The sequence below is a fragment of the Glutamicibacter protophormiae genome (assembly GCF_016894325.1).
Classification (GTDB): Bacteria; Actinomycetota; Actinomycetes; order Actinomycetales; family Micrococcaceae; genus Glutamicibacter; species Glutamicibacter protophormiae.
Window position 1 is genome coordinate 1539109 of record NZ_CP069806.1, and the last position, 461373, is coordinate 2000481.

The 461373-nt window shown below is 63.2% G+C and carries 403 protein-coding genes, 8 tRNA genes, 1 other RNA gene and 13 pseudogenes (2 of these 425 cut by a window edge); 225 read left to right on the forward strand and 200 right to left on the reverse strand.

From position 1 onward, the window contains the following. The 5 genes in view from JQN66_RS07210 to JQN66_RS07230 are tightly spaced (at most 35 nt apart) and all read left to right on the forward strand, a layout consistent with a single transcriptional unit that may run on beyond the window. A protein-coding gene (locus tag JQN66_RS07210) for a LamG domain-containing protein (protein WP_204677203.1) crosses the window boundary here: on the forward strand, window positions 1-708 show its final stretch. The gene continues 4737 nt to the left of window position 1, outside the view; only the last 708 of its 5445 coding nucleotides appear in the window; its start codon lies beyond the left edge, outside the window; the stop codon is at window positions 706-708. A 3-nt stretch (window positions 709-711) separates the two neighbouring features. Further along, window positions 712-1827 (forward strand): glycosyltransferase family 4 protein, encoded by a 1116-nt coding sequence (locus tag JQN66_RS07215; RefSeq protein ID WP_204677204.1) that lies wholly within the window; start codon window positions 712-714, stop codon window positions 1825-1827. A 35-nt stretch (window positions 1828-1862) separates the two neighbouring features. Continuing rightward, window positions 1863-2597, forward strand: a complete 735-nt coding sequence (locus JQN66_RS07220) for a CDP-alcohol phosphatidyltransferase family protein (RefSeq protein ID WP_204677205.1) — start codon at window positions 1863-1865, stop codon at window positions 2595-2597. Then, on the forward strand, window positions 2590-3981 hold the full coding sequence (locus JQN66_RS07225; protein ID WP_204677206.1) for a Wzz/FepE/Etk N-terminal domain-containing protein: 1392 nt from the start codon (window positions 2590-2592) through the stop codon (window positions 3979-3981). The genes JQN66_RS07220 and JQN66_RS07225 overlap by 8 nt, the downstream gene beginning before the upstream one ends. Before the next feature lie 2 nt (window positions 3982-3983). Then, window positions 3984-5246, forward strand: coding sequence for an O-antigen ligase family protein (locus JQN66_RS07230; protein ID WP_204677207.1), 1263 nt, complete (start codon window positions 3984-3986; stop codon window positions 5244-5246). An 80-nt stretch (window positions 5247-5326) separates the two neighbouring features. Here the strand turns inward: JQN66_RS07230 and JQN66_RS07235 are convergent, their stop codons facing one another. After that, a complete protein-coding gene (locus JQN66_RS07235; protein ID WP_204677208.1) occupies window positions 5327-7852 on the reverse strand; it encodes a right-handed parallel beta-helix repeat-containing protein in 2526 nt (841 codons plus the stop codon). Window positions 7853-8281: 429 nt separating this feature from the next. Here JQN66_RS07235 and JQN66_RS07240 point away from each other — a divergent pair, with 429 nt between their 5' ends. From JQN66_RS07240 to JQN66_RS07260, 5 genes are all read left to right on the forward strand, one after another. Then, the gene (locus tag JQN66_RS07240) at window positions 8282-9463 is read left to right on the forward strand and encodes a DUF1972 domain-containing protein (protein ID WP_204677209.1); all 1182 of its coding nucleotides are present in this window, start codon (window positions 8282-8284) and stop codon (window positions 9461-9463) included. 106 nt (window positions 9464-9569) lie between these two features. Further along, window positions 9570-10007: an FAD synthase family protein gene (locus JQN66_RS07245; RefSeq protein ID WP_204677505.1), complete on the forward strand. Its 438-nt coding sequence runs from the start codon at window positions 9570-9572 to the stop codon at window positions 10005-10007. Between the two features lie 162 nt (window positions 10008-10169). Further along, a complete protein-coding gene (locus JQN66_RS07250) occupies window positions 10170-10814 on the forward strand; it encodes a hypothetical protein (RefSeq protein ID WP_204677210.1) in 645 nt (214 codons plus the stop codon). Continuing rightward, complete coding sequence (locus tag JQN66_RS07255; protein WP_204677211.1) at window positions 10811-14332, forward strand: PKD domain-containing protein; 3522 nt, start codon at window positions 10811-10813, stop codon at window positions 14330-14332. The genes JQN66_RS07250 and JQN66_RS07255 overlap by 4 nt, the downstream gene beginning before the upstream one ends. A gap of 40 nt (window positions 14333-14372) precedes the next feature. Further along, window positions 14373-15806 (forward strand): glycerophosphodiester phosphodiesterase, encoded by a 1434-nt coding sequence (locus tag JQN66_RS07260; protein WP_204677212.1) that lies wholly within the window; start codon window positions 14373-14375, stop codon window positions 15804-15806. 113 nt (window positions 15807-15919) lie between these two features. Here the strand turns inward: JQN66_RS07260 and JQN66_RS07265 are convergent, their stop codons facing one another. Then, window positions 15920-16819, reverse strand: coding sequence for an integrase catalytic domain-containing protein (locus JQN66_RS07265; RefSeq protein WP_239464199.1), 900 nt, complete (start codon window positions 16817-16819; stop codon window positions 15920-15922). A gap of 485 nt (window positions 16820-17304) precedes the next feature. On the opposite strand from JQN66_RS07265, the gene JQN66_RS07270 reads away from it, so the two are divergent. The 9 genes and pseudogenes from JQN66_RS07270 to JQN66_RS07310 form a co-directional block, all read left to right on the forward strand. After that, window positions 17305-19842 (forward strand): response regulator transcription factor, encoded by a 2538-nt coding sequence (locus JQN66_RS07270; protein ID WP_239464166.1) that lies wholly within the window; start codon window positions 17305-17307, stop codon window positions 19840-19842. Window positions 19843-19853: 11 nt separating this feature from the next. Beyond that, window positions 19854-22454, forward strand: a complete 2601-nt coding sequence (locus JQN66_RS07275) for a helix-turn-helix transcriptional regulator (RefSeq protein WP_204677214.1) — start codon at window positions 19854-19856, stop codon at window positions 22452-22454. Window positions 22455-22688: 234 nt separating this feature from the next. Then, entirely contained in the window at window positions 22689-24173 is a 1485-nt protein-coding gene (locus JQN66_RS07280) for a sugar transferase (RefSeq protein ID WP_204677215.1), read from the forward strand. A 346-nt stretch (window positions 24174-24519) separates the two neighbouring features. Then, window positions 24520-26115 carry a phosphoglycerate dehydrogenase gene (serA, locus tag JQN66_RS07285; RefSeq protein WP_204677216.1) on the forward strand — a complete coding sequence of 532 codons (1596 nt, stop codon included), beginning with the start codon at window positions 24520-24522 and terminating at the stop codon, window positions 26113-26115. A 1078-nt stretch (window positions 26116-27193) separates the two neighbouring features. Next, window positions 27194-27946 (forward strand): annotated as a pseudogene (locus JQN66_RS07290) (IS256 family transposase); the annotation flags it as partial. 170 nt (window positions 27947-28116) lie between these two features. Beyond that, window positions 28117-28290 carry a hypothetical protein gene (locus tag JQN66_RS07295; protein WP_204677217.1) on the forward strand — a complete coding sequence of 58 codons (174 nt, stop codon included), beginning with the start codon at window positions 28117-28119 and terminating at the stop codon, window positions 28288-28290. 71 nt (window positions 28291-28361) lie between these two features. Next, a complete protein-coding gene (gene istA, locus JQN66_RS07300) occupies window positions 28362-29603 on the forward strand; it encodes an IS21 family transposase (protein ID WP_204676105.1) in 1242 nt (413 codons plus the stop codon). Then, on the forward strand, window positions 29600-30364 hold the full coding sequence (istB, locus tag JQN66_RS07305; RefSeq protein ID WP_204676104.1) for an IS21-like element helper ATPase IstB: 765 nt from the start codon (window positions 29600-29602) through the stop codon (window positions 30362-30364). The genes istA and istB overlap by 4 nt, the downstream gene beginning before the upstream one ends. Before the next feature lie 354 nt (window positions 30365-30718). Further along, a pseudogene (locus tag JQN66_RS07310) lies at window positions 30719-31282 on the forward strand (transposase); the annotation flags it as partial. A 621-nt stretch (window positions 31283-31903) separates the two neighbouring features. On the opposite strand, the gene JQN66_RS07315 reads toward JQN66_RS07310, so the two are convergent. Beyond that, on the reverse strand, window positions 31904-34114 hold the full coding sequence (locus JQN66_RS07315) for a GT-D fold domain-containing glycosyltransferase (RefSeq protein WP_204677218.1): 2211 nt from the start codon (window positions 34112-34114) through the stop codon (window positions 31904-31906). A gap of 510 nt (window positions 34115-34624) precedes the next feature. On the opposite strand from JQN66_RS07315, the pseudogene JQN66_RS07320 reads away from it, so the two are divergent. Then, window positions 34625-35622, forward strand: a pseudogene (locus JQN66_RS07320) (IS481 family transposase). Here JQN66_RS07320 and JQN66_RS07325 read toward each other — a convergent pair. Beyond that, a pseudogene (locus tag JQN66_RS07325) lies at window positions 35617-36528 on the reverse strand (IS110 family transposase); the annotation flags it as partial. The pseudogenes JQN66_RS07320 and JQN66_RS07325 sit on opposite strands and share 6 nt — an antisense overlap. Before the next feature lie 508 nt (window positions 36529-37036). Here JQN66_RS07325 and JQN66_RS07330 point away from each other — a divergent pair. Next, window positions 37037-38740, forward strand: a complete 1704-nt coding sequence (locus JQN66_RS07330; protein WP_204677219.1) for a Stealth CR1 domain-containing protein — start codon at window positions 37037-37039, stop codon at window positions 38738-38740. Between the two features lie 444 nt (window positions 38741-39184). Here the strand turns inward: JQN66_RS07330 and JQN66_RS07335 are convergent. Continuing rightward, window positions 39185-40135, reverse strand: a pseudogene (locus JQN66_RS07335) (transposase); the annotation flags it as partial. A 78-nt stretch (window positions 40136-40213) separates the two neighbouring features. Here JQN66_RS07335 and JQN66_RS07340 point away from each other — a divergent pair. The 3 genes from JQN66_RS07340 to metG all read left to right on the forward strand — a co-directional run bounded on the left by JQN66_RS07340 (window position 40214) and on the right by metG (window position 44318). Beyond that, a protein-coding gene (locus JQN66_RS07340) for an IS3 family transposase (protein WP_204677220.1) occupies window positions 40214-41448 on the forward strand; the annotation gives its coding sequence in 2 pieces (ribosomal slippage) (window positions 40214-40493 and window positions 40493-41448; 1236 coding nt in all). Window positions 41449-41699: 251 nt separating this feature from the next. After that, window positions 41700-42710 (forward strand): NYN domain-containing protein, encoded by a 1011-nt coding sequence (locus JQN66_RS07345; protein WP_204677221.1) that lies wholly within the window; start codon window positions 41700-41702, stop codon window positions 42708-42710. A 57-nt stretch (window positions 42711-42767) separates the two neighbouring features. Further along, window positions 42768-44318: a methionine--tRNA ligase gene (metG, locus tag JQN66_RS07350; RefSeq protein WP_204677222.1), complete on the forward strand. Its 1551-nt coding sequence runs from the start codon at window positions 42768-42770 to the stop codon at window positions 44316-44318. Window positions 44319-44406: 88 nt separating this feature from the next. On the opposite strand, the gene JQN66_RS07355 is transcribed toward metG, so the two are convergent. After that, window positions 44407-45099, reverse strand: coding sequence for a response regulator (locus JQN66_RS07355; protein WP_188947870.1), 693 nt, complete (start codon window positions 45097-45099; stop codon window positions 44407-44409). Window positions 45100-45105: 6 nt separating this feature from the next. After that, entirely contained in the window at window positions 45106-46266 is a 1161-nt protein-coding gene (locus JQN66_RS07360) for a sensor histidine kinase (protein WP_239464167.1), read from the reverse strand. A gap of 262 nt (window positions 46267-46528) precedes the next feature. Between JQN66_RS07360 and JQN66_RS07365 the strand changes: the two genes are divergently transcribed. From JQN66_RS07365 to thiL, 12 genes are all read left to right on the forward strand, one after another. Next, on the forward strand, window positions 46529-47587 hold the full coding sequence (locus JQN66_RS07365; RefSeq protein WP_204677224.1) for a 3-isopropylmalate dehydrogenase: 1059 nt from the start codon (window positions 46529-46531) through the stop codon (window positions 47585-47587). 114 nt (window positions 47588-47701) lie between these two features. After that, entirely contained in the window at window positions 47702-48796 is a 1095-nt protein-coding gene (locus tag JQN66_RS07370; RefSeq protein ID WP_204677225.1) for a branched-chain amino acid aminotransferase, read from the forward strand. A gap of 76 nt (window positions 48797-48872) precedes the next feature. Next, on the forward strand, window positions 48873-49940 hold the full coding sequence (gene galE / locus JQN66_RS07375; protein WP_204677226.1) for a UDP-glucose 4-epimerase GalE: 1068 nt from the start codon (window positions 48873-48875) through the stop codon (window positions 49938-49940). Between the two features lie 48 nt (window positions 49941-49988). Next, entirely contained in the window at window positions 49989-50753 is a 765-nt protein-coding gene (locus tag JQN66_RS07380; RefSeq protein WP_204677227.1) for a fumarylacetoacetate hydrolase family protein, read from the forward strand. Between the two features lie 160 nt (window positions 50754-50913). Continuing rightward, a complete protein-coding gene (gene gltX, locus JQN66_RS07385) occupies window positions 50914-52419 on the forward strand; it encodes a glutamate--tRNA ligase (protein WP_204677228.1) in 1506 nt (501 codons plus the stop codon). A gap of 17 nt (window positions 52420-52436) precedes the next feature. After that, the gene (locus JQN66_RS07390; RefSeq protein ID WP_204677229.1) at window positions 52437-53201 is read left to right on the forward strand and encodes an HAD family hydrolase; all 765 of its coding nucleotides are present in this window, start codon (window positions 52437-52439) and stop codon (window positions 53199-53201) included. 109 nt (window positions 53202-53310) lie between these two features. Beyond that, window positions 53311-53382, forward strand: a tRNA-Gln gene (locus tag JQN66_RS07395). 48 nt (window positions 53383-53430) lie between these two features. Further along, window positions 53431-53506: transfer RNA gene (locus JQN66_RS07400), tRNA-Glu, on the forward strand. Window positions 53507-53542: 36 nt separating this feature from the next. Further along, window positions 53543-53615, forward strand: a tRNA-Glu gene (locus JQN66_RS07405). A gap of 98 nt (window positions 53616-53713) precedes the next feature. Continuing rightward, window positions 53714-55483, forward strand: a complete 1770-nt coding sequence (locus tag JQN66_RS07410; RefSeq protein ID WP_204677230.1) for a dynamin family protein — start codon at window positions 53714-53716, stop codon at window positions 55481-55483. After that, window positions 55480-57123: a GTPase gene (locus tag JQN66_RS07415; protein ID WP_204677231.1), complete on the forward strand. Its 1644-nt coding sequence runs from the start codon at window positions 55480-55482 to the stop codon at window positions 57121-57123. The genes JQN66_RS07410 and JQN66_RS07415 overlap by 4 nt, the downstream gene beginning before the upstream one ends. Window positions 57124-57198: 75 nt before the next feature. After that, window positions 57199-58161, forward strand: a complete 963-nt coding sequence (gene thiL, locus JQN66_RS07420; protein WP_204677232.1) for a thiamine-phosphate kinase — start codon at window positions 57199-57201, stop codon at window positions 58159-58161. A 20-nt stretch (window positions 58162-58181) separates the two neighbouring features. Here the strand turns inward: thiL and JQN66_RS07425 are convergent, their stop codons facing one another. After that, the gene (locus JQN66_RS07425) at window positions 58182-58907 is read right to left on the reverse strand and encodes an IclR family transcriptional regulator (RefSeq protein ID WP_204677233.1); all 726 of its coding nucleotides are present in this window, start codon (window positions 58905-58907) and stop codon (window positions 58182-58184) included. 113 nt (window positions 58908-59020) lie between these two features. Between JQN66_RS07425 and leuC the strand changes: the two genes are divergently transcribed. The 6 genes from leuC to JQN66_RS07455 all read left to right on the forward strand — a co-directional run bounded on the left by leuC (window position 59021) and on the right by JQN66_RS07455 (window position 65665). Continuing rightward, window positions 59021-60469 (forward strand): 3-isopropylmalate dehydratase large subunit, encoded by a 1449-nt coding sequence (leuC, locus tag JQN66_RS07430; RefSeq protein WP_204677234.1) that lies wholly within the window; start codon window positions 59021-59023, stop codon window positions 60467-60469. A gap of 14 nt (window positions 60470-60483) precedes the next feature. Then, window positions 60484-61089, forward strand: coding sequence for a 3-isopropylmalate dehydratase small subunit (gene leuD / locus JQN66_RS07435; protein WP_047118920.1), 606 nt, complete (start codon window positions 60484-60486; stop codon window positions 61087-61089). A 301-nt stretch (window positions 61090-61390) separates the two neighbouring features. Continuing rightward, a complete protein-coding gene (gene murA / locus JQN66_RS07440; RefSeq protein ID WP_188947856.1) occupies window positions 61391-62710 on the forward strand; it encodes a UDP-N-acetylglucosamine 1-carboxyvinyltransferase in 1320 nt (439 codons plus the stop codon). A 106-nt stretch (window positions 62711-62816) separates the two neighbouring features. Then, window positions 62817-63488 (forward strand): lysophospholipid acyltransferase family protein, encoded by a 672-nt coding sequence (locus tag JQN66_RS07445; protein ID WP_239464168.1) that lies wholly within the window; start codon window positions 62817-62819, stop codon window positions 63486-63488. A gap of 63 nt (window positions 63489-63551) precedes the next feature. Then, window positions 63552-64553, forward strand: coding sequence for an NAD(P)H-dependent glycerol-3-phosphate dehydrogenase (locus tag JQN66_RS07450; protein WP_188947953.1), 1002 nt, complete (start codon window positions 63552-63554; stop codon window positions 64551-64553). After that, window positions 64553-65665 carry a D-alanine--D-alanine ligase family protein gene (locus JQN66_RS07455; RefSeq protein WP_204677235.1) on the forward strand — a complete coding sequence of 371 codons (1113 nt, stop codon included), beginning with the start codon at window positions 64553-64555 and terminating at the stop codon, window positions 65663-65665. Before JQN66_RS07450 ends, JQN66_RS07455 begins: the two co-directional genes overlap by 1 nt. 109 nt (window positions 65666-65774) lie before the next feature. Here JQN66_RS07455 and JQN66_RS07460 read toward each other — a convergent pair whose 3' ends face one another. Continuing rightward, window positions 65775-66194 (reverse strand): DUF3515 domain-containing protein, encoded by a 420-nt coding sequence (locus tag JQN66_RS07460; protein WP_239464200.1) that lies wholly within the window; start codon window positions 66192-66194, stop codon window positions 65775-65777. 168 nt (window positions 66195-66362) lie between these two features. Between JQN66_RS07460 and JQN66_RS07465 the strand changes: the two genes are divergently transcribed. Genes JQN66_RS07465 through rsmD form a run of 4 tightly spaced genes read left to right on the forward strand, consistent with a single transcriptional unit; the run spans window position 66363 to window position 71203 of the window. Then, window positions 66363-67421 carry an LCP family protein gene (locus JQN66_RS07465; RefSeq protein ID WP_188947853.1) on the forward strand — a complete coding sequence of 353 codons (1059 nt, stop codon included), beginning with the start codon at window positions 66363-66365 and terminating at the stop codon, window positions 67419-67421. Between the two features lie 21 nt (window positions 67422-67442). Then, window positions 67443-68411, forward strand: a complete 969-nt coding sequence (locus tag JQN66_RS07470; RefSeq protein ID WP_204677236.1) for a DAK2 domain-containing protein — start codon at window positions 67443-67445, stop codon at window positions 68409-68411. Continuing rightward, complete coding sequence (locus JQN66_RS07475; protein ID WP_204677237.1) at window positions 68401-70590, forward strand: ATP-dependent DNA helicase RecG; 2190 nt, start codon at window positions 68401-68403, stop codon at window positions 70588-70590. Before JQN66_RS07470 ends, JQN66_RS07475 begins: the two co-directional genes overlap by 11 nt. 19 nt (window positions 70591-70609) lie before the next feature. Continuing rightward, window positions 70610-71203, forward strand: a complete 594-nt coding sequence (rsmD, locus tag JQN66_RS07480; protein WP_204677238.1) for a 16S rRNA (guanine(966)-N(2))-methyltransferase RsmD — start codon at window positions 70610-70612, stop codon at window positions 71201-71203. Here the strand turns inward: rsmD and JQN66_RS07485 are convergent. Both JQN66_RS07485 and JQN66_RS07490 read right to left on the reverse strand, forming a co-directional pair. Next, window positions 71171-71953, reverse strand: coding sequence for a spermidine synthase (locus tag JQN66_RS07485; protein ID WP_204677239.1), 783 nt, complete (start codon window positions 71951-71953; stop codon window positions 71171-71173). The genes rsmD and JQN66_RS07485 overlap by 33 nt on opposite strands. After that, entirely contained in the window at window positions 71950-73158 is a 1209-nt protein-coding gene (locus tag JQN66_RS07490; RefSeq protein WP_204677240.1) for an aminotransferase class I/II-fold pyridoxal phosphate-dependent enzyme, read from the reverse strand. The genes JQN66_RS07485 and JQN66_RS07490 overlap by 4 nt, the downstream gene beginning before the upstream one ends. Before the next feature lie 112 nt (window positions 73159-73270). On the opposite strand from JQN66_RS07490, the gene coaD reads away from it, so the two are divergent. The 12 genes from coaD to JQN66_RS07550 all read left to right on the forward strand — a co-directional run bounded on the left by coaD (window position 73271) and on the right by JQN66_RS07550 (window position 86763). Further along, window positions 73271-73741, forward strand: coding sequence for a pantetheine-phosphate adenylyltransferase (gene coaD / locus JQN66_RS07495; protein ID WP_204677241.1), 471 nt, complete (start codon window positions 73271-73273; stop codon window positions 73739-73741). An 83-nt stretch (window positions 73742-73824) separates the two neighbouring features. Beyond that, the gene (galU, locus tag JQN66_RS07500) at window positions 73825-74724 is read left to right on the forward strand and encodes a UTP--glucose-1-phosphate uridylyltransferase GalU (protein WP_204677242.1); all 900 of its coding nucleotides are present in this window, start codon (window positions 73825-73827) and stop codon (window positions 74722-74724) included. A gap of 195 nt (window positions 74725-74919) precedes the next feature. Then, the gene (locus tag JQN66_RS07505) at window positions 74920-75906 is read left to right on the forward strand and encodes an LCP family protein (RefSeq protein WP_239464169.1); all 987 of its coding nucleotides are present in this window, start codon (window positions 74920-74922) and stop codon (window positions 75904-75906) included. Between the two features lie 140 nt (window positions 75907-76046). Further along, entirely contained in the window at window positions 76047-76895 is an 849-nt protein-coding gene (locus tag JQN66_RS07510) for an ABC transporter permease (RefSeq protein ID WP_204677244.1), read from the forward strand. A 148-nt stretch (window positions 76896-77043) separates the two neighbouring features. Next, window positions 77044-77763, forward strand: a complete 720-nt coding sequence (locus JQN66_RS07515) for an ABC transporter ATP-binding protein (RefSeq protein WP_204677509.1) — start codon at window positions 77044-77046, stop codon at window positions 77761-77763. A gap of 7 nt (window positions 77764-77770) precedes the next feature. After that, window positions 77771-78808 carry a glycosyltransferase gene (locus tag JQN66_RS07520; RefSeq protein ID WP_204677245.1) on the forward strand — a complete coding sequence of 346 codons (1038 nt, stop codon included), beginning with the start codon at window positions 77771-77773 and terminating at the stop codon, window positions 78806-78808. Window positions 78809-79011: 203 nt separating this feature from the next. Continuing rightward, window positions 79012-79626 (forward strand): CDP-alcohol phosphatidyltransferase family protein, encoded by a 615-nt coding sequence (locus tag JQN66_RS07525; protein WP_338029219.1) that lies wholly within the window; start codon window positions 79012-79014, stop codon window positions 79624-79626. Window positions 79627-79709: 83 nt separating this feature from the next. Further along, window positions 79710-80555, forward strand: coding sequence for a glycosyltransferase family 2 protein (locus JQN66_RS07530; RefSeq protein WP_338029222.1), 846 nt, complete (start codon window positions 79710-79712; stop codon window positions 80553-80555). Between the two features lie 253 nt (window positions 80556-80808). Continuing rightward, window positions 80809-82143 carry a stealth conserved region 3 domain-containing protein gene (locus JQN66_RS07535; protein WP_204677248.1) on the forward strand — a complete coding sequence of 445 codons (1335 nt, stop codon included), beginning with the start codon at window positions 80809-80811 and terminating at the stop codon, window positions 82141-82143. Between the two features lie 159 nt (window positions 82144-82302). After that, the gene (locus JQN66_RS07540) at window positions 82303-82764 is read left to right on the forward strand and encodes an FAD synthase family protein (protein ID WP_047118933.1); all 462 of its coding nucleotides are present in this window, start codon (window positions 82303-82305) and stop codon (window positions 82762-82764) included. A gap of 31 nt (window positions 82765-82795) precedes the next feature. Then, complete coding sequence (locus JQN66_RS07545; RefSeq protein ID WP_204677249.1) at window positions 82796-85594, forward strand: bifunctional glycosyltransferase/CDP-glycerol:glycerophosphate glycerophosphotransferase; 2799 nt, start codon at window positions 82796-82798, stop codon at window positions 85592-85594. A 32-nt stretch (window positions 85595-85626) separates the two neighbouring features. Beyond that, the gene (locus JQN66_RS07550; RefSeq protein WP_204677250.1) at window positions 85627-86763 is read left to right on the forward strand and encodes a glycosyltransferase; all 1137 of its coding nucleotides are present in this window, start codon (window positions 85627-85629) and stop codon (window positions 86761-86763) included. Between the two features lie 480 nt (window positions 86764-87243). Here JQN66_RS07550 and JQN66_RS07555 read toward each other — a convergent pair. The 3 pseudogenes from JQN66_RS07555 to JQN66_RS07565 all read right to left on the reverse strand — a co-directional run. Beyond that, a pseudogene (locus tag JQN66_RS07555) lies at window positions 87244-87816 on the reverse strand (IS481-like element ISAar27 family transposase); the annotation flags it as partial. A 576-nt stretch (window positions 87817-88392) separates the two neighbouring features. Further along, window positions 88393-88673, reverse strand: a pseudogene (locus tag JQN66_RS07560) (integrase core domain-containing protein); the annotation flags it as partial. Window positions 88674-89209: 536 nt separating this feature from the next. Beyond that, a pseudogene (locus JQN66_RS07565) lies at window positions 89210-89605 on the reverse strand (IS481-like element ISAar27 family transposase); the annotation flags it as partial. A gap of 195 nt (window positions 89606-89800) precedes the next feature. Here JQN66_RS07565 and JQN66_RS07570 point away from each other — a divergent pair. Further along, window positions 89801-90987 (forward strand): annotated as a pseudogene (locus JQN66_RS07570) (ISL3 family transposase); the annotation flags it as partial. Between the two features lie 180 nt (window positions 90988-91167). Here JQN66_RS07570 and JQN66_RS07575 read toward each other — a convergent pair. Continuing rightward, on the reverse strand, window positions 91168-92400 hold the full coding sequence (locus JQN66_RS07575; protein WP_204677251.1) for a CDP-glycerol glycerophosphotransferase family protein: 1233 nt from the start codon (window positions 92398-92400) through the stop codon (window positions 91168-91170). 294 nt (window positions 92401-92694) lie between these two features. Between JQN66_RS07575 and JQN66_RS07580 the strand changes: the two genes are divergently transcribed. Genes JQN66_RS07580 through mutM form a run of 4 tightly spaced genes read left to right on the forward strand, consistent with a single transcriptional unit; the run spans window position 92695 to window position 95066 of the window. Continuing rightward, window positions 92695-93216, forward strand: coding sequence for a YceD family protein (locus JQN66_RS07580; RefSeq protein ID WP_188947834.1), 522 nt, complete (start codon window positions 92695-92697; stop codon window positions 93214-93216). Window positions 93217-93218: 2 nt separating this feature from the next. Then, window positions 93219-93422, forward strand: coding sequence for a 50S ribosomal protein L32 (rpmF, locus tag JQN66_RS07585; protein WP_013348816.1), 204 nt, complete (start codon window positions 93219-93221; stop codon window positions 93420-93422). 3 nt (window positions 93423-93425) lie between these two features. Continuing rightward, entirely contained in the window at window positions 93426-94124 is a 699-nt protein-coding gene (gene rnc, locus JQN66_RS07590) for a ribonuclease III (protein ID WP_188947833.1), read from the forward strand. Between the two features lie 12 nt (window positions 94125-94136). Continuing rightward, complete coding sequence (gene mutM / locus JQN66_RS07595) at window positions 94137-95066, forward strand: bifunctional DNA-formamidopyrimidine glycosylase/DNA-(apurinic or apyrimidinic site) lyase (protein ID WP_204677252.1); 930 nt, start codon at window positions 94137-94139, stop codon at window positions 95064-95066. A gap of 3 nt (window positions 95067-95069) precedes the next feature. Here mutM and JQN66_RS07600 read toward each other — a convergent pair whose 3' ends face one another. After that, window positions 95070-95885 (reverse strand): serine hydrolase domain-containing protein, encoded by an 816-nt coding sequence (locus tag JQN66_RS07600; RefSeq protein ID WP_204677253.1) that lies wholly within the window; start codon window positions 95883-95885, stop codon window positions 95070-95072. A gap of 150 nt (window positions 95886-96035) precedes the next feature. Here JQN66_RS07600 and smc point away from each other — a divergent pair, with 150 nt between their 5' ends. After that, window positions 96036-99605, forward strand: coding sequence for a chromosome segregation protein SMC (smc, locus tag JQN66_RS07605; protein ID WP_204677254.1), 3570 nt, complete (start codon window positions 96036-96038; stop codon window positions 99603-99605). A 57-nt stretch (window positions 99606-99662) separates the two neighbouring features. Beyond that, window positions 99663-101117 (forward strand): glycosyltransferase family 2 protein, encoded by a 1455-nt coding sequence (locus JQN66_RS07610; protein ID WP_204677255.1) that lies wholly within the window; start codon window positions 99663-99665, stop codon window positions 101115-101117. A gap of 69 nt (window positions 101118-101186) precedes the next feature. Here JQN66_RS07610 and JQN66_RS07615 read toward each other — a convergent pair whose 3' ends face one another. Then, on the reverse strand, window positions 101187-102419 hold the full coding sequence (locus JQN66_RS07615; protein WP_204677256.1) for an MFS transporter: 1233 nt from the start codon (window positions 102417-102419) through the stop codon (window positions 101187-101189). A gap of 167 nt (window positions 102420-102586) precedes the next feature. Between JQN66_RS07615 and ftsY the strand changes: the two genes are divergently transcribed. Next, on the forward strand, window positions 102587-103777 hold the full coding sequence (gene ftsY, locus JQN66_RS07620) for a signal recognition particle-docking protein FtsY (protein WP_204677257.1): 1191 nt from the start codon (window positions 102587-102589) through the stop codon (window positions 103775-103777). Between the two features lie 87 nt (window positions 103778-103864). Here ftsY and JQN66_RS07625 read toward each other — a convergent pair whose 3' ends face one another. Continuing rightward, window positions 103865-104515, reverse strand: a complete 651-nt coding sequence (locus JQN66_RS07625) for a DNA-3-methyladenine glycosylase (RefSeq protein WP_204677258.1) — start codon at window positions 104513-104515, stop codon at window positions 103865-103867. A gap of 154 nt (window positions 104516-104669) precedes the next feature. Between JQN66_RS07625 and JQN66_RS07630 the strand changes: the two genes are divergently transcribed. From JQN66_RS07630 to JQN66_RS07655, 6 genes are all read left to right on the forward strand, one after another. Then, a complete protein-coding gene (locus tag JQN66_RS07630; protein WP_204677259.1) occupies window positions 104670-106220 on the forward strand; it encodes a hypothetical protein in 1551 nt (516 codons plus the stop codon). A gap of 440 nt (window positions 106221-106660) precedes the next feature. Beyond that, complete coding sequence (locus tag JQN66_RS07635) at window positions 106661-107881, forward strand: ammonium transporter (RefSeq protein ID WP_204677260.1); 1221 nt, start codon at window positions 106661-106663, stop codon at window positions 107879-107881. 243 nt (window positions 107882-108124) lie between these two features. Further along, entirely contained in the window at window positions 108125-109630 is a 1506-nt protein-coding gene (locus JQN66_RS07640) for a M23 family metallopeptidase (RefSeq protein WP_204677261.1), read from the forward strand. A gap of 166 nt (window positions 109631-109796) precedes the next feature. After that, window positions 109797-111359, forward strand: coding sequence for a signal recognition particle protein (ffh, locus tag JQN66_RS07645; protein WP_204677262.1), 1563 nt, complete (start codon window positions 109797-109799; stop codon window positions 111357-111359). Continuing rightward, window positions 111346-112572 (forward strand): hypothetical protein, encoded by a 1227-nt coding sequence (locus tag JQN66_RS07650; protein ID WP_204677263.1) that lies wholly within the window; start codon window positions 111346-111348, stop codon window positions 112570-112572. Before ffh ends, JQN66_RS07650 begins: the two co-directional genes overlap by 14 nt. A 97-nt stretch (window positions 112573-112669) precedes the next feature. After that, window positions 112670-113860 (forward strand): hypothetical protein, encoded by a 1191-nt coding sequence (locus tag JQN66_RS07655; RefSeq protein ID WP_204677264.1) that lies wholly within the window; start codon window positions 112670-112672, stop codon window positions 113858-113860. 87 nt (window positions 113861-113947) lie between these two features. Here JQN66_RS07655 and JQN66_RS07660 read toward each other — a convergent pair whose 3' ends face one another. Both JQN66_RS07660 and JQN66_RS07665 read right to left on the reverse strand, forming a co-directional pair. After that, a complete protein-coding gene (locus JQN66_RS07660) occupies window positions 113948-115660 on the reverse strand; it encodes an AMP-binding protein (protein WP_204677265.1) in 1713 nt (570 codons plus the stop codon). 180 nt (window positions 115661-115840) lie between these two features. Then, complete coding sequence (locus tag JQN66_RS07665; RefSeq protein WP_204677266.1) at window positions 115841-117550, reverse strand: AMP-binding protein; 1710 nt, start codon at window positions 117548-117550, stop codon at window positions 115841-115843. A gap of 229 nt (window positions 117551-117779) precedes the next feature. On the opposite strand from JQN66_RS07665, the gene JQN66_RS07670 reads away from it, so the two are divergent. Next, window positions 117780-118649, forward strand: coding sequence for a VOC family protein (locus JQN66_RS07670; RefSeq protein ID WP_204677267.1), 870 nt, complete (start codon window positions 117780-117782; stop codon window positions 118647-118649). 104 nt (window positions 118650-118753) lie between these two features. Here the strand turns inward: JQN66_RS07670 and JQN66_RS07675 are convergent, their stop codons facing one another. The 3 genes from JQN66_RS07675 to JQN66_RS07685 all read right to left on the reverse strand — a co-directional run bounded on the left by JQN66_RS07675 (window position 118754) and on the right by JQN66_RS07685 (window position 121494). Next, complete coding sequence (locus JQN66_RS07675; protein WP_204677268.1) at window positions 118754-119080, reverse strand: hypothetical protein; 327 nt, start codon at window positions 119078-119080, stop codon at window positions 118754-118756. Further along, a complete protein-coding gene (locus JQN66_RS07680) occupies window positions 119067-120551 on the reverse strand; it encodes a glycosyltransferase (RefSeq protein ID WP_204677269.1) in 1485 nt (494 codons plus the stop codon). The genes JQN66_RS07675 and JQN66_RS07680 overlap by 14 nt, the downstream gene beginning before the upstream one ends. 169 nt (window positions 120552-120720) lie before the next feature. Next, window positions 120721-121494 carry a hypothetical protein gene (locus JQN66_RS07685; protein WP_204677270.1) on the reverse strand — a complete coding sequence of 258 codons (774 nt, stop codon included), beginning with the start codon at window positions 121492-121494 and terminating at the stop codon, window positions 120721-120723. Here JQN66_RS07685 and JQN66_RS07690 point away from each other — a divergent pair. After that, complete coding sequence (locus JQN66_RS07690; RefSeq protein ID WP_204677271.1) at window positions 121487-121732, forward strand: hypothetical protein; 246 nt, start codon at window positions 121487-121489, stop codon at window positions 121730-121732. The two genes, JQN66_RS07685 and JQN66_RS07690, sit on opposite strands and share 8 nt — an antisense overlap. A gap of 227 nt (window positions 121733-121959) precedes the next feature. Here the strand turns inward: JQN66_RS07690 and JQN66_RS07695 are convergent, their stop codons facing one another. Continuing rightward, window positions 121960-123030, reverse strand: coding sequence for a thermonuclease family protein (locus JQN66_RS07695; protein ID WP_204677272.1), 1071 nt, complete (start codon window positions 123028-123030; stop codon window positions 121960-121962). Between the two features lie 278 nt (window positions 123031-123308). Between JQN66_RS07695 and cls the strand changes: the two genes are divergently transcribed. Then, on the forward strand, window positions 123309-124772 hold the full coding sequence (gene cls / locus JQN66_RS07700; protein ID WP_204677511.1) for a cardiolipin synthase: 1464 nt from the start codon (window positions 123309-123311) through the stop codon (window positions 124770-124772). Window positions 124773-124775: 3 nt separating this feature from the next. Here the strand turns inward: cls and JQN66_RS07705 are convergent, their stop codons facing one another. The 4 genes from JQN66_RS07705 to efeU form a co-directional block, all read right to left on the reverse strand. Next, window positions 124776-125960 (reverse strand): thiolase family protein, encoded by a 1185-nt coding sequence (locus JQN66_RS07705; RefSeq protein WP_204677273.1) that lies wholly within the window; start codon window positions 125958-125960, stop codon window positions 124776-124778. 83 nt (window positions 125961-126043) lie between these two features. After that, complete coding sequence (gene efeB / locus JQN66_RS07710; protein WP_204677274.1) at window positions 126044-127300, reverse strand: iron uptake transporter deferrochelatase/peroxidase subunit; 1257 nt, start codon at window positions 127298-127300, stop codon at window positions 126044-126046. A gap of 10 nt (window positions 127301-127310) precedes the next feature. Then, window positions 127311-128462, reverse strand: coding sequence for an iron uptake system protein EfeO (gene efeO / locus JQN66_RS07715; protein WP_204677275.1), 1152 nt, complete (start codon window positions 128460-128462; stop codon window positions 127311-127313). A 46-nt stretch (window positions 128463-128508) separates the two neighbouring features. Beyond that, the gene (gene efeU / locus JQN66_RS07720; RefSeq protein ID WP_204677276.1) at window positions 128509-129375 is read right to left on the reverse strand and encodes an iron uptake transporter permease EfeU; all 867 of its coding nucleotides are present in this window, start codon (window positions 129373-129375) and stop codon (window positions 128509-128511) included. A gap of 550 nt (window positions 129376-129925) precedes the next feature. Between efeU and JQN66_RS07725 the strand changes: the two genes are divergently transcribed. The 3 genes from JQN66_RS07725 (at window position 129926) to JQN66_RS07735 (ending at window position 133794) form a co-directional block, all read left to right on the forward strand. Next, window positions 129926-130594 carry a hypothetical protein gene (locus JQN66_RS07725; RefSeq protein WP_204677277.1) on the forward strand — a complete coding sequence of 223 codons (669 nt, stop codon included), beginning with the start codon at window positions 129926-129928 and terminating at the stop codon, window positions 130592-130594. A gap of 516 nt (window positions 130595-131110) precedes the next feature. Continuing rightward, window positions 131111-131884: a hypothetical protein gene (locus JQN66_RS07730; RefSeq protein WP_204677278.1), complete on the forward strand. Its 774-nt coding sequence runs from the start codon at window positions 131111-131113 to the stop codon at window positions 131882-131884. Between the two features lie 92 nt (window positions 131885-131976). Then, entirely contained in the window at window positions 131977-133794 is a 1818-nt protein-coding gene (locus JQN66_RS07735) for an HNH endonuclease signature motif containing protein (protein ID WP_204677279.1), read from the forward strand. Window positions 133795-133901: 107 nt separating this feature from the next. Here JQN66_RS07735 and JQN66_RS07740 read toward each other — a convergent pair whose 3' ends face one another. Continuing rightward, on the reverse strand, window positions 133902-134531 hold the full coding sequence (locus JQN66_RS07740; protein ID WP_204677280.1) for a LysE family translocator: 630 nt from the start codon (window positions 134529-134531) through the stop codon (window positions 133902-133904). A gap of 260 nt (window positions 134532-134791) precedes the next feature. On the opposite strand from JQN66_RS07740, the gene rpsP reads away from it, so the two are divergent. The 17 genes from rpsP (at window position 134792) to JQN66_RS07825 (ending at window position 149138) form a co-directional block, all read left to right on the forward strand. Then, the gene (gene rpsP, locus JQN66_RS07745) at window positions 134792-135202 is read left to right on the forward strand and encodes a 30S ribosomal protein S16 (protein ID WP_188947808.1); all 411 of its coding nucleotides are present in this window, start codon (window positions 134792-134794) and stop codon (window positions 135200-135202) included. 2 nt (window positions 135203-135204) lie between these two features. After that, window positions 135205-135447 carry an RNA-binding protein gene (locus JQN66_RS07750; protein WP_188947807.1) on the forward strand — a complete coding sequence of 81 codons (243 nt, stop codon included), beginning with the start codon at window positions 135205-135207 and terminating at the stop codon, window positions 135445-135447. Between the two features lie 143 nt (window positions 135448-135590). After that, entirely contained in the window at window positions 135591-136133 is a 543-nt protein-coding gene (gene rimM, locus JQN66_RS07755; RefSeq protein WP_188947806.1) for a ribosome maturation factor RimM, read from the forward strand. After that, complete coding sequence (trmD, locus tag JQN66_RS07760; RefSeq protein WP_204677281.1) at window positions 136133-136957, forward strand: tRNA (guanosine(37)-N1)-methyltransferase TrmD; 825 nt, start codon at window positions 136133-136135, stop codon at window positions 136955-136957. The genes rimM and trmD overlap by 1 nt, the downstream gene beginning before the upstream one ends. A 259-nt stretch (window positions 136958-137216) precedes the next feature. Further along, window positions 137217-137576 carry a 50S ribosomal protein L19 gene (gene rplS, locus JQN66_RS07765; RefSeq protein WP_188947804.1) on the forward strand — a complete coding sequence of 120 codons (360 nt, stop codon included), beginning with the start codon at window positions 137217-137219 and terminating at the stop codon, window positions 137574-137576. Window positions 137577-137589: 13 nt separating this feature from the next. Next, entirely contained in the window at window positions 137590-138237 is a 648-nt protein-coding gene (lepB, locus tag JQN66_RS07770) for a signal peptidase I (RefSeq protein ID WP_204677282.1), read from the forward strand. A 627-nt stretch (window positions 138238-138864) separates the two neighbouring features. Further along, the gene (locus tag JQN66_RS07775; protein WP_204677283.1) at window positions 138865-140889 is read left to right on the forward strand and encodes a S1 family peptidase; all 2025 of its coding nucleotides are present in this window, start codon (window positions 138865-138867) and stop codon (window positions 140887-140889) included. Window positions 140890-141072: 183 nt separating this feature from the next. Beyond that, window positions 141073-141654: a hypothetical protein gene (locus tag JQN66_RS07780; RefSeq protein WP_204677284.1), complete on the forward strand. Its 582-nt coding sequence runs from the start codon at window positions 141073-141075 to the stop codon at window positions 141652-141654. 141 nt (window positions 141655-141795) lie between these two features. Continuing rightward, window positions 141796-142497 carry a signal peptidase I gene (lepB, locus tag JQN66_RS07785; RefSeq protein WP_204677285.1) on the forward strand — a complete coding sequence of 234 codons (702 nt, stop codon included), beginning with the start codon at window positions 141796-141798 and terminating at the stop codon, window positions 142495-142497. Window position 142498: 1 nt separating this feature from the next. Beyond that, complete coding sequence (locus tag JQN66_RS07790; RefSeq protein ID WP_204677286.1) at window positions 142499-143218, forward strand: ribonuclease HII; 720 nt, start codon at window positions 142499-142501, stop codon at window positions 143216-143218. Further along, window positions 143218-143538, forward strand: a complete 321-nt coding sequence (locus tag JQN66_RS07795; protein WP_188947798.1) for a DUF2469 domain-containing protein — start codon at window positions 143218-143220, stop codon at window positions 143536-143538. Before JQN66_RS07790 ends, JQN66_RS07795 begins: the two co-directional genes overlap by 1 nt. A 95-nt stretch (window positions 143539-143633) precedes the next feature. Beyond that, on the forward strand, window positions 143634-143999 hold the full coding sequence (locus JQN66_RS07800) for a YraN family protein (RefSeq protein ID WP_188947797.1): 366 nt from the start codon (window positions 143634-143636) through the stop codon (window positions 143997-143999). Then, on the forward strand, window positions 143996-145549 hold the full coding sequence (locus JQN66_RS07805) for a YifB family Mg chelatase-like AAA ATPase (RefSeq protein ID WP_477190228.1): 1554 nt from the start codon (window positions 143996-143998) through the stop codon (window positions 145547-145549). The genes JQN66_RS07800 and JQN66_RS07805 overlap by 4 nt, the downstream gene beginning before the upstream one ends. A gap of 9 nt (window positions 145550-145558) precedes the next feature. After that, window positions 145559-146815 carry a DNA-processing protein DprA gene (gene dprA, locus JQN66_RS07810; RefSeq protein ID WP_204677287.1) on the forward strand — a complete coding sequence of 419 codons (1257 nt, stop codon included), beginning with the start codon at window positions 145559-145561 and terminating at the stop codon, window positions 146813-146815. A 31-nt stretch (window positions 146816-146846) separates the two neighbouring features. Continuing rightward, window positions 146847-147839, forward strand: coding sequence for a tyrosine recombinase XerC (locus tag JQN66_RS07815; RefSeq protein ID WP_204677288.1), 993 nt, complete (start codon window positions 146847-146849; stop codon window positions 147837-147839). A 141-nt stretch (window positions 147840-147980) separates the two neighbouring features. Next, window positions 147981-148484, forward strand: coding sequence for a DUF3145 domain-containing protein (locus JQN66_RS07820; RefSeq protein ID WP_204677289.1), 504 nt, complete (start codon window positions 147981-147983; stop codon window positions 148482-148484). A 279-nt stretch (window positions 148485-148763) separates the two neighbouring features. Further along, the gene (locus JQN66_RS07825) at window positions 148764-149138 is read left to right on the forward strand and encodes a VOC family protein (protein WP_204677290.1); all 375 of its coding nucleotides are present in this window, start codon (window positions 148764-148766) and stop codon (window positions 149136-149138) included. A gap of 17 nt (window positions 149139-149155) precedes the next feature. Here JQN66_RS07825 and JQN66_RS07830 read toward each other — a convergent pair whose 3' ends face one another. From JQN66_RS07830 to aceE, 6 genes are all read right to left on the reverse strand, one after another. Continuing rightward, on the reverse strand, window positions 149156-149731 hold the full coding sequence (locus JQN66_RS07830; RefSeq protein ID WP_204677291.1) for a dihydrofolate reductase family protein: 576 nt from the start codon (window positions 149729-149731) through the stop codon (window positions 149156-149158). A 150-nt stretch (window positions 149732-149881) separates the two neighbouring features. Next, window positions 149882-151129 carry a beta-ketoacyl-ACP synthase II gene (gene fabF / locus JQN66_RS07835; protein WP_188947791.1) on the reverse strand — a complete coding sequence of 416 codons (1248 nt, stop codon included), beginning with the start codon at window positions 151127-151129 and terminating at the stop codon, window positions 149882-149884. Window positions 151130-151256: 127 nt separating this feature from the next. Next, window positions 151257-151502: an acyl carrier protein gene (locus JQN66_RS07840; RefSeq protein ID WP_188947790.1), complete on the reverse strand. Its 246-nt coding sequence runs from the start codon at window positions 151500-151502 to the stop codon at window positions 151257-151259. A 218-nt stretch (window positions 151503-151720) separates the two neighbouring features. After that, window positions 151721-152644 carry an ACP S-malonyltransferase gene (locus JQN66_RS07845; protein WP_204677292.1) on the reverse strand — a complete coding sequence of 308 codons (924 nt, stop codon included), beginning with the start codon at window positions 152642-152644 and terminating at the stop codon, window positions 151721-151723. Window positions 152645-152809: 165 nt separating this feature from the next. Further along, the gene (locus tag JQN66_RS07850) at window positions 152810-154018 is read right to left on the reverse strand and encodes a PucR family transcriptional regulator (protein WP_204677293.1); all 1209 of its coding nucleotides are present in this window, start codon (window positions 154016-154018) and stop codon (window positions 152810-152812) included. Window positions 154019-154157: 139 nt separating this feature from the next. Next, window positions 154158-156947: a pyruvate dehydrogenase (acetyl-transferring), homodimeric type gene (aceE, locus tag JQN66_RS07855; protein WP_407717461.1), complete on the reverse strand. Its 2790-nt coding sequence runs from the start codon at window positions 156945-156947 to the stop codon at window positions 154158-154160. Window positions 156948-157266: 319 nt separating this feature from the next. Between aceE and JQN66_RS07860 the strand changes: the two genes are divergently transcribed. The 3 genes from JQN66_RS07860 to JQN66_RS07870 all read left to right on the forward strand — a co-directional run bounded on the left by JQN66_RS07860 (window position 157267) and on the right by JQN66_RS07870 (window position 158305). Continuing rightward, window positions 157267-157683, forward strand: a complete 417-nt coding sequence (locus JQN66_RS07860) for a DUF3052 domain-containing protein (protein ID WP_239464170.1) — start codon at window positions 157267-157269, stop codon at window positions 157681-157683. Then, entirely contained in the window at window positions 157684-158133 is a 450-nt protein-coding gene (locus JQN66_RS07865) for a redoxin domain-containing protein (RefSeq protein ID WP_204677296.1), read from the forward strand. Between the two features lie 96 nt (window positions 158134-158229). Next, window positions 158230-158305 (forward strand) — tRNA-Val (locus tag JQN66_RS07870). Between the two features lie 75 nt (window positions 158306-158380). Here the strand turns inward: JQN66_RS07870 and JQN66_RS07875 are convergent. Next, window positions 158381-158647 carry a hypothetical protein gene (locus JQN66_RS07875; RefSeq protein ID WP_188947784.1) on the reverse strand — a complete coding sequence of 89 codons (267 nt, stop codon included), beginning with the start codon at window positions 158645-158647 and terminating at the stop codon, window positions 158381-158383. Window positions 158648-159053: 406 nt separating this feature from the next. Between JQN66_RS07875 and JQN66_RS07880 the strand changes: the two genes are divergently transcribed. From JQN66_RS07880 to argE, 4 genes are all read left to right on the forward strand, one after another. Beyond that, entirely contained in the window at window positions 159054-160187 is a 1134-nt protein-coding gene (locus JQN66_RS07880; RefSeq protein WP_204677297.1) for an AI-2E family transporter, read from the forward strand. Window positions 160188-160285: 98 nt separating this feature from the next. Further along, window positions 160286-160361 (forward strand) — tRNA-Val (locus tag JQN66_RS07885). An 854-nt stretch (window positions 160362-161215) separates the two neighbouring features. Next, window positions 161216-161410: a CsbD family protein gene (locus JQN66_RS07890; protein ID WP_188947782.1), complete on the forward strand. Its 195-nt coding sequence runs from the start codon at window positions 161216-161218 to the stop codon at window positions 161408-161410. Between the two features lie 168 nt (window positions 161411-161578). Further along, window positions 161579-162751 (forward strand): acetylornithine deacetylase, encoded by a 1173-nt coding sequence (gene argE / locus JQN66_RS07895; protein ID WP_204677298.1) that lies wholly within the window; start codon window positions 161579-161581, stop codon window positions 162749-162751. A 94-nt stretch (window positions 162752-162845) separates the two neighbouring features. On the opposite strand, the gene trhA is transcribed toward argE, so the two are convergent. Further along, window positions 162846-163538: a PAQR family membrane homeostasis protein TrhA gene (gene trhA, locus JQN66_RS07900; RefSeq protein ID WP_204677299.1), complete on the reverse strand. Its 693-nt coding sequence runs from the start codon at window positions 163536-163538 to the stop codon at window positions 162846-162848. 399 nt (window positions 163539-163937) lie between these two features. On the opposite strand from trhA, the gene JQN66_RS07905 reads away from it, so the two are divergent. Further along, window positions 163938-164771, forward strand: coding sequence for an HNH endonuclease family protein (locus JQN66_RS07905; RefSeq protein ID WP_239464171.1), 834 nt, complete (start codon window positions 163938-163940; stop codon window positions 164769-164771). Window positions 164772-164856: 85 nt separating this feature from the next. On the opposite strand, the gene JQN66_RS07910 is transcribed toward JQN66_RS07905, so the two are convergent. Beyond that, window positions 164857-165120 (reverse strand): GlsB/YeaQ/YmgE family stress response membrane protein, encoded by a 264-nt coding sequence (locus JQN66_RS07910; RefSeq protein ID WP_204677301.1) that lies wholly within the window; start codon window positions 165118-165120, stop codon window positions 164857-164859. Between the two features lie 318 nt (window positions 165121-165438). Between JQN66_RS07910 and JQN66_RS07915 the strand changes: the two genes are divergently transcribed. Both JQN66_RS07915 and JQN66_RS07920 read left to right on the forward strand, forming a co-directional pair. Further along, complete coding sequence (locus JQN66_RS07915) at window positions 165439-165957, forward strand: gluconokinase (protein WP_204677302.1); 519 nt, start codon at window positions 165439-165441, stop codon at window positions 165955-165957. 51 nt (window positions 165958-166008) lie between these two features. Further along, entirely contained in the window at window positions 166009-167430 is a 1422-nt protein-coding gene (locus JQN66_RS07920; RefSeq protein ID WP_204677303.1) for a GntP family permease, read from the forward strand. Window positions 167431-167518: 88 nt separating this feature from the next. Here JQN66_RS07920 and JQN66_RS07925 read toward each other — a convergent pair whose 3' ends face one another. Further along, window positions 167519-168250 (reverse strand): FadR/GntR family transcriptional regulator, encoded by a 732-nt coding sequence (locus JQN66_RS07925; protein ID WP_204677304.1) that lies wholly within the window; start codon window positions 168248-168250, stop codon window positions 167519-167521. Between the two features lie 208 nt (window positions 168251-168458). Between JQN66_RS07925 and gndA the strand changes: the two genes are divergently transcribed. Together gndA and JQN66_RS07935 are read left to right on the forward strand one after the other, a co-directional pair. Beyond that, the gene (gene gndA, locus JQN66_RS07930) at window positions 168459-169898 is read left to right on the forward strand and encodes an NADP-dependent phosphogluconate dehydrogenase (RefSeq protein ID WP_204677305.1); all 1440 of its coding nucleotides are present in this window, start codon (window positions 168459-168461) and stop codon (window positions 169896-169898) included. 211 nt (window positions 169899-170109) lie between these two features. Next, on the forward strand, window positions 170110-171681 hold the full coding sequence (locus tag JQN66_RS07935) for a carbohydrate-binding domain-containing protein (RefSeq protein ID WP_204677306.1): 1572 nt from the start codon (window positions 170110-170112) through the stop codon (window positions 171679-171681). Window positions 171682-171683: 2 nt separating this feature from the next. On the opposite strand, the gene JQN66_RS07940 is transcribed toward JQN66_RS07935, so the two are convergent. Continuing rightward, window positions 171684-172268 (reverse strand): TetR/AcrR family transcriptional regulator, encoded by a 585-nt coding sequence (locus JQN66_RS07940; RefSeq protein ID WP_204677307.1) that lies wholly within the window; start codon window positions 172266-172268, stop codon window positions 171684-171686. A 101-nt stretch (window positions 172269-172369) separates the two neighbouring features. Between JQN66_RS07940 and JQN66_RS07945 the strand changes: the two genes are divergently transcribed. The 4 genes from JQN66_RS07945 to JQN66_RS07960 all read left to right on the forward strand — a co-directional run bounded on the left by JQN66_RS07945 (window position 172370) and on the right by JQN66_RS07960 (window position 175277). Continuing rightward, window positions 172370-172756 carry a DUF1304 domain-containing protein gene (locus tag JQN66_RS07945; protein WP_204677308.1) on the forward strand — a complete coding sequence of 129 codons (387 nt, stop codon included), beginning with the start codon at window positions 172370-172372 and terminating at the stop codon, window positions 172754-172756. A 68-nt stretch (window positions 172757-172824) separates the two neighbouring features. Then, a complete protein-coding gene (locus JQN66_RS07950) occupies window positions 172825-173835 on the forward strand; it encodes an NADP-dependent oxidoreductase (protein WP_204677309.1) in 1011 nt (336 codons plus the stop codon). 42 nt (window positions 173836-173877) lie between these two features. Further along, window positions 173878-174486 (forward strand): class I SAM-dependent methyltransferase, encoded by a 609-nt coding sequence (locus JQN66_RS07955; protein ID WP_204677310.1) that lies wholly within the window; start codon window positions 173878-173880, stop codon window positions 174484-174486. Window positions 174487-174914: 428 nt separating this feature from the next. Further along, entirely contained in the window at window positions 174915-175277 is a 363-nt protein-coding gene (locus tag JQN66_RS07960; RefSeq protein WP_204677311.1) for a hypothetical protein, read from the forward strand. A 251-nt stretch (window positions 175278-175528) separates the two neighbouring features. Here JQN66_RS07960 and JQN66_RS07965 read toward each other — a convergent pair whose 3' ends face one another. Together JQN66_RS07965 and JQN66_RS07970 are read right to left on the reverse strand one after the other, a co-directional pair. After that, a complete protein-coding gene (locus JQN66_RS07965) occupies window positions 175529-175828 on the reverse strand; it encodes a hypothetical protein (RefSeq protein WP_188947768.1) in 300 nt (99 codons plus the stop codon). 130 nt (window positions 175829-175958) lie between these two features. After that, entirely contained in the window at window positions 175959-178220 is a 2262-nt protein-coding gene (locus JQN66_RS07970; RefSeq protein WP_204677312.1) for an ATP-binding cassette domain-containing protein, read from the reverse strand. A 140-nt stretch (window positions 178221-178360) separates the two neighbouring features. Between JQN66_RS07970 and JQN66_RS07975 the strand changes: the two genes are divergently transcribed. Then, complete coding sequence (locus tag JQN66_RS07975) at window positions 178361-179641, forward strand: dicarboxylate/amino acid:cation symporter (RefSeq protein ID WP_204677313.1); 1281 nt, start codon at window positions 178361-178363, stop codon at window positions 179639-179641. A gap of 78 nt (window positions 179642-179719) precedes the next feature. Here JQN66_RS07975 and epsC read toward each other — a convergent pair whose 3' ends face one another. The 3 genes from epsC to msrA form a co-directional block, all read right to left on the reverse strand. Further along, window positions 179720-180304, reverse strand: coding sequence for a serine O-acetyltransferase EpsC (epsC, locus tag JQN66_RS07980; RefSeq protein ID WP_053797996.1), 585 nt, complete (start codon window positions 180302-180304; stop codon window positions 179720-179722). A 165-nt stretch (window positions 180305-180469) separates the two neighbouring features. Next, window positions 180470-181405, reverse strand: a complete 936-nt coding sequence (cysK, locus tag JQN66_RS07985; protein ID WP_204677314.1) for a cysteine synthase A — start codon at window positions 181403-181405, stop codon at window positions 180470-180472. A gap of 97 nt (window positions 181406-181502) precedes the next feature. After that, window positions 181503-182030, reverse strand: coding sequence for a peptide-methionine (S)-S-oxide reductase MsrA (gene msrA / locus JQN66_RS07990; protein ID WP_204677513.1), 528 nt, complete (start codon window positions 182028-182030; stop codon window positions 181503-181505). Between the two features lie 131 nt (window positions 182031-182161). On the opposite strand from msrA, the gene JQN66_RS07995 reads away from it, so the two are divergent. Both JQN66_RS07995 and JQN66_RS08000 read left to right on the forward strand, forming a co-directional pair. After that, window positions 182162-183112 (forward strand): Nif3-like dinuclear metal center hexameric protein, encoded by a 951-nt coding sequence (locus JQN66_RS07995; RefSeq protein WP_204677315.1) that lies wholly within the window; start codon window positions 182162-182164, stop codon window positions 183110-183112. A gap of 11 nt (window positions 183113-183123) precedes the next feature. Continuing rightward, on the forward strand, window positions 183124-183516 hold the full coding sequence (locus JQN66_RS08000; RefSeq protein WP_204677316.1) for a VOC family protein: 393 nt from the start codon (window positions 183124-183126) through the stop codon (window positions 183514-183516). A 7-nt stretch (window positions 183517-183523) separates the two neighbouring features. Here the strand turns inward: JQN66_RS08000 and JQN66_RS08005 are convergent, their stop codons facing one another. After that, window positions 183524-184429: a YaaA family protein gene (locus tag JQN66_RS08005; RefSeq protein WP_420870949.1), complete on the reverse strand. Its 906-nt coding sequence runs from the start codon at window positions 184427-184429 to the stop codon at window positions 183524-183526. Between the two features lie 29 nt (window positions 184430-184458). Here JQN66_RS08005 and JQN66_RS08010 point away from each other — a divergent pair, with 29 nt between their 5' ends. From JQN66_RS08010 to JQN66_RS08040, 7 genes are all read left to right on the forward strand, one after another. Further along, window positions 184459-185886, forward strand: coding sequence for a dihydrolipoyl dehydrogenase family protein (locus JQN66_RS08010; RefSeq protein WP_204677317.1), 1428 nt, complete (start codon window positions 184459-184461; stop codon window positions 185884-185886). A 60-nt stretch (window positions 185887-185946) separates the two neighbouring features. Continuing rightward, window positions 185947-186303: RNase P RNA component class A (gene rnpB / locus JQN66_RS08015), an RNA gene on the forward strand. Window positions 186304-186487: 184 nt separating this feature from the next. Beyond that, window positions 186488-187945, forward strand: a complete 1458-nt coding sequence (locus JQN66_RS08020) for a glyceraldehyde-3-phosphate dehydrogenase (protein WP_188947760.1) — start codon at window positions 186488-186490, stop codon at window positions 187943-187945. A 235-nt stretch (window positions 187946-188180) separates the two neighbouring features. Then, complete coding sequence (locus tag JQN66_RS08025) at window positions 188181-188825, forward strand: TMEM175 family protein (protein WP_204677318.1); 645 nt, start codon at window positions 188181-188183, stop codon at window positions 188823-188825. Window positions 188826-188953: 128 nt separating this feature from the next. Then, entirely contained in the window at window positions 188954-189367 is a 414-nt protein-coding gene (locus tag JQN66_RS08030; RefSeq protein ID WP_204677319.1) for a hypothetical protein, read from the forward strand. Between the two features lie 64 nt (window positions 189368-189431). Further along, on the forward strand, window positions 189432-190052 hold the full coding sequence (locus JQN66_RS08035; protein WP_204677320.1) for a hypothetical protein: 621 nt from the start codon (window positions 189432-189434) through the stop codon (window positions 190050-190052). A 90-nt stretch (window positions 190053-190142) separates the two neighbouring features. Then, window positions 190143-191270, forward strand: a complete 1128-nt coding sequence (locus JQN66_RS08040) for a winged helix DNA-binding domain-containing protein (protein WP_204677321.1) — start codon at window positions 190143-190145, stop codon at window positions 191268-191270. On the opposite strand, the gene def is transcribed toward JQN66_RS08040, so the two are convergent. The 3 genes from def to JQN66_RS08055 form a co-directional block, all read right to left on the reverse strand. After that, window positions 191267-191839: a peptide deformylase gene (gene def, locus JQN66_RS08045; protein WP_188947949.1), complete on the reverse strand. Its 573-nt coding sequence runs from the start codon at window positions 191837-191839 to the stop codon at window positions 191267-191269. The genes JQN66_RS08040 and def overlap by 4 nt on opposite strands. Before the next feature lie 26 nt (window positions 191840-191865). Beyond that, window positions 191866-193014: an acyl-CoA dehydrogenase family protein gene (locus JQN66_RS08050; RefSeq protein ID WP_188947756.1), complete on the reverse strand. Its 1149-nt coding sequence runs from the start codon at window positions 193012-193014 to the stop codon at window positions 191866-191868. Between the two features lie 448 nt (window positions 193015-193462). Beyond that, a complete protein-coding gene (locus JQN66_RS08055) occupies window positions 193463-196126 on the reverse strand; it encodes a LuxR family transcriptional regulator (protein ID WP_204677322.1) in 2664 nt (887 codons plus the stop codon). 794 nt (window positions 196127-196920) lie between these two features. Between JQN66_RS08055 and JQN66_RS08060 the strand changes: the two genes are divergently transcribed. After that, on the forward strand, window positions 196921-197223 hold the full coding sequence (locus JQN66_RS08060; protein WP_204677323.1) for a hypothetical protein: 303 nt from the start codon (window positions 196921-196923) through the stop codon (window positions 197221-197223). A 68-nt stretch (window positions 197224-197291) separates the two neighbouring features. On the opposite strand, the gene JQN66_RS08065 is transcribed toward JQN66_RS08060, so the two are convergent. After that, a tRNA-His gene (locus JQN66_RS08065) sits at window positions 197292-197367 on the reverse strand. Between the two features lie 151 nt (window positions 197368-197518). Here JQN66_RS08065 and orn point away from each other — a divergent pair. From orn to JQN66_RS08090, 5 genes are all read left to right on the forward strand, one after another. Further along, window positions 197519-198130 (forward strand): oligoribonuclease, encoded by a 612-nt coding sequence (gene orn / locus JQN66_RS08070; RefSeq protein ID WP_204677324.1) that lies wholly within the window; start codon window positions 197519-197521, stop codon window positions 198128-198130. A gap of 160 nt (window positions 198131-198290) precedes the next feature. Then, window positions 198291-198366, forward strand: a tRNA-His gene (locus tag JQN66_RS08075). A 215-nt stretch (window positions 198367-198581) separates the two neighbouring features. Next, window positions 198582-200219: a polyprenol phosphomannose-dependent alpha 1,6 mannosyltransferase MptB gene (gene mptB / locus JQN66_RS08080; RefSeq protein WP_239464172.1), complete on the forward strand. Its 1638-nt coding sequence runs from the start codon at window positions 198582-198584 to the stop codon at window positions 200217-200219. Then, window positions 200165-201802: a polyprenol phosphomannose-dependent alpha 1,6 mannosyltransferase MptB gene (gene mptB / locus JQN66_RS08085; RefSeq protein WP_204677325.1), complete on the forward strand. Its 1638-nt coding sequence runs from the start codon at window positions 200165-200167 to the stop codon at window positions 201800-201802. The genes mptB (JQN66_RS08080) and mptB (JQN66_RS08085) overlap by 55 nt, the downstream gene beginning before the upstream one ends. Further along, window positions 201789-203108: a glycosyltransferase family 87 protein gene (locus tag JQN66_RS08090; protein WP_204677326.1), complete on the forward strand. Its 1320-nt coding sequence runs from the start codon at window positions 201789-201791 to the stop codon at window positions 203106-203108. The genes mptB (JQN66_RS08085) and JQN66_RS08090 overlap by 14 nt, the downstream gene beginning before the upstream one ends. A gap of 98 nt (window positions 203109-203206) precedes the next feature. Here JQN66_RS08090 and JQN66_RS18480 read toward each other — a convergent pair whose 3' ends face one another. Beyond that, the gene (locus tag JQN66_RS18480; protein ID WP_239464173.1) at window positions 203207-203686 is read right to left on the reverse strand and encodes an HNH endonuclease; all 480 of its coding nucleotides are present in this window, start codon (window positions 203684-203686) and stop codon (window positions 203207-203209) included. Between JQN66_RS18480 and JQN66_RS18600 the strand changes: the two genes are divergently transcribed. Beyond that, the gene (locus tag JQN66_RS18600) at window positions 203673-203798 is read left to right on the forward strand and encodes a hypothetical protein (protein WP_275439081.1); all 126 of its coding nucleotides are present in this window, start codon (window positions 203673-203675) and stop codon (window positions 203796-203798) included. The two genes, JQN66_RS18480 and JQN66_RS18600, sit on opposite strands and share 14 nt — an antisense overlap. Here the strand turns inward: JQN66_RS18600 and JQN66_RS18725 are convergent. After that, a pseudogene (locus JQN66_RS18725) lies at window positions 203790-204662 on the reverse strand (HNH endonuclease); the annotation flags it as partial. The gene JQN66_RS18600 and the pseudogene JQN66_RS18725 overlap by 9 nt on opposite strands. Window positions 204663-204808: 146 nt before the next feature. Beyond that, the gene (locus tag JQN66_RS08100) at window positions 204809-206275 is read right to left on the reverse strand and encodes a DUF2079 domain-containing protein (RefSeq protein WP_204677328.1); all 1467 of its coding nucleotides are present in this window, start codon (window positions 206273-206275) and stop codon (window positions 204809-204811) included. Between the two features lie 180 nt (window positions 206276-206455). Here JQN66_RS08100 and JQN66_RS08105 point away from each other — a divergent pair, with 180 nt between their 5' ends. The 3 genes from JQN66_RS08105 (at window position 206456) to JQN66_RS08115 (ending at window position 209705) form a co-directional block, all read left to right on the forward strand. Next, window positions 206456-207559 carry a VanZ family protein gene (locus JQN66_RS08105; RefSeq protein WP_204677329.1) on the forward strand — a complete coding sequence of 368 codons (1104 nt, stop codon included), beginning with the start codon at window positions 206456-206458 and terminating at the stop codon, window positions 207557-207559. A 150-nt stretch (window positions 207560-207709) separates the two neighbouring features. Continuing rightward, window positions 207710-208480: a DUF2637 domain-containing protein gene (locus JQN66_RS08110; RefSeq protein WP_204677330.1), complete on the forward strand. Its 771-nt coding sequence runs from the start codon at window positions 207710-207712 to the stop codon at window positions 208478-208480. 130 nt (window positions 208481-208610) lie between these two features. Beyond that, window positions 208611-209705: a GTP pyrophosphokinase gene (locus JQN66_RS08115; protein ID WP_188950311.1), complete on the forward strand. Its 1095-nt coding sequence runs from the start codon at window positions 208611-208613 to the stop codon at window positions 209703-209705. Here JQN66_RS08115 and JQN66_RS08120 read toward each other — a convergent pair. Then, entirely contained in the window at window positions 209681-209848 is a 168-nt protein-coding gene (locus JQN66_RS08120) for a hypothetical protein (protein WP_188950309.1), read from the reverse strand. The genes JQN66_RS08115 and JQN66_RS08120 overlap by 25 nt on opposite strands. A gap of 166 nt (window positions 209849-210014) precedes the next feature. Here JQN66_RS08120 and JQN66_RS08125 point away from each other — a divergent pair, with 166 nt between their 5' ends. Both JQN66_RS08125 and JQN66_RS08130 read left to right on the forward strand, forming a co-directional pair. Beyond that, window positions 210015-211616, forward strand: coding sequence for an ABC-F family ATP-binding cassette domain-containing protein (locus tag JQN66_RS08125; RefSeq protein WP_204677331.1), 1602 nt, complete (start codon window positions 210015-210017; stop codon window positions 211614-211616). A 12-nt stretch (window positions 211617-211628) separates the two neighbouring features. Next, on the forward strand, window positions 211629-212066 hold the full coding sequence (locus JQN66_RS08130) for a hypothetical protein (protein ID WP_204677332.1): 438 nt from the start codon (window positions 211629-211631) through the stop codon (window positions 212064-212066). Window positions 212067-212121: 55 nt separating this feature from the next. Here JQN66_RS08130 and JQN66_RS08135 read toward each other — a convergent pair whose 3' ends face one another. Genes JQN66_RS08135 through JQN66_RS08145 form a run of 3 tightly spaced genes read right to left on the reverse strand, consistent with a single transcriptional unit; the run spans window position 212122 to window position 213695 of the window. Then, on the reverse strand, window positions 212122-213024 hold the full coding sequence (locus JQN66_RS08135; protein ID WP_204677333.1) for an SURF1 family cytochrome oxidase biogenesis protein: 903 nt from the start codon (window positions 213022-213024) through the stop codon (window positions 212122-212124). Next, window positions 213025-213270, reverse strand: coding sequence for an acetone carboxylase (locus JQN66_RS08140; RefSeq protein WP_188950300.1), 246 nt, complete (start codon window positions 213268-213270; stop codon window positions 213025-213027). After that, window positions 213270-213695, reverse strand: coding sequence for a DUF3099 domain-containing protein (locus JQN66_RS08145; protein WP_204677334.1), 426 nt, complete (start codon window positions 213693-213695; stop codon window positions 213270-213272). The genes JQN66_RS08140 and JQN66_RS08145 overlap by 1 nt, the downstream gene beginning before the upstream one ends. A 216-nt stretch (window positions 213696-213911) precedes the next feature. Here JQN66_RS08145 and fabG point away from each other — a divergent pair, with 216 nt between their 5' ends. Both fabG and JQN66_RS08155 read left to right on the forward strand, forming a co-directional pair. Then, window positions 213912-214634, forward strand: coding sequence for a beta-ketoacyl-ACP reductase (gene fabG / locus JQN66_RS08150; RefSeq protein WP_188950296.1), 723 nt, complete (start codon window positions 213912-213914; stop codon window positions 214632-214634). A 44-nt stretch (window positions 214635-214678) separates the two neighbouring features. Next, the gene (locus JQN66_RS08155; protein WP_245353565.1) at window positions 214679-215428 is read left to right on the forward strand and encodes an SDR family oxidoreductase; all 750 of its coding nucleotides are present in this window, start codon (window positions 214679-214681) and stop codon (window positions 215426-215428) included. A gap of 71 nt (window positions 215429-215499) precedes the next feature. Here the strand turns inward: JQN66_RS08155 and JQN66_RS08160 are convergent, their stop codons facing one another. Then, the gene (locus JQN66_RS08160; protein ID WP_204677335.1) at window positions 215500-215937 is read right to left on the reverse strand and encodes a MarR family winged helix-turn-helix transcriptional regulator; all 438 of its coding nucleotides are present in this window, start codon (window positions 215935-215937) and stop codon (window positions 215500-215502) included. A gap of 86 nt (window positions 215938-216023) precedes the next feature. Here JQN66_RS08160 and JQN66_RS08165 point away from each other — a divergent pair, with 86 nt between their 5' ends. Both JQN66_RS08165 and JQN66_RS08170 read left to right on the forward strand, forming a co-directional pair. Further along, a complete protein-coding gene (locus JQN66_RS08165; RefSeq protein ID WP_204677336.1) occupies window positions 216024-216656 on the forward strand; it encodes a maleylpyruvate isomerase family mycothiol-dependent enzyme in 633 nt (210 codons plus the stop codon). A 16-nt stretch (window positions 216657-216672) separates the two neighbouring features. After that, entirely contained in the window at window positions 216673-217083 is a 411-nt protein-coding gene (locus tag JQN66_RS08170) for a DUF1304 family protein (RefSeq protein WP_204677337.1), read from the forward strand. Window positions 217084-217157: 74 nt separating this feature from the next. Here the strand turns inward: JQN66_RS08170 and JQN66_RS08175 are convergent, their stop codons facing one another. Together JQN66_RS08175 and serB are read right to left on the reverse strand one after the other, a co-directional pair. Next, entirely contained in the window at window positions 217158-218903 is a 1746-nt protein-coding gene (locus tag JQN66_RS08175) for a VanW family protein (RefSeq protein ID WP_204677338.1), read from the reverse strand. Between the two features lie 162 nt (window positions 218904-219065). Next, a complete protein-coding gene (gene serB / locus JQN66_RS08180) occupies window positions 219066-219986 on the reverse strand; it encodes a phosphoserine phosphatase SerB (RefSeq protein ID WP_204677339.1) in 921 nt (306 codons plus the stop codon). 176 nt (window positions 219987-220162) lie between these two features. Here serB and JQN66_RS08185 point away from each other — a divergent pair, with 176 nt between their 5' ends. The 7 genes from JQN66_RS08185 (at window position 220163) to JQN66_RS08215 (ending at window position 226775) form a co-directional block, all read left to right on the forward strand. After that, a complete protein-coding gene (locus JQN66_RS08185) occupies window positions 220163-220948 on the forward strand; it encodes an ABC transporter ATP-binding protein (RefSeq protein WP_188950284.1) in 786 nt (261 codons plus the stop codon). Window positions 220949-220981: 33 nt separating this feature from the next. After that, window positions 220982-221788 carry a sulfite exporter TauE/SafE family protein gene (locus JQN66_RS08190; RefSeq protein ID WP_204677340.1) on the forward strand — a complete coding sequence of 269 codons (807 nt, stop codon included), beginning with the start codon at window positions 220982-220984 and terminating at the stop codon, window positions 221786-221788. Then, complete coding sequence (locus JQN66_RS08195) at window positions 221781-222626, forward strand: TrmH family RNA methyltransferase (protein ID WP_420870950.1); 846 nt, start codon at window positions 221781-221783, stop codon at window positions 222624-222626. The genes JQN66_RS08190 and JQN66_RS08195 overlap by 8 nt, the downstream gene beginning before the upstream one ends. Before the next feature lie 144 nt (window positions 222627-222770). After that, window positions 222771-223028: a type B 50S ribosomal protein L31 gene (locus JQN66_RS08200; protein WP_047119068.1), complete on the forward strand. Its 258-nt coding sequence runs from the start codon at window positions 222771-222773 to the stop codon at window positions 223026-223028. Window positions 223029-223347: 319 nt separating this feature from the next. Further along, entirely contained in the window at window positions 223348-224322 is a 975-nt protein-coding gene (locus JQN66_RS08205) for an MDR family oxidoreductase (protein ID WP_204677341.1), read from the forward strand. Window positions 224323-224370: 48 nt separating this feature from the next. After that, entirely contained in the window at window positions 224371-225426 is a 1056-nt protein-coding gene (locus JQN66_RS08210; RefSeq protein ID WP_204677342.1) for a lipoate-protein ligase LplAB, read from the forward strand. 212 nt (window positions 225427-225638) lie between these two features. Then, window positions 225639-226775 carry a Fic family protein gene (locus tag JQN66_RS08215; RefSeq protein WP_239464175.1) on the forward strand — a complete coding sequence of 379 codons (1137 nt, stop codon included), beginning with the start codon at window positions 225639-225641 and terminating at the stop codon, window positions 226773-226775. Between the two features lie 67 nt (window positions 226776-226842). On the opposite strand, the gene pepN is transcribed toward JQN66_RS08215, so the two are convergent. Continuing rightward, window positions 226843-229488, reverse strand: coding sequence for an aminopeptidase N (pepN, locus tag JQN66_RS08220; protein WP_204677344.1), 2646 nt, complete (start codon window positions 229486-229488; stop codon window positions 226843-226845). Window positions 229489-229661: 173 nt separating this feature from the next. On the opposite strand from pepN, the gene JQN66_RS08225 reads away from it, so the two are divergent. Next, on the forward strand, window positions 229662-230228 hold the full coding sequence (locus JQN66_RS08225; protein ID WP_204677345.1) for a hypothetical protein: 567 nt from the start codon (window positions 229662-229664) through the stop codon (window positions 230226-230228). 100 nt (window positions 230229-230328) lie between these two features. Continuing rightward, window positions 230329-230802: a hypothetical protein gene (locus JQN66_RS08230; protein ID WP_204677346.1), complete on the forward strand. Its 474-nt coding sequence runs from the start codon at window positions 230329-230331 to the stop codon at window positions 230800-230802. Window positions 230803-230814: 12 nt separating this feature from the next. Here JQN66_RS08230 and JQN66_RS08235 read toward each other — a convergent pair whose 3' ends face one another. Together JQN66_RS08235 and JQN66_RS08240 are read right to left on the reverse strand one after the other, a co-directional pair. Beyond that, complete coding sequence (locus tag JQN66_RS08235; protein ID WP_204677347.1) at window positions 230815-231285, reverse strand: hypothetical protein; 471 nt, start codon at window positions 231283-231285, stop codon at window positions 230815-230817. 19 nt (window positions 231286-231304) lie between these two features. Further along, window positions 231305-231862 carry a GNAT family N-acetyltransferase gene (locus tag JQN66_RS08240; protein WP_204677348.1) on the reverse strand — a complete coding sequence of 186 codons (558 nt, stop codon included), beginning with the start codon at window positions 231860-231862 and terminating at the stop codon, window positions 231305-231307. Between the two features lie 124 nt (window positions 231863-231986). On the opposite strand from JQN66_RS08240, the gene JQN66_RS08245 reads away from it, so the two are divergent. The 3 genes from JQN66_RS08245 to JQN66_RS08255 all read left to right on the forward strand — a co-directional run bounded on the left by JQN66_RS08245 (window position 231987) and on the right by JQN66_RS08255 (window position 233666). Next, window positions 231987-232451, forward strand: coding sequence for a VOC family protein (locus JQN66_RS08245; RefSeq protein WP_204677349.1), 465 nt, complete (start codon window positions 231987-231989; stop codon window positions 232449-232451). 183 nt (window positions 232452-232634) lie between these two features. Further along, window positions 232635-233111, forward strand: a complete 477-nt coding sequence (locus tag JQN66_RS08250) for a helix-turn-helix domain-containing protein (protein WP_204677350.1) — start codon at window positions 232635-232637, stop codon at window positions 233109-233111. A gap of 288 nt (window positions 233112-233399) precedes the next feature. Further along, window positions 233400-233666: a hypothetical protein gene (locus JQN66_RS08255; protein ID WP_204677351.1), complete on the forward strand. Its 267-nt coding sequence runs from the start codon at window positions 233400-233402 to the stop codon at window positions 233664-233666. 98 nt (window positions 233667-233764) lie between these two features. On the opposite strand, the gene JQN66_RS08260 is transcribed toward JQN66_RS08255, so the two are convergent. Continuing rightward, the gene (locus JQN66_RS08260) at window positions 233765-235786 is read right to left on the reverse strand and encodes an acyl-CoA dehydrogenase family protein (protein WP_204677352.1); all 2022 of its coding nucleotides are present in this window, start codon (window positions 235784-235786) and stop codon (window positions 233765-233767) included. Between the two features lie 43 nt (window positions 235787-235829). Next, a complete protein-coding gene (locus tag JQN66_RS08265) occupies window positions 235830-236504 on the reverse strand; it encodes a TetR/AcrR family transcriptional regulator (RefSeq protein ID WP_239464176.1) in 675 nt (224 codons plus the stop codon). Between the two features lie 66 nt (window positions 236505-236570). Between JQN66_RS08265 and JQN66_RS08270 the strand changes: the two genes are divergently transcribed. The 3 genes from JQN66_RS08270 to JQN66_RS08280 are packed head-to-tail and all read left to right on the forward strand — an operon-like array spanning window position 236571 to window position 240061. After that, complete coding sequence (locus JQN66_RS08270; protein WP_188948181.1) at window positions 236571-237866, forward strand: acetyl-CoA C-acetyltransferase; 1296 nt, start codon at window positions 236571-236573, stop codon at window positions 237864-237866. Next, window positions 237866-239203 carry a 3-oxoacyl-ACP reductase gene (locus JQN66_RS08275; RefSeq protein ID WP_204677353.1) on the forward strand — a complete coding sequence of 446 codons (1338 nt, stop codon included), beginning with the start codon at window positions 237866-237868 and terminating at the stop codon, window positions 239201-239203. The genes JQN66_RS08270 and JQN66_RS08275 overlap by 1 nt, the downstream gene beginning before the upstream one ends. Further along, complete coding sequence (locus tag JQN66_RS08280; RefSeq protein WP_204677354.1) at window positions 239204-240061, forward strand: MaoC/PaaZ C-terminal domain-containing protein; 858 nt, start codon at window positions 239204-239206, stop codon at window positions 240059-240061. It abuts the gene before it with no gap. Between the two features lie 59 nt (window positions 240062-240120). On the opposite strand, the gene JQN66_RS08285 is transcribed toward JQN66_RS08280, so the two are convergent. Together JQN66_RS08285 and pip are read right to left on the reverse strand one after the other, a co-directional pair. Next, window positions 240121-241311, reverse strand: a complete 1191-nt coding sequence (locus JQN66_RS08285; protein ID WP_204677355.1) for a glycosyltransferase — start codon at window positions 241309-241311, stop codon at window positions 240121-240123. A 62-nt stretch (window positions 241312-241373) separates the two neighbouring features. Further along, complete coding sequence (pip, locus tag JQN66_RS08290; protein ID WP_239464177.1) at window positions 241374-242354, reverse strand: prolyl aminopeptidase; 981 nt, start codon at window positions 242352-242354, stop codon at window positions 241374-241376. Between the two features lie 279 nt (window positions 242355-242633). Between pip and JQN66_RS08295 the strand changes: the two genes are divergently transcribed. Continuing rightward, a tRNA-Leu gene (locus JQN66_RS08295) sits at window positions 242634-242718 on the forward strand. Between the two features lie 150 nt (window positions 242719-242868). Here the strand turns inward: JQN66_RS08295 and JQN66_RS08300 are convergent. The 3 genes from JQN66_RS08300 to JQN66_RS08310 form a co-directional block, all read right to left on the reverse strand. After that, window positions 242869-244380 (reverse strand): FAD-dependent oxidoreductase, encoded by a 1512-nt coding sequence (locus JQN66_RS08300; protein WP_204677356.1) that lies wholly within the window; start codon window positions 244378-244380, stop codon window positions 242869-242871. A 113-nt stretch (window positions 244381-244493) separates the two neighbouring features. Continuing rightward, window positions 244494-245135 carry an NADPH-dependent F420 reductase gene (locus tag JQN66_RS08305; protein WP_204677357.1) on the reverse strand — a complete coding sequence of 214 codons (642 nt, stop codon included), beginning with the start codon at window positions 245133-245135 and terminating at the stop codon, window positions 244494-244496. Between the two features lie 120 nt (window positions 245136-245255). Further along, window positions 245256-246539, reverse strand: coding sequence for an Nramp family divalent metal transporter (locus JQN66_RS08310; protein ID WP_204677358.1), 1284 nt, complete (start codon window positions 246537-246539; stop codon window positions 245256-245258). Window positions 246540-246792: 253 nt separating this feature from the next. Here JQN66_RS08310 and JQN66_RS08315 point away from each other — a divergent pair, with 253 nt between their 5' ends. The 5 genes from JQN66_RS08315 (at window position 246793) to JQN66_RS08335 (ending at window position 252427) form a co-directional block, all read left to right on the forward strand. Further along, window positions 246793-247458 carry a response regulator transcription factor gene (locus JQN66_RS08315; RefSeq protein ID WP_188948188.1) on the forward strand — a complete coding sequence of 222 codons (666 nt, stop codon included), beginning with the start codon at window positions 246793-246795 and terminating at the stop codon, window positions 247456-247458. After that, entirely contained in the window at window positions 247455-248885 is a 1431-nt protein-coding gene (locus JQN66_RS08320) for a HAMP domain-containing sensor histidine kinase (RefSeq protein WP_204677359.1), read from the forward strand. The genes JQN66_RS08315 and JQN66_RS08320 overlap by 4 nt, the downstream gene beginning before the upstream one ends. A gap of 1 nt (window position 248886) precedes the next feature. Further along, a complete protein-coding gene (locus JQN66_RS08325) occupies window positions 248887-249843 on the forward strand; it encodes a TAXI family TRAP transporter solute-binding subunit (RefSeq protein WP_204677360.1) in 957 nt (318 codons plus the stop codon). 86 nt (window positions 249844-249929) lie between these two features. Beyond that, window positions 249930-251246, forward strand: coding sequence for a M20/M25/M40 family metallo-hydrolase (locus JQN66_RS08330; protein WP_204677361.1), 1317 nt, complete (start codon window positions 249930-249932; stop codon window positions 251244-251246). Between the two features lie 41 nt (window positions 251247-251287). After that, window positions 251288-252427, forward strand: a complete 1140-nt coding sequence (locus JQN66_RS08335) for an acyl-CoA dehydrogenase family protein (RefSeq protein WP_204677362.1) — start codon at window positions 251288-251290, stop codon at window positions 252425-252427. A 66-nt stretch (window positions 252428-252493) separates the two neighbouring features. Here the strand turns inward: JQN66_RS08335 and JQN66_RS08340 are convergent, their stop codons facing one another. Both JQN66_RS08340 and JQN66_RS08345 read right to left on the reverse strand, forming a co-directional pair. After that, window positions 252494-253921 (reverse strand): HNH endonuclease, encoded by a 1428-nt coding sequence (locus tag JQN66_RS08340; protein ID WP_204677363.1) that lies wholly within the window; start codon window positions 253919-253921, stop codon window positions 252494-252496. A gap of 81 nt (window positions 253922-254002) precedes the next feature. Continuing rightward, window positions 254003-254242 (reverse strand): DUF5703 family protein, encoded by a 240-nt coding sequence (locus JQN66_RS08345; RefSeq protein WP_188948194.1) that lies wholly within the window; start codon window positions 254240-254242, stop codon window positions 254003-254005. 44 nt (window positions 254243-254286) lie between these two features. Between JQN66_RS08345 and JQN66_RS08350 the strand changes: the two genes are divergently transcribed. The 3 genes from JQN66_RS08350 (at window position 254287) to mshC (ending at window position 256792) form a co-directional block, all read left to right on the forward strand. Further along, a complete protein-coding gene (locus tag JQN66_RS08350) occupies window positions 254287-254496 on the forward strand; it encodes a hypothetical protein (protein WP_047119094.1) in 210 nt (69 codons plus the stop codon). 79 nt (window positions 254497-254575) lie between these two features. Further along, window positions 254576-255400 carry an undecaprenyl-diphosphate phosphatase gene (locus tag JQN66_RS08355; RefSeq protein ID WP_188948195.1) on the forward strand — a complete coding sequence of 275 codons (825 nt, stop codon included), beginning with the start codon at window positions 254576-254578 and terminating at the stop codon, window positions 255398-255400. Window positions 255401-255526: 126 nt separating this feature from the next. Beyond that, window positions 255527-256792 carry a cysteine--1-D-myo-inosityl 2-amino-2-deoxy-alpha-D-glucopyranoside ligase gene (gene mshC, locus JQN66_RS08360; protein ID WP_188948196.1) on the forward strand — a complete coding sequence of 422 codons (1266 nt, stop codon included), beginning with the start codon at window positions 255527-255529 and terminating at the stop codon, window positions 256790-256792. 36 nt (window positions 256793-256828) lie between these two features. Here mshC and JQN66_RS08365 read toward each other — a convergent pair whose 3' ends face one another. Continuing rightward, window positions 256829-257737, reverse strand: coding sequence for a proteasome assembly chaperone family protein (locus JQN66_RS08365; RefSeq protein WP_204677364.1), 909 nt, complete (start codon window positions 257735-257737; stop codon window positions 256829-256831). A gap of 95 nt (window positions 257738-257832) precedes the next feature. On the opposite strand from JQN66_RS08365, the gene JQN66_RS08370 reads away from it, so the two are divergent. The 16 genes and pseudogenes from JQN66_RS08370 (at window position 257833) to JQN66_RS08445 (ending at window position 276658) form a co-directional block, all read left to right on the forward strand. Beyond that, window positions 257833-258546 (forward strand): HAD family hydrolase, encoded by a 714-nt coding sequence (locus JQN66_RS08370; RefSeq protein WP_204677365.1) that lies wholly within the window; start codon window positions 257833-257835, stop codon window positions 258544-258546. After that, on the forward strand, window positions 258543-259670 hold the full coding sequence (locus JQN66_RS08375) for a site-2 protease family protein (protein ID WP_188948199.1): 1128 nt from the start codon (window positions 258543-258545) through the stop codon (window positions 259668-259670). Before JQN66_RS08370 ends, JQN66_RS08375 begins: the two co-directional genes overlap by 4 nt. A gap of 26 nt (window positions 259671-259696) precedes the next feature. After that, window positions 259697-260779, forward strand: a complete 1083-nt coding sequence (locus JQN66_RS08380) for a tRNA (adenine-N1)-methyltransferase (protein ID WP_188948200.1) — start codon at window positions 259697-259699, stop codon at window positions 260777-260779. A 199-nt stretch (window positions 260780-260978) separates the two neighbouring features. Continuing rightward, window positions 260979-262613: a proteasome ATPase gene (arc, locus tag JQN66_RS08385; protein WP_204677524.1), complete on the forward strand. Its 1635-nt coding sequence runs from the start codon at window positions 260979-260981 to the stop codon at window positions 262611-262613. Then, window positions 262610-264223, forward strand: coding sequence for a depupylase/deamidase Dop (gene dop / locus JQN66_RS08390; RefSeq protein ID WP_204677366.1), 1614 nt, complete (start codon window positions 262610-262612; stop codon window positions 264221-264223). Before arc ends, dop begins: the two co-directional genes overlap by 4 nt. A gap of 148 nt (window positions 264224-264371) precedes the next feature. After that, window positions 264372-264476, forward strand: a pseudogene (locus JQN66_RS18665) (ubiquitin-like protein Pup); the annotation flags it as partial. A 67-nt stretch (window positions 264477-264543) separates the two neighbouring features. After that, window positions 264544-265917 (forward strand): Pup--protein ligase, encoded by a 1374-nt coding sequence (gene pafA / locus JQN66_RS08400; protein WP_204677368.1) that lies wholly within the window; start codon window positions 264544-264546, stop codon window positions 265915-265917. A gap of 120 nt (window positions 265918-266037) precedes the next feature. Beyond that, window positions 266038-266970, forward strand: a complete 933-nt coding sequence (locus JQN66_RS08405) for an FKBP-type peptidyl-prolyl cis-trans isomerase (RefSeq protein ID WP_204677369.1) — start codon at window positions 266038-266040, stop codon at window positions 266968-266970. Window positions 266971-267008: 38 nt separating this feature from the next. Then, window positions 267009-267404, forward strand: a complete 396-nt coding sequence (locus tag JQN66_RS08410; RefSeq protein ID WP_188948205.1) for an FKBP-type peptidyl-prolyl cis-trans isomerase — start codon at window positions 267009-267011, stop codon at window positions 267402-267404. 99 nt (window positions 267405-267503) lie between these two features. Then, window positions 267504-269507, forward strand: a complete 2004-nt coding sequence (locus JQN66_RS08415; RefSeq protein WP_204677370.1) for a helix-turn-helix transcriptional regulator — start codon at window positions 267504-267506, stop codon at window positions 269505-269507. Continuing rightward, entirely contained in the window at window positions 269508-269867 is a 360-nt protein-coding gene (locus JQN66_RS08420) for a hypothetical protein (protein ID WP_204677371.1), read from the forward strand. Between the two features lie 32 nt (window positions 269868-269899). Then, window positions 269900-270115 carry a Sec-independent protein translocase subunit TatA gene (gene tatA / locus JQN66_RS08425; RefSeq protein ID WP_047119106.1) on the forward strand — a complete coding sequence of 72 codons (216 nt, stop codon included), beginning with the start codon at window positions 269900-269902 and terminating at the stop codon, window positions 270113-270115. Window positions 270116-270190: 75 nt separating this feature from the next. Beyond that, complete coding sequence (gene tatC, locus JQN66_RS08430) at window positions 270191-270991, forward strand: twin-arginine translocase subunit TatC (protein WP_204677372.1); 801 nt, start codon at window positions 270191-270193, stop codon at window positions 270989-270991. Window positions 270992-271069: 78 nt separating this feature from the next. Next, the gene (locus JQN66_RS08435) at window positions 271070-273856 is read left to right on the forward strand and encodes a DEAD/DEAH box helicase (protein ID WP_204677373.1); all 2787 of its coding nucleotides are present in this window, start codon (window positions 271070-271072) and stop codon (window positions 273854-273856) included. A 69-nt stretch (window positions 273857-273925) separates the two neighbouring features. After that, window positions 273926-275533 carry an amidohydrolase gene (locus tag JQN66_RS08440; RefSeq protein ID WP_204677374.1) on the forward strand — a complete coding sequence of 536 codons (1608 nt, stop codon included), beginning with the start codon at window positions 273926-273928 and terminating at the stop codon, window positions 275531-275533. Window positions 275534-275929: 396 nt separating this feature from the next. Continuing rightward, window positions 275930-276658 carry a polyprenol monophosphomannose synthase gene (locus JQN66_RS08445; protein WP_204677375.1) on the forward strand — a complete coding sequence of 243 codons (729 nt, stop codon included), beginning with the start codon at window positions 275930-275932 and terminating at the stop codon, window positions 276656-276658. Between the two features lie 150 nt (window positions 276659-276808). Here the strand turns inward: JQN66_RS08445 and JQN66_RS08450 are convergent, their stop codons facing one another. From JQN66_RS08450 to zapE, 6 genes are all read right to left on the reverse strand, one after another. Beyond that, complete coding sequence (locus JQN66_RS08450) at window positions 276809-277156, reverse strand: RNA polymerase-binding protein RbpA (RefSeq protein ID WP_188948211.1); 348 nt, start codon at window positions 277154-277156, stop codon at window positions 276809-276811. Window positions 277157-277343: 187 nt separating this feature from the next. Next, window positions 277344-278261 carry an SPFH domain-containing protein gene (locus JQN66_RS08455; protein WP_188948212.1) on the reverse strand — a complete coding sequence of 306 codons (918 nt, stop codon included), beginning with the start codon at window positions 278259-278261 and terminating at the stop codon, window positions 277344-277346. Between the two features lie 65 nt (window positions 278262-278326). Next, window positions 278327-278800 carry an NfeD family protein gene (locus tag JQN66_RS08460; RefSeq protein WP_188948213.1) on the reverse strand — a complete coding sequence of 158 codons (474 nt, stop codon included), beginning with the start codon at window positions 278798-278800 and terminating at the stop codon, window positions 278327-278329. 104 nt (window positions 278801-278904) lie between these two features. Then, window positions 278905-279753: a putative RNA methyltransferase gene (locus JQN66_RS08465; RefSeq protein WP_204677376.1), complete on the reverse strand. Its 849-nt coding sequence runs from the start codon at window positions 279751-279753 to the stop codon at window positions 278905-278907. After that, a complete protein-coding gene (locus JQN66_RS08470) occupies window positions 279753-280391 on the reverse strand; it encodes a peptide deformylase (RefSeq protein ID WP_204677377.1) in 639 nt (212 codons plus the stop codon). Before JQN66_RS08470 ends, JQN66_RS08465 begins: the two co-directional genes overlap by 1 nt. A 2-nt stretch (window positions 280392-280393) precedes the next feature. Further along, the gene (zapE, locus tag JQN66_RS08475; RefSeq protein ID WP_204677378.1) at window positions 280394-281440 is read right to left on the reverse strand and encodes an AFG1/ZapE family ATPase; all 1047 of its coding nucleotides are present in this window, start codon (window positions 281438-281440) and stop codon (window positions 280394-280396) included. Between the two features lie 318 nt (window positions 281441-281758). On the opposite strand from zapE, the gene JQN66_RS08480 reads away from it, so the two are divergent. Then, window positions 281759-282115: an ArsR/SmtB family transcription factor gene (locus JQN66_RS08480; RefSeq protein WP_188948217.1), complete on the forward strand. Its 357-nt coding sequence runs from the start codon at window positions 281759-281761 to the stop codon at window positions 282113-282115. A gap of 305 nt (window positions 282116-282420) precedes the next feature. Here JQN66_RS08480 and JQN66_RS08485 read toward each other — a convergent pair whose 3' ends face one another. The 4 genes from JQN66_RS08485 to JQN66_RS08500 form a co-directional block, all read right to left on the reverse strand. Next, on the reverse strand, window positions 282421-282675 hold the full coding sequence (locus JQN66_RS08485; protein ID WP_239464178.1) for a dihydrofolate reductase family protein: 255 nt from the start codon (window positions 282673-282675) through the stop codon (window positions 282421-282423). 66 nt (window positions 282676-282741) lie between these two features. Then, the gene (locus tag JQN66_RS08490; protein ID WP_204677379.1) at window positions 282742-283011 is read right to left on the reverse strand and encodes a dihydrofolate reductase family protein; all 270 of its coding nucleotides are present in this window, start codon (window positions 283009-283011) and stop codon (window positions 282742-282744) included. Between the two features lie 177 nt (window positions 283012-283188). Next, window positions 283189-283752: a dihydrofolate reductase family protein gene (locus JQN66_RS08495; protein WP_204677380.1), complete on the reverse strand. Its 564-nt coding sequence runs from the start codon at window positions 283750-283752 to the stop codon at window positions 283189-283191. Window positions 283753-283838: 86 nt separating this feature from the next. Continuing rightward, window positions 283839-284831, reverse strand: a complete 993-nt coding sequence (locus tag JQN66_RS08500; protein ID WP_239464179.1) for an arsenic resistance protein — start codon at window positions 284829-284831, stop codon at window positions 283839-283841. 118 nt (window positions 284832-284949) lie between these two features. On the opposite strand from JQN66_RS08500, the gene JQN66_RS08505 reads away from it, so the two are divergent. After that, entirely contained in the window at window positions 284950-285333 is a 384-nt protein-coding gene (locus JQN66_RS08505) for a DUF3054 domain-containing protein (protein ID WP_204677382.1), read from the forward strand. On the opposite strand, the gene JQN66_RS08510 is transcribed toward JQN66_RS08505, so the two are convergent. Next, a complete protein-coding gene (locus JQN66_RS08510; protein WP_204677383.1) occupies window positions 285313-285855 on the reverse strand; it encodes a hypothetical protein in 543 nt (180 codons plus the stop codon). The genes JQN66_RS08505 and JQN66_RS08510 overlap by 21 nt on opposite strands. A 5-nt stretch (window positions 285856-285860) precedes the next feature. Continuing rightward, entirely contained in the window at window positions 285861-286454 is a 594-nt protein-coding gene (locus JQN66_RS08515) for a sigma factor-like helix-turn-helix DNA-binding protein (RefSeq protein WP_188948224.1), read from the reverse strand. Between the two features lie 162 nt (window positions 286455-286616). On the opposite strand from JQN66_RS08515, the gene JQN66_RS08520 reads away from it, so the two are divergent. Beyond that, on the forward strand, window positions 286617-286898 hold the full coding sequence (locus JQN66_RS08520; protein ID WP_188948225.1) for an Lrp/AsnC family transcriptional regulator: 282 nt from the start codon (window positions 286617-286619) through the stop codon (window positions 286896-286898). 83 nt (window positions 286899-286981) lie between these two features. On the opposite strand, the gene trpD is transcribed toward JQN66_RS08520, so the two are convergent. Then, window positions 286982-287947: an anthranilate phosphoribosyltransferase gene (gene trpD, locus JQN66_RS08525; protein WP_229777342.1), complete on the reverse strand. Its 966-nt coding sequence runs from the start codon at window positions 287945-287947 to the stop codon at window positions 286982-286984. Window positions 287948-288336: 389 nt separating this feature from the next. On the opposite strand from trpD, the gene ctaE reads away from it, so the two are divergent. The 4 genes from ctaE to qcrB all read left to right on the forward strand — a co-directional run bounded on the left by ctaE (window position 288337) and on the right by qcrB (window position 292642). Then, window positions 288337-288975, forward strand: coding sequence for an aa3-type cytochrome oxidase subunit III (ctaE, locus tag JQN66_RS08530; RefSeq protein ID WP_204677384.1), 639 nt, complete (start codon window positions 288337-288339; stop codon window positions 288973-288975). A 76-nt stretch (window positions 288976-289051) separates the two neighbouring features. Continuing rightward, window positions 289052-289846: a cytochrome bc1 complex diheme cytochrome c subunit gene (gene qcrC, locus JQN66_RS08535; protein ID WP_188948228.1), complete on the forward strand. Its 795-nt coding sequence runs from the start codon at window positions 289052-289054 to the stop codon at window positions 289844-289846. A gap of 70 nt (window positions 289847-289916) precedes the next feature. Then, window positions 289917-290969: a cytochrome bc1 complex Rieske iron-sulfur subunit gene (qcrA, locus tag JQN66_RS08540; RefSeq protein WP_188948229.1), complete on the forward strand. Its 1053-nt coding sequence runs from the start codon at window positions 289917-289919 to the stop codon at window positions 290967-290969. Window positions 290970-290971: 2 nt separating this feature from the next. After that, window positions 290972-292642 (forward strand): cytochrome bc1 complex cytochrome b subunit, encoded by a 1671-nt coding sequence (qcrB, locus tag JQN66_RS08545; protein ID WP_204677385.1) that lies wholly within the window; start codon window positions 290972-290974, stop codon window positions 292640-292642. A gap of 473 nt (window positions 292643-293115) precedes the next feature. On the opposite strand, the gene JQN66_RS08550 is transcribed toward qcrB, so the two are convergent. The 6 genes from JQN66_RS08550 to JQN66_RS08575 form a co-directional block, all read right to left on the reverse strand. After that, complete coding sequence (locus JQN66_RS08550) at window positions 293116-293898, reverse strand: GntR family transcriptional regulator (RefSeq protein WP_204677386.1); 783 nt, start codon at window positions 293896-293898, stop codon at window positions 293116-293118. A 112-nt stretch (window positions 293899-294010) separates the two neighbouring features. Continuing rightward, window positions 294011-294412, reverse strand: coding sequence for a cytochrome c oxidase subunit 4 (locus tag JQN66_RS08555; RefSeq protein WP_188948232.1), 402 nt, complete (start codon window positions 294410-294412; stop codon window positions 294011-294013). 2 nt (window positions 294413-294414) lie between these two features. Next, a complete protein-coding gene (ctaD, locus tag JQN66_RS08560; RefSeq protein WP_204677387.1) occupies window positions 294415-296133 on the reverse strand; it encodes an aa3-type cytochrome oxidase subunit I in 1719 nt (572 codons plus the stop codon). Window positions 296134-296138: 5 nt separating this feature from the next. After that, window positions 296139-297026: an aa3-type cytochrome oxidase subunit II gene (gene ctaC / locus JQN66_RS08565; RefSeq protein ID WP_434089221.1), complete on the reverse strand. Its 888-nt coding sequence runs from the start codon at window positions 297024-297026 to the stop codon at window positions 296139-296141. A gap of 212 nt (window positions 297027-297238) precedes the next feature. Further along, window positions 297239-297613, reverse strand: a complete 375-nt coding sequence (locus tag JQN66_RS08570) for a HesB/IscA family protein (RefSeq protein WP_047119131.1) — start codon at window positions 297611-297613, stop codon at window positions 297239-297241. Window positions 297614-297747: 134 nt separating this feature from the next. After that, window positions 297748-299157, reverse strand: coding sequence for a dipeptidase (locus JQN66_RS08575; protein ID WP_204677388.1), 1410 nt, complete (start codon window positions 299155-299157; stop codon window positions 297748-297750). 111 nt (window positions 299158-299268) lie between these two features. On the opposite strand from JQN66_RS08575, the gene JQN66_RS08580 reads away from it, so the two are divergent. Further along, window positions 299269-299820 carry a DUF3043 domain-containing protein gene (locus tag JQN66_RS08580; RefSeq protein ID WP_229777337.1) on the forward strand — a complete coding sequence of 184 codons (552 nt, stop codon included), beginning with the start codon at window positions 299269-299271 and terminating at the stop codon, window positions 299818-299820. A 549-nt stretch (window positions 299821-300369) separates the two neighbouring features. Here the strand turns inward: JQN66_RS08580 and JQN66_RS08585 are convergent. Further along, window positions 300370-301434 (reverse strand): quinone-dependent dihydroorotate dehydrogenase, encoded by a 1065-nt coding sequence (locus JQN66_RS08585; protein WP_204677389.1) that lies wholly within the window; start codon window positions 301432-301434, stop codon window positions 300370-300372. 105 nt (window positions 301435-301539) lie between these two features. On the opposite strand from JQN66_RS08585, the gene JQN66_RS08590 reads away from it, so the two are divergent. Continuing rightward, complete coding sequence (locus tag JQN66_RS08590) at window positions 301540-302526, forward strand: alpha/beta hydrolase (protein ID WP_204677390.1); 987 nt, start codon at window positions 301540-301542, stop codon at window positions 302524-302526. Here JQN66_RS08590 and JQN66_RS08595 read toward each other — a convergent pair. The 3 genes from JQN66_RS08595 to leuA form a co-directional block, all read right to left on the reverse strand. Then, complete coding sequence (locus tag JQN66_RS08595; RefSeq protein WP_188948239.1) at window positions 302523-303329, reverse strand: isoprenyl transferase; 807 nt, start codon at window positions 303327-303329, stop codon at window positions 302523-302525. The genes JQN66_RS08590 and JQN66_RS08595 overlap by 4 nt on opposite strands. Beyond that, window positions 303326-304075, reverse strand: a complete 750-nt coding sequence (gene recO / locus JQN66_RS08600) for a DNA repair protein RecO (RefSeq protein WP_204677391.1) — start codon at window positions 304073-304075, stop codon at window positions 303326-303328. The genes JQN66_RS08595 and recO overlap by 4 nt, the downstream gene beginning before the upstream one ends. 103 nt (window positions 304076-304178) lie before the next feature. Next, complete coding sequence (gene leuA / locus JQN66_RS08605; RefSeq protein ID WP_188948241.1) at window positions 304179-305921, reverse strand: 2-isopropylmalate synthase; 1743 nt, start codon at window positions 305919-305921, stop codon at window positions 304179-304181. A 291-nt stretch (window positions 305922-306212) separates the two neighbouring features. Between leuA and JQN66_RS08610 the strand changes: the two genes are divergently transcribed. Beyond that, entirely contained in the window at window positions 306213-307391 is a 1179-nt protein-coding gene (locus JQN66_RS08610) for an FAD-dependent monooxygenase (RefSeq protein ID WP_204677392.1), read from the forward strand. A 23-nt stretch (window positions 307392-307414) separates the two neighbouring features. On the opposite strand, the gene era is transcribed toward JQN66_RS08610, so the two are convergent. Genes era through JQN66_RS08630 form a run of 4 tightly spaced genes read right to left on the reverse strand, consistent with a single transcriptional unit; the run spans window position 307415 to window position 311175 of the window. Next, complete coding sequence (gene era, locus JQN66_RS08615) at window positions 307415-308377, reverse strand: GTPase Era (RefSeq protein WP_188948243.1); 963 nt, start codon at window positions 308375-308377, stop codon at window positions 307415-307417. Next, a complete protein-coding gene (locus JQN66_RS08620; RefSeq protein WP_188948244.1) occupies window positions 308370-309656 on the reverse strand; it encodes a hemolysin family protein in 1287 nt (428 codons plus the stop codon). Before JQN66_RS08620 ends, era begins: the two co-directional genes overlap by 8 nt. Before the next feature lie 5 nt (window positions 309657-309661). Then, a complete protein-coding gene (ybeY, locus tag JQN66_RS08625) occupies window positions 309662-310135 on the reverse strand; it encodes an rRNA maturation RNase YbeY (protein ID WP_188948245.1) in 474 nt (157 codons plus the stop codon). Between the two features lie 11 nt (window positions 310136-310146). Then, the gene (locus JQN66_RS08630) at window positions 310147-311175 is read right to left on the reverse strand and encodes a PhoH family protein (protein WP_204677393.1); all 1029 of its coding nucleotides are present in this window, start codon (window positions 311173-311175) and stop codon (window positions 310147-310149) included. A 303-nt stretch (window positions 311176-311478) separates the two neighbouring features. On the opposite strand from JQN66_RS08630, the gene JQN66_RS08635 reads away from it, so the two are divergent. After that, window positions 311479-312405, forward strand: coding sequence for a GerMN domain-containing protein (locus JQN66_RS08635; RefSeq protein ID WP_204677394.1), 927 nt, complete (start codon window positions 311479-311481; stop codon window positions 312403-312405). A 484-nt stretch (window positions 312406-312889) separates the two neighbouring features. On the opposite strand, the gene JQN66_RS18605 is transcribed toward JQN66_RS08635, so the two are convergent. Then, window positions 312890-313018: a hypothetical protein gene (locus JQN66_RS18605; RefSeq protein WP_275439083.1), complete on the reverse strand. Its 129-nt coding sequence runs from the start codon at window positions 313016-313018 to the stop codon at window positions 312890-312892. Between JQN66_RS18605 and JQN66_RS08640 the strand changes: the two genes are divergently transcribed. Further along, window positions 313017-313235 (forward strand): hypothetical protein, encoded by a 219-nt coding sequence (locus tag JQN66_RS08640; protein WP_188948248.1) that lies wholly within the window; start codon window positions 313017-313019, stop codon window positions 313233-313235. The two genes, JQN66_RS18605 and JQN66_RS08640, sit on opposite strands and share 2 nt — an antisense overlap. 395 nt (window positions 313236-313630) lie before the next feature. Here JQN66_RS08640 and JQN66_RS08645 read toward each other — a convergent pair whose 3' ends face one another. The 3 genes from JQN66_RS08645 to hrcA all read right to left on the reverse strand — a co-directional run bounded on the left by JQN66_RS08645 (window position 313631) and on the right by hrcA (window position 316609). Next, complete coding sequence (locus JQN66_RS08645) at window positions 313631-314404, reverse strand: 16S rRNA (uracil(1498)-N(3))-methyltransferase (protein WP_204677395.1); 774 nt, start codon at window positions 314402-314404, stop codon at window positions 313631-313633. A gap of 3 nt (window positions 314405-314407) precedes the next feature. Continuing rightward, complete coding sequence (dnaJ, locus tag JQN66_RS08650) at window positions 314408-315529, reverse strand: molecular chaperone DnaJ (RefSeq protein WP_204677396.1); 1122 nt, start codon at window positions 315527-315529, stop codon at window positions 314408-314410. A 66-nt stretch (window positions 315530-315595) separates the two neighbouring features. Next, window positions 315596-316609, reverse strand: a complete 1014-nt coding sequence (gene hrcA / locus JQN66_RS08655; protein ID WP_204677397.1) for a heat-inducible transcriptional repressor HrcA — start codon at window positions 316607-316609, stop codon at window positions 315596-315598. A 127-nt stretch (window positions 316610-316736) separates the two neighbouring features. On the opposite strand from hrcA, the gene JQN66_RS08660 reads away from it, so the two are divergent. Together JQN66_RS08660 and JQN66_RS08665 are read left to right on the forward strand one after the other, a co-directional pair. After that, the gene (locus JQN66_RS08660; protein ID WP_204677398.1) at window positions 316737-317606 is read left to right on the forward strand and encodes a DUF3097 domain-containing protein; all 870 of its coding nucleotides are present in this window, start codon (window positions 316737-316739) and stop codon (window positions 317604-317606) included. Between the two features lie 145 nt (window positions 317607-317751). Then, entirely contained in the window at window positions 317752-318099 is a 348-nt protein-coding gene (locus JQN66_RS08665; RefSeq protein WP_308425051.1) for a DUF4870 domain-containing protein, read from the forward strand. Window positions 318100-318128: 29 nt separating this feature from the next. On the opposite strand, the gene hemW is transcribed toward JQN66_RS08665, so the two are convergent. Both hemW and lepA read right to left on the reverse strand, forming a co-directional pair. After that, window positions 318129-319358: a radical SAM family heme chaperone HemW gene (gene hemW, locus JQN66_RS08670; RefSeq protein ID WP_204677399.1), complete on the reverse strand. Its 1230-nt coding sequence runs from the start codon at window positions 319356-319358 to the stop codon at window positions 318129-318131. Between the two features lie 4 nt (window positions 319359-319362). Beyond that, window positions 319363-321207, reverse strand: coding sequence for a translation elongation factor 4 (gene lepA, locus JQN66_RS08675; RefSeq protein ID WP_204677400.1), 1845 nt, complete (start codon window positions 321205-321207; stop codon window positions 319363-319365). Window positions 321208-321317: 110 nt separating this feature from the next. On the opposite strand from lepA, the gene JQN66_RS08680 reads away from it, so the two are divergent. Together JQN66_RS08680 and rpsT are read left to right on the forward strand one after the other, a co-directional pair. Then, window positions 321318-321908, forward strand: coding sequence for a type II toxin-antitoxin system PemK/MazF family toxin (locus JQN66_RS08680; protein ID WP_204677401.1), 591 nt, complete (start codon window positions 321318-321320; stop codon window positions 321906-321908). Window positions 321909-322077: 169 nt separating this feature from the next. Beyond that, a complete protein-coding gene (rpsT, locus tag JQN66_RS08685) occupies window positions 322078-322338 on the forward strand; it encodes a 30S ribosomal protein S20 (RefSeq protein ID WP_188948257.1) in 261 nt (86 codons plus the stop codon). Window positions 322339-322484: 146 nt separating this feature from the next. On the opposite strand, the gene holA is transcribed toward rpsT, so the two are convergent. The 5 genes from holA to leuS form a co-directional block, all read right to left on the reverse strand. After that, window positions 322485-323477 carry a DNA polymerase III subunit delta gene (holA, locus tag JQN66_RS08690; RefSeq protein WP_204677402.1) on the reverse strand — a complete coding sequence of 331 codons (993 nt, stop codon included), beginning with the start codon at window positions 323475-323477 and terminating at the stop codon, window positions 322485-322487. A gap of 33 nt (window positions 323478-323510) precedes the next feature. Further along, window positions 323511-325781: a ComEC/Rec2 family competence protein gene (locus tag JQN66_RS08695; protein ID WP_204677403.1), complete on the reverse strand. Its 2271-nt coding sequence runs from the start codon at window positions 325779-325781 to the stop codon at window positions 323511-323513. Between the two features lie 10 nt (window positions 325782-325791). Further along, complete coding sequence (locus tag JQN66_RS08700; RefSeq protein WP_204677404.1) at window positions 325792-326442, reverse strand: ComEA family DNA-binding protein; 651 nt, start codon at window positions 326440-326442, stop codon at window positions 325792-325794. Between the two features lie 75 nt (window positions 326443-326517). Beyond that, window positions 326518-327456 (reverse strand): DegV family protein, encoded by a 939-nt coding sequence (locus JQN66_RS08705; RefSeq protein WP_188948261.1) that lies wholly within the window; start codon window positions 327454-327456, stop codon window positions 326518-326520. A 31-nt stretch (window positions 327457-327487) separates the two neighbouring features. Then, on the reverse strand, window positions 327488-329977 hold the full coding sequence (gene leuS / locus JQN66_RS08710) for a leucine--tRNA ligase (protein ID WP_204677405.1): 2490 nt from the start codon (window positions 329975-329977) through the stop codon (window positions 327488-327490). Window positions 329978-330251: 274 nt separating this feature from the next. Between leuS and JQN66_RS08715 the strand changes: the two genes are divergently transcribed. Together JQN66_RS08715 and JQN66_RS08720 are read left to right on the forward strand one after the other, a co-directional pair. Continuing rightward, window positions 330252-330752 carry a hypothetical protein gene (locus JQN66_RS08715; protein WP_204677406.1) on the forward strand — a complete coding sequence of 167 codons (501 nt, stop codon included), beginning with the start codon at window positions 330252-330254 and terminating at the stop codon, window positions 330750-330752. An 89-nt stretch (window positions 330753-330841) separates the two neighbouring features. Next, entirely contained in the window at window positions 330842-332677 is a 1836-nt protein-coding gene (locus JQN66_RS08720; protein ID WP_204677407.1) for a hypothetical protein, read from the forward strand. 84 nt (window positions 332678-332761) lie between these two features. On the opposite strand, the gene glpK is transcribed toward JQN66_RS08720, so the two are convergent. The 3 genes from glpK to JQN66_RS08735 form a co-directional block, all read right to left on the reverse strand. After that, window positions 332762-334282, reverse strand: a complete 1521-nt coding sequence (gene glpK, locus JQN66_RS08725; RefSeq protein ID WP_188948265.1) for a glycerol kinase GlpK — start codon at window positions 334280-334282, stop codon at window positions 332762-332764. Window positions 334283-334314: 32 nt separating this feature from the next. Further along, a complete protein-coding gene (locus JQN66_RS08730) occupies window positions 334315-335037 on the reverse strand; it encodes an MIP/aquaporin family protein (protein WP_204677408.1) in 723 nt (240 codons plus the stop codon). Between the two features lie 71 nt (window positions 335038-335108). Further along, window positions 335109-336785, reverse strand: coding sequence for a glycerol-3-phosphate dehydrogenase/oxidase (locus tag JQN66_RS08735; protein WP_204677409.1), 1677 nt, complete (start codon window positions 336783-336785; stop codon window positions 335109-335111). Between the two features lie 107 nt (window positions 336786-336892). Between JQN66_RS08735 and JQN66_RS08740 the strand changes: the two genes are divergently transcribed. The 3 genes from JQN66_RS08740 to JQN66_RS08750 all read left to right on the forward strand — a co-directional run bounded on the left by JQN66_RS08740 (window position 336893) and on the right by JQN66_RS08750 (window position 339457). Continuing rightward, complete coding sequence (locus tag JQN66_RS08740) at window positions 336893-337900, forward strand: sugar-binding transcriptional regulator (protein WP_308425052.1); 1008 nt, start codon at window positions 336893-336895, stop codon at window positions 337898-337900. Window positions 337901-337909: 9 nt separating this feature from the next. Beyond that, complete coding sequence (locus tag JQN66_RS08745) at window positions 337910-338779, forward strand: alpha/beta fold hydrolase (protein WP_204677410.1); 870 nt, start codon at window positions 337910-337912, stop codon at window positions 338777-338779. A 420-nt stretch (window positions 338780-339199) separates the two neighbouring features. Beyond that, a complete protein-coding gene (locus JQN66_RS08750) occupies window positions 339200-339457 on the forward strand; it encodes a hypothetical protein (RefSeq protein WP_204677411.1) in 258 nt (85 codons plus the stop codon). A gap of 22 nt (window positions 339458-339479) precedes the next feature. On the opposite strand, the gene JQN66_RS08755 is transcribed toward JQN66_RS08750, so the two are convergent. From JQN66_RS08755 to JQN66_RS08885, 27 genes are all read right to left on the reverse strand, one after another. Next, the gene (locus JQN66_RS08755) at window positions 339480-341444 is read right to left on the reverse strand and encodes a primosomal protein N' family DNA-binding protein (RefSeq protein ID WP_204677412.1); all 1965 of its coding nucleotides are present in this window, start codon (window positions 341442-341444) and stop codon (window positions 339480-339482) included. Window positions 341445-341449: 5 nt separating this feature from the next. Then, on the reverse strand, window positions 341450-342655 hold the full coding sequence (metK, locus tag JQN66_RS08760) for a methionine adenosyltransferase (RefSeq protein ID WP_188948272.1): 1206 nt from the start codon (window positions 342653-342655) through the stop codon (window positions 341450-341452). Between the two features lie 76 nt (window positions 342656-342731). Further along, on the reverse strand, window positions 342732-343958 hold the full coding sequence (coaBC, locus tag JQN66_RS08765; protein ID WP_204677413.1) for a bifunctional phosphopantothenoylcysteine decarboxylase/phosphopantothenate--cysteine ligase CoaBC: 1227 nt from the start codon (window positions 343956-343958) through the stop codon (window positions 342732-342734). A 132-nt stretch (window positions 343959-344090) separates the two neighbouring features. Next, window positions 344091-344351 carry a DNA-directed RNA polymerase subunit omega gene (rpoZ, locus tag JQN66_RS08770; protein ID WP_374189860.1) on the reverse strand — a complete coding sequence of 87 codons (261 nt, stop codon included), beginning with the start codon at window positions 344349-344351 and terminating at the stop codon, window positions 344091-344093. Window positions 344352-344361: 10 nt separating this feature from the next. After that, window positions 344362-344925, reverse strand: coding sequence for a guanylate kinase (gmk, locus tag JQN66_RS08775; protein WP_188948274.1), 564 nt, complete (start codon window positions 344923-344925; stop codon window positions 344362-344364). Window positions 344926-344928: 3 nt separating this feature from the next. Then, complete coding sequence (mihF, locus tag JQN66_RS08780; RefSeq protein WP_204677414.1) at window positions 344929-345264, reverse strand: integration host factor, actinobacterial type; 336 nt, start codon at window positions 345262-345264, stop codon at window positions 344929-344931. Between the two features lie 143 nt (window positions 345265-345407). Continuing rightward, window positions 345408-346250: an orotidine-5'-phosphate decarboxylase gene (gene pyrF, locus JQN66_RS08785; RefSeq protein ID WP_204677415.1), complete on the reverse strand. Its 843-nt coding sequence runs from the start codon at window positions 346248-346250 to the stop codon at window positions 345408-345410. Then, the gene (gene carB / locus JQN66_RS08790) at window positions 346243-349521 is read right to left on the reverse strand and encodes a carbamoyl-phosphate synthase large subunit (RefSeq protein WP_204677416.1); all 3279 of its coding nucleotides are present in this window, start codon (window positions 349519-349521) and stop codon (window positions 346243-346245) included. The genes pyrF and carB overlap by 8 nt, the downstream gene beginning before the upstream one ends. Next, on the reverse strand, window positions 349521-350690 hold the full coding sequence (carA, locus tag JQN66_RS08795; protein ID WP_204677417.1) for a glutamine-hydrolyzing carbamoyl-phosphate synthase small subunit: 1170 nt from the start codon (window positions 350688-350690) through the stop codon (window positions 349521-349523). The genes carB and carA overlap by 1 nt, the downstream gene beginning before the upstream one ends. Then, entirely contained in the window at window positions 350687-351199 is a 513-nt protein-coding gene (locus tag JQN66_RS08800; RefSeq protein ID WP_204677418.1) for a PH-like domain-containing protein, read from the reverse strand. The genes carA and JQN66_RS08800 overlap by 4 nt, the downstream gene beginning before the upstream one ends. Beyond that, window positions 351192-352496 carry a dihydroorotase gene (locus JQN66_RS08805; protein WP_204677419.1) on the reverse strand — a complete coding sequence of 435 codons (1305 nt, stop codon included), beginning with the start codon at window positions 352494-352496 and terminating at the stop codon, window positions 351192-351194. Before JQN66_RS08805 ends, JQN66_RS08800 begins: the two co-directional genes overlap by 8 nt. Before the next feature lie 10 nt (window positions 352497-352506). Next, window positions 352507-353469 (reverse strand): aspartate carbamoyltransferase catalytic subunit, encoded by a 963-nt coding sequence (locus tag JQN66_RS08810; protein ID WP_188948280.1) that lies wholly within the window; start codon window positions 353467-353469, stop codon window positions 352507-352509. Beyond that, the gene (gene pyrR / locus JQN66_RS08815; RefSeq protein ID WP_204677420.1) at window positions 353466-354035 is read right to left on the reverse strand and encodes a bifunctional pyr operon transcriptional regulator/uracil phosphoribosyltransferase PyrR; all 570 of its coding nucleotides are present in this window, start codon (window positions 354033-354035) and stop codon (window positions 353466-353468) included. Before pyrR ends, JQN66_RS08810 begins: the two co-directional genes overlap by 4 nt. 349 nt (window positions 354036-354384) lie before the next feature. Beyond that, window positions 354385-354795, reverse strand: coding sequence for a transcription antitermination factor NusB (gene nusB, locus JQN66_RS08820; protein WP_204677421.1), 411 nt, complete (start codon window positions 354793-354795; stop codon window positions 354385-354387). Further along, window positions 354795-355355 (reverse strand): elongation factor P, encoded by a 561-nt coding sequence (gene efp, locus JQN66_RS08825; RefSeq protein WP_188948283.1) that lies wholly within the window; start codon window positions 355353-355355, stop codon window positions 354795-354797. Before efp ends, nusB begins: the two co-directional genes overlap by 1 nt. Before the next feature lie 147 nt (window positions 355356-355502). Further along, complete coding sequence (locus JQN66_RS08830; RefSeq protein ID WP_204677422.1) at window positions 355503-356033, reverse strand: tetratricopeptide repeat protein; 531 nt, start codon at window positions 356031-356033, stop codon at window positions 355503-355505. 2 nt (window positions 356034-356035) lie between these two features. Beyond that, window positions 356036-357127 carry a 3-dehydroquinate synthase gene (gene aroB / locus JQN66_RS08835; RefSeq protein WP_204677423.1) on the reverse strand — a complete coding sequence of 364 codons (1092 nt, stop codon included), beginning with the start codon at window positions 357125-357127 and terminating at the stop codon, window positions 356036-356038. A 79-nt stretch (window positions 357128-357206) separates the two neighbouring features. Further along, window positions 357207-357695, reverse strand: a complete 489-nt coding sequence (locus tag JQN66_RS08840; protein WP_204677424.1) for a shikimate kinase — start codon at window positions 357693-357695, stop codon at window positions 357207-357209. Between the two features lie 23 nt (window positions 357696-357718). After that, window positions 357719-358918, reverse strand: a complete 1200-nt coding sequence (aroC, locus tag JQN66_RS08845; protein ID WP_204677425.1) for a chorismate synthase — start codon at window positions 358916-358918, stop codon at window positions 357719-357721. A 29-nt stretch (window positions 358919-358947) separates the two neighbouring features. Continuing rightward, window positions 358948-359796, reverse strand: a complete 849-nt coding sequence (locus JQN66_RS08850; protein WP_188948288.1) for a shikimate dehydrogenase family protein — start codon at window positions 359794-359796, stop codon at window positions 358948-358950. 75 nt (window positions 359797-359871) lie between these two features. Further along, window positions 359872-361266, reverse strand: a complete 1395-nt coding sequence (mltG, locus tag JQN66_RS08855; RefSeq protein WP_204677426.1) for an endolytic transglycosylase MltG — start codon at window positions 361264-361266, stop codon at window positions 359872-359874. A gap of 45 nt (window positions 361267-361311) precedes the next feature. Beyond that, window positions 361312-361785 (reverse strand): Holliday junction resolvase RuvX, encoded by a 474-nt coding sequence (ruvX, locus tag JQN66_RS08860; RefSeq protein ID WP_204677427.1) that lies wholly within the window; start codon window positions 361783-361785, stop codon window positions 361312-361314. Then, on the reverse strand, window positions 361778-364468 hold the full coding sequence (alaS, locus tag JQN66_RS08865) for an alanine--tRNA ligase (protein WP_204677428.1): 2691 nt from the start codon (window positions 364466-364468) through the stop codon (window positions 361778-361780). The genes ruvX and alaS overlap by 8 nt, the downstream gene beginning before the upstream one ends. Before the next feature lie 19 nt (window positions 364469-364487). Further along, the gene (locus tag JQN66_RS08870; protein ID WP_047119185.1) at window positions 364488-364697 is read right to left on the reverse strand and encodes a hypothetical protein; all 210 of its coding nucleotides are present in this window, start codon (window positions 364695-364697) and stop codon (window positions 364488-364490) included. Window positions 364698-364736: 39 nt separating this feature from the next. Further along, window positions 364737-365108 carry a DUF948 domain-containing protein gene (locus JQN66_RS08875; RefSeq protein ID WP_188948292.1) on the reverse strand — a complete coding sequence of 124 codons (372 nt, stop codon included), beginning with the start codon at window positions 365106-365108 and terminating at the stop codon, window positions 364737-364739. A gap of 122 nt (window positions 365109-365230) precedes the next feature. Continuing rightward, window positions 365231-365854: a 30S ribosomal protein S4 gene (rpsD, locus tag JQN66_RS08880; protein WP_188948293.1), complete on the reverse strand. Its 624-nt coding sequence runs from the start codon at window positions 365852-365854 to the stop codon at window positions 365231-365233. Between the two features lie 203 nt (window positions 365855-366057). Continuing rightward, window positions 366058-367446, reverse strand: coding sequence for a replication-associated recombination protein A (locus JQN66_RS08885; protein WP_239464180.1), 1389 nt, complete (start codon window positions 367444-367446; stop codon window positions 366058-366060). Between the two features lie 77 nt (window positions 367447-367523). Between JQN66_RS08885 and dtd the strand changes: the two genes are divergently transcribed. Further along, window positions 367524-367961 (forward strand): D-aminoacyl-tRNA deacylase, encoded by a 438-nt coding sequence (dtd, locus tag JQN66_RS08890; RefSeq protein WP_204677429.1) that lies wholly within the window; start codon window positions 367524-367526, stop codon window positions 367959-367961. Here the strand turns inward: dtd and JQN66_RS08895 are convergent. The 4 genes from JQN66_RS08895 to hisS form a co-directional block, all read right to left on the reverse strand. Further along, window positions 367958-368290 carry a PadR family transcriptional regulator gene (locus JQN66_RS08895; protein WP_204677430.1) on the reverse strand — a complete coding sequence of 111 codons (333 nt, stop codon included), beginning with the start codon at window positions 368288-368290 and terminating at the stop codon, window positions 367958-367960. The genes dtd and JQN66_RS08895 overlap by 4 nt on opposite strands. A gap of 32 nt (window positions 368291-368322) precedes the next feature. Beyond that, window positions 368323-369474 (reverse strand): hypothetical protein, encoded by a 1152-nt coding sequence (locus JQN66_RS08900; RefSeq protein ID WP_204677431.1) that lies wholly within the window; start codon window positions 369472-369474, stop codon window positions 368323-368325. 177 nt (window positions 369475-369651) lie between these two features. Next, on the reverse strand, window positions 369652-371460 hold the full coding sequence (gene aspS, locus JQN66_RS08905) for an aspartate--tRNA ligase (protein WP_204677432.1): 1809 nt from the start codon (window positions 371458-371460) through the stop codon (window positions 369652-369654). 87 nt (window positions 371461-371547) lie between these two features. Continuing rightward, entirely contained in the window at window positions 371548-372870 is a 1323-nt protein-coding gene (hisS, locus tag JQN66_RS08910; protein ID WP_204674383.1) for a histidine--tRNA ligase, read from the reverse strand. A gap of 181 nt (window positions 372871-373051) precedes the next feature. On the opposite strand from hisS, the gene JQN66_RS08915 reads away from it, so the two are divergent. Next, window positions 373052-374410, forward strand: a complete 1359-nt coding sequence (locus tag JQN66_RS08915) for a DUF349 domain-containing protein (RefSeq protein WP_204674385.1) — start codon at window positions 373052-373054, stop codon at window positions 374408-374410. A gap of 59 nt (window positions 374411-374469) precedes the next feature. Further along, window positions 374470-375114 (forward strand): hypothetical protein, encoded by a 645-nt coding sequence (locus JQN66_RS08920; protein WP_204674387.1) that lies wholly within the window; start codon window positions 374470-374472, stop codon window positions 375112-375114. Between the two features lie 7 nt (window positions 375115-375121). On the opposite strand, the gene JQN66_RS08925 is transcribed toward JQN66_RS08920, so the two are convergent. The 9 genes from JQN66_RS08925 to pdxT form a co-directional block, all read right to left on the reverse strand. Then, window positions 375122-377389: a RelA/SpoT family protein gene (locus JQN66_RS08925; RefSeq protein ID WP_204674389.1), complete on the reverse strand. Its 2268-nt coding sequence runs from the start codon at window positions 377387-377389 to the stop codon at window positions 375122-375124. 272 nt (window positions 377390-377661) lie between these two features. Continuing rightward, window positions 377662-378636 (reverse strand): protein translocase subunit SecF, encoded by a 975-nt coding sequence (gene secF / locus JQN66_RS08930; RefSeq protein ID WP_204674391.1) that lies wholly within the window; start codon window positions 378634-378636, stop codon window positions 377662-377664. After that, window positions 378629-380365 (reverse strand): protein translocase subunit SecD, encoded by a 1737-nt coding sequence (gene secD, locus JQN66_RS08935; protein WP_204674393.1) that lies wholly within the window; start codon window positions 380363-380365, stop codon window positions 378629-378631. The genes secF and secD overlap by 8 nt, the downstream gene beginning before the upstream one ends. Before the next feature lie 55 nt (window positions 380366-380420). Continuing rightward, the gene (gene yajC, locus JQN66_RS08940) at window positions 380421-380834 is read right to left on the reverse strand and encodes a preprotein translocase subunit YajC (protein ID WP_204674396.1); all 414 of its coding nucleotides are present in this window, start codon (window positions 380832-380834) and stop codon (window positions 380421-380423) included. A 185-nt stretch (window positions 380835-381019) separates the two neighbouring features. Continuing rightward, a complete protein-coding gene (gene ruvB / locus JQN66_RS08945; RefSeq protein WP_188948305.1) occupies window positions 381020-382069 on the reverse strand; it encodes a Holliday junction branch migration DNA helicase RuvB in 1050 nt (349 codons plus the stop codon). Between the two features lie 9 nt (window positions 382070-382078). After that, on the reverse strand, window positions 382079-382702 hold the full coding sequence (gene ruvA, locus JQN66_RS08950) for a Holliday junction branch migration protein RuvA (RefSeq protein WP_204674398.1): 624 nt from the start codon (window positions 382700-382702) through the stop codon (window positions 382079-382081). 85 nt (window positions 382703-382787) lie between these two features. Then, window positions 382788-383387: a crossover junction endodeoxyribonuclease RuvC gene (ruvC, locus tag JQN66_RS08955; protein WP_204674400.1), complete on the reverse strand. Its 600-nt coding sequence runs from the start codon at window positions 383385-383387 to the stop codon at window positions 382788-382790. A gap of 3 nt (window positions 383388-383390) precedes the next feature. Beyond that, on the reverse strand, window positions 383391-384149 hold the full coding sequence (locus JQN66_RS08960) for a YebC/PmpR family DNA-binding transcriptional regulator (RefSeq protein WP_204674402.1): 759 nt from the start codon (window positions 384147-384149) through the stop codon (window positions 383391-383393). 3 nt (window positions 384150-384152) lie between these two features. Beyond that, entirely contained in the window at window positions 384153-384764 is a 612-nt protein-coding gene (pdxT, locus tag JQN66_RS08965) for a pyridoxal 5'-phosphate synthase glutaminase subunit PdxT (RefSeq protein ID WP_188948309.1), read from the reverse strand. Window positions 384765-385168: 404 nt separating this feature from the next. Here pdxT and JQN66_RS08970 point away from each other — a divergent pair, with 404 nt between their 5' ends. Together JQN66_RS08970 and JQN66_RS08975 are read left to right on the forward strand one after the other, a co-directional pair. Then, on the forward strand, window positions 385169-385798 hold the full coding sequence (locus tag JQN66_RS08970) for a DUF6318 family protein (RefSeq protein WP_204674404.1): 630 nt from the start codon (window positions 385169-385171) through the stop codon (window positions 385796-385798). Beyond that, entirely contained in the window at window positions 385799-386698 is a 900-nt protein-coding gene (locus tag JQN66_RS08975) for a hypothetical protein (RefSeq protein WP_204674406.1), read from the forward strand. Window positions 386699-386713: 15 nt separating this feature from the next. On the opposite strand, the gene JQN66_RS08980 is transcribed toward JQN66_RS08975, so the two are convergent. Then, the gene (locus JQN66_RS08980) at window positions 386714-387922 is read right to left on the reverse strand and encodes a CapA family protein (RefSeq protein WP_204674408.1); all 1209 of its coding nucleotides are present in this window, start codon (window positions 387920-387922) and stop codon (window positions 386714-386716) included. A 93-nt stretch (window positions 387923-388015) separates the two neighbouring features. Here JQN66_RS08980 and JQN66_RS08985 point away from each other — a divergent pair, with 93 nt between their 5' ends. Then, the gene (locus tag JQN66_RS08985; RefSeq protein ID WP_204674410.1) at window positions 388016-390022 is read left to right on the forward strand and encodes a M3 family metallopeptidase; all 2007 of its coding nucleotides are present in this window, start codon (window positions 388016-388018) and stop codon (window positions 390020-390022) included. Then, entirely contained in the window at window positions 390022-390786 is a 765-nt protein-coding gene (locus JQN66_RS08990; protein WP_188948314.1) for a GNAT family N-acetyltransferase, read from the forward strand. Before JQN66_RS08985 ends, JQN66_RS08990 begins: the two co-directional genes overlap by 1 nt. An 84-nt stretch (window positions 390787-390870) precedes the next feature. On the opposite strand, the gene JQN66_RS08995 is transcribed toward JQN66_RS08990, so the two are convergent. Then, window positions 390871-391431: a dihydrofolate reductase family protein gene (locus tag JQN66_RS08995; protein ID WP_188948315.1), complete on the reverse strand. Its 561-nt coding sequence runs from the start codon at window positions 391429-391431 to the stop codon at window positions 390871-390873. Between the two features lie 185 nt (window positions 391432-391616). Here JQN66_RS08995 and JQN66_RS09000 point away from each other — a divergent pair, with 185 nt between their 5' ends. Continuing rightward, window positions 391617-392174, forward strand: a complete 558-nt coding sequence (locus JQN66_RS09000) for a hypothetical protein (protein ID WP_204674412.1) — start codon at window positions 391617-391619, stop codon at window positions 392172-392174. A 129-nt stretch (window positions 392175-392303) separates the two neighbouring features. On the opposite strand, the gene pdxS is transcribed toward JQN66_RS09000, so the two are convergent. From pdxS to JQN66_RS09025, 5 genes are all read right to left on the reverse strand, one after another. Then, complete coding sequence (gene pdxS, locus JQN66_RS09005) at window positions 392304-393206, reverse strand: pyridoxal 5'-phosphate synthase lyase subunit PdxS (RefSeq protein WP_188948317.1); 903 nt, start codon at window positions 393204-393206, stop codon at window positions 392304-392306. Between the two features lie 598 nt (window positions 393207-393804). Then, the gene (locus JQN66_RS09010) at window positions 393805-394554 is read right to left on the reverse strand and encodes a glycerophosphodiester phosphodiesterase (protein ID WP_204674414.1); all 750 of its coding nucleotides are present in this window, start codon (window positions 394552-394554) and stop codon (window positions 393805-393807) included. A 2-nt stretch (window positions 394555-394556) separates the two neighbouring features. Further along, complete coding sequence (locus JQN66_RS09015; RefSeq protein ID WP_204674416.1) at window positions 394557-395924, reverse strand: ABC transporter substrate-binding protein; 1368 nt, start codon at window positions 395922-395924, stop codon at window positions 394557-394559. 60 nt (window positions 395925-395984) lie between these two features. Next, window positions 395985-396878, reverse strand: coding sequence for a carbohydrate ABC transporter permease (locus JQN66_RS09020; protein WP_204674418.1), 894 nt, complete (start codon window positions 396876-396878; stop codon window positions 395985-395987). Beyond that, window positions 396875-397852, reverse strand: a complete 978-nt coding sequence (locus JQN66_RS09025; protein ID WP_204674420.1) for a carbohydrate ABC transporter permease — start codon at window positions 397850-397852, stop codon at window positions 396875-396877. The genes JQN66_RS09020 and JQN66_RS09025 overlap by 4 nt, the downstream gene beginning before the upstream one ends. A gap of 313 nt (window positions 397853-398165) precedes the next feature. Here JQN66_RS09025 and JQN66_RS09030 point away from each other — a divergent pair, with 313 nt between their 5' ends. Next, window positions 398166-398969, forward strand: coding sequence for a DeoR/GlpR family DNA-binding transcription regulator (locus tag JQN66_RS09030; protein WP_204674422.1), 804 nt, complete (start codon window positions 398166-398168; stop codon window positions 398967-398969). Beyond that, window positions 398966-399658: an HAD family hydrolase gene (locus JQN66_RS09035; RefSeq protein ID WP_204674424.1), complete on the forward strand. Its 693-nt coding sequence runs from the start codon at window positions 398966-398968 to the stop codon at window positions 399656-399658. The genes JQN66_RS09030 and JQN66_RS09035 overlap by 4 nt, the downstream gene beginning before the upstream one ends. Here the strand turns inward: JQN66_RS09035 and JQN66_RS09040 are convergent. From JQN66_RS09040 to JQN66_RS09050, 3 genes are read right to left on the reverse strand one after another with little or no spacing between them, the layout of a single operon-like run. Then, on the reverse strand, window positions 399655-401319 hold the full coding sequence (locus JQN66_RS09040) for an ABC transporter permease (RefSeq protein WP_204674426.1): 1665 nt from the start codon (window positions 401317-401319) through the stop codon (window positions 399655-399657). The genes JQN66_RS09035 and JQN66_RS09040 overlap by 4 nt on opposite strands. Beyond that, the gene (locus tag JQN66_RS09045; protein WP_204674428.1) at window positions 401319-402248 is read right to left on the reverse strand and encodes an ABC transporter ATP-binding protein; all 930 of its coding nucleotides are present in this window, start codon (window positions 402246-402248) and stop codon (window positions 401319-401321) included. The genes JQN66_RS09040 and JQN66_RS09045 overlap by 1 nt, the downstream gene beginning before the upstream one ends. Window positions 402249-402258: 10 nt before the next feature. Continuing rightward, window positions 402259-402930, reverse strand: a complete 672-nt coding sequence (locus JQN66_RS09050) for a TetR/AcrR family transcriptional regulator (protein ID WP_204674430.1) — start codon at window positions 402928-402930, stop codon at window positions 402259-402261. 97 nt (window positions 402931-403027) lie between these two features. Here JQN66_RS09050 and JQN66_RS09055 point away from each other — a divergent pair, with 97 nt between their 5' ends. Genes JQN66_RS09055 through JQN66_RS09065 form a run of 3 tightly spaced genes read left to right on the forward strand, consistent with a single transcriptional unit; the run spans window position 403028 to window position 406700 of the window. Further along, on the forward strand, window positions 403028-404092 hold the full coding sequence (locus JQN66_RS09055) for a hypothetical protein (protein WP_204674432.1): 1065 nt from the start codon (window positions 403028-403030) through the stop codon (window positions 404090-404092). After that, the gene (locus tag JQN66_RS09060; RefSeq protein WP_204674433.1) at window positions 404089-406302 is read left to right on the forward strand and encodes an RHS repeat-associated core domain-containing protein; all 2214 of its coding nucleotides are present in this window, start codon (window positions 404089-404091) and stop codon (window positions 406300-406302) included. Before JQN66_RS09055 ends, JQN66_RS09060 begins: the two co-directional genes overlap by 4 nt. Then, window positions 406299-406700 (forward strand): hypothetical protein, encoded by a 402-nt coding sequence (locus JQN66_RS09065; protein ID WP_204674435.1) that lies wholly within the window; start codon window positions 406299-406301, stop codon window positions 406698-406700. The genes JQN66_RS09060 and JQN66_RS09065 overlap by 4 nt, the downstream gene beginning before the upstream one ends. Window positions 406701-407227: 527 nt before the next feature. On the opposite strand, the pseudogene JQN66_RS09070 reads toward JQN66_RS09065, so the two are convergent. The 14 genes and pseudogenes from JQN66_RS09070 to JQN66_RS09135 form a co-directional block, all read right to left on the reverse strand. After that, window positions 407228-408621 (reverse strand): annotated as a pseudogene (locus tag JQN66_RS09070) (IS256 family transposase). Window positions 408622-408919: 298 nt separating this feature from the next. Beyond that, window positions 408920-409405: a hypothetical protein gene (locus JQN66_RS09075; protein ID WP_204674437.1), complete on the reverse strand. Its 486-nt coding sequence runs from the start codon at window positions 409403-409405 to the stop codon at window positions 408920-408922. A 12-nt stretch (window positions 409406-409417) separates the two neighbouring features. Further along, on the reverse strand, window positions 409418-410155 hold the full coding sequence (locus tag JQN66_RS09080) for a chymotrypsin family serine protease (RefSeq protein ID WP_204674439.1): 738 nt from the start codon (window positions 410153-410155) through the stop codon (window positions 409418-409420). A 108-nt stretch (window positions 410156-410263) separates the two neighbouring features. Continuing rightward, the gene (locus JQN66_RS09085; protein ID WP_204674441.1) at window positions 410264-411571 is read right to left on the reverse strand and encodes an ISL3 family transposase; all 1308 of its coding nucleotides are present in this window, start codon (window positions 411569-411571) and stop codon (window positions 410264-410266) included. Then, the gene (locus JQN66_RS09090) at window positions 411520-412032 is read right to left on the reverse strand and encodes a hypothetical protein (RefSeq protein ID WP_204674443.1); all 513 of its coding nucleotides are present in this window, start codon (window positions 412030-412032) and stop codon (window positions 411520-411522) included. The genes JQN66_RS09085 and JQN66_RS09090 overlap by 52 nt, the downstream gene beginning before the upstream one ends. 1272 nt (window positions 412033-413304) lie before the next feature. Next, on the reverse strand, window positions 413305-415071 hold the full coding sequence (locus JQN66_RS09095) for an IS1634 family transposase (RefSeq protein ID WP_204674445.1): 1767 nt from the start codon (window positions 415069-415071) through the stop codon (window positions 413305-413307). A 137-nt stretch (window positions 415072-415208) separates the two neighbouring features. Beyond that, entirely contained in the window at window positions 415209-415958 is a 750-nt protein-coding gene (bioD, locus tag JQN66_RS09100; RefSeq protein WP_204674447.1) for a dethiobiotin synthase, read from the reverse strand. Next, on the reverse strand, window positions 415955-417136 hold the full coding sequence (locus JQN66_RS09105; RefSeq protein WP_204674449.1) for a cytochrome P450: 1182 nt from the start codon (window positions 417134-417136) through the stop codon (window positions 415955-415957). The genes bioD and JQN66_RS09105 overlap by 4 nt, the downstream gene beginning before the upstream one ends. Continuing rightward, window positions 417133-418314, reverse strand: coding sequence for an aminotransferase class I/II-fold pyridoxal phosphate-dependent enzyme (locus tag JQN66_RS09110; protein ID WP_239463969.1), 1182 nt, complete (start codon window positions 418312-418314; stop codon window positions 417133-417135). The genes JQN66_RS09105 and JQN66_RS09110 overlap by 4 nt, the downstream gene beginning before the upstream one ends. A gap of 1 nt (window position 418315) precedes the next feature. Next, complete coding sequence (bioA, locus tag JQN66_RS09115) at window positions 418316-419677, reverse strand: adenosylmethionine--8-amino-7-oxononanoate transaminase (RefSeq protein WP_204674451.1); 1362 nt, start codon at window positions 419675-419677, stop codon at window positions 418316-418318. Further along, window positions 419674-420933, reverse strand: coding sequence for a biotin synthase BioB (bioB, locus tag JQN66_RS09120; RefSeq protein ID WP_204674453.1), 1260 nt, complete (start codon window positions 420931-420933; stop codon window positions 419674-419676). The genes bioA and bioB overlap by 4 nt, the downstream gene beginning before the upstream one ends. A gap of 500 nt (window positions 420934-421433) precedes the next feature. Further along, window positions 421434-421994 carry an HIT family protein gene (locus JQN66_RS09125; RefSeq protein WP_204674455.1) on the reverse strand — a complete coding sequence of 187 codons (561 nt, stop codon included), beginning with the start codon at window positions 421992-421994 and terminating at the stop codon, window positions 421434-421436. Window positions 421995-422022: 28 nt separating this feature from the next. Continuing rightward, a complete protein-coding gene (gene thrS, locus JQN66_RS09130; RefSeq protein WP_204674457.1) occupies window positions 422023-424038 on the reverse strand; it encodes a threonine--tRNA ligase in 2016 nt (671 codons plus the stop codon). Between the two features lie 108 nt (window positions 424039-424146). Then, window positions 424147-424794 (reverse strand): winged helix-turn-helix domain-containing protein, encoded by a 648-nt coding sequence (locus JQN66_RS09135; RefSeq protein ID WP_204674459.1) that lies wholly within the window; start codon window positions 424792-424794, stop codon window positions 424147-424149. Window positions 424795-424873: 79 nt separating this feature from the next. Here JQN66_RS09135 and JQN66_RS09140 point away from each other — a divergent pair, with 79 nt between their 5' ends. From JQN66_RS09140 to JQN66_RS09150, 3 genes are all read left to right on the forward strand, one after another. Next, window positions 424874-426454: an MFS transporter gene (locus tag JQN66_RS09140; RefSeq protein ID WP_204674461.1), complete on the forward strand. Its 1581-nt coding sequence runs from the start codon at window positions 424874-424876 to the stop codon at window positions 426452-426454. 164 nt (window positions 426455-426618) lie between these two features. After that, window positions 426619-427059: a VOC family protein gene (locus JQN66_RS09145; RefSeq protein ID WP_188948334.1), complete on the forward strand. Its 441-nt coding sequence runs from the start codon at window positions 426619-426621 to the stop codon at window positions 427057-427059. Between the two features lie 48 nt (window positions 427060-427107). Continuing rightward, window positions 427108-427791, forward strand: a complete 684-nt coding sequence (locus JQN66_RS09150) for an HAD family hydrolase (RefSeq protein ID WP_204674463.1) — start codon at window positions 427108-427110, stop codon at window positions 427789-427791. A gap of 30 nt (window positions 427792-427821) precedes the next feature. On the opposite strand, the gene JQN66_RS09155 is transcribed toward JQN66_RS09150, so the two are convergent. The 6 genes from JQN66_RS09155 to JQN66_RS09180 all read right to left on the reverse strand — a co-directional run bounded on the left by JQN66_RS09155 (window position 427822) and on the right by JQN66_RS09180 (window position 435887). Continuing rightward, window positions 427822-431280, reverse strand: coding sequence for a DNA polymerase III subunit alpha (locus tag JQN66_RS09155; RefSeq protein WP_204674465.1), 3459 nt, complete (start codon window positions 431278-431280; stop codon window positions 427822-427824). Between the two features lie 33 nt (window positions 431281-431313). After that, window positions 431314-431628, reverse strand: a complete 315-nt coding sequence (locus tag JQN66_RS09160) for a DUF6504 family protein (protein WP_204674467.1) — start codon at window positions 431626-431628, stop codon at window positions 431314-431316. Between the two features lie 217 nt (window positions 431629-431845). After that, a complete protein-coding gene (locus JQN66_RS09165; RefSeq protein WP_204674469.1) occupies window positions 431846-432349 on the reverse strand; it encodes a nuclear transport factor 2 family protein in 504 nt (167 codons plus the stop codon). A gap of 48 nt (window positions 432350-432397) precedes the next feature. Beyond that, window positions 432398-433258 (reverse strand): SDR family NAD(P)-dependent oxidoreductase, encoded by an 861-nt coding sequence (locus JQN66_RS09170; protein WP_204674471.1) that lies wholly within the window; start codon window positions 433256-433258, stop codon window positions 432398-432400. Between the two features lie 196 nt (window positions 433259-433454). After that, window positions 433455-434810, reverse strand: a complete 1356-nt coding sequence (locus JQN66_RS09175) for an MFS transporter (protein ID WP_204674473.1) — start codon at window positions 434808-434810, stop codon at window positions 433455-433457. A gap of 249 nt (window positions 434811-435059) precedes the next feature. Next, window positions 435060-435887 (reverse strand): aldo/keto reductase, encoded by an 828-nt coding sequence (locus JQN66_RS09180; RefSeq protein ID WP_204674475.1) that lies wholly within the window; start codon window positions 435885-435887, stop codon window positions 435060-435062. Window positions 435888-436140: 253 nt separating this feature from the next. Here JQN66_RS09180 and JQN66_RS09185 point away from each other — a divergent pair, with 253 nt between their 5' ends. The 3 genes from JQN66_RS09185 to JQN66_RS09195 all read left to right on the forward strand — a co-directional run bounded on the left by JQN66_RS09185 (window position 436141) and on the right by JQN66_RS09195 (window position 438481). Continuing rightward, window positions 436141-437226, forward strand: coding sequence for an S-(hydroxymethyl)mycothiol dehydrogenase (locus JQN66_RS09185; protein ID WP_188948344.1), 1086 nt, complete (start codon window positions 436141-436143; stop codon window positions 437224-437226). Then, complete coding sequence (locus JQN66_RS09190) at window positions 437226-437855, forward strand: MBL fold metallo-hydrolase (RefSeq protein WP_204674477.1); 630 nt, start codon at window positions 437226-437228, stop codon at window positions 437853-437855. The genes JQN66_RS09185 and JQN66_RS09190 overlap by 1 nt, the downstream gene beginning before the upstream one ends. An 89-nt stretch (window positions 437856-437944) precedes the next feature. Further along, window positions 437945-438481, forward strand: a complete 537-nt coding sequence (locus tag JQN66_RS09195; protein WP_204674479.1) for a hypothetical protein — start codon at window positions 437945-437947, stop codon at window positions 438479-438481. Here JQN66_RS09195 and JQN66_RS09200 read toward each other — a convergent pair. Further along, a complete protein-coding gene (locus JQN66_RS09200; RefSeq protein ID WP_204674481.1) occupies window positions 438478-439203 on the reverse strand; it encodes an SOS response-associated peptidase in 726 nt (241 codons plus the stop codon). The two genes, JQN66_RS09195 and JQN66_RS09200, sit on opposite strands and share 4 nt — an antisense overlap. A gap of 119 nt (window positions 439204-439322) precedes the next feature. Between JQN66_RS09200 and JQN66_RS09205 the strand changes: the two genes are divergently transcribed. Continuing rightward, window positions 439323-439601, forward strand: coding sequence for a mycoredoxin (locus tag JQN66_RS09205; protein WP_204674483.1), 279 nt, complete (start codon window positions 439323-439325; stop codon window positions 439599-439601). A gap of 54 nt (window positions 439602-439655) precedes the next feature. Here JQN66_RS09205 and JQN66_RS09210 read toward each other — a convergent pair whose 3' ends face one another. Further along, window positions 439656-440402, reverse strand: a complete 747-nt coding sequence (locus JQN66_RS09210) for a lipoate--protein ligase family protein (protein WP_204674485.1) — start codon at window positions 440400-440402, stop codon at window positions 439656-439658. A gap of 119 nt (window positions 440403-440521) precedes the next feature. Between JQN66_RS09210 and JQN66_RS09215 the strand changes: the two genes are divergently transcribed. Continuing rightward, window positions 440522-441130 (forward strand): uridine kinase family protein, encoded by a 609-nt coding sequence (locus JQN66_RS09215; protein WP_239463970.1) that lies wholly within the window; start codon window positions 440522-440524, stop codon window positions 441128-441130. Here JQN66_RS09215 and JQN66_RS09220 read toward each other — a convergent pair. Both JQN66_RS09220 and JQN66_RS09225 read right to left on the reverse strand, forming a co-directional pair. Further along, window positions 441127-441945, reverse strand: coding sequence for a thioesterase family protein (locus JQN66_RS09220; protein WP_204674487.1), 819 nt, complete (start codon window positions 441943-441945; stop codon window positions 441127-441129). The two genes, JQN66_RS09215 and JQN66_RS09220, sit on opposite strands and share 4 nt — an antisense overlap. Window positions 441946-442037: 92 nt before the next feature. Then, window positions 442038-442595, reverse strand: coding sequence for a helix-turn-helix domain-containing protein (locus tag JQN66_RS09225; RefSeq protein WP_338029201.1), 558 nt, complete (start codon window positions 442593-442595; stop codon window positions 442038-442040). A 90-nt stretch (window positions 442596-442685) separates the two neighbouring features. On the opposite strand from JQN66_RS09225, the gene JQN66_RS09230 reads away from it, so the two are divergent. After that, window positions 442686-443621 (forward strand): NAD(P)/FAD-dependent oxidoreductase, encoded by a 936-nt coding sequence (locus JQN66_RS09230; RefSeq protein ID WP_204674491.1) that lies wholly within the window; start codon window positions 442686-442688, stop codon window positions 443619-443621. A gap of 313 nt (window positions 443622-443934) precedes the next feature. Here the strand turns inward: JQN66_RS09230 and JQN66_RS09235 are convergent, their stop codons facing one another. Continuing rightward, entirely contained in the window at window positions 443935-444261 is a 327-nt protein-coding gene (locus JQN66_RS09235; protein ID WP_204674493.1) for a hypothetical protein, read from the reverse strand. A 751-nt stretch (window positions 444262-445012) separates the two neighbouring features. On the opposite strand from JQN66_RS09235, the gene JQN66_RS09240 reads away from it, so the two are divergent. Beyond that, the gene (locus JQN66_RS09240; RefSeq protein ID WP_013349123.1) at window positions 445013-445216 is read left to right on the forward strand and encodes a cold-shock protein; all 204 of its coding nucleotides are present in this window, start codon (window positions 445013-445015) and stop codon (window positions 445214-445216) included. A gap of 106 nt (window positions 445217-445322) precedes the next feature. Here JQN66_RS09240 and JQN66_RS09245 read toward each other — a convergent pair whose 3' ends face one another. The 10 genes from JQN66_RS09245 to JQN66_RS09290 form a co-directional block, all read right to left on the reverse strand. Next, window positions 445323-446516, reverse strand: coding sequence for an MFS transporter (locus JQN66_RS09245; protein WP_338029202.1), 1194 nt, complete (start codon window positions 446514-446516; stop codon window positions 445323-445325). A 150-nt stretch (window positions 446517-446666) separates the two neighbouring features. After that, the gene (locus JQN66_RS09250) at window positions 446667-447272 is read right to left on the reverse strand and encodes a TetR/AcrR family transcriptional regulator (RefSeq protein WP_204674495.1); all 606 of its coding nucleotides are present in this window, start codon (window positions 447270-447272) and stop codon (window positions 446667-446669) included. Continuing rightward, a complete protein-coding gene (locus JQN66_RS09255) occupies window positions 447265-449655 on the reverse strand; it encodes a PEP/pyruvate-binding domain-containing protein (RefSeq protein WP_204674497.1) in 2391 nt (796 codons plus the stop codon). The genes JQN66_RS09250 and JQN66_RS09255 overlap by 8 nt, the downstream gene beginning before the upstream one ends. A 190-nt stretch (window positions 449656-449845) precedes the next feature. Further along, window positions 449846-450820, reverse strand: a complete 975-nt coding sequence (gene nrdF, locus JQN66_RS09260; protein WP_204674499.1) for a class 1b ribonucleoside-diphosphate reductase subunit beta — start codon at window positions 450818-450820, stop codon at window positions 449846-449848. A gap of 247 nt (window positions 450821-451067) precedes the next feature. After that, the gene (nrdE, locus tag JQN66_RS09265; protein WP_204674501.1) at window positions 451068-453206 is read right to left on the reverse strand and encodes a class 1b ribonucleoside-diphosphate reductase subunit alpha; all 2139 of its coding nucleotides are present in this window, start codon (window positions 453204-453206) and stop codon (window positions 451068-451070) included. Beyond that, window positions 453203-453688 carry a class Ib ribonucleoside-diphosphate reductase assembly flavoprotein NrdI gene (gene nrdI / locus JQN66_RS09270; protein WP_188946941.1) on the reverse strand — a complete coding sequence of 162 codons (486 nt, stop codon included), beginning with the start codon at window positions 453686-453688 and terminating at the stop codon, window positions 453203-453205. Before nrdI ends, nrdE begins: the two co-directional genes overlap by 4 nt. A 59-nt stretch (window positions 453689-453747) precedes the next feature. Further along, window positions 453748-453978, reverse strand: coding sequence for a glutaredoxin-like protein NrdH (nrdH, locus tag JQN66_RS09275; protein WP_047119244.1), 231 nt, complete (start codon window positions 453976-453978; stop codon window positions 453748-453750). A gap of 528 nt (window positions 453979-454506) precedes the next feature. After that, a complete protein-coding gene (locus JQN66_RS09280) occupies window positions 454507-455247 on the reverse strand; it encodes a YggS family pyridoxal phosphate-dependent enzyme (RefSeq protein ID WP_204674503.1) in 741 nt (246 codons plus the stop codon). A gap of 85 nt (window positions 455248-455332) precedes the next feature. Continuing rightward, window positions 455333-457057 carry a ubiquinone-dependent pyruvate dehydrogenase gene (poxB, locus tag JQN66_RS09285; protein ID WP_204674505.1) on the reverse strand — a complete coding sequence of 575 codons (1725 nt, stop codon included), beginning with the start codon at window positions 457055-457057 and terminating at the stop codon, window positions 455333-455335. Window positions 457058-457177: 120 nt separating this feature from the next. After that, the gene (locus JQN66_RS09290) at window positions 457178-457939 is read right to left on the reverse strand and encodes a YggS family pyridoxal phosphate-dependent enzyme (RefSeq protein WP_204674507.1); all 762 of its coding nucleotides are present in this window, start codon (window positions 457937-457939) and stop codon (window positions 457178-457180) included. A gap of 100 nt (window positions 457940-458039) precedes the next feature. Between JQN66_RS09290 and JQN66_RS09295 the strand changes: the two genes are divergently transcribed. Next, window positions 458040-458423, forward strand: a complete 384-nt coding sequence (locus JQN66_RS09295; protein WP_239463971.1) for a cupin domain-containing protein — start codon at window positions 458040-458042, stop codon at window positions 458421-458423. On the opposite strand, the pseudogene JQN66_RS09300 reads toward JQN66_RS09295, so the two are convergent. After that, window positions 458420-459490 (reverse strand): annotated as a pseudogene (locus JQN66_RS09300) (PLP-dependent cysteine synthase family protein). The gene JQN66_RS09295 and the pseudogene JQN66_RS09300 sit on opposite strands and share 4 nt — an antisense overlap. 128 nt (window positions 459491-459618) lie before the next feature. On the opposite strand from JQN66_RS09300, the gene JQN66_RS09305 reads away from it, so the two are divergent. The 3 genes from JQN66_RS09305 to JQN66_RS09315 all read left to right on the forward strand — a co-directional run. Beyond that, window positions 459619-460419, forward strand: coding sequence for a hypothetical protein (locus JQN66_RS09305; RefSeq protein WP_204674509.1), 801 nt, complete (start codon window positions 459619-459621; stop codon window positions 460417-460419). Between the two features lie 136 nt (window positions 460420-460555). Beyond that, window positions 460556-460897 carry a hypothetical protein gene (locus JQN66_RS09310; RefSeq protein ID WP_188946935.1) on the forward strand — a complete coding sequence of 114 codons (342 nt, stop codon included), beginning with the start codon at window positions 460556-460558 and terminating at the stop codon, window positions 460895-460897. A gap of 224 nt (window positions 460898-461121) precedes the next feature. Continuing rightward, window positions 461122-461373 carry the beginning of a 3-hydroxyacyl-CoA dehydrogenase gene (locus JQN66_RS09315; RefSeq protein WP_188946934.1) on the forward strand. 600 nt of this gene lie beyond the right edge of the window, so the window shows 252 of its 852 coding nt (coding positions 1-252); it begins with the start codon at window positions 461122-461124; its stop codon lies beyond the right edge, outside the window.

A 461373-nucleotide genomic window follows, 5' to 3' on the forward strand; every position in this document is an offset into this window, starting at 1 on the left:
ACAGATGAAGACGGTGGCAGCGCACGGCTGACGCAAACAGTCACCGTCAGCGCGGCCCCGGTGGCCCAGATCATTGCCAGCGACCAGTTCGGCCGCAATTCCACCAACGCGTGGGGTGCCGCGGACACGGGTGGCACGTGGGCCTTGAACGGCTCGGCGAGTAATTTTTCCGTGGCCAACGGTGCAGGTTGGATCCGGATGTCCGGCTCCGGCTCTGGGCCTCGGTTGAGTCTGCCGGTTACTTATCGGGAAGCGGATCTGTCGATCAAGCTGATGCTTGACAAGGCAGCGACCGGTGGCGGCGTTTACCATTACGTCACCATCCGAGAAATCCCGAATGTCGGTAGCTACCGGCTGAAGGTTCGCACGCTGGCCAATGGATCGGTGGCAGGAACCTTCGAACGAATCGTCGGGGGCACCATCACCGCGCTGACACCGGAAACCACCATCGGGCAGGTCGCCGGCGGACCGGGAAATCCGGTGGTGCTGCGGCTGCAAGCCACCGGCACCAGCGCGACTCAACTCTCGGCCAAGGTCTACCAGAGCGGTGGAACTGAACCCGGCACTTGGCAACTGAGTGCAAGTGATGCAACGGCTTCGTTGCAGTCTGACGGGCGGCTCGGGTTGGGTGTCTATCTCTCGGGGTCGGCGACCAACGCACCGGTATTGGGCGGTTTTGATGAGTTGGTACTCAAGGAGGTTCAGTAGACGATGTCCACCGAGCGCAAGAAGCTATTGATCATTCATTCTTCGGATGAACTCTACGGCAGCGACCGCATCCTCCTTGAGGTAGTGGAGGCCTTGAAACAGGTGTGGGAACTGACGGTGTGGCTTCCGACTGATCACCAAGATGGTAAACAGCGGTTGTTCAAGGAGCTGGGACAACGCGGCATCGAGGTGTTCCACATTGACATGCCGATCTTGCGCCGTGCGCTGCTCACCCCGCGAGGGGCGAGCCGCTTCCTGAGGCTCGCCCCGGGGATGGTCCGGCGCCTGCGCCAGGCCACGCCCGATCGGGTGTATTTGATGACTGGCGCGTGCCTCCTCTTCGCACCGCTGGCCCGGCTGGCCGGAATCAGCCACGTAACCGTGCACCTGCAGGAGCCCTGGGGAGCCAAGGAACAGCTGGTCCTCAGGCAGCTTGCTAGGTGGACGGATCATCGAATCGCCATTTCCCAGACCGTCGCCAAGTCAACCGGTCTGGCGATGGACAGCATCAACGTTGTGCACAATGCGGTACCACGGATCGAGGCTGCTCGGTCCGCGGAACCGCCGTTCCAGGACACTGAGTTGCCCACCTACTTGGTGGCCAGCCGGTGGAACGGACACAAGGGTCATGGCACCCTATTGCGTGCGTGGGAACTGGCTGGGCATCCGGGCAAGTTGTTCATTCTGGGCTCGGCACCACTTAACTCCGACGCCGTGGATGTGCAAGAACTAGTTGAGAAATACATTTCTGTTCCGCGCAGTGTGGAAGTGGTCGGACAGGTCGAGGATCCAACCGCATGGTTCGACGCCGTCGATTGCATGATTCTGCCGACCGATACCGTTGAAGGATGCGGCCTAGTTGCCATAGAGGCTTTTCGCCACGGCAAACCTGCGCTAGTCTCAGACTCAGGGGGACCCGCTGAAGTTGTCGTTCATCGGGAGAATGGACTGATTTTCCCCCCGCAAGGAGTCGAAGAATTAGCACAAATGTTAATGAACACGACCAAAGATCAGCTGCGTGAGTGGGGAGCTCGCGCACGGATTGATTATGAAAGGAACTATACGCCGGAGCGATACCATGCATCGATTCGGGAAGAACTGGCCAACGCAGCGTCATAGCAGTTGGCTGATTGACGAGTCATCTGGGGGACTCAATGATGAAAAATACTGGGGGATACAGCTCGGCCGTAGCCGAGCTAAAGAATCGACAGAAAACGAACAAGGGCGCACCTGCCTACTCTCGTTTTATCAATAGACCGCTGGGTCGTCGGCTCGCAGCCGCGGCCTACGTTGTGGGTATGACACCCAACCAGGTCACTGCGGTCAGCGCCGTATGCACCTTTGCCGGAATAGCCCTGATGGCTCTGGCAGAGCCGGTCTGGTGGGTCTCCGTGCTGGTTGCACTCCTGTTGGTACTCGGCTATGCGCTGGACTCTGCCGACGGGCAGTTGGCCCGGATGCAGAATAGTGGATCACCGGCGGGTGAATGGCTGGACCACATTGTCGACGCGGTGAAGATCGCGGTCCTGCATTTGGCCGTTCTCATCGTGTGGTACCGCTTTTACGAAGTGGACGCGCGCTGGTACCTGGTGCCTTTGCTCTTCCAGGCTACCGCGTCCGTCACATTCTTTGCCATGATCCTGACCGATCAACTGCGCCGTCAGCGTCAGGGTGTGACCGGGCATTTCCTGAAAGGGCAGGGAACTTCTTCGACGCTGTATTCCTTGGCGGTTCTGCCCACGGATTATGGACTGTTGTGCATTGTGCTGGCCATGGTCTTCTGGCAGACCGGTTTCCTGATTTTGTACAGCCTGCTTTTGGTAGCCAACCTCGGCTTCCTGGTCCTAGCGCTGGGCAAGTGGTTCAGGGAGATGAACAGTCATGACTAGAAGCCTTGATTTCACCGAGCGCAATGTCTATCCGGGCCCGCAGGACCGAGAATTCTTAATGAATGCGCCCGCCAGCGGAGGATCCGGAGGTGCCCACGGTATGGATCTGAAAGACTACGTGGGGGTACTCAAGAATCGTTGGATATGGATTGTTATCGCCACGACTCTCGGGGTGGTGGCCAGCCTCGCCATCACCATGGCCATGACGCCGAAGTACACTGCGAAAGCTACCCTGTTTGTAACGGTTCAATCTTCGCAGGACACCGCCTACGCACGCAGCCAGTACGCAATGCAACGTGTCGGTTCTTATCCGCAACTGATCAGCGATCCAGCGATCCTTAATGGTGTCATTAAGGAGCTGGACCTGGACCTGAGTATGCAGGACTTGAAAGAATCGCTCACCGCGGCAAATCCGGTGGATACGGTGCTGATCAACGTGACCGGGTCGGCCAACACGGCCGAGCGTGCCGCAGACATTGCCAACGCCGCCGCGCCGTTGCTGGCCGAGCAAATCAGTGCGTTGGAGAACACCGATCCGGAAAAGCTGTTGGTCACCCCGGAACTTTCGGTTCCGGCCACTGAGCCCGTCAGTCCGGTCGCGCCGCGCAAGACGGTTAACCTGGCGCTCGGATTCATTGCTGGGCTCAGCCTCGGTATCGTTTTGGCCTTGATCATAGACAAACTGGATCCAAGGGTCATTCGAGCCAAGGATGCCGAACGCCGCACGAACCTTCCGGTGTTGGGTAAGGTCTTCACTGCGCGTGGCAAGTCGGGCAATGGGCGCAACCGCAATGACTATCGGCAGTTGGTCTCCAGCCTACTCATGGCCAATGACGCTCATCTGCCGCAACGGATCCTCATCCTCTCCGATCCGAAGGCACCAACCATTGATGCAATCGAGTTGGCTTCCACCTTGGCTGCCATTGGTAAGAAAGCCTTGGTGGTCCAGGGCGACACACGCATGCCACCGCTGGATACGGCAGAGTCAACATCTGTGGGACTGGGGCAGGTCTTCTTGCGTACGGTGACGTTACAACAAGCCGTGCAGAACAAGCCGGAGGTTCCCATGGGCTACCTCCCGGCCGGATCCGAAGAGGTGGAACTGCGTGGCTATGACGTCTTCCGGCAAATGGAGCCGATGATTGCGGACTTGGAATCGGGACATGACGTAGTCATTATGCTTACCACGATGCAGTCGACACCGGTCGATGGAGCGGCCGTGGCGATTCATTGCGATTGCGTCCTAGTGACCTGCCAGGAGAAGAAAACCACATTCGGGCACTTGAAGCGGGTAATCAACGACCTGTCCTCGGTTCGAGTCGGGGCCACGGGGCTCATTGTGCTTCGCAAGTCACGACGGTTCGCCCGCCCGCGTAAGGGCTAGCCGTGCGCGGCACTATTACCGCGCGCTGGAATGTTGTCACGGAACGTCCCGCGGCCAGACATGCACCCGGGCAACAGGCGCACAGCGGACATTTGTATGGGATCTGGATTCTGCTCGTCTCTTGTATCGTCGCCTGGCGCCAGGGCTCCTTTTACACCGGCGGCATGGACCCAGTGGTGCTGATCAAGGCAGCACTACAGGCTACAGCCCTTTTCTGGGCCGCGGCAGTTTGCCTGAACAGCCCCAAGCGTTACCCTCTGGGCATGCGCTCCTTGGGGTTCCTGATGCCGATCTTGGCCGTAAGCATGGTGGGCGCGCTGGCCAGCGGGAACCTATCTGCCTCGGCAATCATTGCCGTGCGTGTCTTGATGATGGCGTTGACGGTCATGTTCCTGATGCGAGCTTTCCCCGTGCAGAAGATGCTGCTCGCCATGTGCCTGGCATTGTCGCTCGTTGGCCTCCTCAGCGCCGGATCCGGGCTGGTACTCAGTGACGGCGGGAGGCTCTCTGGGGGGATTCCTCCGCTGAGCCCCAACGAAATCGCCCTGCTCGCAGGCCTGCCCGGCTTGTTCTTGTTGCATGAGGGACTGCGTGCCCGCATCCGTTGGTTCCACGGGATTGCTCTTGCAGTCCTGTGCGGGGTGCTCGTTCTCTCGGAATCACGCACGGCGCTGATTGGGGCTGCCTGTGCTGTAGGGCTACTGCTGATTTTTATGCGGCGTATCCCGATGTCAATCATCGTGACAGTCTTGTTGGTGCTTCCTGTGGTGTTCTACACCGTCTTCCTGACCCCGATGGTGCAAAACTTCATGAGTCGTGATGACAGTGCGTCGGTGCTGACCTTGAATTCTCGCACGATCAGTTGGTCAGTGGTCCTCAACCTTCCCTGGGACAGCTGGGAGCGGTGGTTTGGCGAAGGCCTGAGCATGAAGACGATTGCGGTGCAAGGACAGTATTGGGATGAACAGGTCTTCGACTCGTCGTGGATCTCGCTCCTGGCGCAGACCGGCGTCATAGGTACGGGCATTGCGATGCTGTGGGTGTTGGCCTGCGTGCTGTCTGCGGTAAGGAGCAGAAAAGTCAGATCGATCTATCTTGGCCTCTTGATGTTCGTGCTTATCCGTTCAATCATGGAAAACGGGCTGATCGATGCCGGGGTGATGTTCTTGGTGTTTTTCACTCTCTCGCTGAGTTTGGAGGCCCCGTCGCTGGGTTCCAGCCCAGACTGGAACACTACCTCGCCCCTGAAACCGCGTTCGCCGTAGCTGCGGTGCAGGGAGATTTGCAGGAAGCCCACCGTGGGAAACAAGCAAACTTGTTTCCCACGGTGGGCTTCGAACTGTTGCTAGCGCTTGAAGGCGCCGAGCTGTTTGGAGCTTGTATTCTTGCCGATCAGCGAAGCGATTGCCTCCGGCAACGCGGTCGCATTGCTGTTTTTAGCAGTCACTGTCGGCGCAACGTTATGGGCTGAATCGATGACTGCGGTACCCAGCAGTTCGGTGGAGGACGCATCTTGCGAGGTGGCCTTCTGGAATGCACTCAGCGTCGTGTAGACCGCGGGGTTCCCTGCCCCCTTGGACCAAACCACCGACCACTGCGGGCTGGAACCCGTGGCGCGGTTGTAGATATTCGAACCTAGGGAGATTTTCATGTCTTCGGCCGAGAACTGCTTGGAGTAGTCCTCCACGGCCACGATCGCGTTGCCGCCTCCGGTATTCGAGAATACGTTGTTCTTAACCGTGATGTTCTTGATGATCCACGGCATCGTGTTGTCGGGGAACGACTGGCGCGGGTCATGTCCCGCATCGCTCTTGTTCGCCCCGCGGCGTGCATCCTGTACGATGTTCAATACGCGGTTGGAGCCGCTGATGGTGTTGTTCCAGATCGCGACATCGTTGGTGTTATTCAGCTTGATGCCGTTTCCGCCATTGCCCACGATGCGGTTGTTGGCCACCGTCGATTTGGCGGAAATCTCCAAGGATAGGCCATGACCCGTGTTGTTCAGCATGTCGTTGTTCAGGATCTTGGAATCATAGACAGATTCATCGATCCACAAGCCAGGGCCCTTGTTGCTGGTGAACTGTGAGTCCTTCACGGCAACGCCACGACTCCGGGTGATCTTCAGACCACCGGAGACCGGTGAAGAATTGAAATTCTCGGTATTGTTTCCGTTTGAGGCCAAGTTCTGTACCTGCAGCCCGTCAGCATAGACGGCGTTCATTCCGAGCATTCCCGACCCGCTGATCTTCACATTGCTGATCGTGTTGTTGGTAGCACTGACGTTGATGCCGGTGGTTGCGGAGTCTTGAACGCTCAGGTTCTTGAGGGTGATTCCACTCTTCTCTGCGGTGATGGCACCCATATCCGGGACCGAAGGGGAGAATCGCTTGACGTTGATGCCATCCACCGTCGTCTTGGCTGCCCGGATCGACATGGCCTTGATCAAGGTGCTGGCCTCGACCTTCTTGCCATTGGGGTTCGTGCCGAGGTAGAGCTTGTTCGCTGACTTGTCGACGTAGAACGTCCCGGCCTTCAGCGCCGCCAGGTTCTGAACCTGGGTTTGTCGTTCGCCTGAGATCCACACCTGTTCAGGGTTGGCCGCCATGGGGTAGTTCGCGTTGACGAATCCCCAAGCTTCCTTGGTGCTGTCGGACGCTCCGCGGGTATAGGTCGGCGATGCGTCAAAATCAAGGTTCCAAGCGGTGACGTATCCGCCGGAGGACGCCGTGAATCCGGTCAGCGTTTCTGCCCCGTCCAGCCATACAGTTTCACCAGGATAGTTCCTCACTACGACACTCTTGCCGTCGGGGATCAACACGGACTCGTGATACGTTCCAGCCCGAACGACGATGGTCTGTCCACTGGAAGCCTTGGCAATTGCCTTGGAGATCGTTTTCAGGGGCGCGGAGGCCGATCCTCCAGCGGAATCTGAGCCCTGGGCCGAGACGTAGACTGCGTTGGAGGGTAACGTTACATTTTCGCTCTCAGGTTTTGGTGCGGATTCGGTTTCTGGCTCGGTCGGTGTGGGTGCTGGCACATCGGTTTCGTCTGGCTTCGGCGTCGTGGGCTTGGACGATTCGACCGGGGCCGGCTGCGGGGTTCCTATGCCGAGGACCGGAGAAGTGGCTGACTGCGCTTTCAGATTATCGAGATGGAAGCCGGAGTTGCGCGTTGCCGAAGAGGACAGATAGCCGCCTATGCGTAGATCTCCCTTGCCTGCGATGGCACTATTTGCGGTGTCGGTGTGCTCGATCTGCCACGCGGGAGCAGTGGATCCCTGATATGCGCGGGACTTCAAAGTCGGCTGAGCGGATCCGCTGACTTCGAAGTCGATATGAAAAGTCTGTCCCGCCCCAACGCCGGAGGCGACCTGTGCAGACTTGAGCACGTTTTTGGTGCCGTTGATCGTCTTGGAGATCTCAAGACGCAACACGCCCTTGGAATTCAGGCGCAGCGCACTTTCGTAGTGCCCTGCGGTGGTGTAGCGCAGGGCTACGCTCGCGTAAGCCGATCCGGCGGACGGCAGTGAGTCGAAAGAGAGATCGAAACCGGCTGCGACGTTTTGCTGATTAAGGTCTACCGTTGCTGTTGAGTTTTTCCCCGGCTGAAGAACCACGGCTCCGATGTTCTCAGAAACGGAGAAGCGACTTGCGGCATTGTGAGCGTATTTACTTCCCTGATCGGGAGTGCCCCAGCCCGAAGCCACGGTGCGATCCATGGAATCGGCGAAGTATTGAGTGGCGGCCGCTGCTTGCGGGGTAGTGACGGCAAGGGGCAACGCCTGGAGCCCTGCGGCCAGAACGCTGCCTGCCAGAATCGCGGAGAGGGCGGCTTTGACAGTCTTGCTCTTGAGCGTAGATTCTTGGCGCATGGGGAGTGCGTCGGCAGAGTGATTGTGGGGGTTCAAAAGTGATGTCCTCGCGTTGCGTTCTCGCGCTCCCCAGCAAAACGATACGCAGATTGGATGGTGTGCAATGTCAAGTGGATCCGTATTTATCCACGACACGAGTCTGGCACAGTCCTGATCGTTATGCAAATGTGATCTTAACAGCAAAATCGTTATTCAATTGAGATGATCTACCTAAGAGGGGTGGTCAGGCCGGGATGGCGGGTACTGAGTATAGGTAAAAAATCTTTCGACTGAGTATCCGATTACGCGTGTTTAGGTGCCAGCATGAGCCTAGAGTCACAACAATAGCTTGGACGTAAGCCGACACATGTTTACGCCGTGGGGGGCTCCATTACTTTGGGTCGGCAGGAACGTACTGGCAAGAATTTGTTGTTATTTTGGGGGAACAACATGCAACGTAGGGGACGTCAGAATGCCCGAAAAGCGATCCGCATCGCACTAATCGGTACTCGGGGAGTGCCGGCGAGATATGGCGGGTTCGAAACGGCAATCGAAGAGGTCGGCCAGCGGCTGGTTGCAGCTGGTCATGAGGTGATCGTGTACTGTCGGGGTGCCGAACCAGCAGAGCGCGCTGACCAGTACCTGGGAATGAAGCTGGTCCATCTTCCCGCGATGAGGAAGCGCAGTCTGGAGACGCTGAGCCACACCGCGCTGTCAGTGATCCATGCCATCTTCAATCGACCAGACGCCGCAATCGTTTTCAATGCAGCTAACGCTCCGCTCTTGCCGCTGCTGCGCCTTGCACGGATTCCAGTGGCCACGCACGTGGATGGGTTGGAATGGAAACGTGCGAAATGGGGTCCTGTCGGCCAGAAGTACTATCTGGTATGCGAGCGTTTGGCAGTGTGGTGGTCCAAGGAACTAATCTCGGATGCACGTGGTATTGCCGACTATTACACCGAAAAGTTCCGCAAGCCTTCACGCCTTATCACCTATGGTGCTCCCGTTCTCACTGCGGTGGGTTCCAGCCGTATCGCTGAACTCGGATTGGAGCCCGGACAGTACCACCTGGTAGTGGCCAGATTCGAGCCGGAGAACCATGTTGAAGTCATCGTGCGCGGTTACACGGCCTCAAAGGCTAAGCTTCCCCTCGTTGTTGTAGGTTCCGCTCCCTATGCCGAGAAATACACCCAGGATGTGCACGCGGCGGCCAACGAGGCGGTGAAGTTCTTGGGCGGTGTATGGGATCAGGAACAACTGGACGAACTCTATGCCAATGCACTGGTTTATTGGCATGGGCACTCGGTAGGGGGAACCAACCCATCCCTATTACGCGCTATCGGTGCGGGAACCGCTGTGAATGCCTTCGATGTGAATTTCAATCGAGAGGTACTTCAAGCAGCCGGGCAGTTCTTCGCCAATTCCAATGAAGCCGCCCAGCAGTTCGAACAGGTAGAACAAGATCTCGAAGGCACTAAGGCGCGCGCCGCGCATTCGGTGCTCCGAGCCCGGGATTACGACTGGGACGACGTAGCTGCCGCATATGAAAAGTTGTCACTCGACCTTGCGCGAGTTGTTCATCTAGATATCGGTGCACACTCGCCCGTTGAATCCAGAACACAGCCTGTCTAGGCCCTTCCGGCCTAGCGTTTCAAGCTCTACCACGCTCGTTCGATGGCCTTTGGGACGACCATCAGTTTTTCTGAACACTCGCTATTTTTGGGGACCGATCTAAGTGATTATTGGATATGCAGCTGGGGCATTCGACCTTTTCCATGTTGGGCACCTGAACATTCTTCGACAGGCCAAGGCCCGTTGCGACTATTTGGTAGCTGGCGTTGTCAGCGATGAGCTGGTTGAAGCTACGAAGGGCTACCGTCCGGTGATTCCGACAGCGGAACGGGCCGAGATAGTTTCGAACATCTCGTTCGTTGACCACGTATACATCGAATCCAAGCCGAATCGGCTGGACACCTGGCAGGACGTGCGCTTCGATGTCTTCTTCAAAGGGGACGATTGGAAGGGCACCTCCAAAGGATTGGACTTGGAGCAACGACTGGGAGCAGTCGGCGTTCGAGTCGAATACTTTCCCTACACCATGCACACTTCCAGCACGCACCTGCGCCGAGCGCTAGATGCACTGGTGGCCACCTCGGCCGCTCTTGGCCATGCGTAATCGGGAGCGAGCATGAAGTCGGACCATTGCGTCGCAACGCAGAGACCCCATGCCAGATTTGCCCCAGGAAAAATACTGGGAGCTTGTTCATTCCTTGTCTTAGGAGTGCTCTTGTCCGGTTGCACCACGGGGGAGCCGGACACCGGAAGCTCAGGCCTTTCCGTGGAACCAACGGCAGAGGCGCCTTCGGTAATACCGGAAGTTTCGGGCTCTGCTCGTGCCACTGAACCTGATGACGGCACTGCCAACGCGGAGCCCAAAAAGGACATAAAAGGCGACAACAAGCCGACGACGAATTCTTCTCCGGAAGCACAGGGAGTATCCGAGGATGCGAAATCCTCCTGGACCAAGGTTGAGAATGCTCTGGAGGTTGCCGAAGATGCGGATCAAGCACGCCAAGAACCGCCTAAGGCTAAAGCGGTTGGATTAGATGAGGTAGTTCCCGCCGGTGCCAAGGCCAGTATGCACTTGAAGAGTGTGGAGTTAACACAGGCTGAAGCCGACGGTATCGGCCAAATTGCAGGACCGGCACTGATGCTCGAAATTGGGATCGACAACGAGTCAAAGGACGAATTGGATCTGTCGCGAATGGAGATCACTGCCTACGTCGGCAAGGATCTCACTCCGACGAATCTCCTGACGGACTCACGCTCTGTTGCGCTTCCGGCTGCGGTGAAATCGGGGGAAACCGTCGAGGGCACCTATCTATTTTCCGTTCCCAACGACGAACCAGGAACCGTCACGATCCAGTTCAATTCGGGTAACGAAACGGAAGTTCAAATCCTCGTGGGAGAAGTAAAGTCATGAAAGACAAGCCGATGCGTCGACTCGCAAGATCTTGGATGGCCAATGCCAGCGCTGTAGCACTCGTATTGACGATGGTTTTAATCTCACCGGTTGCGGCACAAGCCGAATCACATCCGGACGATGCCGCAGAACCGGCCACGGTTACCGCCGATGCATTGCCAACCGTGCAAATTAATGGCGTAGTTTGGTCGCAAGCCGTCATCGGGAATACTGTTTTCGCCGGCGGTAGCTTCAGCAACGCGCGCCCTGCTGGCGCTGCGGCCGGAACACAGACCACCACTCGCAATAATCTCCTGGCCTACGACATCACTACCGGTGAACTTATTGAAGGTTTCGCACCCTCGTTCAATGGGCAAGTACTAACCGTTGCCGCTTCGCCGGACGGAAGCAGGCTCTACGTAGGCGGCGATTTCACCACAATGAACGGACAGAGCGCCTTGCGCCTTGTCGCCCTCGATCCGCAAACCGGACAGCGAATCAGTTCATTCGATCCGCAGCCTTCCAACACCGTCCACTCAGTGATCGCCACGGATTCAACGGTGTATTTCGGCGGATCTTTCTTCCGTGTAGGAGCCGCCTGGCGTGACCAAGTCGCGGCAGTTCGTGTGAGCGACGCGGCGTTGTTGACCTTCCGCCCGGTGGTGGCCGGAGGTAAGGTCACCTCGTTGGCTCTGTCTCCAGACGAGCAAAAGCTGGCCATTGGCGGCTATTTCAATTCGGTCAATGGCACTACTTCCGATGCGAGTGCACTGGCGGTGGTGCGTACAGACACCACCGAAAAACTGCCATATCCTGCCTCGGCCTACGTGCGGAACGGTGTGGGTGGTGACGGCTCGATTACTACATTGAGTAGCGACTCTACGAGCTTTTACGCCGGAGGATTTACCTTTGGGCGTACGGCGACTCTTGAGGGAATTGTTGCCATTAATTGGGATGACCTAGATACTAAATGGCTAGAAGACTGCCACGGCGATACCTATTCCGTGTTTGCCACCGACTCATTGGTCTACATGGCCGGGCATCCGCACTATTGTGGAAATATCGGCGGATTTCCGCAGGAGACTACCTGGGGTCACCAGCGTGCCATGGTCTTCGGCAAGGAAGCCACTGGAACCATTACCAGGGAGATCCACGGATACACGAACTTTGAAGGCCTGCCACATCCGGAACTGAAAAACTGGTTCCCTGCGTTGAGCGTTGGAACCTACACCGGCCAGAACCAAGGTCCGTGGAGTGTCGCCGGCAATGACGACTATGTTGTCTACGGTGGAGAGTTCTTGCGTGCCAATTACAAGGATCAACAAGGTTTGGTTCGTTTTGCCGTTAGCGACAAGGCTCCTAATCTGCGTGGTCCCGAGCCCCAGGGTGATGCCTTCGTTCCGACGCTCACCTCGTCCACAGCCGGTGAGGTGCGTGTCAGGTGGCAGGCTGCCTATGATCAAGACGATTCAAAATTGACCTACAAAGTCATTCGGGACGGCAATAACGCTAATCCTGTGGCAACTTTCGAGGAATCATCCAACTTCTGGACCCGCCCTGGAATGTCCTTTACCGACAAAGGGTTACAGCCCGGAAGCACCCATAGTTATCGCATTTTTGCAGCGGATCCCACCGGCCGTGAAGCCAGAAGCCAAACGGTGAGTATTACTGTTGCCGGTACCACCACGCCCCAAAGCGGATACTCACAGGTCGTCAATGCCGACGATCCGGAACATTATTGGTCGCTTGAGCCCACAACCGGATCCGGCGTTGCCGACCTGGCCGGTAATTCCGACTTCAGTTTGACCGGCAATGCGACCTTGGTCGCGGGGCCGACAATCAGCGGGGCCAACGGCACCGCAGTGCAGCTGGGCAGTGGAACAGCGAGCAATCCGGTGCGATCGGTGCGAACCAATGAATTCAGTAGCGAACTGTGGTTCAAAGCCAGCTCAACGCAGCGCGGCCGTTTGATCGGCTACGGCAACGCCATCACCGGCAACTCCACTGAACATGACCGGGTAACCTATATCAATAACAATGGACGGATCAGCTTCGGAGTCACCGAACGGGGTACCAAGCGAGTGATTAGCTCATCCAAGAGCTACACGGATAACAAATGGCATCAGGTAGTCTCGACGCTGGGGCCCGATGGTATGCGCCTTTACGTGGATGGCGAAGAGGTTGCCTCGCGTGCTTCGACCAAATCGGCCCTCGAATTGGACGGCTATTGGCGGCTAGGCTCCGACCGGATGTCCGGCTGGACCTCGGCTCCGTCCTCCGGATTCGCCGGATTAGTTGATGAAGTATCGCTTTACGGCGAGCAGCTGCCGGAATCAGTGATTGAGAACCACTATCGCGCCGGAACCGGAGCCACGGCCAATATTTCGCCGACTGCGGTGTTCACTACACAGGCCAGCGACCTGACCTTGACCGTGGATGCTGCTGCCTCAGAAGACCCAGACGGAAGCATTGTTTCATATGCCTGGGACTTCGGTGATGGGGGTACAAGCAGCTCAATCAGCGCTGAGCACAGCTATGATGTGGCAGGTGACTACACGGTCACGCTGACGGTCACTGACAATGCCGGAGCCAGCAAGACGGCAACGAAGCAGGTGACTGTGACGGACCCGCCAGTGCCCAACCGGGCGCCGGAGGCATCTTTCTTCGCGGAGATCAAAGACCTGTCGGTCACGCTGGATGCGACAGGAAGCACCGATCCTGACGATGATGAATTGAGCTACTCGTGGGACTTCGGCGACGGAACTATCAACGGCAGCGGATCATCGGTTGAGCATGACTATGCTGAAGCCGGAGATTACGAAGTGACGCTTACGGTGGAAGACCCGGATGGCGCCAGTGATTCCGTCTCCGACACGATCACCGTGAACGCGCCTGCCGGTCCTTTAGCCAAGGACGCATTCGAACGCAATGCAACCGGAGGTTGGGGCACGGCTGATATCGGTGGGCCATGGAGCCGCACAGGGGCTGCCTCTACCGCATTCGTCACAGGTGGAGAGGGAAAGATCCTGGCGGCCAACGCTGGATCGGGGCCCGCTGTGTACCTGCCCACTGTGAACTTATTGGATGCAGAGGCCTCGGTGAGTCTTTCTCTGGACAAGCAACCGACGGGTTCAGGAGTCTATGTCTGGTTGTCGCCGCGCTATCTCAGCAACGCCAACCAGTACGCGCTCAAGATACAGATGTCCAGTTCAGGAGGCGTGACGCTTTTCCTGTGCAGGTCAGTTGATGGCACCGAAAGTATTCTGACCTCGACTTCCATGTCTTCCTTGGGATATCAGGCAGGACAGAAGCTGAATCTCAAGGTTTCCGCGGTCGGTGCCAGCCCCACGACACTGAGTGCGAAGATCTGGAAAGACGGAGCCGCCGAGCCTTCGGCCTGGCAACTCTCTGTTCAGGACTCCACCGCGTCGCTGCAAAACGCCGCGGGACTGGGCCTTCGTATGTATTTGTCCGGAAGCACGACCAATGCGCCGATCGTCGGTTCCCTCGATGACCTACTGGTCGTGAGGCCTGAGTGAGATAAAACCGTTCACATCCGTTTCCAAGTCTGGGGTGGTCATGGAGAATCGGAAAGTAGAAGCGCTGAATTACACCAGAAGAGCCTTTCTGGGGCTTGTCGGGACGGTGGTGTTGGCCGGATGCAGTCCGGCCGCACCGCTGTTTCGCAATACGGACCAAGCAAAAACGGTTCAAGACTTTGTTAATGAGGAAAGCTTCGTCATCGCACATCGAGGGTCTGGAGACACTTGGACTGAGCACACGCTGGCCGCCTACCAGAATTCTGTTGAGGCCGGAGCGAGAGCTATCGAGATTTCCGTTCACCGTACGCTCGATGGGGTGTTTATCTGCCACCATGATGCGAACCTGCGGCGCATGACCGGTGTGGACAAGAATATCGCGGACCTGACTTATGCAGAGCTAGACATGATCCGCAACGACGCTCGGGAGTGGCTTGGACCACGTGCCGGTACCGAACCGATCCCTCGGCTTCAGGATGTGCTGGACCGGATTCCCCGTAATGTCTTCCTCTTCATCGAGGACAAGACGGGACAGAACACAAGTTCCCTTCTTGATCTCATGGACAGCGTCGAAGCGGCAACCTCGCGGATGGTGTGGAAACAGAACTGCACCGCTGAGGGATATGTGCTGGCCCATGAGCGGGGGTACTTAACCTGGGGGTATTTCGCACCGGAAGCCTTCGAGTTAATCCCCCAGCTTCAAGAACGATTTGATCTACTGGGAATCCACGATTCCGCCTCCGACGGGCAGCTTTCCTTGGTTGCGTCATTCGGCAAGCCAGTGATCTGCTGGGAAATCCATACCTTGTGGCAACGCGAACGCACGCTGAACGCTGGTATCGCGGGGCTGATGGCCTCCGGTTACCCCTACATCAGTCGCTCGTCGCGCGATGTCTCAATTAGTACGGATACCTTCCGCTCAGGGCTTCGCTCTCCAGGGGACCTGCCCGATGCGTTGACATGGACCGCGCAACCGGAGCTCCGCATGGCTGATGGAGCATTGTGTTTCTCCGGAATACGAAAGTCTAGCTATGTGCTTGGATCGCTCTCACCGCTTATTGAAGGGACCAAAGCGGTGCGTTTCCAGTTGCGGTGGCCAGAAGCCACGAATGAGAAGCGGATTGCTGGTTTCGCTTTCGGTCTGCTCGACGATCGGCCCTATCGCGCTTTCGAGGCGTCACAAAAGCAGGGCATTCATCTGCAGATTGAATCAACGGGTGATGTATCGCTGTGGAAGGCTTCCGATGAGGCTCCACTGAAGTTAAATTCAATTCACATCGGACAAATCGATGCGAGTGAATGGCTGCAGGTGGACCTGCAGATGTCTGGTGATTTCTTAGAGATCAGTTTTCCGAGTAAGGGGCGCAACATGAAGTTGACGGCGCCAGTATCCCTACATGGATTTATTTCACTTTTGGCTTTGATAAATGCCGGATTGCCGGTGGAATTTAAGAATGTTCAAATCGAATCTTGACTGAATAGCTTAAAGATCTCAGAATCATTAGAAAGGCTCAATGGCACAGTGCCTCATGTCAATATGCTAGCCAAATCTCTCTGCGTGCCTCATCCAAAACTGCACGCCAAAACTTAGGCGGCACCCGATGCCTGGGAACGGCTCTTCGCCGCCGCGCACCGGATCAGCTGCGCCTGCACCTCACCGATCCTGCGGGTCAGCGAGGCCAAATCCACCGTCTCATACAGCCGCCGTAGTGCGGCCCGTTCTGGCGGGAGCAGGATCCCGGTGTCCAGCACGCGTTGCGCCGGGGTGCGCGGCGCGTCATAGGTGCGCACGTACCGGCCCGACGTAGTCCGCCGGTACCCGACGGCTTTCTTCGTGGGCAGGAACAGGTTCTTGCGCAGGTTCACCGCCTCCCACAGCTCGTTGAGCAGTTCCAGCTCGGCGGTCGTGTCATACCGGTAGCGGAAGGCACTGCGCCGCACCACATCCGCATTCTTCTGCTCGGCCCACGGGTTATCGTTCGAATGATTGGGCCGGGACCTTGAACGTACCAGCCCGTGGTGCTGCGTCCACTGGTACAAACCCTCGTTGAGGAATTCGGAGCCGTTGTCCGAGTGAAGATGATCTATCGGGTAGGGAAACTGGTTGCTGATGTGGTCGAAGGCCTCAACGATCCATTTGGAGGCCTTGTTCTTGATAGTCCGGTTCACGGTCCATCCGGTGAATATGTCCGTGGCGGTGAGGGTGAAGGCATGTTCACCTTTGAGGGTGTGCCCGCAGTGGGCCACGGTATCCACGGCGATCAGCCCGGGCTGCTGGTCGAGTGCCGGAACCCTGGTCATCAACGGGATCAACTCGGTCAGCCGGGTGGTGCGGGACTTGGTGGAGGACTGACCCACCGGGTCCATGGCCGCCTTGGTGGGTTTGAGAATCCGGTCGATGGTCGCCGGGCTCATGGCCAGCAGCTGTTCGCGCACGTGAGGGGTGTATCGGCGGGCCTCGGGGCCGAAGCTGGCGAAGCGTTCCATGTTGTTCAAGGTCGGTTCCATGATCGGGGCCAGGTATTTACCGCAGGGCTGGCCTGCGGTGTTCCAGACGCGGATCAGAACCTTGAGGGTGTCATACCCGTATTTCGGCGGCCGACGCCTGCGCAGGCGGGCCGGTTCGGTCTTCTTCGGGGCCTTCAGTGCTGCGGATAGGCGGCGGCGGGCGTTGGCCCTGGACCAGCCGACCTCGGCGACCAGCCGGTCCAGGATGACACCTTTGTCCTTTTGGTGGCCTTGGCGTTGGCCCGAGCTTCCTTACGTGTGATCTCTTTTCGAGCGCTCATTGATAACCCGTATCCCATCGGTCTAGAACATCAGGAGTACTCGATCGGCGGTAGGGTTTGGCGTGCATTTTTTTAGCTGAGGCACGGATACCGTTTCGCGAGCACTTTTAATGAGTTTCGCCGAATGGTGGACTTTCAAGCGTGCTCGAACTAGGGTGAAAGGACTCACTGTGAGTAGGGATCTTGGGGAAGATCCTTCACAGCCGTGACGGCAGCAGTGCTGTTTGGGGGAATATCGTGTTAATCAGAAAGAATTTTGGGGAGCCTTCACGTACATACGACGCTCTGGGGAGTCTGTTGGAAGCGTCCGCTGAGGTCGGCGATGTGCGTGTTTATGATGATCGTTTGTGGAGAGAAATCGAGCGTGCAATAGCAACGCCGGCTCTCTTTGGCACGGTCGTGCAACGTGGAGACGAGTCCGACTATGGGGCGCACCTCAGCACTCTGTTGCATTCGCGCTATGGGGCATCAAAGGTCCTAGATATTTCGTGCAGCTCGTATTCGCGGGCAATAGACTACGGGGCGTTGCTATATCTGCTGCGAGGCCCCGAAATCGTTGACACTTCTTCTGACGTTGCTGTGTTTCTAGCCATCAAACGGAAGCTAGGCAAAATATGTCAGGAACCTCCCGTCATCGTGATTGACCACGCAGATTTCCTTGATGCTCGCAGCGCCCAGATGCTGGTGCAATTGGCTAGCGCTGGTTTGCTCAGGATGATTCTACTGGCTCGCCATCTAGAAGACCTGCCGCATCCTGTGTATGGCTTGTTACACAAACGACAGCTTAGCGTGATGAGCAATCTGATTCTTACTCGTTCGCAGTTCAATCAGTATTTGATTAAACGACTGGGCCATGAATTTGCCCCTTCAGTTGCTTCACACTATTGGACGGCTACCCGTGGCGAACTGAAGTGTCTGGAAACGCAGATTAAAGCCGACCTGCGTAGGGGGATGCTAGTCAAAGAAGGTCCGCTGTGGGAGCTTAGCGCTGACCAAAAACTCATTGAGTCTGAGAGAGACTCACTTGGTTCTGTAGGGGGGATGATTCGTATCTCTGAGAGTCGCGAGGCGAAAACGCAGTGGGCGGGACAAGAACAACCAACGGACCGCGCGAATCCTCGCAAGTCCATGCGGAGCCGTGGACGCCTCACCAGTACGGTGGCATTTGATTTGTCTGGGAGCGGCCAACACGAAGAGGAATCGAATGTTCAACACTTCCGGGTTCACGAAATGGCTTCTTTGGTGCCTAAGAAGCCCTTAGAAGCAGTTCAGCCGAGGCTTGACTCGTTGAAGTCCGTAGGAGGGTGCCCTCAATCCGCGCAAGGTCAAGCGGAGCTAAAAGCTCGAGAAGTCTGGGCAGCGCATGAAGCCGTAGGCGATCTTGACAGTGCATATCGATCCATCCGCGCACTGGAGGTGTCTCGTACCGGTACCTGCATCGGTAGTGGTTTGCACCTGCAAACGACAGTCTTGACTCGATACCTCGAAATTCGGCGGGGAGTGCCGTTAGACCGCGGAGGGCCATGGGTGCTTTCCCATCAAGAAGTCCTAGGACTTCTTGATGCCTCGTGGTCTGATGAATCCCTGCGATTGTTGGGCATGCTGTGCGTGGCTCACGCACTCTCTGAAACTGGACGGAATACGGAGGCTAAACGTCTGCTTTCGTGGAGCATAAACCAATTCGAAACTTTGAACCAGAACAAGTTCGATCTTCGGCACCGGTTGCTTGTGGCACCTATTACCTACGTTGCAATGGAGCTGGCCACGAGGTTGAAAGAGGATACCGTGGCCGTTTCCTTCAGCGGCCATGTGCGAAATCTCCCGCTCGTTGACGAAACTGCTGAACATTACGCGACGTATTTCACGCTGGTACATGCGCTAGGGTCAGGGCAGCAACACGACGATGACTACCTTCAATCGATGATTCGCGTCCTTCAGGACGGCCCAATGGCAAAGGGTGCTGGTCCGTTGATCAGATGTGCCGAAGCAACCATTGCACTGAGTCACGGGCAGCACTGGGCGGGCGCTGAACTCCAGCAGCTCACCCGACCGGCAATCGTCAACCACGCGACTTTGCAGGTAGCTCAGCTTTCATGTCGGTCATTGATGCGGTTTTCCGAAACCATGCCGCGTTGCCTCCCATTGCGGGAGCTCAGTTACAGTGCGCTAATACTTGGAGATCAGCTGACAGCAATCGACCTTTCGTTAGTCGCTACCGTCACAGGTGAAGAATTTTCTGCAGACATATTCGCTTCAATCGTTGGTGATGACTTTTCCGAAACGCGTGCAGCCTTGGCCTGTCTATCGCAGGCGATGAACTCAGCGGATACGGGCCAAGAAATGGCAGCACGGATCAATCTGGCCGAGCGGGGTTTCTACTTTCAACTCGAAACGTGGTCCAGCCGGCAGGTAGGGCTAGCCACGATCGACAAATCTAGGGTGCGCCGTGCACTCATGAAGCCAGCGGATTCACCTGAGGCTGCTCTCGCCCAAGGGTTGAGCGAGCCGAGCGTCGATCTTTTCGCCTGGGCAAGAACGCTGACCAAACGAGAAAGGACGATTGCCGCGTTGGCGGCGGCGGGACGCCGGAATCGAGAGATTGCAACGGAGTGCAGAATCTCAGTCCGTACGGTGGAAGGGCACGTCTATCAAATTCTGGCTAAGCTTGGCCTGTCCAGCCGCCGTGAACTCGCGACTTTCATAGACCCTTCGATGGGTTAAGGAGCGGCGAAGTGAATACACATTCGTCCAATGCCACGCGCGTACCCGAGGCTCAAACAGTGCTTGCCGAGCTCGAGGAACTGACCTTGCCAGTCATCGCGGTCCAAGGGTATTTGGGGTCTGGCGTAGCCCATCTCATGAGCGCGCTGGAGCAGCTATCCGCGGATCCTGAAAGTCGGCGTGCGACCATGCGCATTCGGGCAGGGAAGGAACACCAAAACATACCCTTTGGATCGTTGCTTTCCCTCCTTGACCGACAGTACGAGAGCGATGGATACATCGATGTCATTCGTTGTGTTGAACAAGCGTTTGAACAGAACAAACGGGGACCAAACCAGAGAACTCTTCTCATCGTTGACGATGCTCAGTACTTAGACCCCGAATCGGCCTATGTTCTATGCCAAATTGTTCAAGGGCATGGAACCGAGCTTGTCTTGGTCTTTTCGGAGAGAGTCGATAATCTAGCGAATTTAGAACCGCTTCAAGCTCTAGGAGCTCTCCCGGTATTGGAGCTACAAGTTCTACCGCTGTTACGTACCTCCCAACACCTTCAGGACGTTCTTGGCATGGAATTGACCAGAGGGAGCATTGAGGTCATCCACTCCGCGTCGGGTGGGATCCATGACCTGATTTCGCTTTGCATCGAGCGTCTGATTGCCAAGGAAGGATATACGAGTATTGCTGGGCTGGTGGCGGTTGATGCAGAGATTCTGGAAAATGATGAGTCGTTGCTTGAACAAGCTTGGTTGATGATTTCAGGGCTCAGCGTAAAAGATCGCGAACTTCTCATCGGTGCCGGACTCTCCGGCGGGATTCCCATCTTGCAATGCCAGCAGTTAGATGCGGAAGCCTTCAACTTTTTGTTGAACAGCGGTGTCATCGTGATTGACCCCTCGAGGACAGTTCGACTGGGTTCATCTATTCTCGTGAATTCGATCAGGATGTTTTGCCCGCAGAAGGAATCGCATCACGTGTATAACCGGTGGAATACACTATTGAACGAGCCCGACATATGGCAGGGTGCCTGGTGGCGTGCCAGTATCGCCGTTGCGATGGACGAAGCGGTACTGACAGCAGCAATTGAACAAGCAAATGACCGCTGCGATTACCTCCTCGCTCTAGAACTGGACCGTGAACACACCGGTCAGGATGCATCGATAGAGCGTGAACTTCAAGTTGTGAGGGCTGCTGCAGAATGCGGACGACATGTAGAAGTCTTGCATCTCTTAGAGAATACCGACGTGACTGGACTATGCCTCGGAGAACTCAATCAGATGAGCAGTATCTGGTTGACGGTGTTAACTCTCGCTGGTACAGGAACCAAGGACGTCGAACGAGCTATCGAATGCTGGGATGCCATGGTTAGTATTCTTGGTCCTGCGGATGGCGAGCAAATAGGCCAAAGGATCCGTGTGGCTGGGCTATTGAGCTCCAATGAAAACGATGCAATACGACGTGAAAACTTGCTGGGCTTCCTCGATGATCGGGTTGCAGACGACGTGCTTACTTGTGCAGTCATCGCCGGCTTAGAACAGTTACTGCTGCATTTCAGCGACGAGCCAGTTCAACGTGCGTTGACCAGAGCCGACAGCATCACATCTGGTGCGGTGAAAATGCGGTTGCTCGCAACGGTCACCGTTGCGAGCACACTTGAGCGAGACGCAGCATGGACCCCACAGACAGGGCGAATACTGGAGTATCGTGGCGTAGCTGCTGTTCGCACCATCTCTGCGCTCGAATCGATGTTCTTGGCAATGCGTGCAGATAATGAGAACAGAATCTCGGAGAGCTACATCCTCTTCAAACACGCGTCAATCGACTACTCAATTTCCGGAAACGTGCAATTGAGCAACTACTGTGCCACTCAGGCAATGCTACGGTCGCCGGCACTGGCGAGGGATTCTAGCTTCAAAATTCATCTTCGGAAGGTGGACGACATCCTTGGGTCGGAACCACCACTGTTCAGAAATCATTCACGGTTGCGCGCTTTGGTCGAACACCAGCAGAACCCTGCAGAACTGGCATCGGTGGTCCAACAAGTTTCCTATGAGTTGGAACCGGAGATTGCGCTTCAAGGACTGTGGCATATCTATAGAAACTTTTCGGTCGACGCGCGGAGGGCCGCCCATTCCGCTATAGGGTCTGTCGCTCACTTGGGGAAGCGGCTGACCTACGGGAGGCATCTGGGGAAAGCACTCATTCTCGATGCCGCGGTTAGCGGCAACGAACAGCAGCTTAAGGTCGTGGTATCAACTCAGAACAGTGACGTCCCGGCTGTTGAATCAACTGCGTGGGCCTGCGTACTACTCTCCGCCTCGGCCGGCGAACAGGAAAGGATCAGTGCCCGACGATATTTCTATGCACAGCATCCGGAGAATCGAAACGTGCCAATCGTCGTCGAAGCCCTAAATGCCAGGGGGCTTTCAGAACGTGAACTGGAAATTGCTCGACAAGTAGCTGCGGGAATGAGCAATCGGCAGATCTCGATCTCAATGAACTTGTCTACTCGAACTGTCGAGGGCCACGTCTATCGAACTTTCAGAAAGTTGGGCGTTGAGGAACGTAAGGAGCTCATGCAGCTGGTGAACTTGGGCCAAGAGCTGAACGAGTAGCCCATAGGTATTCATAGCGGTAAGGCAGGTAGCCTGCGGGCATTGCTTCCCGAGTAACCTAGACAAATTGCGTATGAACTACTCGTGAACCTAAGCCAACTGATTAATAACATGAAGTCGAGTTCGGGTTATTTTGGGGGTAACCGTTCAAGGAGCTATCCAACGCCATTGTTTCGTGCGCCCCCGTACCTGAGATGAACTTTTAGAAAGTCGATCCACAGGGGAGTGGAAAATATGGCTACTTGGGTTGGGGAACCTGAGATATCGCATACTACGACGGTAAAAATGCCGTGGCAGACGGTGCAGTCAGCAAGTAATCAGGCAAAGATTCCAAGTGCAAAGCTACGGCGGCGACGCTGGATAGCTTTCCTCGCCGGGACTGATTTTGTGCTGGCCACATGTTGGGTTCTTGCCGGACTACTCTCCGCCTCGGGCAGCCGAGCCATCGGGACAGAGGTTGTGGGCCTCGCTTTCATTTTGGTCTGGTTCTTAGCATTGAATTTCAAGGGAGCCCGAGAAAACCAAGTGCTTGGTGTGGGGTCGGAAGAATACAAGCGAGTGCTCGGTGCAGGAGTCCTAACTGCAGGTCTGGGGGCCATTGCAGTTGTTATGACCGACGGAATGATTCCGCGAGAGATAATCCTCGCCGGTGTTCTGCCCGGAACGCTGGCTATGCTGGTGGCCCGTTGGGTGCTACGGCGTATATTGCACGCCAGGGCAAGGGAGGGTTCTACTCTGTCTCGTGTCGTGGTCATCGGTGCGGCCCAGGACATAAAATACATAGACAACCAGATTCAGAAAAAAACTTCGTCCATGTATACCGTCGTGGCGGCCATCGAAGACACCGGCTCGGCACTAGCTTTGCGCGACGTACCAGTTAGCCATCAAGTGGAGGACTTGCAGGATCTCTTAGCCTTGCACGATGCTGATGCCGTCATGATCGCCGGGACACTGAACGCAGGCGGAGACTCGATCAAGCAGTTGAGCTGGGAACTTGAAAGCTCGGGAACAGAATTGATCCTCGCATCGAGCCTTACGAATGTTGCTGGGCCACGAATCAAAGTTCGCCCAGTTGAGGGTCTACCGCTGATGCATGTCGAACCACCCGCATTTACCGGCGCCAGAGTCTGGATCAAGCGGGCCTTGGATGTCATCCTTTCCGCCGCTGCTTTGATTCTTCTGTCCCCACTTTTCGGAGCACTCGCGTTAGCTGTACGTCTGGATTCACCAGGTCCGGTAATTTTTCGCCAAACACGTGTCGGTAAAGATGGCAAGGAATTTGTCATGTACAAATTCCGCACCATGGTTGTTGATGCCGAGCAACGGCTGACGGAATTGCAGGATGCTAACGAAGGAGCGGGGCCGCTCTTCAAACTGAAGACCGATCCCCGAGTCACAAAAATTGGTAGGGTGCTTCGCAAGATGTCCCTAGACGAATTGCCACAGATTTACAACGTTCTGCGTGGAGAGATGTCGTTGGTTGGCCCGCGCCCGCCATTACGAAGCGAAGTCGACGTTTACGAGCGGCATATTTATCGCAGGCTCTTGATCAAGCCAGGCCTCACCGGGCTCTGGCAGGTCAATGGTCGAAGTGACCTTAGCTGGGAAGACAGCGTTCGGCTTGACCTTTACTACGTGGAGAATTGGTCTGTCATTGGTGACCTGGTCATCATGTGGCACACCTTCAAAGCCATGATCCGTCCGCAAGGAGCGTACTGATTTCCTATCACTCAACAAATACTTTCCTGAGAGCTCTTGCTGGTTTCCCCCGGAGCAAGAGATGGTGGCTCCGCATTACCCAGAAATGCGGGGCCACCACTTCTTGGCGCATCGTGTAGCCGTGCAGAATTCTTCAAAGTCCAAAAATGACCATGCGTCAAGCGCGCCGGACTTTCAAGTCCCGCCACTAAGTGAAAATTTTCACAAAGTTCACGATTAGCTTCGTAACATGCGGGAATTCAAGGCAAAACGCCTCTTGCGACGGGTTAGTCTGATTAGCGGAGCTCTTTCAGGAAGTGCTCCATGCAAGCCACCAGCCCAATGAAATCGCAAAGGTGCCACACCCGTGTCTGACAACAAACCAATCGTACTTCTGGCCGAACAGCTCTCGCCTGCAACCGTCGCGGCGCTCGGTCCCGACTTTGAAATTCGTCAGACCGACGGAGCGGACCGCTCCCAGCTGCTCGAAGCCATCGCCGATGTCGATGCCATTCTCGTCCGCTCGGCTACCCAGGTTGATGCCGAAGCCATCGCGGCGGCAAAGAACCTGAAGGTCATTGCCCGTGCCGGAGTCGGATTGGACAACGTAGACATCAAGGCGGCTACCCAGGCCGGCGTCATGGTCGTGAACGCACCGACCTCGAACATCATCTCGGCCGCCGAACTCACTGTCGGTCACATCGTATCGCTGGCTCGCCGTATTCCGGCTGCAAATGCCTCGCTCAAGGGTGGAGCATGGAAGCGCAGCTCGTTCACCGGTGTGGAACTGTTCGAGAAGAAAGCCGGAATCATCGGCCTGGGCCGCATCGGCGCACTGGTTGCAGCCCGTCTGCAAGGCTTCGGGATGGACATCATTGCCTATGACCCGTATGTGACTCCGGCACGAGCCTCCCAGCTCGGAGTAACCTTGGTGACCCTTGACGAGCTTCTGGCGCAAGCGGACTTCATCACCATCCACATGCCGAAGACCCCAGAAACCTTGGGCATGCTCGGCAAGGATGCGTTCTCCAAGATGAAGAACACCGCCTACGTAGTCAACGTAGCCCGTGGTGGACTAGTTGACGAGGACGCGTTGTATGAAGCACTCAAGAACGAAGAGATTGCCGGTGCCGGTATTGACGTCTTCGTCAGCGAGCCAAGCACCGACCTGCCGTTCTTCGAATTCGACAACGTCACCGTCACCCCGCACCTGGGTGCATCTACCGACGAAGCCCAGGAAAAGGCCGGCGTATCGGTTGCGAAGTCTGTACGCCTGGCTCTGGCTGGTGAACTCGTGCCGGACGCTGTGAACGTCGCTGGCGGCGTGATCGACGAGAATGTCCGTCCGGGCATCCCGCTGATCGAGAAGCTTGGCCGCATCTTCAACGCACTGACCACCGGATCGTTGACCAGCATTGACGTGGTTGTCGCTGGTGAAATTGCCGAGTTGGATGTCAAGGCTCTGGAACTGTCCGCGCTCAAGGGCGTCTTCATGGATGTAGTTTCCGACCAGGTCTCCTACGTCAATGCCCCGGTACTGGCAGAGCAGCGCGGTGTGGCAACGCGTCTGATCAAGACCACTGATTCACCTGAATACCGAAACCAGCTGACCATCAAGGGCTCAAGCAATGAAGGTGCCCAGCTGGCGGTAGCGGGAACCTTGACTGGTCCGAAGCAGATTGAGAAGCTCGTTGGGATCAATGGGCACGAAATCGAAATTCCGATCTCCGATCACATGATTGTTGTCCGCTACTCTGACCGTCCTGGCATCGTCGGTGCCTTGGGCAACGTGTTGGGTGAGCAGGGTATCAACATCGCCGGTATGCAGGTGTCGCGAGATGAATCGCGCGCGGAGGCATTGGCCGTCATTAACATAGATTCCGCGTTGCCGCAAGGCGTGCTGGACATTGTGGGTGCGGCGATTGGGGCGAGCGTTGCTCGCGAGATCAACCTTGCGGATTAACATCTGAGTAAGCTGATAAATTAAGTAGAGAAGCCAGCTCCAATCTACAATCGTCGTAGTTTGGAGCTGGCTTTATAGTAATGGTTTTTGTCAATACTCTTTAACCAATGTGCAGGTGTATGCCACGATGAAAATATCGAGGTTATGACAGTAGCTGAAATCTTCAGCACAATAGTTTTCGAATGACGTCGAAACTGATAATGGGAATGATCCCCAGCTGCCATTCGGAGACCGAACCTATTCTGATTTGCTTCATGAGTATGTGTGATTTTCCCTTATTCTCCATTGCAGACCGCGTGGCAGTGAGTTTATATTCATTGGCTGCCAGCAGATTTTTCAGCCGGGTGATCTCTGTTTGCCTTTTGCTCAGCTTATCTTTCCTGGCTTCGGTGTTGGTGCTCGTGGGATTATTGTGGATCCTTGCGTTGCATAGTCAGAGCCCCTCCCCGATCTGAATGGAATCCAGTTCATGGGAGCGCAAGTAGCCGCAACGCACGACGACTTGAATGGCGTGTTCATAGCAGTCGCGGTAGTCGAGTTTCTGGGCTCGGTTGATGGTGCGTCGCAGAGGTCGGTAAGTCAGGGAAATGAGGAATCCTATGATATGGTTCTTGGCCACGGCGCTGGCGAATGGCTGTGCGGCGGCGAATCTCATGGTGGTGGTCAGCGCTGAGCTCGCCCTGTCCGTAACGGGTGATTTGAAAAGAAGTGGTGACCTCGCATAACTCTAAAGTGCATGGGGCTGGCCAATTCCATTTACAAATTGCCATCAAATATTTGTTAAGAAAAAACGGAAGCTGAATGGTCCGAACGCACAACGCCGGAGCTTGACGAGAATTTCTGTACCATCGGTATGAACGAGGGCTGCCCGCGTGTCATCTCGTATTCTTAGCCCGCGCTCAAAAGCGGAACATGTTCAAATAATTATCTGCAAAAATAGTTTGGGGATCAGTATTCACGGCTCGAAGTAGAGAGTGGAGCCTGTCAGGTTGATCGTGTAAGAGCCCTAGTCAATTGATAGAAAGAGACTAGGAAAAACGCCTCCGACATCGCCGAGAAGATCGCTGCCCTCGGATCCATGGACGCCGTCAAGGACTCCGGGGCCTTCGACGAGGTCATGGGCTTCATCGACCGCGGAGAAATCCAGCTCGACGGCAAAGACGGGTTTATCCAACAGATCATCCGTGCCGGCCTCGAACGCGGCCTGAAATCCGAGCTGAGCAGCCATCTGGGCTACGAGCAAGGCGAGGCCCACGGCCGGTTCCTGCCGAACTCCCGCAACGGTTCCTATCCGAAGACCGTGTCCACGGTGGCCGGGGATATTGACCTGCAGATCCCCAGGGACCGGGCCGGCACCTTCGCCCCGACGCTGGTGCCCAAGGGCTCGCGCCGCACCGGCGGCCTGGATGAAATGATCATCTCCCTCTACGCCGGCGGCATGACGGTGCGGGATATCGCCTACCACCTGGAAACCACCATCGGCACCCAGCTGTCCCACGACACGATCAGCAAGATCACCGACGAAGTGCTCGACGAGGTTGCCGCCTGGCAGGAACGCCCGTTGGAAGAGTTCTACCCGATCCTCTATCTGGATGCGCTGGTGGTCAAGGTCCGTGACGGGCACCAGGTGCGGAACAAGGCCGCGCATATGGCCATCGGCGTGACTGTGGAAGGCGTCAAGCATGTGCTGGGCCTGTGGGTCACGGAGAACGAGGGTGCGAAATTCTGGGCCCAGGTCTGCGCGCAGTTGGCTAACCGCGGAGTCAAGGATGTCCTGATTGCCTGCTGCGACGGGCTCACTGGCTTCCCGGAGGCAATCGAAGCGACGTGGGTGCCAAATAGGGCCTCTTGGTAGTGATGTTCCGGCGACTTGGTAGGTTGAATTCCGTGAATGCGGTAGCGCGATTCTGGTTGGTTGGTAGTGCCGGACGATCACTTCATAGTTGCTCAAACCCTGGCGGCGGGTTCGGAGCCACTACTCTATGAGAGGGAAAGCCCGGGATGAACCTGATTGACCCAGCTTTGCTGCAGGGTGAAGAACCTATTGTGCTTCATCTGCTCGACGATCTGGGCGAACTGCGGGTCCGCATGCTGCCCGGATACCGCTTTGTGCTGATCCGGGAACAGGTCTTCGGCGTCGGTGGCGCTGAGAGTGGCCAACCGTGTCAACGCTAACTGAATACTGACCCTTGAACGACTTTTGAAAATTGACCCCACCCGGTCCATTCAACAGTCATTCTGAGGGAGTGATCAATGTGGAACAGTGGGCAGAGATCCGTCGACTGCATCGAGCAGAAGGCGTGCCAATCAAAGAGATCTCGCGGCGCCTTGGCATCGCACGCAATACCGTACGCTCAGCCTTGGCAGCCACCGAGCCGCCGAAATACCAGCGGGCGGCGCGTGGTTCCATCGCCGATGATTTTGAACCGGAGATCCGCAAGCTGCTGCGCGAATACCCGCGCATGCCGGCAACCGTCATCGCCGAACGGATCGGATGGACGAATTCGATCTCCACCCTGAAGAACCGGGTCGCACTGATCCGACCGGAATACACCAGCGTGGACCCCGCGGACCGGTTGGTCCACGAACCAGGTCAGGCGGCGCAAATGGACCTTTGGTTCCCCGAGCCGCGTATTCCCGTCGGGTTCGGGCAGTCGATGATGCTGCCGGTGTTGGTGATGACGCTGTCCTATTCCAGGGTGCTCGACGCGCTGATGCTGCCCAGCCGGCAGGGCCCTGACCTGACTGCGGGAATGTGGAGCTTGATCAACAAGGCCGGCGCGGTTCCCAAAACACTGATCTGGGACCGTGAGTCAGCCATCGGCGGCAAGGGAAAAGTCACCGAAATCGCCGCGGCGTTTGCCGGGACGCTGGCGACCAGGATCCTCCTGGCCCCGCCGCGGGATCCTGAGTTCAAGGGGCAAACAGAACGCAACAACCAGTTCTTTGAAACCTCCTTCCTCCCGGGAAGGAAGTTCAACTCCCCGCAGGATTTCAACCAGCAGCTGTCCGGGTGGCTGCCGAAAGCCAATGCGCGCACGGTCCGCTCAATCCAGGGCCGCCCCCTGGACAGGCTCCCGACGGACCTGGCCGCGATGACGGCCCTGCCGCCGCTGCCTCCGGCCACCGGGTTTACCCATCGGGTGCGGCTGAGCAGGGACTACTACGTGAGGCTGGACCGCAATGACTACTCGGTGGACCCTTCGATGATTGGCCGGCTTGTTGATTTCACCCTCACCATGGATCGGGTCATCGGGGTCTGCGATCAGCAGGTGGTGGCTGATCATCCGCGGTGCTGGGCCAAGCACCAGGTCATTACCGACCCGGACCATGTGCAGGTCGCTGCAACGCTGCGTTCGGCGTTCAACAAGATCCGCCGTACTACCACCAGCCACGTGAACGAACCGGTGGTTGAGTCACGCGAACTATCCGACTACGACAAAATCTTCGGCCTGGACGGCCAGGACTTTCTAGGAGAGCCGCAATGAGTTCTTTGGAAGCAACGATTGAGCATTTGGCCAGGGCCATCAAGATGCCCACGATCCGCAGGACGTGGAAGCAGCTGGCCGATCAAGCGCGCGATGAGGGATGGTCTCATGAGGAGTATCTGGCCGCGGTGCTCCAGCGTCAGGTCGCGGATCGGGAGGCCAGCGGCACCGCGTTGCGGATTGCCGGGGCGCATTTTCCCTCGATGAAGACGGTGGAGGATTTCAACTGTGATTTCCAGCCCTCGCTACGTCGTGATGTGCTGGCGCATCTGGCCACGACCACGTTCGTCCCGAAGGCCGAGAACGTGATTCTGCTCGGGCCTCCCGGGGTGGGGAAAACCCATCTGGGCATCGCGCTGGGGGTCAAAGCCTGCCAGCAGGGGTACCCGACGCTTTTTGAGACAGCTGCGGGCTGGGTGCAACGGCTGGCCGCAGCGCATCAGGCAGGGAAATTGAACGATGAGCTGCGGCGCCTGAAGCGGTACAAGTTGCTGATCATCGACGAGGTGGGTTACCTGCCGTTTGATGCGGAGGCCGCGAATTTGCTGTTTCAGCTGATTGCTCATCGCTATGAGCAGGGGTCGGTGCTGGTGACCTCGAATATGCCTTTTGGCCGGTGGGGTGAGGTCTTTGGTGATGATGTTGTTGCCTCGGCGATGATTGATCGTTTGGTTCATCATGCGGAGGTGTTGTCGTTGTCTGGTGATTCGTACCGGGTGAAGAACCGTCGGGATCTGCTGAGCAACGCTGAGCAGGCATAGAAGAAATTGGGTGGGGAGGGGTCAATTTTCGATTGGCGGTAGGGGGTCAATTTTCAGCTAGCGTTGACAAACCGCTGCGGCACGATGCTGGCCGAAGCCGTGGTGTGCTTGGCTGAAGCGACGTCGCGATGCGAGCATCACACCGAAGCAGTGATCTCGCTCTAGGTTCTGCCCTTGGACAGCAAGGACATGATGGCCTGGTAATCCACCAAGATCGTTCTCCTCTGAACTGATCGTCGCACGGAATTGTGCAACGATCAGGTCAGCCCATCACGAAAGAGTCCCAGACACTACCGTGTATCCGGAACGGCACTACCAGGTCGTCGGAACGGCACTACCCACTGACGCTATTTAGCAACGTGGGCGAAAGCGACTGTGCAGACCTGTGTGGTGCACCTGATCCGGGCGGCGAACCGGTTCGTTTCCTATGGTGACCGCAAGGCGGTCAGCGCCCAGTTGAAGAGCATTTACACGGCCCCGAGCATCGAATCAGCCGCGAAGGCGTTGGATGATTTCGAGGCCAGTGCGCTGGGGGCGAAGTATCCGTCGGCGGTGGCCACGTGGCGCAACGCGTGGGAACGCTTCACCCCGTTCCTGGAGTTCGGCCCCGAGCTGCGCAAGGTCATTTACACGACGAATGCGATTGAGTCAATGAACTACCAGCTGCGCAAGGTCACCAAGTCCCGGGGGCACTTCCCGTCCGATGCGGCGGCGGTGAAGATGCTGTGGCTGGCGATCTGCACTATTGAGGACAAGCGGGCCAGGGAGCGGTTCAAGGATGCGCAGAAGAAGGGCCGCACCCCACGGGCCGGCGCCGGGTCGCATCTGGTGGAAGGGGCCGGGACGAATGGCTGGAAGCAGGCGTTGCAGCAGCTGGCCATGGCCTATCCGGAGCGCATCGAGCCGTATTTGAAGTGAGTGTTACGAAGCCCTGAATAACCGACGTGACTAGGGGCTTACACAAACACTCTGACAAGCTCGGGGCGAAACACCCCCGCCTACTTGATTACAAAGTCATGAGATCCACTGTCCACGAAGTGCTGAGTTTCAGTGTCCACGAAGTCACGAAATTTCACACCGACTGGCCGGACTCGTGGTACCGACTAAACGTATTTGGCAGAACATCACTACCAAAAACCCTATTTGGCTGTAAATGACTGCAACCGTCATGAAACACCCGGGTTAGCATCGGTATGCCCAAAATGTCAAAGGCCACCGAGACCCGGAAATTCCCGAGTCTCGGTAGTCTTTGAATTCATGATCAATGCGCCGGGCTAATCGGCGCCGTTTGGCACTGAGATCTCGCCGAAAGCCACGGACAGCTTGGGACGAGGTTTAAGATTCAGTCATAAACACCGAGAGAAACAGATACTTCTAATTTTGTCTGAATTCGCGAAATCCGAATTAGGCATTATGCAACTAATATTTTCAATTTTTTGCGCGAAAGGCAAACTAAGGTGGTATTGTTTAGCTGTTTATAAGCAGGAAGTATTAGAAGTATTTAATCTAACAAAAAATGAAACAAAAAAGTCATCTACGCTATTTCGACAAGGGTTTTGACTCGGGGCGTTTTGCATTATGAAAAACATTCAGATAGCTATCCGACAGATGGCCAATATCAAGTCCTCGAATACCGCGTTTAGCAAGTTCATATGCCAGAACCGTCCCAGCTGGACCAAGCGCGATTACGAAAATATCGACTTCCATCAATTCCGCATGAGCAACAATTCTCTCGATATCATGGAAAGCGTCCATGTCAACTGAATCAAGCCGACTTACCGACGAGACGTTGTCGAAAAGATCCGGGATGAGTTCAAATCTCGACGACTTCCCCGTTATGACGCAAATCGATTTGTTCTCCCAAACGCTGCGCCAAGCATCGACTGCCTCTGAGCCATACTTCTTAAAAACAAATGGTCGCGTGACATGGGCATTTCCCCATATTCGATCCTTAGGGACAAGATGTTTTACATCATTCCATATTTCGGCCCACAAAGATGACCAATTTGTATCTTGATATATTTGCGGAAAACCTATCAGAAGGTTTTCGTCCTTGGAGTTGACGACATTTATTAGCTGCTGACGCAATTCATCAGAGTTATTTTGGAATGAAATATCTTGGTCAGCATGACCCATTAGACGGAACTCGCCATCACCGAAGCGAGCAAATGACACATTATTCATTGCTAGAAAATTTATCGTCTCTATGGCAGACTTTTGCCGTCCTCCTAGAGTTTCTCTGATTTCTTGGTATAGATTAGATTGCACATGTTTTCTCACCGAATCGACAATAGATTTGGTAGACGAAACTTCATTTCGAAGTGTGCGTAGCTCTTTCCGAGCGATCTGATTCTCTTCACGCAGCTTTGCAACTTCTTTTGAAGTAATCCCGATTGAGGAGTTGATTGATCGTAAAATATTCAACGAATCTTTATGGAAATTATGGCTACTGAAAATTAGATTCTTCACTCGTTTTGAAAACTTTTGCATTTTGAGTAATTCGATAGACCATTTTTTCATATTTGATGACACATTTCCTATCTGTCCAAATATATCCGCAGTTTCAACATTGGGAACTAAATGATGTGGGAAAGATTTCTCTAGATTTTCCAAGTTGATGTTAAGCTTCGGCAATGACGCCTCTTTGCTTATATTTTTGATTTCCTGTAGATCGGTTGACGTTGATTCGTGTATTGATGGATTTCTTCCTGCTAGCGTGGAAAAGAAATCTTGAAACTTGAAATCATCGCCTTTAAGTGGTTTATCGGTAATTCGCAACCAAACCCACGGGATCTCGAAGGCTTGAGCCAGAATTATTCCATGTAGAGATGTCGATACTATACATTTGACTTGCGATATTTCCTGGGCTACTGATTCTAAATCTTTCGTGACGTCAATTGCGTGAATTGTAGAGTCTTTTTTAATTCTTAAGAATTCATGAGCGTAGTGTGGAACAAACCCTATTTTATCGTTGAGAGTCTTGTCTTCGACGGTTTGCAAATATTTTGGCACTAAAAGCGCCGGATCTCCAAATATTGACGGTGTTCTCCAGCCAAGTTTTTCTTCAATCTCTTTCGCGCTGACTTTCCCTCGGAGGGCGTGAATTTTAATTTCTCCGAATGACCTAAGCTTTCTGACCTGGCCTTCAGACAAGGGGGAGATGAGGCCGGATCCCCACACTTCCGTTTTTTCATTTTCTATTTGTGCAAAGACTGATCCGACAGACATAAGCGTTGGTACATTCATACTGCTGTTGCGCATGTTTACGACTGGTGAACCGCTAATTTTCGAAGCAATCCAAGGGCCAGCTTCGTCGCCAAAATTGGACATTTTATCCCACCAATACATCGGCAGCAGACCGTCAAGCGAGCCTTGAGGGGATGCTACTGAATAAGACTGTGACCTTTCGATTATGAAATTAATTCGTCGATTAATTTCTTCGGCTAGATTAGGCGTAACATTTCTTTCGCTCAATATAACATACGAGTTGGATGACGATCTTTTTATCCAGCTAACCGGAGCGGCGATATTTCGAAGATGTCTCGATGATTCGCGCTCTTTTGAACTCATCAATATTCGTATGTATTCTTCATCAATGAGAAATGTAAATCGAATCTTTACCTCATTTATTTTTAAGATAGCATCGCTCTTGCCTTCGGATAATACCTCAAATGAGTCGTTGCTACTTGAGATAATATTCTTAAGGATTTGATTTCGCAGAAGGTTTGAGTCTTGGAAATTATATTGCACCTGTCGTTCCGTTCCTTTATTGCGCTAGGTTGATAAATCTGTTTTGAGCACGCTTACACTTATGTGGTGTCACAGATCATGACGAAGTTTCATTTTCTCAACTGTACCTGCTGGTGAGCTCTGTCAAGAGTTTCATCATTAGTCTGAAGTCTTTTGTTTCCGAGATTCTTTGAGTTTCTGCGGTTTTTACCGCTTTATGGACTTCTATGGACTTCTCTCCAAATTCGGAGAGGCTCGAACAGATAAGGCAAAGTTTAGCGGAAAGGTGCGTTCATATCGAAGCTAACTCAGTGCTTCGCGCCGTTGGAAGTCCTGTGTGCACCACTGAGTGGCACACACCGGACCTGTGAAACGCAGAGCTGCTTATGACTATTAAAACAATCTAGTTGTACCGTCCAGGGATGTTGGTTGAATTCCTGCGACGACACGATCTGAATTGATGGGATGACGAAGGCCTCCTGAGGTGGAGTGGAGCTGTCTAAGAAACCGCTTCACACACAGGAGACCTTCATGTCCCACGCTAACGCAGCACTGACCCCCAAAGCACGTTTGCGACTAGCCCGGCTCATCGTCGAGGAAGGATGGAGCGTCGCCGCCGCAGCCAAGCTGTTCATGGTTTCCTGGCCCACCGCCAGACGGTGGGAACTGCGCTACCGCGAGCACGGCCCGACGGGAATGAACGACAACTCCAACCGGCCGCATACCAGCCCGAACCGCACCGCCACCTCGGTGGTGAAGAACATCGTGGCCCTGCGCTGGCGCAAGCGCCTGGGACCGGTGCTGATCGCCTATCGGCTGCAGCTGGCCGCTTCGACCGTGCACGCGGTCCTGGTGCGGTGCCGGATCAACCGGCTGCGCTATATCGACCGGGTCACCGGCGAGAGGATCCGCCGCTACGAACATCCCTATCCCGGGGCCATGATCGACGTGGATGTCACCAAATTCGGCAGCATCTCCGGCGGCGGCGGACACCGGTTCCTGGGACGGCAAGCCGGGGACGCAATTCGAGGCTCACCGCGAACCGCACCGGGAAGCGGACCTCCAGCGGACACCCGCGGCTGGGCACGGCGTTCGTGCATACCGTGATCGATGACTACTCGTGTATCGCCTATGCCGAGATCCACCAGGACGAAAAGGCGGTCACCGCCAACGGTGTGCTCCAGCGCGCGGTGCAATGGTTCGCAGCCCGGCAGATCACCATCGAGAACGTGCTCAGCGATAACGGCTCGGCCTACCGCTCCCATGCCTGGCGTGATGCCTGTCAACAGTTGGGTGTGGCGCCGAAGTGGATCCGGCCCTATCGGCCGCAGATCAATGGCAAGGTCGAGCGGTTCCATCGGACGCTGAATGATGGGTGGGCGTATGCCAGGTTCTATGACGGTGAATCCGCGCGCAGGGAAGCTCTGCCGGGGTGGATTAATGAGTGCAATCACCACTGGCCCCATACCGCGATGGGGAACATTCCACCCATCAGTCGCCTAACTAACCTGCCTGGACAGTACAGCTAGCGCTGGGGCGCCGACGAAGGTGTTGCCGGAGGTCTCGGCAATGAAGATCGCAGTGGTCCTGACCGCAACCCCGGGCATGCAAATCAGGACCAGGCAAAGAGGGTGGGCTTCCACCATGGCTTCAAGATGCGTGGCCACGTCGGCCTGCTGGGCATGCAGGGCGATTAGCTGCCGGGCCAGGTGGGGAATGACCAGCCCGGCGGCCGCGGTGCCAACCACGACCACTGTTTGCTCATCCACCGCGTCCAGGATGGCGCCGGCCCAGGCGGTGTGCCGGCGGGCACCGTGCTTCTCCAACTTCGCATCGATCCTGGCCTTACCGGCACGCCGCAACTGGGCAGGAGTGGGCCAGGCGGCGAGGACTTCGAGCACCGCATCATGCTCCAGCCACGGACCGACCGCCCGCTCCAGGCAGGGGTGGATTTGGGTGAAGAGCCCGCGGATCCGGTTGCTGGTCTGGGTGATCTGGCGGGAGAGATCCAGGTCGAAGCCGGTGAGCATGCCCAAGGCCGTTTCTTCCTCGTCCGAGACCTTTAGGCTGCGCAGGGTATGCGGCATGGTGCGGGCCGCGTCAGCGATGATGAACGAGTCCTTTTCGTCGGTTGTGGCCGTGCCCGGATACATGTCCGCGATGCGTCGCATGGTCAGCCCGGGCAGGTAGGCCACGGTGATGCCGAGGTGCTGGGCGACCGCGACGGCCAGTGCGCCGATGGTGGCTGGCTGGTCCACGACCGCCAGTACGGCGCCTTGGGCGCTGAGATCCTGGTAGACCTTGGTGAGTTTGGCTTCGTCGTTGGGCAGGGTTTTGTTCCAGATTTTGGTGCCGTCTGCGGTGAGGGCGCAGCCCCAGTGGTCGGTCTTTCCGACGTCGAGGCCGAGGAAGATCTGGATGTCGTCGGTTTTCATGACTGGTGCTCTTTTGAACTCGTTTTTTGTTCACGGTCGACCAACCGTCGGTAGCAAAGTCTTACATCCACGTGACGACAGGCATCCATTTTTTGGTGCCGCGCCCCTCATCAGCAATCACCCTGCTGCCTTCCCAGCATCAGTGGCCCCCGGATCATTGGATAAGCAGGGGCAAGACACCATGCCGAGGCTGGTCGGCCGACAGTCCCTACGATCCTCTGTTTAGGGACTGTCAACAACATAACGGGCTTCCTTGTGTCAGTTGATCCCCTTCATATGGGTACCGCGCACCGGTAACGAGCATGACCAGAACAGCGGCCCCGGCGTTAGAGTTGTCTCCGTCGGTAACTCGTACCTGCACCGGCACCCGATACACTCACTTGAGTTGAAATTTTCCAGAGGCTCCCTGTGCCAACAAGCGGATTTTCCACGAGATAGATGAACGGGATATCATTATCAACTGAGCCGTTCATTGGAAAGTGACAATTGTCGTTTCGGTAGTAAGTTGATGAAGCATCAAAGCAAGGGGACCAAGTTGAATAGGATTTTACGGGGAAGTAAGCGCGCCGGGGCCAAAGTAGGGCGACAAATACAAGCCCAAATCGATGAATTAGACCGAAAGCGCCGAAAGGCAAGCTCGATACGTAGAATTCGCGAAAATAATGTTCGCGCCGACCTTATGATGCTTCCAGCAAATGGTGAGCAAATACTTTTCAGGGTCGATAACAGGATTAATTTCAGTCAAGTTCGAACCAGTTCATTCAATTTAATTAAAGATATACTGAATTCGGGTAAATTCGAGTATTGGTCGTTCCCGGTTCCAAGTAACCAACCAAACATATTTCACATGGCTGCGGGCAATAAGTCTAATTTGATTGATTCATTAAAGGATGCTCCCGAGCTTAGCCATTGGTACTTTCAGTATATTCGCAACGATGGTAAGAGCGCAGGGCAGCCCAGACTTATCAGGGAATTAAAGATGCATTCAAAGTACTCTGCTTTCAGGATCTACGAACGTGTGACATACAGCCCAAAGTCTAATTTTCGGACCGGCGCTTCACAGGGGGTGCAGATCCACTTTTGGCAGAGTGACGAGGTGCTGTCCGAAACTGAAAATCCAGAGGGAGATCTCAACACTACTAATGTAATCATTGCCCCAGTCTGGAATGAGCACGCCACTGTCCTGCCCGATCCAGAACTTAGGAGAGAAGCGTTTGAGGCCGCACTTTTGAGGGCCGCGAAACCCTTGCTTTGGGAAGTCGATTTTCCAATCGACGCAGTTTACACTTGGGTGGATGGGGCTGACCCGGTCTGGCAAGCGCAAAAGGCTGCCGCTTTGAATGTATTGGATCAGGATCTGTATGTAAATGATGCTGTTTCGGATGCTAGATTTGCAGATCACGATGAGCTCAAGTACAGCTTACGCTCGCTAGAACAGTTCGCTCCTTGGATTCGCAAGATTTGGATTGTGACGGCGGGGCAGATTCCAGACTGGCTGGACACGGGTAACCCTAAGATAGAAATCGTGTCGCACTCAGAGATATGGCCCGACTCATCCGGGCTTCCGAATTTTAACTCCCATGCAATTGAGTCAAACCTTCACCGTATAGAGGGCCTGTCCGAACACTATTTATATTTTAATGATGATTTTTTCTTGACCCGTCCCCTCGACCCTTCTTCCTTCTTTTATGGTAATGGAGTTTCCAAAGTATTCTTCTCGAAGGCGATGGTGGATCAGGATGAAATTTCTGAGTTTGATAACGCTTCAACTATTGCAGCCAAAAATGCGAGAATCGCACTCGGTTCGAAGGGCTATAAGACCTTCTCAAGGAAATTTTTCCATACCCCTAGTGCATTAAATCGACACCTGATTGCAAAAGCGGAAGAAGAGTTTCCAGAAATATTTAGAAGGACTCGCGAAGCTCAATTCAGGGAGTCAACTGACGTAGCAATTTCGGGTTCTTTCTATTTTAACTATGCCATGGCTTGCGGTCTAGCTGTGCCGTCGCAAATTAAATATGACTATATTGATCCGGCCATCGAAGATGGCAGGTCGAGGATGGCTCGACTAAACGCAAAACGTGACAAGGACTGTATCGTCATCAACGACGGATCAACCAAAGAAACCGAGTCTAATCGTATCCGAACAGCTGCCTTTATTAGCAGCTCTCTTGCCAAACTTCTTCCCGCAAAGAGCAATTTCGAGCTTTAGTAGAGAACTGATTTAATATTCGGCCTCATAGCCAATATATTAGCCTTGAACCAACTCCTTTGATTTGAACTGGTTCCTCTATTTTTAGCGCGGCGACCCGAAAATATGTAAGGCTTTGGGTCTTGTGGTGGCTGATCTGGGATCAGCTGGCAGGGCAGATGCCAGGCTTTCCACCGATGAGGGCATGACTCAAAGTAAGACTGACCCGTTAGGTGTCGTTTGCGAGAAGTGTCTGTCTACGTTGTTGGGCGGCCGGCGCCTACCCGGCCCACCTCGGTAGCCTTATCAGAAGAATGTCTACCTGCCAGGGTGTGACCCATTACAGCGTTGCTCCGACGGCGACTTCTGTCTCGGACTGGTATCGGCCACACGGCAGAATATCCTATCCGTGAAAAGTGTCCTCTCTCAGGACATCTCTATTACGTGACCCTTCTATGGGTTCTGTCAACCCATTAGACGCTGTAACTGCCGGAAAATGTTTCTGATGATGTACCGTTTGAGGATCCGCTTGATCTCCCGATCACTCATGCCTTCCGCGGTGCGCTTCTCAACATACGCCTTCGTGTCCTTGTCAAAGTGCATCCGGGATTTAGCGATCACATCCACGGCTTGATTCAGCAACCGATCCCCGCGACGGTTCAAACGGTGACGTGTGGTGTTCCCCGAGGACGCTTGCAATGGGGCAACACCAGCCATATTAGCGAAGGCCGCCTCCGAATGGACCCGCCCAGGATGCGAGTAGGCTACGAGGATCCACGCCACGGTCACAGCACCGAACCCGAACTGCGACTGCAGGCTCGGCGCCATCTGCTCATCGAGCGCACTCATGGCCTGCTAGTTGGCCTTGAGTTGCTGGTCAGCCTCCACGATACTGGTAGCCAGCCGGATGGCCTCAACGCGGGCGTAGCGTTGCTCAACGGTGTCGCTGGGATGTTCCCGCCAGCTGCTGATCTGATGGACCTGCCGTTCACTCAGGGCCCTGCGTGCGTCAATTCCTAAGTCGAGTTTGCGGACCAGTGCGTTCAGGGCATTGCGGTTGGCGGTGCGTTGGGAGTCGATCCGCTGCCGGCTGGAGACCAGGATATTCAATGCTGAGCGGACTCCTTCGCCACGTGGCTGTAACAGGCGTTCCACGTCGGCGGAGAGGATCCCCATGGTTGCTGCAGTGGCGTCGATTTCATCGGTTTTCCCGACTCCGGCGCGTTCCTTTTTTCGTGGGGGTTTGACCTCGACGACCGTGATGCCGGCCTGGGTCAGGGCGTGGGTGATGGTCGCCCCGTAGGAGCGGGTGCCTTCCACGGCGGCGAGGATCTGCCTGTGGGTGTTGCGGCGGATCCAAGCGATGGCCCTGTTCATTCCCGGGGTGGTGACGGGGAAGGCTTGGCAGCTTTCTCTGGCTTGGGGGTAGCCTGAATTAGTGGACACCCGAATAAGCGGGATCAACCGATCCCAGTTTTTGAGAGGATGTCACTAATGAGCAACATGAAAAAGCAACGCAGGTCCTGCACCGAGGAGTACCGCAGGGAAGCCGCTGGCCTGGTCATCGATACCGGACGCAGCATCAGCGCGGTCGCCAAGGAGTTGAACCTCGGCGAGCAAACGCTGGGCACCTGGGTGAAGAAGGAACGCTCCCGCCGAGTCTTGGACGGTGAGCCGACCGGAGCGCTGGATGAGTCCGAACGCGAGGAACTCAAGCACTTGCGCAAGGAAGTCTTCGAACTGCGGGAGGACAACCGCTTCCTGGGAAAAGCAGCGTCCTTCTTCGCATCGAAGCAACATCGGTCGAACGGTTCGAACTGATGCACGCGTTGAAGGATGACTTCGCCCTGACACGGATGGCGGCTTTGCTTCAGGTTTCCAAATCCGGCTACTACGCCTGGCGGCACCGCCAAACCACGGGGCCGTCCCCGAGGGCTGCCGCGCAGCGGGAACGGGATCAGAAGGTCGCCAAGGTCTTCGAAGACTCGCACCAGACCTACGGTGCGCCACGGGTGGCAGCCCAGCTGGCCCGCGAGGGCAGTCCGGCCGATCAAAAGACGGTGGCCGCCTCAATGCTGCGCCAGGGCATTGAAGGGATCAGCCCCAGGAGGTTCACCCCGGTGACCACGATCCCAGGCGTTGACACCTACCATCTGCCGGATCGGGTGCACCGCCAGTGGGACCAAGGTGCTGTGGACAAAGTCTGGATCAGCGATATTACTTATCTGCGCACCAATGAGGGCTGGTTGTACTTGTGCGCGGTACGTGATGGGTACTCCCGCAGGGTGCTGGGCTGGGCGATGGACAGCGTGCACAACACCGATCTGGTGGAGCGGGTGCTGCGCATGGCCAAGCCCTTGCGAGGCCAGATTCCAGGTCAGGTGGTGTTCCACGCGGACCACGGCGCTCAATTCACCTCGGCTCAGCTGCATGAAGTGGCGGTTGAACTGGATCTGCTGCAGTCCGTTGGGCGTACCGGCGTGTGCTGGGACAACGCCATGCAGGAGTCATTCTGGTCAACGTTGAAGACCGAATTCTATGACCGGTACCGTTGGGCTACCCGGGCTGAAGCGAAGCAGAAAGCCGCCTGGTGGATAGAGGATTTCTACAACCGCCGCCGGCTGCATTCAAGCCTGGGCATGGTCCCTCCGGTGGAATTTGAACAACTGCTGCGCGGCCAGCAGGAGCTGGTTGAAGAGTGTGGAGCTGTGCTCGCGCTAGCTGCGTGAGGCAGGTCACGTGTCCACTAATTGCGGGGAGCCCCAATTACAGACGGTTCAGGTACCACCTGATTGCTAGGAGATACTATTCCTAGAGAAAATAACTTGAAAACCTCTTCGCTAAAGTGCCCCATGCAAAGACGGACAAGCAAATGATCTGGCAACCGTCTGAGAAGCGTAGTCGGTGTAGCCCGACTTACTTTTCGCATTCTCCAAAAGGAGCCCGAGTCTGTTGTGGGTATTTACAGTACGATCGAACTATGCCGAGCCAAACTGCAATTTTCATTGATGCTGGATTCTTATTATCTTTGGGTGGACATCGGGCCGCCGGGACAACCTTACGATCAGCGTTTACAACCCACTATGAATCTCTGGTACGGGGGATTGTCCAAACCGTCAAGAAGAATTCCGGGCTGAGTAACTTGCGGGTTTACTGGTATGACGCTTCTAAGGACGGATTATTTACGGAGCAACACAAGCGTATTGGGCTTATTGCAGGGGTCAAGGTTCGGTTAGGGCGTATTTCTTACAATGGTGAACAGAAGGGTGTTGACCTAAGGCTGGCTTTGGATCTGGTTGGTGTCGCAAGAACACATGCCGCTGCTGTGGCTTATCTGGTCTCGGGCGATGATGACTTGGCAGAGGCCGTTGAAGAGGCGCAAGACCTTGGCATGAAAGTTGTGCTTCTTGGTGTCGCGAAACCAGAAAGTAGATTGGGAGTAGCCTCAGTCGCCGAACATTTGGCGCTCACCGCCGATGCAATTGAGACGATCCCACACCAGCTTTTGGATTCTGCATTCACCCGAGTGATTGAGTGGGACCAGAACCATTCTGAAAAATCGGCGCGCATTGCCAAAGCTACGTCCGACTCGAATGAAGGCATTACTGCTGTCGGACTACCTGTGCCGACGCCAGCCGTGATGGCGCAAAAAGTTGCTCAGCTGAAATCAGTTGAACCGATGGCACACGTAGAAATTGTTTACTCCAGCGGCTCCGCTCGCCAAGGGTATCAGGGAATCGCGGCCTACGAACAAAAAGAGCTCGCAGCAGCAGAAGAAATCGGTGGCAAGGTTGCCGAATCATGGCTGGCACTCACCACCCAAGCAGAAGTACTTGAACTCCTTGCAGATAAGCCTCAGCTGCCTCTGGAAATTGATAGAACATTGCTGAAAGATTGTGCGCAAGTGCTAGGGGAGTGGAAGACCGACCAACAGAAGATTCGGCGGGCACTCCGTGGAGCATTCTGGGACTACCTTGATCGGCTGATGTGACATTCGCGGAGCTTTACGGAAACCACTTTCCCGGCGGGACTAAGGTAAATTTAGATCGTGACTTCTCAGCAGAAACCCTTTTACGCGACAACTGCAATCTCCTATCCGAACGGCACTCCCCATATTGGGCATGCCTATGAAGTAGTGGCAACCGACACGTTGGCACGCTTCAAGCGTTTGGATGGCTTCGACGTCTTTTTCATGACTGGTACCGATGAGCATGGCCAGAAGATGATGCAGACCGCGGAAAAGGAAGGGATCACCCCGGCTCAACTTGCTCAGCGAAATTCGGATGCCTTCCAGGCAATGAATGACGAGCTCGGAACGAGCTACGACCGTTTTATCCGTACCTCAGATGCAGATCATCACGCTGCTGCGCAGGAGCTATGGCGGCGTATGGAAGCCAATGGCGATATCTACCTGGATAAGTACGCAGGCTGGTACTCGGTGCGGGATGAAGCGTTCTACACCGAAGAGCAGACCGACGTGCGAGAAGACGGAATTCGATACGCCACGGAAACTGACACTGAGGTTACTTGGACAGAGGAGGAATCATATTTCTTCCGACTGTCCAAGTACCAGGACAAGCTCTTGGCTTACTACGAGGCGAATCCCGACTTCGGTGCGCCACGCTCCAGGTTCAATGAAGTTGTCCGTTTCGTTGAAGGCGGACTAACCGATCTTTCGATTTCACGCACGACATTCGACTGGGGAATACCGGTACCAGGCAACGAAAAGCACGTCATGTACGTGTGGGTCGACGCCCTGACGAACTACTTGACCGGCGTTGGATTCCCGGATGTTGAGTCGGCGTCCTTCCAGAAATACTGGCCAGCAGACGTCCATGTGATTGGCAAAGACATCTCGCGATTCCACGCGATCTACTGGCCGGCATTCCTGATGTCCGCGAATCTGCCGGTTCCCAAACGAGTCATGATTCACGGCTTCCTGCATAACAATGGTGTCAAGATGTCCAAGTCGTTGGGCAACACCGTTTCTCCTGACGATTTTGTCACCCGGTATGGCTTGGACCAGGTTCGGTACTTCTTCTTGCGTGAAGTACCTTTTGGCGCCGACGGAAACTACAACCACGAGACCATCGTGGCGCGTATCAATGGCGACCTGGCAAACAACTTCGGCAATCTTGCACAGCGTTCGCTGTCGATGGTAGCCAAGAACTGCGGGGGATTGGTGCCGACGCCCGGTGAATTGTTGGCAGCTGATACCGAAATTCTGGGAGCCGCCGCGAAGCTGTTGGAGATCAACCGGGATGCATACGACCGCCAAGAATTCAGCAGAGCTTTGGAAGCCGTGTGGCATGTTCTCGGAGATACCAATGCGTACTTCGCGGAGCACGAACCTTGGAAGCTGAAGAAGACGGATCCGGCTCGCATGGAGACCGTCCTCTACGTGACGATAGAGATTGTCCGCCAGGTCGCTATCCTGCTTCAGCCAGTGCTTCCCCAAGCCATGACCTCACTGCTCAACGTCCTTGCGGTGGGCGAAGGGTCGGCACGCAATTTCGAAAACTATGGAACAGCACTGGTTCCCGGAACCGAGCTTCCAGCGCCGGCCCCGGTGTTTCCTCGCTATGAGGAAGAAAAATAGTCTTCGCTCGTTGAGTTGAAACGGCCGTGGCGCTATTCCGATTGATAGATCGGAATAGCGCCACGGCCGATTTCCGCTTCGTGCCGATTTACGGGCTGACTACTCCGGTCTGATAAGCGATGACGACAGCTTGTACACGATCTCGTGCACCGAGTTTGGCCAGAATGTGGCCGACGTGAGTTTTGACTGTGGCTTCCGATAGGAAGAGACCTTCGGCGATTTCTGGATTGGACTGTCCTTCAGCGATGAGTCCGAAGACCTCACGTTCGCGTGGGGTCAGCGACTCCACCGCCGACATCAGCGAGTTGTCGGCCTGCGCTACGGACCTCTTCAGGATGGGGGCCATGTGATTCAGCAATCGCCGCGTCGTCGATGGCGCAATGACAGCATCTCCCCGGTTGACCGTGCGGACGGATTCAAGCAGCTCCTCCGGCGGTGCATCCTTGAGAAGAAAACCGCTGGCTCCTGCTTGGATGGCGCTCAGCGCGTACTCGTCCATGTCGAAAGTCGTCAGGACGATGACCTTGGGCCCATCCGCGGCTTTCTTGGCTGGGTCCAGCAGGCGCTCGGTGGTCTGTATCCCATCCATTTCCGGCATGCGCACGTCCATCAGGATGACATCTGCTTGCTGCAGTGAGGGTGTTGCCAGCGCTTCGCGTCCGTTGCCGGCTTCGGCGATGACTTCCATATCGGGCTGCGAATTAATCAACATTCGGAAACCGCTGCGAACCAGCAACTGGTCGTCAACAAGTGCGACCTTGATTATGTTGCCTGATGCCATTGGGTGTTAGTCCTCCGAGTAGGGAATGAATACGGAAACTGTGAATCCTCCACCTGTTCTCGGAGAGGCACTGCAGGTTCCATCGTATAGGGCGACACGTTCGCTCATGCCTTGCAACCCGTAGCCTTGCCCGTCGAAAGTCAGGGAACCAGCACCGCGACCATTGTCTTCAATGCGGATTTCCAACCCACGCGAGATCCAACTGAGCTGTACCGATGCAGTGGTGTTCGGACCTGCATGCTTGACTACGTTCGTCAGTGCCTCCTGGACGCTCCGGTAGGCGGTAAGTTCAGCGCCTGCTGGCAGTTCTTTTCGCGGCGATCCCTCAAAGTCGAAACGAACGTCCAGCCCGGCAGTTTCAGCGTTCTGGACAAGATCCGGTATGTTCGCCAAAGTGGGCAACGGACGGTTTGCGACTTCCTCGTCCTTGCGTAGGACGCCAAGTAATCTGCGCATTTCACGGAGGGACGCACGCCCAGTATCGGAGACAGTTTTCAGGGTGTCGATGGCAATTGACGGGTCATTCACCGCGGCGTAGCGGGCGCCATCAGCTTGTGTGATGATGACGGACAAGGAATGGGCTACGATGTCATGCATTTCACGTGCAATATGGTTTCGTTCATCGGCGGCAGCAAGATCGCGTTCGATGATGCGTTCATTCTCCAGGCGCGCGGCATGGTCCTGCAACGCTTTCATTGTCAGACGCCGGTTACGCGCAAGGTCGCCGAAGGTCCAGGAAACGGTAACGACCAGGGCCAGCCCGACGAATGACACCATCATGTCGAAGCTGAAGAAGGTGAAGAAGCCGTAGGACGAGTTGGCGCTGTTGAACATGCTGAATGTAGCCAACAAAGCTCCCAGCAACCCGAAACCCAAGGTGGTGAAGGACTGCCACCGTTTTCCATAGACTGCCATCGTATAGACCATGATTGGGACGGATAGCTGCGAGGGCAGGACAAGCCCTGCAAAGGCCAGCTGCAGCAGATGCCCTGACGTGACAATGAGTGTCGCGAGCCATGGCTTGGAACGGCGCATCATCAAGGGTGCGGTTTGCATCAAGGAAATGGCAACTAGCGAAAGGGTGGTCAATAGCGAACTGCTGAACCCGAGGGTTGCCGTCAAAAGCAGGCAAAAGAGCGTGTAGGTCAGGCCCGTTGCAAAATCCACTTTGCTCGAATTTTCGCGAATCCACCGATCAATTCGGCGATGCGGGTTTGAAAGGATCAACTACGCCTCTGGAAATAGGAATACGTGCTGTTGCACACGGTTGCCACGAATGCCCTGAACGGTGCATCGCATTCAAGTTTAGTTGCCCCCATGCTGAGAAACCTCATACCCGAGTCTGAAGTCGGAAGAGCGGAAAGCTAACATTTTTCACTATTTGAGACGGGCTCTCACATGTTGGACTTGATTCGATAGGCTTGGTGTTATGGGAAAAGTTTTTGAAATTGCAGTCATCCCTGGGGATGGCATTGGACCAGAAGTCGTCGCGGAAGCCGTCAAAGTCTTGAACTTTGTCACCAATGGTGGTGACAAGGAGATCAATCTGACCACCTACAAGTTGGGGGCCGAGCATTGGCTGGAAACCGGTGAAACTCTGCCAGAGGAGACCCTGGATAGTCTCAAGAAGCACGATGCCATCTTGTTCGGTGCGGTAGGTGCCGCGCCCGGCGACACTCGCATTCCTTCGGGGCTGATTGAGCGTGAATTGCTGCTGAAGCTTCGCTTTGCGCTGGATCACTACGTCAACCTGCGTCCCTCGAAGCTTTATCCGGGCATTGAAAGCCCGCTGGCCAATCCGGGCAATATCGATTTCATTGTTGTGCGCGAAGGCACCGAAGGCCCCTACGTGGGCAACGGCGGCTCCGTGCGTACGGGCACCCCGCACGAAATTGCCACCGAAGTGTCGGTGAATACCGCTTACGGCGTGGAACGCGTTGTTCGTGATGCCTTTGCGCGCGCTTCCCGGCGCGAGCGCAAGCACGTGACTCTGGTTCACAAGCACAACGTTTTGGTTCATGCTGGCCACTTGTGGCGTCGGACTGTTGAAGCGGTCGCAGCAGATTTCCCAGAGGTCACCCATGATTACCTCCACGTGGACGCTGCGACGATTTTCTTGACCACCGACCCCGCCCGGTTTGATGTCATCGTCACAGACAATCTTTTCGGTGACATCCTGACGGACCAGGCCGGCGCAATCACCGGCGGCATTGGCCTGTCGGCCAGCGGCAACATCAACATGTCGCGGACCTACCCGTCGATGTTCGAACCTGTACACGGCTCCGCGCCCGACATTGCCGGCCAGCAGAAGGCAGATCCGACCGCAGCGATCCTGTCCGTCGCGCTGATGCTTGATCATTTGGGACTCTCTGAAGAGTCCAAGGCTGTTGAACGGGCAGTCGAAAAAGAGATCACTTCACGTCAGGAATTGACCGATCACCGCACCACCAGCGAAATTGGCGATGCAATTGTAGCCCTGCTGGCATAAGCTAAAAGGGAAGTTTCCGGTTTTTGAGTAACCGGTAGCTAATCCACAAACGGGTGTTCCGCAACTTTGTGGGACACCCGTTGCTCGTACATGAATTAGGAAGTCCAAGGTTAGATGGAATTCACCGAAAATCTCTCAACGAACCGCAAGAGCGCCGCGGACCGCGCAAAAGTTCTTGCCGACCCGGGCTTCGGGGATTTCTTCACCGACCACACTGCAGTCATTGACTGGTCGGCCAGCGGTGAAGGCCACGGCGGTACCTGGCATGATGCGCGCATCGAACCATACGGCCCTATCGCACTGGATCCTGCTGCCTCTGTGCTCCACTACGGCCAGGAAATCTTTGAAGGCCTGAAGGCCTACCGTCATGAGGACGGCTCTGTCTGGACATTCCGTCCCCACGCGAACGCCGCCCGACTGAATAAATCGGCAGCACGCTTGGCTTTGCCCCAGCTCGACGAGGACGTATTCGTGGAGTCGCTGCGCAAGCTCGTTGCTTCCGATATCGACTGGGTGCCAACCGGTGATGGCGAGGCCCTCTACCTGCGTCCATTCATGATCGCCACCGAGGCGTTCCTGGGTGTTCGTGCAGCGCGCGAAGTTTCCTTCCGGGTCATCGCATCGCCGGCAGGCAACTACTTCGGTGGAGAACTTAAGCCGGTGGCTATTTGGGTGTCCCAGAATTATGCGCGTGCAGGCCGGGGCGGTACCGGTTCGGCCAAGTGCGGCGGAAACTATGCGGCATCGCTCGTTGCCCAGCTTGAAGCCGAGGACAACGGATGCAAGCAGGTGCTCTTCCTTGATCCATTCAACGACAATGCGGTTGAAGAACTTGGCGGCATGAACGTGTTCTTCGTTACCAAGGACAACAAGCTCGTGACTCCGGCACTGACCGGAACCATCCTCGAAGGCGTTACCCGCTCGTCCGTGATCCAGCTTGCCAAAGACCGGGGAATGGACGTCGAGGAACGTCGCATCACCCTCGATGAATGGCGTGAAGGCATTGCCAGTGGCGAGATCACCGAGGTCTTCGCCTGCGGAACCGCCGCCGTGATCACCCCGATTGGCGTTCTGAAGAACGGCACGGAGCTCATCGGCGAAGAGAACGCCAAGGCTGGCGAGGTCACGATGTCGATCCGTGAGGAACTGCTCGGAATCCAGCGCGGAACGGTCGAAGATCGCCACGGCTGGCTGGAGCGTTTGGCCTAACGCCTAGAAAAATTAGTAGAATTGCCTGTGCAATATTAATTGCACAGGCAATTCGTCTTGAGTGAGGATTTTTCGCATGCACGTTCTGGTTACCGGTGGAGCAGGGTACATTGGCTCGCACACCGTCCTTCTGCTGTTGCAAGAGGGACACAGGGTTTCCATTATCGACAACTTCAGCAATTCCTCGCCGGAGTCTATTCGCCGCGTTACGCAGCTAGCCGGACGGGCACCGGAGCTTCACCACGTCGACTTGCTCGATGCTGCGGCAATGAACTCGATCTTCGAGTCCCTGCGTCCGGATGCAGTGATCCATTTTGCCGGGTTGAAAGCCGTGGGGGAGTCCGTAGCCCAACCGTTGCGCTACTACCGCAACAACGTTACCGGCACGCTGAATCTTCTGGATGCGATGGAAGCAGTCGATTGCCGGACACTCGTTTTCAGTTCATCCGCGACTGTCTACGGCGAATCGACGGCCTTGCCGCTTTTGGAGTCAACGCCTCGCAGCGCCACCAATCCCTATGGACGCACGAAGCTGCATATCGAGGAAATGCTTGAAGAATTGGCGGCGTCAGACCCGCGCTGGTCCATCGCCAACTTGCGATATTTCAACCCAGTAGGAGCCCACGAATCCGGCGAGATCGGCGAGGATCCGCAAGGCATCCCGAATAACCTCATGCCGTTTGTGGCCCAGGTTGCCGTGGGAGTGCGGGAAAAGGTCAATGTTTTCGGCGGTGATTATCCGACGTCCGATGGAACCGGCGTTCGGGACTACATCCACGTTATGGATCTAGCGGCAGGACACCTGTCGGCCCTCGGGTACCTGCAGCAGTCAACTGGCGCCCACGTCTGGAATTTGGGCACCGGTGCCGGGTCCAGCGTGCTGGAGGTCATCGAAGCATTCGCCCGCATCTCGAAGCGCCCTGTGCCGTACGAGATTGTGGAACGGCGCGCCGGTGACGTTGCTGAGAACTATGCCGACCCGGAGAAAGCCCGCCTTGATCTTGGGTGGAAGGCCGAGCGCGGACTTGAGCAGATGGTGGGTGACATGTGGCGCTGGCAGAGCCAGAACCCGACAGGTTTCCCGGACCTTGAGCTCCATACGATGAGTGATGAAGAACTAAGCGAATTTATCTGCAACAAGTAAGCCGCCTGAGCGTGCCAGGCAGTGGCCAGAGCGAGATAGGGTTGAATTATGCGCATTGCACGATTTGTAGTTGACGGCGACCCGCTTTACGGAGTTGTCGATGGAGAAAACGTTCACGTCCTAGCGGGGGATCCGTTCTTCCAAGGCATCAAGACCACCGGTGCCGTTCACCCGCTTGACGACGTTCGTCTGGTAGCGCCGATTATTCCGCGTTCCAAGGTCGTCGGATTCGGCCGAACCTACAGTGAGCACGCCAAGGAGCTCGGCAACGAGGTCCCGCCGGAGCCGCTGATGTTCCTGAAACCGAATACCTCGGTGGTCGGTCACGGCGAACCAGTGACCCTCCCGGCGTTTTCGCAGGAGGTTTCCTTCGAAGGAGAGCTGGCCGTCGTCATTGGACGTATCTGCAAGGACGTGCCGGCAGAAAAGGCCGGCGATGTCATCTTCGGATACACGATTGCCAATGACCTCACTGCCAGGGACGCGCAGCGCACAGACCCGCAGTGGGCTCGTGCCAAGGGATTCGATGGTTCGTGCCCACTCGGACCATGGATCGAAACCGAACTGGAAGATCCTGATGACGTCGCGATCACTACGCGCCTGAATGGCGAGGTCCGCCAGGATGGTTCCACCAAGGACATGATCTGGCCGGTTTCCGAACTCGTGGCCCGGGCTTCCGAAGCCTTCACGCTGCTTCCCGGTGATGTCATCATGACCGGTACCCCTGCAGGCGTGGGTCTTGTCAACGCCGGCGACATCGTTGAGATTGAGCTTGAAGGCCTCGGCACTCTCCGCTCGGTGTTCCGCCGATAACGCGATTTGGACAAACGTGGTTTTTTCGTTGAAACTTGAAAAGCCACCATCTTGCCATCATCATTTTGGTGGTACCGCACTGGCCCCGGGTCTTCAAAGACCGGGGGCCTTAGTGCTTTGAATTCGGCAAGATGGAGCGAAGGCATAGAATGGAACCATCATGACTGATCTTTCCCTGATTCCACCCGTGACCGAAGACACTCCTGTTCGCGTCCGTTTCTGCCCATCGCCTACCGGCACTCCACACGTAGGCATGATTCGTACGGCCCTGTTCAACTGGGCCTATGCCCGCCATACCGGTGGCAAGATGATTTTCCGTATCGAGGATACCGACGCAAAGCGCGATTCCGAGGAAAGCTTCAACCAGGTTCTGGACGCACTGGACTGGCTGGGCATCGATTGGGATGAAGGCGTCAACGTGGGTGGCCCGCACGAGCCGTACCGCCAATCGCAGCGCGGCGACATTTACCAGGACGTCATTGCCAAGCTTCGCGAGGCGGGACACCTGTACGAGTCCTACTCGACGCCGGAGGAGGTCGAAGCGCGCCACAAGGCCGCCGGCCGCGACCCAAAGCTGGGCTACGACAACTTCGACCGTGAACTGACCGCGGAGCAGATTGCCGCTTTCAAGGCCGAAGGCCGCGAACCAGTGCTTCGTGTGCGCATGCCGGATGAGGACGTGACCTTCAACGACTTGGTCCGTGGTGAAATCACCTTCAAGCCGGGCAGCGTGCCGGACTACGTCGTAGTCCGCGCCAACGGCCAGCCGCTGTACACGTTGGTTAACCCGGTGGATGACGCGCTGATGGGAGTCACCCACGTGCTGCGCGGCGAGGACCTGCTGTCTTCCACGCCGCGACAGGTCGTCCTCTACGCACTGCTGCATGATGTAGGTGTTGCCAAGTACATGCCGCGGTTCGGGCACCTCCCATACGTGATGGGCCAAGGCAACAAGAAGCTCTCCAAGCGCGATCCCGAATCGAGCTTGTTCCTGCACCGCGAGAACGGCTTCATTCCCGAAGGCCTGCTGAACTACCTGGCGCTGCTCGGCTGGTCCCTGAGCGCGGATCAGGACATCTTCAGCAGCGAAGAACTGATCAAGGCTTTCGACGTGACCGACGTGCTGTCGAATCCGGCTCGATTTGACGTGAAGAAGGCTGAAGCCATTAACGGCACGCACGTTCGCATGCTGGAACCGACGGACTTCCGCAATCGTCTGGTTCCCTACCTCCAGGCCGCAGGCCTCGTCGATGAAGAACTCACTGACCGTGAAAACGAGATCCTCGACCAGGCCGCGCCCCTGGTCCAGGAGCGCATCACCCTGCTGGGCGAAGCTGCAGACATGCTCGAATTCCTCTTCAAGAATGATGACGAGATTGTTGTTGAAGACAAGGCGCTCAAGGGCATGCCAGCCAACTTGGGTGAAGTGGTGAATGCCTCGCTTGAGGCGTTGGAAGGCGTGCAGAACTGGAACGCGGAAGAGATCCAGAATGCCCTGCGGACCAAGCTGGTGGAAGAGATGGAATTGAAGCCGCGCCAGGCGTTCGGACCGGCACGCGTTGCCGTTTCCGGCAAGCGCGTCTCGCCGCCGTTGTTTGAATCCATGGAAATTCTCGGCCGGGATTCGAGCCTTAACCGTCTGCGCACCTTAGGCGCTTCACGGTAGCGGAAAACTCCTATTTCGTGAACGAAGTACGCAACGCCTTGGGTGGATCCGGCACAGGATCCATCCAAGGCGTACTTTTTGACATTGACGACACCCTGGTGGACCTTCGGGCAGCGGCAATCGCGGCATTCTTGGAGCTCACAACCGAAGAGCTTGGCCACGTGGACGAAGCGGGGGCAAATGCTGTTGCCGCCGCGTTTGCCGATGACAAAGCCGGAGCCTACGAACGCTACATGGCAGGCGAGCTGACTTTCCTGGAGCAACGTGAAATGCGCCTGCGGCATTCATTTGGACTCGTGAATGCGGAGCCGCCAGCGGGGGAGCAGTACCAATCGTGGGCTGCAATTTACGAGAAAACAGTGCGTAGCTATTGGCGTCCCTTTGACGACGTCACGCCGCACCTGGAACAGCTCAAAGCCATGGGAATTCCTTTCGGCGCAGTCAGCAACAACCTTGAATCCTACCAACGGGCAAAATTGGAAATTGCTGGGCTGCCCGGATTTGACGTTGTTGTCGGTTCCGATACAGCCGGCGCCCCGAAGCCTGCAGCCGCACCGTTTCTCGCGGGCTGCAAAGGACTCGGCAGCCGACCAGAACGGACGCTCTACGTGGGGGACAATCCTGTCAACGACTATGCAGGAGCCCGCAATGCAGGACTTCCCGCGATACTACTCGACCGCGGGTCTGTCTACCAGGATTTCTCGGGGTTTCGAATCCGCGACCTTTGGGTTTTGGCAGAGTTAATCGATGAAGGTTTCGACAGGATTCATGCTGATTCCTAGGACGGCCGTCGATTTGTGTTGATTCCAGAACGTCGGTATAGTTATATCTCGTGCTGAAGCGATCAGTGAGAATTGATTCATCAATTTACTCTGAAAGCCCAAGTCACAATGGGATATGGTGTAATTGGCAACACAACGGTTTCTGGTTCCGTCATTCTAGGTTCGAGTCCTGGTATCCCAGCGCTTCATCAAAGTAATTTGATGAGCTGAGAAGAAATTCTTGGCATACGGCCCCATCGTATAGCGGCCTAGTACTCCGCCCTCTCACGGCGGCAACACGGGTTCGAATCCCGTTGGGGTCACCAAGCATTCTTCGCAGGCCCTCCCGCAAGGGAATATACGGCCCCATCGTATAGCGGCCTAGTACTCCGCCCTCTCACGGCGGCAACACGGGTTCGAATCCCGTTGGGGTCACGAATCAAGCCACAGGTAAATCTGTGGCTTGTTGTATATCCAGCCAAATCTCCGCGATGTGTTTCAAATAACCTCCCCGCATAGGGCAAGATGGTCACATGGAGGCATATTCGGAATCCCGTTCTGCTGGCGGTGCAGCTACCCCAGAGAACTCAGGTGATGCACTCAAAACCATCAATCAGCTGACTGCCCTGAGCTCCGCACTAGACAGGCTCACTTTTCTGCTTGCCGCTTCCAATCCGATGCTTCCCAGCGAAGTACTCAGAGCCAAGACGATTCATCAGATCGCCGACTACATTGTTCCGCGGCTGGAAAATCTCCATGCGCCACTGCTCATCGTTGTCGGCGGCTCCACCGGTGCCGGGAAATCCACCCTGGTGAATTCACTGCTTGATGAGTCGGTGAGCGCATCCGGTGCGGTTCGGCCGACGACTCGCATGCCGGTCCTTGCCTACAATCCCTCCAATGCGTCGTGGTTTGAAGATCGACGAATCCTTCCCGCCTTGAAAAGGCAGACTCAGTCCGGGTATCAACAGCACGACGCCGAAACGAATTCCCAGTCAGTGCGGCTCGCTCCACACTCAAAAGTTCCCTCCGGGATAGCCCTCGTTGATGCGCCGGACATTGATTCCATTTCGGATGAAAACCGCGCGCTCGCGGCGCAGCTTTTGAACGCGGCGGACCTATGGATATTCGTCACGACCGCTAACCGCTACGCGGACGCGCTGCCATGGGATTTGCTCACGGAAGCCGGAGCGCGGAACATCACGGTCAGCATCGTGCTCAATCGTGTGCCAGCCGGCGCAGAAGTGGAAATCCTCCCTGATTTACAACGGCTGCTCGCAGAAAAGGGACTGGGATCTTCTGATATCCACGTGATTCATGAGATGGAGCTCGACCAACGCAAATTATTGCCGCGAGAGCTGACGCAACCAATTTCCAGCTGGCTTGGAGGCTTGGCCGAGGACGCCCAGGAACGGAAACGCATCGCGGTTCAGACTCTTGACGGTGCGCTTAAGCGGTCTGCTGCGGACGTGAGCGAACTCTACGCAGAGCTTGAAGACCAGGAAGCACAATTGCAGGAACTGATCATCGGTGTTGACCAGCGCTTCAACCAGGCACTGGACGTGGTGAAGTCTGCGCTGAAGGATGGCTCCTTGCTGCGCGGAGAAATCTTGGCCAGATGGCAGGATTTTGTCGGTGCAGGCGAACTGCTGCGTGGAATTGAAGGTAGCGTAGGCCGTATTCGCGACCGCATTGGTTCCTTCTTCTCCGGGCGACCACCGGCGAGCAACAAAGTTGAACAGGCGATTGAAACGGGCCTCCATGCGATATTCGTTGCAGAGATTACCGAAGCGGCAGCGAGCCTAGACCGGGTTTGGCGCACGACGCCCATGGGGCAGGAACTCAGTCGCGAACTGCCCACTCCGAGACTGCCCGGCGACCTGAGCGAGCTGGCAAGCCAGACCGTGCGCGAATGGCAAAAAGATATCCTCACAATGATCCGGGAAGAAGGCGCTGGAAAACGTAAGACCGCGCGGATGGCGGCTTTCGGCGTGAACGGTATCGCGGTGATTCTCATGGTTGTCGTTTTCGCCTCGACCGCGGGACTGACCGGACTGGAGCTCGGCATCGCCGGAGGATCTGCGGTCGTCGGTCAAAAACTGCTGGAAGCCATATTCGGTGAAGACGCCGTGCGGCGGATGGCGGCCAGAGCCAGCGTCATGCTCGAAGAGCGCGCACGCGAGCTGATCACCACGAACGCCGGGGTCTACCGCAACGTCATCACGACCCACCAGCAGCCCGAAGAACTAAAAGCCCTCGCAGAGTTTATTCGCGCCCAAGGCCAGAAAGGTCATCACGTATGAGCGAGCGCAAAGTACTCAGGGCGCAATCCAGCCTCATGAGCCAGATCGAGGCTATCTCCGAGGCGGTGCAGCTTGGCGAGCCTCACCTCGACCCGGAAACTGTGGACTTTGCGGCAACGGTGATCTCCCGCGCCCAAACCAGGCGCCAGCTGTCCGCTGACCACGTGGTCATCGGTCTCTTCGGAGCTACGGGTTCCGGGAAATCGAGCCTGTTTAATGAAATGGCCGGAGCGCAGCTGGCCCGGACCGGGGTCATTCGACCGACAACCACGAAAACCATCGCGGCGATTTGGAACCCTGATGGGTCAGGAGAATTGCTGGATTGGCTCGAAGTTGACGAGCGGCACGTGGTTGATTCAATGCTCGGAACCGGCAAAGCTTCGCGTGGCACTGGCACGAGCGGAGGGCTCATCCTGCTGGATCTTCCAGACATGGACTCAACCGCGCTCGGCCACCACGAAATTGTCGACAGGTTGTCCGGCCAGGTTGACGTGATGGTGTGGGTGCTGGATCCGCAGAAGTACGCAGATGCATCCATACACCGGGGATATCTTGATGGTTTGGCATCCTTGGAAGGCAACTTGCTGGTGGTGCTGAACCAGATTGACCTTGTTGCACCATCCGATCGAGCGGAGATCCAAAATTCTCTGACAGGGCTTCTTGCCCAAGACGGATTCAGGGGACTGGAGATCCTGCCGGTATCATCAAAGACCGGCGAAGGTATCGACGCCTTGCGGGCGCGAATCGCAAAGCTCGCGGAAAACAAGGCATTGTCGATTCGACGGCTGAAGGCCGACGTTGATCAAGTGGTTCATCGTCTCGTTGCCGAACTTGGCGTGGAACAGGTCAACGCTCCGGGGAAGCTTGATCAGGCAGAGCTGGAGCAAGGCATCGCCGCCGCCCACGGAGTGAACGTGATTGCAGACGCGGCGGCCAAATCCTACTTGCTCCGAGCCTCCTCCCACACTGGGTGGCCCTTGACCAGCTGGCTGGTCCGTTTCAAGAACGACCCGCTGAAGCGGATGAACCTGGGTCGAAACCACGAGCGTCCCGAGCTGGCCCTGACTTCCAAGCCGCCGCTCTCCGCGGCGCAATCAGCAGGCATTAGGCATTCGGTCAACACCTACCTCTCCAAGGCTTCGGGGGGATTGCCCCCGGGCTGGACAGATAATCTCAGGGCGAGTGCCGCTGACCGGCTGGGGACAATGGACCAGGAAATTGACCTGGCCATTGCGTCTACGGATCTCGCCGTGGAAAAGAAGTCGTGGTGGTGGCCCTTGACGAGGGTTCTTCAATGGGTGTCGATTATGGTGGCATTGGGTGGCGCCCTGTGGCTCGGTGCCCTTGCCGTAGCCGGCTACCTGCAATTCGCTGTTCCGGAGCCCCCGAAGGTGGAAGGTTTCCCAATCCCGACCCTGATGCTGTTGCTCGGGCTACTGCTCGGTATCGTCCTGGGGATCGCCGGTTCATTTGTCAATCGAATGGTCGCTAAGATGAAGAGAAAGCGTGTGCACCGGAATCTTGAACGCTCGGTCGCAGGCGTTGTCCGCCAGAACATCGTGGATCCTGTCGCTGCGCACCTGGACCAATTCAACAGCTACGCGGATCTCATTAACCAGGCCGCGAAGAAAGCCGATTAATACCCTGTGACGAATCACCAAGCTAGCAAGTTCCCGACTGTCGGCGACCTAGGGGAGCAGGGAATCCTTGACGCCATGCTGCCTCTTCTGGACTCCAAACAAGCACCCCTTGGCCCTGGAGACGACGCCGGAGCGTTGGCCGTTGCGGGCTCAGAGGTCGTGGTGTCCGTTGATACCCTCGTTGAGAATCAGGACTTTCGGCTGTTTTGGGGCAGCGGTTTCGAGCACAAGGCCTTTGACATCGGGTGGAAGTCAATCGCCCAGAATGTCTCGGACATCAATGCCATGGGTGGCGTTCCCACGGGCGCCGTCATCTCCCTGTCGCTGCCCGAACACACCAGCATTGAATGGGTCAAGGAATTCTCCAAGGGAATCTCCGCAGCGGTTGAAGGCCTGGGCGCAGGCCGGCTGGCAGTCATCGGCGGAGATTTGGGCAAAGCCACCGAAATCTCGGTGACCACTACCGTCATCGGAGAGTGCGAGCACGGCAAGGTGCTGCGTAGCGGTGCCAAAGCAGGGGACCGTGTTGCCATTGCAGGCCGAGTGGGTTCTGCCGGCGCCGGGCTCGCGGTACTCGACGGAAGTACGCAATGGCAGACTTGGAACCGCTCGGTCCGCAGGATCGTTGATTCCCAGTGCAAACCGACCCCGCCGTTGGAATCGGGTCCCCGTGCGGCCCACGCCGGGGCAAGCGCCATGATGGACATTTCCGATGGCCTGATCAAGGATGCTTCGCGTCTGGCCAAGGCCAGCGGCGTCAACCTGAACCTCAACGGAGACTCATTCAAGGACTTCGCCGCCCGTTTGGAGCCGGCGGCGGTGCTTCTCAACGCGGATCCGATGCAATGGGTTCTCGAAGGCGGAGAGGATTTCGGCCTGCTCGCCGTGTTCCCGAAGGGTGCCACAATCCCTGAAGAATTCACAGTTATCGGCGAGGCCAGCGCCCAGACTGGCCGCCGGGCCCTGGTGAAAATCGATGGGCAGATCGTCAATGGGTCGCGCGGATTCGACCATTTTTCCGCCGCACTGAACCGCTAGGACTAAATGCTGCCCCGGCCTCAGGGACGTTCGGCCTGGGCCCGGAGCAATTCCGACAGCTCATTCGCGGCGGCGACAACCGATTCGTGGAAGATCTTTCCCGGCTGGCGGGTCAGGCGCTCGATCGGGCCGGACATCGACAATGCGGCAATGACCCGGCCGGACTGGCCTCGGATCGGCGCCGATACCGAAGCAACCCCGGGCTCACGTTCGCCCAGCGACTGCGCCCAGCCGCGTCGGCGTACTCCGGCCAGAATCGTTGGCGTGAATCGGGCATGATGCAGGCCGTCGATCATCCGCTCGTTGTCTTCCCAAGCCAGAAGGACCTGTGCAGCGGAACCAGCTTTCATGGATAGCTGGGTGCCCACGGGGATGGTGTCGCGCAGTCCAACCGGGCGTTCTGCGCTGGCAATGCAGACGCGGAAGTCGCCCTGCTTGCGGAAGACCTGGGTGCTCTCGCCGGTTAGATCGCGGAGCTTGAGGAGGATCGGTCCCGCGGCACTGACCAGACGGTCTTCACCGGCGGCGCTGGCAAGTTCCACCAGGCGGCTGCCCAGCTCGAAACGGCCGTGCAGGTCCCTTCCTACAAGCCCGTGGTGGGCCAGGGACTGCGCGATTCGATGCACGGTTGGCCTGGAAATCTGTGTCAGTTCCACCAGCTGCGAGAGCGTGGTGGGCCCGTTCTCCAACGCATTGAGAATGGCGGCTGCCTTATCGAGCACGCCTACGCCGCTTCCTGTTGTCATATCTCAATTCTCTCGTCTCAGCATTTGAGATTCAAGTCCGCATACTGGAAATGTCCTTCTATGAAGTGTCACAGTTGAGATATCAAAAGTACGTAGCTTGAGGAGTGTGTCGCATGTCTGCCACGCAGTCGCCACAGACACTGGCCGAGAAGGTCTGGAATGCGCATGTTGTGCGCCGTGGAACCGGCGAAGGCGAAGCCCGCCAGCCGGATCTTATTTACATCGATCTGCACTTGCTGCACGAGGTGACCTCTCCGCAGGCATTCGAAGGACTGCGCCTGGCCGGGCGCCAACTGCGCCGGCCTGATCAGACCATCGCCACGGAAGATCACAACACACCGACGCTTGATATCGACAAGCCGATCGCGGACCTGACGAGCCGGACCCAGATCAACACCTTGCGGGAGAACTGCAAGGAGTTCGGTGTGCGCCTGCATTCACTGGGCGACAAGGAGCAGGGCATCGTCCACGTGGTCGGCCCGCAGCTTGGTCTGACCCAGCCGGGAATGACCGTGGTTTGCGGCGACTCCCATACCTCCACTCACGGTGCCTTCGGGGCCCTTGCCTTCGGCATCGGCACCTCCGAGGTCGAGCACGTGATGGCGACCCAGTCATTGAGCCTGAAGCCGTTCAAGACCATGGCAATCAACGTCGAGGGAACCTTGAAGCCGGGTGTGACCGCCAAGGACATCATCCTCGCCGTCATCGCCAAGATCGGCACCGGCGGAGGGCAGGGGTATGTCGTGGAATACCGCGGTTCCGCCATCCGGGCCCTGTCCATGGACGCCCGCATGACCATTTGCAACATGTCGATCGAAGCAGGCGCCCGTGCCGGCATGATCGCTCCTGACCAGACCACCTTCGACTATGTCAACGGACGTCCACACGCCCCGCAAGGCGAGGACTGGGACGCGGCCGTCGAGGAATGGAAGCAGCTGCATTCGGACGAGGGGGCCCAGTTCGATGCAGAGGTCTTCCTGGATGCTGATGAACTGGAACCATTCGTGACGTGGGGTACCAACCCGGGCCAGGGTGTGTCGCTCTCCGCCTCGGTGCCGACTCCTGAAGACTTCGAAGATGAAAACGACCGCAAGGCCTGCGAACGCGCACTGGAGTACATGGGCCTGACCGGTGGTACCCCTATGAAGGAAATCCGCGTTGATACCGTGTTCCTTGGTTCGTGCACCAACTCCCGCATGGAGGACCTGCGCGCAGCTGCCGCTGTGATCAAGGGCAAGGAAAAGGACCCGGATGTCCGCATGATCGTGGTTCCCGGCTCGGCGCGCGTCCGCTTGGAGGCCGAAGCCGAGGGCCTGGACCAGATCTTCAAGGACTTCGGCGCCGAATGGCGTTTCGCCGGCTGCTCCATGTGCCTTGGCATGAACCCGGACCAGCTCTCCGAAGGGGAGCGTTGCGCCTCGACCTCCAACCGAAACTTCGAAGGACGTCAGGGCAAGGGCGGACGCACCCACCTCGTTTCGCCGTTGGTGGCTGCAGCAACGGCAATCCGCGGCACGCTGTCTTCGCCCAGCGACCTCGTCAATACCTCGGTAGCGGTCTAGGAAGGATCACCGTCATGGAAAAGATTGTTAGCCACACCGGAATCGGTGTACCACTGCGTCAGAGCAATGTCGACACTGACCAGATCATCCCTGCCGTCTATCTCAAGCGCATCACCCGCACCGGGTTCGAGGATGCCTTGTTTGCCGGTTGGCGCCGCGATGAAAACTTCATCCTGAACCAGGAGCCTTTCAACGAAGGCTCGGTTCTCGTGGCCGGCCCCGACTTCGGCACCGGCTCGTCTCGCGAACACGCAGTCTGGGCGCTGAAGGACTACGGTTTCAAGGCAGTCATCTCGGCTCGTTTCGCGGATATCTTCCGCGGCAACTCCGGGAAGCAGGGGCTGGTCGCCGCTGAGGTAGCCCAGAGCGATATCGAATTGATCTGGAAAGAACTGGAGAACAACCCGGGCACCCAGGTCACGGTAGACCTGGAATCCCGCACGGTGCAGTGTGGATCCATTTCCGCGCCATTCCAGATTGACGACTACACGCGGTGGCGTTTGATGGAAGGCCTGGATGACATCGGCCTGACCCTTCAGCATGAAGAGGACATCACCGAATTCGAGGCTGCACGTCCTTCGCATAAGCCGAAGACGCTGCCAGCACGATTCGCCGACTAAGCGGCATCACCTTGGCTGAGGCATCAAGCTGATCTTGATGCTCTTCCATAGTTCCTCGGACGGCTCGTTCGTCATTCAGTTCAATGCATTGTGCTGAATGCGAACGGGCCGTTTCGCGTTTGGCTCGGCCGCCAGCGTATTCCCTGAATTCAAAGGCTGAAAGCATCCTCACAATCCCCACGCCACGCGACTATCGATCCCATTTCATGCTGGCTGAGGCGGTATGCTTACTTAGTCCTGCTAGTTCACGGCCCGCAGGCTGGAGCAGGTAATAACGACTACGCGATGAGGTATTTCATACATGGGTAAGATCCTGACGATCCATGGCGGTGTGCCACTTGAAGGCACCGTACGAGTCGGCGGAGCTAAGAACCTGGTTCCCAAAGCCATGGTGGCGGCGCTGCTCGGCGATACGCCCTCGGTGCTCCGCAATGTGCCAGAGATCAAGGATGTTACTGTCGTTCGCAGCCTGCTGGAGATCCACGGGGTCAAGGTCGAACAGGATCCTGAAACCGGCGACCTCACCATGGACCCGAGCCAGGCCAAATCGGCCTCCAACCAGGCGATCGATGCACACGCCGGCGATTCTCGCATCCCGATTCTTTTCTGCGGCCCCTTGATCCATTCGCTGGGAGAAGCGTTCATCCCGGACCTCGGCGGCTGCCGCATCGGCGACCGTCCCATTGATTTCCACCTCGAAGTCCTCCGCGAATTCGGCGCGGTCGTGGACAAGGCCACTGATGGGATCCGCATCTCCGCACCGCTGGGCCTCAAGGGTGCAAAACTCCACTTGAAGTACCCAAGCGTCGGCACCACCGAACAGGTATTGCTGTCTGCAGTTCGCGCCAAGGGCGTCACAGAAGTCAGCAACGCCGCCATCGAGCCGGAAATCTTGGACCTCATCTCGCTGTTGCAGAAGATGGGCGCCATCATTTCCGTGCACCGCGACCGCGTGATCCGCATCCAAGGTGTGGACAAGCTCAACGGCTACGAGCACACCGCGCTGCCGGACCGCAACGAGGCCGCCTCGTGGGCTTCCGCTGCACTGGTGACCAAGGGCGATATCTTCGTCCAGGATGCCCAGCAGCGCGACCTGACTGCATTCCTCCATGTCTACCGCCAGATTGGCGGCGAGTTCGAGGTCAAGGCCAACGGCATCCGCTTCTACCACCCGGGCGGCGACCTGAACCCGTTGATCCTTGAGACGGATGTCCACCCGGGCTTCATGACCGACTGGCAGCAGCCTCTGGTGGTCGCACTGACCCAGGCCAACGGCGTTTCGGTAATCCATGAGACCGTGTACGAAAATCGCTTCGGCTTCACCGACGCACTGGTTCGCATGGGTGCCACCGTCCAGGTCCACACCGATTGCCTCGGATCCACCCCGTGCCGCTTCGGCCACCGCAATTTCAAGCACTCCGCCGTGGTTGTCGGACCGGCCAAGCTGGTCGGCGCGGAAATCGACGTCCCGGACTTGCGCGGAGGCTTCTCCCACCTGATCGCGGCCTTGGCTGCCGAGGGAACCAGCAAGGTCACCGGCATTGAGCTGATCAACCGGGGATACGAGCACTTCATGGACAAGCTCACCGCGCTTGGCGCCAATGTTGAACTGAGCGAATAGAGGATACCGGTCCGTGGTTAAAATCCAGGCTCCCGGCGAAAGCCCGCGAACCAAGCGTATTTTCAATGTCCTGGGAAATATCGTTCGTCCCTTGATGAACTCCCTGATGGGGAAGACGTGGAAGGGCTTCGAGAATCTCCCGCAGGGTGGGTACATCCTCTGCCCGAATCATTTGACCGAAATCGATCCGCTGGTGGTCGGCCATGCTGTGTACAGCCACGGCCGCCTGCCGCGCTGGATGGCGAAGGAATCGCTGTTCAAGCCGCCGGTGCTCGGGTGGATCCTTCGCGAAACCGGACAGATCCCGGTGGCGCGCAGCGCCGCGGGCGCCGGCGATTCGCTGAAGGCTTCCAAAAAAGTCTTGGACGCCGGGGGAGTCGTAGTGATCTACCCCGAAGGCACCCTGACTCGCGACCCGAACTTGTGGCCAATGGTCGGCCGCACGGGTGCTGCCCGTCTGGCGCTGCAGACCGGTGCGCCGGTGATCCCCATGGCGCACTGGGGCGACCAGGAGCTGCTGCCTCGCTACTCCAAGAAGATGTACCTGTTTCCCCGCAAACATGTGACGGTATCGGTTGGCCAACCGGTAGACCTCGACGACTTGCGCAACGGGCCGCGTACCCGCAAGGTGCTGGAAGAAGCGACAGAACGCATCATGGCATCGATCACCGAACTCCAGGCAGAAATCCGCGGTGAAACACCGCCGAGCAAGCCATGGGATCCCAGCGAGCATGGCCAAGCCAGGACCGGCCGAAGCTTTGAGAACCCAGACAAGTAACTACACGTCAGCAACGTCGAAAGAAGAATCGTGACCAAGCCTTTACCACGCAAGATCGCCGTCATGGGTGCCGGAAGCTGGGGAACCACTTTCGCGAAGGTGATGGCGGATGCCGTGGCCGAGAACGGCATTGCGGTTCAAATCTGGGCTCGCCGGGACGATGCCGCGCGTGAGATTAATGAGCGCCATACCAATTCCAGGTACCTGCGCGATACGAAGCTTCCGCAGAACATCTCCGCTTCATCCGACCGCCAGGAAGTCCTCGCCGGGGCGGATCTGGTGGTGCTGGCGATCCCATCCCAGTCGTTGCGTGCAGAACTGGAGAGTTTCAAGAACCTCATCGAGCCGGAGGCAGTGGTTCTGTCCTTGATGAAGGGACTGGAACGCGGCACGGATTTGCGTATGAGCCAAGTGATCGCAGAAGTAGCGGAACTGCCCGCAGAACGTATTGCGGTGCTGTCCGGACCGAACTTGGCCATGGAAATTGCTCGCGAGCAACCGACGGCATCCGTTGTCGCCTGCTCGGATGAGGCGACCGCCAACTGGATCGCGCAGCTGTGCTCGGCTCCCTATTTCCGCCCGTACACCAACGATGACGTGCTGGGCGTGGAGCTCGGCGGCATCGTGAAGAACATCATCGCGTTGGCAGTTGGCATGTGCGACGGCATGGGCATGGGCGATAACACCAAGTCCACCGTCATCACGCGCGGCCTCGCAGAAACGACTCGCCTGGTCCTGGCATTGGGCGGCCGCCTGGATACGCTGGCCGGCCTCTCCGGCTTGGGCGACTTGGTGGCCACCTGCTCGTCCTCGCTCTCGCGGAACAACACCGCCGGACGCCTTCTGGGACAGGGGCTGTTCCTCGACGAGGTCAACGACCGGATGTCGCAAACAGCCGAGGGCATCAAGTCGGCACGAGCGGTATTCGACCTTTCCCGCACGCACGGTGTCGACATGCCCATTACCGAGGCCGTCGTGATGGTGCTCGAAGGCACGCTCAGCGTTGAGAACATGGCGCAGCGCCTGCTGGCTCGCGAATTGAAGTCTGAAGGAGAATTGCAGTAATGACTGAACGCAAACCTCGGGTCCTGCTCCTGTTCGGTGGACGGTCATCCGAGCACTCGGTGTCCTGCGTCACCGCCGCGGGCGTGATGCACGCGATCGACAGGGAACGTTTCGACGTCGTGCCCGTGGGCATTACGCGTCAGGGTGAATGGACGCTCTTGACCGAGGATCCCCAGGACTGGGCCCTCAATACTGGTTCCTTGCCGGAGATCTCCGATGTCGACAACCCGGTGCAGCTGTCGACGGATCCGAACAAAACCTCGTTGATGTCCCTGTCCCAGTCGGCCATTTCCGAGCTTGGCGAAATCGACGTGGTCTTCCCGCTGCTCCACGGGCCGTTCGGCGAGGACGGTTCGATCCAGGGCATGCTTGAAATGGCTGGTGTCTCCTACGTGGGTTCCGGTATTGCCGCGAGCGCCATGGGCATGGACAAGCACTTCATGAAGGTGGTCTTCGAAAGCGCCGGGTTCAAGGTTGGCCCCTACGAAGTCATTACCAACAAGCAGTGGCTGCGCGACAGCGAGTCGGCGCTCCAGCGTTGCGAAGGACTTGAATACCCGCTGTTCGTCAAGCCAGCCCGAGCTGGTTCGTCGGTTGGCATCACCAAGGTCGATGTTCCTTCGGAACTGAGGGACGCCATCGAGGTTGCACGACGTGAAGACCCCAAGGTCATCGTGGAGCAGGGAATCGTCGGTCGAGAGATCGAATGCGGTGTCCTTGAAGGCCGCGGCTCGACCCCGTCACGCGCGTCCCTGCCTGGAGAGATTTCTGTGGCCGACAATGGCCACACGTTCTATGACTTCGAGGCGAAGTACGTTGACGGCGCCGCAGCGAAATTGAGCTGCCCCGCCCAGCTCAGCGAGGAAGCGACCAAGCAGATCCGGGATCTTGCGGTCAAGGCCTTTGACGCCATTGACGCCGAGGGCCTGTCTCGGGTTGATTTTTTCTACACTCCCGAAGGCGAGTGGATTATCAACGAAATCAACACGATGCCAGGTTTCACGCCATCGAGCATGTACCCGCAAATGTGGGCTAAAACCGGCATCAACTATCGTGAACTGATCGACGAACTGATCGCGCTGGCCAGCGAACGCAAGGTCGGTTTGCGCTAGAGGGCAGTAGCTGAAATGCGTCTTGCTTCAACTCACCTACCGATGAATTGATGCAAGACGCATTTCCCTATGCACTTTGAGACCGCAGCTTGGGTGCCTCGACCGGCCGCTAGAGTTTCTCGTCCTTCTGGATGCTGACGCACTGTTTCTCTGCGGGAATCCGGGAGGCTGCATCAGACAGCGTGGCTAGAACCGTGCTTGAGGGGATGACCTGCGGATCCATGATGATTTCAGTTGCGGGAGTGCGACCATAGGTGGTCAGCGTCCAGATGCCGTCCGCACCTTCGTGGGCGATCCAGTCGACGTCATTGACTGATACACAGGGGTCGGTGGTCGGTCCCGGTACTTCGACACCGCAGCGCAAGACCACCTGGGACGGGTCTCCCCACGCTGAGGTGGCTTGAGACGAGGTGGGACGGCGCTCGGCGTCTCCAATGACTTTGGGCAGCACGACCATCATTTCAGCGCACAAGGGGTTGGCGGCGTCAGGAGCAGCATCAACGGATGCAACAGATTCGCAAGCGGCCAGACCGGGCCCGACAACAGCGAATAAGGCGATCAATACCGTGGTTCGACCAAATTTTCGATTAAGTTTTGGTGACGGTTCCGGGTTCAAACTGATTTTGGACACGTTGTAAGCGTACCGTGCGAATCTGAAAGATAAGATGTATTGAGTTGAATCTGTGAAAGGTAGCATATGTCATTCGAAGAACAGCCTACGCGTTCGCGCGCTAAGAAAAAGAAGCGCACCGGGCGAGTAGTCCTCCTGAGTATCCTGTCGTTGGTAGTGATCGCCGCGCTCGTCGCTGTCGGATACGCATGGAACCTCGGACGTACATTCGATGACAACAGCCAGAAGCTTGAGAATGCCTTCCCCGCCGAGGAAACTCGTCCAGAGGTAAAGAAGGAATCCGAGAATGCGCTGAACATCCTCCTTCTCGGCAGCGATACTCGTGCGCAACGCGAAAACGACGAGCAGAACGATGATTTCGCCACGCTTCCCAACGGTGGACGTTCGGACACCATGATGCTTGTGCACATCCCGTCAGATCGTTCCGGCGTCTATGTGACATCGATCATGCGCGACACCTGGTTGGATCTCCCAGGAATTGGCGAAGCCAAGATCAACCGCGCATTTGCCAACGGTGGAGTGGCCAAAGCCGTTGAGACCTTGGAAGGCCTGTTCGGCGTGCGCATCGACCACGTTGCATCCGTTGACTTCGAAGGATTCAAGGGATTGACCGATGCTGTGGGAGGCGTGACCATCAACAACCCCATTGCCTTCCGTCCAATTCACAATAAGAGCTTCTACTTCCCGGAAGGTGTGCAGAAGCTTGACGGCGAAGAAGCGCTGGCCTTCGTCCGAGAGCGCAAGGCATTTACCGGTCCCGGTGGCAGCGACTACCGTCGCGTCAAGAATCAGCAGCTGTTCGTCAAGGCGCTGCTGGGCCAAATCCTGTCGAAGGACACCCTGACGAACCCCGTCAAGATTCAGAATGTCGTGAGCGAATTCGCTCCGTTTGTGGCGGTTGACGATACTTTGGACGCAGGCAAGGTCGTTGGAATCGCTTCATCGATGATCAACGTCAGCACCAGCGACATGGAATTCTTCACCCTTCCAAACAACGGTCCGGGCCGTTCGGCCGACGGACAGTCGATTGTCATCCCGGATATGGATACGATTAACAAGTTTGGAGAAGCACTCCAAAACGATACGGTTGACGAATTTGTAGCTTCTACTGACCTGTCTCAGTAACCATTGAAGGAACCACTCTTTATGACCACCCAGAAACTCGATACTTCGGTTCGCGCTATCCGCCATTGGCTGGCGCGCAGTGTCAAGAGCCTGGGGAATCATTCGGATCGCCTCAACGCCATCAATGTCTTTCCGGTTGCCGACGGTGATACGGGAAGCAACCTCTACCTGACTGCACGTGCCGGTCATGATGCCGTCAGCAAGTTGGAAAGCGATGACATTGGTGGATTCCTAGAAATTGCCGCGCGAGCCGCCATGGAGTCTGCGCGCGGCAATTCGGGGACCTTACTGGCGGTTTTCCTGAGCGGCCTCAGCGAGCCATGGCAGGGACAGCCGCGATTGACGGCACCGTTGCTGGCTCTGGGGCTGGAACGGGCGAAGGTCCGTTCCTGGTCGGCGTTGAGCGAGCCTGTGGAAGGCACCATGCTTTCGGTGATCAATGCACTGGCCTTGGCGGCAGCGTCCACGCTGATGCACCTCAAGGTTGACAGGGATAGCCGCGCTGCGTTGGACACCTTGCTGACTCAGATGACGCAAGCCGCCAGATTAGCTGTCAAGGGCACCGAAAGCGAATTGCCAAGCCTTGTCAAAGCAGGCGTCGTGGACGCCGGGGCCGTCGGCATGCTGGTGATCATTGACGAGCTATGCGCCGCCATTCGCAACGAACATACTGATTTTGACGACTATGAAGGCTTCCACGGTTACAGCGTTCAAGATCCGCATGTCCATTTCGACTTCGAGGAAATCGACGGTGTGGAAGTCATGTGCACTGTGGCGTTGGACGCCTTGGGGGCTGCGACACTTCGCGGCCAGCTGGACGCGCTGGGAGACTCGGTGATCATGTCCCCGGTTAACCAGCTTGAGGAAGACACCTACCGGTGGCGAGTCCACGTGCATGTCCAAGATCCCGAGGCAGCGCTGGATCTCATTCGAAAACAGGGGAACCCGGTAAATATCAGCGTGACCGATCTTTGCATTCATGACGGCTGAAACGACGAGCCGGGATTTCGAAAGCTCGCCGCTTTCCGTGGTGCTCGGGGCCAAGAATGCAACCGCATTGGAAAAAGCCTTCGGCTACGGCACGGTGGGAGAGTTCCTTCGACATTTTCCTCGCCGCTACGTTGAAGTGGGGGAACTGACCCCCATCGCGGAGCTGCCCTTCGACGAACATGTAACGGTGGTGGCGCAAGTCGTCAACATCAGCCAGCGCCAGATGCACTCGCGCAAGGGATTCATCTTCGAGGTCACCGTCAGCGATGAACTAGGAGATGCCGGCCAGCAGCTGAAGATGACTTTCTTCAACGGATATCAAGCACGCTCGGATCTGCTCGTCGGAACGATTGCCATGTTCAGCGGCAAAGTCGGTTGGTACCAGGACCATCTGCAACTGAACCAGCCGGACTACGCCGTGCTCGACGAAGCCTCCCAAGCAGATCCACGCCCCATACCGATCTATCCAGCGTCGGCCAAGATGCCGAACAAGAAGATCCGCGACCTGATGGCTCATCTGCTGGAGCAGATGACGCAGGAGAATCTGCCGGAATTCCTCCCGCAGGAGCTATTGGACGCCCATCATTATCCGATCCGGCACCAGGCCTACGCCAACCGGCATGCCCCGCGCGAGTTGAAGCATGCATACGTTGCCCGCCAGCGCTTCGCCTTTGAAGAGGCATTTCTGCTCCAGCTTTCGCTTGCTGAACGAAACCGCCAAATCGGCACCCAGCACTCCGTCGCACGGCCGCGTCGTAGCGGCGGGCTTGCCGACAAGTTTGACGCCCAGCTGCCTTTCATTCTCACCGATGACCAGCAGCAGGTAGGGCGCGAGATCAGCCAGGATCTTGAGCTGGACCATCCGATGCACCGTTTGCTGCAGGGCGAAGTCGGCTCGGGCAAAACCGTTGTCGCGCTCCGGGCCATCCTCCAGGTGATCGATGCCGGTGGGCAGGCAGCGTTGCTGGCGCCCACCGAAGTCCTGGCAGCCCAGCACTATGCCTCCATAACCAAGATGCTGGGAGCACTGGCCGACCCCGGCCTGTTCAATGAAGGTGAAGGAACCGGTGTCGCACTGCTGACGGGCTCGGCGAAAACCGCCCAACGTCGCGAAGCGCTCCTGGGCATCGCCAGCGGCGAAACCGGCCTGATCGTCGGCACCCACGCGCTGCTGGGGGAGCAGGTAAGGTTTGCAGAACTCGGGCTGGTCGTCATCGACGAGCAGCACCGTTTCGGCGTTGAGCAGCGTGATGCTTTGCGGGCCAAGGCCAACGACTCGGTGCCCCACACGCTAGTTATGACTGCCACGCCGATTCCACGCACCGTTGCGATGACGGTCTTCGGCGATCTGGACACCTCGACAATCAAGCACCTTCCCGTCGGCAGGGCACCGATCTCGACCCACATCGTTCCGATGCAGCTTCCCGGCTACAGGAACCGCCTGTACACGCGTATCAGCGAAGAAGTGGCAAAAGGCCACCAAGTCTATGTTGTCTGCCCGCGCATCAGCGATTCAGCCGGTGAACAAGGCGTACTGCTGGCGACCTACGAGGACACTTCCGGACAGTCGATGAGCGTTGAGAAGATGCTGGAACTGCTCGGTGGATTGCCCGACTTCGAGTCGATCAGGGTGCAGGGACTGCATTCTCAGCTGGACTCCAACGACAAGCAGGGAATCATGGATGACTTCGCGGCGGGGGACATCGATGTACTGGTCTCCACGACGGTCATCGAGGTCGGTGTGGACGTCCACAACGCAACGTTGATGGTGATCATGGACGCTGAACGCTTCGGAATTTCCCAGCTGCATCAGCTGCGCGGACGTGTGGGTCGTGGCGGCCTTCCCGGCACGTGCCTGCTCTCAACATGGTTGGATGCAGATCATCCGTCGGTCAATCGCCTGCGCGTCATCGAATCAACCCTGGACGGTTTCGAACTGGCGGAGGCCGACCTGGCGGAGCGCAAGGAAGGAAATATCCTGGGCGTCCAGCAATCGGGAAGCCAATCGGCGCTTCGCGAGCTGAGCATCATCAAGGACCGGGCATTGATTGAAAAGGCACGGGATGATGTCAGGGCGCTTATGGCGATGCCGGCATGGCGGGAGAAGTACCCCGTACTGCTGGCGACCACCAAGAACTGGGTCGATGAATCCACCCGTGAATTCCTCAACAAGAACTAAGTGAAAGCGGCAAGAATCAATGAGCCGAATCATTGCCGGCGCGGCCGGCGGCAACCCGCTGAAGTCCGTTCCAGGCGACGCTACGCGACCAACCACGGACAGGGTCAAAGAGGCACTCTTCTCGCGGCTGGAGAGTTGGGATATTCTTCAGGGCCCTCGGGTGCTGGACCTTTTCGCCGGCTCCGGGGCTTTGGGCCTAGAAGCTGCAAGCAGGGGAGCGCGCCAAGTGACTCTCGTCGAAAAAGCTCCCAAGGCGGTTGCGGTGTGCCAGCAGAATGCCGCGATGATCAATAAAACCCTGAAGAGCGACATTGCTTCCGTCCAGCGCGGATCAGTCGACTCGATTCTTGACGGCTACTTTGACGAATCAACTCGGATGCCTCGCAGGACATTCGACGTGGTCTTTTTGGATCCTCCGTATCCATTGACCGAAGCGGAGCTCGAAACCACACTGCTGAAGGTTTCCCGCGTGCTTGCTGACGATGCGACAGTCATTGTAGAGCGATCCAGCCGGTCTCCGCGCCCCCTGTGGCCCATTAGCCTGCAGCCATTCGCCGACAAGAAATACGGCGAGACACACCTATGGTTTGCCGAACCTGTCCAGCCCGAGTGAGTGCTTGATTTCCGAGGGAAAAGGTCCCAAGGCTTGGCATTGGTTGATGCTTGAATCGTCCAAGCGGTGTTTGGCGGCAGTCAGGATCAAGTTGCCCGGGTATCGCCTGGTAAACATTTCAGGCGAGGAACTCAGCATGACAAAGTCGAAGTTTTGTCGGGCGGCCGCTACCTGCCGGTCCGTGAATGCCAGGGGCGGATCGTCGCCAATATTGACGAACAACAGCCCTTGGTCGTCAAGCGCCGTGTACAGCTCCGAATAGTACTCGGGTACCGTCAGATGCTCGGGTGCCTCGGGGCCGCTGAAAATATCGACAATGATGACATCGAATGTCCGCCCGTCCAGCTGGCTGTGCAGGACATCGCGGGCATCAGCGACGATGGTCTCGAGAGAGCAGTTTTTCGGCAGCGGGAGTTGCGTTATTACGAAATCAAGTAGTTCCCGCTCGATGTCGACTGCCACGTGTGTGCTCTTCGGAAAGACGACACTAGCCCAACGGACAAGGGTTAGCGCCCCCGCGCCCAGGTGAAGCATCCTCAGCGGTTCGCCGGGTTCTCGCAGTACCTTGAGATGGTTCGCAATCCTGGCGAGGTATTCATAGAAAACCTCCTCCGGATGGGTGAGGTTCACATGGGATTGTTCTGCGCCGCCGATAGCCAGGATCTTCGCTCCGGGTACAAGGTCATCGTCATAAATAGTTGCATGCGCTTGGACAAACCCAAGCCAGCGCTTCTGGCTTGAAGCGGTCATCGGGCCAGCTCCGGCAGTCGGCCCAGGCGTCGAGCCGCTTCCAAGATCACGTCTTCCTTCTTGCAGAATGCGAAGCGCAGCAGAGATGAATAAGCCTGCCTGTTTTCCGGATGCACAAAAACTGACATTGGTATTGCCGCTACTCCTAGCCGCTCGGGGAGCAGTCGAGCGAGCTCAGTCGCGTCTTGAAAACCTAGCTGGCTAACGTCGGCGACGAGAAAGTATGTTCCCCGGGGGCGGAAGACGGGGATGCCCGACTGTTCCAAGCTGTCGGCAAGAAGACCACAGGTGTGCCCGAGCGAGCCGGCAAACTGCGCGAAGAATTCGTCTGGGAGTTCCAGCGCTTGTGCCACGGCTGGTTGAAATGCCGGTCCTGACGAGTAGGTGAGAAACTGCTTGACCGTTCTGACGGCGGTGATCAGTTTTTCAGGGCCGGTCGCCCAGCCGACCTTCCATCCGGTAAACGAGAAGGACTTGCCCGCCGACGAGATGGTAATCGTCCGGTCGAATCCACGGGGCAGGGTGGCGACGGGAACATGGCTCACCCCGAATGTCAGGTGCTCGTAGACCTCATCGGAAAGAATAATGCAATCATGCTGGTGAGCCAGTGCAATGATCTCATTGAGCACATCTTCCCCAAATACGGATCCAGTCGGATTGTGCGGATTGTTGAGAATTATCATCCGGGTCTTGTCAGTGACCGTTGCGCGGAGCTTGGCCAGGTCTGGTTGGAAATCTGGTAGCTGCAACTGGACCACGTTGTGTTTTGCGTTCGCGAGCCCGATCATGGCCGCATACGAGTCGTAGTAAGGCTCGAATGTGACAACCTCGTCACCGGGCTGAACGAAAGCGAGGATTGCAGCGGCAATCGCCTCGGTGGCGCCGGTGGTGACGACTACCTGGGTTTCTGGGTCCAGTTCGAGGCCGTAGAACCGTTTTTGATGGGAGGCAATGGCGTGGCGAAGGGCTGGTATCCCTGAACCAGGTGCGTACTGATTTGCACCTTCAGCGATCGAATTTAGTGCGATTTGGCGAATTTCTTCGGGTCCTTCTGTATCAGGAAAACCCTGGCCCAGATTCAAGGCATTGTGCTTGTTGGCAAGACCCGTGATTTCTTCAAAGATCGTCACCCGTGGCGTGCCAGCCGGATCCAAGAGGTTCGCGCCGTGCGCTGTTCGTTGCCAAGGGGTGAAATCATTGCTCATGAACCCATTATGGACGGGGGACATGTGCGGTCGAGCATTCGAAACGTCACTTCGTTACTTGGGTTTATCTGCAATTCACGTTTTGGCCGGCACTTCTTGATACATTCAACATATGCGTAGAGCCGTTTGCCCAGGATCCTTTGACCCGATTCACAATGGTCATGTCGAAATTATTGCTCGAGCCGCCAGCCTGTTTGATGAAGTGATCGTCGCGGTATCGACGAACTATTCAAAAAACTACCGATTCAGCGAAGATGAGCGAGTCGCCATCGTGGAGGAGACGGTCGGCGGTCTCCGCGGTGTCTCGGCCCTTCCAATGGGTCAGGGCTTGTTGGCTGATTTCTGCAAGGAACAGGGTGCGGAAGCCATCGTCAAGGGCCTGCGAAGCACCGTCGACTACGCATACGAAATTCCGATGGCAACCATGAACCGCCACTTGACCGGTGTTGAAACTGTATTCCTCCAAGCCGATACGCGGTTCACCCATTTGTCGTCGTCGCTTCTGAAGGAAGTGCAGACTTTGGGCGGAGATGTCGCGGAATACTTCCCACGTGCTGTGATGAAACGGCTGATGCGGAAGTAGGGAAAAATATGTATTTCTACCCCGTAGATATATGCTTGTAGTTCTGTAATTTCACTCGTTTTCACTGATAGGTCGCTTAAACAATGACTCATCGTCCAATAACAAAGGCTGTCATTCCAGCCGCGGGCCTTGGAACTCGATTCCTTCCGGCAACCAAAGCGATGCCCAAGGAAATGTTGCCCGTTGTCGATAAGCCTGCAATCCAATATGTGGTGGCCGAAGCCGCAAAGGCGGGCTTCACTGACCTGCTCATGATCACCGGCCGCAACAAGCGCGCACTCGAGGATCACTTCGACCGTGTTCCTTCCCTTGAGTATTCCTTGGAAGCCAAGGGAGACAAGAAGAAGCTCGACGCTATCCACGAGGCTACCCATTTGGGTGACATCCACTACGTGCGCCAAGGGGACCCCAAGGGTCTTGGACACGCTGTCCTTTGCGCGAAGCAGCATGTAGGGAACGAGCCTTTCGCGGTTCTGCTTGGTGACGACCTCATCGACGAACGCGACGAGCTGCTTTCGGTTATGGCCAGCGTGCAGCAGAAGGTCGGCGGGTCCGTGATCGCCCTCATGGAAGTTGCTCCCGAACAGATCAGTGCATACGGCTGCGCTGATGTCTCGTCCGTCAGTGGCGAGGATTTCGTCAAGGTCAACGGCCTTGTTGAAAAACCGGCGGTTGAAGACGCTCCAAGCAATTTGGCCATTATCGGTCGCTATTTGCTGCACCCGAGGGTATTCGAAGTTCTTGAACATACTGCACCAGGCCGTGGCAACGAAATACAACTCACCGATGCACTTCAAGTCCTAGCCGGTGCCGAAGGCGAAGGCTCGGGTGTGCACGCAGTGGTATTCCGCGGTCGCCGTTATGACACCGGAGACAAGCTCAGCTATTTACAGGCGAACATCACCCTTGCGGTAGATCATGAAGATCTGGGTGAAGGACTGAAGAGTTGGCTCAAGGACTTCGTCGCCGAACTGGAAGACTAGCAGTTATCAAAGGCTACTCAGGATAATCACATTTATCTTGGGTAGTCTTTTTGATTGCACGAAGTCACTTGGAAGGTCCGTTGGCTTCGACGGAATTTTCTCGGTGGGGTAGAAATGAACTCAAACGATCCAAGTCAGAATGACTTAAGCTCTCGAAGTGTGCGTTTTGGTGCCGCACGGCGAAAAAAGAGGCGCGTGAGAGCAATTGTCCTTTCCGTGATTTCCGTGCTTTTGATTGCTGTGCTGGGTGCTGGATACTATCTCTTCAACTTGCAGCATGCTTTCAATTCCAAATCCAACACCGTTGCACTGAACTTCACCCAAGAGCAAGAGAACGCGCGCCCGGTTAAGGATCCCGACGATGGATCCATGAACATCATGCTGGTCGGAGTTGACCATGCAGACGACAACTCGGACCAATCGGCGGCCTTGGACGGGGCAGTCAGCCAGCGCAGTGATTCCATGATGCTCGTACATATTCCTGAGGACCGTTCACAGGTATACATCATGTCTACGGTCCGAGACATGTACGTAGAGATCCCTGGATATGGGAAGAACAAACTCAACGCAGCCGTATCTTTTGGCGGTATTCCCCTCTTGGTGCAGACGATGGAAGGACTTTTCGACACCAAAGTCGATCATGTTGCCATGATCGACTTTGATGGATTCAAGGAATTGTCTACCGCCCTCGGCGGCGTGACAGTTCAGAACGACATCCCTTTCACAGCCCACGACACGGACTACTTCTACCCCGAAGGCGAGATCACTCTGGAAGGCGACCGGGCCCTAAGATTTGTCCGCGAACGCAAGTCATTCAGCAACGGCGATTATCAGCGGGTCGCCAACCAGCGGAAGTTCATAGCAGCTGCTGCAAGCCAGATGTTATCGACCGACACGCTGACTAACCCGGTCAAGCTGTACGACATCGTCGATAAGGTGTCTCCCTATTTGACTTTCGACAGCGGCTTCGATGCCGCGACGCTAGTCGGCTTGGGCATGCAGCTCAAAAAGGTCGATACGAACAACTTGGCGATGTTCACGATGCCAACAGCTGGCAGTTCCACGAGTGCTGATGGCCAATCGATTGAACTCCCTAGCGGACAGGCAATCCTGCAAATTCGTGAAGCGCTGAAATCCGACACAATGGATGAATATCTCGAGGAAAATCCGCCCCAAGAATAGATTGAATGAGTGACAGACACTACAGTTGTGCACTCGGAGCAGGCGAAATCGTCGAAAACCAGAACCGATCTACTAGACTTTGAGCATCTGTGCTTATTAGGCACAAAAAGTTGGTCGAAGACAATGAGGACAATTCACACATGACAGTGGCAGAAGAAGCCGAGAAGTTTGGCTTGCACCGTGTGGGTGCCCGCCCAAGCTTGGCCAGCTATCTGAAACAGACTTGGGAGCGGCGTGAGTTCATCTACGAACTTGCCAAGGCACGTGTTCAGAAGCAGAATCAGCAGAACCGCTTGGGCATGATCTGGGTTGTTCTTAAACCGACGATGAACGCGATCATGTATGGCGTCATCTTCGGCGTTCTGCAGGGAGCCAGCCGGGGCCCTGACTTTCCGGTATTCGTTGTTATCGGCGTGTTCCTCTTCGAGTTCTTTACGAGCTCCATGAACGGTGGTGCGAAGTCGATCACCGGTAACCAAGCGCTCGTCCAATCGCTGTCCTTCCCCCGGCTGACTTTGCCGGTCGCTCAGGTCACTCAGAATCTCCTGACATTGATGCCTATGGTTGTGGTCATGTTCATCTATGCGATGATCCTTGGCACAACTCCAAAATGGTCTTGGCTTATGCTGGTTCCATTGCTCCTGATCTTCAGCGTTTTCAATATGGGAATTGCCCTGATCTGCGCTCGAATCACTGTGCACATTAGGGACTTCACCCAGATCCTGCCACTGGTTACCCGCATGCTGTTCTACACCTCGGGCGTTCTATTCAGCGTTGACCGAATCTTGAACCACTGGCCTTGGCTCGTTCAGATATTCGACTTTCATCCGCTGTACCAGACGCTGCAAATCGCCCGCGCAATGATCATGAACGATGCCACCTACGATCCTTTCGCATGGATTGTAGTTTCCGTCTGGGCGCTGCTGGCGTTGGGCTTCGGACTCATTTATTTCTGGAAGGCTGAGGAGCTCTACGGCCGTGCCAATTAGTTTTGACGATTTAATCAATCCCGGGCTCCACCCGGAATACGAACCCGCTCCGATATTCTCCGACGACACATCGTTCATCGATGTAGTCAAGCCCGAAGATATCAAGTCATCTACCCTCACCGTTGATGAAACTCGACAGCCTGTCGTCATGGTGGACAACCTCCATGTGAAGTACCAAGTATTTTCCAGTGGAAAGGCTGTTGGAACCGCCGGAGCACGGCGACTGCTGCAGCCAAAGATGCGCGGTGTTCGTACCGTCCACGCGCTCCAAGGTATTTCTTTCGTTGCGTACGAGAATGAGTCGATCGGCATCATCGGTTCCAACGGATCTGGTAAGTCGACCTTGTTGCGCGCCATCACGGGTCTCACACCACCTGCCTCCGGTGCAGTGTACGCACGATCCAGGCCAAGCCTGCTGGGTGTTGGTGCGGCACTGATTCCGGATCTTTCAGGCGACAAGAACATCACCCTTGGTGGTTTGGCCCTTGGCTACAACCGTCAAGAAGTTGAAACTATGCGTGAAGAGATTACGAAGTTCGCCGAGCTAGAAGAGTTCATCGATCTGCCTATGCGAACTTACTCGTCGGGAATGGCTGCCCGTTTGAAGTTCGCCATTGCTGCCTCCAAGCAGCATGACATTCTCATTGTCGATGAGGCATTAGCGGTCGGCGATGCCAAATTCCGCAAGCGCAGTGAAGCCAAGATTCGCGAGATCCGGGAAAACGCTGGAACGGTTTTCCTGGTATCGCACTCGATGAATTCCATCAAAGAAACTTGCAACCGATGCATCTGGATCGAGAAGGGCGTTCAGAAGATGGACGGCGACCCGGACACGGTTATCAAGGCGTATCAACAGCATAAGAAGTAAGTGACAGATGACTGACTTTCCTGGCGTTTCATACGTCATGCCGGTGCTGAACGAAGCCGATTATTTGCATGAGGCTGTTCAATCGATCCTCTCGCAGGAATACGAGGGCGACAAGCAACTAGTTCTTGCATTGGGCCCAAGCAGCGATAGCACCAACGCTGTTGCGAAACGACTGGCGTCTGAAGACTCCCGTATTATCCTCGTTGATAATCCGAAAGGCCGGACACCCAATGCGCTGAACCTCGCCATTGGCAAATCAACTCACCCCATCATTATGAGGGTCGATGCCCATAGCGAGCTTCCTCCTAAATACACGCGGCGAGGAGTTGAGACGCTGTTCCGCGTCGGCGCCCACGATGTCGGTGGACTCATGGACGCCAAGGGAAAAACGCCAGTGCAACGTGCGATCGCTGCCGCATATCATTCGAAATTCGGCTTCGGCGGGCCCGCATACCACTCGGGGGCACCCGAGGGCGAAGCCGAGTCGGCCTACCTTGGCATCTTCCGGCGAGAAGTTTTCGAAAAGGTTGGCCTCTACAACGAAGAAATGTGGAGAGCCCAGGACTGGGAACTGTGCATGAGGATCCGTCAAGCAGGATACAAAGTTTGGTTTGATCCGGAACTGAAAGTCGGCTACTACCCGCGTGATAATTTCAAGGCGCTGATTCGCCAGTCATACGCTTCGGGTACATGGCGTGGTGAAATCGCCCGTCGTTACCCCGAGGGTAAATCCCTGCGCCACGACTTGCCACCGCTATTGCTTCTTGGTGTAAGTGCAGGTCTCGCGGCGACGCTCGTTGCGCCTTTTGTCACAGCAAAACTCCCCAAGGTAGCCCGTGCCGGATTGAATCTACTCCAGGCCGCACCGCTGCTTTACGCTGGCGCCACGGTTGCCGCTGGCATCTCATCCAAGGCTGAAAACTTCGGCGAGAAGCTCCTTACATCAGTGGCATTCCAGAGCATCCATCTGCCGTGGGCTGCAGGATATGTGAAGGGCCGAGTCCTGGGCGCGGCCGGAACCCTGGATCGGGGTCGAGTCAAATGACCGTCGATCGTCCAAAGAATCCCACATTGGAACAGCTACGAGCAGTTTGCCAGCCCCCTGAAGTTCGCGCTCGAAAGAACGCGGAGCATTGGACTGCAGAACTGTACCTTCGGCACATATCGATCTACCTGACGGCGGTTCTGGTCCGAACACGGATTACCGCTAACGGTGTCACCGGGCTAATGATCCTTTCTGGATGGTGCATGTCGCTGGCATTGTTGATCCCAGGCATCTGGGGTCCGTTGCTGGCTGTCGTGTTCTCACAGGTGCAGCTGTACTTCGACTGCTCGGATGGTGAAGTCGCACGCTGGCGTGCTTCCCAATCACCGCGCGGGATCTTCATCGACATGGTTGGGCATCACACGACCGAAGCGCTGATTCCCATCGCTCTGGGCTACCGCGTGTTCAACGAGCTATTGGGCGATCCTGCAAGCGCAGACCAAGCCTGGCCAACCCTCTTCATGGCCGCGTGCCTCTCAGTTCTTTTGGTACTCAACCGTTCCCAGTCCTTGATGGTCCACGCAGCACGTGGGATGGCTGGTCTGGGCAAGCTGCCAGATACCGCCGCTGCTCGTGCAATCCCGACAACCACGCTGATCGGCCGGCTACGCTCCCTTGCCCGGTTCCTGCCGTTCCATAAGCTTTTGCACGCCGTTGAACTAAGCTTGATTATTCTCGTTTGCACTGTCATATCTGCTGCAATTGGTTCACCGAGCATAGCTGAAAAGTGGATGATCTGGATCTTGCTGCCGGCCTGCCTACTCGTGAATATCGGTCATTTCCTTTCCAACATGGTCTCGTCTAGGCTCAAAGCCTAATCAGTCCATTTTCAACATAGTTCGTTAAGCAGAGGAACATGTCACAACGGAATATACCAACCGTAGGTGTCGTAGTGCTCACGATGGGTAATCGACCGAAAGAGCTCCGACGCGCGCTAGAGTCCCTGCTTGCACAGACATCTGTTGAAATTGACGCGGTCGTCGTGGGAAACGGTTGGGATCCGAAAGACATCCCAGACCAGCTCGGAACGTTATTCCTTCCAGAGAATTTGGGAATTCCCGCGGGCCGTAACGCAGGCGTTTCAAAAGTGAGCGGTGAATACCTCTGTTTTCTTGATGATGATTCTTGGTTCCTTGACGATGATTTTTTGATTACAGCAGTCCGGCGATTCGAACGGTACCCGCAGATGGGGCTGTTGCAGCCTCGAATCACAGATCCGGACCATGAAGACCAGAACCCAAGGCGTTGGATCCCTCGCCTCAAGAAGCGGACCGCCGTTGAACCCAGCAAGGTTTTCCACGTTGGTGAAACATGTTTGGTTGCACCGCGGAAAATATTCGATCAGACCGGTGGCTGGGCTGGTGGTTTTTGGTATGCCCACGAAGGTATTGAGCTTGCCTGGCGAATCTGGGACACAGGCCGCTATGTCTGGTATGCAGGGGATATGCGAATCGGACATCCGGTTGTTGATCCGAGGCGGCACGATGAGTTCTACAGGTTGAACGCGAGAAATCGCGTGTGGTTGGCGAGAAGAAACCTACCGGCGCCTTTCCTATGGATCTATCCGACCGCTTGGATGCTACTTGAATGTCTAAGGCTCAGAAAAAGCCCAAGTGCTGTCCGGCAGTATGTCGATGGATGGCGTTCGGGATGGAAAGGGAGCCCTTGGTATAGGGAACCACGTGCGAAGCTGAAGTGGCGGACTCTGGTACGCATGACACTTGCGGGGCGCCCACCTGTGCTCTAGCCAGATTTAGGTGTTGGCGTTCATAGTTTCCCGATGGCTGCAACTGGAAAATCCGGCGGTGTCAGTGTGCCAAATTGGCAGAATAGCGGTATCTCCAAGCGAGCTTATCAGGCATTTTTATACAATAAGTGAACAGAATGTAAAATAGTCAAGTACAACGCACTTCTAGTGCGTACTTCTCGAGTGCCCAGTACGGGTGGATGGTGTGTATATTTTGGGAATTCGTGGATGGAAAGGACAGCTGGCTCGTACGATGCCTAGCTCCTTCTGGCAGCGGATCCTTGATTGGCGTACGAAAAAAACGACTTGCAGTTCTCTGAATATTCAGCAGATCCGTACTGAGAACACTGTTTCGACACGGCATCTTGCTGAATTCTTAGGCTTGGCCTATGCCGACGATGCCGTGCGTCAGGCGACTACGGTTGATGGTAGCTCTTGGGCAATTTTGTCGGAAGCATTCGAAAAATACGGATTTAGTCTCGTCAAAGTAAAGCATGACGCAGTGGGTTATGGAGCGATTGAGGCCTGGAGCGTTCTCGCCCCGAAGGAGTTTGGCGGCACACTGCGCGATGACCGACAGGCGGGGCTAGGCGCAATTTGGGTTGTTTATTCCGACGGCAAACCGCAGGTCCCAGATGTTCAAGATTTTACGGAACCCATCGATGTGGTCTACACATGGGTAGACGCTGCGGACGCCGACTGGCAAACCTCATACCGCCGATACAAGGAACTGATTCCCGCAAATGGGGCCCACGAGAGTAGCCGCGATCTTGCGAGATACACGTCCCGGGACGAGCTCAAGTACTCTCTTCGATCGCTAGAAATGAACCTGCCGTGGGTGCGGAACATCTTTCTGGTTACCGCCGGTCAAGTCCCAGAATGGCTGCACCAAGAAAATAGCAAGATCAAACTGGTCGATCATCGGGATATATTCGACAGCAGTGAAGACTGCTTGCCGACCTTTAACTCCCATGCAATCGAAACCCAGATCTCCAAGATCGACGGACTCTCCGAGCATTTCCTTTACGTAAACGACGATATTTTCTTCGGCCGTCCGTTGTCGCAAAATACCTTTTTCACTGCCAGCGGTGATGTGAAATACGCGCTGGCTAATAAACACTATTCAGAAGCATCGAATCCCCGCTTAGCAGTCAACCAAGCGGCTCAACGCAACGCAGATCTGATATTTGACAGGTATGGCCGCACGACTGCATTGAAGTTCCGACATGTCGCACATCCGCAACGTTTGCTGATCCATGAGAAGATCCGAGAGTACTTCCCGAGCGCGGTCAAAGCTACCGCTAGGCATAAGTTCCGCCACGTAGAAGACATCTCTGTTCCGTCATCCCTAGCGCACTATATCGCGGCCGCCGAGGGGCTCGGCGTACCCGCAGAAATAGACTATGCATATGTTGATCTCGGTGGTGACTATTTGGCATTGAACCTCTACCGGCTGTTGGTAGGTTCAGGCAAACAGATGTTTTGCCTGAACGAAGTAGCAACGGTTTCCGAAAAGGAATTACGGGGCAGGATGGCCAAACGCGTTCTCAATTCGTTATTCCCTTACAAGTCGTCATTCGAGAACTGACAGCCGATATGGACCGTTGAACTTGGCCATGCGTAATTGCGACTCGAATCCGTCACTTCGAAGGAGATCGCGGCGTGTGGCCGCCGGCACGAGAGTGTAACTTGTAAAATTGAGGCAGCCATCGATTGAAGATTGGGCTGTACTACGTAGGAGGACCTTATGCCGAAAACTGTATTGACCTATGGCACGTTCGACTTGTTCCACATCGGACACCTGAATATCCTCAAGCGTCTGAAGGAGAAGGGCGACCGCTTGATCGTCGGCGTTTCAACCGATGAATTCAACGCGATCAAGGGTAAAAAGCCTGTTGTGCCGTTCGAACAGCGTCGAGAGATCGTAGAATCCATCAAGTACGTTGATTTGGCCATCCCGGAAGAAAACTGGGAACAGAAGCGCCTGGATATCGCAAAGTACGACGTCAAGGTATTCGGCATCGGCGAAGACTGGAAGGGTAAGTTCGATGATCTGGGTGATGAAGTCGAAGTGGTCTACCTACCCCGAACTGCTGGAATTTCCACGACAGAAATGAAACGCGTGCTCAGTGAATTTGATGAACGGCACGTCGAGTCGCTGAAAAACACCTTGGATACCCTAAGCCAGATCGTGAAGGAACTGAGCTAAAGATTAGTATGAGAGAGATCCGGAAATAAGCATGTCTCATAGTCCTGACATTACAATTGTGCTCGCTCACTTCAATGACGGCGAGCATGTAATTGACGCTGTACGTTCAGTGTACGGTCAGACACACAAAAACATTGAGCTCCTTCTGGTCGACGATTGCTCTACAGATGGGAGCGCGGACACGGCTAGGGCAATCGTTGAGCAAGACCCCCGTGGCCGGTTCTTGTCCCTCGACGTCAATTCAGGCGGCGTGGGTGGCCCGAGAAGCAGGGGCCTTGAAGAAGCACGAGGAGATTACGTACTCTTCTTAGACAGCGACGACACTTTAGATCGTCATGCGTGCAAGAATTTACTTCACGAAGCTGAAACTAGCAACGCAGATATTGTGATGGCTCGTACCCGTCGATTCGAAATTGGAGCACAACGCTGGAAAGGATGGCACGATAAACTTTACGTTTCCCGTGAGCACTATGAGTCTATCGAAGAAAATCCTGACCTAAGCGTCGATACCATCGTAGTAGCAAAGCTTTATAAAGTAGAATTTCTTAGAAATAACTCTATTCAATTCCCTACTGATATTCACTATGAAGATCTAGTTTTTTCTGCCAATGCATTCATGAACGCTTCGGGAATTTCAGTAATTCCACAGTCAGCTTATGTTTGGAATATATATCCTAACGAGATTCGCAAATCTATAACGAATCAAAGAGACTCAATACAGAATCTGATTTACAGACTGGAAGCGCTAGCTCGCGTTGAAAAAATCGTTGACTTTTCGAAGAATCCCGGTTTATTTAATAGACTTCAATTGAAAATTCTTCGTCATGATGCTCGATTGTATTTGAACGATATCGTTTCGCACGACGATGCGCTGGCCATGGAGATTCTCAAAGTTCTAAAGCCTTTCCTTTTGAGGGTCAGCCCAGAGGCGTATGCTCAATTAGACGTCCCGGAGCGTTTTTTGTATGGCGCCGCTCTCATGCTTCGCCCGGATATAGTTCGCGATGCCTTCACTATGATTAATAAAAGGGCAACCTGGATCCCACCCCTCGAACTAGATGTTGAGGCATCAACATACCGTTGGCATTCTGAATCCATTCCTGGAACGCCCGACGAATCACTCTGTGGTGAGTTGCTGTCAGTAAATAAGAGCGATGTTGATAGCACTCCGTGGTTCCAAGTTGAGTGGCACCATGAAGTTCGTGATATTCAGGTGAGCAGCGGAAAATTAACCATCAAAGGCCGTACGTTTGATCCAGGATTAAAACTCTCGTCTTTGAATAACTTTGATTTATTCTTGAAAATATTTTCTCGCGGAAAAAATAGATTTTCTCAAATCATTAAATGCGAAAATGTAATTCATGAAAACCAATGGGTACTTTGGGAAGCATTAATTATCATTCCCACCGGGTGGCCAGCGGGTGATATCGCCAAGATTGGAATTCGTCCAAGAATATCCAATCAGTTAACATCCCGGGAAGGTCATCTGGTTTTCCCATCCTCAATAAAGATTTCCAAAAAAAGTCTATTTAATCAGGGATTATTAAATAGGATCGAATCGTATCGATACCGGGTTTATCGAACTGTTGATGGAACAATCGGATTGAGGCGATTGAAATCTGGGAAAAAGCGTATTCTGGTTCGACAGATTGTATCGCCAGTTTCCAAATTTAACGTAAAAAAAGACACTGTTTTTGATCGACCAGTTAAGACTAACTCCTTAAAATGGAAATTAATCTATACGTTCCTGAGGATGTTACCTCTTGAATCGGATTCAACTCTATTTGAATCTCATATGGGTACTTCGATGTCGGATAGTCCTGGGGTAATTTCTTCAACCCTTGCGACTCATTACCCGAACCAGAAGCAAATTTGGTCAATCGCTCAGGGTAAGAACATCGACGGTGATTTTAATTCAGTTACTCGTCATTCTGCGAAGTATTTATATGCCTTAGCTCGTTCTCGTTATTTAGTTGATAATCAATCTTTGCCTTCCTATTTTGTAAAAAGAAAGTCACAAAGATACCTTCAACTTTGGCACGGGATTCCGTTGAAACGTATGGGTTTGGACGAACCTGATTTTGCTGATGGGTCTATTGAAAAAAAGCGAGATCTCGTTAAGAAGGCGAGCTATTGGGACTATCTCACAATCCCCAATCCATACTTTGAAAGTACGTTCGTCCCTGCATTCGGCTACAAGAATGAAATGTTGAAGTATGGGTCACCCCGAAACGACATCCTTGCTAAATTGGATAACTCAATGTCCGATAACTTTCGTAACATGCTTGGGCTTCCACGCGATCGAAAGATAGTTCTTTATGCTCCAACTTTCAGAGCCAATAGTCGGAACTCTAAGCGTTCGATAAAGCTTGAGCTTGACCTCGAGCGCTGGATAGAAGAATTAGGCGATGATTGCATTCTGTTAATTAGGGCGCACTATCTGAATAAGGTTTCTATTCATCCCAAATTTTCAGGAAAGGTTGTCGATGTTTCTGGAATTGAAGACATTTCATCACTTTTTGCCGTGTCTGACGTACTTATCACCGATTACTCAAGTGTAATGTTTGATTACTGCACGTTGGATCGTCCAATTCTTATTTACGCCTACGACTACGAGAATTATGTTAATGACGAACGCGGAACTTATTTTTCACTAGAGGAGTTCTCTCCCGGTTTGGTTGTCAATGATCAATCGTCGCTACATGCGGCCGTTCTGGAAAGATTGACAGTTGATCTCGACAAGGTGGAACGACGTGAATTTTCGCAACGCTTCGCAGGGTTCGAAGACGGGCATTCTGCGGATCGCACGGTTGCCCGGGTATGGGGATAATAATGAATTTACCTTTTAAAAGAGTCGTCCTCATGTCTAATCAAGTTGATAGGCTTGGTGGTGTCTCACGATTCATCGAACGAATTTCATTTGAGTTTCTAAATCATGGTTTTTTGGTCGAGATCATTGGAGTTAATCCAACTCCAAAAGATGAGCTTGTTGAGGTTAATCGACCGACAGAAATATTGGTAGATTGTTTATGGGAAGAACATGCGCCAGAAAATTGGACACTGAATCGTCGCCGTGATCGCTTGAATCCTTTTAGGCGGCGCCGAAACGCTCGTCGTCTCGAACTTCGGGCTAATGGATGTCGAAAGCTTTCCGAAAAATTGGTTGAATGGGGTCCTGAAACGGTGATCCTGTGTACTCAAGTATTCGGTATGGAGCATCTGATTGAGGCCGGGTACGACCCGCTCGATCGCTCCCTCCCTCGGGTTGTCGGACAATATCATGGTTCCTACGAAATGTGCGTCCAAACTGGCGACTTACGTCGAGTACTAAGGAGCTACAGAGATGTTGATCGATTCGTCTGTTTGACTGCAGACGATGCAGCATTGTTCACGAGGGCAGGTTTGAATAATGTGTCTTGGCTTCCAAACCCGGTTGCTGACCCATCAACGGAGGTCCAGGATCGTGAAAACACATTCGTTACTCTAGGTCGCTATGACAAACAGAAATCATTGCACTACGTAATAAAAGCATGGGAATCTGTTTACACGAAGTTGCCCGATTGGAAAGTGGAGCTTTATGGAGAAGGGCCTCTTGGTGCTAACCTGCAGGAAATGATTGATGATCTTAAATTGCCACGTATTCGATTGATGGGCAAGACGGATACGGTTGGCGAAGTGCTGTCATCTTCGAAAATTCATCTGCTTACTTCTCAATATGAAGGTTTACCAATTGCAATTGTTGAGGCCTCACTTGCTGGTGTACCGACAATTTCTTTCGATTGTGCTCCCGGGATTCGTGATTTAATTATCGACTCCGAATCGGGGATTGTTGTCCGACAAAATGATGTATCCGAATTTGCTGCTTCAATGGAGATCCTGGCCTTGGAGCCAAGAACTCTAGCTCAATACTCGAATCGAGGTCGAATGCATGCCAAGCAATATCTACCGTCGGCTATATCGTCCAAGTGGATATCACTTTTTAGCGATTTGCAACGTTAGCTTTACTGAATGAGTGGCAAGATAGAGCAATTCTAGTAATCATGTACCAACAACCTTCTGCTGTGGTGTGCGGTTTTTAATCGCTTTTGAGTGTTGACGGTATCGGTACCGAGAGTGAATGCATCACGGCGACGTTGTGACGCTTTTGCGGAGGCACGTTTACACTTGGGACATTTTGCGATGGGTTGACTTGGTCGCCGGATCAGTTGGTTCGATGACCTGTTCACTGGTGCAGAATAGTGCTTGGAGGTACTCTTATTCTGGTGGTTTGGTATTGCCGATCCGATCCGAGGGAGTAACTTTTTAGCAGAGGTATTTGGAAGCACCTGTGTACCGAAGCGGTAGCAGTAGTGCGCGGATCCGATGTGAAATCTCGGGACTTCATGGACACTGAATCTCATGGCTTCGTGGACAACCGATCTCATGGCTTTGTACACAGCTGCCGGCGGTTCCCATTCGGGAGCCGCCGGCAACGGCTAACTACCGATAGTCGAATACCTCGGGCATGGCTTCTTCCCGGGCCTCGTACCGCGCTTGGTATTCAGTGGCCTTCCGGCTCCACTGCTTGGTCGGGTACGCCAAGTGAATTCCTCTGACCGAGTACGAGGACACAAACCGCTGATGCACACGCAATGCCACCATCGGCAACGCGAAGCTCAACACGACTTCCGCGGTATCAGGGTCCGACAAGATGAATTCATTATCGGTGATGGTCCTCAGGAACTGTCGGTCGGCATAGGTGTGCGGCAGCGAGATCTGCTTGCCCCGATAATACGCTTGGCAGTTGTCTTTATTGACCCGAACCAGTAACTGATGGTTTTCCCGGTTCATGCCGGGTTCGTGCTGTTCCGTGAGCTTCTTCAGGATGTCGCCGGTTTTCGAAACGACAAGGTCAGCGCGGTTCACGGCCGAGCTGCCCATGTGGCGTTTCATCAGGTATTCGGCAGCTTTGGCTTCCAGTACCACCATCGGTATCGGCTCGGTGGCCGGTGTGTGCTCCAGCAGCTCCCAAGCCTTCTGCGGGGTTGCCTGATTCAAGGACTGATGCGGGCGGCTGCCGAATAGGGGTTGAAGGTACTTATGTTCCGGCGAGATGGTACCGCTATTCCGCCTTCATGGAACTGCAAGAAAGCCACAGGCGCCCTGCACCTCCTGTGACAGTACGCGAGCATCGAATGCGGCCCGGGCTGTGGAACACCAGCCGGCTAACTGCTGCACTACACCAGACATGGAATGCCCATACGGCCTCGTTGGGTCCCCAGCGAACCCCATTCGCGTCGGTGACGACATCTCAGTCGTTTCGCCAAGGGAACCCAGCCGCAATAGTCGGAGGCCTCATGTTCCCGCGCCCTGTTGAGCAGTCCCGAAGCGTGTTCCCACGAGCTGCCGCAGCGAGGGACTGGGCCCAGTCCACGCGCCGCAGCAGGTTGATTGAATCTTCACGCCCGGCGACTTGGAAGAATGCTTGCTGAACAACCCGGAAAACTGCGTGAAGTTGTTGGCCTGGTCCGTGGTGGCGTTCATCGGACCGCTGGCAGTACCAGCAAGCCGTAATTGGAGTACCCGGTCGATGAACGGGGGCGGTACCCAGTAGCCGGAACAGCCGTACCAACTCGCCCTATTCGGCAGGCGGCGCTGGTTGTAATGCTCACGGTAACGGCGAAGCAGCCTCTGCACGTCCGCAAGATTTTTGGGGTTTGTTGGCTTGGAGGAACCGTTGAAGGGTCTGGTGCGAGCGTTCATTCTTGCCCTGAGTCAGTCGGCCTGCCCAGTAGTCCTGTGATTGGCATGCTTCCTTGGGAAGCTAGATAGGCCTCCACGATGCCGATAGTTCCACCGCGAAGCTGGTTGAACGCCTTGGAATTATCGCTGAGGACTTCCTAGGGCGGCCCGTATTCATTGATGGTCTGAGTGTTTAGCAGAGGTATTTGGAAGCACCTGGGCGCGTATCGGATAGCACTGATGTGAGGATCGGGTAGTGCTTCGTGAGCGCAATCTGGAGTTAGCCTAGAGGGCGAAAATCTCTCGTGACCTGCTGCTCGGTTGTTAGTGTTCATACTGTGCTCGTAGGCGCCCGCATTCGACCGCCTTTTCGTCGTGGGTTTTTGGATCCAGTTCGAGGACAGGAAAAATCCTTCCAAGGCGTGCAAATAGTTTCTAGTCAACCCTTCAAAGGCTCGGCTTGATAAGCAGTTGTCCGCATTCGATATTCCGCGTTGATCTACAGGCACTGGTGTTCTGGTTTCGACTAGAGATTGTTGCATGAGCAGCACTGATCAGCATTAACGATGACTGATTTTCAGATCCTCGTCCAGCATTTGGAGTCACCCGCAGACGTTTAATGGGTGCTATTCAATCCACGCACTATTGCTACCGCTTCGGTACGTAGGTGCTTCCAAATACGTCTGCTAAACACGAAGGGGACGTAGGAGGAATTAGGGCGCTAGCGCGGGCTGCGTTCAACATGACCGACACTGGACAGCAACCTGGCAATGGTCGCCACGGACGGGATCTGTCCGCCAAGAAAACCGTTCAGGATAGTCGCTTCGTAGTGGATGGTTTTCGGTCCGTAGTCCCAACCATCTTTCTTGAGTCCTTTACGGATCCTGACCAGTTCGTTGATCACTTCGAAACCGTAGCGTCTGGAAGGTTGCCTTGGGGCTCTGGAACACGGATAGAGTGCGCCGGCTGATTCTTGGGCGGCTCGTTCGCGGATGCGGTAGAAGATGCTTCGCGAGATCTTCTGGGTCTTGCAGAATTCGCTGTCCGTCAGGGCCTCGGGCTGTGTCGGATCGAAGCTGATGATCATCGCGCGCAGGCGTGGAGAAAGAGCGTTAGGCATGCAATTGAGCGTGCCAGAAAGTCCAGTTGAAAATGTCCACGATGTGATGAGATCGTGTGTCCACAAAGTGATAGGACAGGACACACAAAGCCATGAGATTCACTGTGCACGAAGTGATGAGTTTCAGTGTCCACGATGTTGCGAGATTACACACCCAGTAGCCGGAATGGGCGTACCAACTTGCCCTATTCGGCACCTGCCGGACGGCAGGTTCTCATCGAACCAGTCGCCACCGAAGCAGCCTGCCCCTCCTGTGGAGTGCTGACCACAAGGATCCACGCCAGGCCGGTGCACCGGGTCAAAGACGCGCTGGTCGGCGGCACCGACCTGCACCTCTGGGTGCGCAAGCGCCGCATGGCATGCCAGGAACCTGCCTGCGAACGCCGCTCGTTCGTGCAAACCACCGCACAGTTTCCCTTCCGGGCCAGGATCACCAGCAGGCTCTCCCAACAACTTTTGGACGCGATGAGCTGCGCGCCGTTTCCCGTGTCGCCGCAGTGCACGGGGTCTCATGGCCAACGGTCATGGCCCGGCTGAACGCTGTCGGGGAGCTGCTCGGGGACGTGGAACGGATGTTCGTCCGGCGCCTGTGCATCGACGAGCACAGGTTCCGCAAGGTCCGCTACGCCCGTGGCCGGAACGGGAAAGTCGTACGGATCGAGCCGTGGCCCATCGTTTTCACCGACCTGGATACCGGCAAGATCCTGGATATCGTCGATGGGCGCCGCGGTGCGACGGGGCGCAAATGGTTGAAGGCCCGGCCACGGTACTGGCGCCAGCGGGTGCAGGTCGTGGCGATCGACATGTCATCCGAATTCCGCAAGGCGGTGCGGGAAACCCTGCCCAAGGCGAAGATCAGCGTGGATCATTTCCATGTGATCCAGCGCGCGAATTTGATGATCACCCAGGTGCGCCGGCGCCGTTCCCACGAGGTGCACGAACGCCGAGGAAGAGCGGCGGATCCGGCGTACAAGTACCGGAAATTATTGACCTGTAATCTGGAGAACCTCTCGATCACGCAGGTTGAACGCCTGAAGCTGATCCTCGAATCAGACCCCGAGCTCGGAGTGATCTACGGGATCAAGGAGCACGTGCGGCAGCTGTTGGAATCCAGGGATATCCATGAGTTCCAGTTGAGGTGGGCGGTGCTGGAGAAATCGGTGAAGGCCACGAAAATGGTTGAGGCGAAGTCGCTGTTCCGCACGTTGACCGCGTGGCGCAGCGAGCTGCTGGTGTTCGTGCGCACGAGGCTGACGAACGCGCGGAGTGAGGCGGCGAATCTGACGGCGAAGAAGCTGAAACGGATCGGTCGGGGTTATCGGAATCATGGTCATTATCGGCTTCGGATACTCTTGTGTACGGCGGGGCTGCGGCCGTGCTGAACACTCTGCACCACGCTTAAGTTTTAAGAGCCAACTTAGCCATGTTGCAATGATTAACATACATCTGAGCTTATGTGACAGGTCTGCTCAGCACCGCGGTAACCACGCCGACGCTAGCCAGTCCGTGCCACTCCCGATAATTTAGTGTTTTGCACCATCGCTAGAACCATCTAGAGCGGGTCATGAAGCACACCCGGGCTTTACGTTAAGAGAACGAGACTCCTTGATGATCTCCACTGATGCATCAAGGAATCGATTCATGCTTGCATTCTTCGATGTGTCTCCGAAATAGTGCTCCACCAAGTCGGCATATGAATCGTCGGTCTGGGTCAGGCGCTCGCGAATCACCGTTGCTCCATCGGCTGCTCTATTTGAAGTCAATGAGGGGACCCGCATGAGCGCGGGAGAATCATCGACACTAGCTTCGGCACTCAAAGGTTTGGTGATCATCAATGGTTTTCCCGTAGCCAAGAAATCATAGGCAACCGCTGAAATATCGGTGATGCAGATATCAGACATCGCCCATTGCCAGCCCCACTGTGGTGACTCGTCGTAAAACAGGGTTCCCGCACTATCCGCATTGGCCTCGGTTAACCGGGCTTGGATCTTGTCCAGCGCTGCGCCATAACCCGAATCATTGATGCCGCTTCGCGGATGCGGGCGGAAGATGAGGTTGAAGCCGCCATCTTTTATTAGGCTTTCTATCAGCGCAACACCATGACTCTGCACACTTCCGTAGCGCATTGACGGACGGTCGCCTTCCCATGTGGGTGCGTAGAGCACTGTAGGAAGTTCAGGGTTAACCGAAATCGGCGCGGGATAGTCGACATCAATCTGCGGACGGCCTACCAAACGCGTTCGTTCTTCAACGTTATAACGAGTCAGATTCTTGGCGAGCCGTTCCTGAGCCGCCACGCCGGCAGAGAATACGTAGTCGTAAGCCTTCATCTGGTTTGACCACATATATGCCTTTTCGCTTTCACCGTGGCAGATGAAGATATGCGCCGGACTGTTGAAGCGCATCATTTGGAAATTGCGGATGTTCTGGTTGACATAGAAGACGGCATCGATCTGCTGGCTGGCTAGCAAGTTCTCGACATCACCAATAGTCTTGGCGTAGAAAACTGGCAAGGGGCTCTCTTTGCTCAGGGCAATGGCAGTCTTTGGGTTCCTGACGATGATAACCAGCGGCATCTTCTGCGATAGCTGACGTAGCGGTTCGTACCACTGTCGTGCCTGATAGGCATTGACCATTGCGTCTGCGAAATAGAGGGCTGCCCTGTATCGACGGTTGCCACTAGGCTGCGCAAGGTAGACCGATGGATTGGCATGTACTTCCGCATATGCACGACGGGTTTCGAGCTTTTTGGTCGCGAATCGAGCGAGCGTTTTCGTCGCGGAGACCAGATTCAATGAGGTACCTTCTGTCTGGGGAAACAAAGACTTAACTGATGTAAATTCTATGCGCTTCTGGTAGGAGAAAGCTGATAAACGCCTGATGAAACCCTAATGCGAACTAGAACACATTTGAATATCCGCCTCGATTTTGGGCAATGGGCACTCGGCACGTTATGATGAGATGTCGGACTATGTTCTATAGGAGTCATCATCAGCGATAAGCGTTCTGATCGATCGTCACATGGCGAAGTCGATCGCAACTCGCCATTGGTTGTATCAGCCAAGGAGCTTGGCCGTTCGCCAGGCTCGATGAAAACTCTTAGCGAGCAGGTTCCGGCACCCACAGATGTGGGAAATGCACTCATCGGCATTCGCGGAGGATCTGAGCTTGACTTAGATCTTCGCCTTGAAGCCGTACATGAGGGAATCCTGGTATCGGGTACCGCTACCGCACAAATTGCGGGGGAATGTGGACGTTGCCTGGAGCCCATCGAGTACGATTTCGAGGCTGACATTCAAGAGCTCTTCTACTATGAAGGCAGCGAAGAATTCGAAGCCGATGATGAAGTGGATCAGTACTGGGTCGTTGGTGATTTGATTGACATCGACCCGGTGGTGCGGAGCGCAATTGGAACCGCACTGCCATTCCAGCCGGTTTGCCGGGAGGATTGCTTGGGTCTCTGCAGCGAATGCGGAGTGAATCTCAATGATGAACCCGAGCACCATCATGAGGTACTGGACCCGCGTTGGGCAGCGCTTGCGCAGCTGTCCGACATTGCCGCAGATAACGCGGCACCCGATAATACGTCAGACAAGAGAGAAGAGAAGTAGTCGTGGCTGTTCCAAAGCGGAAGATGTCCCGTGCGAATACTCGTGCACGCCGTTCTCAGTGGAAGGCTACTGCGCCTAACCTGGTGAAGACCGTTGAAAACGGTCGCGTAACCTACAGCCTGCCTCACCAGGCAAAGGTTGTCACCGACTCGGCCGGTACCGAACTGTTCCTTGAGTACAAGGGTCGCAAGGTCGCAGACGTCTAAGACATGTCTTCAAAAGAAGAACTAATGAAGCGTCTCGGAATCGACATTGATTCCGAGACGTTTCGTCTTGCCCTGACTCATCGTTCGTATTCGTACGAAAACGGTGGAATACCAACCAATGAGCGCGTCGAATTCCTAGGCGACTCCATCCTTGGTTTTTCGGTCGCCGAGTACCTCTACCAGAAGTACCCGGATCTTCCCGAAGGCGACTTGGCCAAGCGCCGTGCAGCAATCGTCAGCACCCGTGCATTGGCTATCATCGCCCGAGACCTGGGAGTTGGTGAACACATCCTCCTGGGGCGCGGTGAAGCGCAATCCAACGGTGCCAATAAGGCTTCCATCCTTGCAGACACCATGGAAGCGTTGATCGGCGCCACGTACTTGGTTCAGGGAATGGATGCCGCCCGTGGACTAGTCCTGCGGTTCGTGACGCCCTTGCTGGAAGACATTCGCCTGCTTGGCGCTGCAACTGACTGGAAGACTGTCATCCAGGAAGAAGTTGCCGCAAAGAAGCTTGGCGACATGCATTATCAGGTGACCGGTTCCGGCCCTGACCATGCACGTACCTATGAAGCAACCCTTGTGATCTCGGACGAGTTCTACGGCAGCGGTCATGGCCCGTCCAAGAAGGAAGCGGAGCAGGAAGCTGCCCGTAACTCATGGCTCATGCTGCACCCAGGCGAACAAATTCCTCGGAGCTAGGGGCGGTTTTCATTGCCGGAATTACCTGAAGTTGAAGTAGTCCGCGTGGGGCTGGACAAGTGGGTCCGGGGCCGCCGAATTGAATCGGTGCAAGTCCTGGACCCGCGTTCGGTCCGCCGGCACGGAGACGGCCCGCTAGACTTCGAACAATCCCTGACAGGCTGCACGGTGAAATCCGTTGCCCGCCGCGGAAAATTCCTGTGGATGGAGCTCGCGGGCCTTCCCGTGCCTACTGCTTTGATCGCCCATCTCGGGATGAGCGGCCAACTTCTGGTTGAAGAACCTGCCGCTCCCGACGAAAAGCACCTCAAGGTACGGCTGACCCTCGGCGACATTCCCGGTGTTCCAGCCGAGTTGCGCTTCGTCGACCAGAGGATTTTCGGTGGCATGTTCCTGTCCCCGCTCGTGGCAACCTCCGATGGCGGCCCTGGCGGTGCGGGCAGCGGGAGCGAATTTATTCCACAGGCCGCCGCCCATATTGCGCGCGACGTGCTGGACCCGGCTCGAACCGCTGAGGATCTCTATGCGGCACTGCGCAAAAAGACGACTCAGCTCAAGCGAGCGATCCTTGACCAAGAAATTGTTTCAGGTGTTGGAAACATCTACGCCGACGAGGCGCTTTGGGCCGCCGGGCTATCTGGCCTGCGAAACACTGCCACCATCCGCCGCTTCGAGGTAGCGCTGCTGAATGAGGCGCTCATAGACGTAATGACTCGGGCGCTGGAAGCCGGAGGGACGAGCTTCGATTCGCTCTATGTTAACGTCAATGGCGCGAGCGGCTACTTCTCACGATCGCTGAACGCCTATGGGCGAGAAGGCGAGCAATGCCTGCGGTGCCTCGATCAAGGGCGCCAGTCCCTGATCCGCCGCGATCCATTCATGGGGCGTTCTTCCTATAGCTGCCCGGTATGCCAGCCTCGGCCGCGGCGGATCCCCAAGTAGGTTCTAGGCGGAGTAGGCCTTGAGCACGCGTTCGTTGTAGCCGGCCCAGGTTTCAGCCGCCCACGGTCCGAAATTGCGATCCGTGAGGGTCACGCAAGCCAGACGATCCACGGGATCCACCCACAGGAACGTCCCTGACTGGCCGAAATGCCCAAAGGTCTTGGCGGGGTGCGAAGCTCCGGTCCAGTGCGGATTCTTTGTCGAGCGAATTTCGAATCCCAGACCCCAGTCATTCGGGTTCTGTCGTCCGTATCCGGGCAGAATTCCAGCCAAGCCCTCGAAATGCACCCGGGTTGCGTCGACCATCGATTGCGGCGAAACAAGCGTCGGCGTGAGGAGTTCTGCTGCGAACTTTGCAAGATCCGCGGCGGTCGACCAACCATCTTTCGCACAGCTTCCAGCGATCTTGGTCGAGTTCATTCCGAGAGGCACGAAGACCGCTTCCTGCGCGTAGTCGGCACAGCTGATTTCCGTTTCCCGCTCCAGGTGTTCGGCCAATTTTTCGAATCCGCAATTGGAGTATCCGCGTTTGGCACCAACCTCGAAGCGGATGACTTCCGAATCGAAGTCGTACCCTGCGGTGTGAGCAAGTAGATGGTGAACCGTCGATCCTTCAGGCCCTGCGGGGTCCTCAAGACCGATGGCTCCTTCCTCCAGGGCAATCAGGAACGCATAGGTGCTGAGCAACTTGGTTACCGAAGCCAACGCATAGGGCCTGTCCGGGTCGCCGTGCTGACCTGCGATTGCTCCCTGCCCATCGACGACAACTGACACTGCGTTGTCGACCGGCCAGTCTTCGATCTCTGATAAGACGTCCACGAAATGATCTACCCCTCGTTTTTGATGTGCGCAAAGGCGAGCAGAAACCGGTTTTCGCCGAGTCGTTTCGATAGAATCATCTCGGAGAACATGGTCTGCGCGCCCATGCTAACACTATCGATACCGGGCCGAACTGAGGAATTTCACGCTGTGCATCTGAAGACTCTTACCGTTCGCGGATTCAAGTCTTTTGCTTCGGCGACCACTTTCGAGTTTGAACCGGGCGTCACGGCTGTTGTCGGGCCCAATGGTTCGGGCAAATCGAATGTTGTCGATGCCCTGTCCTGGGTCATGGGGGAGCAGGGTGCCAAAACGCTGCGCGGCGGAAAGATGGAAGATGTCATCTTCGCCGGAACTTCGGGGCGCCCTCCGCTGGGACGCGCGCACGTCTCACTGACCATCGACAATGCCGATGGCCAGCTGCCCATCGACTACGCGGAAGTCACGATCTCACGAACCCTTTTCCGGGCCGGTGGCTCCGAATATGCAATCAACGGAAATTCGTGCAGATTACTGGACATCCAAGAACTGCTGTCCGACTCGGGGCTTGGCCGTGAAATGCATGTCATCGTCGGACAAGGCCAGCTGGACAGAATTCTCCATGCCACCGCCGAAGACCGGCGCGGCTTCATCGAGGAAGCCGCAGGGGTTCTCAAACACCGCAGGCGCAAGGAAAAGACACTGCGCAAGCTGCAGGCAATGCAAGGCAATATGGACCGGCTGGAGGACCTGAACTCAGAAGTCCGCCGCCAACTGGCCCCCTTGGGCCGCCAGGCAAAGATTGCCCGCCGAGCGCAGACGGTGCAATTGGACGTACGTGATGCAAGGGCACGCCTGCTAGCCGATGATCTTGTGTCGCTGAACAACAAGCTGGCCCAGGACATCAACGACGAATCCAAGATCCAGGCGCAGCAACATGACGTCACCTCGCGGCTGGAACGCGTCCGCCGTCAGGTGGCAGAGCTTTCCGAACGTGCTGAGATTCTCACACCCAGGCTCGAAAAGATGCAAGGAACCTGGGTCGCGCTTACCACGCAAGCTGAGCGTTTTCGCTCGCTCACCGCGTTGGCACGTGAACGGGGGAAACTGCTCGAAAGTAATCAGACACATTTTGATTCCAGCCGTGATCCAGAACGTTTGGAAGCTCAAGCCGAGCGTCTGAACGAGGAACTCGAAGAACTCGTTGAAGCTGTCGAAGATCGCCACGAAATCCTCGCCGAAGCCCTCGAAGCCAAGGAACGCGCCGAAGAACAGTCGCGCGTAGAACAGCAGCGTATGGCTGCCATGCTGCGCGCAGCGGCGGATCGCCGCGAGGGGATGTCCCGCCTTGCGTCGCAGGTGGCGTCGGCACGCAGCCGCGTTGACGTGACACGCGCGGAAATTTCCCGTCTGCAAGACACCGTCCAATCATTCGATGCCGATCTTGCTGCTGATGCGCGCTCACATGAAACGGTGAACGTTGAACTGGAAGAACGGCTCCTTGGCGAGCGCCAGCTGAACGACGTCTTCGAAAATGCCGAAGCAGTCTTCACCCGCCTGTCAGAACAGCAGGGCCGGGATACCCAGCGAGAACGCGAATTGTCGGTCCGGATTTCCGGTCTTCGTGCGCGATGGGAGGCCTTGAAACTCAACGCGAAACCGGATGACCAATCCGCACATTTGCTCGAACGTTCGCCGGACGTCCTCGCCGGCCGGCTCGGAGAGCTGCTGGCGGTCAACGAGGGCTATGAACAAGCTGTAGCCGCCATCCTGCGCGACACGGCGGAGCACCTGGTGGCTGAAAGCGCAGCTGACGCAATTGCCTTGATCCGGCAAGTGTCGCAGGAAGAGTCCGCCAGTGCCTCCTTCGTCCATGCCGATGTCCCGAAGGTGTCCACCCCTGATCTTGGTGAGCTGGCCATTACGGCGCGGGACATCGTGAGTTCAACCGAGAAGTTCTCAAATCTCTTGGACAACATCTTTGCCGATCACTATGTTGTCCCCGATCTCGGATCCGTCGAGCAGATTCTCGCGGCGCATCCGGAAGCCAAGATCACCACGCTTGACGGCGTATCTTTTGCAGGGCTCCACAGCTCCATCGGCGACTCGGCTGGAGCATCGTTGATCGCCCAGCAGGCCTTGGTCGAGCAAACGTCAGCTGAGCTAACCCAAGCGCAGGAGGAGCACAAACAGCTGGAAGCCGAAGTGGCGCAGCGCGCTCCGGTGCTGTCCGACGCGCAGCAGGCAAGGGACGAAGCGTTGAGCCAGCTGGCTGAATCAGACGCTGCAATCGACGAGTTGTCCAATTACCTGGCCCGACTGGGGTACAAGATCCGTTCGGCGCAATCCGAGAAGGAGTCCTTGGAATCAAGGCTGGACACGGCCGTTGAAAAACTCGAAATCGAACAAGAATCCTACGAGGAAATCAGCGAGCGCATGGAGATGGCTTCGACGGATTCGGAGGACGAGCCTGTCGACGATGCCGCCCGCGCTGCCTTGGCGGATGCCGCGGCGGCCGCCAGGCAGCAGGAACTTGAAGCCAGGCTCGCGCTCAGGAGCAGCGAAGAGCGAGTTAACGCGTTGCGCTCCCGAGTCGACGGCTTGCGCCGCACTGCGGCTGCCGAGCGTACCCATCGGGAGGTGGCACTGCAGCGCGCCGCCGAACGTAAAGCCCAAGCAGCGAAGGCCCAGCGCGTGGAACGCGCGTCCGAACGAGTGCTTCGATTCATTGAGTTGTCGTTGACAATGGCCGGCCAGGAACGTGATGAACTCTCGGTCAAGAAATCTGAACTTGAAGAGCTATTGGGCAGCAACCGAACCGAGGCTGAACAGCTTTCCGCTGAACTCGGCCGACTGGCCGATGCCGTGCATCGCGACGAAATACTGCGCGCCGAGCTGCGCATCAAAATCGAGAACCTTGAAACGAAATCTCTTGAAGAGCTGGGGTATACACCGGATCACTTGATCGCGAATTTCGGCCCGGATCAACTGATCCCCGAAGCTGCCGACCCTGATGACAAGTGGGCCGAACTTCGTGTCAACGTTGACGAGGACGGCAATGCCGTGGGCACGAAACCTTTCGACCGCGTGGAACAGGAAAAACGCCTCAAGAAGGCCGAACGCGATCTTGCGGCGCTGGGCAAGGTCAACCCATTGGCTCTGGAAGAATTCGCGGCCCTTGAGGAGCGGCACAAATTCCTGGCCGGCCAGCTTGAGGACCTGAAGAAGTCGCGAGGGGACTTGCAACAGATCATCAAGGACGTGGATTCCCACGTGGAGCGTGTCTTCACCGAGGCCTACAACGACACCGCAGTGCAGTTCAAACGTATCTTCGACCGGTTATTCCCCGGGGGAGAAGGGCAGCTGGTCCTCACCGATCCGGAAAACATGCTCACTACCGGCATCGAGGTTGAGGCGCGCCCGGCCGGCAAGAAGATCAAGCGGCTGTCGTTGCTATCCGGCGGTGAACGATCACTAACCGCAGTGGCACTGCTGGTGGCCATCTTCAAGGCACGTCCTTCGCCTTTTTATGTCATGGACGAGGTGGAAGCCGCGCTCGATGACGTAAATCTGGGACGACTCATCACGATTTTCGAAGAGCTTCGGGAATCATCGCAGCTGATCGTGATCACCCACCAGAAGAAGACAATGGAAGTCGCGGATGCCTTGTACGGCGTGACCATGCGCGGAGACGGTGTCTCAACTGTGATTAGCCAAAAAATGGACCGCAGTGCGTCGTGACACAAATGCGAGTGCTAGTGGGCTAGAGTTTGCTGAGACTTTACATACTAGCGTGAGATGAGCTCTGACATGGTGTCTTCGGTTCCAGCCGAATCCGGTACTTCAACTAAGGGAGCCGTTGGGCCGGTTTTTACCAGCATTGTTGTTCCCGTCTATAACGCCATGCCGTATCTGACGGATCTCTTGGACTCCTTGGACGTGCAGACCTTGGACAAAGCGTTGTTTGAGGTTATCTTTGTGGACGACGGTTCCACCGACAGCGGCGGACAGGTGTTGGATGAATATGCCGCCAGCCGCGAACACGTGAGCGTCATCCATCAAGAAAATAGCGGTTGGGCTGGAAAACCTCGGAACGTGGGCATGGATAGAGCCACCGGTGAATACATTTTCTTCGTCGACTCCGATGACTGGTTAGGTGCCGAAGCTCTTTCACGAATGCGGGATTTCGCCATTGAATACGGTTCGGATGTCATAGCACCCCGTTTGGTCCCTGCCGGGGGACGGAAAGGCGGGGGAAGCACCTTCGCCCAGACGGTCATCGATGCACCGCTCGAACATATGCTCAAAACCCTGATGCCTCAGAAAATGATCCGAGCTGAGTTGCTGCGTACCAATAACATCCGGTTCCGCGAGGACAAGGTTCGCCTTGAAGACGGAATGGCCCTGGTTAAGGCGTACTGCGCGGCGCAACGCAACAGTGTGCTCGGTGATTACGACTACTACTACATCAGGGCCCGGTCAGATGGGGCCAACATCAGCATGGCTCCAATCGAGCCTGAAAGCTACACGGCGTCATTGGCCCATATCGCGACCACGTTGGTAGAGGACGTTCCAGATCCCGACTACGCCAAGGATCTTGTAGCATCGCTCTTTGCGCGAAAAGGGCTCAAAGTTTATCGCGGTCAGCGTTTTCTCAACTACCGCGAGGCAAAACGCAAGGGATGGATCCACGCGCACCGCGCCTTCCTCGCCGAGTTCCTGCCCGATGATTTGCATCGTTTCGAGGGTATTCGCCAGAAGAAGGTCGCCTGCATCATCAACGGGGATCATGATGAACTAATCCGTATCGCGCAGCAAGAAGTCAATGAAGAACAGGCTCCAATCCTGCGACTAGTGTCACCCGAGGACCGCAGCCTGAAATTCACCGTGGTGATCCCGGACTATGTTTCTGGGTCCAGCAGCCTCGTAGTAGAACAGCGAAAGAACAAGGCGCGCCAATACATTCCACTTCATTTCAGTCATAGTGAGGGAACTGCCGGACAATTGGCGACCGCCATCATTCCATTGGACGTTCCGCAAGGGCTACTCGATCTATCAGTAGGACTGCAAGATGGACGGCTCAGGCGCATCGAATTCCCTCTAGAATCGTCGGAAACTAGGCATTTGGGCGCCCGCGTTTATCGCACCGCGAATGGGTATGCCAGCGTCGACACGCGCCAGCTGCAAACCGGGATAGTGCAAGGAGTTATCTCTCGCGCCAGCAAGGTCTTCGGAAAGATTCTCAAACGGTAGCTTGCACGGCTCACGGTGCATATTTTCGACGGCTCGCTGAAACGCACCACCATACGTCATACGCGGTCTTTAGCTAGAAGGAATTGGTTTCGGCACTTTGGGAACCAGCAGCCAAGCAACAACGCCGACCAAGCCCACTACGGCCGAGACGCTGAATGCCAGCTGGTAGCTCCAGAAGTCCGCCATGGCACCGGCAATCAGCGGCCCAATGATGGAACCCAGATCCTGGCACATTTGGAACCCAGCCAGGGCCTTTCCGCCGTTGCGGCCCGAGCCGATGACATCTGCAACGGAAGCCTGCTGTGCTGGCCCCAAGGTTCCTGCGCCGAAGCCGGCGATCACCGAACAAATCACGAACCCGGCAAGCGACGTGAAGAAGCCCATCGCGCCGATGCTCACAATCAGTACGCTCATGCCAATCAGGACAGGGATTTTCCGCCCGATACGGTCGGTGAGCTTTCCGGAGAAAAGCAGCGCGCAACCGTTGCCCACAGCGAAGATGGCCAATGAAATTCCCGCGACGGACTGCCCCTGAGCTTGGCCGAAGACCGCAAGCGCGAACAACGGGATCATGCTGTTGCGCACTCCGAAAGCCAGCCACCCATAGCTGAACCCGGAAAACAGTGCTGCCCGGTAGGTGGGAGATCCCATGGCCTGGCGCATGGTGACAACTTCGATTGCAGTCGCCGCACTCGCCGGATTTTTGGCCCGTTCGTCAAGATCCCGCCGACGGCCCAACGCCATGTAAACCACCATCGCGGCAATTACCAAGGCGATACCGTAAATCACGAAAGGAAGGCGCATCCCCAGCGGGGCCAAGACAGTGCCCAAAACCGGACCGGCCACATTGCCTAGCAGGAACGATCCCGCATACAAGCCGGAAATTCTGCCTCGGGACTCTCCGGGAGACAACCTGGCAATCAGCGCCATTGCGGAAATGGTGAACATCGTGGAGCCGAATCCGCCCAATCCCCGGGCCAGCAGGAGCTGAGTGTAGTCCTGCACTGCTGCGCAGAGCAGTGTCGAGACTGCGACGAGCAGCACGCCGGTGACGTAGATTCGAGGCTCGCCCAGCTTGCCCACGAGCACGCCCGCCACCGGGGCGAAGATCAACCGGGTGAAGGCAAAGATGCTGACAATCACGGTCGCCGCGGCTGCACCTACATCGAAACTCACCGCATACTGGGGGAGAATCGGTGCGATCAAGCCGAAGCCCAGAGCAATGATGAACGCCGCAACCAGCAGCACCCGAATTTCGGCCGGAATTGGAGGGCGAGCAGGAGCCTTCTGGGTAAATGCCATAATCATCGCCGCGACGTCAGGACGCTGCCTGCGGCGGTCAGCCTTTCTGTCAAGAACTAGTGGTCTGAGGACCACATGCCATTCTATGTCTTTCCCAGCAAAGTTGCCGGTAGACGGTTTGATCACTGAAGCCGGGAAAACGCCGAAGATATGAGACGATTTAGAACGTGACCGATTCGCTATTACTTACCATCATCATTGTCGCGGTCGTTGTAGTGGTGGGCATTGTTGCCACCGCCTTCGTAGCCAAGGGCCGCAAGCCTAAGACTCCATACACAACAGAGCGTGACGCTGACGACGTTCCCAGCGCCACCGTTGCTGGAGGCGAAACTGACACCCTCGAAGGCTCAGCCGCCACCACGGATGCAACCGAAGCGCCTGTTTCAGTCGTTGAGCCCGAGACCCCAAGTGCTCCCGCACTGGATGTTCCTGAACCAGTCCAAGGGCGCCTAGCCCGACTGCGCGCACGCCTGACCAAGTCCAACAACATGTTCTCCAAGGGCCTGCTGGTTTTGCTCAGCCAGGACTCCATCGACGAGGACGTCTGGGACGAGATCGAGGAAACCCTGCTGCTCGCAGACCTCGGCACCGAGCCGACTCTGGAACTTGTCGACGCGCTGCGCGAACGGGTGAAGGTAGAAGGCAGCCGCGACCCGCAGCGGGTCAAGGCCATGCTCCGCGAAGAACTCCTCAAGTTGGTTGATCCAAGCCTCGACCGCTCCTACCTCCCCGAGCCGCATCCTGACCGTCCGAGCATCATCATGGTGGTTGGCGTCAACGGCGTCGGCAAGACCACGACCATCGGCAAGATGGCCCGCGTACTGGTCGCAGAGGACAAGGACGTGCTCCTTGGCGCAGCGGATACTTTCCGTGCCGCAGCTGCCGAGCAGCTTGCCACCTGGGGCGACCGAGTCGGCGTGCCGACGGTTCGGTCGGACATCGATGGAGCAGATCCTGCGTCTGTTGCGTTCGAAGCCGTGTCCGCTGGCATCGAGCAGGAAGTTGATATCGTCATGATCGATACCGCCGGTCGCCTGCAGAACAAGGTCGGACTGATGGACGAGCTTGGCAAGATCAAGCGTGTCGTTGAAAAGAAGGCAACGGTTGACGAAGTGCTGCTGGTGCTGGATGCAACCACCGGCCAAAACGGCCTCGCCCAGGCCAAGGTGTTCTCCGAGGTTGTCAACGTCTCCGGCATCGTGCTGACCAAGCTGGACGGCACCGCCAAGGGCGGCATCGTAGTCGCGATTCAGCGACAGCTCGGTGTACCGGTGAAGCTCGTCGGATTGGGTGAAGGCCCGGATGATCTGGCTCCGTTCGACCCCGAAGCGTTCGTCGACGCTCTGTTGGAAGGCTGAAAATTGCCTTACATCAGGAGACCTTCACACTTGCTTTCTGCGGAATGTGCTTAATCACTGCCCGTTTAGGCAAGAAAGTTCAGTAGTTCAAGCCCGTGGCGCATTGCGCCCGGGCTTGAATGCTGAAACAGACTTGTTTCCCGGAATCCAGAATCTCCATGGGAACTGTGGACCGCCGGCAATACCCGCGACGCCGACGCGGGGCCCGGAAGCAATGGCCGCAGGAACCCGAGTTCGCTCCTCCACGTTGAACGGCGCAGCGAGAAGATCCAAGCCGTCGTGCTGTGGGCGGTTGATGCCCAAGGCAGTGGCGAGATTTCCCGGGCCTCGCGCCAGGTCGCGGTCCAAGAGCGTGACCGGATCGGTTCCAGGTGGGCGTTTGCGCAGCCTGCGTTCCCTGGCGAGCTCCCGTCCGTCGATGATCTCCCCGGAGCGGATCAGTACACCGGAGGCGATGCCGGCGGGCGAACACACCAAATTCAGCGCGAAGTGCATTCCGTAACTGAAATAGACGTAGGCATGCCCCGGCCCCAGGAACATCGAGGCGTTGCGCTGCGTCTTCCGGTCCTTGGAATGGCTACCCGGGTCATAGCGTCCGCCGCTTCCCAATCCCATGTAGGCTTCGACTTCGGTGATGCGCAGGCGAACGGTGCCTTCAGGGCTGCTCAAACCGAGTACTGCTCCGAGGAGCCGCGGTGCGACCTCAAGCGCGTCCGCGGCAAAGAACTCACGATCCATGTCCCTAGTATGGGTAAAATTTTTCGTTGTTTGTCAAAGCGCTACTGTTGGTTCGCGCTCAGAAAGTGCCGAGAATTAGTCATAGGGGAGGCCGAACTGAGTATTGAAGGCGACTGGATTTCACGAATAATCTCGACCTACGTATGGTGACAAGGTGCAACGACGTTCTTATTTTTCACCGTTTTTATGGTTCAGCCTGCCGATTGGCGCGTTTTTTATAGTCGTTATTTTAGTGCTTCCTGCTTCGAACGATCTCTTCGTTCATGCGGCAACGCTGGCGCAACTTCGGGAAAATTTTTGGGCACCGAGTGATCCAATGGTGAATGAGCCGGGTCTTGGCAATCCTTATTTCTCTCCCTACATGGTTTTCTGGTCGGTTGTCGCAAAGCTTGCCGCCATCGATACGTTCAATGTTTTGAGGCTTGGTGCGATAGTCAACCTTGTACTTTTCATGTCGGGGTTCAACGCGTTCGTTAAAACAATGAGCACGAACCGATACGCTCCCGTCTTTGCTCTTTTATGTACCTTCTTCATTTGGGGAACTGGATTCTTCTATTGGAGCGGTTTCGTATCTTTCCCAAGCCTCATCTTGTCTATCGGATACCCTTCAACCTTTGCGGTTGGTGCTGGACTATGGGTTTGGGTGCTCTTGACAAAGATTATTGCTGTCGACCGGACTCGACTTGGGCTGGTGGTCTACACAGCTCTTGCGGCAATTCTGGGATCTGCAGTATTGCTGTCCCACCAATTCACAGCCCTTGGCGTTTGCATTTATGCGGGAATCTATATTGTTCGTAATGCTAAGAGCCTCGACCGCGGGTCACTCCTGAGCTTCGCAGCTATAGCTACGAGCGTGTGTGCTTTTGTGGCCGTTTGGCCGTGGTATGACCTCTTCGACGCAACGGGAGGAGTCGATGGCTTTAATGCCGTGCACAAACCGTTGTATGAGGACTTGGTCCGACGCTATTCGCTGCTGCTTCTCACCGTACCCGTTTTGATCTATCGGCTTCGCAAGGATTGGGGAGACCCACTTGTCTATACGATTGTCATTTGCTTGTCGGTATTCGTTTATGGCGGAGTTACCGAAAATTTCTATTTGGCGCGCATTTTTCCTCCTGTCGCGTTGCTTAGTCAGATTGCGCTGGGAATTGCGATCGCCACCTGGATCAGGGACCGAGGGTGCCGACTCAAGCGTTCCTTCGCGTTCCTAGGATGTACCGCAATCATCGGGGGAATCGTTTTCCAAAGCGGATTCATCAACGTTATTTCGCCAGGAAACTACCCGGTAGCCCTAGACGCGACGTTTGGATCCAGAATGCCAAAAGGTGACTATAAATGGATGACTGAGCATATAGGCTTTGGAGAGTCCATCATGACGCGCGATTGGGATGCCAGAGCCATGGCTCCAGGATATGGACGTTTCACCGTGATGGCTGCGTGGCCCGACCCATTTCTTGGTGACGAGGAGAAAATCCGACGGGAAGATACACGAGAGTTCTTCAAGAACAACACTGATCCTTCGCGCCGAGCGGAACTCATGGAAAAATACGGAGCCCAGTGGGTTGTGCTCCGTCAAGCAGACGTTCATCTTGTCGAATCCGATAAAGCTTTCCGTTGGGTCGCTGAGCGGCCGGACGGAGGAGCGCGGGAAGAAGATTTGGAACGGGGCCGTGCCCAGCTCTACGAATACGTCCCGCAAAAATAGTTCTCCAGTTTCTACCTGTTACTTGCATTGCAGCTTGAATAGTTCGCGTGCGGATCGCCGGCTAAGCCTTGCCAAATACGTGAATTTTGGTATCGAATCGGCGGCTAACAGCGCATCCGGTTGCAATGCACGGTGGTGGTACTTGGATTCTCTTTAGACTCTGGAACCGATCGGGTCCCGCTGCCACCTACTTGCCGCGGCAGCCGTTCATCGGCTGCCGCGGTTTTCGCATGGTGCGATTTTTGAAACGCATCGGTAACACGGCGGGAAACAGACCGTTACGCGCGGGCTCGCTTTGTCACGCATTCGAAACGAGCGGTGGAGGAAGGTGAAACATCGGTGGCCAAGAATTATGTATTGAGACGAACGCCGAGTAATCCGGTTAAGTCAACAGAAATTATTCACCGATACACCAAACACCGTGAGGGGATGTGGACTAGATGGAGCTGGATGTCGCCAGTCTTTGGATCTTGATCGCCGCAGCACTCGTTCTACTGATGACACCGGCGCTCGGGCTGTTCTATGGGGGAATGACCCGGGCCACCGGCGTGGTCAACATGATGCTCATGAGCTTCTCCGCGGCGGCCATCACCGCAATCGTCTGGGTGCTGTGGGGGTACTCGTTCTCCGCCGGCGAACCGGCCATCGCCGGAATCATCGGCAACCCGATCAGCGATTTCGCCCTGCACAACACCCCGGAGTCCGGATTGCTGGCGGCGGGCTTCGCCGGAACCTTCGCCATGATCTCCGTGGCCATCATCTCCGGAGCCATCGCGGACCGTTCTCGCTTCGCCCCGTGGCTGATGTTCGTTCCCCTGTGGGTCACCCTGGTGTACGCGCCGGTCGCCTTCTGGGTTTGGGGCGGCGGCATGCTCTCCGCCGACGGGTTCCTGGGCAAGATCTTCGGCGAAGCCATCGACTTCGCCGGCGGCGCGGTGGTCCACACCAACGCCGGTGTGGCGGCCCTGGTCCTGGCGCTCAAGCTCGGCCAGCGCCACAACTTCCACGACCGCCCGCAGCCGCACAACACTCCGCTGGTGATGCTCGGCGCAGGACTGCTCTGGTTCGGCTGGTTCGGATTTAACGCCGGTGCCGCCACCACCATTGAGCAGGCCGGACTCATCTGGGTCAACACCCTGGCCGCCCCGGGTGCCGCGGTGCTGGGCTGGATCATGGTGGAGAAGCTGCGCGGAGCCCGTCCGAGTTCGCTGGGCGTCGCTTCCGGCCTGGTCTCCGGCCTGGTGGCCATCACCCCGTCGTGCGCTGACATCGCCCCGTGGGCCGCGATGCTGCTGGGCGTGCTGGCCGGCGCCGGCTCGGCCTGGGCCGTGAACCTCAAGTGGAAGCTGGGCTACGACGATTCGCTCGACGTGGTCGGCGTGCACCTGGTCTCCGGCGTCATCGGCACCCTGTTCCTCGGATTCTTCGCCATGCCGACCGCAGAAAGCGCCGGTGGCCTGTTCTACGGCGGCGGATTCGCCCAGCTGGTCTCCCAGTTCATGGCACTGCTGGTGGTCATCGTGTTCTCCGCGGCCATGACCTGGGTCATCGCAACGGTGATCGAGAAGATCAGCCCGTGGCGAGTCCCGGCCGACATCGAAATCGCCGGCATCGACGCGGCGGAACACAACGAAAGCGGGTACCAGCTGATGACCAAGTAGCCGTTGCCCGCTGGAGAAAATCCAGCTGGACAACATAGGGGAAGGGTCCCGGGACACCGGGGCCCGGACAGAACCGCCGGTGGGCCAAGCAGCCACCGGCGGTTCTGTTTGCTGGGAAAACCTTGGGGTTCCGGCATCTGCCGCTGTACCGGGACAAACGCCGCCAGAAAACTCTGGCTATGTGGGCCCGGAGTCGATACGCTGGAGGCCACTTTGGATTTGCAGTTTGGGGACTGGCAAATTATGAAAAGGCGTCATCAGGTAAACCATGAACCGGCCGTTCCGGGGAGGCCGCGCGAAAACAAGCGCGCGCTGTACGGGGCGGCCAGCCTCGTGCTGGCACTGGGCATCTCCGGCACGCTGGCCACACCGCTCATGGCCGGCCCGGATCATTCACGGGCCGCGGGCATGGAAGCGTCTGCCGCGGCACTGATGGATTGGGAGATCACCAGCGACGCGGTCCATGTCGACCCGTACGCCCCGCTGGCGGTGTTCGGAGGTGCTGGACAGGTCCTGGACATCGACGGGCGTCCTTCCTTCATGATGAAAAACGCGCAGCGACCCGGCCCCGCCGCGCCGACTGAGCAGCTGGTCGGCGGCCCGCAGGCCCCCGGCGCGCAGATCCGCGCGGAAAACGCCTCCACCTTGCTGATCGGAGAGGTCGGGCAGATCGGCAGGCTCCCGGGCGGGCTGGAACTGTTGCCGCCGGTCAAGACCCGGCGGATCTCCAGCCCCTACGGGTGGCGCGCGAACCCGACCGGCCCGGGAAACCAGATCCACATCGGCCAGGACTATCCCATCGCCTGCGGGTCCCCGGTGTATGCCAGCGAGGACGGCATTGTCACGGTCTCGTCCTGGGCGGGGCACTCCGGCAAACGCATCACCATCGACCACGGCCACAACGTGCAAACCGGCTACAGCCACAATTCGGTGCTCATCGCCGCGGTGGGGCAGCGGGTCAAGCGCGGAGAGCTGATTGCCCGCTCCGGGACCACGGGCAACTCCACGGGCTGCCACGTGCACTTCGAGGTCATCATCAACGGCCGCTGGCACGATCCGCGCAACTACCTGCCGCTGAACCCCGGCCAGGCCCAGGCCATGGTCGACTCCCGCCGGCTGACGGTCAGCGCCAACAGCGCGCCGAAGGGCAGCAAGCCTTCGGCGCCAGCGAAGGAACAGAAGCCTTCCAAGGACACGCAGGACAACCCGGATGTCGTGGTGCCCGAGGACGACACCCCGATGGTTCCCAAGCCCAGCCCGGCACCGACCCACCAGCCTCCGTCCAAGGACAAGCCCAGCGCCACACCGAAGCCGAGCGCTACTGCCAAACCCAGCCCTACACCTACGCCGACCAAACCGGCCAAGCCCACCGCGACGGCGACAAAGGAACCTTCAGCCACGCCGACCCAGAGCGGCACCGCCACGCCGACTGCGCCCACGCCTCCGAGCAGCGTGAAGCCCGGCGCACCATCCGCGCAGAACGGCACCGCCACGCCGCCGAGCCAGCCGCAAGCGCCCGGCGCGCCGGGCACCCCGGTGAAGCCGAGCAAGGATACTGCGGCTCCGGACACGCCGGCGGCGACGCCTCCCGCCAAGGCGCCGGCCACGCAGAAGAGTCCGGCCGCGGATTCCCCGCCGGCCGCCGAGCCGAGCGAGACCGCACGCAGCGGCGCCGCGGCAACGGAGCCGGACGCCGTCCAGGAGCCGGAAACCGCCGCCCGCACCCCCGGCCGGGTGGACGGGGAATGACCCCTGGGGACGGGCGCCGCCGCCGCTACGCGCCGGAAAACGGATTTCACACGGTCTTGGGTGCGCCGACGGTTAGCCAAGTGTCGGATTGTTGATATTCTTGGTAGTCGAGTCCTGTGCGATTTAACTGCGCACCACAAGACCTATCGAAAGAAGTGCCCGGCACGTGTTTAATTCACTTTCCGATCGCCTGACAGCAACCTTCAAGAACCTGCGCGGCAAGGGCCGCCTGTCCGAGGCAGACATCGACGGTACCGTCCGCGAAATCCGTCGCGCCCTGCTGGACGCTGACGTTGCCGTCCCGGTGGTCCGCGCCTTCGTGGCCCAGGTGAAGGAACGCGCGCTCGGCATCGAGGTTTCCGAGTCGCTGAACCCGGGCCAGCAGGTCGTCAAGATCGTCAACGAGGAGCTCGTGGCCATCCTCGGCGGGGAGACCCGCCGGCTGAACCTGGCCAAGAACCCTCCCACGGTGATCATGCTCGCCGGCCTGCAGGGCGCCGGCAAGACCACCCTGGCCGGCAAGCTGGCCAAGCACCTGAAGGCCGAGGGCCACACCCCGATGCTGGTGGCCTGCGACCTGCAGCGCCCGAACGCCGTCAAGCAGCTGCAGATCAACGGCGAACGCGCCGGCGTGCCGGTCTACGCACCGCACCCGGGCGTCTCCTCCGAGTTCGACACCCCGACCGGCGATCCGGTCACCGTGGCCCGCGACGGCGTGGCCGAGGCCAAGGCCAAGCTGCACGACATCGTGATCGTGGATACCGCCGGCCGCCTGGGCGTGGACACCGAGATGATGGCCCAGGCCGCGAACATCCGCGCCGCCATCGCCCCGGATGAAGTGCTCTTCGTCATCGACGCCATGATCGGCCAGGACGCGGTCAACACCGCCCAGGCCTTCCACGAGGGCGTGGACTTCACCGGCGTGGTCCTCTCCAAGCTGGACGGCGACGCCCGCGGCGGCGCCGCCCTGTCGGTGGCCTCGGTGACCGGCAAGCCGGTCATGTTCGCCTCCACCGGCGAGAACCTGGACGACTTCGAGGTCTTCCACCCGGACCGCATGGCCAGCCGCATCCTGGACATGGGCGACGTGCTCACCCTGATCGAGCAGGCCGAGAAGAACTGGGACAAGGGCGAAGCCGAGCGGATGGCGAAGAAGTTCGCCGACCAGGAAGACTTCACCCTGGACGACTTCCTCGCCCAGATGGCCCAGATCAAGAAGATGGGCTCGATGAAGAAGCTGCTGGGCATGATGCCCGGCGCGCAGATCTCCCGCCAGCAGCTCGAGCAGTTCGACGAGCGCCAGATCGACCGCGTCGAGGCCATCGTGCGCTCGATGACCCCGCACGAGCGCGTGGCCCCGAAGATCATCAACGGCTCGCGCCGCGCCCGCATCGCCAAGGGTTCGGGTGTCGCCGTCTCCGAGGTCAACCAGATGCTCGAACGCTTCGCCGAAGCCCAGAAGATGATGAAGAAGATGGCCGCCGGCGGCGGCATCCCGGGCATGCCCGGCGCCGGCAAGGGCGCTGCCCGCAAGGCGAAGGCCAAGGGCAAGGGCAAGAAGCAGGTCAAGTACGGCAACCCGGCCAAGGCCGCGCAGGCCCAGCTGGAATCCTCGCAGAAGAAGGCCTCCGCGCCGTCCGGCGCCGCCTTCGGCCAGGGCGCCCAGGACTTCGACCCGTCGAGCCTGAACCTGCCGGCGGGCTTCGAGAAGTACCTTGGCAAGAAGTAGCCACGAGTCGCCACAGGGCGGCGGCCAGCCCGAAACGCTGGTCGCCGCCCTGACTCTTATCTTCGAAAACACCCCCGGCGCGCAGGCCGAAGCCGCGGTGCGCACGGTGCTGGCCGAGCGCGAGGTCCTGGCGCTGGTCTCCGAGCCGGCGCCGTGGAACGGGCTGGTGCTCATCGAGGTTGGCATCGCGGTCAACCTGGAGGGGCTGATCCTGCTGGCCGCCGCCGACGGGAGCACCCGGCTGGGGCAGCAGGTGGAGGACTTCGCGCTGGCGCTGAAGTTCGGCACCGGCGCCCTGTACGCGGACCAGGACGACGTCGAGGCCCAAAGCGGGGAACCGATCCAGGATGCCCGCCTCGAAGAGATGCCCGCAGGGCGCACGCTGCTGGCCGGGGCGCTGACCGAGCCGGACCTGCAGCTGCTGGCCGCCGCCTCCAAAACCGCGTGGCACCTGCTGCTTCCCGAGGATCCGCAGCGCACCGCCGTCGCGGTGCACGACGGCTTCCTGATCGGCGGCTACCTCGACGGCGACCAGTATCCTGCCATCATGATCAGCCGCACCGGCCCGCGCTACACCGCCAGCTTCTGGTTCCCGAAACAGAGCTCCAAGCTGGGCGGGGAACCTGCCTGGGTGCACATCTGGCCGGTAGCCGCCAGCCCTGCGGTGCAGCACCCGGCCGGCACCGACGCCAGGGAGCAGCTGCAGGTGCTTGAAACCCACTACTTGGCCCCCGACCCCGAGGAACTGGACGAGCTGAGCACCATGAAGGTCTCGGCGCAGGACATCGAGATCCTGAGACGCGTGCTCACCGGCACCGGCGGCCCGCAGGCCGCGCAGCAGGTGCTCGTGGCCTTCGGCCACGACCCCGAGTCCGCGCGGTACCTGCAGGAGGCCGGCGTGCCGGCCGGCTCGACGCCGATTGAACCGATGGGCCTGGGCAAGGCCATGGGCCGGGCCATGGCGATGGAAGCGCGCAAGAGCAGCGCCGCCCCGCGCTGGTTCAATGCGATGTCCTGGAAACCCGGCCTGCAGCTGGCCTGGGGCGTGATCGAGGCGCTGGTCTTCTCGCTGATGCTCGCCGGCACCGAATGGGACCGCCCCTGGGCTCCGGCCTGGCTGGTGGTCCTCATCCTGGCGGTCGGCTACGTGGACGCCGCCGGGAACCTGGTGTTCGGCGTGGTGCGCTGGATCCGGGGCCGGCGCCGGCGTTAGCCAAGGCAGTGCGCGGGTTAATCCGCGGCGGGCGCCCGCCGCGCGCCTATGATTAAAACAAGCACCCGTCCCACCCATCCCAAAGGGGTTTACCTTCGTGGATTCCAGCGAGTTCAGCTACCTCGACATCGAGTTCATTTTCCTGGGCGACAAGCCCGAGGCGGCCGAGGTGGTGCGCACCGCCCTGGCGGACCGGCGCCTGCTGGGCTTCGTCGGCGGCTCCGTGGAACGCGAGCACGCCACCGAGGTTGCGGCGCAGATCGCCACGGTCAGCCCCGCCCGCGACGCGGTGCTCTACCGCGTGGACGCCAGGGGCAAGCTGCGCGAAGGCTCCCGGGTCACCAAGCTGGTGCATGAGCTGAAGAACTCCACGCAAGCCGACTACGTGCTGCTGGACGGCGAGGAAATCGACGGCCCGACCCCGGATGAGGACGTGCTGGGCGATTACGGGTCCACCACCGAACTGGTGCACGGCCGCAGGCTCAAGGGCTCCGAGCTGGTGGCCGCCGCCGGGCTGGAGGAGAACGTGCTCACCCTGTGGAACCACGGCACCGGGCTGATGGCCATGTCCGCCGAACCGGTGTTCACCGCGACCATCGCGCGCTCCAACCGCCCCTTCCTCTCGCTGACCCGCCACGGCAACACGCTCAGCGCGCTGGTCACCGGCGTCGGCTCCCGGCGCAGCTACTTCCCGAAGTCGGTGCGCTACTTCGTGGACCTGGAACGCACCGTGATCATCGAGCCGGAGGCCGGCAGCCCGGCCGCGGACCGGCTGGCCGAGCTGGATGCCTCGCTGCTGGGCTGGGAGACGGAAGACGACCAAACCCTGGGTGAATTCATCAGCGACGAGTCAAAGCTCCAGGAGGCGCTCGCGCTGGTCAAGGCGCCGGGCAGCCTGAAGAACCTCAAGCGCTTCGTGGCCCTGCTGGGCTTCGATGTGCGCAGCGTGGACTACCTGACGGGCAAGCCGCTGCCGGAGAACATCCGCGTGGTCGCCACCGGCGGCCCGGTCAAGACCATCAAGGCCGCCCTGGCCGAGCACGAACGGGAAGCCAGCGGCCTGGCCAAGCTGCTCTACCGCGGCAGCTGGGGCCCGAAGGCGCTGATCACCTCCAGCCTGGCGGTGCTTGGCTCCGGGGCGCTGGCCCACCTGGCGCTGGCCAAGTGCCCCAAGCTGTCCTCGGTTCCCAAGCCGCTGCGCAACCTGCTGATGATCGCCTGGTACGCGGACGGGCTGTACTACTTGGGCAAGGGACTCCTGGGCGCCGTGAAGGCGCGCGGCAAGTAGCCGCACGCCGAATATCGAGCATTATTGCCCGAGGGGCCCGGACAGCGTGGCTGTCCGAGCCCCTCGGGTCTTTTCGCACCCCGGGGATCAGCCCAGGGACTTCAGCGACGGGAAATCGGTGTCCCGGTATTCCTTCGGCGGCACCTTGCCCTGGGCGTGCTGGTCGCTTTCGGCCAGGCGCAGCTCCACCCGGCGGATCTTGCCCGAGATGGTTTTGGGCAGCTCGGAGAATTCCAGCCGGCGGATGCGCTTGTACGGGGCCAGGTTCACACGGCAGTATCCCAGGATGCTTTCGGCGGTCTCGGCGGACGGCTCATGGCCGGGCGCCAGCACCACAAACACCTTCGGCACCGACAGCTTCATCGGATCCGGCGAGGGGACCACGGCGGCCTCGGCGACGGCCGGGTGCTCCAGCACCACCGATTCCAGCTCGAAGGGGCTGAGCTTGTAGTCGCTGGACTTGAACACGTCATCCGCGCGGCCCACATAGGTCAGCACCCCCTCGGCATCGCGTTCGGCGATGTCCCCGGTGTGGTAGACCCCGTTGCGGGTCGCGGTGTCGGTTTTCTTCTGGTCCTCGAAGTAGCCCTTCATCAGGCCCACCGGCCGCGGATCCAGCCGCAGGCAGATCTCTCCGACCTCCGCCAGCTGGCCGGTGGTCGGGTTGCGCAGCTCGATCTCGTAGCCGGGCATCGGGCGGCCCATGGCGCCCACCTTGACGGATTCTCCCGGGGGGTTGGCGATCTGCACGGTGGTTTCGGTCTGCCCGTAGCCGTCGCGGATCACCTGGCCCCAGGCGTTGCGCACCTGCTCGATGACCTCGCGGTTCAGCGGTTCGCCGGCGGAGACCAGCTTGCGCGGGGGAGTGCTCAGCACCGAGAGGTCGGCCTGGATCAGGTAGCGCCACACGGTGGGCGGGGCGCAGAAGCTGGTGACGTTCTCGACATCCATCTGGTGCATCAGCGCCTTGGGATCGAAGCGCTCGTAGTTGTAGACGAACACCGTCGCCTCGGCGATCCACGGGCCGAAGAAGTTGGACCACGCATGCTTGCCCCAGCCGGGGGAGGCGACGTTCAGGTGCACGTCGCCCGGTTCCAGCCCGATCCAGAACATGGTCGCCAGGTGCCCCACGGGGTAGGACACGTGGGTGTGCTGCACCAGCTTGGCCAGCGAGGTGGTGCCGGAAGTGAAGTAGAGCAGCAGGGTCTCATCCGCGCGCGTGGGCGTGTCCAGCGCGAACTGCGCTGGAGCCTGGTGCGAGTCATCGAAGTGCAGGGTGCCCGCGGCGGCCTCGCCGCGCACCTGGACGGTGGTGTAGTCCCCGGGCACCTGCTCAAGCTTGGGCAGCTGGTCGTAGCTGGTGACGATCCAATTGGCCTTGCCGCGTTCGATGCGGTCGGCCAGGTCTACGCTGGTCAGCTGCGTGGTGGAGGGGATGATCACGGCGCCCAGCTTCATGCCCGCGAGCATGATCTCCCACAGCGCCACCTCGTTGCCGAGCATCACGATCATGGTGTCCTGGCGCTTGAACCCGTTCTCCGAAAGCCAGCGCGCCACCTGGGTGGAGCGCCGAGAGAGTTCGGCCCAGCTGTAGCGGGCGCTGCTGCCGTCCGGCTCGGTGAGGATCAGCGCCGGGGTGTCGGCGCGGGCGGGATCCTTGGCTACCTCGTCGAACCAGTCGTAGGCGAAGTTGAAGTCGCTGAACTGCGGCCAGCTGAAGGCCTTGCGCGCACCGGCGTAGTCGTCGCGGTGGGCCAGGAGGAGGTCGCGCGCCGCACGGAACTTCTCGGTGTTACTCATGGGAGTCCTTTCCGCGGCAGGCAGACTGCACGGACAGCAGGGTGAACGTTTCTGTGCTCAATATACTCTGGTGCTCACTGTGGACGAATTGTTGCGTCAGGTTGTGCGGTCGACTTGCACAACACCGGCAATATTGATCAAAACACGGTTGCGGCGCGTGCGCCGCTCCGGCGCTGCGGGCTAGCTGGAGGACAATCCCGGGAAATCGGTGTCCCGGTATTCCCTGCCCGGGGCGTCCCCGGTGCGGTGGCGTTCCTCCTCGGCCCGGCGCAGCTCGACCCGGCGGATCTTGCCCGAGATGGTTTTGGGCAGCTCAGCGAATTCAAGGCGCCGGATCCGCTTGTAGGCGGCCAGGTGCTCGCGGCAGTAGGCCAGGATGCTCTCGGCCAGCTCGGCGCCTGCGGTGTAGCCGGCGGCCGGCACCACATAGGCCTTGGGTACGCTCAGCCTCAGGTCGTCCGGGGCGGGAACCACCGCCGCCTCGCCGACCCCCGGATGCTCGATGAGCACCGATTCGAGCTCGAAGGGGCTGAGCTTGTAGTCGCTGGACTTGAACACGTCATCGGCCCGCCCCACATAGGTGAGCACCCCGTGCTCGTCCCGTTCGGCGATGTCCCCGGTGTGGTAGACCCCGTCGCGGAAGGCCTGCGCGGTTTTCTCCGCGTCCTCGAAGTAGCCGTTCATCAGCCCCAGCGGCCGCGGATCGGTGACCAGGCAGATCTCCCCGGTGTCCGATTCCTGCCCGGTCAGCGGGTCGCGCAGCACCACCTGGTAGCCGGGCATCGGCCGTCCCATGGCGCCGATGACGATGCGCTCGCCGGGCGGGTTGGCGATCTGCACGGTGGTTTCGGTCTGCCCGAAACCGTCGCGGATCACCTGGCCCCAGGCGCGCTGCACCTGGTCGATGACCTCGGCGTTCAGCGGCTCCCCGGCCGAGACCAGCTTGGCCGGGGGAGTCTCCAGCTGGGTCAGGTCCGCCTGGATCAGCAGCCGCCACACGGTGGGCGGGGCGCAGAAGCTGGTGACCTTCTCGCGGGCCATCTGCTCCATCAGCGCGCCGGCGTCGAAGCGCTCGTAGTTATAGACGAAGACTGTCGCCTCCGCGATCCACGGGGTGAACAGGTTGGACCAGGCGTGTTTGGCCCAGCCGGGGGAGGCGACGTTCAGGTGCACGTCCCCGGGCTCCAGGCCGATCCAGAACATCGTGCTCAGGTGCCCCACCGGGTAGGAGACGTGGGTGTGCTCCACCAGCTTGGCCCGGGAGGTGGTGCCGGAGGTGAAGTAGCGCAGCAGCGGCTCCTCGGCGCGGGTCGGGGTGTCAAGGGCGAACTCCACCGGCGCGGTGAAGGAATCTGCGTAGGATAGCGATCCCGCGACTGGGGTCCCGCCGATCTGCACCAGCGTGAAGTCCCCGTCCAGCGAGGAGAACTTGGGGGTCTGGGCCTCGTTGGTGATGACCCAAGAGACGTGGCCGCGCTGGATGCGGTCGTCCAGGTCGGCCGGGGTCAGCTGGGTGGTGCAGGGGACCAGGATGGCGCCGAGCTTGATGCCGGCCAGCATGGTCTCCCACAGCTCCACCTGGTTGCCCAGCATCACCGCGATGGAATCCGAACGGCGCACCCCGGCATCGCTGAGCCAGCGGGCCAGCTGGGTGGAGCGCTGGGACAGCTCGCGCCAGGTGCGCCGGGTGGAGGAGCCGTCCATCTCGGTGATCACCAGCGCCGGGGCGTCCGCGCGCCGCGGGTCAGCGGCGACCTGGTCGAACCAGTCGAAGCCGAAGTTGAAGTGGGTGAAGCGCGGCCAGGAGAACTGCTCGCAGGCGAGCTGGTAGTCTTCGCGCCACGCGATCAGCTGATCCCGTACCGTGCGGAATTCCTCGGTCACGCTCATGTGTATCCTCCAGCTCGCAGATTCCCCGCCCCCTTGTGAGTGACGACGGTCACTGGCCAATATACTTTGACGTCCTACCAAAGGGGAAGAGCCTGCCGAGCTCGGAGTGTTGCGCCCGGGATGGAATTCAGGGACGTGGGCCACATTTGACGATAAAGCTTGAAGCTTCAACTAAAGAAGCGTACTCTGAAATCAAGGAAGATGACCCACCGCAGAAAGGACGCCGACCATGGCACCCCTGAAGGAAGACAAGCTCCCCGAGCAGCTGTCGATGAATGCCGTGCAGCTCAAGGTCGGCGACCTGGACACCATGAGCACCTACTACCAGCAGGCCCTGGGCCTGGAAGTGCTCAAGGAAAGCGCCGCCGGCACCAGCCTCGGACGCGGCGCCGAAACCCTGGTCGAGCTCACACCGGCCCCCGGTCTGCAGCTGCCGGCCCGCGGCGAAGCAGGCCTGTTCCACACCGCCCTGCTGTTCAAGACCCAGGCTGATTTGGCCGCCACCGTGCTGTCCGCCGCGCAGTACAACCAGAGCAGCTTCGTGGGCAGCTCGGACCACCTGGTCTCGGAAGCCTTCTACTTCACCGATCCGGAAGGCAACGGCATCGAGCTCTACTTCGACCGCCCGCGCGAGACCTGGACCTGGACCGGAGACCAGGTCTCCATGGACACCATCTACCTGGATCCGAACAACTTCCTGAACACCCACCTCACCGAGGAAGCGGTCACCGGGCAGAAGCAGGCCGGCGCCGATGTCGGCCACGTCCACCTGCAGGTCGGCGACGTCGCGACGGCCCACCAGTTCTACGTCCAGACCCTGGGCTTCGACCAGACCGCCGCCCTGGGCAACCAGGCGCTGTTCGTCTCCGCCGGCGGCTACCACCACCACATGGCCATGAACGTCTGGAATTCCCGCGGCGCAGGACCCCGCAAGGACACCCTGGGCCTGGGCGAGGTGCTGATCAACGTTCCGACCCAGGACGAGATCGGCAAGATCGCCGAACGCCTGGACTTCGCGGGTGTGCAGAACCATCACACCGGATCCGAGCTGCAGTTCAAGGATCCGTGGAACAACCAGCTGCGCGTCGCCGTGCGCTAGGCGCCAGCCCGACGCCCTCGAGCACGCACAACGAATGGGTAGCGATCCTTGCGGATCGCTACCCATTGGCGCGCCAAACTGCGGACGTCCGGAACTGGTCCGGATCAGACGCGTTTGATCGACAGGTTGTTGTAGGCCGTCAGGTACGGCACGAGCACCGGGTCCGCGAGCCGCAGCCGCTTCGTTTCCGAGCTTGAGCCGTTGCTGAACTTCACGCTCGCGTCGCCAATGGCATCCGCGACGCCGGGCTGGGCCAGGATCTCGGTGCTGACGGTGAACGCCGCGTTCTCCGCGGCCACCTCGCTGGCGGGGATGCTGGCGAGGACCTCCTTGGAATCGCGCCCGATGAGCACCAGCTCGAACTGGCCCGTCACCGGTGCCGGCACGCCGTGGGCGAAGCGGATCTTCACCGACCCGTCAAGGAATTCCATGCCCTGCAGATCCGCGGTGAATGCCGCGAGCTTCTCGGGGGAGCCGGACTTCTTGAGCCTGGCTGCCTCGTCCCTGGTTTTGATCCACAGGGCTACGATGTCCCGGCTGGCCCAGTCCTCGGCGAATTTCCTCGCGTTGGCCGACATGCGCGCCGCCAGCTCCTGGTCGCGGATCAACGCCTCGGCCTTGTCCGCCATCGCGGTGATGTCCCCGTGGGGGACCCAGGAACCCGTTGTGCCCGTCGGTGATGGAATCGGCCGGGCCGAAGTTGATGTCGTACGACACCGGCACGCAGCCCTGCTGCTGCGACTCGATCAGCACCAGCGCCTGCCCCTCGTTGGTCGAGGTCATCAGCTGGATGGCCGAGGCAGCGAAATGCCGCGGAACCTGGTCCGAATACCCGTGGAAGACGATGTTGTCCCGGATTTCCAGGTCGCTGGCCAGCTGCTCCAGCGCATTGAGCTGCGAGCCCTGGCCAACCACGTTCAGCGTGGCCTCCAGCCCGCGCTTCTTCAGCTCGGCAACCACCTTGATCGAGGCCGCCACGTTCTTGTTGACGGTCAGGGATCCTGCGGCAATCAGGTGGGCGGGGTTGCGCTGCGGCAACGGTGGCTGGATGGATCCCTGGCGTATCGGATTAGGCACGACAAAAGTGCGTTCCGCATCCCCGAAACGCGCCACGTAGGCGTTGCGCTGCGCCTCGGTCAGGAAAACGAAGCCGTCCCACTTCGCGCGGTGCTCGATCATCGGTGCATGCCCGTCGGCGAGCGCACCGGTCAGCAGGTTCTGCCCTGCCTTGACATGCGTGCTGTGGAAGGCGAACAGCTTGGGTACGTGGACCGTGTTCCAGGCGCTGAGGAACTTGGCGGAGAACTTGCTGTCGACGACCACCAGCGAATGTTCGTGGTCCACCAGCTCGGAGAGCCAGTACCGGTACAACGCGGCGGCGCTGGCGAACCGCGCGGTCACCGCGCCGGATTCGTTGACAACTTCCAGCAGGCGGCGTTCCGTGCCGCCGGAAGGGAACTTGGTATCGGTCAGGTATACCGTTCCGTTGCGGCGGAAGTAGGACTTGCGCTCGACCTCTTTCTCCGGGCCGGCGTAGCTTTGCTCGCTGAATGTGGCAGTGTCCGAGTCGAGGTAGGTGTTGCTGAACGCGGCCCTGAAGCCGGTATGCTCCGGAACGAATTTCGCCGCCGCCAGCTTGGCCTGCGGCTTCAGCGGATGCGCCGCCAGATGCTCGTAGAAGTTCACATGCCGGACCTTCTCCGAGAGCTTGCCGCGCTCGCGCAGGCTCTGGAGCACCACCTCGTATGCGGGGTCCGCGTTGAACGTCACCACGGACGCGTGCCCGTAGCGTTCGGCAAACGCCGCGGCGCGCTGGAGGCAGACGGTGGTCATGCCGCCGAATTCCAGCTCCACCTGCCAGGTGACCATGTAGGCGTCGAGGGGCTCCGTCTGAATGTCCACAGATGCAATCCTTACGATGATTCAAGGCGCCGGGCTTCTCACCCAGCGGGCCGCGTCAAGTTGTTGCCTACGCTACGTGAAACTCGCCATGGATTGGCGCAGGCACGACGCTGCGAGGCACCTGGTTGCTTCGTGTTTTCGTCGCGGTCCGGGAGCGGCGGCCCGAAGCTTATCGCACGCTGAAGTCGAAACGACCGCCGGTTGACTCGACAAGGCAGAAGCCCGGTGCATCTTCCCAGGCCAGCATGCAGGCGCCCACGCCGATGATCTCCACGCCCCCGGTGCTTGGGCGCTCCTGCAGCAGCCGCTGAAGGAAGGCCTTGGCTTCGTCGCAGCTGAGCTGGGAATTTCCCAGATCATAGGAGTACTTCGCACCGACGCAGGAGGCCGGCGCGGTGCTCGCTTCGCCCAGCGGCGGGGCGGTGAACTTCTTGATTTCCTTCATCGAGAGCATGACGGATTTCAGCTGCCGGTACTCCGGGGTTTTTGCATAGGCTTTGGCCCGGGCAATCCCCGTCAGGCTCGGATCCACTCCAGTGAGATGCTCGTCGTCCTCAATGACCCGGTAGAACGTCGCCGCGCTGGACTGCGTGGGGTTGAAGACCCAAGGCAAGGCATCAGCCTCGGCGAGCTGCTCCTTGCTGGCCATGCTCAGGCTGATGGACGTTCCGGTGCTGTCCTCGGACGTGGCGAAAACATAGGACTGGCCATTAATCGCTTTGTCGCTGAAGTCGACGATCTCGTTGTGCACCTGGGTCATGGGCGGCTCGCCATGCCAGTAGAATTCGATGCCGGTTCCCAGCACCGCCATTTGGGCGCCCTTGGCATTGCGGATGCTGTAGCTGGACTTGAGGTCCTCGTAGATCTGGCCCTCGGCATAGTCGCCGGTTTCCTTCAGGCTCCAGTCCGCCGGCAATTCAAGTTCGAAATGCCCCTTGCCCACCGTGCGCTTCACTGTCTCCGCGGCCTGCGCCGTGGCGCTCGCCGATGCTGAACTGGTTGGCGTGGATGTAGCAGCAGCCGTAGGCGAAGCAGTAGCCGTAGCCGTGCCCGAGGGTTCGGGCGAAGGCTGCGAGGGAGAAGCAGAGCACGAGCTGAGTGCAAGCGCAAGGACCGTGGCGGCCGAGGCTGCCGTGAACCGGCGGGTGATGGAAATGATGGTTTCTCCTCGGGGATGCTGAAGTCTGGATGCCAAGCCGGTCCACTGCGGCGCAGTGCTCCGACGATTCTGATCCTAGGGGTGCCCGGGGTTTTGTCTCTGGTCGGTGGATAAATATGACACCGGCGGGAGAGTAATTTGGATTGAAGATAAGCAATGCCCGGCACCCGGATCACGAGGATCCGGGCACCGGGCGTCAAACGGGACAATCAGCGGCAGGCAAGCCGCTGGTCTGCCGGCCGCCTGGTGTCAGCAGGGCTTCCAGGTCTTGCCGCCGGGTGCGTAGCACCGCGGGCCGGTGTAGTTCGAGTAGGAATTCGTCTTCGGCGCCGACTTCTTGGGCTGCGTCCGCGGCGTCGACTTCGGCGCGGAATAGCGCTTCTGCTGCGCCTTCTGCGCGGCCTTCGCCGCGGCCCGTTGCTCGGCGGCCCGCTGGGCGGCGGCTTCGGCCTTCTTCTCGGCCTCGGCCGCCTTCTTCGCCTTGGCTTCAGCTTCCTTCTTCTTGCGCTCCGCTTCCTTGCGCTGCTTTTCCTTCTCCACCAGGTCGGCGCGCTGTTCCTTGTGGACGGCCTCCAGCCGCCGGGTGTCATCGATCCGCGTGGAAAGGCGGGAAACGTCGCTGGCGTAGCGGCCGTTCAGCAGCGCGTAGGTCACCGGATGCGTGGCGGCCTTGGCCTTGCCCAGGGCGCTCTTCACCGCCAGGCCCACGCCCACGGCGGCCGCGGCCTCGCCCATGAGCGATTCCGCTTCCTCGATGCTGTCGGCCGGTAGTGCTGAAACCTCGGAGAGCGCGGTGCCGGCCTCGTCCAGCTGGGCCGGGATGGTGCAGTCGACGGCCGGGCTGAACAGTCCCTCACCGGCGTCGGCCGCCTGCTGCTCGGCGGCCAGCACCTCGTCGTAGAACTTCACGTTCGGCGCGTATTTCACGGCGACGCCCAGTCCTGCCGCGGCGATGGCGCTGTTGACGAACAGGTCGTCCTTGAAGACCCCGGCCAGGGTCCGCCCGTAGCGGTCCTCGCGTTCGACGTCGTATTCCAGGTCCACCTTCTCCCCGGGCTGCAGCAGCGAGCTCAGGTAGTCCGTGGCTTCCGGACCCATGCATTCGACGGCCTTGTCGGGATCCACGGTTTCGGGGGTGTCGATATTCAGCAGCCGTACACGCGTTTCTTCGCCGGCGATCTGAAGATCCACGGTGTCGCCGTCGACCACGCGGATGACCGTGCCGTGGGAATCCGAATTCGAGGTGGTGGCGTAGACGGCGCCGCCGGCGACCAGCGAGGCGACGACGCCCGCTGAAATCCATCCTGCTCTCTTGCTCATGATGCTTGTTGTCCTTGGGGTGCGGGTGATGAGGCGCGGCGAGGAACGCCGCGGCAAGTTACTTGCACCTTCAATATATCTATCGGCCGCCCAGGGGGTCCTTATAAGTCAGGGGACCGGCTGAGAGGTTGGACACCCTCCGGCAGCGCGTTAGCTGCGGAAAACCGCGCCCAGGAACATAGGATTTCCTACAGGGCCGCTTTCGGCCGCCGCAGCCCGCCCGGCTGCGCATCGTGGAACTGAGAGGCAGCGCTTTGACTACAGCTGACGTCGTTGGCATGGTTTTCCTGATCCTGCACCTGGCCATCGGCCTGACCGCCGCCATCGTCATCTCCTCGCGCCGCAAGCCGGCCACGGCCATCGCCTGGATCATGACGATCATCTTCATCCCGTATCTGGGCGCCATCGCCTTCTTCCTGATCGGCTTCGGCCGGCTGCCGCGCCACCGCAGGGAGAAGCAGCAGCAGGTCAACGAGCTGATGCACGCCGCCTCCGGGCTGAGCGGGCACCGGGCGCAGTTCGACTCCCCGGACTGGCTGGTGCCCACCGTGGCGATGAACGAGAAGCTCGGCGCGCTGGGCATGGTCTCGGGAACCTCCGCCACGCTGATCGGCGGCTACGCGCAGTCCATCGCCTCCATGGTCCGCGCCGTCGAGAAGGCGCGGTCCTTCGTCCACGTGGAGTTCTACATCCTGGTCAGCGACCAGGCCACCGGCGAGCTGGTCGCCGCCCTGGGCCGCGCCGCCGAGCGCGGGGTCGCGGTGCGCGTGCTCTTCGACCACGTCGCCACCCTGACCCTGCCGCGGCGCCAGGAAACCATGGACGAGCTGGACCGGCTGGGCATCGAATGGCACCACATGCTGCCGCTCAAGCCCCACAAGGGCCAATGGCAGCGCCCGGATCTGCGCAACCACCGCAAGCTGCTGATCGTTGACGGCGAGGTGGGATTCACCGGCTCGCAGAACCTGATCGACTCCAGCTACCTCAAGCCCAAGAACCTGCGCCGCGGCCTGCACTGGAAGGAGCTCATGGTGCGGCTGGAAGGCCCCATCGTCTCCGAGCTGGACGCGGTGTTCATCACCGACTGGTACAGCGAAACCGACGAGCTGCTCGAAGGGGAGAAGTACCGGGTGCGCGAGGCCAGCATCCACCACGAGACCCCCAGCACCCACCAGTCGCGCACCGTGCACGGGCTGGACGCCCAGGTGATCCCCAGCGGGCCGAGCTTCGAGAACGACAACAACCTCAAGCTCTTCGTCTCGCTGATCCACAACGCACGGCACCGGGTGAGCATCACCAGCCCCTACTTCGTCCCCGACGAGGCCACCTTGCAGGCCATCATCACCGCCGCCTCCCGCGGGCTTGACGTGGAGCTGTTCGTCTCCGAGGTCGCCGACCAGGCGATGGTCTACCACGCGCAGCGCTCCTACTACACCGACCTGCTGGCCGCCGGGGTGAAGATCTACCAGTACCCCTCGCCCACCGTGCTGCACTCCAAGCACTTCTCCATCGACGACCAGGTCGCGGTCATCGGCTCCAGCAACATGGACATGCGCTCCTTCAGCCTGAACATGGAGGTCTCGCTGCTAGTGCGCGGGGCGGAGTTCGTCGCCGAAATGCGCAAGGTCGAGGACGGCTACCGGGAGCTCAGCCTGCCCATCGACCTCCAGCGCTGGAAGCGCCGTCCATGGCGCGAGAAGATCCTGGACTCGCTGGCCCGGCTCACCTCCGCCCTGCAGTAGCCCTCAGACCCGCTTCAGCAGCGCCGCGATGCCCTGCCCGCCGCCGATGCACAGCGTCACCACCGCGTACTCCAGGTCCCGGCGCTGCAGGTCCAGCGCCGCGCGCAGCGTGAGGATCGCGCCGGTGGCTCCCACCGGGTGGCCCAGCGCGATGGCCCCGCCGTAGGGGTTGACCTTGTAGGGCTCCAGCTGCGCGTCGCGGATCACCGCCAGCGCCTGCGCGGCGAACGCCTCGTTCAGCTCGAACACGTCGATGTCCTTCGGACCCAGCTTGGTCTCGGCGAACAGCTTGCGCAGCGCGAAGGTCGGGGCGTAGCCCATGTAGGCAGGATCCATGGCGGTGACCACCACGTGCTCCACCGTGGCCAGCGCCGGCAGCCCGTGCGCCCGCACGTACTCGCCCTTGGCCAGCACCAGCGCCGCCGCCCCGTCGTTCACGCCCGAGGAGTTGCCCGCGGTGGCCGTGCCATCGGGGGAGAAGGCCGGCTTCAGCGCGGCCAGGGATTCCAGGCTCACCCCCTGCCGCGGGTGCTCGTCGCGATCCTGGCCCTCGCCGCCGGCCAGGGGCGCCTCGATGATCTCCTGCGCGAAGGCCTGGCGGGCGATCTGGCTGCCGGCCAGCTGCTGCGAGCGCAGCGCGAATTCGTCCTGCGCCGCCCGGCCCACGTCGTACTTCCTGGCCACCGCGTCCGCGGTGGTGCCCATGTGCCGGTTGCTGAACGGATCGGTGAGCATCGCCAGGGTGCCGTGGCGCAGCGTGCGCGGGGCCAGCGAGCGGGCCTGCCCGGCCGAGTAGTCCAGGTACGGCATGCCGGTCATGGACTCGTTGCCGCCGGCCACCGCCACCCGGGAAGCGCCCACCGCCAGCGACTGCGCGGCGCTGAACACCGCCTGCAGCCCGCTGCCGCACAAGCGGTTCACGTTGAACGCCGTGGTGCTGGCCGGCAGGCCGGCGCCCAGCGCCACCCGCCGGGCGTTGTAGAATTCCGCGCCGACCTGGCCGATGCAGCCCATCACGACCTCGTCCACCGCCTCGGGGTCCAGCCCGCTGCGGGCCAGCGCTCCGCCAACCGCGGCCGCGCCCAGCTGCGCTGCCTCCAGGTCCTTGTACATGCCGTTGAAGCGGCCCACCGCGGTGCGCGCCCCGGCCAGGATGGTGATCTTGTGCTGCTGCAATACCGTGCTCATGGGGTCCTCCGCCGCCGAACCGATGGTTGGCCCAGTCTAGGCGCGGCACCGCAAGATCCGCCATGGCAGGCGCTGGCAGGGACTCAGCCCTCGAAGAGCTGCTGGCCCAGGTACTGGCCCGGCTGGATGCCCGGCGGGATCGCGTAGAGCCCGGAGGAGGTGTGGCGCAGGTACTCGTTCATCGCGTCGTTCGCGCTCATCGCCTGCTGCAGCGGCACGAAGTGCGTGCGCGCATCGATGACGAACGCGATGAAGAACAGCCCCGCATCCAGCCGGCCCAGCCCGTCCGAGCCGTCGGTGTAGTTGAAGCCGCGGCGCAGCATCCGCGCCCCGCCGTGCGCGCTGGGGTGCAGCACCGCCACATGCGAATCCACCGGGACCAGCGGCCCGGCCGAACCTGCCATCGCGAAGTCCGGCTCGGAGAACTCCTCGCCGCCGGACAGCGGGGCGCCGGTGGACTTGATGCGGCCCACCACGTTCTCCTGCTCGCGCAGCGAGGAGCGGTCCCAGGTCTCGATCTGCATGCGGATGCGCCGGGCCACCAGGTAGGTGCCCCCTTCCATCCACGGCTGGTCGCTGCCGGCGCCCACCCAGACGTGCTCGGCGAGCGCGTCGGCGTCCTCGGCCAGGATGTTGGCGGTGCCGTCCTTGAAGCCGAACAGGTTGCGCGGGGTCTGCTGCGCGCTGGTGGTCTTGGCGGTGCGGCCGAAGCCGATCTGGCTGAAGCGCACCCGCACCGTGCCGAAGCCCAGGCGCGAGAGGTTGCGGATCGCGTGCACCGCCACCTGCGGGTCGTTGGCGCAGGCCTGCACCACGATGTCCCCGCCGCTGCGGGCTTCCTCCACCATGTCCCCGGAGAAGTGCGGCAGCTCGATCAGCGCCTCGGGCAGCTTTCCCTCCAGTCCGAAGCGCGGCTTGCCGTGCTCGTCGAGGAACAGCGAGCGGCCGAAGCCCACGGTCACCGTGAGGTGCGCCGGGCTCAGCCCCTCGGCCTCCCCGGTGTCTTCCGGCGGGGCGTCGTAGGAGCCGCCGCCGCCCACCGGGCGGCCGGCGGTCATCTGCTCGATCGCGGCGGTCCAGTCCCTGAGCAGCTCGATGAGCCGGCCGCGGTCCTTGGTGGTCACGTCGAAGCCGACGATGTGCATGCGGTCCTGGGCCTCGGTGGTGATGCCGGCCTGGTGCTCGCCGTAGAAGTCCACGGTGTCCGCGGCGGGCTTCTGGGGCAGCTGCCCGCCGAAGGCCGCGGCGGCCAGCGCGCCCACTGCAAGGCCCGCGCCGCCGGCTCCGGCCCCGGTGAGCAGCAGCCGCCGGGAGATGCCGGGGTTCTTCGTCTCGCTCATGCCGTGCCCCCTACTTGACCACCGCGGCGGTCAGGCGGGAGAGCGGCTCGGACAGGGCGTCGACCCCGGCGGCCAGCTCCTGCACCTGCGCGGTGGACAGCTGATCGTAGTACTTGAAGCCCTCGTCCACGCGGTAGGCGTCCAGCTGTTCCTGCAGCGTCGCGAAGTTCTGCGCCAATTCGGTATCCAGCGCGTCCTCGGTGCCCTTCAGCAGCGGGGCCAGGTCCTGGTAGGCGATCTTCGCGCCCTCCAGGTTGGCTTGGAAGTCCCACAGGTCGGTGTGCGAGAAGGCCTCCTCCTCGCCGGTGACCTTGCCGGTGGCGACCTCGTCCAGCAGCTCCTTGGCGCCGTTGGCCAGCTTGTCCGGGGTGAATTCCAGCGCCTGGGCGCGGGTGGCCAGCTCGGCGGTGTTCTCCACCATGCCGTCCGCGATCTGCTGGCGCTGCGCCTGCGTCATCTTGGTGTAGCCCTTCGGCGCCCACAGGTCCTTTTCCGCGCGGTGCCAGCCGGTGAACTCCTGGCCCTCTTCCAGGTCCGCCTCGCGGGCGTCGAGGATCGGGTCCAGGTCGCCGAAGGACTCGGCCACCGGCTCGATGCGCTCCCAGTGCATGCGCACCTGCGGGTAGAGTTCCTTCGCCGTGGCCCCCTCGCCGGCCGCGAAGGCCGCCGCGAAGTCCTCGGTGCCGGCCAGCAGCTGCTGCGACTGGTCTTTCACGTAGGCGGCGTACTGGTCCACGGCGGTCTTCTGCAGCGCGGCGCGGTCCGCGGAGACCTCCTGGCCGGCGGCCGCGGCGGTCACGGTGAAGGGCGAGCGGATGCCGTCGCCCACCATGCCCGGCTTGCAGGCGGCGAAGTAGCTGCCCTCGGGGGCCATGACCACCAGGTCGCGGCTCACGCCCGGGCCGATGTTCTCCACCTCGCCCACGATGCGCAGGCCGTCCTCGGCCAGCAGGTAGAACTCGTTGACCTTGGTGCCCTCGTTCTTCACGGTGAACTTCAGGGTGCCGCCGGCGGCGGTGGCGCTGGCCAGGGTGCAGGCGTCGTCGCTCGCGGTGACGGCGATCGATCCGTCCGCGCTGGCGGCGGCGTTGTTGTCGGTGCAGCCGGTCAGGGCCAGGGCGCCGAGCGCGAGCAGGGCGGCGGGTGCCAGGAACTTGGTCATGGGTGGTGGATCCTCGGTAGTGCGAATGGTTGGTGCGGGGCGGTGCTCAGGCATTGCCCGGCGCTTGCGTCCGGGGCTGCGCCGGCGTGGGCGCTGGTGCGGCGCCCTGCTTCCCGGTGCGCAGGGCGCGCAGGTAGAAGAACATCACCGGCACGATATAGGCGGCCCAGGCGGCCACCTGCAGCACGGTCATCGCGGGGGTGAAGTTGAAGATGCCCTGCAGCAAGGTGGCGGCCACGCCCGAGGGCGGCAGCTGCGCGCTGAGGTCGAAGGCCAGCGTGTTGATGCCCGGCAGCACACCCGCTTCCTGCAGGTCGTGCACGCCGTAGGCCAGCACGCCGGCGGCCACGATGACCAGCAGCACCCCGGTGTAGGCGAAGAACTTGGACAGCTGGATCTTCACGATGCCGCGGTGCAGCAGCACGCCGAGCAGGATGGCGGTGGCGATGCCCAGGCCCGCGCCGAGCAGCGGCTCCCAGGTGTCCTCGCTGGTGCGCGCGGCGGCCCAGATGAACAGCGCCGTCTCCAGGCCCTCGCGGCCCACCGACAGCGCCCCGACGACCACCAGCCCCCAGGCCGAGCCGTCGGCGGCCTTGTCCACCTGGTGCTGCAGGTCCTTGTTCAGCGTCTTGGAGGTCTTGGCCATCCAGAAGATCATCCAGGTCACCAGGCCGGCGGCCAGGATGGACAGCGTGCCGCCGATGATCTCCTGCGCCTGGAAGGTCAGCCCCTTCGGGCCGAAGGTCAGCAGCGCGCCGAAACCCAGCGAGACCGCGACCGCGACGCCCACGCCGGCGTAGATGCGCGGCAGCAGGTGCCTGCGGTTCGTTTTGGTCAGGTACGCGATCAGCAGGACGACGATCAGGACCGCTTCCAGTCCCTCGCGCAGTCCGATCAGGTAGTTTCCGATCATCTGGTGCTGCCTTCATAGTCGTAGCGCTCCCGCGAAGGGGTATTTGTCGATCGCGGGTGACCGCCGGTGCCCGCGAATGCGATGCGAGCCACAGGTCGATCAGTCTAAGGTTAGCCTAAACAACTTCCTGCGAAAAACGTTCAGACCAGATTCGCTTTCCCTGAAAAGCAGTCAAGCGCATTAGCCTCCCCGCATCGCTTAACCTCGCGTCATCCGCGCGTTTCGCGCACCATTTGGCATCCGCTGCCTGGGCAAGGCAAGTGGAAGGCGAGAACCCGTCGCAGATCCGCGCTTTCTTTCGCCTTTCTCCGGACGAAGTCAAAGCTTCTGCTGATTTTCCCTGCCATTCGCCTCATCTGGTCCCAGTCAGTGGCATTACGGGGAAGTTTCAGCGATTCTCGCCCGCATCCTCGGGGCTTTAGCCCCCGATCCGGCTTGCTGGCCTACTGCCCATGAACGCGGGCAACGTGGACGAGGAGCTGCGGCCAACGCAGACGCGCCGCGCAGCGCGCCACCGTGCCGTGGGGATGGCAGCTCAGCGAACCGCCGGATGGTCGATCGGCTATGCCGTCATGTACGGGGGGTGTGCTTCCTGGCTTCCTTCGGCTTCCAGCTGCGTGCCTCGCACTCGCGGTGGATCACCCATGCCCAAGGGATCGACGCTCTCCGGATCGAGGACTCCCGATTCGACTACTACTGGAGCACCGAACCAGCCATGCTGCCGTCAGATACCCACCGCCCCTTCGGGATCGGCATGCTGCTGCAGGCAGCAGGCCTCGTGTTCCTTGTGACTTGCCTGCAACAGATGAGCCGACGCGCGGCACGATGGGCCTACGGCGCCCAGTTGCTGCTCGGCCTCTTTGCCGTCGCCTGGTCCACCCTGCTTGGTGTGCGCGCCGTGCCAACCGGGATCACCGGTGAGCTCGACGCAGCGAGCCCCGCGGGGACCCTGGAAACGCTCCTGCTGATTCTTCCCAATCCTGCGCTCTTGCTGTTGGCTTTACCGGCCTGGCTCCGGCTGCCCGCGCTGGCGATCGCGTTGTGGTGCTTGGGGCCGACCACGCCTCTTGGCTGGCTGCCTACCGGTGCTCATGTCGCTCCGGCACTGAGCTTCAGCAAATTCGACGATGATCCCTCCGGTACGGAGACGATCCTTGCGGCAAGCGTCGCGCTCGCCGGGATCGCGGCACTTCGAGGCTTGAGCGAGGGCACAGGTTGACGCAACACAGACAACCGAGCCCGCCTTCCTTGCCGGTCTCGATCCAGGCTGCGCGGTAGAGGAATGCAACTTGTCGAACTGCTGCCGGGGTGTTCTTGCCCCATGCCTGGCTCCGGACGGAAGGGCTGCCCGGGCAGCGCGCTAACCAAGATCAAGTGAAGGGAAACAGTGGGTCGACCACAAGCGCGGGATCTGACTGGTTTCCCAGCATAGCGAACCTTTAATGGCAGGTGCCTGGACGTGGCTGGAATGCTGGTAATGAAGAGGCCGACGAGGTGCGAATCCCCGTCGCTCCGCTCCGGCCGACGCGATGTGAGTAAAACTCAGGTAACCCTTTCGCGCCGCGCCGATCCCGCATCTACTTCGGTTCGGTCGCGGTTGGTTCATATCATCTTCGACGATCCAGCATCCTGGCTGTCGATCAAAATCATTATCCGGTGCAACGCACCAAGGTCGCATCGAGGTTTCTGTCTGCATCCACTGTGCTCGACGTCCCCGTTTCGCTAGTCTCTGTCCATGAAAGCACTGGAATATCTGGCCGGTCCTGCCAGGATGAAGGCCCCGCACTGGACTTGCCTGCCGGCCGCATTATTCGCTGCAATGCTTTTCGTCGTCTCCGCAGGTTTCCAGCTGCGCGCAGCCAATTCCCGGTGGATCACCCATGCGGACGGCACGGGGTGGTCGCAGTACTCCATCGAAAGCCACGAATTCGACTACTACCTGGCTGAAGATCCCGTCGTACTGATCCCTGACACGAGCATTCCCTTCGGGATCGGCATGTTTTTCCAAGCCGCCGGCTTGTTCCTCACGCTGGTTGCGCTGCTGGCCCTGCGCCCGGGGAACCTCCGCCCGAGGCGCATGCTGCATACGCTGCTGGGGCTTTGCGCCGTTGCCAGTGCAGCACTCATTGGATACCAGTCGCTGCGCACCGGACTGGACGGCAAGCCCTTCGCGCCGCTGTCGCAAAGTGGAATCGCCGGGGTGGCGTATCTGCTGGGATTCGTAGCGCTGGCTGTGCTGGTGGTCTTGGCCTGGCGGCGAACTCCCGTTCTAGGTATCGCGCTTGCCTGCTCGCTGAGCACTACCATCGTCGGGTATATCTTCTGCAGCTTGTTCATCGCGCCAGTTTTCGCCGGCGACCAGTCCTTTGACACGACCCGTGGCACTGAAACCGTCATGGCAGCAGCTACTGCCGCTGCGGGACTGGCAATGCTCCTGGCCTTCGCCCTGTATGCGGGCAATGCGGTGCGCCGTGCGCGTCCAGCGGTGCAGGAGACCTCGGCGCCTTAAACTCCGCGGAGTGCAGGAAAACATTTATGGACTTGCCCACAGTTCGCAACTAAGTGCTGCCGCAGCCGAATACTGCGGGCCAGGCTGGTCTCATGAATATTCACCAGCTAGCCGCGGCACTTCAGGTGCTGCGCGAAGTCATCACCGGGAGCATCCCGCGCGGCGCGGCCGCCGCGCTGCTCGACGTCATGGCCTCCTGCTGCGCGCTGCTGGTGAAGCTCTCCGAAGCCCTGCGCGGGATCGAGGACCCGCGGGTCGCCGCCGCCCACGCCCAACTGGTCGAAAAGCTGTTCCACTACACCCAGCGCGAGCAGCTGCGCAGCCAAATCCACCTCGAATCCACCGGGGCCCACCTGCTGGATGACGACGAACTGGCCGCCCTGCGCCGCGCCCAGGATCAGAACGCCTACGGGCGGTTGCACCTCGGCGCCGCACCGCGCCTGCATTCCGGCCGCGCGCACTACGGCACTACCGCCGACTTCGCCGCCGCATGGCTCGGCCTGAACTACTATGGCGCCGCCGCCCGGCTGAACGATGCGCACCTGCTCATCGCCCGCCGTGCCATGGACGGCGGCACGCTTGCCCCGCGCTTGGCCCGGCTTGCCCAAATGTACGAGAACCCGGGAACGGTGGACCCTCGCCGGGTCGCCCAGGCCGCCCGGGCGCTGGACAAGTTCGAACCGGCCGACACCTGCTTCGAAGGCACCCCGCTGCCGCCCACCGTCCGGCACGCCGACGGCGCCCTCATGGAAGACCATGTGGCCGCCGCCCTCATCGAGCCGAATCGCACCACCAGCGAGAAGCAGGTATCCACCTTGCTTTCCGACTACCGGCGTGAGCATGGCAAGAACCACGCCCCGGACACCGGCATCTTCTTCCGCGGCACCCGCGCCGGGGTGGACTGTTACGACCTGCGCGCCGCGGGGGAGCAGGCCGAGCAGCTTCGCTCCATGATGGGGCAAGCGGACAACCCGCGCACCCAAGCCGGCAAGGCCGCCCGGAGTGCCGGGCGCGCCGGCACGCAGAAAGCCGAACGCGGCACCGCGGACGTCGAGGCGGCGGAACACGAGGAGATCCAGACCGACCCGCTGTTCAGCTCCGACGAACCGGCACCGGACTGGTCCGGGATCAATTCCGGCGCCGATGACGCCACCGCTGGCGAGGGCAGTGAGAACATCGTCGACCTCGATGGGTGGCAGGCCAAGGACGAAGGATCGCAGGAAACGTTGTTCGACTCGGCTGAACAAGATTTCGAGTTTGTGGACTCTGAGCACGACGAGGACGCCGGACAGTCTCGAACCACATTCAGCGACCAGGATCCCGATCTGGGCGGCGACGCCGACGTCCCGCCCGCCCAGCGCCGGCTGAACGCATTTCTCGCGGCCTTGGGAGCCGGCACCCCGGGGCAAGGCGCCAAAACCATCGCGCCCCGGATCGGAATCCACATCCAGTTGAAGGCCCTTGACGATTTGCGGCGCCCCGACCGGCTCACCTCGACCACGGACCACGGGGTAAAGCTCGACGCGGCCGAAACCGGCAGGCTCATGTGCGAGGGCGCAATCTACCGCGTGATCTTCGGGCCCGACGGGCAACCGCTGGACGTCGGGCGGACCCAGAGATTCTTCACCGAAGCCATCAAACGGGCCGCGCTGGCCCGGGATCGTGGGTGCATTGTGCCCGGCTGCACCGCGCCGCCTGAAATGCTCGAATGCCACCACGACGACTGGTGGGAACATGGCGGGAAAACCAGTTGCCGCAACGCCTCGTGCCTGTGCCGGCGGCACCATTTGGCGATCCACGCCGGTTTGCTGACGCTCGTGAAAATCGGGGGACTGGCCTACATTTTGTTCCCCAAGCACGTGGATCCCTTGCAGATACCCCAACGCAACCGGCTCTACACCGCTGCCTAAAACCCGCATGCTTGACATGGACCCGGAGAATTCACTGGGCCCGGCATGCCTTTTCCGGATCCTCGACAGGAAACCAGAACGGTGAGTTGATCCCTGCGGCGCTGAGCCTAAGGCTTGGAGAGCGCCACCCTAAGGCCGAATCCCACCAGTACCGTTCCGGCGATCCGGTCCATCCACGTCACTGCCTTCGGCGTGCTCAGCCATTGTCCGGCCAGCGAGGCTCCCAGAATGAGTACGCCGGCCCATGCCAGGGTCATTGCCACATGCACCGCAGACAACGCGATGCCCATGAGAAGCGCATTGGCATCGGCCGGGGTGAACTGGGGGATCACCGCGATGTAGAAGACGCCGATCTTCGGATTCAACAGATTAGTCACCATGCCCGTCGCGTACGCTTTCCAATTGCTGCTGGCCACGGAAACATTCGTCGGCTCCAGTTCCCGGCGCCGCAAGGAACGGTAGATCATCTGGCCGCCCAGGAATATCAGGTAGGCCGCTCCGGCATAGGTCAGTATTTGGTAGGCGAGCTGGGAAGCGGCCAGAACCGCGGACGCTCCAGCGGCTGCGATGATGCCCCATATGAAGACGCCGGAGCAGATTCCGAGGGCCGCCACCAGTGCGTCCAATCGGCTGCGCGTCACCGCCGAGCGCAGGATCAGCGCCGTATCGACCCCTGGAACCAGGGTCATCAGCGCGGCGACCACGGCGAAGGAAAACAAAGCAGAGGTGACGGTCATAGAATTAATCGTAGTTCCCTCCCGGGAGGCCACTCCGGTTCCAACTCGGGCGTGACCAAGCTCATCTGATGATCGGGCACGCGGAGGGTGGGAGGAATTGGTTTGGGTCCGGAGTCTCTGGCATAATTGCAGGGTACTCGATTTGTTATGGACCCTCTCTCCGTTTCGAATCCTGTCCTTTTAGAGCCGGGTTAGTAAGGCCTGCCCCACAGGTGCACAACGCTTGGCTCGACCATGTTGAGAAACAGGAGACCACTAAAGTGGCCGTAAAGATTCGTCTGAAGCGCTTCGGTAAGATGCGCGCACCTTTCTACCGCGTTGTCGTCATGGACTCGCGCTCCAAGCGCGATGGCCGTGCCATCGAGGAGATCGGTAAGTACCACCCGACCGAGAACCCTTCGATCATCGAGATTGATTCGGACCGTGCACAGTACTGGCTGTCCGTTGGCGCTCAGCCAACCGAGCAGGTACACGCACTGCTGAAGGTCACCGGTGACTGGCAGAAGTTCAAGGGCATCGATGGCCAGGAAGGCACCTACAAGGTTGCCGAGCCTAAGCCAGCATTCGTTGCTCCTGAAAAGGGCTCGGTTATCCTCAAGGAAGCCATCACCAAGAAGGCTGAAAAGCCAGCTGCCGAAGAGGCAGAGGCTGAAGCTACCGAGGCTGAGTAATCATGCTCGTTGACGCGCTAGACCACCTGGTACGCGGGGTCGTCGAGGAACCGGAGGATGTTCAGGTTGCCCTGAAGTCCACCCGCCGCGGCGACTTGCTCGAAGTACGTGTGAACCCTGATGATCTCGGTCGTGTGATCGGTCGCCAGGGTCGCACCGCACGGGCACTGCGCACCGTGATGGCAGCGTTGGCCAAGGAATCGATCCGTGTTGATGTCATCGACACTGATCGACGCCGAGGCTGAACAACTTAGAAGCCCGGCCCCGGCCGTGTTTCACCACTAAAGGAGTTTCCGCTCTACAACGCGGGAACTCCTTTAGTGTTTCACCCCAAAAATTTATTCCTTCACCATCTGAAGCCACCCACCGAAGAAAAGGTTCAGCGAACATGCGATTGCAGGTAGCCCGCATCGGCAAGCCCCACGGCATCCGTGGCGAAGTCACGGCCCAGGTCCTCACCGACGCGCCCGAAGAGCGCTTCGTCGCCGGTGAAGTCCTGCATGTCACCGGTGGTCCGGTTGATTCGCTGATCATCAAGAGCGCGCGCTGGAACAAGACGATCCTGTTGTTGACCTTCCAGGAGATCTCGGACCGCAATACCGCCGAAACGCTGCGCGGCGCCCGTCTGGAGATCGAGGTCGGCGAAGAACCGGAAGACGACTCCGACGAGTGGTACGAGCATGAGCTGCAGGACCTCAAGGTCATGCACCATGGCGTCGAGGTCGGCGTGGTCACCGCGCTGCGTACCAACCCGGCCCAGGATCTGCTGGTCTTCGAAAACGCCGAGGGCGAGGAAATCTACCTGCCGTTCGTGGACGAGTTCGTCCCGGAGATCGACACCGAGGCAGGCACGCTGACCATCACCCCGCCGCCGGGCTTGCTGGAGCTGAACTCCGAGGACTCCGAGCAGCCCGAAGGGGAGTCCAAGTAATGCGCCTGGACGTCATCTCGATTTTCCCCGAATACCTGAACCCGCTGCAGCTCTCGCTCATCGGCCGGGCAGCGGAAGACGGCATCCTGGACCTGAACGTCACCAACCTGCGCGACTTCGCCACCGACAAGCACCGCAAGGTGGACGACACCCCGTACGGCGGCGGCGCCGGCATGGTCATGATGCCCGAGCCGTGGGGCCAGGCGCTGGACGCCGTACGTGCCCAGGCCCCGGCCGAGAAGAAGCCGGTGCTGATCGTGCCCTCGCCGGCAGGGACGGTCTTCAACCAGAAGATGGCCTACGACCTGGCCGAAGAAGACCACCTGGTTTTCGCCTGCGGCCGTTATGAGGGCATCGACGAGCGCGTCATCGAGTACGCGCACGAAAACTTCACCGTCATCCCGGTGTCGATCGGCGACTATGTCCTGAATGGGGGAGAAGTCGCAGTCATGGTGATGGTCGAGGCCATCGCACGGCTGATCCCCGGCGTGATCGGCAATCCGGAGTCCCTCGTTGAGGAGTCCCATTCCGACGTGCTGCTGGAGTACCCCGTCTACACCAAGCCGGCCTCCTGGCGCGGCCGTGAGGTGCCCGAGGTGCTTCTTGGCGGCAACCACCACCGCGTGGCACGCCACCGCCGCGACGAACAGATCAAACGCACCGCAGCCCGCCGCCCGGATCTGATTCCCCAGCTCGATGTCGAAAGCCTGAATCGTCGCGACCGAGACGCCCTGTGGCATAACGGGTTCGCCGTCGTGGAAGGCGAAATCCTGCCCAAGTCCCAGCTTGACTGGGCCACCGGCGCGGGGACCGAATCCGAGTAGGCGGTTTACGAGGTCGACATCACGGCGGGTTCCGCCGCCGAGGTGTTCACCTGGAGGCCATTTATATGGCAAAATTGTTTCTTGGTGTGTTTTGTCCGACTCCTGCCGCAGGGGGATCCCGGACTTCAAGAACCGCCGCATCGGTTGCTAAAGCCAGCCGGTGGTAAACGTTCCGGGGAGTTCGACGCCGATTCAGGCGCTCGAAGAGCCCCGCTACGAGGATTCGGTGACCTGCGGCATTGATCCTAGGAGATGCACAATGCATATTCTTGACTCTTTGGATGCAGCTAGCCTGCGTTCCGACGTTCCTGCTTTCGGTCCTGGCGACACCCTCAAGGTGCACGTCAACATCATCGAAGGCAAGAACTCCCGTGTTCAGGTCTTCCAGGGCTACGTACTGGGCCGTCAGGGCCGCGGCGTAGGCGAGACCTTCACCGTTCGCAAGGTTTCCTTCGGCACCGGCATCGAGCGTACCTTCCCGCTTCACTCCCCAATCATCGACAAGATTGAGGTTGTGTCCAAGGGTGACGTACGTCGTGCCAAGCTGTACTACATGCGCGATCGTCACGGCAAGGCTGCTCGCATCCGCGAGAAGCGCGACTTCGGCGGCAAGAAGTAATCTGCGTTCTTCCATGAACCAGATTGCTCGCCCTGAAGCGGCAATCACGAAGCGCCGGGCCTTTTACTGGGTCTGGCGCTTCGCTGTTCTCGCCGTCATTTGCGCATTGGTCGCCGTGATTATCATCCGCGCATTTTTCGTCGACGTATTCAGCATCCGCTCTGATTCGATGCAGTCCACGCTGAATCCCGGCCAAGCCATCTCCGTGGACCGCCGCGCCTACGACGACGCCGAGCCCCAGCGTGGGGACGTCATCGTATTCGACGGCCGCGGTTCCTTCCTGCCGTATGCCCGTTCCTCCGTGGTCGACGACGTCATGGGCGCCTTCAAACTTTCCGGCAACTCGCATTCCTACGTCAAGCGCGTTATCGGGGTCGGCGGGGATACGGTTGAATGCTGCTCCGCCGACGGCCGCATCACGGTTAATGGCGACCCCATCGACGAGCCCTACCTCTTCGAGGGCGATGTGCCCAGCGAGATGAAGTTCTCCGTTCAAGTTCCTGCCGGTCGGATCTGGGTCATGGGGGACCACCGATCAGTGTCGCAGGATTCCCGGTCATTGCTTGGCGCCAGCGGCGGTGGCATGATCAGCCTGGATCGCGTTACCGGGCGAGCAACCAATATCGTTTGGCCGATGGATCAGCGCGTGGATATCCGCTGATCCGGCATCCGCGTGGGCATGCAGTGTTCGCCAGATGAAACCCGTGCCTGATTGTTCGCTGCGCGGGTTTTCGCATTGGTACTTCCATGCGAAAAGTGACAAGAATTCTTGCCACCCTCAGAAGCAGATTGAGGAGGAACGCAGGCCCGATGCGCGGCTGTGTATGGACTCCAAGTGGCGCATGCCTTGCGTGAGACAAAGTACCCTGTCTGTTAGGTTGAAAGACACTTTGACATGGGAAAAGTAAGATTACTTAAGTCTTCAAAATCAACTAAATGTCGCTCGATCCCCCTTAGCTCAGACGCTGGAATATAGCTTGACTAGTAATGTTGCGACATTAGTTTTATATTTTTGTTTGATCTGTCGCTTGAAACGCCTGTTTGAATCCAGATAAGGTTTCGTTTTGGTAAAGAATTTGATTCTTTACATGCGCGCAGCGCCTGAGGCGCGCAAAAACTCGCATCTGATCTTCTGGGAGCAGGAACCATGCCAAAACCGCATAGTAGAACTGGGCAGCGAAGCTTCGCCGCTGCAGCAGCCACCGCTTTGGTTGTAGGTGGAAGCCTCCTGCCTGCCAGTGCGGCGCAGGATACACCCGAGGCTTTGCCTGAGAAATCCAGCGTTGCTGTGACCGCTACCCCTGCTACTTCCGCCCCCGGATTCGCCCTGGCAACCCCGACCAGTATGCCGGCCGAAGGCTTGGACGACGCGGAGGGTTTACGAGAAGCGGTGGAACGGGACCTGGGCAAGACCCTCGATGAGTTCAACGACGAGTCCAGAGCTGCAGAAGAAGCCGTCCAGATCCGTGAAAAGCTCACTTCCGAAGGCATTAACGCCTCGGCCAGTGTCAAAGACGGCAAGGCTGAGATTATGGTGTCCGAGGGAGACTGGGAAGAAGCTAGGGATGCCGTCGAGGCTACCTCGACGCAGTCAGCGTCGGTCACGACAAAACTCGGGGTGATCAATGACGTGCATGACGTCTACGAGGAAGTCCTGGACACCGTCAAAACCTCCGAAATCTCGAGGCTTACCGCCATCATGAATACCGCGGACGGCCTGCAGATCTTCGCTACCGACCCGGTCGCCGCAAAACGCGGGAGCAGCCAGGTCAAGGAGGGGAAATCAGTAGAGCCGGCCCTGAGCTTGGAAGAGTTCGCCGAAATCGCACCCGGCGTCGAGCTGGTGGAGGGAGCTGGTCCGGTGCGGGGCTCAGCCGGCGAAGATCTGCTTGGCGGCATGGCCTACTCGATCGTTGACTTCACGTCGCAGGTGCCGGAGTTAAAGATCTGCTCGACCGGTTTCAACCTCTGGTCGCCGACAGGCCAAGACGCCGTTCTCACCGCAGGCCACTGCTCCATGGACGGCCGGGGCACGATCTTGGGCATCGTCGAGCAATCCTCGCCGAACGAAATGGGCCCCGCGGGTGCGCCTCTTGGCACCTTCGGATTCAGCCAGTTCGGCGGTGCGGGCAACTCCGGGATTCCCCAGTCGGTGCTGGACGGTCTGGGAGATGAGGAAGCGGAGCACCTTCGGGATACTACTGTGCCGGGTACGGACATCGCCGTCATCGACGGCATCAACCCGGCGCTGACGCTTCCCACCGCCGTGACGAACTGGCCGGAAGCAGGCCCGCGCTCCGGATCGGTCAACGTGACCGGCGTGTCCCCGGGCATGCTCGGGGCCCCCGCCTGCGCCGCCGGCCGCACCACGGGCTGGAGCTGTTCGACCATCATCGGAGAAGGCGTATTCTTCGTGAGTGGCTACAACAATGACCAACGTCCGGTCTGGGGTTACGCCACAGGCAACCCCGGCCTGAGCGTCGTGAACGAGGGCGACTCCGGCGGGCCGATGCTCGTTGGCTCACACGCCGTGGGAATCACCTCGGCCTACAGCGTAGGTGTGAACAGCTCGTCTGAAACGGACGATATGGCGTTCTACACCTCGCTATCCGACGTGCAGTCCAATGGCTACATCAAGGGCTACCAGGTGAAGTTCTTCGTGAACGCACCGAAGGTGACCTCGGCGTCCAACGGGGTCGAGGTCAAGCCGGGCGCGAAGCTCAGCGGCGAAGTGACCGACGCTTCCAGCGGCACCAAGGTCAACGTGATCGTCGACGGCAACGTTGTCGATACCGTGACCGTGGATTCTTTGGGCAACTTCAGCTTCACCGCGCCGCAAACTGAAGGCGCTTTCAACTTCATCCTTGAGGCAGTCAATGGGCTGAACAAGTCCGAGCAGGCCAACGGAAACGTTGTTGTGGTGGCTCCGAAGCCGACCCCAACTCCGACCGAGCCTACGACTCCGACCGAGCCTACGACTCCGACTGAGCCGACCCAGCCGACTGATTCGACGGATGTGCCTTCGGAATCGGCGAATCCGACTCAGCCGACCGATTCGACCGACGAGCCGTCCGAATCGGCATCGCCATCGTCCTCAGCCGAGCCAACTGCCTCGGCCAGCGACGAGCCAAGCAAGTCCACCGAGGCCAAGGACCCGAAGAAGGACGAGCCGAAGCAGGATGCGCCGAAGAAGGAAGAGCCACTGGCTGAGACCGGTGCGGGCAGCGTTCCGCTGATCGCCGCCGGCGGCGCCCTGGCACTGATCGGCGCGGCAGTACTGTTGCTCCGCCGCAGCGCCCGACGCCACGGCTAAGGGACCACGCTCCCCGGTGACCGCCTCGCGGACACCATGGCAATGCCCCGCTGCCGCTGAAGGCAGCGGGGCATTGCCATGCGGCACACATGTGCCTACGAGTTGGCTTTGCGGGACGGCCGGTAGCCTCGGGTGCAAGACCCGCGGCACGCCGACGGTTCCGCCGGAAGACGAGGATTGAACATGAGAAGCACACATACGGCACGGCGGCTGCCGGTGGGGCTGGCCGCCTCGGCCGCCGTCGTCGCACTGGCGCTGACCGGCTGCGGCCAGCAGCAGGCGGCCCCGCAGGCCCCGCCCACCGCCACCCAGACCTCGACGAGCGGAGCCGACATGGACGTCAGCGCGCTGCTGCAGACCAACGAGCAGCTGGCGGCCCAGCTAGGCGACGAATACGTCCAGGGCTGGATCGAGGATCGCAAGCTGCACGTCGCCGCGACCAGCGACGGCGCGGTGAAGGCCATCGAGCAGGCCGGCGCGGTCGGGCATCTGGTGGACTTCAGCAACGCCCAGCTGCGCGAGGGCATCTCGCAGATCATGGCGTGGCAGGCGCAGCAGGAGCCGCGGCTGCGCTCGGCGATCCACGCGTACACGCTGAACCCGCGCACCGGCGGACTCACCCTGGCCGTGGACGCCTCCCAGCGCCAGGCCGTGCAGGACGCGCTGGCCAAGGACCAGCCGGCCGGCGGGATCCCGCTGGACTTCACCGACAGCAGCGGCCCGGCCTCACCGGCCCCGGCCACCGTCGGCACCCCGTCCGGCTAGCCGCGACCGCCCGAAATCGCCGGCGCCGTACCGGCAATAAACTGGGCATTTCGTGCGTGCAGCGTGCCACGGAGCTCCGCCGCGCGGCTGCGTACGTAAGATGGAGGGTATTGACCACCAGCGAAAGGGACCCACCCAGCCGTGAGCGCCGAATCAGCCGAAAGTCCGCAGCAAGGCGGACCGCTCTACAAACTCTGGCGCTTCATCCGCGAGATCGTGATCATCGTGGCGATCGCGCTGGTGCTGTCCTTCGTGATCAAGACCTTCTTTTTCCGCGCCTACTACATTCCCTCTGGTTCCATGGAGAACACCTTGCAGATCAACGACCGGATCTTCGCGAACCTCATGGTTCCGGGCCCGTTCGAACTGGAGCGCGGGGACGTGGTGGTCTTCCGCGACGACCTGGACTGGCTGCCGCCGCTGGAATCCCAGCCCGCCGCGGTGGAATCGGCGCTGTCCTTCGTCGGCATCCTGCCCGCGGCCGGCGAGCAGTACCTGGTCAAGCGCATCATCGGCACCGCGGGGGACACCGTGGAGTGCTGCACCGTCGACGGCAAGCTGAGCATCAACGGCACGCCCATCGACGAACCCTACATCTACCCCGGCAATGCCCCGAGCGACATGGCCTTCACGGTCACCGTTCCGGAGGGCAAGCTCTGGGTCATGGGCGACCACCGCGCCGAAAGCGCCGACTCCCGCTTCCACCCGGACGTCCAGGGCGGCTTCGTGGACGTGGACTCGGTGCAGGGCAAGGCCTCGGTCATCTCCTGGCCGCTCTCGCGCTGGGGCACCATCGACTCCCACGAAGAAGTCTTCGCCAGCGTCCCGGTTCCGGGCAACTAGCATGGCCAATTCCAAGGCCACCACGCTGGAGCACGAGCGGGACCTGGCCGCCGCCCACCAGGTGCGCTTCATCGGCGCCGCCGACGAGGTGGGCCGCGGGGCCCTGGCCGGCCCGATTTCCGTGGGCGTCACCGTGATCGACATCCAGGCCGTCGCCGAATTCCCGCAGCTGCGCGATTCCAAGCTGCTCACCGCGGCCAAGCGCGAGGAGCTGGTTCAGCCGGTGCGCGCCTGGGCGGCAGGCTACGGTGTCGGGCATGCCTCGGCCGCGGAGATCGACGAGCTTGGGGTCACCGGGGCCCTGCGCCTGGCCGGCACCCGGGCGGTGGCCGCCTGCGCGGTGGCTCCCGAAGCGGTGCTGCTGGACGGCAGCTACGACTGGCTGACCGCCCCGGAACAGGACTTGTTCGACCTGCTGGCCGAGGACCGCGAACCGGTCGGCCTGCACGTACCGGTGCGCACCATCATCAAGGGGGACATGACCTGCCAGGCGATCGCCGGCGCGTCGATCCTGGCCAAGGTGGAACGCGACGGGATCATGGCGCAGCTGGCGCAGGAGCACCCCGCCTTCGGCTGGGAGGTCAACAAGGGCTACGCCACCGCCGCGCACCGCGAAGCGATCGCGGCACTGGGCCCCTGCGACTACCACCGCAAGAGCTGGAACTTGACTTCCGGCCCCGGCAAGGACGAAGGTAAACCCACAAGATTGAAGGCAAAATAATGGCTGGCGACGAACTGGAAAACTACGAGTCCGACATGGAGTTGCAGCTGTACCGCGAGTACAAGACCGTGGTGGGGCTGTTCAACTTCGTGGTGGAAACCGAACGCCGCTTCTACCTGGCCAACCAGGTCGACGTGAAGACGCTGTCCAACGCCGGCGAGGTGTACTTCGAACTCACCCTGACCGACGCCTGGGTCTGGGACATCTACCGGCAGGGCCGATTCGTGAAGGCCGTCAAGGTGCTCACCTTCAAGGACGTCAACGTCGAAGAGCTGAACCGCGACGAGCTGCAGATCCCCAAGGAGGGGCTGGAGAACTAACCGCGTTCTCCACAATCCGCACCCGCCGCCTGGCGCCCGCGCCGCCGAACCTGAAACTGGTCTGACCACGCACAGACCGATTCAAGGAGGCGGCGATGACGACGCAGCAGCAGGAACTCGGAGCCCGGGGCGAGCAGGCGGCCGCCGAACACCTCGAAGCCGGCGGCTACCGGATCCTGGACCGCAACTGGCGGTGCCGCAGCGGGGAGCTTGACCTGGTCGTCCGCGACCGCTCCGGCGCCCTGGCGGCGGTGGAGGTCAAGACCCGTTCGTCGCAGGGGTTCGGCACCGCGTTCGACGCGGTGAACCCCGCCAAATTCGCCCGGCTGCACCGGCTGCTGATTATTTGGTGCAAGGCGCACCGGATCTACTGCCCGCAGCTGCGGGTGGACGTCGTCGAGGTCTATCCCGGACCCGGCGGAACGCTGTCCTGCCGGCACCTGCCGGATGTGCGCTCATGAGCACCGCCCGCACCCATGCGATCGCCTTCCAGGGGGTGAAAGCCGCGTTGGTCGAGGTGGAGGCCGACCTGGGCAACGGCATCCCCGGCTTCGTGATCCTGGGGCTGCCCGATGCGTCGCTGAACGAGGCGCGGGAACGGATCAAGGCCGCCGCGCGCAATACCGGCCTCCCGATTGCCAACCGCAAGCTCACCGTCAACCTCTCTCCGGCCACGCTGCCGAAATTCGGTTCCGGATTCGACCTGGCGATCCTGATCGCCGTGCTGTCCGCCGACCGGCAGATCGCGCCGCCGCCGAACACCGTCTACCTGGCCGAGCTGGGGCTGGACGGCATGCTCCGACCGGTGCCCGGGGTGCTGCCCGCCGCCCAGCTGGCCGTGGCGCTGGGGCTGCCCAACCTGGTGGTCGCCCGCGGCAACGAGGCCGAGGCCCGGCTGGTGCCCGGGGCCAGCGTGTTCGCGGCCGACCATCTGGGCCAGGTGCTGGTCCATTGCGGGGCGGCGGCCTCCCAGCTGAGCATCACCCTGCGCCATGCCGTCGGGGCGCGGCCGCCCGACGCCGCGGCGCCCGGGGAGCCCTGCGACCTGTCGCTGGTCAACGGGCAGGGCGAGGCCCGGCTGGCCCTGGAGATCGCCGCCGCCGGCGCCCACCACCTGATCATGGTCGGGCCGGCAGGAGCGGGCAAGACTCTGCTGGCCAGCGCCCTGCCCGGGATCCTGCCGCCGCTGGACGACCTGCAGGCCTTGGAAGCCACGGCGGTGCACTCGATCACGCACGGCGCCGATTCTCCCATCGCTGCACTGCGCCGCACCCCGGCGTTCATCGCCCCGCACCACACCGCCTCGCTCGCCGCGCTGATCGGCGGCGGCACCCGGCGCGTGGTGCCAGGGGCGATCACCCGGGCGCACCACGGGGTGCTGTTCCTGGACGAGGTGGCGCACTTCAATACCGGGGTGCTCGACGCCCTGCGCCAGCCCATCGAGGACGGGTTCATCACCCTGGACCGCACGCGCGGCCACGCCCGGCTGCCGGCCCGCTTCCAGCTGGTCATGGCCTCCAACCCCTGCCCCTGCGGGAGGAACTACGCCGCGGGCACCGGCTGCACCTGCACGCCGATGGCCCGCCGCCGCTACTTCGCCCGGCTCTCGGGGCCGATCCTGGACCGCACCGACCTGCAGCTGCGGCTGAACCCGGTGCCCGGCGGCCAGCTGGTCGGGCAGCAGGCCAACGAGTCCAGCGCCGCCGTGCGCGAACGGGTGCTGGCGGCCCGGTCCCGCGCCGAAGCCCGGCTGCGGCCCTACGGCATCGGCTGCAACGCGCAGGTCCCCACGCGGATCCTGCGCCATGAGCTGGACTACCCCCCTGGCAACACGCCGGGCCGTGGAAGCCGCGGCCGAACGCGGCGGCCTCTCGGCCCGCGCCACCGACCGGCTGCTGCGCGTGGCCTGGACCGTCGCCGACACCCAGGGCCGCCCCGGGCCCGCGCCGGAGGATGTGGACATCGCCGCCCACCTGCGCCAGAACCTGCATACCGCCTAGCTTCGGGATAAGGAACCACCATGAGCACCGCACCGCAGACCCCGGCACGGCGGCAGGACGCCGTCGGCCACCAGCCGCACACCCTGTGCCTGGCCGCGCTGAACCAGCTGGTCGAACCGAACGACGTCACCGCGGCCGCCCTGCTGGAACTGATGACGCCGGCGGAGCTGCTGGCCCTGATCCGCCGCGAGGACCACGTCCCGCAGGGCCTGGGGCTGAAGCTCGCCGAGGCCACCGGCCAGCAGCCGGCCCCGAATTCCGCCCAGGACCTTCACGTCGCGCTCACCCGCTGGCGCAAACGGCTGCCCTACGCCAACGAGCACGCCGCCCTGCAGACCATGCAGCGCCTCGGCGGGGGACTGCTCACCGACCAGGACCCGGGCTGGCCGGCCCAGCTGGGCGATCTGGGGCTCGGCCGGCCGCTGTGCCTGTGGTGGCGGGCGGCCGAGCCCGGCAACCTCGCCGGGGATCCCGCGCGGACGGTGTCCATCGTCGGCTCGCGCGATGCCAGCGACTACGGCAACCAGGTCACCTTCGAACTGGCCCGGGCGCTGGGGCTGCAGGGCTTCACGATCGTCTCCGGAGGCGCCTACGGGATCGACGCCGCCGCCCACCGCGCCGCCCTGTCCCTCGACGGCTGGGACTTCCCGAACCCGCCGACGATCACGATCCTCGCCGGGGGAGCGGACCGGCTCTATCCGGCGGGAAACCACAACCTGCTGGAGCAGGTCATCGCCCGCGGCGCGCTGTACTCCGAGGTTCCTCCGGGCACCACGCCGACCCGCTTCCGGTTCCTGAACCGCAACCGATTAATTGCCGCATTCAGCCGGCTGACCATCGTCACCGAGGCGCGGCATCGCTCCGGTGCGCTGAATACCGCCAGCCACGCAGTGGAGCTGGGCCGGGATGTCGCCGCGGTGCCCGGCAGCGTCTTCTCGCCGAACTCGGCCGGCACCCACCGGCTGATCCGCTCCGGCGCGGCCGAGCTAATCTCCAGCCCGGCCGAGGCCTCCGAGCTGCTGGGCATCGCCCCGGATGCGCCCGCCGGCACTGCGTCCGCCGAACCGGGCGATCCGCGCCAGCGCCCCGTGGACGGCCTGCCGGTGGAGGTCGGTATGCTCTACGACGTCCTGTCCTTCACCAAGCCGATGAGCCCTGACGAGATTTCAGCCCGAAGCGGGGTCACGATCCTGCAGACGCTGCGCGGGCTGTCGACCTTGCAGGGCCGCGGCCTGGCGGTACGCAACGACGCGGGGTGGAAGCTGGTGCGCAGCTAGCGCGCGGGTTCGGCGCGGTATCCTCGAAGGGATGAAGCAGGATACCCGCGCACCCAACTCCCCGCAGCTGCCGCCCTCGTTCGCTGAGCCGGTCGCCGACTACCTGGACTACCTGCGCCTGCAGCGCGGGCGCAGCGAGAACACCCTGCGCGCCTATGAAGTGGATTTGCGCACCCTGGGCACATTCCTGCATTCCGCCCATCAGGTCAGCACGCCGAGCCAGGTGGATGTGGAGATGCTGCGCGAATGGCTGGCCAGCCTGCACGAAGCGCAGATCTCCCGCACTACCATCGCGCGGCGGATCTCCTCGGTGAAGAACTTCTTCGCCTGGGCGCTGAAGCACCAGCTCATCGACGTGGACCCCGCACTGCGTTTGGTCGCGCCGAAGAAGGAGCGCCGGCTGCCGCACGTGCTGCAGCCCGGACAGATCGACCGGCTGCTTGCGCAGACCGCCGCGGATGCCGGGGTGCAGGGCAGCGGGGACGCCGCTGGAGAACTAAGCCCGCAGCAGCTGGCGGTCCACGCCCGCGACCGGGTGATCGCCGAGCTGCTCTACGCCTCGGGGCTGCGCATCGGCGAGCTGGTCTCCCTGGACGTGAAAAACCTTGACTTCGGACGCCGCACGCTGAAAGTGGTCGGCAAGGGCAACAAGGAACGAGTGGTGCCCTTCGGCAATCCTGCCCAGCGGGTGCTGACCTCCTGGCTGCTGACCCATCGGGCCGTTCTGGTCGACGAGGAGAAGGCGCAGGGAGCGCTGCTGGTTGGCGTGCGCGGCGGCCGGCTGAATGTGCGCCAAGCCCGCGAGGTGATTTCGCAGGCGTTGAAATCGCTGGGGGATACCGCCGCCAGCGGGCCGCACGCCTTGCGCCACACCGTGGCCACCCATCTGCTCGACGGAGGCGCGGACCTGCGCGCGGTCCAGGAGTTCCTGGGCCACGCATCGCTGGCCACGACCCAGCTCTACACCCATGTTTCCGTGGATCGGCTGCGCCAAAGCTACCGGCAGGCCCACCCCCGCGCCTGACGGATTCTTCCAATTCCCTCCAAATCGTCCTCCCGAGTAGCGAAAAGTGCTGTTCATCGGGCAAAATAGAATCATCGGCGGTAACTGCACCACCACGATGTTGACGTAGGGGAAGACGATCAACACCGTACGGAGGATGGCATGTCTGCACCGATGACCAGGGGCGTAATTTTTATTCATTCCGCCACTGCTGCGCTATGCCCACATCTGGAATGGGCTATCGGGTCCGTGCTCGGAACACCGGTCAAGATGGAATGGACCGAACAGCACGCTGCACCCGGCTTTCGTCGTGCCGAAATGGAGTGGGTAGGACCCCAGGGCACCGGCGCCTTGCTGACCAGTGGAATCCACGGTTGGCAGCATCTGCGATTCGAAGTCACCGAGGACCCGAGCCCGGGCGTCGACGGCAGCCGCTGGTCGGTGACCCCGGATCTCGGGATCTTCCATGCGACCATCGACACGGCCGGCAACGTCATGATCAGCGAAGAGCGCATCCGCTGGGCCTATGAGAAGGGCGACGGCAATCCTTCGATCTTCTACCAGGAAATGTCCATCGCCCTTGGCGAGGCCTGGGATGAGGAACTTGAACCCTTCCGCCATGCAGGCGAGAACTCGACTGTTCGATGGCTCAACCAGGTGGTTTAGCGACTGGTTAACTAGTCGTCCCGTCGCCGCCTGGCGGCCGGAATCCAGCCCCGGCGGTGCGGGGTGCTCGATCCAAAGATGAAATGCGGTCCCCTTGGGGATCGCATTTCGTGTTTCTCCGCGAAGTCGCCGCCCTGGTGCTAGGATCGATCGTGATGAAGACCAGTCAGGCCGTCTCAGGCCGCTCCCGGAACGGCTTCCTGGTCGTTCCCTGATCCGCGCTCCTCCCTGCGTACGACGCTCCACGCATCACGGAAACCGTACAACCAAAAGGGAAACATGACCGCACAGTTCAACCACACCATCATCGCCTCGACCGATGCCGCACAGATGGCCGAGTTCTACATCGACCTGCTGGAGGCCGCCGAGCAGCCCAGTTGGGGGCCGTTCCACAACGTCAGCATCGGCGGCGGCGTACTGCTGCAGTTCGCCGCGCCTCCGATGCAGTTCCCTGCGCAGCACTACGCCTACCTGCTGGACGACGCGCACTTCGACCGCGCCTACGCGCTGATCCTGGCGCGCGGGATCGAGCACTGGGCTGATCCGCAGCGCCAGCTGTCCGGGCAGCTCAACCACGAGCACGGTGGCCGGGGCGTCTACCTGCTGGATCCCTCCGGGCACTACCTTGAACTGATCACCCGGCCCTATCTGTAACGCGGGTCCGCCGCCGGTCAGCGCAGCACGTCGAACACGTTCTTCTGGATGCCGTTGGAATAGACGGCGGAGTCGACCAGCTTCAGCTTCTGCGCGCCCAGCTCGGCGCCGCTGAACAGGCGCTTGCCGGCGCCGAGCAGCACCGGGAAGACCAGCAGGTGGTAGCGGTCGATCAGGTGGTGCTCCTGCAGCGAGTGGACCAGCGTCGCTGAGCCGTGGATGCTGATGGGCCCGCCGTCGCTGGCGCGCAGCCGGGCGACGTCGGCGGCCGAACGCAGGATCGTGGTTTCGCCCCAATTGTCCACCAGGTCCTTGTCCTTGAGCGTCGTGGAGACCACGTACTTGGGCATGGCGTTGTAGCCGGGGAATTCCTCGGTCATGGCGGGCCAGACGGGGGAGAAGGCCTGGTAGCTGCGGCGCCCCAGCAGCAGCGCCGTGGCCTCGCCCTGTTCCGTGCCCTTCATCTCGTAGGCCGCCGGGTCGAAGTCCACCGACGTCATGGTCCAGCCGGAGTTGCGGTAGTCGGGTTCGCCGCCGGGCGCCTCCATGACCCCGTCCAGCGAGATGAATGCGGTGGCGATCAAGGTGCGCATGGTGCGGCTCCTTCGAATGGAAATTGCTGGGCGGCCTATCGAGATCGAGCGTAGCAACGCCCGGTGCCCGGCGACAATAGACATCGCCGGTTAACGCCCAGCGGGCCGGAACCGAGTGCTCGGTTCCGGCCCGCTGGGGGACAGCTGCTGCTAGATGCTGCGGATCGCGACGACGGCGTTGTGGCCGCCGAAGCCGAAGGAGTTGTTCAGGGCGACGATCGAGCCCTCGGCCGGAAGATCGGCCGGGGCGCCGGTAACGACGTTCAGCGGGATTTCCGGATCCTGGTTGTCCAGGTTGATGGTGACCGGGGCCTTGCGGTGGTAGATCGCCAGGGTGGTCAGCACGGACTCCACGGCACCGGAGGCGCCGAGCAGGTGGCCCATCTGGGACTTGGTGGCCGAGACGAGGACCTTGTCGAGGTGCTCGCCCAGGGCGGCCTTCAGCGCGGTGTACTCCGGCTTGTCGCCCACCGGGGTGGAGGTGGCGTGCGCGTTCACGTGCACCACGTCCTCCGGCTGGATGCGGCCGTCGTACATGGCGGCCTTCAGCGCGCGGGTGGCGCCCAGGCCCTCCGGGTCCGGGGCGGTGATGTGGTAGGCGTCGGCGGTGACCGACGAGCCGGCCAGCTCCGCGTAGATGCGGGCGCCGCGGGCCAGCGCGTGCTCCTCGGACTCCAGCACCAGTGCGCCGGCGCCTTCGCCCATGACGAAGCCGTCGCGGTCCACGTCGTACGGACGCGAGGCCTTCGTGGGATCGTCGTTGCGGCGCGAGAGCGCGTGCATGGACGCGAACGCTGCCATCGGCATCGGGTGGATCGCGGCCTCGGCACCGCCGACCATGACCACATCGGCCTTGCCGGCGCGGATCAGCTCCATGCCCACGTGCATCGCCTCGGTGCCCGAGGCGCAGGCGGAAACCGGGGTGTGCGCGCCGCCGGCGGCGCCCAGGTCCAGCGAGACCGCGGCGGCCGGGCCGTTGGGCATCAGCATCGGCACGGTCATCGGCAGCACGCGGCGCGGGCCCTTTTCCTTCAGGGTGTCCCAGGCGTTCAGCAGCGTCCAGACGCCGCCAATGCCGGTGGCGAAGGCCACGGCCAGCTTGTTGCGGTCGATGTCGTCCTTGGACAGTCCGGAGTCGGCCCAGGCCTCGCGGGCGGCCACCACGGCGAACTGCGTGGACGGGTCCATCCGCTTGGTCTCCGGACGGGTCAGCACCTCGGAAGGCTGCACCGAGGCGCGGGCGGCGAAGGTCACCGGCAGGTCGTATTCCTCGACCCAGCTGTCTTCCATGGTTGCGGCGCCGGAAACACCCTTCAGGGCGTTCTCCCACAGGGTAGGTACGTCCCCGCCGATGGGGGTGGTGGCTCCGAGACCGGTGATCACTACTTTGCGCGCCATCATCAAACTCTCTACTGGGGTACAACATTGCTGTCAAAATTTGTGGGGCCGGCTTGACGTACCGGCCGGTGTGCGCGGCTTGCCCGCACAACGGTGTGCCCGCGAATGGTTCGCGGGCGGAATGCTGCTAGGCCTGGGCGCCGGCGATGAAGCTCACGGCGTCGCCCACGGTCTTCAGGTTCTTGACTTCCTCGTCCGGGATCTTGACCTCGAACTTTTCCTCGGCCTCAACGACGATGGTCATCATCGAGATCGAGTCGATGTCCAGGTCCTCGGTGAAGGACTTGTCCAGCTGCACGTCTGCTTCGTCCAGGCCGGTCTCCGAGTTAACGATTTCGGCGAGGCCTGCCAGGATTTCTTCGTTGCTAGCCATGGATGGCTCCTTTTCTCATGATGCCGGACGGATCCGGTCGTTGCTCTGGATTCATGCCCGCGGCGGCGGGCCATGATCCGACTGTTCGAAACCGCCGGCGCGTCCCGTACGGGGCGCACTGATGGTTTCACCGCTTAAAGCTTAGGCCAGGTGGCCCTCACCGGTTGGGCGATGACGCGTCAAGCGGGCGAAAATTTTTGGGCGGCACCCTGCGGCGCCTAGTTGGAAGTGTGCTCCGCGATGAACTCGCGGGCCGCGTCCAGGTCTGCGGGGGTCTTCAGGGCCATGCCCTTCACGCCCTTCAGGCCGCGGCGGGCCAGGCCCACCAGGGTGCCGGCCGGGGCCAGCTCCAGGATGCCGGTGACGCCCTGGCCGGCGAGGGTCTGCATGCACAGGTCCCAGCGGACCGGGCGGGAAACCTGGGCCACCAGGGATTCGAGGTTGGCTGCGCCGGATTCGACGGCCTGGCCGTCGTAGTTCGACAGCAGGGCGGTGGACGGCTCGGACGGGGCCAGCGTTTCGGCCAGTTCCTGCAGCACGCCCACGGCCGGTGCCATGTGCGCGGTGTGGAACGCTCCGGCGACCTTCAGCGGGATCACGCGGGCCTTGGCCGGAGGGTTCTCGCCCAGCGCGGCGAGCTGTTCCATGGTGCCGGCGGCGACGGTCTGTCCGCCGCCGTTGGCGTTGGCCGGGGTCAGGCCCAGCTCGGCCAGCCGGTCCAGGACCTCCTGCGGATCCCCGCCGAGCACGGCGGCCATGCCGGTCGGGGTCGCCGCGGCGGCTTCGGCCATCGCGTTGGCGCGCACGCGAACGAAGTTCATCGCATCGTTTTCGCTCAGCGCACCGGCCAGGGCCGAAGCGGTGATTTCACCGACGGAGTGGCCGGCGAGCACTGCGTTGGCAGGAAGCCGCTCGCCGAAGAGCGCACGGGCGGTGACCAGGCCGGCGGCCACGATCAGCGGCTGCGCCACTGCGGTGTCCTTGATGGTCTCCTCGTCGGAGACGGTGCCGTGCTCGATCAGGTCGCGGCCGGTGATCTCGCCCAGCGCGGCGAGGTGCTCGCGCACGCCGTCGACGGCGAGCCACTCGGAAAGAAAACCTGGGGTCTGGGAGCCCTGTCCCGGGCATACGATTGCTAACACTCTTACAGCTTTCCAAAAATTGCGGCCTCGTGGCGCGTGGTCACGCACCAAGCTCACGGTCACGGTTTGTAGGTTTCCTACAAAAGCCTAGCGCATGGGGGACGTAAAAACCCATGTAACGCCGCTGCGTGACGGGTCTGCGACTGTGCGGAACCGCCAAAAGCGTTATTGGCCGGAGTCCGCCAGGCGCCCGACCACCAGCGCGCTTTGCAGTACGAAGGCGTCGCGCGGGGACAGCGGATCCCAGCCGGTCACTTCGGAAACGCGCTTGAGCCGATAGCGCACGGTGTTGGCGTGCACGAACAACCCGCGAGCCGTGCCTTCCAGCGAATGACCCAGCGCCAGGTAGCTGGACAGGGTTTCCAGCAGGCCGTTGGAGGCCTGCTGCAGCGGCCGGTAGATGCGCTCCAGCAGCGCGGTGCGCGCCAGCGGGTCGCCGTTGAAGGCGCGTTCGGGCCACAGGTCGTCCGCGCCCACCGGGTTCGGGGCCTGGGGCCAGGCGCAGGCGGCGGCGTAGCCGGTAATGGCGGCCTGCGCGGCCTGCGGCATGTCGGTGACGGTGGCGGCCAAGGGGGAGTAGACCAGCGGGCCGGGACCGAAGAAGCGGGCGAGCCGGCCCAGGTCGGCCTCCTCGAATTTGGTGTCGGAGAGCATCAGCACCGAGCGGTCGCCCAGCACGCTGACCAGCGAATCGCGGGCATAGCGGGTGGCCAGGCGGCGGATGGCGGAGACAAAGCTGACGGAGTTCGACCCCGGGGTGGCGCCGACCAGGATGCGGATGTTGCTCTGCGACTTCCAGCCGATGGCGGCCAGCCGGGAGGACAGCGAATCGTGGCCCTCCCCGTGCATCACCGCGTCCACCACATGGGCCTCCAGCCGGGAGTCCCATGCGCCGCGGGTTTCGGCCGCGCGGGCGTAGACGTCGGCCGCCGCGAAGGCGACCTCGCGCGAGTAGCGCAGCACCGCCTCGCGCAGCGCTGCCTGCTCGGCCTCCGGGGCGATGTCGGGGACCTGGGATTCGACGACCTCCACGATGGTGCGCAGCAGGCCCAGCGCCTTCTGCAGCGAGATGGAGCGAGTCAGCTCGGTGGGGGCCGCGCCGAACACGTCGGTGACCACCCAGGAGGGGATGGAGGAGGGGTCCTCGTACCAGGTGACGAAGGTGGAGATGCCCTTCTGCGCGATCAGTCCCAGCGCCGCGCGCTCGTTGGGTTCCAGCGAGCGGTACCAGGGCAGCTGCTGGTCCAGGTACTTCAGCGCGGTGGTGGACAGCACGCCGATGTGGTTCTTGAGCCGTTTGACGGTTTCGGCGCTCGGCGCGGGACGGGCTGCCCGGGCGCGCGCGGCGGCGATCGATTCGGTTTCTGGGACCATGCCTCCAAGTTTAGCGTTGCGGCATCTTTGGCGAGGCGCGGACCGAACTGGCGCACCGCCCGCAGACGGCAAGCCGCCCTGCCCGAAGCGGATTCGGGCAGGGCGGCTTGCCGGCGTTCGAGGTGAACGGACCGTGTGCCTAGGCGTCGCCGCCGGCGTTGCCGGACTTGCCGGCGTTCGGGTTGTTCAGATCGTACTTGGCGTGCGCCTTGATAGCCGAGTCGGCCGCGATCTCGCCGCGCTCCACCAGCGAGTGCAGGGTCTGCACGACCAGCGAGTGCGCGTCGATCTTGAAGAAGCGGCGCGCCGCCGAGCGGGTGTCCGAGAAGCCGAAGCCGTCGGCGCCCAGGGTGTGGTACTCGCCCGGAACGTATGGACGGATCTGCTCCGGCACCGCACGCATGTAGTCCGTGGTCGCGATGAACGGACCGGTGGCGGAGGACAGCTTCTGGGTCACGTACGGCACGCGGCGGGCCTTGGACGGATCGACCAGGACCTGCTCGTCGGCGTGCAGGCCGTCGCGGGTCAGCTCGTTCCAGGAGGTCACGGACCAGACGTCGGCGGACACGCCCCACTCGTCGGCCAGGATCTTCTGGGCTTCCAGGGCCCACGGCACTGCCACGCCGGAGGCCAGCAGCTGGGCGCGCGGGCCGTCGGTGGTGGCTTCCTTGAGCAGGTAGATGCCCTTCTCGATGCCTTCGACGTCCACGTTCTCCGGCTCGGCCGGCTGGTGGATCGGCTCGTTGTACACCGTGAGGTAGTACATCACGTTCGGATCCTCGTGGGCTCCGCCGTACATGCGCTCCAGGCCGGAGCGCATGATGTGGCCGATCTCGTAGCCGTAGGCCGGATCGTAGGTGACGACCGCAGGGTTCGTGCTGGTCAGCACCGGCGAGTGGCCGTCGGCATGCTGCAGGCCCTCGCCGGTCAGCGTGGTGCGACCGGCGGTGGCGCCGATGATGAAGCCGCGGACCATCTGGTCGCCGGCGGCCCAGAACTGGTCGCCGGTGCGCTGGAAGCCGAACATCGAGTAGAACACGTAGATCGGGATCAGCGGCTCGTTGTGGGTCGAGTAGCTGGTGCCCGCCGCAGTGAACGCGCCGACGGCGCCGGCCTCGTTGATGCCCGGGTGGATCAGCTGGCCCTGCGGGGATTCCTTGTAGGCCAGAACCAGGTCGCGGTCCACCGACAGGTAGTTCTGCCCGGCAGGGTTGTAGATCTTGGCGGTCGGGAAGAACGCGTCCATGCCGAAGGTGCGGGACTCGTCGGGCACGATCGGCACGATGCGGTGGCCGAATTCCTTGTCGCGCATCAGGTCCTTGAGCAGGCGCACGAAGGCCATGGTGGTGGCCGCCTGCTGCTTGCCCGAACCGCGCTTGGCGATAGCGTAGGCCTTCTCGCCCGGCAGGGTCAGCTTGACGTCGGACTCCTGGCGGCGGGTCGGCACGGAACCGCCGAGCTTGGCGCGGTGCTCCATCATGTACTTGTACTCGACCGAGTCCTCGGACGGGCGGTAGTACGGAGGCAGGTACGGGTTCGCCTCGAGCTGCTCGTCGGTGATCGGGATCCGCAGGTGGTCGCGGAAGCCCTTGAGGTCGTCGAGGGTCAGCTTCTTCATCTGGTGCGTGGCGTTGCGGGCCTCGAAGTGCGAGCCCAGGCCGTAGCCCTTGACCGTCTTGGTCAGGATCACGGTCGGCTTGCCCTTGAACTCGGTGGCTGCCTTGTAGGCGGCGTAGACCTTGTGGTAATCGTGGCCGCCGCGCTTGAGGTTCCAGATCGCGTCGTCGGTGTAGTCCGCCACCAGTTCCTTGGTTTCCGGACGCTGGCCGAAGAAGTGCTCGCGCACGAACGCGCCGGACTCGGCCTTGTAGGTCTGGTAGTCGCCATCGGGGGTCTGGTTCATGACATCGACCAGGGCGTTGGTCTTGTCGGCTTCGAGCAGGGCGTCCCACTCGCGGCCCCAGACGACCTTGATGACGTTCCATCCGGCGCCGCGGAAGAAGGCCTCCAGCTCCTGGATGATCTTGCCGTTGCCGCGCACCGGGCCGTCAAGGCGCTGCAGGTTGCAGTTGATGACGAAGGTGAGGTTGTCCAGCTTCTCGTTGGCCGCCAGCTGCAGGAAGCCGCGCGACTCCGGCTCGTCCATCTCGCCGTCGCCCAGGAAAGCCCAGACGTGCTGCTCTGAGGTGTCCTTGATGCCGCGGTTGTGCAGGTAGCGGTTCAGCTGGGCCTGGTAGATCGCGTTGGCCGGGCCGATGCCCATCGACACGGTCGGGAATTCCCAGAAGTCCGGCAGCGAGCGCGGGTGCGGGTAGGAAGGCAGCGCATGGCCTTCCTTCGACTTTTCCTGGCGGAAGCCGTTCATGTCCTCTTCGGACAGGCGGCCTTCGAGGAAGGCGCGGGCGTACATGCCCGGCGAGGCGTGGCCCTGGAAGAAGATCTGGTCGCCGCCGCCCGGGTGGTTCTTGCCGCGGAAGAAGTGGTTGAATCCCACTTCGTACAGGGTTGCGGCACCGGCATAGGTGGAGATGTGGCCGCCCACGCCGATGGAAGGCTCCTGGGCGCGGTGCACCATGATGGCCGCGTTCCAGCGCATGAAGGCGCGGAAGCGGCGTTCGATCTGTTCGTCGCCGGGGAACTCGGGCTCCTGGTCAACGGGTATGGTGTTTACATAGTCGGTGGTTGTCACCATCGGTACGCCAACGGACTTGGCGCCGGCACGCTGCAGGAGCGAGCGGATGATGAACTGGGCACGCTCGGTACCCTGGGTTTCGACGAGTGCGTCGAACGAGTCAAGCCATTCCTGGGTTTCCTCGGGATCCCGATCGGACAGCTGGTACGTCAACCCGCTACGGATCTGGGAGATGTGTTCCTCTACAGCCACTGAAGCTCCTTGATTGAAATTGCGGCTCCGCTGCGGTGCAGACATTTTTCTGCGGTGCAGCGGGATGGGACATCGGGTGCAGTAACACTGGAGTGGTGTGTCCTGCTCGGTTCACTGCCTACTCTAATGAATGGAACACCCAAAAAACGACGAGATTTTTGGGCAAAATGGCATAAAATAGGTTATTTTGGGTGACTTGTGCAACACTGTGCAGGAGTCAACGTTAGGTTGATCCTGTCAATTGGTGCCGTGTCACATTTTGGCGGGTGATATTCGTTCGGCGTGTTATCGCTGCAGCGCTTGAATGGAGCGACGAAACGGTGTTTCGTTGGTAGTAACGCTTTGCACCATCAGGAGGAATGAAGTGAGCGACGCCGTATCGGCAAACTTGGAGTCCGTTAAAAAACTGGGCTTCACGAAAGAAGAACTTATCCAGGAACTGGGTTACGACGATGACGTGGACTTCGATCTTCGCGACGCGATCGAGGACACTATTGGTTCAGACTTGCTCACCGAAGAGGATCACGACGTCGTTGATGCAGTGATCTACTGGTGGCGTGATGGCGACGGAGACCTTGTCGACGCGCTGATGGACTCGCTGAGCAACCTCGGGGAGGGCGGCGTTGTTTGGCTGCTGACCCCGAAGCAGGGTCGCGAGGGGCATGTGTCCCCATCGCTGATTCAGCAGGAAGCTCCGAGTGCAGGTCTGCACGTGACCACCACCGAGGGTGTCTCGGCCGACTGGTCGGCCATTCGTTTGGCACCACGCAAGAAGAACTAGATGATCGAAACGGGTTCACGCCTGTTCGATTTCTCGCTGGAAAATCAATACGGCGAAACGATCACCAGCACCGGGCTGTCCGACGGCCGGGTGCTGGTCGTCTTTTATCCGTGGGCTTTTTCCCGTGTCTGCGGTTCGGAACTGGCGCTGCTGCAGGAGAACCTCGGGTACTTCACTGAGCGTTTGGTGCGGGTCGTCGCAATCTCGGTCGACCACAAATTCGCACTCCGAAACTATGCCGAATCGTTGGGTATCCAATTCGATCTGCTAGCCGATTTCTGGCCGCATGGTCGAGTGGCGCAGCTAGCCGGAGCCTTCGACGAGCGGCAGGGTGTTGCGACGCGACTGTCGATCTACCTTGAAGACGGAATCGTGCGCCAGACATTCACCAGTGCCATGACGCAGCCGCGCAGCCTGGATGATTATCGGAACGCAATCGACAGGGTCTAGAGCATTACGGGTTTTGTGGGAGGGAACCCGATTTGCACAGAGTTGAAAAGCTCTGTAAAGTAATTCCTCGTTGGCTTGCAAAGGCCGATGTGGTTAGGGCCTTTAGCTCAGCTGGTAGAGCGTCACGTTTACACCGTGAATGTCATCGGTTCGATCCCGGTAGGGCCCACCAACAAGAACCCAGGTTCTCGATTATTGATCGGGAACTTGGGTTTTTTGCGTTTCAGTGTGGTGAGGTCTTGCGGAGCTAATCTCCGAGCATCCGTTCCAGCGCTTCCAGGGCGTCCGGGCTGCCCGCGTCGGCCAGCCGTTGAAGCTCTCGTGCGTCATCGTCCTTGGCGGCACGCCTGGTGAGCAGCAAGCCGGCGTATTCGCTGCCCTCGTCGAGCAGATCCGACAGCGCCTCCACGTCGCCGCGAGCTTCATAGATGTCGGCAAGCCGCTTCTGCGCAGTTTCGTTGCCTTCCTCGGCAAGTTCGCGCAGTGTCTCCTCGTCAATATTTCGGTCATTCATGGCTCGATTGTACGTACTGGCGGCTCTGGGATTTCGCAAAATTCATTGGGTTCACCCAAGCCGTTGCATGAAAATTCGTACTATCGGACTGTTTGGATTGTGCACCCCGGAATTGAAGGCCTCGGAATCGCGTTGATCGCGCTGGCGGCAGGGGTTGACGAGCTTGGACAGGATTGGAGCACCGCAGGTGCGCCAGGGCCATCCAGCGTGGATGCCTGAGTGGCGGAAGGGCATCAAGGCAGCAGGGTGTTGGCACCTGCCGACTTCTGGAATCCGGTTGGATCGACCGCACGGCCTCATTCGCTGCGCACAGCTAGCTAATGTCTCCCACCGACTTGCGCATCGACTAGGACATATTAGTGCGCCGACTATATCCAGCCGGCAGTCGGGGCGGTAGGGTACTGCCATGAGCATGGATTCAAGAGTGCCGGGCCACCGGGGAAAGCGCACCTTCACCTTCCGCAGTTTTCCCAAGAGCCTGACGGTAGTTCCAGGGCAGCCATTCGCCACAGGATTCGTCATGGCCGCCGGCGCATTGCTCGCAGTGGGGCTGGCCATGGTCGTGGTTTCGATGTCATCTGTGCTCATGTCCATTACGCTTGCGCTGTTCCTCGCCCTGGGCATGACTCCGGCCGTCAATGCGCTCAAGGGGCGCGGCATGCCTCATGGCTGGAGCGTCCTGACCGTGATTGCGGCATTTGTCCTGCTCATGGTCGGAGTTGCGGCGCTGGTTGTTCCCGCGATCGTCCGCCAGTTCACGGAGTTTCTTGCAAGCATCCCGCAGGAAATCGATGCGATTCAAGCCAGCTCGTGGTACACGGAGCTCTCCGAATCCATGGGGTTCAGCGCAAGCGAGCAGCTTCTGGCCGCGTTCGAAACGTACTTCACTGCAGAGAACCTGCTGATGCTCTCAGGAGGCGTGCTGCACGTCGGAATTGGTATCGTCAACGGCATTTCCTCAGCGTTCCTGGTGATCGTGCTGACGCTGTACTTCGTTTCCACCTTGGACCCGATGAAGAAGGCCGTGGCACGTCTGGTCCCTGCCTATCGGCGTGAGAAGTTCTCCGAGACCCTGAACTCGATCGTTTTCGCTGTGGGCAAGTCAGTGGCGGGAGCTGTCACGCTATCGGCGATCAATGCTTCAGTGGTACTGGTGATTTTTCTGCTGCTCGGCTCTCAGGTCGCGGTCTTGTTCGCCCTGGTGGCGTTCTTGATTACGTTAATCCCGATGATTGGTTCTGTTTTGTTCCTGTGTATTGGAACTTTGGGGGCGCTGCTGATGAGCCCGACGGCCGCGCTGATTTTCCTCGTTGTCTATTTCATTTACGTCCAATTGGAGGCATACCAGGTGACTCCCCGAATCATGGGCAAGGCGGTCAATGTTCCCGGCGTGCTGGTCATTATTGCGGCCATGACGGGCGCTGCGCTTTTGGGCCTGTTCGGCGCGTTGCTTGCCATTCCCATCACCGCTTCGATTCTGATCATTGTGCGCGAAATTGTGATTCCCAAGCGTGATGCGCAAACCGAGCCGCCGACCTAGAGATGCAGGTCACTGAGTCCTGACTTGCATGGATGCGGGGTTCCCCGTAAAGTTATTCCCTGTTGGCAGGAGGATTGATCCTCGGCTGGCATTGGTGAGGGCCTTTAGCTCAGCTGGTAGAGCGTCACGTTTACACCGTGAATGTCATCGGTTCGATCCCGGTAGGGCCCACCAAATAAGAAACCCGTTCACGAGATCTTCAAGATCCCGTGAACGGGTTTCCTTGTTCTCAGATGAAGTAGAAGGACAGCTGGGTCGTGGGAAACCGGTGTTGTCGTCGATTTCCATGGATGGCATGCCGAAACTGGTTTGCGCGTCGGAATTTTTGCCGAAACGCCGCAGCTGTGGCATTCGTTTCCACGGTCCATCTTCGTTCCCACATGCCATACTCGCTGGCCGTCCGAGAAAATCGGTTTTATTGCATTTCCTGAGGCAAGTGCCGTATTTCTGCTTCGTGACAAAGTATTACTTGGCCATTCTGAAACAATCGGAGAAATTTACTCCGATTGTCGGTAGTCAGTTGTAATCTAGCAATAGTGATAGTCGCAAGTCCGGACAAACCGGGGGCGTAGTCCGGAGCGGCATACGGTTTGCGTGGATATGGGGATAGCCACGACTACCTTCACTCGCAAGAAAACCCCACCAAGAAATTGGTGGGGTTTTCCGCATTCGGAGTAGAACGTTGCTGGCGTCCACCCAATCCCTTGTGTGGAGATGCTCAATACCGGCAAACCTGCTCGTTCCCCGTTGCCCTTCCTGCTGCAATAAGTTCTTGATACTCTCCTCGTGCTGGCTCCCAGTCTTCGGTCCGGCGTCTCCGGTAAGGGCCTTCAGGGGCTTCGAATATGAGGTTCGCTTCGTACACGAGAGCCGGACAGTGGCGCACGGTACGATATCCGCAAGCTGTCCGCCCCGCAAGCAATTGCTGCTTTCTTGGGTTTTTCTCCAGCGGCTACCCACCTGATCCGGAACCTTGATTGTTAGCGTTGGGTATGTACGAATTTCCAGCGACAGTGAGGAAAGTGCACATGAGTTTCGGTGACAAGGTCAAGAACAAGGCACAGGAAGCCAGCGGCAAGGTCAAGGAAAAAGTTGGCGACGCCACCAACAATGAAGACCTGCAGGCCGAAGGCCTCGCAGATCAGGCAGCAGCCAAGACGAAACAAGCTGGAGAACACGTCAAGGATGCCGCCAAGGACATCAAGAACGACTTCACGAAGTAGCGCCGCGACAGGCGACAACATCCCGAACGCCCCGGACACTGCAAAAGTGTCCGGGGCGTTGTTCGACTTATTACGAGTCGCTGCATCTGCGGACATATAACCCGGCTTTGGCCTGACGATATGAAAACATGGAACTCCATAGTTCACCCTCGGACCATAGGAGACAACATGTCAGTGCCAACCGGGCGGAGCATCGAGCTGATCACCGAGTTGATTGCCGTTGACACGACGAGTCGGGATTCCAACCTTCCGTTGATTGAGCTCATTGAAGACAAGCTCGCGGCGCACGGCATCGAGTCGGTGAAGATCCCCAGCCCGGATGGGCTGAAAGCGAATCTCCTGGCGACAATCCCGGCGGTCGACGGCTCGCGCACCGGGGGCATTGTGCTCTCCGGGCACACCGACGTTGTTCCCGTCGATGGCCAGGCCTGGCGCAGCGAACCATTCGCAGCCCAGGTGCGCGATGGAAAGCTCTATGGCCGCGGTTCCTGCGACATGAAGGGCTACCTCGGCGTGATCCTTGCGAAGCTGCCGGAATTGACCGCCGCCGAACTCAGTGAACCGATTCACTTGGCGTTTTCCTATGACGAAGAAATCGGCTGCGTTGGCGCGGTTTCGCTGGTCGAACGCATCGTCGAGCAGGGGCTGGCACCCCGTGGCTGTTTCGTCGGGGAACCAAGCAGCATGCGTGCGATCCGCGGCCACAAGTCGATGAACGTCTTCAAAGTCAGCTTCAACGGTGTTGCAGCACATTCGTCGCTGCCCAGCGAGGGGCTGAATGCCATCTCGTACGCACTGCGCTTCGCCTCCTTCGTTGAGGGCGTGGCCCGGGAGCTTGCAAGCACGGGGCCACGCGACGAATCCTTCATCGAGCCCACGACCACCATGAACGTCAACCGCTTCGACGGCGGAATCGCGGTCAACACCATCCCGTCAAGCTGCGTGGTGTTTTTCGAATACCGCTCACTGGCGCAGGTCGACCGCGATGCGCTGACCGAGCGGTTCCGTGTCGAAGCCGAAAGGCTTGAAACCGAAATGGTACGGCGGAACCCGGCGGCCTCGGTGAGCTTTGAACAACAGGCCGGGGCTCCGGGGCTGGAAACCGCGCCGGGGGAGGACATCGTGGGACTGGCGGCTGCCTGCGGTGCCATTGCCACCGACGAGAAGGTCACTTACGGCACCGAAGCCGGCCTGTTCTCAAGCGCTGGCATCCCCACGGTCGTCTGCGGGCCCGGCGACATCGCCCAGGCCCACGCGCCGGACGAGTTCATCGAGCTCGACCAGATTGCCGCCTGCGAACGATTCATCGACCAGTTGATGATCCAGCTTTCGACAAGTTAACCATTCGGCATCGGCGTGCACGGTGCCAGCCGCCGCCCGCTGGGCAGGCCGGCACCGTGGTTTTCCACGCTCTTGGCGGTCTGCGGGGCGGACCCTACAGCGCTACCAGAAGCACTGCCGTCCAGTGGCAGAGGAATGCCAGAACGGTGCAGGCATGGAACAGCTCGTGGAAACCGAAAACAGCAGGCAGCGGGTTGGGGCGTTTGACGGCGTAGAAGACCGCGCCGACGGTATAGGCAAGCCCGCCGGCAACGATCAGGATCATCACCGCGGGGTTGGCCGCCCAAAATGCCGGCAGATACATGACAGCACCCCATCCCAGCAGGATGTAGAGGCTGACGCCAACCCAGCGGGGAGCCCAGGGCCAGAACGACTTGACCGCGATTCCGGACAGCGCCCCGACCCAGATGATCGACAGCACGATGATCGCCTGCTTTGCCGGAAGCGTCAAGGCGGCGACGGGAGTATAGGTTCCGGCAATGAGCAGGAAGATGTTCGCGTGGTCAGCTCGGCGGAACAGCCCCATGATCTTGTCGGTCCAGTTGCCCCGATGGTACAAGGCAGAAGTGCCGAACAAGGTGATGGAGCTCAGCGCGAAGACGGCAGTGGTCCATTCGGCCAAGCGCCCGTCCGCCAGGACGATGAGCAGCAGGCCCATGATGATGACGCCCGGGGTAGACCACGCGTGAATGAGTCCCCGCCACCGTGTCCTCTCCGTGCCTTGGACTGCGGCTTGTCGAAGTGGACGTTTCGGCTGCTTGTCAGCGGACAGCGTTGGCGGAGTCATGCGGATCCTTCTGGTCTTTCGGGCGTATTTCCCGATTGATTGCAGTTTACGGCACCACACTGGCAACGTGCTGTGGCGGGGAAGCCGCACTGCTCAAGGCCCCGAGGGGCGCAAAATGAACAGCCGTTCCGTGAAGATGTCACCACCGTTCGCTGGTTGTCGGCGGCGTTGGCTAAACTCTGTCGTGGCTGGGGAATTCTTCGTCCATCGGCAAGGACGAACGAGTTGTGGCCGTGCCCGATCTGGGCAACATCACTCGCATTGCAAGAATGGGGAATTATGCTGCGCCGTTTTTTGGCCACAGTATCAGTGAGCGCGTTGGTGCTCGTCGGTTGTTCTGCTCCCGAAACGGGAACACGCACCACGGCGGAGGCTTCCGGGGAGCCCGCGATTGCATCGGTGCAACCGCTTGATCTGGATCTGGTGTCAACGAAATCCAAGGCGGTCAAGCCCGGCGCAAAGCTCGATGGAACCAAGGCGTTGACTGTCCTGAATACGCTGCCGGTGAAGGGCAAGGCACCGGCGACGGGGTACAACCGCAATACCAAGTTCGGCAATGGCTGGAAGGACTTCGACAAGGACAAGTGCGACGAGCGCCAGGAAGCCCTGTCGCGAGACATGTCCAAGGTGAAGTTCAAGGACAAGAAGAAGTGCACCGTGGCCTCGGGGACCTTGAACGACCTGTACACCGGCCGGCAGATCAACTGGAAGGTCAAGTCCGGTTCGGTGGATATCGATCATGTGGTCGCGTTGAAGAACGCGTGGATTTCGGGCGGACAGCAACTCTCGCAGGCCCAGCGCCAGGCCCTTGCCAATGATCCGCTGAACCTGATCGCAGCCGACGCCTCGGCCAACCGCCAGAAGGGCGACAAGAATGCCGCCGAATGGCTTCCCAAGAACAAGTCCTTCCGCTGCCAGTACGTGGCTACCCAAATCAGCGTGAAGAAGAAGTACGCGCTCTCGGTGACCTCGGCCGAAAAGAAGGCCATGAGCAAGGTCTTGAATTCCTGCAAGAACCAGAAGGCTGCCAAGGTCACCCCGATCAAGCCCGCTGGTTCCTCGAAGTCGACCACGTCCTCCAAGCCCAAGGCGCCGGGCACAGTGAAGGTCACAGTTTCTCCCGGAGCATTCTGCAAGGGCGTAGACAAGGGCAAGAGGGGCAAGTCGAAGGCCGGTAAAACCTACACGTGCAAGTCCTCGAAGAGCGAAAGCCGTTTGCGCTGGCGCACATGACTGAGCTCGTCCCGGTCCCGTAGCCGGGCACGCAACGACCCGCAGGTCGGCGAATGCTGCCGTTCCTGCGGGTCGTGGCGTTTAATCAGTGGGCCGTGCGCTTGGTGACCAGTCCCCAGATGAAGAGGACTATCAAGGCGCCGACGATCGCCAGCAGCCACGTTGACAGGTCCCAGAAGTTTTCGAGGCCCTTGTCGAACATCACGCTGCCGAGCCATCCGCCGAGCACGGCGCCGACGACTCCCAAGAGGAGGGTTGCGATCCAACCGCCGCCCTGCTTGCCGGGCATGATGGCCTTTGCGATGGCACCGGCGATCAGTCCTAGAAGAATGAAGCCTAAGAATCCCATTGTGCACTCCCATGCTTTTGATTCGTAGCCGTCGGTTCTGACTGGCTTGATCGTGACGATACCCCTCACTAAATGAAATGGTCTGCACGGGGCATGAACTTCTCAGAAATCCCCAAGGATCTGTGCCCAAGTCGCCGCTAGCCATGGAAGAAGTCCAAAAGATACGTCGCTGACCAGTAGGGATTCGGTTGGCTTTGATCCGCGCCGAGAACTTGCTTGACATCACATGGGTTGACTTTTAGTCTATATAAATATGATTTTATGAATCACTGGATCACTTAAGTCTGATTACAGTATTCATGCACAACGGAGTGACACATGACTGAACTGATCCCTCCCATCGTGGTGATGGGTGTTTCCGGCAGCGGCAAGTCGACCATCGGCGACCTGCTGGCCCGCCGACTGGAGCGAGCCTTCATTGACGGGGACTCGCTGCACCCGCAGTCCAACAGGAACAAGATGGCCGCCGGCCACGCATTGGACGACGCGGACCGGGCGCCATGGCTTGAAATCATCGGACTGAAGCTGGCCGAGACCAATCAGGCCGGCGCCCCGATCGTGCTGGCCTGCTCGGCGTTGAAGCGTTCCTACCGGGACCAGATCCGGGCCCACGAACCCTCCACCCTGTTTGTGCACCTCTCCGGCGGCAAGTCCCTGATCGGGGAACGCATGTCGGGGCGCGAGCACGAATTCATGCCGGCCTCGCTCCTCACGAGCCAGCTGGCCACGCTGGAAGAGCCCGATGGCGACGAACGGGTGATCACCGCAGACATCACGCAGACCCCCGCGCAGATCGTCGACGGACTGCTCGCAGCCCTGGCCGCACCAACCTCCTAGGCTATTGAGCCTGCACCCCACCCCTCACGCTCGACTTGATCAAGGACGACAATGACAACTGAGCTCGAACTCAACTGGACGCTGGGCACCCCGGCGCTCCTCGCCCTGGCGGCGGCGGCCATCGGCGTGCTGCTGGTGCTGATCATCCGCTTCCGCGTCCACGCCTTCCTGGCGCTGGTCATCACCAGCCTGTTGACGGCGATCGCCGCAGGCATCCCGGCCGGCTCCATCATCTCCACGATGACCGGCGGCTTCGGCAGCACCCTGGCCAGCGTGGCCCTGCTGGTGGGCCTGGGCGCCATGCTCGGGCGCATGCTGGAGACTAGCGGCGGCGCCGATGTGATGACCAACTGGCTCATCGGCAAGTTCGGCGAGAAGCGCGCGCCGCTGGCGCTGTCGGTGGCGTCGCTGCTTTTCGGCTTCCCGATCTTCTTCGACGCCGGCCTGGTCGTCATGCTGCCGATCATCTTCACCGTGGCCCGCCGCCTGGGCGGTTCGCTGCTCTTCTACGCGATCCCTGCTGCCACCGCATTCTCCGTGATGCACATCTTCGTTCCGCCGCACCCGGGTCCGGTGGCCGCCTCCGGCCTGCTGGAAGCCAACGTCGGCCTGGTATTGCTGCTGGGCCTGCTGGTCGCCATCCCCACCTGGTTCTTCGCCGGCCACCTCTTCGGCAAGTTCGTGGGCAAGAAGTTCGACATCGCCGTCCCGAACATCCTGGATGCCGCGCTGGGCGGCACCAAGCCGGGCGAGGCGGATCCGTTCAAGTCCTCGCCGTCGGTGGGCACCGTGTTCAGCCTGCTGCTGCTCCCGCTGCTGCTGATCTTCATGAACACCGGCCTGAACATGCTCGGCACCGCCGGAGTGGTCGATCCGAAGGCCGACTGGGTGCAGTGGCTGCGCCTGTTCGGCGAGACCCCGGTGGCGCTGCTGATCACCGTGATGCTGGCGATCTACCTGCTGGGCTTCCGCACCGGCAAGGCCAAGACCCTGATCGAGACCGTCGTCGATTCGGCGCTGGGCCCGGTGTGCTCGATCATCCTGATCACCGGCGCCGGCGGGATGTTCGGCGGCGTGCTGCGCGCCAGCGGCATCGGCACGGCCATCGCGGACTCGCTGGAATCGGTGGGCCTGCCGCTGATCATCGCCGGCTTCCTGATCGCCGCGATCGTGCGCCTGGCGCAGGGCTCGGCCACCGTGGCGCTGACCACCGCGGCAGCCATCGTGCAGCCGGCGGTGCTGGCCGACGCGTCGTTGACCGCCTTCCAGGTCGCCACCATGGTGCTCGCGCTGGCGGCCGGCTCGGTCTTCGCCGGGCACGTCAACGATTCGGGGTTCTGGCTGGTGTCGCGCTTCATGCAGATGGACGTGCCGACCACCCTGCGCGTGTGGACCGTGGGCCAGGCGCTGGTCTCGGTCGTCGGCTTCGCCTTCGTGATGGTGCTCTACGGCATCGCCACCGTGCTGGCCTGATCGGGTCGGCTCCGCTTTAACGCAGCGATCCCGCTGTCGGCACCTTGCATGGTGCCGGCAGCGGGATCGCTGTGTGCTTCAGGGCCGCTTAGCTGGTTTTCCCGGGGTCCACGAACAAGCGCGGCTCGTTCTCCCACAGGCTGGAAATCTCGTTGTGCGTGCGGCGCATGATGCTTTCCATGTTGCGCCGGGCTGCGGCCGGGTCCGAGTTGGAAATCGCGTCGGCCACCGACTGGTGCCACAGCAGCGCCTCCTCGTGGGGGCGTTCGGGCATCAGCCCCAGCTCGGTGCGGCCGCGCAGGATCGCCCCGATCGGGGTGGCCAGGTTGGCGAACATCTCGTTGCCGCTGGCGGCGAGCACCAGCGCATGGAAGCGGATGTCGAGTTCGAGGAAGCGGCGCAAATCGCCCTGGCGTCCGTAGTGGTTCATCTGCGCCGAGATCAGCATCAGTTCCCTGCGCATTTCCTCCGGGGCGACCTCGGCGGCCAGCTCGGCCGCCATCGGTTCCACGGAGATGCGCAGTTCGGTCAGCGAGCGCAGCTGTGCGCCCTTGTGGTCGCTGGCCAGTCGCCAGCGGATCACGTGGTCGTCGTACGGATTCCAATGCTCGGCGCTGAGCACCCGGATTCCGACGCGTTTGGTGCTGTTGACCAGGCCGCACTGGGCCAGGACCCGCACCGCCTCGCGGATCACCGAACGGGACACCTGGAGCTTCTGCTCCAGCTCGGCGGCCAAGATGATGGAGCCGCGGGGAATTTGTCCGCTGACGATGCGGGAGCCGAGATGCTCAACCACATGAGCGTGCAGACTAGTTGCCATGACGCTAGTTTAGCCAATGGGCGGATGGTATCGACCATCGCGGCCCCCGGCGCGCGTAAACAAATATGTTTTAAGTGCGTGCGTGCTCTGGGAATCGTCTCGCGAACCCTTGTAAGATGGGAGGGTCACGTGGTCGTGATCTGAGACCGTGACTGTCCCGGTCTCTGTTCCCGGCCCACCTCCCGGTAATTGATGGAGACTTATTTTTATGCCTGCACAGATTGGTGTCACAGGTCTGGCCGTGATGGGTGCGAACCTCGCTCGCAACTTCGCGCGCAACGGATACACCGTCGCCCTGCACAACCGTTCGGTAGCCAAGACCGACGCGCTGCTTGAGGCCCACGGCGATGAAGGGGACTTCATCCGCACCGAATCCCTTCAAGAGCTTGTCGCGAACCTCGAGTCCCCGCGCCGTGTGATGATCATGGTCAAGGCCGGCGGCCCGGTCGACTCCGTGATCGACCAGCTGGTTCCGCTGCTGGACGAGGGTGACATCATCATTGACGGCGGCAACTCGCACTACACCGATACCCGCCGCCGCGAAGCCTCGCTGGCCGAGAAGGGCCTACACTTCGTCGGCGTCGGCGTCTCCGGCGGCGAAGAGGGCGCGCTGCTCGGCCCGTCGATCATGCCCGGTGGCTCGGCCGAATCCTACAAGGCCCTGGGTCCGATGCTGGAGAAGATCTCCGCCAAGGCCGACGACGGTGCGCCATGCTGCACCTGGATCTCCACCGACGGCGCCGGCCACTTCGTGAAGATGGTGCACAACGGCATCGAGTACGCCGACATGCAGGTCATCGGCGAAGCCTACGACCTGCTGCGCAGCGCCGCGGGCATCGAGCCGGCCGCGCAGGCGCAGATCTTCGCCGACTGGAACACCGGCGAGCTGTCCAGCTTCCTGATTGAAATCACCGCCGAGGTGTTGGACCACACCGACGCCGCCACCGGCAAGCCGCTGATCGACGTCATCCAGGACTCCGCGGGCCAGAAGGGCACCGGCCGCTGGACCGTGCAGTCCGGCCTGGACCTGGGCTCCCCGGTCTCCGCCATCGCCGAATCCGTCTTCGCTCGCTCGCTGTCCTCGCAGCGCGAGATCCGCGCCGTGGGCCAGTCGGCCCTGGCCGGCGAAACCACCGAGGTCGCGCTGCCGGAGAACTTCGTCGAGGACGTGCGCCAGGCGCTGTTCGCCTCGAAGCTGGTTTCCTACGCCCAGGGCATCGACATGCTCACCTCGGCCGCCGCCGAGTACAACTGGGAGCTGAAGCTGGACGAGATCGCCGGCCTGTGGCGCGAGGGCTGCATCATCCGCGCCGCCCTGCTCAAGGACATCATGACCGCCTACAAGTCAGGTGCGCAGCCTGCGAACCTGCTGTTCACCCCGGCCTTCTCCGAGGCCATCGCCAAGGCCGTTCCGGCCTGGCGCCGCGTGGTGTCGATCGCCGTGCAGCTGGGCATCCCGGCGCCGGTGTTCTCCTCGTCGCTGGCCTACTACGACGGCCTGCGCCGCGACCGCCTGCCGGCGGCCCTGACCCAGGGCCTGCGCGACTTCTTCGGCGCGCACACCTACCGCCGCACCGACAAGGACGGCACCTTCCACACCCTGTGGAGCGGGGACCGTTCAGAGATCGAAGCCGAAGACACCCACTAGGTCTTCGAGCGCTGGATGCCGGCCGGGCAGGGGAACCACTTCCTCCGCCCGGCCGGCTTTTTCCTGCGCCCGGCGAGCGCCGCCGGCCCTGCGGATCCTGTCACAGCCGGGGCGGGGGATTCATACGTGCGGCTTTTGCGCTGAACAGAGACGTCACAGCCTGGGGGAAAAGAATGGGTGCAATCCCTTCAATTCCCCGAGGATGAGCCCCATGACGTTCCCGTTCCGACCCAAGGCCCTGGCATCGGTGGCGGTTCTGGCCCTTGCCGCGGCCCTGGCCGGCTGCTCCGCAGGGTCGACCAAAACCGTGTCCGAAGTGACTGGCAACACGACCTTCCAAAGCGCGGCGGTGCCCAGCAGCTCGCCCGACGGCAGCACCGCTGCACCCGGGGAGGTCACCGTGGACACCCACTTCGACGCCGGGGACCTGAAGTGGGACGCGGACGCCGAAACCAGGCTCACGCTGGCCGATTCCGGCTCCCTCGCCGAGGGCGCGAATGCCGCGGCGGTCTCGGTCTCCGGAGGCACCGTGAGAATCAGCGCGGCGGGCACCTACCGGGTTTCGGGGACGCTCGGCGACGGGCAGCTGGTGGTGGATGCCCCCGCGAAGGACCCGGTGCGGATCATCCTGGACGGCGCGCAGATTACGTCCTCCACGGGACCCGCCATCCTGGTCAACGAGGCGGACGAGGTGCTGCTGCATCTGGCGCAGGGGTCGTCGAACGCGGTCAGCGACGCCCCCGACTACGCCGACACGGGCGCGGACGCGCCGAACGCAGCGATCTACTCCATGGCCGACCTGGCCATCGCCGGCGAGGGCGCATTGACCGTGGAGGGCAACTACCAGGACGGCATCGCCAGCAAGGACGGGCTGGTGCTTGATTCCGGGCGGGTCACGGTGGCCGCGGCGGACGACGGGATCAAGGGCAAGGACTACGTGCTGGTGCTCGGCGGGAACTGCACCGTGACCGCCGCCGGGGACGGCATCAGCTCCACCAACGACTCCGATGCCGACCGCGGCTGGCTGCACCAGTACGCCGGACAGCTCACCGTCTCCGCGGGGGACGACGGGCTGAAGGCGCAGACGGCGTTGAGCATCAGCGGCGGCACCGCCGTGGTCAGCGATTCGACCGAAGCGCTGGAAGCAGCCGACATCCACATTTCCGGCGGTACCGTCAACGCCACGGCCAGCGACGACGGGCTGAACGCCGCGGGCGCCGCCTCGCCCCTGGGCGGCGGGGGAGGCGCACAGCAGGCCGGCGACGTCCACCTGGCCATCTCCGGAGGCAGCGTGACAGTTAATGCCGAGGGCGACGGGCTGGATTCCAACGGCGGCATCGCGATTTCCGGCGGGCGGATCGTGGTGAACGGGCCGGCCGCCGGCGGCAACGGTTCCATCGACGCGAACGGGGACGTTGCCGTCACCGGCGGGGTGCTGGCGGCCGCGGGCAGCGATTCCATGGCCCAGGGGCTGGGCGGATCCTCCACTCAGGGCGGGCTGCAGGTCTCGCTGGGATCCGCGGTTCCCGCGGGCACCGTGATCCAGGTTGCGGACTCGGCCGGGAAGCTCGTTGCCACGTTCGTCGCCAGCAAGCCGACCGAGAACCTGGTGTATTCGGCCAAGGGCATCGAGAACGGCCGGAGCTACACGATTTCCACCGGCGGCAGCGCCGAGGTGGCGGCGGGGCTCGGCGCCGGGAGCCTGGACGGGGCCGTGCCGGTGGCGACGGTCACCGCGGGGCAGTACGCCTCCGGCCTGGGCGGCGGGCCCGGCGGGCGCTGACCCTAGGCCTGCGCCCTGGCCAGCCGCCGAGCCGACTCGACCAGCCGGGCGGCCTCGGCGGGGCTGATGCGGACCAGCGCGAAGGCCGCGACCACCAATCCGGTGACCGCATCTGCCAGCAGCGCAAGACGCTGGTCGGCCAGTCCCGGGACGGCGGCCTGCAGCCCGCGGGAGAATGCGGCGTGCAATTCACCGCGGTAGGCGCAGATTGCCTGGCTGACGTGTTCATCGCTGGCGATCGGGGCGTTGGCGCTGTTGATCAGCAGGCACCCGTTGGCCGCCGGCAGCGATTCGGGCTTCTGGAAAATGTCCTGCGTCGCCGCCAAATACTCGTCCAGCGCCTGGGCGGCGACGTCGCCTCCGGCCAGGGCCGCGAGCCGCGGCCGGACCACCTCGTCCAGGTAGCTGTCGACCGCCGCGTCGAACAGCCCGCGCTTGGAGCCGAAGGAGTTGTAGATGCTCGATCGGCTCAACCCGGTGGCGGCTTCCAGCTCGGGGATGGCGGCCGATTCGTAGCCGCGGGACCAGAAAACGGCACGCGCCTGGCGCACCACCTCGGCGCGGTCGAAGGCCAGTGTTCGAGCCATCACAGTCCTTTCCCTTTTCGTAACGACCATTTCAGTATATATTGAAATGGTCGTTACAGAAATAGGTTCGCGGCGGCTGCCGCCGAGGGAAGGACGCAGCCATGATTCTCGCCTCGCAGTTCCTGGCACTGTTGGCCGCGCTGCTGCACGTGTACATCTTCGCGCTCGAGTCGCTGTGGTGGGAACGCCCTGCCACACGCAAGGTCTTCGGCACCAGCGCCGCGGACGCCCGCGCCACCCGGACCTTGGCCTTCAACCAGGGCTTCTACAACCTGTTCCTGGCGCTCGCCGTGCTCGCAGGGCTGGCCTTCCAGCTCGCGGGGCAGCTGGCCGTGGGATCCACGCTGGTTGTCACGGGCCTTGGCTCCATGCTGCTCGCTGCCCTGGTGCTGGGCATTTCCAGCCCCGAAAAATCCTCGGCCGCCCTGAAGCAGGGTGCGCTGCCGCTGCTGGGGCTCATCGCGCTGGCGCTCGGACTGCTCCGCTAGGGCGCCTATCGACTCGCCGATCCGGGCACCCTCCGGATCGTTCAACTACAGAAAGGGCACACCAACCCATGGACAACACCACCAGCACCCAGATCCTGCTTGCCTCCCGCCCGCCCGGCTGGCCCTCCGATGAGAACTTCGAGGTCCGCACCGCCGAGCTGCCCGCCATGGCCGACGGCCAGGTGCGGGTGCGCAACGAGTTCATCTCGGTCGACCCCTACATGCGCGGCCGCATGAACGACACGCGCTCCTACGTCGCCCCGTACCAGATCGGCGAACGGATCACCGGCGGCGCCGTCGGCCGGGTTGTCGCCTCCGCCGCGCAGCAGCTGCCCGTCGGCACGCTGGTCACCCACCAGCACGGCTGGTCGGACACCGTGCAAGCCGCGGCGGAAACCTTCAACCCGGTGCCCGAGATCCCCGGCGTGCCCAGCTCGCTGCGCCTGCACATGATGGGCATGACCGGGCTGACCGCGTGGGTGGGGCTGACCGTGATCGCCGGGATGAAGGAGGGGGACACCGTCTTCATCTCCGGCGCCGCCGGGGCCGTGGGCACCGCCGCCGGGCAGATTGCCCGCCTGCTGGGCGCCAAGCGCGTCATCGGCTCCGCCGGCAGCCCCGAGAAGGTCGAGCTGCTCACGCAGAAGTACGGCTACGACGCCGCCTTCAACTACAAGGACGGGGATGTCGCCGGCCAGCTGGCCGCGCTGGCGCCCGAGGGCATCGACGTGTTCTTCGACAACGTCGGCGGCGAGCACCTGGAAGCGGCGCTGGGGGCCTTCAACGACGGTGGCCGCGCAGCGCTGTGCGGTGCGATTTCCAGCTACAACACCACCCAGGCTCCCGCCGGGCCGCGCAACATGGCGAACCTGATCACCCGCGGCCTGAAGCTGCAGGGCTTCACCCTGTCCAACTACCTGCAGCATGCGCCGGAGTTCGGTCAGCGCATGGGCCAGTGGTTCACCGAAGGCAAGATCGCCTACGACGAGACGATCGTGGACGGAATCGAAAACACCGTTGAGGCGTTCATCGCGATGATGCAGGGGGCGAACACCGGCAAGATGCTGGTGCGCATCTAGCGCCTGGCATGGGCGGAGTGCCGGTTGTGGGAAACTGGGAGCATGACTGGTCCCGAAGAAAACCTCTGGCTTGCGGCACTCCGCAACAACCCCGACCACGCGGCGGACTACGCCGAACGCTGGCGCGGATTCATCGCGCAGGGCCGCGACATCCACGGCGAGGCCCGGATGATCGACGCCATGGCCGACCGCGGCGCGCGCATCCTGGACGCGGGCTGCGGCACCGGGCGCATCGGCGGCTGGCTGGCCGAGCACGGCCACCACGTGCTGGGTGTGGACCTGGATGCGCAGCTGATCCAGGTGGCCCGCGAAGACTATCCGTTCGTGCGCTGGCTGCAGGGCAACCTGGCCGACTTCACCCTGCCCGAGGGGCCAGGGGAGCTGACCGAGTTCGACCTGGTGGTCTGCGCCGGCAATGTGCTCACCTTCCTGGCCGCCGGCGAGCGCCTCCCGGCGCTGGCCCGGCTGCGCGGACGCCTGGCCCAGGGCGGCCGGCTGGTGGTGGGCTTCGGCGCCGGCCGCGGCTACGAGTTCGCGGACTTCCGCGCCGACGCCGCGCAATCCGGGCTGTCGGTGGACCAGGAATACTCCACCTGGCAGCTGCACGCGCCGAATGACGACTTCCTGGTCGCGGTGCTCAGTGCCGCGTAGCCCGGCATCCGGTCGCCGGGTTCGCAAGAGCTGGAAAATAGGCGACAGGCATGAGCGCCATTGCAAACGTCCGGGGCTTCGGAGCTGCGACCTTCACGTCGACCGCCCCGGACGGCTCGCGTGGAATCTGCCACACGAGCCATGCCCCGAAGTCGATATATAGCATTGCTTTGGAATTTTGGCAGATATCCTCGAAAACCATGGATTCATGAGCGGGGCAGGCCTATAATCTGGAATCACCTTTGGTGATCGCCTACCGCACGACGCTCAAGGGCGCCCCACGGGCAAGTCCGCGACCACGTAGCCCTTTCGGGCATTTTTCATTTTCAACCGTACTCACCGGAGGTAGTGAAAAGTTGCGTACCGCATACAAGATTCTTGCGCACATCATTTCTGCAGCCGTCGTGGTCCAAGCGGCCACTATAGGCATGACAACATTCCTGATGATCCAGGCGATTGGTGCCGGCACCACCATGAGCGAAGACGATGCGCCGGTTACGGCGATGCTTCACGGCATGCTCGGGCAAACGATCATCCCGATCCTCGTCCTGGCGCTGATCGTCGTGGCCCTGTTCGCCCACGCTGGATTGAAGTGGGCCCTGTGGCTCGCCGCCGCGGTGGCCGTCCAGATCACCATCGGCATCCTGGCCTTCGACGCCCCATGGCTCGGCCTGCTGCATGCGGCCAACGCATTCACGGTCCTGGCTCTGGCCGAGGTCGGTGCGTACGCCGTGGCGCATGCGCCGGCCTACGTCCCGCACGCCAAGGCCTCGATGCGTCCGGCCATGTAGTTCGGGCCCCTCGCCCGTTCCTTGATCAAGGGCCCGGCTTGCGGGAATGCCAATCGCGCGCCGGGCCTTCAGCCTGCCCGCCCCGGCTGATTCGGCGAAGAGAGCCCCTTCGACCGCTGTTCCCAGCGGCTTGCCAGGGGAGATGAAAGTGCATTGGCAACCACAGCCGCGGTGCCCTGCGCTTCCCGAACCCCGGGAAAGCCTGGTCGGTGCATTCCTGGGCCAGCCTGAACTTCCGGCGCTGCCTGTTGCTACGCCGGCTCGATGCGCAAAGCCGAACCGCGCATGATGCCCCGGTCTCCGATGAAGCAGGCAAGCACGGCACGGAGCTCTTGCATTGCGTAGGCGGCACCGCCGACGAATCCGCGTGGCATCCTGAGTCCATTCAGATCAGCGATGTCGCGCTCGCCGACGCGCCATTCGATGACGGTGCGGCCCGTGTCCTCGAAGTTCGGCATGTCAATGAAGATGCCCCAGGGCGTCAGGTGCGCGTCGTAGCCGAGGTCGTCCACGAGAAAATCGACGACCTGTTGGCGCTTGAAAGTCTCCATCACTTGAGTTCATGGCTTGTGGCAGCGCAGGGCGCCGCAATGCGCCCCACCCGCAGTCCGTGGAGGCGCCCTGGGCAACAACGAGCCTGGCCGCCTGCGGGCCAGTTCCTGCGCAGCCGGACGTCCACGCCTAAGCCTTCACGTAGGCGGCCAGGTGCTGGCCGGTGAGCGTGTCCGTGGCCGCCAGCTGCGCCGGGGTGCCTTCGAAGACGATGCTGCCGCCGTCGTGGCCGGCGCCCGGGCCCAGGTCGATGACCCAGTCCGCGTGGGCGATGACCGCCAGGTGGTGCTCGATCACGATCACCGTGTTGCCCTCGTCGACCATCTCATCCAGCAGCGCCAGCAGCCGCTGCACGTCGGCCAGGTGCAGGCCGGTGGTCGGTTCGTCCAGCACGTAGGTGCCCGCGCCCTTGCCCAGGTTGATCGCCAGCTTCAGGCGCTGGCGCTCGCCGCCCGAGAGCGTATTCAGCGGCTGGCCGAGCTTCAGGTAGCCCAGACCCACCTGGTTCAGCCGCACCAGCATCGGCGCGGCCTTCTTGATCTTCAGCCGCGCCGCGGCTTCCTCGATGCTCAGATCCAGCACCTGGGCGATGTTCAGCCCCTCGAAGGTGTATTCCAGCACCTCGGCCTTGTAGCGCCTGCCCTCGCAGATCTCGCAGGGCAGCGCCACCCCGGCCATGGACACCAGGTCGGTGTAGGTGAAGCCCACGCCGCCGCAGTGCTCGCAGGCGCCCTCCGAGTTCGCGCTGAACAGCGCCGGCTTCACCCCATTGGCCTTCGCGAAGGCGGCCCGGATGGGCTCCAGCAGCCCGGTGTAGGTGGCGGGGTTGGAGCGGCGCGAGCCGCGGATCGCCGACTGGTCCACCACCGCCACGTCCTCGCGCTTGGAGATCGTGGAGTGGATCAGCGAGGACTTGCCCGAGCCGGCCACCCCGGTGACCGCGCACAGCACCCCGGTGGGCACGTCGACGTCCACGTTCTTCAGGTTGTGCAGGTGCGCGCCGCGGATCGCCAGCGGCGCGCCTTTCCGACGCACCGCATCCTTCAGCGGGATCCGGGTGGAGAAGTGCCGGCCGGTCAGCGTGCCGCTGGCCAGCAGCCCGGGCACATCCCCGCTGTAGGTGACTTGTCCGCCGTGCACGCCGGCCCCCGGGCCCAGGTCGATCACGTGGTCGGCGATCTTGATGACCTCGGGCTTGTGCTCGACCACCAGCACGGTGTTGCCCTTGTCGCGCAGGTCTTCCAGCAGCCGGTTCATCCGCGCGATGTCATGCGGGTGCAGGCCCACGGTGGGTTCGTCGAACACGTAGGTGACATCCGACAGCGCGCTGCCCAGGTGGCGGATCATCTTCACGCGCTGCGCCTCGCCGCCGGACAGCGTCCCGGCCGGGCGGTCCAGGCAGAGGTAGCCCAGGCCGATCTGCACCATCGCCTGGAGCACCGCGGTGAGGTTGGCCAGTAGGGGAGCGGCGGCCGGGATGTCCAGCCGTTCCAGCTGGGCCAGCAGGTCGGTCACCTGCAGCGCGGTCATGTCCGCGATGCCCAGCTGGTTGATCTTCGAGGCGCGGGCCTTCTCTCCCAGCCGTGCACCGCCGCAGGCCGAGCAGGGCGCCGTGGTGGAGATGCGGTCGATCCAGTCGCGGATGTGCGCCTGCTTGATCTCGCGCCCCGAATGGATGTAGTTGGACTTGATGCGGGTGACCAGCCCGGAGTAGCTCATGTTCGCGCCGTTCAGCTTCACCTTCCCGGCCTCCTCATAGAGCAGCCTCTCCAGCATCGCCGGGGGCATCTCGCGCAGCTTCACGTCCAGGTCCGCCTGGGTGCCGGCGGTCAGCGTCTGCCACAGCCAGGCGCCGGGGGCGAAGTTCGGGGCGGTGATCGCGCCCTCGTTCAGGGTCTTGTCCCAGTCCAGCAGCTCATCGAGGTCGATGCTCGCCTCGGTGCCGAAGCCCTCGCACACCGCGCAGGCGCCCTCGCCCAGGTTGAAGGAGTACGCCCCGGCGCCGCCGGCGCTGGGCTCCGAATAGCGCGAGTAGAGCACCCTCAGCAGCGAGTTGGCGTCGGTGGCGGTGCCCACCGTGGAGCGGGAGTTCGCGCCCATGCGCTCCTGGTCCACCACGATCGCCGCGGACAGGTTTTCCAGCACCTCCACGTCGGGGCGCGGCATGGAGGGCATGAAGGTCTGGATGAACGCGGTGTAGGTCTCGTTGATCAGCCGCTGGGATTCGGCGGCGATGGTGCCGAAGACCAGCGAGGACTTGCCCGAGCCGGAGACCCCGGTGAAGGCGGTGATGCGGCGCTTGGGGATGTCGGCGTCCACGCCCTTGAGGTTGTTCTCGCGGGCCTGGCGCACGCGGATGGTGTCATGGCTGTCTGCGGGGTGCTGGGTCATGGAAACCAGCCTACTTAAATCCGCCCGTGCGCGGGGGAATTTCGGTGCGCCCCGGCCACCCTCTATCATTGTTGGGTGCGCTGCGACACAATCCGCGGGCGCACCGCATCGCTCCGAACCCCTCACCCCAAAGGATCATCATGAAGCTGCTGAAATCGATACCGCTGCTGGGATGGATAGTCCTGGCCATCGTGGCCGGCATACTGCTGGGTCCGGTGATGCCGCTCTGGCTGGGCAGCGTCTTCCTCACCTACAACTCGATCTTCTCCGGCGTCCTGGGCTTCGTGGTGCCCCTGATCATCTTCGGCCTGGTCGCCCCGGCCATCTCAGAGCTCGGCAAGGGCGCCGGCAAGTGGCTGGGCATCACCGCGGTCGTCGCCTACGGCTCCACCCTGGCCGCCGGCCTGCTGGCGTACTTCACCAGCATCTGGCTGTTCAGCGGCCCCCTGTCCGGCGGCGGCGTGGAAGCCATCACCGAGGGCGAGGGGTCCGGCTTCGAGGCCTTCGTGACCCTGAGCGCCTCCGCGTCGGGCTCCGCCACCGAGATCGTGCTGCCGCCGGTCTTCGGCGTGATGACCGCGCTGGTGCTGGCCTTCATGGTCGGCGTGGGCATCACCTCCTTCCACTCCAAGGTGCTGTTCCGCGGCGTCGTCGAATTCCGTGCGATCATCGAGGGCGTCATCCGCCGCATCATCGTCCCGGCGCTGCCGCTGTTCATCTTCGGCATCTTCCTGGACCTCTCCGCCAGCGGCTCGGCCGTCGTGGTGATCCAGAAGTTCCTGCTGGTCGCCGTGGTCTCCTTCGCGCTGACCCTGGTGGTGCTGCTGCTGCAGTACACCATCGCCGGTTCGATGAACAAGCAGAACCCGCTCAAGGCGCTGTGGAACATGCGCGACGCCTACTTCACCGCGCTGGGCACCTCGTCCTCCGCGGCCACCATCCCGGTCACCCTGGCCTCCACCAAGAAGAACAAGGTCGCCGACTCCGTGGCAGGCTTCGTGGTGCCGCTGTGCGCCACGATCCACCTGTCCGGCTCGATGGTGAAGATCACCTGCTTCTCCATCGCGGTGCTGCTGCTCACCGGCGGCAACGTCGCCTTCGGCGCCTACCTGCCGTTCATCCTGATGCTCGGCGTCATGATGATCGCCGCCCCGGGCGTCCCCGGCGGCGCGATCGCCGCGGCCGCCGGCCTGCTGCAGACCATGCTGGGCTTCGGCGAGGTCGAGGTCGGCCTGATGTTCGCCGCCTACATCGCGCTGGACTCCTTCGGCACCGCGACCAACGTGACCGGCGACGGCGCGATCGCGATGATCATGAACAAGCTGACCCGCGGAAAGCTCGGCGCCCAGGCGCAGGACCCTTCCGACGAGTCAGTGGAACTGCTCGAAGGCCAGAAGCCTTCGCACCTGCTCGGCGAGTAGCCTCCCGCACCAACGGCACAGCGCCGGTACCCACTGGGTACCGGCGCTGTGCCGTTGGTGCCGTGGCGCTGCCGCAGGCTAGATCCACATGGCCGGATCGATGTACTCGGCCGGGTCCACGGCAGGCTGGCGCTGCTCGGGGGTGCGCGGACGGTTCTGCGCCGGGATGCCGGTCACGATGGAGCCGGCCGGGGCGTCCTTGACCACCACGGCGTTCGCGCCGATGGCCGAATCCGCGCCGATGGTGATCGGGCCCAGCACCTTGGCGCCGGCGCCGATGACCACGCGGTCCTCGATGGTCGGGTGGCGCTTGACCTTGGCCAGCGAGCGGCCGCCCAGGGTCACCCCGTGGTACAGCATCACGTCGTCGCCCACCTCGGCGGTCTCGCCGATGACGATGCCCATGCCGTGGTCGATGAAGAAGCGCCGGCCGATGGTCGCGCCCGGGTGGATCTCGATGCCGGTGATCGCGCGGTTCGCCTGCGAGAGCAGGCGCGCGGGCCAGCGCAGCGCGGGGTTCTGCCACATGCGGTGGGCCAGCCGGTGCATCCAGATGGCATGCAGGCCGGAATACACGAAGAAGTTTTCCACGTCGCTGCGCGCGGCCGGATCGTGGGAGCGGGCGGTGGCCAGGTCTTCACGTAGCCGGGAGAAGAAACTCATGAACTCTACCTTAGTGGTTGGTCGTTTTAGTGACGGAAATACAGATGTCACACAGCAAATCGGCGCGAGCCGCACCATTGCGAACCCTCTAAGGTTCAACGGTGGCTCGCGCCGATTTATTCACTTTTCGGCGAACTTCTTTTCAGATCACGCCCGCCGGGCCGGTTAGCCGCGGATGTCGTCGAAGAGCAGGGTGGAGATGTAGCGCTCGCCGAAGTCGGGGATGATCGCCACGATCAGCTTGCCGGCGTTCTCTTCGCGGGCGGCGACCTGCAGGGCGCCCCACACGGCCGCGCCGGCGGAGATGCCGCCCAGGATGCCTTCCTTCACGCCCAGGGCACGGGCGGTGGCGACCGAGTCGTCGATGCTGGCATCCAGGACCTCGTCGTACAGCTCGGTGTCCAGCACCTCGGGGATGAAGTTGGCGCCCAGGCCCTGGATCTTGTGCGGGCCCGGCTTGCCGCCGTTGAGGATCGGGGAGTCCTTCGGCTCCACGGCCACCAGCTGCAGGTCAGCGTTCTTGGACTTCAGGTAGCGGCCGGCGCCGGTGATGGTGCCGCCGGTGCCGATGCCGGCGACCAGCACGTCCACGGTGCCGTCGGTGTCTTCCCAGATCTCCGGGCCGGTGGTTTCGGCGTGGATCTGCGGGTTCGCGGTGTTGGCGAACTGCTGGGCCCAAATGGCGTTCTCGGTGGTGGCCACGATTTCCTTGGCCTTCTCCACCGCGCCGCGCATGCCGTCGGCACCCGGGGTCAGCACGATCTCGGCGCCGAAGGCGCGAAGCATGACGCGGCGCTCGGTGGACATGGTCTCCGGCATGGTCAGGATGACCTTGTAGCCGCGGGCCGCGCCGACCATGGCCAGGGCGATGCCGGTGTTGCCCGAGGTGCCCTCCACGATGGTGCCGCCGGGCTTCAGCGCGCCGGACTTCTCTGCGGCGTCGACGATGGCCACGCCGATGCGGTCCTTGACCGAGTTGGCAGGATTGTAGAATTCGAGCTTGACCGCGACGTTGCCTGGCAGGCCTTCGCTCAGGCGGTTCAACTTCACCAGCGGGGTTCCGCCAACTACTTCGGTGACATTGTTGTAGATCTTGGCCATCTTCTATGCAATCCTTACGTGACTTGTCTGCGAGTGAGTTCCGCGGTGCACTGACCGCGAGGGGTTCATGTCCAACACTAGTGGGGCAGCTGGAGGCTTAGGCCTCGATTAGCCATTGAGCGTAATATTTCCTGACTTTTGCGAGCTTTGGGTCGATGATGACCCTGCAATACCCGGCCTGGGAGTTGTTCGAGTAGTAATCCTGGTGGATTTCCTCGGCAGGGTAGAAATCTTTCGACTCTTCCATTGTGGTCACGATCGGATCAGGGTATAGGCCCGCATACTTCTTGATGGCCTTCTGGTAGGTTTCGCGCTGCTGCTCGTCGAGCGGGAACATGGCTGACCGGTACTGCGTCCCCACGTCGTAGCCCTGGCGGTTCAGGGTGGTTGGATCGTGCGTGGTGAAGAACATGTCCAGGATGACTTCTGCGGGCACCACGTCTTCGTCGAAGATCACCGCGAGACCTTCGGCATGACCGGTGCTCCCGGAGCACACCTGGTAGTAGTCCGGGTCGACGGTGTGCCCGCCGATGTAGCCCGAGATGACCGCGGCCACCCCCTTGGTGCGCTGGTATACCGCGTCCAGGCACCAGAAGCAGCCGCCGGCCAGCACGAAGGTGGTCAGCTGCTTGCCGTCGACGTCCAGGCTGGCAGTGAAATGATGGGGCGATTGAATGCTCAGAGTACTCACACAGTTCCCAACGTCGCGGCGTTGCATTCTGTTCCATCTCCAGTTCCAGCGCGTAGGCTTGGCATATGCAGAGCAAGGCAAATAACTCGCACGAACCGCAGTCCAAAGAAGCCGTTGCGGCGCCTCCTGCGCTCAAGCCCGTTGCCGACAAGCCGGCGGATCCGCAGGAGCGCACCAGCACCGTGGCGGCGACCTTGGGCAACGTCCTGGAGGCGGCCGAGGAGCTGTGGCCGCAGTCGCTGGCCGAGGACTGGGACGCCGTCGGACTGGTCACCGGGCGCACTGGCGCACAGGTCTCCAAGGTCGTGCTGGCCGTGGATCCCACCCTTGAGGTCATCGAGGATGCGATCGCCCGCGGCGCCGACCTGCTGATCACCCACCACCCGCTGCTGCTGCGCGGGGTCACCCAGGTGGCCGGCACGCACTTCAAGGGCGAGGCGATCCACCGGCTGATCGAAACCGGCACCGCGCTGCTCACCGCCCACACGAACGCCGACAGCGCCGTGGGCGGGGTCAACGACGCGCTGGCCGACGCCTTCGGGCTGAAGGACTGCGTGCCGCTGGTCGAATCCAAGGACGGGCTTCCCGAAGAGGGGCTGGGCCGCGTCGGTTTCCTCGACAAGCCGATGAAGCTGGAGGATTTCGCCGAACGCGTCTACACCGTGCTGCCGGCCGTGGCCGGGGGCATCCGGGTGGCCGGCGACCGTACCGGGCTGGTGCGCAAGGTCGCGCTGTGCTCCGGGGCCGGCGATTCGCTGTTCGACGCGGTGTGCTCGCACCAGGCCGATGTCTACGTCACCGCCGACCTGCGCCACCACCCGGCCAGCGAGGCGCGCGAAGCCGCCGGATCCGGCTTCCCCTACCTGATCGACGTGTCGCACTTCGCCTCCGAGTGGGTGTGGCTGTCTTCCGCGGCCAAGGCGCTGGACAACGTGCTGCGCGATCTGGGCCACGAGGTCGAGATCGAGGTTTCCCAGGTCAATTCCGATCCTTGGGACTTCATCCTCACCCCTTAAATAAGACGCCGATGCTGCATCATCTGGAGTTGTGGGTCCAGGACCTGGCCGCCAGCGAGGCGTCGCTCGGCTGGCTCCTGCTGCGCCTGGGATTCGCGGCCGACTCGCGCTGGAGCGCCGGGATCAGCTACCGCCACGAGGATTTCTACATCGTGCTGGAATCCGGGCCCGACGTGCTGCCCGGCGGTCATGATCGCACCCGTGCCGGGCTGAACCACCTGGCGTTCCATGCCGGAAGCCAGGAAGAGGTCGAGGCGCTGGCCGCCGAGGCAGGGGAGCATGGATTCAGCCTGTTATTCGCCGACCGCCACCCGTATGCCGGCGGACCGCAGCACTACGCCGCCTACCTGGCGGATGAGGCGGGATTCGAGGTCGAGCTGGTCGCCTCCGCGCCGGAACGCTGAGCCGGGCTCAGGCCACCTTGTTCACGGTGGTGAACTGGTGGTCTTCCGGAAGCAGGATGTTCAGCGCTGTGCCCTTCTTGTCCTCGACCAGGCTCGCCTCCCACCGGGTGGAGACCAGCTCCAGCAGCTGCTGCGCGGTGGACGGCGCCTGGGACTGCTGCACCAGAAAACGCGCGACCTCGCCGCGGGTGTGCTTCGCGAAGTGCGAGACCACCTTCGGGGTGCCGTTGCGCAGCTGGAAGACGTTGACCGCCACGGTATTGCCGCCGGCCGGCTTATAGGCCGCGGCGTAGGTGCTGGAACGGGCGTCGACCACCAGCTGCCCTTCGGCCGCCTGGTCGAGCGCCGCGCTCATGCGCTTTTTCCACCAGCTGGCCAGCTTGCCCAGCGGTTCGAGCTTGACCGACATCGACAGCCGGTACGGCGGGATCCGGTCGCTGAAGCGCACCGCGCCCCACAATGCGGAGATCACGACCACCGATGCGTCGGCACGCCGCTGCGAGGCCACATCCAGGCTGGAGTAGCCCAGGGCCTCGAACAGGACCCCCGAATAGATGTCGTGGGCGCGGGCGGCGGGCTCGGTATGCAGCTTGATGTTGCGGGCGACCTCCTTGGCCAGCGATGCGCCGACCCCGAGCAGTTCCAGCGCGTTGTCCCGCGAGGAGGTTTCGGCCAGCGCGGAGATGACCAGCTCGCGGTCCGCGTTCAATTCGGGGAACGAGAGCTCGGCCAGCTCGAAGGGGGTTCCGGCGGCGTGGGCGGTCTTGCCTTCTGAAGGCGGCAGCAAAATAAGCACGCTTTCCAGCTTATCGCCACCGCCGTCGACGTCCAGCCAATCGGGGAACTGCTGGGCATCGGCCAGAACCCCTATGCCGGGCGCCGCCGGCTCACTACGCTGGAGCAACAGCGGCAAGCTCGCCGCCTGGAGTGCAGGGAGGGACCATGCGGGATGCAGCCGGCAACGCCGCCGACTTTGACGTGATCGTGATCGGAGCCGGGCCGGCCGGGGAGAACGCCGCGGACTATGCGGTGAAGGCCGGCCTATCCGCGGCGATCGTCGAGTCCGAGCTGGTGGGCGGAGAATGCTCGTACTGGGCCTGCATGCCCTCCAAGGCGCTGCTGCGCAGCGGGCAGGCGCTGGACGCTGCCCGGCGGCTGCCCGGAGCGCGGCAAGCGGCGGCCGGCACGCTGGACGTCGCCGCGGTGCTGGCCCGGCGCGACGCCTTCACCAGCGGCTGGAAGGACAGCGGCCAGGTGGCGTGGCTCGACTCCGCCGGCATCACGCTGCTGCGCGGCCACGGCAGGCTGACGGTGCCGCGCACCGTCCAGGTGGGAGCGCAGGCCTACACCGCCCGCGCCGTCGTGCTGGCCACCGGATCGGTGCCGGTACTGCCGCCGATCGACGGGCTGGTCGAAGCCGAGCCCTGGGGCACCCGCGAGGCCACCTCGGCCCGGCGGGTTCCGCCGCGGCTGATAGTCATCGGCGGCGGCGTGGCCGGAACCGAGATGGCCTTCGCCTATTGTTCGCTCGGCTCCCGGGTCACGGTGCTGGCCCGCGGCCGGCTGCTGGGCAACGAGGAACCCTACGCCGGGGAACTGGTGGCCCAGGCGCTGCGCGAGCGCGGGGTCGATCTGCGCACGGGCACCACCCCGGCGCGGGTGGACCGCGGCCCCGACGGCGTAGTGGGCGTGCGGCTGGCGGACGGCACCGTGCTGCGGGCCGAGGAGCTGCTGGTCTCCACCGGCCGGAAACCCGGCATCGACGGGCTGGGGCTGGAAAACCTCGGCATCGCGGCCGCGGCGCTGCACGAGGTCGATGACACGCTGCTGGTTCCCGGCACCGACTGGCTGTACGCGGTGGGCGACGTGAACTCCCGCGCCCTGCTCACCCACCAGGGCAAGTACCAGGCCCGGGCCGCCGGCGCCGCGATCGCCGCCCGGCTCACCGGTCGGCCGCTGGCCGCCGGCCCCTGGGGAGCGCATGCGGCAACGGCCGACCACGGTGCGGTGCCGCGCGTGGTGTTCAGCGATCCGCAGGTCGCCGCCGTGGGGCTGACCGAGCGGCAGGCGCGCGAGCAGGGGCTGGACATCGCGGTGGTCGAGCATGATCTTGGCTCGGTGGCCGGCGCGAGCCTGCACTCGGACGGGTACGCCGGCCGCGCCACGCTGGTCATCGACCGGGACCGCTCGGTGGTGCTCGGGGCGACCTTGGTCGGGCAGGACATCTCCGAACTGCTGCACGCCGCCACCGTCGCGGTCGCCGGGCAGGTGCCGCTGGATCGGCTGTGGCATGCGGTGCCCGCGTACCCGACGATCAGCGAGATCTGGCTGCGGCTGCTGGAGGACTACTTCTACCCGCAGCCCTTGTGAGCCAGTCCGCGGGCACCAGTGGGCAGGAAGTTCTCGCAAAGGGACTAGACTGGTGGTGAATGGGATGGCCAGACGGCCGCGTGGCAAGCAATTGTCCCGAGGAACGTCCGGGCTCCACAGAACAGGGTGGTGGGTAACGCCCACTCGGGGTAACCCGCAGGCCAGTGCCACAGAAAATAAACCGCCAGGATTTCCTGGTAAGGGTGAAACGGTGGTGTAAGAGACCACCAGCATCCCGGGTGACCGGGATGGCTCGGTAAACCCCACTCGGAGCAAGGTCAGACAGACTGCGTTATGAGGGCTGTTCGCCCCATGCAGTCGGGTGGACCGCTAGAGGCTGTCGGCAACGGCAGTCGTAGATAGATGGCCGTCCCCGCTTCGGCGGGACAAAACCCGGCGTATCGGCCATCCCATTCGCACTCTTGGACGGTGAGATGATTCACAGGCGGAAGCCTGTGGAAAGTCCCTGCACCGTCTAGAATGGAAATCGTACTTGCGGGGATGATCCTGTTACCCCGCGCCACCGCAAAAGCAATGGTGCTTCTCTCGGTGCCAACCGGCTTTATGGATCTGCAAGTCGGCTGATTTGGAAGGATTCTCTGTGACCCAGCAGTCTGTCGTTGCCCAGGAAGAATGGAGCGGGCGCGAAGAGCTCGCCGAGGCCATGATTCCGCTGATCGGACGTCTCTACCGCAAGAACAATGTGGTGACCTCCATCTACGGCCGCAAGCTGATCAACCAGTCCGCCATCGATATCATCAAGGCCCACCGCGTGGTGCGCCGCATCGACGGTGAAGAGCTGGACCTGAATGCCACCAAGGCAATTCTCGATGTCATTGAAACCCTGAACGTTGGTTCGGTTTCCGTGGACCTCGGCCGCCTGAACAAGAAGTTCGTCGAGTCCGGCTCCGCCGACCTGAACGACTTCGTCTCCGCCGAACTGGGCGCAAAGGTCGGCCAGGCCGGCGCCACCGACGCAGAGCCTACCGACGTGGTCCTGTACGGCTTCGGCCGCATCGGCCGCCTGCTGGCCCGCATCCTCATCGAACGCGGCGGCTACGGCCTGCGCCTGCGCGCCATCGTCGTGCGCAAGGGCTCGGACGACGACATCGTCAAGCGTGCCTCGCTGCTGCGCCGCGACTCGGTGCACGGCAAGTTCGACGGCACCATCACCGTGGACGAGGAAAACAACACCATCCTCGCCAACGGCACCCTGATCCAGGTCATCTACTCGAACGACCCGGCCACCATCGACTACACCGCCTACGGCATCGACAACGCCATCGTCGTTGACAACACCGGCCGCTGGCGCGACGAGGCCGGCCTGTCCCAGCACCTGCAGTCCAAGGGCGTGTCCCGCGTGCTGCTGACCGCACCGGGCAAGGGCAACCTGAAGAACATCGTGCACGGCATCAACGATTCCGACATCACCGCCGATGACAAGATCGTCTCCGCCGCATCGTGCACCACCAACGCCATCACCCCGGTCCTGAAGGCCCTGAACGACAAGTTCGGCGTCATCCACGGCCACGTCGAGACCGTTCACTCGTTCACCAACGACCAGAACCTGATCGACAACTTCCACAAGGGCGAGCGCCGCGGCCGCTCGGCGGTCCTGAACATGGTGATCACCGAGACCGGTGCCGCCAAGGCCGTCTCCAAGGCCCTGCCGGAACTGGAAGGCAAGCTCACCGGCAACGCCATCCGCGTTCCCACCCCGGACGTGTCGATGGCGATCCTGAACCTCAACCTTGAGACCGCCACCGACAAGGACGAGCTGAACAACTACCTGCGCGAGACCTCGCTGGGCGCCGAGCTGCACAAGCAGATCGACTACATCGACTCGCCGGAGGTCGTCTCCACCGACTTCGTCGGCTCGCGCCGCGCCGGCATCGTCGACGGCTTGGCGACCATCGCCACCGGCAAGAACGCCGTCGTCTACGTCTGGTATGACAACGAGTTCGGCTACTCCTGCCAGGTGGTCCGCGTCATCGAGACCATGGCCGGCACCCACCCGGTTGCCGTTCCTGCTGTGAAGGCCGAAGCGGTCAACGCCTAGGCTCCACGCAGCGATACGCCCTTCCAAGGGGCCGCACCCCCGTGTTTCACCACGCGGGGTGCGGCCCCTTGGCCGTTCCCGGCGCCGGGGCCCGGGAGTAGACTCGGAAGCCCCGGGGATAGGGGCCCGGGGCTCGGCAAGGGGGCACAAGCATGGCTGACTCACGAGGCGCCCGCGCAGTGGACACCCCGCCGGCGCCCGCCCGGCAACACCCCCTGCCTCCGGGCGGCGGGTCATGAAGGCCGGCCGATCCCCGCAGCCCAGCGGCACCGGACGCGTGGAGGCGTTCTCCGACGGGGTCATGGCGGTGGCGATCACCCTGCTGGTGCTGGATCTGCGGGTTCCCGAACCGGAGCCGGGCCGCTCCCTGGCCAGCGGCCTGCTGGAGCTGTGGCCCAATGCGCTGGCCTACGTCATTTCGTTTATCGCCATCGGCATCATGTGGCTGAGCCACCACACCATGTTCCACCGGCTGGCCGGGGTGGACCATTCGGTGCTGGTGCTGAACCTGGTCCTGCTGCTGTGCATCGTGGTGCTGCCCTTCACCACCTCGGTGCTCTCCAGCTATCTGGATGTCCCCGGCCAGGGCGTCCTGGCCGCGGTGCTCTACGCCGGTTCGTTCCTGGTGACCTCCTCGCTCTTCTTCGCCCTGCAATACCACCTGCTCAAACGGCGCCCGCACCTGCTGCGCGAGGCGCCGGATCCCGTGCAGACGCGGTCGATCCTGCGCCGCGGCCTGGTTTCGATACCCGTCTATGTGCTCGCGGCGGCGGCCGCCCTGGTGTCCCCGTATCTGACGTTGGGCATCTGCATGGCCTTGGGCTTGTTCTACCTGTTGAGCACCGCCGGCCTCGGCGATCGGAGAACCTCCGGTTCCTAGCAGGCTGCGAGGTTGCTTCCCGGACCCGCCCGCCGTGGTGATCCGATGCAGGTGGAGTGCATGTTCCCCGAACGCCACGTGCGCACGGGCCCCGTCCCGCCCCTTCTGCGCGCCGATAGACTGGGGCCATGCCACATGAGCTCGCAACGCGGCTGGACCGCGTCGTCGCCGCGACCTTCGGGGACGGCTTCACCGTGCTGGAGACAGGGCTGCGCGAAAACCCGCCGCGGTATTCGGTTCTCGTGGGCAGCACCGTGGATCCGGGCCGCACTGCCTGCATCCGCCTCGACGGCGTGTGGCTGGAGGCATTCATTCCGGAGCTCGATGTCCAGTTCGGAATCCTGGATGGCGACGAGGAGGCCGGCAGCGACGAGGACAGCGAGCTTGACGGGCTGTGCCGCGCGCTGCGGATGTATCTGCGCGGCGAGGCGCGCATCGAGCGCAGGCCTCGATTCCTGCGTCCCGGAACGCGCACGGTGCTGTGCATCGACATCGATGGGCAGCGGTGGCGCCTGGGCCGGAACCGGTGGAGCGTGAAGTAATCCGGGCGCCGCCGCGCGGGCCATCGTGTTGCCAGGGGTGTCGGCCTGTGCGAAGCTCGGGGGCATGAAGCGATCAACGAACCCGGCTCCGGGCGCGTGGCCCGCAGACATGTCGCTGGCCATCGACGTGCACGCGCAGCAGCTGAGGATGCTGCTGTACATCAGGCATGCCTGGGGCCTGGCCGACGATCTGCCGCTGCCGGCCCTGCACCCGGTCCCGGAGGCCGGTTCTTCCGCGATGCCGGATGAGGTGGAACGGATCGTCTGGGAACGGCGGTGGCTGAGAACCTGGGTCCAGGCCTGGGGCGGCCAGACGCACGGCCCGTATCGACCGCCGGGTACCGGGAAGATCCTGCCGGACTCCGGACTGCGCAGCGACACTGATTTCTGGACCGCGCAGTACGGCAGCGCGGGCCTCGACCTCCTCGCCTTCGACCGATGGGAACAAATGTTCGAACCGGCGCTCGGCCCCAGCCTCGACCCGGTGCTGCGAAGCCCCCAGGTGGCGCCCGTGCTGGTTGCCGCGTGGGAGCGCGGCTTGGAAAGCCTGACCGTCGTGCCCTGGGCCGGGTACTGTATGTACCGGCTCAGCGCGTCGCACCTGGCGACTTCCTTCGACACCGCCGCCAGCTGGTCCCTGCTCAACCAGGCGCTCGCCGAGTGGATCCGCGCCCCACTGGCATGATGCGGCGGGCGAAGCATTTCCGGGTCTTGAGCGGCGCTGGATTCTGTGTCAGGCTCGCAGCACCACCGAGCGCAGCCAAGGAATGATTCGATGCCGCCGAGCAACCCCAGCAAGGCCCTGTCCTCCAGCGGCAGCAACCAGATGCGGCCGCCGGCCATGACCCCTTGCGTTCGACGGGCCCGGCCCATGGAGCGGCGCAGAATCCTGCAATTGCGCATGGCGAACCAGCTGCTGCTGGAACCTGCAGGGTCCATCCCCGCGGCCGCGGAACGCATGCTGGCCCTCCAGTCCCAGGACCTGGCCGCCGGGCGCTATGCGCTGGCCCAGCGCTCCGGGAGGAAAACCAGCCGGGCGGACATCGACGCCCTGTTCACCTCCGGTGCGCTGGTGCGTTCCTGGACCATGCGCGGGACGCTGCATATCTGCGCCGCCGGCGACGTGCGCTGGCTGGTCCGCGCGGCCAGACGGCGCACGCTCGCGGCCATGGAGCCGAGACTGCGTGAAGTGCAGATCGGCGCAGCTGACATCGACGCCGCCGGCGAACTGGTCTTCGGCCACCTGCAAGAGCACGGCTGCGCAAGCCGCGCGACCCTGTTCACGCTGCTGAACCAGCACGGAATCCCGACCGCAGCCCAGCGCGGGGTGCACCTGCTGATGTGCCTGGTCATGGACGGGCTGCTGTGCCTGGGGCCGATCCCGGAGGGCGCCGGACTGGCCGGACAGGACTTCATGCTCGTCGACGAGCTGGCGGCCGCGGACTTCGAGCCCGCAGAACCACTGCAGGAGCTGCTGCGGCGCTATCTGGCGGCTCATGGGCCGGCCAGCCTCCGCGATGCCGCCTGGTACACCGGACAGACGCTGACGCAGCTCAAGGCCGCCGCCTCCGACCTGGGACCTCAGCTGTATGGGGTGGGGCTGGACGCCCGCGAGGAGGAGCTCTACCTGCTCGCGGACTGCCCGGCGCTCGACGCGCAGCTCCCGAACCGGCTCCCGCTGCGGCTGCTCGGGCACTTCGACGAGTACTACCTGTCCTACGCGGACCGCTCGCTGGCCGTCGACGCGCCTATGCAGGCCAGCATCGGCCCGGGCAAGAACGGCATGGTCAAGCCCTTCTGGCTGCGCTCGGGACGGGCCGACAGCCTCTGGAACGCAGAAACAGCGCCGCCCGATCGGATCGGTGCGGCGCTGCATCAGCGGTATCTGGGGTTCCGGACCTAGTGGCCGAACGGGTCCTCATCGGTGCCCGGCAGCCAGGTGTTGCCCGGAACGCCCCAGCCCAGGGACTTCTTGGCCTTCTTCCAGCGCTTCTCCCAGCGCGGCTGCAGCTTGTCCACATACAGCAGGCCGTCCAGGTGGTCGTACTCATGCTGCATGATGCGGGCAAACCAGCCGTGTGCCTCGAAGGAGATCGGATTGCCGAACTCGTCGAACCCTTCCACCTTGGCGTAGTCGGCGCGCTTGAGCGGGAAATCCAGGCCCGGGACGGACAAGCAGCCCTCGGAGTCTTCCTCGGCGTCAGGAACGCCCTGCGAAACCTTGGACAGGGTGAGCCTCGGATTGATCACCACGCCGCGTTCCGGTGCGTCGTCCTGGTCCGCGTAGACGTAGGTGAACATGCGAAGTCCGAGGCCAACCTGCGGAGCCGCCAGGCCGACGCCGTGCGCCGCATCCATGGTGGTGTGCATGTCCGCTACCAGCTGGCGCAACTCGTCGTCGAACTGCGTCACCTCCACGGCGCGAGTATGCAGGACGGGTTCCCCATAGACGGTGATCTGCCGAATAGGCACGTGATCAGTTCCTTTCCAAAAAGTGCTTAGAGTGCTCGTCCAATAGTTTCACGCATAATCTCACTTGTGCCACCGAAAATGGTCAGCAAGCGGGATGCGGTGAACGACTGGGCGATCGGGTACTCCATGATGTAGCCGTATCCGCCGTGGATCTGCAGCGCCCGGTCGGTGAGCTTTTTCGCGCTTTCACTAGCCCAAAGCTTGACCTCGGCCGCTTCTGCCGCGGTGAGCTCGCCAGCGTTGTACGCAAGCACCGCGCGATCCACGAAACTCTGGGTGACATGCGCCTCAGTCTTCAGATCCGCCAGCTCGAAGCGGGTGTTCTGGAAGTCGGTCAATGCCTGGCCGAAGGCGGAGCGCTCGCCGGCATGGGCCAGGGCCTGGTCGAACGCGGCGGTGCAGATCGCGCTGGCAGCCACGGCGATCGCCAATCGAGCCTGGGGCAGCTGTTCCTTGATGTAGGCGAGACCCCGGCCCACATCGCCGATGCGGTCAGCGTCGGAGACGCGCACCTCGTCGAAGAACAACTCGGCGGTGTCCGAGGCACGCAGCCCCATCTTGTCGAAGGGCTGGCCGTTCGAGTAGCCCTCTGAGCGCTCCACCATGAACAGGGTGAATGAATCCTCGCCGGCACGCGAGGTCTGTCCATCCGTGCGGGCCAGCACCACCGCTGCGTCGCCATGGGCGCCGTTGCCGATGAAGGTCTTCTGACCGCTGAGCAGCCAGTCCTCACCGTCGCGCACCGCCTTGGTGCGCACGCCACGCAGGTCCGACCCGGCACCGGGCTCGGTGAAAGCGCATGAGGTGATGGTGGAGCCGTCCACGAAGCGCGGGAGCCAGCGCTGCTTCAGGTCCTGCGAACCGTAGGCCAGCAGGTAGGGGAGCACCAGGTCGTCGTGCAGGTGCAGGGCCAAGGCGACTGCAAGGTGTCCGGAACGGACGAATTCTTCATCGAGCACGACACGAAAACGGTAGTCGTCGATGCCCATGCCGCCGAATTCCTCGGGCACGGCCAGTCCCAGCAGGCCGTTCTCGCCGGCCGACTGCCATACCTCTCGGGGAATCTGGTGTTCTTTTTCCCATTGTGCATACTTACCGGCGATCTGCCTGGAGTTGAACTCAATGGCAAGTTCGCGGAACTGTTCGTGATCTTCTTCAAAGAGCGCGCGTTTCACGGGGAGATGCCTTTCACGGGGTGGGGAGGTGCGGCAGGCCGGAACGAGTCTGTCGTCCTGCGGATTTATTCACTTCCATTATGGTCGCACCCGCTGACATGCGCCTATTTGACGTCGAATATCTGATGCTCCCGTCATTTTTGAAGCAGTAAGTCACGAAAAACACGGGGTTAGACCACCATGGACACCAGATTCGAATATAGTTTCGAATCCTTGTCGTAACACGCCTTAACGACAAGGTGCCAGCATCAAAGGATGCTGGCACCGGTCTGTATCGGTGGGAGTCATTTGCGCTCATTGCGAGTGATTGCAATCTAAAGTCCCGCGATCCGTTCCATCAGCTACTGTGATTCCCCCAAGAACCCATCGCATAGGCTGACCGAACAAGAATCATCATATGCGTAAGTATGGACATTTAAGGAATAAAACCGGGGGACTAGGTAGGTGATCACTCAGAAATAGGTAGGGCTAGAGTATATTCTGTGGCCTGTGGCACTTCCGAGTCGCCTGTAGCGGGTTCAGCTAGCAGCTGCCGGCGGTCGGTAATACCCAGTTTCGAGTAAGAACGCTGCAGATGGCCCTCCACGGTACGCGGGGACAAGAACAGCTCCTTGGAGATCTCCTGATTGCTCGCCCCTTCGGCGGCCCTGATGCACGTGGCATACTCGCGTGCAGTCAACAGCGACTCGTCGACGCGCGCACGCCCCAAGGCAGGGGTGTTCACCTGGTCCAGCGGCTGGGCAATCTCCAAGGACAGCCCCAACAGATGGGTAGCTGCAGTCCGCCGCCCCATTGATCTGGCACGTTCGGAGCCGCTGGCGGCCAGCTGCGCCGCCAGCAGCAGCTGCCCTGCCTCCGCATGGGCCTGGACCAATTGGCCCACAGCCGACTCCGTCGGGTCGTCGAGCGCCGCCTGGTAACCCGCCAGAGTCGCCGCGAGCGGCCCTTGAACCAGCTCCGCAGCCCGCGAGAGCCGCTCAACGTCCGTGAGCAACCCGCACTGCCAGGCCTCTAGCAGCAGCCGCATCACCAAGTTTTTCCGGCCGAAAGCCTCGGCAGACGCAAGATGCTTCTCCAAATGTGCTTGCGCAGCATCGCGCCCTTCGACTTCCAGGATCACCGACAACAAGGACCGCTCAGCGATTGGCCTCAAGATCTGTCCCGACACCGCAGGCTCGGAGCGAGACATCTCCAAGTAGTACGACGCCTTCGCCCGATTTCCCAGCAGGTTGGCGGCGTAGGCCGCGAACGCCGAGGCGAAGCCCTTGATCAGATACGGGTCTCCCACGGACAGCAGCCCAATGGCTTGTTCCAAGGTCGACAATGCCTGTGAAGCCAGGCCGGACTCCAAAAAGCCCATGCCGATGCTCACGATGACATTCGCATGATCGGCGTTCGCCTGTTTGAGATCCTCGCCCACCGACATCTGCGCAAACGTGGCCGGATTCATCCCCAAAGCAAATGCAATCGTGGGGAAAGCAAAGATCAGCTCGGCCCGCACCGCGGCGGACCACTCCTGCCATTCCTGCGACGATGAAATCCGAGCATACTCAGCCATGGCATCTTCGGCCAGCCCCGCATACGACTGCTCAATCAGCACATGGGCCAGGAACGACGCCCTACCTTCGGTTCGAAGCTCGGGCATTGCCGCGTATCGGCGCAACGCCTCCACGTCGACGAGCTTATTCGCCCTTGACCGAATCAATAGCAAATACGCGGCGACCCCGGGCGGATCACCTGGACGCTCCTCAAGAATCTTCTCCGCAACTTCGAGCCGCCCCAAACTCGCATAGGCAATCTTGGCGGCGACAAAACGCATCTCCGGCGAACCCTGCGGCAGGTGTTCCTGAAGCAAGGCCAATGCGGCTTCCGGCTTGCCTAGCTCGTATAGTGCGTCGGCACGGGCAATCAGCAACGTTTCCAACTGCGCAGGGGAGTCGACTCGCTGTTGATCCAGCAGATCGGTCAGCGCGATCACCTGAGCGAACTGTCGCGCGCTCGCCGCTTGTTCAACGTCGGAGAGCAATTCCCGAATCGGCACCGTCAATCCCATATCCAAGCGATGCCTGGTGAATCGGCTGCGAGACGCTGAATCAAATAGCTCCCACGACAATCTCTCATCGATTGTCTTGATATGCCGGCGCAGGGTCGAGGAATCAAAGCTGCTGAAGACCAGCTGCGATGAGAGCCCAGCTCCAAGGCGAACGCGTTCGGTGCGCTCGCCGGTCACCGGATTCTCCGACACGAGGTCCAATCGCACCAAGTCGGCATCGATGGCGTCGTAGATGGACTGCCCCATGAGCTTGCGAGCCGCGCCAAGGGGAACTGGGCCCATGACGGCGAGAAGCTCCAAGGCCTCGCGGACGTTATCGGGTTGATCGCTCAGCCGGGCATTGATGAGATCCGTTGTTCGCTTTCCGTGGGGCGCCCACGCACGGCTGAGCGTCCAGTAGTCCTGCTGCTTGGTAAGGGCACCGGTTGCCTGTGCGTCCAGGGCCAGCTCGCGAAGATGCAATGCGTGGCCGCCGGAGAACTCGAGCAACGACGTGACGGTGCTGGAATTGACTTCTCCGGCAAGGATTTCGGCGAGCATCATGTGCGCATCTTCATATGTCAACGGCTCGAGTTCAATGCGCGTGAAAGTTGGCGAGGAGATCAGTGAGCGAAGTTCGCTCGGCATGGAGCGTACCGTCGTCGCCGCGACAACCAGTCGAATGTTGCCGGCGGTGCAGAATTGCTTGAGGACGGCAGCACTCTGCTGGTCCACGTGTTCGGCCTGGTCCAGGAAAATCCACTGTGTGCGTTTGCTTGTAGCCTGGCCTATGCCTGTGACTAGTTCGGTGGGAGTTGTCCCGGCAGGCCCGTCGGGAATCTGGGTTGCCAAGACGCTCAGGGTGGAAAAGGGGACCGAACTCAGCGACTTGGAGCCGATGATCCAAATGAAGCTGGATTCGATGCGATCCATGAGCTGCAAGGAAAAAGTTGTGCGCCCGGTGCCGACGTCTCCGATGATGAAGACGGGGCCACCACGATGAGCTGCCTTAATTGCAGTGTTCAGGGCATCTACACGTGAGGGAAGAACTTCTCGGCGTTCGATCTGGAAGCCAGTCATCCTACTAATATCAAACTCCCAGGTAGCGCCAGTCAAGTATCAGCCACTCATAACTCACGTAGTTTTGAGGGTATTGCAAGAGTGACTTTACTAGTAATAATGTCCCGGTCAACGGGTAAACTAGGTAGGTTATCCAACGCTTGTCGAATAATTGACGCGACCCATCGAATGTTCCATACTGCATGGCTGACATTCCACGGCGAATTTGATGTGGCTCACGCGCCCGAAATAATAACGAATATTGGCGTAACATTTCCAAAATTCCTGTTGTCCGTCGATTTTTCCGTCTCATGCTGCAGTCCAAAAGCAGTGATCAGTTGACGAATTCATACTTCCGAAGTTGCGAACCGGCGATTATCCAACCCTTGAAACGGCGTTTCGGGCGAACGGCGGGGAAGAGCGGCCGGATTGTCTGCTGCTTCCTATCAAGCCTGTGATCCCCTGTGGCTTCATCGCCCTTTGTGGAGGAGCAGGCTGTTATCCTTCCGAACTTTCATCAATTCGCGATTTCTCGTGTTTTCCCGTGCAATTGCCGAGTCATGCAGGTTCTGGTTCCCAGCGCCCGGCCTCACGCTTGCCTGGGTCGCAGGGAATTCTATGCAGTCGGCAAGGGAGCGGGCGGCGGCTTCAGCGCTGATGTTGTTCTTTCCAAGTTTGGATAGCTGGGCTCGCCGTGCGAAGGAATTGCCTGGAACTTTGTGCCCTGTCATGGTCGCGAATGCACGGCGCGTGCGGGCTCGTAATCCTTGGAGCAGAGCCTTGCTTCCACCATGGTGTCCTCAAGGGTGTCATGTGTGACTCGACCGATCATTCTGGCCGGATTTCATCGTGTCGTCTTGGCGCCGAAGATCCTAGCTGTGGCGGTCACGATGTTTTCTGCTGCCAGCGGGGCGCCGATCCCCGGGCGCGCTTTTGCAAGGATGGCTGCGACACCCCTAAAACGGGCAAGAAGTCATTACAGCGGTTGCTGGTTGTCGAAGGTCCTGCATTTCGACGATCGCGCAGCGCATGGAAACACCTGGTCTGGAGCTGCGGGCCAGCATGGTGAACAGGCGTTTTTTCGGGATCTGGTGGCGCTGGGTCGTTCCTGGGCATAGTGAAAAAAGACCAGGCTGGAATCTTCGTCAAGGACTATCCCTTGAACCAGATACCAGCCTGATCTAAATGGGGTGAGTAACGGGGCTTGAACCCGCGACCTTCTGGACCACAACCAGACGCTCTACCGACTGAGCTATACCCACCATGTTTACTAAGAACCTAGTCACAACGCGATTACGTTTCAACCGGAGTCCTTGGCAACGAGAATTACTATACACCGAAACTTTGAGGAAATGCCAATTCGGGTTTCCCTGTGCAGAGCGGGTCATTTTTAGGTGGGGTAAATTTGAGTTCATGCCTACTTCTGCAGAAAAACTTGTGTGGATCGATTGCGAAATGACCGGGCTCAGCCTGGAGAACGACGCGTTGATTGAAGTCGCGGTCCTGGTGACCGATTCGGAACTGAATGTCCTAGGTGACGGGGTGTCGGTTGTGATCAAGCCGGAGCCTCAGGCCCTGGAGCAGATGGGCGATTTCGTCCGCAACATGCACATCAACAGCGGGCTTCTCGAAGAGCTTGACGGCGGCATGGGCATGTCCGAGGCCACCGCCGTCGTCATGGACTACATCCGCGCCTATGCTCCGGAGCCGAAGACCGCCTTGTTGGCCGGCAACTCGGTCGGCACCGACAAGAATTTCCTGGCACGCGACATGCCTGAGGTGATTGACCACCTGCACTATCGGATCGTCGATGTGTCAACGATCAAGGAACTCAGTCGCCGCTGGTATCCGAAGGCCTACTACTCGGCCCCGGCCAAGGACGGCAATCACCGCGCGCTTGGCGATATCAAGGATTCCATCGACGAGCTGCGCTACTACCGCGCCGCTGTCATGGTTCCAGCCCCGGGGCCGGTTTCGGACGTTGCCGCGGGGATTGCCGCGGAGATTAAATCGAACCCTTCCTAGGGGGTGTCCGGTGACTCCCCGGCGGCCAGTGATGCAACCCACAGCCGCCAGGGGCGTTGCCGATTGGCCAGCGTCGGGAAAATGTGTGTATAGTATTTCTCGTTGCCGAATACGAGGTCACCGCGCAAAAGCGTTTTGACTTGGTACGAAAGCCAATATGGTGGGTATAGCTCAGTCGGTAGAGCGTCTGGTTGTGGTCCAGAAGGTCGCGGGTTCAAACCCCGTTACTCACCCCAAATGATCACCCGATCGGAAACATGGTTTCCGATCGGGTGTTTTGCATTCATCTCCGCGCCGCAGGCCAATGGTGTGATTCGCTTCGCATGCGGGCTGTCGTCCAGAGTTGGCGCAGTCCTGCGTGCTAGAGTTTCCGTTGATTCTTTTGTAATAATGGGCGTCCAGCGCCCGGCCGTGGGAGAAGTTCGCAGCGGGCCCGTTTCGGCGCGCTGACATGCGCAAAGTACGCGCGGCAAACCGCCGCCCCGAGCGGTTCGAGGACGGCGAAAGGGAAAAGATGGCGCCAGACATGCGCAAGGATTCCGCCGCGCGGCCCGTGGCAGACGCCCCGTCGGCAACCGATCGACATGCGTCCTTCAACCCGCTGTGGCAGGGGCTTGTCGGCTCGATGATGATTGCCTTGGGTTCCTTCGGCGTCGGCTGGCTAGCCAGCGTTTCTCCGATGAACCGCAACCCGCTGTTGATCGCCATCCGCACCGAATACGCCGGCGTCATCACCTCCACCGTGGTACTGACCCTGGGCTGCTGGATCCTGTTTCGTGCCTGGCTCCGGCTGGGCCAGGTTAATGCAGGCTGGGGCCCGGATTCGCTGAAGGCGGTCAAGAAGGCCGTCTGGACCTGGTCCGCCCCGATGCTGCTGGCGTTGCCGATCTTCTCACGCGACGTCTTCGCCTACATCGGCCAGGGCCGCCTCGTGGATGCCGGGCAGGACCCCTACGTCACCGGCATCTCTTCGCTGAACAACTGGTTCCAGCTCGGCACCGACATCACCTGGGCGCAGGATGAGACCCCGTACGGTCCGCTGTTCCTGCTGCTCGAATACTGGGTATTCCGCGCCGTCGGCTTCAGCCCCGACCTGTCGGTGCTGCTCTTTCGCCTGATTGCCTTCGCCGGAGTCATCTTGTGCCTGGCTTATGTGCCCAAGCTCGCGGCGCTGCACCACGTCTCCGGGGCGAAAGCCGCGTGGATCACCGTCGCGAACCCGTTGTTCCTGATCAGCTTCGTCGCCTCCGCGCACAACGACGCGGTGATGGTGGGCCTGGCCGTGGCCGCGACCTACTACGCCGCCACCCGGCGCGGTGTCCTCGCGGTGGTTCTGATGACGGCTTCCATCGGAATCAAGCCGATCACCATGGTGCTGCTGCCGTTCATCGGCCTGCTGTGGGCCGGAACCGACGCGAAGTGGCCGCGCAAGATCCTCTACTGGTGCTACACGCTGGCGCTGTTCGCCGCGATCATGCTGGCCGTCGGGCTGGCCAACGGCTACGGCATCGGCTGGCTGAAAGTCATGCTGGGCACCGGCACCGGCTCGGTGCTGTTCGCCCCCGTCGGCGCCCTGAACGCGTTGCTCTCCGGCATCTTCGATGCTTTCTCGCTGCCCACCAACTGGATCCTTCCGGTGCTGAAGATCGGCGGACGCCTGCTCTCCGTGCTGCTGGTGCTCGTGCTGATCTTCAAGGGCAAGCCGTCGCACCTGGTGCAGCGCATGGCGTTGGCCTTCACCGCGCTGGTGGTGCTCTCGCCGATCGTGCAGCCGTGGTACCTGCTGTGGCTGCTGCCGTTCTTCGCCGTGACCGGGATCCGCGACGACTGGCAGATCGTCTGGGTGTACTTCACCACCGCGTTCTTCATCGCCTTCGGCGCCGCCGACCAGCTGTTCATCTGGCAGTTCCTCGGTGACCTTGATCCATGGGTCAAGCACCTGTCCACCGGCATCTCCTGGGTCGCGATGTTCTATCTGGCCTACCTGGATCCGCGCACCCGCACGTTGTTCACCGGTCTGGTGCCCTCGAAGCAGTGGCTTCGGGTATTGCGCAGCGGCCCCAAGAAGGACGAGGTCGCGCCATCGTAGCCCCCACCCACCGCGACAACCGGCAGCCCGGGGCCGCGCCGCAGCGTCCGGGTCCGCGGGGCTCGCGGGGGCCGATCCTCCAGGGGCTGCTTGCCTCGGCCATGGTCACCTGCGGATCCTGGGGCGTGGGCTGGCTGCCCTATGCCCAGGAATCGGTGCTCGCCCGATCCCCGCTCGTGCTCCCGCTGCGCGCCGAAACCGTCGGCGTGATCATCTGCACGCTGTTGCTGGCCGTGGGCACGGTGCTGATGTTCCGCGCCTGGCTGCGCCTGCGCCAAACCACCAAAGGGCTGGGGGACCGGGCCCTGGGGCTGATGCGCCGGGCGGCCTGGACCTGGTCCGCGCCGATGCTGTTCTCCTTCCCGATCCTTTCCCAGGACGTGTATTCGTACCTCGGGCAGGGACGGCTCATGCATGCCGGGCTCTCGCCCTATGAGAACTGGGTGTCCCAGCTTCCGGGCTGGTTCGCCCAGGGCGCGGACTCGCTCTGGGCCGAATCCTCCTCTCCCTACGGGCCGCTGTTCCTCATGTACGCCCGGCTGGCGTATTTCGTCTCCGGGGGAGTCCCCGAATACGGCGTGGTCATGATGCGTCTGGTCGCGGTGGCAGGGGTGGCGCTGTGCATCTACGCGATTCCGCGGCTGGCCCTCAAGCTCGGCGGCGATCCGTCCTGGACGCTGTGGGTCTCCGTGGTGAACCCACTGTTCCTGATGAACATGGTCGGCGGCGTGCACAACGACGGGCTGATGCTCGGCGGCGTGCTGCTCGCCTTCCTGCTGGTCTACCGGCAGCGACGCGTGCTGGGAACCATTGCCATGGCGCTGTCCATCGCGATCAAGCCGGTGATGCTGCTGGCGCTGCCGTTCCTTGGGTTGGCGATGCTCAAGCCCGAGGCCCGGCTGCGCTCCAAGATCCGTGCCTGGCTGTGGATCACCGCGATCACGGTGGCGATCCTCGCCGCGCTTGGCGCCGCCACCGGCCTGTGGTTCGGCTGGATCGGCGGCGTGGCCAGTTCCGGCGACGCGGCGTTCCCCTACGCCCCGGTGGGCCTTTTCGGCCTGCTGGTCGGCTGGATCGGATCGCTGTTCGGCGGAAGCATCAATGCCGTCGCCGACATTGTCTACGCGGTCTTCAAGGTGTTCAGCATGGCGATCATCGCGTGGCTGGCGCTGCGCAAGCCGGCCGGAAACCCGCTGCTCTACTCGGGGTACGCGCTGGCGGCCAGCGTGCTGCTGGCCCCGATCATCCAGCCCTGGTACCTGCTGTGGCTGATCCCGTTCTTCGCCCTGGGCAAGAAGTTCAGCGTCGGCCAGGAACGCCTGCTGTACGTGCTGTGCCTGGTGCTGGCGATCGCCGGCGTCGTCGACCAGCTTTCCGTGGCACAGTGGTTCTCGCTGCTGTGGATGCGAATCTTCGCCGCGCTGGTCGGCCTGCTCTGCGTGGCCTACATGGTGTTCATCGATCCGAAGACCGCGCCGCTGTTCGGCCATCTGGGGCGCCGGCTCAGCCCGCGAACCCGCAAATTCCTACGTATTCCCAATCCAGAAGAAACGAGGCAACAGGACCGTGATGCAACCGGTTAAAACCCTGTTCAACGCCCGCGAGGCGACGCGTCCGGTGATCCTATGGCTGCTGGTCCTGACCGCGGTCGGCGCCGGTATTGCGGTGCTGACCAAGCAGTGGTGCCGAGTGAATGCCTGGCCTGCGGCCGAGCAGCACCTGCACATGTGCTATTCGGACTTCACGCAGCTGTTCGGCACCCGCGGCATGGCCGACAAGTTGTTCCCGTATTTCACCGGACTGCCGCCGGAGCAGGCGCTGGAGTACCCGGTCCTGCTGGCCATCGTCGCCGGCGTGACCGCGTGGATGATCCCCGGCATCGGGTTCTCCCCGGAGCGCCAGCTGGCATACTTCGACCTGAACTCGGCGCTGTCCTTCATCTGCTGGGCGGTGATCGTCGTGGCCATCGCCTACGCCGCCCGCCATCGCAGCCGCGACGCTATCATGGTCGCCCTGGCCCCGGGAATCATCCTCACCAGCCAGTTGAACTGGGACCTGTGGGCCGTCATGCTCGCCACCCTGGGCCTGCTGGCGTTCTCGCGCAAACACATCGTGCTGGCCGGCGTGCTGCTGGGCCTCGGCGCCGCAGCGAAGCTGTACCCGTTCTTCCTCTTCGGCGCGATTCTGGTGCTGTGCCTGCGCTCGGGACGCATGCGCCACTTCTGGGTGTCGCTGGCCTCCGGCGTGGTGGCGTGGCTGGCGGTCAATGTGCCGTTCATGCTCACCGCTTTCGACGAATGGAGCCGTTTCTACACCTTCTCCGGGGACCGCCCGGCGGGCAACTCCTCGATGTGGCTGGCCTTCGCCGGAACTGGAATGTCCGGCTCGACGATGTCGCTGCTGTCCAACGGCCTGTTCGGCTTGGCCTGCCTTGGCATCGCCTACCTTGGCCTGACCGCACAGCGCCGCCCGCGCATGGCCCAGCTTGCGTTCCTGATCGTTGCCGCATTCCTGCTGCTGGGCAAGGTGTACTCGCCGCAGTTCGTGATGTGGCTGATCCCGTTGTACGTGCTGGCTCGGCCGAAGTGGCGCGAATTCCTCGTGTGGCAGCTGGTCGAGGTCTTCCACTGGGCGGTGGTCTGGCTGTGGAGCGCCAAGGCGGTCTCCGAGGGCGGATACTTCGGCGGTAGCTGGACCATTGAGATCCTGTACGGCCTGGGCATCGTGGCCCACATGGCGATGCTGATCTACATCTGCATCAAGATCATCGGGGATATCCGTAATCCCGAACGCGATGTCATCCGCGCGGACGGAACTGACGACCCGTTGGCCGGTCCGATTGAAAATGCTGATGATGTCTTCGTTCTGGGGTCGGCAAAGAAGAGCTGATCCCCAGTCCACGAGAAAGCACTACGGATGCCGCCGATTTTCCCTGCAGGGAAGATCGGCGGTTTCCTTTTGCCGGGAGAAGTCTTTGGGAGCTAGTCCTACGGGTCGGGGTCCTCGGCCGGGTCCTCAAGCTCCTCACGCAGCAAGGTCTTCCCGCGCACCCATTTCGACTGGGTCAGCAAATCCGGGAACCGGCGGTGCCGGTACCCGGTCACCGGCGGCGCCACGGACTGGTAGTAGGCTCCGGTGCCCGGGTTGATGCGGATGGAGTGGGAGTACTCCCCGACGGGTACCTCGACCCAGTTCGGGGATTCCTTGGCCTTGTTGCACAGCGCGCAGCGCCCGTCCGCGTTCAGCACGTTGGTCGGCCCGCCCAGGTGGTGCTGGATGACGTGGTCGACTTCTTCGACCAGTCCGTCGCAGTACGGGGTGCGGCAGTGCTTGTCGCGGATCTTGATGAACTCCTTCAGGCGCGGCGGGAAGGCGCGGGCGGTGGAGTCCATGGCGATCAGCTCGGTGTCCCCGGGGGCGGTGTAGAGGCGCTGGATGTCGGGGAAGGACTCGATGCGCAGGGCCAAGGTCGTCGTGTGCGTCGGGGTACTGGTGGAAGTAGTCCTCGTTGCGGATTTCCGCGCCGGCGATGAGTTCGCGGGCGTGCTGGGCGGGGAGGTAGCCGTAGCCTTCGAGTAAGGCCGGGGCGCGGTCGCCGAGGAACAGGGTCTTGTCGGTCATGACCAGCTTGATGTTGATGGCCAAGGGCAGGGTGGCGGGGTGCCCGGCGATGGGGTAGGCGGCGAACAGGTCGGCCTGGAAGTTGGGTGCGGGTGCGCGGGTCGCCGTGCTGGCGCAGCTTGCGGGATTCCTGCGCAGGTGCATTTGCAGGGCGGTGCCGGCGGCGAGGGGGAGTTTGCCGTTCACGCGGATGCAGTCGCGGTCCTTGGTGAAGCGGATGTACCGGTCGGTGCTGGCTTCCTTGATGCGGTAGGACTTGGTGTGGCTTTCGAACTGCAGGGTGTAGTGGGTGACGGTTTCGCTGATTTGTTTTGGTCCCATGGCTTCGAACATGTCCGGGGTGCTGCGGAAGTGGGTGTCGAAGGCGGTGCGGCGGGCGGCGTTGACGTCTTGCAGCGGGGTGAGGATGGCCATGACCTGGGGTTCGGTGAGTTCTCCGAGGGCGAAGCGCTGGGCGGTGAAGGGGGTGTCTTCGGCGAGGATGCGGGCGTTGGTAAGGTAGGAGCGGTAGCCGTGGGGGTCGCGTTTGCGGGCCATGGCCACGGTGCTGGCTGCGCCGCGGGTGAGGTCGTTGGGGTGGGTGCCGTTGTTTTCGTTGGTGCGGAAGACTTCTTTTTCCAGCTGGTGGGCGAGCATGGCTTTGAGGTAGTCGTAGCCGGAGGTCAGGGCGGTGAGTTCTTCGATGGCGGCGGCGCAGTCGGCGGTGCTGCCGCACTCCAGGATGTGGGTGAGCTTGGTGGTCAGGGCGGTGAGCACGTTGGTGCATTCGGTGTGGACCGGGGGTATGGGCGGCCGGTGGCGTTGTTGCATTGCTTCGTACATGTGTTAATTGTACGGCTGTTTGTAGAACATGTGTTCGAATTTGGTCTAAGCTTATCCTCAGGAAAAGCTAAAGATTATCCGCGAATTCCAGAAGCCGGGCAACTGGAACCCAGGCCCGGCACCACGATGGTGCCGGGCCCGGGAATCTAGCGCTGCAGGTAGGAGGAGCAGACCGGGTCGACCGGGATGTCCCGGTGCAGCACCAGGATGCCCTGGTCCTCCGCAGCCACCGGCGTGAAGCCCAGCTCGGTGGCCCGCTCCAGGGCCTGGTCGGGAGTCAGTGGATCCCAGCCGCCAAGTTCCTCCACGTTGAAGTCGATGATCATCCAGCTGGAGAGGTCGTCGCCGATATCCCCGTGCAGCCCGACGTAGGTGCGGGTGGTCAGATGCGGGACGAGGCTGTCGGCGGCTTCGATGCAGACGCCATCCGGAACCATCGCGACGGCCCGCTCCTTCGCGGTGATCAGCTCCGCCGGAGGCCAGCCCTGGCCGGTGACGGTTTTGCCCAGCGGGAAGACCATGGGGAAGAACAGCGTGGCAATGACCGAGATCGACAGCAGCCAGGCCGGGCCGATGATGCGCGCGCGGCGCCAGTTGAAGCGCACGGCGAGCTTGCCCAGCACGTGGACCGCGGACATGATCAGGATCGGCGCCATGATCGCGTCGTACTGGTAGACCGGGGCCCAGGTGTTGAGCCGGTCGTTGAACAGACGCGACAGGAACAGCGGGGCGCCGAGGATGACGTACGGCGAGGCGAAGGGCAGCAGCGACAGCGGCAGGAAGGTCAGAAGCCACAGCGCCCACTTGAGCTGGTGGTCGAACAGGATCGCGATCGACTGCAGCGGGTGGGTGGCCAGGAAGACCACTGCCGCGCCGGCGGTCGCGCCCAGGGCGGTGTACTGCCAGTAGGAGAACTCGCCTTCGGGGGAGAACAGCGGGATGAGGTAGCCGGTGACCGCCAGGTACCCGAGCAGGCCGAGCGCCGCCGTGAGCGCGGCCTTGAGCCACTGGCGGTGGAAGAGCAGCACGATGCCCACGGCCACCATGGTGATGCCCATGTCCTCGCGCACCAGCAGCAGGCTGGCGGAAAGCCCCACGACCAGCCAGTAGCGGCCCTTGTCGAAGGCCCAGATGATCCACGCCATGATCGGCACGCCGAAGGCGATCTCGTGGAAGTCCCAGTTCACGATGGCCTGGAACGGCCACCACAGCAGCAGCGCGGCGCTGGTCAGCAGGGCGCCCAGGTGGCCGAAGCGCGGCCGGGTGAACAGGTACACCGGGATCGCGGTGGACACCAGCAGCAGCGCCAGCACGATGCCCAGCATCCGCGGGTCGTTCCAGATCCAGTAGAACGGCGCGAGCACCGCGAGGATGGGGTGGAAGTGGTCGCCCAGCAGGTTGAAGTCGACCCCCTTGACCGGCACGATCGGCGCCTTGAACATCGCGTACTGGCGTACCGCCTGGTCGAAGATGCCCAGGTCGTACCCGCGCGACTCGAAGCGCGCGAAACGCAGGAAGGAATGGACGACGTACAGGATTCCTGCCGCGAGCATGACCAGGCCGAGCTGCAGCTTGTGGGCGCCGGTCATGGGCGCGGGGGACGGGGTAGACATGGATTAAAGCTTATCGACTCGCCGTGCCAATGCGCGCATCAGGCGCCTGCCGCACCCGCGGGGAGTCGCGAAGTGCCCAGTCAATCCACTGCAGGCATGGTGAATATTCCCAGCGACCTTCCAGCCCAGAGACGGCGCCGGAGGCGCATCCCACGCGCCGCCACGCGGTTAGATGGAAGCATGAACAGCATGATCTGGCCCGGAGCGGTCGCCATCCTCGGCAGCTTGCTCTTCATGGGCGTCGCCGGCATCTTCCTGCTCGCCCTGCAGTACCGCCGCCACGGACGCCTGTCCTGGCGGCGCACCATCACCACCGCGGCGGCCGCGCTCTACGGTTTCGGGCTGTTCAGCTACACCATGCTCCCGCTGCCAGCCACGCGCGACGCGTTCTGCCGCCCGGGCGTCGCGGTTGCGCAACTGGAGCCGGCGCATTTCCTGGCCGACTTCGCCAACGTCTACGCCCAGCTGGGCCTGCGCGGCTTCGCCACCAGCTTCACCCTGTGGCAGGTGCTGTTCAACATCATCTTGTTCATGCCGCTGGGCATCCTGGCCGTGCGCTGGCTGCGCGGCAACGTGTTCACCGCAATGGTGCTGGGCCTGGCCGCCAGCCTGGCCATCGAGCTCACCCAGTACACCGGCATCTGGGGGCTGTACACCTGCGCATATCGCGTGGCCGACGTCGACGACCTGATCATGAACACCTTCGGCGCGCTGCTCGGCGCGGTGATCGCCTACCTGCCGGTCTTCTCCTTCCTGTCCGCCCCGAGGGAGCCGCGCGCCGAGCAGGCCCCGCCGCGCCCGGTCACCCTGGCGCGCCGCGCGCTGGCCGACGTCTTCGACTCCTCGTTCACCGGCGCCGCGGTCTTCGTCATCGCCGCGGCGGTGAACCTGGCCGAGCAGCTCGGCGGCCCGGTCGTCGACCCCGGCCTGGCGGGCATCTGGGTGCCGGCCGTCGTGGTTTTCTTCGTCTTCCTGCTGCCGAGCCTGGCCCCGGGGCGGGCGACGCTGGGCCAGCGCTGCGCCTGGATCCGCGTCACCGGAGCCCGCGGGCGGCGCGCCGCCGCGGCCTGGCGGGCCGGGCTGCGCACGATCCTCGGCTTCGGCGGGATCACCTTCCTTTTCCAGCTCACCACCGGCCTCAACGAAATCCCGGATGCGCCGTGGCTTGGCACCGCGGCCATGCTCTACGCCGTGGCCAGCGCCCTGTGCTTCGTGCTGATCCCGGGCGCGCGGGCGCTGGCCGGGGTGCTCACCGGCACTGGATTCGCCGATCGCCGCGCCTGATCTGCGAAAGTGTGTGGACGAACACTGCGCATGCGGCGAGGTTAAACGCTAAAATGGATCCGGTGCCCGGTGTGCAAGCCATGCCGGCCGGCCCGACTCGCGTCAGCTGAACGTCCCCGATTATGCGAAAGTATAGGTTCCAAGCGAAGCATGGAAGATATCAAACCAGAAGTTCCGAACGAACCTCACAAGGCAGTGCTCGGAACCGCAGTCGGCGCCACCGTCCTGATCGCGATCGGCGCGTTCGTGCTGTCCTTCGCGGCCCTGACCGACCTGGCCGAACGCTCCGGCATCCAGTCGAACCTGGCATGGATCTGGCCGATCATCATCGACGGCATGATCGTGGCCGCCACCGTGGCCATCGTGGCGCTGAACGGGTTCAACCGCCGTGCCATGATCTACCCCTGGTCCCTGCTGTTCTTCGGCGCGATCGTCTCCACCGCCGCGAACTCCACGCACGCCATCCTGACGGTCGACTCGATCGTCGACGGCGTGCCGCCGCTGGTTTCCGCGCTGGTGGCCGCCATGCCGCCGATCGTGCTGCTGGCCATCACCCACCTGACCGTGCACATGTACCAGAAGAAGTCCGAAGCCGCGAAGCTGCGTGCCGAGCTGGAGTACGACGAGGAAAAGGAAAACGCCGAGAAGTACGGCCTGGCCTACGACGACGGCTACAACTCGGCCCTGGCCGACGCCAAGTCCGCCGAGGATGAGCGCTTCGCCCAGCTGGAGCAGGAGCACCAGGACGATTTGGCCCGCGCCCGCGCCGAGGCGATCGCCGCCGCGCGCAACGACGCCAAGGTCACCCCGATCAAGACCGCCGCGCCGGCCAAGGAAACCGCCAAGAGCGCTCCGGCGGCCGGCAGCGACGCCAAGGCCCCGTTGTACGAGGACATGGCCAAGCGCCTGACCCGACCATAATCCCGGTATTCCCGTCAACCCGGGACTACCCCACCTCAAGTCATTCCCGAAGGGGCGCGGCCCGCGGGCTGCGCCCCTTCGGCTCTCCCCGATGAAGCCGCAGCGCCAGGTGTTCTAGGAGGCATCAGCGATGAATCCACAGCAGGAGTCCAACGCCGACGAATTTTCCGCGCAGATCGCCGCCGCGGTCGCGCAGTACGGCGCCGTCAGCGGCGAGCTGCAGTCCGTGCTCAACGCCATGAAGGCCAAGATCCGCCGGCTCTTCGTCGGCAGCGAGGTGCAGCCGCTGTTCATCACCGGCCGGGTGAAGTCCACGCTCTCATTCCAGGCCAAGGCCTCGCGCCGGCTGCAGGAGGACGCGGACAGCGACCCGGTGCTCGAGTTCCCCAACCCGCTGCGCGAGGTGCACGACATGGTCGGCATCCGCATCATCGTGATGCTGCCGCACGAGATCCAGCAGGTCGCCAGCCTGATCAAGTCGCACCGCGAGGCCTTCGACTGCCGCAGCGACCGCGAGAAGGACATCGGCTCGGTGGAATCGGGGACCTACGGCTACTCCTCGCGCCACCTGCTGCTCAAGACCCGCAACGAACCCACCGTCCGGCGTTTCCAGGAGGCGCTGGGCAAAAACGTGGTGCCCAGCGGAAACTTCATCTTCGAGGTGCAGATCCGCACCATCCTGCAGCACGCCTGGAGCGAGATGGAACACGACATCCGCTTCAAGCATCCCGGCGAGGCGGCCTGGAACCCGCAGATCGACCGCCATTTCACCGCCACCTCCGCGATGCTGGAAACCGTGGAGAACTACTTCACCGACATCGACGAGCTCTACCACCGGCTCAACGGCTACCACGACAAGAACGGGCTGGGCGCCGCGAAGCTGACCGGCGAAAAGATCGGCGAGATCTGGCAGACGCTGCTGCCGCACGTGGACCGCAAGCGCGACGACGACTGGTCATGGGCCGCGGAGCTGCTCGGCGCGCACGGCATCGACGCGACCTGGCAGCTGGTAGGGCTGCTGGACGCCGACGTGGTGCGCGAGGTGCGCGCCGCGCTGGACCACCGCTATTCGCCGGGCCCGGACCGGCTGCTGGACGACGTGCTGCTCTGGCGCTTCGGCAAGGCGCACATCGAGAAGACCAGCGGCTCGGACCTGCGCCGCGAGGCCTCGCTGAGCCGCCGGCTGATCCAGATGAACGACTACCGATCCTCGCCCAAGGGCTGATTCCCGGGGTTCGGGCCGGGCGGGTTCCAGGCGTAGAGGGCGCCGGCCACCGGCAGGAACGCCAGGGCCGGGAGCCACTGGAAGACCGCCAGCGCGATCAGCGCGGCGAGCAGGACAACCAGGGCCGCCAGATTCGTGCTCATGGTGCGCCTTCCTCTCGGGGTGCTGCAGATCATACCCGATCCGGCCGGGTGCGGCTGTCGAATCAAACACAGTTCGCCCCGCAGGCCGCGTTGCACGGCTAAACTAGTTAAGTTGCCCTTTTCGGGGCGCCAAAGTTTTTTCCGGACCCGCTGAAAGGCCCACCCTATGATTTCCGTAGCCAACCTCGAGCTACGCGTCGGCGCCCGTCTGCTGATGGACGAAGTGAACTTCCGCATCGACAAGGGCGACAAGATCGGGCTGGTGGGACGCAACGGCGCCGGAAAGACCACCATGACCAAGGTGCTGGCCGGCGAGAGCCAGCCCACCGTCGGCGAGGTCACCCACAAGGGCTCGATCGGCTACCTGCCGCAGGACCCGAAGACCCCTGACATGGAGCAGCTGGCCCGCGACCGCATCCTCGGCGCCCGCGGCCTGGACAAGGTGCTGAACAAGCTGGCCCGCGCCCGGGACGAGATGGCCAGCGAGGACGCCGCCGTCTCCGCCAAGGCGATGCGCCGCTACGACCGCCTGGAAGCCGAGTTCATCGCCGCCGGCGGCTATGCCGCGGAGTCCGAGGCCGCCGCGATCTGCGCCAACCTGGATCTGCCCGAGCGCATCCTGAACCAGCCGCTGCGCACCCTCTCCGGCGGCCAGCGCCGCCGTGTGGAGCTGGCCCGCATCCTCTACTCGGACGCCGAGACCCTGCTGCTCGACGAGCCCACCAACCACCTGGACGTGGATTCGATCGTGTGGCTGCGCGACTTCATCAAGAACTACTCCGGCGGCGTGCTGATGATCAGCCACGACACCGGGCTGCTGGACGAGACCGTGAACAAGGTGCTCTACCTGGACGCCAACCGCGCCACGGTGGATGTCTACAACATGAACTGGAAGCGCTACCAGGTGCAGCGCGAGACCGACGAGCGCGCCCGCAAGCGCGAGCGCGGCAACATCGAGAAGAAGGCCTCGGTGCTGCTGGCCCAGGCCAACAAGATGAAGGCCCGCGCCTCCGGCGCCTCGGCCGCGCAGTCAATGCTCAAGCGCGTGGACCGCATGCTCTCCGGCCTGGAAGATGTGCGCGCCCACGACAAGGTCGCCGCGCTGCGCTTCCCGGATCCGGCCCCCTGCGGCAAGACCCCGCTGATGGCCGAGGGCCTGTCCAAGTCCTACGGCTCGCTGGAGATCTTCACCGACGTGTCGCTGGCCATCGACCGCGGCTCCAAGGTCGTCATCCTGGGCCTGAACGGCGCCGGCAAGACCACGCTGCTGCGCATGCTCGCCGGCGTGTCCGCGCCCGATTCCGGCGACATCGTCCCCGGCCACGGCCTGAAGATCGGCTACTTCGCGCAGGAGCACGACACCCTGGACCAGGAGGCGACGGTGCTGGAGAACATGCGCCGCAACGCCCCGGAGCACCTCGGCGACGCCGACGTGCGCTCGATCCTGGGTTCCTTCATGTTCGTCGGCGACGACGTGTCCAAGCCGGCCGGCGTGCTCTCCGGCGGCGAGAAGACCCGCCTGGCCCTGGCCACCATCGTGGCCTCCAGCGCGAACGTGCTGCTGCTCGACGAGCCGACCAACAACCTCGACCCGGCCTCCCGCGCCGAGGTGCTCGGCGCGCTGTCCACCTTCCCGGGCGCCGTGGTCATGGTCAGCCACGACGAGGGCGCCGTGATGGCGCTGAAGCCCGAGCGCGTGGTCATCCTGCCCGACGGCGACGAGGACCTGTTCAACGAGGACTATCTGGAACTGGTCAGCCTGACCTAGTAGCATGGCCGCATGACGGCCTATCGCAGCGTATCCAGCGCCGCCGGGATCTTCCTGGCGGCGCTGTTCTTTTCCGGGTGCTCGGCGCCGCCGGAAGAACCCGAGGCGCCGGCGCCCAACGCGTACTGGTCGCTGCTGGATTCGGCGGCGCCGGTGCCCGGGGCCACCAGCCTCCAGCTGGGGGTCGTGCGCTCGGGCTGCTCCGGCGGCCTGACCGGGAAGGTGCTCGACAGCCGGGTGGACTACGCTGCGCAGCGCGTCACGATCACCATCTGGGTGGAGCAGCTGCCCGACGGGGCCTACAGCTGCCCGTCCAATGAGACCGTGCCCTACACCCTTGAACTGCGCGAGCCGCTGGGGGAGCGGGAACTGGTGGACGGCGCCTGCGCAGATCCCGGCGCCCTGGGCACGGTGGTGTGCAGCGAGGGCGGGCTGCGCTGGGAGCCCTAGCTGCTGCCTTTTTTAACGACGAAGCCGGCGGGAATCATCCCGCCGGCTTCATGTGCTAGCGTGCGTCGCTGCTGCTGTCCTGCTGATCGAGCAGCGCGTCCTCGATCGCCTCGTCGGTCAGCGAGCCGTCGCGGCGGTGCACCTTGGGCCCCTTGGCGCGGATCTTGCGCACGGTGTGCACCGGCTCGTCGTAGCCCAGGGCGCGGGCCTCGGCCAGCTCGGCCGCTTCCTCCGCGTTGATCTTCTTCTGGGTGCGCGCCGCGTACCAGAAGCCGACGAAGGCCAGCACGCCGAAGATGTACCACTGGATCTCGTAGGACAGGTGCGGGCCCTCGTCCATGTCCGGCGGGTCCAGCTGCTGCGGGGCGCTGGCCAGGGCCGGGTTTTCCTCGTACATGATGCCGTAGGCGCCCTGGGCCAGCGGGTAGCCCACGGCGGCGGAGAAGTCTTCGAGCTGGATGGTGGCCAGCTGGCCTTCCGGGGCGCCGCGGTCCAGCCGGATCTCGCCGGGCTTCAGCCGCGCCTTCACGGTGACTGCGCCGGCCGGAGGGGCGGGAATGGCGTCCGGGTGGCCGTTTTCCTGGTTGCCGATGGGCAGGAAGCCGCGGTCGACCACCACGACCTCGCCGCCGGTGGTCTTGAACGGCACCAGCACCTCGTAGCCCGGGGCGCCGGCCTTGATGCGGTTGCGCACGATCCGGGTGTCCTCGGCCAGGTAGGTGCCCGACAGCTCGACCGTGCTCCAGGTCTTGTCCTCGGGCAGCTCGGCGAAGTAGTCCAGCGCCGCCTGTCCGGTCAGCGGGGCGGCGAAGTAGTTCTTGTTCACCCGCTCGATGCCGGTGAGCACCTCCTGGCGCCGGTCGGCCTGCCAGTTGCCCAGCGACACGCAGGCCGCGGCGAAGACGGCGACCAGCAGCAGCCAGCCGATCCAGCGCGAGCTGGCCAGAAAACGATACATCTAGTGCTGTGCTCCTTCGGCGTCATGCAGCGGCAGGGTTTCCCTGTACAGCAGCCGGTCCTTGAGGTAGGACTCCAGCCACTGGCGGTGCTCGGTGCAGGCCAGCCAGGTTTTGCGGCGTTCGGGGGTATGGATCTTCGGGTTGTTCCACAGCAGGCGGAACTCGGCGTCCTGGCGGCAGCCCTTGCGGGAGCACTTCACCGGCGCCTGGGCTTCGGCGCCCGACAGCGATCCGAGCAGGTCCATCAGTTCTCCTTGCCGTGCTGGGGGTCGTCCCCGGAATCGTCCCGCGGCTGCTGGTCGTCGAGCAGCGTGCCGTCGATCACCTCGGCACCCTCGGGGGCCGGGGCGACGTCGGCCGGCCCGCCCTCCAGGGCCTCGGGCCCGGTGGGCCGGTAGAACTCGGCCGGCGGCTCGCGGCGGGACAGGTCAGCGCCGCCGTTGGCGATGACCACGGCGACGTAGGGCAGGAAGATCGCGCCGATCAGGAAGAACCAGCGCAGCCACCCTGTGGTGAAAAAGGCCAGGATGAAGCAGACCACGCGCACGGTCATCGTGATCGTGTATTTGCGCACACGGGTATCCTGCTCGACGGTATGGGACTCGCGGGCTTCGGTAATGCGGTGCACATGGGGCTCATCCGAGCCATGGTGCGCGGGCTGGTGCGACATTGAGTGGAACTTCACTTCATCGGGGTTTCGGTTGTTACATTGTCTCACTCACGGCCCCGAGAATCGAATTTCTACCGTACGTCGAAGCGGTAAAACCAGCTGGTAGCAAATAGGATTGACTTCAGAAGCAGCTACTTACCTAGGCACAGTGCACACCACGGGTCCGTCCGGCGGCAGCCGGAACGGCATTTCGGCGTGCGTGAACGGAGATATACATTGACTACTGAACCAACGACTGGCCGCAGCGTCCTGGTCACCGGCGGCAACCGTGGAATCGGCTTGGCCATTGCCCGCGCCTTCGAGGCCAACGGCGACAAGGTCGCCATCACCTACCGCAGCGGCGAGGTTCCCGCCGGGCTGCTGGGCGTGAAGGCCGACGTGACCGATGCCGAGTCGATCGACGCCGCCTTCAAGGACGTCGAGGCGGCCCACGGCCCAGTTGAGGTTCTCGTCGCCAACGCGGGCGTCACCAAGGACACCCTGCTGCTGCGCATGAGCGAAGACGACTTCACCTCGGTGATCGACACCAACCTGACCGGCGCCTTCCGTGTGGTTAAGCGCGCCGCCAAGGGCATGATCCGGCTCAAGCGCGGCCGCGTCGTGCTGATTTCCTCCGTGGTGGGCCTGTACGGTTCCCCGGGCCAGATCAACTACGCCGCCTCCAAGTCGGGCCTGGTGGGCATCGCCCGCTCGCTGACCCGCGAGCTGGGCTCGCGCGGCATCACCGCGAACGTGGTGGCCCCGGGCTTCATCAACACCGAGATGACCTCGGTGCTGCCCGAAGAAACCCAGAAGGGCTACCTGGCCAGCATCCCGGCCAACCGCTTTGCGGAGCCCGAAGAAGTGGCCAACGTGGTGCGCTGGATCGCCAGCGACGAGGCCGGCTACATTTCCGGCGCGGTCATCCCGGTCGACGGCGGTCTGGGCATGGGCCACTAGCCCGCAGCCCCCGAATTTTCCCCCATTTTAAGGAGTATGTGAAGTTGAGCGAATACAAGGGTGCAGTCGTCACCGGTTCTTCCCGCGGCATCGGTGCGGTCACCGCGCAGCTGCTGGCCGAGCAGGGTATCGGCGTGGTGGTGAACTACCGCGCCAAGGCTCCGCGCGCGAACAAGATCGTCGCCGCCATCCAGGAGAAGGGCGGCCAGGCCGTTGCCGTGGGCGCGGACCTGACCACCGTCGAGGGCCCGCAGGCGCTGGTTGACGCGGCCGTGGAGAATTTCGGCTCGCTGGACGTCGTGGTGCTGAACGCCTCGGGCGGCATGGAAACCTCCATGGGCGAGAACTACGCGCTGCGCCTGAACCGCGACGCGCAGGTCGCCATGCTGCAGGCCGCGCTGCCCAAGCTGCGCGAAGGCGGCCGCGTGGTCTTCGTGACCAGCCACCAGGCGCACTTCATCAACGAGGTCTCCACCATGGACGCCTACGACGCCGTGGCCAAGTCCAAGCGCGCCGGCGAGGACGCGCTGCGCGAAATGATCCCGCAGCTGTCCGAGAAGAACATCACCTTCGTGGTGGTCTCCGGCGACATGATCGAGGGCACCATCACCGCAACCCTGCTCAACCGCATGGAGCCGGGCGCCATCGAGGCCCGCCGCGAGCAGGCAGGCAAGCTGTACTCCGTGGAGGAGTTCGGCGCCGAGGTCGCCAAGATGGTCTTCGCCGACGTGCCGACCGGGCACACCGAGCTGGTCGGCGGCGCCGAGGACTTCCTGGAGCAGTCAGGCAAGTAGCGTTTACGAACACATGCCAAGGGGCGCCCGGCCATCGCGGCCGGGCGCCCCTTGGCGTACCCGCTGCTGATTCATTGCGGCCGATTGGTGTGTTTCGCGAGTTCGTCGAGGTCGCGGACTAGGCGCTCGTAGCGGGCCGTGCCCAGGGCCTTGCGCCATTCGGCTTCGATTCGCTGGATTTCCGCCGCGGCCACCGCGGCGGCCGCCAGGCCGCGTGCGTCGGCGATGACCAGACTGGCTCGCGCATCCAGCGGATCCGGCATACGCCGCACGTAGCCATTGCTTTCCAAGGAGCTGACAAGCACGCTGGCGGTTTGCTTGGTGACGTAGACGCGGTTGGCCAGGTCGGTGATGCGCGATCCGTTGGCGGAAATCCGTTGGAACAGGCGTGCCTGGGGCAGCGTGATATCGCTGTAGCCGGCGTCCTGCACCGCGGCGAAGACCCTTTCCTCCAGCTCCCGATAGGGGATGAAGAGCAGTAGGCCGACGTTGAACGGCCCCGGATCCATGGAATTTTCCCCTTGCATATGGTCAGTGTAACGAACTAATATTAGTCAGTAAAGTTGACCATAATTAACAATGAATCGGGTGCCCGATGCAACAGAATCGGATGTGGGAGCTGGTCGCCGAACAGCGACTGCTGCTGGTGGGCCTGCTGGAAGGCCTGGATGAAGAGCAGTGGAATGCCGATTCGCTGTGTCCCGGGTGGCGGGTGCGCGACGTGGCGGCCCATGCGATCGCCCCGGCCAGCACCAGCCTCGTCCGGGTGCTGCGCGCGATACTCCGGGCCCGCGGCGATTTCAACAGCATGATCTTCTTCGATGGCCGCAGCCGCGGCGACGCGCCGGTGGAGCAGATCGCAGCGGACTACCGGCGTTTCGCCGCCTCGAAGCACCGCGCTCCCGGCGCGGTCGGCGCCACCCCGCTGACGGACATCATGGTGCACGCCCGGGATATTTCCATTGCCTTGGACGTGGAGTATCCACCCATGCCGGTGGATGCCGCGCGGGCCGGGGCCGACTTGGTGTGGAGGCTCCCGTTCCCCTTCAACGCGCGTCGCAAGTTGGCCGGATACCGGCTGCAGGCGAGCGACGCGCCGTGGTCGGCGGGCGAGGGAGCCTTGGTTGAGGGGCCGATGGAGGCCCTGCTGCTGCTCCTGACGGGCAGGAATGCCTGGCTGGGCCGGTTGGACGGCCCGGGCGCGGAGCGCTTGCGATTGGAGTCATGAGGCCAAGGAGACGGCCATGGAAACACTCAATGTTGTGGGGCAGCTTGCGGCCCTGGTCAGCGCGCTGATCCTGATCGCGGTCGCGCCGCTGGAAATGTTCTTCTACGGGCGGCCCAAGGTGGCCAAGTTCCTGAGCGTCGATCCGGAACATGCCGATTCGGTGAAGCTGTGGTCCTTCTGCATCGGGGCGCGCAACCTGCTCTCGGCCCTGGGGGCGATGGCAGGGCTGGCGATGATCCGCTGGGGCGACCCGCAGGTGGGCACCGTGGTCGTCCTGTCCTTCTGCTGGTACATGCTGCTGGCCAGCCTGGCCATGGCCGCCGCGGATGCGATGGGATACTGGAAGCCGCGCGGCGGCAGCATCAAGGGCACCGTATCCTCCAGCGTGCTGCCGCTGGTGGTGGTCTTTTCGCCGCTGTTCGTCTGATCGCGGGCAGAACGCCGAAGGGGCCGCGATTCCCGCCCTTGTGGCGGAAGCCGCGGCCCCTGTGGCGTTGGTGACTAGTCGCAAACGATCTTGTTCCATGGGCTGTAGGTCCAGGACTTGGTTTCTGCAGGAAGCTTCTTGGAGCCGTCGACGGTCTCCCGGTAGCGGGTGATGTCGATGCTGAAGCCCTTGCGTCCGCCGGATTCGGCGATGCACTTGTCGGCCTTGTTGTGCACCGTCTTCGGATCGGTCTGGTTGTACTTGCCGGAGCTGTCCTGGGAGACCTTCCAGTATTTGGTGGACCACAGGCGGGTGTTCACCGCGTCGCCGGAAACCCAGGCCTCGATCATCACGCCGTACGGGGTGTTGTTCTCCCAGATCATGTCGACCTGGCCCTCCCAGAGGGTGGCCTCGCGGCCGGCCGGGTAGCGGTCGAACCAGCGCGAGTGCGGCTTGTGGGTGATGTCGTCGTAGCCGGCCAGGAAGCCGACGTTGTACATCTGGGTGGAGATCTGCGACAGGCCGCCGCCGACCGCCTCGGAGCTGAAGCCGTTCTCCACGACGCCCGAGCTGTAGTAGCCGTTGGCGGTGGTGATCGGGCCCAGCGCCTGCAGCAGCGAGAAGCGTTCGCCCGGCTTCACGATGGTTCCGGTGACCCGCGCGGAACCGGCCTTCAGGTTCTTGGTGCGCACGGTGTCCGAGGCGGGGTAGGGGGTGGAGAATTCGACGATCTCCTCCTTGATGCCCAGCTTTTCGGCGTCGGCGGTGGTGAAGTCCGCGTCGCTTTCGGTCATCGCGACCTCGGCCCGGCGGGATTCGGTCTGGCTGGCGGCCAGCACCTTGGCGCCCAGGTCCTTGGTTTCCAGGGAGATGCCCTTCACCGACTTCACGATGGTCGGCTTGCCGCCCTTGAGCACGATCTTCGCGTCCTTGGCGGTGCTGGAAAGGTCGGAGTTCTTGGTGGCCGCGAGGTAGAGCTTCTCGTCGTCCAGCACCAGCTGCGGTTCGCCGTCCTTGGCCGAGTAGCTCGCCGCGGCGGCGATGGACGCGGGGGAGATGGCGGTGTTCTTGTCCCCGGAGACCAGGATGACGTCCTTCTCCAGCAGGGAGGCGACCTGCGTGTCGTAGAAGGACTGGAGCTTCTGCGCGGAAACCTCCGGGCTGGTGACATCGGCATCCAGTTCCATGGCGGGGCCGGCGATTTCCCATTCCCCGGCGATCTTCTCCGCCGATTTCTGGACATCCAGCGCAACGCCGTCCACGGGCTGGGACAGGGTTGCCTTGCCGTCCTTGAACGCGATGGTGCCTTCGGCGACCTTGGTGTCAGCCTTGGCGGCCAGCTTCTCCAGCTGGGCGTTCAGCTTGTCCTGGTCCACGTCGATGACTGCTTCGGCGGTGAAATCGCCGGTGAGCCGCTCGTAGAGCCTGACCGGGTTGGCTTCAAAGGCGGTCAGGTCCGCGATGGTCTTCTCGACGTTCAGGCTCAATCCCGCCTTGGCCGGGTCGAGCTGGTAGCCCTTGCCGTTGACCGTGGTCTCCAGCGGCTTCAGGGCCAGCGGCATCACCTGGGTTTCCAGGGCTGCGCGGGCCTCGTCCTGGTTCAGCGAACCGATGTTGACGCCGGCGATGGTGGCGTTGGCGGGGACCTGGGAGCTGATCACGCCCGCGGCGCCGAAATATGCCGCGGTCGCGGCGACGACGCACGAACCGGCAATGATCCACGGTTTGGCCGAGCCCTTCCGACGGCCGTCCTTGGGATTTCCTGCAGGTACGGCGGGCTGGAACGCGGTGGATTGATTGTCCGGGGTGGGTGTCTGCACTGGTCTATCGGCTCTTTCGAAAAGCGGTCAGATTGCGGCACATACCCCGACAAGCTGCCTGGGTCAAGGGTTGCGTCACCTGAAATACTATCGGCTGGAACAACCAACAAACCGAAAACCAGCGTTTTCTGGGCGAATCGTTATCGACTTGTTGGATTTGAACTAGTTCAGGTCGTCCAGGACGAGGTCGGCGATCACGTCCAGGCGCGAGAAGTTGATCTGGGCCCCGGCCTTTTCCTTCAGTGCGGGCTTGGCGTTGAAAGCGACACCCAGGCCGGCTGCGGTGACCATGTCCAAATCGTTGGCGCCGTCGCCGGCGGCGATCGTGGCGGCCATATCGATGCCGTGGGCGGCCGCCCAGGAGCGCAGCATCTCTTCCTTCATGGCGCGGTCAACGATCTGCCCGTGCACGGTGCCGTCCAGCACGGGGCCTTCGATGCCCAGGGTGTTGGCCAGGGCGTGGTCCAGCTGCAGCTCCTCGGCCAGCGGGTCGAGGATCTGCTGGAAGCCGCCGGAGACGACGCCGACCTTGTGGCCCGCGGCGTGGAAGCGCTTGACCAGGTCCCGGGCGCCGTCGGAGAAGATGATGCGTTCGCCCACCTCGCCGAGCACGGAGACCGGAAGGTCTTTCAAGGTCGCCACGCGCTGGATCAGCGACTGGGCGAAGTCCAGCTCGCCGCGCATGGCGGCTTCGGTGACCGCGGCCACTTCCTTCTCGCGTCCCGCGTGCGCGGCCAGCAGCTCGATGACTTCCTGCTTGATCAGTGTTGAATCAACATCCATGACCAGCAGCAGCTGCTTCGCCTCGGTCAGGGCCGCGTCGACGACCGCGAGGCACACATCGGACTCGGCCACGGTTCCGGCGGCCACCTGGGCGTCGAGGTACTGCCCGGCAGCCTGGCGCGCCGCAGCGGTCTGGGCGTCGTCCAGCGCCACCTTGGCGACAAGGCGGTCGGAGCTGGTGCGGATCGAGATTTCAGCGTTGGCGGGAACCAACGAGGCAGCGCGGGCGCCGTCCAGCAGCGTGTCGAAGACGCTGCGGGGCAGGGAGGGGCGGGAGACGAAAACAAGGGTAGAGGCCATGGTTCCATTTTCGTCCCGGTGCGCCGTGCGACCAAAAATGACGTCGCCCTGCCGGCCGTCGCATGGTGTAGCTAACGTCATAGTCGGTGAGAACCGCGGACGGCACGAGGTTCGCGCCGCGTTAAAGACGTTGCTAATTAGTGATTCGCGGGGTCAGAAGTCTAGGCTTAAATACCATGAGCGAAGTGCTAAGTTTCAATGATGTCAGCGTGGTGCGCGGGCGTAAAGACCTGCTCAAGGACGTTTCCTGGCAGGTTAACGAGGGAGAGCGGTGGATCGTGCTCGGCCCGAACGGCGCCGGCAAGTCCACCCTGATGAACATTGCCTCCACCCGGATGCACCCTACCCGGGGCACCGCAGGCATCCTGGGCGAGACCCTGGGCCGCGTGGACGTCTTCGAGCTGCGACCGCTGATCGGCCTGAGCTCGGCCCTGGTCGCCAACTCGATCCCCGGCAATGAAACCGCGTTGAACGTGGTGCTGACCGCCGCCTACGGCATGACCGGCCGCTGGCGCGAGAAGTACGAGAAGCTCGACGAGCGCCGCGCGTTCGGCCTGCTGCACGACTGGGGCATGTCCACGTTCATGAACCAGTCCTTCGCCAAGCTCTCCGAGGGCGAACGCAAGCGCGTGCTGATCGCCCGCGCCCTGATGACCGACCCTGAGCTGCTGATCCTCGACGAGCCGGCCGCCGGCCTGGATTTGGCCGGCCGCGAGAACCTGGTCGCGAAGCTCGGCGAGCTGGCCTCCGACCAGTACGCTCCGGCGCTGGTGCTGGTGACCCACCACCTCGAAGAGATTCCCGAGGGCTTCACGCACATCCTGATGATGCGCGAGGGCCAGGTGGTCGCCGCCGGCGAGATCGCCGCGACGCTGACCGAGGAAAACCTCGAAGCCACCTATTCCATGCCGCTGGCCCTGCGCCGCGAGGGCGGCCGTTTCTCGGCGTTCGCGCGCCGCTAAGAGAGCCATCGCAAATAACAGGAGAGCCACACCATGATCGAATTCTGGCGTGAAGCCCTGGTCTTCCTCGGAGGACTGTGGGCCGGAACCATTAATACCGTGGTGGGATCGGGCACCCTGGTCACCTTCCCGATTCTCGTTGCGCTGGGCATTGCCCCGGTCAACGCGGTGGTCTCCAACGCCATGGGCCTGGTTGCCGGCGGATTCTCCGGCGCCTGGGGCTACCGGCGCGAGGCGGCCAGCGTCAAGGGTACGCTGCTGAAGCTGGTTCCGGTTTCCCTGGTCGGCGGCCTGATCGGCTCGCTGCTGCTGCTGAACCTGCCCGAGTCGGTGTTCGGGGTGGTCGCCCCGGTCCTGCTGGTGTGCGCGCTGGTGCTGGTGATCTTCCAGCCGCGGCTGGCCGCATGGGCCAAGACCCGGCAGGCCGCGCAGGGCGGCACGGACCCGGACGCCGCGGACAAGGCCAAGATCCCGCTGATCCTGTACATCCTGGTGTTCGTCATCGGCGTGTACGGCGGCTACTTCACCGCCGCGCAGGGTGTGCTGCTCATGGCGGTGTTCGGCGTCTTCCTGCAGGCCTCGCTGCAGCAGTCCAACGCGATCAAGGTGATCCTGTCGCTGATCGTGAACCTGGTCGCGGCGGTCATGTACCTGGTCATCGCGCCCGAGCGCATCCACTGGATCATCGTGCTGCTCATCGCCGTCGGCTCGCTGATCGGCGGGTTCATCGGCGCCAAGGTCGGACGCAAGCTCTCCCCGGGCTGGCTGCGCACCGTCATCGTCATCCTGGGCCTGGTGGCCCTGGCGAACATGGTCTACAAGCTGGTGGCCGGTGCCTGAGTTCCCCGCAGAAATCCTGAACCCCGAGCGGATCCTGCACGTCGCGGACCTGCAGGACGAGCGGCTGGACGAGTACCTTCGCCTGTCCGAGGCGCACCTGCGCATGCGCACCGACGTGGAAAACGGCCTGTACATCGCCGAGAGCACCAAGGTCGTGCAGCGCGCGATCAACGCCGGGCACACCCCGCGCAGCTTCCTGCTCGCGCAGAAGCACCTGGGCCAGCTCGTGGCGGAGTTCAACCGCTTCCCTGACGTGCCGATCTTCATCGGCGACGATGCGCAGCTGCAGGACCTGGTCGGCTTCCACCTGCACCGCGGCGCCATGGCGGCGATGAACCGCCCGGCGCCGCGGGACCTGGATGACGTGCTGGCCGCCAGCTCGCGGGTGGCGATCCTGGAGGACATCGCTGACCACACCAACCTGGGGGCGATCATCCGCTCGGCCTCGGGACTTGGCATCGACGCGGTGCTGCTCACCCCCAAATGCGTGGATCCCTGGTACCGGCGCAGCGCCCGCGTCTCCATGGGCACCGTGTTCGACCTGCCCTGGGTGCGCCTGGAATCCTGGCCGCGGGACATCGAGCGGATCCGCGCCCACGGCTACCGGATGCTCGCCATGGAGCTGACCGACGACGCCGTGCCGCTGAACGACATCCAGCTGGCCGCCGGCGAGAAAGCCGCGATGATCCTGGGCAACGAGGGCCGGGGAGTGACCGCGGAAGCGCTGGCCGCGGTCGACACAACCGTCATCATCCCGATGCACCGCGAGGTCGATTCGCTGAACGTGGGCGCCGCCAGCGCCATTGCGTTCTGGCATTTGTGCTCTTCGCCACGCTGAGCAGTTTTCATCCAGCCCCGCCCGTGCGCTAAGATGGAATGTCTGTGTGTTTCGATTCACCTGGTGGGTCGTGTGCAGGCGCAATTTTCCGAGCAATCAGCTGCTGGCAAAATCCAGTGGCCACAAACATAAAGGTGTATAGCTATGAAGGCTGATATTCATCCGCAGTACGGCCCAGTTGTCTTCAACGACCTGGCTTCCGGCGAAAAGATCCTGACCCGTTCGACCGCTACCTCGAACAAGACCATCGAGTGGGAAGACGGCAACACCTACCCGGTCATCGACGTCGAAATCTCGGCAGCTTCGCACCCGTTCTACACCGGCAAGCAGCGCATCATGGACACCGCCGGTCGTGTCGAGCGCTTCAACGCCCGCTTCAAGGGCTTCGGCGGCAAGAAGTAGTTCTTCGCCCCCTCGCAAGCTTTCACGGCGTGTTTCCAGATTTTCTGGAAGCACGCCGTTGCTGCTTTAACCGCAGATGCCCGCGTTTTTCGTGAGCGAAAATTCTGTTCAGCAGCGACTCGGGATTCACCGGATGTCCGCCGTGCAATCAGCTGGGGGTGTTGCCCGCATCGACGGCCATTGGCTAGAGTCGGCGTATCGTGGCGCCTGCGGGACTTCTTGTCAGCCGCAGGCCACCGTTGGATGGCTGGGCGCGACAGGGCCCGGATAGCCGCACGATCCATGCACCGACCATGAAACAAGGCAACAGGGGGAGAACATGCGCGCACTGCTCATCGAGTCCAAGGGCGCAGCGGCGCACCTCACCGATGCCGATCCGGACCTTCTTGAAGGCCCCGTCGAACTCGACATGCTGTACTCCAGCCTGAACTACAAGGACGGGCTCGCCCTGACCGGGAAAGGCATTGCGCGCTCCTGGCCCCTGATCCCGGGAATCGATGTTGTCGGACGGGTCACCCGGTCGGAAAGTCCCGAGTGGAACTCCGGCGACACTGTCATACTCAACGGGTCCGGGATTGGCGAAAGCACCCATGGCGGGTATGCGGACCAAGCTCGGGTCGCGCCCGACTTCCTCGTCCGGCTTCCCGGCACGCTCACCGCGCATCAAGCCGCGGCGATTGGCACCGCCGGGTTCGAGGCCGCAATCGCGGTGCAGAAAATCCTCGACTCGGCAGTGGCACCCGGCGACGGCGAGCTCCTGGTCACCGGCGCGGCCGGCGGCGTGGGCTCGATCGCCTGCGCGCTGCTTGCCCGCCATGGCTACCAGGTGGTCGCCTCCAGCGGGCGCGGCGACGAGGAAGCAGCGTACCTGAAGGCGCTCGGCGCGCAACGGATCATCGACCGCGCGACGCTGGCCGAGGAAGCCGGCGCCCCGCTTCAAAAACAGCGCTGGGCGGCCGCGATCGACGTGGCCGGGGGCACCACCCTGGCCAACGTGCTGGCCCAAACGTCGTACGGGGGACTGGTGGTCGCCTGCGGCATGGCCCAGAGTGCCGAGCTGTCCATTACCGTGTTCCCGCACATCCTGCGCGATGTCACCCTGGCCGGGGCCGACACCGTCAGCGCGCCGCTGGCCACCCGGACCCGGGCTTGGGAGCTGCTGGCCGCGGATCTCGATCTCAGCGTGCTTGAAGGGATGAGCACCACCATCGAACTCGAGCAGGTGCTGGACCGGGCCGAAGAGATCCTCGCGGGCCGCGTGCGCGGACGCACCGCGGTGCGCCTCACCGCGTGAGCGCCACTGCCCGCCCGTCGAGCAGGTGGTCAGGGATAGAATAGCCGCATGATGCATCACGGTGAATACAAGGTAGTCGGCGGCAAACTGGTCGTTGTGGATCTGGATACCGCGGACGAGGTGATCACCCGGGCTTCGCTGAACGGGGACTTCTTCCTTGAACCCGATGACGCGCTGGAAGACCTGAATGCGGCACTCACCGGGCTGCGCACCGATGCCAGCCACGGCACCATCCGCGATGCCGTCACCGCAAAACTGCGCGAGGGCGCGGTGATGTTCGGTTTTGACGCCGATGCGGTGGCCCGGGTGGTGCGCCGCGCGCTGGGCCACGCCACCAAGTGGGAAGACCATGACTGGCAGATCCTGGGCCCGGAGATCATACCGGTGGCCGAGCAGGTCGCCCTGGACGAGGTGCTGACCCGGCAGATCGCCAAGGGGGAGCGCAAGCCCACCATCCGGTTCTGGGACTGGGATGAATCGGCCGTGGTCATCGGCTCCTTCCAGTCGCTGCGCAACGAGGTCGACAGCCAGCAGGCCGAACACCACGGCATCAAGGTGGTGCGCCGCATTTCGGGCGGCGGGGCCATGTTCATGGAGGCCGGCAACTGCATCACCTATTCGCTCTACGCCCCGGAATCCCTCGTGGACGGCATGAGCTTCGCGGATTCCTACCCGTTCCTGGATTCGTGGGTCATGGAAGCGCTGGCGAAGATCGGCATCACCGCGCACTACAAGCCGCTGAATGACATCGCGACCGCAGCGGGAAAGATCGGCGGCGCCGCGCAGAAGCGCCTGGCCAACGGCGCCATGCTGCACCATGTGACGATGAGCTACGACATCGACGCCGAGAAGATGACGCAGGTGCTGCGCATCGGGCGCGAGAAGATCTCCGACAAGGGCATCACCTCGGCGGTCAAGCGCGTGGATCCGCTCAAATCGCAGACCAAGCTGGATCGGATGGAGATCATCGAGGTCATGATGGACACCTTCGCGCAGCACACCGGCGCGCAACGAGCCGAGCTGGACGAGAAGTCACGCCAGGCCGCGCGAGACCTGGCCGAAACGAAGTTCGACACCGACCAGTGGACGGCCAGAGTGCCGTAACCCGGCCGCAGTGCCCAGCGCGGCATTCGCTGGGGAGCCATTGGGAATAGAACCACCCTATATTCCCGCATTTCATGATTTGTGGGAATATAGGTGAAGTTCATTCCCATATCTTGGAAGGTGCCCAGCCAATGGTCCGTTCACTGCGACCCGGAATCCAGGGTGAAATGTCGGCCTCATGGCCTGCCATTGCCTTTGAGGAGATCGCGTGGATGGCAACTGCGGATGCCACGTATTCGCGCCGGCAGCGACTGCGCGCCCGCGGCCCCTATAGGGCCGCAGTTGTTCCGCAGATCGCGGATTGCCACCCGTGGGTTTCAGGGCGAACCTCTGCGCTGGTCGAAGAGGCCACGATCGAGACCGTACGCTTCGACCGTGATCTGGGTGATGCCGCCGCACCGTTTGCCGCACTGCTGCTCCGAAGCGAGTCGGCAGCCAGCTCGCAGATTGAGAACTTGACCGTTGGCGCACGGCGCCTGGCCTTGGCTCAATTGGGCGACCGCTCCAGCGTCAATGCAGCCCTGGTCGCTTCCAATATTTCCGCCATGTCTGCGGCAATCGACCTCGCGGAAAACCTCTGCAGCGAGAACATCCTGGCCATGCACCGCGCGCTGCTTGAAAGCTCCGAGCCCCAGCTAGCGGGACGCTACCGCACTGAAGCGGTGTGGATTGGCGGGAATTCCCCGCATTCAGCCATGTTTGTTCCTCCGCACCATGACAAGGTCGGCCCGGGCATCGCCGATTTGGTGCGGTTCATGCAGCGTGACGATATTCCCGCGCTGACGCAGACGGCCATTGCCCACGCGCAGTTCGAGACCATCCATCCCTTTCCGGATGGCAATGGTCGAACCGGCCGCGCGCTGGTCGGGTCGTTGCTGAGGAATAAGGGAGTTACCGAGAAGGTCACCATTCCGGTGTCATCCGGCTTGCTCACCGATACCGCGGCATATTTCGATGCACTCGGAGCCTACCGGGAGGGCGACATCGAACCCATCGTGGAAATGTTCGCGGAGTCCACTTTTAGGGCGACGGACAAAGGCAGGAAGCTGGCCGAGGACATCCGAAATGTCCGCGAACAGGTTCTTGCAGGGTTCGTTCGACCACCCCGCGGAGGCTTGAAGCAGGCCACGGAACTGATTTTCCGCGAACCGGCCATGACCGCCCAGCTGCTCATGCACGCCACCGGACAATCCTCCAGTGCCGCCTACCGGAATATCGAACGCCTGGAGCAGGTGGGTGCATTAAAAGCCGCGGGCTATGTCAACGGACAGAGGGCTTGGATCGCACCCAGGGTCATTGCGGCCCTTGACGATTTCGCAGCCAGAGCCGGTCGGCGCGTGCGCGGATGAAATTGACGGCAGCCCCCGGGCCGTTGGCGCTGAGTGCTCAGCGCTAGGCCCGGGGGCTGGCGGATTGCTACCGGCTGGTGCGGCTGAAGGCCTGGGCGTTCAGCGAACGCTGCAGCGCATCGCGCTCCTCGATGAGGATGCGGCGCAGGGCCTTGGGGGCTCCATCATGGCGTTCAAGCCAGACGGTGGCGTCGGCCAGCGCGGTGTTCTGCTCGATCGCCCCTTCCAGGTCCTGGGTCATCGGGTACAGGCCCTCGATGACGCGGGTGGCGAATTCCATGCTCATGGTCTCGAACACCGGTTGGATCGCGGCCCAGTAGCGCTGCTCGAACGGGGCGAGCAGCGAGGCCGATCCCATCGAGAAGCCCAGTGCCACCGCGGAGAGCGCGTCGTTGGACAGCGCACCGTCCTCGTCGCGGGCCATCAGCACGGTGTCGAACGCGTGCTCCTTGACCTGGGCGTCCGGGCGGGCGGCCAGCGCGGTGCGCACCGCATTCAGCGCCACACTGGTCGGGTTGGCCTTCGCGGCGGCGTGCATGCGCTGCTCGGCGGCTTCGTCCAGCCGGCCGGAGGCGGCCAGCGCGACGTAGGAATCCCAGAGCAGCTGCTCGTCCACGGCCACCGCGTACGGGTTCTCGCCCTCGGCGAGGAATGCGTCGATGACCTCGCCGGCCACCCCGGCGCGGGCCAGCCGGGCCAGGGTGCGGGCGGTGGTCGTCTGCTGGTCGCTGCCGGCCTCGAACCGGGTGAGCCATCCGGTGAGCACCTCGGCGGCGCGTTCGCGCAGCCCGGCGCGCAGTTCCGGCGCGGCGTAGCGGGAGATCGTGGTGACCAGCTGGTCGGTGAGCACGCCGAAGACGCCGGCGTCGGTGACGGTGTGCGCGTGGTCCAGGATCGCGCCGGCGTAGCTCTGCGCGTCCAGGGTGGCCGAGCGCACCGCATCCCACAGCGACGCCCAGCAGGTGGCGCGCGGCAGCGAGTCGGTCAGGCCGGACAGGTTCTCCAGCAGGGTGGCGCGGGAGGCGGCGTCGAAGTCGACCAGCGCGTAGGTCTCGTCCCCGTCGTTGGGCAGGACCAGGGCCGGGGCCGGCCGGCCGACCAGGAATGGCAGCGGCGCGCTGTCGCCGGTGAGCTCCACCGACTGCACCGCGGTGCGGGCCAGCGTGCCCTCGGACAGCGTGTAGGCGCCGACGGTCAGCACATGCGGGCGGCGGATCGGCTCATTGCTGATCGGATCGGTGCCGAACTGCACCAGCGATGCCTCGGTGACCAGTCCGGCCTCGTCGGTCGCGTAGTCCACGCGCAGCTTGGGCACGCCGCTGGTCTTCAGCCAGGCGTCGGCCCACTGGCCCATGTCGCGGCCGCTGGCCGTTTCCAAGGCCGCCAGGAAGTCATCCAGCGAAGTGTTGGAGTAGGCGTGCTTGCGGAAGTAGCTGCGTGCGGCGTCGCGGAAGGCCTCGGCGCCGACGAAGGCCGCCAGCTGCTTGAGCACACTGGCGCCCTTGGCGTAGGTGATGCCGTCGAAGTTCTGGTCCGCTGCCAGCAGGTCCGGGATGTCGGCGACGATCGGGTGGGTGGTCGGCATCTGGTCGGCCACGTAGGCCCAGGCCTTGCGGCGGGCGGCGAAGGTGGTCCAAGCGGTGGTGAAGTCCGTGGCGGCGTCGTTGGCCAGGGTGCCGATGTAGTCGGCGAAGGACTCCTTGAGCCACAAATCGTCCCACCACTTCATGGTGACCAGATCGCCGAACCACATGTGCGCCATCTCGTGCATGATGGTGTTCGCGCGCTGCTCGTGCTGGCCCTCGGTGGCGTGCGAGGTGAACACGTAGCGCTCGGTGAAGGTGACCAGGCCCGGGTTTTCCATGGCGCCCAGGTTGTATTCGGGCACGAACGCGGAATCGTACTTGCCCCACGGGTAGGGGTAGTCGAACAGCTCGTGGAAGTAGGCCAGGCCGCGGCTGGTCAGCTCCAGGACCTCTTCGCCGTCGAAGTGCTCGGCCAGCGAGGCGCGGCAGGTGGCGGCCATCTCGATGACCAGTTCCTCGCCGTTGGGAAGCTGCTGCACGTGCTCGTCGCGCACCACGTGGTAGGGGCCGGCCAGCACGGCGGTGATGTAGGAAGAGATCTTCGGGGTGGGGGAGCAGACCACGGTTTTGGTGCCGTCATCGTGGAAGACCTCGTCCACGATCGGCTGGTTGCTGGCCAGGTGCCAGGCCGAGGGGCCGGTGAGGGTGAAGCGGTAGCTGGTCTTCACATCCGGCTGCTCGAAGCAGGCGAAGACGCGGCGTGCCTCGGAGGGCTCGAACTGGGTGTAGAGGTAGGTTTCGCCGTCCTGCGGGTCCACGAAGCGGTGCAGGCCCTCGCCGGAGCGCGAGTAGATGGCCTGGCCGGTGATCTTCACGGTGTTCGGCGCGTCGGTGCGCAACCCTGACAGGTAGATGCGGGCGTCCAGCACGGCGTCGTCCAGGTCGATCGGGGCGCCGTTGACCAGGACCTCCTGCACGGACTCGTGGATGAAGTCCACGAAGGTCTCGCCGCTGGCGGTGTCGAAGTTTAGCGTCGTGACGGACCGGTAGCTGGTGGCGGCCTGGTCGGCCGCGTTGGAAAGATCCAGCTGGACCTCCGCGAAGTGCCAGGTGATATCGGCGGCGCGCAGCGCGGCCTCGTCCCGGCGGAGATTTTCGTTCGGTGCATAGCGTTCTAGTGTGTCCACCACACCAGCTTAGCTGTGAAGCAAGTGTTTGAGACTACCCGATGGGCAGATTTTTGGCCGTCGACTCCACACTAGCGCATGCCCCACGGTGCGCGCACTGCCAATTCGCGACCAATTCCCGGGTCGAATAGGGTTAAGCCAGAGAACGCAGACCAGCAGGAATGGGAGTACCAATGGACACCTTTATCAAGGGACCCTCCAAGCGCGACGTGGCCGGCATGAAGGCAGCCTTCGGCACGGTGGCGGCGGGCGACGTCGTCTCGGTGCTCTACAAGACCGTGCGCTTCGGCAACTTCCTGATCAGCGGACGGGCCCACGCCACGGTGCTCGACGACCTGATGGTCGGCGGGCTGAACGCCGCCGCGGCCAAGAAGGCCGCCAAGGGAGCCGACGGTGAAGAGGCCTTCCAGCGCCAGCCGGACAAGGACGTGCGTGCGTTCCCCGCCGAATTCGAGGGAAGCTTCGAGCCGGAGGCCGTGGAAGCGGCGGACTTGAAGCACGGCGACCTGGTGGTGGCCTCCTTCAGCCAGGAGCCCTATGGCGACTTCGTGGTCACCGGCGTGGTCACCGAGGCGGAGAACGACCACTCCTACCTGATGGTCGGCCCGTGGATCCTGCGCATTGCCGAGGGCAACGCCCCGCGCCTGCTTCAGGTCCAGCGGGTCTCGACCGCCGGCACCCACGTGGCCCCGGTGCCGACCCGCCGCGGGCTGGTCGAGGTCGCCGAACTCGCCAGCTAGGCGCGAATCGCCGTCAGGGGGCATCACCGATGAAACTCCACCATGTGCAGTTGCCGCGGGATCCCGGCGCGGTGGAACTCCCCGATCCGGAGGCCAGGCCATGATCCCGTCGCTGATTCGCGGCTACGACCGCTCCTGGGCGGTGGGGACCGTTGCGTGCACCGCGCTGTTCGCCACAGGGATCAGCCTGTGGTCGGTGATGGTTTCCGACCGGCTGCCGGCAGAACTCGCCACGCACTGGAACGAGCAGAATATCGCCGGCGGCTTCGAACCGCTGTTCGGGATCAACCTGCTGCTTTCGCTCACGGCCATCGTGTTGTGCGCCCTGGTCTGCGGGCTGGCCATCGCCCGCCGCGGCGCCTCGGCGCTCCTGGCCCGGGTCGGGGTTGGCCTCGGGGTGTTCTTCTCGCTGGGCGTCAACGCGATGCACCTGACGCTGATCGCCTCCCAGCGGGATGCTCCGGATCCGGCGCGGGTCACCATGAACCCTGCGCTGATGATTCCCACTGTCGGGCTGGCGGGTCTGGCCGGGCTGCTCGCCTTCATCTTCTATCGGCCGCAGCCTGCCGCTTAGCGGCTGAGCTGCTCAGGCGGTGCGCTGCTTGCGGCCGAACAGCGCCAACGCTGCGCCAATCGAGGCACCGAACATCATCAGCACCGAAAAAAGGTAGAAGAAGGTCGTATTCGCGGCGATGAACTGGGTTGCCGGCGGACCGGTCTCAGGCATGTAGTCGGCATAGCGCGTCGGTGTGGAAACCGCCAGCAGCAGCACGAAGCGCAGCACAAACGATGCCGCGGCGATGCCCAGCAGCACGACCAGCGTGGTGCGGGAAGGCAATCCCTTGGAACCGGTGTCTGCGGGGAGACGTTGGGCGGACATGATGAACAGGATGGCGCCCAGGGTCAGGCAGATGAACTGCAGGGCTACCGATCGCGTGGTCAGCATGGAAAGCAACGCCGCCCCGACGCCGAGCCAGGCCAGCTGCCGCGAACGAATCATCTCTGGGTGGGGATTGATCTCCGAACCTCTTTCGTGCAGAACTTCGCGGATGGCCACCGCTGCTATCGATGCCAGCCTACGTGGGATCGGCCGCGAGGCGAAGCTGGACCAGGGTCATGCTGTGGTTGCGGTTCACAATCTCGAAGCCTTCGGCCTTGAAGCTGCTGAGCACGCCCGTGAACAGGCCGGCGCTGTCTTTCGCAGTGATCTCCGTGTCGGTGGGTCGGGCGCGCAGGATTTCGGCCCCTGCATCTCGGGCATGCCCGATCGCCGCGCGCAGCAATTCGCGGGCGACCCCGCGCTTTCGATAGCCGTCGCGGACCACGAAGCAGGTCAGCGCCCAGATCGAGTGCGCCGCCTGGTGGCCCCGCGGCTTGAACCGGGGATAGCGGGTGCTCGGCCCGACCTGCACCCAGCCTGCGGGCTCGCCGTCCGCGTAGGCCACCAGACCGGCGGGGACCTGTCGGGTGCAGACCTGCGTCTGCAGCGCCAGATCGTTGGCGTCGGCGCCCTGGTTCCAGTTCTCGTCGATGAAGTACTGGCACTTGCACCAAGACGGGTCGCCGGTGGTGCCGAAAATCTGCCGGATGTCGTTCAACCGCTCGGCATCCGCCGAAAAGATCTCGATGCTCATGATGCCTGCCTGTTTCTCGTCTGGGAACCACCGAATCTGCTTGGACCCGCCGCACCGCGGGCGTAGCATGAGGCGCAATAACCTGCGCCTAAAGTACCGGAAACCCCGTGGAGAGGGAAGAGCCATGAGCCATGCACCGATACCCCAGATCAAGAGGTTCGACCATATCGGCGTCACGGTGTCGGACCTGGCAGCGGTGACCGGGTTCTTCGTGGAGCTGGGTCTGGAAGTCCAAGGAAGCCAGGAAGGCATGGAGGGGGAGTTCCTCGACACCGTCTGCGGCATCCCGGATTCGCGGACCAATATCGTGATGCTCGCGGTGCCCGGAACCGATGTCTGCATCGAACTGTCCAGCTTCGACCGCCCGGCTCCTGGCCCCGGGCAGCCGGAGGCGATGGCCAATGAGCTGGGACTGCGCAGCCTGGCCTTCGAAGTGGAGGACCTGCCCCTGCTGGTGAGCCGGTTGCAGGAGCGCGGCTACGGGCTGATCGGGGGTATCGGCGAATACGAGGGCATCTGGTCCATGGCCTACATCCGCGGGCCCGAGGGGCTGACCATCGCGTTGGCTCAACGGCTGGCGCAGCACTGAGGGCAAGAGCGCCTGGTCGGCTCGGATGATGGCCTCCGAACTCCCTTGCATCGTCGGGTGTGTCTTCGGTGCGGGGATGGGGCCTATCGTCTCTAGTGAACGCGTCAGGAATCCTGTTCGCAGCGCTTATAAGCAATCCACGATCCGATTCATTTTGTATCCGATCGGCGACATAACGTATTCATGAAAACCATCGATTCAGCAAAGGCGCTCGGCGCTGCGGCACGCGGTGCGCGCATTGAACGAGGGCTAAGTCAGCAAGCGCTAGCGGACCTTAATGGGCTTTCGAGGAAGTTCATTGGCGATTTGGAATCCGGCAAGAACTCACTTGAGTTAGGTCCTGCGCTCAAAGTCGCCAGTTCGCTGGGGATTCATTGGGGGGCTCCTGATCCTTCACCCCAGATGGTCTTGGACCAAGTTGCCAAGGATATAGCTGAAGAACTTTCTCAAGGGGAACGTGAGTCCACCTTGCGGATCGCCATGGACGCGCTCAAGCGCCTGAAATCAATGAGCCCGCAACGTTTGAAGAAACCTGAATCCACGGGAAGCGCAAAATTTGATGCGTTGCTTGCCGCTGGAGTGCGACTTGTTATGGAGGGCAACTTGCCGCATGTGCCACGGTGGGGGAGCGAAATTACCGCAGCCTTGGTTCCCCGGTGACGACACCCGGACGACGGGTGAGGCATTTCGAAATCTGACGATAAGACGGACCCCAAAGAAGTTTGCAGATTTCAATATCTTCATTAAGGACAATTCGCTGGAGGCCGCTTGAGTCGTGAACTGACTCTGGAAGAGATCCGCGGGCTCCTCAGGGAGCTTATCCGTCGGCTTGAAAGCGCCGCCCTGGCCACAACGATCCGACTGGTCGGGGGGAGCACCCATAGCACTGTCAGGCCACAGTAGGAGAGTTACGCGGGATGTTGAGGCCTCTCAGCCAGGCAGCGCGATATGGAAGACATCAGCTTTCTGGTTGCCGCGTTGGGTATCGAGGACCCCAATGAAGCCGTGAGGATTGCGGAAGAACTCTACACAGATGATGATGTCGCAGATTCACTCGTCAGTCGTGAAGATGCACCCATCGTGGCGCTGGAAGCATTAGAACAGGCACGCCACGACGAGATCCAGCCGGTCCCGAGGGGATTTTGGAAACTATGCTCCAGAATTTCCTCGTGCCGATGTTCTTTCGCCAGCAGCAGTGCTGTCCTCGATTGGTGAACTGGCAGGCGCAGCGCAGACTGCCCAAGCACGTGCGGGCCCCGTTATCCGGGAGGACAACGGGGCCCGCAGGCATACACGAGGTTCGGCGGATCAGGCTAGGCCTTGGCGCCGCTCTTGCGCAGGGACTTCTCGCTGACCGGGGCGTTGTCGCTGGCGCGCAGGCGGCGGAAGTACTCCATCGCCTCGTCCTGGCGCTGGCCCTCGATTCCGGAGGAGATCTCCGCGCGCAGGTGCTCCTGGGTGTAGCCGAAGGCGTCGACCAGGTCCTGGGCGTGCGGGCGCAGGCGGGCGAGCAGCCGGTTGACGTACTCCGGCAGGGTGCGGGCGCGCTGCATGGACAGGCGGCCGTTGGCCAGGAACCAGCCCAGGTCGTCCTCGATCACGCTCAGCGCGAAGACGTCGCGCAGCCAGGTCAGCACCTCCTTGGTGGCCGGATCCTGGATCTTGGCCAGGGCTGCGGTGAAGGCTTCCCAGCGCAGCAGCTGGCCGTGGTCGCGGGCGGCGGAGATGAGCAGGTCCTGGTTCTTGTTGAAGGCGTTGGCCGCCTTCACCGGATCCTTGCCCGCCGCGCGCAGGGCGCCGGCGACCTCGACGACCTTGGCGTTGATGCGCTCGGTGAGCAGCGCGCGCTGGTTGGCCGGGTCCTTGAAGAAGTTCGCGCTCTTGCGCTCGTCGCTCACGTCGGCGAAGGACTGGCCCACGCCGCGCAGCCCGAAGCGGTGCAGGGCGGTGCTGCCGACCTGCTTGGCCACGTAGCGGGCCACCGCGCCGGTATCCAGCTTGCGGAATTCCGAGGCGTAGTCGGTGAGCAGGCGCTTGCCCACCAGCTGCAGCAGCACGTTGTTATCGCCCTCGAAGGTGACGTAGATGTCCAGGTCGTTGTAGAGCTGGTTGAAGCGGTTCTTGGCCATGTAGCCCGAGCCGCCGCAGGCCTCGCGCGATTCCTGGATGGTGTCCAGCGCGTCCCAGGTGCTCAGCGGCTTCAGCGCCGCGGCGAGGGTCTCCAGGTCCTGGCGGTCCTCGTCGGTGTCCTCGCGGCCGGAGAAGACCGCGTCGAACTTGTCCAGCAGGTCGTCGTGCGCGAAGGAGGAGGCGTAGGTGCGGGCCACGCGGGTGAGCAGGCGGCGCTGGTGGCGCTGGTAATCCAGCAGCGTGGTCTCCTCGGTGTCCGAGGTGGAGTTGAACTGGCGGCGCTGGTTGGCATAGGTCACCGCGATCTGCAGGGCGATCTTCGAGGCGCTGGTGGCGGCGCCGTCCAGCGAGACGCGGCCCTGGACCAGGGTGCCCAGCATGGTGAAGAAGCGGCGGCCCGGGGAGGCGATTGGGGAGGTGTAGCTGCCGTCGGCGGCGACGTCGCCGTAGCGGTTGAGCAGGTTGGTGCGCGGCACACGCACGTTGGTGAAGTGCAGCCGGCCGTTGTCGATGCCGTTCAGCCCGCCCTTCAGGCCGTCGTCCTCGCCGCCCACGCCGGGCAGGAATTCGCCGTTTTCGTCGCGGATCGGCACGTAGAAGCAGTGCACGCCGTGGTTGACGCCCTTGGTGACCAGTTGGGCGAAGACGGTGGCTGCCTTGCCGTGCAGCGCGGCGTTGCCCAGGAATTCCTTCCAGGCGGCCTTGAACGGGGTGTGGATGACGAATTCCTCGGTGTCCTCGTCATAGGTGGCGGTGGTGGCGACGGCGGCGACGTCCGAGCCGTGGCCGATCTCCGTCATCGCGAAGGCGCCGGGGGTCTTCAGGCTCATGGCATCCGGCAGCCACTGGGCGTGGTGCTCCGCGGTGCCCAGGTGCAGGATCGCCCCGGCGAACAGGCCCCACTGCACGCCGGCCTTGATCTGCAGCGACGGGTCGGCGGCGACCAGCTCCTCGAAGGAGGCCAGCGAGCCGCCGTGGTCGTCATGGCCGCCGAATTCGGCCGGGAAGGCGCGCTGCACTGCTTGCTCCTGCACCAGGATGCCCAGCTGCTCCAGCACGCGGGCGCGGTGCGCGTCCATCGGCAGGGAGGGGTCGCGCTGCAGCTCGGGGCGGGCGGCGCGGGCGCGCGAGGCCTTGCGGACCTCGGCGTAGGGGCCGAGCAGCTGCTCGGCCAGGGCGTTGACGTCGATGCGGGTCTCACTCATGTCGTTACCTTTCGTTCTCTGCACAAAGTTGGTGGCGTGGTTGCTAGCGGGTTGCGGCGATGCCGTAGATGAGCCAGCTGGTCAGTTCGTCGGCCAGCGCGGCCAGGCTGGGCTTGTCCGGCGAGCCCGGTTGGCGCAGCCATTGCTCGCCGGCGGCGCGGACCATGCCCAGGGCCGCGCGCGGCCACAGGCTGATGGCCGTCGCGCCGGCCGCCGCCGGCAAGCTGGTCAGGCGCTGCGCGATCAGCGAGGTGATCTCCTCGAAGAAGTCGTTCAGCGCGCCGGAGGCGTCGTCGCCGCCGGAGGCCGGGGCCCCGGCCGCCGCGTCCCGGGGGACCGCGGTGACGAAGAAGTAGAGGTTGGGGGAGTTCGCGGCCAGCTCCAGGTAGGCGGTGACCATTGCGTGCAAGGCGCTGGCCTCGTCCTGCTTGGCCAGGCCCGCGGCGATCACACGCTGGCGGAAGTCGGTGATGACCATCGCTCCCAGCGCCTGGCGCAGCCCTTCCTTGTCCCCGAAGTAGCGGTAGTAGACCGGCTTGGAGGTCTTGGCGTGGTTCGCGATCTCCTGGATGGACACCTGCGGGCCGAGCTGGTGCACCGCCTTGCGGGCGAGCCTGAGCAGCTCCTCGTGCCGGGCGGTGCGGTGCGCCTCCCAGCGGGATGCGCGGCCGTCGGCTGCCGGGTCGAATACTTCGGTGATCTTGTTCACGTTACTCACAGTATCATGTACTCTTGGTTACAGTAATACCTGTCACATCAAATTCTCTGTAGGAGTTCAACCCAGATGAGCCAGCCCTCAGTGCGCAATGCAGTGATCATCGGCGGGAACCGCATCCCGTTCGCCCGTTCCAACACCGCCTACGTCAACGCTTCCAACCAGGACATGTTCACCGCCGCGCTGGAAGGCCTGGTGGCGCGCTTCGGCCTGCAGGGTGAACGCCTCGGCGCCGTCGCCGGCGGAGCGGTGCTCAAGCACTCCAAGGACTTCAACCTGGTCCGCGAATCCGTGCTGGGCAGCTCGCTGGACCCCGCCACCCCCGCCTACGACGTGCAGATGGCCTGCGCCACCGGCATGGAGGCCATCGGCTCGCTGGCCAACAAGATCAAGCTGGGCCAGATCGAATCCGGCATCGGCGGCGGCGTGGACACCACCTCGGACGCGCCGATCGCGGTCTCCGAATCGCTGCGCGGCATCCTGCTGGAACTCTCCCGCGCCCGCAGCACCAAGGCCAAGCTGGCCGCGCTGGCCAAGATCCGCCCCTCGCACCTGGCGCCCAGCGCCCCGGGCACCGGCGAGCCGCGCACCGGGCTGTCCATGGGCGACCACCAGGCGCTGACCACCAAGGCCTGGAACATCACCCGCGAAGCCCAGGACGAGCTGGCGCTGGCCAGCCACCTGAACCTGGCCGCCGCCTACGACCGCGGCTTCTTCAACGACCTGCTGACCCCGTTCAAGGGGCTGAGCCGCGACAACAACCTTCGCGCCGACTCCACCCTGGAGAAGCTGGCCAAGCTCAAGCCCGCCTTCGGCAAGAACCTGGGCGAGGCGGCCACCATGACCGCCGGCAACTCCACCCCGCTGACCGACGGCGCCTCCACGGTGCTGCTGGGCAGCGAGGACTTCGCCGCCGCGCACGATTTGCCGATGCTGGCGAACTTCGTGGACTTCGAAGCCGCCGCGGTGGACTTCGTGCACGGCGCCGAAGGCCTGCTCATGGCCCCGGCCTACGCCACCGCGCGGCTGCTGGAGCGCAACAACCTTTCGCTGCAGGACTTCGACTTCTACGAGATCCACGAGGCCTTCGCCGGCACCGTGCTCGCCACGCTGGCCGCCTGGGAGGACGAGCAGTTCTGCCGTGAGAAGCTGGGACTGGATGCGCCGCTGGGCGCCATCGACCGCGGCAAGCTGAACGTGAACGGCTCCTCGCTGGCGGCCGGGCACCCGTTCGCCGCCACCGGCGGGCGCATCATCGCCAGCACCGCCAAGATGCTGGCCGAAAAGGGCAGCGGCCGCGCACTCATTTCGGTGTGCGCCGCCGGAGGCCAGGGAGTCGTCGCGATTGTGGAGGCACGCAAGTAATGGCAGACAAGTACATGGAACTGGTCAACACCGGCATGACCAAGAAGCTCGCGAAGCTCTTGGGGCTGCCGCGCCCGCCGCGGCTGCGCCGCTACGGCGAAACCACCCCGTTGCTGCCCGGCCCGGTGCTGGTGCTGGGCAGTTCGGCCCGCGCCCAGGAACTGAGCGACACGCTGGTCTCCTGGGACCTGGACGTGCGCCGCCACGACGCCGGGGACGCCAAGCTAGGCGGGCTGGTGCTGCTGCTCGACGAGCTCACCCACCCCGAACAGCTCTCTGCGCTGATGCTCGCCGCCGGCGCGGCGCTGCGCCAGCTGGTGCCCGGGGCCCGCGTGGTCTCGATCTCCCGCCCGGCGCTGGACACCGACGCACCGGCCCTGGCCGCGGTGCGCCAGGGCATCGACGGCGCCATGCGCTCGCTGGGCCGTGAAATGCGCGGCGGGGCCACCGCCAACGGCATCCTGCTCAACGAGGGCACCGACCTGCTCAGCCCCGGCACCCTGGGCGCGCTGCGCTTCTTCTTCTCCGGCCGCAGCGCCTACATGGACGGCCAGTTCCTCACCGTGCGCACCACCGAGGGCGCGCTGCCTCAGGATTTCCGCAAGCCGCTGGCCGGCAAGGTCGCGGTGGTCACCGGGGCCGCACGCGGCATCGGCGCCTCGATCGCCCGCACCCTGGCCCGCGACGGCGCCCAGCTGGTGGTGGTGGACATGCCGGCCGCCGGCGAGGCGCTGGCCGCGGTGGCCAACCAGATCGGCGCGACCACCCTGCAGCTGGATGTCACCGCGAAGGACGCCGCCCAGCAGATCATGGACCACGCCATCGGCCGCCACGGCTCGCTGGACATCGTGGTGCACAACGCCGGCATCACCCGCGACAAGCTGCTGGCCAACATGGACGCGGCGCGCTGGGATTCGGTGATCGCGGTGAACATCGCCTCGCAGCTGCGCATGAACGAGGTGTTCCTGGCCGCCAAGCTGCCGGGGCTGCGCGTGGTGTCGCTGGCTTCCACTTCCGGGATCGCCGGCAACCGCGGGCAGACCAACTACGCCGCCTCCAAGGGCGGGGTGATCGGCATGGTGCGCTCCAGCGCCAAGCTGTTCGCCGAACAGGGCGGCTCCATCGCCGCGGTGGCCCCGGGCTTCATTGAAACCGAGATGACCGCGAAGATCCCGCTGGGCACCCGCACCGTGGCCCGCATGGTGCTGCCCTCGCTGATGCAGGGCGGGCTGCCGCAGGACGTCGCCGAGGCGATCTCCTTCCTCGGCTCGGACGCCGCCGCCGGCCTGAACGGCCAGGTGCTGCGCGTGTGCGGCCAATCGCTGGTGGGTGCCTAGATGGGCGCCGAGCTGGTCGCGCAGATCCCGTCCATGGGCTCGGTCTACGCCAAAGCGGTGAAGACCCTGGGCCGCAAGGGGCGCAACCCGGTGCTGCCCTCCACGGTGCTGGTCCACCGCTCGGCCGCGGCGGATCCGGGTGGGCTGGATGCGTTCCGCCGCGCGGTCGGCGCCCCGTCCAACGGGGTGCTGCCCAGCCTCTACGTGCATTCGCTGGCCTTCCCGCTGGCCATGTCGCTGATGCTGCGCGCCGACTTCCCGCTGCCGCTGCTGGGCATGATCCACCTGCGCAACCAGGTGGCAGTGCACCGCCCGCTGGCCGAGGACGAGGTGTTCGACGTGGAGGTATTCAGCGAGAACCTGGCCGCCCACCCCAAGGGCGCGGCTTTCGACCTGGTGGTGCGCATCGTGGTGGACGGGCAGGAACGGATGGAGCTGCGCAGCACCTTCCTGGCCAAGGGGGTCAAGCTTGAAGGCTTCGTTCCGGAGAAGTCGGTGCATGCGGCGTTCGAGCCGCCGCAGCGCACCGCCTCCTGGAAGCTGGATGCCGGGACCGGGCGGCGCTGGGCGGCGGTGGCGGGGGACTACAACCCGATCCACCTCAGTTCGCTGAGCGCCAAGGCCCTGGGCATGCCGCGGGCCATCGCCCACGGCATCTACCTGGCCGCCCGCGCCCTGTCCGGCATCGAGCCGGCGGCCGGCGAGTACCGGTGGAGCATCGAGTTCAAGACCCCGGTGGTGCTGCCGGCCGGCGTCGACCTGGCGTTCACCCGCACGGAGGCGGGCTTCGAGGTGGCGGCGTGGAGCCCCCGCAAGGGCAAACCGCACTTCGAGCTGACGCTTCAAACGCAGGCATGACACCAAGCGAAGGTGCAGGACCATAAAGGTCCTGCACCTTCGCTTTTTTTGCGGGGAAATCAGCCGATCAGTGCGCTTTGCGCCATGCGGTAGCTGGCCAGCGAGGCGACCGCGGCCCGCTCCCAGGTGAACTCCCCGGAGTGCTCCAGCGCGTCGTGCCCGGCCTGGGTGACCAGCTTCGGGTTTTCGGCCAGCTCGACGAGCTTCTGCGCCCACAGCTGCGGGTCCGGTTCCGGCATGAGCCATCCCGAGCGTCCGTCGCGCACCGCGTAGCCCAGCCCGCCGACCGCGTTGGCCAGCACCGGGGTGCCGCAGGCCTGCGCTTCGGCGGCGACCAGCCCGAAGGTCTCGGACAGCGACGGCACGGCGACCACGTCGGCATTGGCGAACACCGCCGCCAGCTGCGCTGGCTTCAGCGGGTCGAAGAAGCGCACCAGGTCGGCGAGGTCCTCGCGTTCCACCAGCGCCTGCAGGTCGTAGTCGGCGCTGCCGGAGCGCGCCCCGAACAGCGAGGCGGTAATACGCAGCTGCGGGTGGCTGCGCCGGGCCAGGCCCATGGCTTCAAGCATCACATGCGCGCCCTTGAGCGGCTGCAGCCGTCCGGCATACACCAGGTGCAGGTCGTCGGGGCCCAGCGGGCGGCAGAGCTTGTCCTGCTCGGGATGGAAAATCCGGTGGTTCACCCCGGGCAGCACCACATCCAGCTTCTGCCGGTCCACCTCGTAGAAACGGGCCAGCTGGCGCGCCTCCACCGGGGTGTTGGCGATGATGCGCGAGGCCTCGGCCAGCAGCTGCTTCTCGGCCTGCTTGCGCGGCCCGGGCTCCGGGATGCCGGATTCGAATTCCTTCGCGGCGGCCGAGGTGTGCATCGAGAGGATCAGCGGGGCGCGGAATTCCCGGGCCAGCTGCAGGCCCACCATGCCCGAGAGCCAGTAGTGGGCATGGATGATGTCGATGTCCAGGCCGTGCAAGTGCTCGGAAATCGCGGCCGCCGCCGGATCGATGATCTGCGGCAGCTCTTCCTTGCCCAGCTGCTGGTGCGCCGCGATCTGCACCTGGTGCATCCATACGCCCTCGGCGACCTGCTGGGATTCGGAGTCCGCGGCGGTGCGCGTGACCATGTGCACCTCGTGCCCCAGCGCGCCCAGCGCGAAGGACAAATTCTGGATGTACACGTTCATGCCTCCGGCGTCGCCCGACCCGGGTTGCTGCATGGGCGAGGTGTGCAGGGAGAGCATGGCAATGCGCATCGGAGGACTCCGGATTTCCTAACGAACGAACCGGCCGCGGCAACGGCCTACCCTTGATGCTATCAACTGAGCCAATCGAGCATCGTGTTGTTGGCGGACTCCCAGTGGGCCGCCATCTGCGTGCCTCCGTGCCCGTCGTTCTCGCAGATCACCAGCTGCGATCCGGGCCAGTGGCGATGCAGCTCCCAGGCGGTGCGCAAGGGGCTGGAAATATCCTGCCGGCCGTGGACCAGGATCCCCGGAATGTGCTCGATGCGGTCCATCCGCTCCAGCAGCGGTGGGTCGTTGAACCCCGCGTGCAACCAGAAATGCGTGGTGAGCCGCGCGAAGGCCTGGCGGAATCGGGCATCGTCCCAGCGCGGGTCGCGCACCACGGGTTCGCGGCCCAGCGAAACATGCGTATCCTCCCACAGTGCCCACGCCTGCGATGCCGCATCGCGCAGCTGCGCGTCGGGCGCGGCGAGCAGATCGGCGTAGGCCTGGACGATGCGGCCGGCGCCGCGGGTGTAGGCGGGGTGGTGGATCTCGGCGAAGCTGGCGAACTCGTCCCACGCCTCGGGGAAGACCGCCCCGACGGTCTCGGTGATCCACCGGACTTCGGCCTCGCTGGTAGCGGTGACCGCGAACAGCACGAGCCCCGATACCCGTTCGGGATGGGCCTGGGCGTAGGCCAGCGCGAGGGTGGAACCCCACGAGACGCCGTTGAGCACCCATTGCCCGATGCCCAATGAGCTGCGCAGCCGTTCGATGTCGCCCACGAGCTTGGCCGTGGTGAAATCCGACAGCGGCACCAGGAGGTTGGCGGCCGATGGGGTTGACCTGCCGCAGCCGCGCTGTTCGAAAGTGACGAGCCGGGTTCGTTCCAGGTCCCAGCGGTGGCGATAGCCGCTCGCACCCAGCGTCCCGCCCGGCCCGCCGTGCAGGTACAGCACCGGTTGGCCGTCGGGATTGCCCCATTGCTCCCAATACATCTGGTGCCCGTCGTCCAAGGGAAGCATGCCTGACACATCGGGCATGGCTGGCTTGTCGTGGTGTCCGTTCATGTCGCTCGCTCCCGGGCCCGAGTGTGGTGGATTGCTGGAATCGCTGCCAGCTTACGTCCGCAAGCGAGTAAAACCGGCAATTCAGGCGAAAATGTTGTGACCCTTGACACGAATTTGCCCCGAGATCGCTGAAACTGCCTACTCAACCGCGATTATTCCGCGAAATTCCGGGATTTTCGACCTCTTTGGGCCAAGTGGCGCCCGATTGGAATTCACGCGAAGGCGGTGGTAAAGTTTTACTTCGTTGCCAGCGATAACAACGCGAGCAACAGACAACCTGCGCGGGTGGCGGAATAGGTAGACGCGCCAGCTTGAGGTGCTGGTCCTCGAATAGAGGGTAGGGGTTCAAGTCCCCTTTCGCGCACAGGTAAATCCCCGGTTGACTTCGGTCAACCGGGGATTTTTTATATGCATGTAGACGGAGCCAAAAAGGCTTGGGACCCAATCCTCCGCTGCGACCGGCATCAGCGGCCTGGCTCGTCGCGAGCCGGGCCGCTTGATCCGCTCTTCGAAATCAGGCGCTGGCTCCCTGCGCCGCCGCCAGTCCATTGTGGACACGTGCCTCCTGCGCAGCGCTGATTCCGGCGCGGCGGCCGAAGAAGCTTCCATCACCCAGGCTCGTGCCGCTGGCGTAGCCTCCGGCGCAGACTCCCGAGGTGCAGCGCCCCGCGGCGAACAGGCCCGGGATCGGTTCGCCGGAAACATGCAGCACCCGGGAGTCCGTATCGGTCTTCAGCCCGCCCAGGGTGAAGCCTCCGGTGCGGCGGCGCAGGTCGATGGCGGCCAGTGCGCCCTGAAGCGGCTTGACCCACTTCGGGTTCTTGCCCAGCAGGGGATCGGTGCCCTGCACCGCGAACCGGTTGTACTGCTCGATGGTGGCCTGCAGGCTGCCGGCCGGCAGCCCCATCTCGGCTTCCAGCTCAGCGGCGGACTCGGCCACCCAGGTCGGCTGCATCAGCAGCTCCGGGCTGGAGGTCTCGCTGGCCGAGCCTTCTTCGAAGGACTGCTCGTCGATGACCAGGAACGACTGGTTTTCCTGGTGGAACAGCGTCGCCTGTCCGATCCGGCCCGGGTAGGTGTCCTCGGTGATATAGCGCTGGCCCCGGCCGTTGACGAGGATGCCGCGCACCAGCAGCTGCGGATCGCAGAAAAACGCGACCTCGGTGGCGTCCATGTGGGCGGTGGCGGCACCGATCGACTGGCCCATCTGGATGGCGCGCCCGTCGTGCGCCTCGATGGATGCGGCCGGGCGGCCAAGGATCCGCGGGGCGTTGGCGCGGACCATTTCCTCGTTGTAGGCGAAGCTGCCCATCGCCAGGACCACGCCGCGGCGGGCCTTCACGTAGACATCCTCGCCGTAGCGCTTGGCCCCGATGCCCACGACGCGCCCGGCTTCGTCGATGACCAATGCCTGCACGCGCAGGTCGTACTCCGCGCGCACGCCCAGGGCCTGTGCGGTTTCGACCAGCGGCTTCATGAGCATGTAGCCGCCGCCCTGCTCGCCGGTCTTCTTGCCGGACATCTGCGGCACGTGCCCGCGCGGTGCCGGGGGAATCAAAGCGCTGAACGGGGCGGCGTTCTCGCCGCCTGAGTACATCAGCCCGTCGTCGTAGGGCGGCTCCCAGCCCGGCTGGCCCCAGAAGGACTCCTTGAAGACGACGCCCGCGTCCACCAGCCAGTTGTAGTGCTCCACGCTGCCTTCGCAGTAGGCGTCGATCTTGGCATCGTCGGTGCCCGGGCCGAGGGCTGCCTTCATGAAGTCCTTCATGTTCTCGACGGTGTCCTCGAAGCCCAGGGCCTGCTGCAGCGGCGTGCCGCCGCCGAGGTAGATGAAGCCGCCGGCCATGGACGCGGCGCCGCCCCAGCCGCCGGAGCGCTCGAGCACGAGCACCTCGGCTCCGGCCCTGGCGGCCTCGATCGCGGCGGTGGCCCCGGCGATGCCGTAGCCGGCCACGACCACGTCGGCCTCGAAGTCCCAGGTGCTGATGCTGCTGGCGGAAATGTTAAACGTGCTGGTATCGGACATGCGTGGGCATCCTCTCGAAACGGACCAAAAGTAACCAGAAGATTAGCTGTGCGCGTTCGACTCACCGGGACCCAGTCCCACTGGATGGAACCGGTTTCGCCTGCCTGCCGGGGCTATTCTCCGGTGCCCGCCAGCCGGCGCAGGCCGGCCGCGTCCAGCACCTCGTTGAAGACCGGGCCCTGCGGTTCCAGCGCCCGCCCGGCGGCCAGGTTCTGGAGGATCACCGGTGCGAAGCCGAGCACGCGGATCAGCTGCGCCACCGCTTCGGCGGCCTGAAGATCATCTGAGGCGACCCCCAACGCGCGCTGGGCGTCGCGCCGGGAGGCCTTGTCCGCATCCAGGTCCCAGTGGCTGATGTGGTTCAGCGCCTTGACCACGCGGCTGCCCTCGAAACGCGCGGCGATGACCTCGCTGCTGGACAGCCCTGCCTCCAGCCCGTCCTCGAACCACTGCGGCAGCGGTTCGTCCTCCCAGCGGTTGGTGGCATCCACCAGAATGGTCCCGGCCAGCGCCTGCGGGTCGACGTCGTCCAGTTCCTCCTGCGGCACCATGAGCACCACGAGATCGACACCCTGCGCCACGTCCTCTGCAGGGACCGCCTGGGCCTTGTTGGCGTACTGCGCCAGGTGGTATTTCATCGCGCTCGGCGTCCGGGTGGAGGCGATCTGGACCTCTAGCCCTTCTGCCGCGGCGACCCGGGCCAGTGCGGTGCCGGCCCGGCCGGCCCCCAGAATTCCGAAACGCGTGATATCCATGTGATCCATTCTGGATGGTTGGCGGCCGGCGGGCCGAATCCGGCGGCCTCCGGGTTAAGGAAAAAGGCCGCCGAACCATGCTTGGGGGCACATGGTTCGGCGGCCTCGGGGCTCCGGGAGCTAGCCGCCGAAGAGCGGCGAGAGAGACTTCCAGAGCTGCTGCCCACCCAGGATGATGAACAGGATCGCGGTCACGGCCAGGGCGCCGTTGGTGTGCCAGCGGTTCGCCCATTGCTTGGGCACCCGCTTGCCGTTGAGCAGTCCGAGCAGGGTCACGGCCATGAACGGCATGAACAGGGCGCCGAGCACGCCGTAGGCCAGGATCAGCGCGATCGGCTTGTCCAGCAGGAACAGCACCATCGGCGGGAAGGTCAGCCAGAGCACGTAGAACTTGAAGTACTTGCCGCCGGTCATGGTGTCCGGGTGGCCGGCCGGCTTCTTGCGCATGTGGCCCCAGAAGTCGGCGAACATCAGCGAGACGCCGTTCCACACGCCGATGATCGAGGAGAAGGACGCGGCCCAGAAGCCGACGAGGAAGCTGTTGCCCACCACGACGCCGTAGCGCTCGCGCAGCACGTCGGCCAGTTCCAGCAGGCCTTTGTCGCCGCCGGAGATGGCGACGCCCGCGGCGCGCAGCACCTCGGCGCCGACGATCAGCATGGCGATCACGAAGATGCCGGTCACGACGTAGGCCATGGTGTTGTCGATGCGCATCACGCGCATCCACTTCGGGGTGTACCAGCCCTTTTCACGCAGCCAGTAGCCGTACGCCGCCAGGGTGATGGTGCCGCCGACGCCGCCGGCCAGGGCCAGGGTGTATACGATGCCGCCTTCGGGGATCATCGGGATCAGGCCGGAGAACATCTCCGGGATGTTCGGGGCCGCAATGACCGCCAGGCCGACCACGGTGACGAACATGACGCCCACCAGCACCGCGGTGACCTTCTCGAAGAAGTTGTACTTGCCGAACCAGACCATGGCGAAACCGGCCAAGCCCATCAGCACCGACCAGATCTTCAGGTCGATCGAGGGGAACAGCGCCGCCAGCGGCATGGCCGCCGAGCTCATGGCGGTGGCGCCGTAGACGAAGCCCCAGATGATGATGTAGGGGCCGAAGTACCAGGTGGTCCAGCGTCCCAGCGTGCGCCAGCCCTCGAAGATGGTTTTGCCGGTGGCCAGCGTGTAGCGGCCGGCGCCCTCGACCAGCACGATCTTCAGGATCACGCCCAGCACCACCGCCCAGAGCAGCGCGTAGCCGTACTGGCTGCCGGCCACGAGGGTGGCGACCATGTCGGCCGCGCCTACGCCGGTGGCGGCGACCACCAGACCGGGGCCGACGATTTTCCATTTCGGCGGTGAACCGCCGTCGAGATCCGCATTCAGCGATCGCGTACTTTCTGACATGTGAGCCAGTCCTTTACGAATGTCGATCAGGCCCGGGCGGCAGCCCGGCACCTCGGTCAGCCGCTGCAGCAGGAGTTCACCATTGAATGGCCGCGGGCTGGAAGAACATTTCCAATCTAGAAGTGATGGCGGTTACGGCCAAGCTGGATGCGAAGAACTAACACTTCCTTAGGAAAGGACGTGACCCAAAGAACACGCAGGCCCCCGGCTGATAGAATTGACCAATTCAGAGCCCTTTATCCGAGGAAATACCGTGCATTTAATGGTCGTCGAAGATGACGATGCCGTGGCGATGGCGTTGGTCGATGCCGTGAATGCCGCCGGCCACGATGCGGTCCGGGTCGCGCGCGGGGCCGACGCCCTGCTGCAGCACCAGCAGGCGCAGATGATCCTGCTGGATCTGGGGCTGCCGGACATGGACGGGCTGGAGGTCCTGCGCAAGCTGCGCCAGGTCACCGGCGTGCCCATCGTCATCCTCACCGCCCGCAACGACGAACGCAGCGTGGTGCGCGGCCTGCGCCAGGGCGCCGACGACTACCTGGTCAAGCCCATCGGCCTGGCCGTGCTGCTGGCCCGCATCGAGGCGGTCGCCCGCCGATCCAGGGTGGAGGCGCCGGAGGCTGATGTCCTGGCCGTGGGGGAGCTGCGGGTGGACACCGGCAAGCGCGAGGCCTGGCTGGCCGAGCGCGAGCTGCCGCTGACCGCCAAGGAATTCGATCTGCTGTCGCTGCTGGCCCAGCATGCCGGCTCCGTCGTCACCCGCGAACAGATCCTGGATTCGCTGTGGGGCGATGCGTTCATGGCGGTTTCCCGCTCGCTCGACGTCCACCTGACCGGGCTGCGCGCCAAGCTGGGAAGGCCGGGCATGATCGTCAACGTGCGCGGGGTCGGTTACCGCATCGAGGCCGTGGCCGCGTGAGGCTCCGTGTGCTGGGTGTGCTCGGCTCGCTGCTGTGCCTGATCGCGGCCATCCTGAGCATGCTGCTGCTGCAGAGCATCAGCCGGAACACCACCCAGGACATCCAGCTCAGCCGGCTCGCCTCGGTGAACCGCTTCGTCGAGCTGGGCACGTACGCGCAGGATGCCACCGACCACGAGGAGCTCCAGCTGGAGATGGACGCCTACTCGGAGCTGTTCGGCGAGGGGCTGCTGATCAGCCTGGGCGGGCTGCAGTTCACCTCCGGCGGCATCGATCCGCTGGATCCGGAGGTGGGCGCCGTGCAGCGCCGAGCCGCGCTGAACCTCGACCAGACCGGGATCGAGCCGATCAGCCCGTTCTCCGAGGAGGCCGCGCTGATTGCCCGCCCCTTCGGGAACTCGACCCAGGTGTTGGGCTCGGTGGTCATGGAGGTCAACCTCAACGACGCCCGGCAGTCGATCCTGCAGAGCTGGGGCGCGGTGGTGCTGGTGTCGCTGAGCGTCTGCGCCGGCATGCTGCTGCTCGCGGAGCGGCTTTCGGCCTGGGTGCTGCGGCCGGTGCACCGGCTGAGCGACGCGGTGGCGGAGCTGGCCACCACGCAGAGCCCGACGCCGCTGCAGGAAGCTGGCCCGCCGGAACTGCGCGCGCTGTCCCGGTCCTTTCAGCACATGGCGCAGAGCGTCGCCGACAGCCTGGCCCAGCAGCGCGAACTGATCGCCGAAACCTCCCACCAGCTGCGCAACCCGATCGCGGCCTTGCGGCTTCGCGTCGACCTGCTGAAGCTGCGGCTGGGGGAACAGGCCGAACCGGAGGGCGTCGCCGCCGTGGAACGGGAGCTTGAACGTGTTGAAACGCTGCTGGACGGGGTGCTGCGCCTGGCCAGCGCCGAGCACCGGCTCTCGGAGCGCAGCGCCGGCACCCCGGCCGCGCTCGGCACGGTGGTCCCGGCCCGGCTGCTGACCGAGGAAGTCGAACGGCAGAGCGTCGCGGCCCGGGAGCGCGGCATGCAGCTCAGGCTGGATCTGGATGCGCCCGGCAGCCTGGATGCCCGCGCGCAGTGCAACGGCTTCGAGCTGCAGCAGATGATCGCCGAGGTGCTGGAAAACTGCTTCAAGTACGCCTCGGGCCGTCCGGTCGACCTATCGGTTGAGGACCGCGGCCGGAGCGTGGATCTGGTGATCCGCGACTACGGGCCGGGGCTCGCGGCGCACGAGCTGTCCGCGGCCGCCGAGCGCTTCTGGCGGGCCGAGTCCTCCCGGCAGTCGCCGGGCACCGGGCTGGGCATGGCGATCGTGGACCGGCTGGTGCGGGCCAACGGGGGAGAACTGCTCCTTCAGGCGCCGGAGGGCGGGGGACTGCAGGTGACCCTGCGGCTGCTCGCGGCAGGCCCCGGCTCCACGGTCGGCACCGCAGGGGAGCAGGCCTGAGATGACGGGAATTCCTTCACGGCGCGCGGTGCTGGGTTATGCCCTGGCGGCCCCGGCCGCCGGACTGCTGGCAGGATGCGCCGCCGGACCGCGCCATGAGCGGTTGGACATCGCGGCCGGCGAAAGCGGCGGAATGTACTTCGAATTCGCCACGCTGCTCTCCCAGGCGCTGGTCCGCTACCGGCTCGCCGAGCACTCGTCCGCGCTGCAGACCGAGGCCAGCGCGCAGAACCTGCACCTGCTGGCCGAGCGCCGGGCCTCGCTGTCGCTGGCCCTGGCCGACACCGTGGCGCACTACCGGGCCGGCGCCAATGTGGGCAATCCGCTGGCCCTGGGCCGCGTGTACCAGAACTACTTCCACTGCATCGTGCGGGCCGACGCGCCCATCCGCGGGCTGTCCGATCTGGCCGGACGCCGGCTGGGAACTGGCGCGGCCGGCTCCGGGACCTGGGTGACCGGGCAGCGGATCCTGGAGCAGGCCGGGCTGAAGTCCGCGGGGACCTCGCCGAGGGAAGCCAAGCTGGGCTACGTCGCCGGGATCGCGGCGCTGGAATCCGGCCGGATCGACGCGCTGTTCCTCTTCGGCGGCATGCCCGTGGGCTCCGTCTCGGAGCTGGCCGCGCGCGTGGAGCTGCGCCTGCTCGACCTGTCCGCCGTGCTGCCCGGCCTGCGGTCCCGCTATCCCGGCCTCTACGACCGGGTGGTGATTCCGGCGGGGACCTACCCGGGCGTGGCCCAGGCGCAGAGCCTGGGCGTCGCGAACCTGCTGATGGCGCCGGCCAGCCTGCCCGAGAAGACCGCCGGCCAGGTGGTCAGGCTGCTGGTCGAGCGAGCCCAGGAGCTGATTCCGCACAGCAGTGCCGGCATCCAGTACCTGACCCCGCAGACCCTGGTCAGCACCGCGGGGCAGCCGCTGCACCCGGGCGCCCGACAGGCCTACCGGCAGCTTCATGGCTAGGCTGACGTGGTGTCACTTGTTGCGGGATTCGTTTTGCGCATTAGTGTTGAACCCACAAGCACCCGTTCGCGAGAGGAAGGCCTTCCATGCCGAAGCCTGCAGCTGTAGAACTCATGGAGGAGGAAGCGGTCGACGTCTGCCGCAGCCTGATCCGGATCGACACCACGAACTACGGCGGCAACAAGGGTGCCGGCGAACTGGAGGCGGCGCGCTACGTCGTCGCGCTGCTCGAAGAGGTCGGGCTGAAGCCCCGGATCTACGAGTCCGCGCCCGGGCGCGCGAACGTCGTGGTGCGGATCGAGGGTGCTGACGCTTCGCTTCCGGCGCTGGTCGTGCACGGGCATCTGGACGTGGTCCCGGCCATCGCCGAGGACTGGAGCGTGGACCCCTTCGGCGCCGAGGTCATCGACGGCATGATCTGGGGCCGCGGCGCGGTGGACATGAAGAACATGGACGCGATGATCATCGCCGCCGTCCGCCACCTGTGCCGGCAGCGCATCGTCCCGCGGCGGGACCTGGTCATCGCGTTCTTCGCCGACGAGGAAGCCGGCGGCGACTACGGGGCCGGCTGGATGGTCCAGAACCATCCGGAGCTGTTCGAGGGCGCCGCCGAAGCCATCAGCGAGGTCGGCGGCTTCTCCGTGGAGATCAACGGACGCCGGGCCTACATGCTGCAGACCGCCGAGAAGGGCATCGCCTGGCTGAAGCTCACCGCGCACGGGACGGCAGGGCACGGCTCGCAGATCAACACCGAGAACCCGGTGACGCGCCTGGCCGACGCGGTCTCGCGCATCGGCGGCCACCAGTGGCCGTTGTCGTACACGAAAACCACCCGGGCGCTGCTGGAGAACGTCGCCGAGCTGGCGGGCCTGGAGTTCAACGAGGAGGACCCGGCCCCGCTGCTGGAAGCCATGGGCAACGTCTCGCGGTTCGTCGGCGCGACGCTGCAGAACACCGCCAACCCCTCGGCCCTGGACGCGGGCTACAAGCACAACGTGATTCCCGGCCATGCCGAAGCCCTGGTCGACTGCCGCACCCTGCCCGAGGAGCACGAACAGGCGGTGGCGAAAATCAGGGAGCTCGCCGGGGAACACGTCGAGCTGTCCATGGTGCACGAGCAGGATTCGCTGGAAGTCCCGTTCGCCGGGTCGCTGGTGGATTCCATGGTCGAATCGCTGCTGGCGGAAGACCCCGAGGCGGTAGTGCTTCCGTACATGCTGTCCGGCGGGACGGACAACAAGTGGCTGGCGACACTCGGGATCACCGGCTACGGGTTCGCGCCCTTGCAGCTTCCTGCCGAACTCGATTTCACTGGCATGTTCCACGGGGTCGATGAACGGGTTCCGGTCGACTCGGTCAAGTTCGGCGTGCGGGTGCTCGAAGGCCTGCTGCGCAGCTACTGATACACAGAATTCCAGACCACCGGATTCACAGGAGGAAAACCTTGTCCATTGAAACCGTGCTCAGCGACGAGCTGCTTGAGCGTTTCCGCCGGCGGGCGGCCGACTACGACAGGGAGAACAGCTTCGCGGCGGAGGACTTCCAGGAACTGGCCGCGGCAGGATACCTGCGTGCACTGGTACCGGTCGAACGCGGCGGACTCGGCTGGGATTTCCAGCAGCTGGCCCTGGCGCAGCGGCGGCTGGCCTCGGCCGCGCCGGCCACCGCGCTGGCGGTGAACATGCACCAGGTCTGGGCCGGGGTGGCCCACCTGCTGGCGGCCCGCGGCGACCGCCGGCTGGACATGGTGATCGACTGGGTGGCCAAGGGCGAGGTCATGGCGTTCGGCATATCGGAGCCGGGCAACGACGCGGTGCTCTTCGACTCCAAGACCAGCGCGGTGACCCATTCCGACGGGTCGGTGTCGTTTACCGGGACCAAGATCTTCACTTCGCTCTCGCCGGCGTTCACCCGCCTGGGGATTTTCGGGAAGGACACCGTTTCCGGCGAGCTGGTCCACGCTTTCGTCGAGCGCGGGGCCGGGGTGCGTTCGCTCGGGGACTGGGACACCCTGGGCATGCGCGCGAGCCAGTCGCACACCACCAAACTGGACTCCGCCACCGCTCCCGAGGCCTGGGTGCATTCGCGGCTGCCGGCAGGCCCGAATCCCGACCTGCTGGTCTTCGGCATTTTCGCGTCCTTCCTGACGCTGACCGCCAGCGTGTATGTCGGCATCGCCGAGCGCGCGGTGGAGCTTGCCGCGGATTCGCTGGGCCAGCGGGTGCACCATGACGGCGTGAAGTATTCGCAGGACGTGCGGGCCCGGGGAATCCTGGCCGACGCAGCGATGCGCCTGCTGGCCCTCGACGCGCTGCAGCGTTCCGTGGCCGGAGACCTGGAATCCGGCGTCGACCACGGTGCGGCCTGGTTCCCGAAGCTGGTCACGTTGCGGACCCTGGCCGGGCAGACAGCCCGGGAGAACGTCCAGGGCGCCGGCCAATTGCTTGGCGGCGGGGCGTATTTCAGGGGCAGCGAATTCGAGAGGCTGTATCGCGACGTGCAGGCCAGCTGGTACCACCCGTCGAATGCGGCATCCGCGGCGAACACCGTGGCCAGCTGGCTGGTCGGGCCGCTGGAGTCATGACGCGCGACAGGCAGCACAACGGCGCGGAAACGGCCGGCTTGCTGCCTGTCTGTTCAGTCTTCGGTGCTACTTGGATGCGGTTTTCCTGCGTCCGGGCGGTTTCTTCACCGGAACCGGAGGGATGAAAGGCCCGTCGCCGCCTATGAGCTGCTCCAACCGCACCAGACCAACCAGTGTGGGGCTGGTGGAGGCGTATTCGACCCCGGAGGTGGGCCTGATACGGATCTTGTGCGGGGCCTCACTGACCACCTCTTCTTCCCAGCCCGGTGTCTCCTTGGCCAGGTTGCAGGCAGGACAGCGGCCTGATGCATTTGAATAGTCGGTCTGGCCGCCTTTGGCATGCTGCATGACGTGGTCGACATGGCTTGGCGTGTTGTTGCAGTGCGGGGTGCGGCAGAACGGGTCCCTGAGCAGAATCATCTGGCGCAGCTGCCCCTTGAAGAGGCGTTCCTTCGAATCCATGGCGACCAGATCCTGGCCGTTGGGTTCCAGGAACAGCCGGCGGAGCATCGGCAGGGCCTCGACGCGGCGCCTGAACAGATCCAGCACTTCTTCCGGCGAATCGGGGCCGGCTGCCTGCCAGGCAATGGCCAAGCGGCGGCCGTATTCGGCGGGAATGCTTCCGTAGCCAGTGATGCCGGCCAGCTGGTTCTCACCCAGCAGGAGCGACTTGTCGGTCATGACGAGGTTGATGTGGAGTTTCACCGGCAATGGCCGGTCAAGCGGAGCCCCGGTGGCGGTGCCGACCAGCGCGTCGGCCCGCAATTGCTCAAGGGTCCGCTGGTCACCCGCGGACTTGGCGGCCATGGCCTTGGACTCCAGGTCATTTTTCAGCGCCAGCCCCACTTCGATGGGAAGGCGCGCGTTGACCAGCATGCAGTCCTTGCCGGGCCGAATATGCACAAAACGGTCGCGGGCCTTCTTCTCCATGCGCAGGGTTTGCTCTTCGCTGTGGTTGGTATCGACGTATTTCTGGGCGAAGTCGCGAGCTGCCTTGGTCGACATGGAATCGAAAAGCGATGGTGCGTGCGCGTACATGCGGTCGAAAATCCGGCGTTCGTCGGAGGGCAGGTCGTCAAGGGGACCCATGATCGCAAGGACCAGCGACTCGCTGAGGTCCCCGGCCTCGAAGCGCGAAAACAGGTATGGCATGTCTGGAATGAGATTGCGCATGCAGTGCAGATAGGCGATGGATCCGCTTTGCGAGCGACGCCGGGCGATCGCGACCATATGAGCGGTGCCGCGCTCCTGGTCGACGGGATGGTCCTCCGGGGTGCAGCCGGTGAGCGAATCGATGCGAGCCGCGGCGCGAGCCTGGACGGACGACCAGAAAGCCTGCTGCCGTTCGGCCTGTTCGATGACCGTGATGCAGTCCGAGGCTTTGGTTGAATCCAGGGCTTGGTTGATGAACGCGGCGTCGAAGGGGTCAAGGCGTGGTGCGCCTTCGAAGCTCCACCCCTCGGGCGGCAGCTCTTCGAAGTAGTTTCGAGACACATCTAGATCTTCGAACATATATCCATTTTACGCCTGTTTGCGCCAGGAGAACAGGGTTTTTTGGCTGCGATGCCATTGAATCTAGGGCAGCGGAGACAGCGTGCTCTGGACTCGCATGACCCGCCGGCGCAGCCAGTACTTGTAGGCGCCGCCCTCATAGCGGCAGGTGCGCATCAGCTCCCACTTGCCGTTGTCAGCATGCTCGCGCAGCGCTGCGCGAGCGACATGCTTGGACTCGCCGGGAAAAGCGGTGATCACCATGTACTCGTAGCGAGAATCGTTTTCCTGGTGCAACGGCGCCTTAATGACTTCCTGAAGCATCGAACCCCCTATCGGAAAGGATGATTGCGTTGTAGCGTGATGCCATGAGTACTGATCCGAGCTACGCACTGCAGGCGCTCATCGCGCATTTGGAGCAACACCTGGCCGTGGTCTCCCAAAGCAGGGGATCGGCCGATGCCGCGATCGATACGGCTTTCGGGTCGCTCGCCGATGCCTTCGAAGACTACGAAGATGCGCTGTATGAACAGTATTCCGAACTTTTGCCATTCACGATACCTTCGGATGACCAGTGAGCACGACCACGGTATGAATTTTGCCCGCGCAGGTGTTTCCAGTGCGCTGCGCACCGGGCGGGTGAAGTAATGTCGAGGGGTGAATTGGTTTGAAGCAGCTTTCCTTGGACTCATCCAGGGCCTGACAGAGTTCCTCCCGATCTCGTCCTCAGCCCACCTGCGTATCGTCGGCGAGATCCTCCCCAACGCCCAGGATCCCGGCGCGGCCTTTACCGCGATCACCCAGCTGGGCACGGAGACCGCCGTGGTCGTTTTCTTCTGGCGTGACATCGTGCGGATCATCGGCGCCTGGGGCAAGGCGTTGGCGGGGAAGATCCCGCATTCGGACCCGGACGCGAAGATGGGTTGGCTGATCATCGTCGGCTCGATCCCGATCGCGGTGCTCGGCCTGCTGCTGGAAGACTACATCGACACCAACTTCCGTTCGCTGTGGATCGTGGCGACCACGCTGGTGGTCTTCGGCCTGATCCTGGCCATCGCGGACCACTACGGCCGCCAGACGCGCAGCCTTGATACGCTGACGCCGAAGCACGGCATCCTCTTCGGCTTCGCGCAGGCGCTGGCGCTGATCCCCGGCGTCTCCCGCTCCGGCGGCACCATCACCGCGGGCCTGCTCATGGGGTATACCCGGGAAGCGGCCGCACGCTACTCGTTCCTGCTGGCCATCCCCGCGGTGTTCGCCTCGGGCCTGTACAAGCTGGTGAAGTCCTTCGACGAGCCCGGCGTCTACACCCTGGCGCAGACCGGCCTCGCCACCGCGGTGGCCTTCGTGGTCGGCTTCCTGATCGTGGGCTGGTTCCTGAAGTTCGTCTCCTCCCACTCCTACCGCGTCTTCGTCTGGTACCGCATCCTGCTGGGCCTGGGCCTGTACGTCGTGCTGGGAATGGGCCTGATCAACCCGTAGGCGCATGATCCGCAGGTGTCCGTGAAGCGATTCACGGACACTTCGCGGTTAACGGGAATAAACCCAACTCTGCTTGACTTGGACTTAAAGAACTCAATCGTCGCATCTGCGAAAGGATGTACAACAGTGCACGCGTGGAAATCCCCGGAAGTACCGCACATCGTGGGCTCGGCCCCGATCCTGGAGGTCTTCGACACCTCATCCGGTGCGCTCCGGGCCACCGCGGAGGCGGCCACGGCGAACGAGCCGGCGAGCCTGTATGTCTGCGGCATCACCCCCTACGACGCCACCCACATGGGGCATGCGGCCACCTACGTCACCTTCGACCTGCTGCACCGCACCTGGCTGGACCAAGGCCGCGCGGTGACCTACACGCAGAACATCACCGACGTGGACGACCCGCTGCTGGAGCGCGCCGAGGCCACCGGGGTGGACTGGCGCGAGCTGGCCGCCTCGCAGATCGAGCTGTTCCGCGGGGACATGGAAGCGCTGAACGTGATCCCGCCGCAGCACTACGTGGGCGCCGTGGAATCAATCCACTGGCTGGTGCCGGTGGTCGAGCAGCTGCTGGACGCGGACCTGGCCTACATCGTGCCGGCCGGGGCCGACGGCGTGGAGGGCGACGTGTACTTCGACTCGATCGCCGCGCAGAACGACGCCTGGAAGCTGGGCACCGTCTCGGGCTACGACCGCGAAACCATGCTGGGCTTCTTCGCCGAACGCGGCGGGGACCCCGGCCGCGCCGGCAAGCGCGATGCGCTGGATCCGCTGCTGTGGCGCGCCGCCCGCGCGGGGGAGCCTTCGTGGGACGGCGGCAAGCTGGGCGCGGGCCGCCCGGGCTGGCACATCGAATGCTCGGTGATCGCCCGGCGCACGCTGCCCGCCCCGTTCACCGTGCAGGGCGGCGGATCGGACTTGATCTTCCCGCACCACGAATTCTCCGCGGCGCACGCGGCGGCCGTGGACGGCAAGGCGCTGGCGCAGGCCTACGTGCACACCGGCATGGTGGGCCTTGACGGCGAGAAGATGAGCAAGTCGCTGGGCAACCTGGTGCTGGTCTCCAAGCTGCGCGCCTCCGGCGTGGAGCCGGTGGCCATCCGCGCCGTGCTGCTCTCGCAGCACTACCGTTCTGACTGGTTCTGGACCGATCAGCTGCTTCAGCAGGCCGCCGCGCGCGTCGCCGCCTGGCGCGCACGCCTTGCCGGCACCGGGCTGGCCGAGGCCACCGCGCTGATGGCCGCCATCCGCGCGCGCATGGCCGAGGACCTGAACGCCCCGGCCGCGCTGGATGCCATCGACCGGTGGGCCGCCACCGCGCCGGAAGGAAGCGGCGAGGGCGAGTCGCTGGTCGTGGACGGGCTGGATGCGCTGCTGGGCCTGAAGCTCAGGTAGCCGAATGACGCCGCTGCGGGGCCCGCTTTCGTGATCCTAGATCTCGAAGTCGGGTCCCTGGCCGTCGGTGCGGTAGCGGCCGCGGCGGCGCAGGTAGCGCTCGAACTCGCGGGCGATGGTCTCCCCGCTGGCCTCGGGCAGCTCGCTGGCGTCGGTGGCCTCCTCCAGCTGCTGCACGTACTTGGAAACGTCCGGATCCGAGGCGGCCAGCTCGTCCACCCCCAGCTTCCAGGCCACCGCATCCTCGCGCAGCTGCTGGGCCGGGATCGATGCCGGCAGCAGCTCTTCGAGCAGTTCCACCAGCGCCAGCTGGACGCGCGGGCTGGGCGCCTGCGCCACGTAGTGGGACAGCTGCGCCCACAGCGACATCGTCGGGACCCCGCTGCGCTGCAGCTCGATGCCCAGCACCGAGGGGATGCCGGTCGGCCCGGAATAGCCCGAAGCGGTGATGTTGAAGTGCTCCTGCAGTCCCGGATCGTCGCTGGACATGGAGGTCGGCACCGGGCGCGTGTGCGGCACGTCGGCCAGCAGCGCGCCCAGGGTCAACGCGGCGCGCACATTCTGCGCGGCCGCGTACTGCAGGATCTGGGCGCAGAATCCCTGCCAGCGGAACGTCGGCTCCACCCCGAGAACCACCACCAGGTCCGCGTCGGCCGCCGGCTGCGCGATGCGGTAGATATCGGTCTGCGGCCATTGCACCTCGCGGCCGCGCTCGGTCAGCTTCGAGGTGGGCCGGGTGAACTGGTAGTCGTAGTAGTCGTCCAGGCCGATGGTCGCCACGTGCTCCGGGGCGCTGATGTCGAGGATGCGGCGCACCGCATCGCTGGCGGCCGAGCCGGCGTCGTTCCAGCCTTCGAAGGCGGCGACGAGCACCGCCGGGCGGCGCTCATGGCCGCCGCGCGCGATGAAGCCGTTGAGCGTCGGCGCGTGGTATTGCTCGGTCAACCGGGACTCCCTTGCCGTTTTCGTGTGAGGTTTCGGGCTTCCGCTGCGGGGGTGCCGCAACGGCTTAGCCCCACTCTTCCATCTAGAATGGACTCATGCCAAGCACCAGTTTTGCCTTTGACACAAATCTGCCGCCCGAGGGCCCGCACGCCGTGCTGTGGGACATGGACGGCACCCTGATCGACACCGAGCCGTACTGGATCGCCGCCGAAGGGGAACTGGTGGCCGCCCACGGCGGGACCTGGAGCGAGGAACAGGCCCATGCCCTGGTCGGCAGCGCGCTGCCCGATGCCGCCCGGGTGCTGCAGGCCGCCGGGGTCCAGCTGGGCGTGCGCGAGATCATCGAGAAGCTCGGCGCCCGCGTGGCCGCCGGGATCCGCGAGCGGATGCCGTGGCGTCCCGGGGCCCTCGAACTGCTCACCGGGCTGCACGCGGCCGGGGTGCCGCAGGCGCTGGTGACCATGTCCGAGCGCAGCGTCGTGGACGAGCTGCTGCCGCTGCTGCCCGCGGGCATCTTCCAGGCCACCGTGACCGGGGAGGAAGTCTCCCGGGGCAAGCCGCACCCCGAGCCCTACCTGCGCGGGCTGCGGCTGCTCTCCGAGCTGGCGGGCGCGCCGCTGGACCCGGCCCGCTGCATCGGCCTGGAGGACTCGGCCCCCGGCATCGCCGCCGCCAGCGCCGCCGGCCTGCACGCGGTGCTGATCCCCAACGCCACCGATCCCGGCGCCGGGCCCTGGCGCCGGGTGGACTCGCTGTCCGGGGTCGACCTGCGGGTGATGGCCGCCTGGCTGGCCCAGGTGAACGCATGAGCGAAGAAACGCACAAGGCTCCGGGGCTCAAGCTCGGGCGGATCGGCGGCGTGCCGGTCTACCTGTCCTCCTCCTGGTTCATCATCACCGCGGTGATCACCGTCTCGATGGGCGTGCAGCTCTCGCAGACCGCACTGGTCCCGGCGGCCGGCGCCTACCTGCTGGGCTTCGCCTGCGCCGTGGCGATCGCGCTGGCGGTGCTGGTGCACGAGGTCGCCCACGCCATGGTGGCGCGCGCCTTCAAATGGCCCGACGCGCACATCGTGCTGACCCTGATGGGCGGGCACACCCAGTTCGGCTCCTTCAAGGCCAGCCCCGGCGCCTCGCTCTGGGTCGCGCTGGCCGGGCCGCTGTCCAACTTCGCGCTGGCGGGCCTGGGCTGGGGGATCGGCCAGCTGGCCGAGCTGAACATCTACCTTGAGCTGCTGCTGGACTTCGGCGTGTACGCGAACCTGCTGCTGGGCGCGTTCAACGCGCTGCCCGGCCTGCCGCTGGACGGCGGCCGGCTGGTCGAGTCGATCGTCTGGAAGGCGACCGGATCGCAGTACAAGGGCACCATCGCCTCGGCCTGGGTGGGCCGGGCGATCGCCGCCGCGGTGGTGTTCTTCTTCGTGGTCTTCCCGTTCCTGCGCGGCCAGGAGGTGCAGATCATCACCGCCGTGGTGGGGCTGATGGTCGCCGTGTTCATGTGGCAGGCGACCACCGCGCTGATCGGCCACTCCAAGCTGATGCTGAACCTGCCCACCGTCATCGCCTCCGACTTGATGCAGCCGGCCAGCGCCATGGCCTCGGCCGCGACGGTCGCCGACGTGCACCTGCGCCGGGCCCAGCGCGGCGGCCAGGTCATCCTGGTCGACCCGCGCGGCATGCCCGTGGGCGTGGTCGACGAGGCGGCGCTGTCCCGGGTCGACCCGGCGCACGCCGCACAGGTCCCCGCGCTGGCAGTCTCCCGGGCGCTGGGCGAAGGCGCCGTGGTGGCCGAGGACTCCGACGGCCGCGAGCTGATCGACTACCTGGCCAGCGTGCCCACGGCCGAATACGCGGTGATCTCCCACCGCGGCGTCGTGGTCGGCCTGCTGCACCAGGCCGACATCGTCAACGCGGTCACCGGCCGCAGGAAATAACCCCCAACGCTTCCAAGCACCAACCAATGAAGGACGACACCGTGAGCCAGACTCCCGAGCAGCCCCAGCCCGCCGCCGCCCCGCACGGAGCCGACGCCCGCCGCGGCCCGTTCCGCGTGGGCGACCGCGTGCAGCTGACCGATGAAAAGCGCCGCATCAACACCATCACCCTGCAGCCCGGCGGGGAGTTCCACACCCACAAGGGCGTGCTGCCGCACGAGGACATCATCGGCCTGCCCGAGGGTTCGGTCATCGAGAACGCCGACGGCTTCCGCTACCAGGCGCTGCGCCCGCTGGCCAAGGACTTCGTGCTGTCCATGCCGCGCGGGGCCACCGTGGTCTACCCGAAGGACGCCGCGCAGATCGTGCAGTTCGGCGACATCTACCCCGGCGCGCGCGTGGTCGAGGCCGGCGTGGGCTCCGGCGCGCTGTCCATCTCGCTGCTGCGCGCGGTAGGGGACGCGGGCTACCTGCACTCCTTCGAGCGCCGCGAGGAATTCGCGGACATCGCCCGCGGCAACATCTCCACCGTCTTCGGCGGGGAGCACCCGGCCTGGCGGATCTCCCTCGGCGACTTCCAGGACCGCGTGGTCCAGCTGGAGGAGCCGGGCAGCATCGACCGCGTGGTGCTGGATATGCTCAGCCCCTGGGAGTGCCTGGACGCGGTCGCCACCGTGCTGGCCCCCGGCGGGGTGTGGACCAACTACGTCTCCTCGGTGACCCAGATGTCCCGCGTGGTGGAGGCCATCCGCGAATCCGGCCAGTTCACCGAGCCTGAATGCTTCGAGACCCTGGTGCGCGGCTGGCACGTGGACGGGCTGGCCGTGCGCCCGGACCACCGGATGGTCGCGCACACCGCGTTCCTGATCACCACCCGCCGGCTGGCCGACGCCGCGGACGGCATCCCGAAGGCAAAGCGCATCAAGGAGCACTCCTACTCGGACGAGGACTTGAGCGCCTGGACCCGCGACCATGACGAGAACGAGTGGACCGCGCAGGCCCTGGGCGAGCGCGGGCTGTCGGACAAGAAGCTGCGCCGCGCCGCGCGCGACGCGAACCAGTCGGTGCGCGTGCGGGCCGCCCACGCCGAGGGCGCAGAGCAGGACTAGCCGCGGCAGGCGGTCCGCCATTTGAGATTCTTCATCTCATATGGTGATCCAGCGGCCCCGGGGGCGCTGTCCCCGGGGCCGTTGTCCGTACGATGGAAGTAGCCGCACGCTCCGGTGGCCGCGGGCGGCGGGAACAAGTGTTGGGAGATGTATTGTGAGCGAAAACCTCGAAGCGCAGCAACTGGCGCAGCGCCTGCAGATGACCGAACGCCAGGTCAACGTGCTGCGGGACAAGAACCGGGCGCTGGACAAGCAGCTGGCCGGGATCGGCGGGAACAACCAGCGGCTGGTCGCGCTGCTGGAAACCACGCGCGAGCAGATCATCACCCTCAAGGCAGCCCTGGAGCGCGACGGCGACGCCCCCTTCAGCTACGCCACCATCACCGCCAAGCACCCGCGCCGGCATCCCGAGCCCGGGCTGGGCATCGAATCCACCGCGATCCAGGCCGTGGACGTGATGTACTCCGGGCGCAAGCTGCGCGTGACAGTCTCCCCGCTGCTGGACTTCGAGAAGCTGCACGTGGGCCAGCAGGTGCTGCTCAACGAGGCGCTCGTGGTTATCGCCGGGCTGGGCTACGAGGAAACCGGCGAGCTGGTCACCATCAAGGAGCTGCTGGAGGACCACCAGGCAGTGGTGATGGCCCGGGCCGACGACCAGCGCGTGATCACCTTGGCCCAGCCGCTGCGCGAGGAGCACCTGCGAGTGGGCGACCAGCTCACCGTGGACTCCCGCACCGGCCTGGGCATGAGCCGCGTGCACCTGACCGACATGCAGTCCCTGGTGCTGGAGGAAGTCCCGGACATCGCCTACTCGGACATCGGCGGGCTGAACTCGCAGATCGAGGCGATCCAGGACTCCGTCGAGCTGCCCTTCGCCCACCCGGAGCTCTACCGCGAGCACGGGCTGAGCGCCCCGAAGGGCATCCTGCTCTACGGCCCCCCGGGCTGCGGCAAGACCCTGATCGCCAAGGCCGTGGCGCATTCGCTGGCCCAGCGCGCCGCGGAGCGCAACGGGGCGGGCAGCACCCGCAGCTACTTCCTGAACATCAAGGGCCCGGAACTGCTGGACAAGTACGTCGGGGAAACCGAGCGCCACATCCGGCTGATCTTCGCCCGCGCCCGCGAAAAGGCGCTGCACGGCGACCCGGTGGTGGTGTTCTTCGACGAGATGGAATCGCTGTTCCGCACGCGCGGCACCGGCGTGTCCTCCGACGTGGAAACCACCATCGTGCCGCAGCTGCTCGCGGAGATCGACGGGGTGGAGCGCCTGGACAACGTGATCGTGATCGGCGCCTCGAACCGCGAGGACATGATCGACCCGGCCATCCTGCGCCCCGGCCGGCTGGACGTGAAGATCAAGATCCGCCGGCCGGACGCCTCCGGCGCGGCGGAGATCTTCGGCAAGTACCTCACCACGCAGCTGCCGATCCACGCCGCGGAGCTGGCCGCCGACGCCGACGCGCAGGCCACCATCGATCGGATGATCCGCGGGACGGTGGAGGCCATGTACTCCACCGCGCAGGTCAACGAGTTCCTGGAGGTCACCTACGTGACCGGCGACTCGGAGATCCTCTACTTCAAGGACTTCGCCTCCGGCGCGGTGATCCACAACGTGGTGGACCGCGCGAAGAAGCATGCCATCAAGGCGCTGATCACCGATGGCGAGCGCGGGCTGAAGATGGAGTACCTGCTGCGCGCGGTGCGCGAGGAGTTCGCCGAGCACGAGGACATGCCCAACACCACCAACCCGGACGACTGGGCCCGCATCTCCGGGCGCAAGGGGGAGCGGATCAGCAACATCCGCTCGCTGGTGAACCAGCGGGCCGCCAAGTGAGCGCCCGCCGCCTGGTCGGGCTGGAAACCGAATACGGCATCATCCGCCCCGGCATGCCCAAGGCCAACGCCACGGTGCTCTCCGCGCAGATCGTCGACTCCTACGCCCAGCTGGTGGCGCAGGGGGATGCGCGGGTCCAAGGCGCGCGCTGGGACTACGCCGACGAATCCCCGCTGCAGGACGCGCGCGGCTTCGCCATGGACCGCGCCGCCGCCCACCCCAGCCAGCTCACCGACGTGGAGCCGGCCCAGCAGGAGGGCATCTGGACCGCGGAGTCCATCGCGCTGTCCGGCAACGACGCGCGCATCGGCTCGACCCTGTACCAGGAGAAGGACACCACCGACGTGGTGATGAACATGGTGCTGGGCAACGGGGCCAGGCTCTACGTGGACCACGCCCACCCCGAGTACTCCAGCCCCGAATCCACCTCCCCGCGCGACGCGGTGCTCTGGGACCAGGCCGGCGACGAGGTCATGCGCCGGGCCGCGGCCTCGGCCCAGGCGCTGGGCGGCGGGCAGCTGCTGCTGTACAAGAACAACACCGACAACAAGTCGGTCTCCTACGGCGCGCATGAGAACTACCTGGTGCCGCGCGCCGTGGAATTCTCCGACCTGGTCGCCGGGCTCACCCCCTTCTTCGCCAGCCGGCAGATCTTCTGCGGCGCCGGCCGCGTGGGCCGTGGCATGCTCGGGGAACGCGCCGAATTCCAGGTCTCCCAGCGCGCGGACTTCTTCGAGGCGGAGGTGGGGCTGGAAACCACCATCAACCGCCCGATCATCAACACCCGCGACGAGCCGCACGCGGTCTGGGACAAGTACCGGCGGCTGCACGTGATCATCGGGGATGCGAACCTCGGGCAGGTCTCCACGCTGCTGCGCGTGGGCACCACCAACCTGGTGCTCAGCCTCATCGAGGCCGGCCTGGCGCCGAAGCTTGAACTGGAGGACCCGGTGGCGGCACTGCAGCAGATCAGCCACGACCCGAGCCTGAAGACCGCGGTGCGGCTGCGCGGCGGGCGCCGCCTGACGGCCATCGAGATCCAGCGCGAATACCTGCGGGCCGCGCAGGCCTACTGCGCGCAGCGCGGCATCGAGGACGCGGACACCGCCGAGATCCTGCAGCGCTGGGAGGGAATCCTGGACCTGCTGGAGCGCGACCCGATGCTGGCCGCCGACCAGGTCGACTGGATCGCCAAATACCGGCTGGTGACCTCCTTCGCGGACCGCCACGGCCTGGGCCTGGACGATCCGCGGATCGGGCTGATGGACCTGCAGTGGGCGGACCTGCGCCAGGACAAGGGCCTGTACTACCGGCTCGCCGCGCGCGGGGCCATGCAGACGCTGTTCACCCAGGAGCAGATCAACCAGGCGGTCGCCGCCCCGCCGGAGGACACCCGCGCCTACCTGCGCGGCATGACGCTGCAGCGCTACGCGCCCTACGTCATCGCGGCGAACTGGGACGCGCTGACCTTCGCGGTGCCCGGGGCCCGCAGGGTGAACCGCGTGTTCCTCTCCGAGCCGCTGGGCGGATCGCGCAAGGACGTGGGCCGGCTGTTCGACGCGAACCTCGAGATCGACGAGTTCATCAACAAGTTGGCGCCGCGCGCCTAGAACGAGCAGAATAAGAATCACTGCCGGTGCGTATTTCACGGCAGCCACATTTGAAGCAAAGGAGAGGGCCATGACGCAGGAAAGCTTTTCGTCCCGCAAGCAGCACGAGACCCAGGAGCATGCCGAGCAGATCCAGGTCAACACCACCGGCCAGTCCGCCGGCGTGGACGACCTGCTCGACGAGATCGACTCGGTGCTGGAATCCAATGCCGAGGAATTCGTCCGCGGCTTCGTGCAGAAGGGCGGCCAGTAGCCCCACGGGCTGCAGCCACCATCCATAGGCGCCGCCGGCGCCGCAGCTGAGGGGAAGTACTTTTCCAGTGGATCGCAGAATCTTCGGCCTGGAGACCGAGTTCGGGCTCAACTACGTGCCGTCCGACGGACGCCGATTGACCCCGGAAGACGCCGCCAGGCACCTGTTCCGTCCGATCGTGGCCTGGGGCCGCAGCTCGAACGTCTTCCTGGAGAACGGCTCGCGCCTGTACCTGGACGTGGGTTCCCACCCGGAGTACGCCACCGCGGAGTGCGACCAGCTGCTGCAGCTGATCGCCCACGACCGGGCCGGCGAGGCGCTGATGCTGGACTTGGTCGACCAGGCCGAGGACCACCTGGCCGAGGAAGGGCATGAGGGCAAGATCTTCATGTTCAAGAACAACGTGGACTCGGCCGGGAACTCCTACGGCTGCCACGAGAACTACCTGATCCCGCGCAAGATCGAGTTCAAGCGTCTGGCCGACATGCTCATCCCGTTCCTGGTCACCCGGCAGCTGCTGTGCGGCGCGGGCAACCTGGTGCAGGTGGACGACGAGACCCGGTACGTGTTCTCGCAGCGCGCTGACCATATGTGGGAGGGCGTTTCCTCGGCGACCACCCGCTCGCGCCCGATCATCAACACCCGCGACGAACCGCACGCCGACGCGGAATACCACCGCCGGCTGCACGTGATCGTGGGCGACTCCACGATGAGCGAAACCACCCAGCTGCTGAAGATCGGCGCCACCGACTTGGTGCTGCGGCTGATCGAATCCGGGGAGATCTACCACGACCTTCGCCTGGAGAACCCCATCCGCTCCATCCGCCAGGTCTCGCACGACTTCACCGGCCAGACCGTCGTGCGCCTGATGGGCGGGGACGAGCCGACCGCGCTGCAGATCCAGTGGGTGCTCTTCGAAGCGGTGAAGGAATTCGTGGCCCGCCACGGCGCCCACCACGACCGCGTCGAGCAGATCCTCGAACTGTGGGAACGGGTGCTCACCGCCATCGAGGCGCAGGACTTCTCCGCCATCGACACCGACATCGACTGGGCCATCAAGCGCAAGCTGCTGCTCGGGTACGCGCAGAAGAACTCCCTGGAGCTCTCCTCGCACCGGTTGGCCCAGCTGAACCTGACCTACCACGACATCGATCCCGCCCGCGGGTTGTTCCACCTGCTCAAGAGGCGCGGACTGGCCACCTCCGTGGTGTCCGACGAGCAGATCCGCGACGCCGTGGTGAACCCCCCGGCCACCACCCGCGCCGCGCTGCGCGCCAAGTTCATCCGCGCTGCCCGCGCCACCGGCCGGCGCTACAGCGCCGACTGGGTGCACATGAAATACGAGGAAGGCGCCGGCGGCATCGTGCTGGCCAAGGACCCGTTCGCGACCACCAATCCGCAGGTCGACGAGCTGATCCGGATCATGAGCCAGCCGGTGTAGTGAGCTGGCGGAAAGACTTTTCACAGCAAGCGGAACTAGGCTTGGATGCAAGCGCGTTCCGCTGACACCCAGGTTCGCCACGCAATTTTTTGAATTAAACAGAAGAACGAAAGTAGATTCGTGCGCAAAGTTTTGGCAGCAGCCGCCACCGCTTCAATCCTCGCCCTGGCCGCCTGCGGTTCGTCCTCCAGCAGCGACCTGTCGGACATCAAGGTCACCCCGGCCAAGGATGCCAGCACCGCTCCCGAGGTCAGCATCGACGCCCCCTTCCTGACCGAGAAGGACGAAGCGGTCAACGTGGTCAAGGGAGACGGCGCGGAGATCAACGAGGGCGACACCATTTCGGTGAAGTCCGGCCTCTACAAGACCATTGACGGCAAGCTCACCGCAGAGAACTTCACCGGACAGGCCGCCCCGATGGTGCTGGACGACCAGTTCAAGCAGACCATGCCGGCGCTGTACAACGTGCTGATCGACTCGAAGGTCGGGGACTGGGTCGCCTACTCCGCCATTGAGAGCACCGATGCCACCGGCGCTGCCAAGACCCCGGAGCCGGGTAGCCGCGCCGAACGCATCATCGTGATGACCATCGAGAACACCACCCCGGCCAGCGCCAAGCTCTCCGAGGACGAAACCGCGACGCTGAAGAAGGAAGGCAAGCTGCCGACCGTCAGCTTCAAGGACAAGCTGCCGACCATCACCATCCCGAAGGACGTCGAAGCGCCCAAGGGCCTGATCGTCGACGTGCTGGAGCAAGGCACCAAGGGCGAAGCCGCCACCGAGACCTCCACGGTCAAGGCCAAGTACCTGGGTGTCACCTACGCCGACGGCAAGGAATTCGACGGCAACTTCGACGCCGAGGCCACTCAGTTCGGCCTGAACCAGGTCATCAAGGGCTGGACCCAGGGCCTGACCGGACTGAAGGCCGGCTCCAAGGTCATGCTGACCATTCCGTCGGATCTGGCCTACGGTGATTCCTCTACCAGCGGATCGCCCACCGGAACCCTGGTGTTCTACGTAGAATTGACCGAGGTATCCGCCGCGGCCGGCTAACAGCAGGCCACCTATCGACCACAAGAAAGGCCGTGAATATGTCGTTCGGAGAACGCAACTACGACCGCACCAAGCCGGAAATCGACTTCCCGGGCACCGACGCACCTACCGAACTGGTCATCACCGACCTGGTCGAGGGCACCGGCGCCGAGGTCACCCCCGGCACCACCGTCCAGGCCCACTACGTGGGTGTCGCCTGGTCCACCGGCGAGGAGTTCGACTCCTCCTGGGGCCGCGGATCGACCCTCGACTTCCCGGTCGGCGTCGGCATGGTCATCCAGGGCTGGGACCAGGGCCTGCTGGGCATGAAGGTCGGCGGCCGCCGCCGCCTGGAGATCCCTTCGCACCTGGCCTACGGCGAACGCGGCGCCCCGGGCGCCATCGCGCCGAACGAAGCACTGATCTTCGTGGTTGACCTGATGGGCACCAAGTAGCCAGACCGCTTGACGCAAAAAGCCGTGGCCCCGACTTCTTCGGGGCCACAGCTGTCTTAAAAGTCTGCGGTCAGCACCAAAAATCGCTAGGGTTATCTCGTGAGCACAAAGCAATCTTCAGGACCGAGCAAGGCTGAGCGTCTGACCAGCCTCATCTACGCGTTGGCCACCACGCCGCGGAAATTCACCACCGCAATGATCGGGGAGTACCTCACCCCTGAGGGAAGCGACGCCGCCCGCGAAAAATCCGTGGAACGGCTGCGCGAGGAAATCCGCAACGACTTCGGCCTGCGCCTGATCGCTGAAGAGGTCGACGGCGAGACCCGCTACGGCATCGACACCAGCGACTGGTTCCTGCCCGAGGTCGCCTTCACCCCGGCCGAATCGGCGATGATCTCCCTGGCCGCGAGCCTGTGGAAGGATTCGAAGCTGCAGGCCCTGGGCCTGAAAGCAGCCGCGCGGATCACCGGCTCCAGCGTCCCCGCCCCGGTCGCGCCATTCGCCGGCTCGCTGCTGCCGCGGCTCTCGCTGGACGCGCCGAACTTCCGCGAATGCGCCCTGGCGGTGTTCAACCGCAAAACCGTGAAATTCAGCTACGTCACCGCCGGCAACGTCGAATCGACGCGCGAGGTGGACATGTGGGGGATCGGACAGCGCTTCGGCAACTGGTACTTCACCGGCTTCGACCACACCCGCGACGCCCAGCGGGTCTTCCGCCTCTCGCGCGTCAAGGGCAACTTCAAAACCACCATCCGACGCGGCGGCACCAGCAGCGCCGGCTACCGGCCGCGCCCGGCGGACTTCAGCATGTCCCAGGTGCTGCTGGACTTCGACCTGCGCAACCCCGGACATCTGGCCACCGTGGAGATCCGCGACGACGCGGCCACCCCGCTGCGCGTGCGCGCCCTGAACGGCGCCTCCACCCAGAACCCGTTGCGCATCGCCTACGCCGACCCCGAATCCTTCGCCGCCGAACTGGCCGCCTACGGCCCGGCGGTCAAGGTGCTCGAACCGGCGCCGCTGGCCGAGCAGGTCGCTGCCACGCTGCGCGCGGCCCGCGACGCCCAGGCCCAGCTGGCCGCTGACCCCAGGATGCATGCCGCGTCCTTCCGGCCGCAGCGCGCCACCGGACGCGGGACCACCGCGTCCCAGGTGCTGCGCAACATCGACATGATCCAGTACGTGGTCTCCCACGGGGTAGTCCAGGTCGAGGAGCTCGCCGAGCGCTACCAGATGCCGGTGGACAAGGTCCGCGAGGAACTGGCGATGATCATGATGTGCGGTGTTCCCGGAGGCCAGCACGACGAGCTGATCAACGTCAACGACGGCGATTTGGAGGCTGACACCGTCACCATCTCCAACGCCGCCCTGCTAGCCGAACCGCAGAAGCTCGCGCCGCTGGAGGCCGTCGCGGTGCTCGGCGGGCTGAACGCGCTGGCCAGCATCCCCAAGTTCGAGCACCGCGAGGTGCTGGACTCCGCGCTGCACAAGATCAACGCCGCCGTGGCCCGTTTCGAAGGCTGGAACGGCTCGCTGGGCTTCGCCCTGTCCCAGGTGCGCGAACACGACATCCCCTCCCAGCTGGTGGACGCAGTGGTCGGCTCCCAGGTGCTATCCATCGACTACTATTCAGCCCACTCGCAGGCGCACCAGCGCCGGGAGGTGGAGCCGGTGCGGCTGGTGGAGGACGGAGCGACCCAATACCTGCGCGCCTGGTGCCGCACCCGCGAAGACCTGCTGACCTTCCGCGTGGACCGCATCCTGGATGCCAAGGCCACCGGCGAGGTCTTCGAACGGGGACCGCGCCACCGCGACGACGAGGAACTCGACATGCGCTACCGCGGTTCGGCCGAGGACCTGCAGGCGGTGCTCTACGTGGACGACGAGGAGCTGCCGGCGGTGGAGTCCTTCCAGCCCACGGAATGGTCCAGCTCGAAGATCGGCAGCGGCTACCTGGCCAAGGTGCGGATCTCCTATGATCTGGTGCCCGCGCCGCTGGTGGCGCGCCACGGCGGTAAGATTGCAGTGATCTCTCCCGACGCTACGCGTGAACGCGTGCGTGAATGGTTGGACGAAGCTATCCGGATGTATGAGGATAAATAAATGCTCCCTTGGTGGTTCTGGACCTTGCTGTGGACGGTCCTCGTCCTGGCAACCCTGCTCTGCGCGGTGCTGGCCGGCTTCCGGCTGTTCCGGCAGGGCATGAAGGTGTTCGACACGTTGGGGGAGGCCTCCGAGCAGCTGGGCGCCGAATTCGCCAAGCCCGGCACCGTCGTCGACTACGCCCCGGCGGGCCGCCGCTATCCGCACGGCACCGAGGCGACCCACGCCGATCCGCGGAAAATCAAAAAACTTGTGCGCAAGGGCAAGGCCGAACGCATCGAAGCGCGGCGGGTCCGCCGCGTGGCGCGTCGCACCGAGCGCGGACAGGCGCAGAACATGCAGGACTTGGGCCTGTTCTAACGTAGACTTGAAGTTGAGAGAAGGGAATCCACATGGGTGGCTTGCAGGGATGGCACTTGGTCATCATTATCGTTTTGGCTCTGCTGCTTTTCGGAGCACCGAAGCTTCCAGGTCTGGCGCGTTCAATGGGCCAGTCGCTGCGCATTTTCAAGTCGGAAGTCCGCCAGATGAAGGACGACGACCCTAAATCGGAGACCATTGACGGAACCGTCAATGACTCGAATCCCAACGAAAAGAACAACTCGTAGACCTTTTCAGTGGGAACTAACGCAAAGAAGACCCCGCGGACCAAGAAAAAGCGGGCAAAAAACGACGAAGGGCGGATGTCTCTCAAGGAGCATCTCGTCGAGGCTCGCAACCGGCTGTTCAAGTCGCTGGTTGCCCTGGCGCTTGGCACCATCGCCGGTTTCTTCCTCTACGACCAGCTGCTTGCGCTGATCATCGCGCCCGTGAACGCCGCGGGCGGATCAGTCAATTTCACGGCCGTCATGTCGCCGTTCGACATCATGATCAAGGTCGCGTTGTTCGTCGGTCTGGTGGTTTCCTCGCCGGTCTGGATCTACCAGATCTGGGCTTTCATCGTCCCGGGGCTGAAGAAAAAAGAGCGCCGCATGTCGATGGCCTTCGCCGGTGTCGCGGTGCCGCTGTTCCTGTTCGGCGTGGCCATGGCGTACTTCATCCTGCCTTTCGCGCTGCGCTTCTTCATCGGGCTGACCCCGGAGAACTCCGAGATCCTGGTCACCGTCGACAACTACCTGCCCTTCGTCTTCAGGCTGCTGCTGGCCTTCGGCCTGGCCATGCTGGTGCCGGTGCTCATGGTCGGACTGAACATGGTCGGGGTGCTGTCCTCCAAGGTGATCCTGAAGAACTGGCGCATCACCGTGTTCCTGATCGCCCTGGTTGCCGCGATGGCGGCCCCGGGCGGCGACGCGATCACGATGTTCGCGCTGGCCGGACCCCTGTTCATCACCTTTGCCGCAGCCACCTTGTTCTGCTTCATCAATGACAAGAAACGCGCCAAGAAGCAGCGGATCCAGGATGCGGAGAACGAACGGCTTGCCTCCGGCGCCATGTCGGATATCGACGCGCCAAGCACCATCGAGGAACCGAACTCCCAGCTGTAGCCGCCGCTGCGGCGCCCACCACCACCTTGTGTGTTCGGATAGCGGCTGACACCGCGTCCAGAAAGTGAACGGCCACCTGTGACTTCCCCTGCGGAACGCTACGCGAATTCCAAGGCGCGCCAGGTCGAATTCGGCACCAGCCTGCCGGACTTCCGGGCAACCCTTTCCTTCGACCTGGACCCGTTCCAGGCCGAAGCCTGCCGCAAGGTGGCCGAGGGCCACGGCGTCCTGGTGGCCGCTCCGACCGGAGCCGGCAAGACGGTGGTGGGGGAGTTCGCGATCTTCCAGGCCATGGCCGAAAACCGCAAGGCCTTCTACACCACCCCCATCAAGGCGCTGAGCAACCAGAAGTTCACCGAGCTGGTCAAGGTCTACGGCCCGGAGCAGGTGGGGCTGCTCACCGGCGACACCTCCATCAATTCCGAGGCGCAGATCGTGGTGATGACCACCGAGGTGCTGCGCAACATGCTGTACGCGGATTCGCAGACGCTGGACGGGCTGGGCTACGTCATCATGGACGAGGTCCACTACCTCGCGGACAAGTTCCGCGGCGCGGTCTGGGAAGAAGTGATCATCCACCTTCCCTCCAACGTGCAGATCATCTCGCTGTCCGCCACGGTCTCCAATGCCGAGGAATTCGGCGGTTGGCTGGATACCGTGCGCGGGGACACCGACATCATCGTCTCCGAAGTGCGGCCGGTGCCGCTGTTCCAGCACGTCATGGTCGGCCCGAACCTAGTGGACCTGTTCGCCGAGGACGTCGCCTTCGACAAGGTCGCCGAGGGCGACATCAAGGCCAGCGTGAATCCGGAGCTGCGCAAGCTCGTACGCAGCCACAGCCCCGGCGGCCGCGTGCAGCGCGGACGGGGCCGCGGTGCTCCACGCGGGCCGCAGCGCGCCCCCGGGCTCAGCCAGCGCGTCTCCCGCTCTTCGGTCATCGCCAGGCTCGACCGCGCCGGGCTGCTGCCGGCGATCTTCTTTATTTTCTCCCGCAAGGGCTGCGACATGGCCGTGCAGCAGTGCGCCATGGCGGATCTCCGCCTGACCACCAACGAAGAAGCCGCGCAGATCGCACAGGCGCTGGACGAGGTGGCCTACAGGATCCCCAACGAGGACCTGGACGTGCTGGAATTCTGGAGCTGGCGCGACGGGCTGGTCCGCGGCTTCGCCTCCCACCATGCCGGGCTGCTGCCGATCTTCAAGGAAATCGTCGAGGACCTGTTTGCGCGCAACCTGGTCAAGGTCGTGTTCGCCACCGAAACCCTGGCCCTGGGCGTGAACATGCCGGCCCGTTCGGTGGTGCTGGAAAAGCTGGTCAAGTTCAACGGCGAATCGCACGTGCAGATCTCCTCGGGTGAATACACCCAGCTCACCGGGCGCGCGGGACGCCGCGGCATCGACGTGGAGGGCCACTCCATCGTGCTGTGGAACGCTGACATGGAACCCGAAGCGCTGGCCGGCCTGGCCTCGCGCCGCACCTACCCGCTGAACTCCTCGTTCCGCCCGACCTACAACATGTCCACGAACCTCTTGGCGCAGTTCGGCCGCGAGCAGACCCGGCAGATCCTGGAAAGCTCCTTCGCCCAGTACCAGGCCGACCGCTCCGTGGTGGGCATGGCCCGGCAGGTGCGTTCCAGGGAGGAGTCGCTGGCCGGCTACGCCAAGTCCATGGAATGCCACCTGGGCGACTTCACCGAGTACCTGAAGCTGCAGCGGGAGCTGGCGGCGCTGGAGAAGACCGCGGCGAAGTCGCGCCGGCATGAGCGCCGTTCGGCCGCCGAACGCTCGCTGCAGGCGGTTATCCGCGGCGACGTGGTGGACCTGCCTGGAGGGCGCCGCTTCGGCCGCGCCGTGGTCGTCGCCCTGGACGAGGCGATGTACAACCCGCGGCATACCGTGCTGACCGAGGAGGGCCAGCTGCGCCGGCTGTCGGCCGAGGACCTGAACGGTCCGCTGCAAATCGTCTCGCGCATCCGGATCCCCAAGGGTTTCACCGGAAAGAGCCCGAAGGAGCGGCGCGACCTGGCTTCCTCGTTGCGCAACGCGATCTACGACCACCGTCCGCCGCGCCAGGACGCGCAGAGCTTCGACTTCGAGGGTGCGGACTCCTTCGAGCGCGAGATCGAGAAGCTGCGGCTGCAGCTGCGCGACCACCCGTGCCACGCCTGCTCCGAGCACGATGACCACATGCGCTGGGCCGACCGCTACTGGAAGCTGAAGAAGGACACGGAGAAGGCCCGGCGCAACATCCGCGGCCGCACCAACACCATCGCCACCCAGTTCGACAAGGTCTGCAAGGTCCTGGAGCAGTTCGGCTACCTGCTGCCCAGCGAGGACGGGGAGGACTTCAGCATCACGGACTCCGGCCGGCGCCTGCGCCGTATCTACGGCGAACGCGACCTGCTCACCAGCCAGGTGCTGGAAACCGGCAAACTGACCGGGCTCAAGCCCGAGGAGCTGTGCGCCGTGGTCGCCTTCCTGGTCTACCAGGGACGGCGCGACTACGACCGGCCCGACCCGAAAATGCCCACCGAGAAGATCGCCGACATCTTCACCCAGACCATCAACATCTGGGGTCCGCTCTCCGACGCCGAGGAAGCCCTGGGCCTGAACCCCACAGCCCCTCCGGAATCCGGCCTGATCTGGCCGATGTACAAGTGGGCGCGCGGCTCCAGCCTGAACAGCGCGCTGCGCGGCACGGATCTGGCCCCGGGCGACTTCGTGCGCTGGGCCAAGCAGGTCATCGACACCCTGGACCAGTTCGCGAAGAACACCGACCTGCCCCCGCAACTGGTGCGCGGAGCCTACCAGGCAGTGGACAGCATCAAGCGCGGCGTCGTCGCCTATTCGAACGTGCTGGACTAGCGCCGCACCCGCAGAGTTTATTCGCGCCGGGCACGGCCCGGCGGCGTGGAATGAAAAGGAAGTTAGCACATGGCAAAAATCCTGTACCGCAACGGTTCGGTGTATTCGGCCGCCGACCCGTTCGCGACCTCGATGGTTGTGGACGGCGACACCGTGGCCTGGATCGGCGGTGAGGAGGCTGCCGACCGCCACGCGGAGCACGCGGACGAGGTCGTCGACCTGTACGGCGCGCTGATCACCCCCGCCTTCGTGGAGTCCCACACCCACCTGGCCGCGCTGGGCCGCACCCTGGCCGGCGCCGACCTGGGCACCGCCGACAGCGCCGCCGCGCTGCTCGCCCTGGTCTCCGAACGCGCCCGCGCTTCGGCCTCGCTGGTGCTGGCCCAGGGCTGGGACAACTCCTCCTGGGCCCAGCCTGAACTGCCCGGCGAGGCGGAGCTGACCTCCGCCGCCGGCGGACGCGGCTACTACCTGGTGCGCCGCGACGTGCACAGCGCCCTGGTCAACCGGAAGCTGCTCGACGAGCTGGAACTGGGCGACATCGCCTCCGGCGTGGTGCGCGGCGCCGAACACGACGCGGTGCGCGAGGCCCTGGCCGGCACCGCGGCGGAGGCGGACTACCAGCGCCTGGCCCTGGAGCACTACGCCTCGCGCGGCTTCGCCACCGTGGTGGAAATGGCGGCCCCGCAGCTTGAAGGCCGTGCCGCGCTGGATGAGCTGCTGTCGCTGGATCATGCAGAGCTTCCGCAGGTCTACGCCTTCTGGGGCGAACTGGTCTCCGACGCCGGGCGCGCCGACGAGCTGATGTCCAGCTTCCCGGCCGGCCGCGTGCTCGGCCTGGGCGGCGATCTGCGGGTCGACGGCTCGCTGGGCAGCCACACTGCCTACCTGCGCGAAGACTACGCCGATGCGCCGGGCACCCGCGGCAACCTGTACCTGAGCCGCGAACAGATCGCGGAGCATCTGGTCGCCTGCAGCCAGCGCGGCATCCAGGCCGCTTTCCACGTGATCGGCGACGGCGCGCTGGACGCGCTGCTGGACGCCTTCGACCTGGCCGCCGGTCGCATCGGCACCGCCAAGCTGCAGATGTGCCGCCACCGCATCGAGCACGCCGAGATGGTGGACGAGGCGGCCCGCCAGCGCCTGCTGCAGTATTCGATCATGGTCTCCATGCAGCCGGGCTTCGACGCCGCCTGGGCCGGCGAGAACGGCATGTACACCGCCCGCCTGGGGGAGCGCGCGCAGGGCATGAACAACCTCTCCGCGATGCTGTCCTCCGGCGTGCCGCTGGTGCTCGGCTCCGACGCCCCGGTCACCGAGGTGGACGGCTGGAAGATCGTGCGTGCGGCGATGAACATGGCGGACGCCGACGCCCGCATCTCCGCCCGCGCCGCCTTCCTGGCCCAAACCCGCTCGACCTACCGTGCGATGGGGGAGAGCAACCCGCTGGCCGGCCAGCTGGTCATCGGCGCCCCGGCGACCTTCGCCGTGTGGAGCGCCTCGGAACTGGCCGTGCAGACCCCGGACGTGCGCATCAGCTCCTGGAGCACCGACGCCCGCGCCGGCACCCCGATGCTCCCGGTCGTCGACGAGCAGATCCCCGCCTGCCTGCGCACCGTGCGCGCCGGGCGGATCCTGTTCGACCAGTTGGAAGCAGCGGCGGGGGCCTCCCTTTAAGCCGCGGCGCCGGTGTCCGAAAAAATTCGCAACATCTTGTCTGACTTGAAGATATTGGACGAAGATTGTGGTCACCAGTTGGTTGACAGGCTGGGTGGGTCACCCATTAGGCTGTACTAAGCGCCTCTTCGTGATGCACCCAGCATTGTGTTCGAAACGACGCAATTTGAATAGCGATCCCCGGTGACCTTAGATAACATTTCCCGAGTTTTCCAACCTGTGAAATAGGGCCGAAGTCACTGGGGATCGTTGCGTTTTCCTGTGTCTGGGGCGATGCCCGCGGTGCCGGGTGAGTATACTTTGAATTTGGATCAGCCCTCATACGCAGTATTCCGGGCATACCCCCATGCCCCGTGAGGGCTCATTGCAGCCGTTAACCTAGAAAGGTGCCGCCGAGTGCGCGTCATTACGATCATTCCGACCTACAACGAACTGGAATCCCTCCCGCTGACGGTTGGAAGGCTCCGGACTGCCGTTCCTGACTCGGACGTACTGATCGTCGACGACAACTCGCCCGACGGCACCGGCGATTTGGCCGACAAGATGGCCGCCGAGGACAGCAATATCCACGTGCTGCACCGCACCGGCAAAGATGGCCTGGGCGCCGCGTACATCGCCGGGTTCGAGTGGGCCCTGGCCCGCGACTACGACGTGTTGGTCGAAATGGACGCCGATGGCTCGCACATGCCCGAGCAGCTTCCGCGCCTGCTGGAGGCCAGCGCCGCCGGAGCAGACCTGGTGATCGGCTCGCGCTGGGTCAAGGGCGGCGAGGTCGTGAACTGGCCGCTGCTGCGCAAGATCATCTCCCGCGGCGGCTCCTTCTACTCCCGCACCATGCTCGGCTTGCCGCTGCGCGACATCACCGCCGGCTACCGGGCCTTCAAGCGCCAGACCCTGGAGGAAATCGACTTCGATGCGGTCGAGTCGCGCGGCTACGGATTCCAGGTCGACATGACCTTCCGCGTCGCCATGATGCGCAAGCGCATCGTCGAAGTTCCGGTGACCTTCGTGGAACGCGAATTGGGCGCTTCGAAGATGAGCGGCAACATCGTCTTCGAAGCCATGTGGAACGTGACCCGCTGGGGCCTGGGAGCCCGCTGGAAGAAGCTGACCTCGCGCAAGTAGCGTCTGCCCAACAAACCACTCGCGGCGTCCGCGAAGCCCAGACTTCGCGGACGCCGCGTTGTTGTGTCCGGCTTCGCCGGCGCTTAAATGACTGCGGGGCCGGTTCCCTCCTGTTTCAGGAGGGAACCGGCCCCGCGGCATCGATGCTGTCTAGACGGCCTCGCCACGCGCGGTGCGCAACTGGGTCAGACGGTCGGCCAGAATCTTCTCGAGTTCTTCTTCGCTGCGGCGTTCCAGCAACATGTCCCAGTGAGTACGCACGGGCTTCTCATTGCTGGCTTCCTCGGCCTTGGCCTCCCCATGCACCAGCTTGGCTTCCTTGCCGGTCTTGGTGGCCCAAGTTGCAGGGATCTCTGCCTCGGCGGCAAAGACGATGAAGAGGGTTTCACCCTCTTCGGTACGGTATTCGACGCGCTGACGGGCAGCCGGCTCCACACCTGCCTCAGATTCCATGCTCTGTGCACCCAGGCGCATGCCTCGTAGGCTGCGATCGCTCATGTTTTCCCTCCGCGATGTCTAAAAAATTCGCTACACGTACCAACGTTTGGCGCGCTGAAATAATTCCGTCTCAAGTGGCGGAAGAAAATTCTTTACACCAAAACATCCATTATACGCGTCTGCGGCGAGGTGCAAGCTTCGCACCTCGCCGCAGCGTGGATATTGACCTGTTCGGGTCAACGCGGAATCAGATTCCGTCGGTGGAGCCCGGGTTCTTGGCGGTTCCCGTTCCGCCCAGCGCGCCGCCGATTCCCTTGAGCGCTTCGGTCAGCTCGCTCGGGATCACCCACAGGGTGTTCGAGGTGCCTTCGGCCAGCTTCGGCAAGGTCTGCAGGTACTGGTAGGCCAGGAGCTCCTGGTCCGGTCGGCCGGCGTGGATGGCGTCGAATACCTTCTGGATGGCCTGGGCTTCGCCGTCGGCCCGAAGGATCGAGGCCTGGGCATCGCCCTCCGCCTTGAGGATGGACGCCTGGCGCTTGCCCTCGGCGGTCAGGATGTCGGACTGCTTGGTGCCTTCCGCCGTCAGGATCGCGGCGCGGCGGTCACGCTCTGCGCGCATCTGCTTCTCCATGGAGTCCTGGATCGACAGGGGAGGATCGATGGCCTTCAGCTCGACGCGCGAGACACGGATGCCCCACTTGCCGGTGGCCTCGTCCAGCACCCCGCGCAGCTGGCCGTTGATCTGGTCGCGGCTGGTCAGGGCCTCTTCCAGGTTCAGGCCGCCGACGACGTTACGCAGCGTCGTGGTGGTCAGCTGCTCCACTGCCTGGATGTAGTTGGCGATTTCGTAGGTGGCCGCCCTCGGCTCGGTGATCTGGAAGTACACCACGGTGTCGATGGAGACGACGAGGTTGTCCTCGGTGATCACGGGCTGCGGCGGGAAGGACACAACCTGTTCGCGCAGATCCAGCAGCGGGAGCAGCCGGTCCACGAAGGGAATCAGGATGGTCAGACCCGGATTGAGGGTGCGGTTGTACTTGCCGAGGCGTTCCACAATGCCTGCTCGTGCCTGGGGCACGATACGCACACTGCGTAGTAGCACGACGATCACGAAGATCGCCAGAACGACAAGGACGATGGTCAAGCCAAAGCCATTACCGGTCATGGTTTGTACTCTCTTTCCTTGTGCTTGAGTGATAAATCGATGGGGCGGCAAGCTGCCGCTGCGGATTAGTTTTCCGGGGCCAGGGGCGCCGGTTCAAGATATGCGGTGGCTCCCTGAACACGCCGGACCACCGCGTAGGTACCGGGCATCATGGTGGGGGAGTTCGCCTCGGCGCGTGCGGTCCAGATCTCGCCATGGATCTTCGCAGACCCGGACAGGCGCGAGGTCGGCTCCAAGATCAAGGCGTCCTCGCCAATCAAGCGTTCGATATTCGTTCGGAATCCCTCGGGAGATTTCTTCAGATGCCGCACCGCTATGGGCCGGACCAGCAGGATCATCAGCAGGGAAACAACGCAGAAGACGACAACTTGAAGCCACATGGGGCCGCCCGAGAGGGCGACGGCGACGCCGCCGAGTGCGCCTACCCCGAGCATGATGAAGTACAGGTCGAGCGACAGCATCTCGATGATCGCCAGCAGCAAAAACACCGCGAGCCAGATGACCCACGCGTTGCTGATGATCCATTCGGCCGTTGTCATGGCATCCACCTTTGCTCAAATTGATCAATGGCCCGTTGCGAGTGGCCTTTTCTCCATTCTGCCGTAATCAGCGAACGAAAAGTGTAGTCATTTTGGGGTATTTTCTAGCCCTGCGGGACGAATAAATGTATGTCGAAGGATGCTGTTACGGTGCGCCGGCCGAGCGCGTCGGCTTTGGCGCGCAGGACCTCTGCGGCCAGATGGTGCCCGGCAGGCCCCATGGAGGCCAGATTAAACAGGTCCTCGGGTTCCAGCTCCATCTGGTACTTGATGTTGCGGGAGCTCAGATGGGTCAGCTGCTCAGCGCCGAATTTCTCGACCAGGGATTCCTGCTTGCCGCCGGCGATCGAAAGCATGTCCAGCGGTTCGCGGACCTCTTCCAGATGGTCGGCGGCCCCGGTGACCACCAGGCACAGGCCCCGCGGGCGCAGCACGCGGCGGAACTCCGCAGGGTTGTGCGGCGCAAAGCAGTTGAGCACCACGTCGCGTGATCCGTCGCCGCTGGGGATGGCCCGCCAAACGTCCCAGACAACCGCGAGCGTATCCGGCAGCTTGGCGGCCCGGCGCATGGCGAACCGGGAGATGTCCATGGCCAGCGCGTCCTTGCGCGCCGCCGGATGGCGGTCCAGGATTTCGCCAAGGTAGTAGCCTGTGCCGGCGCCGGCATCGATGATGTCCAGCTGCTGGGCAGTGTGGTGCCCGGTGACCAGGGCGGCGAGTTCGGCGGCCAGCGGGGCGTAGTGCCCTCGATTTTGGAAGGCCTCGCGGGCCAGCACCATGGGCGAGGTGTCCTCGAGGAAATTCGTCCCCTTGCCGGTCAGGAAGTTGAAGTAGCCCTGTTTCGCCGCGTCGAAGCGGTGGCCCGCCGGGCAGGCCAGTGTGCGGCGCGGTTCGCTGGACAAGTCCAAGGCGCCTTGGCAGACGGGGCAGAGCAACGTGGTGGCGTCCGGCATCAGAATCCCAGTGCTTCCTTGGCGGAGGCCACGGACAGGCCCTGGTGGCGCCACAGTTCGGTCTCGTTGATCAGCGAGCGGGTGGCCGCCTTGTCGATGTAGACGGTCCCGGACAAGTGGTCGGTCTCGTGCTGCACGATCCGGGCCTGCCAGCCGGAGAATTCACGGACCACCGGGTTCCCCTCGCGGTCCTCGTAGCTGGCTTTGATGTCCGCCGGGCGGGTCACGACGCCTTGGAATCCGTCGAAGGACAGGCAGCCTTCGTAGAATTCGGCGGTGCGTTCCCCAAGCTGCTCGTATCGCGGGTTGAAAATCTCGAAGTACTCCAGCGGTTCGCGCTCGCGTTCGGCCGCCATGTCTTCGGGCAGGCTGTAGAGGTCTTCCAGCACCGCGATCTGCAGGGGAATACCAATTTGCGGGGCGGCCAGGCCGACACCCGGAGCGGCGTACATGGTTTGGCGCATGACCGACAGCAGCTCGTCGAGCAGTTTCCCCGGCAACTGCCCGGTGTAGCGGACAGCCTGCTGGCGCAGCACCGGGTGGCCCAGCTGGACGATCGGCACCACGTTGTTCTCTGCCGTGCCGAGCACGCCGGCGACGAGGATCTCGAGTTCTTCGGGGGAGTAGGTGATGCTCATGCTCAGAGGCCCATCCGTTCAAGTTCAATGAATTGCAGCTGGGCCAGGCGTGAGGCCAGCCGGTCGCGTTCGGTGTCGTGCAGCGACGAGCCCAGGTGTTCGAGCCCGTCGGCGGTATACAGGTGCAGCTCGATGTCGCGGTCGTAGAAGATGTCCAGGACGTTCGCCAGACGGCGTTCCTCGTCCATGGGCAAGTCCCGGCTGGCCGGAACTGCGGTGATATGCCAACGCGTGAATCGTCGGACCAGCTCCAGATAGTCCGCCGTGTTGCGCCGGGTGCCGCACAACTGGTCAAAGCCGATCCAGATGGATTCATCCGCCACGCAGGCCGGGCCGATCTCGTCGTATCCGATCCGGATCATTTCTCGCCGTGCGGTGCTTGGCTCGGCGGTGACGCCCACCGACAGGGTGCCCGCTCGGTACCCCCGGTCGCAGGCCTCGCCGTCCACGGCCAACGTACGGTAGTCGACGGATCCATCGAGTTCGAAAACGGTGAAGTTATCGCGGATCGAGGCGATGGTCGGCTGGACCAGATGGTGGAAGGCATCGTCGTCCAGCAGCCGGTCCGGCTCGTAGTTCGAAGTGGCCACCAAGAAGATCGAATGTTCCGCACAGTACTTGACCAGCCGCACCATCAGCATCGCGTCGCCGGGCTCGGTGCAGTGGAACTCGTCGAAGACCAGGGTCTTCAACCCCTTGAGCTCGCGTTCCAGCCCTTGGCTGAAGATCGCGCCGAGGCGTTGCCCGGGCACACGGTTTTTGGGGGAGTTCAGGTTCTGGAAGAACTCGTGGAAGTGGAACCGCGCGGTGGTTTGCCGAGGCGAAGAGGCAACCAGCGCATTGATGATCAGCGTTTTGCCGCGTCCCGGCGGGCCGTAGATGTAGGCTCCATGGTGTTCGTCAGAGAACCTGCTGGCGGCTGCGGAGCTGAGAATCGAGATCAACCGCATCTGCTGGGTGTCGGGAGACACCTGATGGTCTTCGATATTCCGCAGGATCCGAGCCTCGAGCTCCCTGGCCGGTGCTGATATCGGGGGCAAAGAAGGCATAGGTAAATCTTCCCATCTGCCGCGGTGTTGGCCAATTTACGTGCCCCGGGCCACGCCATAAGCGGTCGAGAGCACCACGAAAGCCACGGATAAAGGAAAACAGAAGGTCAAAACACGTATTGAGTTCTTCGAGTTAGATGATTTATTCGGGGGAGCAGTCTGTGCGCTGGAGGGGAAGGCAGTAATTTCTGAGATCTCCGGGGTGAACCTATCGCTTTATTCGCTTGCATGACCATAATGGACTCACTTGCGAACGGGAAGCATGTAGCGGCTCCGGGAAAGTCCCGGGCGCCAAGCGGATGATTGGGAGCGTGTGTCATGACCAGCGAACCTGTGGTTGAACCGATGCGCGACCAAATCATCGACGGCGACTTGCTGGACATGTCCGTATTGGTACTGAAGACGCTTTCCGATCCGGCGCGGTTGCAGATTCTGTGGGCTTTATGCCAGGAGGATCGCACGTTGTCCGAGCTGGCCCAGCAGGTTGGCGTGACACCGACAATTGCGAGCCAGTTGCTGACGCGGCTTCGCACGGCTGGCGTCCTGCAAACGCGTAAGTCCGGCCGCCACATGATCTATTCGATGCGTGATGAGCGTGCGCGTGAGTACATCCGCCAGACGCTGGACTTTGCGCGGTACCGCATGGAGCAGCAGGCTGACGGCGAAGCTTCGTGACACGCTGTCGCTGATGTGGTCCTGTGATGCGATTTCAATGAAAAACACCCACTTTCCGGGACATTGCAAATAAGCCGATAATCTACATTATGTAAAGTGGTGGAAATCTGGCGGTCCCCAACCAACTGCTGGCTGATGGTTGACCTGCATGTGCAAGCATTCTTTGATGATGCCTGCGCTCAATGGAATCACCCCCGTAGGGATTGACCAGTGGTGACGATCCAGCGTTGTCGATAGACAGCCGGGCCGGAGCGATCGAGAGCCGTCCCGTTCACCATCTCCGCCTGAGGATTGGCCTCTCACGTTCAGGAATCCGCAGATCGCTGGTAGGTCAGGATGGCGACGCCGGTCGGCGAGATCAGCGAGTCTGACAAGATGAAGTTCCTGCGGTGGTCGTCATTTGCGAAAAGTCGTTTTCCGGAGCCGAGGATGACCGGGTACAGAAGCAACGTATACTCATCGATCAAGTCATTTTTCGCCAAGGCTTGAAGCAATTGGCTCGAACCGAAAACGACCAGGTTTCCGTTGCCCGATTCACGCAACTTGCGGACTGAGGCCACCAGCTCTCCCCCGAGGCGCTGGCTGTTGATCCATTCGAGCTCGCTGGCGCTTTGGGTGACAACATACTAGCGCATTCGATTCATGGCCGCGATGGCGGGGTCTGCTGCGTTCGCCTGCGACCAGACCTCGGCGAAGATGTCATAGGTCCTTCGGCCCAGCAACATGCCAGCCGCGGAAATCGTGGCCTTTTGCATGACTTCGTCGACGGTGTCATCACTCGTCGCTGCGGCCCAACCACCGGCCGTGAAGCCTCCATCACGGTCTTCTTCCGACGACAATGGCGCTTGCATGACCTCGTCGAGACTGACGAAATTCACGGCAACGATGCGACCCATTTCGCGCCCCCTGCACAGAGTTGGTCTACACCATTCCACAAACTTTGCGGCGTCGCCAGGCGGTACCAGTGAATATTCTTCAGACCCTGCCTGGGTTCAGAAGGCTGCTGACCGACTGAGGCAAGTTCGAAGGCCCCCGGGTGGTTCTCTGGAGGAATTGTGTGCGGGGCCGTGCGCTCAGGTCGCGGACCTGTATCTGTTCATGGTCACTCCCCCGTCGAAGACCCGGGTTTCCACAAGCTCGAGGTGCACGTGTTGGTCGAGCAAGCAGAAGAACGGGTTGCCGCCGCCGAGCAACACCGGATGCGTGACCACGGTGTATTCATCGATCAAGCCCGCCCGCATGGCGGCGGACGCAAGCGATGCACCGCCGATGCGGATGGACCCATTAACTTGTTCCTTGAGCGTCCGGATCTCGGCCACGGCATCACCGGTAGCCAGCCGCGTGTTCCAATCAAGCGGTAGGCTGTCGGAAGCAAACACGATTTTGGGAGTGTCCCTCCAGTTGCGGGCATAGTCAACCTGGTCGGGCCGGGCCTCGGGCGACCTGTCCCCCGTTGGCCAATATGAGCTCATGGTTTCCCACAGCTTGCGCCCGTACAGCATGAGGCTCACCGCCTGTTCCTCCTCGAGCCACCATCTGAAAAGCTCCTCGGTGGAAACGCCCCATGAAATATCACCCTCCGTGTCGGCGATATATCCATCCAGGCTCACATTCATGCCGTAGATCAGGTTCCCCATGGCTGGTACTCCCCTCTGGTTGGTCTGCTCAGTGTAGACCCGTGACAGGGGTATTCCGGCACGACGGATGGATCTTCCGAGGCCTCTCAGGTTTGCGGGGATCTGCCCTGGACCGGGGACCCTGGCAGCAGCCGAGGCACCACCTTGACATAGACAAGCATTCCGAGAAGTTCGGTGATCGTCTGGGCCACCACCACGGCTGGGACCAGTGCAAGTGACGCGGGCATGGCCAAGGCCAGGGGCAGGACGACCAGCGAGTTGCGTGTGGCACCGGAGAAAACCAGGGCCCGCTGCTCCGGCACTGCGAGTTTGAAGATGCGTGCGATGCCTTTCCCCACGGGCGGCATGACGACAAGGAAAAGCACGTAGAGCGGCACAACCGCCAGCAGACGGGAGAACTCGGCCTTGACTGAACTGACCTGTGAAGCCACCACCAGGAACAGCACGAGCATCATCAGCGGCACCATGAGCAGATCCATCAGGTTTTCGATAACCTCGGCCGACCTGAACCTGCGGGCCAATAGCTGGACCAGCATGGCTGAAACGAGCGGAACGGCAATCAGCCACGTGAACGCATGGGCGAACGGTTCGGGGGTGATGACCGCGCCCAAGGCCGGGCCCGCGAACCAAGAAAGATAGATGGGCAGCATGACCACCTGGAGCAGCATCAAGACCGGCGTGGCCGCCAGCAATTGGTGGCTCGCTCCCCCGGCGATCCGGGTGAACACGATAACATAGTCGACACACGGCGCGAGGAGCACCAGCAACAAGCCGATCATCAATTCGGCATCTGCGGCGACCACGCGGCTCAGCAGCCAGACAATAAGCGGAACAGCCGCGAAGTTCAGCAGCACCGCGGCCATGAGGAAACGGATGTTGCGTAAGGCTCCGATGAGCCGGGTGAGCGGAATGGCGAGAAATGTCGCGAAGAGCAATAGTGCCAACGCCGGGTTGATCCCTGAATCCAGCACCGTGGCCGTCTGCGGTTGCAACAGGCCGAACGATGCGGCGGTCGCCACAGCAAGCAGGTACAACGGGACCTGCCACTTTTGAAGAATTCCATTGGTGTGTTCCAGCACGCGGGGAACCGCCTTTCTTGCTCCTGACGAGACCTTCCGGCTCCGGCTGCCACACGTCAAAACTGTAAGCGACATCAAATGATTCGTTGTAGCGCGAGGAAGAACCTAGGATATTTTCATGGCTCAAAAAATCCGTCAGTGGCCCGCCTGGGTCGCCATTGATCTAGTACTCATCGTCATCTTCGCCCTGCTGGGCCGCCGCGAGCATGAACATGGGCTGTCGCTGGGCGGCATCTTGTGGACAGCGCTGCCATTCTTGATCGGCTACGCGATCGTGACCCTGGCTTCGCGTCCATGGAAAACCATTAACAACCTGTGGCCCACCGGATTGCTGATCTGGATCGGCACCGTGGCCTTGGGCATCGCTTTGCGACTGGCATTCAACGACACCGCAGCTGTAGCCTTCATCATCGTTGCCACCCTGGTGCTTGGACTGTTCCTGTTGGGCCGGCGCCTCATCACCGGACTGGTAGCCAAGCGCTTAGCTAAGCAACAGGCCTAATCCGTAAGCGCCAGCTGCGACAAGCCCGCTGGCGAACGTCCCGAGGATGAACTGTTCAGCGGCCTGGTGATTCTTCAGTTCCGCGAATCGGCCAAGTCCCTTGACGGCAAGAACAACTGCAGTTCCCTCGGGCCAGCCGGCCCAGAGCGTACCCACAATGGCTGCGCGTTCCAGAAGTCCGATCCACAACCCGCCACGCAGCGGTGACGGATCGGACTTTTCTTTCGCCGGAGGCATCGGGGCCCTGGAAGCCATCGTGAAAACCAGTTCGGTGAAGGGCCCACCGAACGCAAGCGCGAAGAGCACGCTCAGCGAAATCGATAACACTGCCGGTACGGACTCGCTCTCGTGTACCGCGTGGCCGACGAGACCCAAGATCAGCGAAGCCAGCGCGAGCACGGCGGCCACGAGGGTAATCCAGGTGCGGATCGACGCGCGGCGTCCTTTCGCATAGCTGAGAAAACTCGCGGCGGCAGACAAGCCGGTGGCAACGATCAGAACTGCCCAAGCGGTCCAGAACACAGGAGCTACTCCCCTATCAGCTTCAATTGGCGCGCCAGCGACTTGGCAGCCTCATCCATCATTCGATTAGCTTCGAACCATAGTGCTGCTGACAGCCTAGACGAAACAGCCTGCTGAGTGATTCCGAGGCGCACGGCGATTTGCTGCTGGGTCATCCCCTCATCGGCCAGCGTTCCGGCTTCCCACGCCGTGGCACGGCGCTTTGAAACAACGGCAGCCGTTAGCTGGAGCTCGGCCTCCAGCCGAGAAGCCTCGTTGGTCGGCCCGTGGACCGCCAAATGCGCATTGGTGTTCTTGGCTCGTTCAACGGCCACCCTGGCGAACTCAAATGCGGGACCTCGGCCCGCGCGCGTTTCAGCCGGCAATGGCGTTTCGACCTGGCCGAAACCGATGCCAACGCTCCAATCCCCTGAAGCGGCCATCATGACCGCCAAGCGGATCGCTTCCGAGGCGTCGTCCATCACGGCCTGGATTTCATCTCCCGCGGTGCGTTGGAACGGGCGCACCACGGGTACGGTAGCATTAGCCTGTTTGACCAGTGCTTCAACCTTGTCGTCAGAGGAACGTGAACGCCTCTGATCAATCGTCAAGACAATCATGAAACAATGTTAAAACATTGTGTTTGATTTTACAAATTTTAAAACTTGTAGCATGGGTGTCCCGTTTGTTCTCAAAACGCTCGAATCTCACCCATTGTCGACTAAGGTTGAGTCAAGAGGATGGCCCAAGAGCAGGCGGGTCACGAGCATTGAGAGGTATCAATGGTTACCGCATTCGTAATGATTCAGACGGCTACCGACAGCATTCCCGAATCCGCCCAGCAGATTTCCGAGATCGAAGGCATTCGCGAGGTCTACTCAGTTGCCGGCGATTGGGATCTGATCGCAATCGCTCATGTGCACAAGCATGAGGACCTTGCGGAAGTGATCGCGAACAAGCTTTCCAAGATCCCCGGCATCCGCGGAACCCAGACGCACATCGCGTTCCGTGCGTACTCTACGCACGATCTCGATGCGGCGTTCTCCCTGGACTTGGGCGAATAGGCGAAACAATAAAAAACGAGGCCTTGGTTCATCGCTTGTAAAGCGACGAACCAAGGCCTCAATTTGTTGGCTGCGGCACTTGCCTAGCTGCCAACAATAGCCGTTGTGGTTTCAGACCAGGTCGCGAGCACCGCCGCTGCGGCGCCGGAGTCGATCGACTGCTTGGCGAGGTCGAGGGCCGCAGCCATGCGATCCTTGAAGCTGCCCTCGGCCTTCTCGTCGAACGCAACGATGCCGGCGGCGGCGTTGACAAGGACTGCATCGCGTACGGGGCCGGTGGCGCCGTTGACAATGTCGCGTACAACCTGGGCGTTATGTTGTGCGTCGCCTCCGCGGAGGTCTTCGAGGGTCGCACGTGCGATCCCGATTTCCTGGACGTCAAAAGTGAACTCGTTGACTTGCCCGTTGCGCACTTCCCAAACGCGGTTCGATGCGGTGGTAGTCAACTCATCCAGGCCGTCTTCTCCCCGGAATACCAGCCCGCGGACGCCGCGGCTGGCCAGAACCCCGGCCATAATCGGGGCCATCTTCAGGTCTGAGCATCCGATGGCCGAAGCGCTGGGCAAGGCCGGGTTGGTTAATGGACCCATGAAATTGAACGCGGTAGGGATCCTCAATTGACGTCGGGCATTGGCGACATGACGCATCGAGGGATGGAAGATATTGGCAAAACAGAACGCAATCCCAACCTTGTCGTAAACCTCAACAAGGCGCTCGATTGGTACGTCCAGGCGCACGTCAAGGGCCTCAAGCACGTCGGCAGATCCGGAGGAAGACGACGAGGCTCGATTGCCGTGCTTAACTATGCTGACTCCGGCGCCGGCGCAGACCAAGGTCGCCATGGTCGAAATATTGACGGTGTTCTGGCGATCGCCGCCGGTTCCAACAATGTCTAGAGTTGGTGCATTGACGCTCAGTGGACGGGCATTTGCCACCATCGAGTCCACCAAACCGGTCAATTCGGCGACGGTTTCACCCTTGGCGCGCAGGGCGACTAAAAAGCCAGCGATTTGTACGTCGCTCGCTTCGCCATTCATGATTTCGTTCATGGCCCAGCCTGCTTCGTCGCGGCTCAGATCGCCGCCCGAAATCAGTGTGGCCAGCAGATTTGGCCACGTCGGGAACTTTTCGTTTACAGGGCTCGTTGACACGTATGTAAGCCTAACGAGAAGCGCGGAAATCTCTCCACTTCATGTCTTAAGAAGTTGCGACTCCAGCCTCCGAAATCGGCACTTTGCAGGGAAGAATTACGCAACACAGATGTTGCATAAGTGAATGTTTCGCGTGACTCGCCGGATCAAGCTCTACGAATTGTAGAAAGAGTTTGATTCGAACTTCCGCGTGTTTCCGCGGTTGTTGCCCTGATGTGGTGGAAGAAACCACTGTCAGGCCCGGTTTGTATTGGTATCTGAGGGCCGTTTAGAGACATAATGTCAGTGTGACAACTGCGACTCATGCCCCAAATACGACGGCGCCACATGCGCCGAACCGCCCAAACATGGTGTCGGTGGGAACGATGGTGTGGCTCTCCAGCGAGCTCATGTTCTTCGCCGCCCTCTTCGCCATGTACTTCAGCCTCCGTGCTGCCGCGCCCGAACTCTGGGCGACTGAAACTGCCAAGCTGAACGTTCCGTTCGCGCTGGTTAACACCTTGATTCTGGTGTCCAGCTCGTTCTCGTGCCAGATTGGTGTTTTCAAGGCCGAGGCATTTAAGCCTCGCCGCACCGGCGGAGTGTTCAACCTCAAGGAATGGGGAATGATCGAATGGTTCATTCTCACCTTCATCCTTGGGGCTATCTTCGTTTCGGTCCAGGCCTACGAATACGTCGTCCTCATTCATGAGGGCGTTGCTATGAACTCGAACGGCTATGCTTCGGCGTTCTACATGACTACTGGCTTCCACGGCATTCACGTTGCCGGTGGCCTGATTGCATTCCTGCTGATCATTGGTCGTGCGATGCTCGCGAAGAAGTTTGGTCACTTCGAAGCAACCGGCGCCATCGTCGTGTCCTACTACTGGCACTTCGTTGACGTTGTCTGGATTGCTCTGTTCGCGATCATCTACTTCCTCAAGTAGGCAACTAACAATTCATCAGTTGCCTCCACAGAAGTACGGCAACACCACACCAAGAAATTAAGTGAGGAATCAGCAAGTGAAGGCTCTTTCGAAAAAGCGCCGCCACCCGCTCGCCGCTGTGGCCCTGCTGTTATTCGGATTGCTGATTACCGGCAGTCTCTACACTGCAGCGGGAAGCATCAGCGAAGCGAAGGCTGCGGACACCACCACTGCCTCGCAGTCGGATGTAGATGAAGGCGGAAAGCTTTTCGTCGCCAACTGCGCCACCTGCCACGGTATGAATGCAGAAGGAACCAACACGGGTCCGTCGCTGATCGGCGTTGGCGCCGCATCGGTTGACTTCCAGGTTGGCACCGGACGTATGCCGATGCAGATGCAGGGCCCTCAGGCCCAGGCAAAGCCAGTGCAGTTCACCGATGACCAGATCTCGCAGTTGGCTGCTTACGTAGCCAGCCTCGGCGCAGGACCGGCTATCCCGGATGAGGAAAGCTTGGATACCACCAAGGGCGACGCCGCTCATGGTGGAACCGTGTTCCGCGTCAACTGCGCAATGTGCCACAACGCCGCTGCTGCCGGTGGCGCCCTGACCCGCGGTAAGTTTGCTCCGACCCTGGCTGGTGTCAGCGAGAAGCACATTTACGAGGCAATGGTTACCGGCCCACAGAACATGCCTGTGTTCAACGATTCGAACATCACCCCGGACGAGAAGCGCGACGTTGTCACCTTCCTGAAGACCATTGAAGCCAATGGTTCCGCCGGCGGTTTCGCACTCGGATCGCTTGGCCCAGTGGCTGAAGGCCTGTTCGTCTGGACCGCTGGTCTGGGTATTATCATCGCCTTCACCATTTGGTTGACCTCGCGTCCTTCCTAAGGCACTCGCGGCGTAGCGCCGCAAACATCACTACGTACAAAAATTCCTAACAGAAGGATGAGAGAGAAACATGGGCGACCATAGTCACGGCAGTCCCGAAAACTCGGGCACCGTTGCTAAGGCTGACGATGTGGCTCAGGACCGGTTCCCGGATCCAGGACTACCTCCGCACCGTCCGCGTCTCGCAGACCGCGATCCGCGCGCAGCCAAGCGACACGAGCGCCAAGTAGCGCTCCTATTTACCATCTCCATCATCGGCACGCTGTTCTTCTTCGTGGCCTACTTCGTCCTGGGCCACCTGGGCGACATGACTTTCGCTGAACTTCGCGTTCAGAACGCAGCTCTGGGCCTCGGCACCGCATTCGCGATGCTGGGCATCGGTGTCGGCATCGTTCACTGGGCCAAGACCCTGATGCCAGACCACGAACTGGTCGAGAGCCGCCACGAAATTCGCACCGAAGCAGATCGCCAGGATGCAGTCGACATCGTTGACACCATCATCGACGAGTCTGGCATCAAGCGCCGTCCGCTGATCCGCAACACCCTGATCGGCGCCATCGCCTTGGCACCGATCCCTGCGATCTTCATGTTCCGCGACCTTGAGCGTTCCGGAAAGACCGCTGGCGAAATGGTCGAACAGCTGCGTCACACCATGTGGGACACCGGCGTTCGTTTGACCCGCGACCCATCGGGTACCCCGATCAAGGCTTCGGACGTACAGATCGGCTCGGCTTTCCACGTCATTCCCGAGGGATTGAACGAAGCCGAGGACGTGCTGAACGAAAAGGCCAAGGCCGTTGTTCTGCTGATGCGTATGGATCCACAGGAGATGAACATCTCCGAGGGCCGCGAAGACTGGAACGTAGACGGCATCGTCGCCTACTCCAAGATTTGCACCCACGTGGGTTGCCCGATTGCTCTGTACGAGCAGCACACCCACCACCTGCTGTGCCCTTGCCACCAGTCGACCTTCGACCTCGCCAATGAGTGCAAGGTTGTCTTCGGCCCGGCAGGTCACGCACTTCCGCAGTTGCCAATCACGGTGGACGCTGAAGGCTACCTCGTAGCCCAGAGCGACTTCCACGAACCGGTTGGCCCAGCTTACTGGGAGCGTGGTCAGTAATCATGACGACTACTAACGAGTACACCGCGTCGACCAAGACCGGCCGCCTGGCCAACTTCGTCGACACCCGCGTTGGCGCATCGACCATCGTCAAGGAATTCGGCCGCAAGGTCTTCCCTGACCACTGGTCCTTCATGTTCGGTGAAGTGGCGCTGTACACCTTCGTACTGCTGCTGCTCTCCGGCACCTTCCTGACCTTCTTCTTCGATCCTTCGATGACTCACATCACCTACGAAGGCTCGTACGTACCGTTGAAGGGTATCGGCATGTCGGCCGCCATGGCGTCGACGCTCGATATCTCCTTCGACGTGCGTGGCGGTCTGTTCATGCGCCAGGTACACCACTGGTCCGCACTGCTGTTCGTTGCTTCCCTCTCCGTGCACATGCTGCGCGTGTTCTTCACCGGTGCGTTCCGTCGCCCGCGTGAGCTGAACTGGGTTGTCGGCGGCGTACTGCTGATCATGGGCCTGGCTGCTGGCTTCACCGGCTACTCCCTGCCAGATGATCTGCTCTCCGGTAACGGTCTGCGCATTATCGATGGCGTGATGAAGGCCCTGCCTGTTGTGGGCACCTACCTGTCGATGTTCTTCTTCGGCGGTGAGTTCCCAGGGGTACACGTGATTCCACGTCTGTACTCGCTGCACATCATGATCGTTCCGGCGGTCATCATCCTGCTGCTCGTGGTCCACCTGTTCATGGTTGTGACCCACAAGCACACCCAGTACCCTGGCCCGGGCCGCACCAACGACAACGTTGTTGGCTTCCCAGTGGGTCCTGTGTACGCAGCCAAGGCTGGCGGCTTCTTCTTCATCGTCTTCGGCATCGTCGCTTTCATCTCGGGCATCTTCCAGATCAACCCGATCTGGAACTACGGTCCGTATGACCCGTCACCGGTTTCCGCTGGTACCCAGCCTGACTGGTACATCGGTTTCGTTGACGGCGCGCTGCGCCTGATGCCGGGTGTTCTGGGCGACTTCAGCTTCGTGTGGAACATTCCGTTCCCGTGGGGCGATAACAGCCTGGTCCTCTCGGTCCTGCTGCCGGCTCTGGTTCCTGCCGGTGCCCTGTTCGCCGTCATGTTCGCATGGCCATGGATCGAACGCTGGGTCACCAAGGACAACCGCGAGCACCACCTGCTCGACCGTCCGCGCAACGCACCGTTCCGTACCGCCATGGGCGCCGCTGGTGTTGTCTTCTACTGCGTGATGTGGGCAGCTGCCTCGTCCGACTTGATTGCAACCCACTTCCACGTAGCACTGAACGATGTCACCTACTGGCTGCGCGTTCTGTTCTTCGTCGGCCCGCTGGTTGCCTTCTGGCTGACCCGCCGCATCTGCCTGTCGCTGCAGCGCAAGGATCGCGAGATCGTGCTGCACGGCCGCGAAGCCGGCATCATCCAGATGTCGCCAGAGGGTGGCTTCTCGGAGAAGCACGAGGAAGTAGATGTCTACAAGCGCTACGTCCTGACCAACTTCAACGACAACCAGTACATCCCGGCCCAGCCGGATGCTGCCGGACACATCTCCCGCAAGGAGAAGCGTCGTGCGAAGATCTCGAAGTTCTTCTTCGAAGATCGCGTCGCCCCAGTAACCCCGTCGGAGCTGGAAGCTGCCAAGGCAGCCCACGGCCACCACGAGGTTGAAGGCGAGAAGCAGGACTCGATCGAGAAGTAATCTCGGCTCGCGTTAGTCACAAAACGAGGGACATACCGAAAGGTATGTCCCTCGTTTCGTTAACCCGCACTCCTGCAGGCCGCAGAACGCCTCCTGCAGGCCTCAAACGCAGCAGGGCGGACACCTGCTGGTTGAAGGAGCTGCGGCATCGCCACAGGGACCCTGGAGGGTCGATGGTGTCTTCGGGTGGGAACGCGAGGCGTGGCGGCGCAAGGCGGAGCTGCCGATTAGGGGCTGACTCCCCCGCATCCAATCACCCCGACGCACGGGAGTCTACGCTTTCGCCGCGCGCTCAGGGACCTTCGCGGAAGCCGCCGGACGGCGCCTGAGCAGCCTTCCAGTGCCGAATGAAGCAGGTTTTCCGGCCACGGGGCACTGCAGGCGTCGCAGGACCTCGCGCGTCGGCGGTTCCGCGGTCAAAGAAGCGTAGGGGCGCTTGGCGGCCGATGAACGCCAGACGGCGCAGCTCGGGGCTACACGGTGTCGGTATAGCGCGGCGTTCCGGTGCCAAGACGTTGCAGCGGTACGAAGAGCTTGTAGCGGTCCGAACGGTACAAGGAAATCGAGTAGTCGGCCAGACGCTCGCCGATGTAGGCGTATCGGGTGATCTGCAGCAGCGGGAAACCGGGCTCGACACCCAGCAGCTGCGCCTGGCGCTTGCTGGCAGCTGTGCTTTCGACCTGGTCCTCACCCCATTCCAAGAGGATGCCGTAGCGCTCATGCAGGGCCTGGTAGAGCTTGGACGGTGGTTCACCGTCGACGAAGCCGGGCACCAGATCGGCGGGCATGTAATTTTCATCAAGGCTCATGGGCGTCCCATCGGCCAGCAGCAGACGCTTGAACTGCACGACGCCGGTCCCCTCGTCGACCATGAGCTGGGAGGCGAGGTTGGGGTTGGCCTTGATCTCCGAGAATTCCAGTACATGGGCATCGGGCACCATGCCGCGGCGCATCATGTCCTCCGAGTACGAGTGCAGGCGCACCCGCAGGTCGAGTTTCTCCGGGACGACAAAGGTGCCGATGCCGACAACGCGTTTGAGGACCTGTTCATCGACCAGCGCGTCGATGGCCTGGCGGATGGTCTTGCGGGCCACCCCGAAGTGTTCGGCAAGCACCCGTTCCGGTGGCAGCCGGTAGCCGGGCTTGCAGTCTTCGCGGGCATGGGTCTTGAGGATCTCGCGGATCTGGCGGTATTTGCTGACCTTGCTGTCCGGATTAAGGACGGCCTTCACGATCGGCTGTGGAGCATGGCGCACCGCGAACTCTCCTTTTCCAAGGCGCCTGGAGCCCAGGCGGTAGTAATACTGCTGCTTAAAAGACTAACGGGGTGACAAGCAAAAATGCTTGTCACCCCGTTAGGGTTGGTGCTTAGTGTGCGTGGTCACCGCGGCTGTATTCGTAAACCCAGCCAACCAGTGCGATCACGGCCAGTCCAGCGCCGATGAAGAACACCCACCATCCAACGGCAATGCCGAGGAAGCCGATGGCTGCAGCGCCGGCAAGGACCAGTGGCCACCAGCTCCATGGGGAGAAGTGTCCAATGTCGCCTGCGTTTTCGTGGATCTCACCGTCGACGCGGTCCTCGGGACGAGGGCCAACACGACGGGCGGTGAAGTACAGGTACCAGCCGACCATGCCGCACAGGCCGCCGGTCAGCAGCAGTGCAGGGAACCCGACGAGTTCCTGCCAGTTGGTCATGTAACCGTAAACGAAAGCCACTGGGATGAAGAAGAAAATTCCTCCCAGGAACATCCATGCTTCAACTTTCATCTTTACAGGTCCTTCTGATCAGCGGGGCCAAAGATCTTCGCTACTGGAGACTCTGGGGTGACGCGGCCGCTCAATTCCGGGTGGTGCAGGTCCAGAGCTGGACGCTCCGAACGGATGCGAGGAATGGAGTGGAAGTTGTGACGTGGTGGAGGGCAAGAGGTTGCCCACTCCAGCGATGCGCCGAAGCCCCATGGATCATCAACTTCAACCTTCTTGGCATTGCGGTGGGTGATCCAGACGTTCCAGAAGAATGGAATCATCGAAGCGCCCAGGATGAATGCAAAGACGGTGGAGACCTGGTTCATGGCGGTGAAGTTGTCTTCAGGCATGTAGTCGGCGTAGCGACGTGGCATGCCCATGACACCCAGCCAGTGCTGGATGAGGAAGGTTCCGTGGAAACCAACGAACAACAACCAGAAGTGGATCTTGCCCAGACGCTCGTTGAGCATGTGGCCGGTCCACTTTGGCCACCAGAAGTAGAATCCGGCGAACATTGCGAAGACAACGGTACCGAACACCACGTAGTGGAAGTGAGCCACAACGAAGTAGGTATCGGAAACGTGGAAGTCCAGAGCCGGAGCCGACAGGATAATACCGGTCAGGCCGCCGAACAGGAAGGTGATCATGAAGCCGATGCTCCAGAGCATCGGGGTTTCGAACGTGATCGAGCCGCGCCATAGCGTACCGATCCAGTTGAAGAACTTCACGCCGGTCGGAACCGCGATCAGCATGGTCATGAAGCCGAAGAACGGCAGCGCAACCGAACCGGTGACGTACATGTGGTGTGCCCACACGGAAATCGACAGGGCAGCGATCGAGATGGTCGCGAAGACCAGGCCCTTGTAGCCGAAGATCGGCTTGCGGGAGAAGACCGGGAAGATCTCGGAAACGATGCCGAAGAACGGCAGCGCGATGATGTAAACCTCTGGGTGGCCGAAGAACCAGAACAGGTGCTGCCAGAGAATGGCACCGCCGGTTTCCGGATCGAAGATATGCGCCCCGAATCGGCGGTCAGCACCCAGTGCGAACAGTGCAGCGGCCAGCGGTGGGAACGCCATCAGGATCAACAGCGAGGTGATCAGGGTGTTCCACGAGAAGATCGACATACGCCACATGGTCATACCCGGTGCACGCAGGCAGATGATGGTGGCAATGAAGTTCACTGCACCAAGGATGGTGCCGAAGCCCGACAGTGCCAGACCGAAGACCCACAGGTCTCCGCCGACGCCCGGCGAGAACGTGGTGTTCGACAGCGGAGCGTAGGCGAACCAACCAAAGCTGGCTGCACCCTGAGGGGTGAGGTAGCCGGCCAGCGCTACGGTCGAACCGAAGGCGAAGAACCAGAAGGCCAGCGCGTTCAGACGTGGGAAGGCCACGTCCGGCGAACCGATCTGCAGCGGCATCATGACGTTGGCGAAACCTGTGAACAGCGGGGTTGCGAACATCAGGAGCATGACGGTGCCGTGCATGGTGAACAGCTGGTTGTACTGTTCCTTGGTCTGCAGGATCTGCATACCTGGTTCGAACAACTCTGCACGGATCAGCAGCGCCATAACGCCACCGATGCAGAAGAAGACGAACGACGTGATCAGGTACATGTACCCGATCTTCTTGTGGTCGGTCGAAGTAATGAAGTCGACGAAGAGGCGACCCTTGGACTTCGGCACAACGGCTGGGGCAATCGACTTCACGTCGTCAGTTGCATATTCAAACGTAGTCATAGCGATTACTCTCCTTCCCCTTCGTGCTTCACGATCACGCTGTTCACGGTATCCGGACTGCGGTCGTATTCTTCACCAATGTGTCCATCTTCCAGCTTGGCCATCTGAGCCTTGAACTCTGCCTCGCTGACAACCTTCAAGTTGAAGAGCATTTCCGAGTGGTACTCGCCGCAAAGCTCGGCGCACTTACCATCGAAGGTACCTTCGACCTGTGGGGTCAGGTAGATGTGATTGGTCTTACCTGGGATCATGTCCAGCTTCTGAAGGAAGGCCGGAACCCAGAACGAGTGGATGACATCGCGGCTGTTGAGCTGGAACTCTACCGACTTGCCTACTGGCAGGTACAGGGTTGGCAGAGTTTCCTGAATGCCCTCGGAACCATCGTCGTTCAGGTGAGCCTGAATGCCGGCGTAGTGCTTCTCCTGATCACCATCGAAGGTGTAGTTGAAGTCCCAAGCCCACTGCTTGGCGCGAACGTCGACGACGATCTCCGAGTCAACAGGCTTGTTGATGCTGTTAACCAGGTTGTTGTTGAAGCTAAAGAAGACCAGAACAAGGACCAATGGAATGGCCGTGTAGAAGATCTCCAATGGCAGGTTGTAGCTCAGCTGACGTGGGTAGCCAGTATCGTTCTTGCGGCGACGGTAGGCGATGATGCACCACAGCATCAAGCCCCAGGTCAAAACACCGATGACAACCACGGCAATCCACGAGTTAACCCAGAAGTCCTGGATAGCTGCGGTGTGGTTGGTGGTGTCGCGGTCCACGTTCGGAAGCCAACCGCGTTGAACTTCCGCTGAACATCCCGTCAACAGCAATGCGCTGGTGCCGACCAAGGCTAATACTTTGGCCTTGGCTTTACCGCGACTGCCGGTTCGGTCTTGCGAACTCACAGACGGCCCTTCCTCTTTGTTGGTGCAGAATGTGGTCTTCATAAGTCACCTCGCGAATTACTGCTTGCACGGTGAGGTGGCTTATGAAGCGAAACATAGTTTTACTACTTAACGTAGAGCTTACCCTCTCGGCACCCAGAATACCGAAAAACGCCGCTGTTCAAACGAGAAATTTCTTCAACGTTTGGACAGCGGCGTTAGTTCCCTAGGGCCTAGTGGAAGGAATCTCCACAGGCGCAGGAACCGGAGGCTGCTGGGTTGTCGATGGTGAAGCCCTGCTTGGAAATGGTGTCCTCGAAATCGATGGAGGCGCCGGCAAGGTAGGGAACACTCATCTTGTCGACGATAACTTCCACGCCGTCGAAGTCGCGCACTGCGTCTCCGTCGAGCATGCGCTCATCGAAGTAGAGCTGGTAGATGAGGCCGGAGCAACCGCCCGGCTGCACTGCAATGCGCAGGCGCAGGTCATCGCGGCCTTCCTGCTCCAGAAGCGAGCGAACCTTGGCTGCTGCGACATCTGAAATATTGACGTCGTGAGTTGGGACCTCGGTTGGATCACCCTTGGTCTGGTCTACGGCTGCAGTCATCATTTCCTCCCGAACTGCTTGGTTAGGCACCAAGTTTCATCGTTGTGACGGGCACTTGGGGCCTTTGTTCTTAGTTCTATCGTACGACGGGGACCCGAATAATGCTTCCCCTTGAACTGCGTCTATGACGCGGCTCATAGGCCTTCGGCGTTGATCCGGGCCAGAAGCAGCGCTTCCGCTTCAATCGCATGCTGGAAATCTCCCAAGTGCAGGGACTCGTTCGCCGAATGGGCTCGCGAGTCAGGATCCTCCACGCCGGTCACCAAGATCTGCGCTTCCGGGAAAATTTCCGAAAGGTCGGCGATGAACGGAATGGAGCCGCCTAGCCCCGTGTGGACCGGTACAACTCCCCAGGCTTGTTCCAGCGCCCAGGATGCGGTGTCGTTGGCTGAGGCGGCCAGGTCTGCCAGGTAGGCATTGCCGGCTTCCACTGCCTTGAACTGTACTTCCGCTCCCCTGAGGTCGACGTTCTTGACGTGTTCCTCGAAGGCTTCCAGGGCCTTGGCTGGATCTTGCCCCGGCGCCAACCTCATCGAAACCTTGAATCGAGCCTGCGGAATCAGGGTGTTCGAGGAATGGTCGACGCTCGGCATATCCATTCCAATGACACTGAGGGCTGGTTTATTCCACAGCCGATCGGTGATCTTGCCGGTGCCGGCAAGCGAGTAGGCATCAAGCGCGCCGGAATCGCGGCGGAATTCAGCTTCATCGAAGTCGACATCCGCGGAGTCATTGGACACAAGACCGGCGATTGCCACCGAGCCGTCCTCGTCGTGGAAGCTGGAGATGAGTTTTGCGGCGAGAATCGGCGCGTCGAGGATCGGCCCTCCGAACATTCCGGAGTGCACGGCGTGCCGAAGCGAACGCACGGTGATCTCTGCGGCGCACATACCACGAAGGGAGCTTGTCAGCGCCGGGGTGCCTACCGCCCAGTTGCTGGAGTCGGCGACGATGATGACGTCTGCCGCAAGTTTGTCCTGGTGTGCTTCGAGGAAGTTGCGGAAGGACGGCGAACCGGCTTCCTCTTCGCCTTCGAAGAAGTAGGTGACGCCGACGCCGAAGTCCGCCACCGAGTCCAGCACCGCACGCAATGCGGCGATGTGCACCATGATGCCGGCCTTGTCGTCTGCGGCTCCTCGCCCGTAAAGCCTGTCCCCTACGCGGGTTGCTTCGAAGACCGGGGTGTTCCAGTCCGCTTCATCGCCTGGGGGCTGAACGTCATGGTGGGCGTAGAGCAGCACGGTTGGCTTGCCGGGGGCCGCAGGGCGGCGGGCGACAACTGCTGGAGCACCCATGATTCCCGAGTCAGTGGGTTCGCGCAGGATCTCCACGCTGGGCATGCCGGCGCCTCTGGCCAAGGCCGCCACGGCTTCTGCGGATTTCTCCAGGTTTGCCGGGTCGAAAGATTCCCACGCGATGCTGGGGATGGCGACCAGCGAGCTCAGCTCTTCGAGGATCTGCTCGAAGTTCAACTGGATGTGGTTCTTGAGGCTAGCTACATCCACACCGTGTGCGGAGGCCTCAGGCATTGAATTTGATGACATGGTTTCAGCCTAGCAATTCTTGTGGTTGTGAATGTCACCTGATGATTCAATCCCCGCTAGGATAGAGGGGTGTTTGGACGTAAGAAGGATGAATCTCAATCCCAAGTAAATGTGGAGCCTGTTGACCAGGCTTCTGAATCGACCGACGGTCGTAAGGCTGGACCGACGCCCAAGCGCAGCGCGCAGCAGGCCAATCGCCAGCGTCCGTTGGTCCCGACCGATCGCAAGGCCGCAAAGGAGGCCGAACGCCAGCAGCGTATCGAGTCCCAGAACCGCCTGCGTATCGCCAACGAAACCGGTGATGAACGCTACTTGATGGCTCGCGACAAGGGGCCGCAGAAGCGCTATGCGCGAAACTTCATTGACTCCCGCTGGATGGTGGGCGAATTCATGATGTTCTTCATCCTCGCTTTCCTTGTTGTTTCGCTGACTTTCAGCGGCAACCTGGCCGTGCAGATGTACGTCCAGGTTGCGCTGTGGGTCCTGATTGCCGTGATCATTATCGAGGCAATTGTCACGACCTCGATCTTGAAGCGTCGCCTTGTCTCCAAGTTCGGCTCGCTGGATCGCGGCGTTCGCATGTACGCGACCATGCGAGGCATGCAGTTCCGCAAGCTGCGCCTGCCCAAGCCGCAGGTCAAGCGTGGAGCATCGATCGACTAGTCGATCTGGACAACTTCAAAGGGCGGATTCCGATTGGAATCCGCCCTTTCTCTTATCCGAAAGCAAGCGCCGACGAAGGATTCGGACTACGCCGGCGGCTCTCGACGACGGGACCGAAACTCCCCTTCCACCACCTTTAAAGTTTGTTCCCCATTGCATTGAACAACGGACGGCAAGCCCTCGCACAAAGGCAGGGGCTTGAAGAGGGCGGAGAGATCGTGGTTAAAACCACGCGCGGGCGTGGGCTGAAACCTCTGTTGGAGCCGCGGGACGGTTCGCGCGAGTATTCCTGCATGGGCGGCGCACCCTTGTAATCGCCGATACAAGGTTCTTTGCCCCCGTCTCGCACATGAATCCCGGACAAGTTGTGCATCTTGTGAGTGGCGGAACAAGGAATTTCCTGAAGCGGCTACTCCCCCAAACCCGTGTCTCGCGGCGGTCAGGGGGCCGTGGGAAATGCCGTGGATCTTAGCCTGCGCCGATTAAGACAATGGAGCTCCGAACCGTTGCCGGTCCGAAGCTCCAATATTCTGGCTGATGGGGTCTTGGCTAGAGCATGCGCTCCAACTCGCGATTGATCGAGCGCGCCCAGAACGGTCCCTCGTAAAGGAACGCCGTATAACCCTGCACGAGGTCTGCACCTGCGTCCAAGCGGGCCTTCACGTCTTTCGCATCGGTCACGCCGCCAACGGCGATGATTGCCATCTCGGCCGGAACCAGGGCTCGCAGCTGGCGGAGGACTTGCAGCGAACGCTCTTTCAGCGGGGCTCCGGACAGGCCCCCCGCACCGATCTCCTCGACCTTCGCCGCAGGACTCTTCAGCCCCTCGCGCCCGATGGTGGTATTGGTGGCGATGATGCCGTCGAGTTCCAGTTCGGTGGCGAGTTTCGCGACGTCGGCGATGTCCTCGTCGCTCAGGTCCGGAGCGATCTTGACGAGCAACGGGACGTGGCGTCCGGCAACGTGGTCCGCTAGTTCTCCGACTTCGGTCAACAGGGGCCGCAGTGTTTCGACGCTCTGCAGCAGCCGCAGGCCCGGAGTGTTCGGGCTGGACACGTTGACGACCAGGTAGTCGGCATGAATGGCTAGCTGGCGGGTTGAAACGAGGTAATCGCCCACCGCGTCACCAAGCTCGACGACCTTGGTCTTGCCAATGTTGACGCCGACCACGGGTCGGTTTTCCGCGTAGTCCGCCTTCAACTGCTGGCGTGCCTGCGCCACGCGCGCGGCAACGACTTCGGCGCCTTCGTTGTTGAATCCCATGCGGTTGATGACCGCACGGTCCTCAACCAGTCGGAACAAACGCGGCTGCGGGTTGCCGGGCTGGGCCTGTCCTGTCACGGTACCGATTTCAACGTGGCCGAAACCGATGTCGCTCAAGGCCATGATGCCGGTGGCACCCTTGTCGAAACCTGCGGCCAGGCCGAATGGGGAGGGGAAATCGATGCCCATGACGGTGCGCTTCAGCTTGGGGGCCGGGGCGAAGAACTTGCGGGCTGCCTTGGTCAAGCCAACGCGCTGGGCGATCTTGATCGCGTCAAAAGCGAAGTGATGGGCCTTTTCAGGATCCATCTTGGTGAAAACATGCTTGAAGACCAAAGGATAAATGCGCATGGTTCCAATCTTCCCGTGAAATGGGGTCTGTAGACAACTTGAGGTCGGTAAGCTGATTTCATGACGGTCGCAGAACTTCTTCCCACGGTGAGATGGCCCGAATTCATGCCCTCCACACCGCGGGGTGTCTGGGCGCCCGATCCGCTGGGTCCGGGCTACGAGTACCAGACCCTTGACTTCGGAGCCGACGCCGAGGGGCCGCTGCTGGCGACGCTCGTGCGCTACTCGCCCCCGGGCTGGTTCAGAAAACTCGGCCGCCGGGCAAAGGGGGTGGTGCTGTCGGTCCATGGCTGGAGCGACTACTTCTACAACCGCGAGCTGGCCGAGTTCTGGTACCACAGGGGCTACCACTTCTACGCCTTGGACCTGCGCCACCATGGGCGCAGCCTTCGCAGGGAGCACGAGCTTCCCGGGTACATATCGAACCTGGAAGACCTCGACCTGGAGCTGAACGCGAGCCTTGGCCTTCTTCGCCGCGAGCACCCGCAGCTGCCGATCGTGGCACAGGGGCACTCCATGGGCGGGCTGGTGCTGAGCCTGTGGATTTCACGCACGTCTCCGAACGTCAAGGGCCTGGTGCTCAATGCCCCGTGGCTGGAGTTCCAGGGCACGGCATTCCTGCGCGTGCCGATCAACGGGCTGATGGAAGCAATGTCGCGCAGCAACCCGCGGCGCAAGGTGCTGGCCAACCAGTTCGACCACTACTGGCAGTCGCTCAGCGACCAGGCCAGCGGCCAGTGGGATATCCATCCCGTGTGGCGCCCGACGCTGGCCTTCCCCACCACCGCGGGCTGGCTGCACACCATCCTGGAAGGCCACGCCCGGGTGGCCCGGGGATTGGAGCTGAGCCTGCCGGTCTTGGTGATGACCTCGAAGTCCTCGCACTTCAGCACCGCATATTCCGAGCAGATGCAGTACACCGATTCGGTCATCGACGTCACCCAGACGCGCCTGCGCGCGCTGAAGCTCGGCAGCTTCGTGACCCTCTCGGAGGTCGAGGGGGCCATGCACGATGTCTTCACCTCGGCTGAACCCGCCCGCGCCACCGCGTTCAGGGATCTGAACCTGTGGCTGAAGATGCTGGACGGTTAAGCGCCGGGCTTGTCGATCGCCCCGCCGTAGCGCCGGTCGCGCTGGGCGTATTCCTCCACCGCGGTGAACAGGGTGCGGCGGTCGACGTCGGGCCACAGCTGGTCAAGGAACACCATTTCGGCGTAGGCCGACTGCCACAGCAGGAAGTTGCTGGTGCGCTGCTCGCCGCTGGTGCGCAGGAACAGGTCGACATCCGGCAATTCCGGGGCGTGCAGGTACTTGCCGATGGTCTTCTCCCCGACCGAGGAGGCCCGCAGCTTGCCCGCGGCGACATCCCGGGCAATCGCCGCCATGGCATCGCCCAGCTCGGCCCGTCCCCCGTAGTTCACGCACATGGTCAGCTGGCAGCCGGTGTTCTCGCGGGTCAGTTCCTCGGCCTCGCGCAGCTCGTTGATGACCGACTTCCACAGCTTCGGCTCGCGGCCGGACCAGCGGATGCGCACGCCCCAGGAGTTCAGGGTGTCGCGCTGGCGACGCAGCACGTCGCGGGAGAAACCCATGAGGAAGCGGACCTCCTCGGGGCTGCGTTTCCAGTTCTCGGTGGAGAACGCGTAGACGGAGACGTACTTGATGCCCATTTCCACGGCGCCGGCCATGACATCCAGCAGCGCCGCCTCGCCGGCCCGGTGCCCCTCGGTGCGCGGCAGGCCGCGCTGGTTGGCCCAGCGGCCGTTGCCGTCCATCACGATGGCGACGTGCTCCGGGATGAGCTCCTTCGGGATCTGCGGCATGACCGGGTTCTGCGGGTGCGCGAACGGTGCGACAGGACCTCGGCGGCCGTTGATCTTGGGCAGCTTCTTCATGATCTCTCCACATGGCGTAGGGACTTGACGGCACGCTCCAGGTGCCATTGCAGGTAATTGGCGACGATGTCCGCCGCCTGCTTGCGGGCGCGCGGCCCGGCCAGGGCGACGGCATCCCAGTCCCCCTCCAGCAGCGCCTGCAGGTACTGGATGGTGACCGGGTGCGGGGAGAGCGAACCGGAGGGCCGGCAGTCGGCGCACACTACGCCGCCCAGCTGCACGTGCAGCGCTTCATGGGGGCCGGGCTTGCCGCAGCGCACGCAGCTGGTGAAGGACGGGGCCCAGCCTGCGATGGACAGGGCGCGCAGGATGTAGGAGTCCAGCACGGCCCCGGGCTCGACCGCGAGCTTGGAGAGCAACGCGAGGGCTCCGTGCAGCAAACGGTACTGTCGCAGGGTCGAGTCGCTGTCGGCTTCCAGCAGCTTCTCCGCGATTTCCACCATGGCGTTGGCCACGGTGTAGCTCGGGTAGTCGGCCACCAGCAGCTGGCCGTAGGCATGGCGCAGCTGGGCCTGGGAGACGATGTCCAGGTTGCGTCCCATCACCAGCTGGGCCTCGACCTCCATGAATGGTTCGAGGGTCGCCCCGAGCCGCGAGGTGGTGCGGCGCACGCCCTTGGCCACGGCGCGCACGATCCCGTTGGGGGTGAGCAGCGTGATGATGCGGTCGGCCTCCCCCAGCTTATGGGTACGCAGAATGATGCCGCGGGTGCGGTAGCTCTTGGAGGCGAAACCTGATCTGGACACGTGCTCAATTCTCCCACCTGGCCACCGACAGAATGCACAACGCCACGGCCAGCGAGGAGATGCTGGCCGTGGCGTTGGCGACGTGCGTTGGCGCTGGCGGCGGCTACTTCGCGTCGCGGATCGCGCGGTTGACCGCGGAAACCACTGCCTTCAGCGCGGCGATGTTGGTGTTCGTGTCCAGCCCTACGCCCCACAGGATGCGGTCGCCCACGGCGCATTCGACGAAGGCCGCGGCGCGGGCGTTGCCGCCCTCGCTCATCGCGTGCTCGGAGTAGTCCAGCACGCGCAGGTCCACGCCGTCCTCGTTGAGCATGTGCACCAGCGCGGAGACCGGGCCGTTGCCGCCGGCGGAGCGCTCATGCGGCGCGCCGTCGATGACCAGCTTGGCGTCCAGCTGGAAGCTGCCGTCCTCGGCGGAGGCCGCGGTGGCCGACGCGATGCGGTAGTGGCCCCAGGTCTCCTGGCCCGAGCCTTCTTCGGCCGGCAGGTATTCGTCCTGGAAGACGTTCCAGATGGTCGAGGAGGAGACCTCGCCGCCCTCGGCGTCGGTCTTCTTCTGGATTACCCCGGAGAACTCGATCTGCGCGCGGCGCGGCAGATCCAGGTTGTAGTCGTTCTTCAGCAGGTAGGCCACCCCGCCCTTGCCGGACTGCGAGTTCACGCGGATCACTGCCTCGTAGGAGCGGCCGATGTCCTTCGGGTCGATCGGCAGGTACGGCACGGCCCAGACCAGCTCGTCCAGGTCCTTGCCCTGCTCGCCGGCCTTGGCCTCCATGGCCTCCAGGCCCTTCTTGATGGCGTCCTGGTGGGAGCCGGAGAAGGCCGTGAACACCAGGTCGCCGCCGTACGGGCTGCGCTCGGGCACCGGCAGCTGGTTGCAGTACTCGACGGTGCGGCGGATGTGGTCCATGTCGGAGAAGTCGATCTGCGGGTCGATGCCCTGGCCGAACATGTTCATGCCCAGGGTCACCAGGTCCACGTTGCCGGTGCGTTCGCCGTTGCCGAACAGGCAGCCCTCGATGCGGTCCGCGCCGGCCAGGTAGCCCAGCTCGGCGGCGGCCACGCCGGTGCCGCGGTCGTTGTGCGGGTGCAGCGAGAGGATGATCGAGTCGCGGTTGGCCAGGTTGCGGTGCATCCACTCGATGGAGTCGGCGTACACGTTCGGGGTGGCCATTTCCACGGTGGCCGGCAGGTTCAGGATCATCTTGTTCTCCGGGCTGGCCTCCAGCACCTCGGCCACGGCCTCGGAGATGCGCTTGGCGAACTCCAGCTCGGTGCCGGTGTAGGACTCCGGGGAGTACTCGTAGGTGATCTTGGTGCCGGTCATCTGCTCTTCGTACTTCTTGCACAGGCGCGCGCCCTGCACGGCGATGTCGACGATGCCGTCCTGGTCCTGGCGGAAGACGACCTCGCGCTGCAGGATCGAGGTGGAGTTGTACAGGTGCACGATCGCCTGCTTGGCGCCTTCCAGCGCCTGGTAGGTGCGCTCGATCAGGTGCTCGCGGGACTGGGTGAGGACCTGGATGGTGACGTCCTCGGGGATGCGGTTCTGCTCGATGAGCTGGCGCACGAAGTCGAAGTCGGTCTGCGAGGCGGACGGGAAGCCGACCTCGATCTCCTTGAAGCCCATCTGCACCAGCAGGTCGAACATCTTGTGCTTGCGTTCGGGGCTCATCGGGTCGATCAGCGCCTGGTTGCCGTCGCGCAGGTCGACCGCGCACCAGCGCGGGGCCTTGGTGATGTACTTGTCGGGCCAGGTGCGATCGGGCAGATTGACCTCGATCTGGTCCTGGAACGGAACATACTTGTGGATTGGCATGTTCGAAGATTTCTGCATGTTCTGCATTTCGGTTGTCCCCTAGACAAAAAGTTGGTGCGTAGTTTGTGTGGGGCCAGACAAGAGCTTACTCCGCAACGAGGGGTCGGCCGAGGGACCACTAGCGGTCCGTTGGATCCTCGCAGCGGCTAAGTAGTAGTAGAAGCTCGAAATGCACGTGTTGAGCATAACACCGGCCCTCGGCGGGTGCTGAAACTGTTGCGCCTTTGTGTCACATTGTGGACAGGGCGGATGCTGGACACGGACGCAGCGGCGGGCGAAGAATGGGAATATCGTCGCGTCGGGGAAATCAGGTGCAGCATGCGGGCGCTCATCGTGGGAGCCGGAATCGCCGGGCTGGTCGCGGCCCGGCAGCTGGGCTTGGCCGGCTGGTCGGTGGACGTGCTGGAGCGCGCGCCCGGGCCGCGGCCGGAAGGGTACATGATGGACTTCTTCGGTCCCGGGGTGCGGGCCGCGGAGCGCATCGGGCTCTACCCGTACCTGGCGCAGGCAGCACACCGCGTCCGGGCCGCGGCCTATGTCGATGTCGACGGCCGGGAGACCGCCCGGCTGGACTACGAACAGTTCTCCGCGCTGGCGGGAGGCAACGTGCTCAGCCTGCTGCGACCGGATCTGGAAACCGCGGCGCTGCGCGCGCTCGGTGATGCGCCAGCGGGCGGCATCCACCTGCACTACGGGTGCCGGGCGGCGCGCGTAGTGCAGCGGCCGGGGGCGGTCGCGCTCGTGGCCGAGAACCAGCATGGACAAAGCCGCTGGTTCGAGGCCGACCTGCTGATCGGCGCCGACGGGCTGCATTCGCGGGTGCGCGAGGGGGTATTCGGTCCCGAGTCCGGGTGGCTGCGGGATTTGGGCATGCGCGCCGCGGCGTACATCGTGGCCGAGCCGGAGATCAACGCGGGCGCCCGGCACCGCTTTGTGCTCACCGACAGCATCGGGCGCACCGCCGCGTACTACGGGCTGCGCGACGGGCGCGTGGCCACGCTGCTGGTGTACCGGGCGCTGCCCGGGGACCCGCACAACGCCCGCGACAGGCTGCGCCGGCACTTCACCGGGCTGGGGGCAACCGTGGACCGGCTGCTGCAGCTGTGCCCGCAGGAGCCCTACGACGACGTGGTGGCGCAGGTGGTGATGCCGCGGCTGTCGCACGGGAACACGGTGCTGCTGGGTGATGCCGGAGGTGCGGTGTCGCTACTGGCCGGCCAGGGCGGATCGCTCGCGGTGGCGGGCGCCGCGCAACTCGCCGCTTCGCTGGAGAACCTGGAGGATCCGGGGTGGATCCCCGCAGCCCTGGCCGGCTTCTCCGCCCGCTGGCAGCTGACGGTGCGGTCCGCGCAGGTCTCGGGCCGGCGGGCCGCGGCGAGCTTCCTGCCCGCGACCCGCGCCGGGCTGCTGCTGCGCCGGTGGGTGATCCGCAGTTCGAGCGTGCCGCCACTGGACCGGCTCATCGCCCGGCGCATCGTGGCGTCGCTGGCCAAGTAGTGCCGCCGCAGCTGCGCGGCGGGCTAGAAGCCCAGGCGGCCGAGCTGCTTGGGGTCGCGCTGCCAGTCCTTGGCGACCTTTACGTGCAGGTCAAGGTACACCTTGGTGCCCAGCAGCTTCTCGATGCCCTTGCGGGCGTTGGTGCCGACCTCGCGCAGCCGCGCACCGCCGCGGCCGATCACGATGGCCTTCTGGCTGGAGCGCTCGACGTACAGCGAGACGTGGATGTCCACCAGCGGGTTGTTCTCGCTGCGCCCCTCGCGCGGGACCATCTCCTCCACGACCACGGCCAGCGAGTGCGGCAGCTCGTCGCGCACGCCCTCCAGCGCGGCCTCGCGCACCAGCTCGGCGACCATCTTCGCCTCGGGCTCGTCGGTCAGCTCGCCGTCCGGGTACAGCGGCGGGCCGGCCGGCATCTGCTGCACGAGCACGTCGGCGACCTCCTGCACCTGGAACTCCTTGACCGCGGAGACCGGCACGATCGCGGCGAAGCCGTTCGGGCCGAAGTTCTGGTTGCCCAGCTCGGTCACGGCGATCAGCTGCGCGGCCAGCGCCTCGCGGTCCACCAGGTCCGCCTTGGTCACGATCGCGACGATGGGCTTGCGCTGCAGCTGCGCCAGCTGGGTGGCGATGAAGCGGTCGCCGGGGCCGATCTTCTCGTTGGCCGGCAGGCAGAAGCCGATCGCGTCCACCTCGGAGAGCGTCTGCGCGACCAGGTCGTTCAGCCGCTGGCCCAGCAGCGTGCGCGGGCGGTGCAGCCCGGGGGTGTCCACGAGCACCAGCTGGGCGTCCTCGCGGTGCACGATGCCGCGGATGGTGTGGCGGGTGGTCTGCGGCTTCGCGGAGGTGATCGCCACCTTCTGGCCCACCAGAGCGTTGGTCAGCGTGGACTTGCCGGCGTTCGGCCGGCCCACGAAGGAGGTGAAGCCGGAGCGGAAGCCCTCGGGCCATTCGCCCAGGGTGCGCGGGGTGTGGTTTTCACTCATCAGAGGAATCCTCGTCGTTCTCGATATGATCTAAAGCGTCCTTGGCCAGACGCTCTACATGGATTTTGCCGATGCGGTTGCGGCGCCCCGCCAGGGCGACCACGGTCAAGCGCAGACCGTTCACATCCGCGGTGGAGCCGAGCACGGGCACGGACTCCAGCGCCTTGGACAGCAGCCCGCCCACGGTGTCCACGTCCTCCTCGTCGATGAGCAGATCGAAGTGGTCTGCAATATCGTCGATGGAGGCGCTGGCCACCGCGAACAGCGAGCCGTCCGGGTTTTCCACCAGTTCGGTGCGGCTGCGGTCGTATTCGTCGTCGATCTCCCCGACGATCTCCTCGATCAGGTCTTCGAAGGTGACCAGCCCGGCGGTGCCGCCGTACTCGTCGACCACGATCGCGAAGTGGATCGATTCCTGCTGCAGCTCCTGCAGCAGTTCGGCGGCGGACTTGGACTCCGGCACGAAGCGCACCGGCCGGGACAGCTCGGCCAGGTCCTTGGCCTGCTGCAGGCCGTGGATCTCCCCGATCAGGTCCTTGAGGTAGATGATGCCGCGGATGTCGTCGGTATCCTCGCCGATCAGCGGGATGCGCGAGTAGCCCGAGGCCATGAACAAATCCAGCGCGCTGTGGAAGGTGTGGTCAGGGTCCAGCACCACCATGTCGGTGCGCGGCACCATGACCGCGCGCACGTTGGTCTCCTCCAGGTCGATGACCCCGGAGATCAGCTCGGCGGATTCCTCATCAAGGTCCTCGCCCTCGCTGGCCCGGTCCACCAGGTCGCGCAGGCGCTCCTTGCCCAGGTAGCCGTCCTCGTCGCTGCCGCCGGGGCTCAGTGCCTTGGCGATGTTCGCCAGCCAGTTGGCCACCGGCCCCAGGGCCCGGCGCAGCAGCCGGACCAGCGGCGCGGTCGCCTGCACCACGCGCTGGGCGTTGGAGCGGCCGTAGCGCCGCGGCGAGACGCTGACCAGCACGAAGCCCAGGGCCGCCATGGCGATGGTGGCGACCAGGCCGGCGAGCCAGATGTTTTCCACCCGGATGGACACCAGCAGGGCCACGGAGACCGCGGAGGCGGTTTCGAACCAGACGCGCCAGAACTTGATGGCCTGGGCGTGGGACTCGGTGTCGTCCAGGATCGCGCTCAGCGCCTTGGAATCGGAGTCGGCGCGCAGCCGTTCTGCGGCGTGCCGGGAGAGCGCATAGAAGGCCGAGTCCGCGGCCGTGAGCACCGCCGAGCAGGCGATGAAGAGGATGGCCAGGACCAGCAGGAGTATACCCACGGCGGCTATTCCACCGTTTCCTTCGGAGCCGGGCGCCCGGTGTAGGACTCCAGCAGGCGGCGCTGCAGGGAGAACATCTCTTCCTTCTCCTCGGGCTCCATGTGGTCGAAGCCCATCAGGTGCAGCAGCCCGTGGGTGGCCAGCAGCAGGATTTCGTCGTGCGTGCTGTGCCCGCCGGCCTCGGCCTGCGCCTGGGCGACGGTCGGGCAAATCACGATGTCACCCAGGATGCCGGCCTCCGAGGGAGCGTGCTCGCGGCCGGGGCGCAGCTCGTCCATCGGGAAGCTCATCACGTCGGTGGGGCCTTCGAGGTCCATCCACTGAACGTGCAGCGCGCTCATGGCCTCCTCGTCCAGGAAGACGATGGACACCTCGGTTTCCGGATGCAGGTACATGGCGCTCATCACCGACTGCGCCAGTGCGTTGACGTCGTTCAGGTCGACGTCGAACTCGGTTTCGTTGTTGACTTCAATGCTCATTGCTTCGCTGCTCACTTCGTATGTCGCGGCCGTTGGCGGCCCGTGCGGCGGTTCTCGTCCCAGCGGTCGTAGGCGGAGACGATGTCCGCGATCAGCCGGTGGCGCACCACGTCGCTGGCGTCCAGCCGGCAGATCGAGATGTCCTCGATGCCTTCCAGCACCTCGCTGGCCATGCGCAGCCCGGAGACCGCGTTGCCCGGCAGGTCGACCTGGGTGACGTCCCCGGTGACCACCATCTTGGAGCCGAAGCCGAGGCGCGTCAGGAACATCTTCATCTGCTCGCTGGTGGTGTTCTGCGCCTCGTCGAGGATGACGAAGGCGTCGTTCAGCGTGCGCCCGCGCATGTAGGCCAGCGGGGCGACCTCGATGGTGCCCGCCTCCAGCAGCCGCGGGATCGAATCGGGGTCCACCATGTCGTGCAGCGCGTCGTAGAGCGGGCGCAGGTAGGGGTCGATCTTCTCGCTCAGGGTGCCGGGCAGGAACCCCAGCTTCTCCCCCGCCTCGACCGCCGGACGGGTCAAGATGATGCGGTTGACCTGCTTGTCCTGCAGCGCCGCGACGGCCATGGCCATGGCCAGGAAGGTCTTGCCGGTGCCGGCCGGGCCGATGCCGAAGGTCACCGTGGAATCCTCGATGGCGTCCACGTAGGACTTCTGGTTCACCGTCTTGGGACGGATGGAGCGCCCGCGGCCGGAGAGGATCTTCAGCCCCAGCACGTCGGTGGGCGCATCAGGGTTCCCGGCGCTGAGCATCTTGATGATCTGCTCGATGGTTTCCGCGCTCATCCGCGAGCCGCGCTGCGCCAGCGACCGGGCTTCCTCGGTCACCCGCTGCGCCTTGCGCACCTGGATCGGGTCGCCGACCAGGCTCAGGGTGGCCCCGTTGGGGCGGAACTGCACCTTCGGGTAGGCGCCGGTGAGGATGCGCAGCAACTCGTCGTTCGGGCCCAGGGTTGCGATCATCAGCTCGGGAGTCTCGAACGTGATGGCCAGCGTCGCCGGCCCGGTCTCGGATTGCCTCTGGTTCTGTTCAACCTGCATGCAGTGCTTCGTGCCCCTTTTGAGCTCGGAAAATAAAAAAACTTGCGCAAGTCCAGTCTAGCTAGTCCCGGGCGCCCGACGCGATACGTACCGCTCCGCTGAGCGCTGAAAATTCTGAAACTAGTATGAAATGAATCTAATCCGGGCAGGTCGCAAAGGTATAGATTTGGTTACGGATTGGTAGGTTTAGCGATTTTCGGCCTCATCCCGCACCCTGATGTGTCACGCTATATGAGCGCACGGAACCACGTTCTCGTTCCGGGCGCCGGAAAATCCCCGCAGAACAGATGGACTGGTCGAAACGTGCAGCAGTGGTACAAGCGCCGAATCCCGCGACGACTCGCGGCGACCGGCGCCATTGCGGCCCTGGCCCTGGCGGCCGGCTGCGGTTTCGCCGCACGCAACGACAGCTTCGAGATGCCTGCAAACTCCGCGGCCGCGGCCCAGGGGGTTCCGCTGGCCACCGATTCGATGGAGCAGGCCTTCCCCGGGCAGAAGATGCCGGTCTACTGGCTGGAGAACACCGACTCCGGGGTCTACCTCTACCGCGAATACGCCACCGACACCCGCCACCAGGAGCCGATGGGCGACGCGATCGCCTACCTGCTGGCCGGGAAACCCGCCGACCCGGCCTGGTACACCCACCTGAAGTCCACCGACGACGTCGGGGTCTCCATCGACAACCAGAACCTGATCACCCTGGACCTGCCGGCCAAGGTCTTCAGCGCCACGCTGGACGAGGGCCTGGCCGAGCGCGCCATCCAGCAGCTGGTCTTCACCGCCACCGCCGCCGCCTCCAACGCCGGCATCCTGGTCGGCGACACCCCGGCCAGCGTCCGCATCCTGGTCGACGGAAGGCAGAACGCCACCGTCTTCGGCGGCCACCGCCTGCAGGACGTGTACCAGCGCGATGCGAAGTTCATGGCGCCGATTTGGATCATCGACCCGCAGTTCGGCACCACCACCGCGGTGGGCGCCGTGAAGTTCCACGGGCGCACCTCCAGTTTCGACGGCGGCACCTTCTACTCCCTGCAGTCCAAGGCCTCCGACGGCGAGCCCCAGGTGATCACCGCCGCCAACCGGATCAACGACGAGAGCGTGGAGCCCGACGGGTCCTTCACGCTGACCACCCGGCTTCCGGCCGGCAGCTACACGCTGACCGTCTGGGGCAAGGAAGCCGGCAGCGATGCCAAGGTCGGCGAGGTCAGCTCCGACTTCACCGTGCGCTGAGCGCCGGCCCCGCCCCAGCACCGAATCGAGGTGGCGGGGGTGTCTCACGCTCTCCTCTCGCATCACTGTGCGCTTCGAGGTGTCGGCCCTTTCGTGGCCCCAGCAGAATTCGAACCGCTCGTGCAGCGTGTGCTGAACATCCGCGTGGGATGATCCGGGGCGGGCTGCTGCATCGCCCGTCCAGGGGCGCCGAAAGGATGCTCTTTCTTCCATTCTTGTCCAGCCCAGCCCCGCTGGGCAGCAATCCTGCCTGTCGTCAAATCACGATTGCTGATCGGGAAAAATGCCCTCCTGCTAAAGGATGATTTACCACTTTCGACTCTCATGATGGACTGGAACCGTCCTTGCAGTTGAACGAATCCAATCTATCTCCAGGACCTTGTGGCGAATTCCTGCATTCGCTTGGCACGGCGGAACGTGCGCCGGACCGTACAAGGAATCATGGTCCGGATCATCCGAGGGTGATATCCGTGGCGCCGCCACTTCACAGCTCCGCCGTCGCAGCATCCGACTGCTGCAGCACAGCCTTGACGAGGCCGGCCGCGGAGGCGTCGACGACGTCGGGCAGTGCCTGAGCGGTGCCGGCTAGCCACGGGAAGGGAAACACAGGCATGACAGCGATATCGAACGGACCATCCGCAGCACGGAAGGGCACCGTCGCAGCACTGCTCTTCCTCGCGGTTGCAGCGATCAACCTGCCGCGTGTTCCGCGGCTCGCCGACTACTCGACAGTGGGATGGGCTGTCGGCGGCGTGTTCCTCATGGCAGCACTGGTGCTCGCCATCGCAAACTTTCGGATCCAGTCGAAGGCCAGATCGTCGCAGGAGTAGGCGACGATATCCGAGACACGAGCAGAAACTCAATGGAGCTCCCAAAACCATCATGGTCGTGCGGGGAACCAGGGAGTTGCCCGCCAAAAAGGTCATCACCTTGCAGCGGGGCGCAAAACTACTTGCTACCAGGCAGAGATGATGCATGAGGATGAAAAGTGGCAATCCCGCCCCTGCCACTCCACGCGTCAAAGACCATTGCACTCGTTGGGGTTTTGCCACGCAATCTCAGCGGTATTCATGATTTGCAGGCTCAGCTGCTCGAGAATGGACTTCTCCTTCACCGGGTCTTCCTCCAAGGGACTTCCGCACTCTGGCAAATGCCCCTGCCGGGCCTGCTTAAACAGCGATTGCCGTGAACCCGAGAGGTTCACGGCAATCGCTGTTTAAACTTGCTAGAGTTCGCCGAGCAGGTGGCGCACCAGCACCAGCGCGGCAGGACCCGCGGTGGAGGCGCGCAGCACGTGGCGTCCGAGCAGCGCCGGACGCGCCCCGGCGGCCACGAACGCCTCGAGCTCGGCATCGCTGATGCCGCCCTCCGGGCCGACGACCAGCACCACGCCGGTGCCCGGCGCGGCGGCGGGCAGCCAGCCGGACACGGCCTGGGTTACCGAATCCTGCGCCTGCTCGTGCAGCACCAGGACCAGGTCGCCGGCGGCCGCGTGGGCGGAAATCGCCGCGGCCAGCGACTTGCTGGTGACCAGCTCCTTCACCCCGGGTTCGAAGGTGCGCCGGGACTGCTTCTGCGCCGAACGCACCTGGGCTCGCCACTTGGCCAGCGCCTTGTCGGCTTTCGCCGCGTTCCAGCGCACGATCGAGCGGTCGGCCTGCCACGGGCGCACGGTGAAGACGCCCAGTTCCACGGCGGATTCCACGGCCTGCAGGTCGCGGTCCCCCTTGGACAGCGCCTGGATGAGGGTCGCCGGATGCTCCGGGGGCTGTTCCTGGTGTCGTTCCAGGACGGTGACCGTGAGCAGCTCCTTGGCAGCGGAGGATACCTCGACGACCAGGCGCAGCCCGGTGCCGTCGAGCAGGTCCAGCCGCTCACCGGGCTGGACGCGCTTGACGACCACCGCGTGGTGCACCTCCGGCCCGGTCAGCTGCAGGGTGTCCCCCACGCGGGCCGCGGCGCCCTGCTCCGGATCGAGCACGAAACTGTGGTTGCTCATGGCCTAGCGCTGGTTCAGCTTGTCCCGCAGGCGCGAGAACATGCCGCCGGAATGCTCCACGCGTCCGGCGCTGAGCTCCTCGCCGCGCAGCTTGGCCAGCTGCTCGAGCAGCTCGCGCTGGGCCGCGTCCAGCTTGGTCGGGGTCTCCACCTGCAGGTGCACGATGATGTCCCCGCGCTTGCCGCCGCGCAGCCGCGGCACGCCGAGGCCCGCAAGCGTGAGGGTGTCCCCGTCCTGGGCGCCCGGTTCCACGTTCAGGGTCTGCTCCTCGTCGAAGGTTTCAAGCTTCAGCTCGCACCCCAGGGCCGCGGCGGTCATCGGGATCGTCATCTTGGCATGCAGGTCGTTGCCGGAGCGTTCGAACACCTTGTGGCGGCGTACGTCGATCTCGACGAACAGGTTGCCGTTCGGGCCGCCGCCCGGGCCGGCCTCGCCCTGGCCGCGCAGCTGGATGCGGGTGCCCGCGTCCACGCCGGCCGGCACATTCAGCGACTTGGAGACATGCTCGCGCACGCGGCCCTCGCCGTTGCACTCCAGGCAGGGATCCGGGATCGTGGTGCCGTAGCCGCGGCAGGCGGCGCAGGTCTCCACGGTCATCATCTGGCCCAGGAACGAGCGCACCGGGCGCTGCACCTGGCCGGCACCGTGGCAGATGGTGCAGGTGACCGGGCTGGTGCCCTCGCGGGTGCCGTCACCGTGGCAGGTCTTGCAGACCACGGCGGTTTCCATCTCCAGCGGGTAGACGGTGCCCTTGACGGCGTCTTCCAGATCGATGGTGATGGTGATCAGCGCATCGCGGCCCGGCTGGGTGCGGGACATCGGCCCCTGCCCCTGCCCGCCGCCGAAGAACTGCTCGAAGATGTCTCCGAAGCCGCCGAATCCTGCGCCGCCGCCGAAGCCTGGCTGGCCATTGCCGTTCTCATCGCCCGTGGCGTCGTAATTCGCCCGCTTCTTCTCGTCGGAAAGAACCTCGTAGGCGCGGGTCACCAGCTTGAACTGCTCGGCCGCGTCCTCGCTGGGGTTCACGTCCGGGTGGAGTTTGCGCGCCAGCTTGCGGTAGGCGCTCTTGATTTCCTGCGGGGTCGCGTCCTTGGCGACACCCAGGGTCTCGTAATGCGAGCTCACGATCTTCGCCGTGTCCTTTCCTTTAAAATTTCACTTCTCAAGTTGTTCCGCGAACCGGCTTCGGAGCTAGTTCGCCAAAATCTTCGACAGGTAGCGGGCCACCGCGCGCACCGAGGCCATGGACGAGGAATAGTTCATCCTGGTCGGGCCGAGCACACCGAGCTTGCTGCGCTGGTCGGTGCTGTAGGTGGTGGCGATGACCGCCGCGTCGGACAGCTGCCCGTAATGGTTTTCGGTGCCGATGGCCACGGCCAGGCCGCGCGAATCCGCCTCCAGCTCGGAGAACAGCTTCAGCAGCACCACCTGCTCCTCCAGCGCCTCGAGCACGGGGGTGATGCTCAACGGGAAGTCGCCCTCGACGCGGGCCAGGTTCGCGGTGCCGGCCATGACGATGCGCTGCACGTTCGCCGCCTGCGCCATCTCCTCCAACGCCCGCAGCACGCTGTCCACCAGCGGTGCCTCGTGCCGGGCCGGGATGGCTCCCTCGTTGCCCAGCGGGCCGACGAGGTCCGCCAGCCGGTGGCCGCCGAAGGAGTTCAGCAGCCACTGCTTGAGGTCGTTCAGCTCCTCGTCCGAATAGGGCCGGGACACCGTGAGCATCCGCTGGTCCACGGTGCCGTTGGAGGCGATCATGACCATCAGCACCTGGCGTGCGCCCAGGCCCACCAGGTCGAGGTTGCGCAGTTCGGCGGTGTCGTAGTGCGGCACCTGGATCATCGCCACCTGGTTGGTCAGCCGGGCCAGCAGTCGCACGGTGCTGTGCAGCATCTCGTCGAGGTCCTGCGAGCTGTCCAGGATCTTGTTGATCGCCTCGCGCTCGGCGCGCGAGAGCGGCTTGAGTTCGCCGATCTCGTCCACGAAGCGGCGATACCCCTTCTCCGTGGGGATGCGCCCCGACGAGGTGTGCGGGGCGGCGATCAGGCCTTCCTCCTCCAGCAACGCCATGTCGTTGCGGATGGTGGCGGCGCTGACCCCGAGGTTGTGGCGTTCGCGCAGCGCCTTGGAACCCACCGGTTCGCGGGACTGGACATAGTCCTCGACGATGGCGCGCAAAACGTCCAGACGTCGTAGTTCGCTCACGAAAACACCTCCCGGGATGCCCTGCCGGCACAATTGGCACTCTAACCTGTCAAGTGCCAAGTCTAATACCTTCGGCAGTTGCTAGCATTGGATTTCGAGCGTATTCGATCACAGCGAAAGGCAGCCCGTGTCCAATTTCTCCTGGGGACCGCAAGACCTGAGTGCTCCGGCACCCAAAAAACTCCGCCAGGTGCCCGTTGAACGCGGCATGATCCTTGAAGACGCGGTCTCCGGCTGGGTCGGCGAAGTCGTCCGGACCGAGAAGTCCGGCGGCATGCGTGTGATCGTGTTGGAGGACCGCCACCGCAAGACGCGCTCCTTCCAGGCCGGCTTCGGCTTCCTGCTGGAAGGCGAACCGGTGGAGATCGTCGAACCCGTCGCGAAGGCCGCGGCCCCCGCGACGATGATCTCCGCGTCCGGTTCGCGGGCCGTGGCCGACCTGAAGGCCCGCACCGCCCGCGCCAGCCGCATCTGGGTCGAAGGCAAGCACGACGCGGAGCTGGTCGAGAAGGTCTGGGGCCACGACCTTCGTGTTGAAGGCATCGTCGTCGAGCCGCTGCACGGCGTCGACGACCTGGCCGGGGCCATCCGCCAGTTCGCTCCCTCCCCGACCCGGCGCCTGGGCATCCTGGTCGACCACCTGATCTCCGGCACCAAGGAGGAGCGGATCGTCGCCGAAGCCATGAAGGTCCCCGGTGCGGCGGGCAACGTGCTGATCCTCGGCCATCCCTACGTCGACGTCTGGCAGGCGATCAAGCCCGAAACCCTGGGCATCAAGGCCTGGCCGGTCATCCCCCGCGGCACCGACTGGAAAACGGGTGTGCTGCGCGCCTTCGGCTGGCCGCATGACACCGCCGCCGACATCGGCATCGGATGGCAGCAGATCCTGTCGACGGTGAAGCACTACGGGCAGCTGGAGCCGGCGCTATTGGGTAAAGTTGAGGAACTAATCGATTTCCTCACCACGGAAGATTACGGTTTCCTAACGATTGACTAAGATTTGGACATTCAGGGTGCCGTTGTGCCGGGCGTCCGCGGAAGCTCGATAACATGGTGGAGAAGCCGCACCGTAAGACAAGGACATTTCCGTGACATCTCGCCAGGTACCATCATCTGAGAATTCGCGTTTCGAGGGATCAAACGTGTCCGCGCTGCCGCTCTCCCCGTCGGAGGATCGCCAGTGGGCGACCATGGCGCACTTCGGCGCGATCCTCGGATGCATTCCCTCGGCCATCATCTTCGCCGTGTACCGCGACCGCGGACCCTTCACCGCCCAGGAGTCCAAGGAAGCGTTCAACTTCACCTTCCCGCTGACCATCCTGGCGATCGTGCTGAACATCCTGAACCTGCTGCCGGGCATCGGCTGGCTCTTTGCTGTCATCGCCGTGTGCCTGTGGGTCTTCATGACCCTGATGGGCGCGTACGCCGCGATCCAGGCAAACAAGGGACGCCCCTACCGCTACCCGATCAACCTGCGGTTGATGAAGTAGCGGCAGGGGCGGCAACGCCTGCGGGCTTCCTAGAAATCCAGCAATTCACGCACCACGAGGTCGGCCAGCAGCCGGCCTCTTTGCGTTAACACGATACGGCCGGCGAACGCCGCCTTGGGATCGACCAGCTCGTCGGCGATCAGTCCGGCGACCTTGGCGCGGCCCGCGGATTCCAGTTCGCCGATCTGCATGCCGGAACTGAGCCGGGTGAGCAGCATGGTGCGTTCTAGCTGCACGGCCTGGTCGTCGGGGAATTCGCGGCCGTGCCCCGGCGAGATGCCGCCGTCGATGCGCTGCTGGTAGGCGGCCGGGTGCTTGACGTTCCACCAGCGCAGCCCGCCGACATGCGAGTGCGCGCCGGGACCGGCACCCCACCAGTCCCCGCCCTGCCAGTAGGCGATATTGTGGCGGCAGGCGTGCTCTTCGCCGCGCGCCCAGTTGCTCACCTCGTACCAGTTCAGGCCGGCGGCGGAAAACAGCTCGTCGGCCAGCTGGTATTTCTCCGCGTGGTCGTCGTCGTCGATGTCCGGAACTTCGCCGCGGCGGATCTGCGCGGCCAGCTTGGTGCCGTCCTCGATGATCAGCGCGTAGGCGGAAATATGGTCCGGCTGATAGCTCAGCGCGGCCTCGATGCTGGTGCGCCAATCGGCCAGCGACTCCCCCGGAGTGCCGTAGATCAAATCGACGCTGACATCCAGCCCCGCTTCGCGGGCCCAGGCCACCGCCTGCGGCACCCTTGCAGGATCGTGCGTGCGCTCCAGCACCTTCAGCACGTGAGGCACGGCCGACTGCATGCCGAAGGACACGCGGGTGAACCCGCCGTCGGCCAGCTCCTGCAGGCTTTCGCGGGTCACCGAATCCGGGTTGGCTTCTGTGGTGACCTCGGCGCCGGGCTTCAGGCCGAATTCGGAAACGATGCGGCCCAGCACCGAAACGAGGTCGGAGGCGGGCAGCAGGGTCGGGGTGCCGCCGCCGAAGAAGACCGTCTCGATTTCCCGCTGCGGCACGCCGGAGCGTTCAAGAACCTGCTTGGCGAAGCCGATCTCCTTTCCGACCGTCGCCGCATAGGTCGCCTGGCTGGAGCCGTTGCCCAGCTCGGTGGCGGTATACGTGTTGAAATCGCAGTAGCCGCAGCGCACGGTGCAGAACGGAATGTGGACGTAAAAGGACATGGTCCGCTCCGACGCACCGTGCGCGCACGCTGCGGGGAGCAGACCATCGGCCGGAGCCGGATCGCCGTCAGGCAGGACTGAGGGCATCTAGCTACTTCTTTTTCGTTTCGTCGGTGGACAGCGCGGCGATGAACGCCTCCTGCGGGACCTCCACGCGGCCGACCATCTTCATGCGCTTCTTGCCTTCCTTCTGCTTTTCCAGCAGCTTGCGCTTGCGGCTGATGTCGCCGCCGTAGCACTTGGCAAGCACGTCCTTGCGGATGGCGCGGATGGTTTCGCGGGCGATGATGCGCGAACCGATCGCGGCCTGGATCGGCACCTCGAACTGCTGGCGGTTGATCAGCTCGCGCAGCTTCACCGTCATCATGGTGCCGTAGGCGTAGGCCTTGTCGCGGTGGGTGATGGCGGAGAATGCGTCCACCTGCTCGCCCTGCAGCAGGATGTCGACCTTGACCAGGTCTGCGACCTGCTCGCCGTCGGCCTTCCAGTCCAGCGAGGCATAGCCGCGGGTGCGGGACTTGAGCTGGTCGAAGAAATCGAACACGATTTCTGCCAGCGGCAGGTGGTAGCGCATTTCCACGCGGTCCTCGGAGAGGTAGTCCATCCCGCGCATGGTGCCGCGGCGCGACTGGCACAGCTCCATGACGGCGCCGATGAACTCGCTCGGGGCGAGAATGGTCGCCGCGACCATGGGCTCGTGCACTTCCAGGATCTTCCCGTCGGGGAATTCCGAGGGGTTGGTCACCGTGATCAGCTGCTTGTCCTCGCCCATGACCTCGTACACCACGTTCGGGGCGGTGGAGATCAGGTCCAGGTTGAATTCGCTCTCCAGCCGCTGGCGGGTGATTTCCAGGTGCAACAGGCCCAGGAAGCCCACGCGGAAGCCGAAGCCCAGGGCAACGGAGGTTTCCGGCTCGTAGATGAGCGCCGCGTCGTTGAGCTGCAGCTTGTCCAGGGCGTCGCGCAGCGCCGGGTAGTCGGTGCCGTCCAGCGGGTACAGGCCCGAGAACACCATCGGCTTCGGTTCCTCGTAGCCGCCGAGGGACTTCTGCGCGGGATTCAGCGAGTTGGTGACGGTATCGCCGACCTTGGACTGGCGCACGTCCTTCACACCGGTAATCAGGTAGCCCACCTCGCCCACGCCCAGGCCCTTGGTCGGGACCGGGTTCGGCGAGGAGACACCGATCTCCAGCAGTTCATGGGTGCTTCCGGTGGACATCATCTGGATGCGCTCGCGCGGCTCCAGCTTGCCGTCGACCACGCGCACGTAGGTCACCACGCCGCGGTAGGTGTCGTAGACCGAGTCGAAGATCATCGCGCGGGCCGGGGCATTTGCATCGCCCACCGGGGCAGGGAGCTGCTTGATGACCTCGTCGAGCAGGGCTTCGACGCCTTCGCCGGTCTTGCCGGAGACCTTCAGCACCTCGCTCGGATCGCAGCCGATGAGGTTGGCCAGCTCGGCCGCGTACTTCTCGGGCTGGGCGTTGGGCAGGTCGATCTTGTTGAGCACCGGAATGATGTTCAGGTCGCTCTCGATCGCCAGGTACAGGTTGGCCAGCGTCTGGGCTTCGATGCCCTGCGCCGCGTCAACCAGCAGGACCGCGCCTTCGCAGGCAGCCAGGGAGCGGGACACCTCGTAGGTGAAGTCCACGTGGCCGGGGGTGTCGATCATGTTCAGCGCGTAGGAGGTGCCGTCGACCTCCCATGGCATGCGCACGGCCTGGGACTTGATGGTGATGCCGCGCTCGCGCTCGATATCCATGCGGTCCAGGTACTGGGCCTTCATGTCACGGGCAGAGACCACGCCGGTGAGCTGCAGCATCCGGTCGGCCAGGGTGGACTTGCCGTGGTCGATATGCGCGATGATGCAGAAGTTACGGATGAGCGACGGATCCGTCGCGGCAGGCACCGGAGCGGTGCGGGCCAATGGAGACACCTAAACAGACCTCACTAGCGATGAGCAGACATGATTGAATTACGCCTATTCTGTCATGCTTTGCCGGTGAGAACATATTTCCGGCGCCGCTCACTGATAGTTTGTGGTGCATGGCTTTGAATGCACAGAAGATCTTCGACTTCATCCTCCGCGCGGTCAAGGAACTGGGTTCCTCCAGTACCAAGAGCACGAACGCCGGCGGCGCAAAGCCGCAGCGAGGCGGCGTGGCGGACTCCCGGCGTCCTGCCTCGGGAGGCAACCGATCCGCCGGCGCCAGCCCCCGACCCGCGCCGGCAGCGGGATCCAGGTCGGGCTACCCGGGCGACTTCACCGGAACCATCCGCTACGAGTACAACCCGAGCATGGACGGCGACGCGGACCCGGGCGAGGTCGTCTGGGGGTGGGTCCCCTTCGAAGAGGACTACTCGCAGGGCAAGGACCGTCCGGTGCTGGTCATCGGCCGCGACGACGGCTGGCTGCTGGGGCTGATGCTCACCAGCAAGGACAAGAACAATTCGCAGCACCACAATCCGAACTACCTGGATATCGGCACCGGAGCCTGGGACCGTGAACGGCGCCCCAGCGAGGTCAAGCTGGACCGCATCATCCGGCTCTCCCAGGACTCGGTGCGGCGCGAAGGGGCGATCCTGGATGAGGACCGTTTCCGCAATGTGGTGAAGGTCCTAAACAACCGCCGCTAAGCGGTCGCTGCGGGGAGCCTGTTCTGCTAGAGTTAGTTCTTGTGTGTCGCGCAGGTTGGGCGACACGCCCCCTTCGGGTCGCCATAGGTGCCCCACACCGCTCAGTCGATGGCCTGAAGGATGAACCCTCTACCGACCGTATTAGACGATAAACGAGAGAGTTTATTAAGTGGCAAACATCAAGTCCCAGAAGAAGCGCATCCTCACCAACGAGAAGGCACGCCTGCGTAACGTAGCTGTCCGCTCCGAGGTCAAGACCGTTATCCGCAGCGTCAACGATGCTGTGGTTGCCGGCGACAAGGACAAGGCAACCGACGCACTGCGTCTGGCCGGCAAGAAGCTGGACAAGGCTGTTAGCAAGGGTGTTCTGCATAAGAACAACGCTGCTAACCGCAAGTCGGCCCTGGCCAAGAAGGTTAACGCCCTCTAAGCTCAGCTAGACTCTACAACTCCCCCGGAACTTCGGTTCCGGGGGTTTTGTTTTGCCCCGGTGCAGCCCGCGGCAGTATTGGGGCTGCGCACCGGGGACAACGAAGGCGCCGCCAGAATTCCTGGCGGCGCCTTGTCGTAGGCCTTCTAGTGGCGCGGGGCCTTGCCGGCGATGAAAAGGATCGCGCGTTCCAGCGCATAACCCGGCGATCGCCCCCCGCCCTTGACCATGCGGTCGGTTTGCGCGATGGTTTCCACGCAGGCGGCCAAGTCCGCGCGCTTCCAGCCGCGGGCCTGCTGCTGCGCCTGCTGGACCTGCCACGGGGCCATGCCCAGCTGGGAAGCCAGCACCGCGGCCGGCTCGTTCACGCCCAGCACCTTGGCCAGCTGGCGCACCTTCATGGCCAGCGTGGCGACGATCGGGATCGGATCGGTGCCGGTGCCCAGCGCGTGGCGCAGCGTGCGCAGGGCCACCTGGGCGTTGCCGGCGATCGCCGCGTCGGCGACCTTGAAGGCGGTGGCTTCCACGCGGCCGCCGTAGTACTTGTCGACCACGTCCTGGTCGACGGTGCCGGTCGTGTCCTGGATCAGCTGGGAGCAGCTGGAGCCGAGCTCGGCCAGCGAATTGCCGACGGCGGCTACCAGGGCCTTGACCGCATCGTTGGTGATGCGCCGCTTGGCGGCCTTGAATTCGGCGGTGACGAACTCGATCTTCTCCGCGTCCTTCTTCACCGGCTGGCAGTTCACGAGCACCGCGCCGGCTGCCTTGACGGCATCGAGCAGCTTCTTGCCCCGGGCGCCGCCCGAGTGGTGCATGATCAGCACGTTCTCCGGCGCGGGGTTCTTGAGGTAGGCTAGCGCGTCCTTCAGGAAGTACTCGTTCATGGTCGCCAGGTCGTGGATCTCGACCAGGTTCGCGGTGGAGAACAGCGAGGCGCTGGTGGCCAGCAGCAGTTCCCCCGGTTCGTAGTTCTGCGCGTTCAACCGGGTGTGGGCGATGTCCTCGCGGGAGGCCGCCTGGGCGCGCAGCAGTTCGAAGGCGCGGGAAGCCAGGTACTGCTCGGAGCCGGAGAGCAGGATCAGCGGCTGCGGGGTGAGGTCTCGCCAAGAGATCCCGGGATTGGCCTGGGCGCGTGCCATCGAACTCCTTAGTGCAGGTGCAATATATCGATCCTACCGAACCGGCGCCCCCAGCGAGGCCGCGTGCACGCCGTCGGCATCCAATGTGAGCAGAACGGTGCCCAGCCTATCGGTGCGCAGCACCTGCGCGCCCTGCGCCTGGGCCGTGTCGAGGATGCCCTGGTTGGGGTGTCCGTAGGTGTTCTTGGCGCCCACCGACACCAGGAACACCTGGGGCCGGGCCGCTGCGACCAGCTCCTGCCCGCCGTTGCGGGCCCCGTGGTGCGAGGCCTTGAGGATCGCGGCGGGACCCTGCGGGTGGGCCGCGAGCAGCCGGTGCATGGCCTGCTCCTCCATGTCCCCGGCGGTGAGGAAGTCGATCTGCCGGTCCCCGCGGGTGAAGGTGAAACGCAGCACCAGCGAAATGTCGTTCGGCTCCGCGCCAGCCACGGCCGCGGGATCCGGGCCGATGACCCGGTAGGACACGCCCTGCCCCTGCCCGGTGTCCCCCGGGAGCAGCGCCCGGTGCGGCTGCCACAGCGGCTCCGGAAATCCCGCGGAGACCAGCCGCTCCCCCAGGTCGATGCCCGAGGACTCGAGCTCCGGCACGCCGCCGAAATGGTCGGCGTCCTGGTGCGTGATGAACACCTTGGTCAGCGACTCGATGCCCAGCTGGCGCAGGCAGCCGGCCACCCCGCCGTCGGGCGGCCCGGCGTCGATCAGCCAGCCCGCGGACTCGCCGTCGCGGATGACCAGCGCGTCGCCCTGGCCCACGTCGCACATCGCGATGGACCAGGGCTGGTCCACGGCAGGTTTCCAGAACAGCGTGGCCGGCAGCACCAGCGCGGCCAGGAACACCGCCAGCACCCCGAGCAGGGCCAGGCAGATCCGGCGCACGCGCAGCCGCTCGGTCTGGCTCCCGGCGACCAGCAGCACGCAGAAGACCGCCGCGATGCCGGCCGCGACCACGATGCCCGGCATGCCCTCGGGCCACGGGCGGCTGGCCCCGGGCAGCCGCACGGCCAGCCGGGCGAGCTGCCCGACCGCTTCGGCCGGCCATCCGATCAGCCAGGCCAGGGCGTGCGCGGCGCCGGGCAGCACGGTGCACAGCAGCAGCGCGGCCACCCCGAGCCCCGTGATCACCGGCAGCAGCGGAGCCGCCAGCAGGTTCGCCGGCAGCGAGTAGAGGCTGAAGTCCGCATTCAGCGAGATCACCACCGGCAGGCAGGTGAACTGGGCGGCGCAGCAGATCGCGGTCGGTTCCGCCAGCGGCGCGGGCAGGAACCGGGCGGCCAGCTCGGACAGCGGCACGGTGAGCATGATGATGCCGGCGGTGGCCAGCACCGACAGCGCGAACGCCGGCTCGGCGGCCAGCGACGGGTCAAGGACCAGCAGCACCGAGGCGCTCAGTCCGAGGATGCCCAGCGAGCCCTGCCCGCGCCCGGAAAGCAGCGAGAAGACCGCGATCGCGCCCATCAGTCCCGCCCGCAGCACGCTGGGATCCGGGCCGACGAAGGCGACGAACAGCCCCAGCCCGCCGGCCATCAGGACCCCGGCCAGCACCCGGGGCACGGCGAACAGCCGCAGCAGCACCATCAGCATCGAGCCGACCAGGGCGATGTTCGACCCGCTGACCGCGGTCAGGTGGCTCAGCCCGCTGCCCCGCATCGCCTCGCCCAGTTCCTCGTCCTGTCCGGAGCGGTCCCCGTAGAGCATGCCCGGCAGCAGCGCCCTGGCGTCGGGCGACAGCCCGTCCAGCTGCGCGGCGAAGCGCTCCTTGAGGTTCGAGGCGGGGGTGGGCAGCTGCCAGCTGGTGACCCTCGGCTCGCTGTCGGCGCGGGCCCACCAGCGGAAGCTGCCCGAGTCCCCCGCCGGCTGCAGCGAAGCGATCACGGTGAGGTCGCGCGCCCTGCCCGGCAGCGGGCCGCCCAGGGACAGGTGGATCGGGATCTCGCAGCGCCGCCACTGGCCCTGGTGCTGGTAGCCATCCAGCTGCGCCGCGCCGGCGACCCCGCCGCCGTCGACGGGCCGCGGCGGGTCGGTGAAATGCGCGGTGATCCGGCGCTGCTGCGCTCCGGGGTCGGGCAGCGTGCAGTCGGCCGCGCCCGGGTGCGTGCCGAGCACCGCCAGCGCCGCGAGTAGCAGCACCAGCGGGCCGGTGAACCACGGGGCCGCATGGGGCGCGTCGTGCCGGGCGCGCAGCAGCAGCGCGAACAACCCGGCGAAGAGCGCGAGCAGCACCAGCACCGCCCACCCCGGCGGCCGCAGCAACGCGGCGAGCCAGGCCCCGGCCAGCAGCCACAGCCCGCGGAAGTCGGTGCGCACTACGAGCCCCTCACGGCTGCACCAGCTCGCGCAGGTTGCCCAGCACCGCGGGGCCGATCCCGGAGACCGCGTCCAGCTCCTCCACGGAGGCGAACGGGCCGTTGGCTTCGCGGAAGTCGATGATGCGTTGGGCCAGCGCGGGACCGATGCCCGGCAGTTCCTGCAGTTGCTGGGCGTCGGCGCTGTTCAGCGAGATCTTCCCGCCGTGCGGCGCCCCGCCCGGTGTGCCGGAGGATGCGCCGCCGGAAGGGCCGGCGGCGGAGGGGCCGGCGGCGGCCGGGGCGTCCGAGGCGCCGGGCAGCACGATCTGCTGCCCGTCGGCCAGCCGCGCGGCCAGGTTCAGCAGTTCGGGGCGGGCGGAGCGCCGCAGGCCGCCGGCCGCCTCCAGCGCGTCGGCGATGCGCGATCCGGCGGGCAGGGTGTACACCCCGGGCCGCTTCACCGCGCCGACCACGTGCACGGTCACCGCGCCCGCGGAGCTGCCGGGGTCGGCGGAGGGCGCGGCGGAGGGGCCGGGCGCAGCGGTGCCCGGCGGCGAGGGATCGGAAACCAGCGGCACGGTCTGCAGCTGCGTGGTGGTCGGCGGCGGGGCCAGCAGGATCGACAGCCCGATCCAGGCCAGCACCACCAGCACCAGCACGAGCACCGCCACGCGGCTCACGGCGAATCGCAGCCGCGAGGCACGCGGCGCATACCTGCTGAAGAAGTCATGGCGCCCCATGGGAGCCAGTGTGCGTTAGCGGGCGGGCGGCTGCTGGGGTTGCGGCGCGGGCTGTGGATACAGCGGGGCCACGGCCACGCCGAGCACCCCCATGCCGGTGTGCGCGGCCAGCACCGCCGGCAGCGACTCGATGAGTACCTCGCCGGCACAGTACGGGTTCAGCTCGGTGGCGATCTCGGTGGCCAGCTCCGCGGCGCCGAAGTGCATGACCCCCAGCCGCACCGGGCCCTGCGCCGCGGCGGCGTCGCGCTGGGCGAGGGCGACCAGCCGCGCCTGGGCGCGGGCGAAGGAGCGCGGCTTCTCCAGCGGGGCGATGACCCCGTCGGCCAGGCCCAGGATCGGCTTGACATTCAGCAGGCTGCCGAACACCGAGGAGACCGCGCTGATCCGCCCGCCGCGGCGCAGCTGCTCCAGGGAGGGCACCGCGAAGTAGATGGTATTGCCGGCGGCGCCGGAGGCGATCTGCTCCAGCATGCCCAGCTGCGCGCCGGCGTCGCGCGCGGCGAGCACGTCGGCGACCGCGAAGCCCTGGGCCATCGCCACGGTGCGCGAATCGATGACGCTCACCGGCACCGGCGCCTGGGAGGCGGCCAGCCGGGCGGCGTCCACCGTCCCGGAGAGCCCCGCGGAGAGGTGGATGGAGACGACCTCCCGGCAGCCGGCCGCGGCCAGCTGCGCATAGGCGCGCGCGAACTCGCCGGGGGCGGGCCGCGAGGTCTTCACGCTCTGGCCCATGGCCAGGCCCATCATCAGCGCGTTCACGTCCTCCCCGTGCACATGGTTGTCCACGATGATCGGGATGCCCAGCTGGATGAAGTCAGCGCTGGCCAGCAGCGCCGGCGGCAGGCAGGAGGCCGAATCGGTCACCACCCCGATCCGGGCGCCGGAAAGCCCACGCGGGGCCAGCAGCTTGTGCAGCCAGCCCGTGCGTGGGCTCTTGGATCGCTCAGTCATGTCTTGAGCTTACGGTACGCGTCGGCCGGAACTACGGCGCCGGAACCACGTTCACGAGCTTCGGGGCGCGCACGATGACCTTCAGCGGCGCCTTCCCGTCCAGCATGCGCACGACGGCCTCGTGGGCCAGCGCCTGCTCGCGCAGCTCGTCCTCGGAGATGTCCACCGGAACTTCGAGGCGCGCGCGCACCTTGCCCTTGATCTGCACCACAGCGGTGACGGTGTCATCCACCAGCAGCGACTCGTCCACGTCCGGCCAGGCGCTGGTCGCGACGCTCGGGGCGTAGCCCAGCGCCTCCCACATGTCCTCGGCGGTGTACGGGGCGAACAGGCTCAGCAGCTGGGCGACCACGGTCGCGGCCTCGCGCACCGACGGATCGGCCGCGCCGGCGCCCGAGTCGATGGTCTTGCGGGTGGCGTTGACCAGCTCCATGGTCTTGGCGATCACCACGTTGAACTTGCCCGAATCCAGCAGCGCGGCGGACTCGTGCACGGTGCGGTGGGTGACCTGGCGCAGCGCCTTGTCCCCTGCCGCGTAGTCCACGCCCGGGACGCTGGCCACGTCCTGGGCCACGCGCCAGGCGCGGGCCAGGAACTTCTGCGAACCGTACGGCGAGACGTCGGCCCAGTCCACGTCGTCCTCCGGAGGGGAGGCGAACACCATGGTCAGGCGCACCGCGTCCACGCCGAACTTGTCCAGCTGCTGGCCCAGGTCCACGCCGTTGCCCAGCGACTTGCTCATGGCCTTGCCGCCGTTGAGCACCTGGCCCTGGTTCAGCAGCGCGCTGAACGGCTCCTGCACGTCGATCAGGCCCAGGTCGTAGATGACTTTGGTGAAGAAGCGGGAGTACAGCAGGTGCAGGATCGCGTGCTCGACGCCGCCGACGTACTGCCCCACCGGCATCCAGTCGCGCACCGCCTTCGGGTCGAACGGGCCTTCGGTGTAGTTCGGGGACACGAAGCGCAGGAAGTACCAGGAGGAGTCCACGAAGGTGTCCATGGTGTCGGTGTCGCGCTTTGCGGCGCCGCCGCAGCTCGGGCACGCCACGTTGACCCAGTCCTCTGCAGCCGCCAGCGGGCTGGTGCCCTTCGGGGACAGCTGCTCGCCGCGCAGGTCATCGGGCAGGCGCACCGGCAGCTGGTCCTCGGGAACCGGGACCTCGCCGCAGGCTTCGCAGTGGATGATCGGGATCGGGGTGCCCCAGAAACGCTGGCGGGACAGCAGCCAGTCGCGCAGGCGGAAGTTCACGGTGTGCTCGCCGGTGCCGGCGGCTTCCACGAGCTCGATGGCCTTGGCGATCGCGTCCACCTTGGTCAGCCCGTTCAGTTCGCCGGAGTTGACCAGCTGGCCCTCGCCGGCGGTGGCGATGCCGGTGTCGTTCGGGTCCTCTTCGCCGGTGTCCACGACCACGCGCACCGGCAGGTCGAAGGTGCGGGCGAAGTCCAGGTCGCGCTGGTCGTGCGCGGGCACGGCCATGATCGCCCCGGTGCCGTAGTCGGCCAGCACGTAGTCAGCGGCCCAGATCGGCAGCTTCTCCCCCGACAGCGGGTTGATGCCGAAGCGCCCGGTGAACACACCGGTCTTCTCGCGTTCGGTGGACTGGCGCTCGATCTCGGAAAGCGCCTTGACCTGCTCCTGGTAGGCTTCCAGGGCTTCGCGGTGCTCGTCGGTGACCAGCTCGCCGGCCAGCTCCGCATCCGCGGCGACCACCATGAAGGTCGCCCCGTACAGGGTGTCCGGGCGGGTGGTGAAGACCGGGATCTTCACCGCCGGCTGCTCCTGGTGCGCCTCGATCTCGAAGGTCACTTCGGCGCCCTCGGAACGGCCGATCCAGTTCTTCTGCATCAGCAGCACGCGCTCGGGCCAGTGGCCCTTGAGCTGCTCCATGTCTTCCAGCAGGCGGTCGGCGTACTCGGTGATCTTGAAGTACCACTGGTTCAGCGACTTCTTGGTCACCGCGGTGCCGCAGCGTTCGCAGGCGCCGTTGACGACCTGCTCGTTGGCCAGCACGGTCTGGTCCTTCGGGCACCAGTTCACCGGGTGGTCCTTGCGGTAGGCCAGGCCCTTCTCGAAGAACTTGGTGAACAGCCACTGGGTCCAGCGGTAGTACTCGGGATCCGAGGTGTGCAGGCGGCGGTCCCAGTCGGCGGAAATCGCGTAGCGCTTGAAGCTGGCGGCCTGGGTGTCGATGTTCGTGTAGGTCCAGTCCGCGGGGTGCGCGTTGTTCTTGATCGCGGCGTTCTCCGCGGGCAGCCCGAAGGAGTCCCATCCGATGGGGTGCATGACATCGTAGCCGCGCAAGCGCCAGTACCGAGCCACGACGTCGCCCATGGCGAAGGCCTCGGCGTGGCCCATGTGCAGGTCGCCCGAGGGGTACGGGAACATGTCCAGCACGTAGCGGCGTTCACGCGTGCCGTCGTCGGCCGGCTTGAACACCTCTAGCTCGTCCCAAACCGGTAGCCACTTGGACTCAATGTCCTTGAAGTCGTAGGTTCTGGTCTCGTTCGTCGATGATGTCACTGAGCTCTTCTCACAGATTCGCGGAAAAATTTCCTGACGGAAAACTGGTTTCTGCTTCCAGACACAACAAAAGCCCCCAAATTTCCACTCGGGGGTACGGCCGCATGGCCGTTCTTAGGCTAGGTCGCGCTGGGAATACATAGGGAGATTCTACCGCACCGGCGGCGGTGCTTGCCGCATCCGTGAAGCGCAAGCTTGGCCACAGTCCAGGCCGCGCCGCCTACATGTGCGCCACGTCCAGGCGTACGATCGCGGCGCCTGCCACAATTGGCTCATGACCTTACGCTCCCCGCGCCTCGCGCGCCGCTTCGCCGCCCCGCTGCTGCTGCCCGCCAGCGCCCTCCTGCTGGCCGGTTGCGCCCTGCTCGGCACCTACGAGGGGCACACCTGCGACGGCAGGAAACCCGTCGCTTCCCTGGAGCAGGCAGGCCGCCAGCTGGTCCAGGCCGCGTACGACCAGGACCTGGACGCCGCCTGCCGGGTCGCCACCCCGTACGTTGGCATCGAACTGGAGCCGGGCATGATCGATGCGACCCGGGAGCTGCTGGCCAAGGCCGGAGTCACCCCGCAGAACGTGCAGGTGCGCGTCGGCGAGCAGATGGGCAGCGCGTATTCCGTGCAGCTGGGCAGCACCGAGGGCGAGGGCCAGGTCGCGGTCACCGGCCACGCGGTCTGGGATGCCGGCTTCACCATCGGGCTGCCCGACCAGGTCTACCCGGACCTGCCGCCGGCGCCCGAGGATCCCGCCTCGCAATCCGCCTCCGCGGCGCCGTAGCCCGCCGCGGGCGCATCCGCCCACCGGGGTTATCCACACTGCGCACGCAACCGCCCCCGTGCGGCCGGCCCCGGGTCGAGGCTGGAGCCATGACCACCGAAGCCCTGCTCACCGCGCTGCACACCCTGTGCACCTCCCCGAAGCACCTGGGGACCCAGCTCACCGCTGGGATGCTGGTGCGCCTGGGCGCGCTGTGCCTGGCCTTGTTCACCGCGCTGGGCCGGCTGGTCCGCGACTCCAGGGATCCGCGCCTGGTCCTGGCCCACGCGCAGCTGGTGGAAGACTTCGGCCAGCAGGTGCACCATCAGCAGCTGGCCTGCGCACTGGATGCCGAGGTCGCCGGCGCGGCCGGGCTCAGTCTGGCCACCTACGACGCGCTGCGCGCAGGAACCTGCGACCTGGAGTCCGAACCCGACGTCGCCTCCGGGCGCGCCTGCTACAAGAGCGCCGGCGATCTGCTCGCCGCGTGGCTGGGCATCACCTATTTCGAGGCGCAGCGCCGGATCGACGACGCGCACCTGCTCATCGGCCGCCGCACCGCCCAGGGCACCATCTGCGCGCCGCGCTTCGAGCACCTGGCCGGGCTCTACGCCGACGGGCTGGCGGATCGCCGCGCCATCGCCGGCGTGGCCCGCAGCCTGGAGAAGCTGGAGAAGCCGGACACCACCTTTGACGGGGTGCCGAGCACGCTCACCGCCCGCGCCCCCGACGGCCGGCCGCTGGAGGAGCACGCCGCGATGGCGCTGCGCGGGCTCGGCCCGATCGAGGCGCGCAAGCAGATCGGCACCCTGGTCAAGGCCTACAAGGACCTGCACGAGGACAAGCTTCCGCCGGATTTGGGCCTGTTCATCGGGCCCGTCGTGCGCGGCGTGCACACCTTCACCCTGCGCACGCTGGCCACCCACGCGGAATACCTGCGCTCGGTGGCGGCCCAGGCCGGCAGCAAACGCACCAAGGCCGGCCGGCATGCGCGCAAGCCCGAGGCGGATTCCGGCGGTTCATCCGGCGCGGAAGGCTCCGGAACCCCGGACTCCCGAGCACAGCAGAACTCCCCCGAGGCGGACAACGCTGACAACGCGGACACCGCGGACACCACCCCCGGCAACGAGCGGCCGACCCCGGACTGGCTCCGGCCCGAGTCCCCGATGCCCGACTGGGCCGCGGAGGAAGCCGGCCCGAACGGCGGCGCGGACCGCACCCCGGAGCAGGAAGAACCGGAACCCGATGACGCGCAGGACGCGGACGAAACGGCCGAAACGGACGAAACGGCAACCGGAACTCCGGCTCCGGAAGAGCCCAGCGCCCCGCTGCGCCGGCTGAACGCGCTGATGGCCATCCTCGCCGCGCCGCCCGCAGGCGCAGCCGCCAAGCCGATCGTCCCGAAGATGCTGGTCTACCTCTGGCTCAAGGACCTGCAGAACCTGGCCGAGGCCCACGGCATCACTGCCCACGGGGTGGACATCCCGCCAGGTGAACTGCGGCGCCTGCTGGCCACCGCGCGGGTGATCCCGCTGGTGCTGGGTGGCAACAGCCAGCCGATCGACGTCGGCCGCTCCAGGCGCTTCCACCAGGGATACCTCAAGATGGCGGTGATGGCCCGCGACCGCGGCTGCATTGTGCCCGAATGCACGACGCCGCCGGACCTGGTGGAGATCGACCACTACAAGAAGCCGTGGTCCGAGGGAGGCACCACCAGCGTCGACTCCGGGGCGGCGATGTGCTCCAACGAGCACCACGGCCGCCATTCCGGCCAGTTCAAGGTCGTCGACGTGGACGGGCTGCCGCATGTGCTGCTGCCCCCGCACCTGGACCCGGAGCAGAAGCCCCGGCGCAACACCTACTGGGGAGCCCTGCAGCTCGGCGAGGAACCGCCCGGCGCCGGGCCGCCCCCGGAAGCGGGACCTCCCGCGGACCGGCGCGGGTGAACGAAAAAGGATCCCGGCCAACGTGGTGGTTGACCGGGACCCATGGTCCGCCGGCGGCCTGGCCGCCGGGAAACGCCTCAGCTTCTAGGCCTTGGTGTCCTCGTCGACCCAGTCGAAGGTGCGGGTGACCGCCTTCTTCCACAGCCGCAGGCTGCGTTCGCGCTCTTCGGCTCCCATCACCGGCTCCCAGCGCTTGTCCTCGGACCAGTTCGCCTCCAGCTCGCCGAGGTCTTTCCAGAAGCCGACGGCCAGGCCGGCGGCGTAGGCCGCGCCCAGCGCGGTGGTCTCGGTGACCTTCGGGCGGACCACCGGCACACCGAGGATGTCGGCCTGGAACTGCATCAGGTGCTCGTTGGCGACCATGCCGCCGTCCACCTTCAGCTCGGTCAGCGGCACCTCGGCGTCGGCGTTGACCGCGTCGAGCACCTCCCGGGTCTGGAAGGCCGTGGATTCCAGGGCCGCCCGGGCGATGTGGTGCTTGTCGGCGAAGCGGGTCAGCCCGACGATCGCGCCGCGGGCATCCGAGCGCCAGTACGGGGCGAACAGCCCGGAGAACGCCGGCACGATGTACACCCCGCCGTTGTCCGACACCTGGCTGGCCAGCTCCTCGATCTCCGGCGCGCTGGCGATCATGCCGATGTTGTCGCGCAGCCACTGCACCAGCGAACCGGCGACGGCGATCGAGCCCTCCAGCGCGTACACCGGGGCCGCGTCGCCCAGCTTGTAGGCCAGGGTGGTGATCAGCCCGTTGCTCGAGGAGACGATCTCTTCGCCGGTGTTGAAGATCAGGAAGCAGCCGGTGCCGTAGGTGTTCTTCGCGCTGCCCGCGCCGAACGCCGCCTGGCCGAAGGTCGCCGCCTGCTGGTCGCCCAGGATGCCGGCGACCGGCACCTCGCGCAGCAGCTGGTTCGACGCCACGGCGCCGTAGACCTCGGAGGAGGACTTGATGGCCGGCAGCATCGAGGCCGGGACGCCGAAGTCGGCCAGGATCTGCTCGTCCCACTGCAGGGTCTGCAGGTTCATGAACAGCGTGCGCGAGGCGTTGGTGACGTCGGTGACGTGCACTCCGCCTTCCGGCCCGCCGGTCAGGTTCCACAGCACCCAGGTGTCGGTGGTGCCGAACAGCAGGTCCCCGGCCTCGGCGCGTTCGCGCGCGCCCTCGACGTTGTCCAGGATCCACTTGATCTTGGTGCCGGCGAAGTAGGTGGCCAGCGGCAGCCCGACGCGGTCCTTGTAACGCTCGATCCCGCCCTCGGCCGACAGCGCGTCGACGATGTCCTGGGTGCGGGTATCCTGCCAGACGATCGCATTGTAGACCGGCTCGCCCGTGCGCTTGTCCCACACCACGGTGGTTTCGCGCTGATTGGTGATGCCGACGACCTCGATGTCGTGGCGGGTCAGGTTCTCCTTGGCCAACGCGTTGCCGATGACTTCGCGCACGTTGTCCCAGATCTCGGCCGGGTTGTGCTCGACCCATCCGGCGGCCGGGAAGATCTGTTCGTGTTCCTTCTGCCCCACGGAGACGACCTCTCCTGCGTGGTCGAAGACGATGGCGCGGGAGCTGGTGGTTCCCTGGTCAATGGCGATGACGTACTTGTTGCTCACGGTCAATCAACTTTCTGTAGAGGGTGCGGGCATTACAGCAGGACGGCGACGGCCAGGCCGCCCAGGGCTCCGCCGGCCAGCGGACCGACGACGGGAACCCATGAGTAGGACCAGTCCGAGGATCCCTTGCCGGGGATCGGCAGCACCGCATGCGCAAGACGTGGGGCGAGGTCGCGTGCCGGATTGATAGCGTATCCGGTTGCGCCGCCCAGGGATAGGCCGATCGCGACAACCAGCAGGCCCACGGCCAGCGGGCCGAGACCATGCGGGGTCCCGCCGAAGCCGCCGATCACGAAGACCAGCACGAAGGTGCCGACGATCTCCGAGACCGTGTTCCACCCGTAGGAGCGGATGGCCGGGCCGGTGGCGAAAATCCCGAGCACCTTGCCCTGGTTTGCCGGTTCGTCGAAGTGCTTCTTGTAGGCGAGCCAGGCGACGACCGCGCCCAGGAAGGCGCCGATGAATTGCGCCGCCACGTAGACCAGCGCGGTGGCCATCGCCTTGGGCACACCAGGGGCGAGTTCCGTCGCTTCGGGGTTGACCATCAGGCCCAGGGTGACGGCGGGGTTCAGGTGCGCACCGGAGGGCGCCGAGACCCAGACCCCGGAAAAGACGGCCAGGCCCCAGCCGAAGCTGATGGCGACCCACCCGGCGGCGCTGCCGAGGGTTCCCTTCAGGGACACGTTGGCGCAGACGCCGGCGCCCATGAGAACGAGGATAAATGTACCGATGAATTCGGAGAAAAACACTTGCATGGGCAACTTTGACCTTTAGGGTGATTTCACATCCTGCCGGCGGCGCTCTGCCGCCGGCAGCAACGGCAGGCTCAGTCCAGGACGACCCCGTGACTGCCTGCCAGGACCGAGATCGTATGGGCGATCTCGGCCTGGGTCCGGGTTTCATCCCAGCCCATTGGTTCAGCCAGGCAATGTCCCGCCTCGCTGACCAGATCCTTGGTGACCAGACCGCGGAAGGCCAGGTTCGTGCGGCGGATGAAGACGTCGATGAGGCGTCCGACCTGCTCGTGGGCGGCCATGTAGGCCAGCTCCTGGCGCGAGAGCTCCCCGGAGTGCTGCAGCAGCGTGTCCTCGCCAAGCTGTTCCAGCACCGCGTCCGCGCCGGTGCCGTAGCGTTCGAGTAATACGCGCAGGCGGTCGCGTCCGGCAATGCTTTCGCGCGCCGCGTACCAGGCCGCCAGCTCGCCCTCGTTCATCGGGAAGTCCTTGCCGCCGCCGATCGCGACGCCGGCGGTGGAACGGATCTCGCGCTCGCCCAGGAACTCCAGCGCCTTGCCGCCCAGGTTCTCGCTCAGCGCGCGGAAGGTCGTCCACTTGCCGCCGATCAGCGAGAGCATCGTGGTTGCATCGGTCAGCCGGGTCTCGCGCACCTGGTAGTCGCGGGAGACGAAGCCGGGGGCGGTGTCGTCGTGGTTCGGCAGCGGCCGCACGCCGGAGAACTTGTAAACGATCTGCTCGCGGCGCACCGTGATGCGCGGGAAGACGTGGTGGACCAGCTCGAAGAAGTAGTCGACCTCTTCCTCGGTGCACACCGCCGGCTCGGCCATGTCGTGTTCCAGGTCGGTGGTGCCCACCAGCACGCGCCCGAGCATCGGGTAGATCAGCACGATGCGCCCGTCCTCGTGCTCGAAGAAGATCTCGCGTCCGCCGGTGGCGGCGAGCAGCTCCGGGTGGTCCAGCACGATGTGCGAGCCCTTGGTGCCGCCGGTCCACCGGGTGTCCCGGCCCAGCTGCTTGTTGGTCTCATCGACCCATGCGCCGGTGGCGTTGATGATGACCTCGGCGTCGAAGTCGAAGCCTTCTCCGGTGAGCACGTCGCGCAGCTGCGCGGTGCCGCCGTCGATCCCTGCCAGCTCCACGTAGTTGCTGGCGCGGGCCTCCGGGTTGGCGCGCAGGCCTTCGCGCAACACGTCCAGGGTCAGGCGCTCGGGGTTGTGCACGGAGGCGTCGAAGTAGGTGGCGGTGTACTTCACGTCCTCGCGCAGCTGCGGCAGGTCGCGGCGCGCGGCCTTGCCGGCCTTGAAGTTGTGCCACGGGGTGTTGCGCCCGCCGATGCCGGCGAAGACGTCGTACATCACTAGCCCGGCCTTGATCAGCGCCGCGCCGCGTTCGGTGGGCTTGCCGGACTTGTGGGTCAGGAAGCGCAGCGGGGCGGAGAGGATCCCGGAGAAGGTGGAGAAGATCGGGATGGTGGTCTGCAGCGGCTTGACGTAGTGCGGGGCGATCTGCAGCAGCGAGTTGCGCTCCTGCACGGACTCGTGCACCAGGCGGAATTCGCCGTTCTCCAGGTAGCGGATGCCACCGTGGATCATGTGCGAGCTGGCCCCCGACGCACCCTGGCAGTAGTCCCCGCGTTCGACCAGCGCGACATCGATGCCCTGCATGGCAAGGTAGCGGAAGGTGGCGACACCGTTGATGCCGCCGCCGACGATCAGAACCCGCGCGTTCGGCCGTTCGCGCAGTTTGGCCAGCTGTTCCCGATTCACGACGTGTTGCCCCTTTGTAACGATTGAGTAGTGCTACCGGTTAGTGTTGTCGGTAGTTCGCAAACCGGTCAAATGAATTGCACAAACGTGCAGAAATGGTCAGATTGATGCAGAAACCATCCTCCCCGGAGCCCATCCGGCGCCCGGCGCATGACACATCCGTGCAGTACGGCTCACGCGAGCGGGACGCGCTGCGCGCCGCGCAGCTGTACTACCTGCAGGACCTGAAGATGGAGGTCATCGCCCGCGAACTGGGCACCTCGCGCTCCACGGTCTCGCGCCTGCTCACCCAGGCCAGGCGCACCGGCATGGTCTCGATCAGCATCTCCCCCAGCGCCGACATGTCCGCCCAGCTCTCCAGCCGGCTGGCCGAGCGCTTCGGCATCAACGTGCAGGTGGTCCCCACGGACGGCTCCATGGACGACGCCCAGCTGCTCGGGCGCGTCGCCGCGCACGCGGCCCACCAGCTCGGCGCGATGGTCTCCTCCTCGATGACGGTCGGCGTCGCCTGGGGCTCGACCATGCAGGCGGTCTCCACCGCGCTGGGATCCCATCCGACCCACGACACCGTGATCGTGCAGTTGAACGGCGCGGCGAACCCGGTGACCAGCGGGGTGCGCTACGCCAGCGAAATCCTCACCCGCTTCGGCGAGGCGTTCACCGCGCGCACCGAGCAATTCCCGGTGCCGGCGTTTTTCGACCGCGCCACCACGCGCCGGGCGATGTGGCAGGAAACCTCGGTCAAGCGCGTGCTGAAGGTGCAGTCGGAGATGAACCTGGCGGTGTTCTCGCTGGGCGCGGCCGGCTCGGAGGTCGCCTCGCAGGTCTACCGCGGCGGCTACCTGAGCAAGCAGGAGACCGCGCAGCTGGCGAAGATCGGGGTGGTGGGCGATGTGGCCACGGTGTTCTTCGACGCCAATGGGCACAGCTCCGGGATCGGGATCAACGCGCGCTCCACCGGACCGGCGCTCGACGACCTGCGCCGGGTGCCCCAGCGCTTCTGCGTGGTGGCCGGCCGGGGCAAGATCGAGGCCGTGCGCGGGGCGCTGAAGGGCGGGCTGATCACCGATTTGGTGATCGACGAGGGCGCCGCGCTGGCGCTGCTGGACGGGTAGGATTTGAGCATGGGCCCACGCACGCAACTTGTCACCACACACCGCCTCTTCGGCTCCGCCGCCAGGGTCTTCACCTACCGGGCCTCCGCCCCGGCCAGCGCCGGGGTGATCTACGCGGTCCACGGATTCCGCGGCGACCACCATGGGCTGGATCGGATCATCTCCCAGCTGCCCGGGTACACCGTGGTGGTGCCCGACCTGCCCGGCTTCGGCGCGTCCAGCTCCATGACGCAGGCGCCGCACGACGTCGAGGGCTACGCCCGCATGCTCGACGTGCTGGCCGACGAGCTGGGACTGGGGCCGGGCACCCACCTGCTCGGGCACTCCTTCGGGTCCATCGTCGCCGCCCGGCTGGCCGCCGGCCGCGACTTCGCCTCGCTCACGCTGCTCAACCCGATCTCCGAACCGGCGCTGGAATCCTCGCAGGCGCTGCTGGCGCGGCTGACCAGCGGCTACTATGCGCTGTGCGCCGCATTGCCGGCGCGCATCGGCGAACCGCTGCTGCGCTCGAAGCTGTTCACCGACGGCATGTCCCTGGTGATGACCAAGAGCGCCGACCCCGCGATGCGCAGCTACGTGCGCGAACAGCACCGCGCCTACTTCGGCGGGTTCCATTCGCGCGACACCCTGGCCGAGGCCTACCTTGCCTCCATCAGCCACACCGTGGGCGAGTACTCCCGGGGCATCGGCATCCCCACGCTGCTGGTCGGCGGGCTGCAGGACGAGCTGGGCACCCCGGCCACCCAGGAGGCGCTGCGTTCCACGTTCGCGCAGGCGCGGCTGGTGATGCTGGAGGACGTCGGCCACCTGATCCACTATGAAAAGGCCCCGGAAACGGCAGCGGCGATCCGCCGTTTCCTGTCCCCGCTTTCGGCCTAGCTGGCGGCCCGCCCCGCGCCGTCATGAACGAGTGGCGCAGCTCATGGTGCGCTGGAGATCCAGGCAGCGCCCGCGTCGCTGTCATCGTGCCCGTTGTCAACGCCATGCCCTGTCTGCAGCAGCTGCTCGACAGCCTGGCCGGGCCAGCCCGCAAGCTGGGCTGGATGCCACGCGCGCCGGCTACGTGTTCTTCGCGGACGCCGACGACGTGCTCGCGCCGCATGCTGGACTACGCCTCGAAGCACGACTCGGACATGGTGATCCCGCGCATCGCCGGGATCAACGGCCGCGCGGTAAACCGGTCGCTGTTCGCGCGCAGCGAGCCGGACCCGGGGTTGCGCAAGATTTTCGGCACCCTGGCCCCGCAGAAGCTGATCCGGCGCGGTCGAACGGCTCGGCCTGCGCTTCTCCGAGGGGCGGGTGCGGCTGGAGGACGCCAACAACATCAGCGCCCGCAAGACCCGGCCCGAAGGCTACACCCGATCGGTGCGGCGGATCGCGCAGCAGGTGCTGGAGACAGGGCTGGAGCCGGAGCTGGCCCGGCTGATGGTCCTGGACCTCTACCAGCGCAAGATCCTGCGCACCCCGGGACCGGAGCTGGTGTGCGCGCTGCGTCGCACGGGTGGGAGCAGTCGTTCCCAGGGCGCCGGTTCTACGCGACCGTCAACGGGTACCTGAGCCTGGACGCCCGGAGCGCGGACTAGAGCACCTCATCGGGGTCGACCGCGATGGTGGCGACCGGCTCCTTGGCCGCGGACATCCGCGCGCGCACCGCGCGCAGCGCCTCGGTGACCGCCGGGCCGTGCGCGTAGCTGAAGAAGAGCACGTAGCGGTGCTCGACGGGCGGGCCGTCGATGATGCTCGGCCCGTGGATCGCGACCAGCGCGCGGGTGTCGTCGTCCAGCGCCGCGATCATCCGTTCGGCGCCCGGTCCCGAGACCAGGGCGCTGCGCACGGACGGCGGCAGCCCGACCTCGCGGCGTTCGGCCAGCTCGCGCTCGGCGAACCCGGCCGCATCCCAGCGCACCAGCGCGGCGCCGGCCGGGCCCGGGGTGCCGGTGAGCACCACGACCCCGCTGGCGCGCGCCAGCGACGCGGCGGTGAACCAGCGTGCGAGCACCTCCTCGGTGTTGCGCAGCGAGTCGTAGGCGAGCATCTTGTCCGCGTCCAGCAGCAGCACCGCGGCGTAGCCGCCCTCCGCGACCGGTTCCACCCCCGGGGTAGCGACCACCAGCGCCGGCTTCTCGCCGATGCGCGCCAGCGGTTTGGCCCCGGTGGAGGACAGCACGGAGACCTGCGGGAAGGCCAGGCCCAGCTCCTCGGCGGTGCGGTCGGCGCCGATGCTGGCCGCGCGGATGCGCGGCGAGCCGCACTGGGCGCAGCGGTAGTCGTGGAACTGCTCCCCGCACCAGCGGCAGCCCACGTGGGACTGCTTTCCGGCCAGCTGCAGCGGCCCCTGGCACAGCCGGCAGCGCGCCGGGGTGCGGCAGTCCTGGCAGGCCAGCGCCGGCATGAATCCGGTGCGTGCGACCTGTACCAGCACCGGGCCGCCCTGCAGCGCCTTGGTGGCCTCGCGCCAGGCCAGCGAGGGGATGCGCACGCGCGCCAGCAGCGGGTCGCGCTCCAGCTCGAAGTCGTTGGTGGTGGCCACCACGCGCGGGGTGTGGGCGCGCAGCGTTTCGCGCGGCAGCTTCAGCTCGCTCGCCCAGCCGGTCGCGACCAGGCGCTGGGCTTCCACCGAGCGCGACGGGGAGGCCAGCAGCAGCGAGATCCCCGCCTGCGCGCTGCGCAGCAGCGCCACCTCGCGGCTGTGCTGGTAGGGGGCGCGCTGTTCGCGGTGCGAGTGGTCGGCGTCCTGCCAGATGATCATCAGTTCCAGGTCCGGCACGTGGCACAGCGCGGCGGAGCGGGTGCCCACCACCAGCTGCACGTGCCCGCCGATGGCGCGCAGGAAATTGCGGTAGCGGCCGGTCGGGCCGTCGTCGGCCTGCAGCCGCGCATAGGACTGCTCGCCGAGCTGCTCGTCCAGGTGTGCGCACAGCAGGTCCAGGTCGCGCGCGTCGGGCACCACGATCAGCACCCGGGCCCCGCGCTCGAGTACCGGCCGGGCGGCGTCGAGCAGGAATCCGGGCCAGGAGCCGTAGAAGTTCGGCACCCAGGTCGCCACCGCGCGTCGGGTGGCGCCGTCGGCCCAGTCCTGCAGCACCGCGGCGCCCTGTTCGTAGTGCTCCAGCTGGTTCGGGGCGTGGCTGCGCGTCAGGGCGGGGGCGGAGACCAGTTCCTCGGCCTCGACCTTGGCCGCGCGGGCGGGCACGGCCAGGCGCACCACGTCCCACAGCGTCCCGGCATAGCGCGCGGCGACCAGTGCGGCGGCCTCGACGACGTCGGGGTGCAGCACCACCTGGCCGGAGACCAGCTTGGACAGCGGGCGCAGCTTCATCGCCGGCTGGTGGTCCTGGAGCAGCTCGACGATGAAGCCGGACAGCTGCTGCGGCCCGAACGGCACCTTCACGCGCACCCCGGCGCGGGCGTCCGCGTGCATGGACTCGGGCACCTCGTAGTCGAAGAGCCGGTCCAGGTGCGGGACCGAGGAATCAATCAGCACCCGGGCGACCCGCTTGACGCGCGCCTGTCCGGGTGCCGAGATGAGGGCATCCTGCTGCACGGCTGCTAGGCGTTGAACCAGCTGCGCAGGGCGTCGACGCGGTCCAGCTTCTCCCAGGTGAAATCGTTGTCGTCGCGGCCGAAGTGGCCGTGCGCGGCGGTCTTGCGGTAGATCGGGCGCTTGAGGTCCAGGTCCTCGATGATGCCCAGCGGACGCAGGTCGAACACCTCGTTGATCGCCGCGGTGATCTTCGCAGGGTCCACGGTTTCGGTGCCGAAGGTCTCCACGTACAGGCCCACCGGGCGCGCCACGCCGATCGCGTAGGCCACCTGGACCTCGGCGCGGCTGGCCAGCCCCGCGGCGACGACGTTCTTCGCCACCCAGCGCATCGCGTAGGCCGCCGAGCGGTCGACCTTCGAGGGGTCCTTGCCGGAGAAGGCGCCGCCGCCGTGGCGGGCGAAGCCGCCGTAGGTGTCCACGATGATCTTGCGGCCGGTCAGCCCGGCGTCGCCCACCGGGCCGCCGATGATGAAGGGGCCCGAGGGGTTCAGGATGACCTTGGTGTTGGAGATGTCCAGCTCCGAGCGCTGAAGGATCGGGGTGACGACCTCCTCGAGCAGGTCGGCCTTCAGGGTGTTCAGCTCGTATTCGGCGGCGTGCTGGCTGGAAACCACCACGGTGTCCACCGAGACAGGCTTGTCGCCGTCGTAGCCGATGGTGACCTGGGTCTTGCCGTCCGGGCGCAGCAGCGGCATGCGGCCGTTCTTGCGCATCTGGGTCAGCCGCTCGGAGAGGCGGTGCGCCAGGAAGATCGGGGTCGGCATCAGCGAGGCGGTTTCGTTCGATGCGTAGCCGAACATCAGGCCTTGGTCGCCGGCACCCTGCATGTCGCGCGGGTCCTTGGCGATGCCTTCGCGGGACTCCAACGAGTTGAACACGCCGTCGTGGATCTCCTGGGACTGCTGCCCGATCGAGACCGACACGCCGCAGCGCGCGCCGTCGAAGCCGTTGGCCGAGGAGTCGTAGCCGATGTCCAGGATGGTGCGGCGCACGATCTCCGGGATCTCGACGTAGCCGTTGGTGGTTACCTCGCCCGCCACGTGCACCAGGCCCGTGGTGGTCAGGGTTTCGACGGCGACCTTGGAATCCGGGTCCTGCGCCAGCATGGCGTCGAGGATCGCGTCGGAGATCTGGTCGCAGATCTTGTCCGGGTGGCCCTCGGTAACGGATTCCGAGGTGAAAAGACGTAGTTCAGGGGTTGTTGAAGTCACCTTTGTACTCTATCTGGTCGAATCGACCGGTTGGCAGAAGTTGCCGCGTTCGTGACCAAGCGCTATATGGCGCGGCTCACTTTGCGTCGGCAGTGTGTCCGTTTATTTCGGCGGCGAGCTGCTCGATGACGACGCGGGCCACCTCGATTTTGCTTCCGGCGGCGCTGACTGCTGGTCTCCCGTCGGCGAACAGCACCTGGATGGTGTTCGAGTCGGTGCCGAACGTCAGGTTCGCGCCGACCTCGTTGACCACCAGCAGCTCGCAGCCCTTGCGTGCGAGCTTGGCCTTGCCGTAGTCCAGCACGGTGCCCTGCTCGTCGCCGGTCTCCGCGGCGAAGCCGACGACGACCGGGGGCAGCCGGTCGTTCGCGCCGCGCGCGGAGACGACCTCGGCCAGGATGTCGGGGTTGCGCACCAGTTCGATCACCGGGGCGGAATGCTCGTCGCGCTTCTTGATCTTGGAGCCCTCGATGCTCGCCGGGCGGAAATCCGCGACGGCGGCGTTCATGATCAGCGCATCCTGCCCCTCGGCGTGGGCGAAGACCGCCTCGCGCAGCTCCAGCGCGCTGGAGGCATGCACCAGCGACACCCCGTGGGGAGCGGGCACTTCGAGGTGGGTGGCGATGAGCGTGACCTGCGCCCCGGCGTCGCGGGCGGCCTGCGCCAGCGCCACGCCCTGGCGGCCGGAGGAGCGGTTGCCGAGGAAACGCACCGGGTCCAGCGGCTCGCGGGTACCGCCGGCGGTGATCAGCACCCTGCGCCCGGCCAGGGTCGGCTCGGAGAGCAGATCCTGGATGGATTCGAAGATCTCCCCGGGCTCGGGCAGCCGGCCGGGTCCGGTGTCCTTGCCGGTCAGGCGTCCCGAGGCCGGTTCGATCACCCGCACCCCGCGCTCGCGCAGCACGGCGGCGTTCGCCATGGTGGCCGGATGCTGCCACATCTCGGTGTGCATCGCCGGGGCCATGACCACCGGGGCACGGGTCGCCAGCAGCGTGCCGGTGAGCAGGTCGTCGGCCAGCCCGGAGGCGGCGCGGGCCATGATGTCCGCGGTGGCGGGCACGACGAGCACCAGATCGGCCTGCTGGCCCAGGCGCACGTGGTTCACGGTGTCGACGGCGTCGAAGACGTTGGAGGTGACCGGATTGCCCGAGAGCGCCTCCCAGGTGGCGTTGCCGACGAAGTTGGCCACGTTCCCGGTGGGGATGACGTCGACGTGGTGGCCGGCCTCGCGCAGCAGACGCAGCAGGAGGACGGATTTGTAGGCGGCAATCCCAGCCGAGACGCCTAAGACGATTCGCTTCACGCAGCTCTTCCTTGGATGGTTGGGCGGTCGCAGTGATTTTCACCGCACCGCGGAACATCAACCCGTTGCGGGCGTGTTTTCAGGTCCTTAACGAAAAAGAAGGCGCCCACAAATGGGGCGCCACCTTTTCGACTAGTCCTCGGTGACCTCGGACGGAGTTACCTTCAAGAGGTTCCCGTCCAGCTCGCGCAGGGCGATGGTCAGAGGCTTCTCGTTCAGCTTGGTTTCCACCAGCGGACCGACGTACTCGAACAGGCCCTCGTTCAGCTGTGCGTAGTAGGCGTTGATCTGGCGGGCACGCTTGGCTGCATTCAGCACGATCGCGTACTTCGAGTCGTTCGTCTCAAGCAACGAGTCGATTGACGGGTTGATGATTCCCTCTAGGTTGGACACAGGACTCCCTTTAGTCATTCTTCAGCCCCATGAGGGCCACAAGCTCTTCGGCGGCACGTGCGACATCGTCGTTGACGATGGTCACGTCGAATTCTGATTCCGCCGCAAGTTCTAGTTTAGCGGTTTCCAGACGGCGCTGCTGTTCTTCGGGCGTTTCGGTGCCGCGGCCGATCAGCCGGCGCACCAATTCGTCCCACGACGGCGGGGCCAGGAAGACGAATTTTGCCTCGGGCATCGACTCCTTGACCTGCCGGGCGCCCTGCAGATCGATCTCCAGCAGCACCTTCTTGCCTTCGGCGACCGCGGCCTCCACCGTCGAGCGGATCGTGCCATAGCTATTCTGGCCGTGAACCACAGCCCACTCCAGCATCTGGCCCTGGTCGACGAGCTCGTGGAACTTCTTGGGGCCCACAAAAAAATAGTGGACTCCGTCGTTTTCACCCGGTCGCGGGTCGCGGGTCGTTGCCGAGACCGAGAGCCAGACATCTGGATAGTTATCTCGGATGTAGGTGGAGACGGTGCCCTTACCTACAGCCGTGGGGCCGGCTAGAACAGTTACCGACGCAGCGGTCATTGACTACACTTTCGTTTTTGGCGGGCTTTGCTTGAAGTGTTCGGTAATCGCGGTGCGCTGCTTGCGTCCCAGTCCGCGCAAACGGCGGGACGGTGAAATGCCAAGTCGATCCAGCAAATTCGCCGCGCGTACTTCACCAACGCCCGGTACCGATTCCAGAAGGTCCATGACGCGCATGCGCCCCACGGCCTCATCTTCGTATACCAAGTCTAGTACCTCGGTGATGGAAATCTTGCCGGCACTGAACTGAGCCTTGATTTCAGCACGACGGGTGCGGGCAGCAAGTGCTTTGGCGCGTGCCCGGATGCGGTCTTCGTCAGAGAGTTCTCGCAGAACCATCGTTCAGCCATCCTTAATGTGTAGTGGACTAAGGCTATGAACCGAACATAGCTTTCCAACACGCGTTTGGCAAGACTAATCGCGTTGTGGCCAGTAGAAACTCTCTTGGCCACAACGCGATTGGGTTACTTTTCCAGTTGTTGCTACTTCGCGGCGATCAGTTCGTCGCGAACCCTGCGGGCCTTGTCGCGCAGACCCAGCGCATCCGGTCCGGCCTTGAGGATGTCGCGGCTGCTGGTGCCCAGCACCTGGCGGTAGCTGGAGGCGAAAGCCGTCGCGATATCCTGCGCCGTCGCACCCTGGGCGCCGAGGCCCGGGGTGAGCAGCGGGGCCTTGGAAGCGCTCAGGTCGATCCCCAGTTTCGCCGGGGCGTCGCCGATCGTCGCGCCGACCACCAGGCCGACGTGGCCCATATCTTCGGCAGCAGCATTTTCCTTGCTGACCTGCTCGATGATTGATTTAGCAACCGACTTATCGCCGCCGACATGCTGCACCGAAGCGCCCTCAGGGTTGGAGGTCAAGCCCAGCACGAACACTCCCCTGCCGGTGGCCGCGGCCAGGTCGATGGCCGGGCGCAGCGACTCGTAGCCGAGGTACGGGCTCAGGGTCACGGCGTCGGAGGCCAGCGGCGAGGCATCGTCCAGCCAGGCGGTCGCGTAGGCCGCCATGGTCGAGCCGATGTCGCCGCGCTTGGCGTCGGACAAGGTCAGCAGGTCGGCCGCCTTCGCGGCCTGGAGGGTCTCCTCCAAGGCCGCGAAACCGGCTGAGCCGAAGCGCTCATACAAGGCGACCTGCGGTTTCACGATGGCCGCTACTCCGGCCATCGCCTCCACGACGCGCAGCGAGAACTCGCGCACGCCCTCGGAGCTGTTCGCAAGGCCCCAGGCCTCCAGCAGCGCCGGGTGCGGGTCGATGCCCACGCACAGCGGCCCGCGGGCGTCCATGGCCTGCCGCAGCCGGGTTCCGAAGGACACCGGACTAGGCATTGCGGGCTGCTTCCAGCGCGGCTTCGTGCTCCTGCAGGCTGGTGACGTCCCATGCGTATTCGCGCAGGGCGTCGATGGCCTGGACCGCGGCGCCGAATTCGGCCACGGTGGTGATCACCGGGGTGCCGACCGAGGTGGCGGCCGCACGGATCTCGTAGCCGTCGCCGCGGGCGTCGGAGCCCGACGGGGTGTTCAGGATCAGCCCGATCTCGCCGGCATGGATCTGGTCGACGATGGATTCGCCGCCCTCGTGCAGCTTGCCCACCACCTGGGTCGGGATGCCGTTGCGGCGCAGCACCTCGGCGGTGCCGCCGGTGGAGATGATCTCGAAGCCGCGGTCGGCCAGGTGCTTGACCGGCAACACGATCGAGCGCTTGTCGCGGTTGGTGACCGAGACGAAGACCTTGCCGCTGGTCGGCAGCGGGTTGTTCGCGGCGGCCTGAGACTTGGCGAAGGCGGTGTCGAAGTACTTGTCGATGCCCATGACCTCGCCGGTGGAGCGCATTTCAGGGCCGAGCAGCGAGTCGACGACCTTGCCCTCCGGGGTGCGGAAGCGGGCGAATGGCATGACCGCTTCCTTGACGGCGATCGGGGCCGAGTCCGGCAGGTTCGCGCCGTCGCCCTCGGCCGGCAGGTAGCTGCCGCGCAGCTCGGACAGGGTCCGGCCCACGCCGATCAGCGCCGCGACCTTGGCCAGCTGCACGCCGGTGGCCTTTGAGGTGAACGGCACGGTGCGCGAAGCGCGCGGGTTGGCCTCGATCACGTAGAGGATGTCGGAGGCCAGCGCGAACTGGATGTTGATCAGGCCGCGCACGCCCACGCCCTCGGCGATCGCGCGGGTGGCTTCCTTCACCCGGGCGCGCACGTCCGGGCCCAGGGTGATTGGAGGCAGGGTGCAGGCCGAGTCGCCGGAGTGGATGCCGGCTTCCTCGATATGCTCCATGATGCCGCCCACGTACAGGTCGGTGCCGTCGAACAGGGCGTCGACGTCGATCTCGATCGCGTCTTCCAGGAAGCGGTCCACCAGGACCGGGTGGTCCACGGTGATCTCGGTGGCGTTGGCGATGTAGCGCTCCAGGGAGGCCTCGTCGTAGACGATCTCCATGCCGCGCCCGCCCAGCACGTAGCTCGGGCGCACCAGGACCGGGTAGCCGATCGAGTCGGCGATGGCCTTGGCCTCCGGGAAGGACACGGCGGTGCCGTTCTTCGGGGCGATCAGGCCGGCCGAATCCAGCACGCGCTGGAAGGCGCCGCGGTGCTCAGCCAGGTCGATGGCCTCCGGGGAGGTGCCCAGGATGGTCACGCCGGCGGCCTTCAGCTGCGCGGCGAGCTTCAGCGGGGTCTGCCCGCCCAGCTGCACGAACACGCCCAGCACGCCGCCGGTCTCCTCCTCGGCGTGGATGATCTCCAGCACGTCTTCCAGCGTCAGCGGCTCGAAGTACAGGCGGTCGGAGATGTCGTAGTCTGTGGAGACGGTTTCCGGGTTGCAGTTGACCATGACGGTCTCGTAGCCCTCGGCGCGCAGCGCCATCACCGCGTGGACGCAGGAGTAGTCGAACTCGATGCCCTGGCCGATGCGGTTCGGGCCGGAGCCCAGGATGATCACGGACTTCTTCTCGTGCGCGACCAGCTCGCTCTCCTCGTCGTAGGAGGAGTACATGTACGGGGTGAAGGCCTCGAACTCGGCGGCGCAGGTGTCCACGGTCTTGTAGACCGGGCGCACGCCCAGCGCGTGGCGCACGCCGCGCACCACGGCCTCGGACTTGCCGGAGAGCTTGGCGATCTGCGCGTCGGAGAAGCCGTGGCGCTTGGCCTCGCGCAGCACGTCCTCGCCCAGGTCCTTGTTCGCGGCGATCATCGCGGCGGTTTCGTTGATCAGCGCCAGCTGGTCCAGGTACCACGGGTCGATGCCGGTGGCCTCGAACAGCTCCTCGATGCTCTTGCCCGAGAGCAGCGCGCGCTGCACCAGGGACATGCGCTCGGTGGAGCCCTTCTCGATGTGCTTCATGACCGAGTCCAGCTCGTCGGCGGGGATCGGCTCGAAGGACAGCTCGCTGCCCTTCTGCTCCAGGGAGCGCAGCGCCTTCTGCAGCGCCTCGGTGAAGTTGCGGCCCAGGGCCATGGCCTCGCCGACGGACTTCATGGTGGTGGTGAGGGTGGCGTCGGCGGCCGGGAACTTCTCGAAGGCGAAGCGCGGCACCTTCACGACGACGTAGTCCAGGGCCGGCTCGAAGGAGGCCGGGGTCTTCTGGGTGATGTCGTTCGGGATCTCGTCCAGGGTGTAGCCCAGGGAGAGCTTGGTGGCGATCTTCGCGATGGCGAAGCCGGTGGCCTTGGAGGCCAGCGCGGAGGAGCGTGACACGCGCGGGTTCATCTCGATGACCACGACGCGGCCGGTGTCCGGCTCGATCGCGAACTGGATGTTGCAGCCGCCGGTGTCGACGCCCACCTCGCGGATCACCGCGATGGAGATGTCGCGCAGGTTCTGGTACTCGCGGTCGGTCAGGGTCATGGCCGGGGCCACGGTGATCGAGTCGCCGGTGTGCACGCCAACCGGGTCGAAGTTCTCGATGGAGCACACGACCACGACGTTGTCGTTCTTGTCGCGCATCATTTCCAGCTCGTACTCCTTCCAGCCCAGGATCGACTCCTCCAGGAGCACCTCGGTGGTCGGCGAGTACTGCAGGCCGGCGCCGGCGATGCGGGTCAGGTCCTCGGCGTTGTACGCCATGCCCGAGCCCAGGCCGCCCATGGTGAAGGACGGGCGCACGACGACCGGGTAGTTCAGTTCCTCGACGGCGGCGAAGGCCTCGTCCAGCGTGTGCACGATCACGGACTTGGCGGACTCGGCGCCGCAGCGCTCCACGACGCCCTTGAACTTCTCGCGGTCCTCGCCCAGCTCGATGGCTTCGATGTTCGCGCCGATCAGCTCGACGTTGTACTTTTCCAGGGCGCCGGACTTGTCCAGCGCGATGGCGGTGTTCAGCGCGGTCTGGCCGCCCAGGGTCGGCAGGATCGCGTCCGGGCGCTCCTTGGCGATGATCTTCTCGACGACCTCGGGGGTGATCGGCTCGACGTAGGTGGCGTCGGCGAATTCCGGGTCGGTCATGATGGTGGCCGGGTTGGAATTGACCAGGATGACCCGCAGGCCCTCCTCCTTCAGCACACGCAGCGCCTGGGTGCCGGAGTAGTCGAACTCGGCGGCCTGGCCAATGACGATTGGACCCGAACCGATGACGAGAACTGAGTTGAGATCGGTGCGCTTAGGCATTACTTGCTGTCCTTTTCTGCGGCGGAATCCATCGAGGATACAAAACGGTCAAAGAGGTAGGCGGCGTCGTGCGGGCCGGAAGCTGCCTCTGGGTGGTACTGCACGGAGAACGCCGGGATGTCGAGGCAGGAAAGGCCCTCGACGACCTGGTCGTTCAGGGAGAAGTGGGAAACCTCGACCTTGCCGTAGCGTTCGATCGGCGCGGTGAAGCTGCCTTCGATCGGGGCGTCGACGGCGAAGCCGTGGTTCTGGCTGGTGATTTCCACGCGGCCGGTGGCCTTGTCCATCACCGGCTGGTTGATGCCGCGGTGGCCGAAGCGCAGCTTGTAGGTTTCCAGGCCCAGCGCGCGGCCGAGCATCTGGTTGCCGAAGCAGATGCCGAAGTACGGGATGCCCGCGTCCAGCACCGAGCGCACCAGCTCGACCTGCGCGGCGGCCGCCGCCGGGTCGCCGGGGCCGTTGGAGAAGAACACGCCGGTGGCGCCGGTGGCCTTGATGTCCTCCAGGGTGGCGTTGTACGGCAGCACGTGCACGCGCAGGCCGCGCTCGGCCAGGCGGTGCGGGGTCATCGACTTCATGCCCAGGTCGATGGCTGCCACGGTGTGCTTGGCCTCGCCCTCGTAGCCGTGGTCGGCGGGCTCGACGACGTAGGCGGTGTCCACCGACACCTCGGCGGAGATGTTGCGCCCGGCCATCGACGGCTGCGCGTTGACCTGCGCGATGAGGTCGGCGTCGGACGCGGCGGCGGCGTCGCCGGAGAAGATGCCGGACTTCATGGCGCCGGCTTCGCGCAGGTGGCGGGTCAGCGCACGGGTGTCGACCCCGCGGATGCCGACGATCCCGTTGCCGAGCAGGTCGTCTTCGAGGCTGCGCTGGGAGCGCCAGTTGCTCGGTCGTCGGCTGGCCTCGCGGACCACGTAGCCGGCGGCCCACATGCGCTTGGACTCGTTGTCCTCGTCGTTCACGCCGGTGTTGCCCACGTGCGGGAAGGTCTGGGTGATGATCTGGTGCGCGTAGGACGGATCGGTCAGCGTCTCCTGGTAGCCGGTCATGCCGGTGGTGAACACCGCCTCGCCCAGCGCGGTGCCGATCTTGCCGTAGCTGCGGCCGCGGAAGATGCGGCCATCTTCGAGGACCAGCACTGCGGGTAGGTTGCTCAGGGAATTCACTTGTTTGTCTCCTGCTCGGCTGCGCCGCGGTGGTGCGACGCCAGCAACTGATAAATCTTGGGGGTGTCCTCGGCGAACCGGGGGCGGAAGCCGGTGTCGAAGGCGAAGCCGTCCTTCTCCCAGCTGATCACGATCAGGCCGTTCTTCTCGACGAACTTCCCGATCATGCCCGAGGACCGGCTGGCCTTCTGGAAGGAGCCCCACGGGATGTGGATGTCGCGGGTACCGGGGCGGATCAGGTGCAGCCCCGCGGCGCCGAGCTGCAGCTCCGCATTGCTGCGGACCCCCAGGTCATGGACCGCGATGCGCTCCAGCCAGTCGTCGAACTTGGTGGTGGCCACGTACATTCCGGTGAACTCGTGGGCCACCTCGTCGGCGAAGGGCTCGAAGGGCTCGGGGACGTCCGATTGCCTGGCCTTCAGGTTGCGCCAGCCGATCAGGATCAGCGCGCAGGCGCCGACGATGACCAGGACCGTGACGATCACCGGCACGATGGCTTCCTCAGGCATCGGCAGGCCTCGGGGTGGCCAGCTGGCCGTCGAGCACCGTGGGGTGGCCGTGGAAGAAGGTGGCGCGGACCGATCCGGGCAGCTCCATGCCGGCGAACGGCGAGTTGCGGCCCTTGGTGGCCATCGCGTACGGGTCCACGATCCAGCGCGCGGCCGGATCCACGAGCACCAGGTTGGCCGGCTCGCCGACGGCGATCGGGCGCCCCTGGTCGGCGACGCGGCCGATCTGCGCCGGCGTGGCCGAGGTGATGCGGGCGACGTCTTCCCAGGTCAGCAAACCGGTGTCGACCAGGGTGTGCTGCACGATGGACAGCGCGGTCTCCAGCCCGGTCATGCCCATGGCGGCGGCGCCCCACTCGCATTCCTTGGATTCGGCCGGGTGCGGCGCGTGGTCGGTGCCGATCACGTCGATGGTGCCGTCGGCCACCGCGGCGCGCAGCGCCATCACGTCTTCCTGGCGGCGCAGCGGCGGGTTGACCTTGAAGACCGGGTCGAAGGTGCGCACCTTCTCGTCGGTCAGCAGCAGGTGGTGCGGGGTGACCTCCGCGGTGACCTGGATGCCGCGGGCCTTGGCCCAGCGGATGATCTCCACCGAGCCGGCGGTGGACACGTGGCACACGTGCAGGCGCGCGCCCACATGCTCGGCCAGCAGCACGTCGCGGGCGATGATGGATTCCTCGGCCACGGCCGGCCAGCCCGGCAGGCCCAGCACCGAGGAGACTTCGCCCTCGTTCATCTGGGCGCCCTCGGTCAGCCGCGGCTCCTGGGCGTGCTGGGCGATGACGCCGTCGAAGGCCTTCACGTATTCCAGCGCGCGGCGCATCAGCAGCGGGTCCGAGACGCAGATGCCGTCGTCGGAGAACATCTTCACCTGGGCGCGGGAATCGGCCATGGCGCCGATCTCGCTCAGCTGCTTGCCTTCGAGCCCGACGGTGACCGCGCCCACCGGGCGCACGTCGACCCAGCCGGCCTTGCGGCCCAGTTCGTAGACCTGCTCGACGACGCCGGCGGTGTCCGCCACGGGGGTCGAGTTGGCCATCGCGTGCACCGCGGTGTAGCCGCCGCGCGCCGCGGCGCGGGTGCCGGTTTCCACCGTCTCGGCGTCTTCGCGGCCCGGTTCGCGCAGGTGGGTGTGCGGGTCGACCATGCCCGGCAGCAGCACCAGGCCGCGGCCGTCGACGACCTGCGTGTCCGCGGCCGGCTCGATGGAGCCGAGCTGGGCGATGCGCCCGTCGGCGATGAGCACGTCCTGCGGCTCTGCGCCCAGGATGCGGGCCTGTTGAATGAGGTAGTTCATGGGTTCTTCCTTAGATCAGGTCGCCGGACAGGAGCATGTAGAGGCTGGCCATGCGCACGGCCACCCCGTTGGTGACCTGGTCGAGCACGGTGGAGCGGGGGGAATCGGCGGCGGCGGAGGAGATCTCCAGGCCGCGGTTCATCGGGCCGGGGTGCATGATCAGCGTTTCGGCGCCGGCCGCGTCCAGGGCCGCCAGGCGGGCGTCGTCCAAGCCCCAGTAGCGCGAGTATTCGCGCGGGTTCGGGAAGTAGGCGGCGTTCATCCGCTCGCCCTGCACACGCAGCATCATCAGCGCGTCCACGCCGTCGGCGATGACCTCGTCCAGGTCGTAGCTGATGGCGCAGGGCCAGGCTTCCGCGCCGACCGGCAGCAGGGTCGGCGGGGCGACCATGGTCACCGAGGCGCCCAGCGTGTTCAGCAGCCAGAGGTTCGAGCGGGCGACCCGGCTGTGCAGGATGTCGCCCACGATCGCGACCTTCAGCCCGTCCAGGCCCAGCCCGGTGGCGGAGACGCCGTCGCGCAGCGCCAGCTGGCGGCGCAGGGTGAACGCATCCAGCAGCGCCTGGGTCGGGTGCTCGTGGGTGCCGTCGCCGGCGTTGATGATCGGCAGGTTGATCCAGTCGGTGGCCGCCAGGCGGGCCGGCGCCCCGGAGTCGGGGTGGCGGATGACCACCGCGTCGGCGCCGATGGCCAGCAGCGTCTGGGCGGTGTCCTTCAGCGACTCCCCCTTGGACACCGAGGAGCCCTTGGCGGAGAAGTTGATGACGTCCGCGCTCAGCCGCTTGGCGGCGGCTTCGAAGGAGATGCGGGTGCGGGTGGAATCCTCGAAGAACAGGTTCACCACGGTGCGCCCGCGCAGGGCCGGGAGCTTCTTGACGACCCGGGTGCCGGCTTCGCGCATCTCGCCGGCGATATCGAGGATCTGGACCGCTTCGGCGCGCGTCAGGTCAGCGGTTGACAAAAGGTGTTTCATTCAGCTGCCTCGATCATCACTTCATTGGTTCCGTCGATTTCCGCCAGGTGCACACGCACCTTCTCGCTCTTCGCGGTGGGCAGGTTCTTGCCCACGTGGTCGGCGCGGATGGGCAGTTCGCGGTGCCCGCGGTCCACCAGCACGGCCAGGCGCACGATGCGCGGGCGGCCCCAGTCGGACAGGGCGTCCAGGGCGGCGCGGATGGTCCGGCCGGAGTAGAGCACGTCGTCCACCAGCACGACGACCTTGCCGTCGATGCCGCCTGCGGGCAGCTTCGTGGGCTCGGGGGTGCGGGTCGTGGAATGACGCAGGTCGTCGCGGTACAGGGTGATGTCGAGCTGTCCGACCAGGGATGCCGGATCGATGGGGCTGTCGGCGGAAGCCGCAATGCGGGCCGCCAGGCGCTGGGCCAGCGGGAAGCCGCGGCGCGGGATGCCGAGGAGAACGAGGTCCTCGATGCCTTTGTTGGCCTCGATGATCTCGAAGGCCACGCGGGTCAGTACACGTTCGATGTCGTCCCCGGTGAGAACCGTTCGGGCACCGGACGACGCTGAATTTTCATTCATGCTGTGCACCTCTCCCTTCTCCGCCTCACGGGACGGTCTTAAAGGAATATTGCTACTTCAAATTATCACGGGTGAAGACCGATTCTCGAGCGCAAGGGTATGCACGGGGGTGAATGCACAGTGAATTGCGCCACGACGGCCGATTTCGGCGGCCCCCGGCCTCGCGCAATCCCGGGCTCCAGGCCGCATTCCGCGCGCTGGCAAGGGCAAGTGTCGCATTCGCCACACGACCGCCGGCCCCAGCGGGCGGCGCCGCGCGGCGCGGCCCGAGGTGGAAGGCGGCGCAAAAAAGCCGCAGCCCGAACCCCCGGGAAAGGGGTTCGGGCTGCGGCGTGAAAAACAGCGGGGCCTAGTCGATCAGGGTGTCCTTGACGCTCTGGATGCGGCCCAGGACGCCGTTGACGAATTCGGGAGACTCGTCGGTGGACAGCTCGCGCACGTTGATGACGGCCTCGGACACGGCGACCGCGTCGGGCACGTCGTCGTTGTACAGCAGCTCCCAGACGCCGATGCGCAGGGCCGCGCGGTCAACCGCCGGCATGCGCTCGATGGTCCAGTCCTTGACGTAGCTCTCCAGGACCTCGTCGATCCGGTCCAGGTGGGCCATGACGCCCTCGATCAGGGTCATCGAGTACTCGTTCAGGCTGATGTCGGAGTTCTCGCGACGTGCGATCGCCACGCCTACCGGGTCGACGTCGCGGGCTTCCGCCTCGAAGAGGAATTCCAGGGCCCGTCGACGGGCTTTGGCACGGGCTCGCACTAGTTGACACGACCCAGGTAGTCGCCGGTGCGGGTGTCGACCTTGACCTTGGTGTTCTGCTCGACGAACAGCGGCACCTGGATCTCCTTGCCGGTTTCCAGGGTGGCTGGCTTGGTGCCGGCCGAGGAGCGGTCGCCCTGCAGGCCCGGCTCGGTGTAGGTGATTTCCAGGACCACGGAGGCCGGCAGTTCCAGGTACAGCGGGTTGCCGTCGTACATCGCGATGGTCAGTTCCTGGTTTTCCAGCATGAAGCCTGCGGCGTCGCCCACGGTGGCGCCGGCCACGGTGATCTGGTCGTAGTCCTCCAGGTTCATGAACACGAAGTCTTCGCCGTCCTGGTAGAGGTACTGGTAGTCGCGGCGGTCGACGGTGGCCAGCTCGATCTTGGTGCCGGCGTTGTAGGTCTTGTCCAGCACCTTGCCCGAGACGACGTTGCGCATCTTGGTGCGCACGAACGCGCCGCCCTTGCCCGGCTTGACGTGCTGGAAGTCGATGATGGTCCAGAGCTGGCCGTCGATCTTAATGACCTGGCCGTTTTTGATGTCGGTTGTATCCGCCACGGTTCCTCAATCCTCTATTTTCGCCTGCGCAGGGCCGGCATTATCAAAAATCCATCTACCAGTTTACCCCATGCGCGGCGTGCTGGCTTGTGCTTGGGCAGTGGTGCGCGTTACGCGCGAGCGGCCGGGCCCGTGGGGGCCCGGCGGCTACGCGGCGTCGCGCTCCTCGGCGATCTGCAGGCAGATGCTCGAGGCGTTGATCAGGTAGGCGTCGTCGTCCATCGCCATGCGCTGTTCCATGGCCATGCGGAAACGGGTCGCCGCGGCCTTGTAGTCGCCCTTCGCGAAGAAGCTGAAACCCAGGTGCTGGTGCATCAGCGGCTCGTAGAGCGTGCCGGCGAACTCCTCGGCGAGCTTGCGCAGGCGGTTGATCGCGCGGTCGAAATTGCCCTGCATGCGGGTCAGCTCGGTATCCAGCACGCGCAGGTGGGCGTTCATCGGGTCCAGCAGGCGCGATTCGGCGATCAGCTCGCCGGCCGCGGCGAGCTCGCCGCGGGCCAGCAGGATGACGACCCGGTCGGTCGGCGAACCAATCTGCATCTGCCGCTGCGCGGCCTCTTCGTCGGCGATGTACGGCTTGAGGGTTTCGGGGTCGATCAGCACGCCGTCGATCGAGGTGCCGACGCCCGCGCGGTTCACCGATGCGACGTCGATGGCGTATGCGGTGTAGTCGCCCATGGTTATTCCCCGATTTCCTGGTAGGCCGCGAAGAGCAGCGAGTTGTCCGGCACCTCGTAGATGCGCGGGCGGCCGATGTCTTCGAGCACCACGAAACGCAGCTGGCTGCCGCGAGCCTTCTTGTCGCGCTTCATGCCGTCCAGCAGCGCCGCCCAGCGGTCGTTGCGGTAGCTGGTCGGAAGCCCCAGGGAACGCAGGATGCTCAGGTGGCGGTCGGCGACGGCGTCGGAGGTGTAGCCGACCGAACGGCCCAGCTCGGCGGCGAAGCACAGACCGATGGAGACCGCCGCGCCGTGGCGCATCTGGTAGCGCTCGGCCAGCTCGATGGCGTGGGCCAGGGTGTGGCCGTAGTTCAGGAACTCGCGGTCCCCCGATTCCTTCAGGTCGCGGGAGACGACGTCGGCCTTGACGGCGATGGTGCGCTCGATCAGCTCGCGCAGGCGGGGGCTGGAGGGGTCGATCGCGTCCTCGGGGTCCTCTTCGATGAGTTCCAGGATGCGCTCGTCGGCGATGAAGCCGGTCTTCACGACCTCGGCCATGCCGGTGACCAGTTCGTTCTTCGGCAGGGTCGCCAGCGCGTCCAGGTCGGCCAGCACGGCGGCCGGCGGGTGGAAGGCGCCGACCAGGTTCTTGCCCTCGGCGGTGTTGATGCCGGTCTTGCCGCCCACGGCGGCGTCGACCATGGCCAGCAGCGAGGTCGGGATGTGGATGACCTTCACGCCGCGCAGCCAGGTGGCGGCCACGAAGCCCGCCACGTCGGTGACGGCGCCGCCGCCCACCGAGACGATGGCGTCCGAGCGGGTGAAGTCGTTCTTGCCCAGGACCTCCCAGCAGAAGGAGGCGACCTGGATGTGCTTGCCCTCTTCGGCGTCCGGGATCTCCGCGGTCAGCGCTTCGAGGCCCGCGGTCGCCAGGTCGTCACGCACCACGTCGCCGGTGGCCCGGAGCGCGCGGGGGTGGATGACCAAGACCTTCTTGACTGCGGGCCCGAGCAGCTCGGGCAGCTGGCCCAGCAAGCCGGTGCCGACCAGGACCGGGTAGGATTCCGCCGGGGTGGCGCCGGTGACCTGCAGTGTGGTTGGTGCTAATGGCATCAGTTTAAAACCTCCTGATGGTGCTGATTTTTCAAGCGTAGCCCTGCACGGGGGCAGATATGCCATCTCGTGGCACTAATCACAGATGCCCAAGTCGGGCCGTGATCTCTTCGACAATTTGTAGAACTGGTTTGTCGTCGACCAATACACGCACGTCAGCAATTGATTCGTAAATGCCCTTGCGGGCGGCCAGCAGCGTCGTCCAGGCACTGAGGGCCTCGTCACCGGCCAAAAGCGGGCGGGTGGAGTCGCCCTTGATGCGCGCGGCGGCGCCGGCGGCGGTCATCTCCAGGTAGACCACGGTGCCGCGGGCCAGGACCTGGCGGTTCGCCTCGCGCAGCACCGCTCCTCCCCCGGTGGCGATGACACCCTCGGGCACGCCGGCCAGGGTTTCCTCCTCCAGGTCGCGGAAGCGCTGTTCGCCGTGGGCGGCGAAAATGGAGGCGATGGAGCCGTGCGCGGCGACGATGAGCTCGTCGGTGTCGATGAAGGGCAGTGACAGCGCGGCGGCCAGCGACTTGCCCACGGTGGACTTGCCGCTGGCCATCGGGCCAATGAGGTAGATCATTCGGATGCTGTTTCCCCGGGTGCCTAGACGCCGGTGGATTCCAGGCTGTCCGGGATGCTGGCCAGGTAGGAGTCGATGTTGCGCTTGGTTTCGGCGACCGAATCGCCGCCGAACTTCTCCAGCAGCGACTGGGCCAGCACCAGGGCGACCATGGCCTCGGCGACGACGCCGGCGGCCGGCACGGCGCAGACGTCCGAACGCTGGTGGTGCGCGGTGGTGTCCTCGCCGGTGGCGGTGTCCACGGTGCGCAGGGCGCGCGGAACGGTGGCGATCGGCTTCATGGCCGCGCGCACGCGCAGCACCTCGCCGATGCTCATGCCGCCCTCAATGCCGCCGGCGCGGTTCGAGGCGCGGGCGATCGTGCCGCCCTCGGCGCGCACGATCTCGTCGTGGGCCGCGGAGCCGCGCCGGGCGGCGGTGGCAAAGCCGTCGCCGACCTCGACGCCCTTGATGGCCTGGATGCCCATCAGGGCTCCGGCCAGGCGCGCGTCCAGGCGGCGGTCCCAGTGCACGTAGGAGCCCAGGCCCGGTGGCAGGTTGTAGGCCAGCACCTCGACGACGCCGCCGAGGGTCTCCCCGGCCTTGTGCGCGTCGTCCACCTCGGCCACCATGGCGGCGGAAGTCGCCGCATCGAAGCAGCGCAGCGGATCGGCATCCAGGGCCGCGACGTCCGCGGCGGTAGGCACGGCGGCGTCCTGCGGGGAGGCCACGGCGCCGACGGCGGTGGTGTGCGAGACCAGCTCGATGCCCAGGTCGGACAGGAAGCGGGAGGCGACCGCGCCCAGCGCGACGCGGGCGGCGGTCTCGCGGGCGCTGGCGCGCTCGAGCACCGGGCGGGCGTCGTCGAACCCGTACTTCTGCATGCCGGTGAAGTCGGCGTGGCCCGGGCGTGGACGGGTCAGCGGCGCGTTGCGGGCCATCGAGGCCAGCTCGTCCAGGTCCACCTCGTCGGCGCTCATGACCTTTTCCCACTTGGGCCATTCGGTGTTGCCGATCTCGATCGCGATCGGTCCGCCCTGGGTCTTCCCGTGGCGCACGCCGCCGAGGAAGGTGACCTGGTCCTTTTCAAACTTCATCCGGGCGCCGCGGCCGTAGCCAAGGCGCCGGCGCGCGAGGGCATCGCGCACTGCTTCACTGTCCACCGAGACTCCGGCGGGCAGACCTTCAAGAATTCCTACAAGGGCGGGGCCATGAGATTCGCCCGCGGTCAACCAACGCAACATGTCCTCCATTTTGCCATGACCTGCACGCATTAACCGTGTCGATGAAGCCCCACGGAGTCATACATCGCATTTGTGACGCTTTCGCGGGTTTTTTCATCAAAATCCATCCGGCTGAAGGCGCGGGCCTGTTCCACCGCCTGGTGCACCAGCATGTGCAGCCCGGAGATGATCGTTCCGGTCCAGGCGGAGGCCAGCGCGGAGGGCCACGGATCGTAGGCGACATCCAGCAGGATCCCGGCGCCGGTTCCCAGGGCGGGGATCCAGCTGTCGGCGGCCCGCGGGGGCAGCGTGCTGAAGACCAGTTCGTCGCGCGCGACGGCGTCGCCGGCGCAGGAGGCGATCTCGATCACCTGGGGGTCGATGTCCAGGCTGCGCGCCAGGGCCGTCGCCCGGCCGGCGCGGGAGGCATCGCGCACGATCAGCTTCAGGCGCCGCGCGCCGAGCTCCGCGCAGGCCTCGATGGCCGCCAGCGCGGTGTTGCCCGAGCCGAGGATGGTCGGGTGCGCGCACTGCGTGAGGCCGAAATCGGCCAGCGAGAGCACCAGCCCGTCGACGTCGGTGTTCTGGCCGAACAGCGAGCCGTCCTCGCGCACCACGATGGTGTTCAGCGCGCCCAGCCGGGCGACGCGGTCCGAAAGCTCATCCATGTAGGGAACGAACACGTCCTTCAGCGGCATGGTCACCGAGCAGCCGGCCCATCCCCCGGCGCGCACGCGGTCGATATGCGCCGCGGCCTGCGCGGGATCGAGCTCGATCGCCTCGTAGCGCACGGGCGCGCCCAGCAGCGCGTAGGCCGCCCGGTGCAGCACCGGCGATTTGGAGTGGCTGATGGGTTTGCCCAGGACCGCTGCCTGCAGCGGCTGTGGGATCTGCGCCATGGGAATGCCTGGAACTTTCTGCCCCGCCCTCCGGCTGCGCGCAGGCGCGGCGGGACGCGGGACCGCTTGGAATGGCTACTGGCAGACGTCGGAGTTCTGCGCGCACCAGGCGCGGAATTCCGCCTGGTTCTGCTGGTGCTCCGGGTAGGTGGCGGCGAACTTCGTTTCGCCGGTCTGCGTATTGACCGTGACCCAGTAGTAGTAGTTGTTTTGCGCGGGGTTCACCGCGGCCTTGATCGCGTCGTCGCTGGGCGAGCCGATGGGGGTGGGCGGCAGGCCCGGGTGCACGTAGGTGTTGTACGCGTTGGACGCATCCGCGCGCTCCTGCGCGCTGAACTGCAAGCTGTAGCGGTCCAGCCCGTAGATGACCGCGGAGTCCACCTGCAGCAGCCCGCGGGTCTCGGTGTTGTCCTTGTGCAGGCGGTTCTCGATCGCGCCGGCGACGGCGGCGTAGTCGTTCGGGGTGGCTTCGGCCTGCATGATCGAGGCGATCTTCAGCGCACGGTAGCCGCGGGCGAGGTCGTCCTCGCCGGCGGCCTTCAGCGACTTCTTGGTCGCGTCGACCAGCGTCTGCAGCACCCTGTGCGCGCTGGTGTCCAGCGCGAAGCGGTATTCTCCCGGGTGCAGCCAGCCTTCGAGGTTCTCCACCCCGGCGGGCAGGCCGAACTTCGCGGGCTGCTCGGCGAGCTTGGCCAGCTCGGAGAGCTGGAGTCCCGAGCCCTTGGCGATCTCCTCCAGGGCCGCCGGCATCCGCAGGTTCGCCTTCAGCGCCACGTAGAAGACCTTGTCGGGCTTGTTGTTGATGAGCTCGATGGCGGCGTCCGCGGCGCGCATCTGCTTCTTGAGCAGGTAGTTGCCCGGGTGGATGACCTTGCTGGCGGCGGTGGATTCCTCCACGGCCCGGGCGAAGAGCTTGTCGTCGGAGACCACGTCCAGCTCCTCGAGCTTGCGCGAGATCACCTGCACGCCCCAGCCGTCCTGGACCGTGAACTCCACTGCTTCCCCGCCGGGGCCCGGATAGTCGTCGGGATTGAACTGCTTGAGCACGGACTTCACGGTGAGCACCGAACCGGCGACGACCAGGGCGAACACCAGCACCACGGCGAGCATCACGAGGTTGCGGCGGCGTTTGGTGCGCCGGCGGCGCTGTTTCTTGCCGTCCTCGCCCGGCAGCTGATCCGCCGGCGGAACGAGGTCGTCGGCGGGAGCCGGCTGCGCCTGGGCCTGCGGATCTCCCGGGGCGGGGACGGCGGCGGGAATGTACTCGGGGTCCGGCTGCGCCGCGGCGTCGCCGTCGGCGGCCGGGGCGCCGGGATCGACCGGCAGCAGCTGGTAGTAGCCCAGCCCGCTCAGCTCGGGGGCGGAGGGGGCGGCCAGAGGGGTTGGATGCGAGGACGAGCCCGCGGCGAAACGCTCGTACAGCGCCCGTTGGGTGGCGCGCTGCCGTTCGGCGCGGGCTGTCTCTCGCATCAACTCTCTTTTCTCGGGTAGGTCCCGGATCGCCTGGTCAGGGTGCTACTTCAGCACCACGCGGCTTGCCTGCACGCGCACGCCGTTGCGGCGCATGTCCAGCACCTGCTGCAGGATCTCGACGGCGGCGGCCTGGTCGACGACCTCGCGGTGCGAGGCCATCTTCTTGCCCGAAGCATGCAGCGCGCGATGGGCGCTGACGCTGCTCAGCCGCTCGTCAACCAGGAAAACCCCAACCTCGATGCTAGCCGCATTTGCCTCCTCGGCCAAGGCAATGGCGTAGTCACGGGCCATTTTGGTGGATTCGGTCACGTTCCCGGACAGGGCCTTGGGTTCGCCGATGTAGACCTCGGACGCCCCCCGGTCCACGATCATGCGCAGCAGCAGGCGACGGTCGGAGTTCTTCTTCGCGTCGCGGCGCAGCGTCATCACCGGGGTGGCGAGCAGGCCCGAGGGATCGGACACCGCGACGCCGACGCGGGCCAGGCCCACGTCGACGCCCAGCGCGATGTCAGCCATTGGCCAGCGCCGCGCGGATCGCGTCCAGCGCGTCGTCGATGCGCGAGGCATCCTGTCCGCCGCCCTGGGCCATGTCGTCCTTGCCGCCGCCGCCGCCGCCGAGCACCCCGGTGGCGGTGCGCACCAGCGCGCCGGCCTTGAAGCCGTTGGCGCGGGCCTCCTCATTGGTGACCGCGAGGACCAGCGGGCGCCCGTTGGACACGCCGACCAGCACGATCACCGCGGCCTGCGAACCCAGCTTGCCGCGCAGGTCCAGGGCCATGGTGCGCAGCGCGTCGGCCGAGTCGACCGCCCCGGCGTTGTGCGCCAGCAGGCGGGTGGCGCCGATGGTCACGACGTTGTCCAGCAGCTGCGCCGACTGCGCGAGCATTGCGGCGCTCTTCAGCTCCGCGATCTGCTTCTCCGCGGCCTTCAGCTTGGCCACGGTCTCGTTCACGCGCTCGGAGACCTGGTTGCCCGGCACGCGGAACAGGCCCGAGAGCTCGGAGACCAGGGCGCGCTCGGCGGCGCCGTGGCGGAAGGCCTCCATGCCCACCAGCGCCTCGACGCGGCGGTTGCCCGAGCCCACGGAGGCCTCGGAGAGCAGGGTCAGCTGGCCGATGCGGGCGGTGGTGTCCACATGGGTGCCGCCGCACAGCTCGCGCGACCAGGCGCCGTTCATCTCCACAACGCGCACGTTGTTGGAGTACTTCTCGCCGAACAGGCTCATCGCGCCCAGCTTCTTCGCCTCGGCCAGCGCCATCTCGTTGGTGACGACCTGGTGGTTGGCGGCGATCGCCAGGTTCACGACCTCCTCCATCTCGCTGCGCGCGGCCGCGGACAGGGCCTCGGCCCAGGAGAAGTCGAAGCGCAGGTAGCCTGCCTTGTTGAAGGAACCGGCCTGGGTGGCGGTGTCCCCCAGCAGCTCGCGCAGCGCGGCGTGCACCAGGTGGGTGGCCGAGTGGGCCTGCTCGCCGGAATGGCGGCGGATCGCGTCGACCTGGGTGCGCACCAGCGCCTCGGCGGGCAGTTCGCCCTCGCGCACGATGACCTTGTGCACGTTCAGGCCCTTGACCGGGGCCTGCACGTCGGTCACCTCCAGCACGAAGCCGTCGCCGGTGATCAGGCCGACGTCGCCGGCCTGTCCGCCGGCCTCGGCGTAGAACGGGGTCTCCTCCAGCACCAGGTCGATTTCCTGGCCCTGCTCGGCGAACGGCACCACGGCGCCGTCGCGGATGATGCCGCGGATCTTCGACTCGCCGGCCAGGGTGTCGTAGCCGGTGAAGTGCACGTGGCCGGCCTCGGCCAGCGCGGTGTACACCGACAGGTCCGCGTGGCCGGACTTCTTGGCCTTCGCGTCCTTCTGCGCGCGGGTGCGCTGCTCGTTCATCAGCTCGCGGAAGCGCGCCTCGTCCACGGCCAGGCCCGCCTCGGAGGCGATCTCCAGGGTCAGGTCGATTGGGAAGCCGTAGGTGTCGTGCAGCGCGAACGCGTCGTCGCCGGAGAGGTTGTGGCCCTCTGCCTTGGCATGGGTCAGCGCCTCGTCCAGGCGGGTGGTGCCCGAGGCGATGGTGCGGCGGAAGGCGCGCTCCTCGGCGTAGGCGATGCGGGCGATGCGCTCGAAGTCCTCCGCGACGATCGGGTACACGCCCTTCATGGCGTCGCGGGAGACCGGCAGCAGCTCCGGAAGCACCTCGGTGTCCACGCCCATCAGGCGCATGGCGCGCACGGCGCGGCGGATCAGGCGGCGCAGCACGTAGCCGCGGCCTTCGTTGCCCGGGGTGACGCCGTCGGAGATCAGCATCAGCGAGGAGCGGATGTGGTCGGCGATCATGCGCAGGCGCACGTCGTTGGCGTGGTTCGGGTCTTCCGGGTCCTCGGTGGAGGTGTAGGTGATCGCGGCGAGTTCCGCGGCCTTGTCCAGCACCGGACGGACCTGGTCGGTCTCGTACATGTTCTCGACGCCCTGCAGGATCATCGCCAGGCGCTCCAGGCCCAGGCCGGTGTCGATGTTGCGCTTGGGCAGCTCGCCGGCGACATCGAAATCGGTCTTCGAACGCACCGCGGAGAGCTGGTACTGCATGAACACGAGGTTCCAGATCTCGATGTAGCGGGTCTCGTCGACGGCCGGGCCACCCTCCTGGCCGTACTGGGCGCCGCGGTCGTAGTAGATCTCCGAGCAGGGGCCGCCGGGGCCGGGCTGGCCGGTGTTCCAGTAGTTGTCTTCCTTGCCGGTGCCGACGACGCGCTCGCGCGGCAGCCCGATCTCCTCTTCCCAGATGCGGCGGGCTTCGAGGTCCTTCTCCTCGCCGTCCTCGTAGACGGTGACCCACAGGCGGTCCTTGTCCAGGCCGTAGCCGCCCTCCTCGATGCTGCTGGTCAGCAGCTCCCAGGCGAAGTGGATGGCGTCCTTCTTGAAGTAGTCGCCGAAGGAGAAGTTGCCGCACATCTGGAAGAAGGTGCCGTGGCGCACGGTCTTGCCGACTTCCTCGATGTCACCGGTGCGGATGCACTTCTGCACCGAGGTGGCGCGGGTGTACGGCGGCTCTTCGCGCGCGGTCAGGTAAGGGATGAACGGGACCATGCCGGCCACCGTGAACAGCAAGGACGGATCGGCCGAGACCAGCGAGGCGCTGGGCACGGCGGTGTGGCCCTTGGAGACGAAAAAGTCGACCCATCGACGGGCAATTTCCTGCGTTTTCATCGTGTTACGGATGATCCCTTCATTTAGCTGAGTCCACGCCGAGGGCGGAACGTAATTCTTCTTCGCGGGCGTGCATTGCGGTGCTGAATGCCTGTGCGATCTCCGAGACGCGGTCGGCGTACTTGCCGACCTGGCGGTTCAGGGCCGCCCCGGAGGAAACTTCGGTGTATTTTTTGGACGCCAGCACGCCAATGCCGACGCCGATCGAAACCCACAAGAGCTTTTTCATTCTAGTCTCCTTGCCTGAGAGGCAGTTGGTCGTCTGCGGCTACCGGCTGCGGCGGGCCTTGCCCGAGGGCTTGGAGTTCATCGCGGCCTTGACGCCCTCGGTGAAGGCGGCGACCTTGATCAGCGGCTTGCCGACGGTGGCGGCGACCAGGGAGGACAGCGCCGAGACGTTGGCGGTGGCGTCGGAGACGTTGGAAGTGATCGTGTCGACCTTCTTGAGCTGGTCGTTCGTGGTCGCGACGGTGTTGGTGACCTCGCCGATCAGCGGGGTGGTCCCGTCGGCCAGGTCCTTGATCGAGTTGCGCAGCTCGTCGAACACCTTGCCCAGCTTGATGATCGGCACCGCGAGGATTGCCACCAATATGACAAACGCTCCGGCGGCGATGAGCCCTGCGATATCCGAACCCGACATGTGCTTCCTCTTCTGCTTGGGTTTTTGCTGCCAGTCCACCTTATCGAAGTGTGGGCCGCAACGGGTAGTTAAGCGGATGGCCCGCAACCGGAAACCGGTTGCGGGCCATCAAACGCACGGGTTTAGCGTGCGTAGTACTCGACCACGAGGTTCTCTTCGCAGGTCACCGGGATCTCTGCACGCTCAGGAGCGCGCAGGAAGGTAGCCTGGAGGGATTCCAGCTTGACGTCCAGGTAGGCAGGAACGGCTGGCAGCACCTGTGCGTGCTCGCCGGCTGCGGCCATCTGGAACGGAACCATCTTCTCGCTCTTCTCGTGAACGTGGATCAGCTGACCCGGCTTCACCTTGAAGGACGGACGGTCCACGCGCTGGCCGTCGACCAGGATGTGGCGGTGCACAACCAGCTGGCGGGCCTGCTGGATGGTGCGGGCGAAGCCGGCACGCAGAACGAGGGCATCCAGGCGGGACTCGAGCAGAGCCAGCAGGTTACCGCCGGTCTCACCGCCCAGGCGCTTGGCTTCCTTGAAGGCGTTCAGCATCTGTACTTCGCGGATGCCGTACTGGGCGCGCAGGCGCTGCTTCTCGCGCAGACGCACTGCGTAGTCGCTGTCCTGCTTCTTGCGGGCGCGGCCATGCTGACCTGGACCGTACGGACGACGCTCCATGTACTTTTCAGCTTTGGGAGTCAGGGCAAGGCCGAGGGCGCGCGAGAGGCGCACGGTACGGCGGGCACGGGCGTTAGCCATAAGTGTGTCCTTTTCATTTAAGCGACGGAGTCTACTGGCCTCCCGGACGGAGAGTGCTTGGGCGTCGCGTCCCGATGAAGCACTGCAACCGCACGCGCCCCGGTCACCCGTGGCGCAGGCGGCTTGCCAGCCAAGGAACAAGTTTACACGAATCAGCCCGCGGCCGCGGTGAGGCCTGCCCCACATGCGCGGGCGGCTGGACTTCAGCGTTTGCGGCGCGGATCCTTGGCGCGGATGATCTCGCGCAGCCGGGTCAGCCGGGCGCCGATGGTCTTCTCCGCCCCGTTGGCGGTGGGCGTGTAGTAGTTCGTGCCGAGCAGGTCGTCGGGCAGGTACTGCTGGGCGGCGATCGAATGCGGGGCGTCGTGCGCGTAGATGTAGCCGGTGCCGTGGCCCAGCGACTTGGCCCCGGGATAGTGGGCGTCGCGCAGGTGGTCGGGCACCAGCGAGCCGCGGCCCTGGTCCACGTCGGCCAGCGCGGCGTTGATCGCGTTGTAGGAGGCGTTGGACTTCGGGGCGGTGGCCAGGTGCACGGTGGCCTGGCCGAGCATGATGCGCGCCTCGGGCATGCCGGTCAGCGCCACGGACTGCGCGGCGGCCACGGCCAGCGGCAGGGCGGTGGGGTCGGCCATGCCCACGTCCTCGCTGGCGGAGATCATCAGGCGGCGGGCGATGAAGCGCGGGTCCTCCCCCGCGGCGAGCATGCGCGCCAGGTAGTGCAGGGCCGCGTCCACGTCCGAGCCGCGGATCGACTTGATGAACGCCGAGATGATGTCGTAGTGCTGGTCGCCGTCCTTGTCGTAGCGTTGCACTGCCGCATCCATGGCCAGGTGCACGTGCCCGGCCTCGATCGCCACGGGCGGCTTCACGCCCTTGCCGGCCGCGTTCCAGGCCACCGCTCCGGCGGCCTCCAGCACGGTCAGCACGCGGCGCGCGTCGCCCTGGGCCAGCCGGACGATCGCCTCGCGCTGCTCCGCCTCCAGGGTGACCTGGCCGTCGAAGCCGCGCTCGTCGGCGAGGGCGCGGTCCACCAGCTGCGCCAGGTCCGCGTCGGTGAGCGGGCGCAGGGTGAGCAGCAGCGATCGCGAAAGCAGCGGGGAGATGACGGAGAAGGACGGGTTCTCCGTGGTGGCGGCGACGAGCACCACCACGCGGTTTTCCACCCCGGGCAGCAGGGCGTCCTGCTGGGCCTTGTTGAAGCGGTGGATCTCGTCGAGGAACAGCACCGTGGTGACCCCGCGCAGGTCGCGGTCGTCCTTGGCCTGCTCGATGACCCGGCGCACGTCCTTGACCCCGGCGGTGATCGCGGAGAGCTCGACGAACTTGCGGTCGGTGGCGCGGGCGATCACGTGGGCGATGGTGGTTTTGCCGATCCCCGGGGGTCCGTAGAGGATCACGCTGGCGGGCCCCGCCGGGCCGGTTTCCGGGTGCTCGGCCAGCTGGCGCAGCGGCGAGCCGGGGCCGAGCAGGTGCTGCTGGCCGACCAGCTCGTCCAGGGTGCGCGGGCGCATGCGCACCGCCAGCGGCGGCCGCGGCCGGTTCACGGGCGCTGACCCGGGTTCCTCGTTGAGTGCATCGAACAAATCGCTCACCCCTCCAGCCTAGCGATACTCTGGAAGCTGCGCCCGCACGCCGGGCGCCGCCACCCCGCCGCTTTGGAAAGGATCACATGCGCGCCGTCATCCAGGTCGCTTCCACCGCCCACGTCGAGGTCGACGATGAGATCGTCGGCCGCCTGCCCGCCCCGGGGCTGGTGGTCCTGCTGGGGGTGACCCACGAGGACGACGAGGCGACCGCGCGCAAGGTCGCCAAGAAGATCTGGCGCCTGCGCATCCTGGCAGACGAGGCCAGCGCCGAATCGACCAACGCGCCGCTGCTGGTGATCAGCCAGTTCACGCTGTACGCCGCGGTGCGCAAGGGCCGGCGCCCGTCGTGGTCGGCCGCCGCGCCGGGAGCGGTGAGCGAGCCGCTGTACGAGTACTTCGTCGGCTGCCTGCGCGAGCTCGGGGCGCATGTGGAAACCGGGCGCTTCGGGGAAATGATGAACGTCTCGCTGGTGAACTCCGGGCCGATGACGATCATCGTGGATTCGGCCGACCTGCCCTAGCTTGCCGAGGCGCCGCGCACGATGCCGCTGAACGCGGCGAAGGCCAGCGACTGGTGCGCCAGCTCGCTGCGCCCCGCGCCGCTCAGCTCGTAGACCTTGCGCCCAGGTCCGCCCTGCCCCTGCTCCCAGGACGTGGACACCAGGCCGTCGGCCTCCAGCTTGGCCAGCGCGGGATACAGCGTCGCGCCCTTGAGCGGGTCGAGCCCGCGGGCCGCCAGCGCCTTGGCCAGCGCGTAGCCGTGGGCGGGGCCGCGGCGCAGCTGCGCAAGCAGCAGCAGGGGCAGCACCGAACGCTGCCAGGCGGCCGGGAACTTCGGCTCCTCAGGCACAGCGCACCACCTTGTAGAGCGATGTACAAGAACTAGCTGTTGTCATATCGGGCCAGCACCGCCTCAGCGCGGCGTTGGCGCTGTTCAAGCTTCGCGCAGACCTCTTCCCGGCGCTGCGCCGGGCGCAGGCGCCAGCAGGCGGTCAACAGCAGCAGGAACCACATGACGGCCAGGGCCACGCGCCACGGCGAGGGCCCCTGCTCGATCAGCGGCGAGAGGACCGAGACCCCGTAGTAGGCCACCAGCGCGAGGAACGCCAGGCGGCCGAGCCACCAGCGGCGCACGACGGCTCCCGGGTTGGAACCGCCCAGGCTCATGGCGAATTCGGCGGGAGTGCCGAACTGCTCGGCGGGATGCCGCGCGCCGGTCTGCAGGCAGTGCTCGCGGACCTCTGCCAGTTGCCGCGCGGCCTCGGAGCGGGAGAAGCCGTAGCGCCCGCGCAGCAGCATCTGCGTGCGGGCCAGCCATTGCCCGCTGTCCATCGCCGGCGCCGCGGCGCCGGCGGGTTCCGCGGGGCTTTCGGGGTCAGCGGCGCCGGATATCGGGTGGATGCAGATCCAGGCCAGGACCAGCAGCAGTGCGCCGCCGAGCGGACCTGCGGCGTTAGGCAGCGGCACCTCGCCGACGAGCAGGACCAGCGGCAGGCCGGCGCCGGTGGAGGCCGCGGTGCCCAGCACGGCGACGAGCCAGGCGCGATGCAGCCGGCCGCAGGTGTACAGGTACCACCCGAAGCTCAGGGACAGGGCCGATCCGGCCGCCGTGCACAGGGCGCCCAGCTGCCACCCGTCCCAGGACCGCGCCAGCCAGCCGTCGCTGGCCGCGGTCCACACCCCGAAACCCAGAAGCAGCAGCCCCAGCGTCAGCAGGAATCCCATCAGCAGCACCGGCCCGCTGTCCACGGGCTGCTCCTGGCGGGCCAGCTGCTCCGGGGACATGACCTCGGCGGCCTTCTCGACGCCGCAGCGCCACGGGTCCCCCAGCAGCTGCTCGACCGGTTCGTCGCTGTCGCAGATGACGTCCAGCTGCTCGCGCAGCAGGCCCACGCATTGGCGCTGGCCCAGCCCTGCCCAGAGCAGCGAGGCAGGGAAGGTCTCGGCCCAGTTGCGGTCGCCCACCGGGTAGCGCGCGAACAGCGCGCCGGCGGGATCGCCAGCGGCGCCGGCGTGGCGGCGGTTCTCGGGCATCGGGCTCCTCGGGGTCGGCTAGGTGGATTTCCAACCTAGTGCACATTCCGGCTCAGGCCAAGCGCCGGGCGGCAGGCGGCAGGCGTGGAAAACGGCGCAGGGCCGGCGCGCCACCCCGTGCGGGATGGAGCGCCGGCCCTGCGGTCGGCGTAGCGCTGGGCCGTGCGGCGCAGCTGGCTACTTGGCTTCGGCCGGAGCCTCGGCCTTCGCGTCGGCGTCGGCCTTCTTCTTCTCGGGCTTGAAGTCGATGCCGGCCTCCTTGCGCTGCTGCGCGGTGATCGGCGCCGGAGCCTGGGTCAGCGGGTCGAAGCCGCCGCCGGTCTTCGGGAAGGCGATGACGTCGCGGATGGACTCCGAACCGGTGAGCAGCTGCAGCACGCGGTCCCAGCCCAGGGCGATGCCGCCATGCGGCGGGGCGCCGTACTTGAAGCCCTCCAGCAGGAAGCCGAACTGGGTCTGTGCCTGCTCCTCGGTGACGCCCATCAGCTTGAAGACGCGCTCCTGCACGTCGCGCTGGTGGATACGGATCGAGCCGCCGCCGATTTCGTTGCCGTTGCAGACGATGTCGTACGCGTAGGACAGGGCCGAGGCAGGGTCGGTGTCGAAGGTGTCCAGGAACTCGGGCTTCGGGCTGGTGAACGCGTGGTGCACCGCGGTCCAGGCGCCGGCGCCCACTGCCACGTCGCCCGAGGCGACGGCGGCGGAGGCCGGTTCGAACATCGGAGCGTCGACGACCCATACGAAGGCCCAGTCGCCGTCCTTGATCAGGCCGGTGCGGTGGCCGATCTCCACGCGGACCGAGCCGAGCAGGGCGCGGGATTCGGCCTTATCGCCGGCGGAGAAGAAGATGCAGTCGCCGGGCTTCGCGCCGGTGGCCGCGGCCAGGCCGGCCTTCTCCGTCTCGGAGAGGTTCTTGGCCACCGGGCCGGCGAGCTCGCCGTCCTCCTTGAGCAGCACGTAGGCCAGGCCCTTCGCGCCGCGCTGCTTGGCGAATTCCTGCCAGGCATCCAGGGTGCGGCGCGGCTGCGAGGCGCCGCCGGGCATGACCACGGCGCCGACGTAGGCCGACTGGAACACCTTGAAGGAGGTGTTCGCGAAGTACTCGGTCATTTCCGTCAGCTCGAGGCCGAAGCGCAGGTCCGGCTTGTCGCTGCCGTACTTCTCCATGGCCTCGGCGTAGGTCATGCGGCGGATCGGGGTCGGGATCTCGACGTCGATCAGCGACCAGATGGCCTTGACCAGCTTCTCGCCCAGGGCGATGATGTCGTCTTCCTCGACGAACGAGGCCTCGATGTCCAGCTGGGTGAACTCGGGCTGGCGGTCGGCGCGGAAGTCCTCGTCGCGGTAGCAGCGGGCGATCTGGTAGTACTTCTCGAAGCCGCCGACCTGCAGCAGCTGCTTGAACAGCTGCGGGGACTGCGGCAGCGCGTACCAGCTGCCGGGGGTCAGGCGGGCCGGAACCACGAAGTCGCGGGCGCCTTCCGGGGTGGAGCGGGTGAGCGTCGGGGTCTCGATCTCCACGAAGCCCTGCTCGTGCAGCAGGTTGCGGGCCACGCGGTTGACCTCTGAGCGCAGGCGCAGGTTGCGGGTCGGGGTCGGACGGCGCAGGTCCAGGTAGCGGTGGCGCAGGCGCGCCTCCTCGCCGACCTCGACGTGCTCATCAACCTGGAACGGCAGCGGCGCGGCGGTGTTCAGCACGATCACCTCGTCGGCGATCACCTCGATTTCGCCGGTGGGCAGGTTCGGGTTCTCGTTGCCCTCCGGGCGGCGCTCGACGGTGCCCTTGATCTGCAGCACGAACTCATTGCGCAGCGGGTGGAAGTCCTCCTCGTCGCGCACCACGACCTGGGCCACGCCCGAGGCGTCGCGCAGGTCCAGGAACGCCACTCCACCGTGGTCACGGCGGCGGGCGACCCAGCCGGTGAGGGTGACCTGCTGTCCAATGTGCTCGGCGTTTAGCACGCCCAGCTGATGAGTGCGTAGCACTACGATCCTTTCGGTCGATTCGACAAAGTGCGAAGTTCTTCTTCGCAAGAGTTTAGTGCACCCGGTGCGGGCGCAGGCGGCCGGGGCCTAGCCGACGGTGTTGTGCAGGTCCTGCGCCGGCGGGGCCCAGGAGGCCGGATCGGCGGCGAGCTGTTCGCCCGAGCGGATGTCCTTGACCTCGTGGCTGCCGTCGGCGTGGGTGAACCAGACGAACGGAATCCCGCGGCGATCTGCGTACTTGATCTGCTTGCCGAACTTCTCCGCGCTGGAGGCCACCTCGCAGGCGATCCCCCGGGCGCGCAGCGCGGCGGCGACGTCCTGCGCCTCGTGCCAGGAGTCCTCGTTGGCCAGCGTGACATATACCACCGAGGGCACCGAGCGGGCCGCGGTGACGGTTTCCTCCGCCAGGATGCGGGAGACCAGGCGGGTGACGCCGATGGACAGTCCCACGCCCGGGTAGGTCTTCTTGCCCTTGGAGGCCAGCGACTCGTAGCGTCCGCCGGAGCAGATCGAGCCCAGCGACTCGTGGCCGACCAGCACGGTTTCGTAGACGGTGCCGGTGTAGTAGTCCAGGCCGCGGGCGATGGACAAATCCGCCATCACCTTGCCCGGGGCGCGCCGGGAGGCCGCGGCGATGACCTGGGCGAGCTCGTCCAGGCCGGTGTCCAGCAGCTCGTGCTGCACGCCCAGGGCGCGGACCTGCTCGACGAAGGAGGTGTCCATGGTGCGGATCTTGGCCAGCGCGAGCGCGGCGTCGGCCTGCTCGCGGGTGGCGCCGACCTCTTCCATGAGGATCTTGGCCACGGCGTCGTCGCCGATCTTCTCCAGCTTGTCGATGGCGCGCAGCACCGCGTCAGGGTCCTCAAGCCCCAGGCCGCGGTAGAAGCCCTCGGCGAGCTTGCGGTTGTTCACGCGCAGGCGGAAGTCGCCGATCGGCAGGGCGGACAGCGCGTCGGCAATGGTCAGCGCCAGCTCCACGTCGTAGCTGAAGGGCAGGGTGCCTTCGCCGACGACGTCGATGTCCGCCTGGGTGAATTCGCGGAAGCGGCCGTCCTGCGGGCGTTCGCCGCGCCAGACCTTCTGCATCTGGTAGCGGCGGAAGGGGAAGGCCAGGTGCCCGGCGTTCTCCACCACGTAGCGGGCGAAGGGCACGGTCAAGTCGAAGTGCAGGGCCAGCGCGTTCGGGTCGTTCTTCTCGTCCTCGGCGGCCAGCCGGCTCAGGCCGTAGACCTCCTTGTCGATCTCGCCCTTGCGCAGCAGCTGCGCCCTGGTTTCCACGGCGCGGGTCTCGATGTTCGCGAAGCCGTGCAGCTCGAAGGTGCGGCGCAAGGTGTCCAGCACATGCTGTTCGACGACCCGTTCGGCTGGAAGCCATTCGGGGAAACCTGATAGGGAGGCCTTGCGTGCCATGAAACTCCTCGGTGCAAATTGCTGTAGGCAAAAACTGTGCGCAAACCGCCGTGCGAACGCGCCACCTACCCATCTTATAGCGCCAACACGAAGAAACCTGCGCACGTCGGCTTACTAAGAAGCGGAGGTCACAGGTAGAGTTGGCTGAGCAAGTACAGCGCAAAGTGAAAGAGTTTCAGCGGTGACCACCAGTCAGCAATCCGACGACAGCCAGAAGACCCCCCTGCCGCAGGCCGTAAAGCCTGCCGCGAAGCCGGTCGTAGCCCAGCCAGTCGTGCATTCCACGCCCCTTGACGAGGCAGCCAAATTTGCCCGTGTCGCCGAGGATGGCCACGTTTTCGTCATCATCGATGGCGCCGAGCACCCGGTCGGCCAGTACCCGGACGCGACCGCCGAGGAGGCCCTGGCGTACTTCGTGCGCAAATATGACGACGTTTTCTCCCAGCTGATGCTGCTGGAGCAGCGCGTGGTCGCCAAGGCCCCGGCCGGCGAGATGGGCAAGACCATCGACGCGCTGGCCGCCGCCGTGGCCGAACGCCACATGGTCGGGGACATCGCGCTGCTGGAATCGCGCCTGGAAACCGTGCGCGTCGCCGTGCAGGAGCTGTCCGCGGCCCAGCGCCAGGCCAACGAGGCCGCCCGCGCCGAGCAGCTCGCCGTGCGCGAGGGCATCGTCGAGCAGGCCGAGGCCATGGCCGCCAAGCGCCCCGAGCAGATCCAGTGGAAGACCGCCTCGGCGGCCATGAACGAGCTGTTCGAAAATTGGAAGGCCACCCAGCGTTCCTCCGTGCGCCTGCCGCGCGCCACCGAAGACGCCCTGTGGAAGCGCTTCCGCGCCGCCCGCACGACCTTCGACCGCCACCGCCGCGCCTACTTCTCGCAGTTGGATTCCACCAACGCCGCGGCGAAGTCCGTCAAGGAGGAGCTGATCGCGCGCGCCGAGGCGCTGCAGGATTCCACCGACTGGGCCGCCACCGCCGCCGAGTACCGCAAGCTCATGGACGAGTGGAAGAAGTCGCGCCGTGCCTCGCGCAAGGACGACGACCAGCTCTGGGGCCGCTTCCGTGCCGCCCAGGACGTGTTCTTCCAGGCCCGCGCCGAGGCCAACGCCGCCGTGGACGCCGAATTCGCCGCCAACCTGGTGGTGAAGGAAGCGCTGCTGGAGGAAGCCCGCGCGCTGCTGCCGATCAACGACCTGGCCGCCGCCAAGGCCAAGCTGGATTCGATCCGCTCCCGCTGGGAGGAAGCCGGCAAGGTGCCGCGCGCCGACCTGCAGCGCATCGAGTCCGCGCTGCGCCAGGTCGAGGATGCGGTGAAGGGCGCCGAGGAGGAGCAATGGCGCCGGTCGAACCCGGAGACCAAGGCCCGTTCGAACTCCATGCTCTCGCAGCTGCAGGAGACCATCGCCGCGCTGGAGGCCGACCTGGCCGCCGCGCAGGCCAAGGGCAACGCCAAGCAGATCGCGTCGGCCCAGGAAGCCCTGGATGCCCGCCGCATGTGGCTGAGCACCCTGGAGAAGTCGGCCGCCGACTTCGAGTAATAATCCACAGTTCGTCCGAACACCGCCAACGCGGCGGCGTGACCTGCTTCAGTAGCCTCATGGAGAATCTACATTCCACGGCTGCTGGACGGTGCGCCGCCGCGTTGCGCATTCCAGAGGATCTGCTGATTGCCGGCGAGCTGTTCAGCCGCAATGAACTCGGTGCCATGGCGGGGCGCGGACTGGTGCGCGAGGCGATGGGCAACTGCTTCGTGCCCATGTTCTTCAGGTACGACGCCGGGGTGCGGGCGCGGATCGCCGCGTTCGTCTCCGGGCGGCAGCTGCAGCGCCACGACGTGATCTGCCGCGAGACCGCTGCCTGGGTGCACGGGCTGCTGCCCTACACCTTCGCGCTGCGAATCAATTCGCCCGGCTACCGGCGGCCCTACCGGCCGGGCAACGGGCTGCAGGTCAGCTTCTCGCAGCTGCAGCTGGCCGAGGAGGAGATCATCTTCCGCCAGCGGGTGAAGGTCACCAGCCTGCTGCGCACGGTCTGCGACTGCGCCGCCTACGATCCGCTGCCCACCGCCACCCGGGTGCTGGCGGAAGTGGTGCGGCTTGAGGACGACTTCCTTCGCCTAGACGCGGTGGCGGGCCGGCTGGCGCAGTATCCCCCGCAGCCCGAGGTCTCCCGCGCGCTGCGGCTGGTCGAGTCCTTCGCGCCCGAGGGCCGGCTGGACCCGGGCCGCCCGGCCGCCGCCTAGCCGGCCGCTAGCGGCGGGAACCTGCAGTGGTGCGGTACACGTCGTACACCCCGTCGATCCGCCGCACCTGGTTCAGCACGTGGCTCAGGAACTTCGGGTCGCCCATCTCGAAGGAGAAGCGGGAGATCGCCACCCGCTCCCTGCTGGTCTGCACCGAGGCGGAGAGGATGTTCAGGTGGTTCTCGGAGAGGATCCGGGTCACGTCGGAGAGCAGCGACTTGCGGTCCAGCGCCTCGACCTGGATTTCCACCAGGAAGACGCCGTTGTGCTTCGAGGCCCAGGAGACGTTCACGATGCGGTCGGGCTCCCCGGCCAGCTGGGCCAGGTTCAGGCAGTCGGTGCGGTGCACGGAGACGCCCGCGCCGCGGGTGACGAAGCCCTGGATCTCATCCGGCGGCACCGGGGTGCAGCAGCGGGCCAGCTTGACGAGCACGTCGCCCACGCCTTCCACGATCACGCCGGCGTCGTTTCCGGTGCGCTTCGAGGGGGTGGCGACCTTGACGACGGCTTCCTCGTCGACCTGCTCGGCCTCCGGGGGGCCGATGAGGGCGGTGAGGTGCTCGATGACGTTCTGCGCGCTGGTGTGCCCGTCGCCGACCGACTGGTAGAGCGCCGAGATGTCCGAGTGGTGCAACTCGCCGGCCACCGCGGAGAGCAGGTCGTGGGTCATCAGCTTCTGCAGCGGCAGCTGGTTGCGGCGCAGCTCCTTGGTGAGCAGCTCCTTGCCCTTCTCGATGGCTTCCTCGCGGCGTTCCTTGGAGAAGTAGCCGCGGATCTTGGCCTTGGCGCGCGGGGACTTGACGAAGTTCTGCCAGTCCTGGGACGGGCCGGCGCCCTCGGCCTTGGAGGTGAAGACCTCCACCACGTCGCCCTGCTTGAGCTCGGTGTGCAGCGGGACCAGCTTGCCGTTCACCCGGGAGCCGATGGTGCGGTGCCCGACATCGGTGTGGATGGAATAGGCGAAGTCCACCGGGGTGGAGCCCACCGGCAGCGACATGATGTCGCCCTTCGGGGTGAAGACGTACACCTCGGCGGAGCTGATGGTGTAGCGCAGCCCGTCCAGGAACTCCTCGGAGTCCTCGGTGTCGGCCTGCCATTCCATCAGGGAGCGCAGCCAGTCCATGTTCTGCTCCGGGGAGAGCATGGAGTTCGCGTTCTGCCCGTGCTTGTACTGGAAGTGCGCGGCGACGCCGTACTCGGCGCGCACGTGCATGTCGTGGGTGCGGATCTGGATTTCCACCGGCTTGCCCTCGGGGCCCATCACGGTAGTGTGCAGCGACTGGTACAGGTTCAGCTTCGGGATCGCGATGTAGTCCTTGAAGCGGTTGGGCAGCGGGTTCCACTGCGCGTGCACCACGCCCAGGGCGCCGTAGCAGTCCTTGACGTTGTCCACCAGGATGCGCACGCCCATGAGGTCGTGGATGTCGTCGAAGTCCTTGCCGCGCACGATCATCTTCTGGTAGATCGAGTAGTAGTGCTTCGGGCGGCCGGAGACCGCGGCGTGGATCGCCACCTCCCCCAGGTCCCTGTCCAGGGTCTGGCGGATATTGGCCAGGTACTTTTCGCGTTCGGGGGTGCGGTCCCCCACCATGCGCACGATCTCCTGGTAGACCAGCGGGTGCAGCGCGGCGAAGGACAGGTCCTCCAGCTCCCACTTGACCGTGTTCATGCCCAGCCGGTGCGCCAGCGGAGCGAAGATCTCCAGGGTTTCCTTGGCCTTGCGCGAGCTGGACTCGGGCGAGACGTAGCGCCAGGTGCGGGCGTTGTGCAGGCGGTCGGCCAGCTTGATCAGCAGCACGCGGATGTCGCGCGACATCGCCACCACCATCTTGCGCACGGTTTCGGCCGGGGCGGCGTCGCCGTAGGTGACCTTGTCCAGCTTCGTGACGCCGTCCACCAGCATCGCGATTTCCTCGGAGAACTCCTTCTTGACCGACTCCAGCGAGTACTCGGTGTCCTCCACGGTGTCGTGCAGCAGTGCGGCGGCCAGGATCGAGCCGGTCATGCCCATCTCGGCGAGGATCGTCGCCACGGCCACCGGATGCGTGATGTAGGGGTCACCGCTCTTGCGCTTCTGCCCCTCGTGGTACTTCTCCGCGACCTCGTAGGCGTGGACCAGCAGGTCCAGGTCCGCCTTGGGGTGCTTGGACTTCACGGTGCGCAGCAGCGGTTCCAGCGTCGGCGAGGTGCCCGGGGTGCTGCCGCGGCCGGCGAAGCGCACCAAACGTGAGATCGAGCGTCGTTTCGCATTGTTCAGGTTAGGCGTGTTGGCCATGCCCCGCTCCTTCCACGTTGCACCGGTCAAACAGAGACGGCGCCGTGCACGGCGAGGGAATCGCCAGGTGCCGACGCCACTGCCTGCGTTCGGTCGAGATCCGTGCCGCCGCGGGGGTTACCGCGGCTTCCAGTAAAAACACGTTCTCCAGTTTATTCGTTATAGCACGTGAACCCGGTGTCCACGAATTCCACGGCGTCACGGGTTAAGAAAATCGGCACCCGCCACACAGGTGGCGGGTGCCGATTCGCATCGGGCTCGAGGCCGGCGGGCTAGGCCGCGGCGGCTTCCAGCTTCTTCGTGTGCGCGACGACCTCAGGGTCGTTGCGGCGCAGCCACGCGTACAGCGGGGCCTGGATGAAGATCGTGGACAGCGTGCCCACGATGATGCCGACGAACAGCGCCAGCGACAGGTCCTTGAGCGTACCGGCCCCCAGCAGGTAGGAGCCGATGAACAGGATCGCGGCGACCGGCAGGACCGCGACCACGGAGGTGTTGATCGAGCGGACCAGGGTCTGGTTGACCGCCAGGTTCACCTGCTGTTCGAAGGTGCGCTCATTGCGCTTGGAGAAGTCCTTCGTGTTCTCGCGGATCTTGTCGAACACCACGACGGTGTCGTACAGCGAGTAGCTCAGGATCGTCAGGAAGCCGATGATCGCGCTCGGGGTGATCTCGAAACCGGTGAGCGAGTAGATGCCCCCGGTCACGACGATCACCGTGAACAGGCCGATGAGGGCTGCCAGCGACATCTTCCAGGTGCGGAAGTAGGCGGCCATCAGCAGGCCCACGAGCAGCACGAACACCAGCAGGCCGACCAGGGCCTGGCGGGAGACGTCCTGCCCCCAGGTCGGGCCGATGAAGTTGCTGGTGACCTCGTTGGCGCTCACGCCGTAGCCGGCGGCCAGGTCCTTGGCGATGGCCAGGGTCTGGTCGTCGGAGAGCAGCTCGGTCTGGATACGCATGGTGCCAGGGGCGATGTTGGTGACGGTCGCCACGGCCTCCGGCGCGACGGCCTTGACGGCCTGCTCGCCGATGCCCTGCTCGGTGTGGGTGGTGTTGGAGACGGTGAACTCCGAGCCGCCGCGGAAGTCGATGCCCAGGTTGAAGCCGCCCTTGACGACGGGCAGCAGGATCGACAACACGACCAGTACTGCCGCGATGCTGAACCAGAGGCGGTGCTTGGAGGTGAACGGGTAGGAGCGTTTGCCCGTGTAGAGCTCGTTGCCCCACGTGACCAGCTTATTCATTGTTCTCCTCCTGCGCCTTGTCCTTCGCGGTCTTCGCCCCGGCCGGGGCGGAGTTCGCTTCGGCGCGGCGGCGTTCGGCGATGGTCATGCGCTTGGCTGCCTCAACGCCCGCCTTCTGGTTCTTCTTCCCGCGGTTCGCTTCCACGTTGTCGGTGAAGCGGCGGATCTGGCCCGCGCCCTTGTACAGCGGTTCGGCGCCCAGCAGCGAGGGATCCAGGCCGGAGAAGCGGTGGCCCTCGGCGAAGAACTTCGTGCGGGCCAGCAGCACCAGCGTCGGGTGGGTCATGCCGTACACGACCACGAGGTCGATGACGGCGGTCAGGCCCAGGGTGAAGGCGAAGCCTCGCACGTTGCCCACGGCCACGATGTACAGCACCACGGCCGCCAGCACGTTGACTGCCTTGGAGGCCAGGATGGTGCGCTCGGCGCGCTTCCAGCCGACCGCCACGGCGCTGGCCAGCGGGCGTCCGTCGCGCAGCTCGTCGCGCACGCGTTCGAAGTACACGATGAACGAGTCCGCGATCAGGCCGATGGCAACGATCAGGCCGGCCACGCCGGCCAGCGACAGCCGGTAGTTCATGCCCCAGCCCAGCAGCACCAGCGCCAGGTAGGTCAGCACGCCGGAGGCCAGCAGCGACGCGATGGTCACGAAGCCCAGCGCGCGGTACTGGAAGATCGAGTAGATGAACACCGCGATCAGGCCGATGATGCCGGCGATCAGGCCGGCCTTGAGCTGGTCGGCGCCCAGGGTGGCCGATACCTGCTGCTCGGACTGGATGTCGAAGCTGATCGGCAGGGCGCCGTACTTCAGCTGCTCGGCCAGCGCCTGACTGGTCTCCTGGGTGAAGCCGCCGGAAATCTGCGGGCGGCCGTCGGAGATCACGGCGTTGGTGGTCGGAGCGGAGATGGTGTTGCCGTCGAGCACGATGGCGAACTGGTTGCGCGAACCTGTCAGCGAGATCAACCGCTGGGTGGTGTCGGCGAAAGTCTTGGTGCCCTCGGAGTTGAACTCGATGACCACTACCCATTCGCCGGTGACCGAGCCGTTCACGCCGCGCGCCAGCTGGGCGTAGGCGTCGGAAATCTGGTCGCCGGGAATCTCCTGCGGGCCGAGGATGTACTTCACGCCCATGCGTTCATCGCACGAGATCATCGGTTTGGCCGGATCATGGGTGGTGGTGCTGGATTCCTTCAGCTCGGTCGGGCAGTCGTAGGCCTCGAACTGCTTGTAAAGCTCCGGGGTGATCCAGTTGGTGTCCGACGGATTCTCCGGCTTGCCGGTCGGCTTGGGCAGGTCCTTGGCAGGGGTGAGGTCGGCCTCGGGGGTCGCCGTGTAGGCTCCGGTGATCAGCACCGGGCGGAACTCCATGTTCGCCGAGGCCTGGATCAGGTCGCGGGTCTCCTGGGTCGGGACGCCCGGCATCGAAACGACGACGTTGCGCCCGGACTGGGTGGTGATCTCCGATTCGGTCACGCCGGCGCCGTCAACGCGCTGGCGGATGATCTCCACCGCCTGGTCCAGTTGTTCCTGGCTGATCGCCTGGTCGCCCTGGACACGCGGGGCCAGGATCATCTGGGTGCCGCCTTCCAGGTCCAGCGCGAGCTTCGGTGCGAAGCTCGTCTTGCCGCTGAGTACGCCGCCCACCAGCACGCCGGAGGCGATGAGGAAGACCACCAGCAGCCACAGCAAGGCTTTGCGTGCCTGCTTCACAGGTCTAATTGATGACATCTAATGTGCTTTCTCGTCTAGGCGGACCAGGGCGGGCCGCCGCGATTCTGCCTGGTTAGGCGTTGCGCTCGTCCTTGCCTTCGTCGTTCAGGCGACGAAGGGACTCCTCCGGGGTTTCCGCGGTGGTCGACGGGGCATCGGCCTCGGTTACGGCAGGGGCCGCCGCAGCGGCGTCGCTGTCCAGGAAGGTGGAGATGGCCTGGCGGTGCAGGGTCAGCACCACGCCGTTGGCGACCTCGACCTGCACGCGGTCCTCGGCGTCGATACCGACGACGGTGCCGAAGATGCCGGAGTTGGTCATGACCTTCGCGCCCGGGACGGTGTTGTCCTTCAGCTTCGCCTGCTGGGCTGCCTGCTTCTTGCGCCCGCGGAACATCATGAAGATCAGCACTGCGAACAGTGCGATCATCAGGATCATCGAGGGGTTGAAGCCGCCGCCGGCGGCCTGGGCGATCACCAGAGAGTTCACGTAAATTACCTGCTAACGATTCGTTGCGAATGCTGAAAATTCCGGATGCTGCAGGCGTCGGCGACGCGCAGAACAGCAAAGACGCCCCACCCAGACCCGGTTAAGGGCATAGGTCAGGCGTCTTTAGTCTAATGGGTGAGCGACTACTGGCGAACCATTTAAGCGTCCGGTGAAGTTATGCTGATCTAATCCTCATCGTTTTCATAGCTTTGCGCACTGGCGAAAATTGCGTCCTTGGGCATGGCAATCCCCAAATGCTTCCAGGCGCTGGGCATCGCGATGCGCCCGCGCGGGGTGCGCCCCATCAGGCCCTCGCGCACCAGGTACGGCTCGGCGACGGTTTCCACCGTCTCGGTTTCCTCGCCGACGGCGATGGCCAGGGTGGACAGGCCCACCGGTCCCCCGCCGAACTTCAGGCACAGCGCCTCGAGCACCGAGCGGTCGAGCCGGTCCAGCCCCTTCGAATCCACCTCGTACATGTCCAGTGCGGCGGCCGCGGACTGCGCGTCGATCTCCTCGAGCTTGTGCACCAGGGCCCAGTCGCGGACGCGGCGCAGCAGGCGGTTGGCGATACGCGGGGTGCCGCGGGAGCGTCCGGCGATTTCCGAGAAGGCCGCCGAGGTGACGCGAAGGTCAAGCATCATGGCCGAGCGGCGCAGCACCAGCTCGAGCTCCTCGACGGTGTAGAACTCCAGGTGGCCGGTGAAGCCGAAGCGGTCGCGCAGCGGACCCGGCAGCAGGCCTGCGCGGGTGGTGGCGCCGACCAGGGTGAACGGCGGCAGATCCAGCGGGATCGCGGTGGCCCCGGCGCCCTTGCCCACCACGATGTCGACGCGGAAGTCTTCCATCGCCATGTAGAGCATTTCCTCTGCCGGACGCGACATGCGGTGGATCTCGTCCAGAAACAGCACCTCGCCCTCGGTCAACGACGACAGGATTGCGGCCAGGTCGCCGGCATGCTGGATGGCGGGTCCCGACGAAATGCGCAGCGGGGCGTTCATCTCCGCGGCGATGATCATCGACAGGGTGGTTTTGCCCAGCCCCGGAGGGCCGGAGAGCAACACGTGGTCGGCGCTGCGTTCGCGGATCTTGGCCGCTTCGAGCACCAGGGAGAGCTGCTGGCGCACGCGGGACTGGCCCACGAAGTCGTCCAGGTTGCGAGGACGCAGCGCGGCTTCCAGCACATGCTCCTCGGGTTCGCTTCCGGCGTGGGTCAGCGGTTTGGAATCAGACACGGGATCATCCTATCGGGCGCGGTTGGCGCTGGACATGCTGCGCAGGGCCGCACGGAGGATGTCGGCCACGTTGCCGGTGGCGACGATTTCTGGATCCGCCTTGGACAGGGCCTTGAGCGTGGCGGTCGCGTCCTTCTCGCTCCAACCCAACCCGGTGAGCGCCTCGATCACCTGGGGTTCCCAGACCGACGCGGAACCGCCGGCCGCGGACGCGGAGGAGACCGGTGAGCCGGTGGGCACGAGCTTGCCGTTCAGCTCCAGCACGATGCGGCTGGCGCCCTTGGGGCCGATGCCCGAGACCTTGGTGAAGGCGGCGGTGTCCTTGGTGTTGGCGGCGATGCGCACCTCTTCGGGGGTATGCACGGCGAGGATGGCCAGGCCGGTGCGCGGACCGATGCCGGAAACGCCGATCAGCACCTCGAAGACGTCGCGCTCCTCGGTGGTGGCAAAGCCGAACAGGGTCATGGAGTCCTCGCGAACCACCATCGAGGTGTGCACGGTGGCTTCGCGGCCCTGGTGCAGGGTGGACAGCGTGCCGGGGGTGGCATTGACCAACATGCCAAAGCCGTTCACGTTGAGCACGGCGGTGTTCAAGGACACCGCTTGGACGGTGCCGGTCAATGAGCTGATCATGCCACTCCTTGGGATATATGTTCGATCCCAGACAGTTTATCGAAGATACCTACGAAGCGCGACGCCTACGCATCGCCGGTGAGTCTCAGCGCCGGGCGGCGCGGTGCTTGGACGAGGCCTCGGCGGCGATCCAGGCACGCTGGGCTGCGGTGAGCTGCTGGGAACCGCTGGAGCTGGCAGCGGAGGCCGAGGCGTTTGATCCGGCGGCGGCCCCACGCCAAGCGTGGGCGATTGCCAGGGCCACCGCGTCGGCGGCGTCGGCCGGCTTGGGCGGTTCATCCAGATGGCAGATCTTGGCGACCATCTTGCCGATGGCTGCCTTCGTGGCCTGCCCGGAACCGGTGACCGCGGCCTTGACCTCGGTCGGGGTGTGGAGCGCCACGGGAATGCCGCGGCGCGCGGCGGCGGTGATGACGATGCCGGTGACCTGCGCGGTGCCGATAACCGTGGACACGTTGACCTGGGCGAAAACCCGTTCAATGGCCAGCACGTCCGGCTTGTGGGTGTCCAGCCAGGCATCGATCGCATTCGCGATGGTCAACAGACGGGCATCCAGCGGGGTGCCCGGCGGCGTCCCGGCGACGGTGACGTCGACCAGCTCGACCTGGCGGCTTGCAGAAACGTCGACCACGGCCAACCCGCAACGGGTCAGGCCGGGGTCGACGCCCACGACTCGAAGGGACAAACCCTAGTTCTCTTCGTCCAGAGCTGCGCGTACCTCGTCGGAGAGGTCTGCGTTGGTGTAGACGTTCTGCACGTCGTCCAGTTCTTCCAGTGCGTCGAACAGCTTCAGGAACTTGCGGGCTCCATCCACGTCCAGGTCCACTTTCATGGAAGGCAGGAATTCCATTTCGTCGGACTCGTAGTCGATTTCCGCCTCGTCCAGGGCGGTGGCGACTGCACGCAGGTCACTCGGTTCGCAGACGATGGCGAAGGTTTCATCCTCGTCCAGAATCTCGTCGGCGCCGGCGTCCAGGACAACCATCAGCAGGTCGTCTTCGGTCAGCTCGCCCTTTGGCAGGCGGACAACACCCTTGCGGGCAAACAGGTAGCTCACGGAGCCCGGGTCGGCGATTGAGCCGCCGTTGCGGGTGATTCCGACGCGGACCTCGGATGCTGCTCGGTTCTTGTTGTCGGTGAGGCATTCGATCAGCAGCGCGGAGCCCTGCGGGCCGCGAGCTTCGTAGATGATCTCGGTGTAGTCGACAACCTCACCGGTCAGGCCGGCACCACGCTTAACGGCGCGGTCGATGTTGTTGATCGGCACGGAGTTCTTCTTGGCCTTGCTAACTGCAAGTTCAAGAGCAGGGTTGCCGGCCAGGTCAGCACCGCCGGCACGGGCTGCTACTTCAATGCCCTTGATGAATTTTGCGAAGGCCTTGGCGCGCTTGGCGTCAATGGCAGCCTTCTTGTGCTTGGTTGTTGCCCATTTGGAGTGGCCTGACATGCTTTAAGCGTCTCCTCGCGTGATGTTGATAAAGAATTCGTGGATGGCAGCGTTTCCGGATACCTCCGGATGAAAACTGGTTGCCAACAGATTTCCCTGACGTACTGCAACAATTCTACCTTGTGACGTCGGATCCGCTCCGGGTACCGTGCTGATCACTTCAACACCCTCACCTACCTGCACCGCTTCTGGCGCACGGATGAACACCGCTTCTATGTTCGTACCGTTGAAATCCAAGCGGTTCTCGAACGAATCAACCTGGCGACCGAAGGCGTTGCGCCGCACAGTCATATCTATGCCGCCGAAGGTCTCCTGCACCGCGCCGTTGCTGGCAACCGCCGGATTTTCAAGGCGGTCCGCAAGCATGATCATGCCGGCACACGAACCATAGGCCGGCATGCCCTCCGAGATGCGTCGGCGAATTGGCTCCGCAAGACCGTAGTTGCGCGAAAGCCGGTCGATCACGGACGACTCGCCGCCGGGAATGACCAGCGCATCGATCCGTTCAAGATCTTCCACGGTACGCACGGGCACAGCTACTTCACCGAGGTCGGTCAACGAAGCAAGATGTTCGCGGAAATCACCCTGCAATGCAAGGACGCCAAAGAGCGGCATGTTTCTACCTTCACAATTGAATCGATCCCCCACAGGTCCAGTACTTTGACTGCGGAACCCATGGGATCGGCGCGCCGGCAATCCAGGAAGCGCCGGATCAACGTTATTCCTCCGCCACGTCCAGCATCGGTTTTGTTACCAGGCGTGTCGCGAAACTTTCGCGTCGCCAGAAGAACCTTTGACAGCTTCGATCACGACGGTGGTCGAACTCTGTCGCAGGCACCCGGACACCGTGGAATCAAAAGTTGGGGAGCCTCTTCATGTTTGCGCTGCAAAATTCCGTCAATCGGGACTGCGCACTCGTCGAGACTTATCCACAGATTTGAGCAAAACTCTCCCATTCCATGGCCTCCGGGCATAGGATGACGCTCACTACGGCATCCCAGTGATTACGGAGAGTTCCCATGAGCGCTCGAAAAATTGCATTTGTGGCACTACTCGCAGCAAGTTCCCTCACCATCACCGCCTGCGAGTCCGGGAGCTCAGTCCAGCCTCCCGCAACAACTTCTGAAAATCAGGGAATCCAATCCGGAACCGCGCAAACATCGCATGCCCCAACCACAGCGGAAAAGTATACGCCTGCTACCGCGAAGGGGCCCGCAAAAAATGTCCCTGTCCCCCAAATGCCAGAGAGCGAAAGTAAAAACTCAGAAAACGGTGCTAGAAATTTTAGTGAATACTACTTCGACCTAGTCAATTACACGATAGAAACAAACGACACAAAATTAATAAAAAAATTCACAACGCATGCATGTGAGGTCTGTGGTCTCAGTATTATCGATCCGGCTGATCGAGCAAAAATTGACGGACGCTGGCAAGTCGGAGGTAAACACCGATATGAAGTGCTGGCGTCAGAAATTACTGGAGAGAATCTTGCCGTCACTTCCGTCCGATATTCGGCCGACAGTGCCAAGTTTTACGTAGAACCTCACGTTGTTGAGTCAGAGCTTGAACGTCTTCCATCTACAATTGTCGCTCTTGGACTTGAATATGACTCTGGGTGGAAAGTTTATAAGATTGTGGGCGATGACTAGATGCCTTCACATTTTCCTGTATTAATCCTCGGCATAATCACAATTATAACTTCTCAGGTCGGAATTCAGCATGCTACTGAAAAAATTAGTGATCCATGCGATAAAACACAGTCAAGAATTAGTGTGGACAGAATAAACTATTGGAAAAAATATTGCCCCGGGGAGAACGATTCAAACCAGAAGTATGGCCCCTCATGGTTCGGTAACCAACCTAAAGGTAAGGATAAAAACCCGCCAAAATTTAAGGTGTATGATTTCGATACATGTATTCTAGGGCAAGAAACGCTTCTCAACTGCAATAGCAACCCCGACATTGAAGCTTGCAACGACGAGTCCTACCCAATTGTTCGTCAGATAAGTGACTTAGAAGGTCGACTCATCCGCCAATTTTCATTCTGTCCCGGAGACCCGGAGACCCAAGAGGGTCAAGCTGACCAAGCCGAGATTATCCCGGTAGTTACGCCTGATCAGTTTCGATCTTTTCCAATCCTAGGCTCGAAGCTACACAGCGAACCCAAGAATTTCTCACTCAAGAATGGCCATACCCATCTGTGGGCTTCAAGAAACCTACAGACGTTCAACACTGTGATCGGTGGCTCAGACATCAAAATCAAAGCGATACCAATTCAATGGAATTGGAAATATGGCGATGGAGTGTCACGAAATCTAGATTTTCCGGGGCAGCCTGAGCCCGAACATACGCTACATGACAAGACAGACACCAGTCACATCTACAAAGAAACAGGGAAATTCCGCGTCGACGTGACCACCTTATATCGAGGCGAATTCAGTGTTGAAGGAGGACCATGGCAAGCAATCCCGGGCCAAGCTACGGTTCCCAGTACGTCGATTGAAATAGACGTTTGGAGAACCAAGAAAGAGTTGATCGCCAACGAATAGTCGAACAGAGATGAATCAGGGCAGAGTCCATTTCTCTAAGCCTTGTTCAATAGCGCCGTAGACGTTAACAGTCTTCAACGTACGTTCTAGTGACGCGTTAGCGTCACTCTCGGTGACACATGTTTGCGAAGTTGCCACCTGACACCAGGTCACTGGCGCCTTGCTTAGCTGGTGAGGCACCCATTGCAGCTTTGATACGTCCCAGCTCTCGTCATCTCGGGTGAATGTCGCCTTAACGCTGATTCCTTCGCGATTCAGGATCGTAGGAGTCGCGTGTTTCGCGACCGAATTCCCCAGCCCATACACAATCCAGGTTCCCTTGTACTTCTCGATCGGAAGAACCGAGTGCGTATGGTGCATGTAGATGAAATCGAACTCCCCCGAGCTGGCCAAGGCACGGCCCAATTTTCGCTGGGCTTCCGTTGGCCTATTAGTGTATTCAGCTCCTTCATGCACTGCTGCGACAACAATATCGGCCCCACCCTGCCGTGCGGATTTGGCACGATCAATGAGCTTTGCCGGGTTGACCCCTGTATCGACGCGCCAATCGGTATCGGCGCTCATGCCGTTCAATGAATACGTTGTGGCTATGACACCGAGCTTCACGCCCTTGATATCCATAATGGGTGGTTGCTTGGAGTCCTTCTCGCTTTCATAGCTACCGGTGGAGAACATTTCGTTTTTCGCCAGAGTTTCGAGGGTCCGCATGACGCCCTTCGTACCGGCATCCACGGTGTGGTTTGTCGCGGTAGTACAACCGTCGTAACCAATGTCGGCCAGATCCGAGACGATCTGCGATGGAACGGTGAACATCGGATACCCCGAATACGGAGGGGTCCCGATCGGCGTCTCCAGATTGCATATGGCCGCATCTGCGTCCTGAACATAGGGCTTCAGGCCTGCCAAGAGCGGCTTGAAATCGAAGTCCTTGGCGTTGCCACCGGTTTTCCCAGCAGCCGTAGCTGCCTCATCCAGCAGTTGCGGGTGGAGCAGCACATCCCCTGTGACCATCAGGGACAGCTCCTGCGGTAGCTCGTTTACAGTTTCATTCGGGGCATCTGTGCTCGTGGCTGGCTGCGTCGCTTCGAGCTCCGGTGCGGCCGACGGTGGCGGCACTGCACTTGGTTGCGTGTTCGGCGAAGCGTTGCATCCAGACAGGAGAGCCGCAGGAAGCATAAGCGATGCGGTCAGCGCAGCGAATCGAATCGGCAAGGGAACGGTCATACGCCACAGCTTACCCGTGGATGGCAGTTCGCCCATGGCATGACAGCAGCGTCAATGCAAGCTGCGTCACGTTGACTATGGGAACCTTATGGCATGTCGAATCAGCTTCTTTCTCCCAGCGAAAACCCTTATCAGTGGCCGGAGTTCCAGGCACTTACTGCCGAGGACTATGTTGTTGCAGCGCGCCAAGGAGCTGCCTTACAGCTTGAAGAGCTGGACGCGATTACTTCCAACAGCGAACCCGCGACATTCGAGAACACGCTGCTCGCCCTTGAAGCCTCGGGGCAGGTGCTTCGACGCACGCTAATGACGTACTTCACCGTGCTCTCAGCGCACGGAACCGAGGATCTGCGTGCGATCCAAAGCGAGATGTCGAGCATCATGACACGCCAGCAGGATGCCATCCACCTAAATGAAACGTTGTTTTCTCGTTTACAAGCGTTAGATCTCAATGCTCTGGTGGGTGAAGACGCGCGGCTGGCCGAGCAGACGCTGAGGGAATTCGAGCTGGCAGGCGCTGCGCTAGGCGCAGAAGCCAAGGACAAGTTGTCGAAGCTGAATGAACAAATTTCGGAACTTTCCAGCCGGTTCTCGAATTTGGCATTGGAAAACCAAAACGCACACGCAGTGCACTTTGCCGATGCCGTTGAACTTGAAGGACTAGGTGAAGCAGCCATCGCGTCGGCGGCTAAGGCCGCCTTGGATGCCGGGTACCGCGATGGTTTTTTGCTGCCGTTGGTTTCTCCTTCCCAGCAGCCTGTGCTTTCCCAACTTGCCCGCTCGGATTCCCGGCGCAAGGTGCATGAGGCTTCACTCTCCCGCGGGTTGAACTCGACCTTGGAGCTCGCGGCCGAAATGGCATCCCTGCGTGCAGAGCGGGCTTCGGTACTCGGCTTTTCCAATCACGCCGAAACGGTGCTTGCCGATGCAACGGCGCCAAGCACCGCGGCCGTGGCTGAACGGTTGGCGGAGCTGAGTACACCGGCCGTGCGCAATGCCAACGCCGAGGCGGCAATACTCTCCGAAGTTGCCGGCGGAGCCATCAATGCATGGGACTGGCGCTACTATTCCGAAAAGGTTCTGCAGGAAAAGTATTCGGTGGACACCTCGGCCTTGCGCGAATACTTCGAGCTCGAGCGGGTACTGGTCCACGGCGTCTTTGCCACCGCAACCCGTTTGTATGGAATCACCTTTGCCGAGCGATTCGATCTGCCCGGGTACCACCCTGACGTCCGCGTCTGGGAGGTCTTCGATGCCGATGGCAGCGCACTGGCGTTGTATGCCGGTGATTTCCTGGCCCGCCCCACGAAGAAGGGCGGCGCCTGGATGACCACACTGCGCGACGGCGCATCGTTCCTCGACGAACGTCCGATTGTCACCAACACCTTGAACATTGCACCGGCGGCAGACGGTGAACCTGTGCTGTTGACGCTGGACGAGACCAATACTCTGTTCCACGAATTCGGCCACGCCTTGCACGGCATGTTTGCCAACGGCAAGTACGCATCGCTATCCGGCACTTCGGTGCCGCGCGACTTCGTGGAATTCCCGTCGCAGGTCAACGAGATGTGGGCGCTGCATGAAGACGTCGTCGGCGGATATGCGAAGCACTACGCGACCGACGAGCCGCTGGATCCCTCCGTGCTCGACAGCCTGCGGGCTGCTGAATTGTGGGGGCAGGGCTTCGCGACAACCGAATACCTGGCTGCGAGCGTTCTGGACTGGGCCTGGCACACCATCAAGCCGGGAACGGTGATCTCGGATCCGGAAGAGTTCGAGCAGCTTGTACTTGCCGATGCCGGATTCGATCCGCAGATGATTGCACCGCGCTACCGCACCGGTTACTTCCAACACATTTTCGCCAACGGCTACTCGGCTGGGTACTACTCCTATATTTGGAGTGAGGTGCTCGATGCCGACACTGTGCAGTGGTTCGCGGAAAATGGTGGCTTAATGCGGGAAAATGGTAATCGGTTCCGTGAGGAGCTGCTGTCGCGCGGGAACACGCGCGATCCCCTGAAGTCCTACAGATTGTTCCGCGGACGCAATGCAGAGGTCGAACCGCTGCTGCGCCGTCGAGGATTGGTGAACGCAGAATAATGACGACGATTGCCTCCGCTCAGGAAGCGCTGAGCCACTGGCATCAGGCGCTGGCCGTTGCCACTGGCGGCAAGATCTTTACCACCCATGGTTGCTCGTGGGCATGGCAGCCGGTGCGCCGGCGCCTGGTGCTGCTCTTCCCGGAAAACCCGGAACCGGCTGGCCTGCGCCCCGCACTGGCCGAAGGCATGCGCTTGGGAGCACGCCGCGTGGAAGCCTGGGTTAATTCGGGTGCGGATTCCACGCAGCTCAAGTCCGCAGGGTTCAGCGACAACGCCCAGGTGTCATGGCATGCCGGGCCGCTGGCCATTCCCATGGACCGCTGGGAGGGAAAGATTCGCCTTGGCAACAACGTTCCGGAAGCGACCGGGGCCGATGCCGCTGAACTTGCAGTCACGAATCTGTGGCGTGAAGCCTCGCCGCAGCTCTCCAGCGGGCACCCTGCGCTGCGCCGGGTGGAGCATGCTCTTGCCCGTACCGAAGAAGGCAACATTGTCGGCCGCGGTTTCGCTCAGCAGGGCCTCAGCGGCCAGCTGATGATCCATGCGCTGGCTGTCGGCAGCGACTTCCGTCGCCAGGGCATCGGCACGGCGCTGCTGCACGGCCTGTCGCGATCGATGATCAACCCGCTGGCTCCGGCCGAAGACGAAGGCCCAACCGAGCTGATCGCAGCGGCAACGCATTCCAGTGCCGACTTCTTCACGGCCAACGGGCTGAAGCTGCTCGGCCGCGGACGTCACATGGTGCTGCGTTCCTGGGTCTAGCCTCAAGCTGGAACAATTTGCCGCGTCAACGGCGGGATCACAACCGGTCCCGCCGTTGATGTGTTCTGGCGTGGACGCCGGAAGTCAGCCGCGCTTGCGTACTTCATATCGCAGTCTCGCAAACGGCCCGGCCTGCCGCGCCTCAACAAGGCGGAGCCGATGGCTGCCGATGGCCCGTGGCAGCAGCGAAGCGCCGGAAGCAACGGTCGCCGGGGCGATCGTCAGTGCCAGCTCGTCGAGTTCGTCGATGTCCAGGAACTGGCCGAGCAGTTCGCCTCCACCCAGCACCCAGATGTTCCCGTCGCCAGCGGTTGCACGAAGCTCGGGCAGATGCTGGGCGACTTGCCCCTGCAGGAAACGGACATCGGCACCCTCCGGGATCGGAAGGTCCCGATGGGTGAATACATACGTCGGCCGCTCACCGTAGTAGGCCTGCCACTTTGCGGGTTCATCCATGAACTTTTCATGTTCAAGAACCCATAGGTACGTGTTCGCTCCTTCGACGTGAACTGCGACGTCGGTGGGCAGCAGACCGGGGTCCGGATCATCGGCGCCTTCCACCTCGAACAGCCACTGCAGGCTGTGGTTTTCATCGGCCAGGAAACCGTTCAGCGTAACCGCTGCATCAAAAACTATCTTGCCCATACCGCTAGTCTAGCCACGCGAGAATTCTTGGCCGTGATCTACCATTGACAGCCCGAGAGAGCCTGACGATCATGAAAGTCCCCATAGATCACAGTGTCTGGCTTGCACCGTGTCGCGGTGCCGACAAGCGGAGGTAAAACATCGTGAAAACTCGCATCTCAAGCATGTGCCGCGCCGGTGGAGCCGTGGCTTCTGCACTCTTGCTCGGCTCGTTGATGGCAGGTCCCGCCGCAGCGGCCAGGCCACCGCTCGGCACCCAAGGCTCCGTGCAGTCCGCCGTTCACCAGAACCAGAATGGCAAGCGCTCCCCCGTCCGGCAAGTAACCGGAGTACTTGCGGTCCAGCTGGATCCATCTTCGCTTCAAGCAGTGCCGATTTCTGGCGGCAACCGGTGCCAGTTCACTGTTAACGTCGTACTCCACCTCACCGGCACCGCAGTCGGCGCGGCTTCGGGCACCACCGTCGCCAAAATTGATGCGCCGTGCGCCGACGCATTGGCCATGCCTCCGGGGACCTTTTCCGACACGTTCAAGTTCACCGGTGGATTCGAAGGAACCATCGCCGGCTTCCCGAGCGCCGCCGGGGTTACCTACGCCGGAGTCACCCGAGCCGGTGGAGCCGTATCGGCATCGCTGTTCTTGAAGGACGGTCCGTCGATGCTTGCCTGTGTCCAAGCCCAGGCTGGCGGGCAGGGCACGTATTCGGGACTCCTGCTGCCGGGACATCACCGGGCGGGCAGGTAGTTCAGAGAACCTGCGTGAGGTCGAACCTACACGGCAATGCACCGCGCGGGTTCGCCAATGTGCCGAGAAATGACACGGGGCCGCCCAGCCATAGGAATGGCTGGGCGGCCCCGTGGATGCGCTGAGTGCTTACCAGCCGCGCTCTGCCAGGCGGTGAGGCACAGGCACGTCGGTCACGTTGATGCCGACCATGGCTTCGCCCAGGCCGCGGGAGATCTTGGCCAGCTCATCCGGGTTGTCGAAGAAGGTGGTGGCCTTCACGATGGCTTCGGCACGCTGTACCGGGTTGCCCGACTTGAAGATGCCCGATCCAACGAACACGCCGTCTGCGCCCAGCTGCATCATCATGGCAGCGTCGGCAGGGGTTGCGATGCCACCTGCGGTGAACAGCACGACCGGGAGCTTGCCGGTGGAGGCAACTTCCTTGACGAGCTCGTAAGGAGCCTGCAGTTCCTTGGCGGCAACGTACAGTTCGTCCTCCGGCAGTGCGGAGAGCTTGGCGATTTCGGCGCGGATCTTGCGCATGTGTCCGGTGGCGTTGGAGACATCGCCGGTGCCGGCCTCACCCTTGGAGCGGATCATGGCGGCACCCTCGTTGATGCGGCGCAGGGCCTCACCCAGGTTGGTGGCTCCGCAGACGAAAGGCACGGTGAAAGGCTGCTTGTCGATGTGGTTCTCGTAGTCGGCTGGCGAGAGCACCTCGGACTCGTCGATGTAGTCGACACCCAGCGACTGGAGGATCTGCGCCTCGACGAAGTGGCCGATGCGGGCCTTGGCCATCACCGGGATCGACACCTCGGCAATGATGCCGTCGATCATGTCCGGATCGCTCATGCGGGACACCCCGCCCTGGGCGCGAATGTCGGCAGGAACCCGCTCCAGCGCCATGACAGCGACCGCGCCGGCATCTTCGGCGATACGAGCCTGCTCCGGGGTGACCACGTCCATGATGACGCCGCCCTTGAGCATTTCAGCCATGCCGCGCTTGACGCGGTCCGAACCGATAATTGGGTTCTGGGAGTTCGAAGACATGGGGGAACTGGTTCCTTTCGATACTGCATAAAAAATGCCGCCTGACACCCGAGGTTCTACCGTGGAATTCGGGGAGCGGCGAGGTCGTACACATTCATCGTAGGATCCATGAAGTTCATTACCTCCTGTGTTGCGTAACATTGTTACGATAGGAGACTTATCCCTTGGATCAACTTTTCTCCGTAACAAACGAGAATTCGGATCACTACTGGTCAGCTAGAGTTTCCACGGATTTGTTAAGTCCACCATTTGAACTAGCGGACTTGTCACTCGAGCCTGCAGCGGCCCCGCGGTTTAAGCGGACACTTGCATCCTGCCGCGGCGTTGAACCGACTGCCACATAGATTGATGAGCCAACGTCGATCGATTCGATGACAACGAACCGCGCTCCATTCGCTGAGCCACGCAAAGCCGGGGCCTGATCGCAGGCTACAGGAGCTGCCTGCACGTGCTCACGGCGTATCCCAGTCTGCGGGATTCGGTCGCTGCATTGCCCGTGGGGCATCCTCAACCGCAAGGGAAACGCCGTCCCGGGAACCGGCTGTCGCGCTTGCGCGACATTACGGTTCCCGGGACGGCGGAAAGGCGCCCATGACAATTAGGACGTCGTGGCGGCCATGACCTGCGTAATCCATCGCTTGGCGGCCGCCGGATCGTCGGCGCACACTGCATGGGCTCCAATGGCCAAGGCCTTAAGCACATCGTCCGGGCCCCGCAGCGGCCACAGCGTCGGAAGATATCCGCGCCGGTGCAGTTCCTGTACGGCTGCGTCACGCACCGCATCGACATTCAGGTGCACAAAGGCCGCCCCGTTGTCCTCGAGCAGGGCGAAGAGCGAGTCGAGGTCCTCGGTCAAGGCGGTGGTCCCGCCGAGAATGAATCCGCGTGGAATCTGCGGGCAGAGGTTCTTGGCCTGCACCAGGGCTTCATGGTTGAAGCTGGTGAACTGCAGGCGCCCATGGTCCTGGGGTCGGGCATTGAGGATCGCAGCCGCCGCCGGCACCACACGTGGATCCTTGATTTCGATTTGGATCGATGTTGTGGTGGCATCCAGTGCCTCGGTGAGCGTGGGAATCCCCAGCCACTCCCCCAAGTCGACGCCCCGAAGTTGTTCCAGGGTCAGAGTCGAGACATCGACGCCGGAGAGGCTGCCGGGTACGGGGGCGACACGGTCGATGGTCGCATCATGCAGGATGAAGACGTGTCCATCGGCCGAAAGCCTGATATCCAATTCGATCTCCGCAACACCGAGCTCTTCGGCATAGCGGTAGGATTCCAGCGTGTTTTCCGGACGATGCGCCATCGCGCCTCGGTGCCCGACAATTCGTGGTCCGGTGTTCTCATTCATCGCTAGGCAACCTTTTCTTCGTAGGTGGAACGAATCTTCTCCGCTTCGGCGCGCAGTTTCTCCGCCACCGGCTTGACCAGCTCTTCCGGCGACACGTTCGAGGTGTAGTTCTTCTGGACCATCTGCTTGAGCTCCGAAATGGCGGAGGTGACGTAGCGGCGTACGTCGTCGGGGCCCGAGGCAATCTGGAGCTGGTCCACTGCGACCCGGTAGTTCGGGTTCTTGCCCATCAGGTCGGTGACGAGCTTGGAGCTGGTTGCCCCCTTGGTGACCGGCAGGTATCCGGTTCCGACGGTCCACTGGGCGGAGATTTCATCGCTGGCCAGGAACCGCAGCACCTCGACGGCGTCGGCCTTGCGTTCATCGCTGATCTGGCGCATGACCGAGAGGCCGCCACCACCGGTCGGCGTTCCAGCACCTGCCGGACCCTTCGGCATGAACCCTGTGCCGACATCGAACTTGGCGGCTTTGGTGACGCTGGTGAGCCCGCCGGTGGACTGGGTGACGGTGGCGCATTGGCCATTGCTGAAGTCGTTGACGAAGCTCTGTGCCAGGTAGATGCTCTTGTCCTCGTGGACCAGCTGGCGTTCGAAGTCCACCGCCGCCATCGACTCGGCGCTGTCCAGGGTCACGTCCAGCCCCTTGGATATCGATCCCCCGAAGGCCCAGAGCAGGCCGCTGAAGTACCAGTCATCGGTGCCGGTCAGCGCGCGCATCTTCATCGTGTTGCCCTTGAACTTCACCCCCGTGATTTCCTTGCCCCAGCTGCGGAATTCATCCCAGGTATCCGGGGCGCGATCCGGCAAGCCCACGCTGGCGAAAAGGTCGCGGTTGTAGTAGAACAGCGGGGTCGACCGCGCGAACGGAACCCAATAGGATTCGTCGCGCACGGTGCCTTCCTTGTAGAAATTCTCCGTGTAGACCGCCGGGCCAAAGCCCGAATCGTGGTATTTGTTCAGCGGCTCCAAGGCATCGGAGAGGAAGTAGCGGTTCCAGTGGATGTCCGAAAGCACGGCAAGATCCGGGATCTGCTTGGCCCTCAGGCCTGCAGTGAGCTTTTCGCCGACACCGTCATAGCCATCGAATTGCTGGACTTCTGCGTAGATCGCCGTCTGCGATTCGTTGAATTTCTTGATCAGGTCGGCGAACATCTTTCCGTTGTCGCCTCCCCACGAGCTCCAGATCACGACATTGCGTCGTCCAGAGAAACCCGCGGGAACCCTGGTCGCAGGCTGCGAGAATGCTCCCGCTGACGAGTTGCCGCAGGCGGCCAGCGCAGGAATCGCCAAGGCGGTGAGCCCGAGTGCGCCCAGGAAGCTTCGGCGCGACGAGGATTTGTTCAGGGTGCTGGCAAGAGGGTTGTTCTGCATGGAAATGTCCTTTTGGATTGCGATGGGAGGTGGAAGGTATTCGATCGGGTCATGAATCGGTTAGCGGCGAACCGCGGCACCGGCCATGCCGTTGATGATGTACTTCTGGGCGAAGAGGAAAAGCAGCAGCATGGGCAGCACGATCATGAGCGTGGCGGCCATGATCATGCCCCAGTCGTCCAGGCCCTCGGTTTGCTTGAGGAACATCAGGCCGATTGGCATGGTGCGCATGTCCAGGGTGTTGGTCACCAGCAGCGGCCAGATGAAGTCGTTCCATTCGTCGATGACCGCGATCAGTGCCACGGTGATCACGGCCGGCTTGGACATCGGCAGCACGAATGACCACAGCTTGCGCAGGTGGCCGGCCCCGTCGAGCTCGGCTGCCTCCAGCACCTCTTTAGGCAGCCCCATGAAGTGCTGGCGCAGCAGGAAGGTCCCGAAAGCCGAGCCGAGGCCTGGGAGGATAATGCCCGCGTACGTGTTGATCAGGCCCAGATTGCTGATGGTCGAGTAGTTCAGCAGCAAGGTGACATGCCCGGGGACCATGAGCGCCCCGAGCACAGCCAGGAACAGCCATTTCTTGCCGGGAAACGGCAGGAAGGCGAATGCATAGGCTGTCAATGCGGCAAGTGCCACCTTGACGGTAGCCCCGATGGTGGTGACGAGCAGCGAATTCATGAAGAATTGCTCGAAGGGAGCCGCCGACAAAGCCGCCGAGAAGTTCTCGGTGGTTGGCTCGCTGGGCCAAGGGGTGAATGGCCACTGGTAGATATCGTCGTTGGGCTTGAATGCCGCCAAAACCATCCAGTAGGCGGGAATCAGGAACACCAGCGCAACCAGCCCGAGCAACAGGTAGCTGGTGATCTTGGTCGGCCGGAACTTGGCGGTAGGGCGCGGTGCAGGGCTTGGCGCCGGGGCGGCTGTGCCGTGGCTGCGGGAAGCAAGGGTGCTCATGAGTAGTGCACCTTTCGTTCAGCGAATCGCATCTGCACCGCGGTAACCAGGAGCAGGATCACGAACATGAATACCGAGGAAGCCGCGGCGGACCCGATATTGAATTCCTGGAATCCCTGCTCGTAGATGTACCAGCTCAGAGTCGTGGTGGAACCGGCCGGGCCGCCGCTGGTCATCATCGCGATCAGGTCGAACGCCTGGAAAGCGCCGATGATTTGCGTAACGCACAGGAAAAAAGTTGTCGGTGTCAGCAGCGGCCAGACGATCTTTGTAAACGTCTTCCAGCGACCCGCCCCATCCAATTGCGCCGCTTCAATGACATCGCGGGGAATCGATTGGAGTGCTGCAAGATAGACGATGGCGACGAAGCCCGCGCCTTTCCACACGGCCACGATGATCAGTGCTCCCAACGCCATGTCCGGATCGGTCGTCCAATGCGGAGAGTCCATGCCGATGGAGTTGAACAGCAATCGCGACAGGCCGTAATTGGGATCGAAGATGAACAACCAGACCGCAGCCACGGCCGCACCGGAAATGACGTGCGGGGTAAAGGCCAACGTTGATACGGCTTTGCCGCCTCGGGCTCCCCCGTTGAACAGCAATGCCATGCCCAGCCCGAAGATGAGGCTGGAACCGACCACGGCCACCACCCAAATCAGGGTTCGGCGCATGACGTCAATGAAACCTGGATCGCTGAAAAGCGCGGTGTAGTTGTCCAAGCCGATGAAATTCGGCATTGGGGAAATCATGTCCCAGTCGGTCAGGCTCAGGGCAAGATTTCCCAGAATGGGCCAGTAGGCGAAAACCCCGATCAAAAGCAGGTTGGGGAAGGCGAAGAGCGCAAACAATACATACTGCCGGCGGTTGCCGGATTTCGTCTGAGCGGACTCAGGAGCCGGCCCAGGGACCGCTGGGCGGATAGCCGCGGTCGCGCCAGTGGGTGGCGCTGTTCTTTCGGTTTCGAGAACCGTCATTCTCATGCCTCTCAAATTTCACATGACTTCTTGAGATTTCACGTACTCGAGAACGATAGTTTCACCAGCTTCAAACCCGGTCAACTTGATTGACGCCTGCTTGGAAGCTCACATTTCGCTTTTCTCATTCCTCTGGAATTCGCGTATTCACAAGGATTTTCGGCGGTCCTCACCACGCTTCTCTTGCAGAATCCACCAGCACGACAAATGGGCGACAGGGAAACTTCAAGTGAAGTTCACCAAGGGTTCATAACTGCTTTTAAGTTAAATCACTAGATGCGGTAAGTTGTTATAAATCCCTGAAAGGCGGACCATGAGCACACCAAAAACCAGCACTCGCCCCCAGCGGCTTGAAGAGATTCTGCAGCTGCTTCTTGACGACGAGAAGAGCTCGGCCCAATCCCTGGCGGCGCGCTTTGACGTCTCCGTGATGACCATCCATCGAGACCTGGACGAGCTGCAGCGGCGGGGAATGGTGCGCAAGTTCCACGGAGGCGTTTCTGTGGCGCGCACCGGAAATCATGAGATTGCCGCCTCGCTGCGACGGAATATTGCCACGGAGAACAAGCAGCGGCTCGCCGAGTGCGCCGCGGGACTACTGCATCCGGGGCAGTCGCTCTTTCTTGATGATTCAACCACCGTGGCATTCATGGCCCAGGCCGTCGCCGGGATCGAGGGGCTGGGCATCTCGACGAATTACCTGCCCTTGATCAATACCCTGGCAGAATCCGGCACGGCGGAGGTTCGTGCTATCGGCGGCGCCTACAACCACAGCCACGAGTCGTTTCTCGGGTTGGCCGCCGTGCGGGCGGTGGAAGAATTGCGCGTTGATGTCGCGTTCGTTTCCACGAGCACCGCCGACGCCGACGGCTTCTACCACCAGGAGGAAGCGATCGTCGAATTGAAGATGGCGATGCTGCGCTCCGCCCGGCGCAGGGTGCTGCTGATGGATTCGAGCAAGCTCGGGCAAAGCTCCATGCACCGGCTTGGCGGATGGGAGCACGTCGACGATCTGATCACCGACATGCAGGCGCCGGGCGATTTCCTCGGCCAGGTGAAGGCGCTGGGTGTACGGGTGCATGTGGCTCCGAACGCGTTGGAAGGAGCTGCCCGATGAAGCAGAAGCTTCCCAGCGCGGTGCTGTGGGACATGGACGGCACGCTGGTCGATACCGAACCGTACTGGTTCCTGGCGCAACGCGAACTGCTGGGCCGATACTCGATCAAGTGGACCCAGGAACAGGCGCATGCCCTGGTGGGCAGCGCGCTGCCGGACTCGGCGGCCTTCTTCCGGGAGCTCGGGGTACCGCTGCCGGCGGACGAGCTGATCGGAACCCTGATCGGCGAGGTGGCGGCCCGCACCCGCGCCGATATCCCCTGGCGGCCCGGCGCCAGGCAGCTATTGCAGGAGCTGAACACCTTGGGTGTTCCCTGCGCCCTGGTCACGATGAGCCGCGGGCCGCTGGCCCAGGTGCTGCTCGATGCGCTGCCGCCGCAGACCTTCGACGTGGTGGTGACCGGTGAAATGGTGCACCGCGGGAAACCCGATCCGGAACCATACCTGCTGGCCGTGCAGCGGCTGCGCCGGATGCACGGCATGCCGCCCGAGGCGGCCCGGGCCATGGTTGCCGTCGAGGATTCGCGGCCCGGGGTGCGCTCGGCCCTCGCGGCCGGCCTGTGCACCGTGGGGGTGCCCAACATGGTGCCGCTGGAAGCCAGCGCGGGGCTGGTGCGGTGGGACAGCCTGGCCGGCCGGTCGGCCGCCCAGCTCGGTGAACTGGTGGGTCGGCCGGTCCTGGCCGGTTAGTTCGCCAGCACGTCGCGGCGGTTGAACCGGCCCATGCCGGCGGCGCCGAGCACCAGCGAAATCAGCAGCAGCACCGCCAGCGGCGCCCAGCTGAAGTCTTCGGCTGGCACCCTCGGGATCGCCCCGAACGGGGTGGCGCGGATGACGTCTTCCGAGAGCGAGAACAATCCGCCGAACATCGCGGCCATCACCGAAATGCCGTAGGCAGCCCAGGCGATCGCGGCGGTGAAGCGCGGCGCGTAGCCGAAGGCCAGCAGCTGCAGACCCAGCAGGGACAGCACCGCCGGCCAGAAGGCCAGGCAGGCGCCAGCCAGCAGCGCCGGCGCGGCCGATCCCTGGGAGGCCGCCCCGGTCAGGTAGCCGCCGAGCAGCAGGATCACCCCCGAGCCGAGGACCGCGATCAGCAGGTGCGCCCCGAGCCAGGTGCCGCGGGCCAGTGAGCCTGCCAGCTGCTGTTCCAGCCGGCCGCTTTCCTCCTCGCTGCGCGCCGCGGCCAGGCACTGGATCGCGAAGGCGCCGGCCAGCAGCGCGTTGAACAGCACGAAGATGCCCAGTACCCCGTCGAGCATGCTGTGCCCGGTGCCCACGAAGTTGCGGGCGAAGGGGTTCTCCGGATCCAGCAGCGAGCTCATGGCCTGCGCGACGGACCCGAAGAACAGTCCCGAGACGGCGGCGCCGAGGAACCAGCCGATGAGCGAGGAGCGCTGCAGGCGCAGCGCCAGTCCCAGCGCGGTGGTGGTGAAGCTTCCGGCCGCGGCCGGGCCCCGCCGTTCGGGCAGCAGCCCGGCCCCCAGATCGCGGGTGCTTTCCAGGCGCAGCGCGAGCAGGCAGCCGGCCAGCCCCAGGCCCGCCAGCGCCAGCAGCGGCCACCAGTTGTCCTCGCCGAAGGCGCGCATATTCTGCGCCCAGCCGATGGGCGAGAACCAGCTGGCCGCGCTGGGGTTGACGCCCTCGGCCTGCAGGTCGGCGGCGGCGCGGATGAAGTAGAACAGCCCGATCAGCGCCACGCCCAGCGAGTTCGCTCCGCGGCTGGTGGAGGCCAGCTGGCCGCAAATCGCGGCCAGGCCGATGAAGGCCAAGCCGGTGCCGGCGATGGAGGCGCCCATGACCCAGCTGCCCGTCGCGGGCAGGTCCACCGACAGGCACAGCAGGCTGATCAGCAGGCCGGTGGCCAGGCACAGGCCTGCGGACACCAGGTAGTTGGCGCTCGGGTAGGCGTGGCGCCCCAGCGCGGTGGAGCGCAGCAGCTCGGTGCGCCCGGCTTCCTCGTCGGCCCGGCCATTGCGGGTGACCAGGAAAACCACGGCGAAGGCCAGGGCCACGGCCAACGTCATCCAGATCTTGATGACCAGAATGCCGCCCAGCGAACCGGCCGCGTAGGGCAGGCCGGTCATGGCGGCCACCGCCGGGGTGTTGGCGACCTGCGCGTAGGCGTCGCGCGCGGCCTGCGTGGGGAATGCCTGCTGCTGCGAGTCGTAGACCACCGGGATCATCGAGGCCAGCACGAGGGCCCAGATGGCCAGGCGAAGCCAGTTGCGGCGCAGGATGAACAGCGCCGCGGTGCCGACCCCGGTCAGGGTGCCGGTGCCGCGTGCCGCGGCGGCATGGCGCTGGGCGTGCTCGGACGGTGTGCGGCGGCGGCGGGCGGTGCCGGTGCTCATCACCGCTCGCCTCCCCGGGCCGACACCGGCAGGGCCGGGTCCTCGGAGTAGTGGCGCAGGAACAGGTCTTCCAGCGACGGTGGGGCGCTGACGAGGTTGCGCGGGGAATGGGCGGCCAGCGCGGCCAGCACCCCCGGCAGCAGTTCCGGGTCCACGCTGAAGCTCGCGGTGGCTCCCGTCAGCTGCAGCTCCTCGATGCCCGGCACCCCGGCCAGCTCTGCCGGGTTGCCGGCGACCTCCACGGTGACCTGGGTGCGCTGCAGGTGGCGCAGCTCGGCCAGGCGGCCGGATTCCACGGCCCGCCCGTCGCGGATGATCGTGACGGTCTCGCAGAGCTTTTCCACCTCGGCGAAGATGTGGCTGGAAAGCAGCACGCTGCGCCCCTGCGCGGCGGCCTCGCGAATACAGGAGGTGAAGACCTGCTCCATCAGCGGATCCAGGCCAGAGGTCGGTTCGTCGAGCAGCAGCAGCTCGGCCCGCGACGACAGGGCGGCGACCAGGGCGACCTTCTGCCGGTTGCCCTTGGAATAGCTGCGGGCCTTCTTGGTGGGGTCAAGGTCGAAGAGGTCAAGCAATTCGGCGCGGCGGCGCTCATCCACCTCGCCGTGCAGCTTGGACAGGATGCTGATCGCCTGGCCGCCGGTCAGGTTCGGCCAGAGATTCACCTCGCCCGGGACGTAGGCCACGCGGCGGTGCAGCGCGACAGCATCCTGCCAGGGGTCGGCGCCGAGCATCCGCGCGGTTCCCCCGTCGGCCTTGAGCAGGCCGAGCAGGATGCGGATGGTGGTGGATTTTCCCGAACCGTTCGGCCCCAGGAACCCGGCGACCTGGCCGGTCTCGACCCTCAGGTCCAAGCCGGACAGGGCGGCGGTGCGCCCGAAGTTCTTTGCCAGTCCGCTTACTTCAATGGCCGGGGCATTGCTCGCCATGGCCTGCTCCTTACCGGGATACGCTGTTTCCCGCGGGTCCCGCGGGCGGGATGCCTGCTGCGCCGGAGGCCAGGTACTCGTTGAGGTAGCCAGGGTCGGCGAACAGGCCTTCGGTGAAAAGTTCCAGGGTGGGCAGGGCAACGTGCGCGTAGTAGTCCTGCATCACGGTGGTGAAGTCTTCCGGATCCTGCGGCGGGTTCAGCGCGAAGTAGAGCACCAGCGCACCCAGTGACTGCAGGATCAGGAAGCGCGCCCGGGCCGGTTCATCGCGGCTCGGGACGATCAGGCCGCGGGACACGGCCTGGTCCAGCAGGACCAACGCCTCCTCGATCAGCTGTTCGGTGAATTGCCGGCCGGCCGGGGCTCCTTCGCGCGCCGAGCGCAGGATGTAGAGCAGCAGCACCCCGCCCTCGCGCGAGCCTGGCAGCTGGTTGAATACCTGCTTCGGCTCTGCCTGCAGGGATTCTTCCTTCAGCCGGCGGTAGCGTTCAAGTACCGTCGCATCGCATTCGGCGCGCAACGCCTGCTTGGACCCGAAGTGGTGCCGCACCAGCCCGGCGGTGACCTGTGCCCGGGAGGCGATGGCCCGCAGGGATTCGTCGAACCCCTGCGCGGCGAAGGCCTCGATTGCGGCATCGCGCAACCTGGCCCGTCCGGTCAGATCCTCCTGGGCTGCACTCACGTATAGGAGGCTACTCCGGTGTATAGCCGTTGGCAATGGGTTTTTCCGACGGGTATTAGTCAACACCTACGGAGCAAACTCCGCTGCCGGTGTACCGTTGCTGGCCTCCACCGAAGAAAAGACCGAAAGCGGGTCACGTGTAGATGCGCCGACGTACTACAAGTACGGTAAGGCCAATGACTCGAACCGATCCGACTGGCTGGAACTGGTCGAACGGGGCAACGCCACGGACGGAAATACCAGAGTGCAGCACGCTCGGTTCGTGTACGGCCTGACCCCGTCGGGGGACGGAACCAACACGCCCAAGCTGGCAGAAAGCCAGGTCAAGCTCTGGGAACAGGACGGCACCCACAAGCCGGTGACCGGTTATGCGGTGTTCGGTCCGGGCAAAGCTATCGGATCATCCAAAGCAGCCTCGGTCGCGGCGGCTGATTTCAAGTACGCTGACCTGCAATATGTCGATGCGCAGAACCGCGTCGGCAACACCGCCTCCTATGCGGCAGGTGCCTGGCAGCTCACTGCCAACGTGTTCAACGCGCAGGGGAATGTCGAACGGTCCTACGATGCCCGGGCCATCCATAGTATTCAGGCAGCAGCAAAGACTGCTTCTAACCTGGACAAAGGCGTGCTGGACGGACACGAAGAGTACGCTCAGGTTAATGTTTACTACGAGGATCTGAAAACACTGGTCGATGAGAACGGCAACGGCCTCTCAACGAAAACCGATGCCACGGAAAAAGCGGCAGAAATCGCCAAGAATGAGGCGACCGCCGAGTTCCTGCGCGGCTACGTCACCGACACCTATTCACCAGTGACCACCGATGAAAATGATCAGCCCTCCCGGGTACATACCAAGACCAGCTACACGCCGATTACAGATGTTGACGCCGGGGGCATGCCTCGCATGCTGCCAACCACGGTAGTGACTTCCAAGGCCAGCTCTGGGAAAGTAGACCCAAAGACCACCGGGGAACCGATCATCACCCAAGTGGAGAACGGTTACAACGCGTACACCGTCGACAAGAACGGGAAGGCGATCACCGATAAGAATAATCTGCGTTCAGGCTGGGTGATTGGTTCACCCACCAAGGTTACCCAAGTCATGGCCAAAACCGCGGAGAATATCGTCACCGAGACCCGGTTCGATGATCAGGGCGCGTGATCGAATCCCGGCAGCCGAAGTCCGCCGGCGCTGATGCTGGAACGACGAAGAGCATCTACTACACCGCTGGAGCGAACGCAGCGGATAGTGACTGCGGAAGCAAACCGGAATATGCGGGGTACTTGTGCAAGAACATCCCGCAGGGTGCCGGGTCGGTCGCTAAGCATCAGACCGGGTTCAACATCTATGGCCAGCCAGCCACGTTCACCGAGTCCTCGACCGGAACCGATGGGGCCAAGCGCATCACCACCCAGACGTACCGGGCTGATGTCCAGGAAGAGAAGACCACGGTCACCACCAGCGGGATCACCACCACTGCGGTACAGCCGGTGGAGAAGCTCTACGACGTCACCGGAGTACAGAACGGCGTGCGGGCGGTAGCTTCCGGCTCCCTGCCGCAATCCGAGGTGAAGTGGACCCAGGACTTGTGGGGACGATCCACTTCCTACACCAACTCGCTGGGAGAAACGACCACCACTGAGTACGACGCGTTCGGCAACGTCTCCAAGACGGTCTCCCCGGTCTCGACCACCACGTATAAGTACGGGGCCCTATCCAATGACGCGGAGAACATGGGTGAATACCAAGGTGTAGTCACCAGCATGACCGTGTCCAAGCACGGCGGCACCAACACCGCAACCTACAAAGCCACCTACGACGGGGACGGCAACGTCCTCGCCCAAACCATCCCCGGGGACTTCACCCAGAGAATGGACTACGACGAATCCGGCAAGCAGGTCCGCCTGGCCTATGACGGACCGTTGAAAGCGGAAGACGGCACCAGCTCGATCGGCACCTGGATCGCGTGGGAGCTGAACCGTGACGTCACCGGACGCATCATGGGTGAAACCACCCCGGAAGGCGACGTGCTCGCCGGCACCTCGACCGCCGGGGACCGTGGGGCCGCCTATGACCGTGCGTTCACCTACGACCGGGCCGGACGGCTCACCGAGGTCAAGGACATTACCGCCACCCCGGGAGAAACGGTAAACACCGACCCCGAAGAAGGGGCCGTGACCCCAACGACGGTGCGGACGTACGTGTTTGATAAGAACGGCAACCGTGCCTCGCTGACCACCACGGTCAACGGCACCCAAACCGGATCACGGACCTGGGCCTACGACGCGGCAGACCGTGTCGGCGTGGGAGCTGGATACGTATATGACGGGTTGGGACGGCAGACCACGATCCCAGCCGCCGATGCGCCGGCAGCTGCCGGCGGAGTCAAGGCCGGGGCCGGGGCGATCACGGTGAAGTACTTCGCCGATGACGCTGCCGCAGCCATCACCCGCAACGGCACCACCTCCACCATCGCCCGGGACCCTGCAGGGCGCCGCCTGACGGTGACCTCGTCCGGTACCGCGGCTGCCGGGACCGAAACCAAGCACTACGCCGATGATTCGGATAATCCTGCCTGGACCACCCGTAAGCAAGGCACCGAAACCATCACCACCAGGTACGAATCCACCATCGGTGGAGACCTGGCGTTGACCCTCACCGGGAACACTGTCGAACTGGCCGTGAACAACCCCCACGGGGACGTGGTCGCCACCGTGCCGTTGACCGGTACCGGTGCGGGGCAAGGTATCACCGGGTGGGCGCAATACGACGAGTACGGCAACCAACTCACCGAACCAGTGAACACCGGTGCCACCACCTACGGTTGGCATGGCGCCGATGAACGCGCCGTCGATACCAGCGGTCTGATCCTGATGGGGGCACGGCTTTACAACTCGGTGACCGGGCTGTTTACCAGCCGCGACCCGGTCGAGGGCGGCAACACCACGACCTATGCTTACCCACAAGACCCAGTCAATGCACAGGACATTTCCGGGGAATTCTGGGGACCGCTATTCAGGATCCTTGCTAAAGCCTGTCAGCGATACTGTTCTAAAGTGACGAAGCCGGTCGGCAAATGGGGTAAATCCTCTTGGAGGTCTACAAAAGAACATGCAAAGCAAGGCTGGAAATACGCCAAGAATAAATGGAAGAAAAACAACTATTTTCGAGCAGGCAGACAATCCAATGGCGTTTATCGAGTTTCATTTGGGGTGGCTCGAAAACATTATGATAAGCAGGGAAGATTTGGGCGCACCTTCAACAGATTCCACTTGCACATTGAGCGTCGCAAGGTCTCATGGAGCTACCATTATGGGAAGAAAAAAGGTCAGAGCTGGCACGGAGGATGGGGAAGGAACTACAATAAGTGAGTGAGGAAACCTCTGAATACCTTAGTGGATTGAATAAGTATGCCAGAGAAATCATAGGTTCTTTACCGGCAGGATTTTCTGCTTCGGCGGAGCAGCGAGAACATGATGTTCTATTGAAACTGCAAGGGCCCAAACTCGGCCAATTTGTTCTCGTACTCGGTGGAGAAGTTGCAGAAGTGCATTATGACGATCGCTTCTACGGTTATGAACCTCTCAGTGATGAACATGAGGAACTACGAGAATTCATCACGGAGATTGTTGACGATATTGTTCTAGCGATTCAGAAAGGCATACCTCTGGTTAAAAGGAAGAGGCTTATGACAGCTTCTAAATTGGTTCTACCGCGTAGAAACGGTGCCAGCTTTCTTCTTCGGAAGCGGCGGTCAATCCATCGTTGAGTCGGGGGCAGATAGGAAGTCTTCTGCTCGCCTCTTTGCATACAGCTAGTGCTGAGTGACTCCGTTCCCTGAATCGGGGCGGGGACAGATGGTTTGAACAATAATCTCGCTTCAGTTTGTAAGGGTATGGCATCGATTCTCCATCGGTGTCATACCCTTCAGTCGTTCTTGGCACCGATGACCGCTCCGTCGATACAAATGGGTTGCTCCTGATGGGTGTCCAGCTGTTTAACCCAGCTTTTTCATGGTGGTTCAGAAACCCATCCGCGCCCGGCATGAGCCAAGCTCGGGTGGGTTTCCTGGTGGAGGGCACGACGAACAGCGCCACCCACTGACGCACGCACTGGCCACCACTCACCGAAAGAATATTGCTGTTGAAGGAACCACGGACCAGCAAGCAGCGGCTCAGGCCACCAATTGCCCCTGACGCCACCAGCCGGCCAGCGACCAGACCCGGTACCGCCAGAGCTTGTCAGATTGTTTGTGTAAGCCTCTAGTCACATCCGTTATTCAGGGCTTCGTAACAATCAATTCAAATACGTCTCGATGCGCTCCGGGTAGGCCATGGCCAGCTGCTGCAACGCCTGCTTCCAGCCGTTCGTCCCGGCTCCTTCCACCAGATGCTCCCCGGCACCAGCCCGCGGGATCCGCCCCTTCTTCTGCGCGTCCTTGAACCGCTCCCTGGCCCGCTTGTCCTCGATATTGCAGATCGCCAGCCAGAGCATCTTCACCGCCGCCGCATCGATAAGGAAATGGCCCCGGGACTTGATGACCTTGCGCAGCTGGTAGTTCATCGACTCAATCGCGTTCGTCGTGTAAATGACCTTGCGCAACTCGGGCGGGAACTCCAGGAACGGGGTGAAGCGTTCCCACGCGTTGCGCCAGGTTGCTACCGCCGACGGATACTTCTGCCCCAACGCACTGGCTTCGAAATCATCCAAGGCTTTCAGCGCGGATTCAATGCTCGGAGCCGTGTAAATGCTCCTCAGCTGCGCGCTGACCGCTTTGCGATCACCATAGGAAACGAACCGGTTTGCCGCACGGATCAAGTGCACCACGCAGGTCTGCACGGTCGCCCGTGACCAGGTCGCCTCGATCGCTTCGGGGAATCCGGTGAGCCCGTCGCAGCAGGCAATCAGGAAGTCTTTCACCCCGCGGTTGGCTTTTTACGCGCAAACACAGAGCCTGCGAACTTCGCGCCCTCGTTCTCGGTCACCCAGATCCCCAGCACGTGCTTGATGCCCTCCACGGTCACGCAGATGGCCATATGCGCGGCTTTGTTCCGTACCTGGTGCCCGTCGCGGACCTTGATGACCATGGCGTCCAGGTAGAGGATCGGGTAGAACTCCTCCAGCGGGCGCTCCTGCCAGGCCGCGACCTCGTCGAGGACCTCGTCGGTGATCTTGCTGATGGTGTCGTGGGATAGCTGGGTGCCGACCGTGGTTTCCAAGTGGTAGGCGATATCCCGCACCGTCATGCCGCCGGCGTAGAGGGAGATGATCATTTCCTCCAGGCCGCCGGTGCGGCGCGAGCCCTTTGGGCACCAGGGTCGGGGTGAAGGTGCCGGCCCGGTCCCTGGGGATCTGCAGGTCGATATCCCCGGCCACCGTGGACACGGTCTTCGGGTAGGAACCGTTGCGGGAGTTCGGCAGGAACCGGCCGTGGGCTTCGCCTTGCTCGTAGCCCAGGTGGTTGCTCAGCTCGGATTTCAGGCCGCGTTCGAGGCCGGCACGGATGATCTGCTGCGATGTTCTCCGTCCTTGCCGTCGAGCTGGATCTCGCCGCGGTCGATGAAGCCCATGAGCTCGCCGAAGGCCCCGGAGTCCTTCACGGCATCCATGGAGCCAAGGGCTGCGATCTTCTCGGCGATGTCGGAGGCGTTTTCCATGCTCTGTTCGGCCTGGTCTTTCTGGATGGTCATATCGTGTTTTCCTAGTCTATTTCTATCAATTGACTAGGGGTCTTACACAATCAACCTGACAGGCTCCTGGCCTGGGAACACGCCCGGGCCAGACACACTTTATTGCCTATAGCCCCTGGCTGTGGATTCTCAGTATTCTTAACCAGATAGAGCCACAATCCATTCAGGATTGTGGCTCTATCTCAATAAATCAATATCACCTGCTGAAGCAACCAAAGATGCTCTACCCGATAGTATAAAACGTCCTTGGAATGCCTAGAATCGAACGACGCGCCATCGAGCTTGATTCACAGCCAAGCTACTTTTCAAGTACAAGCCTATAGCTGGACCTTGAAAAGGTGATCTTAGATCCCGTCTTCTCTACCGTCACTTTGCCTGAGAACAATTCGTCTAGATGCTCAGTCAGTTCCGTAGAACTACCAGTACAGCCTGAGCCTGCTTGGATGAGTGAACGGGACACGGTCCATTCATCACCACTGACACTTTCGACTTGAAAGCCCGGTGACGAGCAGAAACCAATTGCACGAATCTCGCCTCCGGCGGGCGGATCAGGAAGAATGATTTCTAATCCTTCTGCGAGCAAGTCTTTCTTCTCATTCACCTCCAACGACACGACTTTGTAGGACTTGTCGACACTAGTTTGAGAGGGCATCTGCGAACTAGCAGGTGGCTTGTCAGTCGACGTATTGCCGGGCTGATTCTCAGTTCCTGAAACAGAACAACCTGCAAGAAGAAGAATTAACGGTGTGAGTATTAGAGACGTGGCTTTGAGTGACCAGCGCATAGATATCCTTCCCTATCCGGTGACCAACGAAGCGCCCGCAGACTTTGCGAACGTACGAGTCGAGGTGAACAGAACGGTCTTGGAGCACTTATTGCTGCCAAGGGACCTGACGCTACCGCAAGCAGAACCGGTCAACGCTGTCCCACTAATGGCCTGGATCATTCCCACGGCACCAACTGTTCCAGTGCCGTTCGGGTAGATCACTGGCCCTCCGCTGTCACCTTGAATTGCAGCAATATTCTTTGAAGACTGCTGAACAGCCTTGATGTTGTTGGCGGCTCCCCCTCCAAACTTGTCGTCCCAGGCAACTTTCATCGCTGTAACTTTCACGTTGCAGTGGACGCCAGAGTTCGCACCATTCGTACAGACGAAGTCACCGAGCGATACATCACGATACCCGGTGACTCGCTTGTTGAAACCCTTGGAATCGTTCCATGCACCATCCCAAGTGCGACCGGCACCTTTCCCGCTCAAAATCCGCGCTTGGCCTGCGTGGTTCGTTTTCACGGTTGACCCATAAGATTTCCCGTTCAAAGTTTTGTACGACTTGTTACAGTGGCGGGCCGTAGTGATCCTATTTACTCCAGCATATTTCATGGCGAATCCGGCCGAGCAACCTCCGCCCGAAGAGGTCATCCAGCCACCTGCATAAAATGGAGATGAGTCCGAATGTCGACCTGCAGCCGGAATTGTTGCTTCTTCCTCCCCAGCCACGGAAACTTTTACATCAACGGGGAAATTGTCAGCCAAGTTGTTTGCCACCTTTTGCACTGAAGTAGTCAGCGTCCTCGCTGAGGCTGAAGCATCATTCGGAATCAAGTTCAGTTCGACACCATCGACGTCCTCTTGAAGGGCTCTTCAGGATTCAGAGTGTAAACGTGGCCTGAACCCGCCGGTCTCCAATAACGACCGTGCGATATAGTGCGTCAGATTCTTGAACCCTAATGCGATACCTCGCAGATGCTCCAAACGTCCGTTGAGCGCTTCGGTAGGCCCATTCGAACTGCCGACATGGTCAAAGTACGCGAGGATATCCGTCTTCCTCCGACGCAGGGTCCCGCCGAGCTTCTTCAACTCCGGCAGCCCCTTGGGCACCTTCGTACCGATCTCGGCAATCAGTTGCTCCATAGCCCACCGCCCGATCTCGGGTTTCAGTTGCCGGTAGGCATCAACCATCTTCTGATACACGCTCCACACCAGTTGCACCGGCTCATACTCCGGGGCCTTGAACAGATCCTCCAGCTTGGTTTTCTGCTTCTCGGTGGCCAACGACAGCCCTGTGGTCAGTGTGCGCCGGCACTGATACAGCGGGTCGTCCTTGCGTCCTCGCCGCCCATGGTGCTCGCGCTGGACCCGTTGCCGGGTTTGATCCAGGGCTTCGGAGCCGAGTTTGACCACATGGAACGGATCCAGGACCTCTACTGCGTGGGGCAGCTCTTCGGCGGCAGCTGTTTTGAAGCCGGTGAACCCGTCCATCGCGACCACCTCAATGCCCTGCTTCCACTGCTCGTCGCGTTCGGCCAGCCAGGTCTTGAACACCGCTTTGGACCGGCCCTGAACCATGTCGAGCAGTCGCGCGGTGCCGGTGCCGTCGCGCACAGAGGTCAGGTCCACGATGACGGTGACGTATTTGTCGCCGGTGCGGGTGTGCCGCCAGACGTGCTCGTCCACGCCTAACACTTTGACTCCGTCAAACCGTGCAGGATCGCTGATGAGCAGCCGTTGGCCTTCGGCCAGCACCGCTTCGTTGGCGGTATTCCAGGTGACGCCGAGCCCTTCGGCAATTCTGGAAACTGACAGGTGCTGGGTGACGAGCCCGGCCAAAGCCCAGCGCAGCCCGGTCCTGCTGATTTTCTGTCGTGGCGCTACTGCTTGGCTCAGGTCTTCACGCCATACGCGTTGGCAGTGGCCACAGCGGTAGCGGCGGTGCCTGATGACCAGGACGGTGGGCCGCCAGCCGCAGGGTTGGTGGGCGAGTCTGCGAGTGACGGTATCGCGGGGAACTGCGGTGCCACCGCAGATGCGGCACCACGGGTCCGGGGTGGTGACGTGGCAGAGAATCTCGGCTTTCGCCGTGCTGAGGTGCTGCCCGATGGCGGTCAAGCCCAGCTGGTTCAGGCCTGCGAATGTCGTGAGGTCTGGTGCGGTGAAGGTAGGATTGAGCAACGTCGGGGTCTTTCGAAGAAGGTTGTGTAGGAACTTCCATTCTTCGCGAAGGCCTCGACTTTTTCGTGCTTTGGCGACATGCCCGGGATCCGGGGTGTTGGGTTTAGGCGGTTACACTCTGAATTCTGAAGCGCCTCTTGAAGACCCGTGACCGTATCGACCTGAAACCCACTATCTTCCAAAGCGGCGGCATCATCCATGAGTCGCTCCGCTGTTGATTCAAGCTCTTGGAGAGAGTACTTTCTTGGAATCACAGAAACGTTAAGCCCCCGAGCCTCGGCTTCTTCTTTGTAGAAGCCAGCTGCGTCGAGTCGATCCTCTTCCCAAAGCAACTTGACCGAAAGGCTGTTTGCATCGTTTACCGTAGCGATAAAGCCCAAATCCGTCGCTTCGTTCTGCTCCGCAAGCCAATCACCATACGAGAAAAGTTTGTCTTGGTTTTCCCATACTTCAGGACTCATGCCTCCTCCTTCTTCTTCGGAGACACGGGGTTCTTCTTCTTCGGAGACACGGGGTTCTTCTTCTTCGGAGACACGGGGTTCTTCTTCTTCGGAGACACGGGGTTCAGACTTCGACGGGCCAGCCCATGCGCTACTAGGGACTGCCAGCATCACGGAGGCTGACAGAGCCGCAGCCGAGAACACAGATACGAGTTTTTTACGAAAAATTCCTCCTTTTTAGCGAATAGATCCAGCCTATCCAGCAAAGTTGGAAAATAACCGCTGAAATAGGTCTCAATAAGATATCGATTAATCTGAGGCAGATTAACCAAAAAGAAGAGTCTTACTCAGAATTCAGTAATCTAAATCGACCGAACTGAAGCAGTTGCTGTGACTTTCCGTTTGGAAAGTACATCCGCACGACCGACAACCACGACGGCGAAGAAACAAAAGCCCTGGAAACACCGGCTCGCACGCTGAACAGACCTTCTTGAACCATCACTGATCTACTGCCGCTAGCACCTGTAGCTCCACACTGCTGCCGCCAATGATCGAGCTCAGTGGGTGCTGGAACGATCCAACTGCGGCCGTACTGTTTCTCCTCACCACGGCGTCCACGTCCTCCAGCTCGGCGAAGCATGAGCTGACAACAAGCCCCAGCCCTACATAGCGGGACGTACAACCAACCCCGGTACTGGACCATAGCTCACTCCTACATCCCCGGCCGGGGACAAAAGCGCAGGACATGTACCACCGTCCCTCGTCAATGAGCACTGGTTGAGGGGAAGCCCGGCCGGTCCTTGCAGCAAAACATCCATTTGACGGCAGTAACCCGGCACCGCTGAAAACTATTCAGCCCCCTGGCACTGTATTTCGCCCACTGTTTCGCCCGTAAACAGTATGGAAATCCGTTTTTCTGCGCTCATCGCACTCGTCCCACAAAAGAGTTCCCGCCCCGCACACAACAAGTGCATGACGGAACTAAATCGCTGCTCGCAAGATACTGACAAACAGAATTCAAACGCTCGTGAACTAGCTTCTTCTCGGCCCACACAACGAGGGGTGACTAAAAATAACCCTCTCCATATAGCGTTCAATTCCGCAGTCGTACTGGCTGCTCTACTGCTTACCGGCGATCCCGGACCAGCTGTGCTTCCGTCCGTAATTCAATCAGCTCAAGCGCACGTCCAGGCCGTTCCGTTCTCTTCCGCCCTAGGCTGAAGTTACGTTAGGGAGAACGCCCGGATCCGCGGAATCACGCGGATCCGGGCGATTTCTCCTTTCTGTTTCTGGCTACGCTGGCTGCGCTGTGAGCTTTTCCAGGTGAGCGGTGATCAACTCCATCGCCCGGTGCTGGGTGGTGGTGGGCAGGGCCAGCAGCTCAAAGGACTCCTGCACCCCGGCCACGCTGACCGTGTTCCGGGTCCTGGTGGCCAAATGGGTGAGCAGTCCCTGGAAGCCGTACGCCGTCTCTCCTGTGGCCAGTTTCCGCGTGCTGGCCTTCCTGGCCGCCGTGGTGGAGCGTTCGGCCTTGACCACCGGGTCCTCACCGACGGGCCGCTCCTCGTCGGTGTAGGTCAGCGGTGCCAAGGCGGTGCGCAGGTGCCAGGTCAGGTGCGCGGCCAGCATGCAGAGGAACACGTGCGCCCGGGTGCGATCCTCGGTGTAGTGGCGGATCGGGCGGATCCCCAAATCCCGGCTCTTCAGGGTTTTGAAGATCTTCTCCACGTTCGCCAGGGACTTGTAGGTCCGCACCGCACCGCCGGCATCCATGCTGGTTTCAGGCACGTTGGTGCGGATGACATAAATCCCGTCCAGCCCCGCCTCCCGGGCAATGGATTCCTGGTTGCGGCGGTAGCTGAACGAGGTGTCGGTGATATCCAGCAGGAAGTGCTTGGCCATGTTGTATTTGCCCAGCACCTTGCCGATTTTCACCCCGATCGCCCCGGCACCGGTGACCCGGCCGGCGGCCGCGGCGGCGACCAGGGCGTCAAGGTGTTCTTCGGTGGCGGTGAGCAGGTTCTCGCGCTTGTGCTTGCAGTGTTCGGCCAGGGCGGGGTTGCGGCAGGCGATCAGCCGTTCGCCGGGATACTTCTCGTGGCTGATCTCTGCCAGGTTCTGCTCATCGAACAGGCTCATCTGCAACGGGCCGGTGTCTACGGCCAGGGCCTGGATGTCGGTGTTGCGCAGCGCGGTCACCCAGGACAGGGAGGAGGTTTTGGCCAGGTCGTTGATGCGGGCGCTGGTGATCATGCCGCGATCCCCGACCATGACCAGATCTTCCACGCCAGCCAGCTCCTGGATCTCTTCGGCAATGGTGATGAACGCGGTCGGGTCGGCGGTGTTGCCGGGGAAGACCCGCACCGCGATCGGCAGGCGGGCTGCGGTGGCGAGCATGCCGTATTCGATTTGCTGGTGCCCGCGTTTCTTGTCCCGGGAGTAGCCGTGCTTGGCCAGCGGGTTGTGGGTTCCGGTGACCCAGGAGGAGGACAGGTCGAACAGGGCCAGCCGCTGCGGGTTGGCGGTCTGGCGGCCCAGGTGGGTGCGGGCCAGCTGCTTTTCGATCCTCGGCTGCTGCTCCAGCAGCCAGTCCATCGCGGCGTAGAGTTCGTCGCTGCTGGTGGGCCCGAGGTCGCTGGCGTAGGTGGTGTCGGCGAACCAGGTCAGGGTGGCGTTCTTCGAGGTGGGGTTGCAGATGCGGGCGGCGAGCAGGCCCATGATCAGGTCGCGGTGCCGGCATTTTGTGCCCAGCAGGTTCTCGAAGCCCAGGCCGTGGGCGAGGGTGGTGATCGCATGGATGTGTCCGGCGGGCAGGGAGCGGTGGATGCTCAGGTCGGCGGTGGCGTCGATCAGGGGTTTGCCGGCCAGGGAGGCCTTCAGCGCGGCCAGGGCGTGGTCGGGGAGGTAGGAGACGTTGCCGAGGGTTTCGTGTTTGACCTTCCCGTTGTCGCGGTAGCTGCGGCGGATCAGGGCGGTGCGGTATTCCACGGTGGTGCCGGCTTGGTTGGTGCGTTGGCGGCGGTTGATGGCTACGTGCATCGCGGAACCCTTGGCGCTCATGGTCATATCATACGCCGATGTTACCGGTTGCGGAAGGGTGATAAGTCATATTTTTGGTGGCTACGTTTTTTGTGTGAAAAACGGGTTTTGCCCCGGAATCTTGCGGTTCCGGGGCAAAACCCTCACGTAACTTAAGATTAGTCCCTTGTTCCGCCCCTGCCCACCCCGTCCCGGCAAGGCGCCGCAGCGCGCGGCTGGGTGAGCGCCATCCCGGCGGTGCGCAGGGATTTTTCCGTGACTCCGGAGACCAAGCCGGCGGGCAGCGCCCCGGCCCAGTGCCAGCCGTGCGCAGCCGCCAGCTGCTGCAGGTTCTCCAGGTTGCGCCGGTGCAGGGCATCCGGCTGCGCGGGGTAGCTTCCCAGCAGCAGCGTGCCGGATGCGAATCCGCGGCGTACCGCGGCTTCCAGGGTCAGCGCGGTGTGGTTCAGGGTGCCGAGGTCAGGGCGCGACACCACCACCAGCGCTGCCCCGAGCGCCTGGGCCAGGTCGGCGATGCTCTCCCCTGCCGCGGTGAGCTCCACCAGCAATCCCCCGGCCCCTTCGACCAGCACGGTGTCGTACTCCGCTGCCAGCTGGTTGACGCGTGCCAGATGCTCGGCCAGCCCCGGAAGCTGTGCCACGGCGGCGGACCCGCCCTCGACCAGCGCGGCATCCACCGGCGCCATGGGTTCGCGCAGCCGGATGCCCTCGGCGACCTGCAGGCCCACCGGATGCCCGAGCCAGGCGGCGATGCTCTGGGCGTCGCCGGCCTCCCCTGGCCGCACCCCGGTCTGGGTGGGCTTGTAGACCGCGACGCGGCGCCCGGAGGCAAGCTCCCGGGCGGCCAGGGCGGCGGTGGCGACGGTTTTTCCCACATCGGTGTCGGTTCCGGTGATGACGTGGATCATGGTTGGGTCCTTTCGAAAGTGGCGCGGCGGACGCGGACTGCGGTTGGTGATTGGAAGGAAACCAGATGGCCCCAGGGCTGGCTCCTGTCGGCGAGTTCCAGATTCGGCCATGCCGCGGCGGCGGTGCGCAGGACCACCTCGGTTTCCATGCGGGCCAGCGCTGCGCCCAGGCAGCGATGCAGCCCGAAGCCGAAGACCAGGGAATCGTCCCCCAACTCGGCCAGCCGGCCGCCGGACAGGCGCAGCACCAGTTCATCGCCCGCGGCGAAGCGTCCGCCGTCCAGCTCCGTCTCGATCCGCGTGATGCGGCGCCAGGTGGGGACCGAGCTTGCTTCCAGGAGCACCCGCTGCACCACCCGGGAGCTGGCGGATTCGCCGGTGGCCGGATCGGCGCAGTCGGCCCAGTCGTCGTCGTGCAGGGCGCAGAACAGCGCGCTTTGGATGAGCATTGCGGTGGTTTCCTGCCCGGCGATGCCCAGGAAGTAGGCCAGCGAGACGATGCGTTTGGCGTCCACCCCGGCCTGGTGCAGCGCGGCGTAGAGGTTTCCGTCGTCCCGGGCCAGGGCCTCGGCCACGGCGCCGCGCAGCCAGGCGTGGTATTCGACGGCGCTGCGGGCCAGCTCCTGCTGGCGCTCCGCGTCCGGCCAGCCCCAGAACAGCTCCAGCGAGTCCCGGCTCCAGCGTTTGAGCCGGTCCACGGGCGGCACCGGGGTGCCGGCCAGCCGGGCCATGACCTCCGGCGGAATGACGGCGGCCAGTTCGACGGCCAGGTCCAGCTCCGCCCCGGCATCGAACTCTTCACGCAGCTGCTCGCACAGTTCGCGGGTGCGGCGGGTGATGAACTGTCCCTGCGCGGCGACCTTGGCGGGGCTGAAGAAGCCGGCGACCACCCGGCGCACGGCCAGGTGTTCGGGCCCCGAGGCGCTGGCGAGCACCGGCGGCAGCGCGAAGCGCCCGCAGGCCAGGATGCGCAGCGTGGCGGGAGCCAGCTGGACCGCAGCATGCAGCGCGTTGGCCGGGGTGAAGTCCTCGGCGCGGCGCAGGATCTCGCGGACCGTCGCAGGGTCCTCGATGCTGCGGTAGCGGCCGGTGACGGCGTTCGGCAAGACCTCCTCCAGCGGCCGGGCCAGGGGTGCGCCGGCCGCGGCGGACAGGGTGCCGGCGTAGGGGCAGCTCATGCTTCAACCTCCAGGATGGTGCCGATGACGCTCTGCAGCGCGGCCGCGAGGGTGTCGGGGTGGTGGTGCGCGTGGGCGGTCAGCCGCAGCCGGGACACGCCGTCGGGCACGCTGGGCGGGCGGAAGCAGTTCACGGCGTAGCCGCGTTCGCGCAGCAGCGCCGCGGCCGCCGTCGCCTGCGCGGGGGTGTTCATGCGCACCGACTGCACCGGGCCTGCCGAGGCTTCGACGCGGCCGGCCAGCCGCGGCTCGGCGGACAGGATGTCGCGGATCAGCAGGGTATTGGCCGCCAGCCGCGCGATGCGCTCTTCGGTGGCCAGTCCCAGCGCGGCCAGCGCCCCGCCCGCGGCGGCCGGGGCCAGCGCGGTGTCGAAGATGAAGGTGCGCGCGGTGTTCAGCAGGTGTTCGCGCCACAGCTGCGCGTCGTCTCCGCCGACCAGCACCGCGCCGCCCTGGGCGCCCAGCGCCTTGGACAAGGTGGCGGTGGCCAGCACGTGCCCTGCCTGCTCCAGCCCCGCCGCGCGCACCGCGGATCCGGAAGGCACCGTCGCCAGCGAATGCGCTTCGTCGACCAGCAGCACCGCGCCGTATTCGGCGCACAGCGCGGCGGCCTGCTCTAGCGGGGCGGCGTCGCCGAGCACCGAGTAGAGCGATTCGACCACGAGCACCACACGCGGCTTGGGGGCCGGGGCGTCGCGGTTGGCGCGCAGCAGCTGCTCGGCGGCGGCCAGGCTGTTGTGCTCGAAACTGCGCCAGGCGGCGCCGGAGAGCTTGGCCCCGTCGACCAGGCTGGCATGGGCGTGGGCGTCGAGCAGGAACAGGCTGCCCGGCCCGCCCAGCGCGCCGAGCACCCCGAGGTTCGCGGTGTAGCCGCTGGAGAACACCAGCGCCTGCGCGCGGCCGGTGTAGCTGCACAGGGCGGTTTCCAGCTCGCGGTGGATGTCCCAGGTGCCGGAGGCGACCCGGCTGGCAGCGGCGCCGGCGCCGGCGGTGCACAGCGCGGTGATGGCTCCGGTGCGCACCACCGGGTGCGCGCCCAGGCCCAGGTAGTCGTTGGAGGCCAGGTCGTAGAGGGTGGAGCGGGCGCTGTCGGTGCGCTGTATGTCCCGCTTGGCGCGCACCGCCGAGCGTCCGCGCAGCCAGCCTTCCCAGGCCGTGGTCGCGGGCGCGATCGCCACGTCAGCCACCGTGCACCTCCGATACCGCGTCGGTCAGGGCCGCGCCCAGGGTCTGCAGCTGCCCGTCGGTGCAGATGTACGGCGGCATCACGTAGACCAGGTCGCGGAACGGGCGCACCCAGGCGCCGCGTTCCACGGCGGCCCCGGCCACCTCCGCCACCTTGACCGGTTCGTGCAGCTGGATCACCCCGACCCCGCCGAGCACCCGCACCTGCCGCACGGCCGGCAGCTTCCGGGCTCCGGCCAGCGAGCTGTTCAGCCCGCGTTCCAGCCGGGCGACCTGGGCTTGCCAGGGGGCCTGCCCGGGGGCGGTGCCGGCCGGCCCGGCGAGCAGGTCCAGCGAGGCGCAGGCCACCGCGCAGGCCAGCGGGTTGCCCATGAAGGTGGGCCCGTGCAGCAGCGCGGAGCCGGCGGTTCCGGCGCCCGATTCCAGCGCCGCGGCGACCGCTGCGGTGCAGAGCATCGCGGCCAGGGAGAGGTAGCCGCCGGTCAGCGCCTTGCCCACGCACATGATGTCCGGCTCGATGCCGGCGTGCTGCGCGGCGAACAGCTTGCCGGTGCGGCCGAAGCCGGTGGCGATCTCGTCGAGGATCAGCAGCATCCGGTGCTCGTCGGCGATCTCGCGCAACACCTGCAGCACACGCGGCGGGTAGATGAACATGCCGCCGGCGCCCTGCAGCAGCGGCTCGCAGATGATCCCGGCCAGCGTCCCGGTGTGCTGCGCGGCCATCCGGCGGGCCCGGGTCTCCCAGAGCTGGAGCTCGTCCTCGTCGTAGATCCAGTCCCCGGCGATAGTGCGTTCGGCGGCCGGCGGGCGGGGCAGGAACAGCTGTTCGCGCGCCAGCGGGGCGAAGGCCGCGTGCATGCCGTCCACCGGGTCGCAGACGCTCATGGCGGCGAAGGTGTCGCCGTGGTAGCCGCCGCGCAGCGCCAGGAAGCGGCGGCGTTCGGGGCGGCCGCAGGCGTCCTGGTACTGCAGGGCCAGCTTCAGCGCGACCTCCACGCTGATGGATCCGGAGTCGGCCAGGAACACGTGGCGCAGGCCCTCCGGGGCCAGTTCGACCAGCCGTTCGGCCAGCTCGATGGCCGGCTGGTGGGTCAACCCGCCGAACATCACGTGGCTGAAGGCGTCGATCTGGGCATGCGCGGCGGCATCCAGCGCCGGGTTGCGGTAGCCGTGCACCATGGACCACCAGGAGGCCATGCCGTCGATGACCCGGTGCTCGGCGCCCTGTGCGTCGCGCAGCGTGAGCTCGGCCCCGCCGGCCGCGGTGACCGCGTAGTGCGCCCCCGCGTCCAGCGGCGCGTACGGGTGCCAGAGCAGCCCTGCATCCCGGGTCAGCAGGTCGGTGGCGGTTTTCATGCGTTCGGGCCCTGCTGGGTTCCGGCGCCGCGGCGGCGCAGCACCGGTTCGCGCGCGGCGCTGGGCCAGCAGCCCGAGGCGGCGCTGCCGCAGCCGGGTGCGTCGGCGGAAGCGGACGGGCCGCAGCCGGTGCCGCAGCCGCTGGCGCAGCCCCCGGCCGGGGCTTGCTCCTCGTGGGCCGCGGCCGCGTGCGCGGCTTCGCGCAGGCGGCGGGCGACGTCTGCGGGGCTGGAGGCTTCCTGGCCCAGGACTACGAAGCCGGCGTCGGCGATCATGTCCAGGTCCTTGGCCGCGCCCTGGCCTTCGCTGGTGAGGTAGTCGCCCAGGAAGATCGAGTTGGCGACCTCCAGCGCGGTGGACTGCAGCGAGCGCAGGTGCATCTCGCGGCCGCCGGCGATGCGCAGCTCCTTGTCCGGGCAGGCCAGCCGCACCAGGGCCAGGATCCGCAGGCAGGCCAGCGGGGTGAGCAGCCAGGTGCCTTCCATGGGGGTGCCGTCGAAGGGCATCAGGAAGTTGACCGGGATGGAGTCCGAGCCCAGCTCGCGCAGCGCGAAGACGGCCTCGACGAGCTGCTCGGGGGTTTCGCCCAGGCCCACGATGAGCCCGGAGCAGGAGGACAGCCCGGCGGACTGGGCCTGCTGCACGGTGTCCACCCGGTCCTGGTAGCTGTGCGAGGTGCAGATCTCCGGGTAGAGCGATTCGGAGGTGTTCAGGTTGTGGTTGTAGGCATCCGCCCCGGCGTCCTTCAGCCGGGCGGCCTGCCCGTCCTTCAGGATGCCCAGGCAGGCGCAGACCTCGACCTGCGGGTGCTCGCCCTTGAGCTGTTCGACCATGGTGGCCACGCGGTCCACGTCCCGGTCGGTGGGGCCCTTGCCGGAGGCGACCATGCAGACCCGCGAGGCGCCGCCGGCGATGCCGTAGCCGGCCTGGGCGACGGCCTCGTCGGGCTTGAGCCAGGTGTACTTCAGGATTTCGGCCTTCGAGCCCAGGCGCTGGGAGCAGTAGGTGCAGTCCTCCGGGCACAGCCCGGACTTCAGGTTGACCAGGTAGTTGACCTTGACGGTGTTGCCGAAGTGCTGGCGGCGCAGGGTGCCGGCGGCGCCGACCAGCGGCAGCGTGGCGAAGTCCGGGGTGGCCAGCACCGCCAGCGCCTCGGCTTCGGTGAGCCGGTGTCCGGAGGCGATCCGGGCGGCGAGCTCGTCGGCGTCGAGGAGCGCGGGCTGGGCGGTTTCTGCGGCTGCGGTATCCAAGGTCATGGGGTGCCTTTCCAACGGGAGCACCGCGTCCGGATCCTGCCGGCGAGGGGAATGCTCTTCCGGCGCGGCATCCTTGAACGGTGTTCAATATATGTTGATTACACACCGTACACCCTTGCGGGAGTTTTCTTGAACACCGTTCAACTATGTGTCCCGGGCGCCGCATGCGCCGAAAAGTCCCTGCAGCCGCCGGGAGGTTTCGACGCGCAGCGCTTTCGCGCCGGACGCGCGACGTGCTGATTTCGGCTTGATTCCAGGGGATCCCGCCCGCCGCGCAGCCATCCGCCGGGCACCTGTTCCGCTACGCGGGGCACGCCCAGGCCGGCTGCGCGCACGCGCTTCAAAGAGCTTCGTGTTTCGGGAGGCGATCACCTCTGAAGCCGCCGTCAATCACCGCGGAACGGCGTCCGGGCAGCAAAAAGCGCGCCGCGGCCCGGAAGGGAATTCCTTCCGGTCCGCGGCGCGCCCAAGCGGCGTACCGCCTCGGGGTGGCGCCCGGCCTATTCGACGTCCAGCCACGCCGCAGCGATGGCTTCGCGCACCTCGGACAGGGTCTGCGGAATCGCCTTGGTCTGGGCGATGATCGGGAAGAAGTTCCCGTCGCCGCTCCAGCGCGGCACCACGTGCTGGTGCAGGTGCGCGGCGATCCCGGCTCCCCCGGCTTCGCCCTGGTTCATGCCCAGGTTGAAGCCGGCGGGGTTGGACACCGCGCGCAGCACCCGCATCGACTTCTGCGCCAGGGCCGCCATTTCCGCGGTTTCCTCCAGCGTGATGTCGGTGTAGTTCGGCACGTGGCGGTACGGGCAGATCAGCAGGTGCCCCGGGTTGTACGGGAACAGGTTCAGGATCACGAAGCAGGTTTCCCCGCGGTGCACGATCAGCGCCTCGCCGTCGGTGCGGCCCGGGCCGGCGCAGAAGGGGCAGCTCGCCTCGTCCTTGACCTGGTCCTGGCCGCCCTTGATGTAGGCCATCCGGTAGGGAGTCCACAAGCGTTGGAACGAGTCGGGCACGCCGGCGAGTTCGAAATCGTCGGTGACCTGTGCGTCCTGCGGATACTGCATGCTGGTGGACTCCCTTGTTGCGGTGTGCTTAGTTGTTGTTGTCGCGGCTCTTGATGGCGGTCACGATGCGGGCAACCGCCTCGTCGACCGGCACCTGGTTGTCCTGGCTGCCGTCGCGGAAACGGAAGGAGACCGCGTTGGCCTCGGCATCCTCGCCGCCGGCGATGAGCACAAACGGGATCTTCTCCTTGGACGCGTTGCGGATCTTCTTCGGGAAGCGATCCGAGGAGTCATCCAGCTCCACGCGTACGCCGGCGGCCTTGAGCTTCGCGACGACCTCGGCGAGGTAGTCGTTGAAGGCCTCGGCCACCGGAATGGCGCGGACCTGCACCGGGGCAAGCCAGGCCGGGAAAGCGCCGGCGTAGTGCTCGGTGAGCACACCCAGGAAGCGTTCGATCGACCCGAACTTGGCGGCGTGGATCATCACCGGCTCCTGGCGGGAGCCGTCGGCGGCCTGGTACTCCAGGCCGAAGCGTGCCGGCTGGTTGAAGTCGTACTGCACGGTGCCCATCTGCCAGGTGCGGCCGATGGCGTCCTTGGCCTGGACCGAGATCTTCGGGCCGTAGAACGCCGCGCCGCCCGGGTCGGCGACCAGCTCGACGCCGGTTTCGGTGGCCACGCGCTCCAGCACCGCGGTGGCTTCCTCCCACTGCTCGTCGGAGCCGATGAACTTGTCCGACTCCGGATCGCGGGTGGACAGCTCCAGGTAGAAGTCGTCCAGGCCGAAGTCCTTGAGCAGGGACAGCATGAAGTTCAGCAGGTGCTCGACCTCGGCCGGGGCCTGCTCCTTGGTGACGTAGGAGTGCGAGTCGTCCTGGGCGAAGCCGCGCACGCGGGTCAGGCCGTGGACCACGCCGGACTTCTCGTAGCGGTAGACGTGGCCGAACTCGAACAGGCGCAGCGGCAGTTCGCGGTAGGAGCGTCCGCGGCCGCGGAAGATCAGGTTGTGCATCGGGCAGTTCATGGCCTTCAGGCGGTATTCCTGGCCCTGCTTGGTGATGTTGCCGTCTTCGTCGCGCTCTTCATCGATGTGCAGCGCCGGGAACATGGTGTCCGCGTAGTACGGCAGGTGGCCCGAGGTGTGGAACAGCCCGTCCTTGGAGATGTGCGGGGTGCCCACGTACTGGAAGCCTTCTTCCACGTGGCGGTCGCGCACGTAGTCTTCCATCTCGCGCTTGATGATGCCGCCCTTGGGGTGGAACACCGGCAGGCCCGAGCCCAGCTCGTCCGGGAAGGAGAACAGGTCCAGCTCGGCGCCCAGCTTGCGGTGGTCGCGGCGCTCGGCCTCGGCCAGGCGCTCCTGGTAGGCCTTCAGGTCTTCCTTGGTCGGCCAGGCGGTGCCGTAGATGCGCTGCAGCTGCTTGTTCTTTTCGCTGCCCAGCCAGTAGGCGGCGGCCGAACGGGTCAGCGAGAAGGCGTTCTTGATCAGCTTGGTGTTCGGCAGGTGCGGGCCGCGGCACAGGTCTTTCCAGACCGTTTCGCCGGACTTGCGGTCCACGTTGTCGTAAATGGTGGTTTCGCCGGCGGCGACCTCGACGGTCACGCCTTCGCCGGAGGTGTCGGCCGAATCGGCCTTGGCCAGCAGCTCGCACTTGTACGGCTCGTTGGCCATCTCGGCCTTGGCCTCCTGGGGGGAGACCTCGCGGCGGGCGAAGAGCTGGTTCTGGTTGACGATCTTGAGCATCATCTTTTCCAGCTGCTTCAGGTCTTCGGGGGTGAACGGCTCGTCCACGTCGAAGTCGAAGTAGAAGCCGTCGGTGATGTACGGGCCGATGCCTAGCTTGGAATCGGGACGCAGCTGCTGCACCGCCTGGGCCATCACGTGGGCGGTCGAGTGGCGCAACACCTCCAGACCCTCGGGGTCGGCGATGGTTACCTGGGTGACAGTGGTTCCGGCTTCGAGTTCGCGGGACAGGTCTCGCAGTACGCCGTCGACGTGCATGACTACCACGTCTTTGTCCTTGGCGAAGAACTGCAAACCGGTCGTTCCCGCGTCCACCTGTACCTGCTCGCCGTCGATGGTGAGAGTCAGCTGCTCGCTCATGAGATCGGGTTCTACCTTTCAATCTGTGATGGCTTCATAGCTTGTGGCATACCTTGGCCACAGCCAGCCAGAACCCAGTTTAGTTCAGCATCGCCCCGCGCAACCGGTTCACTTCGGCTTTTGCGTCGATTGTCCGGCCGAGTGTGACCCGTTCAACAGCTCATCGGCCGAGAGCAGCCCCGAGTAGTGCCACAGCTTGCGCTCGGAGATCGGCTGCGCGGTGGCGACCTTCCCGTTCTCCTGGTCCTTGCGGAAGGCGGGGATCACCTGGTCCAGCCGGCGTTGCAGTTCCTGGCGCTCGTCATCGGTGAGCATCAGGTTGCTGGTGCTCAGCTGCGCCAGGTCCTCCCGGATCTCGCCGCCGTCGTACCACCGCTGGGCGTGGGCCAGCGTGGCTTCGAGGCGGCGCTGCTCGTCGTGGATGACCTGCCCGAGATAGGCGTTCATGGCGGTGGCCGAACCGTCTTTGCTGCGGTCCGCAGGCTGGCCCGTGGTGTAGCCGGTGGCGGCCGGACGCCAGACGCGGTCGCGCTTGTCGCGAGCCAGCTCCGGGGCTTCCTCGATCATCTCCGCCTTGGCCAGCTCGCGCAGGTGGAAGCTGACCTTGTTCGGCGCGAGGCCCAGCAGCTCCCCGATGTCCGAGGCCCGCCCGGTGCGCATGGCCGCCAGCGCGTCGAAAATCTGCCGGCGCAGCGGGTTGGCCATGGCCTTGAGCATGGGCGTGGTGAACGTGACGTTCGACTGTGGTTGCGTCATGGATTCAGCATAACAATTGCCCAAATAAAGTTGCGCAAGTTCTATTGCGCAACTTTATTTGCGGGTTTATGGTGGGTGCATGACCACGGACCAGACGACTCCCCTGCTGCAGCCGCAGACGGCCGGCGCCGGCGCACAACGGCTGCCGGCGTTGCGGCGCCAGCGCAGCTACCGCATCTGGTGGGTTGCCGATACCACTGCCCTGCTGGCCGGCGGCATCTACGCCTTCGTGCTGCCGCTGATCCTGCTGGCGCTGACCGCTTCGCCGGTGCAGGCCGGAACCCTGGCGGCGGTGGGCCTGGCCGCGCGGGCCAGCCTGACGCTGCTGGGTGGTTCCGCGGCCGACCGTTCCGACCGGGCGCGAATGATGCTCCTGGGCGGAATTTGCGGTGCGGCGCTCACCTCGGCACTGGCAGTGGCCAGTTTCAGCGGGTCGCTGGGCGTCGCGGTGTTGTGCGTCGCCCATGTGCTCATGGAGCTGCGCGGAGGCTACTTCGGCACCGTCACGAATGCGGCGCTTAAGGACGTGGTCCATCCCAAGCAGCTGGGACGCGCCATGGCGGCGAACCAGGGGCGCGATTCGGCGCTCATGCTGGGCGCTGCCCCGCTGGGCGGACTGCTGCTCGGACTGGGCGCAGCATTTGCCCTGCTGGCTGTCAGTTTCCTGCAGCTGCTCGCCGCCGCTTCGGGATTCGCGCTGCGCGGGCCGTTGCGCGCAGCTGAAGCCGGCTCCAAGCCCGTGGAAAACTCCCCTGCCGGCAGCGCGCAGGTCTCCCCCGGCATCGCGGCGGGCATGCGGTGGTGTTTCGCCAAACCTCAGCTGCGCAGCCTGCTGATCCTGATTACCGTCATCAATATCGGAACCAACGGGCTGAACACCACGTTGATCTACGGATTGCAGCAGCGCGGCGAGGCCCCCTGGGTGATCGGACTGGTATCCACGTTCATGGGACTGGGCATGTTCGCCGGGTCGCTGTTCGCCGGACGCCTGATCGAGAAGGTCCGGACCGGGGTGCTGGCCTGCAGCTGCCTGAGCGTCCTGGGCGGCGCGATGCTGCTCATGGGCTTCAACACCCACCTGGTCTGGCTGGGCACCATGCTGCTGGTCGCCTTCCTCAGCGTCCCGGCGCTGAACGCGTCGGTCGGAGGCTATTTCATGGCGGTGGTCCCGCGGGAGATGGCAGGACGCGCCAATTCGCTGATCTTGTTCATGGCGCTGTCGGCTTTGCCGCTGGCGCCGTTTCTCACCGGGCTCGGCCTGCAATGGCTGGGCATGGGGCCGACGCTGGTGTTCTTCAGCTCCCTGGTGATCGTTGCAACCGTCGCCGCCTGGTGCTCACGGCATGTGCGCGGCATCCCGCACCCGGATCGCTGGACCAGCGAACCGGCGAGCGCACCTTCGCAAACATCGGCCGAGGCAGAGGCATCCGAAGACCTTGGGGCCTTGGGTGCCGGGCCGACGCAGGTTCAAGGAGAAGTGACCATGAAAAACAATCCAGCCCCAGAATCATCGGCGTCCGCCGGCCGGCTCGGCTTGCGGCGCATTCCCAGCAGCGTGCAACGCAACCATCATGCCCCGAGCCGAATGGATCAGGAGTTTCGTGCCCAGCGTGATCGCAATTTGTCCTCGCCGCGCAATGAGCAGTGGATCTATCTGTAAGGGCTTCGGCAAACTTCAACACTAGCTCTTGCCCAGTTTCGATGGGCTCGAAGCATCAGCATCCCGCGGCGACACATGGGTCAGCCAGAGCTGCCCCTGTCAAGACATCGACAGGGGCGGCCCTGCCTCTATCATTCGAGGTCAACGCACCTTAGTCTGGTGATATGAACAAGTCGGCCCCGCCGACCATCAGCGCGATCACCCTCGGCGTGCGTGATGTCGGTGCTTCAACCAGGTTCTATACCGAGGGACTGGGTTTCGAGCTGGTGCAGCCGGCCCACCCGGAGATTGCCTTTGTCCGTGCCGGGCATTCCTTGATGCTGGCCTTGTGGGACATTGCGCAGATGCCCAGCGAGTACGGTGACATCGGGCACGGCGAGAAGGCTCCCCCGGTTTCGCTGGGGCACAATGTGCATACCGACGCGGAGGTTGAACAGCTCTACCGGCGAGCGCTTGATGCCGGGGCCCAATCCGTCACGGCCCCTACGGTGCAGCCGTGGGGCGGGATGAGCGCCTGCGTGGCCGACCCGGACGGGTTCCGCTGGGATTTTGTGCACAATCCGTCATTTGTCATTGATGCGGATGGGCACGTGTCTTCCGTATAGCGAATGAGCGTTTTCCCCATGCTCAGTGGCGCAGGGGAAGATGAACCCATGCCCTCGCACATTTATTTTGATTTCTTCGGCACCTTGGTGCGCTATGACCCCTCGATTCTGCCGAGTGCGTTCAACGCTCCGCTGGAATTTGCGCGCAGGGCTTCGGCTCGGGTGGGACAGGCAGAGGCGGATGCGTTGTGGACTCGCGCATGGGACGAGCTGGACTCGGCGGCGCACCGCTCCGGGCGTGAGTGTTCGATGTTGCAGATCGCCAGTCGCTATTGGGAGCTGCTGGGTTCTCCGACTATCCGCGAGGGCGAGCTTGCCCGCCTGGTGCGGGAGTATCTTGCGGTGTGGAGCGCTCAGGTTGCCCCCGCTGCCGCTGTCCGGTCCTGTTTGCAGGATCTCTACGCAGACCATGTGCTGAGCGTGGTGAGCAATACCCACGATGCGGCGCTGGTCCCGAGGCTGCTGCGCGAGCTGCAGTTGGATACATATTTCGATCGGGTCTTCACCTCCATAGAGCTGGGGTGGCGCAAGCCGCACCGGCAGATCTTCCGGATGGTGCTGGATGCGCATGGTATCGCTGCGCAGGATGCGGTGTTTGTGGGAGATAACTGGGATGCGGACATCCGGGGCCCGCAAGCGGTCGGGATGCGCGCCTGCTATGTCGGCGCGCGGGAGCGGGGCCGGGAACCGGTTTCGCTCGCACAGCTGCCCGGCGTGGTTCGCGGAGCCTGACGGGCTGATCCCTCGCACCTCTGGTTCCCCCTACATGTTTTGGGCCCCGCGCTGGTCCAGGTCCTCGGCGTTCATGCGGCGGGCGAGCTCTCCGACGGTTTCGGCGGGGCTCTGGCCGAGCTTGGGCCGGTAGCTGGGGCGCGGGCGGGCTGTGTTCTCCAAGTATCCGGCGGCGGGCAGTGTTTCGGGCTGGTGCAGGTCCCAGGCGTTCAGGGCCTGCAGCGAGATGCCGCGGGGTCCGGTGCGCCGGGTGATGCCGTGGATGAGCAGCATGCGGGTGGAGAACAGCAGCGGCCCGGTGCGCTGCTGGGTGTCGTCGAAGAAGGTGGCATCGATGCAGCCGGTGCCGTCGTCCACGGAAATGAACACCACGCGTTTGCCTCCGCGCATGGGCGGGGTCTGGGTGGCCACGCGCACCCCGGCGACCAGCACCTCGGTGCCGTTGCGCAGGTGCAGCAGCTCGATGGCCTGGGTGATCGGCAGGTGGGCCAGGCGTTGCCGGTAGGAGGTGATGAGGTGTTCGCTGGCGTCCAGGTGCATGAGGTCCAGTTCGGTGCGGATGATCTCGGCCGGTTCCAGCTGCGCTCCGGTGTTGGTGATGTGTTCGATCTGCCCGAGGTCGAAGGTGAGCTGCCCGGGGCCGGGCCGGTATTTGGCCGGCAGGCTGGTGCGGGCCATGGATTGGGTGTGGGCGATGGTATCCGCCCGGTTGGTTCCGGACAGCAGGGAGTCGAAGACGCCCAGGGCTGCGAGGTTCTGGTAGGTGCGTCGGGACAGGCCTGCGCGGTCCCGCACCTCGGCCAGGTGCTCGTAGGGTTGGCCGGCGACCAGCCGCTGGACCTCGCGTTCGCTCATCTGGTGGATGTCGCGGAAGGCCAGGCGGACACCGTAGCGTCCGGGGCGCAGGGTTCCGGGCGCCCGGGGCACGGTGGGGGCCGCAGCGGGAGCGTATTCGAAGATTCGTTCGACTCGGTAGTGCCCGGTGGAGCGGTTGATGTCCAGCGGCAGGATCGGGATGCCCATGCGGCGGGCCTCGGAGACCAGCAGCCGCTTGGGGTACATTCCCGGGTCGTGTTCCCAGATGCCGGCGAGGAAGGCTTCGGGATGGTGGGCCTTGAGCCAGGCCGAGTGGTAGGTGGGTACGGCGAAGGCGGCCCCGTGGGCCTTGCAGAAGCCGAAGGAGCCGAAGCCTGCCAGCACTTTCCAGACCTTGTCGATGGTTTCCGGGCTGTAGCCCTTGGCGGCGGCGTTGGCGCGGAAGTATTCTTCGACCGCCGGTTCCTGGGCGGGGTTGCCCAGGTGGCGGCGGTAGACGTCGGCCATGCCCAGGGTGCAGCCGGTCATCACGTGCAGGATGCGCAGCACCTGTTCATGGAAGACGGTGACCCCGTGGGTTTCGGCCAGCGCGGGCTTGAGGTCGGGGTGCAGGAACTGCTCGGGGGCGAAGCCGTGGCGGTGCTCCAGATAGGGCTTGACCATGTTCGACTGCATGGGCCCGGGGCGGAACAGCGAGATGTCGATGATCAGGTCGTTGAATTCGGTGGGGGCGAGCTTGCCGATCAGTTCGCGCTGGCCCGGGGACTCGATCTGGAAGCAGCCCAGGGTGTGGGTGGAGCGGATCAGCTCGAAGGTGGGGGCGTCGTCCAGCGGGACCCGGGCCAGGTCGATGTGCCCGGCCGGGTCGATGTAGCTGGTGTCGGCGTGTCCTCCGGCGCGGGCGACCGCGGACGCGTCGGGGTGCAGCCGGGCGATTTCCTCAAGGGTGTAGGCGATGGCGGACTGCATGCGCACCCCGAGCACATCGAGCTTGATCAGGCCCATGAGGTCCATGTCGTGTTTGTCGAACTGGCTCATCTGCAGTCCCATCCCGGAGGGCTGCACCGGGGTGCGGTCCAGCAGCGAGGCATCGGAGAGGATCACGCCGCACGGGTGCATGGAGATGTGCCGGGGCAACCGGTCCAGGCGTTCGGTGGCGTCGATCAGGATGTCCAGCTGGGAGTCGGCGGCGAGCCGCTCGGCCAGTTCGCCCAGCTCCGGCTTCGCGGCGAGCGCTTCGCGGAAGGAGGAGGCGGAGAAGCGCCAGAGCTGCTTGGCGATGCCGTCCACCTGCCCGTCGTCCAGCCCCAGGGCGGCTCCGGCGTCGCGGACGGCGCCGCGGGCGCGGTAGGCGTTCTGCATGCTCATCAGGCTCACCCGCTCTTCGCCGAAGCTGGCGAAGATGGTGCGGTAGATTTCGTGGCGGCGCGCGGATTCCACGTCGATGTCGATGTCCGGCAGGGTGGTGCGGGTGTCGGAGAGGAAGCGTTCGAAGACCAGGTCGTGGGCCAGCGGATTGACCTGGCTGATCCCCAGCAGGTAGTTGACCAGCGAGGAGGCTCCGGAGCCGCGGGCGGCCACGCGCACCCCCAGCCCGGTGATGAGCTTCACGGTTTCGGCGACGGTGAGGAAGTAGCCGGCGAAGTCCAGCCGGTTGATGACCCCGAGCTCCAGGGATAGCCGCTTTTCGACGTCGTGCCGCTTTTCGCCCGGCAGCAGCCGGGGCACGGCGGCGTAGACGCGTTCGGTCAGTTCCTGCATGGCCGGGCGGTGCAGGCCCAGCACGGAGGCTTCGGGAATGACCGGCTTTTTCCAGCCCAGGTCGCTGCCGGGGTCCAGGACGGCGAAGCTGGCCACCGACTCGGTTTCCTGCAGCAGCTTGCGCATCCAGCCGCGCTCGGTGGCTCGGGAGATTTCGGAGGCCAACTGGCGCATTTCCCGCGGGGACTTGAGCCAGCCCTGGCCGTTGGGCTGGCAGGAGTCCATCTCCTTCAGGCTGTTCAGGGTACGGGCGGAATCCAGCAGGTCCGCGGTGACCGCGCCATCGGGGTCGGCGTAGCGCACCGCGTTGCTCAGCACCGCCTTCAGGCCCAGTTCGTCGGCGTAGCGGAGCATCCTTCCGGCTTCCCCGAGGTGGTAGCGGGATCCGCGGGTGGACAGGTGGGTGGTGATTTCCACGCGCAGCATGGGGCCGGCCAGATTTTTCCAGTCGGCCAGCAGCGCGCGGGCCTTGGCATACTGCCCGCGAACCAGCGCCCGGGCCACGTCGGATTCCCCGCCGACCAGCAGCATCAGGTTTCCCGCGGATACCCGGTGGGAGATCTGGCGACGGGTCAGCCCCGGAATGCCGTGGGGCGCCTGGTGGGCTTGGCTGATGCTCCGGCACAGGTCCGCGTAGCCGGCGCCATTGCTGTTCCCGCGGGCGAGCAGGATGATTCGCCCGGCCGCATGGCCCGGGGTGTCGAGCAGGGCCAGATTCACGCCCAGCAGGGGGCGCAGCCCATGTTCCAGGCAGGCGGCCACGTGCTTGACCGCCCCGTAGAGTCCGTCTCGGTCGGTGAGGGCCAGGGCTTCGGCGCCCATGGCGTGCGCGGCGGCGGCCAGCTGGGGCGGGGTGGAGACCCCATAGTGGGCGCTGTAGGAAGAGGCCACATTCAGATGCGTGAAGCTCATGCCACCGGCTCGAACATGTATTCGAAAGGCGACTCAGGCGCTACGGGCATGCTGTTCATGCAGGCGGACCAGGCGCCAGCGGGTGCTCTGCGCGTCGAAGCTGACATCGACGCTGAAGGACTCGCCGCGACCCTCCGACGAGACCAATTGCAGTCGCCACATTTCATAATCGGCTACTCCTGCCCCTAGTCCACGCGGAATCCTCATGTTCTCCTCCCACCATTTGCGGCGTTCGAACCAGCGTTCGGGTTCGGCCACCAGGCGGTAGTCTTTCCCTTGCCAGGTGACGCGCAGCGGTATTCCGTTCGCTGCGCGGGTAACCTCGATCGGCTCGGTGAATATGCCCACGTGTGCGCTCCTTAATCAACAAACTCATTCTATTCGAACATGTGTTCGATCGGTAGCTACACTAGTCAGCCCTGCCGACAGTTTGGCTCGGGCCCCGGATTCTTGAACAAATTTTTTGATCAGGACAACACGAGCCGCCCTCCACGGTGCAGGCGCGCGAAAGGCCCGGGGCCCGCGCGGTGGATCCGCATGAGCCTCGGGCCTCTAATGGGCGCCACTAGGGCGCCGGAACCGCCATAAACTCGCCCTCGGTGATCTGCGCGCTCTCATCCAGCGCGCGGGTCATCGACCAGGTGTCGGTGAAGCGGCAGGCGGACATCTTCCATTGCCCGTCCACCAGCACGTATTCGTCGTCGTATTCGCCGGTCTTCAGGTACTCGGTGCCCTCGAGCAGGTTGACCTGGCGGAAGCGCAGCGTCCAGCGGCCCCGGGCGGTGGTGGGGCTAATCAGCGTGATGTCCGGGTGCATTCCGTGGTGCATGTCGAAGATCACGTGCTTGCCGTCGACCTTGGCCAGCGCCACCTGGGTGAAGATCTCGGCCATCGGCTCCACGTCGTCGAAGGCGCCCATGGGGCCGTAGTCGATGATCGCGCCGCGTTTAATGAAGCAGTCGCGGAATCCCTGCGGGTCCTTCCCGTCGCAGGCGCGCCAGTAGCGGTGCTTCAGCGCCTTGATCTCTTCGATCGCCTCCAGCGCGGCAAGGCGTTGTTCCAAATCCATGGATTGTTCTCCTGACAAATCGTTTCGGGTTGGGGTTCGGTCGGCGGTCTAGGCGATCACGGCACCGGAGAACACCGGCGGGTTTCCGAGCATGGGGCGGTGGGAGATCGGCTGCGCCCCGTCCACGTCCAGCACTCCCAGCTCTGCGGCCAGCTCCGCGGCGATCAGCACCTGGCCGCTGCGCTGCATCAGCTGCGGGTCGCGGTGCAGCGCGTCGATCACCCGGCCGGGGAATTCCGGGGATTCGGCGGTGGCTTCCAGCTCCCCGTACTGCTCGGGGCTCTTCGCCAGCTCGGCCAGGGTGCGCTCGGTCTTCAGCATCCCCATCCACAGGGAGACGACGGCGACGCCGTGCGGCTTGAAGTCCACGGCCATGTCGCTGGCCATCTTGTCCACGGCGGCCTTGCCGGCCCCGTAGGCCGGCCCGTGCATGTAGCAGGTGCCGCCGAAGGACGAGGTGTTCACCACCAGCCCGCCGCCGGCGATCAGCAGCGGTGCGGCGTAGTAGCTGGCGACATAGCTGGAGCGCAGCCCGACGTTGAACACCTGGAGCAGGTCCAGCGACTTCTCCCAGAACGCCCCGGCGAGCGTCAGCTCCGCCGGCACCGCGTAGGCGTTGTTGACCAGGATGTCGATGGCACCGTCTTCGGCAGCGATGCGTTCGAAGAGCGCCTTCACCTGGGTGTCGTCGGTGTGGTCGAGCACCACCGGCACGCCGATTCCGCCGCGGGCGGTGATTTCCTCGGCGGTGGCGAAAACGGTTCCCGGCAGCGGGGCCTCGCCTTCGTTGGTGGTGCGCCCGGTGACATACACCTTGGCCCCGGCTTCGCCCAGTGCCAGTGCGATCCCCTTGCCTGCGCCGCGGCTGGCGCCGGTGACAACGGCGACGCGTCGGGTTTTCTGGGTCATCGATTTCCTCCCGTGGTTCTGGCGTCGCCCGAGATTCCGGGCGCACGTGGCACGATTACATCCCGGCCATGCACCGCCGAAATCCGCCATCCCACTGAGCGGGACGTCCGGTCGCGCCACCCCTACACGCGCAAAGGCCCGGAACCAGCCGGTCGATGACCGACTGATTCCGGGCCTTTGGCAGGAGGCGGAAGTTCTAATCCACCGGGTTGCCCAGCTCATGCAGCGGGGTCTTGAAGGTTTCACGGGCCCAGATGGCGCCGATGGCCGCCACGATGGAGGACCCTGCAACGATCCAGGCCGCCGGCCCGTAGTTGGCGGGGATGCCGCCGACCAGCACGGTGGCGATCATCGGGGTGAACCCGGCGCACAGGATGCCCACCTGCAGTCCGATGGCGACACCCGAGTAGCGGACCTTGACGTGGAACAGCTCGGAGAACCAGGCCGGATAGATCGCGTTGGACACCGCGTAGCTGCCCGCGGTGATCGCAATGCTCAGCAGGAAGACCAGCACGATATTCGAGGTGGAGATCGCCCAGAAGTAGACCCAGATCAACACGCCGGAAGACAGGATGCCGGTGATGAAGATCGGGCGTCGGCCGAAGCGGTCCGAGAACCAGGCGCTCAGCGGCTGGGTGAAGATCGCCAGCACGTTGCCAGCGATGCTGACCACCAGCATCGTCGCCGCGGGGATTCCCACGCTGACTGCGTAGGCCAGGCCGAAGGCCTGCATCAGGGTATTGGTCACGCATTGGAAGGACATCAGCGAGACCTGGAAGAACTGCGCCGGGTGGGTCTTGAGCATCAGCAGGAACGGCAGCTTTTCCTTCTCGCCGCCGCCTTGGGACTTGACCTCGTCCTCGAAGACTTCGGGCTCCTCAAGCGAGCGTCGTACCAGCATCGCCACGATCATCACGACCACCGAAAGCAGGAAGGGCACACGCCAGCCCCACGACATCCTGGCGGCCTCGTCCATCGCCGCGACCGGGATGAAGACCAGCGAGGCCAGCACGATACCCGCCGAGATCCCGCTCATCGCGAAGGAGGGGAAGAACCCGCGCCGGCCCACCGGGGACTCCTCCATGGTCAGCGTCGAGGATCCCGCCGTCTCGGCGCCGGCGGACAAGCCCTGGACCAGCCGCAGGAACACCAGCAGGGCCGGGGCCAGGTAGCCGGCCTGCGCGAAGTTCGGCAGCAGGCCGATGGCGAAGGTTGCCCCGCCCATCAGCATCAGGGTCAGCACCAGCGTGTTCTTGCGTCCCAGCCGGTCGCCCAGATGCCCGAAGACGATGGCACCGAAGGGGCGGGCCACATAGGCGACGCCGAAGGTGGCGAACGACGCCATGAGGGTGATGGTGGGATCCCCCGCCGGGAAGAAGATGTGCGAGAAGATCAGCGACGCGGCAGTCGCATAGATGAAGAAGTCATAGTACTCCAGCATGCCGCCGAGGAACGCGGCCAGGGCCGCCTTCTTCGCCCGCTTCACCCGGTAAGACTGCTCGGCGCGCGAGAGCTCTGTACCGGCAACTGCGCTGCTCTGGTCAATCGCCATGGGAACCTCCAAGTATCAAGAACTGAATTGCGCGCTATCCGAACAGTAGTACGTTTTGCGCACACTTGAGTGTACCCCCGCGTGACCTGCAACACCTAGGGAAATTTCGGGGAAATTCACCGGCCCCGGAAGGCGTCCCGGAAACGCTCGCCAAACCACAGGTCAGCAACCATTTACCGGCTTGCGGGCCACGATTAAAGCCGAAAAGGCCGCCCCGTATTCCGGGGCAGCCTTCCATGGTGTTGTGTTTTAGTGACCGAAGGAATCCGCATCCAGGCGCGGGCCGGCTCCCGTGTCCAGCGCATCGATCGCAGCCACCTGCTGCCCGGTCAGCGCGAAGTCGAAAATCTCCAGGTTCTCCCGCTGGCGGACATCGCTGGCGGATTTGGGCACTGCGATGCGCCCTGAATCAAGGTGCCAGCGCAGCACGATTTGGGCCGGGGTCTTTCCGTACTGCTCCGCCGCCGCGGTAATCGCCGGATGGGACAGGAAATCCCCCGCCCGGCCCAACGGGCTGTAGGCGACCGTGGTCAGCCGGTGCTGGGCATGGAACTCCAGCTGCTCGCGCTGCAGATGCTCGGGGTCGACCTGCACCTGGTTGAGCACGGGGCGCAGCCCCGCGTCGAAGACTGCCTGCAGGTGCGCCGGCTTGAAGTTGGAGACGCCCCAGGAGCGCAGCTTTCCCGCCTGCACCAGGTCCTCCAGCCCCTGGCAGGCTTCGACAAAGGTTCCCTGGGCCGGGTTGGGCCAATGCACCAGGTACAAGTCCAGGTAATCCAGCCCCATCAGTTCCAAGGCGCGTTCGTATGCAGCTGCCACGCCGTCGCGCGAATGGTCTTCCTTGTTGAACTTGCTGGTCACCCACAACTGGTCGCGCTGCACCCCGGCCCGCGCGATGCCCGCCCCGACGGCCTGCTCGTTGCCGTAGTTCGCCGCGGTGTCCACATGGCGGTAGCCGTTGCCCAGCGCCCTGGCCACCGCGTCGGCGGCCTCTTCTCCGGTCAGCGGCCAGGTGCCCAGACCGATGGCGGGGATCCGAAGCCCCGGGGCCAGTTCGATCATGTGTTGTTCCTGCATTACTGCTCCTTCGTCCCTGACTTGTGCTTTTCACCTCGGATAGTCCATTCAAGTATTAAGCGCCCACCGTGTAAAAGTCCACGATTAAACAGGACAGCAACTATGTAGGAATCCGGGACAATGGGCGGAGCGGGCAAAAAGGGCCGCTGACCCACGCCACACTTGGTCATTCGGCGCGCGGCTCCTAGCTTCGCGCCTGCCGCACCGATAGCATCGGGTCAGAAGCACAATCCACCACAAGGAGCCCACCGACATGTCCCATAAGGTCAAAGCGGTCATTTCCCGCGCCAAAGACGCCCCGGTCGAGGTTGTCGACATCATCGTTCCGGATCCCGGGCCGGGAGAGGTCGTGGTCGACGTGCTGACCACCGGCGTCTGCCACACCGACCTGCACTACAAGCTCGGCGGCATCGGCGACGACTACCCCTACCTGCTGGGCCACGAGTCCACCGCCGTGGTCAGCCAGATCGGCGAGAACGTCACCAACGTCAAGGTCGGCGACCGCGTCATCCTGAACTGGCGCGCGGTCTGCGGCCAGTGCCGCGCCTGCGCCAAGGGCGAGCCGAAGTACTGCTTCAACACCCACAACGCCACCCAGAAGATGACCCTGGAAGACGGCACCGAGCTCTCCCCTGCGCTGGGCATCGGGTCCTTCGCCGAGAAGACCCTGGTCCACTCCGGGCAGTGCACCATCGTGGACGAGGACGCCGATCCTGCGGCCGTGGGCCTGCTGGGCTGCGGCATCATGGCCGGCATCGGCGCGGCCATCAACACCGGCGAGATCAAGCGCGGCGAATCCGTGGCCGTCATCGGCTGCGGCGGCGTGGGCGCGGCGGCCATCGCCGGCGCGCAGCTGGCCGGCGCCACCACCATCATCGCGGTGGACGTCAACCCGGACAAGCTGGAAACCGCCAAGCGCTTCGGCGCCACCCACACCGTGGATTCGAGCAAGGTCGACGCCGTCACCGCGATCCAGGACCTCACCGGCGGCTTCGGCGCCGACGTGGTCATCGACGCGGTGGGCCGCCCGGAAACCTACAAGCAGGCGTTCTACGCCCGCGACCTGGCCGGCCGCGTGGTGCTGGTGGGCGTCCCGACCCCGGAGATGACCCTCGAGCTGCCGCTGCTGGACGTCTTCGGGCGCGGCGGATCGCTGAAGAGCTCCTGGTACGGCGACTGCCTGCCGAGCCACGACTTCCCGATGCTGGTCGAGCAGTACAAGCTCGGCCGGCTGGACCTGGATGCCTTCGTCACCGAGCGCATCACCATCGACGAGATCGAATCCGCCTTCGACAAGATGCACGCGGGCACCGTGCTGCGTTCGGTGGTGGAAATCTAATGGCCGCACGCATCGAGAACATCGTCACCTCCGGCACCTTCAGCCTGGACGGCGGCACCTGGGAAGTGGACAACAACGTCTGGCTCGTCGGGGACGACGCCGAGGTCATCGTCATCGACCCGGCGCACGACCCGCAGGCCATCCGTCAGGCCATCGGCAAGCGCGAGGTGATGGCGGTGCTGCTCACCCACGGGCACGACGACCACATCCGCGCCGCCGCGCAGTTCTCCGACGAGGTCGACGCCCCGCTGTTCCTGAACCCCGAAGACCAGATGCTCTGGGACGCGGTGTACCCGGAACGCGACATCGACGCGGAAATCCACGAGGGCGACAGCTTCACCGTCGCCGGGACCACGCTGACCGCCCTGCACACCCCGGGCCATTCGCCGGGATCCACCTGCTTCTACTCGGAGGATCTGGGAGTGCTGTTCAGCGGCGACACCCTGTTCAACGGGGGTCCCGGCGCCACCGGCCGCAGCTACTCGAGCTTCGAGACGATCATCGACTCGATCCGCTCCAAGCTGCTGACCCTGCCGGCTGAAACCGTGGTCAATACCGGCCACGGCGCCGCCACCACCATCGGGGACGAAGCACCGAACCTGGATGAGTGGATCGCCCGCGGGCACTAGCCGCATAGCGCTGCACCACGCCAAGCCCACGTCGGAATGGAATGAGAAATTCCATCCCGGCGTGGGCTTTCGTGTGAAAGGATGTTCCCATGCCTGAATCTTCCGCCCGCGTGCGCTCGGGGAAAATCCCCGGCTGGATCGGGGCGCTGTCCATCCTGGCCGGCAGCGTGCTGCTCTGGCGCGACAGCCAAGCCGAGTACCTGTTCTATTCGGGGAGCTACGAACCACTATCGGCGGACGCCTTTTCCATCGGCCCCTCGCCGCTGCAGGTTTCCGGCGAGTTGCTGCTGGCCTTCGGATTCGGGGCGCTGTGCCTGAGCCTGGGGCTGATCCTGGGGCGCCGCATGCACAAAAGCAGGAAACATGTACTCACCACGCGCATCATCTGGCTCACCGGGCTGCTGGTGCTGGCCGCCGGCACCGGCCTGCTGATCTGGGATGCGCTGCAGGTCCAGACCTTCGGCTGGTTCGCCTATGCGCCGTTGTCCAACAGCGCCATCTCCCCTGCACCCTGGGTGACCGGGACCCAGATTCTCGGCAAGCTGCTCAGCGCACTCGGGCTCGGGGCAATCGGCCTAGGGGTCGGGCTGCACGCGGGTGCACCGGCCCGGCGCACCGAAGCCTAGAACAACGAACGATGCGGTTCGATCAGTTGCGGGCCGTCATTGCGCACATTTCCCACCGCCGGATCCACCTCGTGCATGGTCCAGGTTGAGGCCACGTCGAAGGCCTCGGACCGGATCTGCTCGATCAGCCCGTCGCCGTCTTCCTGTTCCGGATCCAGCCAGCGGGCCATCATGTCCCGATCCAGCGGAATCGGCAGCCGGTCGTGGAGCCCTGCCAGTTCGCCGAGCACACCAGGTTCTTCGCTCGAGGGCGAATCCATGGTCATGATCGTGGTGGACAGGATCCAGCTACCGTCCTCGTCCTTCCACCATTCGTACAACCCGGCGAAGAAGAGCAGCTGGCCATCGTCGCGGTGCACAAAAAACGGCCGCTTCTTGCTGCCTTCCTTCTTCCACTCGTAGTAGCCCTGCACGGGAACCGCTGCCCGGCGCTTCTTGACCGCCGAACGGAACGTCGGCTTGGAGGATGCGGTTTCGCTGCGCGCGTTGAAGGCGCGCACCCCCACCGACAGCTCCTTGGCCCAGCCGGGAACCAGGCCCCAGCGGGCCACATGGATCTGGCGGTGCAGCTGCCCGTCGATCATCCGCTCGAGCACCACCGGGACATCGGTGGTCGGTGCGACGTTCCACGACTGGCGAAGCTCCAGATTCGCGTCAGCCTCGGCTTCCGCCTCGGCAACCAGGTCGCCGATGGCCTTGGCCATGACGTAGCGTCCGCACATGATGAACCCCCGCAGATTTGTTCGAATTTTGTTCCCAGTGTAGTCGGCTGGGCGACAGAAAACAGTGGCTCGTTCGGGTCACTCGGAACAAACGAACAGGTCACGTGGTTACATGAAGTATGAGCAACGAATTGAGCCTTGAGAAGTACGTTCCTGCCGCCGGCGGGGTCACCATGTTCACCACCAGCTGGTGCGGCTACTGCCGCAACCTGAAGCGCCTGATGGACCAGAAGGGCGTGGCCTACACCGAGGTGAACATCGAAGAGGTCGAGGGCACCGCGCAGATCGTCGAGTCGTTCAACAACGGCAACCAGACCGTCCCGACCCTGATCTTCCCCGACGGCACCGCGGCCACCAACCCGCGCATCGAGGAAGTCGTCGAGCGCGTCGGAGCGTAATTCCGCCCTAATTGCACAGTTCCCGGAACCTTGGAGGTTCCGGGAACTTCGTGGTTAACGGGCCTCCGGTTCCAGGACAGCGACATGCTCCCGGTATTCAGCCAACAGCGCCACGATCAAGGCTTCGGTCGTGAGTCCGGGAACCAGATCATCCCCGGCCCCCACCGTCTCGGGATTCATCGGGACTTCCATGGCCTGGTAGACGGCGTCCAGCACGCGGCGCAGCGGTTGCGAATTCTCCACCACAAAAACACTGGAGAACAGCCAAGCGCCGGAAATCACCCGCTGCGCGGTGCCCACCAGCTTGACCGAATGGCTGATCGCAGAGACCGCACCCGGGACCCCGTGCACAGAATGCTCCCCGACGCAGTACTCGCCGTCGATCGGCCCCACCTCGGCTTGGACCCCAACCCTGCGGAATGCATCGGCGTAAAGCCTGGCGAAGATCTCGAATCGCTGTTGCTGGTGCATGATCGCTTCGGACTGCGGTTCGATATGATCAACGATCAAGGTGCCGCGGTGGTAGGCTGCCGCTCGACCGCCGGCTTTCCGCACCAGTGGCGCGAACCCATGCTCTTCAGCAGCCTGGCGTGCCAGCTCGAAGCCCGGGAGCCGCACATCACGCTGGCCGAACGCCAAGGTGGGGTCCGGACGGTACAAGCGCAGGAGCGGCCCGCGCTCGCCGGATTGGACTTCGCGCAACAGTTGCACCCCGCGTTCCAGATCGTCTCCGGGAGCTCCGCTGGGGTCCTCGCGCAACAAGGTCAACGGGGCATCAGATTGTCGATTCCACAAGGTCATGGTCACGAGTCTAATTCAGCGAGCGAACCGGTTTGGAACGAATGACGCCCTGTCACCGGCGGAGCGAGCCGAGAGTTGAAATTACTGGGCCCCGAGCCCAGTAGGACATAATTGGTCGTGTGCCTTCTTCATCTACACCAGTAATTCTCATCGGCGGTCCATCAGGATCAGGCAAGTCCTACCTTGCGGCTCGGTTCGGAAATCCCCATCTTCCGCTCGATGAGTTCTACCGACAGCTTTCCGAAGACGGGCACCCCGTGGCGTTTCCCCGCACACCCTACGGAGAAGTCGACTGGGACCACCCTGGTACCTGGAATATGGACGCAGCGCTGAAAGCAGTCAACGAACTCCTGGAATCTGGCAGTACCATGGTGCCCAACTATTCGATCTCCACCTCAAGCTATGACGGGCACCGAAGGATTTCCGGCAACGGCGGCCCCATCATCGCTGAAGGGATCTTCCTTTCGGAAATCCTCGAACCGCTGCGCGCCCAGGGAATCGATGTCCAGGCCTACTACGTCGACGAGCCAGCACTGCTGACAACCATCCGCCGATTCGTCAGAGATGTTTCGGAACGCCGCAAGCCTGTGCTGTTCCTGCTCAAACGAGGCTACGCACTATTCAAGGCGCATGCCTCAGGCAGGGAGAACTACCGGGCCAAGGGATTCACTATCATCCCGAAACCTCAGCTCAAGAAGCTGCTGGCAAACCTCAACCCCGGATCCTAGCGCGAACGGACCGTCAGAATCTGCTCCGCCCGCCCGAACGGTCCGCTTTCATCGTGCAGAACCGTCGAGGTCAACCCGATTCCATCGGTGCCGTAGCTTTGCTGCGCTTCCAACCCCAGCCATTCTCCCGCCGGAGCGCGGTACATGTGGATCTGCAGATCAAGATTCGGGAACATCCATTGGCCGGCGCCGGGTTCCACCCGCGGAGCGACACCATTGGCGGTGTCGACGAGCCCGATCAGGCGCGACATCGATGAGGCGTTGTGGGCATCTACCAGATCATAGGGGGTGCGCAGCCAGGCAATCCCCTTCCCCGGGCGGCGACCCTCGGCGGCGCGCATCTCGACGGATTTGATGTATCCACCGGGCCAGAGCTTGGAAATTTCCAACACTTCACAATCCTGCGGACCAACGACCCGGGGGTCCTCGACACCCGCAACAGCCGAGGAATCCCCGGTAATCACCCGCCAAGCCTGCGCAACAATGCTGGTCCGGCCCTTGGCCGTCATTTTGGCCTCGATGAGTTCGATCGTCCGGCCCGGGCGGACCATGCGCGTAGTGATCTCGAATTCACCGGCATGGATCAGGCCGTGGATTTCAAAGCTCAGACGGGCTATGCGCATGTCGCTTCGCGGCTGGAACTGCTCAAGTTCGTGGGCCATGATGCCCGAGGCCGGTGCCATATGCTGCTCATGCGCATTCCATGCCCCCTGGGCATGCCACGAGGAGCGGTAGCGCCCGTCGCCCAGCGATTCGAAGTAGAAGTCTCCCGACGCAAGAATCTTGTCCAGATCCTCGGTGAGCTGATGCGTCATTGCTGCCCTCCAGGCATGTTCGCGCGGATGTGTCGTTGATCCCAGCGTATCGAATTCGTGAGCCAAACCACTAAAGCACTTATCGCGCCAGATCAGCTCGGTCGATCATCGTGATGCGCTCTGCGGCCCTCGTGATCCATGATGCTGAGAATTTCAGCGACCCCGTTCACGGCCCAGATGACGTGTGGGGTCAACGTGTCGAATTGGGCTGCCTGCCCGGCGATGACGTGGTAGGTCCTATCGCCCAGCTTCAACTGCACTTCGCCGGAGAGCACGGTGAACCATTCCTTGCCCGGGTGGATCCGTGCCTCGCTGGGCGCCGGGGCGGTCGCGGAGTCGTAACGGATTTTCGATACCGTCACGCCGTTGACTGCGTCCTCATTGGTCAGTTTCCAAATGGTCATTCCCGGCAGGTCAACCGGCTCCGGCCTGATGACGACGTCCCGTCCGGCCGTTGCGACCAGTTCGTCGAGTGTCGTGCCCAAGGCGCGGGCAATGGGCACGAGTTGGTCCAAGGCGATACGCCTCGAGCCGGTTTCGATGCGGCTCAGTGTGGAGACGCTGAGTTGGGCCTTGGACGCCAGGGATTCCAGGGACCAGCCCCGGCTTTGCCGCAGTGCGCGAATCCGCTGGCGAATGGTGCTGTCCACATCAAGTTCTTGCGTCATACGCAAAACGATACCCGGAAAAGGCAAATTCGAACTATCGTGGTTTTCACTATCCCTTGAAAGGACACTGCAATGGAAAACTTCGATGCAATCATCATCGGCGGTGGCAGCGCTGGACTGGCAGCGGCCGTCGCACTGGGGCGTTCGCGCAGGTCGGTTTTAGTCATCGACACGAACCGGCCGCGAAATGTTCGCGCCTCCCATGCCCATAACATTCTGGGCCAGGAAGGGATCAACCCGCAGCATCTATTGGAACGCGGGCGGAACGAAGCCGAACACTACGGAGCACGAACCATCGTGGAACAAGCGGAAAAGCTGAGCGGATCCGTCAAGGACGGATTCACCGTCGAAACCGGCAACAGCAAGTACTCCGCATCGCGCATCGTGCTGGCCACTGGACTCGTCGATAACCTTGCAGAAATCCCGGGATTGGCCGAAGCCTGGGGCATCTCCGCCATCCACTGCGCGTACTGCCACGGATGGGAAGTGCGGGATCAAGCAATCGCCATTTTGGGCATCGGGCCGATGAGTACCCATCAAGCCCTGCTGTTCGCACAGCTCAGCGGTCGGGTGATATTCATCAATCACCAACCAGGCAGCCTTGCCGCAGAAAACCGGGCAACGCTTGAAAAGCTGGAGGTGCCAATCGTGGAGAGTCGGGTGACGAATCTTCGAGTGGACGGCGGCGGACAACTCGAAGGTATTGAGCTTAGCAACGGCGAACTACTCGAAGCCCAGACGGTCGTCGTGGCCAGCAGGATGAACGCCAACGCAGGCCTCTACCAGCAGCTCGGCGGCACATTGCAAGAACATCCGCTGGGAACGTTCATTCAGGTGAGCGACATGGGCGCAACCGGCATCCCAGGGGTCTACGCAGCCGGGAACATAGCGAACTTGGGCGCCATGGTGATGGCCGCAGCGGCATCTGGCACCGTCGCAGGTGCTGCACTCAACGCAGAACTGGCCCTGGCGAACATTAACTCGAAGTCGCATACAACGCATGCCTAAGGGCTGCGGGTCTTGCGCCGGCCACCCAAGGAGCAGGCACCGCAAGGCTTATCAGCCCAAATGAAACCATGCATCGTGATGACGTGTTCCACAAGGGGCATTGTGGATCAATCCTTTTTCTGGATTCCCGTGGGCTTGTGAACTTTAACACGACGCACGTGACGCGGTGCCCCACAGAAGGGAACGAGCCAATTGAGAAGAAAACTCTTGCCGCGGGTATTCGCCGACATAATCGAGGAACCATATCCGAACAACAACCAAGACGATGAACCTCGGTCTAATCTGCGGCACCGCTCAGGAGCAGCCTTCGGCCTCACCGGCTCCGCGTGGGCAACCCAATATGATGTGCGTCTTCGATACAGGAAAAGCAGGCTGCTAGGCCGACTAGAGGAAATCGGGAATCTTTTTTACGATTCGCGTCAACTCTCCCTCGTTCAACGAGCATGACGCCAGGTTCATCAACCGACAAGGCATAGAGCTCGATGCCTTTGACGATCAGCTGGTTCGGCGAAGGGTCGCGGCAATTGTCGAGCCCGCTCATGGCTTTTTCTTCCCTCAAGCGATCCGCGACTTGGAAAAGTACTTCGACATAAGTGAACTGTAAACGGGGTCCCGCAGGATCCGCCTCGACCTCAGGCAACCGCCACCTAGCCAAACGGGCCAAGCCCGGTCGCGGGAAAGCATCTCATGTACGTTGAATCGCAGGAAGCACCCTTGACTTCGGGGCACAGGCAACGCGACACAATCGACTGCTGAAAATCCGAGTTCCATAGAAAAACCCACTCCGGCCGTTCGATCAAAAGCTAGCAGGACAGTGCATTAGCCCGAAGACAAGCGCCAACCTTCGCACCCCCAATCACAATTTGCCCCAGCATCAGAACACCGTTAGGAAGGTCACGAAGACATCTTCGGTTCCAGATGGTAGAGTTATTACGTTACCTCGGCGCTTGACGGTGTGACTCACCCGCCAACAAGCGTTAGCAGTATGGATTTGTAGCACAGCCAACAAATCGTCTGTGCAGCACATATCGGCTGATCGGATCCTGGATCAGATCAGCTCCTAACCGAAACGAATTCTTCATCTTCTCTTCTTCACTGCAAACTGGTTATCCAGACGCATCAATGCGTCCGATGGCAACCGATTCCGTGTTCTACTTCGATGCGACTGGTTCATCACCGTCCGTCTCCCGGAATCTCGCGGATAACTAATCCAGTGCAGCGACATCCGTTTTGGCCGATACCGGCAAAATCAGTAATCGATCCCCCGTATCGACGGCAGGCGAATCGTTTCGGATGGCACTGCCCGAGGTAACCTCAAAAATTTCCGATTCGAATCTCCGGATCGGCACCCAGGCCACCCTGTGGCCTACGAATAATAAGGAAATAACACTATGGCCACTGGCACCGTGAAATGGTTCAACGCTGAAAAGGGCTTCGGCTTCATCGCTCCTTCGGATGGATCGGCTGACGTCTTCGCACACTACAGCGCTATCCAGAGCTTCGGATTCCGCAGCCTCGAAGAAGGCCAGACCGTTGAGTACACTCTGGAAGCCGGTCCAAAGGGCCCACAGGCAACCAACATTCAGGCCCGCTAAGAGTCTTTGAAATAACGGCGTGGACTTCATCAATTGATGAAGCCCACGCCGTTGTTGTTTCCGGCCAGACTCCCCCGGCTCCGCATGCCGAAGGCTTCACATCAGATTAGACGGCCACGCGTTGCTTGGGTTTTAACGCGTCGCGGTTCGCGAAAATTACGACCAATGCCAGAACCAGCAGCAGCAACGCCAGCCCATGGAACCCGAAAAGCGCCAGGAGTGGACCCGCGCTGAGGCCGCCCAGTGCACCGGCCAGGTTCATCAGCAGGTCGCTGGTTCCTTGGAGACTTGTGCGTTCGTGAATCGGGGCCGCTGCCGAAACCATGGTGGAGCCCGCCACCGTTGCGGCCGACCACCCCAGGCCCAGCAAAGCCAATGCGACCGTCACCATGAGATGGTTCTCCGGGTTGAACCAGACGAAAAGGCTCGACCCGATCAACAATACTTGCCCCATCAGGGCAACGCGGGACCCTCCAATCCGGTCGGTGAGCCAGCCGAAGAGCGGCGACAGCGTGTACATGCCCAGCACGTGAAGCGAAATGGTGAATCCGATGAGTGTCAGTGTTGCCCCATGGTGCTGCATATGCACTGGGGTCATGGACATGAGAGCCACCATGTAGGCATGGCTCAACGCAACGGTCACTACCGCCCGACGAGCCGCCGGCCGCTCACGCAGGAGATGAAAACCTCCGCCGCGGCGCGCGATCGCCGGAACACTGCCGCTGTTTTGCTGCAGGGCGACCTTCATCGGGTCAGGCCGTAGCCCCAGGAGGTAAATGCTCATGCCGGCCAACTGCGCCGCCATGGCAATCAGGAATCCTCCGGTATATGCGGGCAGTCCCAAAGCAGTGGAGACTACTTCACCCGGGGCGAAGAGATTCGGGCCAATCACGGCACCGATGGTTGTCGTCCACACGACCAAGGACAGATCCCGGCCCCTGGTCTTCTCGTCCGAAAGGTCTGTGGCCGCGAAACGCGATTGCAGGTTCATCGCCGAAGCGGTTCCCAGCACGAGCATTCCGAGAAACAGCAGCGGCACCAAATCCAAGATTGCAGAGGTCACGATCAGCAGCGAACCGAGAACCGCGATCAAGGCTCCGGTGGAGAGCGAAATCCGGCGCCCAAAGCGGCGGGCCAGCATCGCCAACGGGATCGCCATGATCGCCGCGCCGAGGGTGTTCATGGTTGCGGCCATTCCGGCCAGCGAGTCGAGGCCCGAAACATCAACGATAAGCAAGGAGCCTAGCGTGATCGTCGCGCCGCCGCCGAGCCCTCCCAGTATCTGCCCCAGAGCGAGCACTGAAATGGACCGCCGGCGAATCGCACGGATCTGAGGCTCGCTGAACTGCTCAGGCCTGGCGTCTGACTTTGTGATGATTACTCCTTGGTACGTCGCCCAGCTGGGTTCACCGTATTCTATAGCTTCGGGCGCATTTCCAAGACCGGGCGATTAGCTTGCGTGGGGTTCCCCGGTTTGCAGGGTCCACAGCGGAATTGCGATCTGATCAACAAGTTCAACAATGAACCGGTCGGTAACCTTCCTGAAACCGATGAAACGCTGCTTGAACAGTTCGGTGGGGACCCGAAGCACCAGTTCGGACGGGATCTCCGCCAATTCCCCTCGCGCCTGAGCACGCTCGGCAACCAGATGCATCATATTGGGCCCCATCCCCCATGACATGTCCGCCATGCTCGGCGCTTGTTCCGACAAACTCGCAATGACCAAGCCCCGCAACAGCTCCCCGATCGGTTCTTCGATCTGTGCTGCCATCGAGCGCAGCACCAGAAGGAGGTCCTGGCGAAGCGTTGCAGCCTGCTCCGGCAGATCCGGCAGGACGGCCTTGTGCGCTGCGACGGCCCGCACCAGTTCGATTTTGTTCGGCCATCGCCGGTAGATGGACACCTTGGAAGCAGTGGCCCTACGGGCTACTGCTTCAAAGCTCAAGGCGGCGAATCCGGACTGCGCCAGCTCCAACGCCGCGGCATCGAGAATTGCAGTGACGAGTTGCTCCCCTCGCCGTCGCGGGCCGGATCGATAGTCTTTCTGATCAACCATGTTCTGGCTCCAACACGAGACCACGGTCGCCGTCAACGATGATTTGCTGGCCGTTGGCCAACACGGTGGTGGCGTTCGCGCATCCCATGACCGCCGGGATCCGGTATTCACGGGCAACGATGGCAGCGTGGGAGGCGGCAGAACCGTGATTGACCACCACCGCCGCTGCCCGGGCGAACAACGGAGTCCATGAAGGGTTGGTAGCGGGACAGACCAGGACTTCGCCGGGCAGCAGCTTTTCGAACTCTTCCGGCGAATTGATGATGCGAACACTTCCGCTGGCCCTGCCTCCGCCGGACCCAGTGCCGTGCAGCAATGCCCCTGGCACCGGAGACAGATCGTAGAGGGTGGCCGGAGAAATCATCGGAGCACCGGCTAGTTCATCATGGCGGCATCGACGGCCGGCCGCAATCTGGGCAAGTTGGCCACCGCTGAGCACCGCGACACCTGGTGCGCGGAGCAGGAGGTCATAGTTCACGAACCAGATATCTCCCGGGTCGTCCAAGGCCGAGGCATCATGCAGCCGGCGCCCCATTTCATTGATGGCGGAGCGTACTGCCGGCATGGTTCGGGTGATTTCGAAATGCGTGTCCTCGCGCACGGAAATGAATCCGCGCAGCCCCTTGATCCAGCGTTTGATTCGCGGTTCCAGCCACCGGCTGCCTAGCAGCGGGTGGGCCAGCAGATTCTCCAGGGCGTCGTTTTCCGCTACTTCTGCGCCAGTTCCATCGATCAGCATGCGCAGCAGGTTGAATACCGGGGTTGGATCGTCTCCCCAGGTCGCCGCCCGCGGCAGCAGCAAGCTGGCTGATTCCCTGTGGCCGTAGAGAGCGAGAAAGTTATCGATCTGGTCAGCGATTTCTTCCATATGCGGTTGCGAGCGCAGCGTCTGGATTGTTGATTCTGGCTCCGTATCCCGCAGAAGCTGGGCGGCTCCGGGCATCTCGGCGATCAGTTTAGCGATACGTTGCAGGGCGTCGTTGATTCGGTGGGTCTCGGTATCAGCAGTCACGCTCAGCGCCGCAAACTGCGACAGCTTTCCGGCCAATGCCAGTACTAGGATCAGCTTGATTCCCGCGGGGATCGCTTGGCGTAGGTATTTCACGCGCAGCTCAGTCACGAGTTGCATGCTGGTGGTGGCCCTGTCTGGAATCTCCGACAGTTCTTTCCACGGCAGATCCCCCACGTGGAGTTCGTTGAGCTGTCGGCAGTTGCGCAGGTACTCGTCATACAAGGGATCTTTTCGCCACGATCCGGTTGGAGCTTTCTGTCTAAAGGCTTGAACTATTTTCCGCGGAGTTGCCGCTGATAGTTTCGGCGTGACGGGAATGAATTCGGTGACGACCCCGTTCTCGCGCTTCAGCCATGCAGAGTAGTCCACGCGCACCCCGGTGATCCCGCGCAGCATACCCGCGACCAATGGGGCGATGCCGGCATCGATCCATGCTTCGGTTTCCAATATAGTGGGGCGCTGCGGCAGCAACTCGTAGAGCATCGGTGCGATTTTCCGTGCCAGCGGGCCGATATTGCGCGGGGCTGGAGGCAAGGCTGTCATCGGCCTGGCCTGCAGGATCAGGAGATCGCCATTGGCTACAGCCCATTCGATGTCCATGGGTCGGCCGAAACCTTCGCGGATGCGAACGCCGGCTTCCGCAATCTCGCGCAGTGTTTCCTTGGAAAGCTGCTGGTTTTCCTCGGGAGTCTCATTTCTGGTTCCACCGTCGGAGTTCAGCTTGATGACAGGGCCGGCCAGTCCGGCTCGGCGCTCGATGATCCTCCCCTTGGAATCAATGATCGCCCGATCTGCGGTCACCATTCCCGAAACCACGGCCTCGCCCAGGCCCGGGTTGGATTCCACCACGATGTGGTCCCTGGCCCCGGTCACCGGCTCAGCGGTGAACATCACCCCGGCGAAGTCTGCATCCACCATTGACTGAACCACGACGCCCATCGACATCACCGATTCATCGATCCTTCGTTCACTTCGATACGCTCGGGCGCGGTCGGAGTACAAGGAGGCCCAACAGTCTTCGACAGCCTGGAGCAGCTGCCTCTCTCCCGAGATGCCCAGGTATGTCTCCTGTTGCCCGGCGAAAGCGGAACCCGGCAGGTCTTCTGCCGTCGCGCTGGAACGGACGGCAACCAATGGACTTCCTAGTTCTCGGTAAGCTGCTCCGATCGCTTCGGCCAGTTTTGTTCCGCTGAGCGCGGTGGTGGAGCCGACTGACCGGAATTCTTCGTAGGCATCCGTCGTCACGACAAACCCCGGAGGCACGTTTTCCCCCAGCCTGATCAGTTCACCCAAACCTGCGGCCTTGCCTCCGACGGCGTTCAGGTTGCTTTGGGAAGCTAATGCCAAAGGCAGGATCTGCGGTTTTTCCATGAGGCCATGCTAGGACTTAGAGAACGATCCGTATACTATTTTTTAAGCTGAAGCTGTCGGCACAAATTTCTAAGCAACTTTACAAGGGAAGCCAGGCAGCATCTCGGGACCACAAGACGACAAAACCCGAACCTGCGAAACGCGGGTTCGGGTTTTGAATTTGGCTAGCTATCCGTGACTTAGGGAAAGCTTAGAAGTCCCAGTCTTCGTCTTCGGTGTTCACAGCCTTGCCGATGACGTAGGACGAGCCGGAGCCGGAGAAGAAGTCGTGGTTCTCGTCGGCGTTCGGGCTCAGCGCCGCCAGGATGGCTGGCGACACATCGGTCACCGTGGACGGGAACATGGCCTCGTAGCCCAGGTTCATCAGCGCCTTGTTGGCGTTGTAATGCAGGAACTTCTTGACGTCCTCGGACAGGCCTACCGGATCGTAGAGATCGTGGGTGTACTGGACTTCGTTCTCGTACAGCTCAAAGAGCAGCTCGAATGTGTAGTCCTTCAGCTCCTGCTTGCGCTCTTCGCTCAGGCCTTCAAGACCCTTCTGGAACTTGTAGCCGATGTAGTAGCCGTGGACTGCCTCATCACGGATGATCAGGCGGATCAGGTCAGCGGTATTGGTCAGCTTTGCGTGCGAGGACCAGTGCATCGGCAGGTAGAAGCCGGAGTAGAACAGGAACGATTCGAGCAGAGTCGAAGCGATCTTGCGCTTGAGCGGGTCATCACCGTAGTAGTAGCTCTCGATGATCTGAGCCTTCTTCTGAAGGTTCACGTTCTCGGTCGACCAGCGGAAGGCCTCGTCGATTTCCTTGGTGGAAGCCAGGGTGGAGAAGATCGAGGAGTAGCTCTTGGCATGCACCGACTCCATGAAGGCGATGTTGGTGTACACGGCCTCTTCGTGAGGGGTGATGGCATCCGGGATCAGCGATACTGCGCCGACGGTGCCCTGAAGGGTGTCGAGCAGGGTCAAGCCGGTGAAGACGCGCATGGTCAGCAACTTCTCGTCCTCGGTCAGGGTTGCCCACGACTGGATATCGTTGGACAGCGGCACCTTCTCCGGAAGCCAGAAGTTATTGACGAGTCGGTTCCAGACCTCCACGTCCTTGTCATCCTGGATACGGTTCCAGTTGATCGCTTCAACCTTGTGGGCGAGCTTAAGCTTTTCGGTCATTTGTTCCCTTATTTGCCACTTGCATTGCTGCATAGCAACTCAGCCTGCAGCTCTAACGTCGCAATCAACTCTACCCCTAAAATTGGCCGTTAACCTACCTGCGAGCAGTGTCGCGACACCTCAAAGAGAAAGATCACAAACCATTCCTGACTAGGCATTTAAGCACAGCAAGTCGCCAAACCCGCTTGGGGTTCAGCGACTAGCTGTTAATGCTGGCTAAACTCTAGTCAGCGCATATCACGAGGCTTTACAGCATGCAGGAAACGCAGTTTTCCACTTCGGTGCCTTCGAGAGCCAGCTGGCGCAGGCGGATGTAGTACAGGGTCTTAATACCCTTGCGCCATGCGTAGATCTGGGCCTTGTTGATATCACGGGTGGTGACGGTGTCCTTGAAGAACAAGGTCAGCGACAGGCCCTGGTCGACGTGCTGGGTAGCAGCGGCGTAGGTGTCGATGATCTTCTCGTAACCGATCTCGTACGCGTCCTCGTAGAACTCGATGTTGTCGTTGTTCATGTACGGGGCTGGGTAGTAGACACGGCCGATCTTGCCTTCCTTGCGGATTTCGACCTTTGCAGCAACAGGGTGGATCGACGAAGTCGAGTTGTTGATGTAGGAGATCGAACCGGTCGGCGGCACGGCCTGCAGGTTCTGGTTGTAGATGCCGTGTTCCATGACCGACTTCTTCAGCGCAATCCAGTCTTCCTGGGTGGGAATGTGCATGCCGTCGAACAGCTCGCGCACACGCTCGGTGGCAGGAGCCCATTCCACGTCGATGTACTTGTCGAAGAATTCGCCCGATGCGTACTTCGAGTTCTCGAAGTTGTCGAAGACCTCACCGCGTTCAATCGCGATCTTGTTCGACGCGGTCAGCGCGTGGAACAGAATCGAGTAGAAGTAGATGTTGGTGAAGTCGATGCCTTCTTCGGAACCATAGTAGATGCGTTCGCGAGCCAGGAAGCCGTGCAGGTTCATCTGGCCCAGGCCGATGGCGTGCGACTTCTTGTTTCCATCGGCAATCGAAGGAACGGAGTCGATGTAGGACATGTCGGAGACTGCGGACAGCGCGCGAATGGCGATGTCTACGGACTTGGCCAGGTTCTTGCCGTCCATGGCCTTGGCGATGTTCATCGAACCCAGGTTGCAGGAGATGTCCTTGCCCACGGTCTTGTAGCTCAGGTCGTCGTTGTACTCCGACGGCGAGGAGACCTGCAGGATTTCCGAGCAGAGGTTCGACATGGAGACGCGGCCCTCGATCGGGTTGGCCTTGTTCACCGTGTCTTCGAACATGATGTACGGGTAACCGGATTCGAACTGGATCTCGGCGAGAGTCTGGAAGAACTCGCGGGCGTTGATCTTGGTCTTCTTGATGCGCGAATCGTCGACCATCTCGGTGTACTTCTCAGTGACCGAGATTTCGCTGAACGGCTTGCCGTAGACGCGCTCGACGTCGTACGGGCTGAACAGGTACATGTCCTCGTTCTTGCGGGCAAGTTCGAAGGTGACGTCAGGAATGACAACACCCAGCGACAGGGTCTTGATACGGATCTTCTCGTCGGCGTTTTCGCGCTTGGTGTCGAGGAAACGGTAGATGTCCGGGTGGTGTGCGTTCAGGTAGACAGCACCGGCACCCTGGCGTGCGCCCAGCTGGTTGGCATAGGAGAAGGAGTCTTCCAGAAGCTTCATCACAGGGATGACGCCGGAGGACTGGTTCTCGATCTGCTTGATCGGGGCACCGTGCTCGCGCAGGTTGGTCAGGGCCAGGGCCACGCCGCCGCCACGCTTGGACAGCTGCAGTGAGGAGTTCACCGCACGGGCAATCGACTCCATGTTGTCTTCGATGCGAAGCAGGAAGCAGGAGACCAATTCGCCACGCTGTGCCTTGCCGGCGTTGAGGAAGGTCGGGGTGGCCGGCTGGAAGCGGCCTTCGATGATTTCATCGACGAGCTGGGTGGCCAGTTCTTCGTTACCGCGAGCAAGGTGCAAGGCAACCATGCAGACACGATCCTCGTAGCGTTCCAGGTAGCGCTTGCCGTCAAAGGTCTTCAGGGTGTACGAGGTGTAGAACTTGAAGGCACCCAGGAAGGTCTCGAAACGGAACTTCTTGGAGAAAGCGTGCTTGAACAGATCGCGGATGAAGTTCATCGAGTACTGGTCGAGGGTTTCACGCTCGTAGTATTCGTGCTTGACCAGGTATTCGAGCTTCTCATCCAGATCATGGAAGAACACGGTGTTGTTATTCACGTGATCCAGGAAGTACTGGCGAGCCGCATAGCGATCCACCTCGAACTGGATCTTTCCATCTGGACCGTAGAGGTTCAGCATGGCGTTGAGGTCGTTGTAGCTCAACCCCTGGAACTGAGCGGGGAGCTCCTTAGTGTCCTTCATCGTTCCTGCTGCTTCTGCGATGCTGGTTTCCAAAAGGTTTCAAGCCCTTCTTTGACTTTGAGAACATCTTCCTGCGTTCCCATGAGTTCGAATGTATAAAGTACGGGCACATCGCATTTGGCCGCAATTCGCTTGGCAGCAATGCAGTAGTACTCGCCGAAGTTTGTGTTGCCTGCTCCGATGACGCCGCGTAGGTTCTTGCGGTTCTCTTCATACCCGAGAAATTTCATGATCTGCGGAAGGATTGAACGTTTGCCGCCGTCTCCCCCATAGGTAGGAATCAGCAGAACGTACGGAGCTGTGGTGATGAGTTTCGGTTCGTAGCCGTAGAGCGGTATTCGCGCCGAATCCATCTCGAGTTTTTCAACGAACCGACGGGTGTACTCCGATATCGAAGAGAAATAAATCAGCTTCGAATCGGTGTACACCACTGGTTCGTGTGCCTCAGCATGTTGCCTGTCGGCAAGAGCTGTCGGTGGCATGGTATTTCGCCTCCACTGCAAAAAGAGCGGATTGAGTACCGATTGGTTTCGGTATCTGGTTAGTTCGCCGGAGCCAGCAGAGCGATCTTGTCCGGGCGGAATCCGGACCAGTGATCGTTGTCGGTCACGACAACTGGTGCCTGCATGTATCCAAGGCCACGTACGTGCTCCAAGGCGTTAGCATCCTGAGAGATATCGACCTTGTTGTACTCGACACCCTTCTTGTCCAATGCGCGGTAGGTGGCGTTGCACTGCACGCATGAAGGCTTCGTGTAAACCGTGATGGACATAGTCCCTGATCCCCTTTAAAAAGTCCTAGTTTTGGTCCGTCTTCGCACCGTTTTCACGGCGGTGCGGACCAACCTCTCGGATGCCCCGAAGTTAAACTTCGTGGTGTTTCCGGCGCCTGTCGCGCCATCGGATTCAATACTACATCTTGTGTCCGGCCGGTCAAGCGGCCACAAGATGATGTATTACGACGATTTCATCCCCCTGCAGCGGAGTCCACAGGAATTGTGGATATTGCCCACTGTTTAAACCTTGATTTCTCGCGGTCCAGCATGCTTTGTCCACAGCTTGGGATATCGGCTGTGTGGGTTAAAAATACTTAGTGTGAGAAGTTCCTCGGCGTGTTTCGCCCCCGTCAACTTGTGCCCTGGCTGAAGTGTCTGTACCTAGATGTAGTATCCGCCGCCCAACCGACAATTTGGGTCGGTCCAGGGCACGGTGTGGAAACATCCTGCGTGTGCATACAAAGACGCCATAGGCCAAGGGGTGCCCGCACGCGGAGCAGTGCGCGAGGACGGACCCAGAAGTCCCTAGGCAGGGTACTGACGGGCCCCGAAGATCCCCTGGCCCACACGAACGACCGTAGCGCCTTCCTGGATGGCGATCTCGAAGTCGCCGCTCATGCCCATGGACAGCTGGGTGAATTCCTCAGGGGCTCCGGCGGCCTGCAGCTCGGCAAGCGTCTCGCGCAGCAGGGTGAAGCTGGCGCGGATGGAGGCCTCGTCGGTGGTGTTCGCCGCCATGGTCATCAGGCCGACGGGCTTCAACCGGTCCAGCGGCTTCAGCGCGGCCAGCAGTTCCGCGGCTTCCGTTGCCTCGATGCCGGACTTCGACTCCTCCCCGGAGGTGTTCACCTGGAGGAAGACCTCCAGGGACCGGTCTTCGGCCTCCAGCCGGTTCTGCAGGGTTTCGGCGAGCCGGAGCGAATCAAGGGCATGGAACTCGTCGGCGAACTGCGCCACGAACTTCGCCTTGTTGCGCTGCAACGGCCCAATCACCGAGTAGCGCAGGTGCGGGTAGTCCTGCTTGAACTCCTCGTACTTGGCGTGCGCTTCCTGGACCTTGTTCTCCCCCAGCGTGTCCACGCCGGCGGCGATGGCCAGGCGCAGCCGTTCGGCCGGGATGGTCTTGGTGACCGGCAGCAGTCGAACCGATTCCGGGTCGCGGCCCACCGAGCGGGCCGCCCGCGCGATCCGCTCGCGCACCGCTGCCAGGTTGTGGGAGAAGTCCTCGGTGGTTGCCGCGTGGGCCGCGGCCGGTTGCGAAGTCAAAGCGCCTACGCCTCTTTCTGAAGATCACATGCAAAATGCCGGCGCCGAATCCACGGCACCAGCATTAAGCATAGGCAATTAAAACCTAGAACATCTGCCGCCAATTGGTCTTGGCCAGATCCAGCAGCTCATCGCCACGCCCGGACATGACGGTGCGAATGGCGTAGAGCGCGAAACCCTTGGCCTGTTCCAGCTTGATCGCCGGCGGCATGGACATCTCCTGGCGGTCGGTGACGACATCCAGCACCGCAGGCCCGTCGTGGGCCAGGAATTCCTTGACGGATCCTTCCAGCTGGGACGAGTCGGCCACCCGGTAGCCCTTGAGCCCCGCGGCGTTGGCCAGCGCGCCGAAGTCCGGGTTCTGCAGCTCGGTGGCGTAGGTGACAAAGCCCGCGGCCTTCATTTCAAGTTCCACGAAGTTCAGCGAGGAGTTGTTGAAGACCACGACCTTGACCGGCAGCTTGTTCTGCGTCGCGGTCAGCAGCTCGCCGAGCATCATGGCCAGCCCGCCGTCTCCGGCGAAGGCGATGACCTGGCGCGAGCGGTCGATGGCCTGGGCGCCCAGCGCATGGCACAGCGCGTTGGCCATGGAGCCGTGGTTGAAGGAACCCAGCACCCGGCGCTTGCCGGTCATGGACAGGTAGCGGGCCGCCCAGATCACCGGGGAACCCACATCCGCGGTGAAGATCGCGTCGTCGTCCGCCGCCTGGTCGATCAGCCGGGCCAGGTACTGGGGGTGGATCGCCGCGCCCGGCTTGGATTCCGTGGCCAGCTCGTCGAGCTTGGCGCGGGTCTTGCGGTAGTGCTCCAGCGCGGTGTCCAGGTGCTTGCGGTGGGTCTGCACCGGCAGCAGCGCCGCCAGCGCGGCGGCCGTGTCCTTCACGGTGCCCACCAGCGGGACGTCCACCCGGGTGCGCCGGCCGATCTGCTCGCCGCGGATGTCCACCTGGATGATGGTCGCCTGCTGGGGATAGAACTGCTGGTACGGGAAGTCGGTGCCCAGCATCAGCAGCACCTCGCATTCGGCGATGGCCTTGGCACCCGAGGCGAAACCGAGCAGTCCGGTCATCCCCACGTCGAAGGGGTTGTCGTATTCGATGTGCTCCTTGCCGCGCAGCGCATGCACGACGGGAGCAGCCAGCTTGTCGGCCAGGGCAATGACCTGGTCGTGGGCACCGGCGGTGCCGGCTCCGGCGAGGATGGTGACCTTGCGGGAAGATTCCAGGATCTCCGCGGCGCGCTCCAGCTCCTGCTCGTCGGGCAGGATGCGCGGGTTGGTTTTCACGATGGCGTGGGTTTCGCTGCGCTCCATGGCCGACAGGGCCACGTCCCCGGAGATCACCAGCACGGCGACGCCGCGCTTCTCGATGGCCTCGCGCATCGCGATGCGCAGCATGCGCGGCATCTGCTTGGGGTCCGAGACCTGTTCGGCGTACACCGAGCAGCCGCGGAAGACTTCCACGGGATGGGTTTCCTGGAAGTAGCTGGAGCCGATTTCCTCGGTGGGGATGTGGGCGGCGATGGCCAGCACCGGAACCCGTGAGCGCTGCGCGTCGTACAGCCCGTTGATCAGGTGCAGGTTGCCCGGCCCGCAGGATCCCACGCAGACGGCCAGGTTCCCGGTGATCTCCGCTTCGGCCGCGGCAGCAAACGCGGCGGCTTCCTCATGGCGGTGGTGGATCCATTCGATCTGCCCGTTGACCCGCAGCGCGTCGGTCAAGCCGTTGAGCGAGTCCCCGGGAATGCCGTAGATCCGGCGGACCCCCTGGGCGTCGAGCTGGTCGATGATGTGTTCGGCGACGGTAGGCAAAACAGCTCCTTTGGAACAGTGACGGTGTCACTTTCACCCTACTGCGCCAGCGCCCTGCGGGCTAAGTGTTTTTCGAGATACCCCGCTGCTTCTCAGGTCACAGGCGCTTGCGCGGGCAGCTCAGCCGGCGAACCCGGGCCAGTAGTGCGAGTCGGGCAGCGCGCGGGCCCCGAAGATGCCCTGCCCCACGCGCACCACGGTGGCGCCTTCGGCGATGGCCAGCTCGAAGTCGCCGCTCATGCCCATGGACAGCTCCGCGATCCGCTCATCGGTCTCGCGCACGGTATCGCGCACCGCCCGCAGCGTCTGGAAGCAGCGGCGCACCGCCGCGTGGTCGGTGGAAAAGATCGCCAGGGTCATCAGGCCCTTGACGTGCAGCCGGTCGAAGGCCGGCAGCTGCTTAACGAAGCCGGGCGCATCTTCCGGCGGCATGCCGAACTTGGATTCCTCTCCGGAGGTGTTCACCTGCACGAACACGTCCAGGGTGCGGTCCTCCAGCTCCAGGCGGCGCTGCAGCGCCTCGGCCTGGCGCAGGTTGTCCAGCGCCTGGAACTCGTGGGCGAAGCGCGCCACGTACTTGGACTTGTTGGTCTGCAGGTGCCCGATCACCGAGTACTTCAGCTGCGGCAAATCCGCCAGCTCCTCGGATTTCTGCAGCGCCTCCTGCACCTTGTTCTCCCCCAGCCAGTCCACGCCGGCGGCGATCGCCAGGCGCAGCCGCTGCGAGGGCACGGTCTTGGTGACCGGCAGCAGGCGCACGCTGCCCGGCGCGCGGCCCGCGGCCTGCTCCGCACGGGCGATCCGCTCGCGCACCGAGGCGAGGTTCGCGGCGAAGTCCGCCTGGGTCTGGGCGTGGGCGGCTGCGGAGGGGTGTTCACTCATGGTCCCATCCTACGACCGCGTCCGCGCTGCGCGGTTATGCTGGGTGCACAGATGACAGCCGCGCACCGGCTCGAATTCCGGCGCTGAACAGGAGCTCCCCATGACCAGCATGCCCCCGGTCCCGCACCGCATGGCCAACACCGCAGACCTCGCCGCCCAGGCGGCCGGCCGCAACGGGGCGCTGTGGAAACTTGAACCGGGCCAGCGGGACCTGGACGCGAACGTGATCGCGCTGGCCCCGGGGGCCGAGATCGGCGAGCATGCGGGCCCGGAGCTGGACGTGCTGCTGCACGTGGTCGCCGGGTCGGGCACGCTGCACGGCGAGGGAACCACCGTGCAACTGGCGGTCGGCGACGTCGTCTACCTGCCGGCCAGGGCCCGGCGCCGCTTCGTCGCCGGCGAGCAGGGGCTGTGCTACTTCTCCGTGCACCAGCGCAAGAAAACCGTGGGGCTGATGCCCGCGCGCCGGCCCAGCGAGTCCTAGTCCTCCCAGATCCCTTCGGCCAGGAAGCGTTCCAGCACCGCGGTGTGCGGGGCCAGGTCCAGGCCCTGGTCGGCCAGCCAGTCGTCGTTGTAGTAGGTGTTGGCGTAGCGCTCGCCGGAGTCGCAGATCAGCGTGACGATGCTGCCGCGCTCCCCGCGCTGGAGCATACCGGCGATGATCTGGAACGCGGCGTAGAGGTTGGTGCCGGTGGAGCCGCCGGCGAAGTAGCGGGTCTTGGCGCGCAGCAGACGCATGGCGGCCAGCGAGCCGGCGTCGGGCACCTGGATCATCTCGTCGATGACCCCGGGCACGAAGGACGGCTCGACGCTCGGGCGGCCGATGCCCTCGATCCGCGAGCCCACGCCGGTGGAGTAGCCCATGTTGCCGGTGCGCCAGCCCTCGTAGAAGGAGGAGCCCTCGGGATCCGCCACGGCGACCTTGGTGTCGTGGCGCTTGTAGCGCACGAAGCGCCCGAAGGTCGCGCTGGTGCCTCCGGTGCCGGCGCCCACCACGATCCAGCTCGGGATCGGGTAGCGCTCCGCGCTCATCTGCGCGAACACCGATTCGGCGATGTTGTTGTTGCCGCGCCAGTCGGTGGCCCGCTCGGCGAAGGTGAACTGGTCCAGGTAGTAGCCGCCGGGGCCGGCGGCCAGCTCGCGGGCCGCCGCGTCGACCTGCCCGGCCTGGTCCACCAGGTGGCAGCGCCCGCCGTAGAACTCGATGAGCTCGATTTTCTCGGTGCTCGTGGACTTCGGCACCACGGCAATGAATTCCAGGCCCAGCATGCGGGCGAAATACGCTTCGGAAACCGCGGTGGAGCCGCTGGAGGCCTCCACCAGCGTGGTGCCCTCGCGGATCTTGCCGTTCACCAGGCCCTAGAGGATCAGCGAGCGCGCCAGGCGGTGCTTGAGCGATCCGGTGGGGTGCACCGATTCGTCCTTCAGGTACAGCTCGATCCCCCATTGCTTGGGCAGTTCAAAGCGGTGCAGATGGGTGTCGGCGCTGCGGTTTGCATCGGCGTCCAGCAGGGAGATGGCCTCGCGGACCCACTGTGATGATTGCGTCATCGAACCAGCTTATCGCCACCTGCCGCGCCGCAAGGCAATCTCCGCACAGCCGTGGTAGTTTCGGATTCGAGACGAAGTATCGGATAAGGGATGCCATGACCAAGCCCCGGCAAAATGCGACACCACTAGTGTCGATCTGTTACGCTCTGGTCATTTTCGCGGCCTTGGGCTGGGCCGTGTTCGGCACCGGAGCCATCCGCGGCTCGCACCTGGGCCAGATCGCCGGCGGCTGGCTGGAGCCCGATGCCACGGTCATGGCGGTCCCCCTGGTGGGGCAGCTGCCCTGGTTCGCCCTGATGGCGGGCTTGGGCATCTACGCGGTGTGGCAATGCATGCCCACCGCCAGGCACACGGACCTGCACGGCAAGCTGCGTCCCTGGGTTCTCGCGCTGGTCCTGTTCAATGCCTTGTGGCTGCAATTGCTGCAGCGCGACCGGATGGGTTTCAGCCTGCTGTTCGCCCTGCTCATGCTCTTGGCGCTGACACGGATCGCCGTGATGATCGACCGCGTCACGCTGCGCAACAACATGGACCGCTGGATCACCCGCTCCAGCTTCGGGCTGTTCACCGGGTGGCTGGGCATCATCGTGCTCGGCGAGGCCGCGGCCTGGCTCGCGGCCCTAGGCGTGGACTCGAACCGGTTGATGTTCAAGGGAATCGCGGCCCTGGTGCTGCTGCTGGTCAGCCTGCTGCTGTGCGCCCTGACGTTCAAGAAGCCCATCGGGATCTACATGAACGCCGGTGCTCTGTGGGTCGTCTTCTGGATCACCATTGACCGCTATGCGTGGCAGGCATCCTCGCCCCTGTTCGCCGGCGTGGCCAGCGTCGCCACGTTGCTGCTGCTGCTCTGCCTTGCCAGCGCGCTGCGCACCCGGCTGCGTCGCTTGCGGCACCCCACACAGCCTTCGGACGGCGAGTCCGCCGCGTAAGCTGCGCCCGTGAAGTCACTGGGAGTTCGCACTGAGCACAACCAACGGTGCTTGAGCGCGTTATCGGTGCTGGCTAGGCTGGAGGCACGACCGCACGGCGTCCCAACCATGGGCGCAGGCAAACCGAGAGGAAGTTATGTCGAAGACCGCCAAGAATTTCAAGGAAGTAGAGAAGTCGCTGGCCAAGCTCGCCAAGTCCGCCAAGGAGGAGCTGCCGGAGGAGCTGCGTGAAACCTGGAACAACGCGATTTCCGGCGTGAACGTCGAGGCCATCAGCCATGCAGGGGCGAACCTCGTTGAGAGCGTGACCGGCAAGTCCAAGGCGGCCAAGCGCACCCGCGCGTCGGTGGAAAATGCGGTGAAGAGCGCGCAGAAGACCCTGGCTCCGAAGCAGAGCCACAAGGGCCGCAACTTCCTGATCATCTCGCTGATCGTTGCCGCAGTTGCCGCCGTGGTGCTGAAGAAGAAGACCGCCTAAGGCTTCAGAACTGAAGGGCATCCGGGCGCGCTCCGGATGCCCTTTTGCCTGCCCTGCAACGTGGCCTGCACCCCAGCACCTCGTTCTTCGCCTCACAGAACGTTGCGGCCGGCCGAAGGGTGTCGCACAATGAAGTTACCAATCAGTAAATTAGTGGTTGGCGGCGCGGCGGCCGTCGCGCAGAAAATACTTGCCAGCACCTGCCGGCGGAATCGGGGTAAACCATGATCCTCACCAACACCACAGTCCTGGGCACCGGCGTGCTGGGCTCGCAGATCATCTTCCAGACCGCTTATCACGGCCTGCCTGTTGTCGGATACGACATCACCGCACAAGCCCTGGAGGCCGCCAACCACCGGCTGGATTCCCTGGTGCAGACCTATGCTGACTTCTTCGATGCGGGAGACCGCGCCAAGGCCCAGGCGGCGCGCGAATCCATCCGGCTCACCACGGATCTGGCCGATGCGGTGAAGGAC

Excerpts from the sequence above, each read along its gene's own strand:
- JQN66_RS07215 (WP_204677204.1), top strand. The coding sequence starts at position 712 with ATGTCCACCGAGCGCAAGAAGCTATTGATCATTCATTCTTCGGATGAA.
- JQN66_RS07220 (WP_204677205.1), top strand. The coding sequence starts at position 1,863 with ATGATGAAAAATACTGGGGGATACAGCTCGGCCGTAGCCGAGCTAAAG.
- JQN66_RS07225 (WP_204677206.1), top strand. The coding sequence starts at position 2,590 with ATGACTAGAAGCCTTGATTTCACCGAGCGCAATGTCTATCCGGGCCCG.
- JQN66_RS07235 (WP_204677208.1), bottom strand. The coding sequence starts at position 7,852 with ATGCGCCAAGAATCTACGCTCAAGAGCAAGACTGTCAAAGCCGCCCTC.
- JQN66_RS07240 (WP_204677209.1), top strand. The coding sequence starts at position 8,282 with ATGCAACGTAGGGGACGTCAGAATGCCCGAAAAGCGATCCGCATCGCA.
- JQN66_RS07255 (WP_204677211.1), top strand. The coding sequence starts at position 10,811 with ATGAAAGACAAGCCGATGCGTCGACTCGCAAGATCTTGGATGGCCAAT.
- JQN66_RS07260 (WP_204677212.1), top strand. The coding sequence starts at position 14,373 with ATGGAGAATCGGAAAGTAGAAGCGCTGAATTACACCAGAAGAGCCTTT.
- JQN66_RS07265 (WP_239464199.1), bottom strand. The coding sequence starts at position 16,819 with ATGGAACGCTTCGCCAGCTTCGGCCCCGAGGCCCGCCGATACACCCCT.
- JQN66_RS07280 (WP_204677215.1), top strand. The coding sequence starts at position 22,689 with ATGGCTACTTGGGTTGGGGAACCTGAGATATCGCATACTACGACGGTA.
- JQN66_RS07295 (WP_204677217.1), top strand. The coding sequence starts at position 28,117 with ATGAACCTGATTGACCCAGCTTTGCTGCAGGGTGAAGAACCTATTGTG.
- istB (WP_204676104.1), top strand. The coding sequence starts at position 29,600 with ATGAGTTCTTTGGAAGCAACGATTGAGCATTTGGCCAGGGCCATCAAG.
- JQN66_RS07330 (WP_204677219.1), top strand. The coding sequence starts at position 37,037 with ATGAAGCATCAAAGCAAGGGGACCAAGTTGAATAGGATTTTACGGGGA.
- JQN66_RS07345 (WP_204677221.1), top strand. The coding sequence starts at position 41,700 with ATGCCGAGCCAAACTGCAATTTTCATTGATGCTGGATTCTTATTATCT.
- JQN66_RS07355 (WP_188947870.1), bottom strand. The coding sequence starts at position 45,099 with ATGGCATCAGGCAACATAATCAAGGTCGCACTTGTTGACGACCAGTTG.
- JQN66_RS07365 (WP_204677224.1), top strand. The coding sequence starts at position 46,529 with ATGGGAAAAGTTTTTGAAATTGCAGTCATCCCTGGGGATGGCATTGGA.
- JQN66_RS07370 (WP_204677225.1), top strand. The coding sequence starts at position 47,702 with ATGGAATTCACCGAAAATCTCTCAACGAACCGCAAGAGCGCCGCGGAC.
- galE (WP_204677226.1), top strand. The coding sequence starts at position 48,873 with ATGCACGTTCTGGTTACCGGTGGAGCAGGGTACATTGGCTCGCACACC.
- JQN66_RS07380 (WP_204677227.1), top strand. The coding sequence starts at position 49,989 with ATGCGCATTGCACGATTTGTAGTTGACGGCGACCCGCTTTACGGAGTT.
- gltX (WP_204677228.1), top strand. The coding sequence starts at position 50,914 with ATGACTGATCTTTCCCTGATTCCACCCGTGACCGAAGACACTCCTGTT.
- JQN66_RS07410 (WP_204677230.1), top strand. The coding sequence starts at position 53,714 with ATGGAGGCATATTCGGAATCCCGTTCTGCTGGCGGTGCAGCTACCCCA.
- JQN66_RS07415 (WP_204677231.1), top strand. The coding sequence starts at position 55,480 with ATGAGCGAGCGCAAAGTACTCAGGGCGCAATCCAGCCTCATGAGCCAG.
- thiL (WP_204677232.1), top strand. The coding sequence starts at position 57,199 with ATGCTGCCTCTTCTGGACTCCAAACAAGCACCCCTTGGCCCTGGAGAC.
- JQN66_RS07425 (WP_204677233.1), bottom strand. The coding sequence starts at position 58,907 with ATGACAACAGGAAGCGGCGTAGGCGTGCTCGATAAGGCAGCCGCCATT.
- leuC (WP_204677234.1), top strand. The coding sequence starts at position 59,021 with ATGTCTGCCACGCAGTCGCCACAGACACTGGCCGAGAAGGTCTGGAAT.
- leuD (WP_047118920.1), top strand. The coding sequence starts at position 60,484 with ATGGAAAAGATTGTTAGCCACACCGGAATCGGTGTACCACTGCGTCAG.
- murA (WP_188947856.1), top strand. The coding sequence starts at position 61,391 with ATGGGTAAGATCCTGACGATCCATGGCGGTGTGCCACTTGAAGGCACC.
- JQN66_RS07445 (WP_239464168.1), top strand. The coding sequence starts at position 62,817 with ATGGGGAAGACGTGGAAGGGCTTCGAGAATCTCCCGCAGGGTGGGTAC.
- JQN66_RS07450 (WP_188947953.1), top strand. The coding sequence starts at position 63,552 with ATGGGTGCCGGAAGCTGGGGAACCACTTTCGCGAAGGTGATGGCGGAT.
- JQN66_RS07455 (WP_204677235.1), top strand. The coding sequence starts at position 64,553 with ATGACTGAACGCAAACCTCGGGTCCTGCTCCTGTTCGGTGGACGGTCA.
- JQN66_RS07465 (WP_188947853.1), top strand. The coding sequence starts at position 66,363 with ATGTCATTCGAAGAACAGCCTACGCGTTCGCGCGCTAAGAAAAAGAAG.
- JQN66_RS07470 (WP_204677236.1), top strand. The coding sequence starts at position 67,443 with ATGACCACCCAGAAACTCGATACTTCGGTTCGCGCTATCCGCCATTGG.
- JQN66_RS07475 (WP_204677237.1), top strand. The coding sequence starts at position 68,401 with ATGACGGCTGAAACGACGAGCCGGGATTTCGAAAGCTCGCCGCTTTCC.
- rsmD (WP_204677238.1), top strand. The coding sequence starts at position 70,610 with ATGAGCCGAATCATTGCCGGCGCGGCCGGCGGCAACCCGCTGAAGTCC.
- JQN66_RS07485 (WP_204677239.1), bottom strand. The coding sequence starts at position 71,953 with ATGACCGCTTCAAGCCAGAAGCGCTGGCTTGGGTTTGTCCAAGCGCAT.
- JQN66_RS07490 (WP_204677240.1), bottom strand. The coding sequence starts at position 73,158 with ATGAGCAATGATTTCACCCCTTGGCAACGAACAGCGCACGGCGCGAAC.
- coaD (WP_204677241.1), top strand. The coding sequence starts at position 73,271 with ATGCGTAGAGCCGTTTGCCCAGGATCCTTTGACCCGATTCACAATGGT.
- galU (WP_204677242.1), top strand. The coding sequence starts at position 73,825 with ATGACTCATCGTCCAATAACAAAGGCTGTCATTCCAGCCGCGGGCCTT.
- JQN66_RS07510 (WP_204677244.1), top strand. The coding sequence starts at position 76,047 with ATGACAGTGGCAGAAGAAGCCGAGAAGTTTGGCTTGCACCGTGTGGGT.
- JQN66_RS07515 (WP_204677509.1), top strand. The coding sequence starts at position 77,044 with ATGGTGGACAACCTCCATGTGAAGTACCAAGTATTTTCCAGTGGAAAG.
- JQN66_RS07520 (WP_204677245.1), top strand. The coding sequence starts at position 77,771 with ATGACTGACTTTCCTGGCGTTTCATACGTCATGCCGGTGCTGAACGAA.
- JQN66_RS07525 (WP_338029219.1), top strand. The coding sequence starts at position 79,012 with ATGTCGCTGGCATTGTTGATCCCAGGCATCTGGGGTCCGTTGCTGGCT.
- JQN66_RS07530 (WP_338029222.1), top strand. The coding sequence starts at position 79,710 with ATGGGTAATCGACCGAAAGAGCTCCGACGCGCGCTAGAGTCCCTGCTT.
- JQN66_RS07535 (WP_204677248.1), top strand. The coding sequence starts at position 80,809 with ATGCCTAGCTCCTTCTGGCAGCGGATCCTTGATTGGCGTACGAAAAAA.
- JQN66_RS07540 (WP_047118933.1), top strand. The coding sequence starts at position 82,303 with ATGCCGAAAACTGTATTGACCTATGGCACGTTCGACTTGTTCCACATC.
- JQN66_RS07545 (WP_204677249.1), top strand. The coding sequence starts at position 82,796 with ATGTCTCATAGTCCTGACATTACAATTGTGCTCGCTCACTTCAATGAC.
- JQN66_RS07550 (WP_204677250.1), top strand. The coding sequence starts at position 85,627 with ATGTCTAATCAAGTTGATAGGCTTGGTGGTGTCTCACGATTCATCGAA.
- JQN66_RS07580 (WP_188947834.1), top strand. The coding sequence starts at position 92,695 with ATGAAAACTCTTAGCGAGCAGGTTCCGGCACCCACAGATGTGGGAAAT.
- rnc (WP_188947833.1), top strand. The coding sequence starts at position 93,426 with ATGTCTTCAAAAGAAGAACTAATGAAGCGTCTCGGAATCGACATTGAT.
- JQN66_RS07610 (WP_204677255.1), top strand. The coding sequence starts at position 99,663 with ATGAGCTCTGACATGGTGTCTTCGGTTCCAGCCGAATCCGGTACTTCA.
- JQN66_RS07615 (WP_204677256.1), bottom strand. The coding sequence starts at position 102,419 with ATGGCATTTACCCAGAAGGCTCCTGCTCGCCCTCCAATTCCGGCCGAA.
- JQN66_RS07625 (WP_204677258.1), bottom strand. The coding sequence starts at position 104,515 with ATGGATCGTGAGTTCTTTGCCGCGGACGCGCTTGAGGTCGCACCGCGG.
- JQN66_RS07635 (WP_204677260.1), top strand. The coding sequence starts at position 106,661 with ATGGAGCTGGATGTCGCCAGTCTTTGGATCTTGATCGCCGCAGCACTC.
- JQN66_RS07640 (WP_204677261.1), top strand. The coding sequence starts at position 108,125 with ATGAAAAGGCGTCATCAGGTAAACCATGAACCGGCCGTTCCGGGGAGG.
- JQN66_RS07660 (WP_204677265.1), bottom strand. The coding sequence starts at position 115,660 with ATGAGTAACACCGAGAAGTTCCGTGCGGCGCGCGACCTCCTCCTGGCC.
- JQN66_RS07665 (WP_204677266.1), bottom strand. The coding sequence starts at position 117,550 with ATGAGCGTGACCGAGGAATTCCGCACGGTACGGGATCAGCTGATCGCG.
- JQN66_RS07670 (WP_204677267.1), top strand. The coding sequence starts at position 117,780 with ATGGCACCCCTGAAGGAAGACAAGCTCCCCGAGCAGCTGTCGATGAAT.
- JQN66_RS07675 (WP_204677268.1), bottom strand. The coding sequence starts at position 119,080 with ATGGAATTCCTTGACGGGTCGGTGAAGATCCGCTTCGCCCACGGCGTG.
- JQN66_RS07695 (WP_204677272.1), bottom strand. The coding sequence starts at position 123,030 with ATGAGCAAGAGAGCAGGATGGATTTCAGCGGGCGTCGTCGCCTCGCTG.
- cls (WP_204677511.1), top strand. The coding sequence starts at position 123,309 with ATGGTTTTCCTGATCCTGCACCTGGCCATCGGCCTGACCGCCGCCATC.
- JQN66_RS07705 (WP_204677273.1), bottom strand. The coding sequence starts at position 125,960 with ATGAGCACGGTATTGCAGCAGCACAAGATCACCATCCTGGCCGGGGCG.
- efeB (WP_204677274.1), bottom strand. The coding sequence starts at position 127,300 with ATGAGCGAGACGAAGAACCCCGGCATCTCCCGGCGGCTGCTGCTCACC.
- efeO (WP_204677275.1), bottom strand. The coding sequence starts at position 128,462 with ATGACCAAGTTCCTGGCACCCGCCGCCCTGCTCGCGCTCGGCGCCCTG.
- efeU (WP_204677276.1), bottom strand. The coding sequence starts at position 129,375 with ATGATCGGAAACTACCTGATCGGACTGCGCGAGGGACTGGAAGCGGTC.
- JQN66_RS07725 (WP_204677277.1), top strand. The coding sequence starts at position 129,926 with ATGGTCGATCGGCTATGCCGTCATGTACGGGGGGTGTGCTTCCTGGCT.
- JQN66_RS07730 (WP_204677278.1), top strand. The coding sequence starts at position 131,111 with ATGAAAGCACTGGAATATCTGGCCGGTCCTGCCAGGATGAAGGCCCCG.
- JQN66_RS07735 (WP_204677279.1), top strand. The coding sequence starts at position 131,977 with ATGAATATTCACCAGCTAGCCGCGGCACTTCAGGTGCTGCGCGAAGTC.
- JQN66_RS07740 (WP_204677280.1), bottom strand. The coding sequence starts at position 134,531 with ATGACCGTCACCTCTGCTTTGTTTTCCTTCGCCGTGGTCGCCGCGCTG.
- JQN66_RS07750 (WP_188947807.1), top strand. The coding sequence starts at position 135,205 with ATGCTCGTTGACGCGCTAGACCACCTGGTACGCGGGGTCGTCGAGGAA.
- rimM (WP_188947806.1), top strand. The coding sequence starts at position 135,591 with ATGCGATTGCAGGTAGCCCGCATCGGCAAGCCCCACGGCATCCGTGGC.
- trmD (WP_204677281.1), top strand. The coding sequence starts at position 136,133 with ATGCGCCTGGACGTCATCTCGATTTTCCCCGAATACCTGAACCCGCTG.
- rplS (WP_188947804.1), top strand. The coding sequence starts at position 137,217 with ATGCATATTCTTGACTCTTTGGATGCAGCTAGCCTGCGTTCCGACGTT.
- lepB (WP_204677282.1), top strand. The coding sequence starts at position 137,590 with ATGAACCAGATTGCTCGCCCTGAAGCGGCAATCACGAAGCGCCGGGCC.
- JQN66_RS07780 (WP_204677284.1), top strand. The coding sequence starts at position 141,073 with ATGAGAAGCACACATACGGCACGGCGGCTGCCGGTGGGGCTGGCCGCC.
- JQN66_RS07790 (WP_204677286.1), top strand. The coding sequence starts at position 142,499 with ATGGCCAATTCCAAGGCCACCACGCTGGAGCACGAGCGGGACCTGGCC.
- JQN66_RS07795 (WP_188947798.1), top strand. The coding sequence starts at position 143,218 with ATGGCTGGCGACGAACTGGAAAACTACGAGTCCGACATGGAGTTGCAG.
- JQN66_RS07800 (WP_188947797.1), top strand. The coding sequence starts at position 143,634 with ATGACGACGCAGCAGCAGGAACTCGGAGCCCGGGGCGAGCAGGCGGCC.
- JQN66_RS07805 (WP_477190228.1), top strand. The coding sequence starts at position 143,996 with ATGAGCACCGCCCGCACCCATGCGATCGCCTTCCAGGGGGTGAAAGCC.
- dprA (WP_204677287.1), top strand. The coding sequence starts at position 145,559 with ATGAGCACCGCACCGCAGACCCCGGCACGGCGGCAGGACGCCGTCGGC.
- JQN66_RS07815 (WP_204677288.1), top strand. The coding sequence starts at position 146,847 with ATGAAGCAGGATACCCGCGCACCCAACTCCCCGCAGCTGCCGCCCTCG.
- JQN66_RS07820 (WP_204677289.1), top strand. The coding sequence starts at position 147,981 with ATGTCTGCACCGATGACCAGGGGCGTAATTTTTATTCATTCCGCCACT.
- JQN66_RS07825 (WP_204677290.1), top strand. The coding sequence starts at position 148,764 with ATGACCGCACAGTTCAACCACACCATCATCGCCTCGACCGATGCCGCA.
- JQN66_RS07830 (WP_204677291.1), bottom strand. The coding sequence starts at position 149,731 with ATGCGCACCTTGATCGCCACCGCATTCATCTCGCTGGACGGGGTCATG.
- fabF (WP_188947791.1), bottom strand. The coding sequence starts at position 151,129 with ATGGCGCGCAAAGTAGTGATCACCGGTCTCGGAGCCACCACCCCCATC.
- JQN66_RS07840 (WP_188947790.1), bottom strand. The coding sequence starts at position 151,502 with ATGGCTAGCAACGAAGAAATCCTGGCAGGCCTCGCCGAAATCGTTAAC.
- JQN66_RS07850 (WP_204677293.1), bottom strand. The coding sequence starts at position 154,018 with ATGGTCCCAGAAACCGAATCGATCGCCGCCGCGCGCGCCCGGGCAGCC.
- aceE (WP_407717461.1), bottom strand. The coding sequence starts at position 156,947 with ATGTCTGCACCGCAGCGGAGCCGCAATTTCAATCAAGGAGCTTCAGTG.
- JQN66_RS07865 (WP_204677296.1), top strand. The coding sequence starts at position 157,684 with ATGATCGAAACGGGTTCACGCCTGTTCGATTTCTCGCTGGAAAATCAA.
- JQN66_RS07875 (WP_188947784.1), bottom strand. The coding sequence starts at position 158,647 with ATGAATGACCGAAATATTGACGAGGAGACACTGCGCGAACTTGCCGAG.
- JQN66_RS07880 (WP_204677297.1), top strand. The coding sequence starts at position 159,054 with ATGAGCATGGATTCAAGAGTGCCGGGCCACCGGGGAAAGCGCACCTTC.
- JQN66_RS07890 (WP_188947782.1), top strand. The coding sequence starts at position 161,216 with ATGAGTTTCGGTGACAAGGTCAAGAACAAGGCACAGGAAGCCAGCGGC.
- argE (WP_204677298.1), top strand. The coding sequence starts at position 161,579 with ATGTCAGTGCCAACCGGGCGGAGCATCGAGCTGATCACCGAGTTGATT.
- trhA (WP_204677299.1), bottom strand. The coding sequence starts at position 163,538 with ATGACTCCGCCAACGCTGTCCGCTGACAAGCAGCCGAAACGTCCACTT.
- JQN66_RS07910 (WP_204677301.1), bottom strand. The coding sequence starts at position 165,120 with ATGGGATTCTTAGGCTTCATTCTTCTAGGACTGATCGCCGGTGCCATC.
- JQN66_RS07915 (WP_204677302.1), top strand. The coding sequence starts at position 165,439 with ATGACTGAACTGATCCCTCCCATCGTGGTGATGGGTGTTTCCGGCAGC.
- JQN66_RS07920 (WP_204677303.1), top strand. The coding sequence starts at position 166,009 with ATGACAACTGAGCTCGAACTCAACTGGACGCTGGGCACCCCGGCGCTC.
- JQN66_RS07925 (WP_204677304.1), bottom strand. The coding sequence starts at position 168,250 with ATGGCAACTAGTCTGCACGCTCATGTGGTTGAGCATCTCGGCTCCCGC.
- gndA (WP_204677305.1), top strand. The coding sequence starts at position 168,459 with ATGCCTGCACAGATTGGTGTCACAGGTCTGGCCGTGATGGGTGCGAAC.
- JQN66_RS07935 (WP_204677306.1), top strand. The coding sequence starts at position 170,110 with ATGACGTTCCCGTTCCGACCCAAGGCCCTGGCATCGGTGGCGGTTCTG.
- JQN66_RS07940 (WP_204677307.1), bottom strand. The coding sequence starts at position 172,268 with ATGGCTCGAACACTGGCCTTCGACCGCGCCGAGGTGGTGCGCCAGGCG.
- JQN66_RS07945 (WP_204677308.1), top strand. The coding sequence starts at position 172,370 with ATGATTCTCGCCTCGCAGTTCCTGGCACTGTTGGCCGCGCTGCTGCAC.
- JQN66_RS07950 (WP_204677309.1), top strand. The coding sequence starts at position 172,825 with ATGGACAACACCACCAGCACCCAGATCCTGCTTGCCTCCCGCCCGCCC.
- JQN66_RS07955 (WP_204677310.1), top strand. The coding sequence starts at position 173,878 with ATGACTGGTCCCGAAGAAAACCTCTGGCTTGCGGCACTCCGCAACAAC.
- JQN66_RS07960 (WP_204677311.1), top strand. The coding sequence starts at position 174,915 with ATGACAACATTCCTGATGATCCAGGCGATTGGTGCCGGCACCACCATG.
- JQN66_RS07965 (WP_188947768.1), bottom strand. The coding sequence starts at position 175,828 with ATGGAGACTTTCAAGCGCCAACAGGTCGTCGATTTTCTCGTGGACGAC.
- JQN66_RS07970 (WP_204677312.1), bottom strand. The coding sequence starts at position 178,220 with ATGACCCAGCACCCCGCAGACAGCCATGACACCATCCGCGTGCGCCAG.
- JQN66_RS07975 (WP_204677313.1), top strand. The coding sequence starts at position 178,361 with ATGAAGCTGCTGAAATCGATACCGCTGCTGGGATGGATAGTCCTGGCC.
- epsC (WP_053797996.1), bottom strand. The coding sequence starts at position 180,304 with ATGAGTTTCTTCTCCCGGCTACGTGAAGACCTGGCCACCGCCCGCTCC.
- cysK (WP_204677314.1), bottom strand. The coding sequence starts at position 181,405 with ATGGCCAAGATCTACAACAATGTCACCGAAGTAGTTGGCGGAACCCCG.
- JQN66_RS07995 (WP_204677315.1), top strand. The coding sequence starts at position 182,162 with ATGCAGAGCAAGGCAAATAACTCGCACGAACCGCAGTCCAAAGAAGCC.
- JQN66_RS08000 (WP_204677316.1), top strand. The coding sequence starts at position 183,124 with ATGCTGCATCATCTGGAGTTGTGGGTCCAGGACCTGGCCGCCAGCGAG.
- JQN66_RS08010 (WP_204677317.1), top strand. The coding sequence starts at position 184,459 with ATGCGGGATGCAGCCGGCAACGCCGCCGACTTTGACGTGATCGTGATC.
- JQN66_RS08025 (WP_204677318.1), top strand. The coding sequence starts at position 188,181 with ATGAAGGCCGGCCGATCCCCGCAGCCCAGCGGCACCGGACGCGTGGAG.
- JQN66_RS08030 (WP_204677319.1), top strand. The coding sequence starts at position 188,954 with ATGCCACATGAGCTCGCAACGCGGCTGGACCGCGTCGTCGCCGCGACC.
- JQN66_RS08035 (WP_204677320.1), top strand. The coding sequence starts at position 189,432 with ATGAAGCGATCAACGAACCCGGCTCCGGGCGCGTGGCCCGCAGACATG.
- JQN66_RS08040 (WP_204677321.1), top strand. The coding sequence starts at position 190,143 with ATGCCGCCGAGCAACCCCAGCAAGGCCCTGTCCTCCAGCGGCAGCAAC.
- JQN66_RS08055 (WP_204677322.1), bottom strand. The coding sequence starts at position 196,126 with ATGACTGGCTTCCAGATCGAACGCCGAGAAGTTCTTCCCTCACGTGTA.
- orn (WP_204677324.1), top strand. The coding sequence starts at position 197,519 with ATGCCTACTTCTGCAGAAAAACTTGTGTGGATCGATTGCGAAATGACC.
- mptB (WP_239464172.1), top strand. The coding sequence starts at position 198,582 with ATGCGCAAAGTACGCGCGGCAAACCGCCGCCCCGAGCGGTTCGAGGAC.
- JQN66_RS08090 (WP_204677326.1), top strand. The coding sequence starts at position 201,789 with ATGCAACCGGTTAAAACCCTGTTCAACGCCCGCGAGGCGACGCGTCCG.
- JQN66_RS18600 (WP_275439081.1), top strand. The coding sequence starts at position 203,673 with ATGCGCAGGGCCAAGGTCGTCGTGTGCGTCGGGGTACTGGTGGAAGTA.
- JQN66_RS08100 (WP_204677328.1), bottom strand. The coding sequence starts at position 206,275 with ATGTCTACCCCGTCCCCCGCGCCCATGACCGGCGCCCACAAGCTGCAG.
- JQN66_RS08105 (WP_204677329.1), top strand. The coding sequence starts at position 206,456 with ATGAACAGCATGATCTGGCCCGGAGCGGTCGCCATCCTCGGCAGCTTG.
- JQN66_RS08110 (WP_204677330.1), top strand. The coding sequence starts at position 207,710 with ATGGAAGATATCAAACCAGAAGTTCCGAACGAACCTCACAAGGCAGTG.
- JQN66_RS08115 (WP_188950311.1), top strand. The coding sequence starts at position 208,611 with ATGAATCCACAGCAGGAGTCCAACGCCGACGAATTTTCCGCGCAGATC.
- JQN66_RS08120 (WP_188950309.1), bottom strand. The coding sequence starts at position 209,848 with ATGAGCACGAATCTGGCGGCCCTGGTTGTCCTGCTCGCCGCGCTGATC.
- JQN66_RS08125 (WP_204677331.1), top strand. The coding sequence starts at position 210,015 with ATGATTTCCGTAGCCAACCTCGAGCTACGCGTCGGCGCCCGTCTGCTG.
- JQN66_RS08130 (WP_204677332.1), top strand. The coding sequence starts at position 211,629 with ATGACGGCCTATCGCAGCGTATCCAGCGCCGCCGGGATCTTCCTGGCG.
- JQN66_RS08135 (WP_204677333.1), bottom strand. The coding sequence starts at position 213,024 with ATGTATCGTTTTCTGGCCAGCTCGCGCTGGATCGGCTGGCTGCTGCTG.
- JQN66_RS08140 (WP_188950300.1), bottom strand. The coding sequence starts at position 213,270 with ATGGACCTGCTCGGATCGCTGTCGGGCGCCGAAGCCCAGGCGCCGGTG.
- JQN66_RS08145 (WP_204677334.1), bottom strand. The coding sequence starts at position 213,695 with ATGTCGCACCAGCCCGCGCACCATGGCTCGGATGAGCCCCATGTGCAC.
- JQN66_RS08160 (WP_204677335.1), bottom strand. The coding sequence starts at position 215,937 with ATGGATCCGGGGCCGTTCAACGTCGGCCTACTGCTCTTCATCCCCTAT.
- JQN66_RS08165 (WP_204677336.1), top strand. The coding sequence starts at position 216,024 with ATGCAACAGAATCGGATGTGGGAGCTGGTCGCCGAACAGCGACTGCTG.
- JQN66_RS08170 (WP_204677337.1), top strand. The coding sequence starts at position 216,673 with ATGGAAACACTCAATGTTGTGGGGCAGCTTGCGGCCCTGGTCAGCGCG.
- serB (WP_204677339.1), bottom strand. The coding sequence starts at position 219,986 with ATGGCCTCTACCCTTGTTTTCGTCTCCCGCCCCTCCCTGCCCCGCAGC.
- JQN66_RS08185 (WP_188950284.1), top strand. The coding sequence starts at position 220,163 with ATGAGCGAAGTGCTAAGTTTCAATGATGTCAGCGTGGTGCGCGGGCGT.
- JQN66_RS08190 (WP_204677340.1), top strand. The coding sequence starts at position 220,982 with ATGATCGAATTCTGGCGTGAAGCCCTGGTCTTCCTCGGAGGACTGTGG.
- JQN66_RS08200 (WP_047119068.1), top strand. The coding sequence starts at position 222,771 with ATGAAGGCTGATATTCATCCGCAGTACGGCCCAGTTGTCTTCAACGAC.
- JQN66_RS08205 (WP_204677341.1), top strand. The coding sequence starts at position 223,348 with ATGCGCGCACTGCTCATCGAGTCCAAGGGCGCAGCGGCGCACCTCACC.
- JQN66_RS08210 (WP_204677342.1), top strand. The coding sequence starts at position 224,371 with ATGATGCATCACGGTGAATACAAGGTAGTCGGCGGCAAACTGGTCGTT.
- JQN66_RS08215 (WP_239464175.1), top strand. The coding sequence starts at position 225,639 with ATGGCAACTGCGGATGCCACGTATTCGCGCCGGCAGCGACTGCGCGCC.
- JQN66_RS08225 (WP_204677345.1), top strand. The coding sequence starts at position 229,662 with ATGGACACCTTTATCAAGGGACCCTCCAAGCGCGACGTGGCCGGCATG.
- JQN66_RS08230 (WP_204677346.1), top strand. The coding sequence starts at position 230,329 with ATGATCCCGTCGCTGATTCGCGGCTACGACCGCTCCTGGGCGGTGGGG.
- JQN66_RS08240 (WP_204677348.1), bottom strand. The coding sequence starts at position 231,862 with ATGAGCATCGAGATCTTTTCGGCGGATGCCGAGCGGTTGAACGACATC.
- JQN66_RS08245 (WP_204677349.1), top strand. The coding sequence starts at position 231,987 with ATGAGCCATGCACCGATACCCCAGATCAAGAGGTTCGACCATATCGGC.
- JQN66_RS08250 (WP_204677350.1), top strand. The coding sequence starts at position 232,635 with ATGAAAACCATCGATTCAGCAAAGGCGCTCGGCGCTGCGGCACGCGGT.
- JQN66_RS08255 (WP_204677351.1), top strand. The coding sequence starts at position 233,400 with ATGGAAGACATCAGCTTTCTGGTTGCCGCGTTGGGTATCGAGGACCCC.
- JQN66_RS08260 (WP_204677352.1), bottom strand. The coding sequence starts at position 235,786 with ATGAGTGAGACCCGCATCGACGTCAACGCCCTGGCCGAGCAGCTGCTC.
- JQN66_RS08270 (WP_188948181.1), top strand. The coding sequence starts at position 236,571 with ATGAGCCAGCCCTCAGTGCGCAATGCAGTGATCATCGGCGGGAACCGC.
- JQN66_RS08275 (WP_204677353.1), top strand. The coding sequence starts at position 237,866 with ATGGCAGACAAGTACATGGAACTGGTCAACACCGGCATGACCAAGAAG.
- JQN66_RS08280 (WP_204677354.1), top strand. The coding sequence starts at position 239,204 with ATGGGCGCCGAGCTGGTCGCGCAGATCCCGTCCATGGGCTCGGTCTAC.
- JQN66_RS08285 (WP_204677355.1), bottom strand. The coding sequence starts at position 241,311 with ATGCGCATTGCCATGCTCTCCCTGCACACCTCGCCCATGCAGCAACCC.
- pip (WP_239464177.1), bottom strand. The coding sequence starts at position 242,354 with ATGAACGGACACCACGACAAGCCAGCCATGCCCGATGTGTCAGGCATG.
- JQN66_RS08300 (WP_204677356.1), bottom strand. The coding sequence starts at position 244,380 with ATGTCCGATACCAGCACGTTTAACATTTCCGCCAGCAGCATCAGCACC.
- JQN66_RS08305 (WP_204677357.1), bottom strand. The coding sequence starts at position 245,135 with ATGGATATCACGCGTTTCGGAATTCTGGGGGCCGGCCGGGCCGGCACC.
- JQN66_RS08310 (WP_204677358.1), bottom strand. The coding sequence starts at position 246,539 with ATGTCAGAAAGTACGCGATCGCTGAATGCGGATCTCGACGGCGGTTCA.
- JQN66_RS08325 (WP_204677360.1), top strand. The coding sequence starts at position 248,887 with ATGACGGGAATTCCTTCACGGCGCGCGGTGCTGGGTTATGCCCTGGCG.
- JQN66_RS08330 (WP_204677361.1), top strand. The coding sequence starts at position 249,930 with ATGCCGAAGCCTGCAGCTGTAGAACTCATGGAGGAGGAAGCGGTCGAC.
- JQN66_RS08345 (WP_188948194.1), bottom strand. The coding sequence starts at position 254,242 with ATGCTTCAGGAAGTCATTAAGGCGCCGTTGCACCAGGAAAACGATTCT.
- JQN66_RS08350 (WP_047119094.1), top strand. The coding sequence starts at position 254,287 with ATGAGTACTGATCCGAGCTACGCACTGCAGGCGCTCATCGCGCATTTG.
- JQN66_RS08370 (WP_204677365.1), top strand. The coding sequence starts at position 257,833 with ATGCCAAGCACCAGTTTTGCCTTTGACACAAATCTGCCGCCCGAGGGC.
- JQN66_RS08375 (WP_188948199.1), top strand. The coding sequence starts at position 258,543 with ATGAGCGAAGAAACGCACAAGGCTCCGGGGCTCAAGCTCGGGCGGATC.
- JQN66_RS08380 (WP_188948200.1), top strand. The coding sequence starts at position 259,697 with ATGAAGGACGACACCGTGAGCCAGACTCCCGAGCAGCCCCAGCCCGCC.
- arc (WP_204677524.1), top strand. The coding sequence starts at position 260,979 with ATGACCGAACGCCAGGTCAACGTGCTGCGGGACAAGAACCGGGCGCTG.
- JQN66_RS08410 (WP_188948205.1), top strand. The coding sequence starts at position 267,009 with ATGTCGTTCGGAGAACGCAACTACGACCGCACCAAGCCGGAAATCGAC.
- JQN66_RS08420 (WP_204677371.1), top strand. The coding sequence starts at position 269,508 with ATGCTCCCTTGGTGGTTCTGGACCTTGCTGTGGACGGTCCTCGTCCTG.
- tatA (WP_047119106.1), top strand. The coding sequence starts at position 269,900 with ATGGGTGGCTTGCAGGGATGGCACTTGGTCATCATTATCGTTTTGGCT.
- tatC (WP_204677372.1), top strand. The coding sequence starts at position 270,191 with ATGTCTCTCAAGGAGCATCTCGTCGAGGCTCGCAACCGGCTGTTCAAG.
- JQN66_RS08440 (WP_204677374.1), top strand. The coding sequence starts at position 273,926 with ATGGCAAAAATCCTGTACCGCAACGGTTCGGTGTATTCGGCCGCCGAC.
- JQN66_RS08450 (WP_188948211.1), bottom strand. The coding sequence starts at position 277,156 with ATGAGCGATCGCAGCCTACGAGGCATGCGCCTGGGTGCACAGAGCATG.
- JQN66_RS08455 (WP_188948212.1), bottom strand. The coding sequence starts at position 278,261 with ATGACCGGTAATGGCTTTGGCTTGACCATCGTCCTTGTCGTTCTGGCG.
- JQN66_RS08460 (WP_188948213.1), bottom strand. The coding sequence starts at position 278,800 with ATGACAACGGCCGAATGGATCATCAGCAACGCGTGGGTCATCTGGCTC.
- JQN66_RS08465 (WP_204677376.1), bottom strand. The coding sequence starts at position 279,753 with ATGCCGGACGCCACCACGTTGCTCTGCCCCGTCTGCCAAGGCGCCTTG.
- JQN66_RS08470 (WP_204677377.1), bottom strand. The coding sequence starts at position 280,391 with ATGAGCATCACCTACTCCCCCGAAGAACTCGAGATCCTCGTCGCCGGC.
- zapE (WP_204677378.1), bottom strand. The coding sequence starts at position 281,440 with ATGCCTTCTTTGCCCCCGATATCAGCACCGGCCAGGGAGCTCGAGGCT.
- JQN66_RS08480 (WP_188948217.1), top strand. The coding sequence starts at position 281,759 with ATGACCAGCGAACCTGTGGTTGAACCGATGCGCGACCAAATCATCGAC.
- JQN66_RS08490 (WP_204677379.1), bottom strand. The coding sequence starts at position 283,011 with ATGGGTCGCATCGTTGCCGTGAATTTCGTCAGTCTCGACGAGGTCATG.
- JQN66_RS08495 (WP_204677380.1), bottom strand. The coding sequence starts at position 283,752 with ATGGGGAACCTGATCTACGGCATGAATGTGAGCCTGGATGGATATATC.
- JQN66_RS08505 (WP_204677382.1), top strand. The coding sequence starts at position 284,950 with ATGGCTCAAAAAATCCGTCAGTGGCCCGCCTGGGTCGCCATTGATCTA.
- JQN66_RS08515 (WP_188948224.1), bottom strand. The coding sequence starts at position 286,454 with ATGATTGTCTTGACGATTGATCAGAGGCGTTCACGTTCCTCTGACGAC.
- JQN66_RS08520 (WP_188948225.1), top strand. The coding sequence starts at position 286,617 with ATGGTTACCGCATTCGTAATGATTCAGACGGCTACCGACAGCATTCCC.
- trpD (WP_229777342.1), bottom strand. The coding sequence starts at position 287,947 with ATGAACGAAATCATGAATGGCGAAGCGAGCGACGTACAAATCGCTGGC.
- qcrA (WP_188948229.1), top strand. The coding sequence starts at position 289,917 with ATGGGCGACCATAGTCACGGCAGTCCCGAAAACTCGGGCACCGTTGCT.
- qcrB (WP_204677385.1), top strand. The coding sequence starts at position 290,972 with ATGACGACTACTAACGAGTACACCGCGTCGACCAAGACCGGCCGCCTG.
- JQN66_RS08555 (WP_188948232.1), bottom strand. The coding sequence starts at position 294,412 with ATGAAAGTTGAAGCATGGATGTTCCTGGGAGGAATTTTCTTCTTCATC.
- ctaD (WP_204677387.1), bottom strand. The coding sequence starts at position 296,133 with ATGACTACGTTTGAATATGCAACTGACGACGTGAAGTCGATTGCCCCA.
- JQN66_RS08570 (WP_047119131.1), bottom strand. The coding sequence starts at position 297,613 with ATGACTGCAGCCGTAGACCAGACCAAGGGTGATCCAACCGAGGTCCCA.
- JQN66_RS08575 (WP_204677388.1), bottom strand. The coding sequence starts at position 299,157 with ATGTCATCAAATTCAATGCCTGAGGCCTCCGCACACGGTGTGGATGTA.
- JQN66_RS08585 (WP_204677389.1), bottom strand. The coding sequence starts at position 301,434 with ATGCGCATTTATCCTTTGGTCTTCAAGCATGTTTTCACCAAGATGGAT.
- JQN66_RS08590 (WP_204677390.1), top strand. The coding sequence starts at position 301,540 with ATGCCCTCCACACCGCGGGGTGTCTGGGCGCCCGATCCGCTGGGTCCG.
- JQN66_RS08595 (WP_188948239.1), bottom strand. The coding sequence starts at position 303,329 with ATGAAGAAGCTGCCCAAGATCAACGGCCGCCGAGGTCCTGTCGCACCG.
- leuA (WP_188948241.1), bottom strand. The coding sequence starts at position 305,921 with ATGCAGAACATGCAGAAATCTTCGAACATGCCAATCCACAAGTATGTT.
- JQN66_RS08610 (WP_204677392.1), top strand. The coding sequence starts at position 306,213 with ATGCGGGCGCTCATCGTGGGAGCCGGAATCGCCGGGCTGGTCGCGGCC.
- era (WP_188948243.1), bottom strand. The coding sequence starts at position 308,377 with ATGAGTGAAAACCACACCCCGCGCACCCTGGGCGAATGGCCCGAGGGC.
- ybeY (WP_188948245.1), bottom strand. The coding sequence starts at position 310,135 with ATGAGCATTGAAGTCAACAACGAAACCGAGTTCGACGTCGACCTGAAC.
- JQN66_RS08630 (WP_204677393.1), bottom strand. The coding sequence starts at position 311,175 with ATGCAGGTTGAACAGAACCAGAGGCAATCCGAGACCGGGCCGGCGACG.
- JQN66_RS08640 (WP_188948248.1), top strand. The coding sequence starts at position 313,017 with ATGACAGCGATATCGAACGGACCATCCGCAGCACGGAAGGGCACCGTC.
- JQN66_RS18605 (WP_275439083.1), bottom strand. The coding sequence starts at position 313,018 with ATGCCTGTGTTTCCCTTCCCGTGGCTAGCCGGCACCGCTCAGGCACTG.
- JQN66_RS08645 (WP_204677395.1), bottom strand. The coding sequence starts at position 314,404 with ATGAGCAACCACAGTTTCGTGCTCGATCCGGAGCAGGGCGCCGCGGCC.
- hemW (WP_204677399.1), bottom strand. The coding sequence starts at position 319,358 with ATGCCCTCAGTCCTGCCTGACGGCGATCCGGCTCCGGCCGATGGTCTG.
- JQN66_RS08680 (WP_204677401.1), top strand. The coding sequence starts at position 321,318 with ATGGCTTTGAATGCACAGAAGATCTTCGACTTCATCCTCCGCGCGGTC.
- holA (WP_204677402.1), bottom strand. The coding sequence starts at position 323,477 with ATGGCACGCGCCCAGGCCAATCCCGGGATCTCTTGGCGAGACCTCACC.
- JQN66_RS08705 (WP_188948261.1), bottom strand. The coding sequence starts at position 327,456 with ATGACTGAGCGATCCAAGAGCCCACGCACGGGCTGGCTGCACAAGCTG.
- JQN66_RS08715 (WP_204677406.1), top strand. The coding sequence starts at position 330,252 with ATGACCTTACGCTCCCCGCGCCTCGCGCGCCGCTTCGCCGCCCCGCTG.
- JQN66_RS08720 (WP_204677407.1), top strand. The coding sequence starts at position 330,842 with ATGACCACCGAAGCCCTGCTCACCGCGCTGCACACCCTGTGCACCTCC.
- JQN66_RS08730 (WP_204677408.1), bottom strand. The coding sequence starts at position 335,037 with ATGCAAGTGTTTTTCTCCGAATTCATCGGTACATTTATCCTCGTTCTC.
- JQN66_RS08740 (WP_308425052.1), top strand. The coding sequence starts at position 336,893 with ATGCAGAAACCATCCTCCCCGGAGCCCATCCGGCGCCCGGCGCATGAC.
- JQN66_RS08745 (WP_204677410.1), top strand. The coding sequence starts at position 337,910 with ATGGGCCCACGCACGCAACTTGTCACCACACACCGCCTCTTCGGCTCC.
- gmk (WP_188948274.1), bottom strand. The coding sequence starts at position 344,925 with ATGACCGCTGCGTCGGTAACTGTTCTAGCCGGCCCCACGGCTGTAGGT.
- mihF (WP_204677414.1), bottom strand. The coding sequence starts at position 345,264 with ATGGTTCTGCGAGAACTCTCTGACGAAGACCGCATCCGGGCACGCGCC.
- pyrF (WP_204677415.1), bottom strand. The coding sequence starts at position 346,250 with ATGCCTAGTCCGGTGTCCTTCGGAACCCGGCTGCGGCAGGCCATGGAC.
- carB (WP_204677416.1), bottom strand. The coding sequence starts at position 349,521 with ATGCCTAAGCGCACCGATCTCAACTCAGTTCTCGTCATCGGTTCGGGT.
- JQN66_RS08800 (WP_204677418.1), bottom strand. The coding sequence starts at position 351,199 with ATGCCTGAGGAAGCCATCGTGCCGGTGATCGTCACGGTCCTGGTCATC.
- JQN66_RS08805 (WP_204677419.1), bottom strand. The coding sequence starts at position 352,496 with ATGAACTACCTCATTCAACAGGCCCGCATCCTGGGCGCAGAGCCGCAG.
- JQN66_RS08810 (WP_188948280.1), bottom strand. The coding sequence starts at position 353,469 with ATGAAACACCTTTTGTCAACCGCTGACCTGACGCGCGCCGAAGCGGTC.
- pyrR (WP_204677420.1), bottom strand. The coding sequence starts at position 354,035 with ATGAATGAAAATTCAGCGTCGTCCGGTGCCCGAACGGTTCTCACCGGG.
- JQN66_RS08830 (WP_204677422.1), bottom strand. The coding sequence starts at position 356,033 with ATGGGCGACTACACCGCATACGCCATCGACGTCGCATCGGTGAACCGC.
- aroB (WP_204677423.1), bottom strand. The coding sequence starts at position 357,127 with ATGCCATTAGCACCAACCACACTGCAGGTCACCGGCGCCACCCCGGCG.
- JQN66_RS08840 (WP_204677424.1), bottom strand. The coding sequence starts at position 357,695 with ATGATCTACCTCATTGGCCCGATGGCCAGCGGCAAGTCCACCGTGGGC.
- aroC (WP_204677425.1), bottom strand. The coding sequence starts at position 358,918 with ATGTTGCGTTGGTTGACCGCGGGCGAATCTCATGGCCCCGCCCTTGTA.
- JQN66_RS08850 (WP_188948288.1), bottom strand. The coding sequence starts at position 359,796 with ATGGCGCAGATCCCACAGCCGCTGCAGGCAGCGGTCCTGGGCAAACCC.
- mltG (WP_204677426.1), bottom strand. The coding sequence starts at position 361,266 with ATGCGAGAGACAGCCCGCGCCGAACGGCAGCGCGCCACCCAACGGGCG.
- ruvX (WP_204677427.1), bottom strand. The coding sequence starts at position 361,785 with ATGGCTGACATCGCGCTGGGCGTCGACGTGGGCCTGGCCCGCGTCGGC.
- alaS (WP_204677428.1), bottom strand. The coding sequence starts at position 364,468 with ATGAAAACGCAGGAAATTGCCCGTCGATGGGTCGACTTTTTCGTCTCC.
- JQN66_RS08870 (WP_047119185.1), bottom strand. The coding sequence starts at position 364,697 with ATGAAAAAGCTCTTGTGGGTTTCGATCGGCGTCGGCATTGGCGTGCTG.
- JQN66_RS08875 (WP_188948292.1), bottom strand. The coding sequence starts at position 365,108 with ATGTCGGGTTCGGATATCGCAGGGCTCATCGCCGCCGGAGCGTTTGTC.
- rpsD (WP_188948293.1), bottom strand. The coding sequence starts at position 365,854 with ATGGCTAACGCCCGTGCCCGCCGTACCGTGCGCCTCTCGCGCGCCCTC.
- dtd (WP_204677429.1), top strand. The coding sequence starts at position 367,524 with ATGCGCGCCGTCATCCAGGTCGCTTCCACCGCCCACGTCGAGGTCGAC.
- JQN66_RS08900 (WP_204677431.1), bottom strand. The coding sequence starts at position 369,474 with ATGCCCGAGAACCGCCGCCACGCCGGCGCCGCTGGCGATCCCGCCGGC.
- hisS (WP_204674383.1), bottom strand. The coding sequence starts at position 372,870 with ATGGCACGCAAGGCCTCCCTATCAGGTTTCCCCGAATGGCTTCCAGCC.
- JQN66_RS08920 (WP_204674387.1), top strand. The coding sequence starts at position 374,470 with ATGGAGAATCTACATTCCACGGCTGCTGGACGGTGCGCCGCCGCGTTG.
- JQN66_RS08925 (WP_204674389.1), bottom strand. The coding sequence starts at position 377,389 with ATGGCCAACACGCCTAACCTGAACAATGCGAAACGACGCTCGATCTCA.
- secF (WP_204674391.1), bottom strand. The coding sequence starts at position 378,636 with ATGAATAAGCTGGTCACGTGGGGCAACGAGCTCTACACGGGCAAACGC.
- secD (WP_204674393.1), bottom strand. The coding sequence starts at position 380,365 with ATGTCATCAATTAGACCTGTGAAGCAGGCACGCAAAGCCTTGCTGTGG.
- ruvA (WP_204674398.1), bottom strand. The coding sequence starts at position 382,702 with ATGATCAGCTCATTGACCGGCACCGTCCAAGCGGTGTCCTTGAACACC.
- JQN66_RS08960 (WP_204674402.1), bottom strand. The coding sequence starts at position 384,149 with ATGTCAGGCCACTCCAAATGGGCAACAACCAAGCACAAGAAGGCTGCC.
- pdxT (WP_188948309.1), bottom strand. The coding sequence starts at position 384,764 with ATGCCGCTCTTTGGCGTCCTTGCATTGCAGGGTGATTTCCGCGAACAT.
- JQN66_RS08970 (WP_204674404.1), top strand. The coding sequence starts at position 385,169 with ATGAGCGCTCGAAAAATTGCATTTGTGGCACTACTCGCAGCAAGTTCC.
- JQN66_RS08975 (WP_204674406.1), top strand. The coding sequence starts at position 385,799 with ATGCCTTCACATTTTCCTGTATTAATCCTCGGCATAATCACAATTATA.
- JQN66_RS08980 (WP_204674408.1), bottom strand. The coding sequence starts at position 387,922 with ATGACCGTTCCCTTGCCGATTCGATTCGCTGCGCTGACCGCATCGCTT.
- JQN66_RS08985 (WP_204674410.1), top strand. The coding sequence starts at position 388,016 with ATGTCGAATCAGCTTCTTTCTCCCAGCGAAAACCCTTATCAGTGGCCG.
- JQN66_RS08990 (WP_188948314.1), top strand. The coding sequence starts at position 390,022 with ATGACGACGATTGCCTCCGCTCAGGAAGCGCTGAGCCACTGGCATCAG.
- JQN66_RS08995 (WP_188948315.1), bottom strand. The coding sequence starts at position 391,431 with ATGGGCAAGATAGTTTTTGATGCAGCGGTTACGCTGAACGGTTTCCTG.
- pdxS (WP_188948317.1), bottom strand. The coding sequence starts at position 393,206 with ATGTCTTCGAACTCCCAGAACCCAATTATCGGTTCGGACCGCGTCAAG.
- JQN66_RS09010 (WP_204674414.1), bottom strand. The coding sequence starts at position 394,554 with ATGAATGAGAACACCGGACCACGAATTGTCGGGCACCGAGGCGCGATG.
- JQN66_RS09015 (WP_204674416.1), bottom strand. The coding sequence starts at position 395,924 with ATGCAGAACAACCCTCTTGCCAGCACCCTGAACAAATCCTCGTCGCGC.
- JQN66_RS09020 (WP_204674418.1), bottom strand. The coding sequence starts at position 396,878 with ATGAGCACCCTTGCTTCCCGCAGCCACGGCACAGCCGCCCCGGCGCCA.
- JQN66_RS09025 (WP_204674420.1), bottom strand. The coding sequence starts at position 397,852 with ATGACGGTTCTCGAAACCGAAAGAACAGCGCCACCCACTGGCGCGACC.
- JQN66_RS09030 (WP_204674422.1), top strand. The coding sequence starts at position 398,166 with ATGAGCACACCAAAAACCAGCACTCGCCCCCAGCGGCTTGAAGAGATT.
- JQN66_RS09035 (WP_204674424.1), top strand. The coding sequence starts at position 398,966 with ATGAAGCAGAAGCTTCCCAGCGCGGTGCTGTGGGACATGGACGGCACG.
- JQN66_RS09040 (WP_204674426.1), bottom strand. The coding sequence starts at position 401,319 with ATGAGCACCGGCACCGCCCGCCGCCGCCGCACACCGTCCGAGCACGCC.
- JQN66_RS09045 (WP_204674428.1), bottom strand. The coding sequence starts at position 402,248 with ATGGCGAGCAATGCCCCGGCCATTGAAGTAAGCGGACTGGCAAAGAAC.
- JQN66_RS09075 (WP_204674437.1), bottom strand. The coding sequence starts at position 409,405 with ATGCGCTGGTCACTCAAAGCCACGTCTCTAATACTCACACCGTTAATT.
- JQN66_RS09090 (WP_204674443.1), bottom strand. The coding sequence starts at position 412,032 with ATGAGTCCTGAAGTATGGGAAAACCAAGACAAACTTTTCTCGTATGGT.
- JQN66_RS09095 (WP_204674445.1), bottom strand. The coding sequence starts at position 415,071 with ATGAGCGCCAAGGGTTCCGCGATGCACGTAGCCATCAACCGCCGCCAA.
- bioD (WP_204674447.1), bottom strand. The coding sequence starts at position 415,958 with ATGATCCACGTCATCACCGGAACCGACACCGATGTGGGAAAAACCGTC.
- JQN66_RS09105 (WP_204674449.1), bottom strand. The coding sequence starts at position 417,136 with ATGAGCTGCCCCTACGCCGGCACCCTGTCCGCCGCGGCCGGCGCACCC.
- bioA (WP_204674451.1), bottom strand. The coding sequence starts at position 419,677 with ATGAAAACCGCCACCGACCTGCTGACCCGGGATGCAGGGCTGCTCTGG.
- bioB (WP_204674453.1), bottom strand. The coding sequence starts at position 420,933 with ATGACCTTGGATACCGCAGCCGCAGAAACCGCCCAGCCCGCGCTCCTC.
- JQN66_RS09125 (WP_204674455.1), bottom strand. The coding sequence starts at position 421,994 with ATGCAGTATCCGCAGGACGCACAGGTCACCGACGATTTCGAACTCGCC.
- thrS (WP_204674457.1), bottom strand. The coding sequence starts at position 424,038 with ATGAGCGAGCAGCTGACTCTCACCATCGACGGCGAGCAGGTACAGGTG.
- JQN66_RS09135 (WP_204674459.1), bottom strand. The coding sequence starts at position 424,794 with ATGACGCAACCACAGTCGAACGTCACGTTCACCACGCCCATGCTCAAG.
- JQN66_RS09140 (WP_204674461.1), top strand. The coding sequence starts at position 424,874 with ATGACCACGGACCAGACGACTCCCCTGCTGCAGCCGCAGACGGCCGGC.
- JQN66_RS09145 (WP_188948334.1), top strand. The coding sequence starts at position 426,619 with ATGAACAAGTCGGCCCCGCCGACCATCAGCGCGATCACCCTCGGCGTG.
- JQN66_RS09150 (WP_204674463.1), top strand. The coding sequence starts at position 427,108 with ATGCCCTCGCACATTTATTTTGATTTCTTCGGCACCTTGGTGCGCTAT.
- JQN66_RS09155 (WP_204674465.1), bottom strand. The coding sequence starts at position 431,280 with ATGAGCTTCACGCATCTGAATGTGGCCTCTTCCTACAGCGCCCACTAT.
- JQN66_RS09165 (WP_204674469.1), bottom strand. The coding sequence starts at position 432,349 with ATGGATTTGGAACAACGCCTTGCCGCGCTGGAGGCGATCGAAGAGATC.
- JQN66_RS09170 (WP_204674471.1), bottom strand. The coding sequence starts at position 433,258 with ATGACCCAGAAAACCCGACGCGTCGCCGTTGTCACCGGCGCCAGCCGC.
- JQN66_RS09175 (WP_204674473.1), bottom strand. The coding sequence starts at position 434,810 with ATGGCGATTGACCAGAGCAGCGCAGTTGCCGGTACAGAGCTCTCGCGC.
- JQN66_RS09180 (WP_204674475.1), bottom strand. The coding sequence starts at position 435,887 with ATGCAGGAACAACACATGATCGAACTGGCCCCGGGGCTTCGGATCCCC.
- JQN66_RS09185 (WP_188948344.1), top strand. The coding sequence starts at position 436,141 with ATGTCCCATAAGGTCAAAGCGGTCATTTCCCGCGCCAAAGACGCCCCG.
- JQN66_RS09190 (WP_204674477.1), top strand. The coding sequence starts at position 437,226 with ATGGCCGCACGCATCGAGAACATCGTCACCTCCGGCACCTTCAGCCTG.
- JQN66_RS09195 (WP_204674479.1), top strand. The coding sequence starts at position 437,945 with ATGCCTGAATCTTCCGCCCGCGTGCGCTCGGGGAAAATCCCCGGCTGG.
- JQN66_RS09200 (WP_204674481.1), bottom strand. The coding sequence starts at position 439,203 with ATGTGCGGACGCTACGTCATGGCCAAGGCCATCGGCGACCTGGTTGCC.
- JQN66_RS09205 (WP_204674483.1), top strand. The coding sequence starts at position 439,323 with ATGAGCAACGAATTGAGCCTTGAGAAGTACGTTCCTGCCGCCGGCGGG.
- JQN66_RS09210 (WP_204674485.1), bottom strand. The coding sequence starts at position 440,402 with ATGACCTTGTGGAATCGACAATCTGATGCCCCGTTGACCTTGTTGCGC.
- JQN66_RS09220 (WP_204674487.1), bottom strand. The coding sequence starts at position 441,945 with ATGACGCATCAGCTCACCGAGGATCTGGACAAGATTCTTGCGTCGGGA.
- JQN66_RS09230 (WP_204674491.1), top strand. The coding sequence starts at position 442,686 with ATGGAAAACTTCGATGCAATCATCATCGGCGGTGGCAGCGCTGGACTG.
- JQN66_RS09240 (WP_013349123.1), top strand. The coding sequence starts at position 445,013 with ATGGCCACTGGCACCGTGAAATGGTTCAACGCTGAAAAGGGCTTCGGC.
- JQN66_RS09250 (WP_204674495.1), bottom strand. The coding sequence starts at position 447,272 with ATGGTTGATCAGAAAGACTATCGATCCGGCCCGCGACGGCGAGGGGAG.
- JQN66_RS09255 (WP_204674497.1), bottom strand. The coding sequence starts at position 449,655 with ATGGAAAAACCGCAGATCCTGCCTTTGGCATTAGCTTCCCAAAGCAAC.
- nrdF (WP_204674499.1), bottom strand. The coding sequence starts at position 450,820 with ATGACCGAAAAGCTTAAGCTCGCCCACAAGGTTGAAGCGATCAACTGG.
- nrdE (WP_204674501.1), bottom strand. The coding sequence starts at position 453,206 with ATGAAGGACACTAAGGAGCTCCCCGCTCAGTTCCAGGGGTTGAGCTAC.
- nrdI (WP_188946941.1), bottom strand. The coding sequence starts at position 453,688 with ATGCCACCGACAGCTCTTGCCGACAGGCAACATGCTGAGGCACACGAA.
- nrdH (WP_047119244.1), bottom strand. The coding sequence starts at position 453,978 with ATGTCCATCACGGTTTACACGAAGCCTTCATGCGTGCAGTGCAACGCC.
- JQN66_RS09290 (WP_204674507.1), bottom strand. The coding sequence starts at position 457,939 with ATGAGTGAACACCCCTCCGCAGCCGCCCACGCCCAGACCCAGGCGGAC.
- JQN66_RS09295 (WP_239463971.1), top strand. The coding sequence starts at position 458,040 with ATGACCAGCATGCCCCCGGTCCCGCACCGCATGGCCAACACCGCAGAC.
- JQN66_RS09310 (WP_188946935.1), top strand. The coding sequence starts at position 460,556 with ATGTCGAAGACCGCCAAGAATTTCAAGGAAGTAGAGAAGTCGCTGGCC.